This window comes from Achromobacter sp. ACM05 (assembly GCF_019218915.1).
Classification (GTDB): domain Bacteria; phylum Pseudomonadota; class Gammaproteobacteria; order Burkholderiales; family Burkholderiaceae_B; genus Achromobacter; species Achromobacter animicus.
The window spans coordinates 570,558-1,025,180 of sequence record NZ_JAHUWQ010000001.1 but is presented as its reverse complement, the minus strand read 5'-3'; the positions used below and the strand labels follow the sequence as shown (position 1 = coordinate 1,025,180).

Below are 454,623 nucleotides of genomic sequence, written 5' to 3'. Positions count from 1 at the left end.
TCTCGTTATCGCTGAAGCCAAAATCGCGCAGCACTTCGTCGGTGTGCTGACCGGTGAGCGGCGCACCGCGCACCACCTGGCTCGGCGTCTTGGAAAAGCGGATCGGAAAGCCTGGCGTCTTGATCCGGCCTTCGGTCGGATGGTCGTATTCGACGAACGTGCCGTTGTGCGCGATCTGCGGATCTTCGACCAGATCGGCATAGCCATACACGGGGCTGCACCAGATGCCGGCGGCATCCAGTTTGGCGAACCAGTCGGCGGTCGAAGCCTTGGCCAGCGTATCGCGCACCAGCGCGTAGATCTCGTCACGCTTTTCCCAACCGTCGCGCTCGGTATACGCCGCCAGGCGCGGCTCTTCGGTCACGCGCGCCAGCACCTTCATGTCGGGCATGGCCAGCGCCAGATAGCCGTCAGTCGTCGCGAAGGTGCCATAGGGCGCGCGGATGTACACGTGGGCATGCGGCTCGGCGCTGCGCACCTGCGGCTTGTGCCCCACGGTAAACACCGAGAGCTCCTGCATCTGGATCGTGGTGATCGCATCCAGCATGTTGACCTCGACCTTCTGGCCCTCGCCGGTGCGCTCGCGGTGCAGCAGCGCGGCCAGCACGCCTTCGAAGGCGCAGTACGCGGTGACGGCGTCGACCACATACTGGCCCGCCGCACGCGGCGCTTCGCCGGCCCGGCCCGACGACAGCATCGCGCCAGACATCGCCTGCAACAGCAGATCCTGCCCGGGGCGCGTGGCATAGGGGCCGTCTTCGCCGAAGCCCGACATCGATACATAAATCAGGCGCGGGTTCAGGGCCGACAGGGTCTCGTAATCCACGCCCAGGCGGCCGGCCACACCAGGCCGATAGTTCTGGATGAACACATCGGCCTGCGCCGCGAGCTTCTGGATGATCTCCTTGCCGCCGGCGCTCTTCAGATCGATCGCCAGCGAGCGCTTGTTGCGGTTCAGCGAAAGAAACGACACGTTGATCTTGTTGCCCGTGATGCCGCCGGCGGGCGCGTGCCGCTGCCATTCGCCGGTGGGCGGCTCGATCTTGATCACGTCGGCGCCCAGGTCACCCAGGCGCTGCGCCGCGAACGGCCCCGCCATGGCGATGGAGCAGTCCAGAACCTTGTAGCCAGAAAGAATGCTCATTGCTTCTACCCTTTGCGTGGCGCCGATGCGCCTCAGTGCATGACCCAGCCGCCGTCCACCGCCAGCGTCTGTCCGGAAATGAAACCCGCCTCGTCCGAGGCCAGGAACAAGATGGCCGCGGCGATGTCGCCGGCGTGCCCGCGGCGCTTGACCGATTGGCGTTCGAGCACCATGCGGTTGTAGCCCTCGGGATCGGGATGGATCTTCTCGGCGTCGGTCGGAAAGGCGCCCGGCGAAATGGCGTTGACCGTGATGCCCCACTTGCCGAACTCGCGGGCGAAGGCGCGTGTGGCCCCCACCATCGCGCCCTTGGACTGCACGTAGGGCAGCAGGTTTTCCCAACCGCCCGATAGGGTGATCGACGAGATGTTGATCACGCGGCCCCACTGCTGTTCGCGCATGCCCGGCAGTGCCGCGCGCACGATCTGCACGGCGGCCTCCACGTTGACACGGTGTACGCGCGCCAGCTCGGCATCGCTGTATTCCTCGAACGGGCGCGACGGATAGATGGCCGCGTTGTTGATGACTACGTCGATCGTGCCCTCGGCCGTCAGCCGCTCAAGGTGCGATTGCAGCGCGCTGGCGTCGGCAAGGTCGGCCTGCAGGATCTGAAGCTGGCCGGCCAACTGCGCCGGCACGGTGCTGCGCAAGCGATCGATATGCCCGGCGTGGTTGTCCAGCGCAATCACACGTGCGCCCGCTTCCAGCAGCGCAATCGTGGTGCCCACGCCAAAGCCGCCCGCGGCGCCCGTGTACAGCACGCGGCGGCCTTGCAACGAGAAGCGCGCGCTCATGTGCGCCCCGCGATGGGCGCAAAGCGTCCCGACACCGGCGGATAGTCGGTCTCGGGCTGCACCGCGATTGCGCGGATACGAGCTTCGCAGGCCGCGATGTCGGCGGCCGAGCCCAGCACGCTGAACGTGGTGTCGTAGCGGCGCTCGTCGCCATGCTCGAGCCAGATGAGCTCGTTGCGCTCGCGCGCCGCGCCCTGGCCCAGCACATGGTTGGTGGAGGGCTCGATGCCCATTGCATACTGGCCGGATTGCAGGTTCTGCCATTGGTACTGGCAGGGGAATTGATGCTTGTAGGTGCTGACCTGCATGCCCAGGCCCAACGCATCGTTCACCAGGGCGACCGGCACGCTGCCGTCGGCCGCGGCGGCCATCTCGTGCTGCCACACCTGCTCATGAAAGCCCAGCTGCGGCGCCGGCATGCGGCGGTAGCCCACGCCCTGCTTGCGGTAGTCCTGCTCGTGCGCGGCCCACACCACGTCGCGGATCGGCGCCAGATAGCGCGAGTCTGCATCCAGCACCGGATAGCCCAGGTTGATGTGATAGCAGAGCATGTGCGGCGTGCGGTAGAAGCCGCGATTCACGACACGGTCCGACAGCTTGATGTCGTTGGTGCCCACCTCGATCTCGATGCGGCGGTGCAGTTCGAGATGCTCACCGAACACCGTGCCCTGACTCACCACGCCTTCGGCCCACAGCACGCAGCGATCGCCATCCCAGCGTTCACCGTAACCGGTCAGCCGCGCGGGAATGGTGCCGACGCGGCCATGGATGGATTGCTTGGCCGTCTTGCGCGGGCCGTACACATAGTTGTCGGCCGGTGCGTCGTACATGAACAGGATGTGATCCAGCCCGCAGGTGATCATGAGGCCGGAGAACGAGCGCATCCAGCCCAGTCCGCCCTCGCCTTCGTAGTCATGCAGGCCGGGATGGCGAAAGCCCGACGGCGATTGCCATCCCATGGCCATACCGCGATATTCGCAGTCGGCGATGTCCATCGCCCGATCCACCAGCACCGTAAAACGCAGGCCCGTGCCGCTGCGGAACTCCAGCATGCGGATACCGCGCTCCAGCCCGTCGTCCAGCGTCATCAGGCGTACGCCGGCAAACTGCGCAAGCTGTCCGGTGCGCGCCTCTACGTCGCGGCGCGTCATCCAGGTTCCGTAAAAGTCAGGCATGAGTTCTCCCTGGCGGATGCGCGGGCGCGCGTCCACCGGTATCGGTGTTCGGAATCGTGTTCAAGAGGAGCGCCGCGGACGCTGTTCGTTGATGGCTTCGCGGCGCGCCGGTACTGCTTGGGGCGCCGGCCTACAGACCGTTCGCGCGCAGCCGCTCGTCGAGGAATTGCTTGGCGCGCGGCACGTCGTCTTCAGTCAGGTGTTCGATGATGATGGGAATGTTGGGGTGCTTCTTGGCCAGGCGCTGCAGGTACAGGTCGTAATTGAGCGCGCCCAGGCCCGGCGCCGGCAACTCGATCTCCCCTACCCCACGGAACGTATGGCTTTCCGCCGCGCTGTCGTCACCGATGTCGCTGTGCTTTTCCGACTTGTCATCACCCGAACGCTTCACGTCCTTGGCATGCGCGATGCAGATCTTGTCTGAGAGCGCGTCAAACACCTGATTGAGCGTGCGGTCCATCTGGTCAATGTTGTGCGCTTCGAAGAAGTTCGTCGGGTCCATCAGAAGGCCCAGGCCCGGGTGGTCTACTTCGGCGAACATGCGCAGCGTTTCCTCGACCGACCCCACCACGTTGTTCACGTAGGTCTCCAGCAGGAAAACCGCCCCATGGTCGTAGGCATGCTGCGACAGCTCGGCGATCACCGCGCGGCACTGGTCCCAGCCTTCCTCGGTCTTGTTCTTGGGGTGATGCACCCAGTCGCTTTCGGTGTCGAACGTGCCGGTTTCCGAGATCACGTAAGGCGAGCCCAACTGGCGTGCGTGCGTGAGGATCTCTTTCAGATACCCGTTGCGGCGTTGGCGCTCGGCGGGATCGGGATGCACGATGTTGGTGTAGGCCGAGATGCAGGACACCGGCAGGTTGTAGTTGCGGAAGGTGTCGCGGATCTGCGTGCATTTCTGCGCGGTCAGTTGCCCCGGGCCCAGCTCCATATCCTTGAAATGCAGGTCCAGCTGCACGGTGTTGAAGCCGTGCGAGCGGATCACCTTGGCGGTGCGCTCCAGCTCATAGGGAAAGTAGCCCGAGAAGATTCCGGTCTGGATCATGATGGTTGTCTCCGTCTGTTTTTCTGTCTGGTTATTCAACAGCCGGCAGCCGTACCGTGCGGCCTTCGGCGATGGACGTGTACGCGGCCTCGACCAGCGCCATCGTGCGTACGTTGTCGGTCACGCTCAACGCAGGCTCGGTGCCGCTGGCCAGCGCGTACTGCAACTGCTCCATCACGCCGATGAAGGCATGCGGAAACCACATCGTGTCCCACGTGGGCGTCACCCAACGCCCGTCGGTATGGCCATTGGCCGCGCGCGAGGCGTAGCTCAGGGTCGACGGCTCGCCGGTGGGCCAGCCGATGGTGCCGCGCGCGACGCCCTCGGTGCCTTCCACGCGCCAGCGGATGTGCTGGTCGTCGGGGTATCCCTCGGCCCGCGGACCCGACCACACGTCTTCGAGCGACAGCGCGAGCAGGCCGTTGCCAAAGCGCAGCGTGGTGCTCACCAGCCCATCCTGATGCGCGAACTCGGTACGCGGATCGGGACGGGTGATGCTGGTGATCTCGGTGGGCTCGCCAAACAGATAGCGCAGGGCATCGAGGTGATGCACGCTCATGTTCGAGAGCGTCAGACGGTCGTAGCCGCGCAGAAAGTCCTGCCAGTGCGGGATTGCGTGCATGTCGATCTGCGCGAACACCGGCGTGCCCAGCACGCCCTGGTCGAGCAGCTGCTTGAGCGTGCGCATCGACTGGTCGTAGCGCATGTTCTGGTTCACCGACAGGATCTTGCCGGCGGCCCGGGCCTCGTCGCGCAAGGCGCGGGCTTCATCCAGCGACAGCGCGAGGGGCTTCTGCGCCAGCACGCCGCGCACGTGCGGGGCGCGCAATGCGGCGCGGATCAGCGCGGGCTGCTGGTCGGGCGGATACGCGATGTCCACGATCTCGATCTGCGGATCCGCGATCAGGGCCAGGGGGTCGTCATGCACACACGGGATGCCATAGCGTTCAGCAACCGCGGCCGCTTTGCTGCGGGTGCGTGACGCGATCGCCGCCACGGTGAAGCCGACCTGCTGATAGGCCGCCAGATGGCACTCGGCCATGATCATGCCGGCGCCGATGCAGCCGATGCGAAAGCGCCGTTCGCGGACGGGGGGGTCGGGCACCAAGGTAGGGTTCGACATGTGCTCCTCCTGCCGGCCTGGTATGCACTGTCGACTGCCTGGCATCCTGCCGTGCTGTGTTTGATGTATTGAGCCGCGATAATCACATCAAAACAATCATGGGTAAAGACGGTCGGCGCTCATAGGGCTGCGGCGTTACCTTTTTGATCTCGAATGATTGCAAATGATGGCTTATGATGGCCGCGCTGCCATCGTCCTGATGGTGTATTGAGAGCCTGATCCCCCATGCGCCCCACCATTTCCCTCATTGCCCGTGAAGCCGGCATGTCCACCGCCACGGTGGACCGGGTCCTGAACGACCGGGACGGCGTGCGCGGCAAGACGCGCGACCGCGTGTTGGCGATTGCCAATCGCCTGGGCTACTTCGTCCCGGGCGCCGAGGCCGCCAGTCAGGACGTGCGGGTCGATTTCGTTTTACCCGCCGGCACCAACAGCTTCATGACCGCGCTGGGCCGGCACTTGCTCGAAGAAGCCGCCGCCCGCCCCGACGTGCAGGCCCGCCTGCATCTGATCGAGGGATTCGACGCCAACAAGCTCGCGAAAAAGCTCTACGAACTGCGCGAGCAGACGCAGGCGGTTGGCCTGGTCGGGCTGGACCATCCTCAGGTGCGCGACGCCATCATGGCGCTGCGCGACAGTGGCGTGCACGTGAGCACCCTGGTGTCGGACATTCCGATCTCGGCGCGCCTGGGGTACGTGGGCATCGACAACCGCGCCGCAGGCCGCCTGGCCGCGCTGTTGCTGGGCCGATTTCTGCCGCAGCACACCGAACGCAAGGTCGCGGTGTTCGTGGGGTCATTGGCCTATCGCGGCCACGAAGAGCGCGAGATGGGCTTTCGCTCGCTGCTGAGCGAAGAGTTTCCGCACCTGCGCATCGCCCACACGCTCGAGATCGGCGACGACCGCGACCGCGCCTTTGCCGTCACGCAGGATCTGCTGCGCACAGACCCGCCGCACGCGATCTACAACATCGGCGCGGGCAATCAGGGCATCGCGCGGGCGCTGAAGGAGGCGCGGCCGGCTGAGGCATGGGCGGCCGACGCGTGGCCGGACGCGGCCCGGCCGATCGCGGCCCGGCCGATCGCGGCCCGCCCGGACAAGGCGTCGTCCGCCCCTCGCATCGTCTTCGTCGGCCACGACCTCACCGAAGCCACGCGCCGCCTGCTGCTCGATCGCACGATGGACGCCGTGATCGACCAGAACCCGCGCGTCGAGGCACGGGAGATCGTGAAGCTCCTGGTGGCGGCCGTGAAGGGCGCACCGGAACCCAGCTACCTACCCCGGCTGCAGGTGATCTTCCGGGAAAACATTCCGGAGCCGTGATGGCCCGGCGCGGGCCCGGTCTGGAACCCGTGCGCGCGGTTCGCGCCAGCCCGGGCCCAGGCAAGATCCAGCCCATCCGAGGCACTACACGCACGCTTTTTAGCGCTTCTGCCGGCAAGTCCACGTAAACCCTCCTTTCCGCACGCCGAAGCCCGGCTTGCGAAACCGCGAATTCCCAACCTCGCCCTTGTCGCGCCACACTGCCGATGCCTGCCCGCCATGCGCGGCATCGCGGGCCAAAGACACTACAAGGAGCGAGACATGTCCCACCGATACGCGCGCGCGATCCAGCGCGCAGCCTGGCCCGTGCTGGCCCTGTCCTGCCTGGCTGTTGGCAACGCCGGCGCGCAAGGAGCCTACCCGAATCACCCGATTTCGCTAGTCGTGCCGTTTGCCGCGGGCGGTCCCACCGACGTCGTGGCCCGCAGCCTGGGCGCCTCCATGGCCAAGACGCTGGGACAGAGCATCGTCATCGAAAACCGCACCGGCGCCGGCGGCACGCTGGCCTCGCAACACGTAGCGCGCGCCGCACCCGACGGCTACACCTTCCTGATCCACCACAACGGCATGGCGACGGCTCCGGCGCTGTACCGCAAGCTGTCGTTCAATCCGCTGACCGACTTCTCGTATGTCGGCCAGGTCGCCGACGTGCCGATGACCCTGCTAGGCCGAAAGGACCTGCCGGCCGACGGCATGGCCAACTTCATCAAGTACGCCAAGGAAAACGGCAACAAGATCAACCTGGCCAACGCCGGCTTGGGCGCCGTGTCGCAGCTGTGCGGCATGCTGCTGCAGGAGTCGCTGGGCGTGCAGTTCACGACGGTCCCCTACGCGGGCACCGCGCCGGCCATGACCGCGCTGCTGGGCGGACAGGTGGACGTGCTGTGCGACCAGACAACGCAGACCATCCCGCAGATCAAGGCCGAACGCGTCAAGCTGTACGGCGTCACCACGCTGGACCGCATCAAGGCGCTCCCGGACGCCCCCACGTTGAAGGAAGGCGGCCTGAAGGACTTCGAGGTGAAGGTGTGGCACGGCGTCTATGCGCCGAACAGCACTCCGCCCGAGGCGATCAACAAGTTCAACGCCGCGCTGCGCACCGCGCTGAAGGACCCGGCATTCACGCAAAAGATGGCCGAACTAGGCGCCGAAATCGTGCCCGAGGCCAAGCAGACGCCCGAGGGTCTGCAGACGTGGCTGAAGTCTGAAGTGGACAAGTGGGGCGGGGTGATTCGGAAGGCGGGTGTGTACGCGGATTGATGCGGGCTGCGACGTCCTACGACGCCCCGGTCTCTGGCGCGGACAGCGCGCGCCAACAAAAAAAAGGCCGGCGGATATCGCCGGCCTTTCTGCCTTGCACGGGCCGCGAGCCCGCTGCCTTTGAAGCTTCAGACCGTCAGTTCCTTCCAGATCGCCAGCGGCGCTTCAGAACTGTTCAGCGTGTAGAAGTGCACGCCGGGCGCGCCGTTGTCCAGCAGGGTCTGGCACAGCTCGGTCACCACATCCACGCCAAACGCGCGGATGGAGGCCTTGTCGTCGCCGAATTCGGCCAGGCGCAGGCGGATCCAGCGCGGCACTTCTGCGCCGCACATTTCCGAGAACCGCAGCAGCTGCGTGTGGTTCGTGATGGGCATGATGCCCGGCACGATCGGCACGTGCACGCCCTTGGCGCGGGCGCGGTCGACGAAGTCGAAATAGGCGTCGGCGTTGAAGAAATACTGCGTGATGGCGGCATCGGCGCCGGCCTTCACCTTGGTCACGAAATGGTCCAGGTCGGCCGACGGATTGGCGGCCTGGGGGTGCATTTCGGGATAGGCGGCCACTTCGATGTGGAACCAGTCGCCGGTTTCCTCGCGGATGAACGACACCAGTTCATTGGCGTAGCGCAGTTCGCCCGCGTCGCCGCCCATACCCGACGGCAGGTCGCCGCGCAGGGCCACCACGCGCCGCACGCCCTCGTTCTTGTAGGCCTGCAGGATGTCGCGCAGATCCTGGCGCGACGCGCCCACGCACGACAAGTGCGGCGCCGCATCGCAGCCCAGATTGCGCAGCGTGCGCACCGCGTCGGCCGTGCCGGCGCGCGTGGAACCGCCCGCGCCGAACGTCACGCTGACGTACTTGGGCTGGATGGCCAGCATCTGCTTGGCCGCACGCACCAGACGCTCCTGGCCGGCCAGATCACGCGGAGGAAAGAATTCCAGACTAAAAGCAGGAGAGTTCGATTCGGACATATCAATCTTTTTATGGCGCCAAGCGCCGCTTAGGGCAGGTGCGGCCCCCGCGGGGTGCCGCGGATCCGGGCTCCGCCGGTCCGCAGGCACGCCCCTGGGGGAAGCGCGCAGCGCTCGGGGGGGCCCTCTACCTCTACGGGATCAGCTTGGTCAGGAGACCGGAGATGATGCTGTAGAGGATGGCGCCGCCCACGGCCCACCAGAACCCGTTGACCTGGAAGCCCTTGAGCACGGAGCCCACGAACCAGAACAGCAAGGCGTTGATGACGATGAGGAAGAGCCCAAGGGTAACGATCGTGATGGGCAGCGTCAGCAGCACCAGGACCGGCTTGACCAGCATGTTCACCAAGCCCAGCACCAGCGCGGCGATCAGCGCCGAACCGAAACTGGCCACCGTGATGCCGGGCAGCAGGTAGGCAACGGCCAGCAAGGCCACTGCGTTCAGGATCCAGACGAGTATCAGTGTCACCATGTTCGAACTCCTGTATTGACGCTCCGCGGACCCGTCGGCGCCGGGCGGCGACGGGCGTGACCCGCAGACCGGAAAACCCGCGCCGACATGGCGCGGAATTTTCCTATTGTGCTACATCCATCAATAGCGGTAGTGGTTGGGCTTGTAGGGGCCTTCGACCGGCACGCTGATGTAGTCGGCCTGGTCCTTGCGCAGGGTCGTCAGCTTGACACCCAGCTTCTTCAGATGCAGGCGGGCGACCTTCTCGTCCAGGTGCTTGGGCAGCACGTAGACTTCGCCGGACTTGTAGGCGTCGTTGCGCGTGAACAGTTCGATCTGGGCGATCGTCTGGTTGGCGAACGAGGACGACATCACGAACGAGGGGTGGCCGGTAGCGCAGCCCAGGTTCACGAGACGGCCCTGCGCCAGCAGGATGATGCGCTTGCCGTCCGGGAAGATGACGTGGTCGACCTGCGGCTTGATCTCTTCCCACTGGCAATCGGCCAGGGCAGCGACGTCGATTTCGTTGTCGAAGTGGCCGATGTTGCAGACGATGGCCTGGTCTTTCATGGCGTTCATGTGCTCACGCGTGATCACATGGTAGTTGCCGGTGGCGGTGACGAAGATGTCGCCGTGGGCGGCGGCTTCTTCCATCGTGACGACCTTGAAGCCTTCCATGGCGGCCTGCAGGGCGCAGATCGGGTCGATTTCGGTGACCCACACTTGCGCGCGCAGCGCGACCAGCGCCTGGGCGCAGCCCTTGCCCACGTCGCCGTAGCCGGCCACAACCGCGATCTTGCCGGCGACCATGACGTCGGTGGCGCGCTTGATGCCGTCAACCAGCGATTCGCGGCAGCCGTACAGGTTGTCGAACTTGGACTTGGTGACCGAGTCGTTGACGTTGATGGCGGCAAAGGCCAGCTCGCCCTTTTGCGACATCTGGTACAGGCGATGCACGCCGGTGGTGGTTTCTTCGGTCACGCCCTTGATCAGCGCCAGGCGGGTCGAATACCACTTGGGATCGCGCTTCAGGGTTTCCTTGATGGCGGCGAACAGGATGCGCTCTTCGTCGCTGCCCGGGTTGGCCAGCACCGAGATGTCCTTTTCAGCCTTGGTGCCCAGATGCAGCATCAACGTGGCGTCGCCGCCGTCGTCGAGGATCATGTTGGCGTTCTGGCCATTGGGCCATTCGAAGATCTTGTGGGTGTACTGCCAGTACTCTTCCAGCGTCTCGCCCTTGACGGCGAAGACCGGGGTGCCGGACGCGGCGATGGCGGCGGCGGCGTGGTCCTGCGTGGAGAAGATGTTGCACGAGGCCCAGCGCACTTCGGCGCCCAGGGCCACCAGCGTTTCGATCAGCACGCCGGTCTGGATGGTCATGTGCAGGCTGCCGGCGATGCGCGCGCCCTTGAGCGGCTGCGATGCGGCGAATTCCTCGCGGATGGCCATCAGGCCGGGCATTTCGGTTTCGGCGATGGCCAGTTCGCGGCGGCCCCAGCCGGCCAGCGACATGTCGGCGACGAGGTAGTCGGAAAAGGATTTATCAGTCACAGCGTTCATGGTGTGTAGGCTCCACGTGAAATACGAACGGCGCACGAGATGGCCGGACAACGCGAATACACCACGACAGTCGAGTGCTCGCCTTTCCCGCCATACGCGACAAAGGTGAGCGCCGTTGCTGTAGCGACGCGCGGGGCGCGGCGCTTGAACAAGGATTCCTGAGCCTGGCGAGCCGGGGTCCGCATGGGTAAGACACATGGGGGACCGCAGGGTCGTCGCAACGCTCCTCAGGATTGCCGGGCATTGTACAAGGTTGGCGCGCCGCGCGGCTAGCAAATCCGGGCGGCGCGTGTGTCTCAGGTGGTGGTCGCCCAGTCGTTGGCCGCCCCGCGCGAATCACCCTGGGTCAGCGGCACCAGTGCGTCCAGCAGGTCCGACGCGACTGAATCCCAGCTGCGGGTCAGCGCCTGCGCGCGCACCGCGTCCCGGTGCAGCGGCAGCGCGGCCAGACAGGCCCGCTTCAGATCGTCGTCCAGCCGGCCCGTCACGCCCTCCTCGACCACGGCAAGCGGCGCCTCGCTGCGAAAGGCCGCCACCGGCGTGCCGCAGGCCATGGCCTCCAGCATCACCAGCCCGAAGGTGTCGGTCAGGCTGGGAAAGACGAACACGTCGGCCGCCGCGTAAAAGCCGGGCAGCGCACCGTCCTGCTGCATGCCCAGGAAGACCGCGTCCGGAAAACGCTTCTTCAGGCGGGCCTCGTCAGGTCCTGCGCCCACCACCACCTTGCTGCCCGGCAGATCCAGGGACAGGAAGGCATCCAGGTTCTTTTCCTTGGCTACGCGGCCCACGCTCAGCCAGACCGGCCGGGGCAGGTCCTGGAACGCCTGGCTGGCCGAGGGCTGGAACTTGCGCGGATCGACCCCGCGCGACCAGACGCGCAGATTCGCCAGACCCCGTCGCACCAGGATGTCGCGCACCGTGGGGGTGGGCACCAGCACGCATTGCGACGGCCGGTGGAACCAGCGCAGGTAGCGCCACGGCAGCGCGGCAGGAATGCCCATGCGCGCCTGCAGGTAGTCCGGAAACATGGTGTGGAACGACGTGGTGAAGCGCCATCCCCGCCGCATCGCCATGCGCCGGGCGGCCAGACCCAGCGGGCCTTCCGTGGCGATGTGCAGCGCGTCGGGGATGGTGTCGCCCAGGATGCGGCGCAGTTGCCGGCCGGGTTGCAGGCACAGCCGCAGATCGGGTTCGGAGGGCGCGGGGATGGTTCGGCTGCCCTCGGGGCTGACCACGATCAGCTCGTGGCCCCAGTCGCTGAGGATCTGCCGCATGGTCGACCAGGTGCGGACGACGCCGTTGACTTGCGGATGCCAGGCATCCGTGACGAGAACGATGCGCATGATGGAGCCGGAAGTGGGCAATGGCGCTATTCAGCCTGCGCCATGTGACAAGCCCAAGACGGGGACGCAAGCGCGCGGCTTCGCGTCTTTAACGTGGCTTCAATGTGGAGGGCGGCGCGGTCATGCCCAGGCGCGGCGGCGCGTCAAGTGCGCAGCGCGTCAGTTGTTACGCCGCGGATATCCTTGCGACTTGATGCGGATCCAGACTTCGCGCTTTTCTTCTTCCGACATGAACACCCAGTTGGCGACTTCCATGGCGGTGCGGCCGCAGCCCCGGCAGATGTCGTCGAACAGCGTGGAGCACACCGCCACGCAGGGTGAATCCGACGCTTTGAAGGCGCGCTGGGCGTCCTCGGCGTCGGGCAATTCGGAAAGATCGGCGAAGTAACGATTCATGGGCCGAAGGTTAACACCAGGGGTGCGTCCCTTTTTGGATAGCCCTATCGCCTGCCGAGGCTTGATTGACAGGCGGTGCGCCCCCGCCCCTTCACCGGCAGCCGAAGAAATTCCTGGCTTCGGCCAGCACCGCGTCCGGCGTTTCCTCGGCCAGATAGTGCGCGCCGGGCAGCGGGCCGCCGGTCACGTCGTCGGCCACCGCGCGCCACAGGGCCAGCACATCGAAGTTTCGGCCCACGGCGCCGCGCTCGCCCCACATCGCGCGCACCGGCATGCGCAGGCGCTCGCCCGCCGCGCGGCCGGCCTTGTCGTGGTCCAGGTCGATCGTGGCGGACGCGCGGTAGTCTTCGCAAATGCCGGTTGCCCAGCCGGGTTGGCGCGCGGCGCGTTCGTATTCGGCCATGGCCTCAGCCGAAAAATGCGCCAGTCCGCCCGGCCGACCGCCCATCACGGACCGCAGATAGAAGACGGGATCGTGCTCGATCATCGTTTCCGGCGCCGGCGCCGGCTGGATCAGCCAGAACCAGTGGAAATAGGCCTGCGCAAAGGCGCGCGTCGTGCCTTCATACATATCCAGCGTGGGCGCGATGTCCAGCAGCATCATGCGCGAGACGGCCTCGGGGTGGTCCAGCGCCAGTCGGTGCGCGACGCGCGCGCCGCGGTCATGCGCCAGGATCTCGAAATGGTCATGGCCCAGACCGCGCATGAGCGCCACCATGTCTGCCGCCATGGTGCGCTTCGAATGCGCGGCGTGATCGGCACTGGCAGCGGGCTTCTCGCTGTCGCCATAGCCGCGCAGGTCGGCAGCCACGCAGGTCCGATGACGCGTCAGTTCGGGCCAGACGCGGTGCCAGATGGCGTGGGTCTGCGGATGGCCGTGCAATAGCAGCAGGGGCGGACCCGAGCCGTCGATGCGCGCGGCGATCTCCACGCCGTTGGCCCGAAAGCGCCGCACCGGCAGGTCGAAAAAGGCGGTCATCTGCGTCATCTCCTTTTGTTGTCGCGCACGTTACGCGCTAGGCGGCGTCCAGCCGGTCCCGCACCTGACGCGCCACGTCCTTCATCCACGGAAAGCGCGCCCAATGGCGGGCTTCAAAACGCTCGACCTCGGGCAGTTGCTGCAGGGTTGCACCCACCATGTCCTGTCCCTGCGCGAACATGTGCCGATGCCGCGCCGGCAGGTCAAAGTGTCCGGTCCAGCCGTCGGCCGCGCACACCTGCCCGGCCATCACGTCGATGCTGACGCGGTTTGCGCCAGCCGCCGTATTGGACACCTTCGAGAGCAAGGCGTCGACCTCGGCCGGTGGCAACGTCACCAGCAAGAGGCCGTTGTTGAGCGCGTTGAAGTAGAAGATTTCGCCGAAGCTCGACGCGATCACCGCCCGGATGCCGAACTGCTGCAAGCCCCAGACGGCGTGCTCGCGGCTGGAACCGCAGCCGAAGTTCGGGCCCGCCACCAGAATGGACGTGCCCGCGTACGCAGGCTGGTTCAGCACGCAGTCCGGCCGCGGCGCGCCCGCTTCGTCAAAGCGCAGGTCGTACAGCAGACCCTTGTCCAGCCCGGCCTTGTCGATGATGCGCAGGAACTGCTTGGGCATGATCTGGTCGGTGTCCAGATTGGAATACGGCAGCGGCGCGGCCACGCCTTCGGTCATGGCATTCATTTGGCGTCTCCCCAGGTGCGCACGTCGACGATACGGCCCGCCAGCGCAGCCGCTGCGGCCATTGCGGGACTCATCAGGTGCGTGCGCCCTGCCCGCCCCTGGCGTCCCTCGAAATTGCGGTTCGTGGTGGACGCGCAGCGCTCGCCGGGGCGCAGCACGTCGTCGTTCATGGCCAGGCACATCGAGCAGCCGGGCTGGCGCCATTCGAAGCCGGCCGCGATCAGGTCGGCGGCCAGCCCTTCGGCTTCAGCCTGCGCGCGCACTGCGCCAGAACCGGGCACCACCATCGCCCGCACCCCCGCCGCCACCTTTTTGCCGCGCGCCAGATCGGCCACGACACGCAGGTCTTCGATGCGGCCGTTGGTACAGGAACCGATGAAGACGCGGTCGATCGGCACGCCCGCGATGGGCGCGCCCGCGGCCAGGCCGATGTAGTCCATGGCTTTTTCCAGCGCCAGCCGGGCCAGCGCGTCGGGCTCGTCCCGCGGATCCGGCACGGCGCCATCGACCGGCATTGCCTGATCGGGGCTCGTTCCCCACGTCACAAACGGCGCGATGCGGCCCGCGTCGAACGCGTGTTCCACATCGAAGCGCGCGTCGTCGTCCGAGCGCAGCGTGGCCCACCAGGCGCGCGCGTCGTCCAGCATGGCGCCGCGCAGCTGCGGCGCGTGCGCCGTGACGTAGGCGTCGGTGACGGCGTCCGGCGCGATCAGCGCGGCGCGCGCGCCGGCTTCGACCGTCATGTTGCACAGGGTCATGCGCGCTTCGGCCGACAGCGCAGCCACCGCCTCGCCGCAGAACTCCACGGCATGACCGCGCGCGCCCTGCGCGCCGATGCGATGCACGATGTAGATCACCAGATCCTTGGCCGACACATGCGCCGGCAGCGCGCCGTCGATGCGAATCCGCATGTTGCGCGCCACGCGGTACACCAGCGTCTGCGTAGCCAGAATGTGCTCGACCTCGCTGGTGCCGATGCCAAAGCCCAGCGCGCCCAACGCGCCGTACGTGGTGGTGTGGCTGTCGCCGCACAGCACCACCATGCCGGGCAGGATCATGCCGTGTTCCGGCGCGATGACGTGCTCGATGCCTTGCAGCGGATCGGTCGTGTCAAAGAGCGCGATGCGCTGTGTATCGCAATTGCGCTTCAGGTTCAGCGCCTGCCGCGACGACGCATCGTCCGCAATCACGCGCAGCGCGGAAGGCACAGGATGCGTGGGGATGATGTGGTCCACCACCGCCATCTGCTGGCCCGGGCGCAATACGTCGCGGCCCCGCGCGGCCAGGCCGCTGAAGGCCTGCGGGCTGGTGTACTCGTTCATGATGTGCAGGTCGACGTAAAGCAGCACGTGCTCCGCGTCGATCCGGGCCACTTCATGGCTGGCCACCAGTTTGTCGTAAAGCGTCATGCCGGGCATGTCTGTGCTTCCTTGCTTGAAAGAGGCGCCCGCGGTGCGCGCGGGCGGGTATTGCGGCCAGCGGTATTGCCGCCGGCTATTGCGGGTGCATCCTGCGCGTTCAGTTCGCCTCGATGCCGGCTTCCTTGACGATGCCGGACCAGCGCGTCATCTCGGCAGCCACCATCGCGTCGGTCTTGTCGGGCGTGGTGATCAGCGGTTCAAACCCCTCCCGCTGCATGCGTTGCGTCAGCGCGTCCGTTTTCAGCGCCTGCCCCAGCTTCGCGTTCAGCGTGTCGATCACCGCCTGCGGCGTGCCGGCCGGCGCGCTGACGACGAACCAGGTGTTGAATTCATAGCCAGGCAGACCAGACTCGGCGATGGTAGGCACGTCGGGCAGCAGCGGCGAGCGCTTTGTGCCGGTCACCCCGAGCGCGCGCAGCTTCTTGCCGTCGACCTGCGGTTTGGCGGCGGACAGCACCGGAAAACTCATCTGCACCTGGCCGCTGATCGTGTCGAGCATGGCCGGGCCGCCGCCCTTGTACGGCACGTGCATGATCTGCGTCTTGGACACGGACTTGAAGAGCTCCGCGGCCATGTGGAACGTGCTGCCGGTGCCGGCCGAGCCAAAGCTCAGTTCGTTCGCGGGACGCGCGCGCACGTACGTCAGCAGCTCGCTCACCGACGCGACGGGCAACGAATTGGTGACCGTCAGCACGTGCTGGGACGTGCCCACCGTTCCCACCGAGCGCAGATCCTTCGCGGTGTCGAATGGCATGTTCTTGAAAAGCGCCGGATTGATCGCCAGCGACATGGTGTTGATGCCCAGCGTGTAGCCGTTGGGTTCGGCGCGCGCCACGGCCGACATGCCGATGTTGCCGGACGCGCCGGCGCGATTTTCGACGATCACGCTCTGCCCCAGTTCCTTCGCCCACGCGTCGGCGATCAGGCGGGCCGCGATGTCCACGCTGCCGCCCGGCGCGAACGGCACAATCAGCGTCACCGCGCGTTCGGGAAAGGCATTGCTGGCCGCGGCGGCATGGGCCCAACAGGATGCGGCAATGGCCGCGCACAATGCGCCGGCCAATCTGGCTATCTTCATTTCGGGTCTCCTCGTGTGGCCGCGTGGCGCGGCTCTGTATCGGTGAACCCAGTGTATAGGCCGGTTTAGTTCTTATAATTCGTGGAATTTATAAATCTTTATTAATTTCAATTTATAAATCGCCATGGACGCGCTCTCCGATCTCGCCTTCTTCTCGCTGGTGGTCAAGCACGGCAACCTCTCGGCCACGGCGCGGGAACTGGGGCTGACCCCGCCCGCGGTCAGCACCCGGCTGGCCAAGCTGGAGCAGCGGCTGGGCGTGCGTCTGCTGAACCGCACCACGCGCCGCGTCAGCGTCACGCAGGAAGGCGAGCTGTACCTGGCCGAAGGCGCGCGCATCCTGGCCGATCTGCAGGCGCTGGAACGGTCGGTGTCCAGTGCCCGCGCCCAACCGCAGGGCCTGCTGCGCCTGAACGCGACGTTCGGCTTTGGACGCGCGCACATCGTGCCCGCCGTTTCGGATTTCTGCAGGCAGTTTCCCGACGTGGAAGTGCAGATGCGCCTGACCGACAGGCCGCTAAACCTGATCGAGGAAGGCTTTGACGTGGCGGTGCGCTTCGGCGACCTGCCGGACGCGCGGCTGACGGCGCGCAGGATCGCCTCAAACCGGCGCCTGCTGTGCGCGTCGCCGCGCTACCTGGAGATTCATGGCGAGCCGCGCGCCCCCGGCGACCTGCAGCGCCACCGCTGCATCGTCGTGCGCGAGAACGACGTGGCCTACGGCACCTGGCGGCTGGAATCCGGCGCGCGCGCGGAAACGGTGAAGGTGCGCGGCCCGGTCAGTTCAAACGACGGCCAGAGCGCGCTGGAATGGGCGCTGGACGGTCACGGCATTGTCATGCGGTCCGAATGGGAAACGGCGGCGCACCTGCGCGCGGGCCGGTTGCAAGAAGTGCTGACCGACTGGCGCACGCCGCCCGCGGATATTCACGCGCTGTACCCGGAACGCCTGAACCTGCCGGCCAAGACGCTGGCGTTCGTGGACTTCCTGTCGCGACGCTTTGCGCGCCGCCTGCGGGCGCCCGGCTCCGACGCCGCCGTGTGGTGAGGCCTCAGATCTCGTCGATGGCCGTGCTGGCCGGCGCGTTCTTTTCCGCGTCGATGGCGTAGCGATCCCGCGTCCGCACGTAAAAGCTGGCGCCAAACCGGCCCACCGGAAAATAATCCTGCAGGCGCACGCGCCACGTCTCCGTGTCGATCAAGCCATCGCGCGCATGCAGCCAGCGCACCTGGCCGATGAAGATCTGGCGGCTGGCGGTCTCCATGGTCTCGAACAGCGTGCATTCGAACGCGACGGGCGCCTGCACGATGCGCGGCGGCGCGACGCGGTGGCTGGGCGCGGCGTCCAGGCCCGCGTGCGCCAGTTCGCTGACATCGGAGGGCAGGCGGTCGCCGCAGCGGTGCATCTTTTCGGCCATGGCTTCGTCGGTCAGGTGAACGATGAACTCGCGGTCGCGCGCGATGTTGACTGCGGTGTCCTTCAGCCCGCCGTCTTCCAGGCGGTTGATGCTGACCATCACGATAGGCGGGTCCTCGCCCAGCATGTTGAACATGCTGAACGGCGCGGCGTTGACTACGCCGGTCTCGGACAGCGTCGTGATCAGCGCGATCGGACGGGGCACGATCAGGCTGGCCATCAGCTTGTAGCGCTGATATTCGGTGATAGCGTCGAAGTCGATTTCCATGTCAGGCCAGTCCCAGCATCTGGGCAAGGGTTTGCGCGGGCTGCGGGCGCTCAAGGCTGATGCGCCGCTCCAGGTCCGCCAGGTGGTTGTCGTTGGTCCGCACGGCTTCGGCTACGTCGCCGCGCTCCATCATGTCCACGATCAGCACGTGCTCGCCATGTTCGCAGGCGGCGTTGCCGGGCGGCTCGTACAGCGCCACGATGAGCGAGCAGCGCGAGACCAGCTCGGCCAGGTAGCCGTGCAGGATGGTGTTGCCGGACAGTTCGCCCAGCCGCACGTGAAACGCGCTGGCCTGCCGTGCCCAGGCCGGTTGCCCGGCACGGTGCAGCAGCGCATGCTCGTCACGCAACTGCTTGCGCAGCGAGGCGTAGTCGGCGCGCGTGGCGCGGGCCGCGGCCAACGGCAGCAAGGCCGCCTCCAGCGCGCGGCGCGCCTGGAAGATCTGGCGGGTGTCCTCGGGCGTGGGTTCGGCCACCACCGCGCCGCGGTTGTGGTGCAGGTCCACGACGTGCTCGTGCGCCAGCCGCTGCAACGCCTTGCGCGCCACCGATCGCGATACGCCGAACAGCTCGCAGATCGCGGCCTCGGGCAGCTTGGTGCCAGGCGTCAGGCGCTGGCTCATCACGCTTTCGTAGACCGCTTCGCAGATGCGGCGTTCCATGTCGGCGTCGGGCAGGACGTCATCGTCCGCGGCGGGCTTGGGGGGCTTGGACCGCGCGGCGGCGGCGCGGCGGGATTGGGTTGGACTTGGCACTGCGGCTCCTAAACGATCACACCCGGCGGCAAGCCGTCCACATGCCGGCAGATCTCGCCTGGCGTGGTGAACCAGATCTCGCCGCGGTCACGGGCGGCGGCCAGTGGCGCCAGCGCGCGCCGCAGGTGACGCAACCGGTATGGCTGGCCGACGATGTAGGGATGCAGCGCAATGCCCATGACCAGCGGCTGGCGCACCGCCTGCGCGCGCATCTCCTCGAACTGGTCAAGGATCATATCGGCAAAATCGCGCGCATCCATCTTGCGGCCCATGATCATCGGAATGTCGTTGAGCTCCTGCGGATACGGAATGGCCCATAGGTCGCCCGCGCGGGTGCGCATACGCATGGGCTGGTCGTCGTGGCACCAATTCAGGGTGTAGCGGTAGCCCGCCTCGGCCAGCAGGTCGGGCGTGGCGTGGCTTTCCGAAATCCACGGCGACAGCCAACCCGCCGGCTCGCTGCCCGCGTGCCGCAGGATGCGATCGCGGCAGTGCGCGAGCAGCGCGCGTTCCTCGGCCTCGGGCAATCCGCCCTGCCGTTGCGCGTTGCTGTAGCCGTGTCCGATGAGCTCGTCACCGCGCGCCAGGAAGGCGTCCACCAGATCGGGGCAATGCTCATACAGCGCGGTATTGATCAACACGCCGGCCGGCAGGCGCAGCTCGTCGAAGAGCTCCAGGCAGCGCCACGCGCCCACGCGGTTGCCGTATTCGCGCCAGGCGTAGTTCAGGACGTCCGGATGGGGCGACGCCGGGCCAAGTTCCGCGCCCAGTCCTTCCCCGAACGCGAAGTGCTCGATGTTGAAGCCCAGGTACACGGCCAGGCGCGCGCCGTTCGGCCACGAATAGTCGGCGCGGCCCGCGATGGCGCGGTACGGGAAGCGGCCGTGGCAGGCCAGCGGTTGCGGCGTCCAGGCGGCGTTGCCTTCGCGCCCCGGTTTAGTGCTTGGAAGCGAGGATGGATTCATTTTGGTGCAAATCCTGAAGCATGATTGTGAACAAAATCGCTGCGGTTTTGGCGACAAAATCCTGACATCGGTGTGCACATATCCCGTCTGCGCTGCCCGCGCCCAGCGGCGGCGGGGCGAAAACGGCAAGCAGCAATGAACGCGGATCAGGTGGCATGGATCTTGCATAAGGGAACGAAGCAGCACTTAACCCCATGCAAGATTCATTCCACTTTTTCAGGAGTGTCCCGATGACCCCGACCCGTCGTTCCTTCATGCGCCACGCGGCCGCCGCCGCGCTTTTCGCCGCGGGCCTTGCCTCGCAGCCGGCGCTGGCAGCGGACCCGATCAAGATCGGTCTGATCACCGCGCTGTCCGGGGAGTCGGCGCGCGCCGGCGAAGCGCTGACCCGCGGCATCACCGTCGCCATTGACGAGATCAACGCGCGCGGCGGCTTGTTGGACGGCCGCCAGGTCGTGCTGGTGCGCCGCGACGACGAAGGCAATCCTGCCAAGGGCATGGCCGCCGCGCGCGAGCTGATCTACAAGGAAAAGGTCGCCGTGCTGTTCGGCGGCCTGGACACGCCGGTCTCGATGGCCATCGTTCCCATCGTGAACCAGGAGAAGGTGCCGTTCATGGGGCCGTGGGCCGCGGGCACCGCCATCACGCAGAACAAGGGCAATCCCAACTTCGTGTTCCGCGTGTCGGCGATGGACGAGATCGTCGACAGCGCGATGGTTCAGTACGCGCAGAAGACGTTCCAGAGCGCCAAGCCCGGCATGATCCTGGTGAACAACCCCTGGGGCGAATCCAACGAGAAAGGCTTGAACGCCGCGTTGGCCACCGCCAAGATCACGCCCGCCGGCGTCGAAAAATTCCAGCCCAACGATCTGGACATCGTGCCGCAACTGAGCCGCCTGAAGGCCGCCGGCGCCGACACGCTGTTCCTGGTCGGCAACGTGGGGCCGTCCGCGCAGGTGGTGAAGTCGCTGGACCGCATGGGTTGGAAGGTGCCGATCGTGTCGCATTGGGGCCCGGCCGGCGGCCGCTTTACGGAACTGGCCGGTCCCAACGCCAAGAACGTGCACTTCGTGCAGACCTACAGCTTCTTCGGCAAGCAGGGGCCGGTGGGCGACAAGGTGATGCAGGCGCTCAAGACCAAGTATTCCGACATCAAGGGTCCGCAGGACATCACCCCGGCCGTTGGCGTGGCCAACGCGTACGACGGCATGCAGCTTGCCGCGCTGGCCATCGCGCAGGCCGGCTCGACCGATGGCGACGCGGTGCGCCAGGGGTTCTACAAGATCGGCAAGTACGAAGGCCTGATCAAGACGTATGAGCAGCCCTTCACGCCGGCCTCGCACGATGCGCTGCGTGAGGACGACTACGTGTGGACGCAGTTCATCGACAACCGCATCCTGCCCGTCAAGGGCGTGCAGTAAAGCGGCCAGACGCCGCGGGAGACGCGCATGTTGTTGATGTCCGCCATCGTCAGCGGCCTGGGACTGGGAAGCATGTATGGGCTGATGGCCCTGGGCTTTTACCTGACCTATGCCGTGTCCGGCACAGTGAACTTCGCCCAGGGCAGTTCCATGATGCTGGGCGCCGTGCTGACCTACACGTTCGCCCAGACGCTGGGGTGGCCGCTGGCCGTGGCGCTGCTGTTTGCGCTGGCGCTCTGCGCGCTGTACGGCCTGGTCGTGGAGCGGCTGGCGGTGCGGCCGTTTGCCAGCCGTGGCTCCAATGCGTGGCTCATGTCCACGGTGGCGCTGGGCATCGTGCTGGACAACGTGGTCATGTTCACGTTCGGCAAGGAGCCGCGCAGCCTGCCCTCTCCGCTGGCGCAATCGCCGCTGGAGATCGGCGGGCTGGGCCTGGGCATCTATCCGCTGCAACTGCTGATCCCGGTGGTGGGTCTGGCGCTGGCGGCTGCGCTGCACACCTTGTCGCGCCGCACGCGCTGGGGCGTGGCGCTGCTGGCCGTGGTGCAGAACCCGAACGCCGCGCGGCTGATGGGCATTCCCGTGCGCCACGCCATCATGGCCGCCTTCGCGGTGTCCACGCTGTTTGCGGGCGTGGCCGGCGCGCTGGTCGCGCCACTCTTTAACGTCCAGGCGGACATGGGCACGCTGTTCGGTTTGAAGGCCTATGTGGTCGCCATCCTGGGCGGCATCACCAGCGCATGGGGCGTGATGATCGCGGGCCTGCTGTTTGGCGTGGTCGAAGCGCTGATCACCGTGGCGCTGGGTTCCGGGTATACGCAGATCATCAGCTTCACGCTGGTGATCGTCATGTTGGCCGTGCTGCCCAATGGCCTGTTCGGGCGCGCCGATGTGAGGAAGGTCTGATGAACAAGCAATCCGCAATGCGCTGGCTGCCGCCGGCGCTGTATGCCCTGCTGGCCGTGGCGGCGCTGATACTGGCCGCCACCGTCAACGGCTACTACGTTTTCGTGCTGGGCAATGTGGCGCTGCTGGCGCTGGCCGGCATCGGCCTGAACGTGCTGCTGGGTCTGACCGGCCAGATGTCGTTCGGCCACGCGGGCTTTTATGCCATCGGCGCGTACACCGTCGCGATCCTGACCGGCCAGGCCGAATGGAGCTTCTGGCTGGCGTGGCCGGCCGCCGCGCTCGTGTGTGGCGCGTTCGGCCTGCTGCTCGCCGTGCCCGCGCTGCGCGTGAAAGGCCCGTATCTGGCGATGATCACCATCGCCTTCGGCTTCATCGTTGAACACGCGCTGATCGAAGGCGGCTCGGTCACGGGCGGGCAGAACGGCCTGATGGGCATCGTGCAGCCCGCCCTCGGCAGCCTGGGCGGCGACCGCGGCGTGGCCATGCTGGCCATCGTGGCGGTGTTTGCCGCGCTGATCGGCTATGCGCTGCTGTCGCGCGGCGCGTGGGGCGCGGCCATGCGCGCGGTCAAGGACAGCGAGACAGCCAGCGAATCCATCGGCATCAATCCGCTGGTGGTCAAAGCGGTGGCCTTCATGGTGTCGGCCGCGGTGGTCGGCCTGGCGGGCGGGCTGTATGCACCGCTCACGGGCATGATCACGCCGCACAATTTCAACTTCATGCAGTCCATTCTGTTCGTGCTGGCGGTGACCATCGGCGGCGCGGGCTCGCTGGCCGGACCGCTGCTGGGTGCGGTGGTGGTGGGCCTGCTGCCCGAAGTGCTGTCCAGCCTGGAGGAATACCGCCTGCTGTTCTTCGGCGCCTTCCTGCTGGTGGTGTTGTGGGCCGCGCCCGAAGGCGCCGCCGGGCTGCTGGCGCGCTGGCGGCGGCGCGCGCAGACGCAAGGGCTTGCGCCGCGCCACGGCGCGTTGCCTGCGACCGCGCGTGCGCGCCGCACGTTGCAGGCCGACGCGCTCACCATGACCTTCGGCGGCGTGCGCGCCGTGCAGGCCGTGTCGTTCACGGTGCCGCCCGGTGCGGTGACGGCGCTGATCGGCCCCAACGGCGCGGGCAAGTCCACCGTCATCAACATGCTGAGCGGCTATTACCAGCCGACCAGCGGCCGCGTGGCGCTGGGCGATGCGCCGCTGGCCGCGCTGCCCGCGCATCGCGTGGCGCGCAGCGGCATTGCACGCACCTACCAGACCTCGCAGCTCTTCGACACGCTGAGCGTCGAAGACAACGTCGCGCTGGGCATGCTGCGCGGACGGTTGGGCGGGCTGCTGGCGTCGCGCCGCTACCTGGCGCCCGACGTGCGCGAACGCGCGCGCGCCCTGCTCGCGTTCTGCGGCTACGAAGGCGCGCTGGACATTCCCGCGGCCGACCTGCCGCACGTGGACCGGCGGCTGGTGGAGATTGCGCGCGCGCTGGCCACCGATGCCGACGTGCTGCTGATGGACGAGCCCGCAGCGGGCCTGTCGCGCGAGGACAAGACGCGGCTTGCCGGGCTGCTGCGGCGCATTGCCGAGGCGGGCGCGGGCGTGCTGCTGGTCGAGCACGACATGACGCTGGTGATGGGCGTGTCCGACCACATCGTGGCGATCGACGCCGGACGCGAACTGGCGCAGGGCAGCGTCGCCGCGATCCAGCAATCGCCGGAAGTGCGGCAGGCCTATCTGGGCGACGAGGCCGCGCGCCGGGCGCCCGCCGCGCGGCGCAGGCCGGCGGGCGAGGCGCTGCCGCCCGAGGTGCTGGGTGTGGGCAATCTCACGACCGGCTACGGCGCCAATCCCGTGCTGCACGGCATCGACCTGCAGGTCAGGCAAGGCGAGATGGTAGCGCTGCTGGGCGCGAACGGCGCGGGCAAGTCCACGCTGATGCGCACGCTCGCCGGGTTGCACCGGCCCGCGCAGGGCGGCATGCACCTTCAGGGTCAGGAGCTGCACGGTCTGGCCGCTGATCGCATCGTGGCGCGCGGACTGGTGCTGGTGCCGGAAGGACGTCAGGTGTTTCCCGGACTGAGCGTGCTGGACAACATCCGCCTGGGCGCCTTCCTGCATCCGCAGGATCGCGAGGCGCGTGTCGAGGAAATGCTGACGCGCTTTCCGCGGCTGCGCGAACGGCTGCACCAGCGCGCGGGACTGCTGTCGGGTGGTGAACAACAGATGCTGGCGATCGCGCGCGGCCTGATGGCCAAGCCCGTGATCCTGCTGCTGGACGAGCCGTCGCTGGGCCTGGCTCCCAAGATCATCGACGAGCTGTTCGATGCGCTAGACCGGCTGCGCAAGGAGTCGATGACCATCCTGCTGGTGGACCAGATGGCGGCGCTGGCGCTGTCGCTGGCCGATCGCGCGTACGTGCTGGAATCCGGCCGGGTCGCCGCGCACGGCGCCGCGGAAGACATTGCCAAGGACGGCGCGCTGGCGCGCGCTTATCTCGGGGCATAGCGGAAGTGAGGCGCCGAGGCGGCCGCCTGGAAGTGTGGCCGCCGAAAGGGCCCAAAGGGTCGGAAGGGTCGGAAGGACCGAAGGCGGCCCCGCGTGAACATCACGCGGCGTCCGCCCCCAGCCGCGCGCCCGCGCGCACGATGCCGCAACGCTTGTGCGCGCGCATCACCACGCCGACTTCGCTGTTCAGCACGCCGTCCAGCTCGCCCAGACGCCGCGTCACCACGTCCCACAGATGCAGGCTGTCGCGGCACAGCACGTGCCAGAAAAGCTGCGACGCGCCGCTGGTGCCGAACAGGCAGCGGGTATTGGGGTCCAGCGCCAGATGCGCGGCCAGCGCGTCTACCGTTTGCGGACGCACCTGCACCGAGATCACCGCTTCCACCGGAAAGCCGACCAGCGCCGGCTCGACTTCCACGCGAAAGCTCAGCGCGCGGCGCTCCACCAGGTTCTGCAGCAGACGATGCGCGGTGGGCTCGCTGACGCCGGATCGTTCGGCCAGCTCCGCCAGGCTGGCGCGGCCATCGCGCATCAGGTGCGACACCATGCGCTGCTCGGGATCGGTCAGCGCGGCTGGCGGGGACAGCAGCGGCGCGTCCGCATCGCCGTCAGACGCCGGTTGAATGCGCCACTGGCCCGCGCGCCGGAACGGCCGAAGCACCAGCCGCGCCTCCACGTGCTCCACCCCGTCGATGGACGGCAGCACGTGGGTCACCACGTCCGGCATATCGGCCGCGTCGGCCAGCGTCAGCTCGGCCATCAGATCGGCGGAACCGGCCAGCGTCACCACGAGCTGGCTGATGTCCAGCTTCGCGAGTTGGTCGGCCACCTCCGGCACCCGGCCAGACCGGCAGCGCACCCAGGCGTGCAGCACCACGCCGCGGCCGGTGGCCAGCGGGTCCGGTTCCGCGATGACGCGCAGCGCGTCCGCGTCCATCAGGCGCTTGATGCGCCGCGCGACGGTTCGCTCGGCGATGCCGGTCGCCGCGCCCAGCTCGCGCCAGGACGCGCGAGGCTGCGCCTGCAGCGCGACGAGGCACGCGAGATCCGTGTCGTCCAACGCGGCGCTTAGGGAATTACCCTTACTTGACGTGACCATATCCATTAATCTAACGTTCGCGCATTGATAAAAACACAAAATTTACCGGTCCATTTGACCAAAAAACAAAACACAATTTGAGGACGTCATGAGCAGCACATCCGCAACCCTGCGCGCGGCGCAAGGCGCAAGCGCCCCGCCCGTTTCGCGCGGCCGCACGATTCTGGCCGGTAGTGTAGGCAATGCGGTGGAATGGTTCGATTGGACCATCTACGCGTCGTTCGCCATTTTCTTTTCCAGCCAGTTCTTCCCGCCCGGCAACGAAACCACTGCCCTGCTTGCGACGTTCGGCATCTTCGCGGTGGGCTTCTTCATGCGTCCGGTGGGCGGATGGGTGCTCGGCATCTTCTCCGACCGCTACGGCCGCAAGGCCGCGCTGGGCCTGACGATCCTGATGATGGCGGGCGGCTCGCTCATCATCGCCATCACGCCCACCTACGCCACCATCGGCATCGCTGCGCCGCTGCTGCTGACCGCCGCGCGCCTGCTGCAAGGCCTGTCGCTGGGCGGAGAGTATGCCTCGGCCACGACCTTCCTGGCGGAAATGGCCCCGCCGAACAAGCGCGGCTTCTATTCCAGCTTCGTCTTCTTCAGCGCCGCCGTCGGCATCCTGGCCGCCTCGGCCGTGGGCTGGATCCTGACCACCGTTCTCACCAAGGCCGACATGGCCGAGTGGGGCTGGCGCATCCCGTTCCTCTTGGGCGCGCTGGGCGGCCTGGCCGGCATGTGGATCCGCCGCGCTATCCCGGAAACCGAAGCCTTCTCGCACGCCAAGAAGGCCGGCATCGAAAAGCAGCCCCTGCGCACGCTGCTGCGCGACCATCCGCGCGAAGTGCTGCGCATCGTGGGCTTCTCGGTGCTGACCACGTTCGCGTTCTACATCTTCGTGGCCTACGTGCCCACCTACGCCATCCGGCAGGTTGGCGCCGACCCCAAGACCGCGTTTGCGGCCAACACCGTCGCGCTGATCGTGTTCATGCTGGTGCAGCCGCTGTTCGGCATGCTGTCCGACCGCATCGGCCGCAAGCCCCAACTGATCTTCTTTGCCGCCGGCTACCTGATCTTCTTCTATCCGGTCATGACCACGCTCGGGCCGTCATTCGGTTCGATCCTGGCCGTCGAACTGTTCGGTTTGGTGCTCTACGCGATGTACACCGCGATCGCCCCGGCCATCATGTCCGAGCAGTTTCCCACCAGCGTGCGCGCCGTCGGCATCGGCACGCCGTACAACCTGGTCGTCGCGCTGCTGGGCGGCACCACGCCCTACCTGCTGACCTGGCTGCAAAGCAAGGGCATGGAGCGCTGGTTCTTCTATTACGTGCTGGCGGGCGCCGTGATCACGCTGATCACCTTCATCCGCATGCCTGAAACGAAAGGCCAGGTCCTGAAATAGACCAGCCCCGGTAGGCCATCCCCGCCCAGCCATCCCGATCAGATCGCTTTCCGGTCCCGCCGAGGACCGGAAGGCTTTTTCCATTTCGACGAGACACATGCCCGCCCAAGACACCACTCTGCATTTCCAGGACGCCCGCCAGCTTGCCCGCGCCATCCGCGAGCGCAAGCTCCTGTCGCGCGACCTTACCCAGCATTTCCTCGACCGCATCGAGCGCGGCGCCGCACTGGCCGCCTACAGCGTGGTCACGGCCGAGCGCGCGCTGGCGCAGGCTGAGGCGGCAGACCGTTTGCTGGACGCCGGCATCAATCTGGGCCCGCTGCATGGCGTGCCGGTCGCGGTGAAGGACAGCGTGCAGTGGGAAGGCACGCCGTGCACCGGCGGCTCGCAGGCGCGCGCCGGCGTCGTCAGCACGGAAACCGCCGCGGCAACGCGCGGGCTGGCGGCGCAAGGCATGGTGATCCTGGGCAAGACGCGCATGACGGAGTTCGCGTTCGGGCTGTCGGGACAGAACCCGACGCAGGGCACCGCCCGCAATCCGTGGGACGCAACGGTGGCGCGCGCGCCGGGTGGCTCGTCCAGCGGCGCGGGCGTGGCGGTCGCGGCCGGTCTGGCGCCGCTGGCGCTGGGTGGCGACACCGGCGGCTCGGTGCGCGCGCCGGCGGCGTTGAATGGCGTGGTCGGCTACAAGCCGTCCTCCGGCCTTATCAGCCGCGCGGGCTGCCTGCCGCTGTCAGACACGCTGGACGTGCTGGGCCCGATCGCGCGCAGCGTCGGCGACGCCCGCCTCCTGACCCAACTGCTGGCCGCCCCGGACGTCGATGACGGCGCCACGCTGGCGCCGCCGGCCGCCCGCTTCACCAGCCTGCGTCACGCCGCCGCGCGCCAACCGGGCGCCGTCGCCGTACTGGCGCCGCAGGCCTGGCCGGCCCCGCTGACCGACGAGGCGCTGCAAACCTGGCACGCGGCGCAGGGACGCCTGGCCGAGGCTGGCTTCACGCCCACCGCCTGGCACCCGCCCGCCTCGCTGTCGTTCGCGCGCATGGCAGAAGACAACTCGCTGGTGCTGGCGTACGAAGCCTTCCGCTATTTCGGCGCCCTGGCCGAAGACGCCTCGCAACCGTTGTGGGACGTGGTGCGCGCGCGCATCGCCGCTGGCGGCCGGATCACGCAGGCGAGCTACGAGGCCGCGCTGCTGCGCCGCCAGGCCGACATGGCGGCTTTCGAAACAGCGATGCGGGGCGTTGACGCCCTGCTCATGCCGGCCAGCGATCAGGTTGCCCAGGCGCTGGACGCGCAGGACACGCGCCACGCCGGCCTGGGCAAGCTGCTGCGCCCGGCCAACTTCCTGGGCGCGGCGGCCATTGCACTGCCGGCGGGCCTGGACATGGACGGCATGCCGTGCGCCGTGCAACTGCTGGCGCCCGCAGGCGGTGACGCCGCGCTGCTGGACTGCGCAGCGGCGCTGGAAACGGTGCTGTATCCAACCCCGCTGCATCCGGATCTGTCCGCCTGGGGGCTTTGACGCCGCGCGCAGTCACGGCAGAAGCCCGGCCCGGCCGGCGCGCGCCGTGAATCAAGAACCCCGTTCATCGGCGGCACAAAACGAAAAAGCGCCCAATCGGGCGCTTTTCGTTATCCGCATCGCGGATCCTGGATCGCGTCAGGCGGACTTCTTCAGTTCCTGGACCTTGTCCGTGGCTTCCCACGAGAATTCCGGCTCGGAGCGGCCGAAGTGGCCGTAGGCGGCGGTCTTGGTGTAGATCGGGCGCAGCAGGTCCAGCATGTTCACGATGCCCTTCGGACGCAGGTCGAAGTGCTCGCGCACCAGCTTGGCGATCTGGTCGTCGGGGATGACGCCGGTGCCTTCCGTGTAGACGGTGATGTTGATGGGTTCGGCCACGCCAATGGCGTAGCTGACCTGCACCTGGCACTGGCGCGCCAGACCGGCGGCCACGATGTTCTTGGCCACGTAGCGGGCGGCGTAGGCGGCCGAACGGTCGACCTTGGACGGATCCTTGCCCGAGAACGCGCCGCCGCCGTGCGGGCAAGCGCCGCCGTAGGTGTCGACGATGATCTTGCGGCCGGTCAGGCCGCAATCGCCTTGCGGGCCGCCGATGACGAAGCGGCCGGTCGGGTTGACCAGGAACTTGGTCTTGGGCGTGATCAGGCCTTCGGGGAAGCTGGGCTTGATGATGTCTTCGATGACCGCTTCGCGGATGGTCTCTTGCGAGACTTCGGGCGCGTGCTGGGTCGACAGCACCACGGTGTCGACTTCGGCGGGACGGCCGTCGACGTAGCGGAACGTGACCTGCGACTTGGCGTCCGGACGCAGCCAGCCCAGGCGGCCGTCCTTGCGCAGTTCGCTCTGGCGCTGCACCAGGCGGTGCGCGTACCAGATCGGCGCGGGCATCAGGTCGGGGGTTTCGTCGCAGGCGTAGCCGAACATCAGGCCTTGGTCGCCGGCGCCCTGGTTCAGGTAGTCTTCCGAGCTGCGGTCAACGCCCTGCGCGATGTCGGGCGACTGCTTGTCGTAGGCGACGAGCACCGCGCAACCCTTGTAGTCGATGCCGTATTCGGTGTTGTCGTAGCCGATGCGGCGGATCGTGTCGCGCGCGACCTGGATGTAGTCGACGTTGGCGGTGGTGGTGATTTCGCCAGCCAGCACGACGAGACCGGTGTTGCACAGCGTTTCGGCTGCGACACGCGCGTTCGGGTCTTGCGTGAAGATGGCGTCGAGGATCGAATCGGAGATCTGATCGGCAACCTTGTCGGGGTGCCCTTCGGAGACGGATTCGGAAGTGAAGAGAAAATCGTTGTTGGCCACAGATGCGTCCTTATTGTCCGGTCTTGCCGGCGCATAGGTTCTCGAGGCGCGTTGCACCCCGGTCTGCAATGCAATGCCAACTGGGCGCGACGCTTTAGCGGATTTGGCGCAGGCTGCGCGAAGCGCAGTACCCTTGCCGTCGCCCCGCAAGTTGTCGGTTAACTCGGCGACTGGGCGCATTTTAAGCGAAAATGCCGTTCTTATGCTTGTTGCCGGGGTGTATCCATATGCCTCGATCAGCAGTATTACCCTGCCCGATTTCAACCTTTTGACGCATGTTGCTGCCTCTGTTCCGACTTTTTGCCGCCCTGCCGCTCCCCGTCGCGCATGCGATCGGACGGTTCGCGGGACGCGCCATCTACGCCTTGCCGGGCAAGTACCGGCGGCGCCTGCAGGCCAATGCGGCGCAGGCGGGCTACCCCGGCGCGGCGTTCGCCCGGCGCGCGGCGGCTGAAGCCGGCGCGATGATTCTCGAGAATCCCCGCGTCTGGTTCCGCAACCAGGAAAGCCTGGCGCTGGTGGTCTCCGACGATGACGACGTGGTCGCCGCCGCCCGCGCCGAGAACCGCGGCATCCTGTTCCTGACGCCGCACCTGGGCTGCTTTGAGATCACCGCGCGCTACCTGGCCCGCCAGATGCCCATGACGGTGATGTTCCGCCCCCCGCGCAAGGAAGCGCTGGCGCCCTTGCTGGAAACGGCGCGCAACAGCTCGGCCGTCAAAGCGGTGCCCGCCAACATGCAGGGCGTGCGGGAGTTCGTGCGCGCGCTGCGACGCGGCGAATCCGTCGGCATGCTGCCCGACCAGGCGCCCAGCGTGGGCGACGGCGTGTGGGTTCCGTTCTTCGGGCGCCTGGCCTACACCATGACGTTGCCCGGCAAGCTTGCATCGCAGACCAACGTCCCCATCATCCTTACGGCCGGCGAACGCCTGCCCAAGGGCCGAGGCTGGCGCATCCACTACGTGCGCGTGCCCGAGCCGCTGCCCGCCGAGCCCGCGGCCCAGGCCGCCCTCATCAATGCCGCGATGGAAACGCTGATCCGCCGCTGCCCCGACCAGTACCTCTGGAGCTACAACCGCTACAAGACTCCGCGCGGCGCCACCCCGGCGCCCGACGCCGAACCGGCGCCCCCGACCGCTTGAACCCTGGCTCATCCCGCCGTCCGGTCTCCATCCACATCCATGAACGATAGAAAAACGCGCACGCTGGTTACCCTGCTGAAATGGTTCGGCCGCATCAAGCCGTCGACGCGCCTGCGCATCGGCGCGGTGTTGGGCTGGCTGGCGCCGCGGCTGGCCAAGTCGCGCGCGCGCATCGTCCGCCGCAATCTTGAACTGAGCTTTCCCGACCAGCCCGAGGCCGTGCGAGAGCAGTGGGTGGCCGATCACTTCCGCGCGCTGGCGCAATCCATCGTTGACCGCGGCGTGCTGTGGTATGGCACGCCCGAGGCCATCAAAGAGATGGTCACGCAGACCGGCGCCGACCGCATCAACGCGCTGACGGCCGAGGGCCGCTCGGTCATCCTGCTTGCGCCCCACTTCATCGCGCTGGACGCCGCCGCCACCCGCCTGACAATGGAAGTGCCCAGCGCGGCCACCATGTATACGCCGCAAAGCGATCCGCACATCGACGCCGTCGTCGCCGCCGGGCGCGCGCGCTTCAATGAAGTATTCCTGGTCAGCCGCAAGGACGGCGTGCGCGACCTGATCCGGCACCTGCGCGCCCCGCGCCCGGTCTACTACCTGCCCGACATGGACTTTGGCCGGCAGGGCTCGGTCTTCGTGCCGTTTTTCGGTGTGCCCGCCGCCACGCTGCTCGCCACGGCGCAGCTCGCCCAGAAATGGAACGCCGCCGTCCTGCCTATCGTGGGGTTCTGGAATCCTGACACCGGCAAGTACCATGTCGACGTGCTGCCGCCACTTGACGACTTTCCGGGCGACGACACGCTGGAAGCGGCCACCGCCCGCCTGAACCGCGAACTCGAATCCTGGGTGCGCCGCTGCCCCAGCCAGTATTACTGGGTGCACCGCCGCTTCAAGACACGCCCCGAAGGCGAAGCCAAGCTGTACTGAACCGCGGCGCGCACTCGCCGCACCGCGAGAATGGGGGATAATCCGCAGATGAACTGGAACTTCACCAAAATGCACGGCGCGGGCAACGATTTCGTTGTGCTCGACGGGGTCCGCCAGACCATCGAGATGACGCCCGAACGCGCGCGCGCCCTCGGCGACCGCCACTTCGGCGTCGGCGCCGACCAGATCCTGCTGGTCGAACGCGCCACGCGGCCGGACGCCGACTTCCGCTACCGCATTTTCAATTCCGACGGATCCGAGGTCGAACACTGCGGCAATGGCGCCCGCTGCTTCGTGCGCTTCGTGCACGAGCAAGGCCTGTCCGACCGCAATCCGCTGCGCGCCGAGATCGCCACCGGCATCCTCGTCCTGGACGAAGGCGACGACGAGCAGGTCACCGTGGAAATGGGCAGCACCCGCTTCGATCCGGCCGCACTGCCCTTCGACACTGCCGGCCTGCCTTCCGTCACGCAGGGCCAGGACACCCTCTGGGAACTGGACCTCGACGCCCCCGCCGGATTTCCCCGCACGGTCACTCTGTCCGCCGTCGCCATCAGCAACCCGCACGCCGTGCAGGTCGTCGACAACGTCGACACCGCGCCCGTCGCCGTGCTTGGGCCGCTGATCGAAACCCATCCGCGCTTTGCGCGCCGCGTCAACGCCGGCTTCATGCAGGTCGTCGACCGCAACAACATCCGCCTGCGCGTCTTCGAGCGCGGTGTCGGCGAAACACTGGCCTGCGGCACGGGCGCCTGCGCCGCCGTCGCGGCCGGCATCCGCCGCGGCCTGCTCGATTCGCCTGTGCGCGTACAAGCGCTCGGCGGCGTGCTGACCGTCGCCTGGAACGGCGAACAACTCCGCATGACCGGCCCGGCCGAATCCGTCTTCACGGGCCAGGTCGACATCGACAAGCTCGTCTTTTCCATGGCGCTGAACCGATAACTCTATGACCGATACCGCTTTCACCGCCCAGGACATCGCAACCTTCCTGCAAGAAAACCCCGGCTTCTTCGACGAACACGCCGAAGTCTTCGCCACCCTGCAGGTGCCGCATCCGCACGGTTCGCGCGCCATCTCGCTGGGCGAACGCCAGATCCTCACGCTGCGCGAGCGCACCCGCGAACTCGAATGGCGCCTGAACGAACTGGTCCGCAACGCCACCGCCAACGAGACCATCGGTTCGCACGTGGCCAAGTGGTGCTGCCGCCTGCTGTCCGAATGCGATCCGCAACTGGTGCCCGGCGAAATCGCGCTGGGCCTGGCCGAACAGTTCGAACTGAACCACGTGGCGCTGCGCCTGTGGAACCTGTCTGACCTGCCCGATCACGGCTACGGCGAGCCCGTATCCGATGACGTGCGCACCTTCACCGACAGCCTGAAAACGCCGTATGTCGGCGCCGACACCGCCTTCGAAGCGGTGGCGTGGCTGGACGCCAAGCCCAAGTCGCTGGCGCTGGTTCCCCTGCGCCTCGAAGCCGACGGCGCGGCCGTGGGCCTGCTGGTGCTGGGTTCAGACGACCCGGAACGTTTCACGCCGGAAATGGGCACGACGTTTCTTGAATCCGTCGGCCAGCTGGCGTCGGCGGCTTTGCACCGGTTGAATCCGGCCTCGCCCAAGGCGTAAGGCTGCCGGGGCGGACAAGGACAACGCGATGCAGAACGCCGAGCAGAATGCGGAGCAAGAAGCCGAGCAAGCCAACAATCCGCCCCCGCTGCCGGATCCGATGCGCGCCTGGCTGCGCCATCTGGAGACCAACCGCCGGTACTCGCCCCATACGCTGGACGGCTACCGGCGCGAACTGCATTTTCTGCGCGAACTGGCCGACAAGGCCGGTCTGCCGCTCGACAAGCTCGGCAACGGCCACATCCGGCAGTTCGTCGCGCGCCTGCACGCGCAGGGCCGCGGTCCGCGCAGTCTCGCCCGCACACTCGCGGCGTGGCGCGGTTTCTATCAATGGTGGGCGCCGGCCGTCGAACTGGCCGGCAATCCCGTCGCGGGCGTACGCGCGCCCAAAGCGCCCCGTGGCCTGCCCAAGGCCCTGTCGGTCGAACAGACGCAGGCTCTGCTGGAAAGCGCGCCGGCACAGGTCGCCACCGAACCGGCCGCGCTGCGCGACCAGGCCATGTTCGAGCTGTTGTATTCCAGCGGACTGCGGCTGTCGGAACTGGTGGGACTGGACCTGCGCTACGAGCGCACCGCCGATTACGAGTCGCGCGGCTGGCTGAATCTGGATGATGCCGAAGTCGTGGTGCTGGGCAAGGGCGGCAAACGCCGCTCGGTGCCGGTCGGTCAGCAGGCCCTGGCCGCGCTGCGCAAGTGGATCGAGGTGCGTCCGCAGCTTGCGCTGCCCTCGCCGCCGCCCGCAGACGCGGCCGCGCTATTCCTGGGCGCCCGCGGACGCCGCATTTCACCCCGCGTGGTGCAGTTGCAGCTTGCGCGCATCGCGCAGACGGCGGGCGTGCCCACGCATGTGCACCCCCACGTGCTGCGCCACAGTTTCGCCAGCCACGTCCTGCAATCCGCGCAGGACCTGCGCGCCGTGCAGGAGATGCTGGGCCACGCCAATATCTCGACCACGCAGATCTACACGCGGCTGGATTTCCAGCATCTGGCCAAGGCCTACGACCAGGCCCATCCGCGCGCCGGGCGCAAGTCCTGACCTTTTTTGGCGGGGCGCCCGTGCAGCCTGATCAAACGCCCGGCCCGCACGCGGGTATCCGCTACCCGCCCGCGGCCAACATGCCGCCCAGCAGCATCACGCCCAGCAACAACACCGCCATCGCGGCCAGCGCCTCGACCGCATAGCGCAGCCGCGCCGCGCCCGCGCCGGACAGGCGGCTGCCCAGACGCGTCGCGGCGCTCCCGGCCGCAACAGCCAGGCAAGCCAACGCCGCCACGGTCAGCCCCGTGCCCAAACCCATCGCCAGCGCCGATGCGACGCCGGCAAGAAAGAAATTCTGCGACAACGCGAACACCAGCACGATCAACGCGCCGCTGCAGGGCCGCAGGCCCACCGCGAAAATCGCCGACCACGCGCGGCGCCAGTTCATCGGACCGGCAACCTGTTCCGGCGCGGGTACGTGCGCGTGTCCGCAACCGCAGTCGTGGTCATGGTGATGATCGTGGTGATGCGCTTGGACCTGAACCTGCGGATTGCCGTACGCATGCTTGTGCGCGTGTTCGTGATCATGCCGGTGCTCGTGTACGTCCTCGTGTACGTGCTCATGCCCATGCGCATGTTCGTGCGCGTGTTCGTGCACATGCACCGGCGCATCTGCATGGTCATGCGCTGCATGTTCACGCGCCCCAGCCCGCCGCAGCAACGGCCTCACCGCCTTGACCCACACCAGCCACACGCCCAACAGCGTCACCAACGCATACGACGCCAGCTCCAGCCAGCGTGTCGCTTCGTTCATCGTCGCCGCCGTCGCGTTGAAGATCAACGCCAGCACCGCCACCATCACGATCGCCACCAGCGCCTGGATCAGCGAAGACGCCAAGGCCAGCAGCGCACCGTTGCGCGCCGTCTGGCGGTTGGCCAGGACGTACGACGAAATCACCGCTTTGCCGTGGCCCGGTCCCAGCGCATGAAAGACGCCGTAGGCGAACGACAGGCCGACCAGGGCCCACGCTGCGCCGCCGTCCGCCTGCCAGGCACGGACAGCGCCCGTCAGTTGCCGGTAGAAATGCGACTGCCAGACAGACACGCTGCCAAAAAAACTGGACAGCCAGCCGGGACCGGCAAGGCCGCTCCCGCTTTCCGGCACGCCAAAGGGATGCGTGCCTTGCGCGGCCGCAATCGACAGCCCACCGAGCATCAGCAGGACGATCGCCAGCGCGCGCGCGCAGCGGCTCACGGGCATCGCACCTCGATGCGGTGCGTGAGTCCCTTGGTAATGGCGAACAGTTCTTCGGGCAAGGCGTCCGGGTCGGCCGGGATCGCGGCCAGTTCCTGCATGGTTTTCCAATCCAGTTCCTTGGGCTTGCGGTAGTCGGCCTTGCAGGCCGCGCCTTGCGGACCGCCGAGCGACACCGCCCCCTTCTCTTCAAATGCGTAGGCCACGAAATAGGTGGGGTCGTAGATGTCCACTTGCGCGCCGCCCGCGCCCGGCGCGACGGGCTTGTCCAGCGGCAGCGTGAAGGACAGCGTCAGCCGTGTGGTCTTGGGGTTCCAGTCGACGCGGGCGTCGCGAGGTGCGGCGAATGCCGCGGTCTTGCCGTCAACGGTGACGCGCGTGAAGTAATGCGAGATCGGCTCGCCCAGCGCCTTCATCCAATCCTGCGCCATGCCTTTCAGGGTGTCGGCGGGAAGCGTCCCGTCCTTGGCCTTTTTCAGCCCCTGCGTCGCGTAGGCGCCGAACATTTCGTCGAACAGCCACACCTGCCGCACGGCGGTGATGCGCTGTTCGGCATCGACGTCGATCTGCGCGCGCGCATCGATCCACATGTGCGGGTGCGCGCTGGCGGCGCCCGCCGCCAGCAGCGCCGCCACGGCGCTCAGGGTTGCAGGGCCGCGGCAAGCTGGCGTGCGTTCCATTCAAACATTTCCAGGTAGGTGGCGCCCGGCTGTCCAGGCTTGGACAGGGCATCGGAGTAGAGCGTACCACCCACCTTTGCGCCGGTCTCGCGCGCGATCTGCTGGACCAGCTTGGGACTGCTGATGTTCTCGACGAACACCGCGGGCACCTTGTCGCGCCGCACCTGTTCGATGATCGCGGCCACCTCGCGCGCCGACGGCTCGGCGTCGGTCGACACGCCCATTGCGGGGATGAACGTCACGCCATACGCGTCGCCGAAATAGCCGAACGCATCGTGCGAGGTGACGACCTTGCGGCGATCGGCGCCGATGGCGCCAAAGGTCTTGCGCACGCTGGCGTCCAGCGCCTGCAGCTTGGCGACGTAGGCGTCGGCGCGTTGGCGATACGCCTGCGCGTGCGCGGGATCCGCGGCGGCCAGGCCGTCGGCCACGTTGCGCGCGTAGATCACGCCGTTCGCCAGGCTCTGCCAGGCATGCGGGTCGGCGTCGCCATGGTGATGGTGATGGCCGGGCTTGTGGTCGTGGTCATCGTCATGGTCATGGTCGTGGTCATCGCCGTTCTTTTGATCGTGACCGTCCTTGTGATCATGATCGTGATCAGCCCCGTGCGCGTGCCCATCGCCATGCCCCGCGAACTTGCGCGGCGTCACGCCCTTGGACGCCGTCACCGTCTGTCCGGCGAACCCGGACCCCTTCGTCAGCTTGGGCAGCCAGGTCTCGAAGTCCAGGCCGTTCACCACCAGCACGCGCGCATCCGCGAGCTTTTTCGCATCGCCCGGCGTGGGTTCGTACCCGTGCGCATCACCGTCAGGCCCGACCAGCGTCGTCAGGCTGATGTCGGCGCCGCCCACTTCCCGCACGATGTCGCCCAGGATGGAAAAGCTGGCCACCACTTTCAGCGGCTCGGCCGCCTGCGCGGTTCCCAACATGGCCGACAGGCAGACGCCCGCCATGGCCAGCAGTGCGCGGCGGCGTGCCGGCAGAATCGAACGCATGGTCAATCTCCTTATGAAGTCTCAGGCAGGGCGCGCGCGGCGCGTTGCCCGCAGCAGCCCGCCTTGCGGGCCGCCCACGATGGAAAACAGATAGCAGGCGCCGGCCGCCAGGATGATCGCGGGCGAGGCCGGCACGTCGAAGTGGTACGAGACCAGCAGCCCGGCCACCGAAGACGCCACGCCGATCGCCGCCGACAGCGGAATCTGACGGGCCGCGCTGCGCACCCAGAACCGCGCCGCGGCGGCCGGCAGCATCATGATGCCCACCACCATCAGCGTGCCCAGCACCTGAAAACCCGCCACCAGATTCACCACGACCAGCACCAGAAAGCCCATGTGCACCACGCCGCCCATGCCGCCGCTGGCGCGCAGGAATCCCGGGTCCAGGCATTCGGCAACCAGCAGCCGGTAGATGGCCGCCAGCACAAGCAAGGTCACGCTGGCCGTGGCGGTCACAAGCAGCAACGCCGCGTCGTCCAGGCCCAGCACCGTCCCGAACAGCACGTGCAGCAGGTCCATGTTGGAGCCGCGCAGGGACACCAGCAGCACGCCCAGCCCCAGCGATATCAGGTAGAAGGCGGCAAAGCTCGCGTCCTCGCGCAGCGGCGTCAGCCGGGCCACCAGCCCCGCCAGCAATGCCACGGCCAGTCCAGTCGCAATGCCGCCCAGCATCATCGCGCCGAGCGACAGGCCGGCCATCAGAAAGCCCACCGCCACACCCGGCAGAATGGCGTGCGACATCGCATCGCCCATCAGGCTCATGCGCCGAAGCACCAGAAAGACACCCAAAGGCGCGGCGCCCAACGACAGCGCGCAAGCACCCGCAAGCGCGCGCCGCATGAAGCCGTAGTCGAGGAACGGCGATACCACCCAATCCACGAGCGTCATGCCCAAGCTCCCGCGTGGCGTTGGCGCGCCGTCTTCAGATGCGCCTCGCTCAAGGTGGCGGTGGTGTCGCCCCAGGCCACCACTGAACCGGACAACAGCAGGCTTTCCGGAAAGTGATCGCGCACCAGGTCCAGATCGTGCAACACCGCGATCACGGTGCGGCCTTGTCCATGCAGGCCGCACAACAGCGCCATCAGTTCCTCGGCGGTGTGGCTGTCCACGGCCGCAAAGGGTTCGTCCAGCAACAGCACCGGCGCGTCCTGCACCAGCATCCGTGCAAACAGGGCGCGCTGCATCTGCCCGCCCGACAGCGTATCCACGCCGCGGCCGGCGCAATCAGCCAGGCCCACGGTTTCCAGTGCGTGCATGCACCGGTCCAGCTCGTCATTGCTGAACGCGCGCCATGCGCCGACCCGGCGCCACGCCCCCATGGCCGCCAGGTCCAGCACTGTCGTCGGAAACGAGCGGTCCAGTTCCGCCGCCTGCGGCAGCCACGCCAACGCCGATCGTCCGGCGCCCTGGATGCGCACGCTGCCGGTCATGGGTCGCAGCACGCCCATGATGCCCTTGATGAGCGTTGACTTGCCCGCGCCGTTGGGTCCGACCACGGCCGTCATGCCGCCGGGCGCGAAGCTGCCCGAAACCGCGCGCAACGCCGCGCGCCCATGCCAGCCGAACGATGCGTCGACCAGCTCGACCGTGATGGGCGCCGCGTTCATCGCGGCCACCAGTCCAGCGCCCAGCCGGTCAACGCCCACAGCGCGATGCCGGCCATCAGGGCGTAAGCCATGCGGCGCCAGGCGGAAACGAGAAACGCGGAACGGGGCGGCGTGCCCCGGCCGGGCGCGGCGCCGGGCCGCGGGGGCAGGAGCGAGAAATGGGACATGGCAGGCAACAACGGAATTCGGCAACGACGGGAAAGCGGCAACCGCAGCAACAACATACGACCCAGCGGCAGTTTTATTATGTTATATCATAACTAAACCATGACGGCTTCAGGGCCGGTTCCCGCACGCGGAGGTTTTCTGCTACCTTCCAGGCATCTCGCGCGCGCGTCGCGCGCGCTTCCCATTCAGATAAAGCCCGCCATGTCCGCTCCGTCCCGTCCACCCCGCAACGACAGCGTTGGCGCTCAGCTCAGCGTCGCCGAAACGCTGTGCGCGCAGCGCGGACGCCGCCTGACCCCCATCCGCCGCAAGGTCCTCGAACTGTTGCTGCGCCATGGCCGCAGCCTCAAGGCCTACGAGCTGCTGGACGCCATGCGCGCCGTCCACCCGGGCGCTGCGCCGCCCACGGTATACCGCGCCCTGGACTTCCTGATGGACGAAGGCCTCATTCACCGCCTGGACGCCGTCAATGCCTGGAGCGCCTGCCACGACGCCGGCGGCGCCCCGCATGACCTGCTCGTCGTCTGTACCGGTTGCGGCGCCGTCGCTGAAGTCTCCGACCCGGCCATGAGCCGTCAGTTGGCCGAACGCGTTGCCCAGACGGGCTATGCGCTGGCCACGCATGAAACCGAAATCCGCGCGCTGTGCCCGCAATGCCAGAAGACCCAGCCGGCCGACGCGGGTCATCACCACCATCACCACTGATTGGGCGGGCGCCCCTGAGGCGTTTCATCCATTGGGTGCGCCTCATCCTTGGATTGGCCTCATCCGGGGCATCTCTCATCCTTGGATGAGCCCCATTTCGAGCTGCATCTCATCCTTAGGATGCGCCCCATCGGCCGCGCCATTTCAAGCCCGCCCGCTCCCGGGCCGCCGGCTCGCCCTTGAATTCAGGCAAACCGCCCCAAAATAGAGGTATCGCCCGATACTTGACGGCGATCGGCTGCCATCTGGCGGCCACGGCCCCCCGGGTTGGCCCGGGGTTTGCCCCCTGCCCCCGACTGTGCTGTAATCCTGCGTCCGGCCGCTATCGGTGGCTATCGCAGCCTGTGGCAGACATCAATCGGCAGGGACTGAAAACCCCGTCAGGCGCTGTGTTTCACGCCCTGACATCACGCTAGCAGCTTCGCCATGAACACCCCGCGCAGTTTGGACAAAATGGTTCCCGTCACCATCCTCACCGGCTTCCTCGGTGCGGGCAAGACCACCCTGCTCAAACGCATCCTGACCGAATTCCATGGCCGCCGCGTTGCCGTCATCGAAAACGAGTTCGGACCCGAAAGCATCGACAACGACCTGCTCGTGCAGGACAGCGACGAAGAAATCATCGAGCTGTCCAATGGTTGCGTCTGCTGCACGGTGCGCGGCGACCTGATGCGCACGCTGTCCGAGCTGCGCGCCAAGCGCGAAGCCGGCGAACTGACGTTTGAACGCGTCATCCTTGAAACCACCGGCATGGCCAACCCCGGCCCCGTGTGCCAGACGTTCTTCATGGATGACGACATCGCCGAGTACTACCGCCTGGACGCGGTGGTCACCGTGGTCGATGCCAAGCACGGCATGTCCACGCTCGACGAACAACCCGAAGCCCAGAAGCAGGTCGGTTTTGCCGACCGCATCCTGATCTCGAAGAAAGACCTGGTCAACGAAGTCGACTACGAAGCGCTGCGCCATCGTCTGGTTCACATGAACCCGCGCGCGCCGATCACCGCCGTCAACTTCGGCGACGTCGACCTCAAGTCCATCATCGACATCAGCGGCTTCAACCTGAATTCCATTCTGGACATCGACCCGGAGTTCCTGGCCGATGAGCATCCGGACGCCGCGCACAACCATGCCCACGGGCACGATCACGACCATGATCACGGCCACGGCCATGACCACGATCACGATCATGACCACGATGGCGAATGCGGCGCGCACTGCAATCATGCCCACCATCACCACCCCAAGCACGACGACGAAATCGGCGCGTTCGTGTTCCGTTCCAACAAGCCGTTCGATCCCGCGCGCCTTGAGGAATTCCTGGGCGGCGTCGTGCAGGTCTATGGTCCCGACCTGATGCGCTACAAGGGCATCCTGTACATGAAGGGCATCAACCGCCGCATGTTGTTCCAGGGTGTGCACATGATGATGGGCGCCGAACCCGGCAAGCCGTGGACCGCGGCCGAAAAACCGTCCACCAAGATGGTGTTCATCGGACGTAAGCTGCCCCAGGAGATTTTTACCCGGGGCTTGGAGCAGTGCCTGGCGGGGTAATCCCCATTCCTGCGTGACGCGATGCGACGAAGGCAGTACTGTGAGGTACGGATAGCGTAGGCAACAAGTAACACGGACCGGGACGGACGCCCGCGCCAGGATCGATTCATAGTGGAGTGTTTACATGGCTACCAAGGCAGCAACCAAAAAATCAAGTAAGTCGACGAGCGATACGGCGATTGATCTGCCCAGCGAAAAGGAATTGCTGGCCATGCCCGAGTCGGACTACATGAACGACCGCCAACTGGCGTTCTTCAAGGAACGGCTCAAACAACTCGAGCAGGACATTCTGGCCAACGCCGGCGAGACCACCGAGCACCTGCGTGAAACGCAATTCGTGCCGGATCCCGCCGACCGCGCCACCATCGAGGAAGAGCACGCCCTGGAACTGCGCACCCGCGACCGCGAGCGCAAGCTGCTCAAGAAGGTGCAGCAATCCATCGCCCGCATCGACAGCGGCGAATATGGTTGGTGTGAAGAAACGGGCGAGCCCATCGGCATCCCCCGTCTGCTCGCCCGCCCCACGGCCACCCTGTCGCTCGAAGCGCAGGAACGCCGTGAAATGCGTCAAAAGCTGTACGGCGACTGATCCGTCCCGCTTCCGCTCCGTCCCTGAAAGGCCATGCCGGTTAACCGCATGGCCTTTTTTCTACTTGATATCCCGGCGACCGCCCCCAGCTAAAACTTTCAACGGAAGGAACGCATGGAACAATTTCACGCCACCACCATCGTGTGTGTGCGCCGCGGCAACCGCGTCGCGCTGGGCGGCGATGGCCAGGTCACCCTGGGCAACATCGTCATCAAGGGCACTGCCCGCAAGATCCGCCGCCTGTACCACGACAAGATTCTCGCTGGCTTCGCCGGCGCCACCGCCGATGCGTTCACGCTGCAGGAACGCTTCGAAGCCAAGCTCGAAAAGCACCAGGGCAACCTGATGCGCGCCGCGGTCGAACTGACCCGCGACTGGCGTACCGACCGCGTCCTGCGACGCCTGGAAGCCATGCTGATCGTGGCCGACGCCGAGCACACGCTGGTTCTCACCGGCAACGGCGACGTGCTGGAACCCGAGCACGGCCTGGCTGCCATCGGCTCCGGCGGCGCGTACGCGCAATCGGCCGCGTTGGCCCTGCTGCGCAACACCGACCTCCCGCCCGAGACGATCGTCAAGCAATCGCTCGAGATCGCCGGCGACCTGTGCATCTACACCAACCAGACCCACGTCATCGAAACGCTGGGCGACTGACGCCTGCCGCGCGGCGCAACCTGCGCCGCGGCGCCCTCCCAGCCCGCCCTAGCTTCAAGGATCCGCCCTCATGTCCGCATCCAACATGACGCCCGGAGAGATCGTCTCCGAACTCGACAAGTACATCGTCGGCCAGAACCGCGCCAAGCGCGCGGTCGCGGTGGCACTGCGCAACCGCTGGCGCCGCCAGCAGGTCGCCGAACCTCTGCGCCACGAAATCCATCCCAAGAACATTCTGATGATCGGCCCGACCGGCGTCGGCAAGACCGAGATCGCCCGCCGCCTGGCCAAGCTGGCCAACGCGCCGTTCATCAAGATCGAGGCCACCAAGTTCACCGAGGTGGGCTACGTGGGCCGCGACGTGGACACCATCATCCGCGACCTGACCGAATACTCCATCAAGCAGACCCGCGAACTGGAAATGCGCCGCGTGCGCACCCAGGCCGAGGACGCCGCCGAAGACCGCATCCTGGACGCGCTGGTTCCGCCGCCCCGCGGCGCCTCGGGTGAGCCCCAGCGCGGCGAGGACAACAGCGCCCGCCAGACGTTCCGGAAGCGCCTGCGCGAAGGCCTGATCGACGATCTGGAAATCGAGATCGAAGTCGCGCAGACCGTGCCGCAAATGGACGTCATGACGCCCCCCGGCATGGAAGAAATGGCCGAGCAGTTGCGCGGCATGTTCGCGGGCATGGCGCGCGACAAGAAAAAGCCCAAGAAAATGAAGGTGCGCGAAGCCTTCAAGCTCATCGTCGACGAAGAAGCCGCCAAGCGCGTCAACGAAGAAGACCTGCGCAGCGTTGCGATCAACAACGTCGAGCAGAACGGCATCGTCTTCCTGGACGAAATCGACAAGATCGCCGCCCGCCAGGAATCCGGCGGCGCCGATGTCTCGCGCCAAGGCGTGCAGCGCGACCTGCTGCCCCTCGTTGAAGGCACCACCGTCAACACGCGTTATGGCATGGTCCGCACCGACCACATCCTGTTCATCGCGTCGGGCGCCTTCCACCTGTCGCGTCCGTCGGACCTGATCCCCGAGCTGCAGGGCCGCTTCCCGATCCGCGTCGAACTCGAATCCCTCACCGCCCAGGATTTCGTGCGCATTCTGTCCGACACGGATGCGTCGCTGACCAAGCAGTACACGGCGCTGATGGCGACCGAGGACGTCGAGCTCGAATTCACCGACGAAGGCGTGCGCCGCCTGGCGGAACTGGCCTTCGACGTCAACGAAACCACCGAGAACATCGGCGCCCGCCGTCTGTACACGGTGATGGAAAAGCTGCTGGACGAGCTTTCCTTTGACGCCACGTCCAGCCAGGACAAGCACGTCAAGATCGACGCCGCCTATGTCAACTCGCAACTGGCCGAAGCTGCCAGCAGCCAGGACCTCGCCCGCTACGTGCTCTGACGCCCCGGGCGCCAGCGACCCGCCGCAGACGCAAAAAAACCCCGCCGCAACGCTTTGCGGCGGGGTTTTTTCTTTGGGACAGCGTCAGTTCGTGATCGCCGTCACCACGTACTTGCCGTCTTTGCGCGTAGCGGTAAACCGCACCTTGTCGCCCGCCTTGATATTGGCCAGCAACGCCGGATCGGCCTGGTAGACCAGCGACATCGCCGGCAGGTCCAGCGCCGTGATGGCATCGTGCTTGATCGTGACCTTGCCCGCCGCGGCGTCCACGCGCCGCACCTCGCCCGTGGCATCGGCCTGCTGCGCGAAAGCGACTGGCGTCGCCAGCGACACGACAGCCATTGCGGTGGCAACGGCCATGGGCGTTGCGTACTTGCCGTTAAAACCCATATGTAACCTCCCTATGCGATCCAAGCGGCCAGACGCGTAAGGCGCTCCTGCCGCTTTTTACAGTGCTAGGATACTGCGCGAATGCAACCATTCCGCCGCCAGTGCGCAACAATCCTGACGGTTGTTTGCGGGGCGGCCCTGCTTGCGGGCTGCGCTTACCGTCGGAAGCAAGCCTCCAACTCTTCTCACTGAATCAAAAAAGCCATGGCCAACCGCTTATCCGTCATTGCCACCCGCACCGGCGACGATGGCACCACCGGGCTTGGGGACGGATCCCGAATCCCCAAGGACGCCCCGCGCATCGCCGCCCTGGGCGATGTGGACGAACTGAACAGCGTCATCGGCCTGCTGCTCACTGAAACCCTGCCGGAGGACGTGTCCGCCGACCTGCTCACCATCCAGCACGACCTCTTCGACATGGGCGCGGAGCTTTGCATTCCCGGCCATGCCGCGATCACCCAAGCGCAGGTTGCTCATCTGGATGCGCGGCTCGCGCACTACAACGCGGCGCTGCCGCCGCTGCGCGAGTTCATCCTGCCCGGCGGCTCGCGACCGGCAGCAGTGGCGCACATGGCGCGCACGGTGGCCCGGCGGGCTGAGCGTGCGGTGGTGGCACTCGCGGAGGTGGAAAGCGTGAATGCGCCGGTCCGGCAGTACCTGAATCGGCTGTCGGATCTCCTGTTCGTGGTGGCGCGCTTCCTCAATAAGGCGACTGGTAAAGGGGACATATTTTGGACCAGCCCAGTCGCCCGTAAGGCCACGTAACTCCTGCGTGAATTTGCAAGGGCAAAATTGTGGCCTCTTTCTATGCCGTTGTGACCACCTCGTTTTGACAAACGCTTTGTTTCACTTGTTTGAAGGCGTCATGACAGTTGCGGCATAATTGAGGGTTAACGAGCGGGTTCGCGCACCGCGCTCATCGCTCAAGGACTATATAAGAATGAGTATTATTGTTACCGGCGGAGCGGGCTTTATCGGCTCCAACTTCGTACTCGACTGGTTCCTGGAATCCAATGAGCCCGTTGTGACGTTGGATAAGCTCACCTATGCGGGCAACCCGGACAACCTCGCTACGCTTAAAGGCAATCCCGCTCACAAGCTGGTTCAGGGAGACATCGGCGACTTTGAACTCGTCAGCCAACTGCTCACAGAGCACAAGCCGCGCGCCGTCCTCAATTTCGCCGCGGAATCGCACGTGGATCGCTCGATCCACGGTCCGGGCGAGTTCATTCAGACCAACATCGTTGGCACCTTCCAGCTGCTCGAAAGCGTGCGCGCGTACTGGAATGCGCTTCCCGACGATGATCGCGCGGCGTTCCGCTTCCTGCACGTCTCCACCGATGAAGTCTACGGCTCGTTGAAAAAGGACGATCCCGCCTTCAACGAGACCAACCGGTACGAGCCCAACAGCCCCTATTCGGCCAGCAAGGCAGCCAGTGATCACCTAGTTCGCGCGTATCACCATACCTACGGCCTGCCCGTGCTCACGACCAATTGCTCCAACAATTATGGTCCGTACCATTTCCCCGAAAAGCTGATCCCGCTCGTGATCCACAATGCGCTGGCTGGCAAACCGTTGCCTATCTACGGCAACGGCCAGCAGATCCGCGATTGGCTGTACGTGAAGGACCACTGCGCAGCGATCCGCCGGGTGCTGGCCGACGGCAAGCTGGGCGAAACCTACAACGTAGGGGGCTGGAACGAAAAGGCCAACCTCGACGTCGTCCACACGCTTTGCTCGCTACTCGACGAGCTCAGCCCTCGTGCCGATGGTCAGCCGTATAAGAACCAGATAACGTTCGTCAAGGACCGGCCGGGTCACGATCAGCGATACGCCATTGATGCGTCGCGCCTGGAGCGGGAATTGGGATGGAAGCCGGCGGAAACCTTCGAATCCGGCATTCGCAAAACCGTTGAATGGTATTTGGCTAACCAGGATTGGGTCGCGAACATCACCAGCGGCGCTTATCGCGACTGGGTGAACACCCAGTACGACGGCTGAATGTGCCAACGGCTTGCGCTCCACCCGGATCGCGGCCTCCTGCAATCATGAGCGCTTCCCCAATTTACTTCCCGTACCCATTCGTTGAGCAGTGGGCAACAGCGTTTCCCTTCAATCGCATTCTCTCGCGGATGGCACGATGAGCCAGAACGTCGCTATCCTCCTCTGCACCTATCAAGGTGGCCAGTACCTTGCAGAACAGTTGGATTCCTTCGCCTCACAATCGCACCGGGAATGGAGCGTTTGGGTATCGGACGACGGTTCCCAGGACAACACGCAAGAGGTGCTCAAATCGTACCAACAGGCTTGGGGACCAGAACGCCTTTTTGTCCGCGCGGGACCACGCAAGGGCTTTGCCGCGAACTTCCTGTCTCTTGTCTGCCGCGACGAAATCGCTGCTGATTATTACGCAATGTCAGACCAAGACGACATATGGCATGCTGACAAGCTTGAACGGGCTGTCCGCTGGCTCAAAACTGTCCCCGCTGACGTCCCGGCGCTATATTGCACCAGGACCGAGCTGGTGGACGAAGCAGGCGGAAAACTTGGATACTCGCCCTTGTTCACGCGCCCGCCGTCCTTCAAGAACGCCTTGGTGCAGAACGTGGCAGGCGGCAATACCATGGTCTTCAACAACGCCGCACGCGGGTTGTTGAAGTCGGCCGGCGCCGACGTTAAGGTTGCAGCCCACGATTGGTGGGTGTACATCGTGGTGAGCGGATGCGGCGGCCAGGTGTTCTACGACCCCATTCCTTCATTGCTTTATCGGCAACATGCGGAGAATTTGATCGGCGCCAACACCGGCTTTGGCGCACGCCTTCAACGGATTGGCAAGCTGTTCAAGGGCCACTTGAAGGCATGGACAGACCAGCACATCGTTGCCATGCGGCCCATCATTTCCAGCCTGTCGCACGACAGCTCGTCCACCTTCGAGCGGTTCACCTTGGCGCGTCAACGCAGTTTGATCCCTCGCGTCTTCGGAATATGGCGATCTGGGATCTATCGACAGACTCCGCTCGGCAACCTCGGGCTGCTGATCGCAGCGATTCTCAATAGGATCTAGGCTCGTTATGAAGATTCTTCTATTGGGCAAGACCGGACAAGTCGGAAGTGAGCTGCATCGCACCCTGCTCCCGCTCGGTGAGTTGATCACGTTAAGCCGCGCAGAGGCGGATCTTGAAGTTCCGGCAAGTCTGATCGATGTGTTGGCAGCGCATTCACCGGACGTGATCGTGAATGCGGCTGCCTATACCGCGGTTGACAAGGCGGAATCAAATACGCAAACGGCGCATGCAATCAATGCAGAGTCTGTGGCGGTGATCGCTCAATACGCAAGATCACGCGGCGCGTTGCTGGTGCATTACTCCACTGATTACGTTTTTGACGGCGCCAAAACCGCAGCCTATGAACCCTCGGATATTACCAATCCGCTAAGCGTCTACGGTCGCACGAAACGCCAAGGCGAAGAGGCCATTGTGGCCAGCGGCTGCCCGTTCCTGATTCTTCGGACGAGCTGGGTGTTCTCGGCGCATGGAAGCAATTTCGTCAAGACAATACTGCGCTTGGCGAAGGAGCGCGACGAGTTGCGCATCGTCGCGGATCAGCACGGCGCACCCACGTCGGCGGAATTGATCGCCGACGTAACCGCGCTGGCTATTGCGGGATTTCGCCAGGGGCTGTGCAAGAGCGGCATCTATCATCTGACCGCCGCCGGCCGAACCACATGGCACGGCTTTGCGCGCCATATCGTGTCCCGCGCAACCGCGAACGGCGCGGCAATCAAGGCAAACTCCGAGAAGATTCATCCGATTCCCACGGACGATTACCCCCTGCCGGCACCCCGCCCCAAAAATTCCTGCCTGGACACGTCCGCGCTGAGCGAAGCGTTGCTACTACAGTTTCCCGACTGGACCGTTCATGTGAACCGAACCGTGGATCAATTGACTACATCGATGGAGTATCCCCTATGAACCGCAAAGGCATCATTCTGGCCGGAGGCTCCGGCACGCGATTGCACCCGGCCACGCTGGCCATTAGTAAACAGCTATTGCCGGTTTACGACAAGCCAATGATCTATTACCCGCTCAGCACTTTGATGCTGACGGGAATTCAAGACATCTTGATTATCTCGACGCCGCAAGACATTCCGAGATTCCAGCAACTTTTGGGTTCCGGGGAGCAGTGGGGCCTTAACCTTCAATATGCGGTCCAGCCCTCCCCAGACGGATTGGCGCAAGCGTTCATTATCGGTGAATCGTTTCTCGACAACTCGCCTTCGGCGCTTGTACTCGGGGACAACATTTACTACGGCCATGACTTCGCAAGCTTGCTGAGCAGCGCCAACGAGCGAACGACGGGCGCCAGCGTATTTGCTTACCATGTCCACGACCCAGAACGGTACGGCGTGGCGGAATTCGACTCCGAGGGAAAAGTTCTCTCCATTGAGGAAAAACCTAAGACGCCAAAGTCGAATTACGCGGTGACCGGTCTGTACTTCTATGACAACCAGGTCGTCGACATCGCGAAACGCATAAAGCCATCCCCGCGCGGCGAACTTGAAATTACCGATGTGAATCGCGTCTACCTGCAGCAAGGAAATCTCTCCGTGGAAATCATGGGTCGGGGATATGCCTGGCTGGATACCGGTACCCATGAATCCTTGTTGGAAGCAAGTCAATTCATCGCGACTTTGGAGAATCGCCAAGGTCTGAAAGTGGCATGCCCCGAAGAGATCGCCTATCGCCAGGGATGGATCACTGCGGAGCAACTGGATGGATTGGCTACGCCCCTCCAAAAGACCGGCTATGGCCAATACCTGAAGCGCCTCCTCCTCGAAAGGATCTACTGATGAGAGTTTCCTCTCTAGAAATTCCAGAAGTTAAGGTTATTGAACCCAGGATTTTCCAGGACGCGCGCGGATATTTCTTTGAGAGTTTCAATCATCGTCAATTCGAGACGGTCATTGGCCAGAGGGTCGAGTTCGTTCAGGACAATCAGTCCCTGTCCATGAAGAATGTCTTGCGGGGACTTCACTATCAAATCGAAAATACCCAGGGAAAACTCCTGAGGGTCATATCAGGTGAAGTGTTTGACGTCGCAGTTGACATTCGCAGATCGTCGCCGACATTTGGCCAGTGGGTCGGAGAGAATTTGTCTGCGGATAACAAGCGGCAATTATGGATCCCGCCAGGTTTCGCTCACGGGTTTCTGGTCCTGTCCGACTCGGCGGAAGTTTTGTACAAGACTACGGACTATTACGCGCCCCAGCATGAACGCTGCATCGCGTGGAACGACGAATCGCTAAATATACGATGGCCGCTTCGCGCCCCCCCGATACTGTCGAAATCCGACGAGCTGGGTAAGCCTTTAATAACCGCGGAACTATTTAAATGAGTTCAATCTTCGTGACCGGCGGCGCAGGCTACATCGGCACCCACACGTGCTTGGAATTGTTGCGGGCCGGCCATAAGGTTTTTGTTTACGACAATCTGTCGAATAGCAGCCGTCTGGGACTTGAACGTGTTGAGCGTATTGCCAACGCGGATATCCAATTCATGGAAGGCGACATTCGCGACGCAAGTGCGTTGACGCGCGCACTTCACGAAAGCCAATGCGATTCGGTGATCCATTTTGCGGGATTGAAAGCTGTCGGCGAATCCGTTACGAATCCCTTGACTTACTACCACAACAACGTTGTGGGCACCTTTACACTGCTGACTGCGATGCAGACCATCGGCGTGAAAAAGCTGGTTTTCAGCTCTTCGGCCACTGTCTATGGTGAACCGGTATCATTGCCCATTGATGAAGCGCATTCTTTATCGGCAACCAATCCGTATGGCCGCACCAAACTGATCGCTGAAGACATGCTGCGTGACCACTTTCGAGCGTCACCGGATTGGAACGTAACCATTCTGCGTTATTTCAATCCTGTCGGTGCCCACGAAAGCGGCTTGATCGGTGAAGACCCAAAGGATACGCCGAACAATTTGATGCCATACATTGCTCAGGTGGCGATCGGGCTTCGCGAGAAATTGAATATCTGGGGCAACGATTATCCCACCCCTGACGGAACAGGCGTGCGTGATTACATACACGTCGTTGACCTCGCGATTGGGCACGTAAAGGCAATTGAAAGGGCGGCGCCGCCGCAATGCATCGAGTTGAATCTCGGAACCGGCCGTGGTTATAGCGTCCTAGAGGTCCTGCGCGCGTTTGAGCAGGCGAGCGGCAAGACCATCGCGTACGAATTTTTACCTCGAAGACCTGGTGACGTCGCCGCTTGCTACGCCAGCACCCGCCATGCCGAGTCAATACTGCAATGGCGCGCCGAACGAAACTTGGCAGCCATGTGCGAAGACCACTGGCGCTGGCAGCATCGCAACCCTGCCGGGTACGCTTCAAACAACGATTTCGCGAGTGAAAATGCAACGGAATAGCGGCTCCCCGGCTTCACTGACCAAGAGTCTTTGGAGCAATCGCGGCCTGATCAAAGCTCTGGTTAAGCGGGACGTGCTTGGCCGGTACAAAGGATCCTTCCTCGGGATCGTTTGGTCCTTTTTCAATCCGGTGTTCATGCTGCTCGTGTACACATTCATGTTCAGCGTGGTGTTCAAAGCCCGTTGGCCTGGCGGAAGCGAATCAAAAACTCAGTTCGCGATAATTTTGTTTGCGGGTCTGATGGTGTTCAACCTGTTTGCCGAAGTGATCAACAGAGCGCCAAGTCTTATCCTGTCGAATACGAACTACGTCAAAAAGGTGATATTTCCCCTGGAAATTCTGCCTGTCGTCGCCCTAGGCGCTGCGCTCTTTCATTTTCTGATCAGCATGAGCGTCTGGTTGCTTTTCTATCTTATTTTTCTAGGCATACCGCCAGCTACCGCACTCCTTTTACCCATAATCTTGTTCCCACTGCTGCTTTTCACCCTTGGGATAACTTGGATTTTGGCGTCCCTAGGCGTTTTTTTGCGTGATGTGGGACAGGTGATTAGCATCCTGACCATGGCCCTGATGTTTCTATCCCCGATCTTCTACCCGATCTCCGCGCTGCCTGCACAGTATCAGGAGTTCATGGTGATGAATCCAATGACTCCTGTGGTCGAGGCGGTTCGAAACGCCCTGATCTGGGGCAAGGCTCCCGACTGGTTGCTCTACAGCGGTTACACGCTCATAGCTGCCATGATCGCGTGGCTGGGATTTGCATGGTTTCAAAAAATGCGAAAGGGATTTGCTGATGTCCTCTGATACTGCAATCACGGTTGAGAACCTCAGCAAATGCTATCAAATCTATTCCTCGCCGCGGGATAGGCTGAAGCAGTTTTTCATCCCTCATCTGCAACGCGCGGTGGGAAAGCCGCCGAGCCATTACTTCAACGAGTTCTGGGCACTTCGAGACGTATCGTTCGAGGTCAAGAAGGGCGAAAGTGTTGGCATTCTTGGACGTAACGGATCCGGCAAATCCACCCTTTTGCAGATGATCTGCGGCACGCTTTCCCCAACGGCGGGCAGCGTTCAAACGACCGGCCGTATTGCTGCGTTGCTCGAACTGGGCTCAGGTTTCAATCCTGAGTTTTCTGGTCGAGAGAACGTTTACATGAATGGAGCCCTGCTTGGACTAACCAGCCAACAGATAGATGAAAGATTCGATGCCATCGCCTCGTTCGCGGATATCGGTCAGTTTATCGATCAGCCCGTCAAGACCTATTCGAGCGGCATGTTGATTCGGTTGGCTTTCGCCGTTCAGGTTCAAGTCGAGCCCGATATCCTCGTCGTTGACGAAGCGCTGGCTGTGGGCGACGCGCTTTTCCAAAAGCGATGTTTCCGGCGCATCGAGAAGCTGGTAGCCGATGGAACGACTTTGCTTTTTGTGTCTCACGACCAGGAAAGCGTTCGGACGCTCACCAGTCGCGCCCTCCTCCTCAAGCAAGGTCGGACCGTCACCTGGGGCAAGTCGTCGGACGTGGTCCTGGAGTACCGACGGCAGCTGCACGACGAAGAATCGTCGTACTTCACGGCAGCCACGAAACAACTCGCGGCCAAGGCCCAGGCTGCGGTGACGCCTGCAGCGACGGGAGATGGCTCCGATCGATCCGACGAGCAAGCCCATACCTCGCCTGCGGAGACGGCACGCTCCGACAAGCTTACGTTTGGGGATGGCGAGGTCAGAATCGTCAAAGTGGAGACATTGAATGGCGAGGGGCAAGAGTCGACTGTGTTCTTCCCGGGCGACGCGCTTCGCATTCGGATTTCGTGCGAGGTCTTAAGTCCCATTTCCAACCTGAATGTTGGCGTGAGAATCAGGAACAAGGAAGGCATCAAGATTTACTCTTGGGGCACACTTAATCAAGACATGCGGTTAAGAAATTCGGCCGCCAGCACTCCACTATTCTGGGACCAGAAGTTCTCCGCGGGCGAGACATTTGCGGTTGAACTGTCGTGTGACTCACCGTTGGGGATGAATCTGTATGAGATTCAGGCAACAGTAACGTTTGAAGAAACGCCGGACTACATGGGACAACGCATGTTGCATTGGATCGACGAAGCCGCTTTCTTCCAAATTTTGATGAATCGCGATGAAAACTTCTTTGGTGGGGTCGCGGATTTGAGGATGAATGCATCGTGGTAAATAAGATTTCACCCCACTCGGAAGTACCCGACCGCGAGCCGACCGTACTTGGCGGAATTGAGCGTGTAATCCGTACATGCGGAATGTCGAAGATATTATGCCTTGGCCGGTCCAGTTCAGCTCATGTGACGGCACTGCTGAAACACGGTGTGGATGCTGTCGGCTTTAGCGAGTCCACGGCGACGGCGCAGGGCGCCGACGGTCAGATAACTGGCGGGAACTTGTCTGGATCGGTCACTCAGTTGCCGTTTCAGGACGCCGAATTCGGCACCGTTCTCATCGTCGACTGCCTGGAGTACGTGCATACTGGGAAAGTCGAGCAGGCACTATCCGAAATTCGCCGCGTGGCGCAGCGTTATGTCTGGTTGCAGGTGGCAACGACTGCGGCCGCGCAGGATCCCGCGCGCTTGACCGTTCAAGATCGCGCATGGTGGGAACGCCTTTGCTTCGAAGCCGGTTTCCGGAAGCATCCAGCCTACTACGCTGTGAATGATTATGAAAGCCTGAATAGTGACGGCGCTTCGATCTGCATATTGTTGGAACGCATGCCCGCAGCAGCTGAAGCCGCATATCCGCTGTCATCGCTGGATGAAGAGCGCAGTCTGCACATGGATATGTTTCGAGACACGGGCACTCGATCAGATGCTCACGTCGGACGATATCATTTCGCCTCCAAATACATCAGGCCCGGTGATGTAGTTCTCGATGCCGCGTGTGGACTCGGGTACGGCACGTATACTTTGAAAGGCCTGACGGCAGCGTCGTCCTTCAGGGGTATCGACGGTAGCACTTCCGCAATCGATTATGCCAACGCCTGCTATAGCGTAGACCAGACCATTACCTTTTCGGAAGGCTTTCTACCCGAATGCCTGTTCGACATCCCGGACAACAGCGTGGACGTTGTCGTTTGCTTTGAAACGTTGGAACACGTGGAGCGTCCGGCTGACCTCTTGAAGGAGTTTCACCGCATTCTGACTCCTGGAGGCAGAATCATATCGAGCGTTCCCAATGACTGGAGTGACGAGACGGGAGAAGATCCCAACCCGTATCATTTCCACGTTTACGATATTCCGAAATTCACCTCCCAGATGGAAGGCTGTTTCGAAATCGAACATCTGTTCGGCCAGACTGCAGACAGGGTGAAACTAGCAAACGGACGATGCGAATGGGAAAGGCGCCCGCGTCAGCTTCGCGAAATTGCCCTCGACGAAACAGAGGGCGTCGAATCTGAATGGCTGTTGGCGATTGCCGCCAAATCCCCAATCGGAGGTGAGGACGTCCCGTACGTTGACAAGGGTTACACCTCTGAAGAGCGGGTAACGACGGGGAATGCCTTGGCATTTTCTCGAGATTACGAAAATCCATGGCTGATTCGAAGCCTGGTTGCTCTGGGTTCTCGGACATCCAATGGTCGTCTGCGTGAAAAGTGGGCCCGCCAAACGTTGATCAAGGCCTCGTCGGATAGCCCCGATGCGGGAGCAGCCCTTTGTATACTCGCGTATCTGGCTCTGAATCGAGAAATCGTCCTTGACGATGCTGATGGCGAAGCAATCAAACGATACATCGCCGATGGACAAGCGTCGAGCAACCCAAGCGTCCTGCGCTGGCAAGTTTCCCTTGCGTACGTTCAAGGGCTGCTTTCGCTGAGCGTTGGCGACCGCAACGGTGCGAAAGAATATCTTCGATGGGTGCTTGATGCGGACGTGGCAAGCTTCAGCGTTACGTTGTTGACTAAGCCCGCCCAGGCTGGATATTTGCTCGGGCTATTGGAAGCTGTGGACGGCGACCTCGCCGCGGCTCGCCAGACTTGGCGGCAAACCGCTGTGGACGTACAAGGTGCCATGGCGCAGTACTTTTCCGCGCCTCATCTAACACCCGCGCCGTTCGTCCTGCGCGAAACGGCGGCCGCGATGTTGTTCTGTGGCCGAATACTGGCTGCGGACAAGCATTCGGACAGCCTGAACTCAGCGCCTGCGGCCTTCTTCGATAATGCAGCAAACGACTACTTGTCCGAGATCGAGCGCTTGACCGCGCTCGCTCTCAAGTTTGAATACCAGCTTGTCGCAGAATCTCGGGAGAATGGTCGTGCGCTAGCGTCGCAGGCCCACCAGTTGGCCGAGATTCAAAAGTATGTGGTTGCTTTGGAGCAAAGCCGTAACGAGCAGAAGCTACAGATGGCCGAGCTGCGCCAATATATTTCCGACCTTGAAGAAAACCAGTCCAGGCTGACGCAAGAATTACAGAAACGATAGGCTGCGCAACTCTAGCGGCGGCGAATGTTTTACTTTTTCCGAGCGTCTCGGGTTCGATGTAGACGGGAACATTCATAATAATAGGATTAACCATAAATGAAGAGTCTAAACGTTTGGATTGTGACGTCCGAATTCCCACCCATGTACGGCGGCGGAATTAGCACCTACTGCCGCGAAGCTGGCATGGCATGGGCTGAGTCCGGGCATTCGGTTACCGTGTTTACGCGGGCGAACCCTGGACAAACTGAAATCAGCGAAGAATCGCTGCAAGAACGGTTTGGGCTCGTTCGCGTTCCAGTCGTGGCTGCTCCGAAATTGCAGGCTGCACTCGGTTACTGGCATTTGATGTCTTATTGCATTGCCGACGAAATCATCCGTCGAATCAAGACATCGGGAATAACGCCCGACATGATCGAGGTTCAGGACTATGGCGCAATGGCGTATTTCCTGTTAAAGCGAAAGCTGGCTGGCGCGCCTGAATTGACTTGGACCCGTATCGTCATCTATTCCCATACGCCCGTTTTCGAGCTCGCCCAGGTCAACCAGGAACCGTCATATCTCTTTCCCAATTACTGGTTGGGCCAGTGCGAGAAATTTTGCCTGCGGGCGGCCGATGCTGTGCTTAGCCCCTCTGAGTTCCTGAAAGGGAAGATTCAGCAGCATACTGACAAACCCATCGAAGTCATCCCCTACCCGCACTTTCAAACTGCATCTGAACCGTCTTGCAAACGGGAAGACGTCCCGGAGTTTGACTGCATTTATCTGGGAAGACTGGAATACCGTAAAGGTGTAGTGCAACTTCTAAGCGCTTTCAAGACGCTTTGGGAGGCCGGGCACAAGATTCGCCTGCGCATGGTGGGGGGTGATACCCATTGGTCGCCCAAGCAGATCAGTATGAAGACATATATCCAAAACAGATATTCGTCTTTCATCGATCAGGGCCTGCTCACCTTGTCTGAGCCAGTTCCCACGGACCAACTCCCTGCGATTTTTGCTTCGGCCCGAGTCGTTGTGGTGCCGTCGATATACGAAAACTATCCATATGTCTGCATGCAGGCCATGGAACTGGGAATGCCCGTCGTCGTCTCGAAGTCCGGAGGTCAGGCCGAAATGGTTGGATCCGACTCGTCTTGCGGGTGGGTGTTCGACTGGGACCAGCCCAATAGCTTTCAAGACACTATTCAGAAAGCGCTGGCATGCTCCCCCGAGGAATTGAAGACAATTGGCGCCAATGGCCGGCTAAGAATCCGCGATGTGTGCTCGGTACCGAACTTCATCCAAAACCGGACGCAGCATCTGGCTCGCACAATCGCGCTCTCCGACTCGCGACCCGCGAAGTATCCGTTTGCGCATGAGCACGTCAAGGTGGATCGCACTGTTCCTGTTGAACAGGGCATTCCGGGCAGTGTGTCAGGGCGAATTTCAGTCGTCATACCCTTCTACAACTTGGCGGCATTCCTTCCCGAAACACTGGCCAGCGTGGCAGCCTGCGACTATGCCGATATCGAGATCGTCATTGTGAATGACGGTAGTACCGATTCGGATGCAGTTGAGCTGTTGGAGCAACTGCGTCAAACAAGTCCACATATTCGCATTCTGGACATAGAGAACGCGGGGTTGGCCAATGCCCGCAACGTGGGCGCGCGCGCGGCCACCGGCGAGTACATAGCATTCCTGGACGCGGACGATTGCGTCATGCCCACGTACTACTCGCAGTGCGCGAATATCCTGGACAAGTTTGACAACGTTTCCTTTGTTTATTCGTGGCTGAATTACTTTGGTGAGAGTGAAGGCTACTGGCTCAACTTCGACACTGAGTTCCCCTACTTTCTGGCTGCCAACATGCTCGCCGCGTTCCAGGTCGTGCGGAAAAAGGATTTCCTGGAGGCCGGCATCAATGATCAAGAAATGATGTTCGGAATGGAGGACTTTGAAGCATGGCTGCGGATGGCCAGCCTGGGGTACAAGGGCGTCTCCATTCCGGAACCACTCGTGAACTATCGCGTGCGACACAATTCCATGGCTCGGCAGTTCCGGCGGAGCACAGTTCTCTATATGTACGAGCAGATGGCCAGGAAAAATCCGGCCATCTATCAACGGTTTGGCGATGAGCTCTTCATGCTGATGAATGCGAACGGTCCGGGGTACCTCTGGAACAACCCCACCATGACGTACCCAAGCATTGGCTACATCGGGGATGGCGCGATCACTGCCGCGGAAAGCACGGCCGTTGCAACTGAATTCAGTGCTGGCGATTTGATGCGCCTGAAAGCTCTCGCATCGAGGCCGTTCATGGCAAAAATCATAAGGCTGGTACTTTCTTTCAAGGCCGACAAATGGTTCAAACGATGACCGATAACGCAACGCCCCTACGTTGCCTCGTCCTCGGTGGGCGCGGGTTCGTAGGGTCCCATCTTGTCGATGGGCTGCTCGCGGCGGGACACCGCGTTCGTAGCTTTGGACGCCTGCATACCGGCCATCACAAACCTCGTGAGAATCTCGAATATTTCGACGGAAATTTTGAAAATTCGGATGACGTGAGATCAGCGTTGGAAGGCTGCGATGTTTGCTATCACCTGATATCCACGACGTTGCCGAAGTCGTCGAATGGCGATCCTTGCTACGACATCGAAAGCAATTTGATTGGCAGCGTTCGACTGCTCACCGCGGCCGTCAGCGAGGGTGTAAAAAAGGTAATCTTCACCTCGTCGGGCGGCACGGTGTACGGAAATCCTCGGTATACCCCTATACCAGAGAGCCATCCCACCGATCCCATTTGTTCCTATGGAATCACCAAACTCGCTATTGAGAAGTACCTGGAGATGTTCCGGACCCTGCACGGGTTGGAGTACCAGGTCCTGCGTTTGGCGAATCCTTATGGGGAAAGACAGCTGACGCGAGGCAATCAAGGAGCCATTGCGATCTTTCTGGGAAAGATCATGAGAGGAGAGAGCGTGGATATTTGGGGCGACGGGTCGTCGGTTCGGGACTATCTGCATATTTCAGACGTCACACGCGCGCTAATTCGTTGCATCGAGCCGGGGCGTACCGAGGAGCGCGTTTTAAATATCGGCTCCGGGATAGGCGTCTCGGTAAATGAGCTACTGGATTCGATAGAAGCGGTCGTTGACCGGCCTGCAGAACGGAAGTATCTACCAGCCCGCGCATTCGATGTTCCCTCGAATGTGCTGGACATATCAGCGGCGCACCGTTCGCTCGACTGGTCGCCTCAAGTCGGCTTTACCGTGGGCATATCACGGTTTTACCGCTGGCTTTCGAATAACCCCCACGCTCTCTAAGCGCGCAGGGCAAGCAAACACGACTGCCACATGGGGCTGGACCAAATTCAATTTATATTTGGACCTGGGCGTCTCCAGGCGATTAAACTTGTGCTGCAAGACAAGTGAACCGCATTCGCGTCAAAATGCATAAAATCGATATATTGGACAGACTGGGATTTAGGCGCGCTTTTGCAAATAATGGCGCGCCTTATATATTGCTGGTCGCGGTCCTTGTAATTTCTGCCATCTGTTTTGGACCGGGTATCGTCATGTCGGATACCATGACCAGATGGGCGGGCGCCTACACCGTTATCGGCAAGCTTGATATTCCGTGGGGCCTGGAACTTTGGCTGGCCCCGACGATGACGTGGTTTATGGTGCCATTTGCCGCTACGGAATTTGGTCCACCGTTATTTCTTATCGCACAAATCGCCTACTTAATGCTCGGGGGAGCGGCATGGATTCGTTTCTCCTCATGCCAGCGCCCATGGTGGGTCGGTTTCGTGTTTATGATTCCACTTATTTTCACTTACGCAAGCTTCATCGTCCCGGACGTTTGGACGCTAGCCGCGATCTTGGTCACCGTCGGTTGTTTTCAAGCGCTTGAGACATCAAGACGCACGCTTCCGCTTATCATCTTTTTTTTCTCTTGCATCGTTCTATTCGGTTTCCGCCAGAATTCGCTCGTCCTTGTGCCATTCATTTGGTTTTTCATCTGGCGACTCCGGCAAGTGACAAAAAGGGTAAAGGCAGGTATGTTCGCCATTACTGTTCTCGCCCTTTCTACGATAGCGCTGGTGCCCCCCTTTGTGGGATTCGTCGGTCCAGATAGTTCGGCGTCCGCACCTGCTTGGGAACTGGCTGGGGCAATCAGGATAGCGAAGGAAAACGGTATTCCCTTAGATTCAACATTGTCGCTCGAAGGTTTTGGTGACACGGAACTTGCCGCCAGTCGCCACTCATTTGTAACCATAAATCCCCTTATTTGGGGGAGCGACGCTGCAATTCCGACGATGGCCATAATGAACCAGTCAGCAGAGATAAAGTCTCGATGGCTGCAGATGATAATTAAGCACCCCATCATATACATTAAGACCAAACTCAGGATCTACGAATGCATGATGGGCCTTTGTGAAGGCGACATAATTGGAAGAACGACTTGCATGAAGCCGTGGCCTCAGTTGGAGGGACTCCTTCGCACATGTGACGGTTCTGGATCAAGTTCGAAGGTTTTAACAGCGGTAAATAAGATTCAGGAAACGACAGGCATACTATTCCTTCCCATAATTTGGATCCCGCTATCCGCCGCAATAATGTTTCTCAGTTGGAATACATATAGCCGGCACGATCGGATCTTGATCATTCTGGCAGCAGCATATTTTGGAAGCTTCTTTGTACTCAATCAAGCGGCGACGTTCAGATATTTCGTGCCAACGTATGTGGTGTTTGCAGCATATCAAGCCCGGTTTTTTCTTTCCTTACCCCGGACGTTAATGCGACGAAAGCACGGGTGATTGAATACGACATGACCAGTGGTCTTGCAATGGCAAATCCTAGTCCAACTATGATTTGAAAACTTCGCGTCGCGATGATGAGCAAACGGTGCTTGCACCGTTTCATATCGTACTAGTTTTATATGGAATCTAATGGCCGAAAACGCCATACGCAAACGTATGTCCGAACGCCTCGCTAGCCGTGAGAAACTCGGGCCTTGCCTGCTGCTAGCCGCGGTGCTCGCTCTGTCTTTTCTGGTCTTCGAGCCTGGCATCTCAATGTCAGATACCTTGGCTAGGTGGGCCGGCGCCTACACGATAGTCGGGAAACTCGAGATCCCCTGGGGACTTGAACTTTGGTTGGCCCCAACGATGACCTGGTTTATGGTCCCGTTCGCGGCAACTGAGTTCGCAGGGCCATACTTCCATGCCGCTCAAGTTTTTTGTCTGCTTTTGGGCGGCATTTCTTGGATCTATTTCACTTCCAGTGCCCGCCCGTGGTGGGTGGCAGTGCCTTTCATGATCCCGTTGGTCTTTGCCTATACGAGTTTCATCGTGCCGGATGTCTGGACGCTCACTGCGATTTTAGGGATTGTCGGCTCCCTATATGCATTAGAACGGTCGGCTCGTGTATTAGTAATATTCGTGTTTCCGCTATCTTGCGTGATCCTATTCGGCTTCAGACAGAATTCACTGGTGCTCCTGCCATTTGTGTGGTTGTTTATTGCAAAGCTGCAGAACGGATCAAAGGCCCTAAAATTTGCTCTGGCGGCAACGACTTTGGCGGCCTTGGGCGTCATCAACTGGGTCCCTTCCACGATCGGCTTCCAAGGTGCCACTAGTTCTGCAGCTGCGCCAGCGTGGGAACTCCTCGGAGCTATCAGTGTAGCGCGCGAGATTGGCATGGAACTGGACCCGGCGGTTACCTTTGACGGCATCGCCGACACGACCAAAGCCGTGGAAGAACACTCATTCGTCACGATTGACACCGTTCTTTGGGGTGAGAACGCAGCGATTCCGACGACGGCAATCATGGCTCACGCGGACGAAATCAAAAGCAGGTGGTTTCGGCTGATTCTCAGGCACCCCATGTTATATCTGCGGACGAAGGTGAGAATCTATAAATGTATGCTCGGATTGTGCCAAGGATACCTCCAGACCCGAATCGCATGCGTGAAGCCGTGGCCGGTGCTGCAGGATAACCTAGACACGTGTGTGCCCGACTCCAACGCCGCCAACGTGCTCAACAAGCTGAACCGTATTCAGGGGCCGGCACAAGCCGTACTGCTGCCAATTTTTTGGCTGCCCCTCTCTATCGTTGTTTTTTTCTTCGCATGGCGTGGGTATGGCCCGCACGACAGAATGGTGATCTGTCTGGCGACAGCGTACCTCGGTAGCTTCTTTCTGCTGAACCAAGCAGCATCGTTCCGATATCTACTCCCGACCTACGTAGTGTTCACCGCATACCAGATTCGGTTTCTACTCGAACTTCCATCAAGATTCAGAACGCGACATTCGTGAGCGGTGAGAGTACTTAGATTTTTCCTGGAAAATACTTCACCGATAGACCCGCCACAAGCCGTCTGATCGTTTACACGCGCGTTTCGAAGCATCGCCCCAGGGATGACACCCTTTTTCACCACATGAGTTAGCAGCGATCGAATTAAATGGCTTGAGGGCGAGGGCTTGCTACGGCAAGCCGTTGAACAAATCGCGCTTTTTAAAGAAAACGCCTATAAGCTTTTTGCAGATCGCATTTGTTGTGGTGGCCACAATCAATATTGAGGATAATCCGCCAGCCAAAGCACTCCAATACAAGTAGCGAAAATCGGAGGCTGGCGCAACAACAATATATGGAAAAATATAGAGCAGACCAGATGCGGATACCATAGCGACAACGAGGCCAACTCTCGCAGGCGACAAGATGGTTAATCCGATCAACAATTGGAGCGTGAGCAGAATAAGCCAGAACCAACCAACATATAGAAATGATCCGTTTGACCATGCCAGGATGCTGGAGACAACCGTCTTTGCACTTGTCGCGCCGGGGAAGCGATAATCAGAAACGTCTGGAACCCTTTTCTCGCCAGCGAAGTGCGTTTGCAGAATCCGACTGCGATCTTTATAGCTTTGAGGCCGCTCGTAGGCGTAATAACCTTCGCTCATTAGAAAATTAAAGACGGCAAATCGATGCTTCAAGTAGGCTGAAGGCTCATTGGAGATCGCATTCAACCAGCTAGCACGCAACTCGGCCTGAAAGCCAGCATCGGTGTTACGCGGCAACAAGGATGGCAAACCATCTAGACGACGCATTATAAGATTGTTTGCATTTCCCCATAAAATGGATTTAGCGTAGCCCTCGGCCACTTTATCCATACTATACCCAGGCGCCCTCTTTATATATTCTGGAAAATAGTCCACGCCACTTATGCTGGAAATTCCTGCAATATCATATAATTCTAAATACTGAATTGGATATCGCTTTTGCGCTTTGATATAGCCATATGATAAGACATGCACAGCTACAGCCACTGCCACTAGAATAAATATCGAGGCGATCGCAGAATATACCATCGTAGTGCGTTGCGAGAATCCGGGCTTGCGCTGCGTCAGGATCGTCCAAGACAACATCAATATAACGGGGAAAATCGCAAGTATTCCGTTCGTTCTCACGCCAAACGCGTAGGCCACTAGGCATACAGTTGCGATAGCTCTGAACGGCGATATGCGCTGTTGCATAAATGCCAGACTCACAAGTCCGCAAGCTAGAAACAGCGAAAATGAAAAGCCTACATCCTTCCACAACACCCCCGAAAAATTTATAACAATGGGAGTTGCGAGAAAGAGCGCAATAAAAGGGGTCCAGACGCCTAGTCGTGAAATCTCAAGAATCCTGGCCCAAAAAGCCGCGGCTATAGATAGCAGCAGCAGATGCAATATCAATAGAGATTCGACACTTCCCGTCGCTTCAATTAGTTGGGCCCACACCCACGCCATGAGCGGTGGGTGCCAATCCCAATAATTTTCGGACATCGCTTCGCGCAGCTGATCCGCGGAATCGTTGGAAAAAACTCCTGGATAAAATGCCGCAAGCGTCAGATACGCCGCCATCAAAAGAAGCAGGAAGAATATCCAGCGATGGAGACCGCGCCAATTGAGCAGAACGATCGCTGCTGCCAGCGCGAATCCAAGAAGAACAAACGACAACAATATGACCGGATACGTCAGCCCACCTTTGTAACTCGATCCCGGTACGACAATGACGTCTCTGATTTCATTCCGCTCAGAATAGAGGTCAACGATTTTCTCGTTGTTCTCCCATTTTAATTTGACAATTCCTGAATACGGGTTCGTCGCAAACTGCATCCGAGTGGGGCCCTTGAATTTCAAGGACGCGATCCCAGGCTGCATTAGATAGGAAATATAAATTCCGTCGCGCTGCACCCACGAAGAATCCATTTCAAAGCTGTCCCACGGAATTCTCGTATTTTCACCAATTTCAAATGCCCCGCGAAACCAAACCTCGGCACCATTTGAATTCGCGTCCTTTTTTCCAGTGGCATGGATCTCAACGCTGGTGACCGCCCCCGCGCCGGTCGGTCCAAGAAAACCAAAGCTGATCAGGGCGTGACCTAGAGCCCCGCAAAGTGCACCGAGAAACACCGCATGCAAGAAAAATAGAATGCTGGTTCGCAACAGGTCAACATTGAGCTGTTCGATTGCGCGATTCCAAAAGGAAACCATACCACCTAGTTCTTCGGTGAATAATAGTTCATACACGCTCTGACCAGAACTGCCAACACAGACAGATTGCCCTTGACGCTGGATATCTTTGTCGGAATCTCTCCTTTGGGATAGCGTCGTATCGTCGGAAGTTCGAGGCAGCGATAACCCACTTTTGGTACACGATAGGATAGATACGCCAGCAGCTCATAGGTCATGAACACATCCCGAAACGGCGCAACGCTGGGGTCCAGCAGCATTCGTCTGCTGTAGGCTCGGAAACCCTGGGTCGTATCCGTCCATTTAAAGCCCGAAAATAGGCTCAGCATAGGAGCATGGATATACCGTATAGCGAAATGTCGGGACATCGGCGTATTTTCTGCCACTCCCCCCGCGATAAAACGCGAGCCTTGGACAAAATCCACGCCTTGTTTCAAAGCTTCAATGAAACGCGGTATCGCTTCAGGATCGTCCTTATCGTTCCCGTCGATGGTGATGATCCCTTCATAGCCTTGATCGAGCGCGAAAGCATATACACAGCGTAATTGGGCGCTCAACTTGCCGGGCCCAGTTTTAACTAACAGGCCTTTGACTTCATAATTTTGCAGGGATTCCAGGTCCAGCGAGTTATCGGTACTACCCCCATCGACGATGACGATGTCTGCAATATTATGAATCTGGAGGGCGGCCATTCTCGTCAACAGACGCTTGATCCGGTCCCCCTCGTTAATAACAGGAATGGCGACGCACCAAGGATGCCTGCGGCCGCTCCATAGGGCCGTTAGAAATGCCGGTACCTGCCAACCCGCCCGCGATTCTGGTGAGACATTGAAGTTCATGTTGCTGTTGCCTTTAGCCCACCCGGGCCGTTATTAGGGCGACACCCGCGATCACCATTACAATACCGAGTGCAGTGGTCCAGGGAAACGGCTCTCGAAATATCGCTGCCGAGCACACGGCCACCGTTGCGATCGCACCCGCCGTCAGTACCGGGTGGGCCACATTGAGCGGCAGGCGGGCCAACGCAGCTGCATAAAGCAGGAAAGCCATTCCATATAGTGCGAGGCCGAGCCAAAAAGGCCAGTTTTGCAACGCGGCCATTGGCTCGCTGGGTGTCGGAAATTTGCGAGGCGGCGTCATCGCTATCTTGACCAGGACGCTGGCGGAGGCGTTTGCTGCAATGCCAAGAATCAAGACAAGCCACTTCATCCGCGAACCTCAGCAGCCTCGTCCCGGTAGTGCCGTACTGCCACGGCCAGTGCCCGCCCGATGGATGTCACGTGCGCTTCACTCTTGGTGGCCAGCATCTCGATGGAGACGACATGATTGGGCAAATATTTATTCAGAGCTGCGGCGACCTTGGCGTGATCCACTCCCCCATCACCCAGCGGTAGCAACTCTGGCTCGCTCGCATGGACGTGGTAAACATGGGATGCGCAATTTTGAAGGACTGTGGCTGGGTCTTCGCCATTGATGGCGAGCGCGCCCGTATCCAATTGCATCCCAATAGCTTGATGATCAACCAAGCGGACGACTTCCAGCGTTTCACCGCTAGAAGTCATAAAGTTGGCGCCGTAGCACGTCGGATTGGGCTCCAGGCAGATCCGCACACCATGGAAATGAGCGATGTCTCCAAGCCGTCTGAAAAAGGCCACCGCGGTGTCCATGGTTTCTTGATCGTCAAGTGCGGAACGGTCTCTGTTCTTCGGTGAACCGAAAACAATTCGTTTGGCGCCTAGGCCGGCGCCTATCCGACATACCGCCCCAAGATGACTGAGCATCGCGTCCTGCGATTCACGCGCGCCGAATAGATTCAAGCCGGTGGTGCCAAATAGCAAAGCCTGCATGCCCGTGAGTTCAATCCCGCGATCAGCCCACCACGTTCTTACGCGAGCGATGTCCTTGTCGGATGCCCTCCCGGGTTCCGCGAAATACTTGCCCGGAGCGACATCGATAGCATCAACCGCGTGCCGTTGTAGCAACGCCGCCACCAATTCGTCTTCACTGATATCCCAGGCGATATTGGAGATGGCCAGCCTCAAGATTTCACCCCCGAATCGGTCTTTAACGCAAGTGGCTCGGACTGCGCATATGCCCTGATTGCCTGAATCGTTTCACGAGCACCATACTGATAGAGACCCGCACTCCCAAAAGTCGCGGCGTGGATTGTCCGCATATCGTAGGTGGCCGGCGTCCCGGGCAGCACCTGGTCAAACAGCTTCCCGAAGCCCTCCTTGGACACCTCGGCCACGCTGACAGGTTCTGCAGTGAGGTGAAGGAGTTTCACGCCGGCCTTAAGCGCTGTTTGGATGTCGTACCAGAGGTTCACCATGGGGTAAAACTGGAATACTCCACGGCTCTCGATGGCGTTCAGGTTATTCGTGTTCAGAAAATCATAAACAACGTTCTTGCGAAGCCCCGGGCCCACAAGCCCAGGTAGGCGCACAATAAGATGAGCCGGAAAGTGGTGCTCAACAAATTTCTCGAGCAATCGGCGATGCAGACCATATGCATGTAGCCCCGATTCCACCACGGGCGTCGCTTCGTCCACCCCTATCGGCTCTTTAAATACGTCGACCGTGCTTATCAAAACAAACGTTTTGCATTGGATGGTTTTCAGGTGCGCGATCAGTCCCTCGATCTTTCGCAAATCGGCCTCGGGCTCTCGATTGGCGATCCACTTCTGAGCCGGAGCGCCGGCACACACCACTGTATCGAACGACTGCCCCTCGATGGTGGCGATGTTTGTGGAACGAAAACACGCATCAAAGGACGCCTGTTTGAGAAGCGTGGATCCGACGAAGCCCGAATATCCGATTAACGCATTATTCATCTCGATACTCCAAATATGGCGCTCTCGGCGATTGCCGTAGAAGGGAAAGCCTCGGCATCCAGTTTTTCGAGAACGTCGTATATGTTGTCAACTTTTCCGCCCAGCACAGAATAGCAGCCGGGAAGTTCCGAGTGCTTTTCGAACAAGATTGGCCTCCCGTCGTCACCCTCGTTCTTCATCAGGACAGTCTTGATCTCGAACAACGATTCAACGTATGTAGCTTCGAGCACCGCAGGCAGATATCTCCCTACATCCCGAACCATGCGCTCCACTCGCGTGGCGCGTTCGTAGCGCTCTAGCCTGTCGTAAGGATTGATACCTTGTTCATCGTTCCAATGCATGTGAGGCGTATAACGCACATGTGAAAGCGTATGCAATCCTCGCGCCGGAAAGGGCATCATCGAGAAGAATGGACCGTCCATGACCGTGATGCCCAGACCCTCGAGTTCGGGTGGGGCCTTCATCAATGCCATCTCCGTTATTTCCTGTTTGAGACGCGTCCTGGTGCCGGGAAAATCCCCCGTGAACTGATTCAGTCCGCTGTATGTGCAGTTGAAGACATACTGGGAACTTAGAAACGTTTCAGCGCCATCTGCGCGCGTCATTGCCACCTTCAGGTCACCCTTTGGTCCCTTGGATACTGAGGTCACTTGGGTCTGAAGATGGACATGCACGCCACAGTGCTCCAGCTCTCTCGTCGCCCAACTTGCCAATTTGGTCGAGTCAAAAGCGTATTCACGGACCAGAAATACATCCTCGATTAAGTTTGGCTCGAACAAGGCTCGAAGCGACGACTCCGCAGGCTGAATGCTTGCGCCAATCTCACGGCAAAATCGTTCAAATTGTTTGGCAGTGACCTTGGAGTTGCGGCGCGCGATAGCATAAAGCTTAGTAAAATCTTGAGTTACCGCCTCGGGCCAGTCCTGGACAAATTTTGGCAGATTAACGCGGCTCCGATACGCCGTCGTGAAACTGCGCGGATAATGGTACCCGTTGTGAACGCGAGCTTGATTATTATACGAAGCACGCTTCAGCAGTGCGGATTCTCGCTCCACCAGCACGATACGCTTGAATCCGCGCTGCTTCGCCAAATATATGGCAATGGCAGCTCCGTAGAATCCGCCACCTACAACGATGGCATCTTGTTTATCGTCTATGGTTGGCATTTAGCGATCCGCTCGGACCCATCGTCCGACGCGCCTACCGGAGTGGTTCTAATCTCCTCGATATTCAACTTTTCACGCCTGGTCATACGAGCGCTCGTAAATTCCTGCCCAACATGATAAAGCGGCCCTTCATTTGACAGGCTAACCATTTGCAGGATGTATTCGCCAAGTACCAGAAGGACCAAAGAGATAAGGAAGAACATCCCTGATTGCTGGAGCGACAGGCTAATCCAGCCAGGCGCAACGTCGGGCTTCAGCAATCCAACAACGAGGACGTAGATGGAATATAAAAGATTCGCGACAGCGCCAAATAACGATAATGAGGTAACGATACGCATCGGCGCACGCGTACTGGACACCATCAACCGCATTCCTCGGTCCACACTTTCGCCCAGTCGCTTGGTGTGCGCAACCTTCGGTTCTGCGCTGTAATTCAAGTTAACACGCGCGAATCCTCCAGTTGCCGGGAGATGCCGATACGTCATCGCCGGTTGAGAATGTTGAAGAATAAAGTTAACGACTCGTTTACTCAAAACTCTATATTGGGGCGCTTCTTTGGCGAGATGAATGCCGTTGAAGCGCTTATATAGCCCGTTGAACATGGCATACGACAATCGATAGGCGACCGACTGAGGGACCTTTCGCTGATTATTGGCAAACACCACGTCGGCGCCGCTGACTGCCTTTTCAAGCATTTCCGGCAGAAATTCCACACTGTCGGCCAAGGGATCAATAACGGCAACGAAATCGCCCAGTGCATTTTCCAGGCCAACCCAAGACGCAGTGTCTGCGTCGACCTCCTTGGTCAACGCATATATTTGCAAATTAGGAAGACCGCGTTCCCCCGTAAGCGTTTTAAGCACGGAAACGCTGTCGTCGCTGGAGGCGTTATCGACGATAATAATTTCATAGTCACTAACCAGCGACGCAATGCAGGACGCAGCATTGGTTAGTATTTTTTCAAGATCGTTCGAACGGTTCCGCACCACGAAAACGATCGACATGAAAATCGGAAAAAAGGCCATCAATACCCCATTGAACGCTACTACCAAATTGGCTTGCACCAATAATTGGAAACCGCGGGAATTTTACCTTACCTGATAGCCGAAAGTGCCTCGCCAGTAGAAACATAAGCGGCGAATTAAGCAATTAATTTACCAATTTCATCCTCGGAGTGGATCGGATTTGATACGACAAATATCGTGATTGACCCAGCCGACGATGTTGCCCTGTTTAACGGATCAGGTGACCTGTAAATGAATCGAAGCGGTGGCTGGCCGACGCTGCATTGAACAGTTCGCCCGATGTCAACGACCTTCCCGGCTGCGTGCTGGTGCGCAGCGATGAGCAATGACTCATGCAAACATGCATTGACGCGTCGTAAAGGCGCGGTTTACGAGTCAAGTTGACTTAGTCACTTCCTCGAAGCGCGCCCGATATGAAGTCGGATGCAGTCCAAGCGCACAGCACCATGCCTCAACCTATTGGCAAACGGCTCCACGTTCCGACTAAAACTGCCGTTCAAAACGATCTTAACGGGCGGATCAGTTCACCCCAGCCGCATGCGCCTGCTCATCCGCGTGGTACGAAGACCGCACCATCGCGCCCACCGCCGCATGCGAGAACCCCATCGCATAAGCCTCACGCTCGAACATCGCGAACGTGTCCGGATGCACATACCGCAGCACCGGCAGGTGGTGTTCCGACGGCTGCAGATATTGGCCGATCGTCAGCATGTCGACATTGTGGTCGCGCATATCCCGCATCACCTGCAGGATTTCCTCGTCGGTCTCGCCCAGGCCCAGCATCAGGCCGGACTTGGTGGGCACTTCCGGATGCAGCTTCTTGAACTCGGCCAGCAGCTTCAGCGAGTGCATGTAGTCCGAACCCGGACGTGCCTGCTTGTACAGGCGCGGCACGGTTTCCAGGTTGTGGTTCATGACGTCCGGGGGACCCGCGTTCAGGATGGTCAGCGCGCGGTCCAGGCGGCCGCGGAAGTCGGGGACCAGCACCTCGATGCGGGTGGTAGGCGACAGTTCGCGGATATGCGTGATGCAGTCGACGAAGTGGCCGGCGCCGCCGTCGCGCAGGTCGTCGCGGTCGACCGAGGTGATCACCACGTAGGACAGCTTCATGGCGGCGATGGTGCGCGCCAGGTTTTCGGGCTCTTTGGTGTCCAGCGGGTCGGGCCGGCCGTGGCCCACGTCACAGAACGGGCAGCGGCGCGTGCACTTGTCGCCCATGATCATGAACGTGGCCGTGCCCTTGCCGAAGCACTCGCCGATGTTCGGGCACGAGGCCTCTTCACAGACCGTGTGCAGGTTGTGTTCGCGCAGGATGCGCTTGATGTCGTAGAAGCGTGAACCGGGCGCGGCGGCCTTCACGCGGATCCATTCAGGCTTCTTCAGGCGCTCGGCCGGAATGATCTTGATGGGAATGCGCGCCGTCTTGGCCTGCGATTTCTGCTTTTGCGTCGGGTCGTAGACCGCCTCCGCGGGCGCGGCGGTGGATTCGTTCGAGGGCACAGGAGACTCGGCGAGCGTGGACATGGGACACCTTCGTGACCGGCGCGCAAAACGGCCGGGTCTGGGAGAAAACAGGCATTTTACCCTTCGCGGCCCGATCCGATGCGGGAACGTTCTGAGCCCCCGGGGCAACCGGAGCCGTGCAGTGCGGCCGGCGGTTCGGGCGAACGCGAGCCGTTCAGTGCGTCCGGCGCCCCCTGGCATCCGCAGCCCTGGGTTATCGTCTGGCCTGACGTATTTCCAGCCTTTGCCATGCCTTCCCTGCCCTTGCCCGCCCCAATCGCCGTGATTGCCGCCCGTCTCGATGCCGGCCCGACCGCCCGCGCTTTGCAGGCCTGCAGTGAACGCGTCGCGTCAGCGGGTTACTACCTGTCCGTCGGCCCCTGGCACGAGGCCGCCGGCCTCGCCCTGCTGGACGGGCTGCGACCGGCGGCGGCCCTGGTGATTGGCCCCGTGGACACGCCCGCCCTGCGCACCGCCCTCAGCGCGCTCGAGGTCCCCATCGTCGAAACCTGGATCGCCTGCCCGCAGACGCTGGACAGCGCGGTCGCCATCGACAACGCCGAAGCCGGCCGCATGGCGGCCCGGCATCTGGCCGAAAAGCGCCATCCGCGTGTCGCCTGCATCAGCGCCGACACGCCGTGGGAGCGTGCCCGCCGAGAGGGCTTCATCAGCAGCGCGGCCGCGTTGGGACTGGAACTGGTTGCGGACATCGTCCAACCGGAAGTCCAGCACATGAACGACGGGCGCATGGCGTTCCTGCGCCTGTTGGCCACCAATACGATCTTCGATGCGGTGTTCTGCACGTCCGACCTGCTGGCGGCCGCCGCCGTGTCGGAGGCGCACAACCGCGATCTGCAGGTACCGCAGGATCTGGCGGTGCTGGGGTTCTCGGACGACGGCAGCGCGGTGCAGTGGGTGCAGGGCCTGACCACGCTGGGCGTGGACGCCGCCGAGCTGGGCCGGCGGGCCGGTCAGCTGTTGCTGGACCGGCTGGACGGCGAACGAGGCGCCGGGCAGCACGACATGATGGACGTGGTGTTCGATGCGCGCCTGAGCACCTGAGGCGCGTGAGGCTGGTCTACGCTTCGTACAGCGCCGGAAAGCCGCAGTCCTGCAGCATGCCGTTGGCTTCCTTCAAAAATGCGGGCGTCGCGGTTTCCGGGACGCGGACCAGCCATTGCACGGCTTCCTCTTTCTTGCCTTGCAACAGCAGCATCCGACCCAGGTGGAACATGCCGCGGAAGTCGCCGCCCTCAGCGCAGCGCCGGTAGCAGTCGAACGCGCGCTCCAGGTCTTGCGGGACCACGTCGCCGGCCTCGTGATAACGGGCCACGACGCCAATCGACTTCACGTGGCCGGCCTGCGCGGCCTGCTGGTACAGCGCCAACGCCGCGGCCTGGTTCTGCGTCACGCCGCCCCGGCCCGTGCGCAGCATATGGGCGTAGTTGTACAGCCCCCAATCCAGCCCCGTGTCGGCGGCGCGGCGGAACCAGTACGCCGCGACCGTATCGTCGGCCGCCACGCCCCAGCCGTTTTCATAGCAGCGTCCCACCATGTTGATGGCCATGGGGTGATCAGCGTGAGCGGCGCGCTTGAACCAGGCCAGTCCCTCCGCGGGCTGGCGCTCGACGCCCACGCCGTCCAGCAGCATCTGTCCGTAGATGGTCTGCGCCTCGGTCAGCCCCAGGTCGGCGGCGGCGCGGATCCATGCGGCGTATTCCTCTGGCGGTCCGGATTCGCGCAGACGGGCAAGCTGTTCGGGCGTGGTGGCGGCGACCTCGGCCGCGGTGTAGGTCTTCAATTTGCGTTCCTTCGGCGTTGCCAGGCGTGCGCAAGATTCTGCGCCAGCGCATCGCCCGTCTCGGTGGGCGTGCGCCGCACCCCACAGGCCGCCATGTCGACGGTGCGCAAGCCTTCGTAACCACAGGGATTGATGCCCAGGAACGGCGCCAGATCCATCTCGACGTTCAGCGACACGCCATGGTACGCGCGGCCGTTGCGGATCTTGATGCCCAGCGCGGCGATCTTGGCCAGCTCGCCGCCTTCGGGATGCGGCACATAGACGCCCGGCGCGCCGGGCTTGCGACAGGCCCCGTCCACACCCAACTGCTCGAGCGTGTCGATGACGGCCGATTCCAGCAACGCCACGTATTCCTTCACGTACATGTCGGCGCGGCGCAGGTCGAACAGCGCGTAGGCCATGACCTGGCCGGGGCCGTGATAAGTCACCTGGCCGCCGCGGTCGCAATGCACGATGGGAATGTTGCCGGGATTGAGCACGTGTTCCGGCAAGCCCGCCTGGCCCAGCGTGTAGATCGGCGGATGCTCGCACAGCCAGATTTCATCCGGCGTGTTGTCGTCGCGCTGGCTGGTGTACGCCTGCATGTCCTGCCAGACCGGCAGATAGTCCGCCGGCCGCGCGAGCCACTTGATCACAGCGGTCTTGCCTTACAGGACGATGGACACCATGGGGTGGCCATGCAGCGCCCGGTACAGCGCATCCAGTTGCTCGCGCGAGGTGGCGCGCACCGTGAAGGTCAGGCCGAGGTAGTTGCCGCCCTTGCTGGGGCGCATTTCCACCGTCGCGGCGTCGAACTCGGGATCGAACTGCAGCACGACCTCGGTCAGCGTCTGCGCAAACTCGGGATGCTGCTTGCCCATGACCTTGATGGGAAAGTCGCTGGGATATTCGATCAAAGAATCTTCGGGCGGAATGTTCATGATGTGCCTAAAAAGAGTTGCCCCTGAATGTTCTTATATGGGGGCAAGCGGCGTGCCGGCAAGTGCCGGCGGGCGCCGTTGGGGCGGACGGCCGGCCCGCATGCATTGCAGGCAGGCCGCCCCGCGCCAGGACTACAGCGCGGCGATGCGGGCATCATAACCCGCACGCAATTGCTCAAAAACAGGGCCAGGCTTGCCCGTACCCACGGGTTTGCCGTCCAGCGAGACGATGGCCAGCACTTCCTTGGTAGCGGACGACAGCATCAGCTCGTCGGCCTGCTCCACTTCTTCTTGCGAGATCCGGCGCGACTCGAACGGGATGCCGGCCTCGGCGGCCAGTTCGCCCATCAGGCCGTAGCGGATGCCTTCGAGGATCAGGTTGTTCTTGGGCGGGGCCAGCAGCTTGCCGCCGGAGACCACCCAGATATTGGTGGACGCGCCTTCTGTCAGGTAGCCGTCGCGGAACTGCAGGACCTCGTCGACGTGGGCGTCCACGGCCTGCTGCTTGGCCAGCACGTTGCCCAGCAAGGACACGGACTTGATCTCGCAGTGCAGCCAGCGCTCGTCGGGGATGCTGATGGCGGACAGGCCTTGTTCGCGCTGCGTGGCAGGCGGCGGGGACCAGGGCGCGATCATGCCGAACACCGTGGGCGTGACGGCCGGCATGGGGAACGGATGGTCGCGCTTGGCAACGCCGCGCGTCACCTGCAGGTAGACGGTGCAGGTGTCGAGGTTGGAGCGGTCGAGCAGCTGCTGGATCAGGTCGATCCACCCGCTGCGGTCGAACGGCGGCGCGATGCGCAAGGCAGCCAGGCTGCGATCAAGGCGGTCGAGGTGTTCGGCCATGCGAAACGCATTGCCTTGGTACACGGGGACGACTTCGTAGATGCCGTCGCCGAAAATGAAGCCGCGGTCCAGGACGGAGACCTTGGCCTCGTCCACGCGCAGGAATTCACCGTTGAGATACACCTGGCTTTCGCCCGGCACGCCCGGAATCATGAGGCACTCCTGAATTTGAAATGGAACAGGGACGAGCCGCGCGGCTCGCCCCCGAAGAATGCAAAACGGGCGTTTCGCGCACGAAACGCCCGCTGCTAGCTTACACCCGCGGCTGCGGCCGCGGGGCGCCGATTTACTGGAACCAGCGCTTGACGGTGTCGACCATGCGGCCAAAGAAGCCCGCACGTTCGACGGCGTCCTGCACCACCAGCGGTTCGGTGCGCAGCACCTTGCCGTCCAGCGTGAATTGCAGCGTGCCGACCTGCTGGCCCTTGGCCAGCGGGGCGATGAGCGGATCGGTGCGCTGCGCGACCGGCTTCAATTCACCCGCCTTGCCGCGCGGCACGGCGATGGACACCGGGTTGGGCGGACCGAGCTTGACGTTTTCGGCGGTGCCTTCCCAGACGCGGGCGTCGATGCCGGGCTGGCTCTTGTCGAACAGCTTGACCGTGTCGAAGTTCTGGAAGCTCCAGTTCAGGAGCTTGAGGCTTTCTTCGGCGCGCGTCGCTTCGCTGTCGGTGCCCACCACGACCACCAGGATGCGGCGATCACCGCGCACGGCCGTCGACACCAGGCAGTAGCCGGCCGAATCCGTGTGACCGGTCTTCATGCCGTCCACCGACGGGTCAGCCCACAGCAGGCGGTTGCGGTTGGGCTGCGTGATCTTGTTGTAGGTGTAGCTCTTCTGCTTGTAGTAGTGGAAGAAGTCCGGGTGATCGGTGATCAGGTGCGCGGACAGCGTGGCCAGATCGCGCGTGGAGGTCATGTGCTGCGGATCGGGCAGACCCGTGGCATTCATGAAGTGCGTGTTCTTCATGCCCAGGCGATCGGCTTCCTGGTTCATCAGCGCGGCAAACGCGGACTCGCTGCCGCCCACGGCTTCGGCCAGCGCCACCGAGGCGTCGTTGCCCGACTGCACGATCATGCCCTGGTTCAGTTCGTCCACCGTGACCGGCTTGCGCGGTTCGATGAACATGCGCGAGCCGCCCGTGCGCCAGGCGTGCTCGGACACCGGCACGGTCTGCTCGAGCGTCAGGCGCTTTTCTTCCAGTGCGTTGAACACGACGTAGGCCGTCATGATCTTGGTGAGCGAGGCCGGCTCGACCTTCATGTCGGGATTCGAAGCGGCCAGCGTCTGACCGCTGTTCACGTCGACGACGATCCAGGCCTTGGCCGCGATGGTGGGCGCCGGGACGGCCGAGACGTCGCCGACGGGCACCGCGCCGGTCGGCGACGGAGCCGGTGCCGTCGCGGCCGGCGCGGCGGCGGGTGCGGCTGGCGCCTGCTGCGCCCAAGCTGGCAGGGAGGCCGCCAGCATCGCTGACAACACCGCGCCTGAAATGATGCGACGGGTAAAGACAACGGGGGATTGAGCGGAGTGAGGCAATTTCTTCATCGGCAACGTGGGTCCAGGAATGACGCCCGCCGGCGCGGGGCAAGTGGCTGACAATTATAGGCAGTCGATCAGACCCATCCCGGCCGCGTGGGGTTCCCTGCGCGCCTAAAACATGCAACCTGATGCAACCTGCGAACTGCCAGGAGGCCGGATCAGTCCAGCGCAACCTTCAATCGGGCCTGCACCAGCTGGCGCAGCACGAGCAGCTTGCCGTGGAAAAAATGCGAGGCGCCCGGCACCACCACCACCGGGATCGAGCGCGGCCGCGCCCAGTCCATGGCTTCAGATAGCGGCACCACTTCGTCTTCTTCGCCGTGCACCATCAGCGTGTCGTCCGGCACCTGCACCTCGTGCGACTGGAAGCGGTTGACGGCCGGCCCCATCAGCATCAGCGCCGACGGCAGCACGGCTTCGCCCGCATCGGCCAGCGCGGCGTAGGTTTGCGCGGCGACGGCGGTGCCGAACGAAAAGCCCGCCAGCACCCACGGCGCCTGCGCCAGTTCGGGATGCAGTTCGCGCATCTGCGTAACCACGGCCAGCATGTCCTGCGTTTCGCCGACGGACTTGTCGAACGTGCCTTCCGATTGGCCGACGCCGCGGAAGTTGGGGCGCACCGCCAACAGGCCGTGCTGCACGCAGGCGCGCGACAGGGTCGTAACCACCTTGTTCTCGCGCGCGCCGCCCTGCAGCGGATGCGGATGCAACACCAGCGCCCAGCCGCGCGGCGTGTCGGCGGGCCAGTCGATGGCGCAATCGATGCGGCCGGCGGCGCCGGTGAAAGCGTGGGTTTCAGTGCGTGCGGACATGGCGGGACTCAGCGTGCGGAAAAAAGAAACGATGTTAACCGCCCGGCACGCCCGGCGAAATGCCGGTTGACCGCAACCGGCGCGCAGCGCCGCGAGCCGACGCTCACTTTCCGCGCGAGGCGGCTGCGGCGGGCGGCCGCAAGGTGGCGGCAAGCCATTGCGCGAGCTGATCGCTCGCCTCGTCGGTGGCCTGGCGCAGCGCCGCGACGCCCCCTTCGGCATCCTGCGTGGGCGCGGGCGCGGCCACCAGAATGCGCTTCTGGTCCACGACGTTGCGCCCATCCAGCAGCACCGCCTGCAGCAGGACGCGTCCCTGGCTCGACTGGCCGTCTTCGGAGAAAACCTGCTCGAACTGCGCCAGCGAGACCTGCAACTGCGGCGTCTGCAACGTGACGCGGTCGCTCAGCACCGCGCCTTGGCGCGACAGGCGATCGGTGATGCGCTGCCGGACGAGGTCCGCCGGCGACGCGGCCCAGCGGTACGTGGCATAGGAACGCGGCGCGGCGCTGTCGCCCACGCGCCAGATCATGCCTGTGTCGGTCAGACCGGGCGCCGACTGGAACGTCAGTGCGATCGGATCGCGGGCCGGCAAGGCAGGCACGGGCCGCGCGTCCAGCCCCAGGTCGAACAGCGTGGGCGGCGCGTCCACGCGGCCGATGCCGCATCCGGCAAGGGCCAGGGTCAGAATCAGAATGGCGCTGCGCATCTTCATGAGGTCTATCTCCGGAATCCGGCAAAACCGGGTTCGCCGGGTCCCGGCGCGATGGGCGGGGGACCGAACAGGAACGATTGCGGCGTGTTGTCCACACGGCGCAGGGTGATGGCGGCGCCACGCGCGGCCGTGCTGACGTCGTTCGCCATGGTGGTGAAGGCCGGCAGGGTCTCGCCATCCAGCCGCGCGGCGGCCAGGGCGATGTCGTTCAGGCTGCGCGTGGCCACCGCCAGCGGGCCGTCCGGCGCATTCAGGCGCGCCAGCGACTGCCGGGCCTGCTGGGCCAGGTCGCCGATCTCGCGCGCGGCGCGATCGGCCTGGCGCGAGGTGCTGTTCAGCGAATCCATCAGCGGACCCAGCTTGGCCAGCGTGGGCGCGAGGTCGCGGCTGGCTTCCTTCAGGGACAGCGAGATGTCGTTGGCATTCTGCAGGCTGGCCGTGAGCGCCTGCACGTTCTGTTCGCTCAGCACGCGTTTCAATTGTTCGGTCGCGACTTCGACGTTGGAGATCAACTGGTCGCCACGCTTCTCGATGCGGTCCAGAAAGCCCGGGCGCAGCGGAATGGCGGCCGGATGCTCGGCGGTGGACGTCAGGCGCTTGAGCGACGAGCCGTCGTCGCGCAGGTCCACGTTGGCCATGCCGGTCACGCCCTGCACGCCTAGTTCCGCCCACGTCGATTCGGTGATCGGCGTGTTGGGCGCCACGCCGATGCGGATGCGCACCTGCCCGGGTTTGTTGGGGTTGAGCGCCAGCGACTGCACGCGGCCCACGGGCACGCCCTGATAGCGCACGGCCGACTGTGGGTTCAGGCCGGTGACGGCCGTGGCCGAGATGATTTCGTATGGCTGCAGTTGCGTCCGGTCGCGGCCGATCCAGATGGCCGTCAGCGTCGCGGCAGCCAGCAGGACCAGCGTGAAGATACCGGCCATGAGCGCATGACTACGGTTTTCCATGGTGCATTCCCTTCGGTGCCAGGTCTCCCAGCGCGCGCAGACCGCGCTCGCCCAGGAAGAATGTATGTATGAACGGGTGATCGAACTTCAGGACTTCAGGCACCGTGTCGCAAATGATCACCCGCTTCTCGGCCAGCACGGCCACGCGCGTGGCCAGCGCCAGCAGCGTGTCCAGGTCGTGCGTCACCATGACGACGGTAAAGCCAAGCTGCCGGTGCAGGCTGCGCACCAGGTCCACGAATTCGTCGGACCGCAGCGGATCGAGCCCGGCCGTGGGCTCATCAAGGAACAGCAATTCCGGGTCCAGCGATAGCGCGCGCGCCAGCGCCACGCGCTTGACCATACCGCCCGACAGGTCCGACGGGCGCTTGTCCGCATCGCGCGACGACAGGCCCACCATGGCCAACCGGCACATGACGACGTCGCGCACCAGGTCTTCCGGCACCGTGCGCAGTTCGCGCAGCGGCAGCGCCACATTGTCGAACACCGACAGCGCCGAGAACAGCGCCCCCGCCTGAAACAGCATCCCCCAGCGGTATGACAGGCGCCGGCGCTCTCCCGCCGTCAATTCCGACAGCGTGTGACCCAGCACCTTCACCGTGCCCGCCGCCGGCACGTCCAGTCCGATGATCTGCCGCAGCAGCACCGTCTTGCCCGTGCCTGAACCGCCGACCAGCACCAGGATCTCGCCCGGAAACACCGTCAGGTCCAGATTGTCGTGCACGACATGGTCGCCAAACGCGGTTCGCAGGCCGCGCACGGTAATGACCGGCTCGACGGTCACGCCCTCTTCGGTGAACAGCCGATTCTGCGTGGCGTTGTTCATCAGATGCCCACCGAACTGAAAATGACCGCGTACACCGCATCCAGCAGAATCACGCCCGTGATCGACGTAACCACCGACGTAGTGGTGCCGCGGCCAAGGCTTTCGGTGTTGGGTTGGATGCGCAGGCCGAAATGGCAGGCGATGAGCGCAATCAGGATGCCGAAGGTCACGCCCTTCAGCATGCCGATCCAGTAATTGGTCAGCGTGATCGCATCAGGCAGCGACTGCAGGAACCACTGCGCGGACACGCCCAGTTGCGCCTGCGCCGCCAGCATGCCGCCCAGCAGCGCCATCGCGCTGGTCCACAGCACCAGCAGCGGCATCGTGATCGCCAGCGCCACCACGCGCGGCAGGATCAGCCGCTGGCCGTGCGAAATGCCCATGACCAGCATGGCGTCCAGTTCCTGTGTGACCCGCATCACGCCGATCTGCGCCGTGATCGCAGACCCCGAACGCCCGGCCACCAGAATGGCCGCCAGCACGGGGCCCAGCTCGCGCACGATGGACACGCCCAGAAGACGCACGATGAAGCGGTCGGCGCCAAACATCTGAAGCTGCTGCGCCGACAGGTAGGACAGCACCACACCAATAAGAAAGCCCACCAGCGCCGTGATGCCCAGCGCCTGCGCGCCGGTCCGGTACACCTGCGCGGAAATCTCGCGCCACGGTCCCAGCCAGGGCCGGCGCAGCATGGCGCCCACGTCCAGCACCAGTTGGCCCAGCATGATGAGCAGCGCCTTGCCGTTCTCGGCGGCCCGCAGGATCGCACCGCCCGTGGCGCGCACCCATGTCCAGGTTTCGGGCTTGGCGGCGGGCGCGGGCGTCTCGCCCTTGTTCATCGCCAGCGCGTTGAAGACGTCCTGCTGCCCCGCGCCCCAGCGCACGCGCTCGGGCAGCTTTTCGCCCCACGCCTGCCAGATGATCAGCGCGCCGATCGTGTCCAGCCGGTGAATCGCGTGCATGTCCCAGCGCGCGCCTTCCTTGGCCGCCCGCGCGAGCGCCGCGCGTCTGCGTTCCACTTCGCCCGACTCGGCCAGCGCCAGGACGCTCCAGTCGCCGCCGACGTGGCAGACCCCGCCTTCATGGCGGAAAGGCGCGGCGGCGGTCGCAAGCAATGCGGAATGCGGCATGTCGTCGGGGTGCGGATGCAAAAATGTATCGCCAATCATAAACGCAGGGGGGCTACGGCCGCGAGCGCGGCCCGCGTGCCCTACAATCGCGGCCATGCCCGCCCCCGTTTGCCCCATCGACCTACCCGCCCCGGAAACGCTTGCCCGGACGCTGGCGCAGCGCCTGCCCGCCTTCCAGGACGTCACCTGGACCGGCAGCACCGGATCGACCAATGCCGACCTGCTGGCGCGTGCGCGCACCGGTGCCGGCGCGGGCAAGCCCTGGCTCTTGGGCACGCATCAGCAGGATGCCGGCCGCGGCCGCGCGGGCCGCCCGTGGCAGAACCGCTCGGGCTCCACGCTGATGTTCTCGTGCGCCTTTGACGTGCACCTGCCCGCCATGCAGCTGGCGGCACTATCGCCGCTTGCCGGCGTGGCTGCCTGCGAAGCGCTGCGCACCGTCGCCGGGCCGGGATCGCATGGCCTGTGCATGAAATGGCCCAACGACATTCAATGGCACGACGCCAAGCTGGCGGGCATCCTCGTCGAGACCACCCGCAATCCGGGCGGCCGCGACACCGGCTACACCGTGGTGATCGGCATGGGCGTCAATCTTGCCGATGCGGCCGAACTGTCGCTGGCGCTGGGCCGCGAGATTGCAGACTGGACGCAGGTGCAGGTCGGCGCAGAGCGCGCCGCCGTGGCCGCAGACCTGATCTGCGCCAGCGCCGCGGCGTGGCACGAGGCGGTCCGCACACTTGAACGCGACGGCTTCGGCGCATTCCGGCAGCGCTTCGACCAGGTGGACGCGCTCGCGGGCCGCAAGGTGAACGTGCTGGACAAGGGCGCTATTCTTTTAAGCGGCACCGCCTGTGGCGTGGACGAGCAAGGCCGCCTGCTGGTGCAAACGCCCGAGGGCGCCACACCGATCTCGGTCGGTGAAATTTCGATTCGACGCCAAGCATGATTATTCTCATCGACTCCGGCAACAGCCGCCTCAAAGTGGGTTGGCTGGACGCCACCAATCCGGACATGCCGCGCGAGCCCGCGGCCGTCGCTTTCGACGGCCTGGACCTGAACGCGCTGGATGACTGGCTTGCCGCCCTGCCCCGGCCGCCGCGGCGCGCGCTGGGCGTGAATGTCGCTGGCGCGGCCCGCGGCGACGCCATCGCGGCCATCCTGCAAAAGCACGGCTGCACCGTCAACTGGTCGCCTTCGCAGGCAACGACGCTGGGCTTGGTCAACAGCTATCGCACGCCCACGCAACTGGGCGCCGACCGCTGGGCCTCGCTGCTCGGCGTGCTGTCGCGCCTGCCCGGCACGCACCCGCCGTTCGTGCTGGCCAGCTTCGGCACCGCCACCACCATCGACACCGTCGGACCGGACAACGTCTTTGCGGGCGGCCTGATCCTGCCCGGCCCGGCCATGATGCGCACGTCGCTTGCCCACGGCACGGCCAACCTGCCCATCGCCAACGGCCAGGTCGTGCCCTATCCCACGGACACGCACGAGGCCATCGCCTCCGGCATCGCCGCTGCGCAGGCCGGCGCGGTCGTGCGCCAATGGCTGGCGGGCCGCCAGCGCTACGGCCAGACCCCGCAGATCTACGCGGCCGGCGGCGGCTGGCCCGAAGTGCACCAGGAAATCGAACGGCTGCTGGCCGACGCGGGCGGGGCATTCGGCGCCACGCCGGTTCCCGTTTACCTGGACCACCCGGTCCTGGACGGATTGGCCGCCGTAGCGCGCGCCACCTTGAACACCACTCCCTGACGAAGGTCCGGCATGCGCGTGCTCTTCATCCTGATCCTGTTGGCGAATCTGGGCGTCTATGCGCTGGGACAAGGCTGGCTGGGCGCCCGGCCCGAAGACGAAGGCCGCGATGGGCGGCGATTCAGCCAGGAATTGAATCCGGGCGCGGTGACGTTGGCGCCGCGTAAAACGCCTTAACGGCCCGGCGACGCTCCGTCCAGCCAGGGTCCCAACGCATCCATCGTCCGTCCGGTGGCGCCCGCATGCTGGTCGAACCAAGCCCGCGCGGCCTTGCTCGCCAGCTGCCGGCGCGGCGTGTCCCGCAGCAGCGCGATTGCCGCGTGCACTGCCTGCGCCGGATCCTCGGCGCGCAGCGCGGCGCCGGCCTCGATGGCGTCTTCCGCCGCCTGCTTGAAATTGAACGTGTGCGGCCCGACGATGACGGGCACGCCCGCCGCGCAGGCTTCGATCAGGTTCTGGCCACCCAGCGGCGCAAAGCTGCCCGCCACGATCGCTACATCCGAAGCTGCGTAATAAAACGCCATCTCGCCCAGCGAATCCCCAAGCAGCACGGCGGCGTCCGGTGGCGCAAGCGTGCCTTCCGAACGGCGCACAAAACCGACTTTCGCGTCCGACAGCAGGCGCGCAGCTTCTTCAAAGCGCTGGGGATGACGTGGGATCAACAAAAAAAGCGGCGCGCCCGGCGCTGCGGCCTGACGCTTGATCGCCTCGATGAACGGCGCGTCCTCGCCCTCGCGCGTGCTGGCAACCGCAACCACCTGGCGCCCGAGCTGTGCCCGCCACGCGCGTCCCGCCTCTACCTGAGCGGGCGGCAGCACCAGATCGAACTTGAGGTTGCCGGTCACGACGGCCGCCGGCGCACCCGCCTCGGCCAGCCGCCCGGCATCCTCCGCCGTCTGCGCCAACACCATGTCCAGCCCGGCCAGGGCCTCGCGCATCACGCTGCCCATCCGGCGCGCCTGGCGCAGCGACGACGCGGAATAACGCGCGCTGACCAGCGCCATGGGCACCCGTGCCTGCCGCGCAGCGGCCAGCAGGTTCGGCCAGATCTCGCGTTCCATCAAGAGGCCGCAGCGCGGCCGGTGCGCCGCCAGGAAGCGGCGGGTCGCGCCCGGAAAATCGTAGGGCAGCCAGACCTGCCGCAGTTGCCCCCGCGCGATGGCATCCTGGAACAGGCGCTCGCCCTCCGCGCGGCCGGTCGCCGTCGTGTGCGTGAGCAACACCGGCAGGCCGCGCGCCAGCAGTGCGTTCAAGAGCGGCAGGGCGGCTCGCGTCTCGCCCAGACTGACGGCATGCATCCAGACCGGGTTGTCCGGCAGCACGGTGGCCGGATCAGGGCGCCCAAAGCGTTCGGGAGAGAAGATTTCCCAGCGGCCCCCGGCGCGCTTGGCGCGGCGGGCCATCCATAGCCAGATCAGCGGCGCGAGCGCCCGAAGCCCCAGCGTGTAGACGCCGCGGTTCATGTCACTGCGCGGCGAGCGCCTGCTCGACCGAGGCCATGACGGCCTCGCGCGACGGCGAGGCGCCGCGGTCGCCGAGGCTGGCGGTGTAGTTGGACCCGACCAGGGGGGTGCGCACGGGCGTGGAAGCCCGGTAGATGCCGATCGTGGGACGGCCCAGCGCGGCTGAGAGGTGCGTCAGGCCGCTGTCCAGGCCCACCATCAGGCGGGCGCCGGCCAGCAGCTTGGCCACGGCGGACAGATCCATGCGGGGCATGACCTCGGCCCCCTCCATGCCGGCCACCAGCAGCTGGGCGCGCTCGGCTTCCTGTTCGTTGCCGGCCAGCAGCTTCAACGTGCAGCCGGCCTCGCGCAGGCGGCGGAACACCACGCGCCAGTCTTCCTCGGGCCAGAGTTTGTCGTCACGGCTGGCCGACGGCATGATCACCGCATAGCCGCGGTCAGTGTCCAGATGATGCAGCCGCGGCAGCTCGGCGGCGTTCAGACCGCCGCTGCCGACTTCGACGACCGGCTCGGGCGCCTGGGTCGCCTGGCGCGCAAACGCCTGCAAGCCAAAATCGGGCAAGCCAGCATGCTGATAGCCGAACGTCAGCCCGGCCAGCTTGCGCTGGCGGATCACCGCGGGCTGCCAGAACTCGACGCGATGACGCACGTTGTAGAACAGCGAGGCCAGCGGCTCGCGCGCGGACCGCCAGTCCAGGCCGTGCTTGACGCCCTGCGTCTGACGCACGAGCCACGCCGATTTCAGCAGGGCCTGCATGTCCAGCACTACGTCGTAGCGCACGGCCCGCAGGCGCTCGCGCAGCGCGCGCCGCTCGGCGCGCACTTGAGCCGACCACCACGACTTACGCCAGCGCCGGTGCGCGACCTTGATGATTTCGTTGACGGCGGGATGCCACGACGGGATCTCGGCGAAGGCTTCCTCGACGACCCAGTCGATCTGCGCGTCCGGCACGTGCCGGGCGATATCCGTGATCGCAGGCAGCATGTGGACGAGGTCGCCCAGGGAGGACGTGCGAACGATGAGAATTCGTGTGGGCATGGACAAGGATTGGTGCAGGGAGCCGCGCTCGACCCGATGAGAGCAGACACCGATCAACGCAGCCGGAACTTTACATCAACAATGGCAATTGCTGCGCACGCCAGCGCATCCTTTGTCGTGCCGTTCCGGGCAAGCTGCGGCAGACACCAAATCGGGATTATGACCGCTTCTTTTTCTTCAAGATCATCCACTTTGGCATTCGGAACAAAACCAGGCGGCGGTACAACACGACATACGTCGTCGAGAAAACACCCGTAAACAGCATCAGCAGCCAGGGATTCTGCCAAAAAAGCACCGCGGGGATAACTGCCAGCGACGAGAGCAGCCACAGGTACGGCGACGTCATTGAATTACGTTGCGTCTGATGCCGCATTTCACGCGAACCGATGGCCCAGCGGACCAGGCGTTTGTAGATCAGCATATGCAAGTGCACGCCATCCGGCGCGCCTGGCGAGCGCCCCCGGAGGAATTTCTTGCGGTAAATGGAGAAGAGCGTCTCGAACACCGGATAGATGCACAACAGCAGGGGGAACCAGGCGGAGACGTAGGGATGCCGCGCGAGCATCAACACGGACAGCTCACCGATGATGAATCCGAGAAGATATGCGCCACCATCACCAAGGAAAATATGGCCGTGCGGAAAATTCCAGACCAGGAAGCCGATGACGGCGCCCAAGGTGCTCAAGGCAACAATCAGAAGGAAGCGGTCACCCAGGTAAAACGATACGTACGCAAAACCGGCCAATATCATTGCGGACACCACGGCGGCCAGGCCGTTATATCCGTCGATAATATTTATCGCATTGGCGGCGCCGCCGATGGCGACGGAAGTAAATACCAGCGAAATCACCCCGAACTGCAGCAGCCAGTCCACGCCGATAATGTCGACACGCGTCACTTCAGCGCCCAGTAGATAAAACGCTGCAGCACCCGAGAGCATCGCAAGTCCCAGCCGGACAAGCACGCGCACCCGTTTGGTCAGGTCCTCGGCAAACCCGCCCAAAAAAGCAGGCATGCCTGCCGCGATCAACAGAACAAAACTCGGAAGCACATCGGGTTCGCGCACGGCGACCAATGCACAGGTCACACCGGAAGCGACGAGCAGGGACAAGCCACCGATGCGCGGCACTGGGGCCGCATGGTACTTCTGCACTCCTTCCAGGTCGTGATCGGCCGTCAGACCAAGGTGCCAGGAGCGGTAGCGAACGATCAGCAAGGTCGAAATGAGCGAAACCAGGAACGCTACGAGTACGTACAGCATGGAAGGGCGCCTAAAAAGTTAGGCGGATTGTAGCGTCAGACGCATTTGTGTAATGAACATAAGATCGGCAGGTTTACAAATGGACGGATACGTTGTTCCAAAAATTAAATGGGGCACGCATCGACAACAGCCAAACGGCTAAACTGCGGACCTTTTCCGAACGGCAAGAAAAGTTCGGATGATGATTCCGGTCATCCGCTGCCTCGATTCCAGCATCAAGACGTATTCTCGAAAATATGCATCCTTTCAAGCCCGCTGAACACGCAAGCCTGCTGCAACTGCCCGAATGGAAGGCATTTTCCGAAGCCGTCCTGGAAGGCGCGTTTTGCACTGACGCGCTGCGCCTCGTGCAGGCTGCCGACCTGACCGTTGACTTGAGCGCGCATGTCGACTCGCCCGCCGCGCGGCAGGCCGGCGCCGCCCTGCTCCACGCACGCGGCTTCGACACCGCGCGCAAGGCCTTGCTGGCGGGCGAGCCTGTCAACATGACCGAGGATCGGGCTGCGTGGCACACGATGCTGCGCGCGCGTCAGCCTATCGCGGAAGTCGCCCACGAACACCAGCGCGTGCGCGACTTCGTGCAGGACGCTGATGCGCACGGCAAATGGAAGTCCATCATCCATATCGGCATCGGCGGCAGTGACTGGGGCGTGCGCCTGGCCACAGACGCGTGCGGTGGCTACGGCTGCCGCCGTGACCTCAAGTTCGTCGCCAATATCGACGGCCACGCCATCGAGGACGCAGTCCTGGGCATGGACCCCCGTGAAACGCTCGTGGTGGTGACGTCCAAGTCGTTCACGACGGCCGAGACGCTGGCGAACCTGCGGCGCGCCGTGCAGTGGCTGGCCGATGCGGGCATAGAGAATCCTTACGACCATGTGGTCGCCATCACTGCCAAGCCGGCGGCGGCGGCCAAGATCGGCATTCCCGAAAACCAGACCTTCCAATTCTGGGACTGGGTGGGGGGCCGCTACTCGCTTTGGTCGGCTGTCGGCCTGCCGGTTGCGCTGGCCGTGGGCCTGGACGTGATCGAGGGCATCCGCGCCGGCGCCGCCGCGATGGACGATCACTTCGCCCAGGCCGACATCGCCGACAACGCCCCGGTGCAGCTCGCGCTGGCCGGCATCGCCAACCGCAGCGTGCTCGGCTACGGCTCACTGAGCATTGCCGCCTACGACGCCCGCCTGCAATACCTGGCCCCCTATCTGCAGCAGCTCGACATGGAGTCGCTCGGCAAATCCGTGGATATTGCCGGCCGGCCCGTGGGCGTGCCCACCGGTCCTTCGGTGTGGGGCATGCCGGGCACGGACGGGCAGCACACGTTCTTCCAGTGGCTGCACCAAGGCACGGACGGCGCGGCGGTCGATTTCATCATGTGCCGCGAAGCCGACCATCAATGGGTCGAGGAACACGCCATGCTGCTGGCCAATTGTCTCGCGCAGCGCCAGACGTTGCTGCGGGGCACATCGATCGACGCGGATGAGGCGGCGCTGAAGGCGCAAGGTATGCCGGAAGCCGATGCGCAATGGCTTGCCCGCCACCGCCACCATCAGGGCGGCCGGCCCTCGACGCTGATCGTGCTTCCGCGCCTGACGCCCGAGGCGCTTGGCGCCTTGCTCGCGCTTTACGAGCACAAGGTCTTCGTGCAAGCGCTGGTCTGGGGCATCAACCCCTTCGATCAATGGGGTGTCGAAGCCGGCAAGAAGATGGCCAGCGGCATCCTGCGCGAACTCCATGGCGAACTGCAGGCGCCGTCGCACGACCAATCGACACGGCACTGGATCTCGCTGCTGGCAGGCGACCGGCAGGACCGCGACAACCACGATTGACCGCTTGGCCTGGCAGGGTTTTGTCCCCGAGATAGCCAAACCCGCCTTTTGGGCACAGAATGCACATAAAGCGTTTCTACAAGGAGACAGCCATGCGCATTGCCGATGCCCAATGGATTCCTTCGACGCAGCACCAGACATGGGATGCGTTGACCGACCCGCGAGTGTTACAGAAATGCATTCCGGGGTGTGTCGAAGTCGCCATGCGCAGCCCGACCGAATATGCGGTCACGCTGCGCGCCAAGATCGCCGGCATCGACACCGACTACGAAGGCGAGATCCTGCTCTCCGACATGAACGCCCCCGACAGCTGCACGCTGGTATTCGAAGGCAAGGGGCGCGCCGCCTGCCTGGCGATCGGCACGGCGCAGGTCAACCTGACCACCAAGGACCAGGGCACCCGCGTGGCCTACACGGTGGCTGGCATGGCGGGCGGCAAGCTGGGCGAATGCGGAGAAGGCGTTCTCTTGAAGGCCGGCGAGAAGATCATCGAGAAGTTCTTCGCTTCCTTCATCGACCACATGGCGGCACAGCCGCGGATCGCGCCCCCTCCTCCGCCTCCCGAACCAGAAGCGCGCGGCCTTTCGAATTCGCGCTGGTCCTGGATGCTGGTTGTGCTGGTCATCGCGGTTTTCTGGGGATACCACACGTTTTACAAGTGATAACCCTAGGGTGCCGGTGATATCCTTGCCGGCATGAATCCGCCGCCGACGCCCCCGCAGCCAGCCACTGATCCCACACGCTCACGACGGGACCTGCTGATGGCGATGGCAGGCGTGTCGGCCACCGTGGTGCTTGCCGCCCTGGATTCCACCATCATCAGCACCACCCTGCCGCGCGTGGCCGAGGCGCTGAACGGCATGGCGCTCTACGCCTGGGTCGGCACGGGCTATCTGCTGGCCACTGCGGCCTCCATCCTGATCTTCGGCCGGCTGGGCGACATGTTTGGCCGCAAGCCCTTGATGCTGGTGTCGGTGCTGATCATCGCGCTGGGCTCCATCGCCTGCGGCCTGGCGCAGTCCATGACCCAACTCATCGTGTTCCGCACCCTGCAGGGGGTGGGCGGCGGCATGATGATCGCCACGGCGTTCGCCGCGCCGGCGGATCTGTTTCCCGACGCCAAGCAGCGGGTCAGATGGATGGCGCTGGTGTCCGCGGCCTTTGCCATGGCCAGCGGCATCGGCCCGGTGCTGGGCGGGGCGGCCACGCAGGCGTTGGGGTGGCGCGCGGCGTTCTTCATCACGCCGATCGCGGCCGCGGCCGCCTTCTTCCTCTTGGCCCGTTATTTCCCGCGCATCCGGCCCATTCACGATGGCAGCCGCAAGATCGACTGGGTGGGCGCCATTCTGCTCGTGCTGGCCGTGGGCGCGCCGCTGGCCGCGCTGGAGCTTGCTTTCGCCAGCGGCGAACACGCGCACCCGATGCTCGGCCTGACGCTGGCGCTGGTCGGCGCTGCCGCCATTGCCATCCTGATTCCGACCGAACGCCGCGTGAAGTCGCCGATCTTCCCGCTGCGCGTGCTGTCCGGCCGCGACCCGCGCCTCTTGAACGTCGCAGCAATGATGGTGGGCGCGGTGATGTTCATCCTGATCTTCTACAGCCCGCTGCTGTTGCAGCAGGTGCTGGGCTACACGCCCAGCCAGGCGGGCCTGCTGCTGACGCCGCTGGTGGCCGCGATCTCGGTCGGCAGCATCATCAACGGCCGCATGTTTCCCAAGCAGACCGAGCCGCAGCGGCTGATGGTGTTCGGCGGCGGCCTGCTGGCAGCGGGTTCGCTGATGGTGCTGCTGATTTCACCGGGCACGTCGGCGTGGTGGATCCTGTCCGCCTTTTTCGTCAACGGCTGCGCGCTGGGCTTTCTGTTGCCCAACCTGACGCTCTTCATGCAGATGCTGAGCGAGCGGCGCGACGTGGGCGTGGCGTCGGCGCTGGTGCAGACCACGCGCGCCATCGGCAGCGCGCTGGGCACTGCCGTGGTCGGCATTCTGATTTCGCACAGCACGGTGCTTTCCGGCGTGCGGACCGGGCTGATCCTGTGTATCGTCCTGTCCCTGACCTGCGCGCTGCTGGCGCACCGGGTGAAGATGAAGAATCTGGTCACGAACCGGAAATAAGGCGTACGCCCGAGACAAATCATGCGTCAACGCAATCTGATGGATTTGCTGCTTCTGGCCGCCGTCTGGGGCGGCTCCTTTCTGTTCATGCGCGTGGCCGTCAAGGAGTTCGGACCCATCGCACTGATCGAGCTGCGCGTCGGACTTGCCGCCCTGTTCTTGCTGCCGGCCGCGATGTGGCGCGGCAAGCTGCCGATCATCGGACGCCACTGGAAGGCGTTGCTGGTGGTCGGCACCCTCAATGCCGCCGTGCCCTTTCTGCTTTACGCCTATGCCGCACAGTCCCTGGGCGCCGGCTTCCTGTCGGTGGCCAATGCGGTGACGCCCGTGTGGGGCGCCGTTGTGGGGTGGCTGTGGCTCAAGGACAGGCTCCCGTGGATGCGGTCGCTGGGGCTGTTCATCGGCTTGATCGGCATCGTCGTGCTGGTCTGGGACAAGCTGAATTTCCAGGATGGCGGCACAGGCCCCGCCGTCCTCGCTGCCGTGTCGGCGCCGGTCTTCTACGGCATCGCGGCCAACTGGACAAAGCGTTTCCTGACAGGCGTGGATGCGCTGGCAAGCGCCACGGGCAGCATGATCGCCGCGTCGCTCGTGCTGTTGCCGCTGGCCATTCCGGCTTGGCCGGAGACGCCGGCATCGGCGCCCGCGTGGATCTCCACCATACTGCTGGCGGTGGTCTGCACCGGTGCGGCTTACATCATCTTCTTCCGGCTGATCGCCAATGTGGGTCCCACTGCGGCCGTGAGCGTGACGTTCCTCGTGCCGATATTCGGCGTGGTCTGGGGCGCGACGCTGCTGGATGAAGCCGTGACGCCGTCCATCGCGATTGGCGCGGCCATCATCCTGGTGGGTACGGCGCTGGCGCTGGGGCTTCTCAAACCCCGTACATGAGCGCGCGCGTTCAGTACTTGTCCGACGTGCCCGTGAACGCCACGCCAATCCGCAGCAACGCATAAGACGCCGCATCGACCCACCGCCGCACGAAACCCCGGCGCTGGTAATCCAGCGGCCGAATAAAGCGTCCGCCTTCGCGGATGGCGGTTTCCAAGCGCTCCTGCAGGTCCCAGGCGAACGGCTGGCTGTCGACCACGACATTGGCCTCGCGCGCCAGCAGCAGGCTGAAGGGGTCCAGGTTCGATGACCCCACCGTCGCCACGTTGTCGATCACCGCGACCTTCGCGTGCAGGTAGCTCGGCATGTACTCGTAGATCTCGATGCCGTCGCGCAGCAGCTTGTCATACAGCGAGCGCGTGGCGTGATACTGCATCCGGTATTCGACCTTGCCCTGCAGCAGCAGCCGCACGCGCACGCCGCGGGCGGCTGCCTTGGCCAGCGCGCGGCGAAAGCGCACGCCCGGAAAGAAATAGGCATTGGCGATCAGGATGTCGCGCCGCGCGCGCGAGATGCCGAACAGATAGGCGCGCTCGAATGTCCTGCGGAAACGCAGGTTGTCGCGCAGCACCAGCGCGGCGCGCAGCATGCCGCCCGGCGGCGCGGGAACGTCGCGCGGCTTGAGCAGCTGCAGGCGATGCCAATCGCGCGGATGGCGCCGCAGCCGCGCCCAGTTCAAGCGTACCCACAAGAGATCCTGCGCATGGGCCGCCTGCGTGACGAGCGGGCCTTCGACCTGCACGGCGAAGTCGAAACGCGGACCGGTCAGGCCGTCGGTGGGATCCAGGTCATCGTAGTCGTCGATGACGTTGATGCCGCCGATGAACGCCATGCGGCCATCGATGATGGTGACCTTGCGATGCAGGCGCCGCAGGCGGCTGCGCGATGGCACAAAGCGCGCGAACCAGCGCGGCTCGGGCCGGAAGATGCGGCACTGCGCGCCCGCATTGGTCAGCGCGACGCGCACGCGCTCGCCGTGCAGCGCGCTGCCAAAGCCATCCAGGACCACGCGTACCTTGACGCCACGGCGCGCGGCCGCCGACAGGCACTCCAGCACCTTCGTGCCGGTGCGGTCGAGCATGAAGATGTAGGTTTCCAGGTGCACGCTGACCGTGGCCGCGTCGATCGCCGCGCACAGCGCGGGAAAGAAGTCGGCGCCATTCTGGAGCAGACGGATATCGTTGCCCTGCACCCACTCCAGCCTGTCCTGCTCGTCCTTCACGGGAGTTCCAGCTCCGCGAGCAAGGGCGAATGATCGGACAGCTTGGCCCACTCGCGGCCGCGCAGCACCCGGGCGCTGCGCACGGCAAAGCCGCGCTGGTAGATGCGGTCCAGGCGGAACCACGGGAACACGGCGGGAAACGTGCGCGGCGGCGGCGCCAGCAGCCGGGAGCTGCCGTCCATGCCGAGCTGGTTGTTGCGCTCCATGACCGAGACGCCGCTGCTGGGCAAACCGCGCAGGGCATTGGACAGCCGCTTGACCGAGTCGCGCAGGCGCGGCAGGTCGCCGCCATGGCTGCGCGGGGCATGCGAAAACACTTCGTACAGCCCAAGCTGCTGCACGAACATGGGCGCCAGCCGGTCATTCCAGTCGTTGAAATCGCCGGCGATCAGGATGGGCTCGCCGTCGGGCACCATGCGCTTGATGCGCTCGGTCAGCGCCAGGATCTGGCGGCTGCGGCTGCCGGCAAAGAGGCCCAGATGCACCACGAAGCAATGCACCGCCCGATCGCCCACATCGATGCGCGCATGCAGCAGCCCGCGTTGCTCGAGGCGATGGTCGGAGATGTCGAGATTTTCGTGGTCGAGGATGGGATAACGCGACAGCAGCGCGTTGCCGTGGTCGGTGGCGTGACGGATGGCGTTGCGGCCATAGGCCACATCCAGCCGCAATGCCGCGGCCAGGGACTCGTGCTGAGCGTCGAGCAGCGACTTCTGCTCGTTGCGGCCCTGGACCTCCTGCAGGAAGACCAGGTCAGGGCGCAGGCCATACAGGCCCAGGCGAAGTTCATTCAGGGAGTCGCGCCGGCCTAGTGCCGAACGGCCCTTGTGTATGTTGTAGCTGACGACTCGGATGAGCGACATGGAAGCAATGGCGCCTTTCAAATCTTGGGAACCACCGGCCGGGTCCCGGTAGGTCCTCTGGCCAGCCGCCGCCGTGTTTGGCGGCGTTAGCCAGATTACTCCATTTCAGCCGGGCATTCCCATCTTTGCGGCATGCGGTCACGCCAGACTGACTGATCAGACACTTGAAACCTGCTCATGATTCGGGCGTGGCGCCCAGTGCGGATCGTGCTTCAAGCAGACCGCCGCAGATCCGGCGCTGCCGGTCCGCCAGCGGCCCCCGTGAAGAAGGCCGCCGGGGGGGAGCGCCAACGGCGCTCCGGGGCTTTACGCTTTTTCGACGTTGCGCAGGCGGATGTGCAGCTCGCGCAGTTGCTTCTCGTCGACTTCCGACGGCGCTTGCGTCAGGAGGTCCTGGGCGCGCTGCGTCTTCGGGAAGGCGATCACGTCGCGGATCGATTCGGCGCCGGTCATCATCGTGACGATGCGGTCCAGGCCGAAGGCGATGCCGCCGTGCGGAGGCGCGCCGTACTGCAGCGCGTCCAGCAGGTAGCCGAACTTCTCGCGGGCTTCCTCGGCGCCGATCTTGAGCGCGCGGAACACCTTGCTCTGCACTTCCTCGCGGTGGATACGGACCGAGCCGCCGCCGATTTCCCAGCCGTTCAGGACCATGTCGTAGGCCTTGGCGAACGCCTTGCTGGGATCGGATTCCAGGAAGTCTTCGTGGCCGTCCTTGGGGCTGGTGAACGGGTGGTGGGCAGCGGTGTAGCGGCCGTCTTCCTCGTCGTATTCGAACATCGGGAAGTCGACCACCCACAGCGGCTTCCAGCCGGCCGTGAACAGACCCGTCTTCTTGCCGAACTCGCTGTGGCCGATCTTCACGCGCAGCGCGCCGATGGCGTCGTTGACGACCTTCTCGCGGTCCGCGCCAAAGAAGATGATGTCGCCGTCCTGGGCGCCGGTGCGCTTGACCAGTTCGGCCAGGGCAGCGTCGTGCAGGTTCTTGACGATGGGCGATTGCAGGCCGTCGCGGCCCTTGGCCACTTCGTTGACCTTGATGTAGGCCAGGCCCTTGGCGCCGTAGATGCCGACGAACTGGGTGTAGGCGTCGATCTCGCTGCGCGACATTTCGGCGCCACCGGGCACGCGCAGGGCGACCACGCGGCTGCCGGGCGCCGTGGCGGCGGCGGCAAACACCTTGAAGTCCACGTCGCGCATGACGTCGGTGATATCGGTGAACTCGAGCTGCACACGCAGATCGGGCTTGTCCGAGCCGTAGCGGCGCATCGCTTCGGTCCACGGCATGATCGGGAACGGCGACGGCAGGTCGACGCCCTGCACCACCTTGAACACGTGGCGGATCAGGTTTTCGAAGATTTCACGGATTTCGAATTCGTTCAGGAACGAGGTTTCGCAATCGATCTGGGTGAATTCCGGCTGACGGTCGGCGCGCAGGTCTTCGTCGCGGAAGCACTTGGTGATCTGGTAGTAGCGGTCAAAGCCCGAGACCATCAGCATCTGCTTGAAGAGCTGCGGCGATTGCGGCAGCGCGAAGAAGTGGCCGGCGTTGACACGCGAGGGCACCAGGTAGTCGCGCGCGCCTTCCGGCGTGCTCTTGGCCAGCATCGGCGTTTCGATGTCGATGAAGCCCAGCTCGTCCAGGAACTTGCGGGTTTCGATGGACACGCGGTAGCGCAGCATCAGGTTGCGCTGCATCTGCGGACGGCGCAGGTCCAGCACGCGGTGCGTCAGGCGGGTGGTTTCCGACAGGTTGTCGTCATCCAGCTGGAACGGCGGCGTGACCGACGCGTTCAGGATCTCGACTTCCTTGCAGAGCACTTCGATTTCGCCGGAGGCCAGTTCAGCGTTGGCCGTGCCGGCCGGACGCTCGCGCACCAGGCCGGTGACGCGGACGCAGAATTCATTGCGCAGGCGCTCGGCGGTGGCGAAGGCGGCGTTGTCCGGATCGAACACGATCTGCGCCAGGCCCGCGCGGTCGCGCAGGTCGATGAAGATGACCCCGCCGTGGTCGCGGCGGCGGTTCACCCAGCCGTACAGGGTGACGGTCTGGCCGAGATGGTCACGGCAAACCTGGCCGGTGTAGCAGGTACGCATGCGGGATGACTCCGTTTTGTGCTTGGTGTGTAAGGGTTACGAATCGGCGCGGGGTGCGTCCTGCACGCCCGGCGCCGGAGAGAGCGCAGCCGGCCGGACCACGGGCGTTGCCCCCGGGACCGGGGCGACCACGCCCATGGAAACGATGTACTTCAAGGCCGCGTCCACGCTCATCTGAAGGTCGACGACCTCGGCGCGAGGCACCATCAGGAAAAAGCCGGATGTGGGGTTGGGGGTCGTCGGCACGTACAGGCTGATGTGGTCGCCAGGCAGGCTGGCGGCCACTTCACCGCTGGGCGTGCCGGTGACGAAAGCGATGGTCCAGGCGCCTGCCCGCGGATACTGCACCAGCACCGCGCGGCGAAACGCCTGGCCGTTGGGGGCAAGCACGGTATCGCTGACCTGCTTGACCGAGTTGTAGATGGAACGCACGAGCGGGATGCGGCCCAGCAGGCTTTCCCACTGGTCGACCATGGTGCGGCCGATCAGGTTGGCGGCGAAGACGCCCGTCAGAAGCACCACCACGATCACGAGGGCGAAGCGGAAACCGGGAATGTCCAGTCCGAACAGCGATTCGGACGACAGGAAGCCGGGCACGAACCCTTCAAGGGTGGCGACCAGCAGTCCCAGTACCCACACCGTGATGACCAGGGGAACCCAGATCAGCAGCCCGGTGATGAAGTACTTCTTGATGACGCGCATCCGCATCGCGATGCGCTCTAGGAAGCGGCGCTGCCGGCAGCAGGCGTCGCCGGGGCGGGGGCTGCGGCAGGCGCGGCAGCCGGCGCGGCGGCGGGCGTGGCACTTTCAGCGGAGGCCGGGGCGGCGCCCGGGCTGCTGCTGTTGGCGCCGCTGCTGCTGTTGCCGCTGCCGTTGTTACGGAAGTCCGTGACATACCAGCCGGAGCCCTTGAGCTGGAATCCAGCCGCGGTCACCTGCTTGGAAAACGTGCTTTGGCCGCATTCGGGGCAAACCGAAAGCGGCGCGTCGGAAATCTTCTGCAAGACGTCTTTGGCATGGCCGCAGGCGCTGCACTTATAGGCGTAGATGGGCATCGAGGGCTCCCAGGCGCAAGCCCGGCATATCAAATTCCGCCTGCTGCCGCGCGCGGGCGCAAGGCTCGGCGGCTGGGCAAGGCCGGAAAAATACGGGAAAGTCTTGAATTTTAGCGGTTTTTCATAAAGCGTCGGTGTCCGCCCCACCCTGCCGGCCGCAAGCCGGCGCCCGGGGCACGGCCTGCCCGGTGCGGGCGGCCTTCCCCTACACGGGAAGCAAGAACATCACGGCGGCCACCAGGGTCGGTCCCAAGGCGCACAGGAACAGGCGCCCGGACGAAATGCTGCCATCCGGGAAATGGTTCTTCAGGATGGCGAAACCGGCCGGATTGGGCGCGTTGGCGATCACCGTCAACCCGCCGCCCGTGACCGCGCCGGCCACCAGCATGTAGCGCCAGGCCTCGCTGGTGCCTTCCACGAGCGACCCCAGATAGGTGAGCGCCGCGTTGTCGGTGATGGCCGTCAGCGCCGTCGCGCCCCAGAACAGGACGAAGGGCTCCAGCCCGCCAAGCAGTCCTTGCAGCCACCACTTCTGCAATCCGCCCAGCACCACGAGACCGGCCAGGAAGAAACCGACCATCAGGCCCTCCTTGATCATCAGGCGGTCCTGGTGCCGCTTGTACGCCTCGGAAAAACCGATAAACATCATCAAAAGGCCCAGGAAGATGGCCGGATGGTGCGCGGTCAGCACGATGGCGACCAGGAACACCAGGTGCACCAGGATCACGATGGCGGGCACCGGCGCGCGCTTGCCGGCGCCGTCCGGCGCATCGACGCCGCCGCGCGTGCCCACCGCGCCTTCGAGCAGCGCCTTGCGGCAGATGAACGTCAGCAGACCCGCGTTCAGGCAGACTGCCAGCGCCGCGCGCCAGCCGAAGTGCTGCAGCATGAAGGCCGAATCCCAGCCGAACGTGCCCGCCACCATCAGGACGGGCGGCGCGGCATAGGACGTCAGCACGCCGCCGATGGACACGTTCACGAACAGCACGCCCAGCGTCAGATACTTGAACCCGGCCCGGCCGCTGCTGCGAAAGTACGCGTCGCGCAGCAGGATGGCGGCCAGCGTCATCGCGGCGGGTTCGGTGATGAACGAGCCGCCCAGCGGCACCAGGGCCATCACCACGAAAAAGGTCGAGAGCTCGCGCGGCATGGGCAGCGCCCGCGCCACGATGCGGACCAGCAGCCCAACCAGCTCAAGAATCGGCCGGCTGGCCGCCACCACCATGATGACAAAGACGAACAGCGGCTCCGTAAAGTTGCGCGTGTCCATGTAGTCGATGGCGGCCGACGGACCGGCCAGCGCGGCCATGGTCACGATCAGCGCGAAGGCCCAGACGCCGAAGACGGCCTCGACCTCGGAAAACAGATGCCAGAAGCCCGCGTGCGGCCCGCCCCGATGCGCCAGGCGCGCAAAGAAGGGAACCGAAAAGGTGTGGAGGACCGCCACGGCAAACAGGATGGTGGCGATGACCTCTAGCGTCTGGGGCATTTGCGGCAATTCCTATGACGCCCGGCGGAGGGGTGTTCCGGCGGGCTTGTCGGACAAGCGTCGCAATATAGCCCAGCGGCTGGCCGGTGTAACGCAGGGTCAACACTGATCCCTGCCGCCTTTTCTACGCGATCGGGGCCGGCGGTTCGGCGCCCGCCTGGGCCGCCTTCATCTCCATCAGCAGGCTGTGCAGCATCTCGGTGGACAGGCCATGCAGCACCAGCCGGTAGCCTGCACGTAGCGTAGACATGGGCACCAGCGGATGGCTGTTGTTGACCAGGATCAGGTGCTGCGGCGCGCCCAGCAGCTTGGCCGCATAGATGCCCACGGTCTCATCGAGCTGCAGCGAATTGGCCGCGCGCCAGAAGTCGTTGTCGGTCAGCAGCAGTTGATACAGCGGCGTGAACAGCTCGATGGCGCTTTGCAGGTCCAGGAAGTTCAGCTTGCCTTGCGGCATGTCCTCCAGCCGGATCGGCGGGTCGCGCAGCATGGAAAAGTCCACGGTCTGCGGCGCGTGCATCTCCACGCCCGCATCCCGCAGCGCCTGGTTCAGCCGGATGACGAAGTTGAAGAGATTCAGGTCGTGCTTGACGAACAGATCGTCCTTCAGGTCGTCGATCGTCATCGGCTCGAGCGGCGTCGTAGTGATCGGCACCGGCGAGTTCGCCGCGATGAACGCCAACGCCTGCGCCCCCAGATGAAAATGCCGCAGGATCAGCCAGTTGGCCTCGGGCGACACGAACCGTTTCAAGCCCCACGCCAGAATGCGATGCAGCACCCGGGAATGCGACCAGCGTCGCGGCAGGAACGTTTTGACGATCTGGATCAGGATGATGAAGGCCCGCGCAAGCGGCCGCAGGAACGGCAACAGGTATTGGCGCGACGCGCAGCTGGAATCCGTCAGCCAGGCCTTCTTGACCTTGTCCGGCAGCGGCGTGCTGCGGTCCAGGTACAACGCGAGCCAGGGGCTGGGATCCGCCGGATCGTGCTCCCGGGCAAGGAATTCAGGCTCCTTGTTCATGCCGCGTCCGCCTCCATCACGTGATGAAACTGCATCAGGTAAAGCGCCGCCGTGCGGCGCGCGGTGTCGACGATGCGCTGCTCGGCGCGGCCATCCTCGTCGCAATCGAGCGCCAGTTCCACGGCCGACAGCCAGCGCGCCAGATGGTGTTCATCGTTGTGACCGTGGTATTCCAGGAAGCGGAAGGCGTCGGGCGGCAGCTTCAGACTGGCCTTGAGCAGCGGCAGCAGCGCCGGCACGATGCGCTGCCCCGTGCCTTCGATGATGTAAATGGCGCCCAAAAGGCCGATCGGATCGCGCGTGGCGGCCAGGCTGTGCAGGTAGGCATTGAGCGCCTCGCCGCCGGGATTGCGGCGCAGGGCGTCGATGCTGTCCACCGTGCCGCCCGCGGTGCGGTAGTCGTCGAACAAGATCTGGAAGTCGTTCTGCTCTTCGCCCGCGTGCATGTCGATCAGCGCGGCCAGCGGCGCGTATTGCTCGGTCAGCGACGCAGCGCCTTCGCGCATCCACTTGCTGCCTTCGCGCACCTGCGGAATCCAGTTCTCCATCCACGTCAGGTAATCCGTGGTCTGGAATTGGAGGTTGCGCAGGCGGCGGATCACCGGCGTGCGCCACACGCGCGAGCGGTAGTCGTGCCAGATCGCCGCGAGTTCGGTCAGAAGCTGGCCCAGGCCTTGCGGCGCCATGTCGGGATCGTGCGGCGGCGCGATAGCGTCGGCGTCGGCGGACGCCGCGTCTTCGCGCGCAGCGGCGCCCGGCGTGGCGACGCCCGGAACGCCTACGGCAACCGCAGGCTTGGCGTGCACCGCTTCGGCTTCCAGCAGCATGTAGGCCGCCATGAAGCGCCCGGACTCGGGGATGTAGCAGAAGATCTGCTCGCCCGGCTTGACCTCGCGGGTTTCCAGGAATTCGGCCAGCATGATCATGATGGAGGCGGCGCCCGTGTTGCCGCGCCATGCCAGGTTGCTGAACCAGCGCTCGCGCGGGATCACCAGGCCAGCCTTCTCCATCAGGTCTTCCACGACCGGAATGAATTTTTCCGATGAGTAATGGCACAGGAAGTGATCGACCTGGTCCGGATCCACCCAGCCGTCGCGCACCAGCTTGGCGTACTCGTGGATGCCGATGTCGAACAGATGCGGCAACAGGCGGATGTCCTGGCGCAGCGACAACGCGCCATCGGCCTCGGCCTCGTTCCAGGACGGGTAGTCCAGATGCCCCTTGCTCCGGTCGGCCGACAGCCCCAACTGCATGCACACCGGATAGTCGCCGGAGAACGAGCGCTGATGCACCCACTTCAAGCGCAAGCGCACGCCCTGCGACGCGCCGGGCAGCGGCCGCTGGCCATTGCCCAGCAGCACCGCACCGGCGCCGTCCGACAGCATCCAGCGCAGGAAATGCGCGTCGAAGTCGGCGTCGTAGCCGCGCGCGGCAAAGCGCGAGCGCTTGAACAGGCGCGACGGCAGTTCGCTGGCCACGGCCAGCGCGCTGGCATGCGCGCCCAACTCGACGCCTTGCGCGGCCGCCTGGATCGCCGACACGCCCGCCGCGCAGATGCCATGCACTGACAGCGTCTCCATCGGCGGCGCGGCCAGCTCGCCCTGGATCATGTTGGAAAAGCCCGGCATCAGCGCATCGCCGCCTGACGAGCCGCTGGCCAGCATCGATACGGCCGACAGGTCGGTGTCATGGCGCCGCAGGCAATCGCGAATCGCGTTGGCTGCAAGCTGCGCATTCGAGAACACGGTCGCGCCATCCCGATCGATCGCGTAGTAGCGTTGCTTGATGCCGTTCTCGGCCAGGATGCGGCTCTTGATCCGGCTGGACATGCGGTTCAGCGGCGCGATGTAGTCGTCCATGGCTTCGTTGGACACGGGCTCGCCCGGCATGAAATAGCCGGCGCTCTCCAGGTAGACACGATGAAACGCAATGGGCATGACGGATCTCTGGTTGGGAAATGGGGGTGTACGGCGCTAGCGGACGTGCTCGGGCGCCATGCAGGAACGGCTGCGAAAACGCGGCACGAAAGCGCCCAGCACGAAGGTGCGGAACATATAGGGCACGAGGCCGCGCTCGTTCAATTCAGCACGCACGCGGCTGCGGTAGTAGTCACGATGCAGGCCGGTCAGTTCGGACCAGTGCGCGCGCGGATGCTCGTGGTGCGCGGTGTGCAGGCCGATGTTGAACAGCAGCGGATTGACCAGCCCCTCGAAATTGCGCGCGTAGTTCAGGCCCGCAACGTGCCGCGGTCCGCCGTCCGCATGCGCGTGCTGCAGATAATTGGTGGCCAGCAGCCAATGCAGGCCGTGCAGCTGCGGCACGATCACGAACACCAGCGCCTTGACCGGGTTCACCGCGATCAGCCCGGCCCACAGGCCCAGCCACGCGCCGTATTGCGCCATGCAATAGCGAAAGGCGCCCGGCCAGTGTCTGCGCAGCCGGCCCAGCCACGCGAAAAACAGGGGATACAGCACCCAGGCCGCTTGCACGGGATGGATGACGTAGCCCCACAAATGGTTGGTGTCGCCGCCAAACCGGTACGTGCGCGCCACATCGCGCTCGCCATGCTTGTAGCGGTGATGATTGGCCACATGGGCCGGATAGAACACGAACGTCGGATGGCCCTGCAGCAGCGTGATCCAGAAGTCGGTGATGCGGTTGGCCCAGCGGCCGCGCCACATCCGGATGTGCGTGTGGTTGTGATGGATGACGCCGATGCCCAGGGTCAGAAACAGCATCAGCGCATAGGCCGGCCACCAAAACCCGTTGAACCACTGCCAGGCCGCCAGCAGGGGCAGCGCAGCCAGATAGGTCAGGCTCTGCCAATCCCGCCGGTTGCGCAGCGTGGGCAGCGCACGCCGCGGGCCGCTCTGGCCATTCGGGCCGATCCTTGCCGCCACTATGCGGAGCCTCGCAGGCCGGCGCCGGACTCGCGCTGCCGATAGGCTTCCAGCTGTCGCTCGGCGGCTTCCGCCCCCAGCCGCGTGCGGAACAGGCGATCCATGAAGGTGAACTGGAAGCCGTAGTTGCCGTTGTAGCAGGCGTGGTGCAGATGGTGCCGGCGGCTGGCGGCGAACCAGTGCGCGTACGAGACCTTGGGAAAGAAATCGTAGTTGGCGTGACCGATGCAATTGAAGAACAGGCTAAAGAGCGGCACCGACAACAACGACCAGAAGCTGAAATCGTGCACCACCATGGGCAGCAGGATCACGTTGCCCAACATCAGCGCCTCGATGGGATGAAAGCTGTACGTCGAGAACGGCGTCGTCACGACCGAGCGATGATGCGGCAGGTGAAAGCGGCGCAGAAGCCGCGTGTGCAGCAGCCGGTGGTTGATCCAGAAATGCACGTCGTTCCAGGCCACCAGCGCCAAAATTTCCAGCACGATCTGCTGCCAGCTCGCGTCCGGGTCCAGACGCGCCCACCCTAATTGCAGAAGGCCCCACGGAAAGATCATGCCGGTGCCGAACAACAGGATCGACAGCCCTGACTGTGCCAGCTCGCGGCGCAACTGGCCCGGCGCAAGCGGCCGTGGATCGAGCGGCCGGCCCAGCCCCAGGGCCGGCAGGATGTGCCGGGTCAGCAACCAGGTGGCCGCGCCAAAGACCAGGTAGATGCCGCCGAAGAAGAGCAGCCCCGCCAGCATGACCTGCCAGGCGGACAAGGCTTCAAAAGCTTGGCCCATGAAGGTTTTATGTCACCCCGAAGAATGGCCGCATCATAAGCAATCCGTCAGCTTCCCGGTAGGCGATTTATTACCAATTGAATCCGGACGCCACAAAGCGCTCATGCCGCGCGCAGGGTGACGCCTTGCGCCGGAAACTGGCGGTCCAGCGCGTCCACGGCGGCGCCCAAGCGCGCCGCGAGGGATTCACTGGCCGGCAGCATGGGCAGGCGCAGTTCGTTCGACAGCAGCCCCTGCCGCGCAAGCTCCGCCTTCAGCGGACCGGGATTGGGCTCGCCGAACACCAGCTGGATCACCGGCGCCAGCGCATGGAACAGCGATCGGGCTTCGTCCAGCCGCTGCGCCCGCACCGCGCGGTGCATCGTCACGAAGAGATCGGGGCGCACGTGCGCGGCCGCGGCGATCATGCCGGTGGCGCCCAGGCACATCGCGGACAGCGATTGCAGGTCTTCGCCGGCCAGGACGTTCATCTGCCCATCGCTGATCAGCGCCACCGTCTTGTCCAGCGAGCCGCCGCAATCCTTGATGGCGGAGATGTTGGGATGCGCGGCCAGCGCCAGCAGCGTGGGCGTCTCCAGCGCGGTGCCGGTCCGGTACGGAATGTCGTAGAGCACCAGCGGAAAGCGCGAGGCATCGGCCAGGCAGCGAAAGTACGCGGCGGCCCCTTCCTGGCCCGCCCGCACGTAGTACGGCGCGGGCGCCAGGATGCCGGCCAGGGGACGCGTGCCAAACGCCGTCAGCCGATGCAGCACGTGCCCCTGATGATTGCCCGCCAGCCCCATCACGATGGGCAGGTCGCCCGCCTCGGTCAGCACCGTATCCAGCACGGCAAGCTGTTCGGCATCGTCCAGCGCCGCGGCCTCGCCCGTGCTGCCGCACACGACCAGTCCGTCCACACCCGCGGCCACGTAGTGGCGCACCAGGCGGCGCAGCGCCCCGCCGTCGACATGGCCGCCGGAAAACGGCGTGACGAGCGGCACCCAGACGCCCTGGAACAGAGATTGTTGAGATTGCATGAGAACACTCCTTCGTATGGACCGTTGGGGGGACCGTACAGAAGTGCTCGGGAGGTCAGGGGGTGCGCGCGGAGGCGCCAAAGCGCCGCCAGGAGGCCGCTGTTCCGTCGCCCATCTGACGGAACAGCATGCTCCGGTCAGATGAGCGGCTGTTTTTTGGATTTCAGGCCGGCGGCAGCCAGCACCACGCCAAGGGCGCGGAGTCGGCTAGCAGTCTGGTGGGCCTGATGAATCATGGATGAGCGGGACGCGATATGCGGCGGATGCAGAAATCTACCGGGCGGGCGCGGCGGTGTCAACGCGGCGACGCGCAGGTCGCCCGGCGGCGCCGCGGGCCGGGTTCAGCCGAGCGTCGCCAGGAACACCGCGCACAGCGCTTCCATGCCCTTGCGGTCGTCTTCGTCGAACCGGTCCGGCACGGGGCTGTCGACATCCCACACGCCGATCAGTTCGCCCTTGTGCACCAGCGGCACCACGATTTCGGAACGCGAGGCCGCGTCGCAGGCGATGTGGCCGGGAAAGGCATGCACGTCCGGCACGAGCTGCGTCTGACGCTGGCTGGCGGCCGCGCCGCACACGCCGCGATTGAGCGGAATGCGCACGCACGCGGGCTTGCCCTGGAACGGGCCCAGGACCAGTTCCGCGCCGTCGAAGAAATAAAAGCCCACCCAATTCAGGTCGGGCAGTGCCTGGAACGCCAGCGCGCTCAGGTTGGCGGCGTTGGCGATGCGGTCGGGTTCGCCTTCCAGCAGCGCGCGCGCCTGCATGGTCAGTTCGGCATACAGGGCGGCCTTGGAATCGGCGACGATGGGAGCGGCTTCGAACATGAAAATGTAACTGTACTGGCGGTTATCGATGCAGGTGATTTTAGGGGTTCCACCCGATAAAAGGGCCGGGCTGTTACCGTGTGGGACAATACTTTGTTGTCAAACGCATCAACCGACCCACCCTTCTTGATCAAGAAGCACTCCATGGACAAGCCCCTCGAACCTGCGTTTTCCTTTTCGGAACGCGCCCTGCAACTCACCAGCTCCGCCATCCGCGAGATTCTCAAGGTAACCGAGCGCCCCGAAGTCATTTCGTTCGCAGGCGGCCTGCCCGCGCCCGGCGGCTTCCCGGTAGAAGTGGTGCGTGCGGCATTCGACAAGGTCCTGTCCACCAACGGCCGCGCGGCCCTGCAATACGGTCCCACCGAGGGCTATGCACCGCTGCGCAAGTGGGTCGCCGATGACCTGACGGCGTCCGGCGCCGACATCGCCCCCGACCAGGTCCTGATCGTGTCCGGCTCGCAGCAGGCGCTGGATCTGCTGGGCAAGGTGCTGATCGACAAGGACAGCAAGGTGCTGGTCGAAGACCCCAGCTACCTGGGCGCACTGCAATCGTTCAGCCTGTACCAGCCGAACTTCGTGCCCGTGCCCACCGACGAAGGCGGCCTGATCCCCGAAGCCATCACGCCCGAACTGGCTGACGGCGCCCGCTTCCTGTACGCCCTGCCCAACTTCCAGAACCCGACCGGCCGCACGCTCAACCTGGAGCGCCGCATCGCGCTGGTCAAGCGCGCCGCCGAACTGGGCCTGACCATCGTCGAGGACGATCCCTACGGCGAACTGCGCTACGCCGGCGAGCCGCAGCCCGGCCTGATCGCGCTTGCCAAGGAATACGGCGCGAACGTCGTGCGTCTGGGCACGTTCTCGAAGGTGCTGGCCCCGGGCCTGCGCCTGGGCTACATCGCTGGCGGCCGCGCGCTCATCAACAAGCTGGTGCAGGCCAAGCAGGCAACCGACCTGCACACGCCCACGCTGACCCAGATGGCCGTGTACGAGATCGTCAAGGACGGCTTCCTGGCCGAGCACCTGCCGAACGTGCGCGAGATCTACCGCGCCCAGGGCAGCTGCATGCTGGACGCCATCCAGAAGGAATTCCCGTCCACCGTCACCTGGACCAAGCCGGAAGGCGGCATGTTCATCTGGCTGACGCTGCCCGAGCACATCGACAGCACCAAGCTGCTCGAAAAGGCCATCGCGCAGAACGTGGCCTTCGTGCCCGGCGCGCCGTTCTACAGCGGCGAAGGCAAGCGCAACACGCTGCGCCTCAGTTTCGCCACCGTGCCGGAAGACAAGATCCGCACCGGCATCGCCATCCTGGGCAAGCTGCTGAAGGCGGAATGACAACGTCCGCCGTCGTCCCTTGAAGGGGCGGCGCGGATGCCTTGATGACCGATCGGCCGGGCGCGATGCCCGGCCGTTGTTTTATGCTGTCGGCTTTCCCGACCACTTGTGACCGTGACAGTGAGCGCTTCGCAACAATCCCCCGCCGATCTCAGTGACATCGTCTTCACCGACTGGGTCGAACGCTGGCTGCCGAAGTCGTGGCGGCCCTACGCGCGGCTGTGCCGCCTGGATCGCCCTATCGGCACCTGGCTGACCCTGCTGCCGGCCATTGCCGCGCTGGTCCAGGCCGCGGGCGGCCTGCCCGACCTGCAACGCCTTATCGTCTTCTCGCTGGGCGCCCTGCTGATGCGCGGCATCGGCTGCACCGTCAACGACATGTGCGACCGCGATTTCGACAAGCACGTCGAGCGCACGCGCTTCCGTCCGCTGACCAGCGGCCAGCTGTCGATGAAGAACGCCGTGTGGTTTCTCCTGGGCCAGTTGCTGGTCTGCGGGTCGCTGCTGTTCTTCCTGAACGACATGAGCCGCTGGCTGGCGGTGGCCGTGCTGCCCTTCGTCTTCATCTATCCGCTGTGCAAGCGCGTCACCTACTGGCCGCAGGTCGTGCTGGGCATCTGCTTCAACTGGGGCATGCTGATGGCCTGGTCGGATACGCAGAACCACGTGCCGCTCGCCGCCATCGCCATGTGGCTGGGCGCGGTGCTGTGGCAGGTGGGCTACGACAGCATCTATGCCTACGTCGACGTGCGCGACGACCGCAGCGTGGGCCTGCACTCGACCGCCATGCGTTTCGGCGATCAGGGCAAGCTCTGGATCGGCGGGTTCTATCTGGGCACCGTGTTGCTGTGGGCCTGGGGCGGTTATGCCATCGGCCTGTCGTGGGCCTATCAGGTCGGCATGGTCGCTGTGGCCGCGCATCTGGCCTGGCAGTTGAAGGTGTTCGACATCCAGCATCCCCACCGCAATTTCATGCTGTTCCGCGCCAACCTGTGGCTGGGCGCATTGCTGGTTGCCGCAGCATTGGCGGGCACGTTGATCCGCTGATGCGGCGCGGTTGAAGCGGCGCGGAAGCGCGACATGGCGACGTCTGCGCGTCCCGCGCTTTCGAGCCGCACTTTCGGGCGGTATTTTCGAGCGGTACTTTCGGGCGGCACTTTCGAGCGGTATTTTCGGGCGGTACTTTCAGGCCGTGCATTTGCGGGATTGACGGCCTCAGGCGATGATGGGCCTTCCGCCCCACGTCACGGAGTCACCGCATGCCTGCAATGATCAAATCCCTGACCACCGCCGCCGCCGTGTGCGCCCTCTTCGCCACGCTGCCCGCACAAGCCGCCACCGATTGCGCCCCGCTGCGCGGTTGCGCGGCCAAGTTCTGCCACATCGAAAACGACATTGCCGCCGCGCAGGCGCAGAACAACTCGCGCCGCGAGGCGGGCCTGCGCAAGGCGTTGTCCGAAGCCAAGGCAAGCTGCACCGACAGCCGCCTGCAATCGCAGCGCGAGGCCGACGTGCGCGAGAAGCAATCCAAAGTGGCCGAACGCCAGCAAGAGCTGACAGAGGCGAAAGCCAAGGGCAAGCAGGACAAGATCGACAAGGCCCAACGCAAGCTTGAAGAAGCACAGGCCGAATACAACGACGCGTTGGCCGACCTGAACCGCTGACCTGACGTGCCTGCGAGCCAGGGCGTCGCGCGCGCTGGCCGCCGCTTATCTCCCACTCTCCTGCGGCCGCTCCCTCGCCGCGCCCCCTCCGATGTCTGCCTCTGCCTGCCCCGAGCCGGCCGCGCGCCCATTCTTGCAGTTGCCCTCCCCTTCGCCGGCGGGCCGACCTCCGAGGCCCGGAAATCTGACGCGTCACACAATGGAAATATCGCCACCCATGGCGCCAACATGGACAATCCAAACCGATTAGCCATGATTTTGGAAAGATGTTTTCAGGTAATAAGGGTTTATCCCAGGGTTGTTTAGGCACAGAATGCCTCTCATCGGGACACAGCAAGCGAGCCCCAGGCAGTCAGGCCTGGGGCTCGAATCCCAAGCTCACAAGACTCGGAGGTCTGCCATGAAAACCCTTGCTACCGCACTGATGCTGTCCATGTCCGTTCTGGCTGCCGGCGCTCAAGCCGCCGAAGCCGACCAAGCCCCCACCCGCGCTCAGGTTCAAGCCGAGCTGCAACAAGCCAAGGTTTCGGGCCAATACACGTTCGGCGAAGAAGGCTACCCCGCCCCCATCGCTCAACACTCCAGCCTGACCTCGCAGCAAGTTCAAGCTGATCTGGCCCAGGCCAAGAACGCCGGCCAAGTGACCTTCGGCAACATGGATTACCCGCCCGTCGCCGCCTCGGCCTCCGCCACGTCGCTGAGCCGCGCCCAAGTCGAATCGCAACTGGCACAAGCCAAGACCGAAGGCCTGGTGACCTTCGGCAACCTGGACTATCCCCCCCACCTGGGCAGCTGATCCACGGGCCACGCCGGCCGTGAATCGCTACCAGGCAGCCCTCTGGCCACAAGCCAGAGGGCTTTTTCTTTGACGCTTCGACCACTTCAACGGTCATATCGACGCGACTTGCAGCCGATTCGACGGTTTAGCCGCTACAAATCGACAGCACTCCCGCATAGGATGGGGCCACTTCCCTTCCCTCTCATTTTGCAGGAGCCGCACCATGTCCACGCACACCAAGCCCATCGTTCTGCTGGGCGCCGGAAAAATCGGTTTTGCGATCGCGCTGATGCTGGAACGCAGCGGCGATTATTCCGTCCTCGTCGCGGACCAGGACGCCAGCCGGCTGGCCGTGCTTGCCGAACTGGGCTGCGAGACGCGCCAGGTTAGCGACGATGCCGGCGTGGCGCGCTGCATCGAAGGCGCCTACGCGGTGGTCAATGCGTTGCCCTTTCATCGCGCGATTGCGGTGGCGGGCTTGTGCGCCAAGGCCGGCGTACATTATTTCGACCTGACCGAAGACGTGGCCAGCACGCACGCGATCCAGGCGCTGGGAAAAGACACCGGCAGCGTGCTGATGCCGCAATGCGGCCTGGCGCCCGGCTTCATCGGCATCGTCGGCAACGCGCTGGCGCGCCGCTTCGACACCTTGCTCGATCTGCGCATGCGCGTCGGCGCCCTGCCGCGCTATCCGTCCAACAGCCTACGCTACAACCTGACGTGGAGCACCGAAGGGCTGATCAACGAATACTGCAATCCGTGCGAGGCAATCGTAGACGGCCAGCTGACCAGCGTGCCCGCACTGGAAGGCTACGAAACCTTTGCGCTGGACGGCGTGGAGTACGAAGCCTTCAACACCTCCGGCGGCCTGGGCACCTTGCCCGCGACGCTGCTGGGCCGCGCACGCAACGTCGATTACAAGTCAGTGCGCTATCCCGGCCATTGCAACATCATGAAGCTGCTGCTCAATGACCTGCGCCTTCGCGACCGCCGCGACCTGCTCAAGGACATCTTCGAGTCGGCTATCCCCACTACCGAACAGGACGTGATCGTGATCCAGGCATCGGCGTCCGGCTACCGCCACGGCCGTTTGGAAGAAGAGTCGTATCCGATCCGTGTCTTCGGCGCGGAAGTCGACGGCCACCGCCTGAGCGCAATCCAGTTGTCCACGGCCGCAGGCATTTGCGCGGCCCTAGATCTGGTGGCGCACGGCGTTCTGCCGCAGCAGGGCTTCGTGGGGCAAGAGGCGATTGGCCTTGAGGCATTGCTCAACAACCGATTCGGCCGCATTTACGCGGGCAAACCGCTGGCGCTGGCCGGGTGCGCGGTGGCCGATCGCTGAGTCCGTCACCGCCTAAGTCATCTCAGCCGGCATCGTCGCCGCCAGCGCGCAGCGCTACGTCCAGCCTTCCAGACGCAGCGTCGCGCGCACCAGGCGCTGCTCTTCCTGCTCGATATCCGACAGGCTCTGGCGCACGCTGTCCACATGATCGGCCGCGGCCTTGCGCGCCTGCTCTGGCTGGCGCCCGATCACCGCGTTGAACAGCCGCGTGTGCTGGCGGTCGATCTGGCGCTTCTCGGGCTCGCGGTGGTACAGGTTGTTCACGCACGCGAACACCGATCCCAGCAGCAGATCCGTCAGCGATTGCAGCGTATGCACCAGCACAGGGTTGTGCGAGGCCTCGCAGATCGCCAGATGAAAGGCGTGGTCCAGATGCGCGTGGGTGGCGGTATCGGTGGCGGCGCCCTGGGCGGACACCATCTCGTCATACCGGCGCCGGATCATGATGAAATCGGCCTCGGTCCCGCGGATGGCCGCCAGCCGCGCCGATTCGGCCTCAAGCAGCGATCGCACTTCCAGCAGGTCATACAGCGTGCGCGGCTGCGAATTGAACAGGTGCATCAGCGGCCCGGCATCCACCTTCGAGATGCGCGCGACGAACGAACCCTTGCCTTGCGCCGTATGGATGATCTCGCGCGCGCGAAGCAGTTTCAGCCCCTCGCGCAGCGCCGTGCGCGACACGCCCAACTTTTCGGTCAGGCGCCGTTCGGACGGCAGGGCCTGGCCCGCCTTGAGCACGCCGTCCAGAATCAGGCGTTCGATCCGTTCGGCGACTTCATCGGCCACCTGACGGGGCTTTTCTTCAGTTTCCGCGTGCATGCATTCTCCGCGACCAGTGGTATGACCATGCGCGGTCGGCGCTCTCGCGGATCGGCCTTGCCTTGGTAAGTGGCTGATATCAAACCATAAAAATTTATGTTCCGCCCGGGGTGCGCCGCAAAAACTGGTATGACCAGTGGGTTTCCGTATGGACATCGGCGCGGTCGCGGACGATGATGTCAGCACCCTCACCCGGCGCGCCGCGCCGGTCAGCCTGACTCAACGCCAGAGAACCGCATGACTCAACGCATCCAGCACCACGGCCTGCAAGTGGCGGCCAATCTCAGCCAATTCATTGAACAGGAAGCGCTGCCCGGTTCCGGCCTGGAGGCCGACGACTTCTGGCAAGGCTTCGCGGCCCTGGTGCACGATCTGGCGCCGAAGAACCGGGCCTTGCTCGCCGAACGCGATCGCCTGCAGGCAGAACTCGATGCCTGGCATCGCGCCCATCCCGGTCCCATCACGGATCCCGCCGCCTACCGCAAGTTCCTCGAAGGCATCGGCTACCTGCTGCCGCAGCCTGCCACCGTGCGCGCCACCACCGACAACGTGGACACCGAGATCTCGCAGCAGGCCGGCCCGCAGCTCGTCGTGCCGATGTCCAATCCGCGTTATGCGCTGAACGCCGCCAACGCGCGCTGGGGCAGCCTGTACGACGCCCTGTACGGCACCGACGCCATCCCTGCCACGCCCGGCGACACGGGCCGCGGCTACAACCCGGAACGTGGCGCCGCCGTCATCGCCCGCGCGCGCAGCTTCCTGGACACCGCGGCGCCGCTCGCACAGGGCTCGCATGGGGATGCCAAGGGCTACGCGGTCGAAGGCGGCCAGCTTCGCGTGGCGCTTGCCACCGGCGCGACCGGCCTGAAGACGGGCACGCAATTCGTCGGCTACCAAGGCGACGCGTCCGCTCCCACGGCGATCCTGCTCAAGAACAACGGCCTGCATTTCGAAATCCAGATTGACCGCGCCAGCACCATCGGCGCCACCGATGCGGCGGGTGTGAAAGACGTGGTGGTCGAGGCCGCGCTCACCACGATCATGGACTGCGAAGACTCGGTCGCGGCCGTCGACGGCGACGACAAGGTGCAGATCTACCGCAACTGGCTGGGCCTGATGAAGGGCGACCTGACCGAGGACGTCACCAAGGGCGGCAAGACCTTCACACGCAAGCTCAACGCTGACCGCAACTACACGCGGCCGGACGGCTCGGCGCTGACGCTGCATGGCCGCTCGCTCATGTTCGTGCGCAACGTGGGTCACCTGATGACCAACCCGGCTGTGCTCGATCGCGACGGCCAGGAAATCCCCGAAGGCATTCTCGATGCCGTCGTCACCAGCCTGGCCGCGGTGCAGGACCGCAAGCACAAGCTCAATTCGCGCACGGGCTCCGTCTACATCGTGAAGCCCAAGATGCACGGCCCCGCCGAAGCCGCATTCGCCAGCGAACTCTTCGACCGCGTCGAAGACCTGATCCGCGTGCCGCGCAACACGCTGAAGATGGGCATCATGGACGAAGAGCGCCGCACCAGCGTCAACCTCAAGGCCTGCATCGAAGCTGCTGCCTCGCGCGTCGCCTTCATCAACACCGGCTTTCTGGACCGCACCGGCGACGAGATGCACTCCGGCATGGAAGCCGGTCCCATGCTGCGCAAGGGCGACATGAAGTCCAGCGCGTGGATCACCGCTTACGAACGCAACAACGTGCTGGTGGGCCTGGACGCCGGCCTGCGCGGCCGCGCCCAGATCGGCAAGGGCATGTGGGCCATGCCCGACCTGATGGCCGCCATGCTCGAACAAAAGATTGCGCATCCCAAGGCCGGCGCCAATACCGCCTGGGTGCCTTCGCCCACCGCTGCCACGCTGCATGCGCTGCATTACCACCAGGTCGACGTGCAGGCGGTCCAGCAGGAACTCGAACGCACGAAGCTGGACAGCGTGCGCGACGACCTGCTCAATGGCCTGCTCACGGTGCCGGTCGGCGATCCCGCCAAGTGGTCCGCCGCCGACATCCAGCAGGAACTGGACAACAATGTGCAGGGCATTCTTGGCTACGTGGTGCGGTGGATCGACCAGGGCGTGGGCTGCTCGAAGGTGCCCGATATCCACAACGTGGGGCTGATGGAAGACCGCGCCACGCTGCGCATTTCCAGCCAGCACATCGCCAACTGGCTGCGTCACGGCATCACGAACCGCGATCAGGTCACCGAGACCTTCAAGCGCATGGCCAAGGTCGTCGACGGCCAGAACGCGGGCGACCCGCTCTACCAGCCGATGGCTGGCAACTTCGACACGTCGCTGGCATTCAAGGCCGCGTGCGCCCTGGTGTTCGAAGGCCTGACCCAGCCCAACGGCTACACCGAGCCGCTGCTGCACAAGTACCGCCTGGAGTACAAGGCGGCGTGCGCCTGATTCAGCGCCCCGCTTGACCAAAGCCGGACGGCAATGCCGTCCGGTTTTTTTTTCGGGTCTGAATTTGCATCTGGGCGGGGGGTGTCTTGCTGCCTCATCCCTCCCCGATTAAAAACCCCTTGGTTTTCGCACGATCGTGCTAAATTTCCGCCATGACAGCAAAAACCGAGAAAAGCGAACTCACCTTCGCGGCCATCGTGAACGCGGCGCTCGACATGGCCGCCGCGCAAGGCATGGAAAGCCTCTCGCTGGGCCAGGTCGCCAAGCGGCTCGGCATCAGCAAGAGCGGCGTCTTCTCGCGCGTCGGCTCGCTCGAAGCCCTGCAGCAGGCGGTGCTGGACGAATACGACCGGCGCTTTGTCGAAGCGGTCTTCACGCCTGCCATGGCCTACCCGCGCGGTCTGCCGCGCCTGAACGCGCTGGTGTCGCTGTGGATCGACCGCGCCAGCAATGTCGAAACGCTGACCGGCTGCATCTACGTGGCCGGCGCGTTTGAATACGACGACGTCGACTCGCCGCTGCGGTCGGTGCTGGAACACAACCTGAAGCGCTGGCGGGCCGCGATGGTGCGCACGGTGAACCAGGCGCTCGAAGCCGGCCACTTGCGCCCCGACACGGACCCGCAACAGCTTGTGTTCGAGGTCTACAGCCTGATGATCGGCCTGATGCACGACGCCCGGTTCCTGCGCGACCCGAAGGCGCACGAGCGCGTGAAGGCCGGCTACGAGCGTCTTATCTCCACGTATCGCAGCTTCAAGTACATCGAGTAATCCCCGAAGCCGGCGTTGTGCCGGCTTTACTTTCGCTTAATTTCGCACGACCGTGCGAATATTGACAGGAGCAGGCCATGTGGATTCTTATTCCGTTAGGCGCGTTAGGCGTATCGTCCATTCTTTGGCGCCAATGGCGCTTGCTGCTGCGCCAGTTGCCCGACCGCGCCGAACACCTCGTGCTGTTCTAAGACCCCGCCTCCCCACCATGCCGCGCACCATTCACCTGCTGATCGTCGACCCGCAAAACGATTTCTGCGACTTGCCCGAGTCGTACCGGCCCCTCGACCCGCTGACTGGCCTGGCGGTTGCGCCCGCGCTGCCCATCGCAGGCGCCCACGCAGACATGCAGCGGCTGGCGCGGTTCATCGACGCCACGGCCCCCGTGCTCTCCTCGATCACGGTCACGCTGGATTCACATCATCGTCTGGACATTGCGCACCCCACATTCTGGCGCGCGGGCAATGGCGACCCGGTGGCGCCCTTCACGCCGATCACGGCGGCGCAATTGCGCGCCGGCGAATTCGTGCCACGCCATGACGACGACCTGCCGCGCACGCTCAACTACCTGGATGAACTCGAAGCGCGGGGCCGCTACACGCTGATGGCGTGGCCGGTGCATTGCGAGATCGGCACGTGGGGTCATAACGTGCATCCCGACGTGCGCGCCGCGTATGGTCGTTGGGAAGAAGAGCGCCAGTTCATCGTGCGCAAGGTGCCCAAGGGCGCCAATCCCTGGACCGAACACTACAGCGCGCTGATGGCCGAGGTGCCCGACGCCGACGATCCGCGCAGCCAACTCAACCGCGGCTTGCTGGACTCGCTGGACCGCGCCGATCTGATCCTGATCGCGGGCGAGGCCGGCAGCCACTGCGTCAAGGCCACCGTCGAACACCTGGCGGAGCACCTGCCCGGCGGCAACCTGTCGCGCATCGTGCTGCTGACGGACTGCATGAGTCCCGTCGCGGGCTTTGCGAACGCACAGTCGGGCTTTCTGCAACGCATGCGGGATCTCGGCGTGCAGGAACGCACCAGCACCGACATGGCGCGCGCGCTGGCGTAAGACGGCGACGCGCAGTCGGCGCGCCCAAACACAACGGCCGCCTGCGTCAGCAAGGCGGCCGTGAAACGGTGAACAGCGAAGTCAGCGCGTGGCGTTCAGGCGCCGTGGCCCGTCTTGCCTTCGCATTCAACGTAAAGCGCGCTGATCGCTTCGCACAACGCGGGCGGCTGCTGGAACAGGCGCGACACCAGCAGACAGCCCTGGATCGTCGCGAACACCGCACGCCCCGCTGCTTCGGGCGTGCCGGAAAACTTCAGCGTGCCTTGCGCCGCGCCCTCGGCCAGCACGCGGGCCAGCCACGCTTCGTGCGCGCGGAAGAATCCCTGCAGCGCGCCGCGGACCCGTTCCGACAAACTCATCACGTCGGCGGCCAACATGCCGCCCAGACAGAGCTCACCGGAACCGCAGGCGGCGGATTCCATCATCGACAGATATTTTTCAAGCTGCGCCTGCGCCGGCTGCGCGGTGTCGATCCCGCGCACCGCGCCAAGTGCGCGCGTGCTGTAGGCCTCGACCGCTTCATACAGCAGGTCGTCCTTGCCTGGAAAGTAGTAATGGATGCTGGACGTCTTGACGCCCACATGCTCAGCCAGGTCGCGGTAGCTGAAGCCGTTGCATCCGCGCATGCGGATCAGCTTCTCGGCGTGCGCCAGAAGCAGTTCGCGAGTGGTATTGGAAGTCGGGGTATCCATGGCGGCATATTACCTACTAATAGATCGGTTCGTCATTGGGAGGGTCCCTTATCGGCAGTTACCGAGCGGGCCATTCCATGTCACCGACCGTGCCAGCGGACTCCGGCCGGGACAAGAATCCCGCCCCCGGGGTCCGCTTTGATTGCCATCTGCTTCAGCCTTGCACGGGCGGGTAGTCGAGTTCACCGCCGTCGGTCAGGCCTTGGGCGCGGGCGGCTGCCAGTTCCTGCTTGACCTGAGCGCGCGTCTTGTCGCCAGCGTGGGCAAAGGCGGTGGCGGCGTAGCCTTCTTCACCGGACACCAGTTCGCCATTGGCGCGGGCGGCGGCGAGTTCTTGCTGCACCTGAGCGCGGGTCACCGTGCTTTGGGTGTTCAGTTCGGGCGGATAGTCCAGTTCGCCGGCTTGGGCAGCGCCGATGAAGGAAGCGGAAAGGATCAGGGCGGAAATGAGGGTCTTCATGAGAAATCTCCAGAATGGTTGAGTTGCTGCAGTTGCTGCGTGGTTGTCGGTTAAAGCTATCTATCTATAGATAGAGGTTTGGTCGAAAAAATCAGCCTTGAACGGGCGGGTAGTCCAGTTCGCCACCGTCGGTCAGACCTTGAGCGCGGGCAGCAGCCAGTTCTTGCTTGACCTGAGCGCGGGTCTTGTCGCTGGTGAAAGCGATCGGGGCAGCGGCGTAGCCTTCTTCACCGAATGCCAGTTCACCGTTGACGCGAGCGGCGGCCAGTTCTTGCTGCACTTGAGCGCGGGTCACCGTGCTTTGGGTGTTCAGCTCGGGCGGATAGTCCAGCTCGCCAGCTTGGGCAGCGCCGATAAAGGAAGCGGAAAGGATCAGGGCGGAAACGAGGGTCTTCATGAGAAATCTCCAGTCAGGTTGGTTTGAAATGCAGTGTTGCGTTGTTGGGTTGAAGCTATCTATCTATAGATAGAGGTTTGGTCGAATAAATCAGCCTTGAACGGGCGGGTAGTCCAGTTCGCCACCGTCGGTCAGACCTTGAGCGCGGGCAGCAGCCAGTTCTTGCTTGACCTGAGCGCGGGTCTTGTCGCTGGTGAAAGCGATCGGGGCAGCGGCGTAGCCTTCTTCACCGAATGCCAGTTCACCGTTGGTGCGGGCGGCGGCCAGTTCTTGCTGCACTTGAGCGCGGGTCACCGTGCTTTGGGTGTTCAGTTCAGGCGGATAGTCCAGTTCGCCAGCTTGGGCAGCGCCGATGAAGGAAGCGGAAAGGATCAGGGCGGATACGAGGGTCTTCATGGTCAATCTCCAGTTTTAGATGCAGTATGCGTTTCAGTTAGCTATCTACTTGTAGGTAGATGTCGAGAGAAATAAAAAAGCGGTCCTACTGTATTTCTGATTTCGGCGCCGGGCGGTTTGTTGTTTGCGCTGCGTCGATGGGATGAATCTTACCTACTACTAGATAGACGACGCAAGCGGGTAAAGTGAAACAATTTATGTCGCGACGCAGGCCAACCACATCGGATGCGGCGTGACGGCCTGAATCAGTGCAGTGCGGCGGTTACCGCTGGCGCGGCCAACGGGACCGCCGTCGCCGGCAATCAGGCCGACAGCGCCTGCATCACGGCGTACAGATCGGACTTGCCCTCAAAGCCGATGCCCGGCAGATCCGGCATCGTGACGTAGCCGGCCTCCACCTTCACCCCGTCCGGAAAGCCGCCAAAGGGCTGGAACAGATCCGGGTAGCTCTCATTACCGCCCAGACCCAGACCCGCCGCGATGTTCAGCGACATCTGATGCCCGCCATGCGGCACGCAGCGGCTCGCGGACCAGCCGTGCTGACGCAGCATCGCGAGCGTGCGCAGGTACTCCACCAGCCCATAGCTGAGCGCGCAATCGAACTGCAGATAATCGCGGTCGGCGCGCATGCCGCCATAGCGGATCAGGTTGCGCGCATCCTGCATCGAGAACAGGTTTTCGCCCGTGGCCATGGGCTTGTCGTAGTAATTACGCAGCGTCGCCTGCAGCTCGAAGTCGAGCGGATCGCCCGGCTCCTCGTACCAGAACAGGTCGTACTGCGACAGCGCCTTGGCGTAGGCAATCGCCGTGTCCAAGTCGAACCGCCCGTTCGCATCCACAGCCAGCTTCTGGCCGTCCTGCAGCACGCTCAGCACCGAGTCGATCCGGCGAAGGTCCTCGTCCAGCGACGCGCCGCCGATCTTCTTTTTCACGACCGTGTAGCCGCGATCGAGATAGCTGCGCATTTCGTCCTTGAGCGCGGCGTGGTCCTGCCCTGGGTGGTAGTAGCCGCCGGCCGCGTACACAAACACCCGCCGGTCCGGCTGGCCATTGCCGTAACGTTCGGCCAGCAACTGGAAAAGCGGCTTGCCTTCGATTTTTGCGACCGCATCCCACACGGCCATGTCGATGGTGCCGATCGCCACCGACCGCTCACCGTGACCGCCGGGCTTCTCGTTCTTGAACATCGCGTCCCAGACCTTGTGCGGATCCAGGTTGCGCCCCGTGGCGTCCACCAGCGTGTCCGGGTCTGCTTCCAGCACGCGCGGGATGAATCGCTCGCGCATGAGCTTGCCCTGTCCATAGCGGCCATTCGAATTGAAGCCGTACCCGACCACCGGCTTACCGTCGCGGATCACGTCGGTGATCACGGCGACCAGGCTCAGCGTCATCTTGCTGAAGTCGATGTAGGCGTTGCGGATGGGCGAGCTGATGGGCAGGGTCTGCTCGCGGATGTCGACGATTCTCATGGCTTGTCTCCGGTTGGGTCGCATCGGGAATCGATAGATTAGTGGCGCATCCCTGCCCTAGAATTCACCCAAGTTCATTTGATTATTTACTTTCAGTGAAAGCCGACCTCGCCTCCGAGCTACAGTTCTTCGTGCTGATCGCCCGGCTGGGCAGCCTGTCCGCGGCGGCGCGGCAACTGGATCTGACGCCACCGGCGGCCACCAAGCGCCTGGCCCTGATGGAAAAGCGCCTGGGCGTGCGGCTGGTCAACCGCACCACGCGCAGCATCAGCCTGACCAACGAAGGCGAGACTTACCTTGCCTATGCGACCCGTATCCTGGCAGACCTGCGCGAGATGGAAGACGTGGTGTCCAGCAGCAGCGCCCAGCCGCGCGGCCTGATCCGCGTCAACGCCACGCTGGGATTCGGCCGCACGACCATCGCGCCGCTGGTCTCCGACTTTGCGAAGCGCTACCCGCAGGTGCAGGTTGAGCTGGAGGTCACGGACCGGCCCGTCGACCTAGTGGAAGGCGCATTCGATCTGGCCATCCGCTTCGGCGAACTGCCCGACAAACGCCTCGCCGCCCGCCGCATCATGACCAACCGCCGCTTTCTGTGCGCGTCGCCTCGCTACCTGAAGGCGCACGGCACGCCGGCAACCCTGGCCGACCTGGCGCATCACCAGTGCATTCTGCACCGGCAAAACGACGAGGCGCACGGCGTCTGGCGGTTTACACACAAAGGCCGCGTCGAAGTGGTGAAGGTGGAAGGCGGGCTATCCAGCAATGACGGCGACATCGTGCTGGGCTGGGCCCTGGACGGCCACGGCATCCTCATCCGGTCGGAATGGGATCTGGCCAAATATCTGGAAAGCGGCAGGCTGCGGGTGGTGCTGCCCGACTTCACGCTGCCGTCGGCGGATCTGTTCGTCTATTACCCGCAGCGCCGCAACCAGACGGCTCGCACGCGGGCGTTTATCGATTTTCTGGTTGAGACATTTCAGCCAGGTCCTGCAAAGGAAATCGCTGGCGCGGACCGTCCTAGCCCTTGAGGCGCGGCTGCGTCGCTCCGTGTTCCCTAAAAGCAAAACCCCGGCCTTCCATTGAAAGCCGGGGTCTTGAACATACGTAACGCGAGGCGACGCTTAGAACGGAATATCGTCGTCCATATCCGCCAGGTTGGCGCCGCTGCTGGCCGGGGCCGCTGCGGGAGCCGGGCGCTGCTGCGGCGCCGGGCGTTGGGCCGGAGCAGCGCGCTGCTGGCGCGGCGCGTCGTCGTAGCCGCCGCCACCGTAGTTGCCGCCACCACCGCCGCCGCCGTCTTCGCGGCCGCCCAGCATTTGCATCTGGTCAGCGACGACTTCGGTGCTGTAGCGGTCGGCGCCGGTGTCCTTGTCTTGCCACTTGCGCGTCTTGAGGCGGCCTTCGATGTAGACCGAGCGGCCCTTCTTCAGATATTCGCCGGCGATTTCAGCCAGGCGGTTGTACATGACGACGCGGTGCCATTCCGTTTCTTCGCGCTTTTCGCCGCTGGCCTTGTCCTTCCAGGACGAGGTCGTGGCGATCGACATGTTGCAGATTGCCGCCCCGTCGGGGCTGTAGCGGACTTCCGGGTCGCGACCCAGATTGCCCACGAGTATGACTTTGTTAACCGATGCCATGCCGATGTCCCTCTGTTGTTGACAGCCTGCGACTTGCGTTGCCGCGAGCGCGCCGGCAACAACATAAAAAAGCGATGTTGAAGACCGGCTTCATGAAACTCGCCGGTCATCGAAGCGATGACCGGCGATGCCCAGGTGAAGCCTGTGTTGATGCGTATTATCGACGAAAGCGCCCGCCGCGCCAAACGGGATCGGTGACAAATCGGTCACCGCAGGCAAACCATTTCGGCGCTGTTGGACGCCGTTCGGGGCCAGATCCGCGACTTTCCAAAGCCTGCGGGAAAGCCCGCAACGGTCAGGCCAGGGGCCGCAGCGCCCAGGTGACCGCCAGCCACACGGCCGACAGGATTGCCGCGCCGATGAACACGGCGCTGGCGCCCGAATGCCCCGCCAGCCAGCCGCCCAGCGCGCCCCCGGCGAACAGGCCCGCGGCCTGCGCGGTGTTGTAGAAGCCCAGCGCCAATCCCTTGTAGGCCTGCGGCGCCACGCGCGAGACCAGCGACGGTTGCAGCGCCTCCAGCACATTGAAGGCAACGAAGAATCCGGTCAGCGCGATGGCCAGCGTGTAAAAGCCCTGGCTGGCGGCCGGCAGCAGCGCGCACACGAGCACCAGGCCGGCCACCGACGCGCGCAGCGCGCCGCGGTGCGCCCTGCGCTTTTCGGCCACGAAGACCACCGGCACCATCAGCACGAACGACACCAGGATGACCGGCAGGTAGACCTTCCACAGGTCACGCGCGTCCAGTCCGCCGACCTTGGCCAGCAGCGCCGGCACCACGACAAACAGCGACACCTGGATCAGATGCAGGACAAAGACGCCAAAATTCAGCCGCAACAGGTCGCGATGGGTCAGGACCTCGCGCGGCTTGGCCGCCTGCATCGTGCGGGCCTGCGTGCGAGGCACCACGGGCACCACGAAGCGCGCCACGGCCAGGCAGACGACGCCCAGGCAGGCGATGGTCCAGAACAGGCCCGACAGCCCCCACCAGCCCACCAGCACCGGCGACAGCACCAGCGACACAGCGAATGACAATCCGATCGATGCGCCCACCATCGCCATGGCGCGCGTGCGCACCTCGTCGCGGGTGGCGTCGGCCAGCCAGGCGGTGACCGCGGCGGAAATGGCGCCGGCGCCCTGGATGGCGCGGCCTATGGTGATCCAGAAGACGTCCGTCGCCTGCGCACAAACGATGCTGCCGGCGATAAACAGCAACAACCCGAAGATCACCACCGGACGGCGCCCCCAGCGGTCGGACGCCAGACCGAAGGGAATCTGCATGAACGCCTGGGTCAGGCCGTACATGCCTAGCGCCAGCCCCACGCGGGCAGGATCGTCGCCGCCCGGCATGCCGCTTGCGGCAACGGCAAAAACGGGCAGCAACAGGAACAGCCCCAGCATCCGCGCGGCGAACAGGCCGGCCAGGGCCACGCTGGCGCGGCGCTCGGAGGGGGTCAATTTCAGTTTTTTATCTGCCGGCATGCGGAAATTTCAACGATGACTAGGGCGGCGCGCATGCTTCTCATGTCATACGCTCACGGTCTGATGCTTGCGGTGCGGCGCCGGCCTCAGGCCAGTCCAACCGGATGAACGGCCTTGAACGCGAGAGGATTCGGCGCGCTATAGTACCAAGTTGGCCTTTGAAATCGCTTAAATGCGCCCAAAGGGTGCGCGGGATCAAAGGCGTCATCGACGACGCAACTGGACGTTACCCATACCGACGTGACCATACGCATCCGGGGTGCTCGCACCCACAATCTCAAGAACGTCTCGCTGGACCTGCCGCGCCACAAGCTGGTGGTCGTCACTGGCCTGTCCGGGTCCGGCAAATCCTCGCTGGCATTCGACACGCTGTACGCGGAAGGCCAGCGGCGCTACGTGGAAAGCCTTTCGGCCTACGCCCGCCAGTTCCTGCAACTGATGGACAAGCCGGATGTGGATCTCATCGAGGGCCTGTCTCCGGCCATCTCGATCGAACAGAAGGCCGCGGGACACAACCCGCGCTCCACGGTCGGCACCATCACCGAAATCCACGACTACCTGCGCCTGCTCTACGCGCGGGTCGGCACGCCCTACTGCCCCGACCACGGCCTGCCGCTGCAGGCCCAGAGCGTCAGCCAGATGGTGGACGCGGTGCTGGGCTGGACGCCCGAGACGCGGCTGGCGGTGCTGGCGCCCATTGCGCGCGGCAAGAAAGGCAGCTTCGAGGACGAATGCGCCAGCCTGCAGGCGCAGGGCTACGTTCGACTGCGCGTCGATGGCCAGTTGGTGGAAATCGACGGCATGGCGCCGCTGAAGAAGACCGAGAAGCACGATATCGACGTCGTCATCGACCGCCTGCGCATCAAGCCCGAAAGCAAGCAGCGCCTGGCCGAAAGCTTCGAGACGGCGCTGCAACTCGCCGAAGGCCGTGCCCTGGCGCTGGACATGGACAGCGAGCGCGAACAGGTCTTCTCCAGCCGCTACGCCTGCCCGGTGTGCAGCCACAGCCTGCCCGAACTCGAACCGCGCCTGTTCAGCTTCAACAACCCGATGGGCGCCTGCCCCAGTTGCGACGGCATCGGACAGGTCGGCTTCTTTGATCCCAAGCGGGTCGTCGCCTTTCCGGAACTCAGCCTGGCCGCCGGCGCGATCCGCGGCTGGGATCGCCGCAATGCCTTCACGCACTCGCTGCTGACCAGCCTGGCCGCGCATTACGAATTCGACATCGAAGCGCCCTTCGAAGACCTGCCCGAAGCGTTGCGCGACAAGGTCCTGTACGGATCCGGCGAGGAAGAAATCTCGTTTCTGTACTTGAACGAAAAAGGCCGCAGCACCGTCAAGCGCCACACCTTCGAGGGCGTCATCCCGAATCTGGAGCGCCGCTGGCGCGAAACGGACTCGGCGACGGTGCGCGAGGAACTGGGCAAGTACCGCAACATCAAAACCTGCCCGGACTGCGCCGGCTCGCGCCTGCGCCCCGAAGCGCGCAATGTGCTGATCGGCCATGACCCGCGCGGTGGCGAACGCCACGGCCAGGCCATCTATGAAGTCGAGGCCATGCCGCTGTCCAGCTGCCTGGACTGGTTCCGCAACCTGAACCTGACGGGCGCCAAGCAGGAGATCGCGCAGCGCATCGTGCGCGAGATCGAGGCCCGGCTGAGCTTCCTGAACAACGTCGGCCTGAACTACCTGTCGCTGGACCGCAGCGCGGACACGATCTCCGGCGGCGAGGCGCAGCGCATCCGGCTGGCCAGCCAGATCGGCTCGGGCCTGACGGGCGTGATGTACGTGCTGGACGAGCCCTCCATCGGCCTGCACCAGCGCGACAACGACCGCCTGATCGGCACGCTGCAGCACCTGCGCGATCTCGGCAACAGCGTCATTGTGGTCGAGCATGACGAGGACATGATCCGCATGGCCGACTGGGTCGTGGACATGGGACCGGGCGCGGGCGAGCACGGCGGCGAAGTCGTCGCTCAAGGCGATCCCGAGACCGTGCAGCGCGATCCCAATTCGCTGACCGGCCAATACCTGAGCGGCGCGCGCGCCATCGCCATCCCGAAGCGCCGCCCTGTCGACGACGAACTGCCGTGGTTGACGCTCACCGGCGCCACCGGCAACAACCTCAAGAACGTCGACCTGCACGTGCCCGCCGGCCGCCTCGTCTGCGTGACCGGCGTGTCCGGTTCGGGCAAGTCCACGCTCATCAACGACACGCTGGCGGTGGCCGTGTCGCGCCAGCTGCATCACGCGCAGAGCGAGCCCGCCCCCTACGTGTCGATGCAGGGGCTGGAGAACTTCGACAAGATCATCAGCGTGGATCAAAGCCCCATCGGGCGCACCCCGCGCAGCAATCCTGCCACGTACACGGGGCTGTTCACACCGATCCGCGAACTCTTCGCCGGCGTGCCGGAAGCGCGCACGCGCGGCTATGACCCGGGGCGGTTCAGTTTCAACGTGAAGGGCGGCCGCTGCGAAGCCTGCCAGGGCGACGGCGTGGTCAAGGTCGAGATGCACTTTCTGCCCGACATGTACGTGCCCTGCGACGTCTGTCACGGCAAGCGCTACAACCGCGAGACGCTCGAAATCCGCTACCGCGGCCGCAACATCAGCGAGGTGCTGGACCTGACGGTGGAGCAGGCGCTCGAATATTTCGAATCGGTGCCCGCCATCTCGCGCAAGCTGCATACGCTGATCGACGTGGGTCTGTCGTACATCCGCCTGGGGCAAAGCGCGACCACGCTGTCCGGCGGCGAGGCGCAGCGCGTGAAGCTTTCGCAGGAGCTGTCGCGCCGCAGCACCGGGCGCACGCTGTACATCCTGGACGAGCCGACGACCGGCCTGCATTTCCGCGACATCGAACTGCTGCTGCAAGTGCTCAATCAGTTGGTGGACGCCGGCAACACGGTGCTCATCATCGAGCACAACCTGGACGTCATCAAGACGGCCGACTGGCTTATCGACATGGGTCCTGAAGGCGGCGACGGCGGCGGCAGGGTCGTGGCGCAAGGCACGCCGGAAATCGTGGCAGCAACGCAGGCCAGCCACACCGGCCAGTATCTGGGCAAGCTTTTGCGCCGCAGGCCGGGCGACTGAACACCCCCACTCCATCCAATGGGAAAGCCAGCATGTACACCCTGATCATCGGCAACAAGAACTACTCGTCCTGGTCCATGCGTCCGTGGATCGCGCTGCGCGCCGCGGGCATTGCGTTCACGGAGCAGAAGGTCGGCCTGTTCACCGAGGAATTTTCCAAGCGTGTCGCGGCGGTGTCGCCCGCCGGCCTGGTGCCCGTGCTGCTGGATGGCGATTTCGCCGTGTGGGATTCGCTGGCCATCTGCGAGTACGCCGCCGAGCGTCATCCGGAGGCCGCCTTGTGGCCGAAAGATGCCAAGGCCCGCGCCCGCGCGCGTTCGCTGGCCGCGCAGATGCATAGCGGTTTCGGCGCGCTGCGCCAAGCCATGCCGATGAATGTCGAAGCCGATTTGCCGGGCATCGACTTCCCCGAAGCGGCGCTCGCGGACGTCGCGCGCGTGCAGGCCATCTGGCAGGAAACGCGTGTGCAGTTCGGCCAGGGCGGCCCGTTTCTTTTTGGCGGGTTTTCCATTGCCGACGCCTTCTTTGCGCCGGTGGTCTCGCGTTTCAAGACCTACAACATCGCCGCGGCAGGTCCGGTGCGCGAGTACATGGACGCTGTCCTGGCGCTGCCGGCTATGCAGGAATGGACGCGGGACGCGCTGGCCGAAGCGACCTTCGTCGAGGCCGACGAGCCCTACCGCACGCAGCGCTGACAGCGGAACCCTACGCCATGTCGAACAGCCGCTTGTGTTCGCGGATGGCGTAGCGGTCGGTCATGCCGGCGATATAGTCCGAGATGGCGCGCGCCTGTTCGTTGAACTGCGCGCGGCGGTAATCGGGCGGCAGCAGACGCGGATCATCCAGGAACACCGCAAACAGCTCGCGCACGATGCGCCGCGCCTTGCGCGTCATGCGCAGCACGCGATAGTGGCGGTACAGATTGTCGAACAGGAATTTCTTCAGCGTGTCGGCTTCGCGGCGGATCTCGTCGGAAAACCCCGCCAGCGGCGGCGAGCGGCGCACGTCGTCCGCGCTGGCCGGCGCCGCGTCGCGGATGCGCGCCAGCGACGTGTGGGTCAGGTCGACGATCAGCGTATTGATCATGCGGCGTATCGTTTCAGCAACTGCGCGCCGCGGCGCCAGACCGGGATAGCGGTCCACCACGTACGCATGGTGGCGCTCGAAGATCGACACTTCCTTCAGCTGATCCAGCGTGATGAGCCCGGACCGCAGGCCGTCGTCCACGTCGTGGTTGTTATAGGCGATCTCGTCAGCCAGGTTGGCAAGCTGCGCCTCCAGCGACGGCTGCGTGCGGTTCAGAAACCGTTCGCCGACATCTCCCAGCACCCGTGCGTGGGCCACGGAGCAATGCTTGAGAATGCCCTCGCGCGTCTCGAAACACAGGTTCAAGCCATTGAAGTCGGCATAGCGCTCTTCAAGCTCATCCACCACCCGCAGGCTTTGCAGGTTGTGTTCAAAGCCGCCCGCCTCCGGCGCCAGTTCGCGCATGCAGGCGTTCAGCTCGTCCTGGCCGGCATGGCCGAACGGCGTGTGCCCCAGGTCGTGCGCCAGCGAAATGGCTTCGGTCAGGTCCTCGGACAGCCCCATGCTGCGCGCCAGCGTGCGCGCGATCTGCGCCACTTCCAGGCTGTGCGTGAGGCGAGTGCGGAACAGGTCGCCTTCATGATTGACGAAGACCTGCGTCTTGTATTCCAGCCGCCGGAAGGCGCTGGAATGGACGATGCGATCCCGGTCGCGCTGGAATTCCGTGCGGTTCTCGGGTGGCGGCTCGGCATGCGCCCGGCCGCGCGATCGGGACGGGTGAGAAGCATAGGAAGCCAGTTCATTCATCTGCAACACCGTCCTTTACTACGTTTACTGGGTGGTTCGTGCCAGCACGGCGCGCACCGCGTCGTCGGGGGCCGGCCGCATCAGGGCTTCACCGATGCGTGTCATGAGCACGTAGCGGATCGAGCCGCCCTCGGTCTTCTTGTCCACCTGCATCAGGTCCAACCAACGGTCGGCGCCCAGGTCCGGCGCGACGGTCGGGCAGCCGATGGCCCGGACCAGCGCGCGAACGCGTTCGACGTCGGCGGGATCAAAGCCGGCCACATCGGCCGACAGCTCAGCGGCTTGCACCATGCCGCAGCCCACGGCCTCGCCGTGCAGCCAGGCGCCGTAGCCCAGGCCCGATTCGATGGCATGGCCGAATGTATGTCCCAGGTTCAGGATGGCGCGCAGCCCGGATTCCCGCTCGTCCTTGCCCACCACTTGCGCCTTCAGCTCGCACGAGCGGCGGATGGCATACGTGACGGCCTCGGGGTCCAGCGCGCGCAGCTTTTGCGCATTGTCCTCGCACCAGCGCCAGAATTCCGGATCCAGGATGAGGCCGTACTTGATGACCTCGGCCAGGCCCGCCGAGACCTCGCGCGCCGGCAGGGTGCCCAGCACGTCGGTATCGATCTCGACCGCGATCGGCTGGTAGAAGGCGCCGATCATGTTCTTGCCCAGCGGATGGTTCACGGCCGTCTTGCCGCCCACCGAGGAGTCGACCTGCGCCAGCAGCGTGGTGGGCACCTGCAGGAAACGCACGCCGCGCATGTACACGGCCGCGGCAAAACCCGTCATGTCGCCGATGACGCCGCCGCCCAGCGCCACCAGGACGCAGCGCCGGTCCAGTCGATTGCCCAGCAGCGCGTCGAAGATCAGGTTGAGCGACTGCCAGTCCTTATAGGCCTCGCCGTCGGGAAGTTCGATGCGCAGCACCCGCTTGCCCGTGCGCGCCAGCGCGGCTTCGGCGCGTTCGGCATACAGGGCCGCCACGGTCGGATTGGTGACAACCGCAATCGCGGTGGCGTCCGCGGGAATGCATTGATCCAGGGAGTCCAGACGGCCCGGTCCGATGTGGATCGGATAGCTTCCGCCCGGAGTTTCAACGTCAACAACGTTCATATGCGCTTCTCGAATGCTTGTAATTGCGGCAGCAGCGCCTTGACCAGGGTGTGGATGGGCATTGACCCCGTTTCCACCACCAGGTCGGCGACTTCCTTGTATAGGGGCTCGCGCCGGGTCATCAGGTCGCGAAGGGTGCCGCGCGGGTCGGCGGTGGCCAGGAGGGGCCGGTTGCGGTCGCGGCAGGTCCGGCGGAACAATTCGTCCACGCTGGCGCGCAGATAGACGACGATGCCGCGCTCGTGCAGAAGCTGCCGGTTCCCGGCGTCCAGGATGGCGCCGCCGCCCGTTGCAAGAATTATGTTGCGCCGTTGGGTACACTCTTCCAAGGCGGCGGACTCTCGGCGACGAAAACCGGCTTCGCCCTCGATTTCGAAGATTACCGGCACCCGCACGCCGCAACGCGCCTCGAGCTCATGATCCAGATCCATAAAGTCGCGCCCCAGCGCGCGCGCCAGGCTACGGCCTATGGTTGTCTTGCCCGCGCCCATCATTCCGACCAAAAATACCGGCAGGTCGTGCGGCAACGACGCGGTCTTGCCCGTGCACTCGACGGCGCAGGGCTGGCTTTCAGGCGCGGCGTCGGCGCGCGCCGGGTCCGGGGCTGCCTCCGGACATGAGTTAGCGGCAAAGTTCATGGCGGCATTATCACATTTGCCGCAGTTGCCCGCGCACCACATTGACCTATTTTGTTACAGAAACCGATCCGCCACGATGAGGCGGGACCGGAGATACCCGTAAAATCGCCGCGATGAGCAAGCCCCAGAATTCCTCCAAGAAAGACAAGCCCGCCAGCAGCGGCTCCCCGATACTGCGGTTCTTCGTTAAAACCGGCATCCTTTTCGCCGGCCTGTTCCTGTGCGGCGTCCTGCTCGCGGGCATGGCGCTGGCGCTCGCGTGGCCCAACCTGCCCGACCTGAACGCCATGACGGACTACCGTCCGCGGGTGCCGCTGCGCGTGTACACCGCAGACCGCGTCCTCATCGGCGAGTTCGGCGAAGAACGCCGCAACGTGCTGCGCTTCAACGAAATCCCGGACGTCATGAAATCGGCGGTCCTGGCGGCCGAGGACGACCGCTTCTACCAGCACGGCGGGATCGACTGGATGGGCGTGGTGCGGGCCGGCCTGACCAACCTGATCAACATGTCCAAGACGCAGGGCGCCAGCACCATCACGATGCAGGTCGCGCGCAACTTCTACCTGTCGTCCGAAAAGACCTATTCACGCAAGTTCTACGAACTGCTGCTGACCTTCAAGATTGAATCCGAGCTCACCAAGGACCAGATCCTCGAGCTCTACATGAACCAGATCTACCTGGGCCATCGCGCCTACGGTTTTGCGGCCGCGTCGCGCACGTATTTCGGCAAGCCGCTGTCCGAGATCACGCCGGCCGAAGCCGCCATGCTGGCCGGCATCCCCAAGGCCCCCTCGCGCTTCAACCCCATTGCCAACCGCCCCCGCGCCGAACTCCGCCAGCGCTACGTGCTGGGCCGCATGCACTCGCTGGGCTACCTGACCGAACCCGAATACAAGCAGGCGATGGCGCAGCCCATCGTCATGAAGTCCGCCGAAGGCACCCCGGCCGGCGGCTATTCCATCCATGGCGAATACGTGGCCGAACTGGCGCGCCAGCTCCTCTACAACGTGTACCAGGACAACGTCTATTCGCGCGGCATCAACATCTACACGACCGTGCAGTCCAAGGACCAGGAAGCCGCCTACCGCGCCGTGCGCGAAGGCGTGCTGGAATACACGCGCCGCGCGCCCTACCCCGGCCCGGAAGAACAGCTGGACCTGCCCGCCGGCACCGAGAACAACCCCGCCGCGCTGGACGAGTTCCTGGACGGCGTGTTCGACAAGTTCCCGGACAGCGGCGACCTGCTGACCGCGGTCGTGCTGTCGGCCAGCCCTACCGAAGTGAAGCTGGCGCGCAGCTCGCGCGAAGTCATCACCGTGACGGACAAGAAGGTGCTGGGTGTCGTGGCCCGCGCGCTGAACGACAAGGCCAAGCCCGAACAGCGCATCAAGCGCGGCTCCGTGGTCTACATCCGCAAGTTCGGCGACAACTGGGAAATCATCAACTTGCCGTCGGTGCAGGCAGCCTTCGTGGCGCTGTCGCCGCAGGACGGCGCCATCCGTGCCATGGTCGGCGGCTTCGATTTCTACCGCGGCAACTTCAACCGCGTGACACAGGCATGGCGCCAGCCGGGCTCGAACATCAAGCCCTTCATCTACGCCGCCTCGCTGGAACGCGGCCTGACGCCGGGCACGCAGATCTCGGACCAGCCGTTCGAACTGACCGCCGCGCAAACCGGCTCGAAGGCCTGGAATCCCAAGAACTACGGCAACCAGTACGAGCCCATGCTGACGCTGCGCCAAGGCCTGTACAAGTCCAAGAACATGGTGTCGATCCGCATCCTGCAGGCCATCGGCCCTCAGTACGCGCAGGACTACCTGACCCGCTTCGGCTTTGACAAGGCGCGCCAGCCCGCCGTGCTGCCGCTGGCGCTGGGCGCAGGTTCGGTCACGCCGCTGCAACTGGCCGGCGCGTTCTCGGTGTTCGCCAACGGCGGCTACCGCGTCACGCCTTATCTCATCGACCGCGTCACCGACAGCAGCGGCAAGGTCATCATGCAATCCAAGCCGGTCGTGGCCGGCGACGCGGCAGCCCGCGCCATCGACCCGCGCACCGCCTGGGTCATGGACGACATCCTGCGCGGCGTCACCACGTACGGCACCGCGGCGCGCGCCCGGGCGCTCCTCAAGCGCGGCGACATCGCCGGCAAGACGGGCACGACCAACGAATCCGTGGACGCCTGGTTCTCGGGCTACACGCCGACGCTGGCGGCAACCGCCTGGCTGGGCTTTGACCAGCCCAAGTCGCTGGGTTCGCGCGAAACCGGCGGTGGCGTCGCCATGCCGATCTGGGTGGACTACATGCAGAGCGTGCTGAAGGGCGTGCCGGAAGAAAAGCAGCGTCCGCGTCCGGACGGTCTGCTCGTCGAAAACGGCGAGTTCTACTTCTCGGAGTTTCCGCCGGGACAAGCCGTGGCGCGCCTCGGACTGCCCGAAGCCGACACGCTGGGTGAATTCCTGAATGGCCTGAGCAGCAGCTCCAGCGAGGACACCCGGATCAAGGTCGCGCCGGGCGTGGGGACGCAAACCACCACGCCCTGGTCGCAGAAGATTCCCTTCTGATGCAAAAAGGCCGGCCCAGTGGGCCGGCCTTTTTTTACAGCCGTATCGTCACGGGGACGCCGGCGGCAGCGGAGCAGATCTGAGACAGGGCGTCCGGCAGCTGCGGTCCTCCCCGGGTATCGTTCCAGTGCTGGCCATCAAAGCGGTAGTGGAAGCCGCCGCTGCGCGCGGCGACCCACAGCTCCTGCATGGCGGCCTGGCTGTTCACCACGACGTGGGTGTTGTCCTCGAAAACCATGGTCAGCACATTGCCGCTGCGGCTGGTTTCGACATCGACGTCGAGCGAAGCCGCCCAGTCATCGGCCTGGCTTTCGATGCTGTCCAGCACCTGGTCGATCAACGCAAGAAATTCGGTTTCGGTCATAATCGAGCCTGCAAGAATTACGGAGTTCCCAGTGTTCCAATTGGCATACAGCCGCATGGCTCTTCGCATTGTAGCCACGCTCATGGCGACCGGCATCGTGGCGGCCTGCGGGTACAAGGGGCCGCTCTCCATGCCTCCGCCCCCTGAAGGCAGCAAGGCGCCGGCCAGTACGCAGCAGACCGCGCCGCCGGTGCAGATCCCTCCGGCCCCGACCCTCCCATGACGCCACCGTTCCCCACTCCGCCAGACCTGGCCGGCCATCCCTACTTCCAGTACCGCAATAATGTGTTGTACGCCGAAGATGTGCCGCTTGACCATCTGGCCGAACGGTTGGGAACACCCCTTTACGTCTACTCCCGCGCGGCGCTGAAAGCCGCGTGGCAATCCTATTGCAGCGCCATCGGACCGCGTCCGGTGCTCGTCTGCTATGGCATGAAGGCCAACTCCAATCTGGCCGTGCTCGGCGAATTTGCGCGGTTGGGCGCCGGCTTTGACATCGTGTCCGGCGGCGAACTGCATCGCGCGCTTACCGCCGGCGCCGATGCTTCCCGCATCGTGTTCTCAGGCGTGGGCAAGCAGGCCTGGGAAATGCGCGATGCGCTGCGCGCTGGCGTAAAGTGCTTCAACGTCGAATCGGTCGACGAACTGCACCGCCTGTCCGACGTCGCGGCACACATGGGCCTGCGCGCCCCCGTGTCGCTGCGCGTGAACCCGGACGTCGACGCCCGCACGCACCCGTACATCTCGACCGGCCTGAAGGAAAACAAATTCGGCATCGCCATCGGCGACGCGCTCGAGGCCTACCGCACCGCGCAGTCGCTGCCCGGTCTTCGGATCGTCGGCGTGGACTGCCACATCGGCTCGCAGCTCACCGACATCAGTCCCTACTTCGATGCCCTCGAAAAGCTGCTGGACCTGATCGAAAGCCTGCAACAGGCGGGCATCCCTATCGAACACCTGGACCTGGGCGGCGGACTGGGCATCCGCTACCTGGACGAGACGCCGCCTTCGCCCCGCGTCCTGCTCGACCGCGTTTTTGAACGGTTGAACGCGCGCGGCCAAGGTCATCTGCAACTGGTGCTGGAACCGGGCCGCTCGCTCGTCGGCAACGCCGGCGTGCTGCTCACCACCGTCCAGTACATCAAGCACGCCGAAGCCCGCAATTTCGCCATCGTCGACGCAGCCATGAACGACCTGCTGCGCCCGGCGCTCTATGACGCGTTCCATGGCGTGCAACCGCTGCACCCGCGCGCCGGCGACCCCGCCGAATACGACCTCGTCGGCCCTGTGTGCGAAAGCGCCGACTGGCTCGCCAAACAGCGCCTGCTGACCATCCGCCAGGGCGACGTGCTGGCGGTGGAATCGGCCGGCGCCTACGGCATGACCATGGCCAGCAACTACAACTCGCGCGGGCGCCCCGCCGAGGTCATGGTCGACGGCGACAAATACTATGTCGTGCGCCAGCGCGAAACCCTGGCGGACCAGCTTCGCGGCGAATCGCTGCTACCCTGAACGGGCGTCGCGCAAAAGACAAAGGCCCCTGCATCCAGGGGCCTTCGTTCGTCTGCCAGGATGTTCGCGGCGTTAAAGCTGGCCGTACGAGTGCAGGCCCGACAGGAACATGTTCACGCCCAGGAACGCAAACCCCGTGATCAACAGGCCTATCAGCGCCCAGTAGGCAGCCATCGCGCCACGCAGGCCCTTGATAAGCCGCATGTGCAGCCAGGCCGCGTAATTCAGCCAGACGATCAGCGCCCAGGTTTCCTTCGGGTCCCACTGCCAGTACGCGCCCCACGCGTCGGCCGCCCACAGCGCCCCCAAAATGGTGGCCACCGTGAAGAAGGCGAACCCGATCGCGATGGCGCGATACATGATGTCGTCCAGCACTTCCAGCGAGGGTAGCGCCTCCGCGATGCGGCGGCGGCCCAGAAGAATGGCGCCCACGATCACCGCGCCCACGCCGAAGTACAGCATCCAGGTGGCCGACAAGCCATCAGTGCGGAACACCATCGGCTCGGCACACAGCAACACGCCCAGGATGAACAGCGGCGCCAGCTTGGCCCACGACGTGGTCTGACCGTGCTGCTTGACCAGGTACGCAAAGCCCACCATCGCCGCCAGCGAGAACGTGCCGTAGCCGATGAAATTGGCGGGCACGTGCAGTTTCATCCACCAGCTTTTTAGCGCGGGCACCAGTGGCTGGATCTGTCCCGCGTCGCGCGTGAACGAATACCAGAGCAGGAACACGACGGCCGAGGTGACCACTAGCATCACAAAGCCGCCCAGCGCGCGCGTGGCGTACTTGCGTTCGTAGTACAGATAGAACAGCGCCGTGATGAGGCAAAACAGCACGAAGACTTCATACAGGTTGCTGACCGGGATATGACCCAGGTCCGGACCCATCAGATGGCCCTCGCGCCAGCGCACCAGCAGACCCGTGACGCCAGCAAACACCGCGCCCCAATTCAGCGCCGTGCCCAGCCAGGCGGCCGTCGGGCTGAAAAGGCCGATCCAGTAGCACACCATCGACAGCGCAAACAGCGCGCTCATCCAAAGAATGGCGGACTGCGAAGAAAACAGAAACTTCAGGAAGAACACCTGCTCGGCGCGGGCGAGGTCGGTGCCATAGAGCATCAGCGCCAGGCCCGACGAGATCGCACAGGCGATCATCAACCGGCGCAGCGGCCGCCACAGCCAGCCCAGCCAGGCCACCGCGGGCACCGTGCCGCACAGGATGATCTTCTCGTAGTAGTCCATCGCGTGCCCGTAGCGGGTCAGCGCGAATCCCGCGCCCGCTGCCAGCAGCAAAAAGAAGACGATGTCGGTCCAGTCGGGCTTGCCGCGTTGCGCGCGGCTGTCGCCGGTTTCGGATAAGGCGTCCTGCCAGAGCGTTTCAGGCGACGGGGGTTGCGTGGTGGTCGTCGTGGACATAAATAACCTCAGGACCCTTTTTTCTGGCGCAGCAGCGCCTGCTTGAAGCGTTCAAACTCTTGATTGAAGTCAAGTGTACGCTTCTGAGACGTCATGGCCGCCAGGACGCTGCTGCCGCCGCCTTGCGGCTTGACCCAGATCCAGACGCGACGATCGCGAATGTAGAACATGGAGAACACGCCCAGGACCAGCAGCAGGCTGCCCAGGTAGACCGTGTTTTTGCCCGGCGTGCGGCTGACCTGGAACACGCTGGCCTGCACGTGATTGAAGTCGGCCAGCGACAGGAACACCGGCGCGGGATAGACCGTCAGGTCGGACAGCGCCGCCACCGCCAGACGCGACCACACCGCCGCGCGTTCGCCTTCCTGGCCCTCGACGGGCACGGGCGGCTGGCCCGCGCGTTCGCGCGCGATGGCGCGCAATTCGTTCATGCTGGCGCCGATCAGGCGGATCACGACATCGGCCGCGCGCTCAAGATCCGGGGCGGGCGTATTGGCTTGCAGGAAAGCCGCGACGGCCTGCAGGCCGCCAGCGGCAAAGGTGTCCAGCGCGCGCTCTGCCGCGGTCTCCAGCGGTTGGCGGTCCGCGCCCGATGGGCTGTTGCGTTCGGCAAAGCGGCGGGCGGCTTCCTTGCGCGCGGCCGGATCGGCCAGGGTGGCGCGCAGGCGCATGAATTCAGCGATGGTGCTGTCGTCGTCGGCCGGAATGCGCAGATAGCGGAACGGCTCGGACGCGTTGTTGCGCACGCCGGCCAGGAACACGGCTGCGCCGTCCAGCTCGACGGGCAGCATGTAGTTCTGGAATTCGTGCGCCTGGCCCGCATCGTCGATCAGCTTGTACTCGACGCTGGGCCCGACGTTGCGCAGGTTCTCGTTCTTCTTGCCGGCCGCGCTGCCGGCAACCGATGCCACGTGTTCGGCAAAGCTCTGGTCGGCGCCTTTGGGGTCGCCCCGGGTCAGGTCTTCGACGTTGATGGGACGCATGGCCGTGATCTCGATGCCCATGCTGCGCGGGCCCTTGGCCGTCTGCGCGGTGAGCTCGCTGGTCTTGCCGACCGTGCCATCGACCGAGAACGTGGCGTCGTTGGCGCCCACCAGCGGATAACCCTTGAGCGCGACCGTGCTGCCGCCATCGTCAAAGCTCGATTGATAGACCGTCATGCCCTTGAAGCGCAGCGGTTCGTTGACCTCGATGGTGGAATCGAAGGTCTTGCCGGTGTCCGGGTCCGTGACCTCGACTTCGCTGGCGAAGCGGCTGGGCATACCGGTGGAGTAATAGTCGACGACGAACTTCTTGAGCTTGAGCGTGAAGGGCATCGGCTGCACCAGGGCGCCGTCACCCACCATCACGACCGCGGTGCTGGCCTGGCCGCCCTCGGGCACTAGGACGCTGGCACGAAAGCTCGGGTTGTTGACCGACAGGCGGCCGCTTTCCGGCACTTCGGAGATCAGCATGTTGTCGACGATGGGCTGCTTGCCGCCGAACATGACCTGCAGGCGCACCGGCAGTTCACTGTCGAGCAGGCCGCCGATACAGATGATGACCATGGCCGCGTGGGCGAACACATAACCCAGGCGGTTCGCGCTGCCCTTCTTGGCGGCCAGCAGGACGCCATCCTGGTCCTCGCGCACGCGCACCGCATACCCCATGCGGCCCAGCAGCGCCTTCAGGCCGGTCACGGTCTGCGGCACGCCGGTGGGCTCGGTGGTTTCCACGCGATGCGGGAACGCGCGCAAGCTGCCCTCGCGCACGTGCTCGCGGAATGACCGGGCGTCGCGCAGCATCTTGGGCGCATTGCGGATCAGGCACACCGAGGTCGACACGACCAGAAAGCCCATGATCAGCAGGAACCACCAGCTGTTGTAGACGTGCCAGATGGAGAACTTGTCGAACACTTCAAACCAGAACGGGCCGAACTGGTCGATGTAGTTGTTGGACGAGCGGTTCTGCTGCAGCACCGTCCCCACCAGGCTGGCCACGCAGATGAACATCAGCAGGCTGACGGCAAAACGCATCGAACCCAGAAGTTCAAAGAGATCGCCTGGCAGGCTGCGCAAAGAGGGGCGGGAGTGGGTTCGAGTCGAATTCATGAAAAAAGGGGGGCCGCGCTATCGGCTACCCCCCTCATAGACAGTGCATGACGGAACGAGGTTCCGGCACGCGCAAGTTGCATCAACGCGGACCGGCCGCGCACGTTGCGGCCGATCGTTTACCGAAGGCCGGCCGCGTAATCCGACACCGCCTTGATGTCGGCGTCCGACATGCGGTCCGCGATGGCATGCATGACGTCGTTCTTGCGGTCGCCGCTACGGAAAAGCTTCAGTTGCTCTTCGATGTACACGGGGAACTGGCCCGACAGACGGGGGTACTGACCGGGAATCCCGGCGCCATTGGCAGAATGGCATGCCGCGCAAGCCGGGACGTTGCGGTCTGGCAAACCGCCACGCCAGATCTTTTGACCTAGCTCAACCAGATTCTCATGGCCAGCCGTGGCGGGCTCTTTGAGCGGCTGCGTTGCCAGGTACAGCGCGATGTTCTGCATGTCGGCCGGCGTCAGGTTCTGCACCATGACGGTCATGGGGCTGGGATTGCCGCCCGGGCCGTTGCGAACAGGCGCTTTGGCGCCTTCCTTCACCTTGAAGTCGGCAAGCTGCTTGGCCAGGTATTCGTGCGGCTGCGCGGCCAGGTTCGGGTTCACCGGAATGGTGCTGTTACCCGCCGCGCCGTGACAGGAGGCACAGGCAATGATGCCGCGGGCCGCGTCGCCTTGGTCAAACAGCTGACCGCCCTTGGCGGCATCTGGTTTGGCCGGGCCCGCAGCGCCATTGGCGGCGAAACTCGTAGCAGAGAGGGCGGAGGCGCCGAGCAACAGCCCGCTCGCAACCAACATCCGGGACAGCACACGCTTCATGAAGACCTCGACGATCACATCGATCAAGGCGCAAAAAGGCGCCCACGCCTGCCCGCACTCGCAGTAAAACCGTATCGAACCTGTTTTGCTTGTCCTGCTTGCGATCTTTCTGCGAAGCTGCGTCAGCGCTGCCCGAAAGGGGCTTTTATCGGCTGGATGACAGCTAAACAGTAAGCAAAAAAGACGGCTCCGCGCACGGGGACCACTGTAGCAAACGCCGGATTATACAATAGGGCTCGAAACCAACCGTATCGAAAGCCATCCGTGTCCCTCCTACATCGCGCCTCCTTCCTCACTTCCGCGGCTCGCCTCGACCAGTTGCCGCCCGCCGGCGCTCCCGAGGTCTGCTTTGTCGGCCGCTCCAACGCCGGCAAGTCCACGTCCATCAACGTGCTGTGCAACCAGCGCCGCCTTGCGTTCTCCAGCAAGACGCCGGGCCGCACACGCCTGATCAACATGTTCGGCCTGCCGGACCCGCTGGACCCGGAAGCCCACATCGGCTATCTGGTCGACCTGCCCGGCTACGGCTATGCGTCCGTGGCCCGCAACGAGAAGGAAAAGTGGGCGGACATCCTGGGCGGCTACCTGCGCGACCGTGAGTCGCTCGTCGGCATCGTGCTGCTCATCGACATCCGCCGCGGCGTGACAGAACTGGACCGGCGTCTGGCGAACTTCATTGCCCCCACCGGCCGCCCGGTGCTGGCGCTGCTGACCAAGGCCGACAAGCTGCCGTACGGTCAGCGCATGCGCACCGTGTTCTCGGTCCGCAAGGACCTGGCCGACATCGGCGCGCTGCACACGATTCCCTTCTCGGCGCCCGAGCGCATCGGCCTGGAAGAAGCCGGCGCCCACATCGAAAATTGGATTTCCCCCAAGGTCGTACCATGAACCCGCAGATCATCACTCCTGAGTTTCCGGTTTCCCGCCCCCGCCGCCTGCGCCGCGACGACTTCACCCGCCGTCTGGTGCGCGAGAACGCACTGACGGTCAATGACCTGATCTACCCCGTCTTCGTGGCCGAAGGCTCCGGCCTGCGGCAGGCCGTGGCGTCCCTGCCCGGCGTGGTCCGCTATTCGCTGGACACGCTGCTGCCCGTGGCCGAAGAATGCGTGGCGCTGGGCATCCCCGTGCTGTCGCTGTTTCCCGCCATCGACCCGTCGCTGAAGACCCCGGACGGCATCGAAGCCACCAATCCCGACGGCCTGATCCCGCGCGTGGTCCGCGAGCTGAAATCGCGTTTCCCGGAACTGGGCGTGCTGTGCGATGTGGCTCTGGACCCGTACACCAGCCACGGCCAGGACGGCGTCATCGACGCGGACGGCTACGTGGTCAACGAACCCACCGTCGAGATCCTGGTCAAGCAGGCGCTCACGCAGGCTGAAGCCGGCGTCGACATGGTCGCCCCCAGCGACATGATGGACGGCCGCATCGGCGCGGTGCGTCGCGCGCTCGAGGCCAACGGCCACATCCACACGCGCATCATGGCGTATTCGGCCAAGTACGCCAGCGCGTTCTACGGCCCCTTCCGCGATGCCGTGGGCTCGGCCACCAATCTGGGCAAGTCCAACAAGATGGCTTACCAGATGGATCCGGGCAACATCGACGAGGCGCTGCGCGAAGTGGCCGGCGACCTGCAAGAAGGCGCCGACATGGTCATGGTCAAGCCGGGCATGCCTTATCTGGACGTGCTGCGCCGGGTCAAGGACACGTTCCGCGTGCCGACCTTCGCCTACCAGGTCAGCGGCGAATACGCCATGATCAAGGCGGCCGCCGCCAATGGTTGGCTGGATCACGACAAGGTCATGATGGAAGCGCTGCTGGCCTTCAAGCGCGCCGGCGCCGACGGCATCCTGACGTACTTCGCCATCGAAGCGGCCAAGCTGTTGAAAAGCCAGCGCTAGAAAGACCTCCGGGCGCGGCGGCTTTGGCCGTCTGCGCTCGGCGCCTCCCGCCGGCCAGGACGCCGGCAATCCCCCGCCATCAAGCCTTTGCGGCGGCAGCCCGCGCCGGCTGCGCGCCGCGGCGCAGTCCCAGCCACGTCCCGCCCAGCACACAGCCCAGACCGACGACATGCGTCAGCGTGACGTGCTCGTCCAGGAACAGGGCCGCGAACAGCAGCCCGAAGATCGGCAGCCAGTTCACGAACAGCGCGGCGCGGCTGATCCCCAGCCGCGCGATGCCCGCGTTCCACACGATGTTGCTGATACCGGACGCGACCACCGCCGAAAACATCAGCACCGCCCAAGGCCACCATGCCATCTGCCACGTCTCAGCGTGGTACGAGGACGGCGTCAGCGCGGCATGTCCCACCAGCATCACGCCGCCGGCCAGGTACATGTACCAGAGCATCCCCAGCGGATCCATCATGCGTGACATCCGCTGGATGACGAGGCCGCCAAACACGAACACCAGCACGGCCACGAACACCACGGCATCGCCCCAGCCGGTCAACCCGAGCTGCGCGCCGCTGCCCACCACCACCATGCCGACGCCCAGGAGGCCGAGCAGCGCGCCGGCAATGCGAGTCGCCGTGAGTTTTTCTCGGTAGAAGATGGCGGCAAGAAAGGCGGACAGCAACGGACTGGTGGCCATGATCAGCGTGCCGTTGGCCGCCGACGACACGCGCAAACCCGACACCAACGCCACCTGGTGCGCATACACCACCAGAAAGCCGGCAAGCGCCACCCAGCCCAGCTGCGCGCTACCCAACTTCGGGATACGGCCGCCGCGTGCCTTGATGATGAGGGTGACGGTAATGAATGCAATGACGATCCGAACGGCGGCGAGCGCCTGGATGTCCATGTGCTGGGTCAGATACTTGATGGAGACGATGTTCAGGCCCCACGTGGCCATGACGAACATCAATTGAAGATAAATCAGACCGTTCCGGTCCTGACTTGCATCAACGGTGGGGGACGTCACGGCGCCGGCCTGGAGGGAGTGGGATGCGCCGCGCGGGCAGCGAAGCGATCATGGTATATCGCGCCCTTTCTTGATTCAACGCAAGCGTCGTCGCGTTGCGCGCATCAGACGCTGGCGCCTGCCCCGCCGCCAGCGTGCTCGTCCCTCAACGCACGAGCACGCGGTCCAGCGATTCCGTGAAGCGCTTTGCGTCTTGAAAGCCCACTACGCGCGCATCCGCGATTTCCTTACCGCCCGGCTCGAAGAACATGATGCCCGGCGGGCCGAACAGCCGGAAGCGCTTGAGCAGCGCGCGGTCGTCGGCATTGTTCGCGGTCACATCCGCCTGCACCAGCACCATGCCCGCCATGCGCTGCGCGACGCCCGGATCCGTGAAGGTGAAGCGCTCCATTTCGCGGCACGACACGCACCAGTCCGCATAGAAGTCCAGCATCACCGGCCGGGTGCTTTGCGCCAGCAGCGCGTCCAGCTCGGCATTGCTGCGCACACGCGTGAAATGGACATCGCCCGCCGCGGCGACGCCGGCAGCCGGCGCATCGCCGCGCGCGGCCAAGTGCGACAGCGGCTGCAGCACATCGCGCCCGCCACTGGCCGCACCGACGAGCCACGCCGCGGCCGCCAGGGCAAGCAACAAGCCCAGGCCCTTGCCGAACATGCGCCCGGCGCCCGCGCCTTGCGGCAAGGCGTCGAAGGCGCGCAGCATCACGGCCGACACGACAGCCAGAAACGCCCACCCCGTCATCTGGACCCAGGTGGGCACGACGGGAATCAGCATCCACCACGCGGTCGCCAGCAGCAGCATGCCGAACAACCGCTTGACGCCGTCCATCCACGGTCCGGCCTTGGGCAGCAAGGCGGACGACGACGCGCCGACGATCAACAGCGGCACGCCCATCCCCCATGCCATCGCAAACAGCGCCGATCCGCCCAGGATCACGTCCCCGGTCTGCGAGATATACAGCAAGGCGCCGGCCAGCGGCGCGGCCACGCACGGGCCGACGATCAGCGCCGACAAGGCGCCCATGACCAGGGCGCCGGTGTAGCGTCCGCCCGGCACGCGCGACGAGCGCTCGGACAGCATCGCCTGCACACTCGACGGCATCTGGAACGTGAATACATCGAACATCGCCAGCGCCAGCGCGGTCAGCAGGATGGCAAAGAGGGTCAGGATCCACGGCGTCTGCAACCAGGCCGCGAGCCCCGCGCCGCTCAGGCCGGCAGCCACGCCCAGCGCGGTGTACACCACCGACATGCCCAGCACGTAGGTGGCGGCCAAAGCCAATCCGCGTCCGCGGCTGGGCCGCTCCTGCTGCGCGCCGCCCAACACGATGGACGACAGGATGGGGATCATGGGCAGCACGCACGGCGTGAAAGCCAGCAAGAGGCCCAGCACCAGAAACACGCCAGCCGTCTTGATCCATCCCAGGCCACCCAGCGCGTCGGCCAGGCCCGTGTCTCCGGCATTGACCAGCGCGGACAAGCCGCCGGAAGCCGCTTGCGGCGCCAACGCCCCGCCAAGCCCCGTGCCCGCCACCGTATATCCACCTGCCACGGGCGTGAGCTTCACGGTGCTGTCCATCGGCGGATAGCAAAGGCCGGCATCCGCGCAGCCCTGGCCCGTCAGCGTGAGCGTGAACGGCTGTCCGCCGGCTCCCACCGGGACGCGGATCGTCACGTCCTTGTGGAAGACTTCCATGTCCTTTTCAAAGGTCGGGTCGTACTTGACCTCGCCCTTGGGATAAACGGCCTCGCCCAACGTGGTGGCATCGGCGGGACTGATGGCAATGGCGAAGCGCTCGCGGTACATGTAATAGCCGGGCGCGACCTTGTAGTGCAGCTCCAGCGTGTCCGCGGACGCCATCTTGGCGCTGAACACGAACGCCTTTTCAGGCTCCAGGAACTCGGTATCCGCGCGCGCGGCTGCCTGCCATCCGAACAGCAGGATGGCCATCGCTAGCAGCATCAGGCAGTGCCTGAAAAAGGGGGAGGTCGCGCTCTCGGCGCGTCCGCGCGCGCCGACCGTACCGGCAAGTTGCAACATCAGTTTCTCTTGTTCTGCGTAATGGCCGTCTGCTCGCGCACCCAGTCCAGGTAGGGCGCTGCGCCGGCGATGACCGGCAGCACGATGATCTCGGGAACGTCGTAGGGATGCATTTTCGACAAGGCCTGCACGACGGCGGCATGCCGCGCGTAGGTCGTCTTGATCTGGATGGGGATTTCTTCCGTCCCTTCGACCTCACCGTTCCACAGGTAGATGGACAACCCGGGCGCGCCGAGGTTCACGCACGCGGCCAGTCCGTCTTCGACGAGCACGTGCGCAATGCGTTTGGCCAGCAACAGGTCCGGCGCATTGCTGATGACCAGCACGACGTCGTCATCGCGCAACATGGAGCCTCCTTGGGATACCCGCGTGGGATGTAACTCGCGGTATTTTATCGGTATTGCGGCCACCTTCCCGGAACCGCCGCGCGCCAGGCCGCCGCGCCGCCCTCTTACACGCCGAGGCAAGCATGTCCGACAACTGCCTGTTCTGCCGCATCGCCCGTCACGAGATTCCCGCGCACGTCATCCACGAAGACGATCGCCTGCTGGCCTTCCTCGACATCCAGCCCGTGCGCCCCGGGCACACGCTCATCATTCCCAAGCAGCACTATCCCTATTACGAAGACATGCCGGCTGACCTTGCCGCCAGCATCGTCAACCTGGGCCAGCGGCTGGGCCGCCAGATGAAACGCCTGTACGGCGTCGAGCGCGTGGGATTTGCGTTCACGGGCATCCATGTCGCGCACGCGCACGCCCATGTCGTTCCGATGCATCACCCGCAGGACGTGACGTCCACGCAATACATCGAGCAGCAGGACCTGACTTTCAGGATGCCGCCTCAGCCACCCCAGGATGTGTTGGCCGCCACAGCCGCAGAGCTTCGGGGGCAGTTGCGCGGCGGGCGCGAACGCGAGGATGGGGGCAACGCCTGATCGGTGCATTCGCGCCTCATCGCGGCACCAAAAAAACAAGGGCGGGTCCGAAGACCCGCCCTTGTCGCTTATCTAGCTGCCGAAATTACTCGGCGCTGTCCTCAGCGGCTTCATCGACTTCCGGACGGTCAACCAGTTCCATGAAAGCCATGGGAGCGTTGTCGCCTTGACGGAAGCCCATCTTCAGCACGCGGGTGTAGCCGCCGTTACGGGCTGCGTAGCGCGGGCCGATTTCGGCAAACAGCTTCACAACCGCATCGCGATCGCGCAGACGGGCAAAAGCCAGACGCTTGTTCGCGAGCGTGGGCTCCTTGCCCAGCGTGATCAGGGGTTCGATGACGCGGCGCAATTCTTTCGCCTTCGGCAGCGTGGTCTTGATGGCTTCGTGGGTGATCAACGAAACGGCCATGTTGCGGAACATGGCAAGACGGTGACTGCTGGTGCGGTTGAGCTTACGCAAGCCATTACCGTGACGCATGATAAGTTTCCTTTGAATCTAAAGAAGGCGTTTCCGCCATCGGGTTGCCGGCTCTTCTATCAGCCTGCAATCAGGCTGCGGTCCGGTAGAAAACGGGGCATTTTACGACGATTTCGCAAACTGCCCGGCCGTGAGACCGGGCGCTGCGGGAGACGCCCCTTTTCAGGGGCGGCACCCTTTCAAGACTTACGGACGCTCCAGGCCCAGGGGCGGCCAGTTCTCGAGCTTCATGCCGAGCGTCAGGCCACGTGCAGCCAGCACTTCCTTGATCTCGTTGAGCGACTTGCGACCCAGGTTCGGGGTCTTGAGCAGCTCGTTTTCGGTACGCTGGATCAGGTCGCCGATGTAGTAGATGTTTTCGGCCTTCAGGCAGTTGGCCGAACGCACGGTCAGCTCCAGGTCGTCGACCGGACGCAGCAGCACCGGGTCGATCTGCGGCGTGCCGCGGACCGGGGCTTCGTACGAATCGCCAGCGCCTTCCAGGGCGGCGAAGACCGAGATCTGGTCCATCAGGATGCGGGCCGACTGGCGCACCGCTTCCTCGGGCGAGATCACGCCGTTGGTTTCGATGTCCAGGACCAGCTTGTCCAGGTCGGTGCGTTGTTCAACGCGGGCGCTTTCAACGGCGTAGCTCACGCGGCGGACCGGGCTGAACGAAGCGTCCAGAACGATGCGGCCGATGGTGTGGGTGCGGTCTTCCGACAGCGCGCGCACGTTGCCCGGCACGTAGCCGCGGCCCTTTTCGACCTTGATCTGCATTTCCAGCTTGCCTGCTTCCGTCAGGTTGCAGATGGCGTGGCCGGGGTTGATGATCTCGACGTCGTGCGGCAGCTCGATGTCGCTGGCCAGCACAGTGCCGGCGCCGGACTTGCGCAGAACCAGCGTCACTTCGTCGCGGTTGTGCAGCTTGAAGACCACGCCCTTCAGGTTCAGCAGGATGTCGACGACATCTTCGCGAACGCCCGGGATGGTCGAGTATTCGTGCACCACGCCCGTCATCTGGACTTCGGTCGGCGCGTAGCCGGTCATCGAAGACAGCAGGATGCGGCGCAGGGCGTTGCCCAGCGTGTGACCGTAGCCACGCTCGAACGGCTCCATCACGATCTTGGCATGGTGCGTGCCGACCGGTTCGACTTCAATGGAGCGCGGCTTCAGGAAACCTTGAGTGGACATTTACTGTGTTCCTTTTCAATACCCTCGGCTCGTTACACCGATAAGGCTGATGGACAGGGTGAGACTTGATGCTCAAACCATGGGCGGCGCAAAAACGCTGCCCGATACTTACCGCAAAGCCCGCTCCACCAAATGGCGAAAGCGGGCTGCTGCGGGACTTGCTAACGGGCCAACCGGGTCGCGTGACCAGCTTGCCAGCACCTTGCGAAGGAGGCGCCGGCAGGCGTGATTAACGCGAGTACAGTTCGACGACCATCGATTCGTTGATGTCGCGAGCGACGTCAGCGCGATCGGGGGCCGACTTGAACGTGCCGGTCAGCTTGGCCGCGTCGACTTCCACCCACTGGGGGATGCCGATGCTGGTGGCCAGGTCGAGCGATTCCTTGATACGGCCTTGCTTCTTGGCCTTTTCACGAACCGAGACGACGTCGCCAGCCTTGACCAGCATCGAAGCGATGTCAGCCGTGTGGCCGTTCAGTTCGATGGCGCGGTGGCTCACCAGCTGGCGAGCTTCGGCGCGCGTCGAGCCGAAGCCCATGCGGTAGACGACGTTGTCCAGACGCGATTCCAGCAGCTGGATCAGCGTTTCGCCGGTGTTGCCACGGCGACGCTCGGCTTCAGCGAAGTACTTGCGGAATTGCTTTTCCAGCACGCCGTACATGCGCTTCAGCTTTTGCTTTTCGCGCAGCTGCAGGCCGTAGTCGGAAGTGCGGGCACCCGAAGTGCGGCCGTGTTGGCCAGGCTTGGAATCCAGCTTGCACTTGGAATCCAGCGAGCGGCGGGCGCTCTTCAGGAACAGGTCAGTACCCTCGCGGCGCGAGAGCTTGCATTTGGGTCCAATATAACGTGCCATGTGGATTCCCTTTAGATACGACGACGCTTCGGCGGACGGCAGCCGTTGTGCGGAACGGGCGTGATGTCGGCGATGGACGAAATCTTGATGCCCAGCGCGTTCAGCGCACGGACCGACGACTCGCGGCCAGGACCGGGGCCCTTGATGCGGACTTCCAGCGTCTTGATGCCGTACTCGAGCGCAACGCGGCCAGCCGTTTCAGCGGCAACCTGCGCGGCAAACGGGGTCGACTTGCGCGAACCCTTGAAGCCAGCACCGCCCGACGTGGCCCACGACAGTGCGTTGCCCTGACGATCGGTGATGGTGATGATGGTGTTGTTGAACGAAGCGTGAACGTGCGCGATGCCGTCCGAGACGTTCTTCTTGACCTTTTTGCGCACGCGCGAAGCGCCGCTGGTGGAAGCTTTCGCCATAATCCTGTTCCTCGATTATTTCTTCAGGGACGCAGCAGCACGACGCGGGCCCTTGCGGGTCCGGGCGTTGGTGCGAGTGCGCTGGCCGCGCACGGGCAAACCGCGCTTGTGACGCATACCGCGGTAGGTTCCCAGGTCGATCAAACGCTTGATCGAGAGCTGTACTTCACGACGCAGGTCGCCTTCAACCGTGAACAAACCAACATGTTCGCGGACGCGTTCCAATTCAGCGTCGCTCAGATCCTTGACCTTTTTGTCAAAGGGTACGTTTGCCGCTTCGCAAATCTTGCGAGCGCGCGTACGACCGATGCCAAAAATGGCGGTCAGGCCGATCTCGGCGTGCTGTTGCGGCGGAATGTTAATGCCAGCAATACGGGCCATGACTGTTCCTTGAATAAATCCGTTGCGTAGTCGCTAACCCGAGTTAGCCTTGACGCTGCTTGTGACGCGGGTCGGTGCAGATAACGCGCACCACGCCGTGACGTTTGATAACTTTGCAGTTGCGGCAGATCCGCTTAACCGATGCCATTACTTTCATGGTTGACTCCTAATTTTCCGTAATCCGGTTTCGCTCACTTGGAGCGGAAAACAATCCTGGCTCGCGTCAGGTCATAGGGCGTGAGCTCCACTGTGACCTTGTCACCCGGCAGGATCCGGATGTAATGCATACGCATCTTGCCGGAAATATGGCCCAACACCACGTGGCCGTTTTCGAGCTTGACGCGAAATGTCGCGTTCGGGAGGTTCTCAAGAACCTCACCTTGCATCTGAATGACGTCGTCCTTGGACATTCTTTTGCTTACCGCATCGGCAAACCCGCGCCCTTGAAGTTGGCCTTCTTGAGCAACGAGTCGTACTGGTGAGACATCATGTAGGCCTGAACCTGCGCCATGAAATCCATCGTCACCACCACAATGATCAACAGAGACGTACCACCGAAGTAGAAGGGAACGTTCCAGCGCATCACCAAGAATTCCGGCAACAGGCACACCAACGTGATGTAGATGGCACCTGCGAGCGTCAAACGCATCAGGATCTTGTCGATGTAGCGCGCCGTTTGCTCGCCCGGACGGATGCCCGGAACAAACGCACCACTCTTCTTCAGGTTGTCCGCCGTTTCGCGGCTGTTGAAAACCAGAGCCGTGTAGAAAAAGCAGAAGAAAATAATCGCGACCGAGTACAGCGTGATGTAGAGCGGTTGACGAGGCGACAGGGCCGCAGCCAGGTCGCTAAGCCAGCGCATGTTCTCGCTGCTGGAGAACCAGCTCGTGATCGTGGCCGGGAACAGAATGATCGACGACGCGAAGATCGGCGGAATCACCCCTGCCATGTTCAGCTTCAGCGGCAAATGCGAGCTTTGACCACCGTAGACCTTGTTGCCGACCTGACGCTTGGCGTAGTTCACCGTGATCTTGCGCTGTCCGCGTTCCACGAACACCACAAAAGCGGTAACCAGCACCACCAGAGCCACGATGAACAGTGCCGAAAGCACAGACATCGCGTTGGTGCGGACCAGGTCCAACAGTGCAGCCAGCGCCGCGGGAAGACCCGCCACGATACCTGCGAAGATCAGGATGGAAATCCCGTTGCCCAGACCGCGTTCCGTGATCTGCTCACCCAGCCACATGACGAACATGGTGCCAGTGACCAGAGTCACGACGGTCGTGAAGCGGAACAGCATGCCCGGATCGATCACCAGTCCCTGCTGAGACTCCAACGCCACCGAAATGCCCACGGCTTGCACCAGCGCCAGCACGACCGTGCCGTAGCGGGTGTATTGGGTAATCTTCCGACGGCCGGATTCGCCCTCTTTCTTGAGCGCTTCCAGCGACGGCACCACCACCGACATCAACTGCATGATGATGGATGCCGAAATGTACGGCATGATCCCCAGGGCAAAAATCGAGAAACGCGAGAGCGCTCCGCCCGAGAACATGTTGAACAGGCCCAGGATCCCGCCCTGGTTCTGACGGAACAAGTCCGCCAGCGCGTCCGGGTTGATACCCGGAACCGGGATGTGTGTACCCAAACGGTAAACCACCAGGGCGAGCACCAGGAACACCAGACGGCGCTTCAGATCGCCGTATCGTGCTCCGGATTTGCCCAATGCCTGCGCGTTAGCCACTCGTCACCTCTGATCAAGCAAGCGAGCCGCCCGCGGCTTCGATGGCGGCGCGAGCGCCGGCCGTCGCGGTAATGCCCTTGAGCACGACCTTGCGCGAGAGTTCACCAGACTTGATGACCTTGGCGTAACGAACCGCCTGGCCAATCACGCCGGCCGCCTTCAGCGCTTGCACATCGATGTCATCGATGGGCAGGGCCTGGAGGTCCGACAAGAGAACTTGTGCATACAGGTGTTGACCCAGCGGGGTGAAACCACGCTTGGGCAGGCGACGTTGCAGCGGCATTTGACCGCCTTCGAAGCCAACCTTGTGGAAACCGCCCGAGCGCGACTTCTGACCCTTGTGACCACGGCCGGCGGTCTTACCCAGACCCGAACCGATGCCACGGCCGACGCGGCGCTTGGCGTGCTTGGAGCCCTCGGCGGGCTTCAGCGTATTAAGTTGCATATCCGACATGGTGATTCCTTAGGCTTCCGAGACGGAAACGAGATAATCCACCTTACGGATCATCCCACGCACCTCGGGCGTATCGACCAGCACGCGGCTGCTGTTGATGCGGCCCAAGCCCAAACCGCGAACCGTATCACGGTGCGATTGCTTGGTACCGATCACCGAGCGCACGAGGGTCACTTTGATCTGCTTCTGAGCCATGATTTACCCCAGGATCTCTTCGACCGTCTTGCCGCGCTTGGCAGCAACATCGGCCGGGGTCAGGGAGGCGCGCAGGCCGTTCAACGTGGCGCGAACCATGTTGTAGGGGTTGCTCGAGCCCAGGCTCTTGGCAACCACGTTACGCACACCCATCACTTCGAAAATAGCGCGCATCGGGCCGCCGGCGATAACGCCAGTACCTTCAGCAGCGGGCGAAATCAGCACGGTAGCGGCGCCATGCTTGCCGACCACGGTGTGGTGCAGCGTGCCGTTCTTCAGAGCGACCTTGAACATGCCGCGACGGGCCTGTTCCATAGCCTTCTGAACGGACACCGGCACTTCACGCGCCTTGCCCTTACCCATGCCGATGCGGCCATCGCCATCGCCAACCACGGTCAGCGCGGCAAAGCTCATGGTGCGACCACCCTTGACCACTTTGCTCACGCGGTTGACCGCGATCATCTTTTCGCGGAGGCCGTCATCGTTCTCTTTTTCCGCGGCGTTCTTGCCTTGTACTTTAGCCATTTGACAGATCCTCGCTTAGAACTTCAGGCCGGCTTCACGCGCGGCATCGGCCAGCGCCTTGACGCGGCCATGGTAACGAAAGCCCGAGCGATCGAAAGCGACCAGTTCGATACCGGCAGCCTTGGCCTTTTCGGCCACGCGCTTGCCAACCAGCGTCGCAGCGGCTTTGTTGCCACCCTGACCGGTTTGGCCGGCCAGTTGCGCACGCACTTCGGCTTCCACCGTCGAGGCGCTGACCAGAACGCGATCGCCTTCCGGCGAAATGATGTTGGCGTAGATGTGCTGGTTCGAGCGGAAAATCGAGAGGCGATGAACGCGCAGCTCGTTGATCTTCCGGCGAGTCGGAACCGCACGACGCAAACGGGAAACTTTTTTGTCCATGATTCGTCCTTGCGTGCGCCGTTATTTCTTCTTGGTTTCTTTGATGACGACGCGTTCGTCCGAGTAACGCACGCCCTTGCCCTTGTAGGGTTCGGGTTCGCGGTACGCGCGGATTTCAGCGGCCACCTGACCGACGACTTGCTTGTTGGAGCCCTTGATGACGATTTCCGTCTGGGTGGGGCATTCGGCCTTGATACCGGCCGGCAACTGATGCAAAACGTCGTGCGAGAAACCGAGCTGCAGCTTAACGGCGTCGCCTTGAACCGAGGCGCGGTAACCCACGCCGACCAGGTTCAGCTTGCGCTCGAATCCCTTGCTCACGCCGTTGACCATGTTGGCCACGAGCGCGCGCACGGTGCCCGACATGGCGTTGGCGTGACGGGAATCGTTGGCAGCGGCAAACGTGAGCTTGCCACCGTCCAGCGAGATCGTGACGTCGCCAGTCAGGGGTTGGGTCAGGGAGCCCAGCGGGCCCTTGACAGTGATCTGATCCTGCTTGATGTCAGCTTCGACACCCTTGGGCAGTTCGACCGGATACTTAGCGATACGTGACATTCGAATTTCTCCTTAGGCCACGTAGCACAGCACTTCGCCGCCGACGCCGTTGGCGCGAGCCTTACGGTCGGTCATGACGCCGCGCGAGGTCGAAACGATAGCCACGCCCAGCCCGTTCATGACCTGAGGAATGCTGGTACGGCCCTTGTAGATACGCAGACCAGGGCGCGAGACGCGTTCGATGCGCTCGATGACCGGACGGCCAGCGTAGTACTTCAGGGTGATCTCGAGCTCAGGCTTGGCCTGGGTGCCCTTGATTTCAAAGCTGTCGATGTAGCCTTCGTCTTTCAGCACAGCGGCAATGGCCGCCTTCAGCTTCGAGGAGGGCATGCTCACCGTAACTTTGTCCACTTGCTGCGCATTGCGAATGCGGGTCAGCATATCGGCGATGGGATCGCTCATGCTCATATTGTTTCTCCTACCAGCTGGCCTTGGTGATGCCGGGGATTTCACCCTTCATCGCCATTTCACGCAGTTTGTGGCGCGTCAGGCCGAACTTGCGGAACACGCCGCGAGGACGACCGGTGACCACGCAGCGGTTGCGTTGACGCGTCGGGTTGGCATTGCGCGGCAGCTGTTGCAGCTTGAGCCGAGCTTGGTAACGTTCTTCGTCGGTCTTCGACTGGTCGTCGATGATCGCCTTCAACTCAGCGCGCTTGGCAGCGAACTTGTCAGCCAGCTTGGCGCGCTTGATGTCGCGATTGATGAGGGAAAGTTTAGCCACGTCATCAGCCCCTTAGTTACGGAACGGGAAGCTGAAGGCCGTCAACAGCGCCTTGGCTTCTTCGTCGGTCTTGGCGGAGGTGGTGATGCTGATGTTCAGCCCACGCAGCGCGTCGATCTTGTCGTACTCGATTTCGGGGAAAATGATCTGCTCTTTCACCCCGATGTTGTAGTTGCCACGGCCGTCGAACGCACGACCCGAGATACCGCGGAAGTCGCGCACGCGAGGCAGCGCAACCGCCACCAGGCGATCCAGGAATTCGTACATGCGTTGACCACGCAGCGTGACCATGCAACCAATCGGGTAGTTTTCGCGGATCTTGAAACCGGCGATAGCCTTCTTGGTCTTCGTCACGACGGGCTTCTGGCCGGCGATCTTGGTCAGATCCGACACAGCGTGCTCGATGACTTTCTTGTCGGAGACCGCTTCCGAGACACCCATGTTCAGGGTGATCTTGGTGATGCGCGGCACTTCCATTGCGCTCTTGTAGCCAAACTTGGCCTGCAGGTCGCCAGCGACCTTGCTCTTGTAGAAATCTTGCAAACGAGACATGTCTATCGCCCCTTACGCCTTGGCGCCGACAACGGCACCATTGGAACGGAACACGCGGACCTTGCGACCTTCGACTTCTTGAACGCCCACGCGGTCGCCACGACCGGTTGCGGGGTTGAAGAGCGCCACATTCGAGATGTGGATCGGCATGGTCTTTTCGACAATCCCGCCCGGGTTGTTAGCCATCGGGTTGGCTTTCACGTGCTTCTTGGCAACGTTGACGCCTTCGACCAGAACGTGGTCGGCGCCAACGCGGGCCAGCACCGTGCCACGACGCTTCTTGTCGCGGCCGGTCAGGACGATGACTTCGTCGCCTTTACGAATGTTGTTCATCGTAGGGCTCCTTACAGCACTTCCGGGGCCAGCGACACGATCTTCATGAACTTCTCGGTACGCAGTTCACGCGTAACGGGTCCGAAGATGCGGGTGCCGATAGGCTCCAGCTTGGCGTTGAGCAACACGGCGGCATTGCCACCGAAACGAATCAGCGAACCGTCTTTACGGCGCACGCCCTTGGCGGTACGAACCACCACGGCATTGTAAATTTCGCCTTTCTTGACGCGTCCGCGCGGAGCCGCATCTTTGACGCTCACCTTGATGATGTCGCCGATACCGGCATAACGGCGCTTGGAGCCACCGAGCACCTTAATGCACATGACATGACGCGCACCAGTGTTATCGGCCACGTCCAGCGTGGTCTGCATTTGGATCATGATTTTTCCTGTTCCAACTTAACTGGAAATACGGTTTTCCCAACAAGGGAACACTGCAATTCCTGCCAGTTTTGGTCCCGTCAGGTCAGCCGCCCTGCTTTTTTGTCGGCAAGTCCGTACTACTGGACCAGCAACTGGTGGCAACGCAACGACCCTGGGTTGAAATCCTGCGGGTATTCCCCCCGACGCGCTCACCTAACCTTCGGCTAAGTGAATCGACAATCTGGGAAAGCTGATAATTCTAACGTGGTTAATTTTTGAGCGCAAGCACTTTGTTGGGATTGCGCACAAAAGACCACGCCCCCTGTCAAGGGGGTCGGTTTGTCGGGCCATCCGCCCCTATTTCTGGCGGTAGTAGCCCTTCTCCCAGGCGTCATGATTTGCCTTGCCGCGACGGATTTCGTCCGTGAACGGCGCGGCCATGAGCACAAGGCGATTTAGCCATTTTACAGGAGCTCGGCAGGGACGCTCGAAATCCACGAAAAGCACGGCTCTGACGCCGCCGGTGTCGTTGTGCACCTCGTGGGGATACAGGTCGTCAAAGACCACCGCCTGTCCTTCGCGCCAGCTATAGCGCTGACCGCCGACTTCTATCCAGCAGCGTTCGGGCGGGTCGGGGACGACCAGGCCGAGGTGCAGGCGCAGCACGCCGTTGTACGGCCCTGTGTGCAGCGGAATGCGCTTGCCGGCTTCGAGGATGGAGAAGAAGGCGGTGCGCAGGCCCGGGATGTCCTGCAGGGCGCGCGCCGTGGACGGACATCGGGCAAGGTTGCGTTCAGAGCGCAGGCCATAGCCCAGGAAGACGAACGTCTTCCATCGGTCGTCGGAGGTGATCATGCCCACATCCGGGGAGAGTTCGTGGAAGGCCGGAAGCGCCTGGCGGTCGGCCAGCAGGCCCATCAGTTCGGCCCGAATGGCAGGCGCCCGCGCTTCGAGGGTGGCAACCCACGGGAACTGGCTGTTCTGGAATATCGGCTTGTCGCCGACCAGCGAGGCCTGCGCAATGCGCTGACGCAGCCAGTCAATGAAGCGGAAAACAACCCGCGAATAGAGGCTGGGCTTGGCGGCCGGACGCGCATCGATGGGTTGCACGATGGATATACGGATGACAGCCGAAGATTCCTCATTTTTGTCCACGGCGATGCGCTTGTCCACGGTGGCACGCGTGCCGGCAATTGGCACGCCAATGGACCCAAGCCCGCGGCCGGGATTGGCTCCTTCCACTGCGGGGAAGCTGGTTTAGACTGCCGTGGGCGACAGCGGTCGCTCTCGCCCTTGGCTACCCATTCCTATTACGCAAGGAACGACAGGCATGTATGAACAGTTGGCGCTGTATATCGACGGCGAATTCGTCGCCGGCGAGGGCAGGCGCACCCAGGACGTCATCAACCCCGCCACGCTCGAGGTGCTGGGCCAGCTGCCTCACGCCACGCAAGCCGATCTGGACCGCGCCCTTGCCGCTGCCCAGCGCGCCTTCGAATCGTGGAAGAAGTCCTCGCCCATGGACCGCTCGGCGATCCTGCGCAAGGTCGCCACGCTGTCGCGCGAGCGCGCCCAGGAGATCGGCCGCAACATGACGCTGGACCAAGGCAAGCCGCTGGCCGAAGCCGTGGGCGAAGTCACCTCCTGCGCGGAACATGCCGACTGGCACGCTGAGGAATGCCGCCGCATTTACGGACGCGTCATCCAGCCGCGCAATCCGGATGTGCGCCAGATCGTGGTGCGCGAACCCATCGGCGTCTGCGCCGCCTTCACGCCCTGGAACTTCCCGTACAACCAGGCCATCCGGAAGATCGCCGCCGCCATCGGCGCCGGCTGCACGGTCGTGCTCAAGGGTCCCGAGGACTCGCCCAGCGCGGTCATGGCGATTGCGCGCATGTTCCACGATGCGGGTCTGCCCAAGGGCTGCCTGAACATCGTCTGGGGCGAACCCGCCACCATCTCCGATTACCTGATCCGTTCGCCGATCGTGCGCAAGGTGTCGTTCACCGGGTCCGTTCCGGTCGGCAAGCAGCTTGCGGCGCTGGCAGGCGCGCACATGAAACGCGTCACCATGGAACTGGGCGGCCACTCGCCCGTGCTGGTGTTCGACGACGCGGACATCGACCGTGCCGCCGAGATGCTGGCCAAGTTCAAGGTGCGCAACGCGGGCCAGGTCTGCGTATCGCCCACCCGCTTCTATGTGCAGGACGGCGCGTACGAGCAGTTCCTGGCGCGGTTCTCTGAGGTCCTCAAGAACATCAAGGTCGGCGACGGCCTGGAAGCCGGCACCGAGATGGGGCCGCTGGCGCATGAGCGCCGCGTGCCCGCCATGAGCGCCTTCATCGACGACGCCAAGAAGCACGGCGCCAAGGTGGTGGTGGGCGGCGGTCCGCTGGACCGCAAGGGCTTCTTCTTTGCGCCGACCGTGGTCACGGAACTTCCCGACAACGCCATGCTGATGACCGAAGAGCCGTTCGGCCCCGTGGCGCCCGTCGTCCGCTTCAAGGACACCGACGAGGTGCTGCGCCGCGCCAACAGCCTGCCCTTCGGCCTGTCCTCGTACGTGTTCACGAATTCGCTGAAGACCGCGACCAAGGTGTCCAACGGCCTGGAAGCCGGCATGGTCAACATCAATCACTTCGGCAGCGCCCTGGCCGAGACGCCCTTCGGCGGCATCAAGGACAGCGGCATCGGCAGCGAAGGCGGCACGGAGACCTTCGAGGGCTATCTGGTCACCAAGTTCATCACGCACGTCTGATCCTGCGGTCATCGCAAAGCAAAGCCCCGCACCTGGCGTGCGGGGCTTTTTTTGTCTGTCGTGTGGCGCGGACCGGTCAGGGATTCATGACGCTGTCATGCGGCTCAGTGAGCATTGGGCCCGCTTACAAGCAGCTGACCCAAGCAGTTGACCCAAGTAGCTGACCCAAGCAGCTGACCCAATTAGCTGACCCGCGGCTGCCGCTTCGGCATGGCCCACGCCCATGCCCGACCGCCGCCACACTGAACCCAGGACCCCGCCCCCCGATGACGCTTCGCCCTTCCCGCCCCGTCCGCGCCGCAGCCTCCCTGCTGCTCGTTGCCCTGCTCGCCGCTTGCGGCGGCGACAAGGACGATGACACGCCACCGCCCGTCGCCGAGACGCCGCCCCCGGCCGAAACGCCCGCACAGCCGCCCGCCCCCGTGCAGGTCGCGTTCATGCCCGACATCCACTTCCATGATGTCTACGCGGACTTCAAGGACGGCTCGTTCCCCGGCATCCCCAACCCGAAGGCCGGCGACAACGCGACCATCCGCACGATGTACGCGCAGCTCACGTCCACGCGCCTCTTCAACGAAAACTACTTCGCCTTCCTGGCCGCGCTGGACGACGCCGTGAAACGCGGCGTGAAGTACATCGCACTGCCGGGCGACTTCTCGGACGACGGCCAGCCTGTGCACATGCGCGGCCTGGTCAAGATCATGGACGACTATTCAAAGAAGCACGGCATCCAGTTCTTTGCCGCGCCCGGCAACCATGACCCCAACCGCCCTTTCAACCAGCCCGCGGGCAAGGGGGACTACCTTGGCCTGGATCCCGTGACGGGCGCAATCGGCTTCTCGCAGCCGATCTACAGCCGCGGCGCGAACGTATGCAACACCGCCTACAGCGGCGACTGGACGCGCATCGGCAACACCTATTGCACCGAGGAAGTGCTGCACATGGGCTACTCGGGCATCACGACCGCGCTCGAGCAGCATGGCTTCATGCCGCAGCCGCAGAACGTGTATTACGAAACCCCGTACAGCACCTACAAGTACGAAGACTACGATTACGCCACGGCGGTCTCGCAAGCCAACTGGATCAACCGTCAGTACGAGATCTGCGCCGAAGGCACCGGCGGTCCGAACAAGCCGCAGAACTACACGCTGTGCAAGATGGTGCCCGACACGTCGTACGTGGTCGAGCCCGTCGAGGGCGTGTGGCTGGTGGGCCTGGATGCCAACGTCTACGTGCCGACCGGTCCGGGCGCCAACGACTTCACCGGCTCGGGTGACCAGGGCTACAACAAGATGCTGACCCACAAGGCGCACGTCATCACGTGGCTGGCCGACGTGGTGGCGCGCGGCAAGGCGCAGGGCAAGCAGGTCATCGCCTTCAGCCACTTCCCGATGTCCGAGTTCTTCAATGGCGCGTCCGACGACATCGAAGCGCTGCTGGGCGCGAACAAAATGCAGATGATCCGCCGTCCCGCGGAGAACACCACGCGCGCGCTGGCCGAGACCGGTTTGAAGGTGCACGTGGGCGGCCACATGCACTTCAACGACATGGCGCTGCGCAACTACGGCGGCGACCACGCGCTCTTCAACATCCAGGCGCCCTCCATGGCCGCCTATGTGCCCGCGTACAAGCTCATGACGCTGCAGAGCGCCGATGAGATCGAAGTGCAGACCATCCGACTGGACAAGGTGCCGCGCTTCGATGAGCTGTTCGACCTGTACCGCGCGGAAAACGCCTACACCGTGCCGCCGCGCTGGGACGTTTCCATCCTGGACGCCAAGGACTACGGCGATTTCACCTATCGCTACATGAGCGAACTGGTGCGCCTGCGCCTGCTGAACGACGACTGGCGCTGCGAGATGCGCGAGCTGGTCAAGAGCCCGCTGACGGGCGCCGACCTGCTGGCGTTGTCGCAACTGCAGACGACGGTCACGCTCAAGGAATTGGCGAACACCGGCAATCAGAACAATCTGACGCCCGCGTTCTTTGCATGCCTGTCTGACGGCGGCGGCAGCGGCGCCAGCAATCCGGCCTATGCCGCGGATGCCACCAACGCGCAATCGCGCGCGCAAGCCTTGGCCCAGGCCAACGGCATGCAGCTGGCGGACTTCGCGCAGTGGACGGCGCTGGAGATGGCCGGGGACTTCGTGCGCCTGGCCAATGCCGGCGACCTCGCGTTTACCGATATCCCGGCGCAGCGCGCCAGTCAGTACAAGCTGCTGGCTCAAGCACTGAACCAGACCAACGCCGCCGTGCAGATGAACGGCAACAACGTCAGCGACGCCAACACGCCCGCAGACCTGTTCAAGGCGCGCTTCAAGCCGCTGATGGCGATCATGCTCAAGCTCGCAAACGGTGCGCCGTCCGAGCACATCCGCCTGGACTTGACGACCAACAGCATCGTCAACCTGTCCAACCAGCCTTCGCCGTTCTAAGCCTGATTCGAAGGTTCCGAAAGGCCGACGGCCCGCTGATCAAGCGGGCCGTTTTTGTTTGGCGGCATTGCCTGGCGCGCAACGGTCCGCGTTCACGCCTACAAGGCGCGCCCGCCCGCGCGCAGGTCCCGCGGCGTCATGCCGAAGCGCTGCTTGAACAGCCGGCTGAAATGCGAAGGATGAGAGAAACCCACCTGATACGCCAGCTCGGCGATGCCGCGATGGCGGTGCCGCGCGTCCAGCAGCAGTTCGCGGCACCGGTCCAGCCGCTGCTCAAAAATGAACGACTCCACCGACAACCCGCCCGCGCGCAGGATGCGGTGCAGATAGGCGACCGAGACCCCACAGCCCTGCGCTACCCGCGCGGGCGACAGATCCGGATCGGCGAGATGCTGGCGGATATAGGCCAGCACACGCGCTCTGTGCGCCACCGTGACGCTGCTGTCCGCCTCCGAGACCTGTCCCTGTCCCGGCTGCACCAGGAAGAGCACGATGAGGTCGATCAGACGCTCGCCCAGCTCGGCGGCCTCGGTCTCGGACCAGCCGTCCATGCCTTTGAACAGGTGATCCATGTAGCCGGCCAGCAGCGCGCCGCGGGGCGACCCGTCGTCGGTGCGCAGCTTGTAGAAGGCGCCGATGCGTGAGTCCCGCTGCGACAGTGCGCTGCGCGGGAACGAGACGCTCAGGCTGCGGTAGCCCGCCGCGCCGTTCGCGGTTGCCTGATACGGCAGGCTCTGGTTCATCAGATACACGCAACCCGGTTCCACCTGGAATTCGCGGCCCGCTTGTCGCACTGCCAGCGGACCGGCCAGCGGCAGGCCAAAGGTGTAGAACTCCTGATCCAGCCGCGACACGTTGCCCGGCGTGCGTTCCAGCCGCTGGCCCTGGTAATGCAGATCGTTGAATTGAAGGCTGGCGCGTCGCGCATAGCGGACATGGCCCGCGAAATGACCGGGTTTGCCGCCATGCACCTCGAACGGCCCGAAAGCATCGGCCAGCGCGGCGCGCCACGCATCGCGCCGGTCAGCGCCGGCGCTGGCCGAAATGGCGAATTCCGTATCTGGCATGGCACGGTCTCCTGGGGGCTGCGCAAATTGATCTTGCGTCTACATATTGTTGACTCACCCTGCTGTGGGGTGGCCGGCGCATTGTGGGCGCGCTTGCCGCAAGTCTATATTCAGCCCGACAAGCACACAACCTGGACAAACCGGGAGGAGACGCATGGACGAGGCAGGGTCGGCAACCGCGCGCCATACGCCGGCGTCGCGCTATCTGCGCTGCGCGGGACGCGAGTTGCACTACACGGACTGGGGCGCTTCTGACGCGCCGCCCATCATCATGTGGCATGGCCTGGCTCGCACCGGCCGAGACTTTGACGAGCTGGCGCAGGCACTGGCCGGCGACTACCGCGTGATCTGTCCCGACGCGATCGGGCGCGGCCTGTCGCAATGGAGCCCCGATCCGGTCGCCGAGTACCGGCTCGACTTCTACGCCACGTTGGCGCGCGCCCTGCTGGACGGCCTGTCGCTGGCGCGCGTGCGCTGGGTGGGAACGTCCATGGGCGGCGCGACCGGCATGCATGCGGCCGCGACCACGTTGCGCGATCGCATTTCGCACCTGGTCGTCAACGACATCGGACCGGAACTGCCGCAGCCTGCCATCGAGCGCATCCTGGCCTATGCCGGCAACCCGCCGGCCTTCGACACGGTGACGGAACTCGAAGCCTGGCTGCGCGCCGCCTACAAACCCTATGGCTGGCAGAGCGACGATCAGTGGCGCCGGATGGCGGAAACGTCGGTGCGCCGGCTGCCCGACGGCCGCGTCACCGCCCATTACGATCCGGCCATCGTCGGGCAGTTCAGCCATCACCCGAACGACTATGACCGGTGGGCCGGCTACGACACGCTGCGCATGCCGACGTTGCTTTTGCGCGGCGCCGATTCGGACCTGCTGCTGCCCGACGTTGCGCACGCCATGACGCAGCGCGGCCCCCGCGCACAGCGCATCGACTTTCCCGATTGCGGGCACGCCCCCGCGCTGAACGTGCCCGCCCAGATCGAACCCATCCGTCAATTTCTCGCCAGGCCGGACGACACGGCCGCGCGCGCCCAATGACACCAGGAGACTTCCATGAAACGCATTCTGCTCGCCGCCATGGCCAGCCTGTGCATGAGTTCCGCGCTGGCGGCAAAGGACTTCGTTGTCGCCCATGTCTATGACAAGACCGGCCCGCTTGAGGCTTACGCCAAGCAGACCCAGAACGGACTGATGCTGGGGCTGGAATACGCCACGCAGGGCACCATGACGGTGGCCGGGCGCAAGATCCGCGTCATCGAGAAAGACAACCAGGGCAAGCCCGACGTGGCCCGCGCGCAGCTCGCGTCCGCCTATGCCGACGACAACGCCGACATCGCCGTCGGTCCGACGTCGTCGGGCGTGGCGCTGGCCATGCTGCCGATCGCGGAGGAATACGAAAAGATCCTGCTGGTGGAGCCGGCGGTGGCCGATTCCATTACCGGCGAGAAGTGGAACAAGTACATCTTCCGCACCGGCCGCAATTCCTCGCAGGACGCCATCGCCAACGCCGTGGCGTTCGACCAGGACGGCACGTCGATCGCCATGCTGGCGCAGGACTATGCGTTTGGCCGCGACGGCGTCAAAGCCTTCAAGGGCGCGCTCAAGAACGCCAAGATCGTGCACGAGGAATACCTGCCGGCCAACGCGTCCGACTTCACGGCCGGCGCGCAGCGGCTCTTCGATGCACTGAAGGACAAGCCCGGCCGCAAGATCATCTTCATCCTGTGGGCCGGCGCCGGCAATCCGTTCAAGATCGCCGATCTGGATCCCAAGCGCTACGGCATCGAGATCGCCACGGGCGGCAACACGCTGACCGCCATGACGCCGCTCAAGTCCTTGGCGGGCATGGAAGGCGCCACGTATTACTACTACGGCATCCCCAAGAACCCGGTCAATGATTGGCTCGTGGCCGAGCATCAGAAGCGTTTCGGCCAACCGCCTGATTTCTTCACCGCGGGCGGCATGGCGTCGGGCATTGCGATCGTTGCCGCGTTGAACAATACCGGCGGCGATTCAGATACCGACAAGCTCATCAAGGCGATGGAAGGCATGAGCTTCGATACGCCCAAAGGCAAGATGACCTTCCGGCCCGAGGATCACCAGGCTATGCAGTCGATGTACCACTTCCGGATCAAGAACGATCCCTCGGTGCCATGGGCAGTCCAGGACCTGGTCAAGGAAATCACGCCGGACCAGATGGCCGTGCCTATCCAGAACAAGCGCTGATTCCCGCCGCTCATGCTTGAGACCCATTCGCTCACCGTTCGCTTCGGCGGTCATGTGGCGGTCAATGATGTCAGTTGCGCCTACGCGCCCGGCACCTTGACCGCCATCGTCGGCCCGAACGGCGCCGGCAAGACGACGTACTTCAATCTGATTTCGGGGCAGTTGCGCGCCAGTGCCGGCACCGTGACATTGAACGGACGCGATCTGACCACGTTGTCCGCGCCGGCCCGCATGCACGCGGGGCTCGGGCGCGCATTCCAGCTGACGCAGCTGTTCCCCCGGCTGAGCGTTCACGAAAACGTGCGGCTTGCCCTGCAGTCGCGGCAACAGGGCATGGGTTGGCGCCACATCCGATTCTGGCGCACGTGGCGCGACGATCGCGGTCTCATGGAGCGTGCCGATGCCCTGCTCGCACGCACACGGCTGACCGCCCGACGAGACCAACCGGCCGCCGACCTGCCCCATGGCGACCAGCGCAAACTGGAGATCGCGATGCTCATCGCGCTGGAGCCTTCGGTGTTCATGTTCGACGAACCTACCGCCGGCATGAGTGTGGACGACGTGCCTGTCGTGCTGGACCTCATCCGCGAGCTGAAGGCCGACGCGTCCAAGACCATTCTGCTCGTCGAGCACAAGATGGATGTCGTGCGCGAGCTGGCGGACCGCATCGTCGTGCTGCACAACGGGCGGCTGATGGCCGACGGCGATCCGGCCACCGTAATTGCCTCGCCCATCGTGCAGCGGGCCTACCTGGGCATCAGCGCGCAGGAGGCGGCATGACGGCGCAACCGCTTCTGGAATTGAAGGACGTGCACACGCACATCGGTGCGTATCACATCCTGCACGGCGTGAACCTGTCGGTGCCGGCATCGGCGGTCACCATGCTGCTCGGGCGCAATGGCGCGGGCAAGACGACGACGCTGCGCACCATCATGGGATTGTGGCGCGCATCGCAGGGCCAGATCTGCCTGGACGCCAAGCCGATCGGCGGACCCGGCACGCGCACGTCGCCACCCGACATGGCGCGCATGGGCATGGCTTATGCGCCCGAGAACATGGGCATCTTCGGCGACCTGTCCGTCAAGGAGAACATCCTGCTCGCGGCACGCCTTGCCAGAAATGCCGCGCAACTGGACACCGCACGGCTGGAATGGATCTTCGGGTTCTTTCCCGCGCTCAAGAAGTTCTGGCTGCACCCCGCCGGCAAACTATCGGGCGGGCAGAAGCAGATGCTAGCGATGGCGCGCGCGATCATCGAGCCGCGGCGCCTGCTGCTGGTCGACGAACCCAGCAAGGGTCTGGCGCCGGCCATCATCCAGAACATGATCGACGCGTTCATCGAACTCAAGCAGTCCAGCACCACCATCCTGCTGGTCGAGCAAAACTTCAACTTTGCCCGCCGCGTTGGCGACTACGCGGCGATCATGGACAACGGCCGGGTCGTGCACGCAGGCGCCATGGCCGACCTGGCCGCGGACGAGGCGCTGCAGACACGCCTTTTGGGCCTGTCACTGGGAAGCCACCAATGAGCACGCTGGACATCGAAGCGCCGCTGCCGCGCGCACGCGCCGACCTCATGCCTGTGCTGCTGGTGCTGGCGCTGGCGGTCCTCGCATTGCCCCTGGTCGGGTCGTTTTCCACCTGGGTCACGCTGACCTTCGCCGGGCTGGCGATGGGCATGATCATCTTCATCGTGGCGTCGGGCATGACGCTCGTCTTCGGCCTGATGGACGTGCTCAATTTCGGCCACGGCCTGTTCATTGCCATCGGCGCCTACATGGCGGCCACCGTGCTCGGTTCGATGGCTGACTGGACGCAGTCCGGCAGCCTGTGGACCAATCTGGTCGCCGTGCTGCCAGCCATGATCGTGGGCATGCTGGTGGCGGGCGCCGTGGGCCTGGCATTTGAGCGCGTGATCGTGCGGCCGGTCTACGGCCAGCATCTGAAGCAGATCCTCATCACGATGGGCGGCATGATCATCGGCGAAGAAATCATCAAGATGATGTGGGGACCGCAAACGATCACGTTGCCGTTGCCCGAATCCCTGCGCGGCGCGTTCCTGCTGGGCGACGCCGCCATCGAGAAGTATCGCGTGGTGGCGCTGGTGGTCGGCATGATCGTGCTTGGCGGCATGCTGTGGGTGTTGAACCGCACCAAGCTTGGCCTGCTGATCCGCGCCGGCGTCGAAGACCGTGAAATGGTCGAAAGCCTGGGCTACCGAATCCGGCATCTGTTTGTCGGGGTGTTCGTTGCCGGGTCGATGCTGGCCGGATTGGGCGGCGTGTTGTGGGGGATGTACCAGCAATCGATCGTGCCGCAGTTGGGCGCGCAGGTGAACGTGCTGATCTTCATCGTCATCATGATCGGCGGCCTGGGCTCCACGGTGGGCTGCCTGATCGGCGCGCTGCTGGTCGGGCTGATGGCCAACTACACCGGCTTTCTGATGCCGAAGGCCGCCCTCTTCTCGAACATCGCGCTGATGGTCGCCATTTTGCTGTGGCGCCCGCAAGGCGTGTACCCCGTCACGAACCGCTAGGAGCCGCCGACATGTCGTTTCGCCTGCTTTCCGGCGATCCTCCGCGCAGCGCGATCCTGGCGCTGCTGCTCATGGCAATCGTGGCCGCGTTGGCCGCGGCGCCCTTCCTGTTTCCCGGCCCCAAGGCATTGGCCGTCGCGGCGAAGATCCTCGTCTTCATCGTCCTGGTTGCCAGCTACGACCTGCTGCTGGGATACACGGGCATCGTCAGCTTCGCCCACACCATGTTCTTTGGCATCGGCGCGTACGGCGTGGCGATCGCCAGCATACGCATGGAACCCGGCTGGACGGCGGTGTTTGCCGGGACCGCGGCCGGACTGGCCGTGTCGCTCGCCTTCGCCTTGCTGATCGGCCTGGCCAGTCTGCGCGTGCGCGCCATCTTCTACGCGATGATCACCTTGGCCGTCGCTGCGGCGTTTCAGACGCTGGTGTCGCAGTTGTCGGAATTGACCGGTGGCGAGGATGGCCTGAACTTCAAGGTTCCGCAGATGTTGCGACCGGCGTTCCGTCCGCTTTCCGAACCCCTGTTTGGCGTCACCGTGGACGGGCGGATCATCACCTACTACCTGATTGCGGCGGTCTGCGTGGTGCTCTTCCTGATGTTGCTGCGCATCGTGAATTCGCCGTTCGGCCGCGTGCTGCAGGCGATTCGCGAGAATCCTTTCCGCGCCGAAGCGATCGGCTACCGCACGGTGCTTTACCGCAGCCTGTCGAACCTGCTTGCGGCGGCGTTCGCGACCCTGGCGGGCGCGCTGTATGCGCTTTGGCTGCGCTACAACGGCCCGGACACGACGTTGTCGTTCGAGATCATGCTCAACATCTTGCTGATGGTCGTGATCGGCGGGATGGGCACCATGTACGGCGCAGTGGTCGGTGCGAGCCTGTTCGTGTTCGCGCAGAGCTATCTGCAGGACGGCTTGCATGCCGTGCATGAGGTCGTGGCGGGCATCCCCCCGCTGGCCTTGCTGTTCGAGCCGGACCGCTGGCTGCTCTGGCTCGGAATTCTGTTCGTGCTGTCGGTGTATTACTTTCCGACCGGCGTCGCCGGACGGCTGCGGGAGTTTGCTCGGCGCCTATAGGCAGTGCCGCGGAACAACATCGCGTTCCGCGCGTCTGCCATCCGGCCTCAGGCCCTGGGCTAGCGTCCGCCCTGCCTGAGCGTATCGGCACCACGCCTCAACTCATCGACGCGCCGCTGCATGTCGTCCACGCTGCGCTGCGTCTGACTGCTGGTGCGATTCAGTTGAGAACCCGACGGCGTGGGCATCAAGGGCGGCATGGTCATCTGACCGCCTGGGGTCAGCGGAATCATGGCCGGTGGGTGCGGATCCGCATTTGGCGGCGGCGCGTTCAGTACGCGCTCCAATACCTTCAGCTGGTCTCGCTGCGCCTGCAGTGCGCGTTCCTGGTCCAGCAAGCCCTGCTCGTCTTCGTCTTCGGTACCGAAGATGGCGGCATGATCTTTGGATCTTCCATCCAATTGAACCCGCGGATCCGGCCCGGCATTGAGCAGTTGCTTGCCGAGCGTCGTCGCATCCGTCGGCGGTGGCGTGGAACCGCGCGCCGCAGGCGGTGCACCCTCGGTTGCGCTCGCGCCACGTACGCCGGCAGCGGAGCTTGGCAACATCGGAGCGGGAAACGTGCCGGCAATGGCAGCCTCGCCCGCACCAGGCGCGGCGCTGGCGGCGGACGGCATGGGCGCGCCTCGCTCCTGCGCGAACGCGGCGCCGGCGGCCATTGCCATCAAGCACGCGATGGCGACGGCAAGCCCGGCTGATTTGCGGACGATGACCATGCTTCCCTACAAAATTCCCAAATGCGAGACATAAAAAAACGGCAAGGGTTTTGGCCCTTGCCGTTTTATATCAGAACGGCGAACCGTTCCGAGGTGCAGCTTTCACTTAGATGATACGTGCGGCTTCAACCAGACGCACCACACGCCACGACTTCGAGCGCGAGATGGGACGGCCTTCAGCGATTTCAACCGTATCGCCTTCGTTGTACTGGTTCGATTCATCGTGCGCCTTGTACTTCGCGGAACGCATGATGATCTTGCCAAAGATGGGGTGCTTGACGCGGCGCTCAACCAGAACGACGACAGTCTTGTCCATCTTGTTGCTGACGACCTTGCCAACCAGCGTGCGCTGGCGCTTGGCCACTTGGGTGTTTTGAGTTTCGCTCATCTTTATTTCCCTGCCTTCTCGGTCAGCAAGGTGCGGACGCGAGCGATGTCGCGGCGCACGTTGCGCAGCTGGCTGGTGTTGGCCAGTTGCTGCGTGGCTTTCTGCATGCGCAGACCGAATTGGGCCTTCAGCAGGCTTTCGAGCTCTTTGCCGAGCTCGGCGGCGTCTTTCGAACGGAGTTCGCTAGCTTTCATGTTAGTACTCCTTAAGCACCGATATGACGCGCGACGAACGTGGTCGAAATCGGCAGCTTGGCAGCGGCCAGGCGGAAAGCTTCACGCGCGAGCTCTTCGCTAACCCCTTCCATTTCGTAGAGCACCTTGCCGGGCTGGATTTCAGCAACCCAGTACTCCGGGTTGCCCTTACCGTTACCCATACGGACTTCGGCAGGCTTCTGCGAGATGGGCTTATCCGGGAAAATGCGAATCCAGATACGGCCGCCACGCTTGATGTGACGATTGATGGCGCGACGAGCAGCTTCGATCTGACGGGCGGTCAGACGGCCACGGCCGGTAGCCTTCAGGCCGAACTCGCCGAACGACACGTGGGTGCCACGAGTCGCCAGACCGGTGTTGCGGCCCTTCTGCTCTTTGCGATACTTTCTGCGGGAGGGTTGCAGCATGGTTATTCTCCTTCAGGCGCCGGAGCAGCGTCCGCCTTGCGGGGAGCGCGGCCACGACCACCCGGACGACCGGTGCGAGCACCGTCCGGACGATCACCACGCGGAGCGCGGCGCGGACGACGTTCTTCTTCACGCGGGGCTGCGGTTTCCGGCGGCAATTCGCCGTTGGCCAGCATGTCGCCCTTGTAGACCCAGACCTTGATGCCGATCACGCCGTACGTGGTGTGGGCTTCGGAGGTGCCGTAGTCGATGTTGGCCTTGAGGGTGTGCAGCGGCACACGGCCTTCGCGATACCACTCGGTGCGAGCAATTTCGATACCGTTCAGACGGCCCGAGCTCATGATCTTGATGCCTTGGGCACCCAGACGCATGGCGTTCTGCATCGCGCGCTTCATGGCGCGGCGGAACATGATGCGCTTCTCGAGCTGTTGCGAGATCGAGTCGGCGATCAGTTGAGCATCGGTTTCCGGCTTGCGGATTTCTTCGATGTTGACGTGCACGGGCACGCCCATCAGACGCTGCAGATCAGCCTTCAGGCTTTCGATGTCTTCGCCGCGCTTGCCGATCACCACGCCCGGACGAGCCGAGTAGACGGTGATGCGGGCATTCTTGGCGGGACGCTCGATGATCACGCGACCAACGGAGGCGCTCTTGAGCTTCTTCTTCAGGTACTCGCGAACGCGAATGTCTTCGGCCAGCATCGAGCCGAAGGCCTTGTCGTCGGCGAACCAACGCGAGGACCAATTACGGGTGACCGCGAGACGGAACCCAGTGGGGTGAATTTTCTGACCCATCGTGACTCCTTAAGCTCCGACCTTGACCGTGATGTGGCAGGTCTGCTTCTCGATACGGTTGCCGCGGCCCTTGGCGCGAGCGGAGAAGCGCTTCATCGACTGAGCCTTGTCCACGAAGATCGTGGTGACTTTCAGTTCGTCGATGTCGGCGCCGTCGTTGTGCTCGGCGTTGGCGATGGCGGACTCGACAGCCTTCTTCAGGATGACGGCAGCCTTCTTCGGCGAGAAGGTGAGGATTTCCAGCGCACGGCCGACCTTCTGGCCACGGATCAGGTCCGCAACCAAACGGGTCTTCTGAGCGGAGATGTGAACCCCACGGATAATGGCAGTAGTTTCCATCGCTTACCTCTTCGCCTTCTTGTCCGCGGCGTGACCCTTGAACGTACGGGTCAGCGCGAACTCGCCCAGCTTGTGACCGACCATGTTCTCGTTGATATAAACGGGAACATGCTGCTTGCCGTTGTGCACAGCGATCGTCAGACCGATGAACTCGGGCAGGATCGTGGAACGACGCGACCAGGTCTTGATCGGCTTCTTGTCTTTGCCCGCGACGGCCGTGTCCACCTTTTTGATCAGGTGAGCATCGACAAACGGGCCTTTCTTGATCGAACGTGACATAGTGTTCGCCTCTTACTTGCGCTTGCGCCGTTGGACGATCATATTGTTCGTCCGCTTGTTGCGACGGGTCTTGTAACCCTTCGACGGAGTGCCCCACGGGCTGACCGGCTCGCGTGCTTCACCGGTACGGCCTTCGCCGCCACCGTGCGGGTGATCCACCGGGTTCATGGCAACGCCACGAACGGTCGGGCGGACACCGCGCCAACGCATTGCACCGGCCTTGCCGATTTGGCGCAGGCTGTGTTCTTCGTTACCGACTTCACCGATGGTGGCGCGGCATTCGATGTGCACACGGCGGACTTCACCCGAGCGCAGACGCACCTGAGCGTAGATGCCTTCGCGAGCCAGCAGGACGGCGGAAGCGCCAGCCGAGCGGACCATCTGGGCACCCTTGCCGGGGAGCATTTCGACGCAGTGGATCGTCGTACCGACCGGGATGTTGCGGATCGGCAGCGTGTTGCCAGCGCGGATCGGAGCATCGGTGCCCGACAGCACGGTCGCACCGACTTCCAGGCCACGGGGAGCGATGATGTAACGACGTTCGCCGTCGGCGTAGCACAGCAGAGCGATGTGCGCCGTACGGTTGGGGTCATATTCCAGACGCTCGACCTTTGCCGGGATGCCGTCCTTATCGCGACGGAAGTCGACGATACGGTAGTGCTGCTTGTGACCACCGCCACGATGACGGATCGTGATGTGACCGTTGTTGTTACGGCCAGAACCACGGGTCTTCTTTTCGAGCAGCGGCGCGTAGGGCTCACCCTTGTGCAGGTTCGGGCTGACAACCTTCACCATGCCACGGCGGCCAGCCGAAGTCGGCTTAACTTTTACGAGGGCCATTTACTTCACCTCCGCAAAGTCGATTTCCTGGCCGTCCTTGAGCGAGACGTAAGCCTTGCGCTCATTACGGCGACGGCCAACGAATCGGCCAAAGCGCTTGACTTTGCCCTTACGGTTGAGGACCTGCACGGACTCGACCTGCACCTTGAAGAGCAGTTCGACGGCAGCCTTGATTTCCGGCTTGGTAGCGTCAGCCACGACACGGAAAGCGACTTGCTGATTCTTCTCAGCGACGAACGTGGCCTTTTCGGTCACGATCGGAGCCAGAATGACTTGCATCAAGCGTTCAGCGTTCATCCCAGCATCTCCTCGAGTTGAGCGATGGCCGGCTTGGTGATCAGCACTTTCTTGTAGTGGACCAGCGACAACGGATCGGCATAACGGGGCTCGACAACGGCAACGTGCGGCAGGTTGCGGGTGGCGAGGTAAACATTTTCATCGACGCTGTCGGTGATGATCAGGACCGAGTCCAGGCCCAGGCTCTTCAGCTTTGCAGCGGCAGCCTTGGTCTTGGGCGATTCCAGATCAAACGATTCAACGACGGCGATGCGGTCTTCGCGAGCGAGCTGCGACAGGATCGAACGGATCCCGGCGCGGTACATCTTCTTGTTGACCTTCTGGCTGAAGTTCTCTTCGGGCGAGTTCGGGAAAGTCCGACCACCACCACGCCACAGCGGCGACGAAGTCATACCAGCGCGAGCGCGGCCGGTACCCTTTTGACGCCAGGGCTTCTTGGTGGAGTGCTTGACTTCCGTACGGTCCTTCTGAGCACGATTGCCGGAACGCGCGTTGGCTTGGAAAGCCACGACGATCTGGTGAATCAGCGCTTCGTTGAAGTCACGGCCGAAGATCGTGTCCGGCGCGCTGAACGTAGCAGCGGCCTGACCTTGGTCGTTCAGGAGCTTGAGATCCATTTACTTACGCTCCCTTCTTGGCCGGGGCCTTGATGGCCGGGCGCACAACGATGTCGGCGCCAGCGTGGCCGGGGACAGCGCCCTTGACCAGCAGCAGGCCGCGCTCAACGTCAACGCGAACGACGTCGAGGTTTTGAACGGTGCGGGTGACGTCACCCAGGTGACCGGCCATGCGCTTACCCGGGAAAATGCGGCCCGGATCTTGTGCTTGACCAATCGAGCCCGGAACGCGGTGCGAACGGGAGTTACCGTGCGACGCGCGCTGCGAACCGAAGTTGTGACGCTTGATGGTACCGGCGAAGCCTTTACCAATGGTCGTGCCCGTGACGTCGACCTGTTGGCCGGCTTCGAACACGGATTCCACGGCGATCACGGAACCGGCCGCAAATTCAGCGGCGCGAGCGGGATCAAGGCGGAATTCTTTGAGGATGCTACCGGCTTCGGCGCCGGCCTTGGCGTAGTGGCCCGTTTGCGGCTGAGCCACACGCGAGGCACGACGAGTGCCATAAGCCACCTGGATGGCGGCGTAGCCGTCGGTTTCCAGGGACTTAACTTGGGTCACGCGGTTGTTGGACACGTCCAGCACGGTCACCGGGATGGATTCACCTTCCTCGGTAAAAATGCGGGTCATGCCGACCTTGCGACCCACCAGCCCCAGCCGGTGAGCGGCGGGCGTGGGTGTCGAATTCGACATCGTTTTCTCCATTCCCGACTGCGATTGGTCGGGGCTAATCAGGCAAAAGGTAACGGCCTTTGCCCTACGACTATGTTCAACCTGGACTAGGCGCAGCGCCCTCAAACAGCAAGGTGGCTTGGGCTTTGTCCATAGTTAGACTTGCCACAAAATGGCAAGCTTCGCATATTAGCATGTTTTTTCTAAGCGGCACAAGCACTTAGCGGATTCAGGCCATGCGTCGGTGGGCATTTTTGCCACGGTTTGCGCGGCTTGGCGGGCATGCTGCCTTCCAGCGTCGTTTGAGCAGGTAGTGAGCACATGCTTACATGCTCGTTCGGGCTGGGACGCCAAAACAAAATGGCCGCAATCCCGAGGGAGTGCGGCCATTTTTTTACGAACCTGCCGGCGAAGGTAGCAGGCCCGGAGCGTCTTACTGCAGCGCGATTTCGACGTCGACGCCGGCCGGCAGGTCCAGACGCATCAGGGCGTCAACGGTCTTGTCGGTGGGATCAACGATGTCCATCAGGCGCTGATGGGTACGGATTTCGAACTGGTCACGCGACGTCTTGTTGACGTGCGGCGAACGCAGAACGTCGTAGCGACGGATACGCGTGGGCAGCGGCACCGGACCGCGGACGACAGCGCCCGTGCGCTTGGCGGTGTCGACGATTTCGGCGGCCGATTGATCGATCAGCTTGTAATCGAAGGCTTTCAAGCGGATGCGGATCTTTTGGTTTTTCATGGCGTTTCCTAAAGAACGAGACGCGAGGGCGGGATCACGCCCTCGCTGGTTGGGTGCTGCTTAACAGATCCGAATTACTTCAGGATCTTGGCGACGACGCCGGCGCCGACGGTACGACCGCCTTCACGGATGGCGAAACGCAGACCTTCTTCCATGGCGATCGGGGCCAGCAGCTTGACGGTCATCGTCACGTTGTCGCCCGGCAGAACCATTTCCTTGTCGGCCGGCAGGTCGATCGTGCCGGTCACGTCCGTCGTGCGGAAGTAGAACTGGGGACGATAGCCGTTGAAGAACGGGGTGTGGCGGCCGCCTTCTTCCTTGGACAGGATGTACACCTCGGACGTGAAGTCCGTGTGCGGGGTGATCGAGCCCGGCTTGGCCAGAACTTGGCCGCGCTGGACGTCTTCACGCTTGGTGCCGCGCAGCAGGATGCCCACGTTGTCGCCGGCTTGACCTTGGTCCAGCAGCTTGCGGAACATTTCCACGCCCGTGCAGGTCGTCTTGACCGTCGGAACGATACCGACGATTTCGATTTCTTCGCCGACCTTGATGATGCCGCGTTCGATACGGCCGGTCACCACGGTGCCGCGACCCGAGATCGAGAACACGTCTTCAACGGGCATCAGGAACGCGCCGTCGATGGCACGCTCAGGCGTCGGGATGTACGAATCCAGCGCAGCAGCCAGCGACAGGATGGCCTGTTCGCCCAGTTCGCCCTTGTCGCCTTCCAGCGCCAGCTTGGCCGAACCCTTGACGATCGGGGTGTCGTCGCCCGGGAAGTCGTACTTGGACAGCAGTTCGCGAACTTCCATTTCCACCAGCTCGAGCAGCTCGGCGTCGTCAACCATGTCAGCCTTGTTCAGGAAGACGATGATGTACGGCACGCCAACCTGGCGGCTCAGCAGGATGTGCTCACGCGTTTGCGGCATGGGGCCGTCAGCGGCCGACACGACCAGGATCGCGCCGTCCATCTGGGCAGCGCCCGTGATCATGTTCTTGACGTAGTCAGCGTGGCCCGGGCAGTCAACGTGCGCGTAGTGACGCGTTTCCGTTTCGTACTCGACGTGGGCCGTGTTGATCGTGATGCCGCGGGCCTTTTCTTCAGGAGCTGCATCGATCTGGTCGTAGCCCTTGGCTTCGCCGCCGAACTTGGTCGACAGAACGGTCGTGATCGCCGCCGTCAATGTCGTTTTGCCGTGGTCAACGTGACCAATCGTACCCACGTTCACGTGCGGCTTGGTACGTTCAAACTTGCCTTTTGCCATGATCTCTATCCTTTGACTTTCAAGGAAACTTGATTTCTGCCGGGGCCGTCCGGATGGACGGACCCGGCAAGGGTTATTTACTTGGCCCGAGCGGCGATGACTTCGTCAGCGACGTTCTTGGGAGCCTCGGAGTAATGCTTGAATTCCATCGTGTACGTAGCACGGCCTTGCGTCAGCGAACGCAGGTTCGTGGCGTAACCGAACATCTCGGCCAGGGGCACTTCAGCCTTGATGGTCTTGCCACCGCCAACCATGTCGTCCATGCCTTGGACCATGCCGCGACGCGAGGACAGATCGCCCATGACGGTGCCAGCGTAGTCTTCCGGCGTTTCGACTTCGACGGCCATCATCGGTTCCAGCAGCACGGGGCTAGCCTTGCGCATGCCTTCCTTGAATGCCATCGAACCGGCCATCTTGAACGCGTTTTCGTTCGAGTCGACGTCGTGGTACGAACCGAAGAACAGCGTGACCTTGACGTCCACGACCGGGTAGCCGGCCAGGATGCCCGAAGGCAGCGTTTCCTGGATGCCCTTGTCCACCGCGGGGATGTATTCGCGAGGAACCACACCGCCCTTGATGGCGTCCACGAATTCGTAGCCGCCGCCAGGAGCCAGGGGCTCGACCTTCAGGACAACGTGACCGTACTGACCACGACCGCCCGACTGCTTGACGAACTTGCCTTCGACTTCTTCGCAGACCTTGCGGATGGTTTCGCGGTAAGCCACTTGCGGCTTGCCGACGTTGGCTTCCACGCCGAATTCGCGCTTCATGCGGTCGACCAGAATTTCCAGGTGGAGCTCGCCCATGCCGGAAATGATGGTTTGGCCGGATTCTTCGTCGCTGCGCACGCGGAACGACGGATCTTCCTGAGCCAGACGCGACAGCGCCAGACCCATCTTTTCCTGGTCAGCCTTCGACTTGGGTTCGACGGCCTGCGAAATCACGGGCTCCGGGAAAATCATGCGTTCGAGCAGGATGTGGGAGTCGATGTCGCACAGCGTTTCGCCGGTGGTCACGTCCTTCAGGCCGACCACGGCGGCGATGTCGCCTGCCAACACTTCCTTGATTTCTTCGCGGTTGTTCGCGTGCATCTGCAGAATGCGGCCGATACGTTCCTTCTTGCCCTTGATGGGGTTGTAGACCGTATCGCCCGACTTCAGGACGCCCGAGTACACACGCACGAAGGTCAATTGACCCACGAACGGATCGCTCATCAGCTTGAATGCCAGGGCCGAGAACTTCTCGGTGTCGTCGGCATTGCGCTTGATCGCGTTGCCGTCGTCGTCCTGACCGTCGACCGGGGGGATGTCCACGGGCGAAGGCAGGTAGTCGATGACCGCGTCCAGCATGCGCTGCACGCCCTTGTTCTTGAAAGCGGTGCCGCACAGCATCGGCTGGATTTCGCCAGCGATGGTGCGTTGACGGATGGCCAGGTTGATTTCGGCTTCTTCCAAGGAACCCGTTTCCAGGTACTTGTTCATCAGCTCTTCCGACGACTCAGCGGCGGCTTCAACCAGCTTTTCACGCCATTCGTTCGCCAGACCTTCCAGCTCGGCCGGAACGTCCTTGTAGTCGAACTTGGTGCCTTGGCTGGCTTCGTCCCAAATGATCGCCTTCATCTTGACCAGGTCGACCACGCCTTGGAACGTGTCTTCGGCGCCGATGGGAATGACGATCGGCACGGGATTGGCGCGCAGGCGGTTCTTCAGCTGGTCATAGACCTTGAAGAAGTTGGCGCCGGTGCGGTCCATCTTGTTGACGAAGGCCAGACGCGGCACGCCGTACTTGTTGGCTTGACGCCACACGGTTTCGGACTGGGGCTGAACACCGCCCACCGCGCAGTAGACCATGCAAGCACCGTCCAGGACGCGCATGGAACGTTCCACCTCGATGGTGAAGTCCACGTGTCCCGGGGTGTCGATGATGTTGATGCGGTGCTCGGGGTAGTTGCCGGCCATGCCACGCCAAAACGCCGTCGTAGCAGCCGACGTAATGGTGATGCCACGCTCTTGCTCTTGCTCCATCCAGTCCATGGTGGCTGCGCCATCATGCACTTCGCCAATCTTGTGATTGACGCCGGTGTAGAACAGGATACGTTCGGTCGTGGTGGTCTTCCCTGCATCGATGTGCGCAGAGATGCCAATGTTGCGATAGCGCTCGATCGGGGTTTTGCGGGCCATGGTGGATTAGTCCTTAAATTACCAGCGGAAATGGCTGAAGGCCTTGTTGGCCTCTGCCATCTTGTGCGTGTCTTCGCGCTTCTTCATCGCGGCGCCACGACCTTCGGAGGCGTCGATCAGTTCGCCAGCAAGACGCAGATCCATCGACTTCTCGCCACGCTTCTTGGCGGCTTCACGGAGCCAACGCATAGCCAGGGCCAGGCGGCGCACGGGGCGCACTTCAACCGGCACTTGGTAGTTGGCACCGCCAACGCGGCGGCTCTTGACTTCGACGATCGGCTTGATGTTGTTGATCGCCAGGCTGAAAACCTCGATCGGCTCTTTGCCGGTCTTGGTGGCGACTTGCTCGAGGGCGCCGTAAACGATGCGCTCGGCGACGGCCTTCTTGCCGTCCAGCATGACGACGTTCATGAACTTGGCGAGCTCGACGCTGCCGAACTTGGGATCGGGCAGAATCTCGCGCTTGGGTACTTCGCGACGACGGGGCATTGTTGCTTCCTTGTGTCTGTTCAGTTGAACCGTGTTTCATTACACGGCCATGGCCGTCCATTGGGACGACCCCTTACGTGCCGCGCACCTTCCCATCATCTGGACGGCGCGGTCGCACTTCCCGGGTGACGGACTTCCGTCACGTGGGGGTACTGCCGACTTGCTATTAAGCCTTCTTCGGGCGCTTGGCGCCGTACTTCGAGCGGGCTTGCTTACGGTCCTTGACGCCTTGCAGGTCAAGGGAACCGCGCACGATGTGATAACGCACACCGGGCAAGTCCTTCACACGGCCGCCACGCACCAGAACCACCGAGTGCTCTTGCAGGTTGTGGCCTTCACCGCCGATGTACGAAATGACTTCGTAACCGTTGGTCAGACGCACTTTGGCAACCTTACGCAGAGCGGAGTTCGGCTTCTTGGGGGTGGTGGTGTACACGCGAGTGCACACGCCGCGGCGTTGCGGGCAGTTTTCGAGCGCGGGGCTCTTGCTTTTGATGATGCTGACTTCGCGCGGCTTGCGCACGAGTTGGCTAATGGTAGGCATGACCTTTGAAATCCCTTTTACGTACCACTGGTAAGTACTTACGTACTCGTCTCCTGGAGCGGGTGAGCTTTCGGAGAAGGCAGTTCGCGCAAAACCGCCTCAAACGTTCAAATACGTAAAAGAGCGGGCTTGCCAACAAACCATGACAAACGCACAAAATCGGGTGCAGCCAGAAAAACAGTTGGTGCTAGCTGGGCCAAGGACAAAGGTTCGTGACGCGCCTTTGGGCCTTGATCCTGAACTGTCTGCCTGAGCGTGCGGATTTTGCGCGCGAAATAAAGCAGTAAGCCCTTTAGCATAACTGAGATCAAGGGCTACTGTCAAAGTTTTTTGTAAGTGTCGCGCAGCGGCGAGTTGGCGCGAAAAGCGGGGCATTTGACCGCCGCTGGCGAAAATTGGGGCCACGTAGCGGGCAGATCGAGGACCGGCAAGTGCGGCCGGCCGTGACGCCCTATCCGGGCAATCCCTGCCCTCCGGCATGGCTCCGCGAAGTGTACAGCGTGCGCGTTTAGCGGTCTGTAAAAAGATAGCCGCTGCCGTATACCGTGCGGATCGGCAACACCACGCCTGCCTGTTCGGCCTTGCGCCGCAGCCGGCTGACGATAACGTCGATGCTGCGCGCGCTGCTGGCTCGTGCAGCGCCCCCTTCCACCTGCAATTCGTTCCCCAGGGCTTCGCGGTCGACCGCCTTTCCCGCCACGTTCAGCAGGGCGCGAACGATGAGGCGCTCGTTGGCGGACAGCGACAGCGTGACGCCATTCGGGGCGGCCAGCGTCCAGCCCTGGTCGTGGAGCTCCCAGCGGCCGTTGCCCGCGTCCTGCGGCTCGGCGGGATCGGCGGCCGCCGGCAGGCGGCGCGCCAGCGCCAGCAAGATGCAGACGAGTTCACGAGGATCCTGGGGATCGGGCAGGCAGGCATCGGCGCCGCTCTGCAGGCAGCGCAGGCGGCTGTCCACGGGCATGCCCTTGCCGACAACCACGATGCCCAGCGGTGCGGAGCCATGCAGCCGCGCAATGAGGGCGTAACCGATTTCGCCCGACGCGCCGATGTCCAGAACCACGGCGTCGTGGTGGCCGCTGCTGAGCAGGCCGAACAATTCCAACGAGGTCGAGCATCCGCGGGCCGAGATGCCGGCCTGCAACAGCGTGGACACGGACGAACCGCGCACGGTTTCGTCCGGTGACATCACAAGTATGCGCAATTGATTCATATCTGTTCCGGTCTGCATTCCCTCCCCTTGCACCGCCTGCTGTGTCGCGGCTGGTGACATCGTTGGAACAGTTTGGCGTCGCCCTATGCAACAACTCCAGTCAAGATTCGTCAACTTTGCAATGTTTGACAGTTCTTGCCATAACGTAGCCGCGGAAGGGTTTTCCCGAGTTATCATTCGTTTACATAAATCCCCCCTTCGTTTTGCTAGGTCGCCACACGCGCGCCTGCGCAGCCAACTTTCGCGAGAACTCGTCTAATGAAAATCGCGTCGCTGGAAGACGACCTGGACCAGGCTCGGCGCATCCAGCAAGTTCTGACCGCCGCCGGCTATGCTTGCACCAGCTATCACCAGAGCCGGGATCTGCTCGCCGCCCTTCGCACTGAAACGTATGACCTGGTGCTGCTGGACTGGCACCTGCCCGACATCGACGGCGACGACGTCGTCCGCTGGCTGCGCACACACATCGGCGCGCGCATTCCCGTGATTTTCCTGACCAACCGGTCGGCCGAGGATGATCTGGTCGAAGGCCTGCGTGCAGGCGCGGACGACTACATCGTCAAGCCGATGCGTCCGCTGGAGCTGCTGGCACGGGTCGCGGCGCTGTTGCGCCGCAGCCAGATCGCCGAGCCCGTCGACCAGACCATTGAAGTCGCGCGGTATCGGGTCGACCCCGCGGCGCGCGCCATTTCGCTGGACGACGTCGCGATTTCGCTGGCCCCGAAGGAATTCGAGCTGGCGCTGCTGTTCTTTCGCAATGTCGGCCGGCTCATGTCGCGCGACGTGCTCGCCGAGTGCGTCTGGAACCGCGAAATCCCCGCCACCTCGCGCACGTTGGATACGCACCTATCGAACATCCGGCAGAAGCTGCAGCTCCGTCCGCAGCACGGCGTGCGCCTGACCTCCTCTTATGCGCTTGGCTACCGGCTCGAACTGGTCAGCCCGTCCGACGACGGCCAGAACCTCTCGCCGTAACGGCGTCGCCCGAATCCCTGGAGAATCGTTTGCCATGAGCCGCTTCCGCGCGCTTTCTCTGCTTGTCCTGGCTTCCTGCATGATGCTGGCCGCCCCCGCGCACAGCCAGCCCGCCGGCGCATTGGGCGACGACTTCATCCATCGCGTGCGCCAGGGCGAGACGCTGATCGAACTGGCCACGCAGTACACACGCAACCAAGGCAACTGGAACCGGTTGCAGACGCTCAACAAGGTCACCATCCCGGAACTGCTGCCAATCGGGCTGGAACTGCACATCCCGCTGGCGATGATTCCGGTGCGCGACGCGCAGGCGCAGGTCGTGCACGTCAGCGGTCAGGCCAGCCTGAATGGCAAGTCCGTGCAGCCCGGAACGCCCGTGTCCGAAGGCAGCACGCTGGAAACCGCCCCCAACGGTTTCGTCACCCTGCAGCTTGCCGACGGATCGCGGCTCACGTTGCCGTCCAACGGCGCGGTGGACCTCACACGCCTGCGCCAGTTCGAAGGCACTGCGCTGACGGATTCGGTGATCAATGTGCGGCGCGGCAGCGTGGAATCCAGCGTCGCGCCAGCGGGCCAGGGCGTGGGCCGTTTCGAGATCCGCACGCCGGTCGCCGTGACGGGCGTGCGCGGCACGCGATTCCGCGTGCAGAGCAGCGCGCAAGGCGTCCATAGCGAAGTCCTGGAAGGCAGCGTGCGCTTGCAGGCGCACGCGCCCGGCGATTCGCCCGCCAAGCCGGTCGCGGTGGCGCAAGGTTACGGCGCCGCGGTGGGCGCCGACGGCGCCATGTCCGCCCTGCGTCCGCTGCTCGCCGCGCCGCAATTGGGCGATCCGGTACGCGCCGGCGGCACGTGGTCGGTGCCGTTTGCGCCGGTCGAAGGGGCGCAAAGCTATCTGGTTCGCGTCTCGCGCGATGCCGATGGCGCGCTGCCCGTGTCGTCCGCCAGCTTTCCCGCCAACGACATCCGCTTTTCCGCGCCGGGCCCCGGCACGTTCTACGTGTCGGTGCGCGCCGTCGATGCGCTTGGCCTGCACGGGGCTGATTCGGTCCGATCCTTCGAGGGCGCGAACATGTTGATGACGTCGTACGGCCTTGGCGTTGGCAGCGGCTCTGGCGGGCTTGTGACGCTGACCGCGTACTAGGACAGGCGCCATGGCCGCCCCCGCCGACTCGCTCGACCGGTCCTGGCGGTCCGGATTGTGGCTGACGTTGGCGTTGGCGGCGCTGGCCGCTTTCCTGGGCACTTTCAACGGGCTCGGCCGTCTTGATCAGGTCTTCTACGACCGCGCGGTGATGATGACGGGCCGTCCGGCTGATCCGGACATCCTGGTCGTGGCGATCGACGACGCGAGCATCGACGCGCTGGGACGCTGGCCGTGGCGGCGTGCCATCCACGCGGCCTTGCTCGACCGGCTGACGGGCGCGCGGGCTGTGGGGGTGGATCTCATCTTTGCCGAGCCAGACAAGATCAATGCCGCAGACGATGCCATCCTGGCGGACAGCATCCGGCGCAACGCGCACACCGTGCTGCCCGTGGTTCTGGACCGTCTGAAAAACCCGACGGCCATCGGCCTGCCGATCCCCGAATTGGCGCAGGCATCGGCCTCCACCGGCTTCATCAATGCAGTCATCGACCCGGACGGCGTCGTGCGCGAAGCCGCCCTCACCGCGCAATTTGCCGGCGACCGCAGAAATCATCTGGCCATCTCGATGCTCGAGGTCGGCGGCGAAGCTGATCGCGCCCAACGGTTGCTCAAGCGTGCAAACGCCGACGGACGGATCCTGATCCCGTACGCAGGCCCGCCCGGCCACGTGCGGACCGTCTCCTATCTTTCGGTGCTGCGGGGCGATTGGACGCCCGAGGAGCTGCGCGGCAAGTACGTGCTGGTGGGCGCCTGGGCGACGGGCCTGGGCGACGAATATCCGACGCCGGTGTCGCACGACGTCAGCGGCATATCGGGCGTGGAGATCATCGCCAACGTTCTGCAGGCCGCGCGGGACGACATCGCCTTCCAGCGGCCGCCTGCCTGGTGGAGCGCGCTTTTCGCGCTATTGCCGGTGTTGCTCGCCAGCCTGGCCTTGTGGCGCCTGTCGCCCAAGAAGGCGCTGCTGGTCAGCCTTGCGCTGCTGGCCGCCATCCCGCTTGCATCGTGGCTGCTGCTTGCCCAGGCCTATCTGTGGTTTGCACCGACCGCAGCGTTGGCAGGCGTGGCCTTGTGCTATCCGCTCTGGAGCTGGCGCAATCAGGAAGCCGCGCTGCGCTATATGGATACGGAACTGCAACGCCTGCAGCGCGAATACCCCCCGATCCTGAACGAAGCCCGCGTGCAGCTTGCCAATCCCAATGCGTCGCTGGAGAGCCGGGTCGGCGAACTTCGGCGTGCGCTGGCGCGAGTGCGCAACCTGCGGCGGTTCCTGGCTGACGGGCTGGACGGCATGCCGGATGCGACGTTGGTGTTCGACCAGGAAGGCCGCATGCGATTCCGCAACCAGGCCGCCATCCTGTTCTTCCAGCGGCTTGGCATCCGTCCGCCTCGGATCGGCCGGCCGGCAGCGCACCTGCTGGAACATACCCTCGCCGACGAGGCGGCGCGGACACGCGTGGCAGAGGCATTAAGCGGCCGTCCGCCCGCCGACGCCGCCTCGCCTTGGAGCGCGGACGTCGAAGTGCGCGACCGCGCCGGCCGCGACCTGATCCTGAAATGCGCCCCTATCCACACGGCCGAGGGCCAGTTCGCAGGCACGGTCGCCACGCTGACCGACATCTCAAGCATTCGCCAGGCCGAGCGTCAACGCGAAGAAACGCTGCGCTTCATCTCGCACGACATGCGCGCGCCGCAAAGCTCGATCCTTGCGTTGGTGGAGCTATCGCGGGAAGGCGGGCAGCAGGAAGTGCGGCCCGACACGCTCGAGCGCATTGCGATGCTGGCCAATCGCACGCTCACGCTGGTCGATGACTTCGTGCATCTGACACGTGCCGAATCGATGCCGATCAGCACCATCGAGCTGGATCTGGGCAGTTTGCTGCAGGACGCCGTCGACGATCTCTGGCCGTCTGCCAACAAACGCGGCATCGCATTGGAGACCCGGATGCCGCTCCCGGTTGCCTACACCCGCGGCGAACAGACGCTGCTGATACGCGCGCTCTGCAATCTGGTCGACAACGCCATCAAGTACAGCGCCAGCGGCACGCGGATCGAATGCGGCATTGATGAACAGCCCAGCTTCTGGCGCGTGCGCATCAAGGATCAAGGCCAGGGAATCGCGGCCCAGGACGTAGCCCGGTTGTTCGAACCGTTTGCGCGAGTGGGCGTTGAAACGCGGGGGGATGTGGGCGGTGCCGGGTTGGGACTGGCTTTCGTGCACACCGTCGCCAAACGGCATGGCGGGCGCATCGAGGTGCAGAGTGAACCGGGCGTCGGCTCCGAGTTCATCCTGCACCTGCCGAAGGTGTAGTCCGCCTTATTTACTGGAAGGTGTGCGAGATGACCGCCGGCTTGCCCGGCTTGACCTCGAGCGTCATGCGCAACGGCGGCAGGTCGGCGTTGCGCACGACCACCTGGTACTTGCCCGGAATCAGCTTGAGGTCCTTCACGGGCGGGCTGATGCCGCGCGCCACGCCGTTGATCCAGACTTCACCCCATGGACGGATGTCCAGCCGCACGGTGACCGGTACGGGCTTGGGCTTGGGCGCCTCTTCAGTGGCGGCGGGCGGCGCCGGTTCCTGCACTTCGGGCGCTGGCGGCGCCTCGGCGGTACTCGCCGGATTTGACTGCGCCCCCGCGGATGACGCGGCGGCCGTCGCGGCAGACCCGGCGGCGGCTGGCTGGCCGGATGCGGCGCCGCTGGCCGTCAACGACGGCAGATCCGCAGGCGCCTGGGTGGCCGCTGGCGCCGGCGGTGGCGCGGGCGGCGGAGTCTGCGGCAACGGATGCACGACGGGCGGATTCGGCTGCACGACTTCCGAGCGCGTGATGAGGGCGTTGGGCGTACCCTTGCCCCACTGAAACCACGCGTAGACGCCTGCGCCGATGAGCGCCAGGATCAACAGCCAGAACAGCAACGGTCCCCGCCGGCGGGCGGGCTCGCGCCGTTCCGGCAAACCCGCCATGGGCGCGACCTTGGCCACTTCGTCCAATTCGTCTTCGGGCGCTTCGGGTTCGTCGTAGGCCGCAACGCCCAGCAGGCTGGCCAGCTCTGCCAACGACTGCGGCCGCGCCTTGGTGTCCATCGACATGCCGGCATCGATGACACGCAGGAATTCCTGGCTGTACTTGGGCAGCCCCATGTCTGCGAGCGCTTCGTATTCGTCGTGGGCGCGGCGTTCCGGCGCCGGCGGCGGCCGGCTGCCGATCACCAGGGCGTACGCCACCGCGCACAGGGAGTAGATGTCCGACCAGGGGCCGCGCGGCCATTCCATGGAGTCGGTGTACAGCTCGAACGGCGCGAAGCCGGCGGCCGGCGTCCGGCTGGAACGGCGCGACCGCGCCACCGCCAGTTCGGGCAGCAGATGCGCGCGCGCGTTCTCGTCCATGCCGACGGTTTCGAGCGAAATGTCGCCACAGATTTCGCCCTGCGCATGCAGTGCGACGAGAGACGGCAGGAGGTCCGAGAGAAGCCGCTTGATGCGCGACTCCGGCACCCCGCCTGCCGCGCTGGCGGCAATGGCGCTCAACGGGCGCAGGGCCAACGGCGCGGCGCCGGAAAAGGGGCCACGCGGCGTCAACAAGCCGGCGGGAGTAGACATCATCGAAGCTGCGCGTGCGCGCCAAAACGGGTTCAGGGGCTATTTAGGCGGAATATTATCCAATCCGCAAGGTCAGGACATTGCCGAAAATGTCCGAGCGCATCAGGCTGTGGCACGATAGCGTACTGCGTCATCACCCTACATCTTTGGAAGCCATGAAAATTCGCATCCTGAGCAGTCTGCTTGGCGTATCGGCCCTCCTGGCCGGTTGCGCGGGCATCTCCAAACCGAAACCCGAGAGCCCTCCGACGGCCGAAGCCCTGGCCGAGCTGCAGCAGGTGCGCGACCAATACAGCGCCGGTCAATATGGCGAAGTCATCCGCGGCGTTGCCCGGTCCGATACGCTAGCCACCTCGTCCAAAGCAGTACGCATAGAGGCCTACAAGCTTCGGGCGTTCAGCTATTGCGTGACGCGTTATACCCAGCTTTGCGAGGACAGCTTCGCGCGTATCCTGGTGCTGGATCCGGCATTTGAACTCGCCCCCGCCGAAGCCGGTCATCCGGTCTGGGGACCTGTCTTCCAGCGCGCCCGCGCGCAGGCCGCCAAGTAGTCCTGCCGCACCCGTTCTTTTCGCAAGCAAAAAGGCCGCTGATTCGCATCAGCGGCCTTTTTATTTTCAGGCTTCCACCGCAGCCTCGCGGTGGAACCTGTCCAGACGATCCGCTTATTCGGCGGCGTCGTCGGTACCCACGTCGGAAGCAGGCGTCTCGGCGTCCGAACCCACCGTGACCGGTGCGTCTTCGAACGGGTTGGCCTGCTGGCGAGCGGCTTCGCGTTCCGCCGCCTCCAGCTGTTCCTTGTCGCGGCGTGCATGGTGGTAAGCCAGGCCGGTACCCGCCGGGATGAGGCGGCCGACGATGACGTTTTCCTTCAAGCCACGCAGGTCGTCGCGCTTGCCCATGATGGCGGCTTCGGTCAGGACACGGGTGGTCTCCTGGAACGAAGCAGCCGAGATGAACGAGTCGGTCGACAGCGAGGCCTTCGTGATACCCAGCAGCACGTTGTCGTACGTAGCCGGACGCAGGTCGGCAGCCGTGACGCGGTCGTTTTCGTTCAACAGCTCGGAGCGCTCGACCTGCTCGCCCGGGATGAACTCGGTGTCGCCCGCGTCAACGATGTTCACACGGCGCAGCATCTGACGAACAATCACTTCGATGTGCTTGTCGTTGATCTTCACGCCCTGCAGACGGTAAACGTCCTGCACTTCGTCGACGATGTACGTCGCCAGCTTCTCGATGCCTTGCAGGCGCAGGATGTCGTGGGGATCGGCCGGGCCGTCCACGATCATTTCGCCCTTGTTCACCACCTGGCCGTCGTGCACCAGCACCTGCTTTTCCTTCGGAATCAGGAACTCGTGGCTCACGCCTTCCAGGTCGGTGATGACCAGACGCTGCTTGCCCTTGGTGTCCTTGCCGAACGAAACCGTACCGGTGACGTCGGCGAGCATGCCGGCATCCTTCGGCGAACGGGCTTCGAACAGTTCGGCCACACGCGGCAGACCGCCGGTAATGTCGCGGGTCTTTTGCGATTCTTGCGGAATACGCGCCAGAACTTCACCGACGGCAACCTGCTGGCCGTCACGCACCGTGATCAGCGCACCCACCGGGAACGAGATGTTCACCGAGTGATCGGTGCCGGCGATCTTGACGTCTTCGCCATTCTCGTTGACCAGCTTGATCTGCGGACGCATGACGATCTTGCCGCCACGGGTCTTCGGCGTGATGACGACGAGCGTCGACAGGCCGGTGACTTCGTCCACCTGCTTGGCAACGGTCACGCCTTCTTCGATGTTCTCGAAGCGGACGGCGCCACCGTATTCCGACACGATCGGACGGGTCAGCGGATCCCACGTTGCCAGGCGCGCGCCAGCCTTCACGGCTTCGCCATCGCCCACCAGCACGGTCGCGCCGTACGGGATCTTGTGACGTTCGCGTTCGCGGCCGTTGTCGTCGAAGATCGCCAGTTCGCCGGAGCGCGAGATCGCGACACGTTCGCCCTTGGCGTTCGTGACGTAGCGCATCGTGCTGGCAAAACCGACGGTACCGGTCGACTTGGTTTCCACCGCGCTGGCCAGGGCCGAACGCGACGCCGCGCCACCGATGTGGAACGTACGCATCGTGAGCTGCGTGCCCGGTTCACCGATGGACTGGGCAGCGATAACGCCAACTGCCTCGCCCTGGTTGACCGGCGAACCACGACCCAGGTCGCGGCCGTAGCAGTGCGCGCACAGACCATGACGCGTTTCGCAGGTCAGCGGCGTGCGGACCTTGACTTCGTCCACGCCGATGCGGTCGATGGTGTCGACCAGATCTTCGTCCAGCAGGGTGCCGGCGACGATGGCCGTTTCCTGCGTGTCCGGGTTGACGATGTCCACGGCAGCGACGCGGCCGAGGATACGGTCGCGCAGCGGTTCGATGACTTCACCGCCTTCGACCAGGGCCTTCATGTTGTAGCCCTGCGACGTGCCGCAGTCGTCTTCGGTAATGACCAGATCCTGCGTCACGTCGACCAGACGACGGGTCAGGTAACCCGAGTTCGCGGTCTTCAGTGCCGTATCGGCCAGACCCTTACGCGCACCGTGAGTGGAGATGAAGTACTGGAGTACGTTCAGGCCTTCACGGAAGTTTGCGGTAATGGGCGTTTCGATAATCGAGCCGTCCGGCTTGGCCATCAGGCCGCGCATACCGGCCAGCTGGCGGATCTGGGCAGCCGAACCGCGGGCGCCCGAGTCAGCCATCATGTAGATGGAGTTGAAGGACTCCTGGCGCACTTCCTCGCCGTGACGGTTGGTCACGGGCTCGGTGGCCAGTTGTTCCATCATCGCCTTGCCGACCTTGTCGCCAGCCTTGCCCCAGATGTCCACAACGTTGTTGTAGCGCTCTTGGGACGTGACCAGACCCGACGAGTACTGCTTGTCGATTTCCTTCACTTCGCGGCTGGCTTCGGCCAGGATGCCTTCCTTGGCGGTCGGGATCAGCATGTCGCCCATGGCGATCGAGATACCGCCGCGCGTGGCCAGGCGGAAGCCCGACTGCATCAGCTTGTCGGCGAAGATCACCGTGTCGCGCAGGCCGCAGCGGCGGAACGACTGGTTGATCAGACGCGAGATTTCCTTCTTCTTCAGCGCCTTGTTCAGAACGGTGAAGGGCAGGCCCTTGGGCAGGATCTCGGACAGCAGCGCGCGTCCGACCGTCGTCTCGTGACGGCGGATGACCGGTTGCCATTCGCCGTTCTCGTCGCGCTCGTGTTCCTTCAGGCGCACGGTGATGCGGCTTTGCAGCTCGACTTCGTTGTTGTCGTAGGCGCGCTGGACTTCAGCGACGTCCATGAAGAAGATGCCTTCGCCACGGCCGTTGATGCGCTCGCGGGTCGTGTAGTACAGACCCAGCACGATGTCCTGCGACGGCACGATCGACGGTTCGCCGTTGGCCGGGAACAGCACGTTGTTGGACGCGAGCATCAGCGTGCGCGCTTCCAGCTGGGCTTCCAGCGACAGCGGCACGTGAACGGCCATCTGGTCACCGTCGAAGTCGGCGTTGAACGCCGCGCAAACCAGCGGGTGCAGCTGGATGGCCTTGCCTTCGATCAGCACCGGCTCGAACGCCTGGATGCCCAGACGGTGCAGCGTCGGCGCACGGTTCAGCATGACCGGGTGTTCGCGGATGACTTCTTCCAGGATGTCCCAGACCACCGGTTCCTGGCTTTCGACCAGTTTCTTGGCAGCCTTGATGGTCGTGGCCAGGCCCATCATCTCCAGACGATTGAAGATGAACGGCTTGAACAGTTCCAGGGCCATCAGCTTGGGCAGACCGCACTGATGCAGCTTGAGCTGCGGACCCACCACGATGACCGAACGGCCCGAGTAGTCGACGCGCTTGCCCAGCAGGTTCTGACGGAAACGACCGCTCTTGCCCTTGATCATGTCGGCCAGGGACTTGAGCTGGCGCTTGTTGGCGCCCGTCATGGCCTTGCCACGGCGGCCGTTGTCCAGCAGCGAGTCGACCGCTTCCTGCAGCATGCGCTTTTCGTTGCGCAGGATGATTTCAGGCGCCTTGAGCTCGAGCAGACGCTTCAGACGGTTGTTGCGGTTGATGACGCGGCGGTACAGGTCGTTCAGGTCGGAGGTCGCGAAGCGGCCGCCGTCCAGCGGCACCAGCGGACGCAGGTCCGGCGGCAGCACGGGCAGCACTTCCATGACCATCCACTCGGCCTTGATGCCGGACTTCTGGAAGCCTTCCAGCACCTTCAGGCGCTTGGAGATCTTCTTGATCTTGGCTTCCGAGCTGGTGGCCTTCAGTTCGCCGCGCAGCGTTTCCACTTCGCGGTCGATGTCGATGGTGCGCAGCAGTTCGCGCACGGCTTCGGCGCCCATCAGGGCACGGAAGTCGTCGCCGTATTCCTCGGTCTTGGCCAGGAAATCGTCGTCCGACATGATCTGGCCGCGCTTGAGCGGCGTCATGCCGGGTTCGATCACGCACCAGGCTTCGAAGTACAGCACGCGTTCGATGTCGCGCAGGGTCATGTCGAGCACCATGCCCAGACGCGACGGCAGGCTCTTCAGGAACCAGATGTGCGCGACGGGGCTGGCCAGCTCAATGTGGCCCATGCGTTCACGGCGAACCTTGGCGACGGTGACTTCAACGCCGCACTTTTCGCAGATCACGCCACGGTGCTTCAGGCGCTTGTACTTGCCGCACAGGCACTCGTAGTCTTTGATCGGGCCAAAGATCTTGGAGCAGAACAGGCCGTCACGCTCGGGCTTGAACGTGCGGTAGTTGATCGTCTCGGGCTTGCGGACTTCGCCGTAGGACCACGAACGGATCTTCTCGGGCGAGGCGATGCCGATCTTGATGGCATCGAACTGCTCGTCTTGAGAGACTTGCTTAAAGAGGTCGAGTAGCGCTTTCATTAGTTACGCTCCAAATCCATGTCCAGGGCCAACGAGCGGATTTCCTTGACCAGAACGTTGAACGATTCCGGCATGCCGGCGTCGATCACGTGGTCGCCCTTGACGATGTTCTCGTAAACCTTGGTACGACCGTTGATGTCGTCCGACTTCACCGTCAGCATTTCCTGCAGGGTGTAGGCGGCGCCGTATGCTTCCAGCGCCCACACTTCCATTTCCCCGAAACGCTGGCCGCCGAACTGCGCCTTGCCGCCCAGCGGCTGCTGGGTCACGAGCGAGTACGGGCCGGTGGAACGGGCGTGCATCTTGTCGTCGACCAAGTGGTGCAGCTTCAGGTAGTGCATGTAGCCGACAGTCACGGGGCGCTCGAATTGCTCGCCCGTGCGGCCGTCGAACAGCCATGCCTGCGTACGCGAAGGCGTCAGCGCCATGCGCTCGGCGACGTCGTCCGGATAGGCCAGTTCCAGCATCTTGGTGATTTCCTCTTCGGTCGCGCCGTCGAAGACGGGCGTCGCGAACGGCACGCCGTTCTTGAGGTTCTGGGCCATTTCCATGACTTCGTCATCGGTCAGTTCGTCGATGCGCGCGCCGGAGCCGGTCGTGTTGTAGACCTTGTCCAGATAAGCGCGGACGTTCTTGACCTGCGCCGTGCGCTCGTCACGCAGCATGTCGGCGATGCGATGGCCAACACCCTTGGCAGCCCAGCCCAAGTGAACTTCCAGCACCTGGCCGACGTTCATCCGCGAGGGCACGCCCAGCGGGTTCAGAACGATGTCGGCCGGCGTGCCGTCAGCCATGTGGGGCATGTCTTCCACCGGTGTGATGCGCGAGACCACACCCTTGTTGCCGTGACGACCTGCCATCTTGTCGCCAGGCTGCAGACGACGCTTCACGGCCAGGTAGACCTTGATCATCTTCAGCACGCCCGGGGGCAGCTCGTCGCCTTGCGTCAGCTTCTTGCGCTTCTCTTCGAAGGCCAGATCGAACTGGTGACGCTTCTGCTCGAGCGATTCCTTGGCCTGTTCCAGCACGACAGCGTGCGGCTCATCGGCCAGACGGATGTCGAACCACTGCCAGCGATCCAGGTCGGCCAGGTAGGCCTTGGTGATCGTCGCGCCCTTGGCCAGCTTGCGCGGGCCGCCGTTGACGGTCTTGTTGACCAGCATCTTTTCGATACGGTCGAACTGGTCGTTTTCAACGATGCGCAGCTGGTCGTTCAGGTCCTGGCGATAGCGGCGCAGTTCATCGTCGATGATGGACTGGGCGCGCTTGTCGCGCACGATGCCTTCACGCGTGAACACCTGCACGTCGATCACGGTGCCGGTCATGCCCGAAGGCACGCGCAGCGAGGTGTCCTTAACGTCGGACGCCTTTTCACCGAAGATGGCGCGCAGCAGCTTTTCTTCCGGCGTCAGCTGGGTTTCGCCCTTGGGCGTGACCTTGCCGACCAGCACGTCGTCGGCGCTGACTTCGGCGCCGATGTACGTGATGCCGGAATCGTCCAGACGGTTCAACTGCGTTTCAGCCAGGTTGCTGATGTCGCGGGTGATTTCTTCCGGTCCGAGCTTCGTGTCGCGGGCGACAACCGTCAGTTCCTCGATGTGCACCGAGGTGTAGCGGTCATCCGCCACGACCTTTTCGGAGATCAGGATCGAGTCTTCGAAGTTGTAGCCGTTCCAGGGCATGAACGCGATCAGCATGTTCTGACCCAGGGCGAGTTCGCCCAGGTCGGTCGATGCGCCGTCAGCCAGCACGTCGCCCTTGGCAACGCGGTCGCCACGCTTGACGATCGGACGCTGGTTGATGTTCGTGTTCTGGTTGGAACGCGTGTACTTGATCAGGTTGTAGATGTCGACGCCCACTTCGCCGGCGACGTTTTCTTCGTCGTTCACGCGAATCACGACGCGCTCGGCGTCGACGTGGTCGACCAGACCGCCACGCAGCGCCTGCACGGTGGTGCCCGAGTCAACGGCCACGGTGCGCTCGATACCCGTACCCACGACCGGCTTTTCCGGGCGCAGGCAAGGCACGGCCTGACGTTGCATGTTGGCGCCCATCAGTGCGCGGTTCGCGTCATCGTGCTCGAGGAACGGAATCAGCGAGGCAGCGACCGACACGATCTGCGACGGAGCAACGTCCATGTAGTGCACGTTGGCCGGGGCGGTCAGCATCGTTTCGCCAGCTTCACGGCAGGCGACCAGGTCGTCAACGAAACGGCCTTCTTCGTCGAGCGCGGCGTTGGCCTGCGCGATGACGTAGTGGCTTTCTTCGATGGCGGACAGGTAGTCGATCTGGTCGCTGACGCGGCCGTCGACAATCTTGCGGTAAGGCGTTTCCAGGAAGCCGTACTCGTTCAAGCGAGCGTACAGCGCCATGGAGTTGATCAGACCGATGTTCGGGCCTTCCGGCGTTTCGATCGGGCAGACGCGGCCGTAGTGGGTCGGGTGCACGTCGCGGACTTCAAAGCCGGCGCGCTCGCGGGTCAGACCGCCCGGGCCCAGTGCGGAAACACGACGCTTGTGCGTGATTTCCGACAGCGGGTTGGTCTGGTCCATGAACTGCGAGAGCTGGCTCGAACCGAAGAACTCCTTGATGGCAGCCGAGATCGGCTTGGAGTTGATCAGGTCGTGCGGCATCAGGTTTTCCGTCTCGGCCTGGCCCAGACGTTCCTTGACGGCGCGCTCGACGCGCACGAGACCGGCGCGGAACTGGTTTTCGGCCAGTTCGCCCACGCAACGCACGCGGCGGTTGCCCAAGTGATCGATGTCATCGATCTGGCCACGGCCGTTACGCAGCTCAACCAGCACCTTGATGGTTTCAAGGATGTCTTCGTTGGTCAGCGTCATCGGACCGGTGATGTCCTCACCACGGCCCAGACGGCTGTTGACCTTCATGCGGCCGACGCGCGACAGGTCGTACGTCTCTTCGCTGTAGAACAGACGCTGGAACAGCGCTTCCACCGCTTCTTCGGTGGGCGGCTCGCCAGGACGCATCATGCGGTAGATGGCAACGCGCGCGGCCATCTGGTCGGCGGTTTCATCGGTACGCAGCGTTTGCGAGATGTAGGGACCGCGGTCCAGGTCGTTGGTGTACAGCGCCTGGAAATCGTGCACGTTGGCGGCGCGCAGGGCGCCCAGCACGCTTTCCGTGATCTCGTCGTTGGCGTTGGCGATGACTTCGCCGGTGTCTTCATCGACGATGTTCTTGGCCAGCACGCGGCCGTACAGGAAATCTTCCGGCACGGAGATGCGCTGGATGCCGCCGGCAGCCAGGTCGCGCAGGTGCTTGGCGTTGATGCGCTTGTCTTTTTCGACGATCACCTTGCCCGAACGGTCGGCGATGTCGAAACGGGCCATTTCGCCCTTCCAGCGCTCAGGCACGAATTCCATCATCGCGCCTTCGCTCTTCAGTTCGAAGTTGTCGAAGTCGAAGAAGTTGGCCAGGATGGATTCCGGCGTCATGCCGATGGCCTTGCACAGGATCGTGACAGGCATCTTGCGACGGCGGTCGACGCGGAAGAACAGGACGTCCTTCGGGTCGAATTCGAAGTCCAGCCACGAGCCGCGGTAAGGAATCACGCGGGCCGAGAACAGGAGCTTGCCCGAGCTGTGCGTCTTGCCGCGGTCGTGTTCGAAGAACACGCCCGGCGAACGGTGCAGCTGCGAAACGATGACACGCTCCGTGCCGTTGATGACGAAGGAACCCGTGCCCGTCATGAGCGGAATTTCGCCCATGTAGACTTCCTGTTCCTTCACTTCCTTCACGGTGGGCTTGCTGACTTCGCGGTCAAGCAGCACCAGGCGGACCTTGGCTCGCAGGGGCGAGGCATAGGTCAGGCCACGTTGCTGACATTCCTTGACATCGAACACCGGTTCGCCGAGCACGTAGCTCACGAACTCCAAGCGCGCCATACCGTTGTGACTAACGATCGGGAAAATCGACGAGAACGCCGCCTGCAAACCGTCGGCTACGCGTTCGGACGGGGCGGTATCCGCCTGCAGGAAAGTTAGGTAGGATTGAAGCTGAGTCGCCAAAAGGAAGGGAACGTTTTGAACGTCTTCACGCTTGGCGAAGCTTTTGCGGATGCGCTTTTTTTCGGTGTACGAGTAAGGCATGAGCACTCCGACTCGAGGTTGCATGGGCCGTCAACCACGGCCCCAGGTGATACGACTCCAGGAAACCCCACTGAATGGGCATACCCTCAGTAGGGGTTTCCTGGAAACGCAAAAGCCCGGGGACTGCAAACTGTGCTGTCCCCGGGCAGTTGACGCAGGTCTTACTTGACTTCGACCTTGGCGCCAGCTTCTTCCAGCTTCTTCTTGGCGGCTTCGGCGTCAGCCTTGGCCACAGCTTCCTTGACGGGCTTCGGAGCGCCGTCGACCAGGTCCTTGGCTTCCTTCAGACCCAGACCGGTCAGCTCGCGCACGGCCTTGATGACGCTGACCTTGTTCGCGCCGGCTTCTTGCAGGACGACGGTGAACTCGGTTTGCTCTTCAGCAGCGGCGGCAGCGCCACCAGCGGCGGGAGCAGCAACAGCGACGGCAGCGGCAGCAGCCGACACGCCGAACTTCTCTTCCATTTCCTTGATCAGCTCGGACAGCTCGAGCACGGTCATGCCAGCGATGGCGTCAAGGATTTCAGCTTTGTTAAGTGCCATTTTTCAGAACTCCAAATATTTTGGTAATGCCAGGGTTTGGGTGTCGCTTCGTCGTTCAGCGAATTCCGGACAGCAGGGCGATTAGGCCGCTGCCTTCTGGTCGCGCACGGCAGCGAGGCCACGGGCGAACTTGGTCGGAACTTCATTGAGCGTACGCACGAATTGCGCGATGGGGGCTTGCATGGTGCCAAGCAGCTTCGACAGCAACTCTTCGCGCGAGGGCATGGTGGCCAGAGCCTTCACACCTTCTTGGTTCAGCAAGTTGTTGGGCAGAGCGCCCGCCTTGATGACCAGCTTGTCGTTGCTTTTCGCGAAGCCAGCGATGACCTTGGCCGCCGCGACCGGATCGGTGCTGATGCCATAGATCAGCGGACCGGTCAGTTGCTCAGCCAACGGCTCGAAAGCCGTGCCGGCAACAGCACGACGGGCCAGCGAGTTCTTCAGAACACGCAGATACACGCCCGATTCACGCGCAGTTTTGCGCAGTACGGTGACAGAGGCGACGTCCAGACCACGGTACTCAGCGATAACAATCGATTGGGCCTTGGCGACTTCCGCCGAGACTTCCTCGATTACCACCGCTTTCTCTTGACGATTGAGACTCACGGTTTGAACACTCCATCAAAAGACGCCTGGGGCCGGAGCCTTGCGCGTCAACCGAATGCGGCGCCTGGACGAGTTCTTCGGGTAAAGAAATCTTCCTGGGGACGCCGTCTACGCTGGATCCGGACTATGCGAGCTCCGGGATTAAGCGGGGCAGCGGCGATGCTGCTTTCCTTGCGGAAGGAAGAATCCCTTCCACTGCCCTGCTCCAGCGGTCTTTGACAGCAACATCCGGAGGGGTCCGGATGCAGCCCAAAGTACGTTTACTGCTGTTGGCTTAGTTGGAAGCCGACAGCGAGGCAATTTCCACACGCGCACCGCCGCCCATCGTGGACGAAACGGCGAGCTTGCGCAGGTAAATGCCCTTGGCAGCTGCGGGACGCGCCTTTTGCAGGGCGTCGACCAGAGCGGCCAAGTTGGTTTGCAGCTGTTCCACGCCGAACGACGCACGGCCGATCGTTGCGTGGATGATGCCAGCCTTGTCGGTACGGTACTGAACCTGACCGGCCTTGGCGTTCTTGACAGCGGTTGCGACGTCGGGGGTCACGGTGCCGACCTTCGGGTTCGGCATCAGGCCGCGCGGGCCCAGGATCTGACCCAGGGCGCCGACGACACGCATCGTGTCGGGCGAAGCGATGACGACGTCAAAGTCCATTTGACCGGCCTTGATGCTGTCAGCCAGGTCGTCCAGACCAACGATGTCAGCGCCAGCAGCCTTGGCGGCTTCAGCCTTGTCGCCTTGGGCGAACACGGCGACGCGAACCGACTTGCCGGTGCCGGCGGGCAGCACGACCGAACCGCGGACCAATTGGTCCGACTTCTTCGGGTCGATGCCGAGTTGCACGGCCACGTCAATGGATTCATTGAACTTGGCGACGGCGGTTTCCTTGACCAGGGTCAGGGCTTCAGCGACCGGGTACAGCTTGGTGCGGTCGATCTTTTGTGCAATAGCGGCGGCGCGCTTGGACAACTTTGCCATGATTAGATCCCCTCAACCGTGATGCCCATGCTGCGGGCGCTGCCAGCGATCGTGCGCACCGCGGCTTCCAGATCGGCGGCGGTCAGGTCGGGACCCTTGGCCTTGGCGATTTCTTCAGCTTGTGCGCGCGTCAGCGTGCCGACCTTGTCGGTATGCGGCTTGGGCGAACCCTTTTGCACGCCAGCAGCCTTCTTGATGAGGACCGTCGCGGGCGGGGTCTTCATGATGAAGGTGAAGCTCTTGTCCGCGAAGGCGGTGATCACCACCGGAATCGGCAGACCAGGCTCCATGCCTTGGGTCTTGGCGTTGAACGCCTTGCAGAATTCCATGATGTTCAGGCCACGCTGACCCAGAGCCGGTCCAATCGGGGGGGAGGGGTTAGCCTTACCAGCCGGCACTTGCAGCTTGATAAAGCCGACGATCTTCTTCGCCATGCTTTGCTCCTTGCGGGTTATATCGCCCTGGCCTGTGCGGACAGGGCTCCCCGGGGGTTAAATTCAGGTCTTTTCGACCTGGCTGAAATCGAGCTCGACGGGCGTGGCGCGACCAAAAATGGTGACGGACACACGAACCTTGCTCTTTTCGTAGTTGACTTCTTCGACGTTGCCGTTGAAGTCCGCAAACGGACCTTCCTTGACCCGAACCATCTCGCCCACTTCGAACAGGATCTTGGGGCGGGGTTTCTCGACGCCCTCTTCCATCTGGGAGAGGATCTTTTCGACTTCCTTTTCGGAAATCGGGGTCGGACGATTGCCCGAGCCGCCCAAAAAGCCGGTGACTCGGTTGGTGTTCTTGACCAAATGCCACGTTTCGTCGGTCAGGTCCATTTCAACCAGGACGTAACCGGGGAAAATGCGGCGCTCGGTAATCGACTTCTGACCGCCCTTGACCTCGACGACTTCTTCGGAGGGCACAAGAATGCGGCCAAAAGACGTTTGCAGGCCCGCGCGCTCGATGCGCTCGTTCAGGGCCTTGTGTACGCTTTTTTCCATGCCGGAGTACACATGGACGACATACCAACGCTTACTCATTTGCCGTCCTTATTTCCAGCCCAGCAGCAGGCCGTAGAGAATCCATTCGATGCCCTTGTCGAGCACCCACATGAAAATGCCCATGACCGCGACAAACGCGAAAACGATGCCCGTCATCTGGGTCGTTTCCTTGCGAGTGGGCCACGCGACACGCTTGACTTCGTTGTAGGACTCGCTGGCAAAGCTCAGGGTACGGCGACCGGGTTCGCTGAACCAGGCGATCGCAGCTGCGATCACGAGGCCGCCGACGAACACACCGATACGAGCGGGCATCGGCTGTGCGCTAAGCACGGAAAACCCGACGATGCCAGCAATAACGACGAGAACCGCCAGCCCGAGCTTGACCCGGTCGGCGGTACTGGTTACGGTTTCAACGCTGGTATTAGACATATTGCGACGCGAGCCGCCGTGAATGCGTAACTCGCGATGATCTCCCGCGGGTTTATCCTGGCGGTGGCAGGGGCAGTAGGAATCGAACCTACAACCTTCGGTTTTGGAGACCGACGCTCTGCCAATTGAGCTATGCCCCTAAACACATCAAACTCTTGTTCCGCCTGCATCGGCTCGCGGAACCATACATAGTACTACTTTTACAGCAAAGATGGATAGAGGGGCATGAATGCCCACCCTACCCATCCGGGTATTGCTTACTTCAGGATCTTGGCGACGACGCCGGCGCCGACGGTACGACCGCCTTCACGGATGGCGAAACGCAGACCTTCTTCCATGGCGATCGGGGCCAGCAGCTTGACGGTCATCGTCACGTTGTCGCCCGGCAGAACCATTTCCTTGTCGGCCGGCAGGTCGATCGTGCCGGTCACGTCCGTCGTGCGGAAGTAGAACTGGGGACGATAGCCGTTGAAGAACGGGGTGTGGCGGCCGCCTTCTTCCTTGGACAGGATGTACACCTCGGACGTGAAGTCCGTGTGCGGGGTGATCGAGCCCGGCTTGGCCAGAACTTGGCCGCGCTGGACGTCTTCACGCTTGGTGCCGCGCAGCAGGATGCCCACGTTGTCGCCGGCTTGACCTTGGTCCAGCAGCTTGCGGAACATTTCCACGCCCGTGCAGGTCGTCTTGACCGTCGGAACGATACCGACGATTTCGATTTCTTCGCCGACCTTGATGATGCCGCGTTCGATACGGCCGGTCACCACGGTGCCGCGACCCGAGATCGAGAACACGTCTTCAACGGGCATCAGGAACGCGCCGTCGATGGCACGCTCAGGCGTCGGGATGTACGAATCCAGCGCAGCAGCCAGCGACAGGATGGCCTGTTCGCCCAGTTCGCCCTTGTCGCCTTCCAGCGCCAGCTTGGCCGAACCCTTGACGATCGGGGTGTCGTCGCCCGGGAAGTCGTACTTGGACAGCAGTTCGCGAACTTCCATTTCCACCAGCTCGAGCAGCTCGGCGTCGTCAACCATGTCAGCCTTGTTCAGGAAGACGATGATGTACGGCACGCCAACCTGGCGGCTCAGCAGGATGTGCTCACGCGTTTGCGGCATGGGGCCGTCAGCGGCCGACACGACCAGGATCGCGCCGTCCATCTGAGCAGCGCCCGTGATCATGTTCTTGACGTAGTCAGCGTGGCCCGGGCAGTCAACGTGCGCGTAGTGACGCGTTTCCGTTTCGTACTCGACGTGAGCCGTGTTGATCGTGATGCCGCGGGCCTTTTCTTCAGGAGCTGCATCGATCTGGTCGTAGCCCTTGGCTTCGCCGCCGAACTTGGTCGACAGAACGGTCGTGATCGCCGCCGTCAACGTCGTTTTGCCGTGGTCAACGTGACCAATCGTACCCACGTTCACGTGCGGCTTGGTACGTTCAAACTTGCCTTTTGCCATGGCTGACTCCTGACCTGGATTGCGCTTCTGACTGAAGAAAAGAATTTGGAATTTGTGGTGCCCATGGCGCGGATCGAACGCGCGACCTCTCCCTTACCAAGGGAGTGCTCTACCACTGAGCCACATGGGCATTTAAAAATCTTGGAGCGGGTGAAGGGAATCGAACCCTCGTCGTAAGCTTGGAAGGCTTCTGCTCTACCATTGAGCTACACCCGCGGCAAACCCTTTCACCTTCTCGCTTCCCAACCCTTCGAAACGTAGGCCCTTTAAACTTTGCCGCCTTCTTTGCGAAGGCCGCCCAGTTTTTCGGGCCTTACATTGCAAATCCAGGCTAACCGCGCCTGGATTTAGGTATGGGTCTCTGGTGGAGGAGGTTGGATTCGAACCAACGTAGGCGCAAGGCCAACAGATTTACAGTCTGCCCCCTTTAACCACTCGGGCACCCCTCCAGCGGAGAACTTGAGATTATGAACACTTTCAAATCCGCTGTCAAACCATTCGGACGAAGAATTCAAAATTTCAGTTCCACCTCCGCCGCGTTTCCGCGCAGAGGGGGCGAAGCTTACAGGTTTCCGCGAATTGCTGCACGGAAAAGCTGAGAATATTTTTCTGCGGAGAAATTTACCGGGTTGGTTCCGGCGGACGGATCCTGGCTCGCCATGTGCCCTACCCGCTCGGCCTGGGCATCGTCCAAGCCGATTTCCGCCAGCGTGTGGGGGATGCCGACTGCCTGGCGCAGCCCCAGCACCCACTCAAGCACCGCCCCGGGTCCCTGCTGCGGCAGGCCGAGGTAGCGAGCGAGCGCTTCAAGACGCGGCGCGACCGCATGCTCGTTGGCTTTCAAGACATAAGGCATGAGGATGGCGTTGAGCATCCCGTGGTGTGCGTCATACAGCGCGCCAAGCGGATGTGCGAGCGCGTGCATCGCGCCCAGGCCGCGCTGAAACGCGGTGGCGCCCATACATGAGGCGGTAAGCATCTGCTGACGCGCCTGCAGGTCGGCGCCATCGGCGACGGCCTGCGGCAGATACTCCTTGATGAGGCGCATGCCTTCGAGAGCGATGCCGGCCGCCATGGGATGAAAGACCGGCGAACAATAGGCCTCGAGATTGTGCGATAGCGCATCCATGCCCGTGGCAGCCGTGATTTTCGGCGGCAGGCCGACCGTGAGTTCGGCGTCCAGGATCACGATGGACGGCAGCATGCGGGCGTGGAAGATGATGCGCTTTACTTGCGCGGCCTCATCGGTGATGACGGAGGCGCGCCCGACTTCGGAACCCGTGCCCGCGGTGGTGGGCGCGGCCACGACGGGCGCCATGGCGGCGGCATTGACGCGCAGGTGGTTGTCGCCGATGTCTTCGAAGTCCCATAGGGGCCGGTCCTGCCCGGCCATCAATGCAATGGCCTTTGCCGCATCAAGCGCGGAGCCGCCGCCGAATGCGATCACACCATCATGTTGCCCTCGCCTGAACGCAGCCACGCCGTCATCGACGTTGCGACCGGTCGGATTGCCCTTGATGTCGTGGAACACCACGCAATTCAGCTCTGCATCGCGGCATGCGCTTACCGCGTCGCGAACCATGGGCAACGCAGCGAGCCCTGGATCCGTCACGAGCAATGGGCGTGTCATGCCGAGCTCGCGGCAATAGCCCGCAAGCTCCTTGATGCGCCCGGGGCCTGCCTTGATGTTGGTGGGATAGTTCCAGTTGACGGCGGGGACGGTCATGATGCGAATCCTGATGGCGCGGCGTCAGAGGCTGCGCAGATGAAAAGACTTGGGCTGCGTGAGCTGTTCGTATCCGACGGCCGACAAGGACACGCCCCGTCCCGATTGTTTGACGCCCGTCCACGCCAGCGCCGGATCGAGGTAGTCGCAGCGGTTCATGAAGAACGTGCCGGTGCGCAGCTGCCTGCCGATACGCAACGCGGCGGCTTCGTCCTGCGTATAGGCCGCGGCGGTCAATCCATACGGACTGTCGTTCATCAGCGCAATGGCTTGATCGTCGCTGTCGACCGGCATGATGCCAACCACCGGACCAAAGCATTCGTCGCTCATGATGCGCATCCGGTGGTCAACCTGAGTCAGTAAAGCGGGCGCCACATAACACGAGCTTTTGCTCATAGATGAGCCTTCACTCGCATTTTTGAAATGCGAGTGATCAATCAGATTTACCGCACCTGAACTGACCGCCTGTTCGATGACGTCGAGAATCTCTGCCGCCGCGCGGGCACGCACAACGGGACCAAGCGTCGTGTCCGGCTGCAGCGGATTGCCCAGCACGTAGCGGTGCGTCAAGGCAACAGCGCGCTCGACAAACGCGTCATGTACGCCGCGCGCCACGTAAATGCGCTGGATGCCGCAACAGGACTGGCCGGCATTGAAGAAAGCGCCGTCGACCAAAGACTCTGCCGCCGCGTCAAGGTCGGCGTCTTCTCGCACATAGGCCGGATCGTTTCCGCCCAACTCCAGCCCGACGCCGATGAAGCGGCCCGCCGCACTTTTCTCGACGACGCGCCCTCCCCGCACCGAGCCGGTAAAGGACACATGGCCGATCTCGGGAGCGCAAATCAGCCGCTGGGTGATGTCGTGGCTGGCGTGCAGGTATTGAAAGACGCCTCTCGGCGCCCCCGCGTCTCGAAACGCGCGATCGATGAGTTCCGCGCACAGCGGCGTCTGGTCCGAATGCTTGAGGATGACGGTGTTGCCCGCCATCAACGCGGGCACGATGCTGTTCACCGCGGTCAGCAAGGGATAGTTCCACGGCGCGATGGTGAGCGCCACGCCGATGGGCTCGCGGCTGATGAAACGTGTGAAGCCGGCTTGCGCGGGCGCGGCGATGGGTGCGAGCGCTGTTTCCGCGATGTCGATCATGTGACGCGCCCGGGCCGCAAAGCCGTCCACCTCGCCGGGCGCGTGGCGCAACGGGCGGCCCATCTGGATGGTGATGGCGCGCGCGATCTCATCCTTGGCCGCCACGAAATGCGCCACGGCGGCCTCGACGATGCGCCCCCGCGCGGTGATGCCGAGCGCGTGCCATTCCGGCTGCGCGCCCTGTGCGTTGGCCAGCGCCTGCGCGATCTGCGCATCGCTGGCATATGCGCGGCGGACGACCTCGCGTCCGTCTATCGGGCTGATGGTGATCAGTTCGTCGGTCATGGCGGCCCTGGTGGCGATGAACAGTTCAGATGATTTCGAAGTAGCGCGCCAACTCCCAATCGGTCACATGGCGCCGGAACTGCCGCTCTTCCCATTCGCGCGTCGCGGCATAGTGCTCGACGAACGCGTCGCCAAACAGCTGACGCGCCGCTTCAGATGCGCGGAGACGCTGCGCGGCCTCCCACAAGTTGGTGGGCAGATGCAGATGCGCCGGAAACTCCTGCGTGTAGGCGTTGCCCTGCACCATCGGCTCGGGCGTCAGTCCCTGTTCGATGCCGTGCAACCCGGACGCCAGCGCCGCGGCCAGGGCCAGATAGGGATTGGCGTCGGCCGAGCCGATGCGCACTTCGACGCGCTGCGATTTGTCGCTGCCCGGAATGAGCCGCAGCGCCGTCGTCCTGTTTTCCATGCCCCAGGTGGCGTCCAGCGGGGCCCAGTAGCCAGGCACCAGGCGCGAATAGCTGTTGATGGTCTGCGCGTACAACGCGGTGAACTCGGGCAGATAGTGCTGCACACCCGCCATGAAGGCGGCCTGCGTGCTGCTGACCCCATGCGGCTGCGACTCGTCGAAGAAGGCCGATCGATCCTTGTCGTGATGACGCAGCGACAGATGGATATGGCCGCTCTGTCCGGGATGCTCGTGCGACCACTTCGCCATGAAGGTGGCCATCAGGCCGTTCTGCTGCGCGAGCGCCTTGGTGAAGGTCTTGAACAGAAATGCCTTGTCGGCCGCGGCCGCCGCCCGGTCTACGGCAAGCGCCGCTTCCAGCACGCCCGGGCCGGTTTCGGTGTGCAGGCCTTCGATGGGCATGTCCATGCGTTCGCACAGGTCGAGCAGCTTGCGGTAGAAGTCTCCCTCGACCGTGCTGCGCAGCACCGAGTATCCGAAATTGCCCGGCGTCCAGTTCTCCATGTTTCGGTAGTGCTTGGCGCGGACAGATTGCGGTGTCTCGCGGAACATGAAGAATTCATATTCCAGTGCGGCGTAGACGTCGTATCCCATGGCCGCGGCGCGATCGATCACGCGGTGCAGCAGACGGCGCGGACAGATGGCGGCGGCATCGCCTTCGAATTCGGCCAGGAACAGCAGCATGTCCTCGCCGCCGGGGCCTTGCTCCAAGGGAAGCCGGCGCGCGCTCTGCGGCACGATCCGCATTTTTGCATCGGGGTATGCCGTGTGCCAGCCGGTGTAGCGGGTGTTGTCGTAGAGCTGGTCGTCGAGGTCCCATCCAAGGACCACGTCGCAAAACGCGAGGCCGGATCGCAATGCGCCCAGAAACTTGTCGCGCCGCAGGTACTTGCCCAGCATGACGCCGTCGACGTCGGACAGGCCCACCTTGATATGCGAGAGCGGGCTGGATTGGACCAGCCGCTCTGCGTCTTCCAGCGTTGCTACCCCTAGTGCGTGCATGCTTGTTCACCTTGTGGCTGAAGCGTTGCGCGGGACTGCACGTTTTTCCAGTCTAGTCACGATGCCACATGTTGGCAAACGTGCCCTGCCCTGTGATTGAACGGCATCCCGCTGGCTCGCCCTGCACACACACGCCGCTCCCCGTGGTTTCCCTAGGGTGCGCAAACGCGTTCAGTCCAGCGACACGCCCGCCGTCTTCACCATTTCGGCCCAGTACGCGGTGTCCTGCTGCAGCCGGCTCTTGAAGGCGTCCGGCGCGCTGCCGACGGGTTGGCTTCCGCCGCTGTTGATCTTGGCAATCACGGCGGGCGACTTCATGGCGCGGTCCACGGCCTGCGCCAGGTACGCAACGCGCTCGGGCGGCGTGCCGGCGGGTGCGAAGAGGCCGTACCAGTCGTCGGCGGTGATGCCTTCAAGTCCGGCCTGCTTCAACGTGGGTGCGCGCTTGAACACGCCGACGCCGTCGCCATGGCTCATGGCGAGGATCTGCAGTTTTCCGGCGGCCACCATAGGCTCGGCCGATGCAGGTGACGTGATCAGCATGTCGACGGTACCGCCCAGGAGATCCGTCACGGCGGGCGCGGCACCGCGGTAAGGCACATGCACCAGCTTGACGTCGGCCTTCTTGGACACCAGCGCGCCCATCAGGTGGCTCATCGTGCCGTTGCCGGGCGTGGCATACGTGATGACGCCCGGCTGCTTGCGTGCCGCTGCCAGATAGGCGTCCAGCGTCTTGTACGGCCCGTCAGCACGCGACACGAGCACGAGCGGCGCCGAGGTGATCTGCGAGATCGGCACGAAGTCCTTGAGCGGATCGAAGCCCACATTCTTGTACAAGCGCGGATTGACGGCCATGACGCTGGTCTGCGACATCACGAGCGTGTAGCCGTCGGGCTTGGCGCGCGAGACCTGCGCGGTGCCGACGTTGCCGCCCGCCCCCGAACGGTTCTCGACCACCACGCTCTGGCCCGTGATGGCGCCCAGTTCCTGCGCGATCAGACGCGCGACGCCGTCGTTGCCGCCGCCGGGAGGAAACGGCGAGACCACGGTGATGGCCTGCTTCGGATAGTCCGCCAACGGCGCTGGCGCCTGCGCGTGCGCCGTGACGCCCCACAACAGGCCGGCCATCGCGGCGGCGGCGGTCTTGCAAGCGTGCAATGCGTGTTGCTTCATCTGGATTTCCCCTTGAGTTGGCGGCCGGATACTCGGCCGTCCTTTGCATTCCGGTTCGCCATGAACCGTCCGCACCCCGCCGGCAAAGGCCGCCGGGGCGTACTGATCAGGTTGAAGCGTGGGTATCGCCGCGCGTGTCGGCGCGGCGGCGGGCGTCAGCCGGCCGGCGCCCCGGGGAACCGGTAGGTGGCACGTTCCCGCTCGTCGATCTGCTTGACGAGGTTGGTTTCCCAGGCCAGGTACTGGCGCGCCGCCGCTTTGTTGCCGTCGTGGCGGTCATGCACGAAAAAGAGGTAGTCGATGCAGTCGCTGTCGGGTGGGTCGGCGGGCGTGGATTCCAGCGCAATCCCTTGCGCGGTCCAGCTTTCGGGCGTGCCCGTGTTCGCCTTGACGTCTGAAACGCCCAATGCGCGAAGATCGTTCGCCGCCCAGGCCGCCAGTGCGGCGTCCTCGGCCAGCAGGATGACGGGACGTGCGGGATCGAGGGTCAGCCGTTCCAGACGCGGCCGGATCGACCAGCGCGCGCCGGCGACGTGGCGCGCCCGATACCGCATGCTGGGGCGGATATCGATCGCCTGCGCGCCGTGAGACAGCGCGTCCGCAAGCTGCGCATCGGACAGCACGGTGATCGGCGGCACCAGCGCCGCGGCCACGTCGTTCCGCAGCGACGCGCCGCTTCCTTCTTCAAGTGTGCAGGCGTCCCAGCCCATCTGCCGCAACCAGCTCGCGACAACAGGGGCGCGCACGCCTTCCGCGTCGAACACGACGATGCGTGCGCCGCGCACGGCGATGTACTGGTCCGTCGCCTGGATAAGCTGGCCGCCCGGTGCGTGCTGCGCGCCCGGCAGCGAGCCTTGCGCGAATTCCTCGGCGCTGCGCACATCGCACAGGAACGTCGTGCGCGCGGAATCGCCTAGCCAGGCCTGTACCTGCGCCGCGTTTGCCGACGGCACGCCATGGCGCCGGGCAAGCTGCGCGGAGCGCTGCGCCAGCGCCGGAACGTCGTCCTGCGGAACGTCGTCGGCATAGCGGCGGCGCGCGCCGTGTTCGAGCTGCAGATCTTCGAGGTACCAGCCTTGCGTGCCGTTTTCGAGCGCGTAGACGGGATTGGGAACGCCAAGATTGATCAGCGTCTGCGCGCCGATAATGCTGCGGGTGCGGCCGGCGCAGTTGATCACGATGGTGGTGTCCGGCCGCGTCGCGAGCGTATGAGCGCGCAGCGCCAGTTCGCCGTTGGGGCAGCAGATGCCGCCCGGGATGCTCATCTTCTGGTATTCCGCAAACGGACGGCCGTCCAGCACGATCAGGTCGTCGCCGCGGCGTTGACGTTCGGCCAGTTCGCGGGCGCCGATGCGTGGGGTGTGGAAAACCTCTTCGGCCAGTTCGCCGAAGGTCTTGCTGGGCACGTTGACGCCCGCGAATGCCGCGTAGCCATCACGCTGCCACTGCGCCAGCCCGCCCGCCAATCGGTGCACGTTGGTGTAGCCCAACGCGGCCAGTGCGCGCGCAGCACGCGCCGCAGTGTCGTCATCGCCGCCGTTGTCGTAGACGACAACGCGCACGCCACGACGCGGCGCAAGACGCACGATGTCGATTTCGAGCCTGCTGTACGGCACCGGCGCGGCGTAGAAGAGATGGGACTCGCCATACTGGCCATGTTCGCGCACGTCCAGCAGCGCGATCTCGCCGCCATCGTGCAGCCACTGCTTGAGCGTATGCGAATCGACGCTGGCGGATTGTTGGTCGTGAGAGGACTGCATCATGAGATTCGGAGGGAGCGAAGGGGTTGGGTCAGCGCGGCAAGACCGCGTTCCAGGTCGGCGACGAGGTCGTCAGGATCTTCCAGGCCGATATGCAGGCGCAGCATGGGACCGCTGGCCTGATAGCCGGGAAGCGATCGCGAGTTCTGCAGGAAAACCGGGATCACCAGGCTTTCGAAGCCGCCCCACGATGCGCCGATGCCAAAGAGCTGCAGGCTGTCGATAAGCCTTTCGGCGTCGGCCTCGGTGTAGGCGTCGGACAGTTCGATCGTCAGGAGGCCATTGGCGCCATTGCAATCGCGCCGCCAGATGGCGTGGGAGGGATCGCCCGGCAAGGCGGGATTCAAGACGCGCGAGACTTCGGGCCGCGCCTGCAACCACTGCGAGATCTGCAGCGCGCTGCGGGCGTGCTGCGCCATGCGCAACGGCAGCGTGCGCATGCCGCGCAGCACCAGGTAAGCGTCGTCGGCCCCAACCGTCTGGCCGAAGTCGATCGTTGCGCGTTCCAGTGCACGCCAGGCACGATCGTTGGTGATGACCGCGCCCATCATCACGTCGGCATGGCCGCCGAGGTATTTGGTGGCGGCCAGGATGGAAATGTCGGCGCCCAATTCGAGCGGTTTTTGCAGCAAACCGGACGCCCACGTGTTATCCACAGCCAGCCAGCAGCCGTGTTTTTTTGCAGTTGTGGATAACTCGGTGAGGTCCGGCATCTCGTACGTCAGGGACCCGGGCGACTCGGCGTAGATCATGCGGGTATTGGGCCGGATCAGCGGCTCGATGCCCTGGCCATCGGGGCGGTAGTACGTGAACTCGATGCCCAGGCGCGTCAGGTGTTCGGCGCAGAACCGCCGCACCGGCTCGTACACGGCATCGGTCAGCAGCACGTGGTCGCCCGCGCGAAGATAGGCGAGCAGCACAGTGGCGATCGCGGCCTGCCCCGTGGGGTACAGCTTGGCGCGATAGCCCTCTTCCAGTTCGATCAGCGCATCTTCCAATGCGTGCGTGCTGTCGGTGCCGCGCGCGCCGTAGGATGGCAGGCGCTCCTGTTCGCGGCGCGCCCGCGTCTCGCGCCACGCCTGCACACTGTCAAAGACATATGTGCTGGCGCGCGTGACCGGGGTATTGACCCAGCCTTGATGAGGACGTCCCGCGCGCAGCAGGCGCGTTGCGGACCGGAAGGGTTTGCTCATGATCAGCGCCGCGTCTGCACGCCGATGGGCATGATCTTGCAGGTGCCGGTCTCCAGGTCGAAGCCCAGGCGTTGGTCCAAAGTTTCCAGCGCGCGCCCGTACATGTGCAGGTGGCGGATGACGCTGTCGCCCTGGATCTCCACGGCGTGGATGTCGTCGGGCATCAGGGCGATGCCGCTGCCGGGGCCGACGACGACGGTGTCGACCTTTTCCAGCTTGCCGACGCCGGGTTGCGAGCCGTCGTCGATGCGGTCGTACACGTAGTTGTATTCCACGCCCTCGACCGCGGCGATACACGCCCAGGTGGTGTGGTTGTGCGGCACGATCTTCTTGCCCGGGCGCATCACGTTCAGATAGAGCGCGTAGCTCTTGTCGGCGTCCTCGGCGATGAGGTAACGGGCCTGACGTTCCTCGCCTTCAGGCGGCGGATAGCGGTCGGCGCCCCACCACGCGGTGTTGCCGGCCAGGGCAACCAGCTCGTCCAGGACAGATTGCAGGCTGTCGCGGTTCAGGCCCTTATTTCCTACAGTTTTTTTAATATTTTCGACCGCGCTATCGATGCCGGCCTGTTGAGGATGTGCAGTGCTCACGTCGACGTTCCCTCTTGATTCATGAGTTATTGCACTCACTGTATCGCCGGGTTCACGCGTCAACAATTTAAATTGCTTGAACATTCCATTAGGGCTGCTAATGTGTCGGGTTATCCCTGAACCCGTTTTCAACGCCCTGATGCGGAACCTTGACCTTGATCTGCTGCGCACGCTGACGGCAATCGCCCAGCATGAAACATTCTCGGAAGCCGCCAACCGGCTGCACAAGACGCAATCGGCCATCACGCAGCAGATGCAGCGGCTCGAGTCCATGATCGGCCTGCCCCTATTTGAAAAGCAGGGCCGCAACAAGGTGCTGTCTTCCCACGGCCGGCGGCTGGTCGAATACGCGCGGCACATGCTGGCCATCAATGACGAAGCGTTGCGGGCGCTGCAGGCCGGGCCGTTGGAAGGCGATCTGCGATTGGGTGCACCGCTGGACGTGGCGGACACGATCCTGCCGACGCTGCTGACGCACATCGCACGCGTCGCGCCCCGCGTGAAACTGGAGATCCGGGTGGATCGCAGTCCTTTCCTGATGGACGCGCTGCGCGCCGGTGAAATCGATCTGACTATCTCGACGCGCTTTGACCAGGACTTCGAGGGCGTGGCGTTGCGCACGTCGCCGACGGTGTGGTTGGCGTCCGCAGATTACGTGCACGATGCGCACTCACCCGTACCCCTGGTGCTGGCGGACGAGCCCAGCATCTTCCGCCGGCTGGCGCTCAATGCACTGGAGCAGGCGCAGGTGCGATGGCACACGAACTACGTGGCGCCGAATCTGGTGGGGATCAAGGCGGCGCTACGTGCGGGCCTGGGGGTGACGGCGCGCAGCGTGGAACTGCTGGGGCCGGAGATGCGGGTGCTGGGAGAAAAGGAAGGACTGCCACCGCTGCCGGATGTGACGTACTTCCTGTGGATAAGGCGTGATCTCATCAATCCGCTGACGCGGCAGGTGTACGACATGCTGCGGACCAACCTGGGGCTTGCGCAGCAAGGTGCCGCGACGGCCTAGCCGCCGCGGTCCATGGTTCAGTAACGGTCGAAGATCTGCTGCAGGGCAGCCGGATCGCGCGTGACCGTCAGGGCGAGCATCAGCAGGATGCGCGCCTTCTGGGGGTTCAGGTCGCGCGCCGCGACAAAACCCAAGGCGGCGTCGTCGACTTCGACATCGCGCGCCACGAACCCGCTGCCGGTGCGGCTGGACCGCACGACCGCCACGCCATCGTCCGCCGCGCGGCGCAGGCCTTCGATGGCCAGATCGGTGGCGTTGCCATCGCCCACGCCCGCCAGCACGATGCCGTCAGCCGCGCTGGCCAGAAAATCGATCAGATCGGCCTGCAGGTTGGCGTACGCGTAGACGATGTCGACACGCGGCCAGCCAGTCTTTTCCAGTAATGCGAGTGAAAACTCGCTTTGCTCGCCGAACGTGGTGGCGTTGCGCGAATAGAAGTTGGGCACGCCGCCGTGCATGACGCCGGCACGGCCGCGATTGGGCGACGAGAAGGCGCACAGACCCGCGCTGGCGATCTTCTGGATTTCGCGGGCGTAGTGAATGTCTTCGTTCATGACGACGAGCGGCCCGCGGCCGCGCGCGTCGGGGTGACGCGCCAGCGCCACCGCGTTATACAGGTTGGCCGGGCCTTCGGCGCCAAGCGCCGTGGCCGGACGCATCGCGCCGACCAACACGACGGCCTTGTCACGGCGGTTGACCAGGCTGAGGAAATACGCGGTTTCCTCGAGCGTGTCCGTGCCGTGGGTGATGACGATGCCGGCCACCGAAGGGTCCTGGCAAAGCGTGTCCACGCGCTGCGCCAGTGTGCGCCAGACGTCGTGCGTCATGTTCTGGCTGCCGACGTTGGCCACTTGTTCGGCGCGGATTTCGGCGATGCCGGCAAGCTGCGGCACCGCTCCAAGCAGATCGTTCACGGAAAACGTGCCGGCCTTGTAGCCCGCGGACGTGGCGTCGGCCTGGGCCCCTGCGATCGTGCCGCCCGTTGCGAGCACCGCAATGACGGGCAATGCGCGTTCAGGCATCCACGGCTCCGGAAAGGCCTTGGCGTTCGAGGAGCGAGTTCAAGTGCTCCCAGCCGTGGAAATCGATGACGATCTGCCCCTTTTCCTTGGCGCCCACTTTCAGCGCGACGCGCGTGCCCAGGTGGTCGGACAGTGCTTCTTCAAGACGCGTCAGGTCGCGCGACACGCCGTTGGTTTTCTTCTTGGGCGAGGCCGACGCTTCGGCCTCCTTGGCGGTCTTGGCGACGAGCTTTTCAGCTTCGCGCACCGACAGGCGGCGCGCGATGATGAGGTTGGCAAGCTGGATCTGCGTAGCCGCGTCGACGGCGAGCAGCGCGCGGGCATGGCCCATATCGACGTCGCCGGCCAGCAGCATGGTCTGCACGGGCGCGGCCAGGTTCAAGAGACGCAGCAGATTGCTGGTGGCGGAGCGCGACCGGCCGATGGCCTGCGCGGCCTGTTCGTGCGTCAGGCCGAACTCATCGAGCAGACGGCGCACGCCGTGCGCTTCTTCCAGCGGATTCAGGTCTTCGCGCTGGATGTTTTCGATCAGCGCCATGACGGCCGCGTTTTCGTCGGCGACCTCGCGCACCAGCACCGGCACTTCCTTCAGGCCGGCAAGCTGCGCGGCGCGAAAGCGCCGTTCACCCGCGATGATCTCGTAATGCCCGGGCGCGTCGCCCAGCGCACGCACGAGAATCGGCTGCATGATGCCTTGCGTGCGAATTGATTCGGCCAGCTCGCCCAGGGCCCCCTCGTCCATGCGCGTGCGCGGCTGATACTTGCCGGCGCGCATCTTCGAGATGGGCAGGGTGGACGGCGGACCCTCGGGCTTGGCGACAGCCTTGCCGATGTTGTCGATGGCGGGCGCATCGGCGCCCAGCAAGGCGTCCAGTCCGCGACCCAATCCCTTGGGTTTCTTGGTGGCCATAATTAAATCCTCTTTCCTTCTGTCTTTGTATCCTGAGCGCCAGGCTCAGGTGTCCGCCTGCTCGGCGGGCAGGCGGTACCAATACGCGTAACAGTCTTTGAATCCGTAGCGGGCGTACAGCGTCCGCGCCGCGGTGTTTTCCGGCTCCACCTGCAGGTAGGCCGTCCTGGCGCCGCCGGCGGCCCCTTCGGCCAGCAAATGCTCCATCAGGACGGCGGCGTAGCCTATGCGCCGATGTCCAGGATGGGTAACGATGTCGAACAGGCCGAGCAAGTCACCTTCGCGCACGGCCATGCCCGCGACCACCACCTGCCCTGCCGCGTCGGTGGCAAGCACCGGCTGCTTATCCACAGCCAGGCCTTGCAGGCGAGTCTGATGTTCTTCGATGTGCGCGGCTGACGAGCCGCGCAACGCCCCGACCGCCGCTGCGAAGCGCTCGGCATCGACCATGCTGAAATGCAGATCGCTCCTGGCGCTTGCGCGCGGAGCGAGCGGCGTGCTCATGACGCGAGTCTCACCGGTGTAGATATAGCCGCGGGCCTCCAGGTCGGCGTCGAGCGAAAAATCGGGGCCGATGGAGGTGATGCGCAGCACCATGGGCAAACCCTGGCGCGCATACAACGATGAACAATACGCCAGCCGCTCATCCAAAGGACGTGTGGATAACCCCAGCACATTGACGCTGCGTACCCGCTTGGCCGGCGATTGGGCGAAACGCACCAGCCAGCCATCATAGATCACCTGCGCGCCGACGGCGGTGGCATTGAGCGCCGCGTCTTCCAGCCGCACGCGCAGCGCATCGCGCACGTCGGCGGGCGGCGTGGAGAGGGCTGTCTGGGGCGGAAAAAAGAGCGCGGCGTCGGACATGGGGGACGGCTAGTTCAGGTCCTTCCTGACGCGCTCTATCATTTCGGCGCCGAATGAAATGTAGGCCTGCGCGCCGCGTGACGCACGGTCATACACGACGCCCGGCATCCCGTAACTGGGTGCTTCGGCCAGACGCACGTTGCGCGGCACGACGGTCTTGAAAACCTTGTCGCCGAAGTGCGATTCGAGTTGCGCGGACACCTGCTGTTGCAGCGTCATCCGCGGGTCGAACATCACGCGCAGCAAGCCGATGACGCGCAGGTCGTCGTTGATGTTTCGATGCACGCGCTTGATGGTGTTGACGAGGTCGGACAAGCCTTCGAGCGCGAAGTATTCGCACTGCATCGGAATGATGACGCCGTGCGCGGCAGCCAGGCCGTTGAGGGTAAGCAGGGACAACGTGGGCGGGCAGTCGATGAGCACGAAGTCGTACTGGGTCGCGACGGTGTCGATGGCGGCCTTCAGTTGGCGCTCGCGCTGTTCCATCTGCACCAGATCGATCTCGGCGCCGGATAGTTCACGGTTGGCGGGCAGCACGTCGTAACCGCCGGACTCCGACTTCACGCGTGACTGTTCAATGGAGGATTCGCCGATCAGCACCTGGTACAGGTTGGATTCCAGCGAATTCTTGTCGATGCCGCTACCCATCGTGGCATTGCCCTGCGGGTCCAGGTCCACCAGCAGCACGCGCTGATTGTGCGTGGCAAGGCCCGCCGCCAGATTGATGGCGGTCGTCGTCTTGCCCACTCCGCCCTTTTGATTGGCAATGCAGAAGACGCGGGCGGATGTGCTGGGGGGTATGTTCTTCATAGGGTTCCTTGACTGCGGCGCATCCAGATCAGGCAGCGTTCTGCTTGCAGCTCCGGGACCTGGAGCGGCTGAATATGGTCGACTTGCCATTCCCCGCGCGCGTGCAGCGCCTGGATTTCTTCTTCGGGGAGCTTGCCCTTCATGGCGACGAGGGTACCATTCTTGGCTACGTGGCGACCCGCGAGTTGCGCAAAATCATCCAATGATGCAAACGCTCGCGACGTCACGATGTTGCACTCGGCAGGATCGATCGTTTCGATGCGCGCATGCTGCGATTGCAGGTTGGGCAGACCCAACGCGCCGCTCATCTGACGCACGAACGCGGTCTTCTTTTCGACAGCGTCAACGCAGGTCACGGACCACTGGGGCCGCATGATGGCCAGAACGACGCCAGGCAGCCCGCCGCCCGAGCCGACGTCGTAGACCTTGGCCGGCGCATCGGGCGCAGCCAGCGCCTCGCTAAAGGGCTTTACGGCCGCAAGGCTATCGAACAGATGCTGCACAAGCATCTGCTGCGGATCGCGGATGGCGGTCAGGTTGTACGTGCGATTCCAGCGCTGCATCTGCGCCAGGTAACTGAGCAGCTTGGCGATGGCGCCGTCATCGGCGGTCACGCCCAGCTGCTCGCATGCGCGAGTGAGTCGGCCGGCCATGTCGATGCCGGCCTGATTGGCGGGCGCGCTCATGCCGCTTGCTTGCGCGAGCCGTAATGCAGGCGCTTCAGGTGAATGAGCAGGAGCGAAATGGCAGCCGGCGTGACGCCGGAAATGCGGGCGGCCTGGCCGATCGTTTCCGGACGATGCGTCTTGAGTTTCTGGCGCACTTCGAAGGACAGGCTGGTAACGGCGTCGTAGTCGACGTCCGCCGGGATCGGCTGCTGTTCATGGGCGATGTGCTTTTGCACTTCGTCCTGCTGGCGCGCGATATAGCCGGCGTACTTGACCTGGATCTCGACCTGCTCCGAGAGCACGTCGTCGTCGACAACGCCAGGGCCGGCCAGCAACGTGCCGTCCGCATTCTGGGCGGCCATCAAGGCTTCGTACGTCACATTCGGCCGTTTCAACAAGTCGGCTAGTGAGTACTCACGTTCAATTGCCTTGCCCAGCAGGGGTTCGGCCACCTCGGCCGGCAGCAGGCGCGGATTGACCCACGAAGACTTCAGGCGCTCCACTTCGGCAGCGACTGCGTCGCGTTTACGGTTGAACGCATCCCAACGTGTATTGTCGACAATGCCGAGCTGGCGGCCGATCTCTGTCAGGCGCAAATCGGCATTATCTTCGCGCAGGCTGAGGCGGTATTCGGCGCGAGACGTGAACATGCGGTACGGCTCGGTCACGCCGCGCGTGACCAGATCATCGACGAGCACACCAAGGTACGCTTCGTCGCGGCGCGGGGTCCACTGCTCGCGGTCCTGAGATTTCAGTGCGGCATTGACGCCAGCCAGCAGCCCCTGGGCCGCGGCTTCTTCGTAGCCGGTGGTGCCGTTGATCTGCCCGGCGAAGTAAAGCCCTTCAATGGCCTTGGTTTCCAGTGTGCTCTTAAGTCCACGTGGATCAAAGTAGTCGTATTCGATGGCGTAGCCGGGCCGCATGATGTGGGCATTCTCAAGACCGGGCAGCGAATGGATCAGATCCAGCTGCACATCGAACGGCAGGCTGGTCGACACGCCGTTGGGATAGACCTCGTGCGTGTCCAGTCCTTCCGGTTCCAGGAAGACCTGGTGCGACTGCTTGTCGGCAAACCGATGGATCTTGTCTTCGATGGACGGGCAATAGCGAGGACCCACGCCTTCGATGACGCCGCTATACATCGGCGACCGATCGAGGCCGCCACGGATGATGTCGTGGGTGCGCGCGTTCGTATGGGTGATCCAGCACGGCAGCTGGCGCGGGTGCATGGCCACGTTGCCCATGTACGAGAACACGGGGACCGGGTCCAAGTCGCCGGGCTGTTCTTCCAGGATGGCGTAATTGATCGTGCGTCCATCGATGCGCGGCGGCGTGCCGGTTTTGAGGCGGCCTTGGGGAAGCTGCAGTTCCTTCAAGCGCTGGCCCAACGAAATCGCGGGTGGATCACCAGCGCGACCACCCGAGTAGTTCTGCAGGCCCACGTGGATCAGACCATTCAAAAACGTACCGGCGGTCAGCACTACCGTCTTGGCACGGAACTTCAGCCCAACTTGCGTGACGGCGCCGACGACACGATCACCCTCCACCATCAGGTCTTCGACAGCCTGCTGGAACAACCAGAGGTTCGGTTGATTCTCGAGGCGTCCGCGTATGGCTTTGCGGTACAGGACACGATCAGCCTGCGCCCGCGTTGCGCGAACGGCCGGACCTTTCGATCCGTTCAAGATGCGGAACTGGATGCCGGCCTCGTCGGTTGCCAGAGCCATGGCCCCGCCCAGCGCGTCCACCTCTTTGACGAGGTGACCCTTGCCGATTCCGCCGATGGACGGATTGCAAGACATTTGGCCAAGGGTCTCGATGTTGTGCGTGAGCAGCAGCGTCTGCGCACCGGTACGGGCAGCGGCCAGTGCCGCCTCGGTGCCGGCGTGGCCGCCACCGACGACGATGACATCGAATTCGCGGGGATAGTCCATGATGGGGGGAGGTAAAGAAGAGAGCGATCGGCGCTCATTATAGAGGCAGGGGTTGCATGTTTCACGTGAAACATGCGGGCTGGTTGTTTTATGTGATGTTTGAAGCGCGGTGGCTCGGGGGGATGTGATCCTTAGCGTGGGGTAGCCAGGGATATCGGCATTTGCCGGTGTTTATCGGAGTGTTCCACGTGAAACACTTGGGTCGTTTGTCGACTGAGTACGAGGCTCCAGTCGGTAACACGTTTCACGTGGAACAGGGACGGCTATCGGGAGGAGCTGGACCGAGGCGCTCTGAATTGGGAGCGATTCGAGTGTGGTCTCTCTTACGATGTCGGCGGCGTTGGGAGTGGCCTTAGCAAGCTCGGCTGCCGTAGGAGTCGCCAAGCGCGAGCTTCGAAGGCCAATGAGGGTGACCTAGCCGATGTTTCACGTGAAACATCCCGAGGCACTAGAGGAATGACTCGGCCCGCCCTTCCCTGCTGCAACTGACCTGAATGATCGATAACAATTGAACATTCAATAGTCGGCGGCCCGATACACCCTGGTCCAAGCAATCCCGCAAGTCCACCGCAGGGCCTGTCTGGCAAACGCAATCGCCCACACGTCGCAGGTTTTGCACATATCCAAACTCTGGTCGCTGCGAAGTTTCACGTGGAACATCGCACACCCGGTTAGACCCCGCTACACGCGGCCGTCCCACACTGCGGATATCAGAGATCGCCGACGCGGGAGTATCGGACAGAGGCCGTTGCCAAGTGCGACCGGCTATAGGCAGAACACTCACATCACTCCCCTGGTCCCGCGAGTAGGTTCTGTTCGGGGCATCCCAAGTCCATTTGGCTGCCCTATTCCGTATCCTGCTAAGCCGAACGCAAGAGGTCCGCTTATGCACAGAACCCCGGGCAGTGACACTCCACCTGGCCAGACTGAGGAGAACGTCTCAGCGCGCGTGGAGAAATGCTGTTAGCCCCCCTGCCTTCATTCATCGGCTGTGGTTCCCCACTCACGCAGCCGACGGTCGCTCGACGTTTCACGTGGAACAACGACTTAGTTCGACTGCTACGTCGTTAAACAGTTCACCGGAACGTCAAAGGTGCCATTCTCTCTGCAGCCCGCCGTCCGCTGAAAGCCGAAGACAGCGTTTCGCGACGGGACGTACGCTGCATAAACTCGCCAAATCGTGCGAGCGCGCTGGGCATGCGTGCGATAACGCGTGGCAAAGTCAGGGGGAGAAAGGCTGTTTCACGTGGAACACTGCCCGGCCTGCAACATTGAGAAGGCATATCACTCCCTGGATACGTAGCCGTCGCCTCTTCATTGGTTCCACGGCCGTATCAAAGCTTCTGATCTTTCCAGAAATGAACGCCAATACGGATAGCCATAAAGCGCCCGCTGCGCTCCAATGATCCACCGCAAAAGCCGATCCCCACTCGTCCTGGCTTCGTAGAAGATGTTCCACGTGAAACACATTAAGGGGCATGAAGAAAAGTAGCGTCGGTGTTTCACGTGAAACACCCTCAGAGCGGTCCGGGCTTTAACCGCCTGGGTCGGGATCTCAGTTGCCGCAGATGCCAGCCCGCATGCGGATAGCTGCCCTCACGGCCCCCCACCTGAGTCGCGACTGATCGTCGATACCTCACGTCACCGCGGCGAAAAGGTAAGAAAGATGAAAAATATCGATTTATTCCCCCTTACCTACCCCTTACCCGAAAATTCATATTTTTTTAGTTCATGGCTCGCTGACTGTGAGCGATAGCCCAAACCAACGGCGGTAGGTCGCTTTTGAATTTGCATGTCGGTGCGTGCTTCGACGAAGTGTTAACCACAGCGTTGTCCACAAACCAGATCAAGCTGCCAACTGTCCTTGTACGGCGACGCGAGCAAAATTCGAGATGTCGGCCAGATCCGGCTGTGATGCTCCCAATCAGACATCGGGTTTATCCACAGACGCCTATCAACGACAAGACTCTATGAAAAGAATCGGATAGCGAAACGCAAAGCCAGGGTTACGCACATTCTTATCAACAGGCAAGCCCGCGAAACGACCAGGACGCAGCGACCGAATCACCACAAGATCACACAGGCGGACCTGTCAGCCCCGAGAAGCTGGGCACCCGAGTATCTTCCCTAACTCGCCCATTCCTCTATTCAGAGAGATATCTCTTATCCACAGCGTCGAAGGCAACGAACTCAAGACGGCAATGCGGTGCACACCGATGCACGACGGCAACTGGTTGCCGGCGGACCCAAAATCACGAAAGCAATTCCGCGTTAGAAATCAAAGACAAAGCCGAAAACCGAAACCTGAGGCCACTACGGAAGCGGAGTTCAATAACCGCTGAACTCTTCCACGAGTGCACGGTCAAATCGCGCGGCCCTGAACATCGGGGTGATTTATTCACAAAATTATCCCCACCCCAATATTGAGTGATCGGTTCGCGGCCATCGGGCATGGTCACTGACCCGAAGCTAATCTTGCTCGCACTCCCCCTGCGCCGCCATCATCCATATGGGCGAGGCGCCTCTGGCTTCATGTGAAACCTGTGGACAGGTCGCAAGGAGAATTCCGACGCGAAAACTAGATTGCCCAGCGCAGCGCGCAACCCCCCAACCGGTCAACCCGAGCCGCCCAATCATCCGCAATTCCTGTTCCCGCGACCTCACCCTTTCGGCGATATCCCCATTTCTATCCACAGGCGCAGGCCGTCAATTTGGATAGTGAGTGGCGTAATTCTGTGCATAACCGGCATGGGGATATCTTTGTGAACAACAAACGCCAAACCACGAATTTACGCACGATGACCGACGCCAAAGTCGCATGTCAGACGCTCGGATTCGGGTAAACAAACCTCGCGAACACCCGGACAAAAGACGAGTTTCCCTATGAAAACGTTGATTAAACGGCTTCTAAGCACGCCTGACACAAGCAGGGAATCTATTCACGGGGAGCAAAAAGACATCGCCTGCATTAATGCAGAAATCTGTGCAAAACCCCGTTCACTGAAGCGCGATTGCTTCATAACTGATCACCCGCGACCTCATGTCCGGAAATAATTATCCACAGAGTTATCCAGTGCTCGAGGATATGTTAGTGAACACTAACAGTGTGAAGATACACGCCAGGGTCGAGGGCTGCAGGGCACGTCGCGACGCGAGCGGTTCAGCGTTATTGAGCAGATAGAAACGAGCGCTGCAGAGCTGCAGCAAAATCACTTCACGAACCGAAATGGCTGCCCAATTGAAACAACGCCCCAGACCGGAAGGTCTTGGGGCGTTGTAGCCAGGCCTAGCCTGGCTGACGGGAAATTGGGATTTCCCGATTTAGAGCGGGCGAATTTCGGCCGCTTGAGGTCCTTTCGGACCATCTTTAACTTCGTATTCGACTTCCTGGCCTTCGTTCAGGCTGCGATAGCCGCGACCCTGGATGGCGGAAAAGTGTGCGAACACATCGGTGCCGCCCACGTCCGGCGTGATGAAACCGAAACCCTTGTCAGCGTTGAACCACTTGACTTTGCCCTTCTGAGCCATTTTCTCTAGCGTCCTGTAATTAAATCGAAATGCAATGAATCAAGGACGCCGTGCGAACTGAACGATCGGTGCAAAACCAGTGTTCCCGCTTGTCGCCAGAGCGGCAGAAACGAGTCTGCTCGCGCTTGAATCAACTGCGGAATCAGCATACTCATCCGGCATTACCGAGTCATATAGTTGTTTACCCCAATGTCGCTTTTTTTTCACTGGAACGGCAGTACCGCCAGGCGGAATTAGCCATACCGACGCGCCAAAACCGTATAAATGGGACCCGTCACGATCACCACAAAAACCATGCGCGTGACGTGAAACGCTGTCACCACCGGAACGCCCAGCTGCAGCACCTTGGCGGTGATCGCCATCTCGGCAATACCGCCCGGCGTTGTGCCCAGAATCAAGGTGGGAATGGGCGCAGCAGAGCACAACGACAGCAAGGCGCCCAAGCCGAAGGCCAGCGCCAATGCCAGCACCGTAAAGCCCGCCACTGCCGCCATGAAACGCGGCGCTGCGCGGAAAAAGTCTGGCCGGTACCGATCGCCAAGTGACCAGCCGATGAGCAGTTGCCCTGCTTTCGGCACATAGTCCGGCAATGCGGAAAGCTCGATGCTGGACGCAGTCAGCACCATTGCGACAAGCATGGGCCCAAGCACCCAGGGATTGGGCAACCGCAGCTTCGTAAACATGGCGCCGCCCACAATGGTCAGGGCCACCAACGCGGCCAGGCCAAGCGCATGCACGTCGCGCGGTCCCGGCACGGTAGGATCCAGGCCAGCCACGCCCCACCACTGGAATATGAAGGGCACCGTCACCACCACCAGCAATACGCGCACACTGTGCGCGGTGGCAACGCGATCGATCCGCGCGCCATGGCGTTCGGCCAGATTGGCCATTTCACTTGCGCCGCCGATGGCTGATGAGAACCACGCCGTCTTGAAGTCCACATCCGTGAAACGCCGCAGAATGGCGGTGCCCAGAAATGCGAGCGCCAGCGCGAACAGCATCCCCACGACAATGGGGCCCGCGTTGCTGCCAATGTGTCCTATGACCTGTGGCGTGAAGTACAGCCCCAGCGATGCGCCGATGACCCATTGGCCCGCATTGCGCGCCGGCCGCGGACACGCAGTGCGCACGCCGGCAATCCGCGTGGCCGCAGTCAACAGCAGCGCGCCCAACATCCATGGCAGCGGCAGGTGGGCCCACACCGCAAGCAACGCGCCGGCCAGCGCAATACCAAACCCGCCCAGCACTCGCACCCGCATGTTCTGAACCACAATCCGATCCGCGTTAGAAGCTCATGAAAAATGAATTATGAGTTAGTGGGATACTTACGAAAACTTTCCTCGGCTACCCGTGTTCACTTCGCGTCCAACATGATCCGCTCCAAACTCCCCGACGTCGGCACCACCATATTCACCGTGATGAGCCGCCTGGCCATCGAGCACAAGGCCATCAACCTGGGCCAGGGCTTTCCTGACTTCGATCCGGACCCCGCGCTGTGTGCGCTGGTCACCAAGGCGATGGCCGACGGCCACAACCAATATCCTTACATGCCGGGCGTCGCGCCGCTACGCGAAGCCATCGCGGCCAAGACGCGCGAACTCTACGGCCATGCCTACGATCCCGAAACCGAAATCACGGTGACCAGTGGCGCCACCGAGGCGTTGATGGCCACGGTATTGGCGGCGGTGGGCAGCGGCGACGAAGTGGTGGTGATCGAGCCCTGCTATGACTCGTACCTGCCGGCGATTCGCCTGGCCGGCGGCACCGCCGTCCCCGTGCCGCTGCGCGCGCCCACCGAAGCCGATCCGTACTACCGCATCGATTGGCAGCGTGTGCGCGACGCCATCACGTCCAAGACCCGTCTGTTGATGCTGAACTTTCCGCACAACCCCACCGGCGCGGTGCTTGACGAGAGCGATCTGGACGCGCTTGAAGCCATCGTCCGCGACACGGGCGTGCTGCTGGTCTCGGACGAGGTCTACGAGCACATCGTGTTCGACGGCAAACCGCATGCCAGTGTGGCGCGCCGCCCGCTGCTTGCCGAACACGCGTTCGTGATCTCGTCGTTCGGCAAGACCTATCACACCACCGGATGGAAGATCGGCTATTGCTGCGCACCGCGCCAACTGAGCGCCGAGCTGCGCAAGGTGCACCAGTTCATGGTGTTCACGGTGCCGTCGCCGATGCAGTTTGCGCTAGCGGAATTCATGCGTGATCCCAAGCCGTACCTGGATCTGCCGGCGTTCTATCAGGCCAAGCGGGACCGCTTGTCGCAAGGCCTGGCGCAGACGCGATTCCGGCCGCTGCCCAGTCCCGGCACGTTCTTCCTGCTGGCTGACTACAGCCAGATCTCCAAACAGAACGAAGCCGACTTCGCGCGCGACCTGACCGTCAACCATGGCGTGACCGTGATTCCGGTGTCCGCGTTCTATCGCCAGCCCGACGCGCCTGAATCGAATCATCGGATCGTGCGCTTCTGCTTTGCCAAGAAGGACGCAACGCTGGACGCGGCGCTGGAGCGTCTGAAGCAGGTCTGACGGTTCAATATCTGAGTAAAAGCTCACATATTAAAATGCGGTCGAATCGACCTCATTATGTTTGAAAAAAAAGGGGCGCCAAAAGGCGCCCCTAAGCATTTGCCGGTCTCGCATTGCGTCAGCCCGCGCACCGGCCGGTGCGCGGACCCGCTTCATCAGACCGGCCCAGCGGCAACCTTTCTTGCGGCGCGCACACGGCGCAGGATCTGCGGCACGATCACCACTGCCGCCGCGCCCACCCACAGGGCGATCGACACGGGACTTGCGAACAACACGCCCACGTCGCCATCCGTCATCGACAGCGCACGGCGCAGGTTCTGTTCCATCATGTTGCCCAGCACGACACCCAGTACCAGCGGCGCCATCGGCACACCGAACTTGCGCAGGAAGTAGCCCAACGTGCCGATAGCCGCTACCAGCAGCAGATCGAAGGTGCCCGCGTTGATCGCGTAGACGCCGATGTAGCTGATGCACAGGATGCCCGGCACCATCAGCCAGCCCGGCACGGACAGCACTTTGGAGAAGAACCGCACCAGCGGCACGTTCATCACGAAGAGCAGCACGTTTGCGACGAACAACGATGCGATCAGGCCCCACACCAATTCGGGCTTGGTATCGAACAGGACCGGTCCCGGCGTGATGTTGTAGAGCGTCAGCGCACCCATCATCACGGCGGTGGTGCCGGAGCCGGGCACGCCCAGCGTCAGCATCGGAACGAACGAGCCGATCGCCGACGCGGTGGCAGCGGCTTCCGGCGCGACGAGTCCACGCATGTCGCCCTTGCCGAACTTGGCCTCGGGATCCTTGGCTTCGATGATGCGCTTTTCCTGCGAATACGCGACCGCCGCGGCCACACTGGCGCCTGCGCCGGGCAGCACCCCCACGCCGAAGCCTACGAACGCACTGCGCACCACGCTCCACCACGTATAAGCCATCTCCTTCAGGTTGAAGAGCTTGCGGCCGCTGGGCTTGACCTCGACGCTGTGGCCGGCCATCACCTTCTCAAGCATCTCCAGCATCTCGCTGACCGCGAACAACGCGATGACGACCACGACAAAATCGATGCCGTCGGCCAGATGCACGGACTCGAAGGTATAGCGGTAAACGCCCGAGTTCGAATCCACGCCCACCACCGAAATGGACAGGCCGATCATCGCCGCCAGCACGCCCTTGACCGGCTGCTTGCCGAGCAGGCTGGTCAGGCAGCAGAACGCAAAGATCATAAGCACGAAGTATTCGGCGGGGCCAAATGCGAGCGCCCATTTCGCCAGCAGCGGCGCGAGCAGGATGATGCCCACCACCGACACGATGGCGCCAAAGAATGCGGACCATGCAGACAAGGACAACGCCACGTTGGCCAGGCCCTGCCGCGCCAGCGGATAGCCGTCCAGCGTCGTCATGATGGCACTCGCTTCGCCCGGCACGTTCAGCAGGATCGCGGTGATGCGGCCGCCGTACTCCGCGCCCACATATACCGCGGCCAGCAGGATCAGCGCCGTTTCGGGCGGAAGATTCATGGCGAAGGCGATGGGGATCAACATCGCCACGCCATTGACGGGCCCCAGCCCCGGCAACACGCCCACCATGGTTCCGATGAAGGAGCCGATGGCAGCCACCAGCAGGTTCGTCAGCGAAAACGCGACGCCAAAGCCTATCGACAGATGATCGAGAATGCCGCTCATATCAGGTTCTCCAGCAGTCCGCCGGGCAGGACGACGTCCAGCACCTTGTCGAACAGCACGAAAAAGAAAATGCTCATGACGACGCCGCCGATCGCGCACTTGAGCCAACTGCCGCCGAACAGGCGGCCCACGAATATCGTCATGAGCGACGTGGCGACAATGAAGCCCAGCCACTGGAAGAGAAACGCATAGGCGGTCACGAACACCACCATCAGCGCGATGCGCCCGTTGGCGCCGGCAGGGTTGCGCTCGACAGCGTGGCCGCCTTTGTAGACGAGCCACAGCCCGCACAGGCCGATGATCAGCGCCAGCAGCAGCGGGAAGGCGCGTGGCCCGACGGGTTCGTAGGCGAAAGGCGCCTCGATGCTCCAGCCGGCGGCCGTCATGAAGACGGCCAGCGCCAGGGCGGCAATGCCCAGAATTCGATCGTTCATGGTCCAGGTTCCGTTCAAATCCGATCGCGCGGCGCAGCGGGACCTGCCGCCGGCCTGAAATGGCGGCAGGTGTGCCCTGGCGGGCGCGTTCGGGGGTCGGGCCTTGCGGCCGGCTTACTTTTTGATCAGGCCGAAGGTGTCGGCCAGTTCGCCGTACTGCTTGACCTGGTTTTTGACGTAGGCGTCCAGTTCGGGGCCGGTCTTGTTGAAGGGGAACAGGCCCTGCTGCTGGCGCAGCTTCTCGAACTCGGGTGCGGCCGTCGTCTTGTTGAACGCGTCCACCCAGAACTGGTAGTCGGCGTCAGACACCTTGGGACCCACGTAGAAGCCACGGATGATCGGCCAGACGATGTCGTAGCCCTGTTCCTTGGCGGTGGGCACGGAACCCAGCTTGCCCGGCAGGCGCTGGTCGTTGAAGACCGCCAGCACGCGAATCGGGGCGCCGCCTTCCAGCATCGTGAATGCTTCGGCCGCATCGCCCATGTAGGCCTGGATATGGCCGCCGCGCAGCGCCGTTACGGCCTCGCCGCCGCCTTCGAAGGCGACAAAGCGCATCTTCTTGAAGTCCACGCCGGCCGCCTTGGCCGTCAGCGCTGCCTTCATCCAGTCCTGGCTGCCCACGGTGCCACCCGCGCCCAGCACGATCTTGGTCGGATCCTGCTTGAAGGCGTCCATCAGGCTCTTCAGGTCGGTGTACGGCGAGTCGTTGCGCACCACGGCCACGCCGTAATCGGTGCCGATCGCGGCCAGCCAGCGCACGTCGTTGACGTTGTACTTGCCGAACTTGCCCTGCGCCAGGTTGAGCAGCGAGCCGCCGGAGAACGCAACGATGGTGCCCGGCTCATTCGGATGCTGGGCCACGATGTTGTTGTATGCCACCGCGCCAATGCCGCCCGGCATGTAGACGATGCGCATGGCGCTCTTGAGCGCCCCACTCTGCTTCAGGCCTTCGGTGGCCAGGCGGCACGTCAGGTCGAATCCGCCACCAGGCTGCGCCGGCGCAATGCACTCCGGGCGGCGGGGTTCATCGGCCGCATGGGCCGCGCCGAGGGACAGGGTGATGGCGCCAAGCGCCGCCATGGCTGCGATGCGCAGCTTCAGGGTCGTCTGCATTCTTGCGTCTCCAGGATTTATAGGTCTAGGTATCGCTGGCAGCGGCGCTACGGCGAATGATCGCGTCCAGCGGCTCCAGTGGACGCAACCGTACAAAACCGAAGCTTTCCATAAGCTTTCAATTTCGGCCGATTTCGTGACGCGGCGCAGCATCCGGTCAGGTTTGCAGGGTAAACACCAACGCCGCGCGCAGGCCCGGCTGCCCGACCCGGTTCTCGAGCACGAGCCGGGCGCCCAGGATTTCGGCGATGGTGCCCACGATCGCCAGGCCCAGGCCGGCCCCGGTGGTGTTCTTGCCTGCCGCGCCTCGCCGGAAGCGGACGCACGCCCGGGCGATGTCCTCGTCCGACATGCCCGGTCCGTCGTCTTCCACCAGTAGCCGGGCCTGGTCTGTGTCGGTCTCGATCCGGACGGTGACCACACCACCGGCGCACGCATAGCGGATGGCGTTGTCGACCAGGTTGCTGACCGCTTCCCGCAACAGCCACTCCGCTCCGCCGACGACAACCGGCCTGCAGTCCGCCTCCAGGCCGATGTCCAACTGCCGGCCTCGCGCATTGGGTAATTGGGTACGGATCACCCCGTCCGCGAGGTCCACCAGGTCCACCGATTCAGGTGCCAAACCGCCTTCGGCCAGAGAAGCGTCTTTAGCGCGCGCCAGCGCGAGCATCTGGTTGGTGGTGCGTACGGCCCTGTCCAACCCCTCCTGCATCGCCAGAAGGGCTGTACGGACCTCCTGGGGGTCTGTTTCGCGCAGGGCATAGGCGGTCTGGGTCCGCAAAACGGACAAGGGCGTGCGCAATTGGTGCGACGCGTCGTCCAGGAACTGCGCCTGCACCCTCCCCAAGGCCGCAAATCGGGCCATATGGAGGTTTACGGCCGCCACCAGGGGTAGGACCTCCCCCGGCATGTCGGACGCGCTGACGGGGCTTAAATCGTCCGCAGATCGGCCTTTGACTTCCTGACGGAGCCGCTCCAGGGGGCGCAGGGCCATGAAAACGCCCAGGATGATCACCAGGACGCTGATGAGGATCACGGCAAGGTCCCGCTCCACCGACCGCACCAAAACCTTGTGGAGGAACGCCTGACGGCTTTCCAGGCCCTCCGCGACCTGCACGATCACCCGGCCGCCCTGGTTCGCATACAGCGGCGGATCCATGGGCCGGGCCAATGCCGCCACCCGGACGGGCTGGCCCTGGTAGGTCGCGTAGAAAAACCGCGGCTCGCCCGATACGAGGGGCTGCTCCGGCAGGGGCAGCCCGGGATGGCCGATTTCGGCCAGCCCGTCTTCGGTTGCCACCCGGTAGAACACGCTGCCATTGGCCGTCAGCTCGAAAAATTCAAGCATCAGGTAGGGCTGCTCCATGGCTAATCCACCGCTGGCTGTGGATATGTTGTGGTCGATCGCGCGAAGCGCGCCGGCGAGAGACCGGTCGTAGGCATTGTCGACCTGGTTGCGCAGCTGGTGGTTGGACAGCCAGAGCGCACCCATCATCACGAAGACGAGGGTCGGAATCAGCCACCAGAGCAGCTGCGCTTTCAGCGTCCGAGCGCGTTTTTTCGCCGAAAAATCAACGCTGTTTTGCGGACTTCTAGTTGTCAACAAGGTTCTCCAGGCAGTAGCCCATGCCTCGCATGGTCACGATCTGCACACCGGTTTCCGCCAATTTTTTGCGCAATCGGTGAACCAGGACCTCGATGGCTTCCAGGTTGATGTCGGCATCGTCCGTGAGGATGCGGTCCAGGATCTGCTGCTTGTTGATGGGTTCGCCGCTTTTCTGGATCAGCACCCGAAGGACCGCATGTTCACGTGGGGATAACTGCAAAGGCTGTCCATTGACCGTGAATTTCTGCGCGGAAGTTTCAAAAACCAGGTTTCCCAGCGCGAGGCGCGGATGTTCGCGCCCGCGGCTGCGGCGAATCAGCGCAATCAATCGCGCTTCCAACTCTTCCACAACAAAGGGTTTCGGCAGGAAATCGTCCGCTCCCTCGTGAAGTGTTCCGATTCTCTCGGCCAGTGAATCGCGCGCGGTCAAGACCAGCACCGGCGTACGGTCGTCCCGCGCGCGAATCTTCGCCAGCAAAGTATGGCCATCCATGCCGGGAAGTCCGAGATCCAGGATGACCGCATCGAAATCTTCGACGGCCAGCCTTCTTTCGGCGACAAGTCCGTCATCAGCCCATTCCACGACAAAGCCGGCATGTCTGGCCAGGCTTCTGGACAGCCAGCGGGCAAGTTCAGCTTCATCTTCGATCAGGAGGATACGCATGGACGCAGTCCGGGGGGCGGTGGATGGGCGGAATGGGAAAGCATGTTTGGCTTTTCCTTTTTTTTTCTTTATATAAAGACTAATGATTAATAAGGGCTGTGGATAACTACCTTAACCTTGAAAACCTCTTTCTTTTCATTGCCTTGCGTCCGTTTTTGCTTGTGCAAGAACTCTGTGTGGGAAAAAAGCTGAAGTTGGACAAGATTTTGGACCGCGTCCGAAACCCCTGCTTGTTCAACTTGCCTCCACAACATGTGCACAAGCGCGCTACTTAGGAGTTATCCACAGGGCGTTTCTGGCAACTGGGTCCCGAGAAGCGCCCTTTTACCCCGGAAAACCGCCCTACGCCTACCCGGATTTTTGCCCTTGCAGCGCCCCAAAACGGGCCGCTACGCGGTGATCGGAATCGGGTATTCGAGGGGTGACCTGGGCGGTTTGTTGACGGTGCGCTGAACAAAAAGTGAGCAGGATCCGCCGTAGAATCCGGCCATGGATAGCGACTTGAAACTGCGCCGACCGGCCTGGGCCCGGCGGTTGAAACGCGGACTTTTGGCGGAAAATTTAGCCTTGACGTTGTGTGCGGCCGCGTTGATTGGCGCCCTGGGTGCGCTGGCAACGGTGGTGTTTCGCGAACTGCTTGGCTGGATGCAATTGTTGGTAGGGGGCGGCGAGGTTCCCCACGGCATGGTGTCGCTGGCGCGTGGGCTGGACCCCTGGCAGCGGTTTCTGATGCCGGCGGCCGGGGGCGCGATCGCCGGCCTGATCCTGCAGGCTGCCACCCGATGGCTGCCCCGGCGGGGGGCAGCCGACTATATGGAAGCCATCTCGATCGGCCGTGGCGTCATCGGCTTTCGCCAGACGGTCGCGCGCAGCCTGTCCTCGATTTTTTCAATCGGATCCGGCGCATCGATCGGCCGCGAGGGACCGATGGTGCAACTGGCGGCAATGTGTGCATCATTGACGGGCCGCTATCTGGTCTTGCCGCCCCGCCATCTCCGGCTGCTGGTGGCCTGCGGCGCGACGGCGGGCATCACCGCCGCATACAACGCGCCGATTGCCGGCGCGGTGTTCATTTCAGAGATTGTGTACGGCGTGATTTCAACAGCGACGCTGGTGCCGCTGGCCGTCGCCTCCGTGGTCGCCAACATCGTGACGCGGCAGGTGCTGCACTATGACGCGGTCTTCCAGATGCCGCATTTCGAGTTCGTGTCGGGGTGGGAAGTGATCAACTACCTGGGACTTGGCCTGATTGCAGGTCTGGCCGCGCCCCAATTCCTGCGATTCCTGGATTTGTCCCGCGCGGCGTTTCGCCAGTTGCCGTTTCCGATCTGGGCGAGGATGGCGGTAGGCGGGCTGGTTGTCGGCGCGCTGTCCGTGATCGATCCCGCGGTGTGGGGCAACGGTTACAGCGTGGTGAACAGCATGTTGCATACGGATTGGGCGTGGCAGGCGGTAGCCGCACTGCTGTTGCTCAAGACATTGGCTACGGCGGCCAGTGTCGGGTCCGGCGCTCTAGGTGGAGTCTTCACGCCGACCTTGTTCGTGGGGGCGGCGCTGGGCGCCTTGTACGGGACTGCACTGCAGGGCCTGTTTCCGGTCGGCAGTTTGTCGGCGGTATCCAGTTATGCCGTCGTGGGAATGGGCGCGCTGCTGGCGGCCACCACGCATGCGCCGCTGATGTCGATCTTGATGATCTTCGAGATGACGCTGAGCTATGAAGTCATGTTGCCGTTGATGCTGGCGTGCATGACCGGCTACGTCATTGCGCAGCGCATCCGGCCGGAGTCCGTCTATGCGAAATCGCTGGCGAAAAACAGGATCGCCGCGCATTTGATGGCCAGAAAAGGCAGGCCGATAAATTACGAGTAAACGCTCATATTTTCGAATTGGCTCTTTGGATATTTGAGAGTTTTGCAAGAGCCCATTAATCAAGGGGCTTTTGCATGAAGACGCGCTTCAGTCCAATCTCCGTGGCGCGATGCGTTTCCACATAGCCGCGCCGCGTGTAGATGGCGATGTTCTCGGTCATCACTTCCTGGGTGTAAAGCCGAATGCGTGAAAAGCCGGCGCGGCGCGCGGTGTCTTCGGCCCACTGTAGCAGCGTCCGGCCGTGGCCCTTGCCTTGCGCGGTTGGCGATACGGCGATGTTGTCCAGCAGCATGCAACTGTCGTCGGGTTCTGGAATCAGCACGATGAGGCCTTCGATGCCGACTTGCGATTCCAGGACGTGAACCACGCCTTGCGCGACGCGTGCCGGATAGTCGTCCAGCATGGGACCGGGCGTGGCGCCGTTGCGTGCGATGTAAGGGGTGTACGCATCGCGGACGATGCGCTCGATGCGGGCGACATCAGCAGGCTTTGCGACGCGGATATGAAAAGGGGTGGCATTCGTATTCATGACGACGCGCCTCTGGTTATCTTCCCGACGCAAAAGCGGTAGATGCAATCTGACCGGTCGAATCTAGCACGGAGTCCATGTCCGGCGCCGTACGAGATTCAAGATCCATCTCCGCGGGCCATTGGACTCTGGGAGCCAGGCGCAAAGCGATGTTGTAGGGAGCGACGTCATTGGCATCACGAGGTTCGACACGATCTGGGTCGAGGCCATTAATGCCGTTTTGCATGTAGGCACACACGTATGCCCAGAAATTGGAGGTGTTCGCAGCGTCGGTGTTCAATTGGAAGCGTGCCACGACGTTGCTCGTGCCCGGGTCCACCACCGCGATGGAGACGCCTTCTTTGATGATGAGCCCGCCGCCAGGCGTCGCGCCACGGACTTTCCATTTCTCCGCGCGCAGATTTTCCCAGTCATAGCTGGCGGTGGTCACGTATGCGCGCTCGAAGGGATTCCACCATACAGAATGGAAGTCATAGATGTATACCTTGCGGCGTAGTCGATTGAATCGAAGCGGAAGACCGCGGGGCGGGGAGACGTCGGCCCGATAGATAACCCATACTGCCCAGCCACAGATGGCAATTGACATCGCAAAAAGCAGAAGAATGCCGACTTCAAGCACGCCCACTTCCGCCGATGTCAGCGCGTGGATAGTATTTGCGACTAGGCCTGAATGCTCGAGGAAGGACCAAGGGATAAGCAGTGAAAGAACGAAGGGAACACCGCGAATACTCGACGTATTCCGAGCAAATTCAACATACGTCTCATCCATATGAGCCGGCGCCTGCCAGAGCAGCATGGGAGCCTCATCTGGAGGATCATTGGGGCCTGGCAGATCGCGTTGCCAGCCGCCGCAGGGCGGGCTCAGTTGAGGTCTTGCCATCAGAGTTCCTTTGTGATTTCGATGGCGGAGAAGCTTGAGTTCACCAACGATTGCATCGGGGCTGTGGAGCCGCAGTAGGCCGGCTGGCGATCGGTCCCTTCTAGGAAGCAAATCCAGTCTTTGGGCCTCGACTGCGTTTATGGCGCCGTTCTTGATTCAAGGTCCATATCTGCGGGCCACTCGACTCTAGGGGCCAAGCGCAAGGCGATGTTGTACGGAGCGATGTCGTTGGCGTCACGCGGTTCGGCACGATCGGGGTCGAGGCCTTCGATGCCGTTCTGCATGTAGGCGCACACGTAGGCCCAAAAATTGGAGGTGTTCGCGGCGTCAGTATTCAAGTGGAAGCGTGTCACGACTGTGTTGGTACCCGGTTCCACCACCGCGATGGAGACGCCTTCCTTGATGATGAGTCCTCCGCCCGGAATCGCGCCGCGAACTTTCCACTTTTCCGCGCGCAGATCGTCCCAGTCATAACTTGCCTTGGTTACGTGCCCGCGATCGAATGGATTCCACCAGACTGAATGGAAGTCATAGACGTAAACCTTGCGGCGTAGACGATTGAAACGAAGCGGGAGATCCCGGGGCGGGGACACCTCGGAACGGTAGATAACATGAGCAGCCCAAGCGTTCAGGGAGAGTGTGCTCACGTGCAGTAGGAAAACGCTTGCAACTTCAAGCGTGACATCCTCAGATGCCGCGCTTATCGCATAAATATCCCATCCAGCGAATACCAAGAGCAGGAGGAACATCAATCCGAGCAGCAGTGAAAGGAAAAAGCAAACACCGCGCAAACTCGACGTGTTCCGAGCGAACTCGACATACGTTTCATCCATGTGCGTTGGCGCCTGCCAGAGCAGCACGGGGGGCTCAATGAGTGGGTCATTGGGGCCGGGCAGATCACATTGCCATCCGGCGCAGGGGGGAGTTAGCTGTGGTCTCGCCATCAAAGTTTCTCCGTGATCTCGATGGCGGCGAAGCCGGTGTCGTCGTTTTTATCCGGCCAGAATGCGACGGCAAATGTTGCCGATTTGATCTTGTTGATGGGATCCAACCAGTATCGGCCGCTAAGAATTGGCCGGCCGGATGTTGGTTTCGTCTCGCTGACCAGCGTGTAATCCGGATGGTTCAGGGCAGAAGTTTGCATGGCATGGGCGGTATCGTTGACTTGCCCACATGCCATGACGTGAGAAGACAGAGTAGGCTTACGTATGTCGTCGTCGTGTGCGAGGCCAAAGCGCTCGGTGGTGAGGGTGAAGCGGTAGCGGGATCGTTCGGCATCGAAACCAGGTAATGTCACGCTGTAACCAAGCGCTTCTGTCGTCACGACTGCGCCGCGGTTCTTGAGTACTTCGATGTCTTCGGTGTAGAGCTCATCTATCGAGCTCGCTCGATCTTCATTGTAGAAGCGGAGGTCGACCTCCATGCCGAGCACTGCGGCGTTAAGCGCAGCAATGGCGACGTCCATATCGTCCGGATTGCGCCAGCGCTCATTCGCTTCTGTTCGGCCGAAGTAGCAACGCCGAGCCCACTTTTCCATCGCGTCCGATTCGAGGTTTTTCGCAATTTTCGTCACTACGAAGGCAATGAGTACGATAGCAATGCCGGCACCCAATCCCCCGAATAACGAGAGTGATCGCACTGCTCCCCAAAACACCACAAATCCTCCAGTAATTGATAACCCACCGGCAAATATGTGGTAACGGCGGGCATCTACATCTCCAGCCTTCGATAGGCGTATGGCCGCATTGAAACTCGCACCGGCATCCGCGATCCCCGCCAAAGCCGATATCGCTCCACCAACCATCACCATCCTCGAACCCAGCCCCACGACGCGAGTGAGCACAGGAGTTTTCTCCGCGCCCCAACGCAGCACGAAATCCTTGGCAGCGTCCGCCGGTATCTTGATCGCCAAGCCCGCCGCCTCAACACTCGCTCCTAGGAAGCCGAGCGAAACGCTGTAAAACGCCGCGACGGCCTCGGGATGCTGTGCTCCCACCTTCGCATCCAGGTCGGCAATCGCGCTTTTCAAACTGTCCCGTAGAAAGTACAGGCCGATAAAAGACAAGCCGCCATCCACGCTACCGACGGCCAGGCTCTTCAAGCTTGCAAAGGTGCTGCCGGCGACACGACGAGCTCCCGCTGCGCCCACCTTCATTTCATTCAGCACCGCGGCGGCAGCGGGCTCCAGATTCTTCAGGCCGGCGTTGACTTGACGTAAGACATGTTGGGCTTCCCTTTTGACCTCCTGTCCAAGTGCGCCGGCCGCCTGCTTGATGTCCTGCGCGCCCTCCTTGGCTTCTTTACTGAAATCCAGGATGCGCTTCTTGACCTCTTCGGCAGTTCCATGCGCCCATAGCGTGACGTTGATGAGCACATTGCGGACGTCGGCATTGGGGATGGTGATCAGACTGCCCAGCAGCATGGCGCGTGCGCGCTTGCCAGTTGCCTTCTGGGCCGAGTTGGCATGCTCGCGGATCTCGTTCGACAGCAGCTCGAAGCACTCTCCCACCGTGAGCTGGATCGTGACCTGGGTGAACTTGGCCTTACCGTACAGCCAGGCGGCGCCGGACTGAAGGTTGTCCAACGCCGCCTTGGCGCCGATGCTCAGGGTATTTTCGAGGCGGTTGCTCGCATCGTGTATGGCCGCCAACAGTTGATCTGCAGCTTCAACAACAAGCGCGCTGCGCCAATCGCTACCCTCCTTGCTGGTGGCGACCATTTTTATCGCGTCAAAGTACTTTTTGCCTGCCTCGGAGGGCATTGCGTCCGTGAACTGCGGTTCGAAGGCTTGCTGCAAGTCGGTGTGTTGCCCGTTGAGTGCGGTATAGGCCGGGCTACCACCGTCGGACAGAAGGTCTTCCCAAGCCTGACTGCTGGGACCCAACACTTCTGGAGTGGGCTTCTCGCCAGCTTCTCTCTCGTCCGCCGCTTTGGTTTGCTGGGGCGGGGCATCCGTGATGCCGCCCGCGAGACAAGCCGCGGCGGTGCTCAGGCGGCATTGCTGCGAACGCGCGTCGGAGTCCGCATAGTCCAGGGCCATGATCCGGCGCCAGTTAGCGCCCGTCACCAGGTCGGCCCAGTCGGTTGCATAGGCGTCGATCTGCTTCTGAAAACTCTCGTCTTCCTTGTCGTACGCATCCTGAAAGGTTTTCCGTCCCGCTGGGCCAGTTTCCCAGTAACGCTCTTCTAGCCGGGCCATGCGACGCGCGGTCTCGCGATTGACCACGCCAGCACGTTGTTGTGCTGGGTCGTGGAATACGGGCGGGACGCCGGATTCGCTGGACGTCCAGTAGTCGCTGGGTGGCGGGGGCGGCGGATGTGCAGCCTCTATATGCTGGGCGATGTAAGCCTTGATGCCTAGCAGGCACTGCGAAGTAAGGTAGGCATACCGTCTTGTCGGTTCTTCACGCCACCGCTGACGCATCGTGTTGACGGAGAGCCGCAGGCTGTTGAGCTCAGCAGCCATTCCCACCGGGTCGGGCAGGACGAGGCCGGCCACTCCCTTTGGAAGCCCATGCTGCTTTTCGAGCATGCGCAGTTGCGCCTGCATGGCTTCCAAGCGCGCATGACGGGGGTACCAATCATGAACGCTACCGAAATCGTGGGTGCCGATCGCATACTCGGCGACATGCTGGTGGAGATCATCGCCGTTCTCAATGGCAAGCGCCTGGTTGCCACCTGTCGGATCTTGCTTGAGCGTCAAGAGATTGACCACCCTGAACCGCTCACGATAATCAGCCGGCAGTGCCTTTCCATCAGCGTGTTTGCCGGTGCGATAAGCATCGAGCGTCGCCTTCGGCCAAGGATCCTGGGAAAACGCGATCCAGGCTTGCTTATGCGTTGCGGTGTCGATATTGATGAACGCCGCGCGCAGATCGTGTCCCGCCTCCACGCATAAGGTGGCTAGCGGCTCCGGCTTCGCCCGCGGCATGGAGAATGGATTGAACTGGCGCAGGTAGCCCTCCGGGGTGACCTGATAGGCATGCCAGATTTCTCGGTCCAGCAGAACATAGACATAACCCTGCCGCAGGATGCGCAACGCAGTCTGGATTGACCTGTGGTGCAGTTCGCCATGATGTTTGAGCCCGTCGGTAAGAGGCATGACTGCAAGCCGAAGCGGGAGGATCGGTATGCCCGTTCGTTCACAGGCGCTGCAATTACCGGTGGGATTGGGCGCCGCCTGACGGCGCGCCTGAGTCAGAGTCTTGCTGGTGCTCATGAATAGTTCGCCGCTGGAGATAACGATGCAACGATGCGCTTCCACGCATCGTCGTCGTAGGTTTCAAAACGCGCTTGCAACGTGGACCGGCCTGCGGCTGCGGCCGCGATATCGGCTTGAACTATTGGATGCAGTGGCAGGCCGGGATGAATGAACGCGCGATGTGTGCACAGGTCGAAGATGTCTGCGCTCAGGCGCAGTCCAAGGTGATGGGCGTTGCGGATCATGCGGAAGGCATGCACTGCGGCTTGTGGCGGGAGAATCGTGGCACCCCGCCAGCGCATGGGGGCATACGTCGTTGGAAGCTTTAGCGCCAGGCGCCACACATCCAGGAAGTCGCCAACGAGAGGCGCTAGTTGTTGAGCCTGTCGAGCTAGCACGAGTTCTTCCGTGCCGGCCCCGGTGGGAGCACCGCGAAGCAAGGTGTAGGTGCCCCAACTTGTCGGGCAGATCCAACGCTTTATTGGCCATACGAGCCCGGAAATGTCACGCCCGATTGATGCCGCCAGCAGTTCGAGTCGCAATGGTTCGAACCAGGGTATCGCGCGCATCCCGCCCACCGGCGTGGGGACATGCAGGCAGCGCGCCGTGATGTGCTCGGCGAGCGCAGCAAGGGGTTGATCACTGGTCAACCATCCGCAGACATAGCGCTTCTTCTGACTGGCGTCCTCACGCGCAGCACGTTCAGCGGCTGCGAGCACAGAAGTGTTCGCGATGTCGCCTGGCGCAGCCAGCTGTACAAGCGCCGGACATGCGTCAGGCGTATGCGCCAGGTCTGGCCGCATTACGGGCGCGATCGACTGAGCGCCCAACGCTTGGGTCAGCGATTGGATACTCAGGGAATCTGTTGGTGCGCACGGCGCTAGCAGGTCCAGCAAGAGGTAAAGATGGTCGTTGGATGCGCGCTCTGTTCGGGCGAATTCTTGTACGGCGCTCCGCTTCATCTGGCACGCTCCAGACAATCAGATAGTGCACCTTCTAGCACCGCGCTACCCAATGCAAGCTTGTTGCCGCCGCCGCCACCTTGCTTCTGGAGGGGGCCTTTGACCTGGATGGAGATAGCGTCAAGGGTTATGCCGGCGCCATCTATTCGAATGGTTCCACCACGCCCTTTTATGACCAGCTCATCTCCGGCATACAGGGCATATTCCTTAGTCCGATGGCGGATACCCTGGCCGGCCTGCAGCTCGGCGTGGCCCTCGACGGTGTGTTCCTGATGCCCGCCAATACTCACCCAATGGTTCGCCGCGGTCTTGTCGCGGCGGTTATTGCCCACTTCCTCGGTACGGTCCTTGGTGGTGTAGGTCGTGTGATTGCGCCCTACGGTCAAAAAGTCATCCCGCCCGATATCCTGCCGCCGGTCCTGGCCGATGTTGACCTGTTCGTCGTTGCCCACCGTCTCTTTGCGGTCGTGGCCGATCATGATGGTCTCGTCGTTCTCGACCTGTTCGCTGCGGTCGTGACCCACAAACGTCGACTCGTCGTTGTTGACGTGGACGTTCTGGTCCTTCTGCGCGTGGACGTAGATTTCTTCCTGATCCTTCTCATCCTCAAATCGCAGTTCGTTGTACCCCTCGCCTTTGTGGGTCTTGCTCTTGATCGTCATCCGCGTCTTGTGGCGCGGTAGCTCGTAAGGCGGCAATTGCAGGCGGTTGTAGACGCGGCCGGTGATCACGGGCTGGTCGGGGTCGCCGTCGAAGTAAGAGACCATGACCTCCTGTCCGATGCGCGGGATGGCCATGTGGCCCCAAGTGGCGCCGGCGATGTTCTGCGAGACGCGAATCCAGCACGAGCTGTACTCGTCCTCCTTACCGAGCCGGTCCCAGGAGAACTGGACCTTCACCCGGCCGTATTCGTCGGTATAGATCTCTTCATTGGGCGGGCCGACCACCACAGCGTTCTGCGGACCGTCGATGCGCGGCCTGGGTAGCGGTTCCGCGCGCCATTCGGCGTCGTCAGGAACCAGCTCCGCCTCGTAGCTGTAGTGCGTTCCCAGCTGGGCTTGTGCACTTTCCTCGGCCTGACTCGTGTGTTGGATGCCACGGTGGACGATGCGCACCGGGCGCCAGCCGCGGTTCAGGTCTTCGCGCGGATGCCCAGCAAGGGTGAACGAAATGCCCGGCTGCAGCCGCGGGTCATCGCCTTCAACAAAAGCGACGCGCGAATCGCGGCGATGGCCGCGCAGGCGGTTCTCCGCGAACGGTCTGCCGGCTTCGTCGAATTTTGCGCGGGCGGGGTAGTCATAGCGTTCGTAGCGGCGGCCCTGATGGTCCAGATCTCGTCCGTCGCGGCTGTGCTGGTGGGTGTAGCGCGGATGGTGAAAGGTGTAGTCGCGCTGGGTCTGGCGCGCGGTGCGCACGTTCTCGGTGTAGGAGAATCGCCGCAGCGCTGGCTGCGGCTGGTCGCCGCCCGGTGTGGGGTTGTACTGCACCGGCTCGTCGCCGACTCGGCCGTGAATGAACAGGCGGTCACTGTGGATAAGTTGATGGCCTTCGGCACTATGTCGGTAGGAATAGAAGAAGCCCTCCTCGCGCATGATGCGTTCGACAAAGTCGTAGTCAGTGTCGCCCGCTTGCACGCAGTATTCGCGCGTCTGGTGTTCGGTGGTGCTGCGCTGCTCGTAATCCTGGTTGAGGCCATGCGCCTTGAGCACCGCCTCAGCGATCTGCGGGACGCTTTGCGACTGGAAGATGCGCCAGTCGGAACTTAGCTTCAGACGCGCCAGGCGCGGTTCGACGATGGCGGAATAGCGCGTGCGGCGAAAGCCCGTGTCGCCCTGAACGAACGACGAGACTGCGCCGTGCACGTAGCGCACGGGCGTGACGCCGTGCCAGATCGTAAGCAACGCGGCGCGGTCCAGGACTACGCCGAAATCGATGGCGGGGTTGCCGCTGGTTAGGTCCACCTCCAGCAGAAAGGTCTCGGACAACCCTTCTTGCAGCGTAAATTTGATGACCTCAAACGATTCGTCGCCGACAGCGAACGTGAAACGCAGATCGGATTGGGTAGGCATGGCGAGCTTCCGGTTGCGACAGACCGCACGGGTCGTCCTTGGTGCCAAAGGGCACCACCGGTTTTAAAAGCCGCCGATATTTCGTGTAAATCAGAGGAGTCTTATTAATAAAGAAAACTGATCTGTTCACGCATGTTGAAGCAGTTCCGCAATGCTGCATTGCGGGCTGAAGTGCCCCCTCACTTCCCGATGCAGAAACTCGAAAAAATCTCCCCCAGCAGATCATCGCTGGTGAACTTGCCAGTGATGCTCGACAAGCTGTCATGCGCCAACCGCAGTTCCTCGGCAAACAAGTCCAACACCCGGTCATCCTGGCTGGCATGCGCGGCAGCCAGTTCCAGATGCTCCGCCGCCTCCTGCAACGCATGCAAATGACGTTCGCGCGCCAACCAAGGCGATTCCGCACCCGGATTCCAGCCCGCAATTTGCAGCAGCTCCGCGCGAAGCGCATCCAGGCCGGCGCCGCGTTTGGCCGAGATGCCCAGTTCGCCGGGGCCGGCGACGAAAGGCTCGGGCAACAGATCCACCTTGTTGAACACCTTCAGCACCGGCGTGCGCGGCGGTAGCCGCGCGGTGATCTGCGCGTCCAGCTCGTCGCTTGGCTGGGTGGCATCCTGCAAATGAAGGATGACGTCGGCGCGCTCGATTTCCTGCCAGGTGCGGGCGATTCCGATGCTTTCCACCGTGTCTTCGGTTTCGCGCAGGCCAGCCGTGTCGACAATGTGCAGCGGCACGCCATCAATATGGATTTCCTGCACCACTTTGTCGCGCGTGGTGCCGGCGATGGGCGTGACGATGGCGATGTCGTCGCCGGCCAGCGCGTTGAGCAGGCTGGACTTGCCTACGTTGGGCTGGCCGGCCAGCACCACATGCAGGCCTTCGCGCAGGATGACGCCCTGCCGCGCCTGGGCAATCAATGCGGAAAGATCGCCCGCCAGCGCGTCCAACGTCGGACGGGCTTGATACTTTTCCAGGAAGTCGATTTCTTCTTCGGGGAAATCCAGGGTCGCCTCGACCAACATGCGCAGATGAATGATGCGATCGGACAGGTCGTTCACACGCGCCGAGAATTCGCCTGACAGCGACGCCATGGCGCCGCGCGCGGCCGCCACGGACGAGGCTTCGATCAGGTCGGCAACCGCCTCGGCCTGCGCCAGATCCATGCGGTCGTTCAGGAACGCACGGCGCGTGAATTCGCCGGGTTCGGCCAAACGCACGCCCAGATCTCGGCCGGCGACCAGACAGCTATCCAGCACACGTCGCAGCACGGCCGGGCCGCCGTGGCCCTGCAGTTCCAGCACGTCTTCGCCGGTGTAGGAATGAGGTCCACGAAAGTAGATGGCAATGCCTTCATCCAGCAGTTCGCCGTCCACCGTCTTGAAGGGAAGATAGTGCGCATGGCGGGGAGTGAGATCGCGCTGGAACAGGCGCCGCACCAATCCGGACAGGTCCGCACCAGAAATGCGCACGACGCCAATGCCGCCTCTTCCGGGGGCGGTGGCGATGGCGGCGATGGGGGCGTAGGCGGACATATCAGGGGCAGAAGGCAGGGCTAAACAATAGGGGAATATAACTGTTGCGCGGCGCGTTGTTTGCTGGTTACTGTGGCCCCGAGGTTCAAAACCCGAAACAACTCTGGGAGATCACGATGGCATCTCGGTTTTCGCGTGTCTTGGCCTGCGGCGCTGCCGCGGTGGTGATGGCCTGTGGCACATACAGTTCGGCCATGGCTCGCGACCTGGTGATCGGGTTGAAGACCGAGCCCTCGTCGATGGATCCGCAATACCACGCGTTGACCCCGAACACGCAGATCTCCCAAACCATTTTCGATACGCTCGTTGCCACGGACGCGCAACTCAAGCCGCAGCCTTCGCTGGCGGAATCGTGGACCGTGGATGGCAAGGTCTGGACTTTCAAGCTGCGGCCGAACGTGAAATTCTCGGATGGCACGCCGTTTACCGCCGAGGACGTCGTCTTTACGTATGACCGCGTCCCGAAGGTGCCGAACAGCCCGTCGCCGTTCACGCTGTATCTGGGGTCCGTCGCCAAGACCGAGGCGGTGGATCCGATGACCATCCGCATCACCACCAAGGAAGTCGCGCCGAACCTGCTGGTCAATCTGGCGCAGTTGCCCATCCTGTCGAAAAAGGCCGCGTCGGGCCCGGCTGCGGAAGGCAAGACGACGACCGAATTGAACAGCGGCGATGGCCTGATCGGAACCGGACCCTACAAGTTCGTGTCCTGGAAGCGCGGCGCGGAATTCGTGCTGGCGCGCAACGACAACTACTGGGGCAAGAAACCCGAATGGGATCGCGTGGTCTACCGCCCGATCAGCAACGCGGCCGCGCGCGTGGCCGCGCTGTTGGCCGGCGACGTCGACATGATCGAAGATCCTCCCACCGACGACCTGCCCAAGCTCAAGTCCGACAAGAAGCTCTTTGTCGAGGAAACGCCGTCGGTGCGCGTGGTGTACGTGGCGCTGGACCAGTACGCGGAGCCGTCGCCCGGCGTGCAAGGCACCGACAAGAATCCGATGAAGGACAAGCGCGTGCGCGAAGCCTTGTCGCTGGCGATCAACCGCGATGCGCTGGTCGAACGCGTGATGGGCGGTGTCGCCCTGCCCGCGGGCAACCTGCTGCCGTATCCGATGTTTGGCGCCAGCAAGGAACACTCGAAGGCGCCCAAGGCCGATGTGGAAAAGGCCAAGGCGCTGCTCAAGGAAGCGGGCTATCCGAACGGCTTTTCGATCACGCTGGGTTCGCCGTCCGGCCGGTATGTCAACGATTCGAAGGTGGCGCAGGCCATTGCATCGATGTGGACGCGCATTGGCGTGAAGACCAGCGTGGACGCGATGGCGCCCCCGGTGTTCTTCAAGAACCGTGACAGCTATTCGTTCTCGGCGTACCTCGCGGGATGGTCGGTGACGAGCGGTGAAATGTCCAACGCGCTGACGTCGCTGCTGATGACGCGCAATCCGGAAGCCGGCCAGGGCACGACGAACCGCAGCCGCTATTCCAATCCCAAGATGGACGAGCTGGTGAAGCAGGCCTCGTCCACGATGGACGACGCCAAGCGGGCGGAACTGCTGTCGACGGCCAGCAATATCGCGATGGATGACTTCGCCATGCTGCCCGTGCATTTCGAACTGTCGGTCTGGGCCATGAAGAACGACATCCGCTACCAGGGCCGTCCGGACCAGGTCACGCTGGCGCAGAACGCAACGCTGAAGAAGTAAGCGCGCCGGGCGATCTCTCGTGCTTGCAACCATTGTCAGAAGGCTGCTGCAGACCATCGTCGTCATGCTCGTCATGTCGGCGTTGGTCTTTGCCGGCATTTACATGGTCGGCGATCCCGTCTCGATGCTGGCCAGTCCCGAAGCGACCGAGGCGCAACGCGCCGCGATCAGCGCGTCGCTGGGACTGGACCAGCCGTTGTGGCGGCAGTACCTGATCTTCATGAGCCAGGCCGTGCGCGGCGATTTCGGGAACAGTTTCCTGACCGGCGAGCCGGCCATGCATCTGATCCTGGAACGCATGCCCGCTACGGTGGAGCTGGCCTGTGTGGCGATGCTGCTGTCGGTGCTGATCGGCGTGCCGCTCGGCATTCTGGCCGGTCTGAAACCTGCAGCAGTGGGTTCGCGAGCGATCATGACGGGCTCGGTGCTGGGGTTCTCGTTGCCGAACTTCTGGGTGGGCCTGATGCTCATCATGGTGTTCGCCGTGATGCTGGGCTGGGTGCCGGCCGGCGGCCGTGGCGACACGGTCAGCATCGGCTCGCTGCAGTTGAGCGTGCTGACGTTCGATGGCTGGCTTAGCTTGGCGTTGCCTGCAGCGACCATTGCCTTCGCCAAGTGCGCGATGATCATTCGCGTAACGCGGGCCGCCACACGCGAAGCGCTGCCCATGGATTACATCAAGTTCGCGCGCGCCAAGGGCCTGTCCGAAAAGCGCGTGCTGGGCGTGCATCTGCTCAAGAACATCCTGATTCCGGTGGTGACGGTGGCGGGCCTGGAGTTCGGCCAGGTGATGGCGTTTGCTGTCGTGACCGAGACCGTGTTTTCGTGGCCGGGCATGGGCAAGCTGCTGATCGATTCCATCATCAACCTGGATCGTCCGGTGGTGGTGGCGTATCTGCTGCTGATCGTGTTCTTCCTGGTCATGTTGAATCTGGTGGTGGACATCATCTACACGGTGCTGGACCCCCGCGTACGTTTGGATAGCCGCCGATGAACTCGCCCGCCACCGTCGCCTCGCCCCCGGCCCCGACGAAAGAGCAGACGCCCTGGCGCCGCTTCGTGTCGGATTTCTTCGCCAGCAAGCTCGCCACGCTGGGGCTGGTGATGTTGATCGTGATCGTGGGGGCGGCGTTGCTGGCGCCCTGGATCGCGCCGCAGAATCCGTACGATCTGGCCAGCCTGGACATCATGGATTCAAAGCTCAAGCCTGGCAGCGAAAGCGGGGATGGTTCGATGCGCTACTTGCTAGGCACCGACGGCCAGGCGCGCGATCTCTTTTCCGCCATTCTGTACGGCATGCGCACCAGTTTGATGGTGGCCACGGTGTCGGTGCTGGCCGCCTTCGGCATTGGCGCGACGGTTGGGCTGATTGCCGCCTATTTCGGCGGACGCATCGATGCCCTGCTGATGCGGGTTGTGGATATCCAGTTGTCGTTCCCGGCGATCCTGGTGGCGCTGATGTTGCTGGCGATTCTGGGCAAGGGTGTGGATAAGGTGATCATCGCGCTCATCGTCGTGCAGTGGGCGTATTTTGCGCGGGCGGCACGCGGCGCGGCGCTGGTCGAGCGCGGCAAGGAATATGTGGAGGCGGCGCGCTGCATGTCGCTGTCGTGGTCACGCGTGCTGTTCCGGCATGTGCTGCCGAATTGCATGCCGCCGCTCATCGTGATCGCCACGATCGACCTGGCGCACGCGATCGCGCTGGAAGCCACGCTGTCGTTTCTGGGTGTCGGCGTGCCGGTGACGGAACCGTCGCTGGGCATGCTGATCTACAACGGCTTTGAATACCTGCTGTCGGGCCAGTATTGGATTTCGTTCTTTCCCGGCATTGCGCTGGCACTGGCCATCATCGCCATCAATCTGGTGGGCGACCACCTGCGCGATGTGCTCAACCCGCGGCATGCGAATTGAGGACAGGAGCGATGCAGACACTTGCGGCGCAACGCCCCCTGCCTGACCGTTCCCCGGTGCTTGATGTGCATGGGCTGAAGACGCATTTCTTCACGCGCAACGGCGTGGTCAAGGCCGTGGACGGCGTGGACCTGACGCTGGCCGAGGGCGAAATCCTGGGCCTTGTCGGCGAGTCCGGATCGGGCAAGAGCATCACGGGGTTTTCCTTGATGGGCCTCTTGGATGAACCCGGCCGCATCGTCGAAGGCCAGGTGCTGCTCAACGGTGAGGACCTGCGCGCGGCCACGCCTGCGCGATGGCGGCAGTTGCGGGGACAGGAGATCGCGATGATCTTCCAGGACCCGATGATGACGCTTAACCCGGTGCTGCGCGTGGATACGCAGATGATCGAAGCGGTGCAGGCGCACGCCAAGGTATCGCGCGACGCGGCGCGACAGCGCGCGCTGCAGACGCTTGCCATGGTTGGCATTCCGTCGCCCGAAGAGCGACTGCGGACGTATCCGCATCAGCTGTCGGGCGGCATGCGCCAGCGCGTGGCCATCGCCATTGCGCTGTTGAATTCTCCGCGCCTCATCATTGCGGACGAGCCCACGACGGCGCTGGATGTCACGATTCAAGGCCAGATCCTGTTCGAGGTGCAGAAACTCTGCCGCGAAACGGGGACCGGTCTCATCTGGATCACGCATGACCTGGCCGTGGTGGCGGGTCTGGCCGATCGCGTGTCGGTGATGTATGCGGGGCGCGTCGTGGAAACCGGCAGCACCGAGGCGGTCATCCGCCACCCGATGCATCCCTACACGCACGGGTTGATCGCGTCGATCCCGACGCCGCAGTCGCGCGGCAAGCCACTGGTGCCGATTCCCGGGATGACGCCGTCGCTGCTCAACCTGCCGCAGGGCTGTGCATTCCGAGGGCGGTGTCCGCGCGCGACGGACGCCTGTCTGGTCGAACCGCCGCCTGTCGAAGTCCGCCCGGCGCAATGGGTGCGCTGCTGGCATGCTGGAGCGCCGGACACGATATGAACGACGCCCTGAACAGTCCCACGCCGATCCTCGCCCTGCGCGACGTCGAACTACGCTTCGTGCAGCCGGTGGATCTGGCCGGCCGCATCGCCAACCTGCTGGGCGCGGGACTGAAGACGCAGGTGGTGCATGCCGTGGCCGGCGTGGACTTGGCGGTCAGACCGGGCGAAGTGATCGGCATCGTCGGTGAATCAGGCTGTGGAAAATCCACGCTGGGCCGCATCGTGTCGGGCATCCTGCCGCCGACCGCTGGGCAGGTGGACTATCAGGGCAAGCCCGTGCAAGCCATGAAGGGCCCGGAGCGGCGCGCGTACGAGCTGGGCGTGCAGATGATCTTCCAGGATCCGTACGCGTCCCTGAATCCGCGCATGCGCGTGCGCGAGATCATCGGCGAGGCGCCCGCGGCACATGGCCTGATCCGGTCGCGGGACAAGCAGGAGTACGTGGCCGGTTTGATGCGCCAGGTGGGGCTTGATCCGAGCTTTGCACAGCGTTATCCCCATCAGTTTTCGGGCGGCCAGCGTCAGCGCATCGGCATTGCTCGGGCATTGGCGCTGAAACCATCGGTCATCGTCTGCGACGAGGCCGTGGCCGCGCTGGACGTGTCGATCCAGGCGCAGGTGCTGAATCTGTTCGAACGGCTGCGAGATGAGCTGGACCTGACGTATCTGTTCATCAGCCATAACCTCAGCGTGGTCAGCCATATCTCGGACCGCGTGGCGATCATGTATTTGGGACGCATCGTCGAGCTGGCCGATACCGATACGGTGTTCGCGCGCGCCAATCATCCGTACACGCAGGCGCTGCTCAAGGAGCTGCCGACGCTGGTGCCCGGGCGGCGTGCGTATCAGCCCATCCGGGGCGAGCTGCCCTCGCCCCTGGATCCGCCCACGGGGTGCGCGTTTCACCCGCGGTGTCCCCATGCCATGCCGCGCTGCAAGGCCGAGCGCCCGCTCCTGCGCGAAATCGCGCCAGGCCAGTTCAGCGCCTGCCATTTGAACGATGCCGCCTGACCTGCGCCGAAAAAGGGCTGGACGCGGCACGCGGGGCGGCGCGAGAATTCCCCGACCAGCAGGCCATTTGCGCGTGCGCCCTCCTTCAATCCAGACAGCTTATCCACAGCCATGAAAACCATTGCCGAAATCGAACGCGTACACGGGGACCTGACGGCCCTGCGACGCGACATCCATGCGCATCCGGAACTGGCGTTCCAGGAAACGCGCACGTCCAACCTGGTGGCCGAACGCCTGCGCGGCTGGGGACTCGAAGTCCACACGGGGCTGGGGAAAACCGGTGTGGTGGGCATTTTGCGCGCCGGCAGCGGCGGCAAGACCATCGGCCTGCGCGCCGATATGGATGCTTTGCCGATGCCGGAACACAACCGGTTTGCCCACAAGTCCACGATCAGCGGGCGCATGCACGGCTGCGGCCATGATGGGCACACGACGATGCTGCTGGGCGCCGCGCAATACCTGTCCACGCATCGCAATTTCGACGGCACGGTCGTGTTCATCTTCCAGCCGGCCGAGGAAGGCGGCAACGCCGGCGCGCGCGCCATGATGCAGGATGGGCTGTTCGACAAGTTTCCCTGCGATGCGGTGTTCGGCATCCACAACATGCCGGGCATGCCGGTCAATCAGTTCGGCTTCCGGTCGGGGCCGACGATGGCCTCAAGTAACCGCTGGGACATCGTGATCAAGGGTGTCGGCGGGCATGCGGCTCAGCCGCATTCGTCTGTTGACCCCATCATCGTGGCCGCCGACATGGTGCATGCGCTGCAGACGGTCATCTCGCGCAGCAAGAATCCGCTGGATCAGGCGGTGCTGTCGATCACGCAGATTCACGCGGGCGATGCCTACAACGTGATTCCCGGCGAGGCCGTGCTGCGCGGCACGGTACGCACGTATTCCGTGGAGACGCTGGACAAGATCGAAGCCGACATGCGCCGCATCGCCACCACCCTGCCGCAGGTCTATGGCGGCACGGGCGAGCTGGATTTTGTGCGCGCGTATCCGCCGCTGGTGAACTGGGAAAACGAAACCGCGTTTGCGGCCAAGGTTGCCGAAGACACCTTTGGCGCGGAAAACGTGCTGCGCGACATGCCGCCCTTCATGGGCGCGGAGGATTTTTCGTTCTTCCTGGAATCCGTGCCGGGCTCGTATCTGTTCCTGGGCAACGGCGACGGCGATCACCGCATGGAGTCGTATCACGGCATGGGTCCGTGCCAGCTGCACAACCCCAACTACGACTTCAACGACGCGCTGCTGCCGGTTGGCGCGACGTACTGGGTGAAGCTGGTCGAGGCCTTCATGCCGGCCAAGTAAGGACCAATACGCTATTTGCTTATATGCGGATGGCCATGAAGCCGCGGGGGCGCCCCGCGGCTTTTTGCTATATGACGTAAAGCTTTGATCAAACGCCGATATCTTCGTTTGAGATACATGGCGCGGTTTCCATAATCGGTCGTTCCAGCCATGCCGCAAGGCGAATACGGAGCGATCGATGTCCCAGAGCAATGCCTTGCGGCGCGAAGCGCACGCCGCCCCCCAGCCGCAGTCCTTTGACGTGCGCCCCCTGCCCGGTCCCCTGGGCGCGGAAATCATCGGCCTGGACCTGGCGCAGGAACTGGCGCCCGCCGATTTTGCGCGCGTGCACAAGGCGCATCTGGACCATCACCTGTTGGTGTTCCGCGACCAGCGCATCACGCCCCAGCAGCACATCGATTTCAGCCGCCGCTTCGGCCGCCTGATGATCCACGTGCTGCACCAATTCCACCTGCCGGGCCATCCCGAGATCCTGACTGTCTCGAACATTCTGGAAGACGGCAAGCCTATCGGGCTGGGCGACGCGGGCAAGTACTGGCACTCGGACATCTCGTACAAGGAACTGCCCAGCCTGGGGTCGCTGCTGCATGCGCAGGAATTGCCTGCCGAAGGCGGCGACACCCTGTTCGCGAACATGCACCTGGCCTACGACACCTTGCCGCTGGCGCTGAAAGACGCGATCGACGGCAAGCGCGGCGTGCATTCCTACCTGGCCCAATACGGGCAATTGCAGAAGGAAGGCAATTGGCGCCCGAATTTGAGCGCGCAGCAGATTGCGCAGGTGCAGGAGGTGGTGCATCCGGTCGTGCGCACGCATCCGGAGAACGGCCGCCGCGCGCTGTTCGTGAGCGAAGGCTTCACGACTCGCATTGAAGGATTGCCCGAAGACGAGAGCCGCGCGCTCCTCGCCGAGCTGTTCGCCCATAGCGTGCGGCCGGAACACATCTACCGCCACAAATGGCAGCCGCATGATCTGGTGTTCTGGGACAACCGCTCGCTGATCCACCTGGCGGGCGGCACGCCGGATCACCTGCGCCGCAAGCTCTACCGCACCACGATCGAAGGCGATGTGCCGTTCTGACGCGCGCATGTCGGCCTTAAACCACTTATCCACAAGGAACGCCATGCGTTTGACCTCCACGCTACGGGATCGACTGGTTCAGACCGCCACGGGCGCGGGCCTCGCGCTGATACTTGCCGTGCTGGCGCTGGCTTCGCCGACGCCGGCCATGGCCGAAGGGCGCATCCGCATTGCCGAACAGTACGGCATCGTCTATCTGCTGCTGAACGTGGCGCGAGACCAGCAACTCATCGAAAAGCACGGCAAAGCCGAAGGTGTGGATATCTCAGTCGAGTGGGCCAAGCTGTCCGGCGGCTCGGCGGTGAATGACGCGCTGCTGTCGGGGTCTGTGGATATCGCGGGGGCGGGCGTGGGACCGCTCTTGACGATCTGGGATCGCACGCACGGCAAGCAGAACGTGAAGGGCGTGGCGTCGCTGGGCAACTTTCCATACTACCTGGTCACCAACAACCCGAACGTGAAGACGATCGCCGACTTCACGGACAAGGACCGCATCGCCGTGCCCGCCGTGGGCGTGTCGGTGCAATCGCGCGTGCTGCAGCTGGCGTCGGCCAAGCTGTGGGGCGACGCGCAGTACAACAAGCTGGACAAGATCTCGGTGGCGCTGCCGCACCCGGACGCCGCGGCGGCCATCATTGCCGGCGGCACGGAAATCACCGGCCACTTCGGCAACCCGCCTTTCCAGGAACAGGAGCTGGCCGAGAACCCCAAGGCGCGCATCGTGCTCAATTCGTATGACGTGCTGGGCGGCCCCAGTTCGTCGACGGTGCTGTTCGCCACCGAGAAATTCCGCCGCGACAATCCCAAGACCTACAAGGCCTTCCAGGAAGCGCTGAAGGAAGCCGCCAGTTTTGCCGCCGCCAATCCGGAGAAGGCCGCGGACATCTACCTGCGCGTCACCGGCGCCAAGCAGGATCGCGACTTCCTCATCAAGGTCATCAAGAATCCCGACGTGCAGTTCAAGCTGCAGCCGCAGAACACGTTCGCGCTGGCGCAGTTCATGCACAAGGTCGGCGCGATCAAGAATGCGCCGGCAAGCTGGCGCGACTATTTCTTCGACGATCCCGTCACGGCGCAGGGCAGCTGACATGGCTGTGAGCCCCGCCGCCCCTGTGGATAACGTTCAACGGCCCACGCCTTTGCTGGCTGTGGATAAGGTGTCGATCGAATATAAGACGCGCGAACGGCGTGTACGCGCGACGCATCAGGTCAGTTTTGACGTGCACGGCGCCGAGCGTTTCATTCTGCTCGGGCCGTCCGGCTGCGGGAAATCGACGCTGCTCAAGGCGGTTGCGGGCTTCATCGAACCCACTGAGGGACGGATCGCGATCGACGGCAAGACCGTGCAAGGGCCTGGCCCGGACCGCATCGTGGTGTTCCAGGAATTCGACCAGTTGCCGCCCTGGAAGACGCTGCGCCAGAACGTGGCGTTTCCGCTGCTGGCCTCGCGCAAGCTCAACCGGCGCGAGGCCGATGAACGGGCGATGCATTACCTGGACAAGGTGGGGCTGGCGGCCTTTGCCGATGCCTATCCGCATACGCTGTCGGGCGGCATGAAGCAGCGCGTGGCCATTGCGCGCGCGCTGGCCATGCAGCCGCGCGTGTTGCTGATGGACGAGCCCTTCGCGGCGCTGGATGCGCTGACGCGCCGTCGCATGCAGGAAGAGCTGATGGCGCTGTGGGACGACGTGCGGTTTACGCTGCTGTTCGTCACACACTCGATCGAAGAGGCGTTGGTGCTGGGCAGCCGCATCCTGTTGCTGTCCCCGCATCCGGGCCGCGTGCGCGCCGAACTGAATGCGCACGGCTTTGACCTGCACAGCCAGGGCTCGGCGGCGTTTCAGGCGGCGTCGCGCCGCATTCACGACCTGTTGTTCGAAACCGCCCCGCTGGCTCAGGCCGAGCGCGAGGCGGCCTGAAAGGAGCGCGCATGAGCATCAGCCATGCCGGATCGGCGTTCATTCGCCCCGAGGTGGAATACGACCTGCCGCCCCTGCCCCCGCAGGCCGCCGAAGCGCCGCTGCCGTGGCACGAGCGGCTGTGGCAGCACGCCGCCCTGCGCAAGGGCGTGATCCTTGTCCTGTTGGCGGCGGTGTGGGAGCTGGCGGCGCGTTATACCGACAATGATCTGCTGTTGCCCGGCGCATGGCAGACCGCGCAGGCCTTTGTCGACGGCGTGACCAGCGGCGAGCTGCTGGCGCGCGCCGGACAGTCGATGCGCGTGCTGGTGCAGGGCTATCTGGCAGGTGTCGTGCTCGCCTTTGTGCTGACGACGCTGGCGGTGTCCACGCGGTTCGGCCGTGATCTGCTGTCCACCCTGACGGCGATGTTCAACCCGCTGCCGGCGATTGCCTTGCTGCCGCTGGCGCTGCTGTGGTTCGGACTGGGCGAAGGCAGCCTGGTGTTCGTGCTGATCCACTCGGTACTGTGGGCGCTGGCGCTGAACATGTATGCGGGCTTTCTGGGGGTGTCTGACACCCTGCGGATGGCGGGGCGCAATTACGGGCTGACCGGGTTGCGCTACGTCCTGCAGATTCTGGTGCCGGCCGCGCTGCCCGCCATCCTGGCCGGATTGAAGATCGGCTGGGCGTTCGCGTGGCGCACGCTGATTGCCGCCGAACTGGTGTTTGGCGCGTCCAGCGGCAAGGGCGGGCTGGGCTGGTACATCTTTCAGAACCGCAACGAGTTATACACAGACCGGGTGTTCGCGGGCTTGGCCGCGGTGGTCATCATCGGTCTGCTTGTGGAAAACCTGGCGTTCGATACGCTGGAGCGTCTGACGGTGCGGCGGTGGGGGATGCAGCGGTGATTGGCGTGCGGTTTGCGGCGGATGGCGCGGGATGATTCCGGTGATTGTTGCGGCGATTGTTGCAGCGATCGTGCGATCAGAATGAAAAAGGGGGGCGGCCATGATGCCGCCCCCCTTCTCATGGATGGTGCGTAGCGCTTACAGCTTCAGCCCCAACGCCTTGGCGACGCCTTCGGCATAGGCCGGATCGGCCTTCCGGAAGTGATCCAGCTGGCGGCGCTGGATGACTTCCGGCACGCTGGCCATGTGGCGGCCGATGTTGCCGAACAGCAATTCCTGCTGCGCCGGCGTCATCAGGCGGAACAAGGCGCCCGGTTGCGAGTAATAGTCGTCATCGACGCGATGGTTCCAGCGGGCCGCGGCCTGGCCGTCCAGCGCCAGCGGCGGTTCGGCCGCCGAGGGCGTTTCCTTCCACTCGCCCGCGCTGTTGGGCTCGTAGTTGATCGTGGCGCCGGCATTGCCGTCCACCCGGCCGGCCCCGTCGCGATGGAAGCTGTGGAACGGGCACTTGGGCGCATTCACCGGGATCTGGTGATGGTTGATGCCCAGGCGATAGCGGTGCGTGTCGCCATACGAGAACAGGCGGCCCTGCAGCATCTTGTCCGGCGAGAAGCCGATGCCCGGGACCACGTTGGCCGGCGTGAAGGCGGCCTGCTCGACCTCGGCGAAGTAGTTCTCGGGGTTGCGGTTCAGCTCCAGCACGCCGACTTCGATCAAGGGGTAGTCGCCATGCGGCCAGACCTTGGTCAGGTCGAACGGGTTGATGTGATACGTCGCCGCTTCGGCCTCGGGCATGATCTGCACCTTCAACGTCCACTTCGGGAAGTTGCCCTCCTCGATGTTCTGGAACAGGTCGCGCTGCGAGCTTTCGCGGTCGTGGGCGACGACCTGCGCGGCCTCTTCATCGGTCAGACAGGCGATGCCCTGCTGCGACTTGAAGTGGAACTTCACATAGAAGCGTTCGTTGTTGGCGTTGATGAAGCTGAACGTGTGCGAGCCAAAGCCGTGCTGCTGGCGCAGGTTGGCGGGGATGCCGCGATCGCTCATCAGCGTGGTGACCTGGTGCAGCGATTCGGGGTTGAGCGACCAGAAATCCCACGCCGCGGTGGCGTTGCGCAGGTTGGTCTTGGGATCGCGCTTCTGGGTGTGGATAAAGTCGGGGAACTTCAGCGGGTCGCGGATGAAGAAGACGGGCGTGTTGTTGCCGACCAGATCCCAGTTGCCTTCGTCGGTGTAGAACTTGATGGCAAAGCCGCGCACGTCGCGTTCGGCGTCAGCCGCGCCGCGTTCGCCGGCGACGGTCGAAAAGCGCAGGAAGAGCGGCGTCTCTTTGCCGACTTTGGAAAAGATGTTGGCGCGGGTGTAGCGGGTGATGTCGTGGGTGACGGTGAACTTGCCATAGGCGCCGGAGCCCTTGGCGTGGACGACGCGCTCGGGAATGCGTTCGCGGTCGAAGTGGGCAAGTTTTTCAATCAGCCAGAAATCTTCCAGCAGGGCCGGGCCGCGGGGGCCGGCGGTCAGGGTGTTGTTGTTGTCCGGTACTGGGGCGCCCGAGGCGGTAGTCAGAGGCTTCTTGTCGGTCATGGCACACTCCCTAGATCATTTCTGGATGACGCGGATCCGCTTGGCGGGCCGCGCGCGTTGCAGCAAAAACTCCGGCGGGCGGGACGCCGGAGGGCAAATTCAGAGCCATCATAGGTGTCATGGTTGACTGTGTGAAGTTGATTGATCCTGCTTTGTCGATAAGTAATACCTATGTATATGCCTCATGGGCATAGAAAATGCTGAGTGTGCCTTCCGCGTTTCATTGGCAACGGGCGTAAAAAAACCGGCCTCGAAAGGCCGGTTTCTTGTGTCGGGAAGGCGATCAGCGATTGGCTGCCGCTTCCGACTTTTTCTGGATGGCGCGGGTAATGGACCACTGCTGCGCGATCGACAGGATGTTGTTGACGCACCAGTACAGCACCAGGCCGGCCGGGAAGAAGAACATCATCCCGCCGAACACCAGCGGCATGATCATCATGACCTTGGCCTGGATGGGATCCGGGGGCGTCGGGTTCAGTTTGATCTGCAGGAACATGGTGGCCATCATGATGGCAGGCAGAATGAAGAACGGATCGCGGACCGACAGGTCGTGCACCCACAGGATCCACGGCGCGCCGCGCATTTCCACGCTGGCCAGCAGCACCCAGTACAGCGAGATGAACACCGGAATCTGAACCAGCATCGGCAGGCAGCCGCCCAGCGGGTTGATCTTTTCGGTGCGGTACATCTCCATCATGGCCGCATTGAGCTTCTGCTTGTCGTCGCCGTACTTTTCCTTCAGGGCCTGCAGGCGGGGAGCCACCTGCTTCATGCGGGCCATCGAGCGGTAGCTGGCGGCGGCCAGGGGATAGAACACGGCCTTGATCAGCACGGTCAGCGCAACGATCGTCCAGCCCCAGTTGCCCAGGATGGAATGCAGCCAGGTCATCAGGGTGAACAGCGGCTTGGCGATGATGGTCAGCCAGCCGTAGTCGACCACCAGTTCCAGGCCAGGCGCCAGCGCGGCCATGGCCTTCTGGTCTTGCGGACCGACCCACAGGTGCGAATCGACGCGGGCGGCGGCGCCGGGGGCGATGTCGCCGACGGCTTCGATGCTGCGGCCGGCGTACAGGTTCGGCTGGACTTCAAGCAGTTCGTTGGTGCGCGGCTTGCCTTGCGGGGGCACCCAGGCCGTGGCGAAGTAGTGCTGGACGACGGCGATCCAGCCGTTGTCCGCCTGCTTGATGTAGCTGGCCTTCTTCTTCTGGATGTCGCTGAACGTGCTCTTCTGGAACTTGTCCTGGTCCGAGTAGACGGCAAAGCCCGTGAACGTGTGATAGAAGCTGGACGTGTCGGCCGGGTCGTTGCCGTCGCGCTCGATCTGCAGGTACAGCGAGGGCGTGACGGGGGCGGTGCCGACGTTGGCCAGGTCATGGCGCACGTCGATGTCGTAGCGGCCACGGTGCAGGGTGAACGTCTTGGTGACCTTCACGCCGCCGGATTCGCCTTCGAACGTGACGACCAGGTTGTCGCCGGTCAGTTCGCGTTCCTGGGAGACCAGACGGAAAGGCGTCTGGTGCGTGGGGAAGCTTTGGCCGCTGGGGGCGCCGACAACGCCGGTCTGCACCACGTAGTTCAGGCCCGCCGAGCGGTCCAGCAGAACCGTGGGCTTGTCGGCCTGGCCGGTGGCCGGGTACTTCAGCAGTTCGGCGCGCACAAGCTGGGCGCCCATCGTGTCGAAGGTCAGGCGCAGCACGTCGGTGGTGATGACGACTTCTTCGGAGCGCGTGGGAACGGGCGTGGCGGCGCCAGGCACCGTGGAGGCCGGGGCCGCGGTGGCAGCCGGGGCGCTGGGCACGGACGGCGTCGCGTTGTTGGCCGCAGCCGGCGCTTCGCTCGTGCTGGCCGCGGGCGGGGCCCCGAACAGCGACGGCTTGCCGTTATGGATTTGCCAGTTGTTCCAAAGGAGCAACAGCGAAAAGGAAAAAATCATCCAGAGGACGGTTCGTCGGATATCCATGGTGCCTACTGAAGTGAATACGGGCCAGCAAAGCCCGCCAGTTTAGCGTCAATCGTGCTCGATGCGGTGGCTGTGGGAGCAGCACCGGGCGTCGTTGGTTCCCTTGGCCGGTGGAACCGGATCCAGGCCACCGGGCGACCAGGGGTGGCACCGGCCGATGCGCCGGACGCCCAGCCAGAAGCCGCGCCATGCACCGTGGCGCTCGATCGCTTCGATCGCGTACGCCGAGCAGGTCGGAGTAAAACGGCACTGCCGGCCGATCCAGGGACTCAGGAAGAACCTGTAGAACCGGATCGGGGCAATGAGTAGTGCCTTGATCATCGTGCGATCCGCTCAAAGTGAGCGTCCACTTCGGCTCGGGCGGCGCGTTTCAGCGCAGTGAGCGTGGCGGGCGCAACCTTGCTATGCAGGCGCACGACGTAATCTCTTGCCGGCAGCGCCAGGCGCCGATGGCGGAACGCTTCGCGGATGACCCGCTTCAAGGCGTTGCGCGTGGAGGCGTGGGCGGCAAACCGCTTGGCGATGATGAGCCCCAAACGAGCACAGGCGTCCTGGCCGGGAGGCAGATCATTGGGAGCGGCGCTCACAATGAAGAATGCCCCTCGGGCAAGACGCCGGCCTTTAAGGGCGGCGGCAAACTCGGAGGGGCGATGCAGCCGCGCCTCCGGGGGAAGCGTGGAGCGCGGCATGGACTGCGGATCAGGCGGTTGCGCGGAACCGGAACAGGATTGCGAGAGATCTTGCAATATGGTCGGTCCGTGCAAAAGTCAGTTTCCGGAAAACCGGAAAACTGGACTTAGACGGCCAGACGCTTGCGGCCCTTGGCGCGGCGGGCGCTCAGGATGGCGCGGCCAGCGCGGGTTTTCATGCGCACGCGAAAGCCATGGGTGCGCTTGCGACGGGTAACGGAAGGTTGGTAGGTGCGTTTCATGGACGATCCACAAAAAGAACAAAGTCAGAAGGGACCTGCCCGGAGGGTTCCACGTCGCGCCAAGCAGAAGCGGGTATCCAGAGAGCGTTTTTGCAACGGGTTTTGCATGGGTTTTGCATCCAGTGCAAAAAACAACTCTTAGACGGGGCTCTGTACCGAGAATTTCATCTCGGGCGACCTATTCAGCAAAGCTAAAAACCGGACAAATTGCTCTTGTAGGGGCAATTGCGCTTTTGGCAATTTGCCCTTGCGGGAGCGTGTCCGGCCAAGCTTTCTGCGAAACCTTCTGACAGACAGAATTCGGAAAAGCCCACCATTTCAGCAAGTTTTCCCTGTCTTGTCAAACAGTTAAGGGGGTGCCATATAGACGCTTATGCCCCTCCCTGTGGATAACCCCCGCCCGGGCAAGGTAGAATCGAGGTTTGAATAAGAGCGACATGAAAGAATTCTGGCAGACCTGCGTCAGTCGTCTTGAGCAGGAACTCCCCCCCCAACAAATCAGCGCGTGGATACGACCGCTGGTCCCGCTTGCGTACGACGAAACGCAGGCGGTGCTGCGCGTTGCCGCGCCCAACCGCTTCAAGCTGGATTGGGTGCGCAAAAACTTTTCCCACCAGATCGAAGCGTTGGCCGCGGAGTGGTTCAAGCGACCGGTGCAGGTGCTGTTCGAGCTGCCTTCGCAAGGGACCGCGCCGCGTATGCCGGTCGCGCCCGTGCGTGCGCAGCAGCCAGTCCAGCAACCGCACCCGTCCGCTGCGCCCCCTTCCGGCGCCGCGCCGCCCGTGACGGTTACCGTGACGACCGCCCCGCCCCCGCCCGCCACGACCGCCGCTGCGCAGGCCGTGAACGCGGACGCCGCCAACATCGTGTACGAGCGATCGCGCCTGAACACCGACCTCACGTTCGAGAACTTCGTGACCGGTAAGGCCAACCAGCTCGCGCGCGCGGCGGCGTTGCAGGTCGCGGAAAATCCCGGCACCTCGTACAACCCGTTGTTCCTGTATGGCGGCGTCGGCCTGGGCAAGACCCACCTGATCCACGCCATCGGCAACGCCATGGTGGCGGCGGGCACCGGGGTGCGCGTGCGCTATGTGCATGCCGACCAATACGTGTCCGACGTGGTCAAGGCGTACCAGCGCAAGGCGTTCGACGATTTCAAGCGTTACTACCATTCGCTCGATCTTCTGCTGATCGACGACATCCAGTTCTTCTCCGGCAAGAACCGCACGCAGGAAGAATTCTTCTACGCGTTCGAGGCGATGGTCGCGCAGCGCAAGCAGATCATCATTACCAGCGATACGTACCCCAAGGAACTGTCGGGCATCGACAGCCGCCTGATCTCGCGCTTCGACTCGGGCCTCACGGTCGCCATCGAGCCGCCGGAACTTGAAATGCGCGTGGCGATCCTGCTGCGCAAGGCCGAGTCCGAAGGCGTGCCCATGCCCGAGGAAGTGGCCTTCTTCATCGCCAAGCACCTGCGCAGCAACGTGCGCGAACTGGAAGGCGCGCTGCGCAAGGTCCTGGCCTACGCGCGCTTCCACGGCCGCGACGTGCTGACGGTGGATGTCTGCAAGGAAGCGCTCAAGGACCTGCTGTCGGTGTCCAACGGCCAGATCACCGTGGAAAACATCCAGAAGACGGTGGCGGACTTCTACAAGATCAAGGTCGCCGACATGTACTCGAAACGCCGGCCGGCCAATATCGCGTTGCCGCGCCAGGTTGCGATGTACCTGGCCAAGGAGCTGACCCAGAAAAGCCTGCCGGAAATCGGCGATTTATTCGGCGGCCGTGATCACACCACGGTGCTGCACGCCGTTCGCAAGATTTCCGATGCCCGCGCCAAGCAAGCGGAGCTCAACCATACCCTGCACGTGTTGGAACAAACTCTAAAAGGATGAACATGCAACTCGTACAAACCACACGCGATGCATTGCTGAAACCGCTGTCGACTGTGGCGGGCATCGTCGAAAGACGCCATACCCTGCCCATTCTTGCGAACATCCTGATGCGCAAGGAAGGCAACAAGGTTGCCTTCATTGCGACCGACCTGGAAGTGCAGATCACGACGCACGCCGACTTTGGTGTCGGCCAGGACAACGAGTCCACCACGGTGGCCGCGCGCAAGCTGCTGGACATCCTGAAAGCCCTGCCCGATACCGGCGACGTGCGCCTGGCCCTGGCCAGCAACAAGCTGTCGGTGCAATCCGCCAAGAGCCGCTTTGCGCTGCAGACGCTGGCCGCCAGCGAGTTCCCCACCGTGGCCCAGCCCGAGCAGTGGGACGTGTCGCTGACCATGCCGCAGCGCACTCTGCGCCACCTGTTCAACATGGTGCATTTCGCCATGGCCCAGCAGGACATCCGCTACTACCTGAATGGCATGCTGCTGGTGTTTGAACCGGGCCGTGTGCGCGCGGTTGCCACCGACGGCCACCGCCTGGCGCACTGCTCGACCGAAGCCGACGGCATCGCCGAGCGCCACGAAGTCATCGTGCCGCGCAAGACCGTGCTGGAAATGCAGCGCCTGCTGGAAGACTCCGACGAGACCGTCTCCATCGACGTGGCGCCGGGCCAGATCCGTTTCCGCTTTGGCGACGTCGAGCTGGTCTCCAAGCTGGTCGAAGGCAAGTTCCCCGATTTCACGCGCGTGATTCCCACGAACTACTCGCGCCACTTCCTGGTCGGCCGCGAAGCGCTTCAGGGCAGCCTGCAGCGCGCCGCCATCCTGACCACGGACAAGTTCAAGGGCGTGCGCCTGCAACTGGCGCAGAACCAGATGAAGATCTCGTCCTCGAACGCCGAGCAGGAAGAGGCCCAGGAAGAAATCGACATCGACTACAGCCATGAAGCGCTGGACGTGGGCTTTAACGTGGGCTATCTGCTCGACGTGCTGTCCAACGTGAAGGTCGACAACATCCAGTGGTCGGTCATGCCCGATGCCAACGCGTCGGCGCTCATCACCCTGCCCGAAGACGACCAGTTCAAGTACGTCGTCATGCCCATGCGGATCTGATCCGCATTCCCCCCGTGGGTTTGTGCCGCTTGCGGACCGATGGTCCGCGGGCGGTCCGGCCGCCAGGCCGTTCTTTAAAGCGTTATCGATACAGACATGTCAGATCAGCAGAACACCACTCCCGAGACCAGCGGCTACGGCGCTGACTCGATCAAGATGCTCAAGGGGCTGGAGGCCGTGCGCAAGCGCCCCGGCATGTACATCGGCGACACGTCCGACGGCACCGGCCTGCACCACATGGTGTTTGAGGTCGTCGATAACGCCATCGACGAAGCCCTGGCCGGCTATTGCGACGACATCGTCGTCACGATCCACACCGACAACTCCATCTCCGTCACGGACAACGGCCGCGGCATCCCGACCGACATCCACAAGGACGACGAATTCCACCGCAGCGCGGCGGAAATCGTCATGACGGAACTGCACGCCGGCGGCAAGTTCGACCAGAACTCGTACAAGGTGTCCGGCGGCCTGCACGGCGTGGGCGTGTCTTGCGTGAACGCGCTGTCCGAATGGCTGCGTCTCACCATCCGCCGCAACGGCCAGGTGCACCAGATGGAATTCCGCCAGGGCGAGCGCGTTGCGCCCCTGGCCGTGACCGGCACGACCGACAAGCGCGGCACCGAAGTGCGCTTCCTGGCCGACCCGATCATCTTCAACAACATCGAATACCACTACGAGATCCTCTCCAAGCGCCTGCGCGAGCTCTCGTTCCTGAACAACGGCGTCAAGATCCGCCTGATCGACCAGCGCCAGGGCAAGGAAGAGAACTTCGCGTTCTCGGGCGGCGTGAAGGGCTTTGTTGAATACATCAACCGCGCCAAGACCGTGCTGCACCCGAACGTGTTTTCGGTCACCACGGAATCGTCGGCCGGCGGCGTGCCGGTCGGCGTGGAAGTGGCGATGCAGTGGAACGACAGCTACAGCGAAAGCGTGCTGTGCTTCACCAACAACATCCCGCAGCGCGACGGCGGTTCGCACCTGACCGGCCTGCGCGCCGCGATGACGCGCATCATCAACAAGTACATCACCGACAACGAACTGGCCAAGAAGGCCAAGGTCGAGACGTCCGGCGACGACATGCGCGAAGGCCTGGCCTGCGTGCTGTCCGTGAAGGTGCCCGAACCCAAGTTCAGCAGCCAGACCAAGGACAAGCTGGTGTCCAGCGAAGTGCGTCCGGCCGTTGAAGAAGCCGTGGCGCGCACGCTGGAAACCTGGCTGCTCGAGCACCCGAACGACGCCAAGGCCCTGTGCAACAAGATCGTCGAAGCCGCCCGTGCACGCGAAGCCGCGCGCAAGGCACGCGAAATGACGCGCCGCAAGAGCGTGCTGGAAGGCGCCGGCCTGCCCGGCAAGCTGGCTGACTGCCAGGAAAAGGACCCCGCGCTGTGCGAGCTGTACATCGTCGAGGGTGACTCCGCAGGCGGCTCGGCCAAACAGGGCCGCGACCGCAAGTTCCAGGCCATCCTGCCGCTGCGCGGCAAGGTGCTGAACGTCGAGAAGGCGCGCTTTGACCGCCTGATCGCCAGCGAACAGATCGCCACGCTGATCACGGCGCTCGGCACCAGCATCGGTCCCGATTTCAATGTGGACAAGCTGCGCTACCACCGCCTCATCATCATGACTGACGCGGACGTCGACGGCGCACACATCCGCACCCTGCTGCTCACGCTGCTGTACCGTCAGATGCCCGAGCTGGTGCAGCGCGGCTACGTGTACATTGCGCAGCCGCCGCTCTACAAGGTCAAGGTTGGCCGCGAAGAGCGCTATCTGAAGGATGACCAGGAAGAAGCGCAGTTCATGCTGACGCTCGCCCTGAAGGACGCCGAGATCATCTCGGGCGGCAACATCATCCGCGGCGAAGAACTGAACGACCTGGCCCGCCAATACGTGGCAGCCGACGGCGTCATCGCCCGCCTGTCGCGCGTGTTCGACGTGGGTGCGCTGTCGGCCATGGCCGAAGGCGTGGAAATCAACCTGGACACGGCCGAGTCCACCGCCGACTCCGCCAAGCGGTTGGCCGACGCCATGCGCGATCCCATCAACGGCAACGGCGTCGAAGTCGTGCCGCAGTTCGACGAGGCCACCGAACGCCATCGCCTGTCCGTGCAGCGCATGCACCACGGCAACGTGCGCGTCAGCATCATCGACGCCGACTTCATCAATGGCTCGGATTACGCCATTCTGTCCAAGGCCGCCAAGAGCTTCCTGGGCAAGGTCGGCGCGCGTTCGATGGCCGCCCGCGGCGAAGGCGACAAGCGCAAGGAGCAGCCCGTCTCCGACTTCCGCGAGGCCATGCAGTGGCTGCGCAGCGAAGCCGACCGCAGCATCTCCAAGCAGCGCTACAAGGGTCTGGGCGAAATGAACCCCGAACAGCTGTGGGAAACCACGATGGACCCGAAGGTGCGCCGCCTGTTGCGCGTGCAGATCGAGGACGCCATTGCGGCCGACGAAGTGTTCACGACGCTGATGGGCGACGACGTGGAACCGCGCCGCAACTTCATCGAAACGCACGCGCTGTCGGCGGGCAACATCGACGCATGATCGTGTAGGATCCCGTCGGGATTTAGATTTTTCCAAATAGATTTAGATTTCATAAGACGAAACCCGACCGGTAGCGGTTGGGTTTTTTCTTATCGACGGGTGGTTGCAATGTGACGACCGGCTTCTTTGCTCGATGCGACCTGGATGGCGACGAAATTGCTGTTCGGCAATGTCACAGCCTTAGCATCCCTTCGCCTTGATCCGCAGCGCGCGGCCATCGCGATGCTCGACACCCTAGAAGCCGGTCGCTGTGATAACGCCTTGCCGTGCACCCAGCCCCTCGATGCGGTGCGGAACACGGTATCGAGCTTGCCACGGAAGTAGGAGCCGGCGATGGCAGCGATGTGCGTTTTGCGCCTTGCGAACAACCGCCCCAGCTGCAAGCCGAGATTGTTGCCCAATCTCTCCCGAACGCTGTGGAACACCTTTTGCAGATAGCAGCTGGCCCTACTAGGGCCACCTTCGGGCTGTCTTGAAGCGACTGGCTGGGCGCATCATCTCAACAGCGCTGCCGCGCAGCATTCATAAGGTTGCTGAATTGCTTGGGATGAACCGGGAGGCGGCTTACTGGTTGGTAAGAAGCGGCTTCATGAAAGCCGAACCACTTATGCCGAAATGAGGGTGCGTTGCTCGTGTAACCCGTTTGGAGGTGGAGAGGTTCCGACGAGAATACGTGTTTGCCACAGAGTTGGCAGAAGCTCTGAAGATGCGGGCAACGAAGGTTGTGTCCGCGCTCGCAGAACTGGACATGTACCCAGCTTCTTCAAGCGGGATGGAGACGTGTGGAAAGATCTTCTACGCACGCGCGAACGAAGCTGAAGGATGGCTCGTCAGCTTGGGAGCCAAGTCCCCATCGACGGACAGAGAATGAACTGAACCGCGACATTTGGCTCGCTTCCTCAAGCCGCGTCTGCGCGGTTTACGTCGATCGCTTCCAGAACAAGGTTGATCGGCGCGGGATAGACCAAAAGCGCATCTCGGTTTTCTCGCAGATCTGCGTCCGTGTAATTCTGGCTTAGCAGGTCGTCGATGAGTTCCTGCTGTCTTGGCTGATCAGAGCGCAACGTAAACGCTCCTCCTTCTTGAGGACGAAGTGGCCCTGACCTTCAGGCTTGAGCCCGAGGCACCTTCCGATCTCACTTGGGGGATGGATAGCTTCCCGCTTGAAGTCACATGCAGTCCTTTGCTTTTTGCCGGAATGGATTGTTGCGAAGGTGGTTAGCATCTGGGGCTCTTATCCACAGAGCAAAGAGCATAAATGCTTCAACTGTTCACCCCTCTTGTCCAGAGCTCCTGGATCGCGCCTGTTCTTTCGACAGGGCTCTTTTTACTGCTATGCCTTTGGATCCGGGCGCGAGCGGGATCCGCGCACTTTCTTTTGGACCGACTTTGGCGAATTGCAGCCGGTCGGCGCGAAGTCCAGGATTCGGTGCTGAAAGATATCCAACAGGAAAGTCGCGACCTGGAGATCTTTAGATTTTTCTATCGTGTGCCCTTGCAATCCTTGGCCGACCTGCACAAGCTCGACAGGTGGGCGAAAGCCCACAACGTCGGTATGTCGAAGCTGAAAACTCTGTGGCGTTGGGTTGATGTGCGCAATTCGGCGGTCGTGCGCAGGCCGCACAGCACGTCAATACCGGCTCTTATCTTCCTCGTCATAGTGTTGTGGATTTTGTCTATGATCGCCGGTTCCTTGCTCGCTTCGCCCTACGGGTACTTTCACATGAAAGAGTCGAAGGTCTGGTTCAAGACGGACGCGAATACCGTGAGAAACATGACCCTATGGGGGGAAGACTGGGTTTTCGCTGCCAAGGAATGCGCTGCGGAAAGTCCGGATCTTCTTGAGAAAACAGGCTTTCGGAAGTCGGAGCTGCTCGACCTATGCAGGGCGTTAGACAGTGGCAGCATGAAAGATCAGGTGCACTCGCTCGTGAAGCAGCAGAGGTGGCTAGCCTCGCTCTTCCTTCTCCCCTTTATCGTGGGCCTGGCGGTTGCCATTCGCGCAGCTTTAGGCACGGTCGAGGCAGAAAAGCTTTGGAAGGAGCTGCATTGCTCGCCTGCCGTACCCGAGGCGATTGAGCCGAGCGGGATCCCGCATGTCAGCTGTGGAGGCAAGCCTCAAAATGACCGCTCCGAGGGGCCCGTCTAGCCTAAGACGACTCAACGACGATGTCCACCCCTCGGCGGTCCATGTGCTGCCTCACTCGCCTACAAATATTCCTGGCGCATGTCGTTGAGTGGATGCGCATTTCTTTCCGTAACCCAGGGACGGTGAATTCCTTGCGTTCTCTGACGCGCTTGAGCAACATCTGGTTTGGGAAGCGAGGTTTGCTTGTGGCGCGCAGCGGGATGGCGGCCGAATTCGTCGTCGGCCGTCCACATTGATATGCTTGGTTGGCCGCATTCGAGTGTTCTGATCAAAAGATCTTTAGAGCACTTGTCTTGTTTGAGAGAGTGGATTCTGGACGATCCGAGAGGTCAAATTCACGGGCAAGCACGAACCTACCGCGCACTTGTAATTAAGATACCTTTCGTTTAATCTTGTCGCGTCTGGGAGGTTCTCCCAGTTGCGAGCTGTCATTAAACCCAACGCAGTGTGATGGAGCGTCCGTGTTGCATTTGCAACGATCTTCGGATCGCTACCAGGGAGGCCGCGCCCCGCGCCGACGTACCAGCGCCCCGCGCCCGACCTGCTTCTGTTGTCAGGCATAAATGGTGGTGAGTTAGCGTTTTAACTGGTACTTCCGCTCTTTCTTTAGCTTCGTAAGCGAACTCTGAATGGCAGTTGTTGGCATTCGCCGCAACAATAACTTGGAGGTTCAACTATGAAGTGTTCTATCGAAGTTCGTTGGGACAGCCAGCGCCGTAGCTTGGAAAACTGCGGCGTGCAGATGCAAACCAGTTTTAATGTGCGACTCGGGATTAGTATGTGTGTTTCACACTTCGTTATCTTCCTGAGTGGTTGGTTCAAGTATTTCTTGAGTTAACCGGCTCACTCCCCTTTCTCTCTCGCAGCCGTATGAATAGAATTACTTTTGCTTCGAGGCCAATCGCTTCGAGAGCGGCGCTAGCAAAAACTCTCAGCTTAGACGAGCGAGTTCTCAGGCAACTTGAACAGAACGTTAATGCTCTTTACCTTTCCTTTGAAAGGCCAAAGAAGCACGGTGAGGGGATGCGAAGCATTACGGCTCCCAAACCTGCGTTGATGCAGGTCCAGCGTCGCATAAACACACGTATCTTCTCTGGCTGCAAATTTCCGCGTTATCTCCATGGTTCCATCAAGGATCTCGAAGCTCCGAGGGATTTTTTAACCAATGCGAGCGAGCATAAGGCGGCAGAACACGTAATAACACTGGATATCAAAAATTTCTACCCCTCAATTGAGCGAGAGGTAGTTTTTAAGATATTTAAGTACCTGCTTAGGTTCCCCGATGAGGTGGCGACCTCACTGACCTCCTTGGTGACACTGGATGGCGTCGTTCCCCAAGGCGCCCCAACGAGTAGCTTTATCGCGAATATGGTCTTCTATGATCGCGAGCCAAAACTTGTCGAGGAATTTATTCGTTCGGGGGTCCGGTACACGAGACTATTGGATGACATTACGCTCAGCTTTTCCAACCGAATTTCGAGTGAGAAGCTCAAAGGCGAAGTGATCGGTAAGGTCCGAGCCATGTGTTCGGAGAAGGGTTTCAAGCTTCACGACGGGAAGCAGAGGATCCATGCTCTAATTTCCTCACCCAATCCTGCAATTGTCACGGGCGTGTCCATCAGAAATGGCAGGGTCGGGTTGCCGCCAGTTTACAGAGATAAAACGCGAGCGAAGGTGCACACTTGTGTAAAGCAGTTCGATGCTGGTCATCAAACCGCTGCCGAGTATCACCGGCTACATAACTCCGCCCTCGGCGATGTCACGCTGTTGAAGAGGTTGAACTACAGTTGTGCCGAAGCTTATGCCGAAAAGCTTCGGTCCTGCCTGCCGACTTACAGCCCAAAGAAGGCTCGACAATTGCGGAGGATGTGTGAAGATCTTGCGATGAAAATGCGGCCAACTTCGGTGGCCGCTCTAACTAGACGCTTTCATGTGCTAATGCACTGCTTGACCGTTCTGGGCAGAACGAAACCCAACCAGGCACGCACCCTTCGCACTCTTCTGCGCACTTCGCATGCAAAGGCGATATCGAATGGATGAAACTGGCACAGTTAAGGTCATTGATAGTCTGAAGGGCTTCGGCTTTATTAGACCAACGAAGGGCCGCGAAGTTTTCTTCCATGTGAGCAACTGCTCGGTCGGCATCTTACAGCTGAGAGTCGGGGATGCGGTTCGATTTCAAATCGTTGGTGAGGGCAAAGGGCGTCGAGCTGTTAACGTAAATCCAATCGATGCCAATCGAGCTTAATTAGAAGGCAAGTTGATCCGTAAGGAGCGCGGAGAACAGGTCTAGGGAAATCTAGCGAAATGGGACATCTCGATCTGGTACGACCTGCCAGATGTTAGACGGCCTTAGGGCGACGGCATGTGACATCTAAATGCTGACGGGATCCTACAGATCTTGTTGGATCCCGCGAATACCTAGTTTTTCCCGGGGGTTCTGGCATTCGTAATAGGGGCTGCTTTTGCAGCCCCTTTTTCTTTGGTTCTCGGCAGTTCAAGCCAAAATTCGCTGCCAGCCGAGCGGTTCCAGATTTCGCCATCGCTCAGGTGAAAAACCGCCCCACCCTCCAACCGCGCGGGCATCGCTGGAATTCCCATCAATGGGCCAACGCATGACACCCCCCGCTACGCGCAGATTATCCATAAATATGGATAGTCATTCCATTTTTGCAAGGTTTATTCATTATCCCGGCACGCCTACAGTACCTCCATGCGCAGTCAACACGGCGATTCAGGAGACTTCCCTCCCTAGCCGGCTGACTGAAAACTTCCTCATCAGGTAAATGGAGCTCATCATGAATCAGCAACTCAACGGCAAGATCGCACTCGTCACCGGCGGCACCACGGGTATCGGCCTGGCGACCGCCCAGGAACTGGCCGCGCAGGGTGCGCGCGTCTTCATCACCGGCCGCCGCCAGGCCGAACTGGACGCCGCCGTGGCCGGCATCGGCGTCGCGGCAACCGGCATCCGTGCCGACGCGTCGGTGCTGAGCGACCTGGACAACGTCTACGCCCAGATCGCCAAGAGCGCCGGCAAGCTCGACATCCTGTTCGCCAACGCGGGCGGCGGCGACATGATGCCGCTGGGCGCGATCACGGAAGAGCACTTCGATCGCATCTTCGGCACCAACGTGCGCGGCACCTTGTTCACCGTGCAAAAGGCCTTGCCATTGCTGGTCGATGGCGCCTCGGTGATCCTGACGGCGTCGACCGTATCGATCCAGGGCACGGAAAACTTCAGCGTGTATAGCGCCAGCAAGGCGGCAGTGCGCAACTTCGCGCGCTCGTGGGCGCTGGATCTGAAGCCGCGCGGGATCCGCGTAAACGTCGTGAGCCCCGGCCCGATCCGCACGCCGGGCCTGGGCGGTCTGGTTCCCGACGAAGCCCGCCAGGGGTTGTTCGATCATCTGGCCGCGCAGGTGCCGCTGGGCCGTCTGGGCGAGCCGCAAGAGATCGGCAAGGCCGTGGCGTTCCTGGCTTCCGACGCGGCGAGCTTCGTCAATGGCATCGAGCTGTTCGTCGACGGCGGGATGGCGCAGGTCTGAGCGCATTGCGCTTCCGATCGCCACTTCTCAACATGAAATTCTTGACTCATTGCGTACTGGCGCTGGCTGCGATGTGCAGCGCGCCTTATGCGCACGCACAGGAACCATCACAAATGAAACCCGCCACGCAAGACCCCGCCGATGTGGCGCAACGCCTGATCGACATCCATTTTTCGATTTGGAACGACGCCAACGCCCAATCCCGCGAGTCGAAGTTTGACCAGGTGTACACGCAAGATTTCTTCGTGGCCGATCAAAGCGGCGTCGCTACCGGTTACGCGCAGGTAAACCGCCTGATCGAGCAGTTGCAAGGCACCCATGCGGGATTCCGTTTCACGCCAGCGCCAATCACCTGGAATCATGGTCTCGGCCGCGTGGTCTGGAGTTATGGTCCGCGCAGCAATCCGGACCAGGTGCATGGCGAAGATATCTTCACCGTCAAAGACGGCAAGCTTGCGAGCGCCCACGTCTTTCTCGATCGTCAGTAATGGGGATGCGCATCATGAAACGACTGGCTTCTTGCTTCATGGCAATTGGCGTTCTGGCTGGTGGCGCATCCCAGGCGGCGGGCATCCATGTCGCGGGTGTGGATCACGTGGGTATCAACGTGCCCGATCTGAAGCAGGCGGAGGCATTCTTCAAGGGTGCCTTCGGATGCGAACCCGTGACACGAATCGGGCCATTTCAGCTGAACCCAACGGCGTCGCCCGACGCTGCGGGTTTCGCGCCCCGCGCCGATAGCGTCACGATTGCCATGCTGCGTTGCGGGGAAGGCTCGAACATCGAGTTGTTCGAGTATGTGAATTCGCGTGGCAGCAAGGTCATGCCTCGCGTCGAGGATATCGGCGCTTCGCACATCGCGTTCTACACCGACGATATCGAGGGCGCGGTGTCTTATCTGAAGTCCCAGGGCATCACCGTGCTGGGCAAACCCGTGACGATGACATCGGGCGATACCGAAGGCGAGACGTGGGTGCATTTTCGCTCGCCTTGGGGGTCAGACATGGAACTCGTCAGCTACCCGAATGGCAAGGGATATGAACACCGCACCAGCCTCAGGCTGTGGAATCCCAAGCACCCCGGTCAGTGAACCATCAAACGAACCATCGACAGGATTGATATGAACCTTCCTCATCAACCCGGCGCGTACGGCGCCCAATTCCCCGACCATGGCCGGTCTGCCGCTGACCATGACAAAGACCTGCCGACAGCGGTAGTGGTTGCGGCCTATTACCGCGTGCATCCGCAAGACCGGCAGTCATTCATTGACGCCGTCATTCCCGACATGGTGGCAGCCCGAAAGATGCCCGGATGCGTCTACTACGCCTTTGCCGCGGATCTGACAGACGCCAATCTGTTTCATCTGGTGGAGGGCTGGGCAGATGAGGCGGCTTACGAGCGTCACGAACAAGCGCCTTCGTTTCTCGCGGCGCTGGCGCATGTCGTCAAGCACGTGCGGATTCTGGATCGGCAGGGGTTCCGGTATGAGGTCGCGCGGCAGATCATCGATGACCCACGGAGCAAGGTGGCTCCGGCTTAAGGCGTCCAGCGGGCACGCGATGCGCGGGATCGCCCGTGCGATTTGCGTGCCGATGTTTGCAGGACGGCATTCGCGCGCGTTCGGTCCAACCGTTTTCCGAGCCGCTTTTTCAGAGACCTCACCATGATTGTAGAAATCGGCAGTGCCAGTTCGACGCAAGTCGTTTCGCGGTACGAACCTCCCTCCTCCCCTCCCGCTTCTCAAGTGAATGAAGTCAGCGCCACGGAGCCGGAGTCGCAGACAAATGCTGACGCGTCGTCGGCCGACGCGTCGGCGGCGCAGCAGAGCAAGGAGTCGGATCCCGCCAAGAATGGAGGCGAATCGCTAGAGTCGCTCAGGGAGCAGATCGCGCAATTGGAGAAGCAGCTTGCGCAAGCGCTGGAGGAGTTGCGCGATGTTCAGTCGGCCACCATGGATGAAAAGCAGAAGGCTGCGTTGACGGCCGCCCTGCAGGTGAAAGTGGCGGTGTTGAATTCGTCTTTGATGTCCATGATGATGAAGCTGGCAGAGGCCATTGCCAATGAGAACGGCAAGAACTTTGAGAGTGCGGTTGCGCTGGCCGCGGCTCAAGGTGGCGGCGGCAGCGCGGGTTGAAAGGACGCCAGCGGATCCGCCCGCGGGGGATTCGCGAATACACTTCGGTCAGGAAGACCTGACGAAAGGCCGTGCGGATTGAAGGTGATTGCACATCGAAGGCCAGCCCAATGCGGGCTGGCCTTCGGCTTTCCGGACCGGCTATCGGATGTCATCAATCAAGCGCCCCGGGCGCCTCTGCAATCAAAGGAAGTAAAGATGGGAAATCGGGCCTGGCTGTATCTGTGCTCGGACGAGGATGACGGCGCGCCGCCCGCGGAGATCGCCAGCGCGAATGGCAACCTGCCGACGTTGTGGCAGGTGCTGCTGGCGGAGGGCGAGTCCCGTGCGGCGCCCGATGACCAGGACCTCCTTGGTGATGGCGATGGCAATGGTGCGGGCATGGCCGCCGATGCGCGCGTTGCCCATCAGCGGCTGGGCGAACTGGCGGCCTTCATGGGGGCGCACTCGGATCGCGACGATGCGCTGCCCGTGCTGCAGTTCGATGCCGCCGTGCAGTATCTGGGTGAGCTGATCGATGAACACGACGACGACGGCGACTTGTGGATAAGCTCGAATCTCAATGAGTTGTCGTGGCTGCACGCGGACGGCGCGGCGGCTTATGTTCACCAGACGCGCACTTTATGCGAAGAACGCTGGCTAGCCGTGCGGCAAGGCATGCAGGCCGGTGACCTGGCCGCTGTGTGCCGATTGCTGGACGTGCAAGATGCCGGTGACGCCTCCGGCTGGGCGTGGCGCTTTGGTTTTGGCGGGCTGTCGCATTCCTATTTCCACGAACAGGATCCGGCCCGCATGGTCAGCTTCGAAGACTACGTTGCCGAGGGGGGCGACGATGAAGACGCGTGGCTTGGCAGCGCGCTGTACCGCTACCGTGTGGACAAGTTGTGGGGGCTGCGGGCGGTCGATCCGGAGGCCGAGTCCGACGACGACAACGACGGCGACGACGACAGCGATTGCTGGCTGCCCGTGATGGCGCCGCAGTGGGATGCGATCTGGCGCAGCGGCGCGTCCGATGAGGGCGTGCTGTGGATAAGCAGCGAAGGACGCACCGGGCTGCTGCGCGTGACGGAGAACGTTGCTAGCGTGCTGGTGGCGCCATGCTTTGACGCGGTGTGGGATTTTGAAGAAGACGTGGCAAGTGTCCAGGTGGGCGACAAGGTGGGGCTGATCGCCGCGGATGGCCGTGAAATCCTGCCGCCGTCGCTGGACGAGGCCTGGAACTGTGCGCAAGGCCTGGTGGTGGTGCGCGTCGGAGATCAGTTGGGCTTTGTGGACAAGTCGGGTGGCTGGGCGATCACGCCGCGCTTCGAGGACGCGGGGTCGTTCTGCCCCGGAGGCTTGGCGCCCGCGTTCGAGGCGCAGGCGTGGGGTCTGGTCGACCGGCGTGGCGATTGGGTAGCGGCGCCCGAGTGGGACGATGTTTATTGGGACGAGGACCTGCATGCGTTCATCACCGAGCGTGATGGGATGCAGGGGCTGATCGAAGCGTCGGGGCGCCCGGTGCTGGATGCGAGCTTTGCCGCGCTGGCGCCGCTGGATACGGCGGCGGATGCCGCCGAGCTGTGGACAAGCGGCTTGATGCGGATCAGCGTGCTGACGCAAGATGCGCGGCGCGGCGTGGTGGATGGCGAAGGGGCCGTGCGGGTGCCGATCGTTTACAGCGATCTCGGCGAGGTGAGCTGGCTGCCGTCGGAACGGCCTGGCATCCCGGAGCCCGCGCCGGAAGGCCAGGCGGGGCGCTATGCGCGGATCCTGGCGAATGTGGGTCGCGATGACGACGGCGACGAGACGTGGGCCGAGGGCGTCTATGACATGGCCGAGGGGCGTGAAGTGCTTGCTTGCCGGCATGTGCTGACGTTCGGGTTGGCGTGGAACGGCGCGTATGGCTGGCTGGTGATGCAAGCGGGCCAGGCGCCCTGCCCTCACAACGTGGACGGGCTTTACGTGGGCGTGGCGCGCGCGGGTGGCGACTGGCTGCATGAACCTGTGTACGCCTGGATCGGTTCGCCGGAATCCTTGCAGACTGCGGCGGGCGTTTACAACGGCCCGCCGGCGATTGTCTCGCAGTGGAACGAGGGCGAGCCGGTGCGGGCCATGCGGGGCGATACGGGTGTGCTGGTGATGCTGCACCGTGACGGGCGGGAGACGCCGGCCTAGGCAATTGCGGCAACGGTGTCTGACACCCTGGGGAAATGGTCGTCGGTTCGAGGCGGTGTCTCAGCGGGTGTCAGACACCGTCTCCAGACTCCGTCTCCACACACATCGCCGCCGCGATCGGCTACCGCGGCGGCCGCGCTTTCAGATCCCCCATCTCTTCCTGCATCAGCTGATGCGCATAGCGCGAGAACACCGTGACCAGGCGCGTGCGCGTGTGATACGGCGGGTACAGCAGCGCGACGGTGACCGGCACCGCCGGGCTGAACGGACGGACTTCCACGCCGTTCGCTTCGTATTCCTCGCGCGCGGCCAGCGGGTTGATCAGCGCCACGCCCAGCCCCGCGCCCACCAGCGCGCACACCGACGACCCCAATCCCGCTTCGGCCACCGTATGGCGCTCGACCTTGGCGGACTTGAACACGGCGTCGATCTTCTCGCGCAGCGGGGTGCCGCTGGGAAATGCGATGAAGGGCTCGCCCGCGAAATCGGCAGGCTTGAGCTTCTTCAGTTTGGTCAGGCGGTGTCCGCGCGGCAGTACTGCCACGCAGCTCATCGTGAGCACCGGCTCGACCTGGATGCCGGGCGCCTCGCCGGACAGCATCGCCAGCCCTGTGTCGCAGAACCCCGAACTGATCCAGTTGTGGACCGCGCTGGCGTTGCCCGAGTGGATGGACACCATGACGTCCGGGTACTCGGTCTTGAAGGCCGCGACGATGCGGGCCAGGAGCCCGCCCGCCAGGCGTGGCATGGCCGCCACACTCAGTCGGCTGGCGCTGAACGAGCGGATGCTGGCCGCCGCCGACTCCAGGCCGGCGAGGCCGATGAAGGTCTTTTCGACCTCCTGAAAAAAGCGCGACCCGTCCTGGGTCGGGCTCAGCCGGCTGCCATTGCGGTCGAACAATGGAAACTGGGTGATGGCTTCCAATTGCGCAATTAAGCGGCTAACGTGCGGCTGCGAGGTATGCACGCGGCGCGCCGCAGCGGTCATGGATCCGGTCATCATGACGGCGCGGAACGCCTCAATGTGCCGCAAGCCCATGCGAGTAATGGCCATGTCAAATCCGTATAGAGGAATACCTGATTGGAACTGGATAAAACCATACTGCTAGTTGATACTTTTTGCCAGCCGCGGGGCTCATCGCGGGACGCGGCGGTCGCCAGCCAGACTGGAACCGCCGATCGTGAACATAAACACGCGCCGCACGTACGGCGCCAAGGGAATCAGATGAAAGCACTTGCCGCGATCTCCGTCGCCGCCGCCCTGCTGGGCACCACCGCGACCGCACATGCCGAAGGTCCCAGCCGCCTGGACAAGATCCGGGAAACCGGCGTCATCACGATCGGCCACCCCGAGACCTCGGTGCCGTTTGCGTATCTGGACGGCAACCAGAAGCCGATCGGCTACACGGTCGAGATCTGCCAGGAAGTCGCCAAGTACGTGCAGGAAGCGCTGAAGCTGCCCAAGCTGGAAGTCCGCTACAACCCGACGACGTCGGCCACGCGCATTCCGCTGCTGGCCAACGGCACGATCGACCTGGAGTGCGGCAACACCACCAATAACGAGGCCCGCCACAAGCTGGTGTCCTTCGCGCCCACGACCTTCGTGGCGCAGGTGGTGCTGGTGGCGCGCAAGGACGGCGGCGTGGACCCCAATGACCTGTCCTCGTTCCGCGGCAAGACCATCGCGGCGCAGGCCGGCGGCCAGACGTTCAAGCTGATCTCGCAACTGAATGCGCAGGGCAACCTGGGAATCTCGATGGCGCCCACCAAGGACACCGCCGAGACCATCCTGATGGTGGAATCGGGCCGCGCCGCGGGTTCGGCCAACGACGACGGCATCGCCTACGGCGCCGTGGCTTCGTCCAAGAACCCGGACGCCTTCGTGATCGGCAAGAAGGGCCTGGAAATGGCGCCCTACGGCATCATGCAGCCCAAGGACGATCCCAGGTTCAAGAAGGTGGTTGATGACGCGGTGCTGGATCTGATGAAGACCGGCAAGGTTGCGGCGCTGTACGACAAGTATTTCAACTCGCCGATCCCGCCCAAGCAGATCAACCTGAAGTACCCCATGAGCGACGCCCTGAAGCGCGCCCTGGCCAACCCCACCGACTCGGGCGATCCCAAGGCCTACGAGTAAGCCGCATGCCGCGGGGCGCAACGCGTCCCCGCGGCGCATGAAGCAAGGACGCCGGCCGGGGCCGGCGTTGCAATCAAGGGCGAGGGCATGAATTACAACTGGAGTTGGAGCGTCTTCCTGGAGATGTCGCCGGACGGCGTGCACACCTTCCTGGAAACGATCCTGATCGGCGTGGGCTGGACGCTCGCGCTGGCATTGACGGCCTGGGTTTTCTCGTTGCTGCTGGGATCCTGGCTGGGCGTGATGCGCACGGTGCAGTCGCGCCTGATGAACGCCATCGGCGCGACCTATGTAGAGCTGTTCCGCAACATCCCGCTGCTGGTGCAGATGTTCCTGTGGTATTTCGTGCTGCCCGAATTGCTGCCGCATGCCTGGGGCCTGGCGATGAAGCAGATGCCGCAGCCGTGGGGGCAGTTCGTGCCCGCGGTGCTGTGCCTGGGCTTTTACGGATCGGCGCGTGTGGCCGAGCAATTGCGCGCCGGCATCCAGTCGCTGCCGCGCGGGCAGTTTCAGGCGGGCACCGCGCTGGGACTGACCGAGGGCCAGGTCTACCGCTACATCATCCTGCCCGAGGCCTATCGCATCGTGCTGCCGCCGCTGACCTCGGAATTCATGGGCACGATCAAGTATTCGTCGGTGGCGCTGACCATCGGCCTCTTGGAATTGACGGGCCAGGCGCGATCCATGGCGGAGTTCAGCTTTCACATCTTCGAGGCGTTTTCGGCCGCGACGGTGATCTACCTGATTCTGAACGGCATCGTCGTGCTGGGGATGCGCACGCTCGAGCGCCGAGTCGCGGTGCCCGGCCTGATCGGCACGGCCGCGAAGTCGCCTGCGGGATTGGGGCGCTGACATGGGCAAATTCGATTTCGATGTGATCTGGGGCTCGCTGCCGTACCTGTTCCAGACCGGCATGACCTTCACGCTGACGCTGACCGTGCTGGCGGCGGTGATGGGCCTGGCGTTGGGCACGATCCTGGCGATGATGCGGTTGTCGCGCTACAAGATCCTGTCGGTGCCGGCTGGCATCTACGTGAACGTCATGCGTTCGATCCCGCTGCTGCTGGTGATCTTCTGGTTCTACTTTCTGATGCCGTACATCGCCGCGTGGGTGGTGGGCTCGCCCACGCCGCTGCGCGTGGGGGCGTTCAACTCGGCGGTGATCACGTTCACGCTGTTCGAGGCCGCGTACTTCTGCGAAATCATGCGCGCCGGCATCCAGTCCATCGCGCGCGGCCAGGTATCGGCCAGCATGGCGCTGGGCCTGAATCACTGGCAAGGCATGCGGTACGTCGTGCTGCCGCAGGCGCTGCGCAACATGGTGCCGGCGCTGCTGACGCGCGTCATCATCCTGTTCCAGGACACGTCGCTGGTGTACGTGCTGTCGCTCACCGACTTCCTGGGCGCCGCGTCCAAGATCGGCCAGCGCGACGGCCGGCTGGTCGAACTCTATCTCTTCGTGGCGGTGGTGTATTTCGTGATTTGCTTCACGGCATCGCGTCTGGTCAAGCAGCTTGAAAAGCGTACGCGGGTGCTGCGCTGAGCCGCTTGCCGCAGCAATCACGTTATCCACAGGTTCAACGATGCAATCCTCTTCCAATCCCCCGATGATCGAGATCCGGCAGGTCAGCAAATGGTACGGCGACTTCCAGGTGCTGGACGACTGCTCCACCACCGTGCGCCGCGGCGAAGTCGTGGTGGTGTGCGGCCCGTCCGGGTCGGGCAAGTCCACGCTGATCAAGACCGTCAATGCGCTCGAGCCCTTTCAGAAAGGCGAGATCGTGGTCAACGGCGTGTCGGTGGGCGATCCGCGCACCAACCTGCCCAAGCTGCGCGCAGTCGCCGGCATGGTGTTCCAGCACTTCGAGCTGTTCCCGCACCTGTCCGTGACCGAGAACCTGTGCCTGGGGCAGATCAAGGTGCTCAAGCGCGGCAAGGACGAAGCGCGGCAGCGCGCGCTTGCGCTGCTTGAGCGCGTGGGTCTGTCGGCGCACAAGGACAAGCATCCCGGCGAACTGTCGGGCGGCCAGCAGCAGCGCGTGGCGATCGCCCGGGCGCTGTCGATGGACCCGGTCGTGATGCTGTTCGATGAGCCCACGTCGGCGCTGGACCCCGAGATGGTCAACGAGGTGCTGGACGTCATGACCGACCTGGCGGGCGAAGGCATGACCATGATGGTGGTGACCCACGAGATGGGATTCGCGCGCCGCGTCGCCGACCGTGTGATCTTCATGGACGGCGGCAAGATTGTCGAGGACTGCCAGAAGGAGCAGTTCTTCGGCAATGTCGAGGAGCGTGCCCCGCGCACGCGCCAGTTTCTTTCCAAAATTTTGCAGCACTGAAAGCCATGACCCAGCGGACCCCCGCCGAACCTCCCCCACTCCGCGTCGACCTGCGCAGCGATACGGTCACGCACCCGACCGCGGCCATGTACGAGCGCATGCGCACCGCGCCGATCGGCGATGACGGCCTGGACGGCGACCCCACCGTGCGCGAGCTGGAAGCGACCGTCGCTTCCAGCCTGGGCAAGGAGGCGGGCCTATTCGTGCCGAGCTGCACGATGGCCAACCTGCTGGCCGTGCTGGCGCAAACGCAGCGCAGCGAACAGGTGGCGCTGGAAGCGACTGCCCACATGTACACGTCGGAACGGGGCGCGGCCACGTTCACGGGCCTGTTCTACCAAGGCTTGCCGGGCGCCGAAGGCGCGATGGACCTGAACCGGCTCGAAGACGCGCTGATGGCCGGCGGGCACCGCCTCAAGACTGCGCTGGTGGCGATGGAGACGTCGCACAACAACGCGGGCGGCGCAGTGCTGCCGCTGGACCATATGCAGGCCGTGCACGGCATGGCGCGCGCAGCCGGCGTGCCGGTGCACCTGGATGGTGCCCGGCTGTTCAACGCTGCGGTCGCGCTGGGCGTGCCGGCCATGGACATCACGCAATACACGGATACGGTGTCGCTGTGCCTGTCCAAGGGCTTGAGCGCGCCGGTGGGCGCGGTGCTGGCGGGCAGCCAGGCCGTGATCGCCAAGTCGCGGACGCTTCGCCGCATGCTGGGCGGCACGCAGCGCCAATCCGGCATCATGGCCGCCGCGGGCCTGGAAGGCGTGCAGCACATGAGCGCGCGGCTGGGCGAGGACCACGTGCGGGCGCGCCGGTTGAGCGACGGCATCAACACGCTGGCGCCCACGCTGACCGCGACCGTGCCGCAAACCAACATCGTGCAGGTTGAGACCGCCGACACCGGCATGACCAATGCCGAATGGGTCGCGGCCCTGCAGGTGCAAGGCGTGCTGACGCGTCCGTGGGGCCGTACGCGGCTGCGTTGTGTCACGCACCGGCACATCAGCGACGACGATGTCGATATGGCCGTCAAGGCGTTTTCCGCGGTGCTGAACGCGCGCTGATTCAGCCGATTTTGGGGTGGGCGATGCGATAATGCCCGCCATGTCCACCCCCACTCATCTTTCCCGGAAAGACTATTTCTGCGCCCTCGCGGTGGTGGTCATCTGGGGCCTGAATTTTGTCGTCATGAAGGTCGGCATGCGGGGCTTGTCTCCGATGATGCTCGGCGCGTTGCGATTCGCGCTGGCGGCCTTCCCGCTCATCCTCTTCGTGCGCATGCCGCGGCTGCCGTGGCACTGGGTCGCGGCCTACGGGCTGGTTCAGGGGCTGGGCCAGTTCGGCCTGCTGTTCACGGCGCTCAAGTTCGGCATGCCGGCCGGCATGGCATCGCTTGTCATCCAGACCCAGGCCTTCTTTACGCTGCTGCTCGCCGCGCCGGTGCTGCATGAGCGCGCGCGGCGGCATCACTGGATCGGACTGGGCGTCGCCGCGATGGGCCTTGCGGTCATCGCGGGGGCGCGTGGCGACGGGCCGGGGCAGATGACGATGCTGGGCTTTGTCCTGACGCTGGGGGCGGCATTCATGTGGGCGGTGTCCAACATGATCGTGCGGCTGGCCAGCCGCAAGGCGCCCGGCTACGACCCCTTCGCGTTCACTGCCTGGAGCAGCGCCGCCCCGGTGCTGCCCTTCCTGGCGCTGGCCGTGTTGATCGATGGCTGGGAACCGGTCGTGGGCATGATCACCGGCATGGGCTGGGGCGAGGCATTGTCGGTGCTGTATCTGGCGGTGCTGGCAACCCTGGTTGCCTACACGCTCTGGACGCAGCTGCTGTCGCGCCATCCCGCGGCCAAGGTCGCGCCGTTCTCGCTGCTGGTGCCGGTGGTGGGGCTGTGGGCGGCGTCGATGGCGTTCGGCGAGCGGCTGCAGCCGCTGCAATGGGTGGGCGCCGGATGCGTGCTGGCCGGGCTGGTCATCAACCAGGTCGGCGCGCGCTGGTTGCGCACGCGCTAGCGCCGGTCAGCCTTTACGCTACCGGGCCCTCATCCGCCCGGCCTACAGCGTGCCGGCGAGGGCCCGCGGTCCTCAAAGTTGCTCGAAGCGGATGTAACGCTTATCGGTGTACTCCCGGCGCGTGATGATTTCCTGCACCGACGCGCCCGGCGGTCCGCGGCGCAGCCATTCCAGCATGTGATCGACCTGGTCGGGCGTGCCCTGCACCAGCGCTTCGACCGTGCCGTCCAGCATGTTCTGCACCCAGCCCTTCGCGCCAAGCATGTGAGCGCGCCGCACCGTGGCGTGCCGGTAGCCCACGCCTTGCACCGTGCCGCTGACGGTGACGTGGACGGTTTCGATCTGGGTATCGGCCTTAGGGTCTTGCATGGGTTTTTCCTTCGGATGATGCGCCGCCACGCGCGACTGGCGTAGGCGGAACCGGCTACAGCGGATGGTCTATAGGCCCGGCAGGCTTCGAAGCGATACGTTAGAGCCCATGTCAAAACGTGCCAGCTTAGAAATACCCATTACCAGAGCTTGGAGAAGCCATTATGGAAGAGACCAGTTTGTTGTCGGAAGCCGAGACAGCGCGCTACAGGGATCAGGGTTACCTGGCCTTGAAGGACATGTGCCCTCAGGACGAGGTCGGCTACATCCGCAGGACGCTGCTGGACTTGTTCTCGAATAAGACGGGTTACAACGAGGGCGCGCAATACGACTTTGTCAGCCGCGACGACCCGAGCAAGCCCGCGAAGTTTCCGAGTCTGCACGATCCGCGACATTATGCCCCGGGCCTGCTGAAGACGGTGTACCACGAACGCACGCTGGAACTGGCGCGGCAGCTGCTGGGCCCGCAGGCCGCGCTGTATGGCGAGCACGCGTTGCTCAAGCCCGGCCCGCACGGTCCGGAAACGCCGTGGCACCAGGACGAAGCTTTCCGGTCGCCGGACTTTGTCTACAACGAACTGAGCATCTGGCTGGCGCTGCAGCCGGCCACCGTCGAGAACGGCTGCATGCAGTTCCTGCCGGGGTCGAACAAGTGGGACGTGCTGGAGCACCGTTCCCCGGGCGGCGACAAGACGCTGCATCCGCTGGAATGCTGCGGCGATTTCCCGCGCGAACAGGCGGTGGCCGAGCCCCTTGATCCGGGCGGCATCACCGTCCACGATGCGCGCACGCTGCACTTCACGGGACCGAACACGTCGCAGACGCCGCGGCTGGCGTACATCCTGATCTACAACACGCCGCCGGTGTACAAGCCGGGCCGCCGGGAATTCCCGTGGCTGGAAGGCCGCTGGACCGACAGCCAGACCCGCAAGAAGCAATGGCACAAGCGCGGCGGGCTGGCGGTGGACGTGATGCGCCGGCTGCCGGGCGCGCGGCTGACCAGCCCGCGCTGGGTGGCGTGGGCAACGATACGCGCGGTCAGCAAGGTGTGGCCGCGCTAGGGCTGGGCGTGCAGGGGCCATAGAGCCTTTGCGCAGGGGGGCGAACGGGGCCGGCAAGCGACGCTTGCCGGCCTCGGCGCGTATACTGGGCGGCGCCGCGCGGGTCATCAAGCCTGGCGCGGCGGCAAGGCTGCCCCACGGCTGGCGGCCCGAAAGCACAAGAAAATGAGTCGCAGCTGGCGCACCCCTATCACTCCACAGACACTCCATGACCGCTAACCTTTCTACGATCACCTGCATCGAAGATTTGCGCGTTGTCGCGCAGAAGCGCGTGCCGCGCATGTTCTACGACTACGCCGATTCCGGCGCCTGGACCGAAGGCACCTATCGCGCGAATGAAAGCGACTTTCATCGGATCAAGCTGCGCCAGCGCGTGGCGGTCAACATGGAAGGCCGGTCGCTGCGCACCACCATGGTGGGCCAGGACGTGGTCATGCCGCTGGCGATTTCGCCCACGGGCCTGACCGGCATGCAGCATGCCGACGGCGAGATCCTGGCCGCCAAGGCCGCCGCCGATTTCGGCGTGCCGTTCACGCTGTCCACGATGAGCATCTGCTCGCTGGAAGACGTGGCGCAGGCCACCGGCAAGCCCTTCTGGTTCCAGCTCTACGTCATGCGCGACCGCGAGTTCGTGGGCAACCTGATCGACCGCGCCAAGGCCGCCGGCTGCTCGGCGCTGGTGCTGACGCTGGACCTGCAGATCCTGGGCCAGCGCCACAAGGACATCAAGAACGGCCTGTCGACGCCGCCCAAGCCCACGCTGCGCAACCTCATCAACCTGGCGACCAAGCCGCGCTGGTGCATGGGCATGCTGGGCACCAAGCGCCGCACTTTCGGCAACATCGTCGGCCACGCCAAGGGCGTGAGCGACCTGTCGTCGCTGTCGTCGTGGACGGCCGAGCAGTTCGATCCCCGCCTGAGCTGGGACGACGTGGAATGGATCAAGCAGCGCTGGGGCGGCAAGCTCATCATCAAGGGCATTCTGGATGTCGAGGACGCGCAGCTCGCCGCCAACAGCGGCGCCGACGCGCTCATCGTCAGCAACCACGGCGGCCGCCAGCTTGACGGCGCCATGTCGTCCATCGCGGCCCTGCCGGGAATTGCCGATGCCGTGGGTTCGAAGATCGAGGTGTGGATGGACGGCGGCATCCGCTCCGGCCAGGACATCCTGAAGGCCGTGGCGCTGGGCGCGCGCGGCACGATGATCGGCCGCGCCTTCCTGTACGGGCTGGGCGCGTATGGCCAGGCCGGCGTCACCCGCACGCTGGAGATCCTGTACAAGGAAATGGACACGACGATGGCGCTGTGCGGCCGCCGCACGATCGAGCCGGGCGACCGCAGCATCCTGCTGCCGGGCACGTATCCGACCTGATCGCTGATGCTTGTTGAAAAAGCCCGGACCCATACGTGTCCGGGTTTTTTTATGCGCCGACGCCGCGCACCGTGCGTGGGCTATGCGCCGTTGCCCGTGCCCAAGAACTGGCTGGGCCTGCGCAGCGCCGGGTCGAAAGGATTGATCTGCGCGCCCACCGCGTCGGCCTCGCGGCGCAGCATTTCCACGATCAGCGGCAGGCGTTCATCGCTGATGCGTTCGATGGGCGCCGCCACGCTCAGCGCCGCCACCGTGACGCCGTTGGGATCGTAGACCGGCACCGCCAGCCCCGCGATGTTGGGGAACACGCCCTGCCCCTGGCTGCGCGCGTAGCGCAGTTCCAGGCATTCCTTGATGCGCACGCGCATCGAGATCTCGTCCACGAAGCCCAGGTGATGCAGGCGCGGAATGTTGAAGCGCATGACCTCTTCGCGCTCGGCTTCCGGCAGGCTGGCCAGCAGCACCAGGCCGCCTTGTCCCATGCCCAGCGGCACGCGGCCGCCGATGTCGCCGGTGTGCGAGCGCACCGGAAAGGCGCCGTCCACGCGGTCGACGCAGACCGCATCAAAACCGCTGCGCACCAGCAGAAAAATGGTGTCGTTGAGCATGCCGGACAGACGCAGCATGGCGGGCCGGTAGAGGGTGCGCAGGCTGGACTGATGGTTGCCCGCCGCGGCCGCCAGCGAAAAGAAGGCGACGCTGAGCTGATAGCCCTTGCTTTGGGCCGGCTGCTCCACCACGCCTTCCTGCATCAGGCCTTGCAGCACCCGGTGCACCGTGGCCTGCGCCTGGCCCGTGCGGGCGGCGATATCGGTCAGGCGCAGCTTGACCCCTTTGGCGTCGGCCAGCACGCGCAGCACGGCAAAGGCCCGCTGCAATACGCCCTGGCCGGCGGAATCGTCCGGCGTTTCTGATTTCTTCATTCTTGGGTTCCGATAATCAAAATAGTCTGGCGTATTTTTATCAAGAAATTCAGTCTACCGGAAATAACGAATAAAAAATTCGATTCTTCGGAAAACCCTAATTGACCCTCCGTTTTGGCGGCTCCTAGACTGCGCCATCACTTAGGCAGCCTGGGCGGCACTTTTTCCACCCGGCGGCGCAGGGCCCGGACGGGCCACGGGGTTTGGAACATGGCATTTCTGCGGCTGGACAACGTCTCCAAGAACTACGGCGATCTGCGTGTCGTCTCGGACTTCTGCCTGTCGGTCGACAAAGGCGAGTTCGTCTCGCTGCTGGGCCCTTCCGGCTGCGGCAAGACCACCACGCTGCAGATGATTGCCGGCTTTGCCGACGTGACCTGCGGCACCATCACGCTGGACGGCCGCGACATCACGCACGCCAAGCCCAACACGCGCGGCCTGGGCATCGTGTTCCAGAGCTATGCGCTGTTTCCGCACCTCACCGTGGCCGACAACGTCGCCTTCGGCCTGAAGATGCGCAAGGTCGAACGCGCCGAACGGCAGGAGCGTGTGCGCGAGGCGCTGGCCCTGGTCAAGCTGGACAAGCATGCCGATCGCTTCCCGCGCGAACTGTCGGGCGGCCAGCGGCAACGCGTGGCGCTGGCCCGTGCGCTGGTGATCCGGCCGCCGGTGCTGCTGCTGGACGAACCGCTGTCCAACCTGGACGCCAAGCTGCGCGAGGACATGCAGTTCGAGCTGCGCAGCATCCAGCGCAAGATCGGCACCACCACCGTCATGGTCACGCACGATCAGGCCGAGGCCCTGTCCATCAGCGATCGCGTCGTCGTCATGCAGGACGGCCGGGCCACGCAGGTGGACGCGCCCTACCGCATGTATGAACACCCGCAGACCGAGTTCATCTCGCGCTTTGTCGGCAAGACCAATCTGCTGCCCGGCCGCGTGACGCGCTGCGGCGCGCAGGCTGAAGTGCAGACCGGCGCGCTGAGCCTTGTTGTCGACGGCGAAGGCCTGCGCCACGGCGACAGCGTGCAGCTGTCGCTGCGCCCGGAAAAGCTGGTGCCCGTGCCGTCTGGCCAGGGCAAGCTCGCCTGTGTCGTGAACACGCGCTACTTCCTGGGCAGCCAGTGGATGTACGACCTGGATTCGCCGGTGGGGGCGCTGACCATCCTGACGCCCAACGACGGCCGCCGCCCGCATGACGACGGCGAACAGATCGGGCTGGACTGGGCGGACGGCGTGCTGCGCGTGTTGCGCGCACCGGCTGCCGCGGCGGCGGACTGACATGGCGACGCTGACGCAACGCGGCGCCGCCGCCAACCTGCCCAAGCCACGCAACGACGGGATGCTGGCCATCCTGGGATCGATCCCGCTGGCCCTCGTGTTTCTGACGCTGGTGCTCACGCCGCTGGCGCTGACCTTCGCCCTGTCGTTCCGGCCGTTCGACTACGCCACCGGCATTCAGCCCGGCCACACGTTCGAACACTACCTGGCCGTGGTGACAGACGGCTATTTCATCGAGATCTTCTGGCGCACCTTCTGGATCGCCGGCGTCACCACGCTGATCTGCGTGCTGATCGGCGCGCCCGAGGCCTACATCCTGTCGCGCATGCGCAAGCCCTGGCGCTCGATCTTCCTGCTGGTGGTGCTGTCGCCGCTGCTGATCTCGCTGGTGGTGCGCGCGTTCGGCTGGAGCATGCTGCTGGGCCCAAGCGGGCCGCTAGGCAAGGCGGCCGCGGCACTGGGGCTGGGATCGCTGCTGTACACGCCCACCGCCGTCATCATCGGCCTCGTTCACGTCATGCTGCCCTTCATGGTGATTCCGGTCTGGACGTCGCTGCAGAAGCTGGACCCCACGGTCGAGCACGCCGCGCTGTCGCTGAACGCCTCGCGCTTTCAGACGCTCACGCGCATCGTGCTGCCGCAGGCCATGCCGGGCATCCTGTCCGGCAGCCTCATCGTGTTCGGCCTGTCGGCCAGCTCGTTTGCCATCCCCGCGCTGCTGGGCGGACGGCGGCTCAAGATGGTGGCCACCGTCGTGTACGACGAGTTCCTGACCGAGCTGAACTGGCCGCTGGGCGCGGCGATCGCCATCGTGCTGCTGATCGTGAACGTGATCGTCATGATGGCGTACAACCGCGTCGTCGAACGCTCTTACCGCCGCAGCCTGGGCTGAGCCGCGCAAGGAATCGAACATGCAGAAGAACGGTCCTTTCGCGCTGGCGTTCAATTTCCTGGTGGTGGCGTTCGTGCTGGCGCCGCTGGTCATCGTGTGCCTGGTGGCGTTCACGCCCGATTCGACGCTGACCGTGCCCACGACCAGCTTCTCGCTGCGGTGGTTTTATGCGGTCTTCGACCATCCCAACTTCATGCAGGCATTCAAGAACAGCCTGTGGTTGGCGTTCCTGTCGGCCAGCATCGCCGTGTGCCTGGCGGTGCCCGCCGCCATCGCCATCACGCGCTACCGCTTTCCGGGGCGCGACGTGCTCAACGGCCTGTTCCTGTCGCCGCTGATGATTCCGCATCTGGTGCTGGGTGTGGCGCTCTTGCGCTTCTTTGCGCTGATGGGCATGGCCGGCAGCTTTCCGTGGCTGGTGGCCAGCCACGTCGTCGTCATCACGCCTTACGTGATGCGCCTGGTGATCGGCGCGCTGGTGGGCTTTGACCGGTCCATTGAACACGCGGCGCTGTCGCTCGGCGCCAGCCGTGCGACAGTGTTCTTCACGGTCACCTTGCCGCTCATCATTCCCGGCGTGTCCGGCGGCTGGCTGCTGGCGTTCATCAACAGCTTCGACGAACTGACGATGTCGGTGTTCATCACCGCGCCGTCGACCATCACGCTGCCGGTGCGCATGTACATGTACGCCACGGAATCCATCGACCCGATGATGGCCGCCGTGTCCGCGCTGGTGATCGCGCTGACCGCGGTGACGATGCTGCTGCTGGATCGCGTGTATGGCCTGGACCGCGTCCTGGTGGGCCAGAAATGAACTCGCTGCCGACAGCCGCAAAGGAGCCGCGCGCGCCATGGCAATCCTGAAACGCCTGGCCGAAACCGGCCGGCCCGCGTTGACCTTCACCTTCGACGGACAGACGTGCACGGCACTGGCCGGCGACACCGTCCTGACCGCCGTGCTGACGCAAGCCGAGCGCCTGCGCACCTCGGAATTCGGCGGTGGTCCGCGCGCCGGCTTCTGCATGATGGGCGCGTGCCAGGACTGCTGGGTGCAGCTTGAAACCGGCGAGCGTGTGCGCGCCTGTTCCACGTACATCGAGCCCGGCATGCGGCTTCAGAGCGCCGCGCTGGCGCCCGCTGCCGCGCCCGGCACACTGGCCGCCGCCTCTGCCCCAGGGATGCTGACGGCCGCTGCCTGGCCCGAGGACGACGCATCATGAGCATCGTCATGCCCGTGATCGTGGGCGCCGGCCCCGCCGGTATCCGCGCGGCCCAGACGCTGGCTGCGCAGGGCCTGCGGCCTGTGATCCTGGACGAAGGGCTGCGCCCCGGCGGCCAGATCTACCGCCAGCCGCCGCCCGGCTTCTCGCGTCCCAAATCCGCGCTGTATGGCTTTGAACATCGCAAGGCTGACGCCGTACACCGCACCATGCAGGAATTGCAGGGCAACGTCGAATACCGTCCCGGATGCCTGGTCTGGAACGCCGAGGGCAAGACGCTGGACGTGCTGCGCGACGGCGTCAGCACGGCGGTGCCCTACACGCATCTGATTCTTGCGACCGGGGCGACCGACCGCGTGCTGCCGTTTCCCGGCTGGTTGACGCCCGGTGTCTACACGCTGGGCGGATCACAGGTCGCGTTGAAGCACCAGGGCTGCGCCATTGGATCGCGCGTGGCGTTCCTGGGCACGGGCCCATTGCTCTATCTGGTGGCATACCAATACGCCAAGGCTGGCGCACAGGTTGCCGCCGTGCTGGACACGTCGCGATTTGCGGACCGCGTCGCGGCGCTACCCGGCATGTTGCGCGCACCCGCGCTGCTGGCCAAGGGTCTCTATTACATGGCGTGGCTGCGCGCGCATGGCGTGCCGCTGCGCAGCGGCGTACGCCCCGTCGCCGTGCAGGGCGGCGATCGCGTCACGGGCCTGTCGTACACCCGGAACGGACGGACGCATACGCTGGACTGCGACGCTGTCGGCTTCGGCCTGTCGCTGCGTTCCGAAACCCAGCTCGCTAGCCTGATCGGCTGCGATTTCGAATTCAACGAACGCGACCGCAACTGGATCCCACGGCGCGACGCCGCCGGACGCAGCAGCGTGGCGAGCGTTTACGTCGCGGGCGACGGCGCGGGCATTGCCGGGGCCGATGCAGCGGAACTCGCCGGCGAACGCGCCGCGCTGGCGCTGCTTGAAGACACAGGACATCCGCACGACGCACGCCGCGCGCGGATACTGGAATCGCAACTCGCGGCAAATAGCCGCGTGCGCGACGCGCTGGAACGCGCGTTTCCGTTTCCCGAGGACTGGGCCGCCAGCATCGCCGACGACACCGTCGTCTGCCGCTGCGAGGAAGTCACCGCCGGCACCATCCGCCAGGCCGCGCGCGACAACGGCGTGCAAGAGATGAATCGCCTGAAGGCGCTGACCCGCGTCGGCATGGGACGCTGCCAGGGCCGCATGTGCGGCGTGGCTGGCGCAGAGGTCCTGGCCCATGCCGTCGGCTGCGCGCCGCAGGCGGTAGGACGGCTGCGCAACCAGCCGCCGGTCAAACCCATTCCGGTCAGCGTCGTCTGCCTGGAACGGCCCGCGAAAAAGGCCGCCTGATGGAACGCATCGACTCCGAAGTCGCGATCATCGGCGGTGGCATCGTCGGCGGCAGCGCCGCGCTCTTCCTGCGCCGGCTAGGCGTGCCCGTCGTGCTGCTGGAAGCCGCGCTGTGCGGCGCCAAGGCCAGCGGCGTCAACTACGGCGGCGTGCGCCGCCAGGGACGCGGCATCGAACAACTGCCGCTCGCGCGGCGCGCGCACGAACTGTGGGGCCAACTGCCCGCGCTGATCGGCATCCACGGCGAATACGTGCGTTCCGGCCACCTCAAGCTGGCCACCTCCGACGCCGATCTGGCGCTGCTCGAAGCCTACCGCGACAACACACGCGGCTTCGGCATGGACCTTGAAATCCTGGACCGCCGCGCGCTCGCCCAACGCTTCGGCTGGCTGGGCGAAAGCGTGATCGGCGGCTCGTTCTGCCCGCAGGACGGCCACGCCAACCCGCGGCTCGTGTCCCCCGCCTTCGGACGTGCCGCCGCCGCGCTGGGCGCCGACGTGCGCGAAGGCGTGCGCGTCACCTCCGCCACGCACGACGGCACGCGCTTCATCGTGCGCGCCGGCGACTCACTCGAAGTGCGATCGCGCTACCTGTTGAACTGCGCGGGCGCCTGGGCCGGCCGCTTTGCCGAAGGCTTCGGCGAGCCGGTTCCCGAAACGTCCATCCACCCCCTGATGATGGTGACCGAGCCCCTGCCGCTGTTCATGAACGTCAGCCTCGGCATGCAGGGCGGCGGCATCTACGCACGGCAGGTCGCGCGCGGCAACTGCGTCATCGGCGGCGGACGCGGCGTCTCCGCCGACCCCGACTACGCCCGCCCCGGCCGCGCCAACCTCGGCGCGCTGATGGCCAACGCCGCCAAGCTTCTGCCCGTGCTGCGCGGCGCCCAGGTCATCCGCTTCTGGACCGGCGTCGAAGGCAACATGCCCGACCACAATCCCGTGCTCGGCCCCAGCGCCACCGTGCCCGGCCTCTTTCACGCCTTCGGCCTGTCCGGCGCGGGCTTTCAGATCGGCCCCGCCATCGGCGAAGTGCTGGCCGACCTGGTCGTGCACGGCCGATCTTCCATCCCTATCAATGCCTTCCGCATTGAACGGTACGCGCCCGCCGCTCACGGCGCCGCGGCCCGTCCTGACCGTCTTCGTGAGCAAACGCTGGAGTCACCATGATGCACAAGAAACAGGGCGCGCAGCGCCTGAGCAAGGGGAAACGACTGCTGGGCGCGGCAATGCTGGCATTGCTGTCCGCCGGTGCCATGGCGCAGCAGAAAACGTTGTACGTCGGCATGAACGGCGGCGACATGGAACGCGCCTTCACCCAGCACGTCTTCCCCGACTTTGAGAAGGCCAACAACGTCAAGATCGTCGTCGTGCCCGGCACCTCGACCGACGTCCTCGCCAAGGCCCAGGCCTACAAAGACAAGCCCCAGATGCACGTCATGTTCCTGGACGACGGCATCATGGCCCGCGCCATTTCCATGGGCCTGTGCGAACAGCTCAACGACGACCCCGTCCTCAAAGAGCTGTATCCCACCGCCCTGATGAAAGACCGCATGGCCGCCGGCATCGACATCGGCATGACCGGCCTCGGCTACAACACCCGCCTCTTCCAGAAAAACGGCTGGACCCCGCCCACCTCGTGGCTCGACCTGGCCGATCCCAAGTACAAAGGCAAGGTCGTCTTCCAGTCCGCCTCCGGCAGCACCTTCGGCCTGCACGGCTTCCTGATGTTCAATCGCATCGAAGGCGGCAACGACCAGAACTACGAGCCCGGCTTCAAGAAGTGGCCCTCCACCATCGGCCCCAACGTCCTCGAGTACATCCCCAACTCCGCCAAGCTCGCCGAGATGATCCAGTCCGACGAGGCCGCCATTTTCCCCCTCACCCCCACCGCCATCGCCCGCTTGAAGAAGCGCGACATCCCGGTGGAATACGCCCAACCCAAGGAAGGCTCCGTCATCCTCATGGTCGGCGAATGCGTCATCGCCAAGAACAGCGAACCCGAACTCGCGCAAAAGCTCGCCCTGTACCTCTTGTCCGCCAAGGCCCAGGCCAAGGCCCTGGAAATGGGCGGCCACTTCCCGTCCAACAAAAACGTCCAGGCCCCCGCCGACAACGCCGAGTCCCTCAAGCGCTTCCAAGGCTACATGGCCAACGCTAAGATCCTGGACTGGGACCAGATCAACGCGGCGCGGCCCGCCTTCAACGCCCGCTGGAACCGCACGGTCGAACGTTGACGACAACGCGCGGCGCACCCTGTGGACAACCCGCAGGCGCGCCGCGCCGGGCAAGACGCCGGAAGTATCGGGATGAAACCCGGGGGCTGAAGCCCGGGCCTAAACCCCGCGCTTGAAACACGCACCTGAAACATGCGCCTGGCCGACACGCCCTCATCACCCGCAAGGACAACCATGCGCCTCATCATCAATTCCGGCGGCCCCCAGGCAATAGAAGAGTGGCGCACACAATTCCGCACCTTCGCGCCAGACCTGGACGTCGTCGGCTGGCATGAAGACACCGACCCCGCCACCATCGACTACGCCCTGGTCTGGGCCCCCGACGCCGGCCGCCTGGCCACCTTCCCCAACCTCAAACTCATCATCAGCGCCGGCGCAGGCGTTGACCACATCCTCGCCGACCCCACCCTGCCGCGCCACCTGCCCATCGCCCGCATGGTCACCACGCGCACGCAGACCGAGATGGCCGAGTACGTGCTCACCAGCGCCCTGATGATCACGCGCAACGTCAAACGCATCACCGACAACCAATCCCGCCGCCACTGGGAAATCTTCGACTCCCTGCGCGTCGCCGCCGACGTGCGCGTCGGCATCATGGGTCTGGGCCACCTGGGCGTCGCTTCAGCCCAACTCCTGTCCCGCGCAGGCTTTCCCGTCAGCGGCTGGTCCCGCGGCGCCAGCCGGCTCCCCGACATGCCTTCCTACGCAGGCCAGGACCAGTTCAACGATTTCCTCGCTAACACCGATCTTCTCGTCTGCCTCCTGCCTGCAACGGAAACGACGCGCGGCATCCTCAACCGCACCACGCTGTCCCGACTCCCCAAAGGCGCCAGCCTCATCAACGCCGGCCGCGGCACCCACATGGTCACGCAGGACATTCTGGATGCGCTGGACAGCGGGCATCTGGACCAGGCAATCCTGGACGTCTTCGAGCAGGAACCCCTGCCGGAAGACTCCCCACTGTGGACTCACCCAAGAATCACGATCACTCCTCACTGCGCAGCGATCCCCGACCGCAAGGAGCGCGCCCGTCACACGGCTTTGCTGATCGCGGCAAATGAGCGCGGCGAAGCCCTGCCCAACATCTACGACCCGCAGCGCGGCTACTGATTCCAGCGAATCACGCAGCGAATCGCGCAGCGCCAAACGCGCGCCGCAAGACACTGCGTAAGCTCCACCAGGCCGCCCGCGCGGCCGCCGTGGAGCGGGCCCCGCAAGATCTTCCTCTCACACACCGCTGCCTGCCAGAACGCCAAGCACACACCCCGTCCCAGCACTGCGCGCACCCGAACCGCTAGAGCACGGTGCGGCGGCGGGCTTGGGGCGCGGGGCGTGTAGATGCGCCCGAGGGAATCTGAAGGCAGTCGCCGAAGGCGACAACGAAGATGACGAAGGGGCAGTCCGGAGCGAAGGCTCCGGACCGCAATCGTAGCCCCGCGCCCCAAGCCCGCCGCCGCGCCGTGCGCCTTAAGGACCCAACCAAGCAGCCCCAAAGCCCCCCCTACCCCACCACCCCCGCCAAATACTGCCTCAACCAAGCATGCGCAGGATCATCCTGATACCTCTCATGCCAATACAACGACACAGCAATCGGCGGCAACGTCAACGGCACCTTCTGCGACACGATCCGCGCACTCCCCGCCATCGCCTTCGCAATGCTCACCGGCATCGTCGCAATCAAATCCGACGCCTCAACGATGAACGGACAAACCAGATAACTGGACAACGTAGCCACAATCTTGCGGCTCCGGTTCTGCCCCATCAAGATGCGATCGATTGCAGTACTGAAATACCGCGTATGCGCCGCCAGATCCAGATGCCCATAGCTCAGGTAGGCATCCAGATTCCACCGCTTACGCAAACAAGGATGTCCCTCACGCACGATGCAAACCGCCGGCTCCTGATACAGAAAACGCGTACGCAGATCCGGCGCAGGATCAGGGAAATACCCCGCGATCAGCTCCACATGATTCGAATCCAGCATGCTCAGTCCATGCTGCGGCCGCGCAGGCACGATCTGCAACTGGAAATGCGGCGCATCCACCGCCAACCGTGGAATCAGCTTCGGCAGCAACGTGTACTGCACATAGTCCGTCGCATACAGCGACAACGTGCGCGACGAATGCGCCGGATCGAACGCCTCCCGCGTGCGCGTCGCCCGATGCCAGCCCTCCAGCAGCGGCTTGAAATTCTGGTGCAGCTCCAACGCCCGCAACGTCGGCTGCCACGCCCCGCCCTCGCGCACCAGCAGCGGATCGCCGAACAACTGACGAAGCCGGTTCATCGCCGCGCTCATCGCCGGCTGGCTGATGTTCATCGCCTCCGCCGCGCGCGACACATTGCGGCACGCCATCAGCGCATCGAAATGCACAAGCAGATTCAGGTCCGGGTTCTTCATCGCCGCGCGTCCATAAATGGCATCTATACAAATATAAACCTGTAGGACTGCTGTCATTTCCAAGCCAGGCCTAGCATGACCTCGTTGTTGCAGCGAACCAAGGTCGGACACGCATGATCCGGCCATCACGAAGTTCTATCAACAAGGGGAAACCAAGCCATGAAAACAGGGCTACTGCGCAGTTGCTGTCGCATTGCCGCCGGTATCGCGCTCTTTGCGGCCGCCGGGTCCGCCAGCGCCGCCTGGCCGGACAAGGTCATCCGCATCGTCGTGCCGTTCGCGGCCGGCGGATCCACCGATCTGGTCGCGCGCAAGATCGCCGAAGGCCTCGGCCAGCGCCTGAACGCCAACGTCATTGTTGAAAACCGCCCCGGCGCCGGCGGCACCGTCGGCACCGAATTCGTCGCGCGCCAACCCGCCGACGGCTACACCATCCTCATGGGATCGGTCAGCACGCACGGCAGCGCGCCCTGCGTCTATTCCAAGCTGCCCTACGACGCCATCAAAGACTTCACCCCCCTGACGGTCGTCGCCACCATCCCCAACGTCATGTCGGTCAATCAGTCGGTGCCCGCCGCCAACCTGCAGGAGTTCGTCGCCCTCCTGAAGAAAGAGCCCGAAAAGTATTCCTTCGCCTCCAACGGCCAAGGCACCTCCAACCACCTGGCCGCCGAACTCTTCAAGTCCACCGCCGGCGTATCGATGGTGCACGTGCCCTACCGCGGCTCCGGTCCCGCGCTCATCGATCTGGTCGGCGGACAGGTCAACATGATGATGGACGTCGTCATGACCTCGTACCCCTACATCAAGGACGGCAAGATCAAGGCCCTGGCCGTCACATCGCCGCAGCGCTCGCCCATGTTGCCCGAAGTGCCCACCGTCGCCGAATCCGGCTACCCCGGCTACGAGGCCATGGTGTGGTTCGGCATGCTGGCGCCCGCCAACATGCCCGAACCGCTGCGCACCAAGCTCACCGACGGCCTTGTGCAGACCCTGCACGCGCCCGCCATGAAGACCTATCTCGAGCAACAGGGCGCGCAGGTGTCGGACGTCGCAGGACCGGCGTTCGGCGCAATGATCAAGGACGAAATCAACAAGTGGTGCCAGGTCGTGAAGAAGGCCGGCATTCGTCTGGACTGATCTTCTTTATTGGAACAATCAATATGTATCGCATAGGGATAGACGTCGGAGGCACGTTTACCGATTTCACGATGATCGACGAGGATGCCGGCGTGGTGCACTTTCACAAAGTGCCCTCCACGCCGCACGATCCCTCCGAGGCCATCGCCACGGGCATCGGCCAGATGCTAGCGGATCACGGGGTCGCGCCATCACAGGTCTCGCACGTCGGCCACGGCACCACGGTGGCCACCAACCTCATCATCGAACGCAAGGGCGCGCGCGTCGGGCTCATCACCACGCGCGGCTTTCGCGATGTGCTGGAGATCGGCCGCCAGACGCGTCCGCACCTGTACGACTACAGCGTCGGCAAACCGCCCGTGGCGGTGCCGCGTGAATTCCGAGCCGAGGTCGACGAGCGGGTGAACGCGGCGGGCGACGTGTTGACGGCGCTGGACGAAGCGCAGGTGCGCGATGCCGCGCGCCGTTTTGCCAAGGCCGGCATCGAGGCCGTCACGATCTGCTTCCTGCACGCCTACCGCAACCCCGCGCATGAGCGCCGCGCGGCGCAGATTGTCGCGGAGGAGATGCCCGACGCCTACATCAGCCAGTCGTCCGACGTGCTGCCCGAGTTCCGCGAATACGAGCGCCTGTCCACCACCGTGCTCAACGCCGCGGTCGGGCCGAAAATGGCGCGCTATCTGGAACGCTTCCTGAACCGCGTGCGGGAACTGGATATCGGCCATGAGCCGCACACCATTCATTCCAACGGCGGCCTGATGTCGATCGCCACCGTGCGCCAATATCCGGTCCGCACCTGCCTGTCGGGTCCGGCGGCGGGCGTCGTCGGCGCAGCCGCCGTGGGACGCGCCATCGGCAGCCTGAACCTGGTGACGTTTGATGTGGGCGGCACCAGCACGGACGTCTCGCTGGTATGCGAAGGCCGTCCGCTCTTCACGTCGCACCGACACGTTGCCGGGTATCCGGTCAAGACACCCATGGTCGACATCCACGTCATCGGCGCGGGCGGCGGCAGCATCGCCTGGCTGGACGACGCCGGCGCGCTGAAGGTCGGGCCGCATAGCGCGGGCGCGGTGCCCGGTCCCGTGGGCTACGGCCGCGGCGGCCAGGAGCCGACCATCACGGACGCCGAAATCGCGCTGCAACGGCTCAATCCCGTGGCCCTGCTCAACGGCCGCATGCCGGTGTACGCAGATGCCGCGCGCGAGGTCATCCGCAGCCGCGTCGCCGAACCGCTGGGGCTGGACATGGAGGCGGCCGCCGAAGGCATCCTGCGCATTGCGGCGGCCAACATGAGCCGTGCGATCCGTGCGGTGTCCACCGAACGCGGCTACGACCTCTCGCGCTTCGCGTTGTATGCGTACGGCGGCGCAGGCCCGCTGCATGCGGTGGAAGTGGCCGAGGAATGCGGCATCCCCGTCGTCATCGTGCCGCAGGAGCCGGGCACGATGTGCGCCCGCGGCATCCTGCTCACGGATATCTCTTTCGACTTCGTGCAAAGCGAGATCTCGCTGGCCGATGCGGACAGCTGGCCCGCGATCTCCACGATCTTCGACGGTCTGCGCACGCAGGCCCAGGACTGGCTGGCATCCGAACGCGTCGATCCGTCGCTGCGCGTGTGCCACAGCGCCATCGACGCGCGTTACGAGGGCCAGAACTTTGAAGTGCAGGTCAGCCTGGACGACACCGGTGCGGGCGGCTACGCGGAATTCGCGCGCCGCTTCGCCGAGGCGCATGAGCGGGAATACGGCTACACCGTCGACGACCGCAAGGTGCAGATCATCAACTGCCGCATGCAGGCCGTGGGACAGGTGGTGAAGGCGCCCCTTGCGCCAAGACACGTGGGCGGCACGTTGCAGGACGCGGCGCGGGGCCAGCGCAAGGCGTACTTCGGCCCGGCGCATGGCTGGCGTGAAACGCCCGTCTATGACCGTGACCGCGTGCCGACCGGCGCGCGCTTCACGGGACCCGCGCTGCTCGAAGAAATGAGCTCGACCACGGTGGTGGGCGTGGGCCACGAGGCCAGCGTCGATGAGTACGGCAACCTGATCATCCGCCTGCAAGGAGGCTCGCATGACCAAGCCTGATTCCGTTCAATCCCGCGCCGCGGACGCCACGCCCACGCTGGCGGATCCCATCGGCATGGAGGTCTTCTGCAACCGCCTGCTGTCCATCACCGAGGACATGAACAACACGCTGGTGCGCGCATCGTTCTCGACCAACATCAAAGAGCGTAAGGATTGCTCGGTGGCGCTGTTCGACGCTGCCGGACGGCTGGTCGCGCAGGGCACGCAGATTCCGCTGCACCTGGGCTCGCTGGACGGCGCCATGCGCGCCATTCTGCGCACGTTCCCGGCTGACCAGATCCGCGACGGCGACGTGTATATCTGCAATGACCCGTACCTGGCGGACGGCAGCCACCTGCCCGACATCAACATCATCACGCCGGTGTTCTGGGACGGCGTGCTGCGCTTCTTCGCGGCCAACATCGCGCACCATTCCGACGTGGGCGGTGCGGTGCCCGGTTCGATCGCCGGTGGCCTGAAATCGATCTTCGAGGAAGGCATCCGCATCCCCGCCTGCCGCATCGCCCGCGCGGGCGAGACCGACGAAGACCTGCTGCGCCTCATCTGCGCCAACACTCGCGACCCGGAAGAGCGCGTGCTCGACCTGCGCGTGCAGATGGCCACCAACCGCCGAGGCGCGGCCGCCGTGCAGGGCCTGATCCGCCAGATGGGACTGGAGGCGGTGCTGCGGTCGGTGGACGACGTGATCGCCTACACGCGCAAACGCCTCTTGAACCGCATCGCGGAATTGCGCGCCGGCAGCTATACGTTCCGCAGCGATCTGGACGACGACGGCATGGGGGGCGACCCGGTCCCCATTCAGGTGACGCTGACCGTCAGCGCGGACAACCTGCACTTCGACTTCGAAGGGTCGGGCAAACAGGCGCGCGGCGCCATGAACCTGCCCTTCAACGCGTTGCGCGCCTGCGTGTACTACGCGGTCAAAGCGCTGCTGGATCCGGACCTCGCACCCAATGCGGGGTTGTTCGACCCCATCACGTTGTCGGCGCCGGTGGGCACCATTACCAATCCCGAACACCCGGCCGCGGTGGGTGCGCGGTCCATCACCGCACAGAAGGTGGCCGGCGCCATCTTCGGCGCGTTCCGCGGCCTGCTGCCGCCCGAAAAGACCATGGCGTCCAGTAACGACTGCTGCCCCGCCATCGTGTTCTCGGGCCGCTGGCGCGAGCGCGCGGGCCATTTCGTGTATCTGGAAACGCTGGGCGGCGGCGCGGGCGCGCGCTTCGATGCGGACGGCATGGACGCGGTGCACGTGCACATGACCAACACGTCGAATCTACCCGTCGAAGCGCTGGAGAACGAGTATCCGCTGCTGATGGACGAGTACGCGATGATCCAGGACTCGGGCGGTGCGGGCCGCACGCGCGGCGGCATGGCCATCGCCAAGCAGATCCGCGCCGTGGGACCGGGCATCGTGTTCTCGGCCCGCTCGGACAGCCACACCGTCGGCGTGGCGGCGGGCGTGGACGGCGGACGCGACGGACGACGCGCGCGGCTGATCCGCAATTTCGGCACGCCGCAACAAGAGGAGCTGTTCTCCAAGACCGCGAACATTGCGCTCGAAGCCGGTGAGAGCGTGCGCATCGAAACGCCTGGCGGCGGTGGCTACGGCGCGGCCTCGGCGCGGCCGCGGGCGCGCGTGGCGCAGGATCTGGCGGACGGCAAGATCAGCGCCGACGCGGCGCGCGCGGACTATGGCTTGTCCGCGTGAGCCGCGCTGCGCATCAACTGACGTTGAGCGTCATCGAGTACTTCATCTTGTCGTGCGGAAACGTGGTGATGGTGGCAAGCAGCAGCACGCCGCCATCGCCGTAGTAGCGGCGCGTGATGACGAAGCCCGGTGTGCCCGTGTCGACCTGGAGTTGCTTTGCGATCGCCGCGCCGATGGGCGTGGCGGAGAACTCCTGGTTGACCTCGGTGATGCGGTCGCCAAAGTGGTCCTCGATCAGGCGCAGCAGCGAGATCCGCGACTTCACGTCCACTCGCACGTCGGAATGCGCCGGGTCCGCGTAAATGAGCGTGCAGGCGGCGGCGACGTCGGGATCGTCCAGTGTCTTGATGGAGTTGATGTGCAGCCACTGCTGGCCGGGCTCGCAGCCCAGCGTTTCAGCCAGGCGCTTGGTGAGCTTGACGGTGCGCACGTCCTGCACCAGCAGCGCCGCGTTGCGGGCGTACTGCAGCAGGTCGGGGAACTGCGAGATGCGCTGCGTGAAGCGCGTGGTGGCGCGCGCCGTTTCCACGCGCGTGCCGACGCCCGGACGGCGCGACACCACGCCGGCAACGGTCAGCATGCGGATGGCTTCGCGGATCGTGTGACGGCTGGCGCCGAACTGTTCGCACAGCTCGTGTTCCGTCGGCAGCAGCGTCATCACGGGGTAGCGCCCCGAGCTGATGTCCTGCGACAGCGATTGATAAATGCTCTTGTAGCGCGGTCCGCCCGCCACGTCGGCCGGGAGCGCCGCGCCAGGCCGGCCGCGCGCTTCCCGCTCCCCGCCGGAACTGGCAGCGCGCTCGGAAGATCGGGTCATGAGGGAAGCCTCCTTGATTGGTTTTATAGGGTTTGTCCGGACAATAACCGATTGACAAGGCAGTCTTGCCGGATCCATTATTTGTCCGGACATTCATGTACGGACAAATTGTACGGCGGACATGAAGTCGCCGGGCAACAAATCAGTCGGTTCTTGCAGTTCTCTTCCAAAATTCGGGGGTTCTCATGAGCAAGGTACTTGCAGTGCTCGCGGCCGCGGCGGTAGCAGCCGGGCTGGGCGCAAACGCACAGGCGCAGCAGAAACTGGTGGTCGCCGGCTACGGCGGCTCGTTCGAAGACATCATGCGCAAGGACATCTTTCCGCCCTTCGCCAAACAGCACGGTGTCGAGCTGGATTACGTTGCCGGCAACTCCACCAACACCGTTGCGCGCCTGCAGGCGCAAAGGAGCAACCAGCAGATCGACGTCGCCATCATCGACGACGGTCCCATGTACCAGGCCATTGCGCTGGGCTTTTGCGAACCCATCAAGAACCTGCCCGCCGACGACATCTACACCACGGCGCGCTACAAGGACGATAAGGCGGTTGCCATCGGCATCGTGGCCACCGGCATCATGTACAACAAGAAGGTCTTCGACGAGAAGAAATGGGCGCCGCCCACGTCGTGGAAGGACCTGAAGGATCCCAAGTACAAGAAGCAACTCGTCATCCCGCCGCTCAACAACACCTACGGCCTGCACACGCTGGTGGAGTATGCGCGCGAAGGCGGCGGCGGCGAAAAGAAGATCGACCCAGGTTTCACCACGTTCAAGAACGAAGTCGGTCCCAACGTGCTGGTCTATGAGCCCTCGCCCGGCAAGATGACCGAACTCTTCTCCAGCGGCCAGGCCACCATCGCGGTGTGGGGCAGCGGCCGCGTCAAGGCGTTTGCCGACACCGGCTTCCCCGTCGGCTTCGTCTACCCCCAGGAAGGCGCTTACGCACTGCTCTCGTCCGTGTGTCCGATCGCCAAGTCCAACGCCAATCCGAAGGCGCAGGCGTTCGTGGAATACCTGGTGTCGCCTGAGGTTCAGGAGAAGCTCGCCTCGGCTTACGGCTACGGCCCGGTCAACAAGAAAGCCAAGGTGGCTGACGATCCTCGCGTGCCCCTGCCCATCGGCAAGCGCGCCGCCGACCTCATCGTGATCGACTGGGACACCGTCAACCAGAACCGGGACGACTGGAACAAGCGCTGGACGCGGGAAATCGAGCGCTGACTGCGTGTGCATAAGGGCGGCCCTGGCGCCGCCCACCGGGAGCTTTCATGACCTATCTCGTGCTGGACCGCCTGAGCAAACGCTACGGCGACACCACTGCCGTTGAAAACCTGAGCCTGTCCGTGAAGCAAGGCGAGTTCATCTCGTTGCTGGGGCCTTCCGGCTGCGGCAAGACCACCACGCTGCAGATGATCGCGGGCTTTGTCGAGCCGTCCGGCGGCAGCATCGTGCTGAACGGCAAGGACGTCAGCAAGGTCCCGGCCAACAAGCGCGGGCTGGGCATGGTGTTCCAGAACTACGCGCTCTTTCCGCACATGACCGCGGCCGAGAACGTGTCGTTTGGCCTGGAGATGCAACGGGTCAAGAAGGACGAGCGGCTGGCTCGCGTGGCGGATGCGCTCAAGCTCGTGGGCCTGTCGCATCTGGCCGACCGGCATCCGGCGCAGATGTCGGGCGGCCAGCAGCAGCGCGTCGCGCTGGCACGCGCGCTGGTCATCCGTCCCAGCGTGCTGCTGCTGGACGAACCGCTCTCCAACCTGGACGCCAAGCTGCGCGAAGAAATGCAGCTTGAACTGCGCAGCATCCAGCGCACCGTCGGCACCACCACCATCCTCGTTACGCACGACCAGTCCGAGGCGCTGGCGCTGTCGGACCGCATCGTTGTGATGAACCAGGGCCGCGTCGAACAGGTGGCCGAACCGTTCGCCGCGTACGAAGGCCCCGCCAGCCATTTCGTCGGCGGCTTTCTGGGCAAGGCCAACGTCTTCACCCCGCAGGCCGAGCAGTACGAAGGCGAGATGCGCGCCCGCATCGGCGAGGCGCACATCGGCCTGGAAGGCGCGCCCGTGCCGCAAGGCGCCGTGATCGTGCGCCCCGAAAAGATCCTGTTTTCCGAACCCGCGGCCTGTGCGTTGCCCGGCCGCATGAAGACGCGCGTGTTCCAGGGCAATCACTGGCTGTGCCAGGTGGAAACGTCGGTTGGCGAAGTCATGGTGATCCGTCAGAACGACGGGGTGCCGGTGCCGGCCGAAGGCGAGCCCGTGCATCTGCGCTGGCGCGCGCAGGACATGTGCACCGTCGATCCGGCCGCTGCGCCGCAAGGTAAAGCGTCATGACCGCGCGCACCAATCCGTGGGTGCTCAGCGCGCCGGCGCTGGTGGTGTACGCCACGTTCCTCGTGGTGCCGATGGCGCTGGTGTTCCTGATCAGCTTCTTCGACTTCCAGTTCTATGGCGGCATGCAAGCCACCTTTACGTGGAAGAACTACATCGAGATCTTCTCGGACGGCTACTACTACGAGATCTACGCGCGCACGTTCGGCGTTGCCGCGGCCGTGACGGTCGCGTGCCTGGTGCTGGGCACGGCCGAAGCCTACGTGCTCTCGCGCATGGCCAATCCGTGGAAGGGCCTGTTCCTGATGGTGGTGCTGGGGCCGTTGCTGATTTCGGTGGTGGTCCGCACGCTGGGCTGGGCGCTGCTGTTCGGCTCGACGGGTCTGATCAACAAGGCGTTGATGGGCATCGGGCTGATCTCAACGCCCATCGACCTCATGTACAGCAATCTGGGCGTGGGCATTGCGCTGACGCATGTGCTGGTGCCGTTTATGGTGATCGCGGTGTGGGCATCGCTGCAGCGGATCAACCCCGCGACCGAGGCCGCCGCGCTGTCGCTGGGCGCCAGCCAATTCACCGTGATCCGGCGCGTGATCGTGCCGCAGGTGATGCCCGGCATTCTGTCCGGCGCGATCATGGTGTTCGCGATGGCAGCCAGCTCGTTTGCCACGCCGGCCATCATCGGCGGACGCCGCTTGAAGAACGTGGCCACCGCCGCGTACGACGAATTTTTGAACACGCTGAATTGGCCGCTGGGCGCGGCGCTGGCCGTGGTGCTGCTGGTGGCGACCGTGGTGGTGCTGCTGTCCGCCAACCGCATCATCGAGCGCCGCTATGGCGCGGTGTTCAACCAGGCCGGAGGCTGACATGCAATTTCGCAACGGCCCCATCGGCCTCGTCTTCCACACGCTGTTCATTCTGTTCATCCTGGCGCCCATCGTCATGGTGTGCGCGGTGGCGTTCACGTCCGAGGGCTTCATCTCGCTGCCGTCCGGCGGGCTGTCGCTGCGCTGGTTCCGCGCCATCCTGGACAACCCGCGCTTTGTCGATGCGTTCTGGTTCAGCCTGGGCCTGGGCACGCTGTCGGCCACGCTTGCCATTGCACTGGCCGTGCCCAGCGCGCTGGCCATCGCGCGCAACCGCTTCGCCGGTCGCGAGGCACTGGTGGCGTTCTTTCTGTCGCCGCTGATGATTCCGCACGTCGTGCTGGGCCTGGCGTTCCTGAAGTTCTTCACGACCGTGGACCTGGCCGGCACGTATTTCGGCCTGGTGGTGGCGCACGTGATCCTGGTCATGCCGTACGCGCTGCGGCTGGTGCTGGCGTCGGCGGCGGGCATCGACCCGGCGCTGGAGCGGGCGGCGCAATCGCTGGGCGCGTCCAACTGGACGGCCTTCCGCCGCGTGGTGCTGCCGCTGCTGTTGCCGGGCGTGGTGAGCGGCTGGGTGATCGCGTTCATCACCAGCTTCGATGAGCTGACGATGTCGATCTTCATCGCCTCGCCGTCCACCACCACGCTGCCGGTCCGGATCTTCCTGCATATCGAAGACACCATCGACCCGCTGGTGACAGCCGTGTCGGCGGTGCTGATCTACGTAACCATCATTGCCATATTCATCCTGGACCGCGCCGTCGGTCTGGAGAAGCTGTTTGTAGGAAAGGGACGCTGATGACGGACGAGAAAGAACTGGCGCCGCGCGCGCCCGTGCACCGCGGCATCTACGATGCGGTGGTGATCGGGGGCGGGCTGGTCGGGTCGGCCGTGGCCTACGGGCTGCGGCGCGAGCTGGACCACGTGGCCGTGCTGGACGAGGGTGACGTGGCCTACCGGGCCTCGCGCGGGAACTTCGGGCTGGTGTGGGTGCAGAGCAAGGGGATGGGGCTGCCGCGCTATGGCGTGTGGACCATGACCTCGGCCAAGGGTTGGCCGCAACTTGCTGCCCTGCTGCAGGAAGAGACCGGGGTCGACGTGCATCTGGAGCAGCGCGGCGGCCTGCACGCGCTCTTGAGCGACGAAGAGGTCGAGGCGCGCACGCGCTTCATGACCACGCTGCTCGCGCAGCCGGGCATGGCGCAGTACGACTGGAAGATGCTGGACCGCGCCGAAGTCGCGGATCTGGTGCCGGGCATCGGCCCGGAAGTGCGCGGCGCGACGTGGACGCCGGTGGACGGCATTGCGAATCCGCTGAAGCTCCTGCGCGCGTTGCACATGAGTTTTGCACAGCGGGTTGTGGATTACCTGCCGCAGCGGCCGGCGCAGAGCATCCGGCTGCGTGACGGCGTGTTCGATATCGCCACCCCCAGTGGCACGGTGCGCGCGCACAAGGTGGTGCTGGCCTCGGGGCTGTCCAACAAGCAGCTTGGCGAACAGGTGGGACTGGATGTGCCGGTGCGCCCGCAGCGCGGCCAGATCGTCGTGCTGGAGCGCACGCGCCGCATGCTGGAAACCCCCTTGTCCACGCTGCGCCAGACCGACGAAGGCACCTGGCTGATCGGCGACTCGCAGGAAGAGGCCGGCTATGTGGATAACCTGGTGGGCCTGCCGATCCTCGGCACGCTGGCCGACCGCGCGGTGCGCACGCTGCCCGCGCTGCGCGATGTGCGCGTGGTGCGCAGCTGGGCGGCGCTGCGCGTCATGTCCAAGGACGGCTTTCCGATCTATCAGCAATCCGAAACGTGCCCGGGGGCCTTCGTCGCCACCTGTCACAGCGGCGTGACGCTTGCCGCCGCCCATGCGCTCAATCTGGCGCCCATGATCGCCGCCGGCAGCCTGGCCGACGACATGGCGCCCTTCTCGACCCGGAGGTTTCATGTTCAAGCGGCTTGACGAGGCGCAGCGGCAGGCGCAGGGCGCGCCGGTGCGGGTAACGGTCAATGGGGCCGAGATGCTTTGCCGTCAGGGCGACAGCGTCGCTGCCGCCTTGTTTGCGGGCGGCGTGCAGGCCTGTCGCGATACGGCGGTCAACGAGGTGCCGCGCGGGCCGTACTGCATGATGGGCGTCTGCTACGACTGCCTGGTCACCATCGACGGACAAGCGAACCAGCAGGGCTGCATGACGCCCGTGCGGGAAGGAATGAAGATCGAGCGCCAGTTGGGTGCGCGCAAGGTGCAGGCATGATCGACACGACGCAATGCGATTTGCTGGTGGTGGGCGCAGGCCCGGCGGGTCTGGCGGCGGCGACGCTGGCCGCCAACCTGGGCGTGGACACGGTGCTGCTGGATGAGCAGCCCGCGCCAGGCGGCCAGATCTACCGCGCCATCACCACCACGCCCGTCACCGACCGCGGCATCCTGGGCGAAGACTACTGGCACGGCGCCACGCTGGTGCCGCCGTTTCGGCAGTCGGGCGCGCGCTACGTGCCGGGCGCGACGGTGTGGGCCGTGGCCCAGCGCACGGCGCCCGAATCAGCGGAAGGCTTCGAGGTGGCGTATTCGGTAGGAGGCGAGGCGCGCATCGTGCACGCGCGCCGGCTGCTGCTGGCCACCGGCGCGCAGGAGCGGCCGTTTCCGATTCCGGGCTGGACGCTGCCGGGCGTCATCACGGCGGGCGCGGCGCAGATCCTCTTGAAGTCATCCGGTGTCGTGCCGTCCGATCGCACGGTGCTGGCCGGTTGCGGGCCGCTGCTGTATCTGGTGGCCTGGCAATACCTGAATGCAGGCGTGAAGGTGGACGCGCTGCTGGAAACCACGCCGCCCGGCCGCATGGGGCAGGCGTTGCCCAAGGTCTGGGGATTTCTGCGCTCGCCGTACCTGGGCAAGGGGCTGAAGCTGCTGCGCGCGGTCAAGGCCGCCGTGCCCATCGTCAAGGGCGTGACGGCGCTGGAAGCGCTGGGCGACGGCAAGCTGCAAAGCGTGCGCTACACCGCAGGCGGCGTCACCAAGACGCTTTCCGCCGATCAGCTGATGCTGCATCAGGGCGTGGTGCCCAACGTGAACCTGTCGCGCGCCGTGGGCGTGCCGCATCGCTGGAACGACGCGCTGGACTGTTGGGAGCCGGAGGTTGACGGGTGGGGCACGACGGCGGTGGACGGCATCGGCATGGCTGGCGACGGCGCGGGCATCGCGGGCGCGGTGGCGGCCGAGCACCGTGGCCGGCTGGCCGCGTTGCAGGCCGCGCATCTGCTGGGCCGCATCGACGCGCGCAAGCGCGACAGCGAGGCCGCCGCGCCGCGCGAGGCGCTGGCGCGGGCCGTGCGGGGCCGCGAGTTCTTCGACACGCTCTACAAGGCGCCCGAGGCGTTCCGCCGGCCCACCGGCGACACCATCGTGTGCCGCTGCGAGGAAGTCACCGCCGCGCAGGTGCGCGAGACCGTCAAGCTCGGCTGCAGCGGGCCGAACCAGATGAAGGCCTTCCTGCGCTGTGGCATGGGACCCTGCCAGGGCCGCTTCTGCGGCCTGACGGTGGCCGAGATCATTGCCGAGGAACGCGGCGTGCCGACCGAGGAAGTGGGCTATTACCGGCTGCGTTTCCCGACCAAGCCGCTCACGCTGGGCGAACTTGCCTCCTTGCCGCAGACCGACGATTCGCGTCAGGCCGTCGTCCGCCTGAAGAAATGACGGGTGGACGCCATGACCGTGCAAACGCGGGCGGCTGAAGTCATCATCATCGGCGGCGGGCTGCACGGCAGCTCGGCCGCGCTGCATCTGGCGCGCGCCGGCGTGCGCGCGCTGGTCATCGAAAAGAACTACGTGGGGCGGCACGCCTCGGGTGTCAACGCGGGCGGCGTGCGCACGCTGTCGCGCCATCTGGCCGAGGTGCCGCTGGCGCTGGCCTCGCGCGAGCTCTGGTATCGCATCGGCGAGCTGGTGGACGACGACTGCGGCTTCGAGCAGCACGGGCAGGTGCGTGTGGCCGAGAACGAGGCGGATGCCGAGACGCTGCGCGCGCGGCTCAAAACCATGACGGACCACGGCTACACCCACGAACAGTGGATAACGCGCGAGGACCTGCTGGACCTGATTCCTGCGATTGCGCCGACGGTGCAAGGCGGCCTGATCGCGCGCGAGGACGCGGCGGCCGATCCCTACCGCACCACCCTTGCCTTTCGCATGAAGGCCGCTAGTCTTGGCGCGCAGTTTCTCGAAGGCGTGCGCGTGCACAGCGTGGCGCGGCACGACGGCCAATGGCGTGTGGAGACGGACGCCGGCGTGTACACCGCGCCGCAGGTGCTGAACTGTGCGGGCGCGTGGGCCGACCGGATCGCCGCGCAATGGGGCGAGCCGGTGCCGCTGTTGCCTATCAGTCCCATGATGCTCGTCACGCTGCGCATGGACCACTTCCTGGATCCCGTGGTGCTGGGCACCGGCCGCGCGCTGTCGTTCAAGCAGCGCACCAACGGCACGGTGCTGATCGGGGGCGGACGGCGCGCGTGGGTGGACCGCGACGCCGAATGGACCGAGCTGGATTTCCGCTCGCTGGCCGAAGGCGCGCGCACGGTGGTCGACCTGTTTCCGCACATGCGCGATGCGATCGTGAACCGGGGCTGGGCGGGAATCGAAGCGGCCATGCCCGACGAGATTCCCGTGATCGGGCGCAGCAGCCGGCACGAGACGGCCTTTCATGCGTTCGGGTTTTCAGCGCACGGCTTTGAGCTCGGGCCCATCGTCGGCCGCATCATGGCTGACCTGATCACGACCGGCGCGACGGACCTGCCGATCGCCCCATTCCGGATCGAACGTTTCTCGGATGCCGGCCTGGCATCCGGTTCATCCACCAAGGAGCAACACCAATGAACGATATCGTGCGCAAGGAAACGAACGAGCGCCTGTCCCGCATCGTGATTCACGGCGACACCGTGTATGTGGCGGGCGTGACCTCGAATGCGGAAGGCGGCATCGCCGCGCAGACCCGCGACGTGCTGGCCAAGATCGACGGCTATCTGAAGCAGGCGGGCTCGGACAAGTCGCGCCTGTTGACGGTGCAGATCTGGCTCAAGGACATCGAGCGCGACTTTGCCGGCATGAATGCGGTGTGGGCGGAATGGGCGCTGCCGAAGGCAATGCCCACCCGCGCCACGTGCGAGGCCAAGCTGGCCTCGCCTGATCTGCTGGTGGAGATCATCGTGACGGCCGCTGCGCGGCCGGCGTTTGTCAGCGGGCCGACGTCTGAAAGCTGACTTCGCCGGGGCGGCCCGGCAGGTTCAGCGTGGCGGTGGCCGGCGGCGTGGTCGCCACCACCTTGCCGGCGCGCAGCACCATCAGGCGCGTGGCGCGCAGGCGCAAGGCCTCCACGGCGTCGCGCGCCTGCAGCAGCACCAGGTCGGCGCGCTTGCCGACTTCCAGGCCCGTCTCGTCCAGGCCAAGAATCCTGGCAGGCGTGGTGGTGACCGCTTCGAAACAGGCGCGCATGGCGTCCTGTCCCGTCATCTGGCCGACGTGCAGGCCCATGTGCGCAACTTCCAGCATGTCGCCGGAACCCAGGCTGTACCACGGGTCCATCACGCAGTCGTGGCCGAAGGCGACCGGCACGCCCGCCGCCATCAGTTCCGGCACGCGCGTCATGCCGCGGCGCTTGGGGTACGTGTCGTGGCGGCCCTGCAGCGTGATGTTGATCAGCGGATTCGCAATCGCGGAGACGCCTGCCTCGCGAATCAGCGGGATCAGCTTGGACACGTAGTAGTTGTCCATCGAGTGCATGGACGTCAGGTGCGAACCCGTCACGCGGCCGTGCAGGCCCAGGCGCTGCGTGTGGTATGCCAGCGTCTCGATGTGGCGTGACAGCGGATCATCGCTTTCGTCGCAGTGCATGTCCACGCGCAAGCCGCGTTCGGCCGCCAGTTCACACAGGATGCGCACGGATTCGGCGCCGTCCTGCATGGTGCGTTCAAAGTGCGGAATGCCGCCCACCACGTCCACGCCCATATCCAGCGCGCGCTTCAGGTTGTCCAGTGCGCCGGGCGCGCGCAGCACGCCGTCCTGCGGGAAGGCAACGAGCTGCAGGTCCAGGTAGGGTTTGACCTTCTCGCGCACGTGCAGCAGCGCTTCGGTCGCCAGCAGGCGCGGATCACAGACATCCACGTGCGAGCGGATCGCCAGCAGCCCGCGCGCCACGGCCCAGTCGCAATAGGCCAGTGCGCGTTCCACCAGCGCTTCCTGCGTCAGGAGCGGTTTCAGTTCGCCCCACAGCGCGATGCCTTCAAGCAGCGTGCCCGACTGGTTCACGCGCGGCAGGCCGAAGGACAGCGTGGAATCCATGTGGAAGTGCGCGTCGACAAAGGGCGAGGTCACCAGCTGGCCGGCGGCGTCCACGGTCTGCGCGGCCTCGGCCTTCAACGCCGGTTCCAGCGCGGCGATGCGGCCGTCGGCCACGCCGATGTCGATGTTCGTGCGGCCGTCGGGCAGCGTGCAGTTCTTGATGATCAGATCGAGCATGCGAATTCCTTGCGAAAACATTCAGTTGCTGCATTCCTGTCGCGCAGCGCCGCGGGGGCGATCACCGTTCGCCCTTGCGGTAGGGCTTCATCAAGGCCTGCGGGTAGGCGGCGCGGCGCGCCATGAACACCAGGGCCAGGATGGACAGGATATAGGGCAGCATCAGGTACACCTGATACGGCAGTTCGGGCAGGCCCGGCAGCGCCGCGCCGCCCTGCTGCAGGCGCAACTGCAGCGCATCGAAGAAGGCGAAGATCAGCGCGCCCAGCAGCGCCTTGCCCGGCCGCCACGACGCAAACACCACCAGCGCCACGCAGACCCAGCCGCGGCCGTTGACCATGTTGAAGAAGAACGCATTGAACGCGGCCAGCGTCAGGAAGCTGCCGGCCACGCCCATCAGCGCCGATCCGGCCACGATAGCGCCGATACGCAGGCGCGTCACGGACAGACCCTGGCCTTCGGCGGCGGCGGGGTTCTCGCCCACCATGCGCACGGCCAGTCCCACGGGCGTGCGGTTCAGCACCCACGCAAGAATCGGCACCGCGGCCAGCGCGATCAGCGTCATCGGGGTCTGCCCGGCCAGCACGGGGCCGATCAGCGGAATGCCATCCAGGAACTTCATTTCGGCAAACGGCGTGATGGTCGGCGGCGTGGACACGCTGGGGAACGTGACCCGGTACGCGAAATAACTGACGCTGGTGGCCAGCAGCGTCACGCCGAGGCCCGACACGTGCTGCGACAGGCCCAGCGGCACCGTCAGCACGGCGTGCAGCAGGCCGAACACGGCGCCGGCCAGCGCGGCCGCCAGCACGCCCACGTACAGCGGCGCGCCCAGGTAGACGACCAGCCAGCCCGTGAAGGCGCCGGCCACCATGATGCCTTCGATGCCCAGGTTCAGCACCCCGGCGCGCTCGCACAGCAGCACGCCCAGCGTGCCCAGTATCAGCGGCGTGGCCAGGCGCAGCACGGCCACCCAGAAGGCCGAGGAACTCATCAGATCCATCCATTCCATGGCGTGCTCCTCAAGCCTTGTTGCGGCGCAGGCGGTACTGCGCGAATAGCGTCGCGACCAGCATGGCGAGCAACGAGGTGGCGACGATGACGTCGGCGATGTAGTTGGGCACGGCAATGGCGCGGCTCATGCTGTCGGCGCCCACCAGCATGCCGGCCACGAAGATGCTGGCCAGGATCACGCCCAGCGGATGCAGGCCGGCCAGCATGGCGACGACGACACCCGTGTAGCCGTAGCCCGGCGACATATCCAGCGTGACGTAGCTGGTGCGGCCCGCCACTTCAATGGCGCCGGCCAGACCCGCCAGCGCGCCGGACAGCATGGCGGTGCCGAGCATCACGAGGTTCACCGGCAGGCCCAGAAAGCGCGAGGCGTGGGCGTTGGCGCCCACCGCGCGCATCTGGAAACCGAAGACGGTGTAGCGGTTCAGCAGCCACAAGCCCAGCGCCAGGCCCGCGGCCCACAAGAGGCCCGTGTGGGCGCGCGTGCGTTCGATGAGCTTGCCCAGTTCCAGGTCGCCGTTCAGCGCCACCGACTGCGGCCAGCCCATCGCCATCGGGTCCTTCATCGGGCCGTCCAGCATCATCGACACGAACAGCAGCACGATGAAGTTGCCGAGCAGCGTGGTCACGACCTCGTCGACACCAAGGCGGGTTTTCATGATGGCCGGAATCAGCAGCAGCAAGGCGCCGGCCAGCGCGGCCGCCAGCATCATGCCGCCGAACAGCACCGGCACCGGCAGGTCAAAGCCCGTGCCGTCATGCAGGCCGCCGACGGCCACCGCCGCCAGCGCGCCCAGATAGAGCTGCCCTTCGGCGCCGATGTTGTAGAAGCGCGCGCGGAACGCCACGGCACAGGCCAGGCCGGTCAGCATCAGCGGCGTGGCGCGCGTCAGGGTTTCGGACAGCGCGAAGCGTGTGCCGAATGCGCCTTCGAACAGCAGCGCGTAGGTGCGGCCGACGGGGGCGCCGGCCCAGGCCACCAGCAGCGTGCAGACCGCCAGCGTGAAGAGGATGGCCGCAATCGGCGCAAGCGCCAGCGCAAGGCGGCTGGGCTCGGGGCGGCGTTCCAGGATCAGTTTCATGTGATGCTCAATAGTGAAGAAAGCCAGGCGTGACGGTGCTGACCGTCATGCCCGGGTTCCCGTCATGGCCAGGCCGACGGTGGCGGGCGTCCACTCGGCCACCGGCTTGATCGCGACCAGCTTGCCGCCGCACAGCACGGCGATGCGGTCGGCCAGCGCGAAGATCTCTTCCAGGTCTTCGGACACCAGCAGCACGCCGGCGCCGCGCGCGCGGGCGGCCAGCAGCTGCTCGCGCACGTAGGCCACGGCGCCGATGTCCAGGCCCCACGTCGGCTGGTCGGCCACGATGAAGCGCGGCTCGCGCGCCAACGTGCGGCCCAGGATCAGCTTCTGCATGTTGCCGCCCGACAGGCTGCGCGTGCGCACGTCCAGCGAGGCGGCGCGCACGTCGAACTGCTTGGCCAGCGAGGCCGCGTAGGCCTTGCCCGCGCGGGCGCGGATCAGGCCGTGGCGCGCAAAGCGCTTGTCCTTCAGATCTTCGACGATGGCGTTTTCCCACAAGGGGCTGTCGCCGATCATGCCTTCGCCGTGGCGGTCTTCCGGAATGCGGCCCACGCGCGCGGCCGTCCAGCCGGCGGGCGTGGTGGGCGCGGCGGCGTGTTCCGGACCCAGCCGGATCGTGCCGTCCGAGGGCTGGCGCAGGCCGGTCAGCACCGACACCAGCGCCTGCTGGCCGTTGCCGGCCACGCCGGCGATGGCCACGATTTCATGCGTGTGGACCACGAGGTCCAGGCTGTCCAGGCGCGGCGCGCCGTCGCGGCTGTCGCGCACGGTGACCTGGGACAAGGTGACCACGGGCGCAGCCTGCTCGGCGGCAGTCGCGGCCTCGGCGCGCGGCATGACCACCTTGCGGCCCACCATCAGTTCGGCCAGCTCCGCGGGGTTGGTGCCCGCGGTGTCGCGTTCCGCCACCAGCTTGCCCTGCCGCAGCACCGCCACGCGGCGGGACACGGCCATCACTTCGTCCAACTTGTGCGAAATGAAGATGACCGCCAGGCCTTCGTCGACGAAGCCGCGCAGGGTGGCGAACAGATCCTGCACTTCCTGCGGCGTGAGGACCGCGGTCGGTTCGTCCAGAATCAGCACGCGGGCGCCGCGGTACAGCGCCTTCAGGATCTCGACGCGCTGCTTTTCACCGACAGACAGCGTGCCGACGCGCGCGTCCGGGTCCACGCCCAGGCCGAAGCGCTGGCCGAGTTCGACAAGGCGCTTGCGGGCCTGGCCGCGGCCCGAGGCCAGCTTCCAGAGCGATTCGGTGCCCACCATGATGTTGTCCAGCACGGTGAGGTTGTCGGCCAGCGTGAAGTGCTGATGCACCATGCCGACGCCCGCCGCCAGCGCGGCATCGGGCCGGCCGGCGGGCAAGGGTTTGCCGAAGACTTCGATACTGCCGGCGTCGGCCACATAGTGGCCGAACAGGATCGACACCAGGGTCGATTTGCCGGCGCCGTTCTCGCCCAGCAAGGCCAACACTTCGCCCTGGCGGAGCGTCAGCGAGACATCGTCGTTGGCCGTGAGGCTGCCGAAGCGTTTGGTGATCCCCGTCAGTTGCAGGGCGAGAGGCGCTTGGTTCATCGTGCCGAGGACTTGGGTTCTTTGTCGTTGACCTTCACGGTGAAGCTGCCGTCCAGGATGGCTTTTTCCTTGGCCTGGACCTTGGCGATCAGGTCGGCGGGGATCTTCTGCTCGAAGGTGCCCAGCGGCGCGAGCGACGAGCCCTTGTGCTTCATCAGCGAATACTGGCCGAAGTCATCGGCCTTGAAAGCGCCGGCCTTCACCTGCTTGAGGGCTTCTTCGATGGTCGGGATCATGCTCCACAGCGCCGAGGCCACCACCGTCTCGGGGTACTGCGGCTGCGTGTCGATCACGTTGCCGATGGCCAGCTTGCCGCGTTCCTTGGCGGCGTCCGACACGCCAAAGCGCTCGGCGTACAGCACGTCCGCGCCCTTGTCGATCATCGCGAAGGCGGCTTCCTTGGCCTTCGGGGGATCGAACCACGAGCCGATGAAGGTCACGGTGAACTCGGCCTTCGGGTTCACTTCCTTGACGCCTTCCATGAACGCGTTCATCAGGCGGTTCACTTCGGGGATGGGGTAGCCGCCCACCAGGCCGATCTTGCCGGTCTTGCTCATGCCGCCGGCGATCATGCCGGTCAGGTAGGCCGGTTCCTGGATGTAGTTGTCGAACACCGAGAAGTTGGGCTGCTGCGGCTTGCCCGACGAACCCATCAGGAAGGCGGTCTGCGGATAGTCCTTGGCGACCTTGCGGGCCGCGGCTTCAACCGCGAAGGCTTCGCCCACGATCAGCTTGTTGCCCTGCTCGGCGTACTGGCGCAGCACGCGCTCGTAGTCGGCGTTGGTGACGTTTTCCGAGAACGTGTATTCGATGTCGCCGCGGTCGCGCGCGGCGGACAGCGCGATGTGGATGCGCGACACCCATTGCTGTTCGACCGGCACCGTGTAGACGGCGGCGACCTTGATCTTGGCGGGCGCCTGCGCCAGGGCCGCGCCCGAGAACAGCAGTGCGCCGGCAGCCGCTGCGGCCAGCTTGAGCAGGCCGCGGCGGGCGATGCCGCCGGCGGACGAAAGGGAAAGGGATTTCATGCAGGTGACTCCTACGCGGGGAAGGACAGGAAATGGAGGGATGGGGGGATGCCGCCCGCCGCACGGAGGCCGCTGCCGCCGGCAGTCGTGCCGGGCAGATCGTGCGTGAACGGGGGCGTGGGATCGGTCATCGGATGGGAGCGCCAGGCGGCGCACCCGGCCAAATGGTCGAGTTCTCAGCCTGTCCTGGCGAAGCAATATGTATGCCACGGGGCGTTCCCGCGACAAGGCGGGGAAACCTGATGGCCGGGCAGGATTATAGGCACCCTCGCGGGGAAGCGTGGCACCAGTTTGGTGCGTGGTGTCCCGATGGATGGACACCGGCGGGTCGTGCAACGCACTGCAATGGAACGCAGTGTTGCCGCGCGGACGGCAGGGTCTATGCCCCAAGCGCGAGGCCGCGCGCCTAAAATTGCGCGCATGAGCCGCGCCCGCGCCGCGCGCGGCAAGCTGGAAACCCCAATGCAAGATATTCAATTGCTGCTCGAACAGTACGGCGGGTGGCTCGTGTTCGCCAACGTCCTCATCGAGCAAGCCGGTCTGCCGGTGCCCGCCTACCCCATGATGATCGCCGCCGGCGCGCTGGCCGGCGCTGCCGGCTGGCTCGTGCCGCTGCTGGCCGCCACGGCCGCGTGTCTCATCGCCGACAGCCTGTGGTACTGGGCGGGAAGGCGCTACGGGTCGCGTCTGCTGGGCGTGGTCTGCAAGCTGTCGTTGTCGCAGGACTCGTGCATCCGCCAGACGCAGCGGCTGTACCTGCGCATCGGCGTGCGCGCGCTGCTGGTGTGCAAGTTCCTGCCGGGCGCGGGCGCGCTGTCCACCGTCATGGCCGGGCTGACCAACACGCCTTACCGCCGCTTCTTCCTCTATGACCTGGCTGGCGCGCTGATCTGGGTGGGCTCGGCGCTGCTGCTCGGCGGCCTCTTCCACAGCGTCATCAACGACGTGCTGGACATCCTGGGCACCTACGGCCCGATGGGGCTGGCGGTGCTGGCGGCCGTGCTGGCGCTCTATATCGTGGCGCGCTTTCTGCGGCGCAAGATCCTGCTGCGCAGCCTGCGCGTCATTCCGCGGCTGTCGGTCGATGAATTGATGCAATGGCGCCAGGACGGCCGCGAGGCGCTGGTCTTCGACGTGCGGCCCGAGGCGCAGCGCGATGCCGCGCGCATTCCGGGCGCCGTGGCCGTGGACCTGAAGCAGCCGTTGCCCGCGCTGGATCCCGGCGCGATCGATTCCGACATCGTGGTCTATTGCGCGTGCCCGAATGAGGTGTCGGCCGCCCTGCTCGCCTCGCGGCTGCGCGCGGCCGGCTACCGCAAGATCTGGGCATTGCGCGGCGGCTACGAGGCCTGGGCGGAACGCGAACAGCAGGCGTGAGGCGTCCAGGACAGCAAGCCTGAAGCGTCGTGGGCAGGTCCGACGCGTCGAGCCGCAGCCTGAAGCGTCCAGCGCATGATCCATCGGCCGCCGCGCGTGCGCGGCGGCGTGGCCCGGGCGCATAATGCCCGCATTGGCCCGCGCCTGACGCGGGCAGCCAACAGGAGACAGGCATGCGGTTGTTGTTCTTGGGCGCCGGCGGCACCGGCGGATACTTTGGCGGACGCGCGGCGCAAGCCGGCGCGGACGTGACGTTCCTGGTGCGCGAGCCGCGCGCCGCGCGCATCCGCGAACACGGTTTGCGCATCCAGAGCCCGCTGGGCGATGCCACGCTGCACCCCAAACTGGTTACGCAGCAGACGCTGCAGGAAAGCTATGACGTCGTCGTGCTGTCCTGCAAGGCCTACGACCTGGACAGCGCCATCGAGGCTATCCGCCCCGCCGTGGGACCGGACACTGCGGTGCTGCCTATCATGAACGGCGTGCTCCAGTACGACGTGCTGGACCGCGAATTCGAACCGCATCGCGTGCTGGGCGGCCTGTGCCAGATCAACGCCACGCTCGGCCCCGAAGGCGAAGTCGTCCACCTGGGCAAGCACGCCAACCTGGTGTTCGGCGAACGCGCCGGTCCCGCCCGCAGCGAGCGCTGCGTGGCGCTGGAGCAGGCGCTGGCGGGCGGCGAATACGTCAGCCGCCTCAGCGAAAACATCTATCAGGACATCTGGGAAAAGTACGTCATGCTGACGACGCTGGCCGCAGCCACCTGCCTGATGCGCGGCTCGGTCGGCGAGATCGCGTCCACCGACGACGGCGTCGACATCCTGCTCGGTCTGCTGCAGGAATCGCAGGCGGTGGCCGCAGCCTCCGGTCACACCGTGCGGCCCGAGGCGGACGCCACCGTGCGCAAGCTGCTGTCGGACCGCACCCAGCCCATGACGGCCTCCATGTTCCGCGACCTGCGCCAGGGCCTGCCCGTCGAGGCCGACCACATCGTCGGCGACATGGTCCGCCGCGCCCGCACGCTGGGCGTGGATGCCACGTATCTGCGGGTCGCGTATTCGCATCTGCAGGTCTATCAGGCGCAACGCGCCGCCCGCTGATCGCGGGGGCGGCCCCTGTTCAAGCGGGGTCGCCGGGCGCACACTGATCGGGCGTGCCGCTGCTGCGTGCACGCCCGGTCAAACCCCAGCCGCCCGCCGCCATCCAGCGCATTGGTGCATGGATTGCAAAGAACTCTTCCTGTTTGACGGGTTTTTCGTTCGGATTTGACCGAATAGTATGGCTTTGCCTTGAGCCGGAGCCTGTTCCGCCGCAATCGTGCGGCGCCTGTTCCCGGCCCATTCCTTCCAGGAGCAAGACCATGAAAATCGCATTGATCGGCATTACCGGGCGCGTGGGTTCGCGCGTGGCAGACGAATTGCTCAAGCGCGGCCATCAAGTGACGGGCATCGCCCGCACCCAAGGCGAAGTGAACGAGCAGCCGGGCCTGACCGTCCGCCAGGGCGACGCCACCGATCCCGAAGGCCTGACCCCCATCCTGGCCGGCCACGACGCCGTCATCAGCGCCACGCGCTTCGTGTCCGCCGACGCCAAGCCGCTGCTGGCCGCCGTCAAGAACGCCGGCGTGCCGCGTCTGCTGGTGGTGGGCGGCGCCGGCAGCCTGCTGGTCGCTCCCGGCAAGATGCTGATCGACACCCCAGAATTCCCCGATGCCTACAAGCCCGAGGCCCGAGCAGGCGTCGTATTCCTGGACACGCTGCGCCAGGAAAAGGTGCTGAACTGGACGTTCCTGTCGCCTTCGGCCATGTTCGAACCCGGCGAGCGCACTGGCACGTTCCGCGTGGGCGACGACCATCTGCTGGCCGACGACGACGGCAAGAGCTGGATTTCGATGGAAGACTACGCGATCGCCCTGGCCGACGAGATCGAGACGCCCCAGCATTCGCGCCGCCGTTATACCGTCGGATACTGATCCTCGGACGCGTTTGTTTGTAAACTGGCAGGCCGCCGATCGGCGTCATCTGAGTAGTCCTGTATGCGTAAGAAGTGGAAATCCTTGGCCGCCTGCCTGCTGGTCGCCGCCAGTTGCGTGGCAACTGCGCCGGCGCTTGCCGCCGCGCCGCAATCGAACAAGGAAATCGCCGTTGCGTTCTTCCGCATGATGTTCCAGGACCGCGACGTCGACGAGGCGGTCCGCCTGTATGTCGGCCCGAACTACACGCAGCACAATCCGTACATGCAGGACGGCGTCGGGCCGATGGTCGACTTTTTCCCGCGCTATTTTGAGCAGCATCCGCAGGCCATCGTCGAGATCAAGCGCGTCATCGCCGAGGGCGATCTCGTCATGATCCACAACCTGTGGCGCGATTCGCCGGAAGACCGCGGCCAGGCCGTGGTTGACATCTTCCGCGTCCAGGACGGCAAGATCGTCGAACACTGGGACGTCAGCCAGGAAATCCCCGAGAATCCCGCCAACAAGAACGGCATGTTCTAGGTGTCCATGATCGAACCCGTTGACCTGCCCCGCGCCTATCTCCTTCTGAACCACGGCCCGACCGTGCTGGTCACCAGCGCGCACGGCGATGCCCGCAACGTGATGGCCGCGGCGTGGGCCATGCCGCTGGACTTCAGTCCGCCCAAGATGCTGGTCGTGGTCGACAAGAACACCTGGACGCGCGAACTCATCGAAGCGTCGGGCGAATTCGCGCTGTGCATTCCGTCGCGGGCGCAAGCGCGCGCCACGATGGTCGTGGGCTCGCAGTCCGGGCGCGACGACGACAAGTTTCAGGCGAGCGGCCTGACGACGTTTCCCGCCAGCAAGATCGGCGCACCGCTTATCGAGGGTTGCCTGGGCTGGCTGGAATGCAAGGTCATTTCCGAACCGCACAACCAGCAGGCCTACGATCTCTTCATCGGCGAGGTCGTGGCCGCGTGGGCGGCGCCGGACGTGTTTTCCGGCAACCGCTGGCACTTTCCGGACGACGAGCGCCGGTCGGTGCACTACCTGGCCGGCGGCTCCTTCTTCGCCACCGGCGAAGCCTTCAACGTCGCCGATCCGGAGTAAGGGCCATGCGCAGTGTGTACCTGGCGGGTTTCGATGTCTTTCTGCCCGATGCCGTGGCGCACGGCGAACGGCTCAAGACCCTGTGCGCCACCTACGGTTTCGAGGGCCTGTTCCCGCTGGACAACGCCGCGCCGCCGGAGCTCGCCGGGCAAGCGCTTGCAGAATGGATCTACCGCGCGAACGTCGCGCTGATCCGCCGTGCCGACATGGTGATGGCAAACCTGAATCCGTTTCGCGGCGCCGAGCCCGATTCGGGCACGGCTTTTGAAGTGGGCTACGCGATCGCCTGCGGCAAGCCCGTGTGGGGCTACACAAACCAGGCCGGCACGCTGATCGATCAGGTGGCGGTGGGGGCGGCGGCGGACGACGGCGCCTCGCGCATGGTCGACGCGCAAGGCCATACCGTCGAGGACTTCGGGCTGAATCTGAACCTGATGTTGGCGTGCAGCGCGCGCATTGTGACGGGCGGCCCGGCGGACTGCCTGGCCAGAATGGCGCGCGGCGCTTGAGTCCGGCGTCTGAGTCCGGCAGCTAGGCGCGCGCCGGCTTCGCCTTTTTGGCGGCGCTGGCTGTCTTGATGGCTTTGGCCGGCTTGTCTGCGCTGACCGTTCTGGCCGCCTTCGGGGCCGCTTTGACTGCCCTGCTTGTCTTGCCCGGCGCGGCGTTTCCAGACGCGCCCAGGTATCCCATGACCGCATCGACCACCGCGCCTTCCAACTGCTTGGGTGTGAAGCCCGCGGGCGGCTCGAGCGCGGCCGCGTGCACCAGCGACTCCATGATCCGCAACACCACGTAGGTCGCCAGATCCCGGTCTTGCTGCGCGACTTCTGCGCGGTGCAACTCCAGCAGATGCCGCATGCGGCGGTGGATGTCCTGGTCCGCGCGGCTGTGCTCGTGCGGCTGGTCGAACAGCGGAAACTCCCTTTCCAGTACGCGGTGCAGCGCGGGCTCCAGCAGATGCGCGTGCAGCATCGCCTGCACGATCGCGCCCACGCGCTCGCGCAGCGTGGCCGCCGGGTTGCCGTTCAGCACGTCGTCGATCACGTCCAGCATCTGGTTGTCGTGCCGGTCATGCAGCGCAGCGATCAGCGCGTTCTTGTTCGGAAAGTATTGATAGAGCGAGCCCACGCTCACGCCCGCCGTTTCCGCGATCAGATTCGTATTGGTGCCGGCATACCCGTGTGAGGCCAGAACTTGAGCCGTGGCCTGGAGAATGGTGTCGACGGTTTGCTGCGATCTGAGTTGGCGCGGTGATTTCCGGGGCTGGGGGATGGCGGTCATGAGTAAGGCAAAGGGCGAGAATCAAACGTGAGCAATGGCTCATTGAATTGGCGGCACGCGATGACAGGCCGGCCGATCGTGGTCGGGCGCCGCGGCCGCCAGGCGGCCATGGACCTGCATCGCTTCGCGCGAATTATGCCATCCGCTCATGCCCGCGATCGGGGCGCGCGCACTCGTTCAAATGCTCGTTCAACAACTCACCCTGTCGACGCCGCCCGCGGCCAGCGCAGCCGCGGGTGCGTTCTACGAGTGCGTTCAGACCGTCGCCGCCATCTCCAGGACTTCGTCGTCGATCGCTTCGGCTTGGCCGTCCTTGAGCTTTTGCAGATGGTCGGCCAGTTCAGCGATCGTCAGCGCCACCAGCCCGTGCTCGGCGGCGTAGCGATCCAGCGCCGCGCCGCGCATCATCGTGCCGTCGGCATTCATCAGTTCGCACAGCACGCCCGCCGGGCGCATGCCGGCCAGCACGGCCAGGTCCACCGAACCTTCAGTGTGGCCGCGGCGCGTCAGCACGCCGCCCGGTTGCGCGCGCAGCGGGAACACGTGGCCGGGGCTGACGATGTCTTCGGGCTGCGCCGACGGCGAGATGGCGGCGCGGATCGTGGTGACGCGGTCGACGGCGGACACGCCGGTGCTCACGCCTTCGCGCGCCTCGATCGACACGGTGAAGGCCGTGGCAAAGCGGCTCTGGTTGCGCTGGACCATCGGCGGCAATTCCAGGCGATCCAGTGTGTCGCCGGGCAGGCACAGGCAGACGATGCCGCTGCCGTCTCGGATGAGCTGCGCCATGACGGGCACGGTCAGCTTGTCGGCCGCGACGATCAGGTCCGCTTCGTTCTCGCGGTCAAAGTCGTCCATGAGGATGACGGGACGGCCCAGGCGCAGATGATGCAACGCGCGCGACAGGCGCACGGCAAAGGGCTGCGAAGCCAGGCTGGGGATGGGGGACTGCTGGGTGAAGGCAACGTTGGACATTGAAACGCTCTCGCAAAAGGATGGGGCGAAAAACGTTTCAGGGCTAATCGACAGCCGAACGCAATACGGCCAGGCAAGGCGCAAACGCGCCCGGCGCAGCCGAGTATGTGCCGGCACATCTTCTCTCATCCGGACTATGACCGTCGGCCCTGGCATCTCACCAGATCTGCTGACCCCGGCCAAAGCTTGGCCGGGCGCTCGCGGGCTCGCCACATTGCATGGCATACCGCCGGTGGGGAATTGCACCCCGCCCTGAAGACGTACTGCATGTCGTGTTAACGACCGGTCGATTGTACGCCTGTCCGCAGCGCGGGGCTGAATATGCTTATTGCGGTTGGGGTCTTGGGAAATGGGGCGACGGGCCCCTTTTTCCGTCAGGCGGCCTTGGCGGCCTCGGATGTTTCAGTTTTCGCGGTCTTGGCGGCGTTGGCTTTCCTGGCCTTGCCGGCATCGGTCTTAGTGGCCTTGTCCGCATCGGCCTTCTTCGCCTTTTTCTTGGGCAGCGCCAGCATCGTGCCGCGGCAAGGCGGCGTGCCGCAGAGGCACTTGTAGCCTTCCTTCAGCGCCTTCGTGATGCGGCCGTCCAGGACCAGACCGTAGTCGTAAGACAGTTCCGTGCCGCGCGGAATGTCCTGCAGCGCCACGATGTAGACGCGCTTGCCGTGCTTGCCTTCCTGCGCCTCGCAGTTGGGCTGGCAGGAATGGTTGATCCAGCGCGCATCGTTGCCTTCGTCGCCACCGTCGATCACGCGGCCGGAGCTGAGCGCGAAGAAGAACGTGTGGAAGGGATCGTCCGGATTCGTGGGATGGCGGCGGTCGGCTTCCTTGGCGCTGATGCGCGCGCCGCCGTACTCGATGATGCGCGTGCCCGCAGGGATCTTGCGGGCGGCGAAGACGCCGTTGCCGTGCAGCTTGGAGCGGCGGACGGCATACCAGGGCTTGATCGGAGTGTCTTCGGTGGTCATTGAGGCTCGAGGGTGGCGGTGAGACGAAACAGAATTATATCGGCGGCTTTATTGCGCGATGACAGGCGTATAGTTGGCGCCGCCTTGTCCCTTGCTTGATATTCATCATGATCGTCCGTCCGCGGCCCTCCGCGCTGGCTTTGTTCTTTGTACTGCGCGGTTCCATCATTCCGCGCATCCTCAGCAGGATCATCGTCATCACGGTGCTCTCCTGCGTGGTGGTGTGGATGTACCACCGCCAGTTCTTCTCGCCCGCGCACCTGACCGCGGTGCCCTTCTCGCTCTTCGGTCTGGCCCTGTCCGTCTTCATGGGCTTTCGCAACAACGTCTGTTATGACCGCTGGTGGGAAGCCCGCAAGCAATGGGGCGACCTCGTCGTGCAGGCGCGCAGCCTGGCGCGCGAAAGCGCCGTGCTGCTGGCGGCCAGCACCGCCAATCCGGTGCAGGAACGGCTGGTGCGGCGCTGCATCGGTTTCGGCTACGGGCTGGCGGCGCGGCTGCGCGGACAGGACATGGTCGAGGCCGTGCGTCCGTGGGTGCAGCAGGACGAACTGGATTCGCTGGCCGGCTGCCGCAACGTGCCCGATGCGCTGCTCTTGTCCATCAACCGGGATCTCGCGGCCTGCCTGCGGCGCGGGGAACTGACCGACATCCTGTATCAGGGGCTGACCCAGCGCGTCGCGCAGTGCGCCGCGATCCAGGCGGCCTGCGAACGCATCAAGTTCACGCCCTGTCCGTTCGCCTACTCGCTGCTGCTGCATCGCACCGCATGGCTGTTCTGCCTGCTGCTGCCTTTCGGTCTGGTGGGCACGCTGGAGTTCCTGACGCCGCTTGCGGTGACCATCGTCGCCTACACATTCTTCGGCCTGGACGCGTTGGGCGACGAGCTGGAAGATCCCTTCGGCGCGGACGAAAACGACCTGCCGCTGTCGGCGCTGGCCCGTGTGATCGAGATCGATCTGCTCGAAGGGCTGGGCGTGCGGCCGCTGCCGGAGCCGGCGGTGCCCGTGGATTACGTGCTGCGCTGAGGACGTTGGAATGCCGGCCGTGGCGATGGGGCCGCCCATCGCGACTGGCGCCGCCCCTACGCGACTGGCGCTGCCCTACGCCGCCGGCCCAGGCCCCGGCCCCGTCAGCGGCAGCTTGGTTTCCTTCAACCGGCGCAGCACGAAGCAGGACTTGCTGTGCCGGATCCCGGGGATGCGGTAGAGCTGTTCGCGCAGCAGGCGCTCGTAGTCCCGCGTGTCGCGCACGGCGATGCGGATGTAATAGTCATAGTCGCCCGACACCAGAAACGCCTCCAGCACCTCCGGTATTTGAGCCAGCGCGCGCCCGAATTCGTACAGTGTCTCTTCGCTGTGGCTTTCCAGCGTCACGTGGACGATGACCGTGTCCATGAAGCCCAGGCTGGCCGGATCGATGTCCACCGTGTAACCGCGAATCACCCCGGCGCTTTCCATGCGCTTGATGCGGTTCCAGCACGGCGTGGACGACAAACCGACCGCCGCGCCGATGTCGTTCAGGCTGGCGCGCGCGTTGTCCTGCAGCACCTTCAAAATGGCCAAGTCGAACTTGTCGAGGTTCATTTTCTTCGATTCCTCCAAATCAAAGATGAATTTACTCCGTTCGCCTGTTATCCGTGGAAAAGAAGATAAAAATTCTTCGAATCTACCAATAAGATGGATAGCATGAACGATCGCCTGCACCCCACCGCCGCCGCCGCCCTGGCCGCCACCGAAATCGCCACCGAAGCCGCCCCTGAAAACGGGGCGAAAATTCTGCTCGACACGCTGATTGCGCACGGTGTCGATACGGTCTTCGGGTATCCGGGCGGGGCGGTCCTGCCCCTGTACGACGCCCTGTACGCCGAGCCGCGGCTGCGCCACGTGCTGGTGCGCCACGAGCAGGCCGCCGTGCACGCCGCCGAGGGCTACGCTCGCACCACCGGCCGCACGGGCGTGGTGTTCGTGACCTCCGGCCCCGGCATGGCGAACACGACGTCGGGCCTCTTGGACGCCATGTGCGATTCGATCCCGGTGCTGTGCATCAGCGGCCAGGTGGCCACGGCGGCCATCGGCACCGACGCCTTCCAGGAATGCGACGCCATCGGCATCTCGCGTTCCGTCACCAAGTGGAACACCCAGATCCGCGCCGTGGACGACGTGGCCAGCGTGACGGCCCGTGCATTTGAACTGACGCGCCAGGGCCGTCCCGGCCCGGTGCTGGTGGATTTTCCCAAGGACGTGCAGCTTGCCGTGCCGCGCGACAGCGATGGGCTTGACGCGCCGTCGCAGCACAAGCTGGCCGCGCTGCGCGCGCGCCGCCAGTCCGGCAAGCTGGCGGCCAAGCTGCCGCAGTCGGCCGTGCGCCGCGCCGCCGCGCTGATCGCGCAGGCCAAGCGGCCCATCTTTTACGGCGGCGGTGGCCTAGTGAATGCCGGCCCCGAGGCCTGCGAGGCATTCACCGACCTGGTGCGCCACACCGGCGCGCCCTGCACGCTGACGCTGATGGGCCTGGGCGCCTTCCCCGCGTCCGACCCGCAGTTCGTGGGCATGCTGGGCATGCACGGCACGGTCGAGGCCAACCTTGCCATGCACAACTCGGATCTCGTCGTCTGCATCGGCGCGCGCTTTGACGACCGCATCACGGGCAAGCTGTCGGAATTCTGCCCGCACGCCCGCAAGATCCATATCGATATCGACCCCGCCTCGATCAACAAGGTCGTGCGCGTGGACGTGGCGCTGGTCGGCGACTGCCTGCCGCTGGTGCGCGCGCTGCGCGCCGAGCTGGGCGACGCGCCGCTCGAGCCCGCGCGTCTGGCGCCCTGGTTCAAGCGCATCGACGCCTGGCGCGCGCAGGACTGCCTGGGTTTCACGCCCGCGCCCGACGCCATCCTGCCCCAGCACCTGATGTCGCGCCTGAACGCCGCGCTGGCCGACCGCGATGCCATCGTCTCCACAGACGTGGGCCAGCATCAGATGTGGGCGGCGCAATACCTGCGCTTTGACCGGCCGAACCGCTGGTTGACGTCCGGCGGCGCCGGCACCATGGGCTACGGCGTGCCCGCCGCCATCGGCGCGCAGGTCGCGCACCCGGACAAGACGGTGGTCTGCGTCAGCGGCGACGCGTCGGTGCTGATGAACATCCAGGAACTGTCCACGGCCATGCAGCACGAGACACCCGTCAAGGTCGTGCTGTGCAATAACGGCTACATGGGCATGGTGCGGCAGTGGCAGGAACTGATCCACGGCGGCCGCTACAGCCACAGCTACAACGCGTCACTGCCGGATTTCGTGGCGCTGGCCCGGGCGTTCGGCTGGGGCGCGGCACGGGTGGATGATCCTGCCAAGCTGGATGCGGCGCTGGCTGAGTGCCTGGCGCATGACGGTCCGTACTTCCTGGACGTGGCGGTCACGGCGCAGGAAAACTGCTTCCCGATGATGCCTGCGGGGCATGGCCACCAGAAGATGATGCTGGCCGAAGGCGTCTGGTATCAGGACGAGACGACCTGAGACGTTGCCGGAGCGGGTGTCAGACGCCTTGCAGCCGCCGACACCCGCGCCGTCTCAAAACTGAATCGACAACCCGCCGTCCACCACCAGCACGTGGCCGTTCACATACGACGCCGCAGGCGAAGCCAGGAACACGGCGGCCCCCGCAATTTCCTCCGGCTCTCCCCACCGACCCGTCGGATTGCGTGCCGCCACGCGCGGCCCGAACTGAGGGTCCGCGACCATCTCCGCATTGGTTTCCGTGGCAAACGTCCCCGGCGCGATGGCGTTGCTGGTGATGTAGTGCGGGCCGAACTCCGCCGCCAGCGCACGCACCATGCCGGTCAACCCTTGCTTGGCCGCGGGATACACCGCGTCGCCCGCGCGCGCCAGCTCGCCTACCACTGACGTAATCGCGATCAGCCGCCCGCCGCCCTGGCGCATCATGCGCTCGGCCGCGAACTTGGCCAGCAGCATGCCGGCCACCAGATCGGTGTCGATCAGCTCGCGGATTTCGGCTGGGCTGGTGTCGCGCAGCGTCTTGCGATTGCGCGCGCCCACGTTGTTCACCAGGACATCCAGGCGCTCGTGCTCGCGGTCGATGCGTTCAAAGGCCTCTGCCATCGCCGCGTCGTTGCTCACGTCAAACGGCAGCGGATGCGCGTCCAGCCCCGCGCCGGTCAGCTCACCCACCGCCTTGTTGACAGCTTCAACATTGCGGCCGTTGATCAGCACGCGCGCGCCACAGCCGGCCAGCGCCCGCGCAATACAAAAGCCCAGCCCGCGGGCCGAGCCGGTCACCAGCGCCACCTGTCCCGTCAGGTCGAAATTGCGCAGATACGGAAGTGTCTTCATCAATCGGGCCTCGCTCATTCCCGGAATTCCGGCGCCCAGTGCAAGAGCCGCCGTTCAATCCACGTCACACAATAAACCAGCGCAATGCCGACGATGGACAGCAGCGTCACCGCCGCGAACATGTCGGTGGCGTTCAGCGTCGCCAGCGCGGTAATCATCAGATAGCCCATGCCCGTGGTCGAGCCCACGAATTCCGCCAGCACCACGCCGATCAGCGCGAAGCTGATGGCATTGGGCAGCGCGGCAAACGTCCAGGCCGCCGCCGTCGGAATGCGCACGCGCCACAGGATCTGGCGCGGCGAACCGCCCAGCGTGCGGCAGAAATCGACAAGCTCACGTTCTACGCTGCGCCCGCCCTTGTAGGTGTTGAAGAACACCAGAAAGAACACGACGAACCACGACGTGACCACCTTGGATGCCAGGCCCAGCCCGAAGAACATGGTGATGAGCGGCACGAACGCAATCCGCGGCATGGAGTTGAACGCCACGATGAACGGGTTGAACACGTCGGCCAGAAAGCGGCTGCGGCTGAGCGTCATGCCCACCACGAAGCCGCTGCCCACGCCCACCACCAATCCGACAAGCGTGGCCTGCAGCGTCAGCCACAGATGCGGCCAGACCGAGCGCGGCCCGGGCTGCAGCCATTCCCACAGGCGCACGGCAACGCGCGAGGGCTGGCTGATGAAAAACGGATCGAACAGCGTGTTCTGCGCAAACCACGGAATGCGCGTCAGCGTTTCCCACGAGCCCAGGATGACGGCAAGGATCAGGACCTGCCACAAGGTGATGCGCACACGGCGCGCGACGGCGGCGCGGCGGTCCAGGCGTAGCTGGTCCTGCAGGGTGTCAGCGGTATCAATCGAGGTCATGACGCGTATCGGTTCAGGCGGCGGCGCGGAACTGCTGGCCCAGCACGCTCCAGAGGCTTTGCACATGGGAGACGAACTGCGGCGTTTCGCGCAGCGTGAAGACGTCGCGCGGATGCGGGATCTGAATGCGCTCGTCCAGCAGCACGCGGCTGGGCGGGCCAGACAGCACCACCACGCGATCGGACAGCAGGATGGCTTCGTCCAGATCGTGGGTGACCATCACGATGGTCTGGCCCAGCTTGCGCCAGATCTCCATCAGCTCGCGATGCAGGTGCGTTTTGGTATGCGTGTCCAGCGCGCCGAAGGGCTCGTCCAGCAGCAGGATGCGCGGCTCGACGGCCAGGCTCATCAAGAGCGCCACGCGCCGCCGCATGCCGCCCGACAACTGATGCGGAAAGGCGTCGGCAAAGGCGCTCAGGTGGCCGAGTTCCAGCAGCTCGGCGACACGCTTGGCGATGCGGTCGGCCGGCACGCCCTGAAACTTCAACCCCAGCGCCACGTTCTTCCTGACGCTGAACCACGGCAGCAGCGTGTCTTTCTGGAAGATGTAGCCCAGTGCCGGCGGCACCTGCCCGTCCACCACGCGCCCGTCCACCGTGATGGTGCCGGTGGTGGGGCGCAGAAAGCCCGCCATCATGTTCAGCAGCGTGCTCTTGCCGCAGCCGGACGGCCCGACGATGGACACGAATTCGCCTTCGTTGATGGTCAGACTGACCTCCCCGACGGCGTGCGTCGTGCCCTGGCGCGACTGGTACGCCTTGCCTACCTTGTCCAGCGTAATCATCAAAGGCCCCGGGCTTTCCGCACGAAGCTCATGTTCACGCACTTGGCGTAGGGCACGGTCTTGATTTCTTCATTCGAGAACTGGCGGCCGTCGCCCATGATGGCCGTCATGCGGTTGTACGCGTCCTCGGTGATGATGTTGTCCTTCAGGAACACCGTCTCCTTGTAGACACCCAGCGTCTTCTCGATGGCGGGGCGCGGGAAGGCGCTCAGGTAATCGTCGTAGATCACGTCCGTAATCGCGGCCGCGCTGTTCGCCGTGATGAAGTCCTGCGCCTTGACCATGGCGGTCACAAAGGCCTGCACGACCTCGGGACGTTTCTGGATGGTGTCCTGCAGCGTCAACGCCGCGATGCCGGGCACGTCGCCGCCCATGAACTCGTTCCACGACGCTTCCGTGGTGGCGTCGAAAATAGGCACGCCCCAACCTTCCTGGCGCGCCTGTTCCATCATCGACATGGTGGCCATGCTGGCGGCGACCGATCCGGTCTTGAGCGCGCCCAGCATGGTCGCCAGATCGCCCAGCGGGCGGATGTCGACCTTGTCGGCCACGCCGGCCTTCTGCATCAGGTACAGCGCCATCAGCCACGTGCTGGACTGCGGCTGCGTCGCGCCGACGCGCTTGCCCGCCAGGTCCTTTAGCGACTTGATCTTGCCGCTTTCAAAGTCTTCGCGGCGCACGATCACGTTGGCGTAGGTCAGCTTGCGGTCAAACCCGAACACCAGCGCGGCGGGCTTGCCCGCGATGGTCAGCGCGGGCGCGGCGGTGGCCGCCGTGGCGCCGAACACGATCTGGCCGGCGGCCAGCAACTGGTTGGTGCGCGGACCGCTTTGCGAATTCAGGTACTCGACCTCCAGGCCGCCTTCTCTGAAGAAGCCCTTCTTCAGCGCCACATAACCGGCCGCGAAAAAAGGGTCGATGCTGCCCTGGCCGTACACGACCTTGCCCAGCTTGGGCTGCGCGAAAACGACGCGCCCATTGAGCAGGCTGATGCCGGCAAAGGCGGACGCAGCAGCCAGCACACGGCGGCGGGTGGTGAAGTCGGAGCTACGGGTCATGTCGTCCTCGAAGTGTCTGGGTTGCAGCTGTTTGGCGTCAACAATACCCCAGCGATTGCTGCCCAACAATGGAAAACGCCCGGTTTCCCGGGCGTTCGGTCGTGCGACGCGGCGTGGTTTACGCCGCGGTCTTCTTGGGTGCGGCCTTTTTCACGGCCTTCTTGGCGGCGGTTTTGGTTGCCGTTTTGGTTGCGGTTTTGGTCGCTGCCTTCTTGGCGGGCGCCTTCTTCGCAGCCGCCTTGGCCGCCGTCTTGGTGGCGGTCTTCGTCGCTGTCTTGGCCGGCGCACGCGCGCGGCCCGGCTTCTCGGGGCGCGGCTCGAACTCGAAGCCGACCTTGCCGTCCGGCTGACGCACCAGGAACGCCTTGAACTTGCGGTTCGTGCGGCTGGACACAAAGCCATCGAGCAGATCGGTGCGGCCGTTGGTCAGCAGCTTTTCCATCTGCTCGCGCGAGATCTCCTGCTGCAGGATGACCTTGCCCGACCGGAAATCGCACGACTTCTCGGGGCCGACGGACTTTTCGCAGACGTAGCTCATGCCGTGCTCGAACACGCGCGACTGGCATTTCGGGCACGGACCCACCGGCGTGTGGCCGGAGAAGTCCACGGCTTCGTTGTCGTCCTCGTCGTTCTGGCCGAAGTCGAATTCCAGCTTGTACTCATCGCTGATGCGCAGGATGGCGGCAAACGGCCGGCCCATCTTGCTGATGAAGCCTTGCAGCGGACCGATTTCGCGCTTGGCCAGCAGTTCCTCGACTTCGGGCAGTTCGAACGTGCGGCCGCCCGGGTGCTTGCCGATCGAGAAGTCGCAGGCCGTGCAGGCGTAGCGGCGGTAGTTTTCCTTGACCACCGCGCCGCATTTGGGGCACGGCGTGGTCAGCGTGGCGTAGTCGCCCGGCACCGTGTCGCGCTCGTATTCCTTGGCGCGCTTGACGATGACCTGCGTCATCTGCGCGATCTCGCGCATGAAGGCCTCGCGGCCCAGACCGCCCTGCTCGATCTGCTTGAGCTTGTGCTCCCATTCGCCGGTGAGCTCGGGCGAGGTCAGTTCGGCCACGTCCAGGCCCGACAGCAGCGTCATGAGCTGGCGCGCCTTGGCGGTGGGCACCAGGTCGCGGCCTTCGCGGCGCAGGTAGCTTTCGTTGAGCAGGCCTTCGATAATGGCCGCGCGCGTGGCCGGGGTGCCCAGGCCGCGCTCGGACATGGCCTCGCGCAGTTCCTCGTCGTCCACCAGCTTGCCCGCGCCTTCCATGGCCGACAGCAGCGTGCCTTCGTTAAAGCGCGCGGGCGGCTTGGTCGACAGGCCGACGGCTTCGATTTCTTCCGTGCGCACGGTCTCGCCGTCCGCCACGGGCACCAGATTGGCGTCCTCGCCCTGGGCTTCCTTGCCGTAGACGGTCAGCCAGCCCGGATTGACCAGCACCTTGCCGTCCGTGCGGAAGCGATGCCCCTGCACTTCGGTCAGGCGCGTCGTGACGCGGTACTCCGCGGCGGGGAAGAACACCGCCAGGAAGCGCTTGAGCACCAGGTCGTAGAGCTTGGCTTCGGCTTCGCTCAGATCGTGCGGGATCTGCAGCGTGGGGATGATGGCAAAGTGATCCGACACCTTCTTGTTGTCGAAGATGCGGCGGTTCGGCTTGACCCACTGCTGGCTGACGACGGTGTCGGCATGGCGCGCCAGGCCGCCCACGGCGTTGGAACCGCCCTTGGCCAGCGCGCGCATGGTTTCCTGCACCGTGCCGATGTAGTCCTCGGGCAGGTAGCGCGAATCGGTACGCGGATAGGTCAGCGCCTTGTGGCGTTCGTACAGCGTCTGCGCCAGCGCCAGCGTGGTCTTGGCCGAGAAGCCGAAGCGGCCGTTGGCCTCGCGCTGCAGCGACGTCAGGTCGTACAGGGCCGGCGACATCTGGCTCGACGGCTTGGATTCTTCGGTCACGCTGCCCGGCTTCTCGCGGCAGGCGGCGACCACGCTTTGCGCGGCGGCGGCCGACCACAGGCGCGATTCGCGCTTTTCGGGATCTTTTTCGTCTTTCTTGAACTGCGGGTCGATCCAGCGGCCTTCGTACAGGCCCGCGGCTGCCACGAAGGTGGCGCGCACTTCCCAGTAGTCGCGCGGCACGAAGCGGCGGATGCGCTCTTCGCGTTCGGCCACGATGGCCAGCGTGGGCGTCTGCACCCGTCCGACCGGCGTCTTGAAGAAACCGCCGTCCTTGCTGTTGAAGGCGGTCATGGCGCGCGTGCCGTTGATGCCAACCAGCCAGTCGGCTTCGGCACGCGAGCGCGCCGCGGCTTCCAGCGGCTTCATCTGCGTATCGTCGCGCAGGTTGGCGAAGGCCTCGCGAATGGCGGCCTGGGTCATCGACTGGAGCCACAGGCGCTGAATCGGCTTCTTCACGCCCGCGTATTGAACGATGTAGCGGAAGATCAGTTCGCCTTCACGTCCCGCGTCACAGGCGTTGATGATGGCGTCCACGTCCTTGCGCTTGGCCAGGCGGACAAGCAGCTTAAGGCGTTCGGCGGACTTCTTGTCGGTCGGGCCCAATTCGAAGGCAGGCGGAATCACGGGCAGGTGCGTGAAGCTCCACTTTCCCTTGACCGGATCGTTGGGCGCGACCAAGCTGAGCAAATGGCCGATGCTGGAAGCGAGGACGTAACGTTCGCTTTCAAAATAGTCGCCCTCGCGCGCAAAGCCTCCCAAGGCGCGTGATATATCAAGGGCCACCGAGGGCTTCTCGGCAATAATCAGCGTTTTATTCATGTGTATCCAGTGGCGGTAGTCCCGCCGTATCAGCGCGGATAATAAGATCGGAGATTCGCCAGATGCAAGTCGGCACTGAAAGCAAAGCGGGATCCGAACTGCACGCTTGGCGTCAATTTTTGTCGCGAAGCACCTTGTGGCTAGGGGTTTTGCTGCTGGGCAGCGCTGCCGTTTGCTGGGTTGCCGCCAACTGGCAAGACATGACAAAAATGCAGCGCTTTGCCGGCGTGCAGGGTCTTCTGGCCGTGTGCGCGCTGGCCGCCGCGTGGTCCGGATTGCGCTTGCGCGCCCGGCCCGGCGTGCGGCGCAGCATCCCCGGCGCGCTGCTTGCACTGGCCGGCATTCTGCTCGGCGCGCTGCTCGCGCTGCTGGGCCAAACATATCAGACGGGTGCCGATACCTGGGAACTGTTCGCGTGGTGGGCAGTGCTGCTGCTGCCGTGGGCGCTTGCCGCGGGCAGTCAGGCGGTGTGGCTGCTGTGGGCGTTGGTGCTCAATCTTGCGGCCGCGCTGTGGCTGGGTGAACGCGTCTTCACCTGGATGATGATATTTGGCGGTCCGGGTCTGCCCAGTCTGCTTATGGCCGTCCTGAACCTGCTGATGCTCTTTGGCTGGGAAATGGCCGCGCGCCGCTGGCGCGCCAGCACGGTATTCGGACCGCGCATTCTTGCGGCCATCGCGATCAGCGTGCTGGTCCTGGCCCTGATGTTCGGCGACTCCATCGTCGGCGGGCTGGGCACCTACAACGGCATTGCGTGGGTCGTCGTCACGCTGGGCCTGGGTCTTTACTATCAGCGCGGCCGGCGCGATCTCGTCATCCTGGCCATGCTGGCCGCCGGCGTCATCTGCGTGTCGCTGCGCGTCGTCGGCGAATGGCTGTGGCGGCTGGAGCCCGGCGTGTGGGCGGCGCTGCCGCTGGCCGCCTTGCTCATGGCCGAGGCCGTCGTGGCTGCCCGCTGGCTGCGCGGCCTCAGCAACGAAGCGCCGGTGCCCGTGCCCGCCGCAGACGCCGAACCCGCCGGCGCGTCGGCCGGCAACGCCGTAGACCCTGCCGATTCAAACGCGCCCGTTGCGCAATTGGCCCCCGCCGCCGTGCCGCGCGCCGAGCCGCCCTGGTACGTGCAGTGCCTGCTCGGCCTGTCCGCCTGGCTGGCCACCCTGCTTCTGCTGCTGTTCGTGGCGTTTTCCAATCTGATCACCACCGAAGGCGGCGCGCTGGTCGCCGGGCTGGTGCTGTGCGCCGCGGGTGTGGCGGTGTTGCGCAGCGATGCCGGCCCGTTCTGGCGGCAATGCGGCACGGCGATGGCCTTCACGGGGCAGATCCTCATCATCTTCGGGCTCTCCAGTTCGACCTCGTTCGCCAGCGCCAGCTTCTTTGTGCTGCTGATGGCGGCCGCGGTGTATGCGCTGGGTCCCGACGTGATCCTGCGATTCCTGAGCGGTCTCCTGATCGCCCTGGCCAGCGCGGCGCTGATCTGGCGCGGCCTGTCGCCCGACCTCATGCAGGAAGACCTGATGGACGCGTGGATCCGGTTCGACGCGACCCGGGCCACCTTCCTGTGGCTGCCCATCGGCGTGATCGGCGCATGGGCGACCGCCGTCATCCTGACCGTCAGCCACCGCGTGGGCGCGCGGCGCGGCCATGCGCTGCAGCCGCTGGCGTGGGCCTTCCTGCTGTCCGTGCAGGGCATGGTCTGGCTGGCGAGCGGCATTTCGGTTATTGAATTGCCCGCCATCTGGCAGTTGGCGCCGCGAACCGCCATCCTGATCGTGGCGGGCGCGCTGCTGCCCATGGCTGCGGCGCTGGCCGTCCTGTGGCCGCGCCGCCGCCTGCTGACCGGCGGCGTCACCTGGGGCGTGCCGATCGGTCTGCTGCTGCTGGCGCTGTTCTGGCTGCCCAGTCCGGGCGTCGGATTCGCCCTGACGTGGCTGCTGCTGGGGTTCGGCCTGAACCAGTCGCGCGTCATGATCTTCGGCGCCGCCAGCCTGCTGGCGTACCTGGGTGTCTATTACTACCAATTGGAACTGCCTTTGCTGCAGAAGGCGCTCTGGCTGAGTGGCGCGGCGCTCCTGCTGTTCGTCCTGCGCGCCGCGGTGTGGCTGGTGCCGCGCCTGATGCGCACGCAGGCGCCCGTGCAGCCTCGCCCGATGCCGCCGGTGTCCCCAGCCTTGCGCTGGCGCACCGCGGCCATTCTGGGCGGTCTGGCGCTGGTGCTGGCGGCGGCCAACTTTGGCATCTGGGACCGCGAAAAGCTGCTGGCGTCGGGCAAGGTGGTCATTCTTGAGCTTGCCCCGGTCGATCCGCGTTCGCTCATGCAGGGCGACTACATGGCCCTGAATTTCGCGGCCGGGCGCGAAGTGACGCGCTTGCGGCTGGGCGGCGACCGCACCGACGTGGACGGCGTCATGGGGTTCGAGCCCGACGGCTACGTGATGCTGACACCGGACGCGCGCGGCGTGGCGCAGCCCGTGCGCATCCAGCCTGATGTTCACCCGCACGCCGAAACCGAAGTGCCGCTGCGCTATCGCGTGCGCGGCAATGGCGTGCGCATCGTGACCAACGCGTGGTTCTTCCCGGAAGGCGAAGCGGCGCGGTATGAAGTCGCGCGTTTTGGTGAGCTGCGCGTGGCTGACGACGGCGAAGCGTTGCTGGTGCGGATGCTGGGGGCGGATCTGCAGCCGTTGTGAACGGAGGCAGCGTTAAGTGTGCCGGGCGTTTTCGGTGGACGCCGGTTTGACCCGGATTCGTGCGGATGCAATCAGTCGCGCAGAGCCGCCGGTCAGCCCGGAAACCGCTCGGCCCAGCGCACCGTCGCGTCTTGCAGGAATGACGCGACATCCGCAGCGGGCAGCGGCGTAAATCCCAATGCCGCCCACGCGGCCTGCAAGGCTGGCAGCGGCGAGCGCGTGTCGATCGCCGGTGCGCCATTCTGCTTCGACAGTTTCAAACCGCTGGCGGGATCCAGAATCAACGGCACGTGCAGGTAGCGCAGTGGCGGCAAGCCCAACAAGCGCCCCAGCACGCGCTGGCGCGCCGTGGAGCTGAGCAGATCGGCGCCGCGCACCACGTCAGTCACACCCTGCGCGGCATCGTCCACCACCACGGCTAATTGATACGCCCACAGCCCGTCGGCCCGCCGCAGCGCAAAATCCCCGACTGCCTGCGCCACGTCTTGCTCCTGCGCGCCGAGCCAGCGATCCTCGAAGCGCTCCAGCCCTTCAGGCACGCGCAACCGCCAAGCGCGGGCCTCGCGTCCCGCCGGCAGTCCGTGACGGCAGGTGCCGGGATACGGTCTTTCGCCGTCGGCGCCCGGTGCTGTCTGGCCGCGCAGCGCCGAATCGGCGATCTCGCGCCGTGTGCATCCGCAGCCATAGATCAGACCCCGCGCGGCAAGTGCATCAAACGCCGCCTGGTAGGCGTCGTTGCGTTGAGACTGCCAGACGATCTCGCCGTCCCAGACAAGCCCCAGCGCCTGCAACTGCCCCATGATGACGTCCGCAGCGCCCGGCACCGTGCGCGGCGTGTCCACGTCCTCGATGCGCAGCAGCCAGCGCCCGCGCTGCGCGCGCGCGTCCAGCCAGCTCGCCAGCGCGGTCGCCAGCGAGCCCGCATGCAGCGGTCCACTGGGACTCGGGGCGAAGCGGCCAACGTAATTCAAGGGAACGTAGACAAGACTTCAGCCCGCACGATCAAGCGCGGGCTGAGGGGTTGGAAGTGCGGCGCGTGAACGCGTGCTCAATGCAGCAGGCGCCCGCCTTCTTCGTCGAGCAGCTCTTCGAGGACCAGATTGTCGATCTCGGCTTCCTGGCTCCAGAGAACCATGAGGGCAATGATCTTGATCTTGGAGAGCGGCACGGGCGTTTCCGGCGAGGCCAGGCCCCGGTCGATGACGATCTCGCGCAGGGGCGCGGGCAGCACGCCGGCCGATTCCAGAAAGGCGATGAAGCCTATGGACTCGGTGCCGAGCTGTTGGTATTCGTTATCGGTGTAGATCCGGGTGCCGGACGTGGGCGCCTGGGCCAGGTCAACGCACCGTTCGGTGGTCTCGGCAAGGCCATACAGCCAACCGAGCGCGTCGTCGATGTCCTCGTGCTCGAAACCGGCAGCGGCAAGCCGCTTGGCGAGCACATCGGCAGCAGGACAGGCCTGAGGCGTGTAGTAATTCTCGAACAGATAGACCAGGATATCGAACATATGGCGCAGTTTGTGCCTGTTTGCACAGTCGGCCCGCATATCGGCAGACCAGCAAACATGAATTTTACTTTACGCCGATTTATTTTGCCGGGCAACCGGGGAAAAGGCGGATGTTGTACTACGTCACCTTGCACGCAAGGACGCCTATTTTGCACCCAAATGCTGACAAAATGGCTGATTCAGCAAAAAGGGGCGGTCCCGCGTGGGTCCGCCCCTTTTTTGCTTTGCTTGTCCTGCGTTACGCCACCTTGGGCGCGTTCTCCAGTTTCAGGCCCGCCAGCTGGCGGATGAAAACGGGGATGCAGATCACCAACCCGATGATGCCGCTGGTCAGGCCCGGAATGATGGTCAGCAGCGCGCCAATGGTGCACAGCCACCGCTCCCAACTCTTCATGCCGACCAGCATGAAACGCGACAAGGCCGCCGACAGCAACACCAGGCCGACCATGCAGCCAAGCAGGGTCACGAAGAACTCGTACCAGGTGAAGCCCTGCACCGAAATCAGCAGCGACGGCGAGAACACAAAGACAAACGGCACGATCAGCTTGGTGATGCCCAGCCGGAACGCCGTGTTCCCGGTCTTGAAGGGATCGCTGCCCGCCATGCCCGCCGCCGCGTATGCGGCCAGCGCCACCGGGGGCGTGATGTCCGCCAGGATGCCGAAATAGAACACGAAGAAGTGCGCCGCAATGGGCTGCACGCCCAACTGCACCAGTGTCGGCGCCGCGACGGCCACCATGATGAGGTAGTTGGCGGTCGTGGGCACGCCGCAGCCCATCAGGATGCAGACGATGCCGGTCATCACCAACGCCGCGATCAGCGTCAGCGACTGCATGTCCGTCAACGCCTCGGGCAGGAAGAACGCCGCGCCCGACGCCAGCGCCTGCGACGCCGCGATCACGATGTACGAGATCTTGAAGCCCACACCCGTGAGCGTCACCACGCCGATCACAATGCCCACCGTGCCGGCCGCTGCGCCGACAGCCAGCGCGTACTTCGCGCCGGTTTCGAAGGCTTCGTATAGGTCGCGCAACCGCAGCCGCGTGTACGGATTGAGGATGCCCACCACGATGCAGCCCGTGATGCCCGCGAAGGCCGCCAGATACGGCGTGCGGCCGCTGGCCAGCATGCCGATCAGCATCGCCAGCGGGATCAGCGTCGGCCAGCGCATCTTGAACGACTGCTTGAGCTTGGGCATTTCCTCGGCGGTCAGGCCGCGCAGGCCTTCGCGCTTGGCCTCGAAGTGCACCTGCATGAACATGCCGAAGAAGTACAGGAACGCCGGAAAAATGCCCGCGATCGCGATCTGCTGGTACGGAATGCCCAGGAACTCGATCATCAGGAACGCGGCTGCGCCCATGATGGGCGGCGTGATCTGCCCGCCCGTGCTGCTGGCGGCTTCCACGCCCGCCGCGAAGTGCCGCGGGTAGCCCACGCGGATCATCGCCGGAATGGTCAGCGACCCCACCGTCACGGCGTTCGCCACCGACGACCCCGAGATCATGCCGAACATCGCCGAGCCGAACACCGACACCTTGGCCGGCCCGCCCGCGTAACGCCCCGCCACGGTCGAGGCCACATCCAGGAACAACTGGCCCAGCCCGATGCGGGTGGCCAGCACGCCGAACAGCACGAAGTGGAACACGTAGGTCGCCACCACGCCCACCGCCACGCCGTACACGCCCTGGCTGGTCAGGTACATGTGGTTGACGACCTGCGACCACGTATTGCCCGCGTGCTTGAGCAGACCGGGGAAGTACGGCCCGAACATCGCGTAAGCCATGAACACGATCGCGATGATCGGCAGCGGCCAGCCCATTGCGCGCCGCGTGGCTTCCAAGAGGCCGATCAGCAGGATCGAGCCCATCAGCACGTCCTGCGGCAGCGGATTGCCCACGCGGAACGCCAGGTCCTCGAAGATGTACGGGATGTACAGCACCGACAGCGCCAGCGCGATCGCGATGATCCAGTCGTAAAGCGGAATGCCGCCCGGCGCATACCAGGTCGACTTGGGTTCGCGCTGGTAATGCGACTTGGAAAAGCCGAAGACCAAAAAGATCAGGCTCAGCACAAAGGCCAGGTGCACGCCGCGGTGCGTCGCCTCGCGCAGCAGGCCGAAGCCGGCGGTGTAGTAATGAAAGATCGAGAGGCTGACCAGCAGGCCCGAGACGATCCACGTGGCAGTCTTGTCCAGCGGCCGGAAGCGGATTTCCGAATCGTACTTTTCCGCCAGCTTCTGGGTTTTCTCGTGATCGATTTCCATCGCGGTGATTCTCAAGATGATTCAACAAGCAGGGCCGCACAACGGCGGCCCTGCTCAGATTTGGCGCCAACAATAGGCGCCGCAGACGCGTCGGGGTCGAGTTACTTGATCAAACCGATTTCTTTGTAGAACTTCTCGGCACCGGGATGGAACGGGATGCCCGCGCCCTTCGTCGCGTTTTCACGCGTGATCAGCTTGCCCTTGGCGTGGCCGGCGTCCAGCGTCTTGCGCGTGGCGTCGCTGTACAGCGCCTTGGTCACTTCATACACGGTCTGCTCAGGGATCTTGGCCGACGTCACCATCTGCGCGTTCACCGAAATCGTCTTGACCTCGGGAATGTTCTGGTACGTGTTGGCGGTGATGACGTCCGGCGTGAAGAACTCCTGCTTGGCGCGCAGTGCGTCGATTTCCGGACCCACCAGCGACACCAGTTCGATGTTGCCCGTGGAGGCCAGTTCGGCGATGGCGCCGGCCGGCGCGCCGCCCACGAAGAAGAACGCGTCCAGGCCGCCGTCCTTGAGCTTGTCGCCCGCCTGGTTGGGCTTCAGGTATTCGGCCTTCACGTCCTTGTCGGTCATACCGTACGCGCCCAGGATCAGGCGCACGTCGACCAGCGTGCCGGAGCCCGGCTCGTCCATCGACACGCGCTTGCCCTTCAGGTCGGCCACGCCCTTGATGCCGGAACCCTTGCGCGTCACCAGATGGATGCTTTCCGGATACAGCGTGGAGATCAGGCGCAGGTCCTGCGCCTTGGGCTTGCCTTCGAACGTGCCCGTGCCGCTATACGCCCAGAACGCCACGTCCGACTGCGTGAAGCCGGCTTCAAACGAGCCGCCCATGATGCCGTTGATGTTGGCGACCGACCCATTGGAGGCAACCGCCGTGGCGATCAGCTTGCCGGGTTGCGACACCGCGTTGCCGATGATGCCGCCGATCGGGTAGTACGTGCCCGCGGTTCCGCCCGTGCCGATGCGGAAAAACTGCTGGGCTTGTGCCGAACTGGTGGCGCCGACAGCGGCGACCGCGACGGTCAGGGCGGTGATCCAGTGCTTGAGTTTCATGCGAGCTTCTCCGGTACTTGTTGACAGGTCTGTCGGGTGACGTGGGTCGTCTTGTCATCGCCGGCGCGACAGCGTTGCCGCGCCGGAAATGGGCCTCCCCTTGGGGGCCGTTTTCATGATGAAATTCTGTCATGCCGCCCACTGGTAGCCAATGGTTACGGGGCTATCGTTTACCTGGGGGTGAATCGCCCGTTTGGTTATGGGTGGTCCCGCTTTGGTTATGCGCGTGTTACCTCTCAAGCAGTCAGACTACGGAGTCATCAGGATGTCCCAGGAAGTCATACGCGGCATTGCGCTGCCCCCGCCCGCGCAACCGGGCTATCCCTTGGCCCGCGTCGATACGCCCAGCCTCGTGCTGGACCTGACGCCCTTCGAGGCCAACCTGCGCGCGATGCAGGCCTGGGCCGACCGCCACGACGTCGCGCTTCGGCCGCACGCCAAGGCGCACAAGTGTCCGCAGATCGCCCTGCGCCAGCTTGAGCTGGGCGCGCGCGGCATCTGCTGCCAGAAAGTCAGCGAAGCCCTGCCTTTCGTGGCCGCCGGCATCCAGGACATCCACATCAGCAACGAAGTCGTCGGTTCCGCCAAGCTGGCGCTGCTGGGGCAGGTTGCGCGCGTGGCGAAGGTCAGCGTGTGCGTCGACAACGCGCACAACCTGGCGCAGGTGTCGCAAGCCATGGTGCAGGCGGAGGCGCAGATCGACGTGCTGGTGGAAGTGGATGTCGGCCAGGGCCGCTGCGGGGTGTCGGACGACGCCCTCGTGCTGGCGCTGGCGCAGCAGGCGCGCGACCTGCCCGGCGTGAACTTCGCCGGCCTGCAGGCCTATCACGGGTCGGTGCAGCATTACCGCACGCGCGAGGAGCGCGCCGAGGTCTGCCGCCAGGCGGCGCGCATCGCCGCGTCCTATGCGCAACTGCTGCGCGAGAGCGGCATCGCCTGCGACACCATCACTGGCGGCGGCACGGGCAGCGCCGAATTCGATGCGGCCAGCGGCGTCTATACCGAATTGCAGGCCGGCTCCTACGCCTTCATGGACGGCGACTACGGCGCCAACGAGTGGGACGGCCCCCTGGCGTTTGAAAACAGCCTGTTCGTGCTGGCCACGGTCATGAGCAAGCCGGCGCCTGACCGGGTGATCCTGGACGCGGGGCTCAAATCCACCACGGCCGAATGCGGCCCGCCCGCCATCTTCGGCGAACCGGGTCTGACGTACACCGCCATCAATGATGAGCACGGTGTCGTGCGCGTGGAGCCGGGGGCGCAGGCGCCCGACCTGGGTGCGGTGTTGCGCCTGGTGCCATCACACGTGGACCCCACGTTCAACCTGCATGATGGGCTGGTGGTGGTGCGGGACGGCGTGGTCGAGGATATCTGGGAAATCTCGGCGCGCGGCTTCTCGCGCTAATAGGTCCTTCTGAGGGGGCGGTTAGCTAGCGCGGTGCACGGTCACGATCGACCGTTCACCCCTCAAGTCCTCCCATGCCGCGGTTCGCAGGAACGAAAAAAGGCCGGCGCGCCGTCAACGCGCCGACCTTTGGATACAGCCCGCAAGCGTCTACTTGGCCTGCTGCTGGATCTTTTCCCCGCCCCTTTCAATGTCTTTGCCGGCACCTTCCATCGTGTTGCAACCGGCGGTCACGGCGGTAATCGCGAGCATCAGTGCAAACCAAATACGGTGGGTCATTTTCTTCTCCTTCGGGCGTTCATTGGACGTTGCGGTCATGCCGATCGGCAGCCGCAATTACTTGTCCAGCAAGTCCCGTGCCTGATCCTTCGCTTCTCCCACATTGCGCTGCACTTTACCCTCGGCTTTCTCCACTTTTCCTTCGGCTTCGGTGCGGGTGCTGCCCGTCACCTTGCCAGCTGTTTCCTTGATCGCGCCCTTCACTTCCTTGGCGGCGCCCTTGATGCGGTCCTTGTCCATGTCATCGATCCTCAGGTTTCAGGTGGGGTGAAACCGCGCCGGGGAAACCCGGAGTCCGGCGGCGGACAAGTCCAATATAGGAACCGCGCCGCACCCGCGATAGAGGCATGCGCACCAGGACAGGTGGTGCATTTTTACCTGCGGCTCACGCCAGGTTCGTCATCCCCAGGAACTGCCGCAACTCCACCGTGGCCGGCGCAGTGAACAGTTGTTCGGGCGGGCCGATCTCGTGCACCCGGCCCTGGTGCATGAACACCACGCGATCGCAGACCTCGCGCGCAAAGCGCATCTCATGCGTCACCATTAACAGCGTCATGCCGTCTGCCGCCAGTTCGCGCACTACCGCCAGCACTTCGTTGACCAGCTCCGGATCCAGCGCCGACGTAATCTCGTCGCACAGTAGCGCCAGCGGCTGCATCGCCAGCGCGCGGGCAATCGCCACGCGCTGCTGCTGCCCGCCCGACAATTCGTCCGGCCACGCGTCGAACTTGTGCGCCAGGCCCACGCGGGTCAGCATCGCTCGGGCCATGTCCTCGGCCTCGCGCTCGGGGACACGCTTGGCCACCATGGGAGACAGCATCACGTTGCGCCCCACGGTCAAGTGCGGAAACAGGTTGAACTGCTGAAAGATCATGCCCACCTTCAGCCGCAGCGCACGCAGCCGCAGCTCATCGTCGCCCAACTGCGCATCGGCCACCATGATCGCGCCGCCGTCGATCTGCTCCAGCCCGTTGATGCATCGCAGCAGCGTGCTCTTGCCCGAACCGCTCTTACCGATGATGGCAATCACCTCGCCAGGATCGACGCGCAACGTCACGCCTTTCAGCACTTCGTTGTCGCCAAACCGCTTGCGGACGTCTTCAAGGGCGATGAGGGGCATGCAACTTCCTTTCCAGCCGGAGGCTGAGGCGCGACAGGGGCCAGCACAGCGCGAAATAGATCAGCGCCGCGCAGGCATAGACGGTGAAGGGACTGAAGGTGGCGTTGGTGATAACCGTGGCCGCCTTCGACAGTTCCGTGAAGCCGATGATGGACGTCAGCGCCGTGCTCTTGACGATCTGCACCGCAAAGCCGACGGTGGGCGCCACCGCAATGCGCAGCGCCTGCGGCAGCACGACATACCGCATCTGCTGCACGTAGCCCAGCGCCAGGCTGGCCGACGCTTCCCATTGTCCCTTCGGTATGGCCTCCACGCAGCCACGCCAGATCTCCGCCAGAAACGCGCCCGACCACAACGTCAGCGCCGCGCCCGCGGCCAGCCACGGCGGCACCTCCACGCCGATCAGCGACAGGCCGAAGAACGCCAGGAACAGCTGCATCAGCAGCGGCGTGCCCTGAAAAAGTTCGATGTATGCCCAACTGATGCGCCGCATCGCGGCCACGCGCGACGTGCGCATCATGAGCGCCAGCACGCCCATCAGCGCCCCGCCCGCAAAGGCTGCAAGAGACAGAATGATCGTCCAGCGCGCCGCCAGCAGCAGGTTGCGCACGATGTCCCAGGTAGAAAATTCGATCATCGTGCCGCCTTGCGGAACAGCCGCCGACCGGTCATGCGCAGGATCTGCCGCAGCAGCACCGCCAGTGCCAGATAGATGCCGGTCGTCACCAGATACACCTCGAACGCCCGGAAGTTGCGCGACTGAATGAAGTTCGCCGCAAACGTCAGGTCCTCGGCCGCGATCTGCGAGCACACCGCCGACCCCAGCATCACGATCACGATCTGCGACGACAGCGCCGGCCAGATCCGCATCAGCGCGGGCATCAGCACGACGTGCCGAAACACCTGCAGCCGCGACAGCGCAAGGCTCGCGCCTGCCTCATACTGCCCGCGCGGCGTGGCGTCGATACCGGCGCGGATGATCTCGGTGCTGTAGGCGCCCAGGTTCAATGCCATCGCCAGGCACGCCGCCTGCATTTCTCCAAGCTGGATGCCCAGCGACGGCAGGCCAAAGAACACAAAAAAGAGCTGGATCAGAAACGGAGTGTTCCGGATCAGCTCGACGTACGCGGTGACCGGCGCGCGCAGCCACGTCGGGCCCTGCGTGCGCACCCAGGCGCACGCGATGCCGATCGCCACGCCCGCCACCGCGCCGAACGCAATCAGTTCGATCGTCACGCCGATGCCTTTGAGCAGCACCGGCGTGTACTCGAACACCGAGGCGAAGTCGTACTGGTAAGCCATGACGGCCGCCGCTTAGGCTACAGATCCTTGGGCAATGCGGCGCCCAGCCATTTCTGCGAAATCGCCGACAACGAGCCGTCCTGCTTGGCGGCCGCCAGAATGTCGTTCACGCGGGCGCGCAGCTTCGGTTCGTCCTTGTTCAGGCCGATGTAGCAAGGCGAGTTCTTGATCAGGAATTTCGTTTCGGGCTTCTTGGGCGGATTGCGCGCCAGGATCGCCGCAGCCACCACGTTGCCCGTCGCGATCATCGGCACCTGGCCCGACAGGAAGGCGGTGATCGTGCCGTTGTTGTCCTCGTACCGCTTGACCGTGGCGGACTCGGGCGCAATCTTGGTCAGCTCGATGTCCTCCACCGCGCCGCGCGTGACGCCAATGGTCTTGCCGGCCAAGTCCGCGGCGGACGACACCTTCAGGTCCGCCGGGCCGAACACGCCGTTGAAAAACGGCGCGTACGCTTCAGAAAAGTCGATGGCCTTCTCGCGCTCCGCATTCTTGCCCATGCTGGAGATCACCAGATCCACCTTCTTCGTCTGCAGGTAGGGCACGCGGTTGGCGCTGGTGACCGGCACCAGTTCCAGCTTCACGCCCAGTTGCTTGGCGATGAGCTGTGCCGTGTCGATGTCATAGCCCAGCGGCTTCATGTCCGAGCCCACCGACCCAAAGGGCGGAAAGTCCTGCGGCACCGCGATTTTGATGACGCCCGCCTTGACGATATCGTCCAGCGCATCGGCGTGCGACACAGGAGCAGCCAGCAGCGTGGCGGCGGCGCAAAGGGACAGCAACAGGGATCTGCGTTTCATGAGGAACTCTCCAGGGCCCGCACTGCCCGGCCGGGTCAATGCGTTGCACACCAAGTCGGTATACAAAGAGAGTCAAAGCAAAGTCCGTGCCACGCGCGTGTGCGGGGAGGCGACGGGCAAAGGTCGTGCAGACGCCCCGCGATGGTGCGGCGGATGCGCCGCGGGCGGGCGCGCAGGCACCGCTTTGGACGTTTGGATTCAGGCGTCCACGTAGCCCGCCATCAACCCTTCGAACCATTCATGAAACACCGCCAGCCGCCGCGAGCGCTGGCGGCGGTGCGGATACAGCAGCGACACCGGCATGGACGCCGCGCGCGCGGCCGGCATCACTTCCACCAGTTCGCCCGCATTCAGCAGATGCTGCACGTCGAACCGGGGAATCTGGATCAGCCCCAGCCCCGCCAGGCAGCAGGCGATATAGCTTTCGGCGTTGTTCACCACCACCCGGCTGCGCACCGGATCCTGGCGCACGCCGCCATCGGGCGACACGGTTTCCCAGGGCAATTCCCGCCCGGTCTTCGGCGACGCATAGCCGACCGCCCAATGGCCGGTGGCCAGATCTTCCGGCTGCATCGGTTCGCCGTGTTCGCGCAGGTAAGCCGGACTGGCGCAATTGATCAGCGCAATGCTGCCCAGCGGCCGCACCACCAGGCTGCTGTCGTGCAGCGCGCCGATGCGCACCGCGCAGTCCACGCCTTCCTGCACCAGATCGATGGCGCGGTCGGTGGAACTCAGCACCACTTGCAGCCGTGGATGCCGGCGCAGCAGGCCCGGCAACTGCGGCGCGATCAGCCGTCGCGCCACGCGGCTGGGCACGTCAATGCTCAATCGGCCCGACACCTGCCGCTCGCTGGCCTGGAACAACTGGTCGATGTCTTCCACTTCCGCCAGCAGCGGCAGCACGCGCTCCAGCAGTTGCTCGCCATCGGCCGTCAGCCGCACCTGCCGGGTCGTGCGATGCAGCAGCCGCACGCCGAGCTGGGTTTCCAGTTGCTGGATCGCGGCGGACACCGACGCGCGGGGCGCGTCCAGCGCATGCGCCGCCTTGATGAAACTGCCCATCTCGGCAACCTGCGCAAATACGCGGTACTGGTCGAATCGGTCCATGAGCGGCCTGTGGCGATGCGGGGGGACGGTGCAACGGGAAGCGCGCGCCATCCCGATGCCGGGGGCGCGCGCAATGCATGAAAAGCATAGCCGCAATTGGGGGCTGATCGGGATCCGATCCGGCCGCGTCAGCCGCTGCGCCAGATCGCCACGGCAGCCAGCGCCGCCGGCACCAGAAACACGACCGCCAGAATCGGCAATTCCTCGCGCACGGTGTACCCGGCGTGCGTCACGCCCACCCACATATTCACCAGCGCCACCACCAGCCAGACGGGAATGAACGCCTTGGCTGCCACCGCCAGCGCCGCCGCATCGCCGCCCCACAGCTTGCCGAAGAGCAGGAACACGCCCAACAGCACCGCGCCGCCTCCGATCACCATCGCCATATGCATGCCGCTCTCCCTGGTCTGCCGCCTATTTGGTCGTGTAGCCGCCGTTGATAAGGATGGTCTGCCCCGTGATCCACCAGCCGTCGCTAACCAGATGGCGGATGAACGGCACCACGTCCTCGATATCCGTCAGCCCTGTCTTGCTGAACGGCGACAGCGCCGCCGCGGTCTTGTGATACGCCACGGCATCATCGCCCTCGGCCGGATAGAAGAACGGCGTATCCATTGGCCCCGGCCCCACCGCCGTCACCGAAATCCCCCGCGCCCCAAACTCCTTGGCCGCCGCGCGCGTGTAGTGCTCCACCGGCGCCTTCGTGCCCGCATAGGCCGCATAGAACGGCGTGAAGGCGCCCAGCAGCGACGTCACCAGCGTGCACACCTTGCCGTTGTCATTCACGTGCCGGCCAGCCTCGCGCAGAAAGAAAAACGCCGTCTTGGAATTTACCGCCGCCATCTCGTCGTATTCGTCCTCGCTGATCTCGGTGAAGGGCTTCTTGAGCACCTTGCCCACCGTATTGATCGCGATATCCGGCCGGCCCACCGCCGCCACCGCGTCGGCAAACAGCTTCTCCACCGCCGCTGCCGTCGTCAGGTCGCCCTGCAACGCCACCGCCTTGGCGCCCGCCGCCTGCACCGCCGCCACAGTCGCCTCGGCTTCGGCCTTCGACGCCGCACTGTTGTAATGGACCGCCACCGCGCGGGCGCCCTGCTCAGCCAAATCGCGCGCAATCAGCCCGCCCAGATTCTTCGCCCCGCCCGCAATGATCGCGACCTTGCCTTTGATCGAATGGTCCGCCATGGAAAATCTCCTTCAGGTGTTTCGGATGTCGATGGAGCTACGAGCTTAGGCAAGCGCTCGCGCCCGATAAACCACCTGAAGCTGGATGGATCATCCAGAAAAACCACCCAATCGCGGCGCGCGGTGCGAAGGTCGAGAAGGTGTCTGACACCTGGCAATATTTCGCCGGCCTCCCGAAGAACGCCGAAGTCAGAGCCAGGTCCACCAACAAAAAAGCCGTCCCTAATCCAGGGACGGCTTGCAGCGACGTCAATCGAGGAACGCGCTCAATCCACCTGCGCGCCCGACTGCTTCACCGCCTTGCCCCATTTATCCACTTCCGAGGCAATAAACGACCCAGTCGCCTCAGGCGTCAACGGCATCGGCTCCGCGCCACGATCCCGGAAGAACTTCTGCATCTCCGGCGTATTCAACACCTGCCCGATCTGCTTGCTGAGCGCATCGGTAATCTCCGCAGGCGTCCCCTTCGGCGCCAACACCGCCGCCCAGCCAATCGCCTCAAACCCCGGATAGCCCGATTCCGCCACGGTCGGCACATTCGGCAACTGCGGCAGCCGCTTCGCCGTCGTCACCGCCAACGCCACCGCCTTCTTGCTCTGCACGTGCGGCAAACCCGCCGTCACCGAGTCCACCATCAGCGGCACCTGATGCCCCAGAAAATCCGCCTGCGCAGGGCCACTGCCCTTGTACGGAATGTGGCGAATATCAATATCCGCCGCCGCCTTGAACATCTCGGCCGACAAATGCTGCGTGCCGCCAATGCCCGCGCTGGCATACGCCAGCTCGCCAGGATTCGCACGCGCCTGCGTCACCAGTTGCTGCAGCGACGTAATGCCCGAAGCCGGCGTCGCCAGGAACATCAGCGGCACCGAGAACACCCCCGACACCGGCGCAAAATCCTTCGTCAGGCTGTAGTTAATGGTCTTGTACAGCGTCTGATTCACCGCCGCCGCGCTACCCGCGATCACCAGCGTGTAGCCGTCCGGCGCCGCGCGCGTGGCCTGCTCCATGCCGATATTGCTGCCCGCGCCCGCGCGGTTCTCCACCACGATGGGCTGCTTGACCGCCGCGCCCAGCTTCTCGGCCAGCGCGCGCGCAAAGATGTCGGTCGCCTGCCCCGGCGGGAACGGCACGATCAGGCGGATGGGACGGTCGGGAAATTCCGCGTGCGCGGGCGTCATGGCGGCGGCCAAGGCCAGGCCGGCGGCAAGACTGGAAAGAATACGTTTCATGATTGGTCAGTAAAAAGCGACGGCGGACTGCGCGCGAGGGGCGCATCGCCTGCATAAAATAGAGCGCCCGCGCTGGCAGCCCTTGTGAGGCCGGCCCGGGGCAGATCGGAGGGGTAGCGTCACAATAGCATCCCCCCGTCGGTGCTACATTTGCCTTTTCGCGCTTCCCCCTGGGGAATCCCTCGAAATTTCCCTCATCCCCTGTCCTTACATCCCGCAGGAACCGCCATGGAATTCAGCCAGTTCAACGTCGACACCCTCATGGAGATCACCTCCCGCCCGGACCTCGTGTTCGTCAGCGGCAAGGGATCCTGGCTGGAGGATCACGCGGGCAAGCGATACCTGGACTTCGTGCAGGGTTGGGCGGTGAACACCCTGGGCCACTCCGCGCCCGAAATGCAGCGCGCGCTGGTCGAACAGTCGCAAAAGCTGATGAACCCGTCGCCGGCGTTCTACAACATCCCCTCGATCGAGCTGGCCCAGCGCCTGACCGGCGCGTCCGACTTCGACCGCGTCTTCTTCGCCAACAGCGGCGGCGAGGCCAACGAAGGCGCCATCAAGCTCGCGCGCAAGTGGGGCCAGGTCAAGAAGAACGGCGCCTACAAGATCATCACCATGAACCACGGCTTCCACGGCCGCACGCTGGCAACGATGTCCGCGTCGGGCAAGCCGGGCTGGGACAAGATGTTCGCCCCGCAGGTCGAAGGTTTCCCCAAGGCCGAACTGAACGACCTGGAATCCGTGCGCAAGCTGATCGACGACAAGACCGTCGCCATCATGCTGGAACCCGTCCAAGGCGAAGGCGGCGTGCTGCCCGCCACCAAGGAATTCATGCAAGGCCTGCGCAAGCTGGCCGATGAAAACCAACTGCTGCTGATCGTCGACGAAGTGCAAACCGGCATGGGCCGCACCGGCAAGATGTTCGCCTACCAGCACTTTGACGTCGTCCCCGACATCATGACGCTGGCCAAGGGCATCGGCGGCGGCGTGCCGCTGGCCGCCCTGCTGGCCCGTCAGGAAGTCAGCGTGTTCCAGCACGGCGACCAAGGCGGCACCTACAACGGCAACCCCCTGACCACTGCCGTTGGCGTCGCCGTCTTCGACGCGCTGGTCGCGCCGGGCTTCATGGACGCGGTCAACGCCCGCGCCAAGCAGCTGTCCGAAGGCCTGCTGGCCATCTCGGCCAAGTACGGCATGAAGGGCGAACGCGGCATGGGTCTGCTGCGCGCGCTGGTCATGGATCGTGATGACGGTCCGGCGATTGTCGAGGCTGCGCGCAATCAGGCGCCGGAAGGTCTGCTGCTGAACGCCCCGCGTCCGAACCTGCTGCGCTTCATGCCCGCGCTGAATGTGACGGCCGAGGAAGTGGATTCGATGCTGAAGCAGCTGGATGCGCTGATTGCGCAGGTGCGTAAGGCTTGATGAGGGTTAGAAGGTAGTGAATGCAGGGGCCGCGATTATGCGGCCCTTGTTTTTTTGGGTTGATTGGATCGCGGTTGGGGTTGGGTATGCGGCCGTGGGTTGGGACATATCAAAGGAATCGAATGGACGCGAAGGAATTTGTCGGCAACTGGAATGCGCTGCGGGGTGAGCTGTTGGAGACGTTCATGTCGGCGGACGGCGGGAGCGCGGTCGCGGCCAAGGTGCGCGGGCTGGGGTTGTCGGCGGCGCAGCTTGAGGGCGTGCGTGGCGTTTTGGACCTGGCGCTGCGGGACACGATGTATTCGCTGCTACTGGGGTTAGATGGGGCGGCGAGTATTGGAGATAGCCAGGAGCAGTTCACCATCGCGGGTGAGGATGGGGTGGTGATTGAGGATATTGAGTCGGAGGCGTGGGAGTGCTTCCATGGTGATTCGGGCGTTTGCGGTTGATTCGCCCGCTGAGGGGCTGGGTGTTTTGGTCGCCGTTTCGGGAGTTTGAAGATGTCCAAGTCGCCTGCTGATGACGTGGTGTCGATCTATCGGGAGCATGCCGACGCGTTTGTGCGGCTGCGTGGGACGGGGCTGATCGAGCGCGCGTGGCTGGATGCGTTTCTGGCGCTGCTGCCGGGGGCGAGTCCGCGGGTGTTGGATATTGGGTGTGGGTTTGGGGTGCCGATTGCCCAGTATCTGATTGAGCGTGGCTGCCGGATCACGGGTGTGGATACGTCGGTGCCGTTATTGAATCGAGCGAAGGCGGCGTTTCCTGAGCATCAGTGGATTGCTGGGGATATGCGCAAGATGCCGGTGGCGGGGGCGTTTGATGGGTTGATCGCTTGGCATAGCTTTTTTCATTTATCGCCAGAGGATCAGCGGGGGATGTTTGGGGAGTTCGGGCGGTTGGCTGCGCCGGGGGCGGTGTGGATGTTTACGAGTGGGACAGGGTTAGGTGAGGCGATTGGGGAGTTTGAAGGGCGGCCGCTGTATCACGGGAGTTTGGAAGGGGCGGAGTATCGGGAGTTGTTGGCGGGGAATGGGTTTGAGGTGGTGCGGCATGTGGTGGAGGATGCCGGGTGTGGAGGGGCGACGGTGTGGTTGGCGAAACGGGGAGGGACGAGGAAACGACTCGCCCCGAACGTTGGGGAGTGTCAAAATTTTTGTGTTCTAGGCATTTGCGCTGACATTGCATCATTAGCTAGCCAGCTGGCTGTGAGTCCATATCGGGCCGGGTAAATTGTTCCCTATAGAAGACGGCGAACTGTTACATGGCGTCGGTCCCATGGTGAGTGGCTGCGCGTTTTTGATGATCTTGCGAAGCTGCGCATTTCCGCTCTCTATCGCATTGGTTGTGTCGATTACGTGTCGGATCGCAGAGGGGAATTCAAAGAATGGTATGCCCTGCTCTTCTGCGTCTCGTCAAGCTTTGATGATCTTAGGGTGCTTCACACCCACGGGCGTTCGGCGACCGCATCCAGAGGCTGCTGCCCGGCCTGGGCTCTCTCAGACGGGATGCTCGGTTGTAGTGGCGGCTATGGTACGGCACTCCTTCCAGCCAGCTTAGTTCAGGCTGGTGAGGATCGGGCGCCGAGTGCACGTCCGCCGCGCGGTGGCCGAGGTACCTGCAGCTCTTGAAGTAGCACTCGCGAAGTAATTATCTCCACTACGCGATCTAGGCGATTCCGAGCCGGGTCGATCTTATCTAGGGGCGCATTCGCGTGCGTCTAACGATTAACGAGCACCACCAAACGTTAATTTTGGTACATCACGTAACTGCCGAGTAGAATCACCTGGAGACAATTACTGAGATAAAACATGAGTGCTCAGCCCAAGTTAGTAAGCGCCCCACTGGTCAAGATGCGAACCGGACGCGACTCGAGTCAAACGTTAAAGGACCTAGTAGCCAATGAGTATGTTTTCGCGGTAGTCGGGCCGGCTGGGTCCGGAACTAGCTGGGTGGCAGATGCACTTCAACGCCTACTCAATAACGCCGGAATTCAAGCGGAAATTCTCAAAGCGTCAAATGTTATTGAGTCTTGGGCCGTGACTCGCGGTCGGGAAGTCGACAGTGCGACGAAGTTGTTGCGCGCAAAATCTTTACAGGATTTGGGCGACCTGTGCCGTCTTGAAACAAGTGACAAGGCAGCTGTGGCTATCCGTCTGATGCGAGAGATGCATGACCGAAGGAAGGGTCACACCGAAAGTCGCATGGCCGGCGGGGCGGCAGTCGCTGAGCGCCGCGCCTACATCATCGACTCCCTCAAGCAGCCTGCGGAGACGGCCCTTTTGCGACAGGTCTACCAAGATGCATTCTGTCAGATTGGCGTTGTTTGCGATGAAGAAGTGCGAAAACAACGACTGAGTTCTTCCAAGTGCAAAGACTCGACAGAAGCTGAGATTGAAGCATTTATGCGTCGGGATGAGGATGCAGACGCGCCTCATGGTCAAAAGGTGACGGACACTTTTCACCTCTCTGACTTTTTCGTAGATAACACGCCTGCTCGAATGATTCGGGAGGGCAAAATGGACGTCGAAAACCCGGCGTGGGATGTCGCCGATAAGCTCGGCCGCTTGATCGATATCCTGACACATACGAAGGTTGTCAGACCGCTCCCCAACGAGACGGGCATGTTCCATGCTTACGGGTCTGGGATGCGTAGCGCATGCCTATCTCGTCAAGTGGGCGCAGCTTTGATGGATGCCGCAGGAAACGTCGTGGCGACCGGGGCCAACGAAGTGCCGCGAGCCGGAGGCGGGGTCTACGGTGGGGGGTTTCGAATGGACGTACTCCACGGTCACGAGTACGATCATCGGTGCGCCGTTGCTGGTGGTGTTTGCAGTAACACTGTCGAGCAGCAGACGATCATTCAGCATATCATTGACGCTTTTCCCGAGCTCAAAGCCCAGGATGACGGCGTAGAGTTGCAATCGCGATTGCGGAAGACGGAAGTGGGTCGCCTTCTCGAATTTAGTCGTGCGGTACACGCGGAAATGGATGCTTTGCTTTCAGCTGGGAGGCAGGGAACCTCGACCGTCGGAACGCGAATGTTTGTAACTACGTTTCCGTGTCACTACTGTGCTCGCCACATTGTTGCAGCGGGGGTTGATGAGGTGCAATTCATCGAGCCGTATCAAAAAAGTAAAGCGCTGAGTTTGCACGGTGATGCCATTGTGTCTAGTGCAGTGGATTGGCGTCCGCCAAGCGAGGTGGTATTGAGTGCGGCGACAGAACACGGCGCAAGCCACGCTCCTCCATTCGTTTTATTTCGCCCGTTTACAGGCGTAGCTCCGCGCCTATATAAGCGTGCATTTTTGAAAGATCGCAGATTGAAGAATTCGAAAGGTCAAATGGAATTTGGAGATTCTGACACTTCTATCCGCCCAGAATTGTTGCGATCTAGCTACGTTGATGTCGAGACCCAACTCATTAAAAATGGTTCCCACGATGAATAACCGAGACCTTCCACGGAATCATCTAAGATTGGTCGTGACAAACGATTTTCCCATCGATGATTTGGTGGAGCGTCAGGGCAATCGGAAAGATGTGCAGTTACGTCTTCCGTTTGAAGACGGCTTATCTGTGATGCTGGTGCACGAAGCAGATCTCAACTTTCCTGCTGTGTTCGAGGAATTTATTGCGCGCTATCAACCTAAATGGCTTCTCGATATAAGAGTTGCGCCGCGAATGGATTTCGTCGCCCCGACGCGCGCGTCTGCTTTGCGAGTGCTGTCCGCATTAAAAGTTAACTATGTGGACGTTCTAGGAAGGATTGGAGACACGTCAAAGTGGCTGCAATTTATAGAAAATCTTGTTCAGGATCAGAATCAAGCGGAAGGGTTATACGCCATCGTATTTGATGATCGAAGTATTCTGCAAGATGCTCGCCGACACTTGTCTTCCTTAGTGTGTCAACAGACTCAAACTGAAAGTGTTAGTGTTTCAACTTTTCGACGTGAGCTGCTCGCAATGTGACACGGTTAGTATAGGAAAGGTTCGGAATTGGTTTGAACTTATGGTCAAAAGCCCTACTAATCGATTAATTCTCTTAGTAGGAAAGCCTCTTGACAGAAATTGCAGAAATATCCGAACTAAACTCGCATGAATTTATGCAACGTTAATTTGCTAGCAGCTGGGTGGAGATTTGTCCCGCGCCAATTCGAAGTGGATTGCACGATCACGCGCGCTAGGCAACAGTTGTTGGGATCCGTCCGGATATTAATTTCAAGTTGCCGTAAAAAATCCGGATTGCCCTCTTCGATGATAATTCTGGTTAGTAGCCTTCCATCGTTCATAAGCTCTTATTCTTCGAAGGGGAGATGGAAAGAGCGATAAATTCCTCCCGAGGGTTGAGTGAACTCCGTCACCCATTTGCGAGAATATATAAAGGACTCGGGGCGCAAGGCTTACAAAGTTCGGAATTTGTACATTTTTGCCCGGAGAATTTCTGGACGGCTCGCGTGTTTTTCGTACATGATTAATGAATCCTACTCTCAAAGCTTCATATGAATTGTGGCGTGATCCACAGAATAGAAGGGGTAACTGAATTGACTGCACACGAAGACGAGTTTGGCTCCTACAATTTCGATCTTCAACCGCCTCCTGATGTGGTGTCCTTTAATGAACTTCGCTCCTGCGCAGATTTGGTCCGTCTGTTTGAAGAGGGCACCCTTGAAATTCAACCCCATTTTCAACGCGAAGTGGTTTGGAAAAAGCCCGACCAGTCTCGCTTTATTGATTCGCTGGTAAAGCAGCTTCCTATTCCTAGCATGTGTTTTAGCTTGGACTTTAAAACACAGAAATGGCAGGTCGTAGATGGTTTGCAGCGCATGACCGCCATTGTCTCTTTCCTGAGCAGACAGCCGGGTTGGCGACTTTCGCGCCTCGATGATATTGATGCCCGAATAGCGGGAAAGACGGCCGCGGAGTTGATTGAAGCCCGAGGTGAGTCGGAGACGCTGTATCGAAGAGTTAGAAATCTTAGTCTTCCTATCACGGTTATTCGCTGCGACTATTCGAAGGAAACTCACACGAACTATTTATTTACGATTTTTCATCGTCTTAATGCCGGAGGTGTCCGTCTTAATAATCAAGAAATTCGGAACTGCATCTATTCTGGACCATTCAATGAGATGCTGTATCAATTGGACTCGGATGCCAGTTGGAAGACGACAAAAAACAGGCTTCCCGGTAAGGGTACAAGGTTCCGCTCTGTAGAACTCATATTGCGTTTTTTAGCGCTCTACGAGAACAGCGATAGTTATGCCGGCAAAATGGCAAAATTTTTGAATGATTACATGCACGAGCATAGGCTCGCATCTGCAGATCAGTTGAACGAAAAGCGCCAACTATTCATTCGAGCCGCCACCGTTCTTTCCCGCGCATTGGTTAGCGATCGCGTTGCGAAGCCTCCCCATACTCTGATTGACGCTGCGCTTGTGGGTATTGCCGACAACATCGATGAATTGGAAGCTTTGACAGATTTGGAATTAGGGGAAAGGCTTTCGCTTTTGCGCGAAAACCCCTCTCTCTCCCCAAGCGAACTCAAATCGGACACCACCGCGACGGACAAGATTAGAAGCCGACTAAGTGCTGCGCGCGAGATTTTTGGATGATTACCAATGTTGAGTACGGCGGAGTTGTTGCAAAACATCAGTGTGTATCAAGCACATTATGACGAAGCTCAAAATTTGAGAGAGTTGTTGTTGCCTTCGAAAGCGGCGTTGTTAGACGTGTGCGGATGGCTGGAAGAGGCAATGGACAGTATAGTGATCGACTCGGCTCACCGTTGCAATTTATCCTCGGACAGGCTGCATGCGATCCAGCAGCAATATGTTAAAAGAACGTACGGGTTTGAATATTCTAGGCATTTTGAGAAAATGCTTACAGCTGTGATCGGATTTAAAGTGCTTGAACAAGCTGAAGCGCATATAGGGGCCACTACTCTTATGCCGTTTATGGCTGCAGTATCGTCGTTAGTTCCTCTTCGGAACCACTACGCCCACACTCATCTTGACGCATCCCAGCCTTATCCACAAAGCACTTCATCCATCCCAGCTCCAAATGCGCTTGTTCCATTTGTGACTCAAGCTGAAAATGCTTTACTGGCTCTAGAGAGTGCTTTAGTTCATTTCAGTTGCTAGCCTTTCCCACCCAGCTCATCGAAATACGGTAAGAGTCAGATTTCGGCAATACGCCGTAAGTTCACAGTTCGACCCGATGTGCTGGCTCAGCCCGTCGATTCGTGCATCACTTGATGCGGGGAACGGGTCGAAAGAGGGCTTCGAGTTAGATCACTGCGCCGCGGTCAAAACAGTCATCCTGACCATTCCTAGTTGAATCTCCTGCCGTATACTCCCTGCACTACCGCACCAACGGTAGCCCGGTTTGGAAGCCGGCGAGGTCTTTGGCGGACTAGCCGCCGCTCTGGCGGCATTTTCACGTCCATACGCCTCTGCACGTCCTATGGGCGGGCCTTGGCGAGGGTGCGTTCGCGCACGCCGGTTTCCAAAGACGCCGGTCTTCCAACCTTGCCTCGTGCCCGCCCACCCCATTTGGAAGTGGGGTGCGGGCTTCATCAGTCTTTGGAGCCTGTTATGCAATCGAATCCCCTCACCGATAACCCCTGGTCCGTCGAAACCAATTCCGAATACGGCTTGGTTCCCCTCGCCCACCTCTACAACATCGACCGCGCCCGCTACGCCATCGCATCGATCGCTCGCCTCGTCGGCAACAGCGCCTCCGAACCCGACGCCACCGGTGCGCAGCCGCTGGACGCATGGACCGTGACCGCGTTATTGGGCGGCGTGGAAGGATTGTGTGAACACATGGGCGTCATGACAGAGTCCATGCTGGAAACGGCAAGAGAGTGCGCACAAGACGTCGATTGCGCCGATCCCACGCACGACGCGCCCGCGTCGATTCAATAAGCGCAAAGGCGGCTCGGGCCTGGCGCGATATGCGACAGGCCCTAGTCTTTCGATTTTGGCGATTACGTACCCCGAGCTCGGGCCCTTAAATAGCTGGCCGTCACGACTCACCTATTTGCGGTGTCTGACCGCGCTCATCCCCCGCCGTCACCAGCGCATAGTTGTACCCCTGCCCCGACCAATACCGCGCCACCAGCTCCCCATCCCTCCGGCTCCCTTGCGCCAGAAACTGCCCCCCCGGCCCAGGCGGCCGAATATAAAACGTAGCGCGCTGCCCCGCGTTCTCATAGATAACAAGCGCCGCAGGCCCCTGATCGGTAGCCAACAAACGCGCAGCAACAGGCCTAAACCCGCTTTCACTCAAATTAGGCAACCGCTCGGCATGCGCAAAATACGCATCCAACCACCCCTGCAAATCCCCAGCATCGGCCCGCACGTCCGGCTGCGGCGCATCTGCTGACGCAAACAACCGATAAGCCTGCATCGCATCCTGCATCGGCAGCACCCGATTCGCCAAGGCCGTATCACGAGCACTCCATCCCGTGACGCCGCCAATCGCCACCGCCACAACCAGACTAGCCACCATCGCCATCCGCCGCCGCGTGCGAACCCTTAGCCCCGCGCGCACCGCAGCAGGATCCAACGCAGGATTACCCGGCAAACCGTCCCCGCCAGCCGCTTCCCGCAGCCGCTGCGCATCCCGACGCCAAGCCTCCAGCTCCTGCGCCTCATCCGGATGCGCCCGCAAATACGCCTGCAGCTCCTGCAATTGCGACGGATCCAACTGTCCGTCCACATACGCATTACGCGTCAGATCATCGATAGAGCGTTCTTTCATTTCAATATCCTCAGACGAGCCTCGCCGGTCTGCCCCTCATGCAATTCACGCAAGGCACTCCGCGCGCGGGACAGGCGCGACATGACGGTGCCTAGCGGTACGTCTAAAACATCGGCGACGGCCTTGTAGCTCATGCCTTCCACGCTGACGAGCCACAGCAGCGTGCGCTGCGCCTCGGGCAGGCGTTCGAAGACATCCAGGGAAGATCGCGCGATGACCTCGCGCTCGGCCGACGGCGCGGCGGCGTCGGAGCCGGCAAACCATGACAGCAGCCGCGCATAGCGGCGCGAGCGGCGTTGGGAGTCCAGGAACTGGCGGTACAGGATGGTGAAGAGCCACGCGCGCACGTCGCCTTGCGGACGGCGGCCGCGACCGCATCGCGCGTGAGGCGCAGCGCAAAACGCCGCAGGCGCGGCAGTAGTTGGCGCAGCACGGCGTCGGAGAGTTCTTCCGCTGGCATCTCGTCGTCGGTGGATGCCGGCGCGTCGGGCGGCACGCGGACCGGTTGAATCATGGCGGGTTCCTGGGACAGGCCTGCGCAACCAGCTTACAGGTCAATGCAGTAAGACGCCGCCCCGGCGGGTTTATTCCATCGGGGAATAACTTTTTTGGGGTGGCGTCCTACAGGGGTATTCATCGCCCCATGGGCAAGGAGCCTTATGCAACAAGGATCTGACCGCAACGGCCCGCCGCCGGGTCAAACGCCACCGGGAAGCCAGCCGCCGGGCCGCCTGCCGCCGAATCGTCAAACGACGGGTGCACGGCACCAAGACGGCCAGCCCCCGAAAGGCCGGAGCCAGACGCCCCGGCCACTCACCGCCCCGCAAACCCTCCTTCGCCTCACCGCAATTGGCGCCATCGTGCTCGCCTCCGGCGCCGCGTTCGCCTACGTAGGCGGCTGGCTTGACCCTCAGCGCCTGACCCCAGACCGCGTGGTGAACGCCCTGGAAGCCAACAGCGGCGTCCACGAGGGCTTTCGCCGTAACCACGCCAAAGGCGTCTGTGTGATCGGCCGCTTTGAAAGCAGCGGCGCCGCCCACGACTTATCCACCGCCTCGGTGTTTGCGCCGGGCAGCACGCCGGTGGTGGGACGGCTCGCCCTGCCCGGCGGCAACCCTTACGCGTCGGACTCCAGCGTCCCGATCCGCAGCTTTGCCTTGATGTTCACGTCGGCCAATGGCGAACAGTGGCGTACCGGCATGAACAGCATGCCGGTGTTTCCGCTGTCGACCCCTCAGGCGTTCTACGATCAGCAGCTTGCCGGTCGGCCCGATCCCAAGACGGGCAAGCCCGATCCGCAGCGCATGCAGGCCTTCTTTGCGGCGCATCCTGAAGCGGCGGCGTTCCTTGCGTGGGCCAAGACCGCCAAGCCTTCGGCCAGCTACGCCACCGAAGACTATTACGGCCTGAACGCGTTCTACCTGATCGATGGGAACGGAAAGCGCCAGCCGGTGCGCTGGCAGTTGGCGCCGTTGAATGCGGCGGCGGCGCCTGTGGCGCAGCCGGGGCACGATGCTGACTATCTGCAAAGCGATCTGCAACAGCGACTGACGCAAGGGCCGTTGCGGTGGCGTCTGTTGCTCACGTTAGGCCAGCCCGGCGATTCCACCAACGATGCAACCCGCCAGTGGCCGGCGGACCGGCCGACCGTCGACGCCGGCACCGTGGTGATAACCAGCAGCGCCCCGCAAAGCGATGGTCCCTGTCGCGACGTGAACTACGACCCGACCGTCTTGCCGCAAGGCATCGCCGTGTCCGACGATCCGCTGCTGGCGGCGCGATCCGCGGCCTACGCGGCCTCTTATGAACGCCGCACGGGCGAAGGGGCGCCTCAGGCCGCCGCTGCGTCATCCCATTTGACCCAACCGGAGCGCGCCCAATGATCTCGTCGCCTAATCAAACCCGCCGGCCGCCCGCCACGTTCAGCCTATTCGCACGCGTGCTGCATTGGTCGATGGCGGCCGGCATACTCGCGATGCTGTTCATCGGCGTCGGTATGGTGGCGTCGGTATCCGAGCGGCATCAGTGGCTGGTGCAGATCCATAAGCCGCTGGGTTTGGCGCTGCTGGCGCTGGTGTGCATCCGTCTGGCCAGACGATTGTTCAAGGGTGCGCCTGCGTTGCCGGCTGATCTGCCGGCCTGGCAACGTCACGCGGCGCTGGCCTCGCACGTCCTGCTGTACGCGCTGATGTTCGCGATGCCGCTGGTCGGCTGGGCGATGCTGTCAGCGGGCGGCTATCCGGTCGTGGCGGGCGCATGGCAGTTGCCGCCGATTGCGCCTGCGGATGCGGCGCTGTTCGCTTGGCTACGGGGCGCGCATCGGTATCTGGCCTTCCTGCTGTTCGCGACGGTGCTGCTGCATCTGGCTTCGGCGTTGTTTCATGGCTGGGTGCGGCGGGATGGCGTGTTGGAATCGATGACGCGCGGGCGTCCGGTGTCATCGCGCTGACGTGGGGAATGGGCCATGCGAGGCATCCTCCATGGCCCATGCGATCGAAGCGCAAAGGGGGTGACACGAACTCAATTCGGCTTCCACGTCACGCCATCCTTCGTCCGATACTTCGGCGTTCCCGTGCAACACCCGCCAGCGCCAAGCGCCTGCCGCCCGATGAACGCCGTCACGCCGCCCTTCTCTTCCGTCAGCGATTGACTCAAGCATGACGTCGGCAAGGGATAGAAATCGCCTTCCAGCACCAGCGTCCAGCTCACGTTCTCGCCTTCGGCTGGGTCTACCCGATACACCTTGCAGTTGTGCGCAAGCAGATGAATAGGCTTTCCCGCGAGCACGCCCCTGAACTGATGCTCAGCCGGCGCCTCGCGCGTGGCGATAGTTTCAGCAGTGAGCTTCGACCCGGCCGGCGGTGGTGGCAGCGAGGGCTCGCATGCGGCAAGCAGGCTGGTCGCGCATAGCGTCATGGCGACGCGGCGGGCGGAATGCTTCAGCGATGGTGTCGTTTTCTTGGTGGCCATACTCGCTCCTTGGGCGACATCTTAGGCCTCAAATACCCGATTCACGCCAGACCGACGGCCGCAAAGCGAAGAACCCATCCCGAAGCCGCCCACATCATCCAATCCGACCCATTCCGCCTTCGCCCCTATAATGGGAACCATTCCCATTAACAAAGCCCGTCCGATGTCCGCCAAGCCCAGCGCCAGTTCCGACGCCGGTATCTCGACAATTTACCGTGACCACCATTCCTGGCTCCATGGCTGGCTGCGCCTGAAGCTTGGCGACGCGCATCGCGCGGCGGATCTGGCGCAGGACACGTTTGTCCGCCTGCTCTCGGCCAATTCCTCCGCCCAGACCGAAACCGCCCTGCGCGAACCGCGCGCCTATCTGCGTACCATCGCCAACCGCCTGCTGGTGGACCATTGGCGCCGCCAGGAAATCGAGCGCAATTACCTGGCGGTGTTGCAGACCTATCCCCAACAGCATTGGCCGTCCGAAGAGTCGCGGCTGCTGATCCTGGAATCGCTGGAGCAGATCGCGCAGATGCTGGGCCGGTTGAAGCCCGAGGTGCGCGAGGTGTTCCTGCTGGCGCAGATGGAGGGCCATACCTGCCCGCAGATCGCGCGGCAGGTGGGTAAGTCGGTGGCGACGGTGGAGCGCTATCTGGCGCAGGCGCTGCAACACTGCTATCGCCTGGTCTATGAGTGCTGATCGCGTTGAGTCCGGCAAGACCGGCGCGGGTGCGGATGCCACCCTGAACGGCGCGGGCGATGCGGCGGTGCTGGACGCCGCCATCCGTTGGCGCATCAAGCTGCAATACAACACGGCGGACGCGTCGGCGTGGCGGGCGTTCGATGTGTGGCTGGGCGCCAGCCCGGCGCATGCGCTCGTCTGGGAACGGTTGCAGGCGCTCAGCGCGCGTTTGCAGCGGCCCGCAGTGGACATGCCGCCAGAAGCCGCGGCGCAAATTCTTCGGCAGACGGGAACGGCGCAGGCGCTGCGCTCGCGGCGCAAGGCGTTGATGTCGCTGGGTGTGCTGGCGGCGGGCGGCTGGATGGCGTGGCAGGCGCGCGATGCGCAGCTGGTTCAGCATGCGCTGGCGGACGTGGCCACGTCGCGCGGCGAGCGGCGGCGGGTCGTGTTGCCGGACGGCGGCACGCTGGTGCTGAACACGGACACGGCAGTCAACATCCGTTATGGCGATCAAGCGCGGCGGATCACGTTGCTGGCCGGCGAGGTCTATCTGATCTCCGGCAGCGACCCGCTGTCGCGTCCGCTGTTTGTAGAGACGCGCGATGGTCAGGCGCGGGCGTTGGGGACGCGCTATCGGGTACGTCAGCGGGACGAGGCCAGTGAAGTGTCGGTGGACGAAGGCATGGTCGCCATGCTGCCGCGCGATGGCGGCGACGAGGCCGCAAAGACACTGCAGGCAGGCGAATCCGCGGGGATGACGCGTCAGAAGGTATTCAGTGCGGGGCCAACCGATACCCGCGTGATGGATGGCGGCGCCTGGGTCGAAGGCGCGCTGTCGGTGCGGGATATGCCGCTCGCCGCATTCCTGCAGGAACTGTCGCGGTATCACGGCGCAATCGAATGCGACCCCGCCGTGGCGCGGCTTAGCGTATCCGGCGTGTTTCAGCTGGACGACACGCACAAGGTGCTGGCGCTGCTGCGTCAGATCCTGCCGATCGAACCGCAATCCGGCCGCCTGTGGTGGGGCGGGCGCGTCACGCGGGTGCGGGCGCGCGCGTGATGGACAACGCCCGGTAAAAATTATTTGAGGGGATCGGCGAATTCGTTCGTCATACCGCTTGAAGCAGTGCGCACTGCCCAAGATGGACCGACCCTCATTGGAGTAACCCTTTCGTGAAGACCTACCGACACCCGGACGCCACGGCGCCGGGCGCCCGGGCTTGCATGCGCGCCTGCCCCACCCCTTCCCTTGCCGTTCTCCTGCCGCTGGCGGCGGCGCTCGGTCTGGCCGCGTTGTCCGCCAGCCCGACGACTGCGCGCGCTCAGACAGCGCCCGCCGCAAACGCGCCCTCTGCCGCGTCGCGCGCCTATGCGATCGCGCCGGGTCCGTTGAATGACACGCTGGCGGAATTCGCCAGGCAGGCCGGGATTTCGCTGGCGTATTCGTCCGCGCAGTTGAACGGTGCGCGTAGCGCGGGCCTGAACGGCCAGTATGGCGTGGCAGACGGTTTGCGCGCCTTGCTGTCTGGCACGGGTTATCGCGCCGTCAATGTGGATGGCGGCATCCGCATCGAGGCCGAGCCGCAGTCCGCGGCCAGCACGCTGGCGCCGGTGCTGGTGACGGGCGTCTTCAATGCGACCACCGAGAACACGAACTCCTACGCGGCCCGGGCGGCGACCATCGGCAAGACGGAAGAGGCGCTCAAGGACATTCCGCAGTCCGTCACGGTGATCACGCGCCGCCGCATGGACGATCAGAATCTCTCGACCATCAGCGAGGTGCTGGAGAACACGACGGGCGTGACGATCAGCGAAGTGGCCGACGGCGGCCGCAATTTCTATTCGCGCGGCTTCAAGATCACGAACATCCAGTACGACGGCGTGCCGCTGTCGCGCAGCTTCTACGCGGTGGGCAACAGTTTCACGGGTAGCACGGCGTATCTGGATCGCGTCGAGGTGTTGCGGGGCGCGCAAGGCCTGATGGAAGGCGCGGGCCAGCCGGGCGGATCGGTCAACCTGGTGCGCAAGCGGCCTACCGCCGAGACGCAGGTGCTGATGGAAGCGCGCGCGGGCTCGTGGGACCACGTTGGCGGGATGCTGGACGCGGGTGGCGCGTTGAACGCCGACGGCAGCCTGCGGGCACGTGCGGTGCTGGACTACGACACCAAGGGTTCGTTCATCGACGTGGTGAAGGAACGCAACACCAACCTGTACTTTGCGCTGGACTACGACGTGTCGCCGCGCACGACGGTGGGCGCGGGTGTGCTTGTGTCGCGGGTGCGGTCGACGCCCTTCTTTGGCGGGCTGCCGCGCTACAGCGACGGCCGCTCGCTGGACCTGAAGCGCTCGACCTTTCTGGGCGCGGACTGGAACCAATGGGACCGCGACGAGACGCAGGTCTTCGCCGATCTGACGCATCGCTTCAACAGCGACTGGCGATTGAACATTGCGGGCACCTACGTGAAGGAAAGCAGCCTGACGTCGGCGTTGGATGCGACGGGCGCGGTGGACCCGGTGACGCTGATGGGACCGATGCGCAATGCCTGGAACTACGACAAGTCCGCCGAGCACTTTGGCTTTGATGCCAATGTGAACGGCCGCTTCACGACGTGGGGCATGGCGCAGAACCTGACGGTGGGCGTGAGCATGTCGCGCCTGAAATCCAGCGATCGGATCGAATACGCGTCCAACTACCTGCCGCTGGATGTCTTCAATCCGGATCCGCATGTGCCCAAGCCCGAGAGCTTTCCGGATTCGCAGCGGCTGTCCCGCTATGACCCGCACGTGCAGAAAGGCATCTATGCGCAATTGCGCAGCAGCCTGACGGACGACCTGACGCTGGTCTCGGGCGGGCGATTCAGCTGGTTTGAAAGCCGCTACACGACGCAAGCCGCGACGTGGGACGACGTCAGCACCGCGAAAGCCAGCGCGGAGTTCACGCCGTTCCTGGGCTTGGTCTACGCGCTGACGCCGCAGTGGTCGGCCTATGCCAGCTATGCGGATATCTTCGAGCCGCAAACCGCCACCACGCTGGACGGCAGCGTCCTCAAGCCGATCGTGGGCGCCAACTATGAGCTGGGCATCAAGGGCGAGTTGATGGACGGCAGGCTGAACACGTCGTTCGCCGTCTACCGCATCGACCAGAAGAATCGCGCGGTGCAGGATTACGAGGTCGGACCGGTCTGCAATGGCGGCTATTGCTCGCGCGCGGCGGGCAAGGTGCGCAGCCAGGGCTTCGAGGCCGAGATGAGCGGCGAATTGGCGCCGGGCCTGCAAGTGGCCGCGGGCTATACGTTCAACAGCAACAAGTATCTGAGCGACCCCGAGCGTGAAGGCCAGACCTTCAGCGAGGAAACGCCGCGGCATATGCTGCGCGTGTGGAGCGAATACCGTCTGCCGGGGGACCTGAATAGGTTGAGCCTCGGTGCAGGCGTCAATTGGCAGAGCGCGTTGACCAACACGATCTCAAATGTGCGGCGTCCGTCCTACAGCGTCTGGAACGCGCGCGTCGCGTACGACCTGACCTCGCATTGGACTGCTGCGGTAAACGTGAACAACCTGTTCGACAAGGTCTACTACGAGTACCCGGGCTATCTGGAGAACCGCAACAACTACGGCGCGCCGCGCAGCGTGCTGCTGACGCTGCGGGGAAGGTTCTGACGCGTTCTTGACGCAATTGAAAACGGCCTGCCGGATGTCTCGGCGGGCATTTCTCTCAAGGTGTCTGACAGCCTGGCGAGATTCGCATCATACCCAGAGCATCTCCCAAGGGTGTCAGAAGTCGCCTGCCGCAGGGCCGACATCAATCATCATTTAAACCCCATTGCCCGAAGGGCGGCGCGTAAAGGTCGGCGCGATTCGTCTGAGCGCGGATGACCGGGCCAACTTTGGCTCACGCGGGCCAAAGTTGGCCCGAGTTTTTTTTGTTTGTTTTCAAACCGTTGAAGAATCTCGGGCCACAAATGGCCCGAACTTCCGGTGAAAAAAACACTTTCGCTGCTTTTGCGCCGTTGAGATCGCCATGTTTGGCGGTGAAGCACGCGTAAGCAGTTGATAAGAAAGAACAACGGAAAAGACGCTTCCAAGTTGGCACAACGTTTGCATTGAGGCGATAGGTCATCACCACCGACTACTGCCACACTGCGCCAAGCAAAGGAACTTATGAGCGTCAGCACGACCTTGAGTTGGGCGATCCGCCATGCTGTCCCCAATCCTACGGGCACATGCAACGCCTGCGAACGCACTGGCCTGCCAATCCTTCCGTTGCGAACGGCCTACGCGCCTAAGCCCACCGCGACATCAAAGCGGCCGCTTGCCGGCGGCGGCGATCTGGCTGCCGTGCCGTTGCGGCTCGACCAGCCGCGTATCCTACGTGAAGGGTATCTCTATGTGCTGCTCGACAAGCGAGAGTGGCAGGCTTATCAGGTGACGCCCGAAGGGGCGCTGCGTCAGTTCAACCCATTTTCCATGCCGCGGGCAGCCCCAGAGCCGCTGAGCGAAAGATGTATCCACCGCGACCACGACGTCCCGGCTTCGTTCATCAACATCGACACCAAGCTGTTTAAGACCGCGTGGATAGCGTTCTCCAGCGATCCGTGGTCCGACAGCGTATTGAATCGCTATCTCCACAGTTTCGCGGGCGAAAAGTCGCCAATGGCCGTCAGGTTTTACGAGCTTGACTTGCAGACTGCGCGGAATGATCCCGCGAGTGTAGGCATCGCAATGACGGAGCAGCGCCTTCAGGTCGATCAGCACGTGCTGGAATACGCTACGCCCACGATCGGCGATTTTGTCAGCGTGCACGGATTTTGCTCGCGCAATCATCGCTTGAACGCGCTTGAAGGTTTCGTCCGGACTCAGACACAGCGCGAGCAATTGCCGAATGGCGTGTTGGCGTTGGTCCTGCCGGACCCGGTCGGGATGGTCCAGGAAATCAATCATCAGCGCCTGGGTTGCCTAAGGGAGCGGCAGGCTTATGAGGCAGACCCGCTCAACAACTACAAATTCTTCACGTCCGAAAGCCTGAAGCGCCTGCGTGAACTCTGCAAGGTGGCCGCGGACAACGCCATTGCCCACAGTCCCTATGCTTACCACAGTGGAACGGCGGGGCCGCCGGTTTTCGGCGACCCCGCTCGCGAGCGAGCCGAACAGGTCGAGCACAAGGCAGGGAAGCTGCTTGCGCGGCTCGATGAGCGATACGACGAAGTGGCGCGCGCCAGTTGGGAGAAAGCGTTCGAAGCGCACAAGGCGCGGTTGCAGACGCAAGTGGACAAGCTGGCCGAACTCTACGCAGACCAGATCCTCAACAACCCGATGTTCCGCTCGGCGGAGCAGTATGACTACGATGCGCAAAATGCGTACTCAGTATTGGGTTACATCCGCACGATGGAGCTGTGCCTGAGCGGCGGCATCACCGAAGCAACGCCTAAACCAGATTCCGAGGGCAACATCCAACCCGTCACCGGGCCGTCGGCGCGCGCGTGGGAAGCCTGGGTCATGGATGGTCAGAGCATCGTCTTCAAGACCCTGCTGGCGCTCGACAAAAGCCTGATGCAAAGTCTGGTGCCCACGTTCGGCAATCAGGGCGAACTGGATTGGAACGACTTCGGGAAGCTCTACGCCCCGGTCACCAAGATCATTACCAGTAGCGACCTGGGCGACAAACTCATATGGCCTAACGTCCAGGACGCGATCGCCAGTGTGCTGGCCGCTTACAACGGTGCGGTGAGCCGACTGGAACTGAAGGTTGATGCCGGCGCGCGCAACGTCGCCACGCGTGTGAACAGCGCATCGCTCTTGCTGTACTCGCGAACATACATGACCCAGGTCGCCGTTCAGATGAAGCTGGGTGAGTTTTACACATTGATGTGCAAGCAGATTGGGGAAGACCGAAACAGGCTTGCGACGGCCATTGAGAAAGCGACCGGAAAGGCGCACAAGCAGGTGCGGTCGGTGCTGACTGCTGGTGTCCTCAGCCTGGCCCTGAGCGATCCGAAACTCGCGGAACAGATGGTTGACGTGGTGTTGTGGGTCGAAGGAAACGCGAATGACTTGCGAAAGCGCTTTGGCGACGTCGTCAAGGATGCCACCCAGCAAACAGGGGAGGTTATCGGAGACGCCACGCGCCGGGCCGGCGGAGCGCTAAGCGAACTCAAAGTGCTCGCCGGCACGCTGGAGCCGGGGGCGCGCAAGGCCTTGGCCGGTCTTCAGCTAAACGTGGCGCGGGCCGCCGACCTCGCGCAGACCGGATTGAGGGGCGCGCGCAGTGCTGCCGCGATTGCCCGCGGCACGGTCGGAAGCGCTGAACTGCTGCTTGCTGTTGGCTCCACGTACCTGTTATCGCAGGGCTTGCGTAAATCGGTTGAAGCCGTGGATGCCACCTTTGGAGCCAAACACGAGGAAGCCGTGCTGGCGGTGTACTCGGCCTCGATCGGGGTGTTGGGGGGAAGTATTGAGGTGGCGGGAATGACGATGAGGGCCAGCGCTGAGCAAGCGAGGAAAGTTCTCCGCGCGCATGCGTCGAGTGTCGGTGCCATCAGTCAGCTCGCGGATGCTGGTAAAGCACTGGCGCGGTTTGGGGCAATATTGGGCGCGGCGTCTGGGGCTGTTGACGCAGTTGCGGCTTTAGTTGCAGCTGGTCGTGCCGGTGATGCTGGCGGTAAATCAGCAAGATCTTGGTACTTCGGTGCTGCAGGATTATCCGTCACAAGCGCGGGCTTTGCGGTGTACGCCCTCTATTCCGCCTCGACGACAATATTGAGTGCCACCTGGGTGCTTGGGCCTGTCGGGTGGGCAATTCTTGCTGGAATTAGTGCGTTTGTCTTTCTGCAGCTTGGTGGGGAGGCTGAGTCGTCTCCCTTAGAACGATGGGCGTATCGTAGTCACTTTGGACTATCGGAGAGTGATAAGTTTGACGACGCGAATTCGGCAGTTTCCGCATTGAATGCGGCGGTTCTTGGGGTCGATGTGCAGGTGGTGTTTGGTTCTATAGTGCGAGCCGTCCACTACGAAGGGAAGGCTGCCGCCATGGGTGGGGCGGAGGGAGGGCCGGCGGTTATACCGCAATTGCAATATCAAATAGTCATGCCTCGCTACGATGTCTCCCGCGTAGCCTTTAAGTGGCGACTTATCGTAAAGCGGTATTCCGGCGAGCAGATTATGGCGTCCGGTATGCACCCACTCGGTGATCCCAAGTCAAGTGAACATAGCATCCCGCTACAGCGGCTGGATTATGTGCCTGAAAGTAATGCGCCGACTAGCCGCGAGCGCACGGTTACTGCAGTAGAGGAAGGAAAGGAAACCTTCCTTATTGTGGAAGGCTCGATCGAACTCAAAGTTAGTCACGATATCGATGAGGCACGAATCGTTCTAGAGTACCTACCAAACATTCACGACTCAGAGATGATCGCAATCGTGGACGTTTCGGAGGCCAAATGACAACGTCTCCGAAAGCTCTCTTGGACATTCCGACTGCTGGATGGAAAGCTGATCTTCCGCTTCCATGGGCACCACCGGATCATATTTTTCATCCAATCGGCGTCGCACCAAATTACGTGGACGAAATCTACCTTGAGTTGCATACCGCCAAAATATTGAATCGAACGGTGGTTTGCGCTTGTGGCATCTTTATTCTCACGATCGCGTTTCTAATGCTCGTAATGTTGTTGCTTGAGCTAGCAGACGGCGCATATGCATTTAAATCAAATCCATTGGCTTATGTCTTTTTATTGGGAGCAATAATGGTCAGTTTCGTCCTGGGAATAGGCATGTTACGCACAGGTATAGCCGCCCCTCGAGACGAGCCCATTCGTTTCAACCGCAAGCGAGGCAAAGTTTACGTGTACCGATTTCACAGCGGCGGACCGATCAGTCGAAAGGGTTGGGGTGTTCGCCCGGAGGCTTTCGACTGGAGAGACCTCCGAGCCGAAGCCTGGAGCCGCAAGGCGCTGACCCCCAGCGGTGTGCCGATTTTCGCGTGGGGCGTTGATATTGCTGTGGTGGCGCCGGGCACTAATCACGTCATTGACCGCTTCCAATTCGCCGGCAGCAACGCCAACGGCGAGCACATGTGGGCAATGGCGCGCGCGTTCATGAATCAGGGACCGGAGGCATTACCCCAGTATCCAATCCCGCCTCGTGATTGGAACAACGATGTGCCGCCCTACCACTTGGCCTTGCGTTTAGCGCCCAAGGTGGAGTGGCCGGCTGATATGGACGTCGAGTCGCGCACGGGACCGTAATTCGCCTTTGGTCGGTGTCTTCGGCCGAGCATGCGGCCGCGGGCTATACGTTCAACAGCAACAAGTATCTGAGCGACCCCGAGCGCGAGGGCCAGACCTTCAGCGAGGAAACGCCTCGGCGCATGCTGCGCGTGTGGAGCGAATACCGCCTGCCGGGTGACTTGAATCGGGTGAGTATTAGCGGGGACGTCATTTGGCAGAGTGCGTTGGTCAACACGATTTCGAACGTGCGGCGTCCGTCCTACAGCGTCTGGAATACGAGCGTCGCGTATGACCTGACTTCGCATTGGACCGCCGCGGTGAACGTGAACAATCTGTTCGACAAGGTCTATTACGAGTACCCGGGCTATCTGGACAACCGGAACAACTACGGCGCGCCGCGCAGTGTGCTGCTGACGCTGCGAGGAAGGTTCTGACGCGTTCTTTACGCAATTGAAAACGGCCTGCCGGATGATTCGGCAGGCGGTTTGCTTTTCGCGTGATCATGCAACGTTGGCGAAGCGCTTTTCAAGGTACGCGATGATGTCGTTGGACTCGTACATCCAGCGCGTGCCGTCGGCGTCTTCGATGCGCAAGCAAGGCACCTTCACCTTGCCGCCGCCCGCCTGCAACGCGGCGCGCGCCTCGGGGTCATGCTTGGCGTCCTTCAGCGTGATCGGCACGTTGAGCCGATGCATCGCGCGGCGCGTCTTCACGCAGAACGGGCAGGCCTGGAATTGATACAGCGAGAGCGCGGCGGCATCCGCGTTGACGGCGGCCTGGCCTTGCGGCGACCGCTTCTGGGGACGCGGACGGGTCAGTGCGTCGCCCAGGACAATGATTTGACCCAGGCCGACACGCAGGGCTTTGACGAGCATGAATGGGGACTCTGAATGGTGAGAGAGGGTGTCAGTCTACTCTGTGCGGCTGCTTTGGCGGTTGTGAACCCTGGGTACGACGGAAGCACATGACCCGTCGCCCGCAAGTGGCGGAAGGCGTCCAGCAGTGCGGCCAAGACGCGGACCGGCGCGTCGCTTCTCATGAACGCTCACCGCGATATCATGCCCTGGCGTCTTCGCCCCGGGGCCCTTTTCGGCCAGATGGGCGGCGGGCGCCGATAGGCTCAACCTCCGAACTCATAAAGGAACGAAGACCGATGACGCTGTCTCGCCGCGTGCTTGCCCTTGTATGCGTGTCCGCCCTGTTCGCCCCGCTTTCCGCGTGGGCACAGTCACCCAGCGATGAAGCGCTACAGGCCGAGGCGGCAGCCATGCGGAAACGGCACGTCGCCAACACCGACGAGCTGTTCGACCAGGCCCGCAAGGACATGGCGATTGTGGTCATCCCGACCGTCAATTTCGATGCGGGAACGCCGCGCAACTTTGATGATGCGGCCACGCGGGATCAATTTACCCGCCAGCACAGCGCGCTCGTGCATTGGCAGCATAAGACCGAAAAGGGCTTTGCGATGACCGTGGGCCAAGGCAAACACAAGTTCGATGTCTCGGATACCGGTCCATTGTTCCAGACGACGCGCGGCGCGCTCGCGTATCAGGTGATTCCGGTGTGGCCTGGCGAGTATCGGCTCAATCGCATTGCGTACCGTCAGCCTCGGACGGCGCTGCCGGACTCGGAGGCGCGCGCGAAAACGATGGATTATCTGAAAAACCTCGGCATGGCTACGCTGACTGAGACGATGGCTATCGACTTCAAGAAGGAAGGACCCTGGACGCCGCTCGTGCCCAGCGAGGATGGACTGGGCTCAGGGTGCGAGGTGACGTTGCGCATTGGTGAAGGCTGCAACGAGGCTGCCCGGGAGTATCGCTGGGTGGAAGGGGCCAGGCGCGCGTTCCACAATCGCGAGGCAGAGATGTTGCCCGTTGCCGGCGTTGACACGGAACTGCTCTTCACGCCGTTGGCCACGATTACGCTGGAAGCGGGCGATGTGGTGCTGATGGATGGGTACAAGATGCCGGAGGACCAGCCGGTCATTGTCGAGGATTCGTGCGGGGTGCTGGCTGGGGAATGGGTGTGTTTGCTGGAGTCGGTGACGCTGGAGCGCTTGCCCGCCAGTATTGAGGATTTTCGGAAGGCGCGTAGCGCTGCGAGTTTTGAGTTGCCGAAGCTGGATGCTGCGTTGCAGGACCTGGTTTATCGGGAGCCTAAGTATTACTTTGAGCCGGCGGCTGGGGCGGCGAATCGGTTTGAGATGCGGAAGTAGGTCCTACGTCTGCGCCACCTCATTCCCGTTCAACGTCCTAAGCCGCCTCAACTCAGGGAACCACCGCATCCACAGCGCGGCGACTGCAATCGTCCCAACCCCGCCGATCACTACGGCGGGCACCGCGCCAAACAACTGCGCAGTCAGACCCGATTCAAACTCCCCCAGCTGATTCGACGCCCCGACAAACAAGGTGTTCACCGCGCTGACTCGCCCCAGCATGTGGTCGGGCGTATTCAACTGCACTAGCGATGACCGCACGACAACGCTGACCGCATCGGCCGCGCCGAGCACGACCAGCGCGGCGATCGATAGCGGGATCGACGTCGATAGACCGAACACGGTGGTCGCCAAGCCGAACACGATGAGCGAACCGAACAGCAGCCGGCCGACGTTTTCACCGAGGCTCAATCGCGCCAGCGTCAACGACATCAGCGCCGCACCGCAAGCCGGAGCCGCGCGCAAAGCACCAAGCGCCCACGGCCCGGCATTGAGGATGTCTTTCGCAAAGATCGGCAGCAACGCCGTCGCCCCGCCCAGCAGCACAGCAAAGAGATCCAGCGACAGCGTGCCCAGCAGCAGCCGGCGCTGGAAGATGAAGGTGATCCCGCCAAACAGCGTGCGCCACGTGGTCGGTTCCTTGCGGGGTGGCGCGCGTTCGATGACGAGGGTGGCAATGGCGATGAAGGCCATCAGATACAGCGCGGCGGCGACGCAGTAGATCCACCCTGCTCCGAGGCTGTAGCCGACGCCGCCGAGCGCCGGGCCTGCGATCTGCGCGATCTGGCCGCCGGATGAGGACAGCGCGGTGGCGCGCGGGAGCCATTCGCGCGGGACGACGGCGGGGATGAGCGTGGAGAGCGTCGGCGCTTCGAAGGCGCGGGCCGAGCTCATGATGATGATCGTGGCGTAGATGAGCGTCTTGCCGCCGACGCCGTGCAGCGCGGCGATGGCGAGGACCAGCGTGGCAAGCGCCTCGAGCGCCATGCAGACGGCGACGATCTTGCGGCGGTCGTAGCGGTCGGCGACGTGGCCGACGACGAGCGTCAGGGCGGCCATCGGGAGGAACTGGGCGAGGCCGATGAGGCCCAGGTCGAGCGCGCTGCCGGACAGCGCGTAGATCTGCCAGCCCACGGCGACGGAGACGATCTGGAATGCCAGCGATGCCGCGACGCGGCCGCAGAGGAAATGCAGGAACGGCGGACGGGAAAGCGGACTGGGCGTGTCGGCGGCGGACATGGTGGGCGTGGCGCGGGGGGAAGCGCCGATTCTAGGCGAGGGGCGCTGACGGACAGCTAAACCGAGGCGGACCGCAAGAGGTGATCTTCGGTGTCGAAATGATCGGAACCGCGCGGCAATCCGTCACAACGCGCAAGAAGGATGCGCCGGCCGTCCAAGCACGCAGCCAGTACGTGACCTTGAATGCCGGCGCCTTACGCGAATTTTATGAAGCCGCATAAACAAAACGGCTCCCGGCGATACCGCCGGAAGCCGTCGGGTACGTTCAAATCGCCGTTACTCGATCGAGACGAGCTCGGCGCCTTCCGTCACCTGATCGCCTACCCCATAGAACACTTCCCCCACCGTCCCGTCCGCGGTGGCGGAAATGGTGTGTTCCATCTTCATCGCTTCCATCACGAGCAGCGGCTGGCCCTTTTCGACCTTGTCGCCCGCCTTGACCGAGATCGAGATGATCTTGCCGGGCATGGGCGCGGCCAGACCCGCGCCGTGATCGCCTTGCGTGTCCTGCGAGTGCGTCAACGCGTCATACAGCTCCAGGACGTGCGAGCCGTCCTCGCGGAAGACGTAGGCGCGGTCGCCGTGCAGGACGACGGTGCCGGCGCTTTCATGGCCTTGCAGGGTGATGCGCAGGCCGTAGGCCAGGTTGGGATTGGCGCTGGCATGCGAGCGCCACAAGAACGGCAGGGCGCCGTCGCCGGTATCCAGCGTCCAAGCACCGCCCTGTCGGGCCACGGTGACGTGACGGGCTTCGCCGTTGTCGGTCCATTGCAGTTGACGCCGATACTGGCCGCCTAAGCGCCAGCCGTCGCGCGCGTCCCACGGATCGGCGGGACCTTTGCCCGCGCCTTGCGCGCCCGGTTGAGCCAGTCCTTGGCGAACCAACACGGCCGCGGTGGCAAGGGCCAGTGCGTCGGCGTCGGCGGGCTTCGGGTCAGGCAGCAACGTGGCGCGCTGGCGCTCGATGAGGCCGGTGTCCAGATCAGCGGCCGCGAAGGCACTGTCCTTCATCAGGCGCGACAGGAACGCGACGTTGGTCTGCACGCCCACGGCCTGCGTCTGCGCCAAGGCCTGCAGCATGCGGGCGCGGGCCTGGTCGCGGTCGGCGCCGTGCACGATGAGCTTGGCGATCATCGGGTCGTAGAACGGGGTGATCGTGTCGCCCATGCGCACGCCGCCGTCGACGCGGATGTCGCCGTTGGCAAACGCGGTGTGCGGCGGCAGGCCCAAGTAGGCGAGCGTGCCGATGGACGGCAGAAAGCCCTTCTCGGGGTTCTCGGCGTAGATGCGGGCCTCGATGGCGTGGCCGTTGATGCGCAGGTCTTCCTGGCGCGCGGGCAGCGGCTGGCCGGCGGCCACGCGCAGTTGCCATTCGACGAGGTCGTGGCCGGTGATCATTTCGGTGACCGGGTGCTCGACCTGCAGGCGCGTGTTCATTTCCATGAAGTAGAAGCGGCCGTCGGGCTCGGCGATGAACTCGACGGTGCCCGCGCCGACGTAGCCGACGGCGCGCGCGGCCGAGACCGCGGCCTCGCCCATGGCGCGGCGGCGTTCTTCGGTCATGCCGGGGGCGGGGGCTTCTTCGATGACCTTCTGGTGGCGGCGCTGCACGGAGCAGTCGCGTTCGAACAGGTACACGCAGTTGCCGTGCGTGTCGGCGAAGACCTGGATTTCGATGTGGCGCGGCTTTTGCAGATAGCGTTCGATCAGGACGCGGTCATCGCCAAAGCTGGACGCGGCTTCGCGCTGGCACGAGGCCAGTGCGTCCAGGAATGCGCCGGACGATTCGACGATGCGCATGCCCTTGCCGCCGCCGCCCGCGCTGGCCTTGATGAGCACGGGATAGCCGATGGCGTCGGCCTGCGTCTTGAGGAACTGCGGGTCCTGGTTGTCGCCGTGATAGCCGGGCACGAGCGGCACGCCGGCCTTTTCCATGAGGGTCTTGGCGGCGGACTTGCTGCCCATGGCGGCGATGGCCGATGCCGGCGGGCCGACGAAGGCGATGCCGGCGTCTTGCGCGGCTTGGGCGAAAGCTTCGTTCTCGGACAGGAAGCCGTAGCCGGGGTGGATGGCGCCGGCGCCGGTGTCGCGCGCGGCTTGCAGGATGGCATCGGCGCGCAGGTAGCTGGCGCGCGGCTCGGAGCCGCCGATGTAGACGGCCTGGTCGCAGGCGGCGACGTGACGCGAGTTGGCGTCCGCGTCGGAATAGACGGCGACGGTGCGCAGGCCCATGCGGCGGGCGGTGGCGGCGACGCGGCAGGCGATTTCGCCGCGGTTGGCAATCAGCACAGTATCGAACATTGCGTTATCCAAGCTGAGTTTGTTTGTTGACAGCGGTGCGGCGAGGGCACTGCCGCTAAATTTCTAACAACCGTTCCCCGACTGCGCCGGCCCTATCGGGGGCACCGCGGATCCGGTTCCGCCGGTCCGCCAGTGCCGCCCCCTTGAGGGGGCGCGCGAAGCGCGTAGGGGGTGGGTCCCATTCACATCCGGAAGACACCGAACTTGGTGTCTTCGATGGGCGCGTTCAGCGCGGCGGACAACGCCAGTCCCAGCACGCGGCGCGTGTCGGCCGGCGCGATGATGCCGTCGTCCCACAACCGCGCAGTGGCGTAATACGGATGGCCTTCGCGCTCATACTGTTCGCGGATCGGTGCCTTGAACGCCGTCTCTTCATCGGCAGACCATTGCCCGCCGCGCGCTTCGATGCCATCGCGCTTGACGGTGGCCAGCACGCTTGCCGCCTGCTCGCCGCCCATGACCGAGATGCGGGCGTTGGGCCACATGAAGAGCATGCGCGGCGAATAGGCGCGGCCGCACATGCCGTAGTTGCCGGCGCCGAACGAGCCGCCGATCAGCACGGTGAACTTGGGCACGTTGGCGGTGGCGACGGCCGTCACCATCTTGGCGCCGTGGCGCGCAATGCCTTCGTTCTCGTACTTGCGGCCGACCATGAAGCCGGTGATGTTCTGCAGGAAGACCAGCGGGATCTTGCGCTGCGCGCACAGTTCGATGAAGTGCGCGCCCTTCTGCGCGGACTCGGAGAACAGGATGCCGTTGTTGGCCACGATGCCGACGGGCATGCCGTGGATGTGCGCGAAGCCAGTGACCAGCGTGGGGCCGAAGCGCGACTTGAACTCGTCGAACTCGGAACCGTCGACGATGCGCGCGATGACTTCGCGCACGTCGTAGGGCTTGCGGGTGTCAGCGGGAATGATGCCGTTCAGTTCGCTGGGATCGAAGCGCGGTTCGCGCACGGGGATCGTGGCCAGCGGCTGCGGCTTTTTGCGGTTCAGGCGCGCAACCGCATTGCGAGCCAGTTGCAGCGCGTGCATGTCATTGGCGGCCAGGTGGTCGACCACGCCGGACAGGCGCGTGTGCACGTCGCCGCCGCCCAGGTCTTCGGCGCTGACTTCTTCGCCGGTGGCGGCCTTGACCAGCGGCGGGCCGCCCAGAAAGATGGTGCCCTGGTTGCGCACGATGATGGACTCGTCGCTCATGGCGGGCACATAGGCGCCGCCGGCGGTGCAGGAGCCCATCACCACGGCGATCTGCGCAATGCCCTGCGCCGACATTTGCGCCTGGTTGTAGAAGATGCGGCCGAAGTGGTCGCGGTCGGGAAAGACTTCGTCCTGCTGCGGCAGGTTGGCGCCGCCCGAGTCCACCAGATACACGCACGGCAGGTTGTTCTGCGCGGCGATCTCCTGCGCGCGCAGGTGCTTTTTGACCGTCATCGGATAGTAGGTGCCGCCCTTGACCGTGGCGTCGTTGCAGACGATGACGCACTCGGTGCCGGACACGCGGCCGATGCCGGTGATGACGCCCGCGCCGGGCGCGTCGCCGTCATACATGCCATGCGCCGCCATGGGCGACAGTTCCAGGAACGGGGTGCCCGGATCGATCAGGTTTTCGACGCGGTCGCGCGGCAGAAGCTTGCCGCGCGCGGTGTGCTTGGCGCGGGCGGATTCGCTGCCGCCCAGGGCCGTCTGCGCCAATTGCTGGTTCAGATCGTCCAGTTGCGCCTGCATGGCGCTGGCGTTGTCGATGTAGTCCTGCGACCGCGGATTGATGCGGGATTCGATGATGGGCATGGGGTACCACCCGTCCTGCTTGATTGGAATTTGAAGGCGCTCGATAAGAGCGGGTTGTCTCGCTGCCCGGTGGGCCGGGCATTCTTGTCGACTTGGTAAATCAGGATTTCGTTGCGCCTTTCCTGCATGGCCCGCGACCGACCCGTCGCGGTGGTTGCAATGCCAGAAAGGCGCAGCGAAATCCTGCTTGAGGCACAGGCCGAAGCCCGTGTCTCAAGCAGGCAACGGCTTAGACCATTTCGATGGCCATCGCGACGGCTTCGCCGCCGCCGATGCACAGCGTGGCCACGCCGCGCTTGCCGCCGGTCTTGCGCAGCGCGCCGATCAGGGTGGCCACCAGGCGTGCGCCGGAGGCGCCGATCGGGTGGCCCAGCGCGGTGGCGCCACCGTGGATGTTGACCTTTTCAGGCGAGAGCTTGAAGTCGGTCATGGCGGCCATGGCGACCACCGCGAAGGCTTCGTTGATCTCGTACAGGTCCACGTCTTCGGCCTTCCAGCCGGTCTTGTTGAACAGGTTCTTCAGCGCGCCGACGGGGGCGGTGGTGAACCAGTTGGGTTCCTGCGAGTGCTGCGAGTGCGCGACGATGCGGGCCAGCGGCTTGACGCCGAGTTTCTCAGCGGTGGACGCGCGCATCAGCACCATGGCGGCGGCGCCGTCGGAGATGGACGACGAGTTCGCGGCGGTGACGGTGCCGTCCTTCTTGAAGGCAGGCTTGAGGGTCGGGATCTTTTCCGGCATGGCCTTGGTGGGCGCTTCGTCGGTGTCGATCACGGTGTCGCCCTTGCGGCCCGCCACGGTGACGGGCGCGATTTCCCACTTGAAGCTGCCGTCTTCCGAAGCGGCGCGCGCGCGGCGCAGCGATTCCAGCGAGAACGCGTCCTGCTGTTCGCGCGTGAACGAGTACTTGGCGGCGCAGTCTTCGGCGAAGACGCCCATGGCCTTGCCCTTGTCGTACGCGTCTTCCAGGCCATCCAGCGCCATGTGGTCGTACACGGTGTTGTGGCCGTAGCGGTAGCCCTGGCGGCCCTTGAGCAGCAGGTACGGCGCGTTGCTCATGCTTTCCTGGCCGCCGGCGACGACGATCTCGGCGCTGCCCGAGGCCAGCAGGTCATGACCGAACATCGCGGCCTTCAGGCCCGAGCCGCAGACTTTGTGAATGGTGGTGCACGCCACGCCCAGCGGCAGGCCGGCGCCCAGCGCGGCCTGGCGGGCGGGCGCCTGGCCCTGGCCGGCTTGCAGCACGTTGCCCATGATGACTTCGTCGACCTGCTCGGGCTTGATGCCGGCGCGTTCAACTGCAGCCTTGATGGCGACCGAGCCCAGCTCGTGCGCGGCCAGGCCGGACAAGTTGCCCAGCATGCCGCCCATGGGCGTGCGGGCGACGGAAACGATGACGATGGGATCTGACATGACTTGCTCCTGTGAGGGTCGGGACAGCGATTGAGTTACAACACCGCGTTGCCGTTTGAAGGGCGGTCTGCACGCAAGCGTCTGTCCTTATCGTAAGGGAAAAATTCTTCGATCCGGCCTTGCGCCACGTGGGCGCGGCAGGCCTGCCACCAGTCCGGTTCCAGGAGGTCGGCATGGTGACGCATGAAGGCGCTGCGCACGCGCGCATCGCCCAGCAGGAAGCGGCCGAATTCCTCGGGGAAGACGTCGTTCGGGCCGATGGCGTACCAGGGTTCGGACGCCATCTCCGCTTCTTCATTCGGGGCCGGCGGAATGCGCCGGAAGTTCATCTCGGTCATGCGCTGGATTTCGTCGTAGTCATAAAAGACGACGCGGCCCAGGCGCGTGACGCCGAAATTCTTGTAAAGCATGTCGCCGGGGAAGATGTTGGCCGCGGCCAGTTGCCGGATGGCGTCCCCGTATTCGCGCACGGCGTGGTCCAGCAGCGCGTCCGGCGCTTGCTGCAGATACAGGTTCAGCGGCGTCATCCGGCGTTCGATGTAGACGTGGCGGATGACGACGGTGTCGGCGGTTTCCTCGATAAGACTAGGCACCAGACGCCGCAGTTCGGTGAGCAGCGCGGGCGCAAAGCGGGCGCGCGGCAGGGCCACCTGTGAATATTCCCAGGTGTCGGCCATGCGGCCCACGCGGTCGTGCAGCTTGACCATCTGGTACTTGCGCCGCACGGTGGCGTGATCCATGCCGTCCTTGTCGATGCGGTCCTTGATGAGCTTGAACACGTACGGATAGGACGGCAGCGTGAACACGCACATCACCATGCCCTTGATGCCGGGGGCGATGTCGAAGGCGTCGCGCGAGTGGGCCAGGTGGTGCAGGAAGTCGCGGTAGAACAGCGTCTTGCCCTGCTTTTGCAGGCCGATCATGGTGTAGAGCTCGGCCTTGGGCTTGCGCGGCAACAGGCTTGACAGAAAATTCACCACCGCAGCGGGCGTTTCCATGTCGACCAGGAAATACGCGCGGGTAAAGCTGAACAGCGTGCTCAGGTCGTCCGCGCCCAGCAGCAGCGCGTCCAGCGTCACCTGCCCCGCCGGATTGCGCGTCAGCGCGATGGCAAAGGGGTAGACGGTGGTCTGGTTGATCAGGCGGCCGACGATGTAGGCGCCCTTGTTGCGAAAGAACAGCGATCCCAGTGCGTGGAGCTGGCAGTCGGTGGCGATGCGCCGGCCGACGTGGCGCGGCAGGACCGCGCGAAGCTTGGACACGGCGGCGCGCGCCAGCAATCGCGTGTCGCGCGGCAGGTCTTCAAAAGGCAGCGCCAGGCCAAAGTCGGCCACCATGCGGATCAGGCTTTTTTCCAGGCCGTCGGTCACCGGGTAATACACGCGGTAGGACGGCACGCTGCTGTCGAGGTAGTCGGTGGCGACTGCCGGGCGTACGAACAGGAAGTCGTTGTGGAAGTAGTCGCGGTGCAGCAGGCGGCACGACACCGAGTTGAAGAAGGTCTCGGCGCATTCGGGCTGGCGGTGTTCGCCCAGGAGGCCGACGAACTCCTGCTTGATCTGCTGCCAGTACGCGGTCTGCGCGTCGGTCAGGGACGGGGCGGCGGCGCCGTTGCCGGTGCCGTTGCTCGTACCGTTTCCCCCCACGGCACCCTCGGGCCGCCCGCGCAGCACGCCTTCCAGTTGCGTGGCGCATTCGCGCACGCGCATGTCGTAGTACTCGATGCGTTCGCGCGATAGATGCTGGATGCCGTGCCAGTCGCCGGATTCAAACAGCGCCTTGGCACGCTGTGCGCTGTAACGGAACAGCGCGTAGTGCCGGTCAAAGCCGGCCAGGATCAGGCGCGCGACCTCCAGCGGCGAGGGGCCCGGGGCGGGCGCCTGCTCGATGTGCTGGATGTCGGACGTGCGGATCATGGCGCGGGCTGTGGATAAGGCGTCAGGCGGTTTCGTTGAAGAGTTCGCGGCCGATCAGCATGCGGCGGATTTCGCTGGTGCCGGCGCCAATTTCGTACAGCTTGGCGTCGCGCCACAGGCGGCCGACCGGGTATTCGTTGATGTAGCCGTTGCCGCCCAGGATCTGCACGCCCTCGCCCGCCATCCAGGTGGCCTTCTCGGCGGTGTACAGGATGAGCGCGGCGCAGTCCTTGCGCACCTGGCGCACGTGGTCGGACCCCAGTTTGTCCAGGTTCTTGCCGACCTGATAGCAGAAGGCGCGGCTGGCCTGCAGCGTGGTGTACAGGTCGGCGACCTTGCCCTGGATGAGCTGGAATTCGCCGATGGCCTGGCCGAACTGCTTGCGGTCGTGGATGTAGGGCACCACCACGTCCATCACGGCCTGCATGATGCCCAGCGGTCCGCCGGACAGCACGGCGCGTTCGTAGTCCAGGCCGCTCATCAACACCTTTACGCCGCCGTTGACCTGGCCCAGCACGTTTTCCTCGGGGATCTCGCAGTCCTGGAACACCAGCTCGCCGGTGTGGCTGCCGCGCATGCCCAGCTTGTCCAGCTTCTGCGCCACGGAAAAGCCCTTGAAACCCTTTTCGACCAGAAAGGCGGTGATGCCGCGCTGGTGGGCCTCGGGGTCGGTCTTGGCGTAGACGACCAGGGTGTCGGCGTCCGGGCCGTTGGTGATCCACATCTTGGTGCCGTTCAGCACGTAGCGGTCGCCCTTCTTTTCCGCGCGCAGCTTCATGCTGACGACGTCGGAGCCGGCGCCCGGCTCGCTCATGGCCAGCGCGCCCACGTGTTCGCCGGAGATCAGCTTGGGCAGGTACTTGGCCTTCTGGACGGCGGTGCCGTTGCGGTTGATCTGGTTCACGCACAGGTTGGAGTGCGCGCCGTACGACAGGCCAATGGAGGCGCTGGCGCGTGAGATTTCTTCCATGACGACCATGTGGGCCAGGTAACCCATGTTGGCGCCGCCGTATTCCTCGTCGGCGGTCATGCCCAGCACGCCGAGGTCACCGAATTTGCGCCACAGGTCCATGGGGAATTGGTCGCTGCGGTCGACTTCCGCGGCGCGCGGCGCGATCTCGGCCTGCGCGAAATTGCGGACGGCGTCGCGCAGCATGTCCAGGTCTTCGCCCAGGTCGAAGTTCAGGCCGGGAAGATTCATCAGTGTCTCCGTGATAGTAGGTGCTTACATTCATGAACCTGCGCGGACGTGTCTTGGCCGCCGTCGCGGGGGTGATCCATGATGCGCCGTTCATCCGGCGCTGCGCAATGATGCAGTGCAAATATTACGTTTACGTAAACGTAAATTGGATGAGGGTTATCCCTAGCGCGTTGCACACCGCTGCGACAGGGACGATGGGCAATACTTGATATGACCCTTTAATCCTGAAATATCCGACGGAGTCAGCTGTGCTCGAACTTTCCAATCTGGACGACATCGTGGCGTTGCGCCGTGACATTCATATGCACCCGGAGCTTTGCTACGAAGAGCACCGCACGGCCAAGGTGGTGGCCGACACGCTGCGCGGCTGGGGCATTGAAACGCATACGGGCATTGCCAAGACGGGCGTGGTGGGCGTGATCAAGCGGGGCACGTCGGACCGGGCCATCATGCTGCGCGCCGACATGGACGCGCTGCCCATGCAGGAAGAAAACCAGTTCGAGCACCGCTCGCGCCACGACGGCAAAATGCATGGCTGCGGCCACGACGGCCATACCGCGATGCTGCTGGCTGCGGCGCAGCATTTGCAGACGGCGGGCGGCTTCGACGGCACCGTGTACCTGTGCTTTCAGCCGGCCGAGGAAGGCGGCGCGGGCGGTCGGGCGATGATCCAGGATGGCCTGTTCACGCGCTTTCCGTGCGAGGCGGTCTTTGGCATGCACAACTGGCCGGGCCTGCCGGCCGGTGCGTTCGGCGTCTGTGCCGGTCCCATGATGGCGGCGGCCAACGGCTTCAAGATCACGGTCAAGGGCAAGGGCGGCCACGCCGCCGCGCCGCAGGACTGCAACGACCCGGTGCCGGCGCTCTTTGCCATCGGCCAGTCGTTGCAGACGATCCTGACGCGCAGCAAGCGCCCGCTGGATGCCGCCGTGCTGTCGATCACGCAGGTTCAGGCGGGCGGCACTGTCATCAACGTGATTCCCAATACCGCGTGGCTGGGCGGGTCGGTGCGCGCGTACAGCACCGATGTGGTGGACCTGATCGAGCGGCGCATGCAGGAGATTGCGCCCAGCATCGCCGCGGCGCACGGCTGCGAGGCCGAGGTGTACTTCGAGCGCCGCTACCCGGCGCTGGTCAACACCGTGGCCGAGACGGAATTCTGCATGGGCGTGATGCGCGAGGTCGTGGGCGAGGACCGCGCACTCACCATCGAACCGGCCATGGCCTCAGAAGACTTTGCCTTCCTGCTGCAGGAAAAGCCGGGCTGCTACGTATTCCTGGGCAATGGCGACGGCGAGCATCGCATGGCGGGCCACGGCCTGGGCCCGTGCATGCTGCACAACGCCAGCTATGACTTCAATGATTCCTTGATTCCGGCGGGGGCGTCGTACTGGGTTCGCCTGGCGCAACGCTACCTCGCCTGATGTGCTTTACCGCAGTCCGTTTCACCAACGCAGTGCTACGCAACATCACCAGGACGATATGAAAAAGAAGACATTGCTGATCAAGGCCGCGGGGGCGGCCCTGGCAATCATGGCAAGCGGCGCGATGGCGCAGAGCTGGCCGGCCAAGCCCGTTACCGTGGTCGTGCCCTACACGGCCGGCGGCAGCGCCGATGCGATCGCGCGCCGGTTGGGCGACGCGCTGCGCAAGGAAGCCAACATTACGGTCATCGTTGAGAACAAGCCGGGCGCGGGCGCCTCGGTGGGCTCGGACTACGTGGCGCGCGCGCAGCCGGACGGCACCACGCTGCTGCTGGCCTCGACCAGCCCGCTGACGATCTTTCCGCATCTGGCCAAGACCAACTATGACCCGATGAAGGACCTGACGCCGGTGGCCAGCGTCGCCGTCGCGCCGGTGGCCATCGTGGCGACCAAGGCGTTGCCGGTGAAGGATTTTGCGGGGCTGGTCGAATACGCCAAGTCGCATCCCGAAGGCGTGCGCTACGGCACGCCGGGTCAGGGCACGGTCGCGCATATCGGCATGGCGGCGGTCACCGCGCAGACCGGCACCAAGATGCTGCACGTGCCGTATCGCGGCAACAGTCAGGCGCTGACCGACGGCCTGGGCGGCGTGGTGGAGCTGCTGGTGGTCAACAGCGACGTCGTGCTGCCGCACGTGGCCAACGGCGCGCTCAAGCCGCTGGCGGTGATGGCGCCGCAGCGTCTGGCCGCGTGGCCCGACGTGCCGACGATGGCCGAACTGAAGCTGCCGCAGGCGCAGTACTACTCGAACTTCGGCATCTTCGCGCCGGCCAATCTGCCGCCCACGGTGGCGCAGCCGTTGCAGGCAGCGTTGACCAAGGCGGTGGCCAGCGCCGAGTTCCAGGAACTGCTGGCCAAGTCGTTCCTGCAGCCGGGTACGGCATCGGGCGAGGCGTTTGCCAAGCAGGTGCAGGCCGAGTTCACGAACAACGCCCGCATCATCAAGGAAAGCAATATCAAGGCGGAGTGACCGGCGGTTTGTGATGGCAATTGAGCGTGGCGGCGGTCGATCCGCCGCGCGAGATGTGCCGAGACGCAGCCTGCGTCAAAAGACCGGCACCAATGCAAAGCGCGCGGCCCGTGACGGGAACGCGCGCTTTTTTCTTGCCGGTCCGGCAGGCCGGTTCAGGTTCCGCGCGGCCCGAACATGATCACCAGCATGCCGGCCAGGCACAGGCCCACGCCGATCCAGTCGCTCGCGCTGGGCCGCACGCCATCGACCGCCCACAGCCACAGCAGCGCCATGCCGATATACACGCCGCCGTACGCGGCATAGACGCGACCAGACGCCGTCGGGTGAAGCGTCAGCAGCCACGCGAACAGCGCCAGGCTCAGCGCGGCGGGCGCGAGCAGCCAGATGGAGTGGCCCTTGCGCAACCACAGATAAGGCAGATAGCAGCCGATGATCTCGGCCAGGGCGGTCAGGACGAAAAGCCCGATGGTATGAAAAACGGCCATGCGGACTACGGCTTCTGCGCCAGAAGAACGCGGCACTGGCGTTCCTGTTCGCTGATTTCCTGAAGGGTATCGTCGATGTCGCGACGCTGCTGTTCGAGCGTGACGCGATGCTGTTCCAGCACGGACAGATACTGGCGCAACTGCACCTCGGTGTCGCCGGGTCCGTCGTACATGTCGATCAGCGTCAGGATCTCGGACAGTTGCAGGCCCAGCCGTTTGCCGCGCAGGGCCAGTTTCAGGCGCGTGCGGTCGCGCGGTCCGAAGATGCGGTTGCGGCCCTCGCGCGCCGGGCTGACGATCCCCTGGTCTTCGTAGAAGCGGATCGTGCGGGGCGTGACGTCGAACTCGCGGGCGAGCTCGGAGATGGTCCAGGTTGACGGGGACATGCGACGTGTGGCAGTTTACGTAAACGTAAATTATGATGACTTGACGTGATCGTCAAGCGTGGAGCGAGAGGCAATGAACCCCAACGAACAGAAGCTTCAGTATCCCTGGGCCGATTTTCAGCCCGAGGCCGGCCGCGCGCATGCGGTGGCGCAGGGCGTCAAATGGATCCGGATGCCGCTGCCGTTCGCGCTGGATCATATCAACCTCTGGCTGCTGCGCGACAACATCGACGGCCAGGATGGCTGGACGGTCGTTGACTGCGGCATTTCGCGCGACGAAGTGAAGACGCTGTGGGAAGACGTGTTCAAGAACGAACTGGACGGTTTGCCCGTGCTGCGCGTGCTGGTCACCCACATGCATCCGGACCACATCGGCCTGGCCTACTGGCTGTGCGAGCGCTGGAACGCGCGGCTGTGGATGACGATGACGGATTACATGGTGGCGTCGCTGTGGTCGTCGCGCCGCACGGATGCCGGCGCGGGACCGGGCGGACAATCGGCGGTCGAGCACTTCGCCCGCCACGGCCTGACGGACCCGGACGCGCAGGAACAGATCCGCCAGCGCGCCAGCTATTTCCCCAACTTGGTGCCTGCCGTGCCGTCGCGCTATACGCGGATCATGGACGGCGATCAGGTGCGCATCGGCGGTCGCGACTGGCGCGTCATCGTGGGCTATGGTCATGCGCCGGAACACGCGTCGCTGTTCTCGCCCGATCTGGGCGTGCTGATTTCCGGCGACATGGTGCTGCCGCGCATTTCCACCAACGTCAGCGTGTTCGACTACGAACCTGACGCGAATCCCTTGCCCTTGTATCTGCGGTCGCTGCACGGCTATGACGGCCTGCCCCGCGACACGCTGGTGCTGCCGTCGCACGGCCGCCCGTTCAAGGGGCTGCATGAGCGCATCACGCAGCAGCACGAGCATCATCGTGATCGGCTGGCCGAGGTGCTGGAAGCCTGTGCCGTGAAGCCGCAATCGACATCCGACATCGTGCCGGTGCTGTTCAAGCGCAAGCTGGATCTGCATCAGCTGACGTTCGCGATGGGCGAGGCGCTGGCGCATCTGCATGCGTTGTACTTCGAAGGCAAGCTGACGCGCGCGCAGGATGCCGATGGCATCGTGCGGTTCAAGGCGGTTTGATTGGCATGATGGGCGGCCGGGCGATGCGAGCGTCGCTGCTCGTTTCCGGCTGCCAGTGTCCCGCTGATCGCGTGCCGCCGCTGGTGATCAGTGCCAGCGCGACGATTAGCGGTGTCTAGCGGGAAGCCGTCGCCAGCCTGACCGCCAGCCCGACGAACACCAGCGCGGCAATGCGATTCAACCAGCGCTTGGCCGTGACCGAACGCTGCAGCAATTCCCCGAACGCCCCCGAGAAGAACGCGATCGCGCCGAACACCAGCAGCGTCGACACGATAAACACCGCACCCAGTTGCATCGTCTGCAAACCCACCGGCCCGAGCCGCGGCGACGTGAACTGCGGCAGGAAGGCGAAGAAGAACAGCAGCACCTTCGGATTGGTGAGGTTCATGACGATGCCGCGGCGGTACAACGCGCCGGGCCGCATGGGTTCGGGACGTTTGCCGTCTTCGGATTCGACGGGGGCGCGCAGGATTTGCCAGGCCAGGTACGCCAAATAGGCCGCGCCCGCCAGCTTTAGCACCGTAAACGCCACGGGCGACGCGGCAAATACTGCGGCCAAGCCAACCGCAACCGCCGCCGTGTGTCCCAGCAGTCCCGTGCACAACCCCAGCACCACGAAGATGCCCGCCTTGCGTCCCCAGATGGCGGACTGCATCAGCACAAATAGGTTGTCCGGCCCCGGCGTCAGCGCCAGCAGCACGGCAATGCCAAAGAATGCGATCAGGGTGTCGAGGGGCAGCATGGAGTCTCTTCGGTATCGGACCCGCGGATGCGACAGGCGGGACGGTGGCGGACAGCAAGTGGCATGATAAGGGCAAAGCCGACCACGACAGGAGACAGACTGATCATGACCGTTGCCGCTCAGAACGCCAATAACACCCATAACGCCAACGACGCCCTACCCGATGCCGCGCTTGAAGACTGGCTGCTCTCCCGCCACAGCTGCCGCGCCTTTCTGCCGCAGCCCGTGCCCCGCGCCACCATCGAACGCATCCTGACCCTGGCGCAGCGCACGGCGTCCTGGTGCAATTGCCAGCCGTGGCAGGTGGCAATTACCGAGGGCGACGGCACGAAGCGGTTGCGCGAGGCGCTGGAGCGCCGCGCGCAGGTCGAGGGCTTCAAGCCTGATTTCCCGTTCCCGCGCGAATACCGCGACGAATACCTAGCCCGCCGCCGCGAATCCGGTTTCCAGCTGTATGGCGCCGTCGGCGTGCCGCGCGGCGACCGCGAGGCCTACCGGCGCCAGGAGATGCGCAACTTCGCGCTCTTTGACGCGCCGCACGTCGCGATCATCACGACCGACGAGGCGCTGGGCGAGTACGGCGCGATGGACTGCGGCGGCTATGTCGCCAACTTTCTGCTCGCCGCCCAGGCCAACGGCGTCGCAACCGTGGCGCAGGCATCGCTGGCGATGTATCCCGAGGTGCTGCGTGAAGTGCTGGGCATCGCGCCCGGCCGTCGCGTGGTCTGCGGCATCTCGTTCGGCTTCGAAGACAAGGCGCATCCGGCCAACAGCTATCGCACCCGGCGCGCGGATTTGTCCGAGACGGTCCAATGGATCGGCTGAAATTCCGGCCGCGTCCTGATATGGTTTGGTTTTCCCGGTTTTGACGCACCTCTACAAGATGCCTACCAAACACATCGATACGGTTCTCCAGCACGCGGGCACCGCCCCGTTCAATCCCGAGACCGGCACGGCGCCGGTGCCGCTGCCGCCCATGCGGGCCAGCACGGTGCGCTTTGCCAATATCGCCGCGCTGGAAAACGCGCAGCGCAGCAAGGCGGCTGGCGGCCGCGCGTCCACGTACGGGCGCATGGGCATGGACACCCATGCCGCGCTGGAAGAGGTCTTCACGCAGCTGGAAGGCGGCACGCACTGCTATCTGGCGTCCTCGGGTCTGTCGGCCATGACGATGGTGATGATGGCGCTGTGCTCGGCCGGCGACCATGCGCTGATCTCCGACAGCGTGTACGGCCCGATGCGCGAGCTGGACGATGCGGTGCTCAAGCGCATGAACATCGAGATCACGTACTTTGCCGCCAGCGAGGATGTCGATGCGCTGGTGCGCCCCAACACCAAGCTGCTGTACGTGGAATCGCCCGGCTCGCTGCTGTTCGAGATGCTGGACATGGGCGCCATGGCCGCCATCGCGCAGCGCCACGGGCTGGTGCTGGCCACCGACAACACCTGGGGTTCCGGCTACATCTACCGGCCGCTGACGCTGGGCGCGCAAGTCTCCGTCATTGCGGGCACCAAATACGTGGGCGGACACTCGGACTTGATGCTGGGCGCGGTGGTCACCAACGACGAAGGCATCGCCCGCAAGCTGAACCGCACGCAGTACGCGATGGGTTACTCCATCAGCGCGGACGACGCGTGGCTGGCGCTGCGCGGCGTGCGCACCATGCCCATCCGCATGGCGCAGCATGCGCGCCACGCGATGCAGGTATGCGAGTTCCTGGATTCCCGTCCCGAGACCGTGCGTTTGTTCCATCCGGCCTGGCCCAAGGATCCCGGCCACGAATTGTGGAAACGCGATTGCACCGGGTCGAACGGCATGCTGTCGGCCGAACTGGCCCTGTCCCCGGCCGCCGCGCGCCGCTTTGTCGATGCGCTGACGCTCTTTGGCATCGGCTTTTCGTGGGGCGGCTATGAAAGCCTCGTGCAGCTTGTGTCGCCGAAGGATCTGTCCAAGCACGGCTATTGGGGCGAAGGCGAGAATCCGGTCGTGCGCCTGCACATCGGGCTGGAGTCGCCCGAGGACATCATTGCGGATCTGACGCAGGCGTTTGAACAGGCTGCGGCGGTCAAGGAATAGCCGCGCGGCTGCGAGACGCCTGAAGAAAATCGCCCCGGCCTGGAAAGGCTCGGGGCGTTTTCATTGCAGCGCTTGGCGCGGTTTACTTCGCGCGCGCCATCGGAATCAGCGCGTTGACTTCCTTCAGCGCGCCTTCGTAGCTGTTGCCCGCCATGACCGGCGAGGTCATGAACTTGCCGCCCACGGCAAACGACGGGGTGCCTTCGATGCGATAGGCCTCGGCCAGCTGGTTGGCGCGCTGCACCTGGGTCTGCACGCTGAACGAATCGAACACCGAGTCGAACTTGGCGCGGTCCACACCCTGGGTGGCAATCCACTCACCCATGGCCTTCTTGTCGAACAGGCGCTTGTGTTCGCCGTGGATGGCCGTGAAGACCTTGGGGTGCAGGTCGGGACGGTCCAGGGCCAGCAGCGCGTAGTACAGCTGCTGCAGCGGCTTCATGCCGGCATTGAAGGCGATGGGAACCTGCTTCAAGACGACGTCGGACGGCGCGGTCTTGGCCCAGTCTTCGACCATGGGTTCCATGGCGGCGCAGTGCGGGCAGGTGTAGGCGAAGAATTCCAGGACCTCGACCTTGCCCGGGGTGTCCGACGGCAGCGGCGGGTTGATCGGCACGTACTGCTGGGCGCCTTGCGCGTGGCTGGCCGGGCTGAAGAACGCCGTGGCGGTCAGCGCGGCGGCTGCCAGGATGCGGATGAGCTTGGGGGACAGCATGGGTGAGGTTCCTGAATAAAAGGCTACAGACAGGCCCGGGGCCAGATTAGTTCAATGCAAAACGATCCGCCGCGCGGCGCTATTGGCGCACCACGGCGGTTTCGATCTTGTTCTCGCCCAGGCGTCCGCGCGCCCGGTTCATGTCGTCCAGGCGGGCAAACGGACCGACCCGGACGCGGTTGATGGGCTTGCCGTTCAATTCCGCCTTCTGTACCGCGACCGGCAGTCCCAAAAGAATGATGCGCGCCTTGAGCGATTCGGCGTCGTTCTCGCCGCGGAAGGCGCCGGCTTGCAGGTAGTACGTGCCGTTGGCGGCGGGCGCAGACGGCTTGGCGGCTGCCGTCGCCGTGGGAGCGGCCTTGGAGATGGGCGTGGGCGCGGACGCCGTTGCGGGGGGCGCCGACGGCGCTGCAGCCGGCGCCCGGGACGTCGGCAGCGTGGCGATCAACGCGCCCAAGTCGTCCAGCTTGGCGGGCGTTTCGTCGCCCTTGGACGGCGCGCCCGCACCCGGCAGCGGGGCCGGCGCGGTGGCGGTGGGACCGGTGGGGGGCGCGCCCGCGGCCCCGTCGCGGCCGTACAGGCCGGCGTTGGGGTCCGGCGCCGAGCGCGGATCGGGCAGTTTGCCCGTATCGCCCTGGCGGCTGGCCCGGTCCACGAAGGGAACGGGCGCCTTGGTGACATAGAACGCGACGACGGCGGCGACGATCAGCCCGATCAGCAGACCGGCCAGCGCCCCGTACAGGGTGCTGCCGCTTTCGCCGGAGGAACGGCGGGTGGATTTGCGCTTGGTTGCCATGAACCGATGTTACATCCGCTCGGGCGCGGAAACGCCCAACAGCGCGAGGCCGTTGGCCAGCACCTGGCGGGTCGTGGCGGCCAGGCGCAGGCGGGCCAGCTTGACGGCGGTGTCGTCGACCAGCACGCGTTCGGCGTTGTACCAGCCGTGGAAGTCCGACGCGCAGTCGCGCAGCCAGAACGCGATGTGGTGCGGCGACAGGTCCTGGGCGGCCAGCGCCACCACTTGCGGGAACTCGGCCAGGCGCTGCATCAGCGCGAATTCGGTCGGCGCCGTCAGCAGCGCGGCGTCGGCCTGGGCCACGTCGGCGGCGGGCATACCCGCGTTGTTGATGACCGAGCAGATGCGCGCGTGGGCGTACTGGATGTAATAGACGGGGTTCTCGTCGCTCTTGGACAGGGCCAGGTCCACGTCGAACACGAATTCCGTGTCGGCGCGGCGCTGGATCAGGAAGTAGCGGACGGCGTCGCGGCCGACCCAGTCGATCAGGTCGCGCATGGTGACGTAGCTGCCGGCGCGCTTGGAGATCTTGACCTCTTCGCCGCCGCGCATCACCTTGACCATCTTGTGCAGCACGTAGGACGGGTAGTCCTTCGGGATGCCCTCTTCCAGCGCCTGCAGGCCGGCGCGCACGCGAGCCACGGTGCCGTGGTGGTCGCTGCCCTGGATGTTCACGGCGCGATGAAAGCCGCGCTCCCATTTGGCCTTGTGGTAGGCGACATCCGGCACGAAATAGGTGTAGCCGCCCTCGCTTTTGCGCATGACGCGGTCTTTGTCGTCGCCCGTGCCCAGCTCGGTGGTGCGCAGCCACAGCGCGCCGCCTTCCTCGTAGGTATGGCCGCCGGCGATCAGCGCCTTGACCGTCGCTTCGACGCGGCCGGACGTGTAGAGCGAGCTTTCCAGGTAGTAATTGTCGAACGCCAGGCCGAAGGCCTGCAGGTCCAGGTCCTGCTCGCGGCGCAGGTAGGCCACGGCAAAGGCGCGGATGTCGTCCAGGTTGTCGATGTTGCCGGTGGCGGTGACGGGCTCGCCGTCGGACGCCTGGATGGTCTTGCCGTCCTGGAAGTCGCGGGCGATGTCGGCGATGTAGTCGCCCTTGTAGCCGTCTTCGGGCCAGTCGGGGGAATCGGTGGTCAGGCCGCGGGCGCGGGCCTGCACGCTGATTGCCAGGTTCTGGATCTGGTTGCCGGCGTCGTTGTAATAGAACTCGCGGGTGACGTCCCAGCCCACGGCGTCGTACAGACGGCACAGCGCGTCGCCCAGCGCGGCCTGGCGGGCATGGCCCACGTGCAGCGGACCGGTGGGGTTGGCCGACACGAATTCGACCAAAATCTTCTCGCCCAGGCGCGCGGCGCGGCCGTAGGCATCGCCCTGCTCAGCCACCGCGGCGATCACGGCCTGGCGGGCAGCCGGCGTGATGCGCAGGTTGATGAAGCCGGGGCCGGCCACTTCGGCACTTTCGACCAGCGCGGCGGCGTCGGGATTGGCCATCATGGCGTCGACGATGCCCTGGGCCAGTTCGCGGGGATTGCGGCGCGCGGGTTTCGCGAGCTGCATGGCCACGTTGGTGGCGACGTCGCCATGGGCGGCAACCTTGGGGCGCTCCAGCAGCACGTTGGGCTGGGCGTCGGGAAGGCTCTGCGCGACGGCGGCCTGGATCAGGGAGATAAGCTGTTTTTGTTGCTCGAGGAGCATGGGCGTCTGGCGTGGTTCTGAGTGAGTGACGATGGCGGCACGGCGCTTGCGGCCTGCCGGCGATCCGCGCCGTGCCCGCTGGCGGGCTCGCGGTTCTGTCCGGCGGCGGCGGGCAAGCCGGCGCGCATGTGCCGGAAATCTGGGGCCCGGCGCGGCGCCTGCTGTCACGGGAAACCCCTGAATCATAGTTGATTTGGGGGCGCCAGTTGGCATCATGGGGGCGTTGGGGTAGTGTACGGAGCTAAGGTAATCAATGTAGGAGACCGGAATATGCTGATCACTTTTCACTCCAAGGTCGTGGCCGAAGTCCTGATGCTGACCGACCACGCGGGCGCCCTGTTGCAGGCGGCCGGCAAGCCGGTCGGCGACAAGATCCCCGAGCGCGGCGTCTTCACCGTGGAGCAGCTTGGACCGGCCATCAGCGGCATCGAACGCGCGATCGACGAGTACCAGCACGCCCACGAAAGCCCGGACGAGGACGACGAGGACAAGGCGCCCGTCGCCCCGATGGCGCGCGCGGTCGGTCTGAAGGAGCGTGCCTTCCCCCTGCTGGACATGATGCGCCAGTCGCAGGCCGCAGGCGCCGAGGTCACCTGGGAAGTCTCGCGGGGCTGGTAGGACTATGTCGCCGGACGGACAATCTGTCCGGCTTTTTTTGCCTACCCTGTTGGCCTGACGCCCTCTGACGGAGCTTTATTCCCATGCGCAGCGACATCACCATTGTTTTCGACTCCCGGCGTTCGCTGGACCTTTCCGCGAACGTCGAAACCTCCCCGCAACGCCAGGCCGATGCGCGCGACTGGTTTGACAGCGCCTGGGAAACCCTGGGCTGCGAACCGCTGCGGCCCAGCGGCAAGGTCCTGTTGCTGGACAAGGTGCTGGGCGTGGCCGACGCGCTGGGCTACGACACGCTGTCGTCTGACGAAAAGGAAGCCCGGGAGTTCGCCGAGCACCTGGCGTTGGCGCTGGAGCGTCCGCGCATCACCGTGGACCTGCCGGGCCTGACTGTCGGGTATTGAACGGCCGAACATTCCGCCACCCGTGAAAAACCCCGCCTGGGCGGGGTTTTTTGTGCGCTGCGTTTACGGCGGCACGATGTGTGCGCCGCGGCGTGCGAACGGATTCCTACCGGATCCCCGCCCGCATGAACGACTGCACGAATTGGCGCTGGAACAGCAGGAACGCGATCAGCAGCGGCGCGGCCGACATCAGCGTCGCGGCGGTGATCACCGACCAGTCGATGCCCTGATCCGTGGACGAGAACACCTGTAGACCCACCGTCAGCGGCCGGGATTCCACCGAGTTGGTGATGATCAGCGGCCACAGGAAGTTGTTCCAGTGGTGGCTTACCGACACCAGCCCGTAGGCCACGTAGATCGGCTTGGCCAGCGGCACGTACACCTTCCAGAGCACTTGCAGCGCGTTCGCGCCTTCCATGCGGGCCGCCTCTTCCAGTTCGCGCGGCACCGTCTTGAAGGTCTGGCGCAACAGGAAGATGCCGAAGGCCGAGGCGAAGTACGGCAGTCCGATCGCGAACACCGTGTCGCGTACGCCCAGGAGGCTCATCGACCGGTAGTTTTCCACCAGCAGCACGTCGGGCATGATCATCAGCTGCAACAGCACCAGCATGAACACGAAATCGCGGCCGCGGAATTCGAAACGCGCGAACGCATAGCCCGCCAGCGTCGACAGCACCAGCTGCGCGGCCAGCACCATCGTGACCAGCACGAACGTGTTCAGGAAGTAGCGCGGAAACGGCGCTGCATTCCAGGCACGGACGAAGTTATCCAGCGTCAGCGGCGCGAAGAGATCGAAGCGGGTGGCGTAGGCGGGCGGATGGAACGCCGCCCACATCGCGTAGGCCAGCGGCAAAATCCACAACAGGCCCAGCGCCCACGCGCCCAGGGTATCGAGCTTGTCTTTCATTGGTAGTGCGTCCTGCGGTCCAGCCAGCGGAACTTGATCAGCGCGGTCAGCGCCAGCACCACCAGCAACACGACGGTCAGGGTGGCGGCATAGGCCGTATCCCAGAAGCTGAATCCCACCTGGTAGATGTAATAGAGCAGCAAGGTGCTCGCGTTGTCCGGCCCGCCGCGCGTCATGACCACCACGTGGTCGACCAGCCGGAACGCGTTGATCAGCGCATTGATCAGCACGAAGAGCGTGGTGGGCATCAGCAGCGGCCACAGGATGCGGCGGAAATACTGCCAGCGCGAGGCGCCTTCCAGCATGGCCGCTTCACGCAGCGACGGCGACACCGTCTGCAGCGCGGCCAGATAGAAGATCATGAAAAAGCCGGCCTCTTTCCAGACGGTCACCAGCATCAGCGCGGGCAGCGCGGTCTCGCGGTTGCCCAGCCAGTTGGGACCCGGCGCGCCGAACCAGCCCATCACCTGCGCGATCAGCCCGTACTGCGGCGTGTAGAAGAACAGCCAGATGTTGGCGACTGCCACCATGGGCAGCACGGTCGGCGTGAAGTAAGCCATGCGCAGGAACCCGCGCCCGGTGAGGTTGCGGTTGACCCATAGCGCCATGATCAGCGCGATGCCGATCGAGGTGGGAATGGTGCCCAGCGCAAACCACAGGTTGTTCCACAGCGACTGCCAGAATACGGGGTCGTCGCGCATGACCGCGTAGTTGTCCAGCCCGACGAAGCGGGCCGGGCGCGCGCCCTTTGGGGTGGAGAAAAAGCTGTGCCAAAGCGTCGCCACCGCCGGGTAATGCGTGAAGGCGGCGAGCAGCACGATGGCTGGCAGCAGAAGCAGCCAGCCATAAAGCGCATTCAAAGAGCGGCTCATCGTGCGTGCGGTCGGTTTACTTGTAGGAACGCAGTATGCGATCGGACTCGCGCTGCGCGTCGGTCAGGGCCTGCTGCGGGGTCTTCGAGCCCGTCAGCGCCGCCTGCAGGGCGTCGTTCAGGGTCTTGGTGACGCGCTGGTTCTCATGCGTCGAGAATTCCGCCACGCTGACTTCCAGCTGGTCGCGCGCGACCGTGGCGGCCGGCACTTCCTGCGCGTACTTCTTCATCTTCTCGGTTTCCCACGCGGCCGGCGTCACGGCCACGTAGCCCGTGGCGATGCTCCAGTCGGCCGCGCGCTCGGGCGTGGTGGCCCACTGCGCGAACTTCAGCGCCGCCGCCTGCTGCTCCGGCGTGCCGCTCTTGAAGATGTAGAAGTTGCCGCCGCCCGTGGGGCTGCCGCCGCGCTTTTGCTGCGGCATCATCGCCACGCCGAACGGGAAGTCCGCGTTCTTGCGGATGTTGGTCAGGTTGCCGGTGGTGGTCCACACCATGGCCGCCTTCTTTTCCAGGAAGTCCTTGGGCGTGGTGCCCCAGTCGATCGTGCCGGTCGGCATGATCTTGTGCTTGGCCGACAGGTCACGCCAGAACTGCGCGGCTTCGACCACCGCCGGCTTGTCCAGGTAGACCTCGTTGCCGGCTTCGTTCATCAGGATCGCGCCGTTGGGCGTGGTCAACGCCTGGAACAGCCAGTACGCGAATGCGCCGCCCGACGGGATCTCGATGCCCCACTGCGTCGTGTTGCCCGAGGCGTCCTGCTTGGTCAGCTTCTTGCCGTACTCGACCAGCTCGGCCCAGGTCTTGGGCGGTTTTTCGGGATCCAGGCCGGCGGCCTTGAAGAGATCCTTGTTGTAGTACATGACGATGGTCGAACGCTGGAACGGCACGCCCCAGGTGTGGCCGCCGGTGCGGCTGTTCTGCATGAAGGCGTCATAGAAGCCGCCCAGCCACTTCTTGTCGGCGTCGGTCTTGGCCAGGCTGTCGATCGAAACGATGGCGTCCTCGTCGATCAGCGTGAACATGTCGGTGGACAGCAGCACCGCGAGCTGGGGCGGGGTGCCGCCCTTGAGCGCGGTCAGCGCCTTGGCGATGGAGTCCTGGTACGAACCGGCGTAGATCGGCTTGATCTTGATGTTGGGATTTTCCTTCTGGAAATCCGTCACCATGTCGTCGACGATCTTGGTGATCGGGCCGCCGACAGCAACCGGGTAGTAGAACTCGACCTCGACGGGCTTGTTCTGCGCCTGCACAGGCAGAGACAGGCAGGCGGCGGCCAGGCTGGCGGCCAGGGTCTTGAGTACGATGCGTCGCATGGGATGTTCCTTTCCTGTGTGTGGGCTATTTTTTCTAGCGCCCGTCGGTGTTGATGACCGCCGAATCGGCGGCGAAGAAATGCTGTTGCCCGTCCGGCCAGGACAGGCGCAGCGACTCACCTGCGCTTGCGCGCAGATGGCCGCCGACCCGGACGGCCACGCCGCCCGTGTCGCCGATGCGGCACACCACGATGGAGTCCGCGCCGAAGTACTCCACGCTTTCGACAGTGGCCGCGATGCCGTCGCCGTCGATTCGAATGTGTTCAGGCCGCACGCCCAGCTTCACGGCGCCGGCGGGCGCGTTCGCGATGGCGGGACCCTGCGTGCCGGCGATCACCGTGGCGCCTGCTTGCTGCGTCAGGTTGATCAAATTCATGGGCGGCGTGCCGATGAAGCGCGCCGCGAACTCGCTGGCCGGACGCGCATACAGGCCATCAGGCGTGTCGTGCTGTTCGATCTGGCCGCCCCGCAGCAGCACCACCTGGTCGGCCATGCTCATGGCTTCGGTCTGATCGTGCGTGACGTAGACCATGGTGATGCCCAGGCTTTGCTGCAATGCGCGGATCTCGCGGCGCATTTCGTGGCGCAGTTGGGCGTCCAGGTTGGAAAGGGGCTCGTCCATCAGGCAGACCGGCGCTTCGGAAATCACGGCGCGGCCCAGCGCCACGCGCTGCTGCTGGCCGCCGGACAGTTGCGACGGCTTGCGGTCCAGCAGATGCGACAGGCCCAGCAGATCGGCCACGCGCTTCAAGCGCCGGTCGAAGTCCTTTGCCGGTTCCTTGCGCACCTTCAGGCCGAACAGGATGTTCTCGCGAACCGACAGGTGCGGAAACAGCGCATACGACTGGAACACCATCGAGATGCGGCGCTTGGCCGGCGGCAGTTGCGTGACGTCGCGGTCGCCGATGCGGATGGTGCCCGACGTGGGCGTATCCAGGCCGGCGATCATGCGCAGCGTCGTCGACTTGCCGCAACCGGACGGACCCAGCAGAACGGTGAAGCTGCCGGCCGGAACCGTGAAGCTCACGCCTTGGATCGCCGCCGCGCCGGCGTACTGTTTGGTGAGGTTATCCAGAACGATGGATGACATGCTGTCTCGAAGATCTAATTGTTAGATCCGCATTGTTGCCTGTTATGAAAACCTTTTCATTGTGCAGCGCAAACATGACGGATATGTGGCAATGCGCGGGTTTCCCGCGCCGGTTTCAACCGAACGGATACGGGCCGGGGTAATCCCCAATAACGGCGTGATGCGTGACCAGGTTGCCGCCCTGCCACCAATGCAGCTGATAGCCGGGCGGTTCCATGATGTATTGCAGCGTCGGGCGCGGACCGAGTTCCAGCGCAAGCTGGTGCGCGGTGCCCGGACAGGTCGATGCGATCGTGCCGCCAAAGCGCTGGAAGATCGTGCGATGGAGGTGGCCGCACAGCACGCGTTCGACGTTGGGATAGCGCGCGACGATGCGTTCCAGTTCCGGTGCGCCGGCCAGCAGGCCGATGTCGTCCATGTGCTCGATGCCGGTCAGGAATGGCGGGTGGTGCATCAGGACCAGCGTGGGCCGGCCGGGCTGTTCGGCCAGGCGCTCTGCCAGCCAATCCAGGCGCGTCTGGCAGAGTTCGCCATGGCTCTTCATCGGCACCACGGTGTCCAGCGCCAGCAGGCGCAGCGGATAGGTCTCGATGGCGTACTGCACGAACTGACCGCCGTCCTGCAGATACGCGTGGGCGGGAAACGCGGCGCGCAACTGGGCGCGGTCGTCGTGGTTGCCGGGCAGCAGGAAGTACGGAATCTCAAGCGCTTGCAGGTGCTCGCGCAGCGTCTGGTATTCGATGGGCTTGCCCAGGTCCGTCAGGTCGCCGGTGATCAGCACGCAGTCGGGGCGCGGCGTCAGCGCATTCAGGGCGCGCACCGCGGGCGCCAGAAACGCGGCCGGATCGATGATGCCGTAGGCCTTGTCTCCCGGGGTGCGCATGTGGAGGTCGGTGATTTGTGCGATGAGCATGGCGATCTGGAAGTTGTCTGAATGGTGGGTAGCGGGCTTAGCGGCGTACGGATGCCGCAGTGCCGCCGACGACGATGCAATGCGGCAGGCGGTTCGATTGCGGTGGCTGACCATGAATCTGCGCCAGCAGGTTCGAGCACGCGGTCTGGCCGATGCCGTCGCTGGGTTGCGCGACGGTGGTCAGCGGTGGGGTCAGCAACGCGCCAAAGCGCATGCCGTCAAAGCCGCACACGGAAATGTCAGCGGGCACCGACAGCCCCAGTCCCACCAGGTCGGCGATGACGGCGGTGGCCAGCAGGTCGTTGGAACAGAAGAGCGCGGTGGGCGCCTGCTTGCCGCGCAGCGCGGCCTTCAAGGCATCCACGTCGCTGCCGGTGTGCGAGCTCATGGCGATGTGCTGGATCGCGTCCAGACCCAGCTTCTTGGCGCTGGCGCGCGCGCCCATCAGGCGTCGGCGCGCGCGGTCCGAGGCGGTCAGCGGGCCGGTCACCAGCGCGATGCGCTTGTGCCCCATCGCGGCCAGATGCGCCACCATGTCGCTTGCTGCGGCGCGATTGTCGACCGAAGCAAACGGATGATCATTGGATTCGTTGTAGACCAGCACGTAAGGAATGCCGCTGCGGTCCAGGTCGTCCAGCGTGGCGCTCTTGCTGACGTCGGCCACGGTCAGGATGAGTCCGTCGACCTGATGGTCGATCAGGCCCTGCACGGCCGCGGATTCCACGGCGGGGTCGTAGCCGGTGGCGGTCAGCATGACGCTGTAGCCCGACTCACGGGCGCGGCGTTCGGCGCCTTCGAAGCACTCGGCAAACACGGGATTGGACAGCGTCGGCAGGATCAGCCCGATGGTGCGCGTGCTGCCTGAACGCAGGCTGCGGCCCACGCGGTTCGGCCGAAAGCCCGCGCGCTTGGCAATGTTGCGGATGTGCGCCAGCGTGTCGGGATGCACGATCTCCGGCTGGTTGAACGCGCGCGACACCGTCGCCGGCGAAACTCCCGCCTTGCGAGCCACTTCGATGATGGAAAAGCGGGGCGACGGGCGCGTAGCCATTGATGGAATCGCTGCAAGTTTGCTGAAAACGATTTCACTTTACTTGAGGAATATGAACTTTGTATTGCACGGGTTTGCGCTATGCTGGTGCGAACGCAACAACACAAAGCCATGGCGCAGCGCGTTATTCGGCGGAAACCCCGTTCTTTCGGTGTTTTTCCCAATTGACGCAACACGCACAACGGCGGGGTCGGTGTGCTGGGCATGACGCTTGCTTTCACAGGCAGGCAGCCACGCCGGGCATACCCTCGGTCAAGGGGACCGGGTGCGCAGTATGTTTTTCCGCGCTCGTCGCGGCACCGGCAAAGAGGAAAGAATCATGTCTACTGCCTTGAACAGACTGGGCGCGGTTGAAGCCGCGCGCAAGCTGCAACGGCGTGAATTGACCGCAGTGCAATTGGTGCGCGCCTGCTTCGCGCGCATCGAACAGCGCGAGAACACCGTTCATGCCTGGACGGCCCTGCAGAAGCAGGTTGCGCTCGACCACGCCGAAACCCTCGACCGCGGCGCGCTGCGCGGTCCGCTGCACGGCCTGCCCATCGGCGTGAAAGACCTGTTCGATACCGCCGACCTGCCCACCCGCTACGGCTCTCCCATCTACGACCGCCATCATCCCGGACTGGACGCCGCCTCGGTGGCGCTGTGCCGTGGCGCGGGCGCCATCGTCATCGGCAAGACCGTCACCACCGAATTCGCCACCTACCAGGCCGGCCCCACGCGCAATCCGCGCAACGAGGCCTACACGCCCGGCGGCTCGTCCAGCGGCTCGGCCGCCGCGGTGGCCGACGACATGGTGCCCTTTGCGCTGGGCTCGCAGACCGCGGGTTCCATCATCCGGCCCGCGTCCTATTGCGGCGTGGTCGGCTTCAAGCCCACGTTCGGCGGGATCTCCCGCGCCGGCGTGAAAAGCCTGGCCGAATCGCTGGATACGGTTGGCGGATTCGCGCGCTCGGTGGAAGACGTGGCGCTGTTCTCGTCGGTATTGATGCGCGATCCGCGCATGCTGGATCTGTCCTATCACGACGCGCCGCGCGTGGGCATGTATCGCAGCCTGCAATGGCGCCATGCCCAGCCCGAAACCAAAGAGGCCTTCGCGCAGGCCGCGGCGATCCTCTCGCGCGCGGGCGCCAAGGTCGAAGAAGTGCCGCTGCCGCCGGAGCATTGCGTGCTGGTGCAGCTGCATTCGGACATCATGGCGTTCGAGGCCTCGCAGGCGCTGGCGTACGAACGCGTGGAACATGCGGCGCAGCTCAGTCCCAAGCTACAGGCCATCCTGGAATCCGGCGCGCAGATCAGCGCGGAGCAGCACATCAAGAACCTGGAACGCGCCGCCGAATCGCGCGCGCGGGTCGACACATGGTTCGACCAATACGACGTCCTGATTGCCCCCAGCGCCAGCGGCGAGGCGCCGTTTGCCGATTTGGGCACGGGCGATCCGCAGTTCTCGCGGGCCTGGACGCTGTTCGGGCTGCCTTGCCTGAACCTGCCATTCGCGACCGGCCCGCAGGGCCTGCCGGTGGGCTTGCAGCTCGTTGGCGCGCGATATGCGGACCACCGCCTGCTCGCCATCGGCGCATGGATCCATGCGCGCCTGCTGGCCGCGAATGCGCCGGATATCGGCGCGTCCGACATGTGGCCGCGCGGCTGATTGCAATCACCCCCAATGAAAAAGCCCGCCGGATAAGGCGGGCTTCATCTCGTGCCCCGTTGTCGGGGGCTTCAAGCCTGGTCGTGGATCACACGGCTTCGGCGGCTTCCTGTTCGGCGGTGACGGCGCCGGAATTGATGTGGCGGTTCACGGCGCTCAGCACGGCCTGGAACGAGGCCGTCACGATGTCGCGGTCGATGCCCACGCCAAAGCCCGTGGCGGATTCGCCGACGCGCAGTTCGACATAGGACGCGGCGCGCGTGCCGGTGCCGGTGCCGATGGCGTGCTCGTGGTAGTCCATGATGCGCACGGGCACATCCAGCGCGGCCACGAAGGCGGAGATCGCGCCGTCGCCCTTGCCGCTCACGATGCGGCGTTCGCCGTTGAATTCAAGTTCGGCTTCGATGCTGAAGTGCTGGCCTTCACCGGCCGACGGATCGCCGTCGATGCGATGGCGGATCAGCTTCCACGGCGCCTTCTGCTCGAGGTATTCGCGGTTGAAGATCGTGTGCACGTCGTCGGCGGTGACTTCGCGGCCCGTCTCGTCGGTGACGCGCTGGATGGCGCGGCTGAATTCGATCTGCAAGCGGCGCGGCAACACCAGCCCGTGTTCCTGCTCGAGCAGGTACGACACGCCGCCCTTGCCCGATTGGCTGTTCACGCGGATCACGGCGTCGTAGCTGCGGCCGAGATCGGCGGGGTCGATCGGCAAGTACGGCACTTCCCAGACGGCGTCGGCCTTTTGCAATGCAAAGCCCTTCTTGATCGCGTCCTGGTGCGAACCCGAGAACGCGGTGAAGACCAGGTCACCCGCGTACGGATGACGCGGATGGACCGGCAACTGGTTGCAGTATTCGGCGCAACGGCGCACTTCGTCGATGTCCGAGAAGTCCAGGCCGGGGTGCACGCCTTGCGTGTAGAGGTTGAGCGCCAACGTGACGAGGTCGACGTTGCCGGTGCGCTCGCCGCTGCCGAAGAGGCAGCCTTCGATGCGGTCGGCGCCGGCCATCACGGCAAACTCGGCGGCGGCCACGGCGGTGCCGCGGTCATTGTGCGGATGGACGCTGAGCACGATGCTGTCGCGGCGGGCCAGATTCTTGTGCATCCACTCGATCTGGTCGGCGTACAGGTTGGGCGTGGTCGCCTCGATGGTGGCGGGCAGGTTCAGCACCATCTTGTGGTCCGGCGTGGGTTGCCAGACATCGGCGACGGCGTTCGAGACTTCCAGCGCGAATTCGGGTTCGGTCGTGCTGAAGACTTCGGGCGAGTACTCGTAGCTCCACTTGGTTTCGGGACGCTGCGACGTGTACTGCTTGATGAGGCGCGTGCCGGTGGTGGCGATGTTCTTGATCTCGTCCTTGGACATGTTGAACACCACCTTGCGGAAGGCCGGTGCGCAAGCGTTGTACATGTGGACGATGGCCTGCTTGGCGCCCGCGGCGGCTTCCACGGTGCGGCTGATCAGGTCTTCGCGCGATTGGGTCAGCACGATGATGGTCACGTCATCGGGGATGCGCTTCTCGTCGATGAGCTTGCGCACGAAGTCGAAGTCGGTCTGCGACGCGGACGGGAAACCGACTTCGATTTCCTTGAAGCCGATCTTCACGAGCTGTTCGAAGAAGCGGACCTTGCGTTCCACGCTCATCGGCTCGATCAACGCCTGGTTGCCGTCGCGCAGGTCCGTGCTCATCCAGATCGGCGCCTTAGTGATGCGGCGGCTGGGCCAGGTGCGTTCGGAGAAATCGCGGGTAAAGGGCGCGAAGGGGACGTATTTGGTGGCGGGGTTGGCAAGCATCATCACTACACCTCGATCGGTTTCTTTTGAATCCCGGCGCGTTTTGCGCTCGTCGGCATCGCAACCGGATGACGGTCTTGTGCCAGGGTTTGCCGGGATGGCCGGCAGGATTCAGAGATAAAAAGGGGAAATCGCGTGTGGCAAACGTGGCTGCCGAGCTACCACGGGGACACTAGGCCCGGCAACCGATCGGTAGCAATAGCGATAGCGCGATGAAGGAGGATTGAACGCGCAGGCCGGCGACCGGAGCGGCGGAGCGTCCGGTGGCAATCGCGAGGGGGGTGCGGTAAGCGGCCATGGGGTGCTAGTCAAACATACTTTTTCGGGAAGCGCAAACGGAAAGAGCAAGGGACGGATCAGATCATGGTCTTTTCCGAAAGTTGACGAATGGGCCTTTGGAAACAGCAAGGCCGCCTTGCGGCGGCCTTTTGGCAGTCTGGATGCGGCCTAGCGGGCCGGGCCGATGCGGGGTTCGACATAGCGCGGTTCGCGCGGCGCGTCGCGGCGGACGTCGTCACGCCGGCCGTCGTCGCGCGGATCGCGGCCGGGGCGGTTGGCGCCCGCTTCCAGGATCCGGGCCTGCTCGGCCACCATGTCGATCTTGCCAATGCGGTTGTGGCGCAATTCCGACAGCGAGCGGCGCAGGTCGCCGACGGTGAAGGGTTCCTGCCGGTCGCCCCAGGTCCAGCGCAGCACGCCTAGCGATTCTTCAGACAGATTGGGCGCCAGTTCGGCCAGCGTATCCGTGCCGACCGGCGTCGCGGCGCCCGAGGCCAGACTGGCGTAGAACCAGGCGCGCACCGAAAAGAAGACGATCAGGGTCCAGATGCCGGCAACCACCCACCAGAGGTAGGGATTGATCCGCTGCGCCATGTCCTGGGTGGGCTGGCCTAGCGTGTGCAGGAAGTCGTAGTTCATGCGCTTGCCGAAATCGAGTATCCAGGAGGCAACCAGATACCAGACAACGATCGCGACAGCGATGACGATCGCGCGCAAAACGAGTCGGGGAAGCGCCAGTTTGAGCAGGGTCTGGCCGATCAGTCGGCAGTCCTGGCGAACGCTTGCGGGCGAAGTCAGATTCATCATGCAAAATATTGTACCTATGACCCGTCCAATTTTAGAACTGCGGCCTGGCCAGCACCTGACGCTGACCCCACAACTTCAGCAATCGATCCGGTTGTTGCAGCTGTCGACGCTCGACCTTGAAGCGGAAATCTCGCAAGTGCTGGCCGAAAATCCCCTGCTGGACCGGGAGGACGAGCCGTCGTCGGCCGAGGCGGAGTCGCGGGCAGAGTCCGAACGCGAGTCCTCGGTGCAGGACGACGAGCCGGCGGCGGAGCGCGAGACACCCATCGACGAGATGCCGGGTTCGGGCGGCGTGTACCCCGATGACGACGCCAGCCTGCCCGAGGCGGCGCGTCCGGACACCTTGCGCGAGCATCTGCTGGGCCAGCTTGCCTTGACCCGGGCGGCGCCGCGCGATGCCGCGCTGGCGTCCCTGCTGATCGACGAACTGGACGAAAACGGATACCTCGGATCGCCGCTGGACGAGATTCTTAGTTGGCTCCCGGCAGAAATGGAGCCAGACATGGACGAGCTGCGCGCGGCGCTGTCGCTGCTGCAGTCCTTCGATCCCGTGGGGATTGGCGCGCGCGACATGGCCGAGTGCCTGCACCTGCAGTTGCGCAATCCCGACCTCGGCCGGCTGCCCGAGGCGGCCGATCCCGCCGTGCTGGCCTGTGCGCGGCGGATCTGCGCCGAACACCTGCCGCTGCTGGCAACCGGCAACGCCGCGCGCGTATGCGCGGCGCTGGGTTGCGACGAACCCACGTTCCGCGCGGCGCATGCGTTGATCCTGCGCCTGGAGCCCCGCCCCGGACGGGCGTGGACCGTGCCGGCCGCCGAATATGCGGTGCCGGACGTCATCGTGCGCAAGACGCGGCGCGGCTGGCAGGCCACGCTGAACAGCGCCGCGGTGCCGCGCTTGCAGATCAACGGTCTGTACGCGCAGATGCTGGGCAACCAGAAGGAATCGGCGCACGCCGGGCTGCAGGCGCAATTGCAGCAGGCCAAATGGATGATCCGGAACGTGGAGCAGCGTTTCGACACCATCCTGCGCGTCTCGCAGGCCATCGTCGAACGCCAGACCGCATTCTTCAGCCAGGGCCCGGCGGCGATGCGCCCGCTGATCCTGAAAGACATCGCCGGCGAACTCGGTCTTCACGAATCGACCATTTCGCGCGCCACGACGCAGAAGTACATGCTCACTCCGTTCGGTACTCTGGAGCTCAAGCGCTTCTTCGGCACGGGCGTTTCGACCGAAGGCGGCGACGCCACGTCGGCGACGGCGGTGCAGACCTACATCCGCCAGATGGTGGCCGACGAGAATCGCGCCAAGCCGTTGTCGGACAGCCAAATCATGCAAAAACTGGCCGATCAGGGGATAGTGATCGCCCGACGGACGGTGGCAAAGTACCGCGAAGCGCTGCGGATCGCCCCGGCCGCGCTGCGCAAGGCGCAAGCCGCCGCGCGTTGAAATAAGGGACAAGCTTCGGCAAAATTGTCCCTATTTTCAATGGCTTGCGTGACACTTCGGTTGCAAAATTATTTGCGCACAGGGCTTGCCAGGGCCTAAATAATTTTCGATAATCATTCGCATGTACATTTGCGTATGTAATGCCATCACCGAACGCCAAGTCCGCGCCAGCGTGGACGCGGGCGCGACGACGCTTTCCGACCTGCAGTTCGAGCTGGGCGTGGCCACGTGCTGCGGCTGCTGCGCGGCAACCGCCGCCGAATACCTGCCGGGCGGCCGCTGCTCCAGCGTGTGCGACGTGCGCTCCATCGCAGTTCCGGTCAATGCTCCCGCCCTCGTCGAATCGGACACGCCGGCTGCCAACAGCAGCTTCCCGATTCCGCTGGTCGCCATCGCCTGAGCATTGGTGTCAATTCCGGCTCGCTGCCTTCATGCGGCGAGCCGCGACATTTCCTTCTCGCAAAATTCCCTGATATCCATCGCCAGTTGACGTGCCGCTTCGCGCGCGTTGCCGGCCACGCATAGCGCCAATTCGGACGGCGGGACGGCGGGCAGGCCCACGTCCAGGATCCGGTGCCCGTGCGCGATGCAGCGGCGTTCCAGCAGCGCGATTCCCAGCCCGCCCGCCAGCGCGGCCTGCACGCCCGACAGGTTCGGGCTTTCGTAGGCGATGCGCCAGCGGCGTCCGGCGGCCTCCAGCGCATGGATGGCGCGGTTGCGGTAGATGCAGCCCTGCGGAAACGCCACCAGCGGCACGGGCGCCTCCGGCGTCAGCGGCGCCTGCTCTGACGCGCTGCCGATCCAGTGCAGCCGCTCGGGCCACGCGGCCAGCGCCGTGCCCGCGCCGGGCTCGCGCTTGAGCAGCGCCACGTCCAGATCCCCCCGTTCCAGGCTGCGCGTCAGGACCGCCGTCAGGTCACAACGCACCGACAGCTGCACCGCCGGCCTCGTTCTGGCGAAGGCGGCGACGACGGCAGTCAGCGCGTCCACCGCAAAGTCGTCCGGAATGCCCAGGCGGATCACGTCCACGCGCTTGCGGCCGCTGACGGCCTCACGGACCTCAGTGGATAACGCCAGCATTCGGCGCGCGTAACCCAGAAGGCGCTCGCCTTCTTCGGTGAGCTGGACCTGCCGGCCTTCGCGCAGGAAGAGCGGGCATTCCAGCGTCTCTTCCAGCTTGCGGATCTGTTGGCTGACGGTGGACTGGCTGCGGTGCACGCGTTCGCCCGCGGCGGTGAAGCCGCCAGCGTCCACTACCGAGACAAAGCTGTGCAGGAGATCGAGATCGAGCATGACGGTGCCTTCCAGCATTCGAATTTCAAATACTTTCGATCCGAATAAAGAGTTTGTCAATGGATGGCCCGGCGCGCAGAATGCCTCCCATCCCGCCGCGCATGCGGTTGCAGATCTACGAAGCCGGATCAACCATGAAGGCCCTTTCGACCCCTGCCCCTGCCTTGCCCGCATCCGACAGCCCGGGCATCAGCCTCCTGCCGATCGCCGCGTTCTGCTTTCTATGGAGTTCGGCGTTTGCCGCAGCCAAGATCGCCGTGCGCGACTGTCCGCCGCTGACCCTGCTGACGATCCGGTTCCTGATCGCGGGCGCGTTGATGCTGGGCCTGGCGGCGGCCAGCGGTCGCTGGAAGCTGCCCTCGGGCCGCGACCTGGCCGCGCTGGTTCTGCTGGGGGCGCTCAACAACGCGCTGTACCTGGGCTTGAGCTGGTCGGGTATGACCACCGTGTCGTCCGCGTTCACCGCCGTGCTCATCAGCACCAACCCGCTGCTCATCGGCGTGCTGGCGGGTCCGTTGCTGGGTGAGCGGCTGAGCTGGCGCAAACTGCTGGGGCTGTGCCTGGGGTTGGCGGGCGTGGCGCTGGTGTTGCGATCGCGGTTGACCGGCATGCAGGAAGACCTGCACGGCACGCTGCTTGTGACCGGGGGCCTGATTGCGTTGGTGGCCGGCACCCTGCTCTACAAGATGCTCAAGCCCACCTCCGGTCTGTGGACGTCGACGGGCATCCAGTCGCTGGCAGGCGCCGCGGCATTGCTGCCGTTCGCCCTGGCCACGGAAAACCTCGGCGATGCGCGTCTGACGTCCAGCCTGATCTGGAGCATGGCCTACATGATCGTCGCGGTGTCGATGGGCGGTTATTACCTGTGGTTCATGATTCTGGGCCGCGCCAGCGCCACCTCGGCCAGCGCACTGCATTTTCTGATGCCGCCGCTGGGCCTGTTGTTCGGTTGGGTGGTGCTTCGTGAGCCCGTCTCGTGGCTGGACCTGCTGGGCATCGTGCCCATCGCATTCGGCATCTGGCTTGCGACGCGGCGCACCGCGTGAATTGAGGACGGTCAACGCGGCCTGATCCGGTTGCTGATATGCAACGAGCCGGCGTGACGCGTTGGCAGCGCAGATTGACGCGGCGCAGGGGCCGCCGCGCAACATATATGGGGACAATCGCGAAGCCATTTCAGCGCGCCCCGCGTCTGCAGCCCGCGCCGTTGCGTCGCCACGCATGCAAGGCCTCAGACACACATACTCATTCTCATTAGCTTGTCGCTTTCTTGTTGCGCTCCTAAAGCCGTTTACCAAATGCAGAGCAAGGCTAGGCGCGGCCCTGCGGCCAATGGTAGTCTGCATGGGTTGCGTACGCGCGGCATCGTGCGCTCCTTTGTCGCGATGCGCTCGCGTCGCGCCTGACTGCAAGGAGTCCATCATGAAAGGCGACAAAACCGTCATCCAGTTTCTCAACAAGCAACTGACCAACGAACTGACGGCCATCAACCAATATTTCCTGCATGCCCGCATGCTGAACCATTGGGGCTTCGACAAGCTGGGCAAGCACGAGTACGAAGAATCCATCGGCGAAATGAAGCATGCCGATCGTCTGATCGCCCGCATCTTCATGCTGGACGGCCTGCCCAATCTGCAAGACCTGCACAAGCTGCTGATCGGCGAAGACGTGCCGGAACTGCTGGCCTGTGATCTGAAGCTGGAAACGGCCGCTCAGGCGACCGTCAAGGAAGCCATTGCGTATTGCGAATCGGTGCGGGACTACGTGTCGCGCGATCTGTTCCAGGACATCCTGGACGACACCGAAGAGCACATCGACTATCTGGAAACCCAGATCGACCTGATCGACAAGGTCGGCATCCAGAACTACCTGCAAAGCCAGATGTCCGTGCCTGAATAAGGCTGCTGGCAGCAAAAGAAATGGCGCCCCGCGTGAACTGACCCCCAGAAGTTGGACGGTCAGCTAGAGCCGGAAGGCCTGAGCTCGGTATTGCACCGGGCTCAGGCCTTTTAGCTTGAGCTTGATGCGATCGTGATTGTAGTAACGGATGTACTGCCGGATGCCGGCCTGCAATTGCTCGACGCTCTCGAAGCGGTTCAGATGGAAGAACTCGGCCTTGAGCGTGCCGAAGAAGCTTTCCATGGCGGCGTTGTCCAGGCAGTTGCCCTTGCGTGACATGCTCTGCGTGATTGATCGATCCGCCAGCATCCGACGGTAGTTTGGCTGCTGGTATTGCCACCCTTGGTCGGAGTGCAGGACAGGCCTTTCTTCGGGCAGTAGCCGCGCCAGCGCCTTCTTCAACATGCCGCCCACCAGTTTGAACACCGGCCGGCGGTTGGTCTCGTAAGCGACGATCTCGCCGTTGTACAGGTCCATCACCGGCGACAGGTATAGCTTCTCGCCGCGCACGTTGAACTCGGTCACGTCGGTGACCCACTTCTCGTTGGGACGCGCCGCCTCGAAGTCGCGTGCCAACACGTTGGCCGCCACGTGGTGCGACTGGCCCCGGTAGGATCGGTACTTTTTGGCGCGCACGAGCGACTTCAGCCCCAGCGCCTGCATCAGTTTCTGCACCGTCTTGTGATTCACCTGTTCACCGGCCTGGCGCAAGACCGCCGTGATCCGGCGGTAGCCGTAGCGGCCTTTGTGGCGTGCGAAGACCGCGCCGATGCGCTGCTTGAGCTCGGCGTACGGATCCACGGCTCCCAACGCCTTCAGGTGGTAATAGAACGTGCTACGCGATAGCTTGGCTACGCGTAGCAGTAGTGCCAGCGGATGCTTGGGCCTTAATCCTTGAACCACTTGCGCTTTCCAACCAGCGCCCGGGTCTTCTCCGCTTCGATCAAGGCCTTCATTTTTTTTAGGTAGTCATTCTCCGCGCGCAGATAAGCCAGCTCTTGCTCGAGTTCTTCCTTGGTCATGTCCTTAGACACGGGTTCTGGGGGATATTTATGCGGCATGCTCGCTCCTCGACGCTTGCGCGCCAGCGCCTCTATACCCCCAGCATCATACTGGGCGCGCCATTTCGTGATGTGCCCTGTATGGCGAATCCCCAGCAACACCGCCGCCTGCGTGTCCGATAGACCTTCGCGTCGAATCTTGATCAGCACCGATTGTTTGAACGCCGCACTGTACGAGCCAGATTGCCTGCGCAACCCGTCAACGCCGTGCGCTCGAAAGCTCTCGACCCACCGCCGCACCATTGAGTGCGGCACATCGTGTTGGCGCGCCACCGACTTAAAGCCGTCTGTGCCCTGCAGGTATGCCTGCACCACCTTGATCTTGAACTGCTCTTCGTACTTCGCCATGCAAAAACCCCCGAAGGTTGGATTTCGTCCAACTTTCGGGGGTCAGTTCACGCGGGGCGCCATTTTTCTTGCCGTGAAACTGCGTGTGAAGTTGTCGAGGTGACGTCTTTATGGCAGACGTCTTACTGCGGACGGGCCGGGCATTCGGCCATCGTGCCCCAGGCGCGGTTCGGCGCGCAGTACTTGTTGCGCGCGTTCCAGGAACATGAGGGGCGTTCGAAGAAGCCTTGCGTAGCGCATTGGGCCAGTTCACGCCGCAGCGCGTCCTGCCAGCCTTGCGCGCCGGCTGCCGGCGCCGTGTTGGGCGGCGGCGGGGGCGCCTGCACCATCTGCGGCGTGCCGTAGCTGCCGCCAGCGGCTACGCCACCGTTGATGGCGGTTGACGTGCCGGGCACCAGCAGGTCCATCGTGCTGACGTCGGAATTGCCCGACGGCAGCGGCACCTGAGACGAGGCGGCGATTTCGCGGGCCTGTTCGGGGCTGATGCGTTCACGCGAGATCTGGACGGCGGGATCGCTGACAGTGTCGAACAGCGACACCGTGTTGACCTGCCATTCGCGATCGGACGGCTTGTCGGGCACGCCCAACGTGCCGTCGATGCGCGGCTGCGGCGGCTGCGCCACGTACGGACGGCCATTGGCGTCCAGCACGGGCTGCTGGGACGCGGCTGCGTCCTGCCCAGGAGCGGGCGCGGCCGCCGGCGCATGCGCCACCAGCCAGTCACCCAGTTGAATTCCGCCCCATGCCGACGCGCCGAGCGCGATAAGGAGCGTTGCGAATAAAAAACGCCAAGACATTGCTACCCTCAATCTGCCGTGCGGAACCCGAACGGGTCTACGCCTTGTCTCCGAAAACCTTGCCGCCGTGCTCCCGCATGGCGTGGAATTTCACATCGGGATACAGTTCCTCGGCGACGCGCAACTGCGCGGGAGAACCGATCAAAAACGCCGCAGCATCGACGACATCATAGGCGATATGGGCGGCATTGGCATCCATGAACTTGCGCAGCGCCTTGGGGTTTTCAGACGTAATCCAACGTGCCATTGTGTAGCGCGAAGGCAGCATCCGGGCATCCACGCCGTACTCCGTCTTCAGGCGGTGCGCGACCACTTCGAACTGCAGTTGGCCGACCGCGCCCAGCAGCAGCGAGCCGCCGGCGACCTCGGGACGGAACACCTGAATGGCCCCTTCCTCGCCCAATTGGGTGAGGCCGGTGCGCAATTGCTTCGTGCGCAGCGGGTCTTTCACTTCGACCGCCTGGAACAGTTCCGGCGCGAAGAACGGCAGGCCCGTGAACTGCAGCGTCTCGCCTTCGGTCAGCACGTCGCCCAGTTGCAGCACGCCGTGGTTCGGAATGCCGATGACGTCGCCCGCATAGGCTTCGTCCAGCAGTTCGCGGCGTTGCGACAGGAAGGACACCACGTTGTTGGGGCGCATTTCCTTGTTGGTGCGCGCGACCTTCAGGCGCATGCCGCGCTCAAAGCGGCCGGAGCTCACGCGCACGAAGGCGACGCGGTCGCGGTGGGCGGGGTCCATGTTGGCCTGCACTTTGAACACCACGCCGGTGAACTTGGGCTCTTCGGGCTTCACCTCGCGTTGCAGCGCCATGCGTGCGCCCGGGGGCGGCGCCTGATCGACCAGGGCGTCCAGCACTTCCTGCACGCCGAAGTTGTTGATGGCCGAACCAAAGAACACGGGCGTCTGCTTGCCGGCCAGGAACTGGTCGCGGTCGAAGGCGGGCGCCGCCTCGTTGATGAGCTCGATCTCGCCGCTGGCCTGGTCGAACGCCCCGCCGAAGCGCTTGGCGATCTCGGGATTGGTCAGGCCTTCGATGAAGTCGTCGTTGTCGGAACGGCGCTCCTGGCCGGGACGGAACACGCGCATGCGGTCGCGGCGGATGTCGAACACGCCGCCGAACGACTTGCCCATGCCCACCGGCCACGAGAACGGCACGGCGTCCATGCCCAGGTGGCCTTCGATTTCGGACAGCAGTTCCAGCGGCTCGCGCACTTCGCGGTCCATCTTGTTGATGAACGTGATGATTGGCGTGTTGCGCGCGCGGCAGACCTGCAGCAGGCGGATGGTCTGCGGCTCGACGCCGTTGGCCGCGTCGATCACCATCAGCGCGGCGTCCACCGCCGTCAGCACGCGATACGTGTCCTCGGAGAAGTCCTGGTGGCCCGGGGTGTCGAGCAGGTTGATGACGCAGTCGCGGTACTCCATCTGCATCACCGAGGACGCCACGGAAATGCCGCGCTGCTTTTCGATTTCCATCCAGTCGGACGAGGCATGGCGCGACGCCTTGCGCGCCTTGACGCTGCCGGCGATCTGAATGGCGCCTGCGAACAGCAGCAGTTTTTCCGTCAGCGTGGTCTTGCCCGCGTCAGGGTGGGAAATGATGGCGAACGTACGGCGCCGTGCGACTTCGTTGGAAATGCTCATGATCGGAGGATTCTACTTAACGCCGCTTTTCAGGCCGGTGCGGTCCGGTGTCATGCACGAAAACATGTGGGGCACGCGCCGTTGCCGGCCCGTGCCCCACGCTTTTAATTTCAGTTGTGGCGGCGGAAGGTTGCCAGGAACACGCCTGCCAGGATGAAGAGCGACCCGAAGGTGCGGTTCATCCAGCGGATGTGCTTGGCGTCGCGCAAGAGGCGCAATACGCGCGCCGCCAGCAGCGTGTACACGCCCATCGCCACCAGGTCGGTGAACGCCAGCGTGGCCGCCAAGGCCGCGTACTGCGGCGTCAGCGACAGCGCCGGATCCACGAACTGCGGCACCACGGCCAGCAGGAACACGGTGCCCTTGGGGTTCATGGTGTTGATCAGGAACCCGCGCAGGACCAGGTCACGAATGGACGCCTGACGCGGATCGCCGGCATCCACCGCGACCGGCGCGGCATCCGTGCGGATCTGGCGCACGCCCAGGTAGATCAGGTAGGCAACGCCCAGGTACTTGACCACGTTGAACGCCATTTCCGACGTCGCCAGCACGGCGCCCAACCCCACGGCGACCACGACGAACTGGAACAGGATGCCCAGGATCAGGCCTGCCGTGTTCCAGTAGCCGCGCGCAAAGCCGTATTTCAGGCCGGACGACATGGCCGAGATGGCGCCGGCGCCCGGTGAGAACGAAATGGCCCAGGAGGCCAGGAAGAACGTCAACCAGGTGGATAAGGGCATGATGGCGCGGGTCCGTGGATCGCAGTGTCGGGGTTGCGGGAGATATTACTTGCTCAGCAACGCGGCACGCGGCGCGCCGCTGGGGCGCCCTTGGCCGGCGCGTCCCTCGGCCGGGCGGCCCGAACCAGCATTGCCGGCCGGACGCGACGACCCTTCGGGACGGCGATTCTGTTGCGGACGGCCCTCATTGCGGCCGGCGTGAGCCGGACGGTCGGCGGGCTTGCCATCGCGCGAACCGCCGTTGCCACGGCCTTCGCCGGCGCGGGCCGGCGCGGGGGCTCGGCCGCCTGCCGCTGCGCGCGGCTGGCCTTGGGCGGGGCGCGAGGAGCGGCCCGAGCCGCCGTTGCCGCCGCGGCCGCCATTACGGGGACCGCCGCGCATGCTGCGCGAGTCTTCGTCGCGTTCCTGGCGTTCGAAGGCGGCTGCGCTGGTGGCGGGCGGCGTCCAGCCTTCCACGGGCTTGCGTTCGATCGTCTTCTTGATGAGGCGCTCGATGTCCTTGAGCAGCTTGATTTCGCTGTTGTCGACCAGCGAGACCGCGGCGCCGGTGGCGCCCGCGCGGCCCGTGCGGCCGATGCGGTGGACGTAGTCTTCCGGCACGTTGGGCAGCTCGAAGTTCACGACCTGCGGCAACTGGTCGATGTCCAGGCCTCGGGCGGCGATGTCGGTGGCGACCAGCACGGTCACGCTGCTGTCCTTGAAGCCGGCCAGCGCGCGCGTGCGGGCCGATTGGCTCTTGTTGCCGTGGATGGCGGCGGCGGTCAGGCCGTCCTTCACGAGCTTTTCGGCCAGGCGGTTGGCGCCGTGCTTGGTGCGCGTGAAGACCAGCACCTGGTGCCAGCCGCTTTCACGGATGATGTGGCTGATCAGGTCGCGCTTGTGGTGTTGCTCGACGATGTGCACCGTCTGCGTGACCAGCTCGGTGGCGGTGTTGCGCGGGGTGACCGAGACTTCGCCCGGATTGTTCAGCACGCCGCGCGCCAGGGTGCGGATCTCGTCGGAGAACGTGGCCGAGAACAGCAGGTTCTGACGTTGCTTGGGCAGCAGCGCGAGAATCTTGCGGATGTCGCGGATGAAGCCCATGTCCAGCATGCGGTCGGCTTCGTCCAGCACCAGGATTTCGACGCCCGACAGGTCGACCGTCTTCTGGCCGCAATGGTCCAGCAGGCGGCCGGGGGTGGCGACCAGGATGTCCAGCGGCTTGCGCAGCGCGGAGATCTGGGGGTTAATGTTGACGCCGCCGAACATCACCATGGACGTCAGCGAGGTGTACTTGCCATAGGTTTGCACCGATTCGGCGACCTGCGCGGTCAGTTCACGCGTCGGGGTCAGGATCAGGCAACGGGGGCGGCCGGGCTTGCGGGCCTCGGGCTTTTTCTGCGACAGCAGGTGCAGGATCGGCAGCGTGAAACCGGCGGTCTTGCCGGTGCCGGTCTGGGCGGCTGCAAGCAGGTCGCCGCCTTTCAGCACTTGGGGAATGGCCTGGGCTTGAATGGGCGTGGGCGCGGTGTAGCCGGTGTCGGCAATGGCGCGCAACAGCGAATCAGCCAGCCCGAGGTCGGCGAAAGGGGAAGTGGTAGTCAAAACAGCTCCAGCGGCAGCCTGTCGCTCTATTTGAGAGACTCCAATCCAGGCGGTCGAATAAGGAGAAAAGGGGAAGCGCCCATCAGGGCGAAGCTTGGCGGCGAAGGGCCGAGCGGACGTGCGCAGATTGGCTTGGCGCACGGAACGGATTGTAGCTGATGTGGCGGCGCAGCAAGCGCTCAAAAGGTCTCTATAGAATCATTAAGCAATATTTTGAATTAAATTAGAACAAAATAAGTGTTTTCCCTAGTCGGCCCTCCCTATAATCCGTCGGCTTTCATCTATTCAAAATAAAAGGGATGCAATGAAGAAATCGGCATTGGTTGGCATCGTCGTCGCGCTGGGCGCGGTCTGGACCGGCACGGCTTGGTACACGGGCCAAAAGGCCGAAGCATTCGTCAAGCAGGCCATCGAGGACTCGAACGTCGAGCTCAAGAAGGTCGCCGACAAATGGGGCATCAATGCCGTCGCCGAGCTGGTCTCGTTCGACCGCGGCGTCTTCACCTCGACGTCCCGCTACCGCATCAAGTTCACCACGCCCGCCGCCGAAGGCAAGCCCGCGCAAGAGCGCGACGTGGTCTTCATCGAGCACCTGAGCCACGGCCCCCTGCCGTTCTCCAACCTGAAGTCGGGCAAGTTCATGCCGGCCATGGTGGCCAGCGACTTCGCGCTGGAAGAAAGCGAGACGGTCAAGGAGTGGTTCGCCGCCGCCAAGGGCGCGGTGCCGCTGTCGGGCCACTACAGCGTCAGCTACGGCAAGGACATCACCGGCACGTTCAACATGGCCCCGGTCGAAGTCGCCAAGGACACCACCAAGCTCGTGTTCTCGGGCATGAAGGGCGACTTCGATTACGCCACTTCCACCAAGCGCGGCATCTTCGACGTGGCCGTCGACAGCCTGGAGCTGTCGGGCCCGTCCGACAACAGCGACATCACCGCCATGGCGGTCAAGGGCATCACCCTGACCAGCGACCTGAAGCCGGCCGCCAATGAGATGTACGTGGGCAGCCAGAAGGTGACGCTCAAGGACTGGACGATCACGTCGCGCGAAAAGCCGCCCGTCCAGCTCAAGGACACGTCGATCGCCGTGGACATGACCGAGAACGGTGCGGCCATGGGCGCCAAGATGGCCGTCGACTTCGGCATGATCAACGTGCAGGCCAAGGACATGGCCGGCCTGAAGCTGGTCATCGACGCGCAGAACATGGACTCCAAGGCACTGAAGTCGCTGAACGACATCTATGAGGCCGCCTCGCGCCGCATGCTGCAAAGCAAGGGCGAAGAGCAGACGCCGCAATTCACGGACGAAGAAAAGGCCTTGATCCAGACCAACGTCGAGCAACTGCTGGCCGGCAACCCGACGCTGGCCGTCGCGCCGCTGGAAGTGCGCACCGCTAACGGTACGTCGACGTTCAACCTGGACATGGCGCTGGTCAAGCCGGCCCAGCTGGAAGGCGACGCGTCCGACATGGCGGTGAAGGCCCTGAAGAAGCTGGATGCCAAGCTCGTGCTGTCCAAGGGCAACCTGGCGGACCTGATGGCCATCGAACCGCAAATGCGCGGTGTGGCGGCCGAACAGGCCGCGCAGACCGCCAAGGGCCAGGTTGAAATGGTCGGCACCATGGCCACGGCAATGGGTCTGGGCAAGATCGAAAACAACAACATCGTCTCGTACCTGAACTACGCCGACGGCCAGGTCGACTTCAACGGCAAGAAGATGCCGCTGCAGCAGTTCCTGATGATGGCGATGGGCGGCGTGCTGGGCGGCATGCGCTAAGCTGCCGCAACACGATTGGCACGCCGCGATTCTCTCGGCGTCGCCTGCGACGGGCTGTCCTTGCGACAGCCCGTTTTTCTTTATGATCGCCCCTTGCGGCAATCACGGCGTATCTCAAACGGACAGAGGCATCATGAACAAGCGGATCGTGGCGGGTGGCGTGGTGTTGGCGGTGGTGGCCGCGGCGTGGGTCGGCACCGCGTGGTACACCGGCAAGCAGATCGAAGCCCGGCTGGCGCAGGATGTGCAGGCGTTGAATGCAGAGGCGCAGCGCCTGAGTGCAAAGCTGGGCGTGCCCGTGACGCTCGAACTGCAATCGTTCGAACGCGGCGTGTTTTCGTCCGATGCGCGGTTCGGGGTGAAGGTCAACGTGCAGTCCGGACGCAAGCCGGCCGAAAAGACATTCGCGTTCACGAGCAAGATAGAGCACGGTCCGTTTCCCGCCTCTCGGCTTGCGTCTGGCGCTGTCGCGCCCGTGATGGCGGCGGGCCGGCTGCATATGACGGAGACGCCCGACGCAGCCGCCTGGTTCGCGGCCGCGGGTGGGTCGGCGCCGGTGACGGCGAACTTCCTGATCGCATATGACCGCGACTTCTCGGGCGATCTGGCGCTGGCGCCGGTGAAGTATGCCGACGCTCCGATCACGTTCGACTTCTCGGGCTTGCAGCTGCAGGTCAAACATGCCGGCGACGGCACGCACGACACGGTGTCACTCGCCGTCAACAAGGCCTCGCTGACCGAAGTGATCAGGGGCAATCCCAACACGCTGACCCTGGATGATCTGGCGGTGTCGCATGAATTGTCCGGCACCGCGGCGTCCTCCACGAGCAGCTCGACGCTGACGGTCAAGCAATGGGCGTCCGATATGGACAAGCTGCCGCTGGGCCTGAAGGACATTGCGCTGACGCTGGGTTCGGAAGGGACACCTGAGCGCATGGCCGGCAAAATGACGCTCGATGTCGGCAGCATCAGCGTGCGCCACTTGCATGTGGCCAAGCTGCGGATGGAGGCGGGCGGCAAGGATATGGACGTGGCGGCGCTCAAGGCGTTTCAGGACGCCACCACAAGCACGCCGTTGAACGCGAAAAAGGCCGATCCCCTTTCGGGCGAGGGGATGCTTGCCGCGTCGCAAATGTTGAAGTTTCTTCTAGCCCGTCCCAGCTTCACGCTGTCGACGCTGCAGGTCGATACGGCGCGTGGCACATCGACGCTCAGCCTGGATATCGGCCTGGACTCGCCGTCATTCTGGAAACACGACCCCATCGCCGTCGCCAAGGAAGTCGTGCGCAACCTGAGCGTGCGGCTGAAGCTGTCGCCGGAAAACCTGGCCGACGTGATCGCGGCGCGGGCGGAACTGAAGGGCGCCACGCGTGAGGCGGCCCGGTCGGCGGCCGAGCGGGAAGCCGCAGGGCTGCGCGGCCTGGTCGCCGCAACGACCTGGGCCCGTATCGAGGACGGCGTGATCCAGTTCGAGGCGGACTACCGCGATGGTCAAGTCGACATCAACGGCAAGCGCATCCCCGTCGAGATGTTCCTGGGCCAGATGTTCATGCGCAATTCGCTGGGCGCCGCGCCGGCGCCCTGAGGGTCAGAACGGCAAGGCCCCCGCCGCAAGTTCGCCGTTGCGCAGCACGGCGACGTGAAACCGCTTGTCGGCGGCCTTCATGATGTCTTCGGCGGGGTCGCCCTGCACCAGCAGCAGATCGGCCACCTTGCCCTCTGCAATCACGCCGTGCTCGGTCATGCCCATCAGGTCATGGCCGCGTGACGTGCCGGCGATCAACGCGTCCACCGGCGTCATGCCGAACTCCACCATGTAGGCCAGTTCCATGGCGTTCTCGCCGTGCAGGTTGAACGGCGTGCCCGCGTCGGTGCCCAGCGCGATGCGCCCGCCGGCCTTGTAGTACATCTGGAACGACTCGCGATGGCGCTGCTCCACCGCGCGGGCCTTTTCCACCGCGTAGGCGGGAATGCCGTTGTCGGCGTTGGCGATGATGTTGCGCACGGCGGCGATGGTCGGCACCAGGTACGTTTCGGCTTCCAGCATTTCGCGCAGGCAGTCGTCGTCCATGAAGATGCCGTGCTCGATCGAATCGATGCCGGCGCGCACCGCGTTCAGGATGCCCTGCGTGCCTTGCGCGTGACTGGCCGTGCTTTTGCGAAAGCGCTTGGCCTCGTGCACGCCCGCCTTCATTTCGTCGAAGCTGTAGTGCGCATCCATGGGGCTGACGCCCGGCGTCATGACGCCGCCCGTGGCCATGATCTTGACCAGGTCGCAGCCGGCGTGAACCTGTTCGCGCACGGCCTTGACCACTTCCTCGCAGCCGTCGGCCACGCGGCCGATTCGGTTGCCGTGGCCGCCCGTCATGCAGATGATGCGGCCCGAGGCCTTGATGGTGGGGCCGGGAAACACGCCGCGCGCGATGGCGTCGCGCACGCCGAATTCCAGATAATCCTTGCCGCCGCAGTCGCGCAGCGCCGTGACGCCGCCGCGCAGGCTGGCCTGCGCGTTCTCCAGCGCGGTCAGCGTGATCTGCGCGGGTCCCTGCTTGCTCAATTGCGCATTGGGGTCTGCGCCGCCCGTGTAGACCAGATGGACGTGGCAATCCGCCAGGCTGGGCATGAGCGTCATGCCGGTGGTGTCGACCCTTGCACCCGCGTAGCCCGAGAACTCGCCCGCAGGCGCCACGCGGGCCACGCGTGCGCCCTCCACCAGCACGCCGTGGTGGGGAAGTGTCTTGCCCTCCCCGTCGAAAACCTTGCCGCCGATGAAGAGGGTTTGCCGTGGCTCGCTCATGTCAGTGGACTCCGTTGGCGCGCGGTCTCAACCCACCACGTCCAGCCCTTCGCGGGACATGGATTGCAGACGAGGCATCAAACCGAGCAGATGTTGGCTGTAGGGATGCTGCGGGTGTTCGAACAAGGTTTCGGTCTCAGCGACTTCCAGCAGTTCGCCGTGGCGCATCACGCCGACGCGATCGCACATCTGCCGGATCACCGGCAGGTCGTGGCTGATGAACAGCATGGTCAGGCCAAGCTCTTCCTGCAGGTCTTTCAGCAGGTTCAGGATCTGCGCCTGGATGGAGACGTCCAGCGCCGACGTGGGCTCGTCGCAGATCAGAAAACGCGGCCGCGTGGCCAGCGCCCGTGCGATGCAGATGCGCTGCCGCTGACCGCCGGAGAACTCGTGCGGAAAGCGTTCCGCGGCGCGGTCTGCGAGGCCCACCACGTCCAGCAGGTCGGCCACGATGCGGCGCGTCTCGGCTTCGCTGGCGGCAAGCTTGTGGAAGCGGATGGGCTCGGCCACGATGTCCAGCACGCGCATGCGCGGGTTCAGCGACGAGAACGGATCCTGGAAGATCATCTGGATCTGCCGCCGGAATGGATTGAGTTCCTTCTCGCCCTTGAGCGCCGTGAGATCGGTGCCGCCGAATGTGACCGAGCCTTCGCTGGGCGTGTACAGCCCCGATATCAGCCGCGCCACGGTCGACTTGCCCGAACCGGATTCGCCGACCAGACCGAAGACCTCGCCTTCGCCGATGGACAGATTCACGCGCTTGACCGCGTCCAGCGTGCGCTGGTTGCGCTTGAAGAAGGCGCTCTTGAGCACAAAGCGCATGGACAGGTCGCGCACCTGCACCAGCGGGCCTTCCGTTCGCTTGCCGAAGTCGCGGCGCTGGCCCAGCCAGTGCGTGGCCAGGTCCAGCGGCTGCGCAGGCGTGCGCACGGATTCGATATAGGTCACCAGCGGAAAGCGCTTGAGCTTGATGTCCGGACGCGGCACGGCCGAGATCAGGCTGCGCGTGTAGGCGTGGTCGGGGTCGCCAAGAATCTTGGCCGTGGGGCCCTGCTCGACCAGCTTGCCGCGATACAGCACCGCCACGCGGTCCGTCACATCCGCGATCACGCCCATGTCGTGCGTGATGATGATCATGCCGACCTGTTCTTCGCGGCACAGTTTCTTGAGCAGATCCAGGATCTGCGCCTGGATCGAAACGTCGAGCGCGGTGGTGGGTTCGTCGGCGATGATGACTTCAGGCTCGCAGCACAGCGCCAGCGCAATCACCACGCGTTGCCGCATGCCGCCGGAGAACTGGTGGGGATACTGCTGCACGCGCAGCTCGGGCTGGTCGATGCCGACCTGCGCCAGCAGCTGCACGGCCCGTTTCTTTGCGGCGTCGTGCGTCAGGTCCAGATGCACCTGCATCGTTTCCACCAGCTGGCTTTCGACGGTCTGCAGCGGGTCTAGCGAGGTCAACGGATCCTGGAAGATCATGCCGATGCGTCGGCCGCGCACTTTGCGTTTCTGTGCGGGCGTCAGCGTGTCGATGCGTTCGCCGTTCAGCAGCACCGATCCACCGGCCAGCCGTCCCGGCGCTTCAAGCAGGCCAATGACCGCGTTGCCGATGGTGGACTTGCCCGCACCGGATTCGCCCACCACGCCCAGGATCTCGCCTTTTTCCAGCGAGAGGGAAACGCCGTCCACTGCCACCAGCGTGCCGCGGCGGCTGGGGAATTCGATCCGGATGTCATCAATGTTCAGCAGGGCCATGGCGTCCTCAGCGCAGCTTGGGGTTGAGCGCGTCGCGCAGCCAGTCGCCCAGCAGGTTGACTGACAGCACCAGCGCCACCAGCGCGATGCCGGGGAAGATCGAGATCCACCACATGCCCGAAAACAGATAACTGTTGCCGATGCGGATCAGCGTGCCCAGCGACGGCGCGGTGGGCGGCACGCCCACGCCCAGGAACGACAGCGTGGCCTCGGTGATGATGGCGATTGCCAGATGAATGGTGGCGATGACCAGCACCGGCCCCATGACGTTAGGCAGGATGTGGCGGCGCAGGATGGTGATGGGGCCAATGCCGATCAGCTTGGCCGCCTGCACGTATTCCTTGTTGCGCTCGACCAGCGTCGAGCCGCGCACCGTGCGCGCGTACTGTACCCAGCCGGAGATCCCGATGGCAAAGATCAGCACGTAGAGCGCAAGCTGGTCGTGCATGTCGCGCGGCAACAGTCCGCGCGCCACGCCGTCGATCAGCAGCGCGACCAGGATCGCCGGAAACGAGAGCTGCACGTCGGCGATGCGCATGATGAAGCTGTCGACACGCCCGCCCGCGTAGCCGCTGATGAGCCCGAGCGTCACGCCCAGCACCATCGAAAACAGCACCGAGGCAAAGCCGACCAGCAGCGATACACGGGATCCATACATCACCGCCGACAGGATGTCGCGGCCCTGGTCGTCCGTGCCCAGCAGAAAGTCGGGGCTGCCGCCTTCTTCCCAAGCCGGCGGCGTGTTGGCGTCCATGATGCTCAAGGACGCGAGATCGAATGGATTGTGCGGCGCCACGAGCGGCGCGAACAGCGCGCCCAGCACGATGACCAGCGTGACGACCGCGGCGATGATGGCGCCGGGCGAGCGTTTGAAGCTGTGCCACAGGTCGCTGTCGGCGGCGCGTGTGAAGAAGGGAGCGATGCGAGCAATCATGGGGTAAATCCTTTATTTGCTCTGCACGCGCAGACGCGGGTCTACGGCGAAATACAGCAGGTCGACAACTAGGTTGATGACCACGAACATGAACGCGATCAGCACCAGGTAGGCCGCCATGACCGGGATGTCCACCATGCTGATGGCCTGGATGAACAGGAGACCCATGCCGGGCCACTGGAACACCGTCTCGGTGATGATGGCGAAGGCGATGATGGAACCGAGCTGCAGCCCCGTGATCGTGATGACGGGCACCATCGTGTTCTTGAGTGCGTGCCGGAAATTGATCAGCCGCTCTGGCAACCCACGCGCCCGAGCAAATTTGATGAAGTCGGCACGCAGCACTTCCAGCATCTCGGCGCGCACCAAACGCATGATGAGCGTCATCTGAAAGAGCGCCAGCGTGATGGCGGGCATGATAAGCGCCAGCCATCCGGATTTGGTGAGAAAGCCCGTAGTCCACCATCCCAGGCTGACGACATCGCCGCGCCCGAAGCTGGGCAGCCATCGCAGCTGAACGCCGAAGAACAGAATGAGCAGGATGCCGATCAGGAACGTGGGCAGCGAGATGCCCGCCAGCGAAATCGCCATGAACGCCTTGGACAGCACACCGTGGCGCTTGAGCGCGGTGTAGATGCCCATGGGGATACCGAGCGCCAGCGCCATGACGGCGGACACGAACGACAGTTCCAGCGTGGCCGGCATGCGCTCTTCGAGCAGGTCGCTGACCGGGCGGCGGTGCCGGTACGACATGCCGAAGTCGCCCTGCACCGCGTTGATGACGAAGTGGGCGTACTGCACGACGAAGGGATCATCCAGGCCGAGCTGTTCGCGCAACTGGGCGCGCTGTTCGGGCGTCGTGTCCTGTCCCACCATGCTGGCGACCGGGTCGCCCACGTAGCGGAACATGGAGAACGCGATCAGCGCCACCGTCAACATCACGAGCACCGACTGAAACAGCCGCTGCGCAATAAAGGAAAGCATGTCAGGAAGCCCTCTGGTTCGGACGGCGCCGGGCCGCGTTCCGCGCGCGAAGCGGGAATTGGGGGCTGGGCCGGGCGCGTCCGGGCGGCGCGTGCCGCCCGGGGTTGCATCACGCGCTGCTTACGGCAGCACGACGTCGCGCAGGTCCAGCACGTCGTCGGCGCGCTGGGTGACGGTGACGTTTTCCTTCACGCCCCACGACATGGGCTGCTGGTGCAGCGGCAGGTAGCCGAAGTCGCTGCGCACGATGCCGAAAGCTTCCTTGATCATCGCGTTGCGCTTGGCCTGATCGGTTTCGACGCCGATCTTGTTGGTCAGCTCGTCCACCTTCTTGTTGCAGTAGCCGCCCAGGTTGAACTGGCCGGCGGCCGTCTTGGCGTCGCGGCACGAGGTCAGGTTCAGCAGCGTGTTGTGCGCATCGGTGGAGCTGGGCGTCCAACCCAGCATGTACATGCTGGTCTGGTTGCCGGCCTGCAGCAGGATCTTGCCGAAGTACTTGGACTTGGTCTGCGCCAGCAGGTTGATCTTGATGCCCACGCGCGCCAGCATGCCGGCCACGGCCTGGCAGACCTTTTCGTCGTTGACGTAGCGGTCGTTCGGGCAGTCCATCGTCACGGTGAAGCCCTTGGGATACCCGGCTTCGGCCAGGAGCTTCTTGGCGCGTTCAGGATCCGGTTTGTACGGCGCGCCGAACGATTCGTCGTAGCCGTTGATGGACGTGGCGATCAGCGAGCCCAGCGGCTTGGCCGCGCCGCGCATGATCTTCTCGTTGATGGCCTTGGTGTCCACCGCCAGCACGACGGCCTCGCGCACGCGCACGTCCTTGAAGGGGTTCTTGCCCTTCACGTCGGAGAACAGCAGCTCGTCGCGGTCCTGGTCCATGCCGATGAAGATGGCGCGGGCTTCGGGCGCGGTCAGCGGCTTGACGCCCTTGGCGTCTTCCAGGCGCTTCCAGTCCTGCACCGGCACGGGCTGCACGACGTCCATCTCGCCCGAGATCAGCGCGGCCACGCGCGTGGCTTCTTGCGTGATCGGCTGGAAGACGACTTCGTCGATGTTGGTCTTGATGTTCTTGTTCCAGTAGCCGCCGTAGCGCTTGAGCACCGTCTTCACGTCGGGCTGGCGCTCGGTCAGCATGAACGGGCCGGTGCCGTTGGCGTGCAGGTTGGCGTAGTTGCCCTGGTTGTCGCCCTTGACGTTGGTGGCCTCGGTGGTCTTGTTCTTTTCCGCCCAGTTCTTGCTCATGATGTACAGGAACACCCATTCGCGCGGCAGGATGGGGTTGGGCGTGGGCGTGGTGACTTCGATGGTGTAGTCGTCCACCTTCTTGATGTCGCTGGCCTTGGCGCCGTAGCCCTTCATGTCCGAGCCGGGCGTCAGGCTGCGCTTCCACGAGAAGATCACATCGTCGGCGGTGAACGGCGAACCGTCATGGAACTTCACATCCTTGCGCAGCTTGAAGACCCATTTGGTGGGCTCGGGGTTCTCCCAGCTTTCCGCGAGCAGCGGCGTGAGTTTCAGATTGCCGTCGTAGCCGGCCAGCGTTTCGTAGATGTTGCCCTGGAAACCCAGCGTGAAGGTCTCGTTCAGGGCCATCGGATCCATCGACGTGGCGTCGCCCTGATACGACCAGTGCAGCGTTTTGGCGGCTGCGCCGGCGCTGAAGGCCAGCGAGGCGGCCACGGCAGCGGCCAGCGCCGCCTGCTTGAAGTGGGGAAAAGTACGCATAGCCCTCATGCTCCGTGTGGTGCGCGGATCGCGCGACAGAAGTGACAGGGCCCCGGCCCCAAGGGGATCCGGGGCATGGCGTTGCTGCTTACGACGATGGAAGGATGGGGGCCGGGCGGCGCGCGGCGCGAACTGCGCGCAGGCCGTGGTTGGCGATGCCGGTAATCACTGCGCAGGACTTCGACTTCACGATAGACCGACCCCTTGTGATTGGCATGACGGGGACGGACCCGCGCCGATGCAGATCGAATCTTATCGACGCATTCGTTTAAGCGTCAATTGCTTTGGGTTGGGGTTATCACGCGCTTGCCGGATGCCGTGAATGGTGCGTCCTGCGGGGCACGCGGGCCGCCGGTCATTCGGCCGGGAGCGGCGTGGATGCTAGGGTTTTCGCCAATTCGTGCAGCATGCGCTTGCGGCGGTCGCTGTCTTCATAGTGTTTACCCAGGGCCGACCATTCGGGGCGGCTGCGCGCTTCCTTCAACGCGTCGGGCAACGGGCCCTTGCGCCATGCATCATCGGCGGGAAGGTCCAGGCGCAATGGATCGCGGGCCGCGTGGCCACGGCGCTCCAGTGCCTCGATCAGCTGCCGTTGGCGCAAGGCGAGCAGGCGCAGCACGGCATCGTCGACGCTGATCTCGCGATAGCCGCGCAGCTTGCCCGCGACGCGCTTGCCCAGCTTTTCGACGCCTTGCCACAAGCCACCCGCGGCCGCGCCGATCAGCATGCCGGTGCCCAGGCTCAGGCCCGCGCTCATCAGGTCCACGGCGGCGCCGGCCATGGCGCCTGCGGCCGCGCCCATGCCGACCTGCACGCCCATGTCCTTGAGCGCCTGCGGGTGAAAGAGATCCATGCCCCAGCGTTCGCCCTGCAGGGGCAACGCGTCGTCGGTGTAATCGGTGGCGCGGAAGTTGTACAGCGCGAGCAGCGCGTTGACGCAGGTCTGTTCGCGCTGGCGCACCTGATCGCGTAGCTGGCTGGACGCGGCGGCCAGCGCGGCTTCATCGCTTGGACTCGACAGGTGCAGCGCAGCCACGTCGATGAGCAGGTCCGCGACCAGCTCGTAGGCGGCGGCGTGGCGTTCGCGGCGCTGGGCGGCAAGGCTGTCCGACAGCCGGGCCAGCGCGCCGGCGTGGCGATCCAGCAGCACGCCGAGTTTGGCGTACAACTGCTGTTCGCCGTCGAGCGGCGGCGCGACGGTATCGAACTCCACCACGGCGTGCAGGCCCAGTCGTGCCATGGCATCGCGCCATTCGTCGGCGCGGTGCGCGGGTGCGTTGACGAAGTTGAGGACCGGCAGCAGGGGCCGGCCGCACGCGGCCAGGATGGCGAGTTCATCGCGATGCTTGCCCAGCACCGGATCGCGGGCGTCGATGACGTACAACGCGGCATCGCAATCGAGCATCTTGGTCAGGACGCGCGCCTCCTGTTCGTAGCGGCCGTGCGCTTCGGGCGTGTCCAGGAAACGGCGGATGCGCGCCGGGCCGTCCAGCCGTTCGCCGGGGCGGTCCAGCCGTTCCAGGTATTCCAGCAAGGCGATGCTGTCTTCCATGCCGGGCGTGTCAAACCATTCCAGCACGGGCCGCCCGTCCAGGCGCAGGCGCGCGCCTTCGACGTGACGCGTGGTGCCGGGGCGGTCGGCCACTTCACCAAACGTCGTGTCGCGGGTCAGCGTGCGCAAGAGCGACGTCTTGCCGGTGTTGGTGTGACCGACGAGGGCGATCTTGATGAGCGGGTCAGCCATGACCGGACTCCAGCCAGGTGAGCGGTGCACTGGGCGCCTGCAGGATGGCATCGGTGGGCAGGCCCAGCGCCAGCAGGCGGTCGCGCCAGAGGCCGGCACGGGTTTCGGCAGACGTGTCGTCGCCGGCGCGCGGCGTGATCAGCCAGACGCGCGTCTGTCCCGCGTGGGCCGACAGGTCCGCCACCAGCGACAGCGTGCCCCGGTCGGGCGTCTGGCGCGCGTCGCAGGCAATCAAAAGACGCGAGGCCGCCGATTGGGCCAGCGCATCGAGCACGCGGTTGCGTTCTTCGCGGGTATCCAGGTTGCCGGCCTGGCGGATGGTGCTGGGCACATCCGCGGGCGGCCAGGTCAGGTCCGCGGGCAGCTCCAGCGCCAGCAGCACGGGCTGCCCGCCCAGGCCGTCCAGCGCCGGGGCACGGACCCGCGGTTCGTGCAGCGGATCGACGGGGCGGTCGATGCCGGTGGACAGCGCGGGCGGTTCAAGCCGGTCGCGCAGGGGCGAGAAACCGGCCAGCGCGGGATCGATGTGCACGCGTCGCAGCGCGCGCAGCGTGGCGGCGACGCACAGCGCGCCCGCGATCAGGCGCGGCACGATGCCGTAGACCACCAGCACGCCGATCAGCCAGAGCGACCATTGCGCCTGCGCGCCGGCCGGCAGGACCTGCGTGCCGTCGCTGGCGCGGATCGTTTCGGCGTCGGGCATGGGAAAGCCCAGATGCGCGGGCAGCCAGCCGATGACCTGCGTCAGCCAGACGAAGGTGTCGGGCGCGAGCAACGTGGTGGCCCAGATGAAGCGGTAGCTGGCGGTGGACAGCACGGCCAGCAGCGTCGCGAGCGCGGCGCACAGCGCGGTCAGCCACAGCAGATGGCTGATGCTGCCGAACAGGCCGCGCAAGGCGCCGGCGCGTGACAGCAGATTCAGGAAGGCCTGCGGCACCAACGCGCCATCGGGTCCGCGCGCCAGCTTGCGCGTTGCCCATAACCAAAGCCGCCCAAAGCCGGTTACGGCCCCGGGCCGCAGCAGAAAGCTTGCCAGCCACAGCAGAAAGGTCAGCGCATGCAGCCCCAGCAGGGCACCCACAGCCCACAGCACGTTGACGGGCCGCGTGCCATCGCCCAGCGCGCCCATGGCAGCCGCGGCGCCGGAAACCAGCGCCAGCACAAACAGGGCGGCCAGCATGGCCGTGGCGCTGCGGCGCCAGGCGTCGACGAGGGGATTGAGGTTTTCGCGTTGCGCCAGCAGCGCGGCGCGGGCCAGGATGCGCGACGGCAGGTCGGCATCGAGTTGGCGCACCTGGCGCACCGCCTGCGCGTCTTCGAGCGGCCCCCAGTGCGTTTCGCGCAACCGGATGAGTTCGGCCAGCCAGTGCGCGCGCAAGGGGCGCTGACCGGCGCTGTCGATGAGGGGGGAAGTATCGCGAGAGGTCGGAAGCGGCATCGCGTCGGAGCAGGCGGGAGGGGGCCGGGTGAGCCGCTAGGGCGATGCGCCATTGTAGACCGCGCGCTGCGGCCGGCATGATGCCGGATGGGCGGTGTCAGTGCCGGGCGTGCGCACTGCGGTACTGGCCCGGCGTGACGCCGATGGCGTCCCGGAAGACGCGGGCCAGGTGGCTGGCACTGCCAAAGCCGCAGGCCTGGGCAACGCTGGCGAGGTCGCCCTTGCCGGCCGCCAGCAGGTGTTGGGCGCGGGCCAGACGCCTGCCCCGTACCCAACCGTGGGGCGGCTCGCCGAACGAGGCGTGGAACATGCGGGCGAAGTGATACGTGGACAGCGCGGCGACGCCGGCCAGCTCGTCGAGCGTCAGCGGATCGGCCAGATGCGCGTCCACGTAGTCCATCACGCGGCGGCGCACGCCCGGCGCCAGGCCGCCGCGCGCGGGCTGCGGCGTTTTGCGCGCCACGCCCTGCATCAGCAGATGGTGCAACACGGTCTCGGCCGCGCTGCTGGCGGCCAGCCGGTCGGCGGGTTCGTTCCAGTCCGCGCCCAGCAGGCGGCGGCAGACGTCGATCAGCGAGTCGTCCTGGATGTAGGTGCGGTCGCGCAGTTCGAGGGTGCGCGGTTCGCAGTCCAGCCGCATGACGGCTTCGCGCGCCAGCCGTTGCGGAGCGATGTACAGGTGCAGGAAGCGCACATTGTCGTTCATGCTCCAGCGGGAATGGTGCTCGGCGGGCAGCACGCAGAATTTGCCCGCGCCGCCATGCAGCGAGTCCTGGCCCACGCGAAACGACCGGTCGCCGCCGTGCAGGTACAGCGACAGCGTGTGGTGGCCGGGCGTTTCGTAGCCCAGCGTTTCGCGGGCGGTGCGCGACCACTGCGAGATCGCCATGCCCTCGCCCAGCGACGTGGCGCGCTGCAGCGTCGCGGTCGAGCGCGACAGCGTGCGGAATACGGAGAAATCGGCCGGGGCCGTAGCGGTGTTGCCCATGGGAAGGAATGCTACTGCGTTCGCGCGCGCGTGACGCGCCCGATCCGGACAAAAGCGCAAGAAACGGCAATTGCGGCGTGGCTCGGGGGCGCACACTGGATGCACGGTGCGCCAGGTGGCCGCCGGTGTCCGAATCGGCTCTCAGGGCTGCTTTACCGCGTCCCTCGCATCATGAATCTTTTCCTGTATCTGCTCACCGTCCTGATCTGGGGCACCACCTGGATCGCCATCAAGCTGCAGCTTGGCGTGGTGGCCATTCCCGTGTCGATCTTCTACCGTTTCGCGCTGGCGGGGCTGCTGCTGTTCGTGACGCTGCTGGCGATGCGCAAGCTGCAGAAGCTGGACCGGCGCGGCCACTGGCTGTGCGTGGGTCAGGGCCTGTGCCTGTTCTGCCTGAACTTCCTGTGCTTCTATTCGGCCACGCAATGGATTCCGAGCGGCCTGGTGTCAGTCGTGTTTTCGGCTGCCACGCTGTGGAACGCCCTTAACGCGCGGATCTGGTTCGGCACCCGCATCTCGCCGCGCATCATGGTGGCCGGCGCGCTGGGATTCTGCGGCCTGGTGCTGCTGTTCTGGCCGGAACTGGCGGGCCAGGAGGCCAGTCACGAGACGCTGCTGGGGCTGGGCTTTGCGCTGCTCGGCACGCTCTGCTTTTCCACGGGCAACATGCTGTCGTCCCTGCAGCAGCGCGCCGGCATCCGGCCGCTGACGGGCAATGCGTACAGCATGCTTTATGGCGCGGCGATTCTGCTGGCGGGCTGCGTGGTTGCCGGTCTGCCGTTCGGCTTCGATTCCTCGCCGGCCTATGTGGGCGCGTTGCTCTATCTGGCGGTGCTGGGGTCCGTCGTGGGTTTTACCGCCTATCTGACGCTGGTCGGCCGCATGGGGCCGGCGCGGGCCGCCTACTGCACGGTGCTGTTTCCGGTCGTGGCGCTGAGCATATCGACCGTCGTCGAAGGCTACCGCTGGACGCCCTACGCGTTCGCCGGCCTGGCGCTGGTGATGCTGGGCAACCTGCTCGTGTTCACGAAATGGTCGCCGTTTTCGAAGCGGGCGGGCGTGGCGGGCAGGATCGCGTAATGCGGGCCGCAGGCGCCGCCGCGCAGTCGTACGCGGGCGGCTCGATCCAGCACCCGTTATGAGGCCAGCTTGCGCAGGGCTTCCAGCAGCCGGTCGATCTCGTTGCCGCTCGTCAGATAGCTCACCGATGCGCGTGCGACCCGGTCCAGGCCGCGGGCCTGCATGTCCAGCGGGGTGTAGGGCACGCCGTTGCTGCCGATGGTGATGCCCTGCGCGGCCAGCGCGCGTTGCACGTCGACCGCGTCGTGTCCGGCGAGGTTGAAGGCGACCAGCCCGGATTTGTCGCGGCCCTGGTCCAGCACCGACACGCCGGGAATGGCCGCCAGTTCGGCGCGCAGCGCCTGGGCGTTGGCGTCGATGGTCGCCCGGATCGTGTCCAGGCCCACATCCAGTGCTTCGCGCAGGGCATTGGCAAGGCCGCAGCGCAGCGCCAGCGAGTTCTCTGCGGATTCCAGGCGTGCGGCGTCGGCGCGGAGCATGGGCTCGCCGTCAGTGCCCAGCGGCGCGGAATGCGTGTCCACGAAGGCGGGCGTGAGCCGATCCAGGAAGTCGCGCCGCACGTACAGCAGCCCCGTGCCGCGCGGTCCGCGCAAGGCCTTGCGGCCGGCGCCGCTCAGGACGTCGCAGCCGACCTCGCGCACGTCGATGGAAAACTGACCCACCGCCTGCGCGCCGTCCACAAAGTACGGAATGCCATGCTTGCGCGCCACGCGTCCGACGGCGGCGGCGGGGTTGATGAGGCCGCCGTTGGCGGGCAGCCAGGTCAGCGCGATCAGCCGCACCCGGTCGTCCAGCATGGCTTCCAGCGCCTCTGCGTCCACGCAGCCGCTGTCGTCCGACGGGATCGTTTCCAGCGTTGCGCCCGCGCGCTGCGCAATCAGGCGCATGGCGGCCAGATTGCCGCCCCATTCGTGGCGGCCGACCAGAATGCGATCACCGGGCCGCCACGCCGGCAGCGCCGCAAACGCGGCGCCCCAACCCGGCGAGTTGCCGCCCGTCAGCGCGATTTCCTCGATCTGCGCATTGAACAGCTGCGCGGCCAGCGTGCGGGCCGCTTCGATAAGATCGCGCGCCGCCACGCCCGCTTCCATCGGCCCCTGCGCCGCTTCGCGCTTCAAATGCGCATGAATGGCCAGCAGCGTGGCTTCTGACGGCAGCGATGCGCCGGCGTGATTGAAGTGCACCGTGCTTTGCGCGCCGGGCGTGAGGGCGCGCAGCGCCTGGACGGCGCTCGGGGTCAGGGGGGCGGTCATGGCGGTTCCTGTTGTGGCTTTCAGTCGGCAGGCATCAGGCCGGGGTCAGCGCGATCACGGCCTCGACTTCCACCGACACGCCTTGCGGCAACGCGGCGACGCCGACGGCGCTGCGGGCATGGCGTCCCGCGTCGCCGAACACCTCGACCATCAGGTCGGACGCGCCATTGGCGATGGCGCTCTGGCGGTTGAAGTCCGGCGCGCTGGCAACGAACACGCCCAGCTTGACGACGCGCGCCACGCGATCCAGGCGGTCGCCCGTGGCGGCGGCGATCTGCGACAGGATGCCCAATGCGCTGGCCCGTGCCGCCTCGACGCCGTCGGCGTCCGACACCTGATGGCCCAATTGGCCCAGATAGGCCGCCTTGCCGTCCTTGCGCGAGATCTGGCCAGAGATATAGAGCAGGTTGCCATCCTGGACGAAGGGCACGTAGTTGGCGGCCGGCGCGGCGGCCGCTTCCAGGACCAGGCCAAGTTCGGCAACGCGGGCGGAAATGCTTTGGGTCATATCGGATCACCTATGAAGAAAGGGAAAGCGCGTCTTGACGCTTCCCCGATGCTATCGGCCGCGGCGCGGCATGACCAATCAATTCTTGCTTGGCACGTATGAGTAAAACTAATACGTGTCAGACACCCGTGGATTGGGTTGCCGTCTGCGCCAGCCAGTCGTGCAAGGCCTGGACGGGTTCGCTGAATGCGCCGCGCGGCGTGACGAACCACCAGCCGATGCGCGGATCCTCCAGCACCGCACCGGGCAGCGCCTCGACCAGCGCCCCGTTCGCCAGGTGCGCGGCGATCAGCCGTTCCCGGCCCATCGCCAGGCCCTGCCCTGCAAGCGCGGCCTCGACGACGATGTTGTAGTCGTGCAGGCGCACCGTGCGCGCGGCGCCCAGATCCAGCCCGTACCGGTGCGCCCAGGCGTCCCATTCGAACTGCTGTCGCGCATGCGAGACCAGCAGCGGGTGGCGCAGCAGGTCTGCGGGCGTTTTCGGCCGCTTCCTGCCCGCCACCAGCGCGGGCGCGCACACGACCGACAGGCGTTCCGTCATCAACAACGTGCTGCGCACGCCGGGCCAGCCACCGCGACCATAGCGGATCGCGGCGTCGACCTCGCCGCCCGCCACATCCGCCAGCGCGATGTCGGGCTGCAACTGCAGATCGATGTGGGGATGCGCGGCGGCAAAGGCGGGCAGGCGCGTCGCCAGCCAGCGCGTGGCGAACGACGCCAGCAAGCCGATCCGCAGCGTGTGGCGCGCGGGCTCTGGCGCGCGCAGTTCGTCGGTGCCCTGGCGTAGCAGCTCGAATGCCGCGTGCACGTGGGCGTAATAGGCCTGGCCCGCGTCGGTCAGCGCAACGGCACGCGTGCGCCGCTCAAAGAGCGCCACGCCCAGTTCCTTTTCCAGCCGCTGGATGTGATGGCTGATCGCGCTCTGCGTGACGAAGAGCTCTTCTCCGGCCTGCGAAAAGCTCAAGCGCCGCGCGGCGGCCTCGAAGGCGCGCAGGGAGACCAGAGGCGGCAGGGATCGCGAGGAACGCATTGTTGTGCGGGGATGGAAGGTGCGGCAGATCCGGGTGATGCTACGCGATGCGCGCGGGTTGGCAACTCGTGCGCCATCCCGCGCAAGCCGCCGCGCCCCAATGCAAAAAGCCCGCAAACAAGTTGCGGGCTTTTTTAAGGGTACTGCGGTACTGCAAATTCTTGGCTCCCCGAGCTGGGCTCGAACCAGCGACCTGCGGATTAACAGTCCGTCGCTCTACCGACTGAGCTATCGGGGAACAGGTAGAGGGGGCGAATTATGCACAAAAAAACGGAAGAATGCAAAGCGGGGCCGAAAAAGCGCGTTTCGGCGGCCGAAACCGGCCCTTTTTTTCAAGCTTGCCGTCAACCCGATCCCGTATGATGGCGCGCAGAGGGCTCGCGACCTCTCTCGATTTTTCTGGGTTCTCATATGTCTTCGTTCGACATTCAATTGCTGCTCACCGCTCTGGTGAGCGTTCTGGTCCTGGTCGCACTGATCGTCTCGCGGATACGCATGCATCCGCTGCTGGCGCTCTTGATCGTGTCGATCGGCGTCGGCTTTGCAACGGGCATGGCCCCGGGCGCCATCGTCAAAAGCCTGACCGACGGCGCCGGCAAGACGTTGGGCGCCGTGGGCGTGGTGATCGCGCTGGGTGCGATGCTGGGCAAGATCCTCGCGGACTCCGGCACCACCGAGCGCCTGGCCAATGCAATCCTGCGCCACACCTCCCCGCGCCTGATTCCCTGGGCCATGACGCTGGTGGCGTTCGTGATCGGCATCCCCATGTTCTTCGAAGTGGGTCTGGTGGTGATGCTGCCGCTGATCTTCAGCGTGGCGCGCAAGCTGGAAAGCCAGGCGCGCTTCAAGGGTTCAGCCTATGTCTACGTAGGCGTGCCGGTGATTTCGGCCCTGGCCGCCATGCACGGCATGGTGCCGCCGCATCCCGGCCCGCTGACCGCCATCGCCACGCTCAAGACCACGGTCGGCCCGACCATGATCTACGGCTTCATCGCAGCCCTGCCGGCCATGATCTTCGGCGGACCGCTGTATGGCGCATTCATTGCCCCGCGTATGACGACGCGGCCGGACGAGGCGCTGCTTGAACAGTTCACCGCCTCCACCGACAGCCCCGCGGGCCAGAATGCGCCCAGCGTCGGCCTGGGCGTGCTGGCGGCACTGCTGCCGGCCTTGCTGATGCTGGTCCATGCCGTGGCCGAAATGCTGCTGCCCAAGGACTCCAGCGTGACGCACGTGGCCGCCTTCCTGGGCAACCCCGTCGTCGCCATGCTGCTGGGCGTGCTGTTCGCGGCAGTGACACTGGTCTTCATGCGCGGCGGCGACCCGGAAAAGCTGCGCGGCGCGCTGGGCCAAAGCTTGAAGCCCATTGCCGGCATCATGCTGATCATCGCTGGCGGCGGCGCCTTCCAACAGGTCCTGACGAACGCCAAGGTCGGCGACGCCATCGTGCACCTGACACATCAATTTGCGTTCCCGCCGCTGATCCTGGGCTGGCTGATCGCCATGCTGCTGTCGGTGTCGACTGGCTCGGCCACCGTCGGCATCGTGGGCGCTGCGGGTTTGCTGGCGCCGCTTGCTGGCGCCGACCCCAACCTGAATTTGCCGCTGCTTGCCCTGTCGATCGGTTGCGGCTCACTGTTCTTCAACTACGCGAATCACGCCGGTTTCTGGATGGTGAAGGAATCGTTCGGCATGACGATGGGTGAAGCCACGAAGACGATCTCGGTCGTGCAGTCGATCGTGTCGGTGGTGGGGTTGGTGATGGTGCTGCTGTTCAATTTGTTGCCGGCGCTGGGATGACGAGGGCCGGGGCAGAGGCGCAGCGGGCGCGCGCCGCCTTCTCATTACCTATGCGGGCGCGTAGTAAAAGAATGCCGATCTGCCCGGTTCCCGGCATTGATCACCGTGGCAGACTGAACAGCTTCTTCATATCGATGCTGTTCTGCAGCGCGCGCCTCGTCGCTTCGTACTCGCGGTGCTCCGCTTCCTGGCGCTGTTGTTCGGTGGGTGGCGCCTGGGTCACGGGTTTGCCTGTGCCTCGATAGATGCGACGGTAGCGCAGATAGCCTTGGAGTTCCCACTTGCCGGGCACGGGATCTGCACAGCCAAGGCGGCTAAGCGGTTGATCGAGCGGACGGAAGCCCGCGTAGGAATCATGCAAGTAGTTGGCAAACAAATAGGCTTGCGGCGTCAAGTGCTCCGGATTCTCGGGAGTCGCCAACGTCGGATGTGCCTTGATGCGCTCCAGCACGTCCCCGGCTTCGTCGGCCAGCACCAATCGGCGCGAAGTTCTCGTCACGGCATCGCCGCCATACGCCAACGGACTCACCATGGCCGCACGTTTGAGGTACTCACTCTCCTCTTCGGTCATCCCGTCCAGGGCGGAGATGTCCTTCAGTAGCGTCTGGTTGGCGCCTTCCAAGTCCTGAAAGTCGTGGGGGAAGGCTTTCTTCGCGCGGGCCACCCAGGTTAGTTTGGTTGAAAAGACGTTTCGCACCTGATAACGCCACGCGAGGTAGGAAATCAGCCAATGGCTGGCGGTCGCTTCCGCTGGAACCGCTTGCATGAAGGCGTCGTAGGCGTTGCGTACATCCGGGTGAATGGCGAAGGGGTCATAGCCGATGTCTTCCGCCAACTTCTTGTTCAGCGGAACTTGCGCCATGCGTGCGGCGTCGTACATGAGTTCCAAAGGAATCTGCGACAGCATGTCGTCGTATCGTCCGCTGGGACCGCGCCCCTGACTTCCGGGCAGATAGCCGCCTCCCACATCGGAATGCACACCAGGCACCGCGTATTCCTTGTGCCTGCGTGCAAGGCTGCCATCGGGGCTGCGTATGCTGTCCAGCGGAAACGAGGTGCGATTCTCGTGCATGGCCACATAATGCACGCATTGCACGTTGGCCGGCACTGCTAGTGCGTCGGGCGTGGCCCAAGCGAAATGCCCATCGCCACCGGCGCTGGCCGGAATGCCGATTGAGGCCACCGTGTCGAACAGGCCGACAAACCGAATCTCCGTCTGTACGCCGCACAAGCGATCCCCGTCCATCAGCGCGCGCAACCAATTGCAGAACACGCGGGCCTGGGCAGCACCTCGGGAAAATCCGAAGACGTCCAGCGAAATACTGATCAGCTTGGGCTTGACTGTCCTGGCGATCCTGTCTGCCAACGCCTGGACCTCACGCCGGTAAAACGCCTCTGCGTGCGGGCGAGCACCGTCTCCAAAGCACAGCAAGCCCCCCTCGGTACGCATGCCCACCGCATCCAGCGCCTGCACATCCTGAACGCCTCCCTCCAGAGGGGAATAGGTGCCTGTGCGCTCGAAATAAATGCGCTTGCCGTTGCGGCATAGCGCCATGATGACTTCGTCTGCGTAGCGAAATCTATTGCCGCTGATCGCACGATGAATAAAATCCAGCACGCTCAGCAAGCCAAAGTTGATGCGTCCGTCACCGCCCTGGCCGCTCGACGGTCCGAAAGCGGCGTGGTCGTTCTCGCCGATTTCTGGAAAGGGTGTACCCACGCCTGGAACATATAGCCTGCGCTTACCCTCCGTGAACTTTTCGGGGTATGCCCTGAACAGCCGAGCCACATTTGTGTCTTTCCGCGCCATGAGTTGGGTAATCCCCGGGCCAAGGCCTGGCGCGCATTCGTTCGCATCGTCCCAATATTGGTTGTTGCCCGTCCCATCAAAGAATACGCCGATCTGTAGATCCACCTCGCAGTTCTCCGTGGCGGGAAGGCATTGTGGAAACGACGGGTGGATACTCGGCGTAGGGCCGACGGGATGGGCTCGAAGGAGTTTATTCACTGCGCTCTTTCCATCATGACCGGGCCGCCTGCCCACGAACAGCGTTCGCGATAGCTGCCGTAGACATCCCAGGGGTCCTTGTTAGGGATCAAGTCATCCGGTCCGAGGTAGCCGTTGCCAGGGTAACCAGGACCTACGTTTGCTGAAACGACACGAACGCTTCCATCTGCTAAGAAGTGAACAAACATATGCCCCACCTTTTCGTAGGGGTCCACTGCCACGCGTCGCTCGTAGCTTTGTCCGCCACAATCTCGCCAGTTAGTGACATTCCAGTTCACCACCACCGTTAGATCGGGATGCCATTTCCGCGGCAGCGTCGCGCAGCAGACGACGCTGCCACCAGTGCCTGCTTGATGTCCGCTGGCGCCATTGACCCAGAAGTTCTGCACGCTCACGTGATCCGGCAAGTGATCGATTCCGGTCATGGACGTGCCCACGGTGTCCTGCTTGGCCTGCCGACCGTCACAGCTAGTCAGCTGGACCACGAGCAAGGCGAGTGCTAGAAAAACAAGAGGGAAAACTTTCATGCCGACGCGTTGTTGGTTCTGACTACAGGAGGATTGAATTACCCCAGGACGGGTGTTTCCGCGACCCACTTGTAGACGCCATGCTCAAGGTCGGTAAATAGGATTTCTATTATTTGTGCGGCCAATCCGACCACGATCATGGAGACCGGGTGCAGATCTCCCGGAGCCGCGTCGATCTGGATTCAACCATTGCGCGGTTGCCGTGGCATGAAAGTCACAGGCCGCAGTGTCCGCCGCACGCGGTCAAATGTGCCGTCTCCCGGCGCAATCTGACGGTCGATTCTCACAGGCAAGAAAAAACCCGCATCGCCAGTTTGGATGCGGGTTTCGTGAACTGCGCCAGATGAATCTGGTGGAGATTTTTGGTGCCGGTGAAAGGAATCGAACCCTCGACCTTCTCATTACAAGTGAGCTGCTCTACCAACTGAGCTACACCGGCGATGCGTGCCGGGGCACGCGCAGGGACTGCATTGTAATGAAAAAAATGCAGCCCCTCTCGTGGGGTCGTTATTTGACGATGGTCAGGCGCGGGCGCTTGGGTTCGTCGTCGTCGCCGTCGTCGTCGCCAGGGGCGGGATTGGCGTCAGAGCCTTCCGGGGCGGCAGGGGCCGGCGAGGCGCCCTGGGCGCCGGCTTCGGGCGGCTCGTAGGGCTGGACCTCGAAGCCCATGCCGGCGCCGGTTTCGCGCGCATAGATGGCGCTGACGGCGCCCACGGGAACGTAGACGTTTTCGGTCACGCCGCTGAAGCGGGCCTGGAATTCAATGAATTCGTTGCCCAGCACCAGACGGTTGGTGGCCAGCGTGCCCACGTTCAGCGTGATCTGGCCGTCGCGCACGTGGGCGACGGGCACCATGGTGTGCTCGTCGACCTGCACGGTGATATACGGCGTGTAGCCGTTATCGGTGCACCATTCGTGCAGTGCGCGGATCAGATACGGTTTGGTCGAAGTTTCACCCATTACACAACCAGCCTTAGCGACGCATCACTTTTTCCGAAGGCGTCAGCGCTTCGATGTAGGCCGGGCGCGAGAAGATGCGTTCGGCGTACTTTTGCAGCGGAGCCGCATTCTTGGGCAGTTCGATGCCGTAGTGGTCCAGGCGCCAGAGCAGCGGTGCGACGGCCACGTCGAGCATGGAGAATTCCTCGCCCAGCATGTACTTGTTCTTGAGCAGCATCGGGGCCAACTGGGCCAGACGGTCGCGGATGTTCTGGCGAGCGTTGGCGAGCTTCTTTTCGTCGGGCTTGGCGCTGCGGTCTTCCAGCGTCGAGACGTGAACGAAGAGTTCCTTCTCGAAGTTGTAGAGGAACAGCCGCGTGCGGGCGCGCATGACCGGGTCGGCGGGCATGAGCTGCGGGTGCGGGAAGCGCTCGTCGATGTACTCGTTGATGATGTTCGACTCGTACAGAACCAGGTCGCGTTCGACCAGAATGGGCACTTGACCGTACGGGTTCATCACCGAGATGTCTTCGGGCTTGTTGTACAGGTCGATGTCGCGGATCTCGAAATCCATACCCTTTTCGAACAACACGAAGCGGCAGCGTTGCGAAAACGGACACGTGGTTCCGGAATAGAGCACCATCATGGCGGTAAGTCCTTTATTGAAAAACGAAAGGCCAGCGCCTAAATCTAGCAGGCGCTGGCCCCAATTGCCAGGCAGGATAGGCGTACGGCCCTATCCGCCTCTTCCGTCCCCGATAGACGGGGTGGCTGGGGAACCTGGCGGGGCGTTACGGTTAGCGCACGTGTTTCCAGTACGAGGCATTCAAGCGCCACGTAACAAAGAAGAACAGGAGCAGGAACAACATGACGCCGACGCCGATGCGGACACGCAGTGTCTGGACGGGCTCGGCCATCCAGGACATGAATGCGGTCAGATCAGCGACGTCGTTGTCGTATGTTGCGGTTTGGGCCGGGTTGGCGGCCTTGAATTTGGCATCGAAGGTGGCATGGCCATGGTGATTGGCTAACGGCTCGGCCTTCACCGTGGCAAAACCCTGTGCATCGTACACCGTTGTGACGCGTTCCCAGGTTTTGGGGGCGCCGTCCTTGCCTTCGACCTCGTGGACAGCGACCGTGGTCAGCTCGCGCGGACCCTGTTCCTGCCAGAGGGCATGCGGCATGCCGACCGACGGAAAGACCAGGTTGTTCCAGCCCGTGGCGCGCGACGTGTCGCGGTAGAAGGTGCGCAGGTAGGTGTACAGATAGTCGGATCCCGAGGGGCCGGCGTTCACGGATTTGGCGCGGGCGATCACGGACAAGTCCGGGGGCGTCGTGCCAAACCAGGCCTTGGCGTCCTTTGGCGTCATGGCAACGTGCATCATGTCGCCAATCTTTTCGCCGGTGAACAGCAGGCTTTCCTTGATCTGCTGGTCAGTCAGACCGATGTCCCTGAGCTTGTTGTAGCGCATCGACGACGCGCTATGACAGTTCAGGCAGTAGTTGACGAACAGCTTGGCGCCGTTTTGCAGCGACGCCATGTCGTTGACGCGGTAAGGCGCCTTGTCCAGCGGATAGCCGCCCCCGGCGGCAAAGGTAGCGGTACACGTGAGCATCAAGGCCACGGCACCAATCAGCTTCTTGATCATGGTTAGTCCGTTATTCTCGTTGGCTCAGTGGGCGTGGAACGTGACGCGGTCGGGCACTTGCTTGAAGGTGCCCAGGCGGCTCCATACCGGCATCAGGAAGAAGAAAGCCAGGTACAGCAGCGTGCCGATCTGCGACGTCAGGTTCAACGGCGGACTGGGCGGCTGAGTACCGATGTAGCCGAGCACCAGGAAGTTGACCATGAAGATGCCGTAGATCCACTTGTGCCACGTGGGGCGGTAGCGGATGGACTTGACCGGCGAATGATCCAGCCAGGGCAGGAAGAACAGGATGACGACCGTGCCGCCCATGGCCACCACACCCCAGAACTTGGCGTCGATGACGCGCAGCAGCACGGCGACGACGATAAGGATGCCGGGGACGGCGATGCGCATGAAGCCCTTCAGGTTGCTTTTGGCAAACAGCACGATGGCGCCCAGCACCGACGCGCCCGCCAGCACCCACGTGAATTCATCGGTGGTGGCACGAAGCATCGAGTAGAACGGCGTGAAGTACCAGACCGGCGCAATGTGCGGAGGCGTCTTCAGCGAGTCAGCGGGAATGAAGTTGTTGAACTCGAGGAAGTAGCCGCCCATTTCCGGAGCGAAGAACACGATGGCCGCGAACACCAGCAGGAAGCCCGCCACGCCCACCAGGTCATGCACCGAGTAGAACGGATGGAACGGGATGCCGTCTTTCGGGCGGCCGTACTTGTCCTTCGGGCCCTGCTTGATCTCAACGCCGTCCGGGTTGTTGGAGCCGACTTCGTGCAGCGCCACCAGGTGCGCGGCGACCAGGCCGATCAGCACCAGCGGAATGGCGATGACGTGGAAGGCGAAGAAGCGGTTCAGCGTGGCGTCGGACACGACGTAGTCGCCGCGGATCCAGATGGACAGTTCAGGGCCGATGAACGGGATGGCCGCGAACAGGTTCACGATCACCTGGGCGCCCCAATACGACATCTGGCCCCAGGGCAGCAGGTAGCCGAAGAATGCTTCGGCCATCAGACAGAGGAAGATCGCGACGCCGAAAATCCACACCAGTTCGCGGGGCTTGCGGTAGGAACCGTAAAGCAGGCCGCGCAGCATGTGCAGGTACACGACGACGAAGAACATCGAGGCGCCGGTCGAGTGCATGTAGCGCACCAGCCAGCCCCACGGGACTTCGCGCATGATGTATTCGACGGACTGGAACGCGCGCTCGGCGTCCGGCTTGTAGTGCATGACCAGGAAGATGCCGGTCACGATCTGCAGCACCAGCACCAGAAGCGCCAGCGAGCCAAAGAAATACCAGAAGTTGAAATTCTTGGGTGCGTAATACTCGGACAGATGGGCTTTCCAGGTGGAGGTCACCGGAAAGCGCCGGTCCAGCCAGCCCAACAGGCCTGTCGTCTCGACGGTTTTCTCGCCAGCCATGTAACGGCTCCTTCTCTAATACGTGGCGTATTGTTTTTACTTACGTAGATCGGGAAAAAAGCGCGACGCGAGCGTCAGGCCTTGTTGTCTTCATCGACGCCCACGATGATGCGGGTGTCGCTGAGGTACTGGTACGGCGGAACTTCGAGATTATCGGGAGCAGGCTTGTTCTTGAAGACCCGGCCAGCCAGGTCGAACGTGGAGCCGTGGCAGGGACAGAGGAATCCGCCTTGCCAATCCGCGCCCAGACCGCCGCCGCCACCCGTTTCGAAGTGCGCGGTGGGCGAGCAACCCAGGTGCGTGCAGATGCCGACGCAGACGAAGAGCTCGGGCTTGCGCGAGCGGGCTTCGTTTTCGGCATAGGGAGGGGTGAAGCCGGGCCGCTTGGATTGCGGGTCGGCAAGCTGGGGGTCCAGCGCTTTCAGTCCGGCGAGCTGCTCGGGCGAGCGGTGGATGATCCACACCGGTTTGCCGCGCCATTCGACCGTTTTCATGGCGCCGACGGGAATGTCGCCGATATCCACTTCAACGGGCGCCCCGGCCGCACGGGCTTTTTCAGAGGGGGAAAACGTGCTCACAAGCGGCACTGCCGTTGCGACACCTGCTACGCCGCCCACAGCACAGGCGGTGGTAACCCAGAAACGTCGCGAAGGATCAGGTGGCAGGTTGGGATCAACCGCACCGTCATCGTCATGCACCAGCGTATCCTGACTCATCTTCCTATCCTTGTTGATGCGCCCGCTCAACGAGTAGCATCACTTCTGCGGCATCGGGTTCGCGGGAATATGTAACAACATAGCAACCGCGTATTATAGGCCAGCCTACCCCAGGCGTATCACGAATGGAGCGGATTTATGAGCAAATCGACTGGTTTCGTCAAAGAGTTTCGAGATTTCGCGGTCAAGGGCAACGCGGTCGATCTGGCCGTCGGTGTCATTATCGGCGCGGCCTTCGGCAGGATCGTCGACTCGCTGGTGCGGGACATCATCATGCCCCTGGTCAATTTCATCCTGGGCGGATCGGTCGATTTCTCGAATAAATTCCTCGTCCTGTCGATGCCCGAGGGCTATGCCGGTCCGATGACCTACGCGGATCTGACCAAGGCTGGCGCCAACGTGTTTGCGTGGGGCAACTTTGTCACCATCATCATCAATTTCGTCCTGCTGGCGTTCGTGATCTTCTGGATGGTCAAGGCCATCTACAAGGCCCGCAACAAGCAGGAGGAAGCGCCGGCGCCGGCCAAGACGCCGGAAGACGTCGCCCTGCTGCGCGAAATCCGCGACCTGCTCAAGCGGCCGTAAATGAAAAAGCGTCCTTGATCGGACGCTTTTGTTTCTTGCAAGGGCGGCAGGGTCAGGCTGGATTGTCGATATCCACGAATTCGACCTTGACGCCGAAGCGCTCGGCCACGGCCTGTCCCAGCGCCTGGACGCCGTAGCGTTCGGTGGCGTGGTGGCCGGCCGCGATGAAGCCAACGCCGGTTTCACGCGCCAGGTGCACCGTGGATTCCGAGACTTCGCCGGTGATGTAGACGCTTGCGCCCGCGTCCACGGCGTCGGCCATCATGCCCTGGGCGCCGCCCGTGCACCAGGCGATGGTCGCCAGCGGCTGGTCTGGATCGCCCACGACGAGCGGCGGGCGGCCCAGGCGTTGCGCCACGCGCTCGCCCAACTGGCCCAGGGTCTGCAGGCCGGTGGCCTCGCCCAGCCAGATCAGCCCGTCCTGGCCGCAGGTCAGGGGCGCGCCATCGTCGCGCCGCGCGGGGGACAGGCCCAGCACGCGCGCCAGCTGCGCGTTATTGCCCAGCGTGGGGTGCGCATCCAGCGGCAGATGATAGGCGTACAGATTCAGGTCGTTCTTCAGCGTCAGGGCCATGCGGGTGCGACGGGTGCCGATGACGCGGCGGTCTTCGTTGCGCCACATCCAGCCGTGATGCACCAGCACCGCATCCGCGCCGCGTTCGACGGCGGCGCGCAGCAATGCTTCGCTGGCCGTCACACCGGTGATAATGTGTCCGACCTCGGATCGGCCTTCCACCTGCATCCCGTTGGGACAGTAGTCCTTGAAACGGGCCGCCTGCAGGGTGTCGTCCAGCCAGCTGGCCAGGACGCGGGAGTCCACTTTATTCATTGCTAGTCCTATCAGAAACATGCGCCGATATTGGCTGATCTTCGCTCAGGCCGTCACGGTCTGCCTGGGTATTCTATTCGTGGTGACGACGTTGCGGCCCGACCTGCTGCGGGTGAACGGGCCCGGCGCGGTCCTGCCGGCCACCGCGGCGTCCGCGCGCGCGCCCGCCGGCGACGTTGGCGCGGTGTCGTACGCGGACGGCGTGGCAAAGGCGGCGCCCTCGGTGGTGAACGTATTCACCACCAAACACGTGAATGTGCCGTTGATCCCGCTGCCCGATGCCCCGGTGCTGCGCCAGCTGTTTGGACAGATGCCGGGCGTGAGCCGCCGGGAGGCCTCGACCAGCCTGGGCTCGGGCGTCATCGTGAACGCGGACGGCTACGTGCTGACCAACTATCACGTGGTGCAGGCCGCGGACGCCATCGAGGTGGCGCTGCGCGACGGGCGGCGCGACACGGCCAAGGTCGTGGGCGCGGATCCGGACACGGACCTTGCGGTGCTCAAGTTGTCCAGCTTGCGCGAGCTGCCGGCGGCGACGCTGGCGTCCGACAAGGGCCTGCGGGTGGGCGACGTGGTGCTGGCGATCGGCAACCCGTTCGGCGTGGGACAGACGACCACGCAGGGCATTGTGTCGGCGCTGGGCCGCAATGGCCTGGGCCTGAATACCTACGAAAACTTCATCCAGACCGACGCGGCGATCAACCCCGGCAATTCTGGCGGCGCGCTGGTGGACGCCTACGGCAACCTGGTGGGCATCAATACCGCCATCTATTCGGAATCTGGCGGGTCGATGGGCATCGGGTTTGCCACGCCGATCGAGATTGCGCGCAAGGTGATGGACGATATCGTCAAGACCGGTTCGGTCAAGCGCGGCTGGCTGGGCGTGGAGCCGCAGGACGTGACGCCGGAACTGGCGCGGGCCTTTGCGTTGCCGCGCGACACGACGGGGGTGATCATCGCCGGCGTCATGCGCGATGGCCCGGGCGCGCGCGGCGGCTTGCGCGTGGGCGACATCGTGCAGTCGGTCAATGGCAAGCGGGTGGCGGACACGACCGGCCTGCTATCGGAGATTGCGCAGGTGCCGCCCGGCCAGCGGGCCGCGCTGGGCATTTTGCGCGGCGGCAAGCCCGCGGAACTGGCGGTGGTGGTGGGTACGCGACCGGGAAAGCCGCGCTAGGCGCATTTACGCGCCGCCGCACGGGCGGCGCCGGGGCTGACGCCGGTACCGGGCTTGTCAGACAGTTCGCGCACCAGCGCCAGGATCAGCCGCTTGGTGCTGTCGGGTTGCGGCGCAAGCCGCGCACAGATTTCGGCGCAGTAGCCATCGACGCCATTGGCCGCGGCGTCTGGCAGCCGGGGCGTGGGGTTTGCCCCGGGCGCGGCGGGCACCACGCCGTCTGTCAGCCACGGCACGCTGGTGCCCAGGGCGTGCGCCAGCCGCACGAGCGTATTGCGGGCGGGCGAATAGCGGTCTTCGCGGGTAAGAATGCGATGAATGCAGGACTGCGGCACGCCCGACAGGCGCGCAAGCTGGTTCTGGCTATGGATGCCGCGCCACCGCATGAGGGTGCGCAGTCTTTGAGAAAGCGACATGACTGCAATGTAGGACTGCGGTCAGAGGCCGACAAGGTAAAACGGTCCGCTTTTATGCGGACCGTCTTGGTGGCTATGCGCCCGAGGTCAGTGGCGTTCGGTCAGGGAGTCCGACGCTGCGTCGTCCGCTGACGCACTTTCCTTTGGCGTGACCATGCGGGCGCAGATCAGTCCGACCTCGTAGAGCAGGCAAAGCGGCACCGCCAGCATGAACTGGCTGACCACGTCGGGCGGGGTGACCACGGCGGCGATGATGAAGGCGCCCACCACCACGTAGCCGCGCGCGGCCTTCAGCTTGGAGAGCTCGACCACGCCCATCTTGACCAGCAGCACGACCGCCACCGGCACTTCGAACGTGATGCCGAACGCCAGGAACATCGTCATGACGAAGCTGAGATAGGCCTCGATGTCCGGCGCCGGCGTGATGGACTGCGGCGCGAACGTGGCGATGAAGTGGAACACCGTGCGGAACACCACGAAATAGCAGAACGCCATGCCCGCGATGAAGAGAAACGTGCTGGATACGATGAGCGGCAGCGCCAGGCGCTTTTCGTGCCGGTATAGCCCGGGGGCCACGAAAGCCCAGGCCTGATACAGCACCACCGGCAGCGCCAGGATGAACGCGGCCATCATCGTGACCTTGACGGGCACCATGAACGGCGTGATGACGCCCGTGGCGATCATGCGGGTGCCTTCGGGCAGCGAGGCCAGCATGGGCGCGGCCAGCACGTCGTAGATGGCCGACGCGCCGGGATAGATGAAGAGCACGATGAACACCGCCACCACGGCGCCGACAGCGCGCAGCAGACGGGTGCGCAGCTCGACCAGATGAGAGATGAAGGTCTCTTGCTGGCCTTCTTCTTGGGTTGCGTCCTGGGTCACGACGAAGTTCCGGAAGGCGAGACGGGCTTGGCGGCAGGCGCGGCGACGTCAGCCGCGGTCGCGCTGGGCGCCGGGGCGGGTTGATGTTGGGGGGCGGCCGGGCGCGGGTTGGCGTTGGGCACGGGTTGGGGCTCGGCGGCAGGCAGGTCCAGGTCCAGATTGTGGTTCTGGCTGGGCGGGGCGATTGTGCGCGCGGGCTCGGCGGGCGTCTCCGCGGCGGGCGCCTGCGTGGCAGTTGCCGTGGCCGGTGAGGCGGGGGCGGCCTTGCCGTTGGCTTCGCGGGCGACTTCGTCCAATTCGGCGCGGAACTGCTGCACGGGTTCCTGCAGCGAGGCCCCGGTCTCGTTCAGCGATTGCTGCACGCCCTGGGCCGCGTCTTCCATTTCAGTCTTGAACTTGCGGAGTTCGTCGAGTTCGATTTCGCGCTGGATATCGGACTTGACGTCATTGACGTAACGCTGCGCGCGGCCCAGCAGGTGACCGACGGTGCGGGCAACCTTGGGCAGGCGTTCGGGGCCGATGACGATCAGGGCGACGACGCCGATCACCATCAGTTCAGTGAGGCTGACATCAAACATTCGACGGCCGCTCGGGAATTGAAGCAATAAGGGCCGGCCCGTTCAGGGCTGGCCCGGAGGGAGGCTGGCTGACGCTCAGGAGTTGGACTTTTCCTTGGCCTGCACGTCGATGGTGTCGCCGGCAACGCGCTGCTGCGTGACCGGTTCGGCGGGCTTGTCGCTGTTGGCTTCCTTCATGCCGTCCTTGAACCCTTTGACCGCGCCGCCCAGATCGCCGCCGATGTTGCGCAGCTTCTTGGTGCCGAAAATCAGCGCGACGATGACCAGGACGACCAACCAATGCCAAATGCTGAAACTACCCATGATGATTCTCCGAATTACGCAGTGGGGGCCACGCGCCCTTTCCAGGGACGCGAGCCGCCGATGATGTGGAAATGCAGATGCGGGACTTCCTGGCCGCCTTCGACGCCAGAGTTGATCATGATGCGAAATCCGCCATCGGGGCCCGGACGGCAACCGTTTTCGGCGGCAAGCCGCGGCGCCAACGACATCATTCTACCCAACCAATCTGCGTCCTCGCCCGTAATATCCTGCATGGATGTGACATGACGTCGAGGGATCAGCAGTAAATGGACCGGCGCGGCCGGATTGATATCGTGAAATGCAACAAAGTCCTCGTCCTCGTAGACCTTCTTGGACGGGATGTCGCCGGCGGCGATCTTGCAGAAAAGGCAGTTGTCGCTCATGGGTTTGGTTTCCGTGGTCAGTCCTTCGGGCGGCTTGCCTTTTCCGCCAGGCCCGACAGGCCCTCGCGGCGGGCCAGCTCGGCCAGCACGGCTTCAGGCCGCAGGTTGAAATGCGTCAGTGCCACCAGGCAGTGGAACCACAAATCGGCGGTTTCGCTGACGATGCGGTCGGGCACGCCATCCTTGGCGGCCATGACCAGTTCCGTGGCTTCTTCCCCGATCTTCTTCAAAAAGGCGTCGGGGCCCTTGGCCAGCAGCTTGGCCGTGTAGGAAGCCTGGGGATCGCCGCCGTTTTGCGGGCGGCGCGTTTCCAGCGTGTCTGCGATGCGCGCCAGGATGTCGGCGGCGGTCAGGGTCTGATCGGTCATTTGTAGATGAGTTCCGGGTCTTTGAGCACCGGATCCACCGTGACCCACGACGCATGGTCGGTCTGACCTTCCAGGCGGCGGAAAAAGCAGCTGGCGCGGCCGGTGTGGCAGGCGATGCCGCCTTGCTGGCGGACCTTCAGGAGGACCACGTCGCCGTCGCAATCCAGGCGCAGTTCGTGCACTTCCTGGACATGGCCGGATTCTTCGCCCTTGCGCCACAGACGCTTGCGCGAGCGCGACCAATAGACCGCGCGGCCGGTGGCGGCCGTTTCGGCCAGCGATTCGCGGTTCATCCAGGCGACCATCATGATCTGGCCGTTTTCGGCGTCTTGGGCGATGGCGGGGATCAGGCCGTTTTCGTCGAAGACGACGTCGGCCATCCAGGCAGGTTCGTTGCTCATGTTCAGTCCAATCGTACGGCGATGCCCTGTTCGGCCATGAAGCGCTTGCACTCGCCGACGGTATGCTGGCCAAAATGGAAGATGCTGGCGGCCAACACCGCGCTGGCGCGGCCGGTGGTGACGCCGTCGGCCAGATGCTGCAGGTTGCCGACGCCGCCGGAGGCAATGACGGGCACCGGTACCGCGTCCGAGACGGTGCGGGTCAGTTCCAGGTCGAAGCCGGACTTGGTGCCATCGCGGTCCATGCTGGTGAGCAGGATTTCGCCCGCGCCATAAGCGGCCATGCGGCGCGCCCACGCCACGGCGTCCAGGCCGGTGGCCTTGCGGCCGCCGTGTGTGAAGACTTCCCAGCGCGCCGGTTCGCCGGCCGCGGAGACGCGGCGGGCGTCGATGGCCACGACCACGCATTGTGAGCCGTGGTAGTCCGAGGCCGCGCGAACCAGGTCGGGATTGGCCACCGCGGCGCTGTTGATGCTGATCTTGTCGGCGCCGGCGTTCAGCAGGCGCTGGATGTCGGACACCTGGCGCACGCCGCCGCCCACCGTCAGCGGAATGAAGACCTGCGAGGCCACCTGCTCGATGATGGGCAGGATCAGGTCGCGGCCGTCGCTGGTGGCGGTGATGTCCAGGAACGTGAGTTCGTCGGCGCCCTGCTCGTTGTAGCGGCGGGCGATCTCGACGGGGTCGCCCGCGTCGAGCAGGTTGACGAAGTTCACGCCCTTGACGACGCGGCCGGCCGTGACGTCAAGGCAGGGAATGATGCGGCGGGTCAGCGCGTTGTGCATGGACGCGCCGGCCCCGGGGGTGCTGCTGGATGTGGTCATTTTGCCAATTCGTCGGCGCGCGCCTGCGCGGCCTGGAAGTCGAGCGTGCCTTCGTAGATGCTGCGGCCCAGGATGGCGCCTTCGACACCCTCTTCCTCGACGGCGCACAGCGCCTCGATGTCCTGGATGCCGGCGATGCCGCCCGAGGCGTACACGGGAATGCGCACGTGCTGGGCCAGGCGTACGGTGGCTTCGACGTTGACGCCCGACAGCATGCCGTCACGGCCGATGTCGGTGTAGATGATGGCTTCGCAGCCGTAGTCTTCGAACTTCTTGGCCAGATCCAGCACGTCGTGGCGGGTCAGCTTGCTCCAGCCATCGGTGGCGATCTTGCCGTCGCGGGCGTCCAGGCCAACGATGATCTGGCCGGGGAAGGCGCCGCAGGCGTCCTGCAGGAAGCCCGGATTCTTGACGGCGGCCGTACCAATGATGACGTAGGAGATGCCGGCGTCGAGGTAGCGTTCGATGGTGTCCAGGTCACGGATGCCCCCGCCGATCTGGACGGGAATGTCGTCGCCGACGGCGTCCAGGATCGCCTTGATGGGCGCTTCGTTCTTGGGCTTGCCGGCGACGGCGCCGTTCAGGTCGACCAGATGCAGGCGGCGGGCGCCCTGGTCAAGCCAGCGGGTGGCCATGGCGGCGGGGTCTTCGGAGAACACCGTTGCATCGTCCAGGTCACCCTGGCGCAGGCGCACGCAACGCCCGTCTTTGAGATCGATGGCGGGGATCAGCAGCATGGTTGGCAGCGAGAAAAAAAATGGGGTTGAACGGGCTGGCGCACGGGGCTCGGGGCCTACGGCTGCCAGTCTACAAAATTGCGATACAGGCGCAAACCGTGCTCGGCGCTCTTTTCGGGGTGGAACTGCACCGCGAAAATGTTAGCTGCGGCCACCGCGCAGGTAAAGGTGACGCCATAATCGGTTTCACCAACCGTCAGGCCCGGATCGGCCGGATCGGCGTAATAACTATGGACGAAGTAGAAGTGCGAATCGTCCGGAATGCCTTCCCAGATCGGGTGAGACCGGGTGTGGCGGACCTTGTTCCAGCCCATGTGCGGCACCTTCAGGCGCTCGGGGCGGGTGTCCGCCAGACCTGCCGCGCCGGTGTCGGCCAGGCAGGCTTCGTCGTCGGCGGGGATCAGGTCGGCAAAGCCGGGGCCGGAAAAGCGGCGCACGACGCCCGGGAACAGTCCCAGGCAAGTGGTGGCGCCCTCTTCGCTGGCGTCGAACAGCATCTGTTCGCCAACGCAGACGCCCAGCAGGGGCTTTTCGCGGGCGGCGCGCACGACGGCGTCGCGCAGCCCGGATTCGTTCAGGGTGCGCATGCAGTCCGCCATCGCGCCCTGGCCCGGAAACACCACGCGGTCGGCGGCGGCGATTTCCTGGGGCTGGTTGCAGATGCGGATGTCGGCGTCAGGCGCGGCGTATTTCAGGGCGCGTGCGACGGAATGGAAATTGCCCATTCCGTAGTCGACGATGGCGATAGTGGTCACTTCTGTCTGCCTGGTGCGGTGCGAAGGGGATGGCTTGCCTGGGTTGCGTACCTTACAGCACGCCCTTGGTGGACGGCACGACGTCGCCCATGCGCGGGTCGACTTCCAGCGCCATGCGCAGCGCGCGGCCACAGGCCTTGAACACGGTTTCCGCCTGATGGTGCGAGTTGAAGCCGCGCAGGTTGTCGATGTGCATCGTGATCAGCGCGTGATTGACCAGGCCCTGGAAGAATTCGCGCGTGAGGTCCACGTCGAAGCTGCCGATGTGCGAGCGCGTGAACGGGATGTGATATTCCAGGCCGGGACGGCCGGAGAAGTCCACCACCACGCGCGACAGCGCTTCGTCCAGCGGCACGTACGCGTGACCGTAGCGGCGCAGGCCAGCCTTGGTGCCCGCGGCCTTGGCGATGGCCATGCCCAGCGTGATGCCCACGTCTTCCACCGTGTGATGCGCGTCGATGTGCAGGTCGCCCTCGGCCTTGATGTCCAGGTCGATCAGGCCGTGACGCGCGATCTGGTCCAGCATGTGATCCAGGAAGGGCACGCCCGTGTCGATCGTCTGCTTGCCGGTGCCATCCAGGTTGATGGCCACGCGGATGCGGGTTTCGTTGGTGTTGCGGGTGATTTCTGCGGTACGCATGTTAAGCACTCAAGATCTCTTGCAGGGCGGATAGCAAGGCGGCGTTCTCGGCCGGGGCGCCCACCGAGATGCGCAGGCAGTTGGCCAGCAGCGGGTGGGCATTGGAGAAGTTGCGAATCAATATTTTGCGCGTTTTCAGGGCAAGATGCACGGCGTTGCCGTCGAGCTTGCCGGAAAAGCGGGCCAGAATGAAATTGGCCGCGGAAGGGAATACCCTGACGCCGGGCAATTGCGCCAGCGCCGCGGCCAATGGCTCGCGGTCGGCGCGCAGCCGGGCCGCCTGTTCGTCCAGCACGGCCTTGTGCCGCAGCACGGCCTGCAGCGTGGCCTGCGTCAGCACGTTCAGGTTGTAGGGCGGGCGCACCTTGTTCAGCTCGGCGATCCAGGCCGGATCGCCGGCCAGGTAGCCGAAGCGCAGCCCGGCCAGGCCGATCTTGGACACGGTACGCATGACGACCACGTTGGGCGCCTCCAGCACGCGCGGCATCCAGGTGTAGTCCGCAAACGGCTGGTAGGCCTCGTCGATCACCACGAGCCCCGGCGCAGCCTGGATGATGGCGTCCACGTCCTCGCGCGACCAGAGGCCACCCGTGGGATTGTTGGGCGTGGCCAGGAACACGAGCTTGGGCTGATGCTGGCCTATGGCGGCCAGCATGGCCTGCAGGTCCAGGGTCAGGTCATCGGTCAGCGGCACGCCCACGAAACGCGCGTGGTCAAAACGCGCAGCCATGTCGAAGTACACGAACGACGGCCAGGGCGACAGCACCACGTCGCCCGGATTGCAGCACGCCTGGACCATCAGGTGGATGAGCTCGTCCGAGCCGTTGCCAAACAGCACGTCCGCGCCATCGGGCACACCGAAGGCCGTCTTGACGGCGGCCTGCAGCGCGGAGAGATCCGCGGACGGATAGCGGTTCAGCGGCGTGTCGCGGACGGCGCGCGCAATGTCGTCGCGCACGGCCTCGGGCAGCTCGTACGGGCATTCCATGGCGTCCAGCTTGATGCAGCCTTCGGCATGGGCGACGGGGTACGCCGCCAGCTCGCGGATGTCGGCGCGGACGGTTCCTTTGACGCGGCCGGCGACGTCCGCCGGTCCCGCGCTCATGCCTTGTCGACCCGGTACTGGGCGCTTGCGGCATGCGCCTGCAAGCCCTCGCCCAGCGCCAGTTCGGCGGCGATGCGGCCCAGCGTCTGGGCGCCGGCGTGCGAGACCTGGATCAGGCTGGAACGCTTCTGGAAGTCATACACGCCCAGCGGCGACGAGAAGCGCGCCGTGCGCGAGGTGGGCAGCACGTGGTTCGGGCCGGCGCAGTAGTCGCCCAGGGCTTCCGAGCTGAAGCGGCCCATGAAGATGGCGCCGGCGTGGCGGATGCGGGCGGTCCAGACTTCGGGCTGCTCGGTGGAGATTTCCAAATGCTCGGGGGCGATGTCGTTGGCGATCTGGCAGGCTTCTTCCAGGTCGCGCACCAGGATCAGCGCGCCGCGGTTGGCCAGGCTGACGCGCAGGATGTCGGCGCGCGGCATGGTGGGCAAGAGGCGGGCGATGGCCGCTTCGACCTGTTCGATGAAGGCGGCGTCGGGACAGAGCAGGATGGACTGGGCGAGCTCGTCGTGCTCGGCCTGCGAGAACAGGTCCATCGCGATCCAGTCGGCCGGCGTCTTGCCGTCGCAGATGACCAGGATTTCGCTGGGGCCGGCGATCATGTCGATGCCGACCACGCCGAACACGCGGCGCTTGGCAGCCGCGACGTAGGCATTGCCCGGGCCGACGATCTTGTCCACGGCCGGCACGGTGTCGGTGCCATAGGCCAGCGCACCCACGGCCTGCGCGCCGCCGATGGCGAACACGCGGTCCACGCCGCCGATGGCGGCGGCGGCCAGCACGATGGGATTGCGCACGCCGTCTGGCGTGGGGGTGACCATGACCAGCTCCTGCACGCCCGCGACCTTGGCCGGAATGGCGTTCATCAGCACGGACGACGGATACGCGGCCTTGCCGCCGGGCACGTACAGGCCCACGCGGTCCAGCGGCGTGACCTGCTGGCCAAGCAGCGTGCCGTCGGCTTCGGTGTAGGTCCAGGTCTCGGCGCGCTGGCGCTCGTGGTAGGCGCGCACGCGATCGGCGGCGGCTTCCAGCGCATTGCGCTGCGCGGCCGGCAGCCCGGCCAGGGCCGCATGCCAATCGGCCTTGGGGATCTCCAGCGTATGCGCTGCCGCGTCCGGCATGCGGTCGAACCGCTGCGTGTATTCCACCAGCGCGGCGTCGCCGCGGGTGCGCACGTCGGCCAGGATGCTGGCGGCGGCGCGGTCGATGGATTCGTCCTCGGTGGCCTCGAAGGCCAGCAGCTTGGACAGGGCGGATTTGAATCCGGGATCGCGGGAGTCGAGACGATTGATCAGGGCCATGGCGTCATGGAGCAAAGCAGGTAACGGTATCGGCCGCCGCGCCGGGCGCGGCGGGCGGGAATCAGACGTTGCGGGAGGCCGCCCTTGCGAAGGCGTCCAGCAGCGGCTGCAGGCGGTCGCCGCGGGTTTTCAAGGCGGCCTGGTTGACGATCAGGCGCGACGAAATCGGCATGACGTCTTCCACGGCGACCAGGTCGTTGGCGCGCAGCGTGCCGCCGGTGGACACCAGGTCGACGATGCAATCGGCCAAGCCGACGAGCGGCGCCAGTTCCATCGAACCATACAGCTTGATGATGTCCACGTACACACCCTTGGCCGCGAAGTGTTCACGGGCTGACTGCACGTACTTCGTGGCCACGCGCAGGCGCGCGCCCTGGTGGACCGCGGCGTCGTAGTCAAAGCCGTTGCGCACGGCCACGGCCAGGCGGCACTTGGCGATGTTCAGGTCGATGGGCTGGTACAGGCCGCCGGGCTGTTCCTTGGCGTGCTCGATCAGCACGTCCTTGCCCGCGATGCCCAGGTCGGCCGCGCCGTACTGCACGTAGGTGGGCACATCCGAGGCGCGCACGATGATCAGGCGCAGGCCGGGATCGCTGGTGGGCAGGATGAGCTTGCGCGAGCTTTCGGGGTTCTCGGGGACTTCGATGCCGGCTTCCGCCAGCAACGGCATGGTCTCTTCGAAGATGCGGCCCTTGGACAGCGCCAGGGTCAGGGGGGTGACGGAGGCATTGCTCATTGAGCCTGTTCCTTGCCGGTAACTCGTTGGATATCCGCGCCCAGGGCGCGCAGTTTCACTTCCATCTGATCGTAGCCGCGATCCAGGTGGTAGATGCGGTCGACCAGCGTATCGCCATCAGCGGCCAGGCCGGCGATGACCAGGCTGGCCGAGGCGCGCAGGTCGGTCGCCATGACCGTTGCGCCCGACAGGCGCGGCACGCCGCGCACGACAGCAGTGTGGCCGTCGATGTCGATCTGGGCGCCCATGCGGCGCAGTTCCTGCACGTGCATGTAGCGGTTCTCGAAGATGGTCTCGACAATGACCGACGTGCCGTCGGCCACGGTGTTCAGCGCCATCAGCTGGGCCTGCATGTCGGTGGCAAAGCCCGGGTATTCGTGCGTGCGGAAACCCACGGCCTTGGGGCGCTTGTCCATCGCGCCGCGGATCCAGCCGGGACCGGTCTCGATGGTCAGGCCCGCTTCGGTCAGCTTGTCCAGCGTGGCGCCCAGGATGTCGGCATCCGCGTTCTTGAGCAGGATGTCGCCGCCGGCCGCGCCCACCGCGCACAGGAAGGTGCCGGCTTCGATGCGGTCGGAGATGACGCGGTGCTCGGCGCCGTGCAGGCGCTCGACGCCGTCGATCACGATGCGGTCGGTGCCGTGGCCCTGGATGCGGGCGCCCATCTTGATGAGCAGTTCCGCCAGGTCCACCACTTCGGGCTCGCGCGCCGCGTTTTCCAGCACGGTGCGGCCCTCGGCCAGCACGGCGGCCATCAGCAGGTTTTCCGTGCCGGTGACCGTGACCATGTCGGTGCGGATGGAGGCGCCCTTCAGGCGCTTGGCGCGCGCCACCACAAAGCCGTGCTCGATGCTGATTTCAGCACCCAACGCGGCAAGGCCCTTGATGTGCTGGTCGACCGGCCGCTGGCCGATGGTGCAGCCGCCGGGCAGGCTGACGCGGGCCTCGCCGAACCGCGCGACCAGCGGACCCAGCACCAGAATCGAGGCGCGCATCGTCTTGACCAGGTCGTACGGCGCTTCCAGGCTGTCGACGTTGCCGGCCTGCAGCGTGACGATGCCGTCGTCGGCGCGTTCGGCGCGCACGCCCATGCGGGCCAGCAGGCGCAGCATGGTGCCGGTGTCGTTCAGGCGCGGCACATTGGACAGAACCAGCGTGTCGGCGGTCAGCAGACCCGCGCACAGGATCGGCAGGGCCGAGTTCTTGGCGCCGGAAATCGAGATCTCGCCATGCAGCCGCGCGCCGCCGGTAATGCGAAGCTTGTCCATCATTCGCCCGCTTTCTGGTATTCGGCGGGGGTCAGGGTGCGCATCGACAGGGCGTGGATCTCGGCTTTCATGCGGTCGCCCAGCGCGGCGTAGACAAGCTGGTGGCGCTGGATCAGGCGCTTGCCTTCGAAGGCCGTGCTGACGATGACGGCGTCGAAGTGCGACCCGTCGCCCTGCACGTCGAGATGTTCACAGGGCAGGCCGTCAGCGATGTATTGGCGGACTTGCGCGGGAGTGGGAAGCATGGACGTCAGTTCCTGAGTTTGTAGCCGCTGGCCAGAAGCCGCAGCGCGTAAGCGGAGAGCGCAAGGAACACCGCCGTCACCACCGCCAGGCTGTGCCAGGGCGAGACGTCCGACACCGAGAAGAATCCGAAGCGGAATCCGTCGATGGTGTAGAAGATGGGGTTCCAGTGCGAGACGCTTTGCCAGAACGGCGGCAGCGTATGGATGGAATAGAAGACGCCGGACAGGAAGGTGGCCGGCATGATCAGGAAGTTCTGGAAGGCCGCGAGCTGGTCGAATTTTTCGGACCACAGGCCCGCGATCAACCCCAGCGTGCCCATGATGCCGCACGCCAGCACCGCAAACACCAGCACCCACAGCGGATGCGCGGGCGACAGCGGCACGAAGAACAGCGCCACGGCCCACACGCACAGCCCGACGGCGAGACCGCGCGCGATGGCGGCCAGCACGTACGCGCCGAAGATATCGCGGTGCGACAGCGGCGGCAGCAGCATAAACACCAGATTGCCGGTGATGCGGCTTTGGATGAGCGACGAGGACGGGTTGGCGAACGCGTTCTGCAGCATGCTCATCATCATGAGCCCGGGAATCAGGAACGACGTGTAGGGCACGGTGCCGTACACGGTGACGCGCCCTTCCAGCACGTGGGCGAACACCAGCAGATACAGCAGCGCCGTGATGACGGGGGCGGCGATGGTCTGGAAGCTGACCTTCCAGAAGCGCAGCAATTCCTTGCGCAGCAGGGTCGGAAAGCCGGAACCCGCGTCCAGGCGGGGCTGCACCAGCGGCTGGCCGGCAGACGTGGCGGGCTGGGTCATGATGAGATCTCTTCGGGTTGCAGGGCGCGCGCGCCGGGCTCGTCGTCCTGATGCATGATGCGCACGAAGGCGTCTTCCAGGTCCACGCCGCCGACGCGGGCCAGGAGCGCCTGGGTGGTGTCCAGCGCCACGATGCGACCGCCCTTGAGCATGGCGATGCGATTGCAGAGCGCCTCGGCTTCTTCAAGGTAGTGCGTGGTCAGCATGATGGTGTGGCCGGCCTTGTTCAGCCGCGAGATGAACTCCCACAGCGTGCGGCGCAGGTCCACGTCGACGCCGGCGGTCGGCTCGTCCAGCACGATGACCGGCGGCCGGTGCACCAGCGCCTGCGCCACCAGCACGCGGCGCTTCATGCCGCCCGACAGCGCGCGCATGTTCGAGTTGGCCTTGTCGGCCAGGCCCAGGTTGAACAGGATTTCGTCGATCCAGTCGTCATTCTTGCGCAGGCCGAAATACCCGGACTGGATGCGCAATGTTTCGCGCACAGTAAAGAACGGGTCATAGACCAATTCTTGCGGCACGACGCCCAGCGCCCGCCGTGCCGACTTGTAGTCGGCCACGACGTCGTATCCACAGACGGTGGCGCGGCCCGCGGTGGCGTGCGCCAGGCCCGCCAGAATGGAAATGAGCGTGGTCTTGCCCGCGCCGTTTGGACCGAGCAGGCCGAAGAACTCGCCGTGCTCGATATTCAGGCTGACATTGTCCAGCGCCTGGAAGCCGGGCCGGGGCGTGCGCCCGAGCAGCTTCTGCCAGCCGCGCTGGCGCGGCGAGTAGATCTTGGAGACGTTTTCTAGGCTGACGGCGGACATGACGGGGGGAGATGGCCCGAAAAGAGCGAATTGACCATTATATAAGCGCGATGTGGCGGAAACCGGGGATGGCCCCGGTGGCGATGGGGGCGGCGCCCTGTTGCGTCCCCCAAAACAATCGGCCCGGCGGACCCCCGAGGGGTCGCGCCGGGCCGAGGCAAGCCTGAGCGAATCTTTACTTGTTGCGCTGGTTCAGCGCCTGGATCAGGCCGTCGATACCGTTCTGGTTGATCTGCTGGGCGAACTGGTTGCGGTAGTTCTCGATCAGCCAGATGCCTTCGACGTTCATGTCGTAGATCTTCCAGCCTTGGGGCGTCTTTTCCAGGCGGTAATCCACGCCCACCGGCTGGCTGTTGGACTGGCTGATCAGGGTGCGCACGACCACGTCGTCGGCCTTGGGATCGCCGCGGAACGGCAGGCCGGTGATGGTGGTGCTGGACGTGACGCGGGTCAGCGCGCCGCTGTACGTGCGGATCAGCGTGCCGCGGAAGGCGTCGGCCAGCGCGGTTTTCTGCTGGTCGGAGGCCTGGCGCCAGTAGCGGCCGGCGGCCAGGCGCGTGGTCTTCTGGAAATTGACGTACGGCAGGATGTGCTGGTCAACGACTTCGTTGATGCGGGCGGTGTTGCCGGCCCGCAGCGCGCCGTCGGACTTCAGGACCGCGAGGGCCTCGTTGGCGGCGGCCAGGACGAACTGCTCGGGCGGGCCGTTGGGGTCCGGCTTGGCGTTCGCGGTCGTGGCGGCCGCCAGGCCGACGAGGCCCGTGAACACCAGCCGCTGCAACAGAGAGGGAATGGAAAATCGCATCAAATCTCCTTCAAATACCGAAAGCGCAAGGCCTCAGCTTACTTGTTCGCGGGTTGCGGCGCAGGCACGGGGGCCGGCGCGGGCGCGGCGGGGGTGTCGTCGTCGCCGTCGTCCTCGTAGTTGGGCAGCGAGCCTTCCTCGTCCACGCGGTGGCCCAGCACCATGGCGGCACGGCGTTGCAGGAAGGCGTCGCGCACGAAGCTGTACGGGTCGAGCGCCACGCGGTCGATGGTGTCGGTGGTGTCGAGCAGGCTGGCGCGCGTGTCGACGATGCGCAGGCCCCACAGCGAATTGCGCAGGCGGACGTTGTCGATCGAGTCCACGCCCATGTAGCCGTAGGTGGTGCCGTACAGGTCGCCGACCAGGCCGACGCCGTCACGCACGCTGGAGGCGCCGAAGAACGGCAGCACCAGGTACGGACCTTGGCTGAAGCCCCAGACGCCGAGCGTCGTGCCGAAATCGTTGGGGATCTTGCGCGCGCCATTGGCCGAGGCGACGTCGAAGCAGCCGCCCACGCCCATGGTCGTGTTGAACAGGAAGCGGCCCAGCGTGTTCACGAAGTCGTGGCCGCGGCCCTGCAGGAAGCTGTTGGTGCCGGACCACAGGTCGCCGACGTTGCTGAAGATGTTGTGGATGCAGCTGCGCACGGGCTGCGGCGTCACGAACGTGTAGGCCTGCGCGACCGGCTTGAACACCGCGCGGTCGACCGTGTCGTTGAACTGGTAGACGCCACGGTTGAAGCCTTCCCAGGGGTCGCGCGGATCCGGATTCTTGGGTGCGGCGCAGCCGGCCATCAGCGCGCCCGCCGCTGCGACGGTGGCAATTCGGGAAATAGCTTTCTTATTCATGATCCGGGTATCCCTATCAACATTCTTTTGTTATCGCGACCGCGAGACGCAGCGTAGTAACGGCTTGTTTGTGCCGGGCCTTTAATCCTGCGCCTTGGGAGCGCCTTCCGGCGCGGCGGTCGTGCCCTGCTTTTCCGCCGACCCGTACAGGAATTGGCTGATCAGCTGCTCCAGGACCACGGCGCTTTGTGTATAGCGGATTTTTCCGCCGTCGGTAAAGTTATCTTCCTCGCTTCCGGCGGTCAGGCCCAGGTATTGCTCGCCCAGGAGGCCCGAGGTCAGGATGGCGGCCGACGAGTCCTTGGGGAACTGGTATGCCGTTTCCAGATCGACCGAAACGATGGCCTGGAAGGTCTTGTCGTCGAAGGAAATGTTCGTGACCCGGCCCACCACCACGCCGGCGCTCTTGACCGGCGCGCGCACCTTGAGGCCGCCTACGTTATCGAAGTTGGCCGTCACGGTATAGGTCGGGGCAAAGGAAAAGGTGCTCAAGTTGCCGGCGCGCAACGCCAGGAATCCAAGCGCGATCGCGCCCAGCAATACAAACAGGCCTACCCAGAAGTCGGTTTTTTCGCGTGACATGATCGATCCGTATCAATTTCCAAACATCAAGGCGGTGAGCAGGAAGTCCAGCCCCAGCACCGCCAGCGAGCCCACGACCACGGTGCGCGTGGTGGCGCGGGCAACGCCTTCGGGGGTGGGCTTGGCCTGCCAGCCTTCGTAGAGCGCCACCAGCGTCACCGTGACGCCGAAGACGACGCTCTTGATGACGCCGTTGGCGACGTCTTTCCATACATCGACGCCGTTCTGCATCTGCGACCAGAAGGCGCCGGCGTCCACGCCGATGAGCAGCACGCCCACGACCCAGCCGCCCAGAATGCCCACCATGGAGAAGACCGCGGCCAGGATGGGCATGGCGATGATGCCGCCCCACAGGCGCGGCACGAGCACCCGGCGTATCGGGTCCACGGCCATGACTTCCATGGCCGACAATTGTTCGCCCGCTTTCATCAGGCCGATCTCGGCCGTGAGCGAGGTGCCGGCGCGGCCCGCAAAAAGCAGCGCGGTGACCACCGGCCCCAGCTCGCGCACCAGCGACAGGGCCACCAGCAGGCCCAGGGCCTCTTCGGAGCCGTAGCGGTTCAGCGTGTAGTAGCCCTGCAGGCCCAGCACGAAGCCCACGAACATGCCGGAGACGGCAATGATCAGGAGCGAATAATTGCCGATGAAGTGGACCTGCTGCGACACCAGGCGCGGGCGGGACAGCGCGATGCCGCTGCGCGCCAGCATGGCGCCGAAGAACCGGGTGAAATAGCCGATGCCGGCGACGTGGGAACGCACCCATTGGCCCAGCACGGCGATGGCGTTGTTGGATCCGCTCATGCTTTGCGCCCTTTCTGTTGCGACAGCCACTTCTGGAAGGCGGGAGTTTCGGGATATTGGAATGCCACCGGGCCGTCCGGCTGGCCTTTCAGGAATTGCTGGACGTAAGGGTCCGGCGAGGCCGCGAGCATCTGCGGCGTGCCGGAGGCGGCGAGCTGGCCGCGGCCCACGAGGTAGACCTGGTCTGCAATGGCAAAGGATTCCTGCACGTCGTGGGTGATCAGCACCGAGGCGCAACCCAGACGGTCGGCAAGGCTGCGGATCAGGCGGGCGGTGATGCCCAGCGAGATCGGGTCCAGCCCCGCGAAGGGTTCGTCGTACAGGATCAGTTCGGGTTCCAGGACCACGGCGCGGGCCAGCGCCACACGCCGGGCCATGCCGCCGGAGATTTCCGAGACCTTCAGGTGGGCGGCGGCGCGCAGGCCCACGGCATCCAGCTTGTCGAGCACGCGGTCGGTGAGTTCGGCCTCGGGAAGGCGCGTGTGCTCGCGCAGGGGAAAGGCCACGTTCTCGAACACGTTCAGGTCGGTGAACAGCGCGCCCTGCTGGAACAGCACGCCCATGCGCTTGCGCAGGGCTTGCACTTCGTCGCGGGATGCGGCGCCGATATCCTGGCCGAACGCCAGGACGCGGCCCTGCTGGGCGGTGATCTGGCCGGTGGCCGCGCGCAGCAGCGTGGTCTTGCCGGAGCCCGACCCACCCATGACTGCCACGACCTGGCCCGCCCGGACGTCCATGGAAATATCGCGCAAGACGGTGAAATCACCGTAGCCAAGCGCCACACCTTCCAGGCGCAGGGCGAATTCCGGGGTGCTGCTGGTTTGAGCGGGCATGGGCAACGAAAGGGAGTTTCGGCGGCGGAGCTTGCCGTGCTGTCCTGCCGGCAAGCGGGCCGGAGAACCTGGCCGGCGCGGGCAAGACAGGCTGCGTCGGGAAGCGCCCTGTTACTCAGATGCCGGGGACGAGCTCAAGCGTCGGCTCCCGGCGGCGAGGCGCCATTGTAGCCCGAGGCTGTGCAATCACAATCGGACCGGCCGCACGTGGAACAGTGTTTTCAATTCCACGGACAATCCGGCGGGCGGCTGGCTGCCATGTTCCTGGGCGTCACGGGTGTCTGACACCCCTGGAACGCCAGCCCAGCGCACACGCCTCTGACCCGGGTGTCAGACACCCTTTTTCGCGGCCCCGCCTTGTTCCTTCAGCGACGTGCACGCGCCGCCGCGGTTTCCCGGGCCAGACGCTGAATCAAATCCGCCGTCGATTCCCGCCGCGCCAGCGGCGCACCCTGGCCGGCCCACAGGGACAGGACGTTGATGTTGCCGCTCTTGCCGCCCGCCGTGCGCATCGGGCGCGTCAGCGCGTTCTGCAGCGGATACGGCAGGATGTCGCCGCCGATGGCGTCCGCGTCCCGCATGAAGGCGTTGGCGATGCCGCGCGCGGGGCGGCCGGAAAAGGCGCGGGTGACCCGGGACTGTTCAGCGCGGGAGGCGGGCAGGACGGCCTTGTAGGCCTCGCCGATGCCGGATTCGTCCGTCGTGAGAAAGGCCGTCCCCATTTGAGCCAGGTCGGCGCCCAGCGCAAGGGCGGCCGCGATGCCGCGCCCGTCCATGATGCCGCCCGACGCAATGACCGGGACCGAAACGGCGTCGGCCACCTGAGGCACCAGAGCCATCGTGCCGATCAGGGACGCCTCGAAGGCATCCAGGAAGGTGCCGCGGTGGCCGCCCGCCTCGGCGCCTTGCGCCACGATGGCGTCCACGCCGTCCTGCTCCAGCGTCTGGGCCTCGCGCACCGTGGTGGCCGTCCCCACGGTCAGGATGCCCAGCTCGCGGCAGCGGGTCACGGCCTCGGCCGGCAGGCGGCCGAAGGTGAAGCTCAAGACGGCGGGACGGATCCGCAGGATGGCCTCGAGCTGGCCGGCCAGCGGATCGCTTTGCGGACCGGGCGCCTCGGGGGCGGGCAGGCCCAGTTGCGCGTGGTAGCGGGCCATCAGGGCCAGCATCGCATCCGCATTGCCCGTCATGGGTTGCTGCGGCACGGACGCGAACAGATTGATGGCGAACGGTCGGTCCGTACGCGCACGGATCGCCGCGGCCGCCGCTTCGATCTGTTCGGGCGTCATGTAAGCCGCCCCAAGCGATCCCAGGGCGCCCGCCTTCGATGCCTCGGCCACCAGTTCCACCGTGGTGGCGCCGCCCGCCATGGGCGCCTGGATGATGGGATGGTCCAGCTTGAGCAGTTCAATCAGAGGGGATGCCATGGGAAAACTCCTGGGAGGTTATTGAAGCTGGATGTTTCCAGCCTTGATGACGTGCGCCCACTTTTCGCTTTCGCTCTTGATGAACGCGGCGAATTCCTCGGGCGTGCCGCCGCCGGCCTGGCTGCCGGTGTCGGCGATGGCCTTTTGCACATCCGGTTCCTTCAGGATGCGGTTGAACTCGGCGTTCAGCTTGGCGATGATCGGCGCGGGCGTGCCGGCCGGCGCGACGATGCCCTGCCAGTTGTAGGACTCAAAGCCCGGCAGGCCCGATTCGGCCATGGTGGGCACGTCGGGCAGCACGGCCAGGCGCTTGGCGGACGTGACGGCGATCGGGTGGATCTTGTTGCCCTGGATTGCGGGCAGCGCGGAGTAGCCCATTTCGAACATCATCGAGATGTGGCCGCCCATCAGGTCGGTGGCGGCCAGGCTGCCGCCCTTGTAGGGCACGTGGATGATGTCGATCTTGGCCTGTTCGCGGAACATCTCGCCCGACAAGTGATGCGCGCCGCCCACGCCGGACGAACCGAAAGTCAGCTTGCCCGGCTGCTTCTTGGCCAGCGCGATCAGGTCGGCCAGCGTCTTGACCGGCAGTTCGTTGTTCACGCTCAGTACCAGGGGGCTGTTTTCGATCAGGATGATCGGCGCCAGGTCCTTTTGCGGGTTGTAGGGCATTTCCTTCATCAGGGACGGGTTGACCGCCATCGGGGCCAGGTTGCCCGTGCCGATCGTGTAGCCGTCCGGCGCCGCCTTGGCGATGAGGTTGGTGCCAACCACGCCGCCGGCGCCCGCCTTGTTCTCGACCACGACAGGCTGGCCCAGCGACTCGCCCAGCTTGCGCGCCAGCAGGCGCACGCGCGTGTCGGCAAACCCGCCGGGGGCATAGGGGACGATCATGGTCACCGGCTTGGCGGGCCATTCGGCGGTCTGGGCCTGGGCGGCGCCGCCAAAGGCGGCGGTGGCGGCCAGGGCGGCAATCAGGGGGCGTAGTGCTTTCATGCTGGGGACTCCTCTTTTCCTGCTTTTTAATTGCTGTGTGATTGGCCCGAGGGGCCGATGGCATTATGCCCAGTGCCATTGCCCTCTGTCGTGACTTTTCCCAGCCCCCAGGCCGACAGCGCCAGCAGCGCCGCGCTCGCAGCCAACACCTGCGGCAACCCGGCGCCCCAGCGCGCCGCCCACGAGGCCAGCAAGGGCCCCAGGATCTGCCCGGCAGCGAACGCCGCCGTCATGATGGCCGCCGCCCGCGGCCCCGCCGCGCCGGACAGGCGGCGCGCGGTCAGCATGCCCGCCTGCGTGATCACCATGAAGGTGCCCCCCACCAGCAGCGCCGCCAGAATCACGGCGGCAATGTGGTGCCACAGCGCCACGGCCATCATGCCGGCCGCCATCAGCGCCTGCGCACCGCGCCACACCTGCCGGTCGTCACGGCCACGTGCCAGCCGGGGTATCAGCAGGCAGGACAGCGCCGCAGCCATGCCAAAGATCGGCCACGCCCACCCGAAGATCGCCGGATTGGGAAAGATCTCCTTGGCCATGGCGGGCAGGAAGGTCGCGGGGATGATGTAACCCACCCCGAACACGCCGTAGTGCAGCGACAGCGCGGCAATGCCCTGCGGCAGTCGCGCCGGTGGCGCCCCGGCGCCCGTCTGGCGGACCGGGGGCGATTGCCGGCTCAGGCCAGCCCACGCCGCCGCGGACAGCGCCAGCGCCAGGACGCCCAGCGCGGACCAGGTCAG

The 454,623-nt window shown here is 64.1% G+C and carries 431 protein-coding genes, 6 tRNA genes, 2 pseudogenes and 2 riboswitches (2 of these 441 running past the window's edge); of the genes and pseudogenes, 167 read left to right on the top strand and 272 right to left on the bottom strand.

Annotated features, from left to right (window positions below; translation table 11 throughout):
• The 5 genes from KW836_RS04690 to KW836_RS04670 all read right to left on the bottom strand — a co-directional run.
• On the bottom strand, positions 1-1,144 hold the 5' portion of the coding sequence (locus KW836_RS04690; protein ID WP_175136830.1) for a CaiB/BaiF CoA-transferase family protein. Its footprint begins 50 nt before the window's first position; the window shows 1,144 of its 1,194 coding nt (coding positions 1-1,144); its start codon is at positions 1,142-1,144; the stop codon falls past the left edge of the window.
• Positions 1,145-1,176: 32 nt separating this feature from the next.
• Complete coding sequence (locus tag KW836_RS04685; protein WP_218342569.1) at positions 1,177-1,938, bottom strand: SDR family NAD(P)-dependent oxidoreductase; 762 nt, start codon at positions 1,936-1,938, stop codon at positions 1,177-1,179.
• A complete protein-coding gene (locus KW836_RS04680; RefSeq protein ID WP_218342568.1) occupies positions 1,935-3,113 on the bottom strand; it encodes an aldose 1-epimerase family protein in 1,179 nt (392 codons plus the stop codon). Before KW836_RS04680 ends, KW836_RS04685 begins: the two co-directional genes overlap by 4 nt.
• A gap of 130 nt (positions 3,114-3,243) precedes the next feature.
• A complete protein-coding gene (locus KW836_RS04675) occupies positions 3,244-4,158 on the bottom strand; it encodes a sugar phosphate isomerase/epimerase (RefSeq protein WP_175124945.1) in 915 nt (304 codons plus the stop codon).
• 31 nt (positions 4,159-4,189) lie between these two features.
• Positions 4,190-5,281, bottom strand: coding sequence for a Gfo/Idh/MocA family protein (locus tag KW836_RS04670; protein ID WP_218342567.1), 1,092 nt, complete (start codon positions 5,279-5,281; stop codon positions 4,190-4,192).
• A 225-nt stretch (positions 5,282-5,506) separates the two neighbouring features.
• Here KW836_RS04670 and KW836_RS04665 point away from each other — a divergent pair, with 225 nt between their 5' ends.
• Together KW836_RS04665 and KW836_RS04660 are read left to right on the top strand one after the other, a co-directional pair.
• On the top strand, positions 5,507-6,604 hold the full coding sequence (locus tag KW836_RS04665) for a LacI family DNA-binding transcriptional regulator (protein WP_218342566.1): 1,098 nt from the start codon (positions 5,507-5,509) through the stop codon (positions 6,602-6,604).
• 261 nt (positions 6,605-6,865) lie between these two features.
• Entirely contained in the window at positions 6,866-7,864 is a 999-nt protein-coding gene (locus tag KW836_RS04660) for a tripartite tricarboxylate transporter substrate-binding protein (RefSeq protein WP_218342565.1), read from the top strand.
• A 128-nt stretch (positions 7,865-7,992) separates the two neighbouring features.
• Here the strand turns inward: KW836_RS04660 and metF are convergent, their stop codons facing one another.
• From metF to KW836_RS04615, 9 genes are all read right to left on the bottom strand, one after another.
• Complete coding sequence (gene metF / locus KW836_RS04655; protein WP_218342564.1) at positions 7,993-8,835, bottom strand: methylenetetrahydrofolate reductase [NAD(P)H]; 843 nt, start codon at positions 8,833-8,835, stop codon at positions 7,993-7,995.
• A gap of 133 nt (positions 8,836-8,968) precedes the next feature.
• Complete coding sequence (locus KW836_RS04650) at positions 8,969-9,304, bottom strand: phage holin family protein (protein WP_056327402.1); 336 nt, start codon at positions 9,302-9,304, stop codon at positions 8,969-8,971.
• A gap of 123 nt (positions 9,305-9,427) precedes the next feature.
• Positions 9,428-10,846: an adenosylhomocysteinase gene (gene ahcY / locus KW836_RS04645; RefSeq protein ID WP_175124937.1), complete on the bottom strand. Its 1,419-nt coding sequence runs from the start codon at positions 10,844-10,846 to the stop codon at positions 9,428-9,430.
• Between the two features lie 100 nt (positions 10,847-10,946).
• Positions 10,947-11,081: riboswitch (S-adenosyl-L-homocysteine riboswitch) on the bottom strand.
• 61 nt (positions 11,082-11,142) lie between these two features.
• Entirely contained in the window at positions 11,143-12,189 is a 1,047-nt protein-coding gene (locus KW836_RS04640; protein WP_175186188.1) for a glycosyltransferase family 1 protein, read from the bottom strand.
• Between the two features lie 159 nt (positions 12,190-12,348).
• Complete coding sequence (locus KW836_RS04635; protein ID WP_175124935.1) at positions 12,349-12,585, bottom strand: DUF1289 domain-containing protein; 237 nt, start codon at positions 12,583-12,585, stop codon at positions 12,349-12,351.
• A 91-nt stretch (positions 12,586-12,676) separates the two neighbouring features.
• A complete protein-coding gene (locus tag KW836_RS04630; RefSeq protein ID WP_218342563.1) occupies positions 12,677-13,564 on the bottom strand; it encodes an alpha/beta fold hydrolase in 888 nt (295 codons plus the stop codon).
• Positions 13,565-13,601: 37 nt separating this feature from the next.
• Positions 13,602-14,249, bottom strand: a complete 648-nt coding sequence (gene leuD / locus KW836_RS04625; RefSeq protein ID WP_218342562.1) for a 3-isopropylmalate dehydratase small subunit — start codon at positions 14,247-14,249, stop codon at positions 13,602-13,604.
• Positions 14,246-15,667 carry a 3-isopropylmalate dehydratase large subunit gene (leuC, locus tag KW836_RS04620; RefSeq protein WP_175136842.1) on the bottom strand — a complete coding sequence of 474 codons (1,422 nt, stop codon included), beginning with the start codon at positions 15,665-15,667 and terminating at the stop codon, positions 14,246-14,248. The genes leuD and leuC overlap by 4 nt, the downstream gene beginning before the upstream one ends.
• 100 nt (positions 15,668-15,767) lie before the next feature.
• Positions 15,768-16,748 carry a tripartite tricarboxylate transporter substrate binding protein gene (locus KW836_RS04615; protein WP_218342561.1) on the bottom strand — a complete coding sequence of 327 codons (981 nt, stop codon included), beginning with the start codon at positions 16,746-16,748 and terminating at the stop codon, positions 15,768-15,770.
• A 124-nt stretch (positions 16,749-16,872) separates the two neighbouring features.
• On the opposite strand from KW836_RS04615, the gene KW836_RS04610 reads away from it, so the two are divergent.
• Positions 16,873-17,796 (top strand): LysR family transcriptional regulator, encoded by a 924-nt coding sequence (locus KW836_RS04610; RefSeq protein ID WP_175136844.1) that lies wholly within the window; start codon positions 16,873-16,875, stop codon positions 17,794-17,796.
• A gap of 4 nt (positions 17,797-17,800) precedes the next feature.
• On the opposite strand, the gene KW836_RS04605 is transcribed toward KW836_RS04610, so the two are convergent.
• Genes KW836_RS04605 through KW836_RS04595 form a run of 3 tightly spaced genes read right to left on the bottom strand, consistent with a single transcriptional unit; the run spans position 17,801 to position 20,152 of the window.
• Positions 17,801-18,433, bottom strand: a complete 633-nt coding sequence (locus KW836_RS04605) for a flavin reductase family protein (protein ID WP_218342560.1) — start codon at positions 18,431-18,433, stop codon at positions 17,801-17,803.
• Position 18,434: 1 nt separating this feature from the next.
• Positions 18,435-19,187, bottom strand: a complete 753-nt coding sequence (locus tag KW836_RS04600) for a GntR family transcriptional regulator (RefSeq protein WP_175136845.1) — start codon at positions 19,185-19,187, stop codon at positions 18,435-18,437.
• 8 nt (positions 19,188-19,195) lie between these two features.
• Positions 19,196-20,152, bottom strand: coding sequence for a polysaccharide deacetylase family protein (locus tag KW836_RS04595; protein ID WP_218342559.1), 957 nt, complete (start codon positions 20,150-20,152; stop codon positions 19,196-19,198).
• Positions 20,153-20,382: 230 nt separating this feature from the next.
• Here KW836_RS04595 and KW836_RS04590 point away from each other — a divergent pair, with 230 nt between their 5' ends.
• Genes KW836_RS04590 through KW836_RS04580 form a run of 3 tightly spaced genes read left to right on the top strand, consistent with a single transcriptional unit; the run spans position 20,383 to position 24,968 of the window.
• Positions 20,383-21,573, top strand: coding sequence for an ABC transporter substrate-binding protein (locus KW836_RS04590; protein ID WP_175136847.1), 1,191 nt, complete (start codon positions 20,383-20,385; stop codon positions 21,571-21,573).
• A 27-nt stretch (positions 21,574-21,600) separates the two neighbouring features.
• Entirely contained in the window at positions 21,601-22,479 is an 879-nt protein-coding gene (locus tag KW836_RS04585) for a branched-chain amino acid ABC transporter permease (RefSeq protein ID WP_175124925.1), read from the top strand.
• Complete coding sequence (locus tag KW836_RS04580) at positions 22,479-24,968, top strand: branched-chain amino acid ABC transporter ATP-binding protein/permease (RefSeq protein WP_218342558.1); 2,490 nt, start codon at positions 22,479-22,481, stop codon at positions 24,966-24,968. The genes KW836_RS04585 and KW836_RS04580 overlap by 1 nt, the downstream gene beginning before the upstream one ends.
• Positions 24,969-25,068: 100 nt before the next feature.
• Here the strand turns inward: KW836_RS04580 and KW836_RS04575 are convergent, their stop codons facing one another.
• Complete coding sequence (locus KW836_RS04575) at positions 25,069-26,073, bottom strand: Lrp/AsnC family transcriptional regulator (protein WP_218342557.1); 1,005 nt, start codon at positions 26,071-26,073, stop codon at positions 25,069-25,071.
• Positions 26,074-26,155: 82 nt separating this feature from the next.
• Between KW836_RS04575 and KW836_RS04570 the strand changes: the two genes are divergently transcribed.
• Together KW836_RS04570 and KW836_RS04565 are read left to right on the top strand one after the other, a co-directional pair.
• Positions 26,156-27,460 carry an MFS transporter gene (locus KW836_RS04570; protein WP_175124922.1) on the top strand — a complete coding sequence of 435 codons (1,305 nt, stop codon included), beginning with the start codon at positions 26,156-26,158 and terminating at the stop codon, positions 27,458-27,460.
• A gap of 97 nt (positions 27,461-27,557) precedes the next feature.
• Positions 27,558-28,985, top strand: coding sequence for an amidase (locus KW836_RS04565; protein WP_218342556.1), 1,428 nt, complete (start codon positions 27,558-27,560; stop codon positions 28,983-28,985).
• Positions 28,986-29,123: 138 nt separating this feature from the next.
• Here the strand turns inward: KW836_RS04565 and metK are convergent, their stop codons facing one another.
• Entirely contained in the window at positions 29,124-30,287 is a 1,164-nt protein-coding gene (metK, locus tag KW836_RS04560; protein ID WP_056327270.1) for a methionine adenosyltransferase, read from the bottom strand.
• Between the two features lie 275 nt (positions 30,288-30,562).
• On the opposite strand from metK, the gene KW836_RS04555 reads away from it, so the two are divergent.
• Genes KW836_RS04555 through xerC form a run of 5 tightly spaced genes read left to right on the top strand, consistent with a single transcriptional unit; the run spans position 30,563 to position 35,019 of the window.
• Positions 30,563-31,429, top strand: a complete 867-nt coding sequence (locus KW836_RS04555; protein WP_218342555.1) for a lysophospholipid acyltransferase family protein — start codon at positions 30,563-30,565, stop codon at positions 31,427-31,429.
• Positions 31,430-31,468: 39 nt separating this feature from the next.
• Positions 31,469-32,359, top strand: coding sequence for a lysophospholipid acyltransferase family protein (locus KW836_RS04550; protein ID WP_175124919.1), 891 nt, complete (start codon positions 31,469-31,471; stop codon positions 32,357-32,359).
• Positions 32,360-32,389: 30 nt separating this feature from the next.
• Entirely contained in the window at positions 32,390-33,301 is a 912-nt protein-coding gene (dapF, locus tag KW836_RS04545) for a diaminopimelate epimerase (RefSeq protein WP_191577599.1), read from the top strand.
• 4 nt (positions 33,302-33,305) lie between these two features.
• A complete protein-coding gene (locus KW836_RS04540; protein ID WP_175136852.1) occupies positions 33,306-33,983 on the top strand; it encodes a DUF484 family protein in 678 nt (225 codons plus the stop codon).
• Between the two features lie 28 nt (positions 33,984-34,011).
• A complete protein-coding gene (xerC, locus tag KW836_RS04535) occupies positions 34,012-35,019 on the top strand; it encodes a tyrosine recombinase XerC (protein WP_304505124.1) in 1,008 nt (335 codons plus the stop codon).
• 61 nt (positions 35,020-35,080) lie between these two features.
• Here xerC and KW836_RS04530 read toward each other — a convergent pair whose 3' ends face one another.
• From KW836_RS04530 to KW836_RS04505, 6 genes are read right to left on the bottom strand one after another with little or no spacing between them, the layout of a single operon-like run.
• Entirely contained in the window at positions 35,081-36,223 is a 1,143-nt protein-coding gene (locus KW836_RS04530) for a nickel/cobalt transporter (protein ID WP_218342554.1), read from the bottom strand.
• Positions 36,214-36,807 carry a DUF1007 family protein gene (locus KW836_RS04525; RefSeq protein WP_370633004.1) on the bottom strand — a complete coding sequence of 198 codons (594 nt, stop codon included), beginning with the start codon at positions 36,805-36,807 and terminating at the stop codon, positions 36,214-36,216. The genes KW836_RS04530 and KW836_RS04525 overlap by 10 nt, the downstream gene beginning before the upstream one ends.
• 50 nt (positions 36,808-36,857) lie before the next feature.
• On the bottom strand, positions 36,858-37,892 hold the full coding sequence (locus KW836_RS04520) for a metal ABC transporter solute-binding protein, Zn/Mn family (RefSeq protein WP_218342552.1): 1,035 nt from the start codon (positions 37,890-37,892) through the stop codon (positions 36,858-36,860).
• Positions 37,893-37,913: 21 nt separating this feature from the next.
• Positions 37,914-38,780, bottom strand: a complete 867-nt coding sequence (locus KW836_RS04515; protein WP_218342551.1) for a metal ABC transporter permease — start codon at positions 38,778-38,780, stop codon at positions 37,914-37,916.
• A complete protein-coding gene (locus KW836_RS04510) occupies positions 38,777-39,499 on the bottom strand; it encodes a metal ABC transporter ATP-binding protein (RefSeq protein WP_175186213.1) in 723 nt (240 codons plus the stop codon). Before KW836_RS04510 ends, KW836_RS04515 begins: the two co-directional genes overlap by 4 nt.
• The gene (locus KW836_RS04505; RefSeq protein ID WP_175124911.1) at positions 39,496-39,666 is read right to left on the bottom strand and encodes a hypothetical protein; all 171 of its coding nucleotides are present in this window, start codon (positions 39,664-39,666) and stop codon (positions 39,496-39,498) included. Before KW836_RS04505 ends, KW836_RS04510 begins: the two co-directional genes overlap by 4 nt.
• 202 nt (positions 39,667-39,868) lie before the next feature.
• Between KW836_RS04505 and KW836_RS04500 the strand changes: the two genes are divergently transcribed.
• The 5 genes from KW836_RS04500 (at position 39,869) to hslU (ending at position 44,574) form a co-directional block, all read left to right on the top strand.
• Positions 39,869-40,372: a Fur family transcriptional regulator gene (locus KW836_RS04500; protein ID WP_056327248.1), complete on the top strand. Its 504-nt coding sequence runs from the start codon at positions 39,869-39,871 to the stop codon at positions 40,370-40,372.
• A gap of 426 nt (positions 40,373-40,798) precedes the next feature.
• Complete coding sequence (locus KW836_RS04495) at positions 40,799-41,926, top strand: GTP-binding protein (RefSeq protein WP_191577591.1); 1,128 nt, start codon at positions 40,799-40,801, stop codon at positions 41,924-41,926.
• Positions 41,927-42,050: 124 nt separating this feature from the next.
• Complete coding sequence (dksA, locus tag KW836_RS04490) at positions 42,051-42,515, top strand: RNA polymerase-binding protein DksA (protein ID WP_056327244.1); 465 nt, start codon at positions 42,051-42,053, stop codon at positions 42,513-42,515.
• A gap of 114 nt (positions 42,516-42,629) precedes the next feature.
• Complete coding sequence (gene hslV, locus KW836_RS04485) at positions 42,630-43,169, top strand: ATP-dependent protease subunit HslV (protein ID WP_218342550.1); 540 nt, start codon at positions 42,630-42,632, stop codon at positions 43,167-43,169.
• A gap of 70 nt (positions 43,170-43,239) precedes the next feature.
• Positions 43,240-44,574: an ATP-dependent protease ATPase subunit HslU gene (gene hslU / locus KW836_RS04480; protein WP_191577590.1), complete on the top strand. Its 1,335-nt coding sequence runs from the start codon at positions 43,240-43,242 to the stop codon at positions 44,572-44,574.
• Between the two features lie 84 nt (positions 44,575-44,658).
• On the opposite strand, the gene KW836_RS04475 is transcribed toward hslU, so the two are convergent.
• Positions 44,659-44,964, bottom strand: a complete 306-nt coding sequence (locus KW836_RS04475; protein WP_218342549.1) for a copper-binding protein — start codon at positions 44,962-44,964, stop codon at positions 44,659-44,661.
• Between the two features lie 204 nt (positions 44,965-45,168).
• Between KW836_RS04475 and KW836_RS04470 the strand changes: the two genes are divergently transcribed.
• The 14 genes from KW836_RS04470 (at position 45,169) to KW836_RS04405 (ending at position 62,135) form a co-directional block, all read left to right on the top strand.
• Positions 45,169-45,729, top strand: a complete 561-nt coding sequence (locus KW836_RS04470) for a cob(I)yrinic acid a,c-diamide adenosyltransferase (RefSeq protein WP_218342548.1) — start codon at positions 45,169-45,171, stop codon at positions 45,727-45,729.
• A 175-nt stretch (positions 45,730-45,904) separates the two neighbouring features.
• Positions 45,905-46,966, top strand: a complete 1,062-nt coding sequence (gene rfbB, locus KW836_RS04465) for a dTDP-glucose 4,6-dehydratase (protein ID WP_218342547.1) — start codon at positions 45,905-45,907, stop codon at positions 46,964-46,966.
• Between the two features lie 139 nt (positions 46,967-47,105).
• The gene (locus tag KW836_RS04460) at positions 47,106-48,029 is read left to right on the top strand and encodes a glycosyltransferase family 2 protein (protein WP_255595114.1); all 924 of its coding nucleotides are present in this window, start codon (positions 47,106-47,108) and stop codon (positions 48,027-48,029) included.
• Between the two features lie 7 nt (positions 48,030-48,036).
• Positions 48,037-48,936: a dTDP-4-dehydrorhamnose reductase gene (gene rfbD / locus KW836_RS04455; RefSeq protein WP_218342546.1), complete on the top strand. Its 900-nt coding sequence runs from the start codon at positions 48,037-48,039 to the stop codon at positions 48,934-48,936.
• A complete protein-coding gene (gene rfbA / locus KW836_RS04450; protein WP_175136863.1) occupies positions 48,933-49,814 on the top strand; it encodes a glucose-1-phosphate thymidylyltransferase RfbA in 882 nt (293 codons plus the stop codon). Before rfbD ends, rfbA begins: the two co-directional genes overlap by 4 nt.
• Positions 49,814-50,359, top strand: a complete 546-nt coding sequence (gene rfbC, locus KW836_RS04445; RefSeq protein ID WP_175136864.1) for a dTDP-4-dehydrorhamnose 3,5-epimerase — start codon at positions 49,814-49,816, stop codon at positions 50,357-50,359. The genes rfbA and rfbC overlap by 1 nt, the downstream gene beginning before the upstream one ends.
• Entirely contained in the window at positions 50,356-51,402 is a 1,047-nt protein-coding gene (gene galE / locus KW836_RS04440) for a UDP-glucose 4-epimerase GalE (RefSeq protein ID WP_218342545.1), read from the top strand. Before rfbC ends, galE begins: the two co-directional genes overlap by 4 nt.
• Positions 51,389-52,207 carry an ABC transporter permease gene (locus KW836_RS04435; RefSeq protein WP_175124901.1) on the top strand — a complete coding sequence of 273 codons (819 nt, stop codon included), beginning with the start codon at positions 51,389-51,391 and terminating at the stop codon, positions 52,205-52,207. The genes galE and KW836_RS04435 overlap by 14 nt, the downstream gene beginning before the upstream one ends.
• Complete coding sequence (locus tag KW836_RS04430) at positions 52,197-53,588, top strand: ABC transporter ATP-binding protein (protein ID WP_175136866.1); 1,392 nt, start codon at positions 52,197-52,199, stop codon at positions 53,586-53,588. Before KW836_RS04435 ends, KW836_RS04430 begins: the two co-directional genes overlap by 11 nt.
• An 83-nt stretch (positions 53,589-53,671) precedes the next feature.
• On the top strand, positions 53,672-55,840 hold the full coding sequence (locus KW836_RS04425; protein ID WP_255595112.1) for a class I SAM-dependent methyltransferase: 2,169 nt from the start codon (positions 53,672-53,674) through the stop codon (positions 55,838-55,840).
• 96 nt (positions 55,841-55,936) lie between these two features.
• Entirely contained in the window at positions 55,937-58,192 is a 2,256-nt protein-coding gene (locus KW836_RS04420) for a glycosyltransferase (RefSeq protein ID WP_218342543.1), read from the top strand.
• On the top strand, positions 58,189-59,139 hold the full coding sequence (locus tag KW836_RS04415) for an NAD-dependent epimerase/dehydratase family protein (RefSeq protein ID WP_218342542.1): 951 nt from the start codon (positions 58,189-58,191) through the stop codon (positions 59,137-59,139). Before KW836_RS04420 ends, KW836_RS04415 begins: the two co-directional genes overlap by 4 nt.
• A 104-nt stretch (positions 59,140-59,243) precedes the next feature.
• Entirely contained in the window at positions 59,244-60,635 is a 1,392-nt protein-coding gene (locus KW836_RS04410) for a hypothetical protein (protein WP_218342541.1), read from the top strand.
• A gap of 159 nt (positions 60,636-60,794) precedes the next feature.
• Complete coding sequence (locus tag KW836_RS04405; RefSeq protein WP_218342540.1) at positions 60,795-62,135, top strand: hypothetical protein; 1,341 nt, start codon at positions 60,795-60,797, stop codon at positions 62,133-62,135.
• A gap of 168 nt (positions 62,136-62,303) precedes the next feature.
• Here KW836_RS04405 and KW836_RS04400 read toward each other — a convergent pair whose 3' ends face one another.
• The 8 genes from KW836_RS04400 to lipA form a co-directional block, all read right to left on the bottom strand.
• A complete protein-coding gene (locus KW836_RS04400; protein ID WP_218342539.1) occupies positions 62,304-64,358 on the bottom strand; it encodes a hypothetical protein in 2,055 nt (684 codons plus the stop codon).
• Between the two features lie 5 nt (positions 64,359-64,363).
• A complete protein-coding gene (locus KW836_RS04395; protein ID WP_218342538.1) occupies positions 64,364-65,176 on the bottom strand; it encodes a glycosyltransferase family 2 protein in 813 nt (270 codons plus the stop codon).
• A gap of 13 nt (positions 65,177-65,189) precedes the next feature.
• Positions 65,190-65,546 (bottom strand): EamA family transporter, encoded by a 357-nt coding sequence (locus tag KW836_RS04390; RefSeq protein ID WP_218342537.1) that lies wholly within the window; start codon positions 65,544-65,546, stop codon positions 65,190-65,192.
• The gene (locus KW836_RS04385; RefSeq protein WP_218342536.1) at positions 65,543-66,379 is read right to left on the bottom strand and encodes a sugar phosphate isomerase/epimerase; all 837 of its coding nucleotides are present in this window, start codon (positions 66,377-66,379) and stop codon (positions 65,543-65,545) included. Before KW836_RS04385 ends, KW836_RS04390 begins: the two co-directional genes overlap by 4 nt.
• Positions 66,376-67,170: a pyridine nucleotide transhydrogenase gene (locus KW836_RS04380; RefSeq protein WP_218342535.1), complete on the bottom strand. Its 795-nt coding sequence runs from the start codon at positions 67,168-67,170 to the stop codon at positions 66,376-66,378. The genes KW836_RS04385 and KW836_RS04380 overlap by 4 nt, the downstream gene beginning before the upstream one ends.
• Positions 67,167-68,336 (bottom strand): FAD-dependent oxidoreductase, encoded by a 1,170-nt coding sequence (locus tag KW836_RS04375; protein WP_218342534.1) that lies wholly within the window; start codon positions 68,334-68,336, stop codon positions 67,167-67,169. Before KW836_RS04375 ends, KW836_RS04380 begins: the two co-directional genes overlap by 4 nt.
• Entirely contained in the window at positions 68,324-69,400 is a 1,077-nt protein-coding gene (locus KW836_RS04370; protein WP_370632981.1) for a glycosyltransferase, read from the bottom strand. The genes KW836_RS04375 and KW836_RS04370 overlap by 13 nt, the downstream gene beginning before the upstream one ends.
• Positions 69,401-69,880: 480 nt before the next feature.
• Positions 69,881-70,885, bottom strand: coding sequence for a lipoyl synthase (lipA, locus tag KW836_RS04365; protein WP_175136877.1), 1,005 nt, complete (start codon positions 70,883-70,885; stop codon positions 69,881-69,883).
• Positions 70,886-71,113: 228 nt separating this feature from the next.
• Between lipA and KW836_RS04360 the strand changes: the two genes are divergently transcribed.
• Positions 71,114-71,926 (top strand): substrate-binding domain-containing protein, encoded by an 813-nt coding sequence (locus KW836_RS04360; RefSeq protein ID WP_218342533.1) that lies wholly within the window; start codon positions 71,114-71,116, stop codon positions 71,924-71,926.
• A 16-nt stretch (positions 71,927-71,942) separates the two neighbouring features.
• Here the strand turns inward: KW836_RS04360 and KW836_RS04355 are convergent, their stop codons facing one another.
• The 10 genes from KW836_RS04355 to KW836_RS04310 form a co-directional block, all read right to left on the bottom strand.
• Complete coding sequence (locus KW836_RS04355; RefSeq protein ID WP_218342532.1) at positions 71,943-72,665, bottom strand: tetratricopeptide repeat protein; 723 nt, start codon at positions 72,663-72,665, stop codon at positions 71,943-71,945.
• A complete protein-coding gene (lipB, locus tag KW836_RS04350; protein ID WP_218342531.1) occupies positions 72,662-73,300 on the bottom strand; it encodes a lipoyl(octanoyl) transferase LipB in 639 nt (212 codons plus the stop codon). The genes KW836_RS04355 and lipB overlap by 4 nt, the downstream gene beginning before the upstream one ends.
• Before the next feature lie 12 nt (positions 73,301-73,312).
• Positions 73,313-73,588: a YbeD family protein gene (locus KW836_RS04345; RefSeq protein WP_175185922.1), complete on the bottom strand. Its 276-nt coding sequence runs from the start codon at positions 73,586-73,588 to the stop codon at positions 73,313-73,315.
• 129 nt (positions 73,589-73,717) lie between these two features.
• The gene (locus tag KW836_RS04340; RefSeq protein WP_218342530.1) at positions 73,718-74,584 is read right to left on the bottom strand and encodes a D-amino acid aminotransferase; all 867 of its coding nucleotides are present in this window, start codon (positions 74,582-74,584) and stop codon (positions 73,718-73,720) included.
• 133 nt (positions 74,585-74,717) lie between these two features.
• Positions 74,718-75,980 carry a D-alanyl-D-alanine carboxypeptidase family protein gene (locus KW836_RS04335; protein WP_175124881.1) on the bottom strand — a complete coding sequence of 421 codons (1,263 nt, stop codon included), beginning with the start codon at positions 75,978-75,980 and terminating at the stop codon, positions 74,718-74,720.
• A gap of 152 nt (positions 75,981-76,132) precedes the next feature.
• Entirely contained in the window at positions 76,133-76,786 is a 654-nt protein-coding gene (locus tag KW836_RS04330) for an alpha/beta hydrolase (protein WP_218342529.1), read from the bottom strand.
• A gap of 103 nt (positions 76,787-76,889) precedes the next feature.
• Positions 76,890-77,498, bottom strand: coding sequence for an ABC-type transport auxiliary lipoprotein family protein (locus KW836_RS04325; RefSeq protein WP_218342528.1), 609 nt, complete (start codon positions 77,496-77,498; stop codon positions 76,890-76,892).
• A gap of 5 nt (positions 77,499-77,503) precedes the next feature.
• Positions 77,504-78,451 carry an MlaD family protein gene (locus KW836_RS04320; protein WP_175124878.1) on the bottom strand — a complete coding sequence of 316 codons (948 nt, stop codon included), beginning with the start codon at positions 78,449-78,451 and terminating at the stop codon, positions 77,504-77,506.
• Positions 78,438-79,277 (bottom strand): ABC transporter ATP-binding protein, encoded by an 840-nt coding sequence (locus KW836_RS04315; protein ID WP_175124877.1) that lies wholly within the window; start codon positions 79,275-79,277, stop codon positions 78,438-78,440. The genes KW836_RS04320 and KW836_RS04315 overlap by 14 nt, the downstream gene beginning before the upstream one ends.
• Positions 79,277-80,407 (bottom strand): ABC transporter permease, encoded by a 1,131-nt coding sequence (locus KW836_RS04310; RefSeq protein ID WP_175185921.1) that lies wholly within the window; start codon positions 80,405-80,407, stop codon positions 79,277-79,279. The genes KW836_RS04315 and KW836_RS04310 overlap by 1 nt, the downstream gene beginning before the upstream one ends.
• Positions 80,408-80,501: 94 nt before the next feature.
• On the opposite strand from KW836_RS04310, the gene KW836_RS04305 reads away from it, so the two are divergent.
• The 3 genes from KW836_RS04305 to KW836_RS04295 are packed head-to-tail and all read left to right on the top strand — an operon-like array spanning position 80,502 to position 82,333.
• Positions 80,502-81,353, top strand: a complete 852-nt coding sequence (locus KW836_RS04305; protein ID WP_218342527.1) for a biotin--[acetyl-CoA-carboxylase] ligase — start codon at positions 80,502-80,504, stop codon at positions 81,351-81,353.
• Complete coding sequence (locus tag KW836_RS04300; RefSeq protein ID WP_218342526.1) at positions 81,350-82,156, top strand: type III pantothenate kinase; 807 nt, start codon at positions 81,350-81,352, stop codon at positions 82,154-82,156. Before KW836_RS04305 ends, KW836_RS04300 begins: the two co-directional genes overlap by 4 nt.
• 12 nt (positions 82,157-82,168) lie before the next feature.
• Entirely contained in the window at positions 82,169-82,333 is a 165-nt protein-coding gene (locus tag KW836_RS04295) for a hypothetical protein (protein WP_175124874.1), read from the top strand.
• On the opposite strand, the gene KW836_RS04290 is transcribed toward KW836_RS04295, so the two are convergent.
• The 3 genes from KW836_RS04290 to KW836_RS04280 all read right to left on the bottom strand — a co-directional run bounded on the left by KW836_RS04290 (position 82,330) and on the right by KW836_RS04280 (position 85,919).
• The gene (locus KW836_RS04290; protein ID WP_218342525.1) at positions 82,330-83,619 is read right to left on the bottom strand and encodes a 3-deoxy-D-manno-octulosonic acid transferase; all 1,290 of its coding nucleotides are present in this window, start codon (positions 83,617-83,619) and stop codon (positions 82,330-82,332) included. The genes KW836_RS04295 and KW836_RS04290 overlap by 4 nt on opposite strands.
• A gap of 1 nt (position 83,620) precedes the next feature.
• Entirely contained in the window at positions 83,621-84,658 is a 1,038-nt protein-coding gene (waaC, locus tag KW836_RS04285; RefSeq protein ID WP_175136889.1) for a lipopolysaccharide heptosyltransferase I, read from the bottom strand.
• A 157-nt stretch (positions 84,659-84,815) separates the two neighbouring features.
• Positions 84,816-85,919, bottom strand: coding sequence for a glycosyltransferase (locus KW836_RS04280; RefSeq protein ID WP_218342524.1), 1,104 nt, complete (start codon positions 85,917-85,919; stop codon positions 84,816-84,818).
• 236 nt (positions 85,920-86,155) lie between these two features.
• Here KW836_RS04280 and pgi point away from each other — a divergent pair, with 236 nt between their 5' ends.
• The 4 genes from pgi to KW836_RS04260 all read left to right on the top strand — a co-directional run bounded on the left by pgi (position 86,156) and on the right by KW836_RS04260 (position 90,753).
• Complete coding sequence (pgi, locus tag KW836_RS04275; RefSeq protein ID WP_218342523.1) at positions 86,156-87,748, top strand: glucose-6-phosphate isomerase; 1,593 nt, start codon at positions 86,156-86,158, stop codon at positions 87,746-87,748.
• Positions 87,749-87,840: 92 nt separating this feature from the next.
• The gene (locus KW836_RS04270; protein WP_175124869.1) at positions 87,841-88,410 is read left to right on the top strand and encodes a carbon monoxide dehydrogenase subunit G; all 570 of its coding nucleotides are present in this window, start codon (positions 87,841-87,843) and stop codon (positions 88,408-88,410) included.
• Between the two features lie 99 nt (positions 88,411-88,509).
• Positions 88,510-89,862: an MFS transporter gene (locus KW836_RS04265; protein ID WP_191577564.1), complete on the top strand. Its 1,353-nt coding sequence runs from the start codon at positions 88,510-88,512 to the stop codon at positions 89,860-89,862.
• A 21-nt stretch (positions 89,863-89,883) separates the two neighbouring features.
• On the top strand, positions 89,884-90,753 hold the full coding sequence (locus KW836_RS04260; protein ID WP_218342522.1) for a DMT family transporter: 870 nt from the start codon (positions 89,884-89,886) through the stop codon (positions 90,751-90,753).
• 10 nt (positions 90,754-90,763) lie between these two features.
• On the opposite strand, the gene clsB is transcribed toward KW836_RS04260, so the two are convergent.
• The 12 genes from clsB to KW836_RS04200 all read right to left on the bottom strand — a co-directional run bounded on the left by clsB (position 90,764) and on the right by KW836_RS04200 (position 104,025).
• Positions 90,764-91,975: a cardiolipin synthase ClsB gene (clsB, locus tag KW836_RS04255; protein WP_218342521.1), complete on the bottom strand. Its 1,212-nt coding sequence runs from the start codon at positions 91,973-91,975 to the stop codon at positions 90,764-90,766.
• On the bottom strand, positions 91,972-92,838 hold the full coding sequence (locus KW836_RS04250; RefSeq protein ID WP_175124739.1) for an endonuclease/exonuclease/phosphatase family protein: 867 nt from the start codon (positions 92,836-92,838) through the stop codon (positions 91,972-91,974). Before KW836_RS04250 ends, clsB begins: the two co-directional genes overlap by 4 nt.
• Before the next feature lie 306 nt (positions 92,839-93,144).
• Positions 93,145-94,932: an aspartate--tRNA ligase gene (gene aspS / locus KW836_RS04245; protein ID WP_175124740.1), complete on the bottom strand. Its 1,788-nt coding sequence runs from the start codon at positions 94,930-94,932 to the stop codon at positions 93,145-93,147.
• 36 nt (positions 94,933-94,968) lie between these two features.
• Positions 94,969-95,634, bottom strand: coding sequence for a DUF502 domain-containing protein (locus KW836_RS04240; RefSeq protein ID WP_370632979.1), 666 nt, complete (start codon positions 95,632-95,634; stop codon positions 94,969-94,971).
• Positions 95,635-95,651: 17 nt separating this feature from the next.
• Entirely contained in the window at positions 95,652-95,987 is a 336-nt protein-coding gene (locus KW836_RS04235; protein ID WP_218342520.1) for an FmdB family zinc ribbon protein, read from the bottom strand.
• A gap of 205 nt (positions 95,988-96,192) precedes the next feature.
• Positions 96,193-97,476: a putative Na+/H+ antiporter gene (locus tag KW836_RS04230; RefSeq protein WP_218342519.1), complete on the bottom strand. Its 1,284-nt coding sequence runs from the start codon at positions 97,474-97,476 to the stop codon at positions 96,193-96,195.
• 124 nt (positions 97,477-97,600) lie between these two features.
• Positions 97,601-98,497, bottom strand: coding sequence for a hypothetical protein (locus KW836_RS04225; protein ID WP_175124744.1), 897 nt, complete (start codon positions 98,495-98,497; stop codon positions 97,601-97,603).
• Complete coding sequence (locus KW836_RS04220; protein ID WP_218342518.1) at positions 98,494-100,434, bottom strand: iron-containing redox enzyme family protein; 1,941 nt, start codon at positions 100,432-100,434, stop codon at positions 98,494-98,496. Before KW836_RS04220 ends, KW836_RS04225 begins: the two co-directional genes overlap by 4 nt.
• Before the next feature lie 36 nt (positions 100,435-100,470).
• Positions 100,471-101,397, bottom strand: coding sequence for a fatty acid desaturase (locus KW836_RS04215; protein ID WP_246282819.1), 927 nt, complete (start codon positions 101,395-101,397; stop codon positions 100,471-100,473).
• Positions 101,397-102,182 carry a sterol desaturase family protein gene (locus KW836_RS04210; RefSeq protein WP_175136899.1) on the bottom strand — a complete coding sequence of 262 codons (786 nt, stop codon included), beginning with the start codon at positions 102,180-102,182 and terminating at the stop codon, positions 101,397-101,399. The genes KW836_RS04215 and KW836_RS04210 overlap by 1 nt, the downstream gene beginning before the upstream one ends.
• 101 nt (positions 102,183-102,283) lie before the next feature.
• The gene (gene dapA, locus KW836_RS04205; RefSeq protein ID WP_218342517.1) at positions 102,284-103,198 is read right to left on the bottom strand and encodes a 4-hydroxy-tetrahydrodipicolinate synthase; all 915 of its coding nucleotides are present in this window, start codon (positions 103,196-103,198) and stop codon (positions 102,284-102,286) included.
• Positions 103,199-103,539: 341 nt separating this feature from the next.
• Positions 103,540-104,025: a GAF domain-containing protein gene (locus tag KW836_RS04200; RefSeq protein ID WP_218342516.1), complete on the bottom strand. Its 486-nt coding sequence runs from the start codon at positions 104,023-104,025 to the stop codon at positions 103,540-103,542.
• A gap of 144 nt (positions 104,026-104,169) precedes the next feature.
• Between KW836_RS04200 and KW836_RS04195 the strand changes: the two genes are divergently transcribed.
• The 5 genes from KW836_RS04195 to KW836_RS04175 all read left to right on the top strand — a co-directional run bounded on the left by KW836_RS04195 (position 104,170) and on the right by KW836_RS04175 (position 109,150).
• Positions 104,170-105,366 carry a PLP-dependent aminotransferase family protein gene (locus tag KW836_RS04195; protein ID WP_175124749.1) on the top strand — a complete coding sequence of 399 codons (1,197 nt, stop codon included), beginning with the start codon at positions 104,170-104,172 and terminating at the stop codon, positions 105,364-105,366.
• Positions 105,367-105,486: 120 nt separating this feature from the next.
• Positions 105,487-106,413 carry a 4-hydroxybenzoate octaprenyltransferase gene (gene ubiA, locus KW836_RS04190; protein WP_175136903.1) on the top strand — a complete coding sequence of 309 codons (927 nt, stop codon included), beginning with the start codon at positions 105,487-105,489 and terminating at the stop codon, positions 106,411-106,413.
• Between the two features lie 212 nt (positions 106,414-106,625).
• Positions 106,626-107,030, top strand: coding sequence for a DUF1090 domain-containing protein (locus tag KW836_RS04185; protein ID WP_175124751.1), 405 nt, complete (start codon positions 106,626-106,628; stop codon positions 107,028-107,030).
• Between the two features lie 400 nt (positions 107,031-107,430).
• A complete protein-coding gene (locus tag KW836_RS04180) occupies positions 107,431-107,826 on the top strand; it encodes a DUF4148 domain-containing protein (protein WP_175124752.1) in 396 nt (131 codons plus the stop codon).
• 205 nt (positions 107,827-108,031) lie between these two features.
• A complete protein-coding gene (locus KW836_RS04175; protein ID WP_218342515.1) occupies positions 108,032-109,150 on the top strand; it encodes a saccharopine dehydrogenase family protein in 1,119 nt (372 codons plus the stop codon).
• 54 nt (positions 109,151-109,204) lie between these two features.
• Here the strand turns inward: KW836_RS04175 and glcC are convergent, their stop codons facing one another.
• Complete coding sequence (gene glcC / locus KW836_RS04170; RefSeq protein WP_175136906.1) at positions 109,205-109,969, bottom strand: transcriptional regulator GlcC; 765 nt, start codon at positions 109,967-109,969, stop codon at positions 109,205-109,207.
• Positions 109,970-110,206: 237 nt separating this feature from the next.
• Between glcC and KW836_RS04165 the strand changes: the two genes are divergently transcribed.
• The 3 genes from KW836_RS04165 to KW836_RS04155 all read left to right on the top strand — a co-directional run bounded on the left by KW836_RS04165 (position 110,207) and on the right by KW836_RS04155 (position 114,214).
• The gene (locus KW836_RS04165; RefSeq protein ID WP_218342514.1) at positions 110,207-112,381 is read left to right on the top strand and encodes a malate synthase G; all 2,175 of its coding nucleotides are present in this window, start codon (positions 110,207-110,209) and stop codon (positions 112,379-112,381) included.
• Between the two features lie 152 nt (positions 112,382-112,533).
• On the top strand, positions 112,534-113,151 hold the full coding sequence (locus KW836_RS04160) for a TetR/AcrR family transcriptional regulator (RefSeq protein WP_218342513.1): 618 nt from the start codon (positions 112,534-112,536) through the stop codon (positions 113,149-113,151).
• Between the two features lie 208 nt (positions 113,152-113,359).
• Positions 113,360-114,214: a cysteine hydrolase gene (locus tag KW836_RS04155; protein ID WP_218342512.1), complete on the top strand. Its 855-nt coding sequence runs from the start codon at positions 113,360-113,362 to the stop codon at positions 114,212-114,214.
• Positions 114,215-114,309: 95 nt separating this feature from the next.
• On the opposite strand, the gene KW836_RS04150 is transcribed toward KW836_RS04155, so the two are convergent.
• The 5 genes from KW836_RS04150 to KW836_RS04130 all read right to left on the bottom strand — a co-directional run bounded on the left by KW836_RS04150 (position 114,310) and on the right by KW836_RS04130 (position 117,628).
• Positions 114,310-114,906 (bottom strand): TetR/AcrR family transcriptional regulator, encoded by a 597-nt coding sequence (locus tag KW836_RS04150; RefSeq protein WP_175124757.1) that lies wholly within the window; start codon positions 114,904-114,906, stop codon positions 114,310-114,312.
• A 154-nt stretch (positions 114,907-115,060) separates the two neighbouring features.
• Complete coding sequence (locus KW836_RS04145) at positions 115,061-115,366, bottom strand: DUF4148 domain-containing protein (protein WP_175124758.1); 306 nt, start codon at positions 115,364-115,366, stop codon at positions 115,061-115,063.
• Between the two features lie 91 nt (positions 115,367-115,457).
• Positions 115,458-115,763 (bottom strand): DUF4148 domain-containing protein, encoded by a 306-nt coding sequence (locus KW836_RS04140; RefSeq protein ID WP_175136911.1) that lies wholly within the window; start codon positions 115,761-115,763, stop codon positions 115,458-115,460.
• A 90-nt stretch (positions 115,764-115,853) separates the two neighbouring features.
• Positions 115,854-116,159 carry a DUF4148 domain-containing protein gene (locus tag KW836_RS04135; protein WP_218342511.1) on the bottom strand — a complete coding sequence of 102 codons (306 nt, stop codon included), beginning with the start codon at positions 116,157-116,159 and terminating at the stop codon, positions 115,854-115,856.
• 302 nt (positions 116,160-116,461) lie between these two features.
• Positions 116,462-117,628 carry a mandelate racemase/muconate lactonizing enzyme family protein gene (locus KW836_RS04130; protein WP_218342510.1) on the bottom strand — a complete coding sequence of 389 codons (1,167 nt, stop codon included), beginning with the start codon at positions 117,626-117,628 and terminating at the stop codon, positions 116,462-116,464.
• A 95-nt stretch (positions 117,629-117,723) separates the two neighbouring features.
• On the opposite strand from KW836_RS04130, the gene KW836_RS04125 reads away from it, so the two are divergent.
• Positions 117,724-118,659, top strand: coding sequence for a LysR substrate-binding domain-containing protein (locus KW836_RS04125; protein ID WP_218342509.1), 936 nt, complete (start codon positions 117,724-117,726; stop codon positions 118,657-118,659).
• A gap of 93 nt (positions 118,660-118,752) precedes the next feature.
• Here KW836_RS04125 and ssb read toward each other — a convergent pair whose 3' ends face one another.
• Positions 118,753-119,268, bottom strand: a complete 516-nt coding sequence (gene ssb / locus KW836_RS04120; RefSeq protein WP_175124763.1) for a single-stranded DNA-binding protein — start codon at positions 119,266-119,268, stop codon at positions 118,753-118,755.
• A 295-nt stretch (positions 119,269-119,563) separates the two neighbouring features.
• On the bottom strand, positions 119,564-120,748 hold the full coding sequence (locus KW836_RS04115) for an MFS transporter (protein ID WP_218342508.1): 1,185 nt from the start codon (positions 120,746-120,748) through the stop codon (positions 119,564-119,566).
• Between the two features lie 240 nt (positions 120,749-120,988).
• Here KW836_RS04115 and uvrA point away from each other — a divergent pair, with 240 nt between their 5' ends.
• Together uvrA and KW836_RS04105 are read left to right on the top strand one after the other, a co-directional pair.
• Positions 120,989-123,844 (top strand): excinuclease ABC subunit UvrA, encoded by a 2,856-nt coding sequence (gene uvrA, locus KW836_RS04110; RefSeq protein WP_175136914.1) that lies wholly within the window; start codon positions 120,989-120,991, stop codon positions 123,842-123,844.
• A 32-nt stretch (positions 123,845-123,876) separates the two neighbouring features.
• Positions 123,877-124,539, top strand: a complete 663-nt coding sequence (locus tag KW836_RS04105; RefSeq protein WP_218342507.1) for a glutathione S-transferase family protein — start codon at positions 123,877-123,879, stop codon at positions 124,537-124,539.
• Positions 124,540-124,549: 10 nt separating this feature from the next.
• Here KW836_RS04105 and KW836_RS04100 read toward each other — a convergent pair whose 3' ends face one another.
• The 3 genes from KW836_RS04100 to KW836_RS04090 are packed head-to-tail and all read right to left on the bottom strand — an operon-like array spanning position 124,550 to position 127,416.
• The gene (locus KW836_RS04100; RefSeq protein WP_175124767.1) at positions 124,550-125,677 is read right to left on the bottom strand and encodes a deoxyguanosinetriphosphate triphosphohydrolase; all 1,128 of its coding nucleotides are present in this window, start codon (positions 125,675-125,677) and stop codon (positions 124,550-124,552) included.
• A 24-nt stretch (positions 125,678-125,701) separates the two neighbouring features.
• Positions 125,702-126,778 carry a 3-dehydroquinate synthase gene (aroB, locus tag KW836_RS04095; protein ID WP_218342506.1) on the bottom strand — a complete coding sequence of 359 codons (1,077 nt, stop codon included), beginning with the start codon at positions 126,776-126,778 and terminating at the stop codon, positions 125,702-125,704.
• Positions 126,775-127,416, bottom strand: coding sequence for a shikimate kinase (locus KW836_RS04090; RefSeq protein WP_175124769.1), 642 nt, complete (start codon positions 127,414-127,416; stop codon positions 126,775-126,777). The genes aroB and KW836_RS04090 overlap by 4 nt, the downstream gene beginning before the upstream one ends.
• Before the next feature lie 113 nt (positions 127,417-127,529).
• On the opposite strand from KW836_RS04090, the gene KW836_RS04085 reads away from it, so the two are divergent.
• Positions 127,530-129,977 (top strand): penicillin-binding protein 1A, encoded by a 2,448-nt coding sequence (locus tag KW836_RS04085; RefSeq protein WP_175124770.1) that lies wholly within the window; start codon positions 127,530-127,532, stop codon positions 129,975-129,977.
• A gap of 34 nt (positions 129,978-130,011) precedes the next feature.
• Here KW836_RS04085 and cyaY read toward each other — a convergent pair whose 3' ends face one another.
• A complete protein-coding gene (cyaY, locus tag KW836_RS04080) occupies positions 130,012-130,341 on the bottom strand; it encodes an iron donor protein CyaY (protein WP_175124771.1) in 330 nt (109 codons plus the stop codon).
• On the opposite strand from cyaY, the gene KW836_RS28105 reads away from it, so the two are divergent.
• Both KW836_RS28105 and lysA read left to right on the top strand, forming a co-directional pair.
• Entirely contained in the window at positions 130,292-130,564 is a 273-nt protein-coding gene (locus KW836_RS28105; RefSeq protein ID WP_367648516.1) for a lipoprotein, read from the top strand. The two genes, cyaY and KW836_RS28105, sit on opposite strands and share 50 nt — an antisense overlap.
• Complete coding sequence (lysA, locus tag KW836_RS04075) at positions 130,561-131,853, top strand: diaminopimelate decarboxylase (protein WP_175136917.1); 1,293 nt, start codon at positions 130,561-130,563, stop codon at positions 131,851-131,853. The genes KW836_RS28105 and lysA overlap by 4 nt, the downstream gene beginning before the upstream one ends.
• A 72-nt stretch (positions 131,854-131,925) precedes the next feature.
• Here lysA and ccsB read toward each other — a convergent pair whose 3' ends face one another.
• The 3 genes from ccsB to KW836_RS04060 all read right to left on the bottom strand — a co-directional run bounded on the left by ccsB (position 131,926) and on the right by KW836_RS04060 (position 136,183).
• The gene (gene ccsB, locus KW836_RS04070) at positions 131,926-133,272 is read right to left on the bottom strand and encodes a c-type cytochrome biogenesis protein CcsB (protein ID WP_175136918.1); all 1,347 of its coding nucleotides are present in this window, start codon (positions 133,270-133,272) and stop codon (positions 131,926-131,928) included.
• An 8-nt stretch (positions 133,273-133,280) separates the two neighbouring features.
• Positions 133,281-135,362, bottom strand: coding sequence for a cytochrome c biogenesis protein ResB (locus KW836_RS04065; protein WP_175124775.1), 2,082 nt, complete (start codon positions 135,360-135,362; stop codon positions 133,281-133,283).
• Positions 135,363-135,481: 119 nt separating this feature from the next.
• Positions 135,482-136,183 (bottom strand): cytochrome c, encoded by a 702-nt coding sequence (locus KW836_RS04060; protein ID WP_175124857.1) that lies wholly within the window; start codon positions 136,181-136,183, stop codon positions 135,482-135,484.
• 264 nt (positions 136,184-136,447) lie between these two features.
• Here KW836_RS04060 and yihA point away from each other — a divergent pair, with 264 nt between their 5' ends.
• Positions 136,448-137,071, top strand: a complete 624-nt coding sequence (gene yihA / locus KW836_RS04055; protein WP_056571052.1) for a ribosome biogenesis GTP-binding protein YihA/YsxC — start codon at positions 136,448-136,450, stop codon at positions 137,069-137,071.
• Positions 137,068-138,084, top strand: coding sequence for a porphobilinogen synthase (hemB, locus tag KW836_RS04050; RefSeq protein ID WP_175124776.1), 1,017 nt, complete (start codon positions 137,068-137,070; stop codon positions 138,082-138,084). Before yihA ends, hemB begins: the two co-directional genes overlap by 4 nt.
• Before the next feature lie 79 nt (positions 138,085-138,163).
• Here the strand turns inward: hemB and KW836_RS04045 are convergent, their stop codons facing one another.
• The 3 genes from KW836_RS04045 to cutA all read right to left on the bottom strand — a co-directional run bounded on the left by KW836_RS04045 (position 138,164) and on the right by cutA (position 141,493).
• Positions 138,164-139,045 carry a DMT family transporter gene (locus tag KW836_RS04045; RefSeq protein ID WP_175124858.1) on the bottom strand — a complete coding sequence of 294 codons (882 nt, stop codon included), beginning with the start codon at positions 139,043-139,045 and terminating at the stop codon, positions 138,164-138,166.
• A 205-nt stretch (positions 139,046-139,250) separates the two neighbouring features.
• Positions 139,251-141,146 (bottom strand): protein-disulfide reductase DsbD, encoded by a 1,896-nt coding sequence (dsbD, locus tag KW836_RS04040; protein ID WP_218342505.1) that lies wholly within the window; start codon positions 141,144-141,146, stop codon positions 139,251-139,253.
• On the bottom strand, positions 141,146-141,493 hold the full coding sequence (gene cutA, locus KW836_RS04035) for a divalent-cation tolerance protein CutA (RefSeq protein ID WP_175136921.1): 348 nt from the start codon (positions 141,491-141,493) through the stop codon (positions 141,146-141,148). The genes dsbD and cutA overlap by 1 nt, the downstream gene beginning before the upstream one ends.
• 122 nt (positions 141,494-141,615) lie before the next feature.
• On the opposite strand from cutA, the gene KW836_RS04030 reads away from it, so the two are divergent.
• The gene (locus KW836_RS04030) at positions 141,616-142,080 is read left to right on the top strand and encodes an HIT family protein (protein ID WP_175136922.1); all 465 of its coding nucleotides are present in this window, start codon (positions 141,616-141,618) and stop codon (positions 142,078-142,080) included.
• Between the two features lie 85 nt (positions 142,081-142,165).
• Here the strand turns inward: KW836_RS04030 and rplQ are convergent, their stop codons facing one another.
• From rplQ to KW836_RS03935, 19 genes are all read right to left on the bottom strand, one after another.
• Positions 142,166-142,558: a 50S ribosomal protein L17 gene (gene rplQ / locus KW836_RS04025; RefSeq protein ID WP_006389635.1), complete on the bottom strand. Its 393-nt coding sequence runs from the start codon at positions 142,556-142,558 to the stop codon at positions 142,166-142,168.
• Positions 142,559-142,744: 186 nt separating this feature from the next.
• Complete coding sequence (rpoA, locus tag KW836_RS04020; protein ID WP_008169002.1) at positions 142,745-143,731, bottom strand: DNA-directed RNA polymerase subunit alpha; 987 nt, start codon at positions 143,729-143,731, stop codon at positions 142,745-142,747.
• 229 nt (positions 143,732-143,960) lie between these two features.
• Positions 143,961-144,584 carry a 30S ribosomal protein S4 gene (gene rpsD / locus KW836_RS04015; protein WP_175124780.1) on the bottom strand — a complete coding sequence of 208 codons (624 nt, stop codon included), beginning with the start codon at positions 144,582-144,584 and terminating at the stop codon, positions 143,961-143,963.
• Positions 144,585-144,595: 11 nt separating this feature from the next.
• A complete protein-coding gene (gene rpsK, locus KW836_RS04010; RefSeq protein ID WP_006216516.1) occupies positions 144,596-144,997 on the bottom strand; it encodes a 30S ribosomal protein S11 in 402 nt (133 codons plus the stop codon).
• 15 nt (positions 144,998-145,012) lie between these two features.
• On the bottom strand, positions 145,013-145,378 hold the full coding sequence (gene rpsM / locus KW836_RS04005; protein WP_008168996.1) for a 30S ribosomal protein S13: 366 nt from the start codon (positions 145,376-145,378) through the stop codon (positions 145,013-145,015).
• A gap of 43 nt (positions 145,379-145,421) precedes the next feature.
• Positions 145,422-145,535 (bottom strand): 50S ribosomal protein L36, encoded by a 114-nt coding sequence (gene rpmJ / locus KW836_RS04000; protein ID WP_003806928.1) that lies wholly within the window; start codon positions 145,533-145,535, stop codon positions 145,422-145,424.
• Positions 145,536-145,569: 34 nt separating this feature from the next.
• Entirely contained in the window at positions 145,570-145,788 is a 219-nt protein-coding gene (gene infA, locus KW836_RS03995; protein ID WP_003806927.1) for a translation initiation factor IF-1, read from the bottom strand.
• Between the two features lie 8 nt (positions 145,789-145,796).
• On the bottom strand, positions 145,797-147,122 hold the full coding sequence (secY, locus tag KW836_RS03990; protein ID WP_056327063.1) for a preprotein translocase subunit SecY: 1,326 nt from the start codon (positions 147,120-147,122) through the stop codon (positions 145,797-145,799).
• A 13-nt stretch (positions 147,123-147,135) separates the two neighbouring features.
• Positions 147,136-147,576: a 50S ribosomal protein L15 gene (rplO, locus tag KW836_RS03985; protein ID WP_175124781.1), complete on the bottom strand. Its 441-nt coding sequence runs from the start codon at positions 147,574-147,576 to the stop codon at positions 147,136-147,138.
• Positions 147,577-147,585: 9 nt separating this feature from the next.
• Positions 147,586-147,771, bottom strand: coding sequence for a 50S ribosomal protein L30 (rpmD, locus tag KW836_RS03980; RefSeq protein WP_006216520.1), 186 nt, complete (start codon positions 147,769-147,771; stop codon positions 147,586-147,588).
• A 3-nt stretch (positions 147,772-147,774) separates the two neighbouring features.
• Positions 147,775-148,296, bottom strand: a complete 522-nt coding sequence (rpsE, locus tag KW836_RS03975) for a 30S ribosomal protein S5 (RefSeq protein WP_008168987.1) — start codon at positions 148,294-148,296, stop codon at positions 147,775-147,777.
• 15 nt (positions 148,297-148,311) lie between these two features.
• Entirely contained in the window at positions 148,312-148,677 is a 366-nt protein-coding gene (rplR, locus tag KW836_RS03970; RefSeq protein ID WP_008168985.1) for a 50S ribosomal protein L18, read from the bottom strand.
• 21 nt (positions 148,678-148,698) lie between these two features.
• Positions 148,699-149,232 (bottom strand): 50S ribosomal protein L6, encoded by a 534-nt coding sequence (gene rplF, locus KW836_RS03965; RefSeq protein ID WP_062838799.1) that lies wholly within the window; start codon positions 149,230-149,232, stop codon positions 148,699-148,701.
• Between the two features lie 12 nt (positions 149,233-149,244).
• Positions 149,245-149,640: a 30S ribosomal protein S8 gene (rpsH, locus tag KW836_RS03960; protein ID WP_006216525.1), complete on the bottom strand. Its 396-nt coding sequence runs from the start codon at positions 149,638-149,640 to the stop codon at positions 149,245-149,247.
• A 10-nt stretch (positions 149,641-149,650) separates the two neighbouring features.
• Entirely contained in the window at positions 149,651-149,956 is a 306-nt protein-coding gene (gene rpsN / locus KW836_RS03955; RefSeq protein ID WP_006216527.1) for a 30S ribosomal protein S14, read from the bottom strand.
• 12 nt (positions 149,957-149,968) lie between these two features.
• Positions 149,969-150,508, bottom strand: a complete 540-nt coding sequence (gene rplE, locus KW836_RS03950) for a 50S ribosomal protein L5 (protein WP_008168978.1) — start codon at positions 150,506-150,508, stop codon at positions 149,969-149,971.
• A gap of 12 nt (positions 150,509-150,520) precedes the next feature.
• Positions 150,521-150,841: a 50S ribosomal protein L24 gene (gene rplX / locus KW836_RS03945; protein WP_008168975.1), complete on the bottom strand. Its 321-nt coding sequence runs from the start codon at positions 150,839-150,841 to the stop codon at positions 150,521-150,523.
• 11 nt (positions 150,842-150,852) lie between these two features.
• On the bottom strand, positions 150,853-151,221 hold the full coding sequence (gene rplN / locus KW836_RS03940) for a 50S ribosomal protein L14 (RefSeq protein ID WP_006216531.1): 369 nt from the start codon (positions 151,219-151,221) through the stop codon (positions 150,853-150,855).
• Between the two features lie 339 nt (positions 151,222-151,560).
• Positions 151,561-152,313 (bottom strand): aspartyl/asparaginyl beta-hydroxylase domain-containing protein, encoded by a 753-nt coding sequence (locus KW836_RS03935; RefSeq protein ID WP_218343262.1) that lies wholly within the window; start codon positions 152,311-152,313, stop codon positions 151,561-151,563.
• 220 nt (positions 152,314-152,533) lie between these two features.
• Between KW836_RS03935 and KW836_RS03930 the strand changes: the two genes are divergently transcribed.
• Both KW836_RS03930 and KW836_RS03925 read left to right on the top strand, forming a co-directional pair.
• Entirely contained in the window at positions 152,534-153,961 is a 1,428-nt protein-coding gene (locus KW836_RS03930; RefSeq protein WP_175124782.1) for an NAD-dependent succinate-semialdehyde dehydrogenase, read from the top strand.
• 266 nt (positions 153,962-154,227) lie between these two features.
• Positions 154,228-156,396, top strand: a complete 2,169-nt coding sequence (locus KW836_RS03925; RefSeq protein WP_218342504.1) for a metallophosphoesterase — start codon at positions 154,228-154,230, stop codon at positions 156,394-156,396.
• A 98-nt stretch (positions 156,397-156,494) separates the two neighbouring features.
• Here KW836_RS03925 and KW836_RS03920 read toward each other — a convergent pair whose 3' ends face one another.
• Positions 156,495-157,463: a helix-turn-helix domain-containing protein gene (locus tag KW836_RS03920; protein ID WP_175124784.1), complete on the bottom strand. Its 969-nt coding sequence runs from the start codon at positions 157,461-157,463 to the stop codon at positions 156,495-156,497.
• A 154-nt stretch (positions 157,464-157,617) separates the two neighbouring features.
• Between KW836_RS03920 and KW836_RS03915 the strand changes: the two genes are divergently transcribed.
• Genes KW836_RS03915 through KW836_RS03890 form a run of 6 tightly spaced genes read left to right on the top strand, consistent with a single transcriptional unit; the run spans position 157,618 to position 163,314 of the window.
• Positions 157,618-158,511 carry an alpha/beta fold hydrolase gene (locus KW836_RS03915; RefSeq protein ID WP_175124785.1) on the top strand — a complete coding sequence of 298 codons (894 nt, stop codon included), beginning with the start codon at positions 157,618-157,620 and terminating at the stop codon, positions 158,509-158,511.
• A 15-nt stretch (positions 158,512-158,526) separates the two neighbouring features.
• The gene (locus KW836_RS03910; protein ID WP_218342503.1) at positions 158,527-159,699 is read left to right on the top strand and encodes a substrate-binding domain-containing protein; all 1,173 of its coding nucleotides are present in this window, start codon (positions 158,527-158,529) and stop codon (positions 159,697-159,699) included.
• 12 nt (positions 159,700-159,711) lie between these two features.
• A complete protein-coding gene (locus KW836_RS03905; RefSeq protein ID WP_218342502.1) occupies positions 159,712-160,479 on the top strand; it encodes an ABC transporter ATP-binding protein in 768 nt (255 codons plus the stop codon).
• The gene (locus KW836_RS03900) at positions 160,476-161,228 is read left to right on the top strand and encodes an ABC transporter ATP-binding protein (RefSeq protein ID WP_218342501.1); all 753 of its coding nucleotides are present in this window, start codon (positions 160,476-160,478) and stop codon (positions 161,226-161,228) included. The genes KW836_RS03905 and KW836_RS03900 overlap by 4 nt, the downstream gene beginning before the upstream one ends.
• Positions 161,225-162,235: a branched-chain amino acid ABC transporter permease gene (locus KW836_RS03895; RefSeq protein WP_218342500.1), complete on the top strand. Its 1,011-nt coding sequence runs from the start codon at positions 161,225-161,227 to the stop codon at positions 162,233-162,235. The genes KW836_RS03900 and KW836_RS03895 overlap by 4 nt, the downstream gene beginning before the upstream one ends.
• 11 nt (positions 162,236-162,246) lie before the next feature.
• Positions 162,247-163,314, top strand: a complete 1,068-nt coding sequence (locus KW836_RS03890; protein ID WP_218342499.1) for a branched-chain amino acid ABC transporter permease — start codon at positions 162,247-162,249, stop codon at positions 163,312-163,314.
• 59 nt (positions 163,315-163,373) lie between these two features.
• Here the strand turns inward: KW836_RS03890 and KW836_RS03885 are convergent, their stop codons facing one another.
• From KW836_RS03885 to KW836_RS03805, 17 genes are all read right to left on the bottom strand, one after another.
• Positions 163,374-164,030, bottom strand: coding sequence for a hypothetical protein (locus KW836_RS03885; protein WP_255595099.1), 657 nt, complete (start codon positions 164,028-164,030; stop codon positions 163,374-163,376).
• Between the two features lie 106 nt (positions 164,031-164,136).
• Positions 164,137-164,418 carry a 30S ribosomal protein S17 gene (gene rpsQ, locus KW836_RS03880; protein WP_006216549.1) on the bottom strand — a complete coding sequence of 94 codons (282 nt, stop codon included), beginning with the start codon at positions 164,416-164,418 and terminating at the stop codon, positions 164,137-164,139.
• 2 nt (positions 164,419-164,420) lie between these two features.
• Positions 164,421-164,612 carry a 50S ribosomal protein L29 gene (gene rpmC, locus KW836_RS03875; RefSeq protein WP_003806912.1) on the bottom strand — a complete coding sequence of 64 codons (192 nt, stop codon included), beginning with the start codon at positions 164,610-164,612 and terminating at the stop codon, positions 164,421-164,423.
• 11 nt (positions 164,613-164,623) lie between these two features.
• On the bottom strand, positions 164,624-165,040 hold the full coding sequence (gene rplP, locus KW836_RS03870) for a 50S ribosomal protein L16 (RefSeq protein WP_006389610.1): 417 nt from the start codon (positions 165,038-165,040) through the stop codon (positions 164,624-164,626).
• Positions 165,041-165,042: 2 nt separating this feature from the next.
• Positions 165,043-165,834, bottom strand: coding sequence for a 30S ribosomal protein S3 (rpsC, locus tag KW836_RS03865; protein ID WP_008168950.1), 792 nt, complete (start codon positions 165,832-165,834; stop codon positions 165,043-165,045).
• 9 nt (positions 165,835-165,843) lie between these two features.
• Positions 165,844-166,173 (bottom strand): 50S ribosomal protein L22, encoded by a 330-nt coding sequence (rplV, locus tag KW836_RS03860; RefSeq protein WP_006227021.1) that lies wholly within the window; start codon positions 166,171-166,173, stop codon positions 165,844-165,846.
• Positions 166,174-166,176: 3 nt separating this feature from the next.
• The gene (gene rpsS, locus KW836_RS03855) at positions 166,177-166,452 is read right to left on the bottom strand and encodes a 30S ribosomal protein S19 (RefSeq protein WP_006216555.1); all 276 of its coding nucleotides are present in this window, start codon (positions 166,450-166,452) and stop codon (positions 166,177-166,179) included.
• Between the two features lie 12 nt (positions 166,453-166,464).
• Entirely contained in the window at positions 166,465-167,292 is an 828-nt protein-coding gene (rplB, locus tag KW836_RS03850) for a 50S ribosomal protein L2 (RefSeq protein ID WP_056327037.1), read from the bottom strand.
• Positions 167,293-167,589: a 50S ribosomal protein L23 gene (gene rplW / locus KW836_RS03845; protein WP_006216557.1), complete on the bottom strand. Its 297-nt coding sequence runs from the start codon at positions 167,587-167,589 to the stop codon at positions 167,293-167,295. It abuts the gene before it with no gap.
• Positions 167,586-168,206 carry a 50S ribosomal protein L4 gene (gene rplD, locus KW836_RS03840; protein WP_008168948.1) on the bottom strand — a complete coding sequence of 207 codons (621 nt, stop codon included), beginning with the start codon at positions 168,204-168,206 and terminating at the stop codon, positions 167,586-167,588. Before rplD ends, rplW begins: the two co-directional genes overlap by 4 nt.
• A 4-nt stretch (positions 168,207-168,210) precedes the next feature.
• Positions 168,211-168,900: a 50S ribosomal protein L3 gene (rplC, locus tag KW836_RS03835; RefSeq protein WP_008168945.1), complete on the bottom strand. Its 690-nt coding sequence runs from the start codon at positions 168,898-168,900 to the stop codon at positions 168,211-168,213.
• A 412-nt stretch (positions 168,901-169,312) separates the two neighbouring features.
• Entirely contained in the window at positions 169,313-169,624 is a 312-nt protein-coding gene (rpsJ, locus tag KW836_RS03830; protein WP_003806903.1) for a 30S ribosomal protein S10, read from the bottom strand.
• 74 nt (positions 169,625-169,698) lie between these two features.
• Entirely contained in the window at positions 169,699-170,889 is a 1,191-nt protein-coding gene (gene tuf / locus KW836_RS03825; RefSeq protein WP_063953628.1) for an elongation factor Tu, read from the bottom strand.
• Positions 170,890-170,966: 77 nt separating this feature from the next.
• On the bottom strand, positions 170,967-173,069 hold the full coding sequence (fusA, locus tag KW836_RS03820; RefSeq protein ID WP_175124791.1) for an elongation factor G: 2,103 nt from the start codon (positions 173,067-173,069) through the stop codon (positions 170,967-170,969).
• Positions 173,070-173,087: 18 nt separating this feature from the next.
• A complete protein-coding gene (gene rpsG, locus KW836_RS03815) occupies positions 173,088-173,558 on the bottom strand; it encodes a 30S ribosomal protein S7 (protein WP_006389600.1) in 471 nt (156 codons plus the stop codon).
• 166 nt (positions 173,559-173,724) lie between these two features.
• Entirely contained in the window at positions 173,725-174,102 is a 378-nt protein-coding gene (gene rpsL, locus KW836_RS03810; RefSeq protein ID WP_005017264.1) for a 30S ribosomal protein S12, read from the bottom strand.
• 508 nt (positions 174,103-174,610) lie between these two features.
• On the bottom strand, positions 174,611-175,312 hold the full coding sequence (locus tag KW836_RS03805; RefSeq protein ID WP_175124792.1) for a response regulator transcription factor: 702 nt from the start codon (positions 175,310-175,312) through the stop codon (positions 174,611-174,613).
• 258 nt (positions 175,313-175,570) lie between these two features.
• Here KW836_RS03805 and KW836_RS03800 point away from each other — a divergent pair, with 258 nt between their 5' ends.
• Genes KW836_RS03800 through KW836_RS03790 form a run of 3 tightly spaced genes read left to right on the top strand, consistent with a single transcriptional unit; the run spans position 175,571 to position 179,742 of the window.
• On the top strand, positions 175,571-176,287 hold the full coding sequence (locus KW836_RS03800) for a response regulator transcription factor (protein ID WP_175124793.1): 717 nt from the start codon (positions 175,571-175,573) through the stop codon (positions 176,285-176,287).
• 34 nt (positions 176,288-176,321) lie between these two features.
• Complete coding sequence (locus KW836_RS03795) at positions 176,322-177,428, top strand: FecR domain-containing protein (protein ID WP_218342498.1); 1,107 nt, start codon at positions 176,322-176,324, stop codon at positions 177,426-177,428.
• A 10-nt stretch (positions 177,429-177,438) separates the two neighbouring features.
• Entirely contained in the window at positions 177,439-179,742 is a 2,304-nt protein-coding gene (locus KW836_RS03790) for a CHASE2 domain-containing protein (RefSeq protein ID WP_218342497.1), read from the top strand.
• Between the two features lie 10 nt (positions 179,743-179,752).
• On the opposite strand, the gene KW836_RS03785 is transcribed toward KW836_RS03790, so the two are convergent.
• Positions 179,753-181,033, bottom strand: coding sequence for a serine/threonine protein kinase (locus KW836_RS03785; protein WP_218343260.1), 1,281 nt, complete (start codon positions 181,031-181,033; stop codon positions 179,753-179,755).
• Between the two features lie 155 nt (positions 181,034-181,188).
• On the opposite strand from KW836_RS03785, the gene KW836_RS03780 reads away from it, so the two are divergent.
• Complete coding sequence (locus KW836_RS03780; RefSeq protein ID WP_218343259.1) at positions 181,189-181,584, top strand: TssQ family T6SS-associated lipoprotein; 396 nt, start codon at positions 181,189-181,191, stop codon at positions 181,582-181,584.
• Between the two features lie 114 nt (positions 181,585-181,698).
• Here the strand turns inward: KW836_RS03780 and rpoC are convergent, their stop codons facing one another.
• The 20 genes from rpoC to KW836_RS03680 form a co-directional block, all read right to left on the bottom strand.
• Positions 181,699-185,943, bottom strand: a complete 4,245-nt coding sequence (gene rpoC / locus KW836_RS03775; RefSeq protein WP_175124796.1) for a DNA-directed RNA polymerase subunit beta' — start codon at positions 185,941-185,943, stop codon at positions 181,699-181,701.
• The gene (gene rpoB / locus KW836_RS03770) at positions 185,943-190,055 is read right to left on the bottom strand and encodes a DNA-directed RNA polymerase subunit beta (RefSeq protein WP_175124797.1); all 4,113 of its coding nucleotides are present in this window, start codon (positions 190,053-190,055) and stop codon (positions 185,943-185,945) included. Before rpoB ends, rpoC begins: the two co-directional genes overlap by 1 nt.
• 161 nt (positions 190,056-190,216) lie before the next feature.
• Positions 190,217-190,597 carry a 50S ribosomal protein L7/L12 gene (gene rplL / locus KW836_RS03765; protein WP_008157777.1) on the bottom strand — a complete coding sequence of 127 codons (381 nt, stop codon included), beginning with the start codon at positions 190,595-190,597 and terminating at the stop codon, positions 190,217-190,219.
• Between the two features lie 81 nt (positions 190,598-190,678).
• Positions 190,679-191,203, bottom strand: a complete 525-nt coding sequence (gene rplJ / locus KW836_RS03760; protein ID WP_056320723.1) for a 50S ribosomal protein L10 — start codon at positions 191,201-191,203, stop codon at positions 190,679-190,681.
• Positions 191,204-191,477: 274 nt separating this feature from the next.
• Entirely contained in the window at positions 191,478-192,179 is a 702-nt protein-coding gene (rplA, locus tag KW836_RS03755) for a 50S ribosomal protein L1 (protein WP_056320726.1), read from the bottom strand.
• 2 nt (positions 192,180-192,181) lie between these two features.
• Positions 192,182-192,613, bottom strand: a complete 432-nt coding sequence (gene rplK / locus KW836_RS03750) for a 50S ribosomal protein L11 (protein ID WP_056320728.1) — start codon at positions 192,611-192,613, stop codon at positions 192,182-192,184.
• 63 nt (positions 192,614-192,676) lie between these two features.
• Positions 192,677-193,210 carry a transcription termination/antitermination protein NusG gene (nusG, locus tag KW836_RS03745; RefSeq protein ID WP_006389586.1) on the bottom strand — a complete coding sequence of 178 codons (534 nt, stop codon included), beginning with the start codon at positions 193,208-193,210 and terminating at the stop codon, positions 192,677-192,679.
• A gap of 9 nt (positions 193,211-193,219) precedes the next feature.
• The gene (gene secE / locus KW836_RS03740) at positions 193,220-193,600 is read right to left on the bottom strand and encodes a preprotein translocase subunit SecE (RefSeq protein ID WP_046806052.1); all 381 of its coding nucleotides are present in this window, start codon (positions 193,598-193,600) and stop codon (positions 193,220-193,222) included.
• Positions 193,601-193,664: 64 nt separating this feature from the next.
• Positions 193,665-193,740: transfer RNA gene (locus KW836_RS03735), tRNA-Trp, on the bottom strand.
• Positions 193,741-193,857: 117 nt separating this feature from the next.
• The gene (gene tuf / locus KW836_RS03730) at positions 193,858-195,048 is read right to left on the bottom strand and encodes an elongation factor Tu (protein WP_063953628.1); all 1,191 of its coding nucleotides are present in this window, start codon (positions 195,046-195,048) and stop codon (positions 193,858-193,860) included.
• A 55-nt stretch (positions 195,049-195,103) separates the two neighbouring features.
• Positions 195,104-195,178 (bottom strand) — tRNA-Thr (locus KW836_RS03725).
• 12 nt (positions 195,179-195,190) lie between these two features.
• Positions 195,191-195,264, bottom strand: a tRNA-Gly gene (locus KW836_RS03720).
• A gap of 146 nt (positions 195,265-195,410) precedes the next feature.
• A tRNA-Tyr gene (locus tag KW836_RS03715) sits at positions 195,411-195,497 on the bottom strand.
• A gap of 113 nt (positions 195,498-195,610) precedes the next feature.
• Positions 195,611-196,774 (bottom strand): iron-containing alcohol dehydrogenase, encoded by a 1,164-nt coding sequence (locus tag KW836_RS03710; RefSeq protein WP_218342496.1) that lies wholly within the window; start codon positions 196,772-196,774, stop codon positions 195,611-195,613.
• A 24-nt stretch (positions 196,775-196,798) separates the two neighbouring features.
• Positions 196,799-198,205, bottom strand: coding sequence for an aldehyde dehydrogenase family protein (locus tag KW836_RS03705; protein WP_218342495.1), 1,407 nt, complete (start codon positions 198,203-198,205; stop codon positions 196,799-196,801).
• Between the two features lie 25 nt (positions 198,206-198,230).
• Positions 198,231-199,616, bottom strand: coding sequence for a glutamine synthetase family protein (locus tag KW836_RS03700; protein WP_218342494.1), 1,386 nt, complete (start codon positions 199,614-199,616; stop codon positions 198,231-198,233).
• A gap of 171 nt (positions 199,617-199,787) precedes the next feature.
• Positions 199,788-200,789 carry a tripartite tricarboxylate transporter substrate binding protein gene (locus tag KW836_RS03695; RefSeq protein ID WP_175124802.1) on the bottom strand — a complete coding sequence of 334 codons (1,002 nt, stop codon included), beginning with the start codon at positions 200,787-200,789 and terminating at the stop codon, positions 199,788-199,790.
• Between the two features lie 155 nt (positions 200,790-200,944).
• Complete coding sequence (locus KW836_RS03690; RefSeq protein ID WP_218343258.1) at positions 200,945-202,549, bottom strand: rhodanese-like domain-containing protein; 1,605 nt, start codon at positions 202,547-202,549, stop codon at positions 200,945-200,947.
• Positions 202,549-203,742, bottom strand: a complete 1,194-nt coding sequence (metC, locus tag KW836_RS03685) for a cystathionine beta-lyase (protein ID WP_218342493.1) — start codon at positions 203,740-203,742, stop codon at positions 202,549-202,551. Before metC (KW836_RS03685) ends, KW836_RS03690 begins: the two co-directional genes overlap by 1 nt.
• A gap of 2 nt (positions 203,743-203,744) precedes the next feature.
• Positions 203,745-204,332, bottom strand: a complete 588-nt coding sequence (locus KW836_RS03680; protein ID WP_175124804.1) for a cysteine dioxygenase family protein — start codon at positions 204,330-204,332, stop codon at positions 203,745-203,747.
• A 139-nt stretch (positions 204,333-204,471) separates the two neighbouring features.
• Here KW836_RS03680 and KW836_RS03675 point away from each other — a divergent pair, with 139 nt between their 5' ends.
• Complete coding sequence (locus tag KW836_RS03675; protein WP_175124805.1) at positions 204,472-205,347, top strand: LysR substrate-binding domain-containing protein; 876 nt, start codon at positions 204,472-204,474, stop codon at positions 205,345-205,347.
• 17 nt (positions 205,348-205,364) lie between these two features.
• On the opposite strand, the gene KW836_RS03670 is transcribed toward KW836_RS03675, so the two are convergent.
• The 8 genes from KW836_RS03670 to KW836_RS03635 all read right to left on the bottom strand — a co-directional run bounded on the left by KW836_RS03670 (position 205,365) and on the right by KW836_RS03635 (position 216,345).
• A complete protein-coding gene (locus tag KW836_RS03670) occupies positions 205,365-206,369 on the bottom strand; it encodes an asparaginase (RefSeq protein ID WP_218342492.1) in 1,005 nt (334 codons plus the stop codon).
• The gene (locus KW836_RS03665; RefSeq protein WP_062839279.1) at positions 206,362-207,279 is read right to left on the bottom strand and encodes a ParB/RepB/Spo0J family partition protein; all 918 of its coding nucleotides are present in this window, start codon (positions 207,277-207,279) and stop codon (positions 206,362-206,364) included. The genes KW836_RS03670 and KW836_RS03665 overlap by 8 nt, the downstream gene beginning before the upstream one ends.
• Positions 207,280-207,324: 45 nt before the next feature.
• Positions 207,325-208,146, bottom strand: coding sequence for an N-acetyltransferase (locus tag KW836_RS03660; RefSeq protein WP_218342491.1), 822 nt, complete (start codon positions 208,144-208,146; stop codon positions 207,325-207,327).
• Positions 208,147-208,155: 9 nt separating this feature from the next.
• Positions 208,156-208,956, bottom strand: a complete 801-nt coding sequence (locus tag KW836_RS03655) for a ParA family protein (protein WP_105241282.1) — start codon at positions 208,954-208,956, stop codon at positions 208,156-208,158.
• A complete protein-coding gene (gene rsmG / locus KW836_RS03650; protein ID WP_218342490.1) occupies positions 208,953-209,642 on the bottom strand; it encodes a 16S rRNA (guanine(527)-N(7))-methyltransferase RsmG in 690 nt (229 codons plus the stop codon). Before rsmG ends, KW836_RS03655 begins: the two co-directional genes overlap by 4 nt.
• A complete protein-coding gene (gene mnmG / locus KW836_RS03645; protein ID WP_218342489.1) occupies positions 209,639-211,558 on the bottom strand; it encodes a tRNA uridine-5-carboxymethylaminomethyl(34) synthesis enzyme MnmG in 1,920 nt (639 codons plus the stop codon). The genes rsmG and mnmG overlap by 4 nt, the downstream gene beginning before the upstream one ends.
• 3,321 nt (positions 211,559-214,879) lie before the next feature.
• The gene (locus tag KW836_RS03640; RefSeq protein WP_056566091.1) at positions 214,880-215,086 is read right to left on the bottom strand and encodes a cold-shock protein; all 207 of its coding nucleotides are present in this window, start codon (positions 215,084-215,086) and stop codon (positions 214,880-214,882) included.
• A 233-nt stretch (positions 215,087-215,319) separates the two neighbouring features.
• Positions 215,320-216,345: an AbrB family transcriptional regulator gene (locus KW836_RS03635; protein ID WP_218343257.1), complete on the bottom strand. Its 1,026-nt coding sequence runs from the start codon at positions 216,343-216,345 to the stop codon at positions 215,320-215,322.
• Positions 216,346-216,456: 111 nt separating this feature from the next.
• On the opposite strand from KW836_RS03635, the gene KW836_RS03630 reads away from it, so the two are divergent.
• Complete coding sequence (locus KW836_RS03630) at positions 216,457-217,623, top strand: pyridoxal phosphate-dependent aminotransferase (RefSeq protein WP_175124809.1); 1,167 nt, start codon at positions 216,457-216,459, stop codon at positions 217,621-217,623.
• Positions 217,624-217,778: 155 nt separating this feature from the next.
• Here the strand turns inward: KW836_RS03630 and KW836_RS03625 are convergent, their stop codons facing one another.
• The 5 genes from KW836_RS03625 to KW836_RS03605 all read right to left on the bottom strand — a co-directional run bounded on the left by KW836_RS03625 (position 217,779) and on the right by KW836_RS03605 (position 223,122).
• Positions 217,779-219,305: a tripartite tricarboxylate transporter permease gene (locus KW836_RS03625; protein WP_218342488.1), complete on the bottom strand. Its 1,527-nt coding sequence runs from the start codon at positions 219,303-219,305 to the stop codon at positions 217,779-217,781.
• Positions 219,302-219,739 (bottom strand): tripartite tricarboxylate transporter TctB family protein, encoded by a 438-nt coding sequence (locus KW836_RS03620; RefSeq protein WP_175124811.1) that lies wholly within the window; start codon positions 219,737-219,739, stop codon positions 219,302-219,304. The genes KW836_RS03625 and KW836_RS03620 overlap by 4 nt, the downstream gene beginning before the upstream one ends.
• Positions 219,740-219,853: 114 nt before the next feature.
• Positions 219,854-220,819 carry a tripartite tricarboxylate transporter substrate binding protein gene (locus tag KW836_RS03615; protein WP_239215877.1) on the bottom strand — a complete coding sequence of 322 codons (966 nt, stop codon included), beginning with the start codon at positions 220,817-220,819 and terminating at the stop codon, positions 219,854-219,856.
• 190 nt (positions 220,820-221,009) lie between these two features.
• Positions 221,010-222,347 (bottom strand): sensor histidine kinase, encoded by a 1,338-nt coding sequence (locus tag KW836_RS03610; protein ID WP_255595265.1) that lies wholly within the window; start codon positions 222,345-222,347, stop codon positions 221,010-221,012.
• A gap of 97 nt (positions 222,348-222,444) precedes the next feature.
• Positions 222,445-223,122 (bottom strand): response regulator, encoded by a 678-nt coding sequence (locus KW836_RS03605; RefSeq protein WP_056566075.1) that lies wholly within the window; start codon positions 223,120-223,122, stop codon positions 222,445-222,447.
• Between the two features lie 489 nt (positions 223,123-223,611).
• Here KW836_RS03605 and KW836_RS03600 point away from each other — a divergent pair, with 489 nt between their 5' ends.
• The gene (locus KW836_RS03600; protein ID WP_218342487.1) at positions 223,612-224,991 is read left to right on the top strand and encodes a ClcB-like voltage-gated chloride channel protein; all 1,380 of its coding nucleotides are present in this window, start codon (positions 223,612-223,614) and stop codon (positions 224,989-224,991) included.
• A 55-nt stretch (positions 224,992-225,046) separates the two neighbouring features.
• Here KW836_RS03600 and KW836_RS03595 read toward each other — a convergent pair whose 3' ends face one another.
• The 7 genes from KW836_RS03595 to mnmE all read right to left on the bottom strand — a co-directional run bounded on the left by KW836_RS03595 (position 225,047) and on the right by mnmE (position 235,164).
• Entirely contained in the window at positions 225,047-225,520 is a 474-nt protein-coding gene (locus KW836_RS03595) for a GNAT family N-acetyltransferase (RefSeq protein ID WP_218342486.1), read from the bottom strand.
• Positions 225,521-225,536: 16 nt separating this feature from the next.
• Positions 225,537-226,316, bottom strand: a complete 780-nt coding sequence (locus KW836_RS03590; protein ID WP_218342485.1) for a DUF6708 domain-containing protein — start codon at positions 226,314-226,316, stop codon at positions 225,537-225,539.
• A 221-nt stretch (positions 226,317-226,537) separates the two neighbouring features.
• Positions 226,538-227,260 (bottom strand): DUF6708 domain-containing protein, encoded by a 723-nt coding sequence (locus tag KW836_RS03585; RefSeq protein WP_255595094.1) that lies wholly within the window; start codon positions 227,258-227,260, stop codon positions 226,538-226,540.
• Between the two features lie 83 nt (positions 227,261-227,343).
• Complete coding sequence (locus KW836_RS03580) at positions 227,344-230,619, bottom strand: T6SS effector BTH_I2691 family protein (protein ID WP_218342484.1); 3,276 nt, start codon at positions 230,617-230,619, stop codon at positions 227,344-227,346.
• On the bottom strand, positions 230,616-231,563 hold the full coding sequence (locus KW836_RS03575) for a hypothetical protein (protein ID WP_218342483.1): 948 nt from the start codon (positions 231,561-231,563) through the stop codon (positions 230,616-230,618). The genes KW836_RS03580 and KW836_RS03575 overlap by 4 nt, the downstream gene beginning before the upstream one ends.
• Positions 231,560-233,632, bottom strand: a complete 2,073-nt coding sequence (locus tag KW836_RS03570; protein WP_218342482.1) for a type VI secretion system Vgr family protein — start codon at positions 233,630-233,632, stop codon at positions 231,560-231,562. Before KW836_RS03570 ends, KW836_RS03575 begins: the two co-directional genes overlap by 4 nt.
• A gap of 179 nt (positions 233,633-233,811) precedes the next feature.
• Positions 233,812-235,164: a tRNA uridine-5-carboxymethylaminomethyl(34) synthesis GTPase MnmE gene (gene mnmE / locus KW836_RS03565; RefSeq protein ID WP_218342481.1), complete on the bottom strand. Its 1,353-nt coding sequence runs from the start codon at positions 235,162-235,164 to the stop codon at positions 233,812-233,814.
• 116 nt (positions 235,165-235,280) lie between these two features.
• Between mnmE and KW836_RS03560 the strand changes: the two genes are divergently transcribed.
• The 10 genes from KW836_RS03560 (at position 235,281) to KW836_RS03515 (ending at position 246,014) form a co-directional block, all read left to right on the top strand.
• Positions 235,281-236,867, top strand: coding sequence for an ABC transporter substrate-binding protein (locus tag KW836_RS03560; RefSeq protein WP_218342480.1), 1,587 nt, complete (start codon positions 235,281-235,283; stop codon positions 236,865-236,867).
• Between the two features lie 19 nt (positions 236,868-236,886).
• Positions 236,887-237,861 carry an ABC transporter permease gene (locus tag KW836_RS03555; protein ID WP_076518271.1) on the top strand — a complete coding sequence of 325 codons (975 nt, stop codon included), beginning with the start codon at positions 236,887-236,889 and terminating at the stop codon, positions 237,859-237,861.
• On the top strand, positions 237,858-238,778 hold the full coding sequence (locus KW836_RS03550; protein WP_218342479.1) for an ABC transporter permease: 921 nt from the start codon (positions 237,858-237,860) through the stop codon (positions 238,776-238,778). The genes KW836_RS03555 and KW836_RS03550 overlap by 4 nt, the downstream gene beginning before the upstream one ends.
• Before the next feature lie 11 nt (positions 238,779-238,789).
• Positions 238,790-239,800: an ABC transporter ATP-binding protein gene (locus KW836_RS03545; RefSeq protein WP_218342478.1), complete on the top strand. Its 1,011-nt coding sequence runs from the start codon at positions 238,790-238,792 to the stop codon at positions 239,798-239,800.
• Entirely contained in the window at positions 239,797-240,813 is a 1,017-nt protein-coding gene (locus tag KW836_RS03540) for an ABC transporter ATP-binding protein (RefSeq protein ID WP_218342477.1), read from the top strand. Before KW836_RS03545 ends, KW836_RS03540 begins: the two co-directional genes overlap by 4 nt.
• A gap of 111 nt (positions 240,814-240,924) precedes the next feature.
• Positions 240,925-242,124: a M20 aminoacylase family protein gene (locus KW836_RS03535; protein WP_218342476.1), complete on the top strand. Its 1,200-nt coding sequence runs from the start codon at positions 240,925-240,927 to the stop codon at positions 242,122-242,124.
• 178 nt (positions 242,125-242,302) lie between these two features.
• The gene (locus KW836_RS03530) at positions 242,303-243,205 is read left to right on the top strand and encodes a TauD/TfdA family dioxygenase (RefSeq protein ID WP_218342475.1); all 903 of its coding nucleotides are present in this window, start codon (positions 242,303-242,305) and stop codon (positions 243,203-243,205) included.
• Positions 243,206-243,248: 43 nt separating this feature from the next.
• Complete coding sequence (locus KW836_RS03525; RefSeq protein WP_218342474.1) at positions 243,249-244,292, top strand: ABC transporter substrate-binding protein; 1,044 nt, start codon at positions 243,249-243,251, stop codon at positions 244,290-244,292.
• A 1-nt stretch (position 244,293) separates the two neighbouring features.
• Positions 244,294-245,124 carry an ABC transporter ATP-binding protein gene (locus tag KW836_RS03520; protein WP_218342473.1) on the top strand — a complete coding sequence of 277 codons (831 nt, stop codon included), beginning with the start codon at positions 244,294-244,296 and terminating at the stop codon, positions 245,122-245,124.
• A gap of 11 nt (positions 245,125-245,135) precedes the next feature.
• Positions 245,136-246,014, top strand: a complete 879-nt coding sequence (locus KW836_RS03515) for an ABC transporter permease (RefSeq protein WP_175124829.1) — start codon at positions 245,136-245,138, stop codon at positions 246,012-246,014.
• A 138-nt stretch (positions 246,015-246,152) separates the two neighbouring features.
• Here the strand turns inward: KW836_RS03515 and KW836_RS03510 are convergent, their stop codons facing one another.
• The 5 genes from KW836_RS03510 to rpmH form a co-directional block, all read right to left on the bottom strand.
• The gene (locus KW836_RS03510; RefSeq protein WP_175124830.1) at positions 246,153-247,598 is read right to left on the bottom strand and encodes a catalase; all 1,446 of its coding nucleotides are present in this window, start codon (positions 247,596-247,598) and stop codon (positions 246,153-246,155) included.
• Positions 247,599-247,881: 283 nt separating this feature from the next.
• Positions 247,882-249,558 (bottom strand): membrane protein insertase YidC, encoded by a 1,677-nt coding sequence (gene yidC, locus KW836_RS03505; protein WP_175124831.1) that lies wholly within the window; start codon positions 249,556-249,558, stop codon positions 247,882-247,884.
• 48 nt (positions 249,559-249,606) lie between these two features.
• On the bottom strand, positions 249,607-249,879 hold the full coding sequence (yidD, locus tag KW836_RS03500) for a membrane protein insertion efficiency factor YidD (protein WP_175124832.1): 273 nt from the start codon (positions 249,877-249,879) through the stop codon (positions 249,607-249,609).
• On the bottom strand, positions 249,876-250,247 hold the full coding sequence (locus tag KW836_RS03495; RefSeq protein WP_218342472.1) for a ribonuclease P protein component: 372 nt from the start codon (positions 250,245-250,247) through the stop codon (positions 249,876-249,878). Before KW836_RS03495 ends, yidD begins: the two co-directional genes overlap by 4 nt.
• 107 nt (positions 250,248-250,354) lie before the next feature.
• On the bottom strand, positions 250,355-250,489 hold the full coding sequence (gene rpmH / locus KW836_RS03490; RefSeq protein ID WP_006228069.1) for a 50S ribosomal protein L34: 135 nt from the start codon (positions 250,487-250,489) through the stop codon (positions 250,355-250,357).
• 437 nt (positions 250,490-250,926) lie between these two features.
• On the opposite strand from rpmH, the gene dnaA reads away from it, so the two are divergent.
• From dnaA to KW836_RS03430, 12 genes are all read left to right on the top strand, one after another.
• Positions 250,927-252,387 (top strand): chromosomal replication initiator protein DnaA, encoded by a 1,461-nt coding sequence (gene dnaA, locus KW836_RS03485; protein WP_175136956.1) that lies wholly within the window; start codon positions 250,927-250,929, stop codon positions 252,385-252,387.
• A gap of 2 nt (positions 252,388-252,389) precedes the next feature.
• Positions 252,390-253,499, top strand: coding sequence for a DNA polymerase III subunit beta (gene dnaN, locus KW836_RS03480; RefSeq protein ID WP_175124835.1), 1,110 nt, complete (start codon positions 252,390-252,392; stop codon positions 253,497-253,499).
• A gap of 96 nt (positions 253,500-253,595) precedes the next feature.
• Positions 253,596-256,043 carry a DNA topoisomerase (ATP-hydrolyzing) subunit B gene (gene gyrB, locus KW836_RS03475; protein WP_218342471.1) on the top strand — a complete coding sequence of 816 codons (2,448 nt, stop codon included), beginning with the start codon at positions 253,596-253,598 and terminating at the stop codon, positions 256,041-256,043.
• A 1,258-nt stretch (positions 256,044-257,301) separates the two neighbouring features.
• Positions 257,302-258,192 carry a DUF6216 family protein gene (locus KW836_RS03470; RefSeq protein ID WP_218342470.1) on the top strand — a complete coding sequence of 297 codons (891 nt, stop codon included), beginning with the start codon at positions 257,302-257,304 and terminating at the stop codon, positions 258,190-258,192.
• 870 nt (positions 258,193-259,062) lie between these two features.
• Entirely contained in the window at positions 259,063-260,232 is a 1,170-nt protein-coding gene (locus tag KW836_RS03465) for a reverse transcriptase family protein (protein WP_218342469.1), read from the top strand.
• The gene (locus KW836_RS03460) at positions 260,207-260,440 is read left to right on the top strand and encodes a cold shock domain-containing protein (RefSeq protein WP_370632978.1); all 234 of its coding nucleotides are present in this window, start codon (positions 260,207-260,209) and stop codon (positions 260,438-260,440) included. The genes KW836_RS03465 and KW836_RS03460 overlap by 26 nt, the downstream gene beginning before the upstream one ends.
• Positions 260,441-260,990: 550 nt before the next feature.
• Complete coding sequence (locus KW836_RS03455) at positions 260,991-261,740, top strand: SDR family NAD(P)-dependent oxidoreductase (RefSeq protein ID WP_218342467.1); 750 nt, start codon at positions 260,991-260,993, stop codon at positions 261,738-261,740.
• Between the two features lie 113 nt (positions 261,741-261,853).
• Entirely contained in the window at positions 261,854-262,228 is a 375-nt protein-coding gene (locus tag KW836_RS03450) for a nuclear transport factor 2 family protein (RefSeq protein WP_218342466.1), read from the top strand.
• A 14-nt stretch (positions 262,229-262,242) separates the two neighbouring features.
• Positions 262,243-262,830, top strand: coding sequence for a VOC family protein (locus KW836_RS03445; RefSeq protein ID WP_218342465.1), 588 nt, complete (start codon positions 262,243-262,245; stop codon positions 262,828-262,830).
• A gap of 30 nt (positions 262,831-262,860) precedes the next feature.
• Positions 262,861-263,280 carry a putative quinol monooxygenase gene (locus tag KW836_RS03440; RefSeq protein ID WP_218342464.1) on the top strand — a complete coding sequence of 140 codons (420 nt, stop codon included), beginning with the start codon at positions 262,861-262,863 and terminating at the stop codon, positions 263,278-263,280.
• A 123-nt stretch (positions 263,281-263,403) separates the two neighbouring features.
• Positions 263,404-263,874 carry a hypothetical protein gene (locus KW836_RS03435; protein ID WP_218342463.1) on the top strand — a complete coding sequence of 157 codons (471 nt, stop codon included), beginning with the start codon at positions 263,404-263,406 and terminating at the stop codon, positions 263,872-263,874.
• Between the two features lie 198 nt (positions 263,875-264,072).
• Positions 264,073-266,031, top strand: coding sequence for a WG repeat-containing protein (locus KW836_RS03430; protein ID WP_218342462.1), 1,959 nt, complete (start codon positions 264,073-264,075; stop codon positions 266,029-266,031).
• A 121-nt stretch (positions 266,032-266,152) separates the two neighbouring features.
• Here KW836_RS03430 and KW836_RS03425 read toward each other — a convergent pair whose 3' ends face one another.
• Entirely contained in the window at positions 266,153-267,085 is a 933-nt protein-coding gene (locus KW836_RS03425) for a LysR substrate-binding domain-containing protein (protein WP_175136960.1), read from the bottom strand.
• A 171-nt stretch (positions 267,086-267,256) separates the two neighbouring features.
• Between KW836_RS03425 and KW836_RS03420 the strand changes: the two genes are divergently transcribed.
• From KW836_RS03420 to KW836_RS03395, 6 genes are all read left to right on the top strand, one after another.
• Positions 267,257-268,168 (top strand): amino acid ABC transporter substrate-binding protein, encoded by a 912-nt coding sequence (locus KW836_RS03420; protein ID WP_218342461.1) that lies wholly within the window; start codon positions 267,257-267,259, stop codon positions 268,166-268,168.
• A gap of 87 nt (positions 268,169-268,255) precedes the next feature.
• Complete coding sequence (locus KW836_RS03415; protein ID WP_175124845.1) at positions 268,256-269,020, top strand: amino acid ABC transporter permease; 765 nt, start codon at positions 268,256-268,258, stop codon at positions 269,018-269,020.
• Position 269,021: 1 nt separating this feature from the next.
• The gene (locus tag KW836_RS03410; protein ID WP_056565990.1) at positions 269,022-269,711 is read left to right on the top strand and encodes an amino acid ABC transporter permease; all 690 of its coding nucleotides are present in this window, start codon (positions 269,022-269,024) and stop codon (positions 269,709-269,711) included.
• A gap of 64 nt (positions 269,712-269,775) precedes the next feature.
• On the top strand, positions 269,776-270,510 hold the full coding sequence (locus tag KW836_RS03405; RefSeq protein WP_056565987.1) for an amino acid ABC transporter ATP-binding protein: 735 nt from the start codon (positions 269,776-269,778) through the stop codon (positions 270,508-270,510).
• Between the two features lie 5 nt (positions 270,511-270,515).
• A complete protein-coding gene (locus KW836_RS03400) occupies positions 270,516-271,574 on the top strand; it encodes a low specificity L-threonine aldolase (RefSeq protein WP_218342460.1) in 1,059 nt (352 codons plus the stop codon).
• A gap of 40 nt (positions 271,575-271,614) precedes the next feature.
• The gene (locus KW836_RS03395) at positions 271,615-272,523 is read left to right on the top strand and encodes an EamA family transporter (protein WP_218342459.1); all 909 of its coding nucleotides are present in this window, start codon (positions 271,615-271,617) and stop codon (positions 272,521-272,523) included.
• A gap of 72 nt (positions 272,524-272,595) precedes the next feature.
• On the opposite strand, the gene KW836_RS03390 is transcribed toward KW836_RS03395, so the two are convergent.
• Entirely contained in the window at positions 272,596-272,892 is a 297-nt protein-coding gene (locus KW836_RS03390) for an acylphosphatase (RefSeq protein WP_056565981.1), read from the bottom strand.
• 164 nt (positions 272,893-273,056) lie between these two features.
• On the opposite strand from KW836_RS03390, the gene KW836_RS03385 reads away from it, so the two are divergent.
• Positions 273,057-273,953: a phytanoyl-CoA dioxygenase family protein gene (locus KW836_RS03385; RefSeq protein ID WP_175124848.1), complete on the top strand. Its 897-nt coding sequence runs from the start codon at positions 273,057-273,059 to the stop codon at positions 273,951-273,953.
• A 208-nt stretch (positions 273,954-274,161) separates the two neighbouring features.
• A complete protein-coding gene (locus KW836_RS03380) occupies positions 274,162-275,325 on the top strand; it encodes an alpha-hydroxy acid oxidase (protein ID WP_105236807.1) in 1,164 nt (387 codons plus the stop codon).
• 80 nt (positions 275,326-275,405) lie between these two features.
• Here the strand turns inward: KW836_RS03380 and KW836_RS03375 are convergent, their stop codons facing one another.
• Positions 275,406-276,248 carry an IclR family transcriptional regulator gene (locus tag KW836_RS03375; RefSeq protein WP_218342458.1) on the bottom strand — a complete coding sequence of 281 codons (843 nt, stop codon included), beginning with the start codon at positions 276,246-276,248 and terminating at the stop codon, positions 275,406-275,408.
• 210 nt (positions 276,249-276,458) lie between these two features.
• Between KW836_RS03375 and KW836_RS03370 the strand changes: the two genes are divergently transcribed.
• The 8 genes from KW836_RS03370 to KW836_RS03335 all read left to right on the top strand — a co-directional run bounded on the left by KW836_RS03370 (position 276,459) and on the right by KW836_RS03335 (position 284,369).
• On the top strand, positions 276,459-277,529 hold the full coding sequence (locus KW836_RS03370; RefSeq protein ID WP_175124850.1) for an ABC transporter ATP-binding protein: 1,071 nt from the start codon (positions 276,459-276,461) through the stop codon (positions 277,527-277,529).
• Position 277,530: 1 nt separating this feature from the next.
• Positions 277,531-278,421 carry an ABC transporter permease gene (locus KW836_RS03365; protein WP_218342457.1) on the top strand — a complete coding sequence of 297 codons (891 nt, stop codon included), beginning with the start codon at positions 277,531-277,533 and terminating at the stop codon, positions 278,419-278,421.
• Positions 278,422-278,440: 19 nt separating this feature from the next.
• Positions 278,441-279,235 carry an ABC transporter permease gene (locus KW836_RS03360; protein ID WP_062839314.1) on the top strand — a complete coding sequence of 265 codons (795 nt, stop codon included), beginning with the start codon at positions 278,441-278,443 and terminating at the stop codon, positions 279,233-279,235.
• 37 nt (positions 279,236-279,272) lie between these two features.
• Positions 279,273-279,641, top strand: coding sequence for a (2Fe-2S)-binding protein (locus KW836_RS03355; protein ID WP_218342456.1), 369 nt, complete (start codon positions 279,273-279,275; stop codon positions 279,639-279,641).
• Positions 279,638-281,023 carry an NAD(P)/FAD-dependent oxidoreductase gene (locus KW836_RS03350; RefSeq protein ID WP_218342455.1) on the top strand — a complete coding sequence of 462 codons (1,386 nt, stop codon included), beginning with the start codon at positions 279,638-279,640 and terminating at the stop codon, positions 281,021-281,023. The genes KW836_RS03355 and KW836_RS03350 overlap by 4 nt, the downstream gene beginning before the upstream one ends.
• Positions 281,020-282,192 (top strand): FAD-binding oxidoreductase, encoded by a 1,173-nt coding sequence (locus KW836_RS03345; RefSeq protein ID WP_218343255.1) that lies wholly within the window; start codon positions 281,020-281,022, stop codon positions 282,190-282,192. Before KW836_RS03350 ends, KW836_RS03345 begins: the two co-directional genes overlap by 4 nt.
• The gene (locus KW836_RS03340) at positions 282,189-283,259 is read left to right on the top strand and encodes an ABC transporter substrate-binding protein (RefSeq protein ID WP_218342454.1); all 1,071 of its coding nucleotides are present in this window, start codon (positions 282,189-282,191) and stop codon (positions 283,257-283,259) included. Before KW836_RS03345 ends, KW836_RS03340 begins: the two co-directional genes overlap by 4 nt.
• A gap of 174 nt (positions 283,260-283,433) precedes the next feature.
• Positions 283,434-284,369, top strand: a complete 936-nt coding sequence (locus tag KW836_RS03335) for a glyoxylate/hydroxypyruvate reductase A (RefSeq protein ID WP_218342453.1) — start codon at positions 283,434-283,436, stop codon at positions 284,367-284,369.
• A 391-nt stretch (positions 284,370-284,760) separates the two neighbouring features.
• Here KW836_RS03335 and KW836_RS03330 read toward each other — a convergent pair whose 3' ends face one another.
• Positions 284,761-285,714, bottom strand: a complete 954-nt coding sequence (locus tag KW836_RS03330) for a LysR family transcriptional regulator (protein WP_255595091.1) — start codon at positions 285,712-285,714, stop codon at positions 284,761-284,763.
• Between the two features lie 102 nt (positions 285,715-285,816).
• On the opposite strand from KW836_RS03330, the gene KW836_RS03325 reads away from it, so the two are divergent.
• The 3 genes from KW836_RS03325 to KW836_RS03315 are packed head-to-tail and all read left to right on the top strand — an operon-like array spanning position 285,817 to position 290,595.
• A complete protein-coding gene (locus KW836_RS03325) occupies positions 285,817-286,797 on the top strand; it encodes a tripartite tricarboxylate transporter substrate binding protein (protein ID WP_218342452.1) in 981 nt (326 codons plus the stop codon).
• A gap of 23 nt (positions 286,798-286,820) precedes the next feature.
• Entirely contained in the window at positions 286,821-288,884 is a 2,064-nt protein-coding gene (locus KW836_RS03320) for a hydantoinase/oxoprolinase family protein (RefSeq protein WP_218342451.1), read from the top strand.
• Complete coding sequence (locus KW836_RS03315) at positions 288,871-290,595, top strand: hydantoinase B/oxoprolinase family protein (protein ID WP_218342450.1); 1,725 nt, start codon at positions 288,871-288,873, stop codon at positions 290,593-290,595. The genes KW836_RS03320 and KW836_RS03315 overlap by 14 nt, the downstream gene beginning before the upstream one ends.
• Positions 290,596-290,608: 13 nt before the next feature.
• Here KW836_RS03315 and KW836_RS03310 read toward each other — a convergent pair whose 3' ends face one another.
• Positions 290,609-291,412 carry a GntR family transcriptional regulator gene (locus KW836_RS03310; RefSeq protein ID WP_218342449.1) on the bottom strand — a complete coding sequence of 268 codons (804 nt, stop codon included), beginning with the start codon at positions 291,410-291,412 and terminating at the stop codon, positions 290,609-290,611.
• A gap of 185 nt (positions 291,413-291,597) precedes the next feature.
• On the opposite strand from KW836_RS03310, the gene KW836_RS03305 reads away from it, so the two are divergent.
• Genes KW836_RS03305 through KW836_RS03265 form a run of 9 tightly spaced genes read left to right on the top strand, consistent with a single transcriptional unit; the run spans position 291,598 to position 299,856 of the window.
• Positions 291,598-292,629 (top strand): ABC transporter substrate-binding protein, encoded by a 1,032-nt coding sequence (locus KW836_RS03305; protein WP_218342448.1) that lies wholly within the window; start codon positions 291,598-291,600, stop codon positions 292,627-292,629.
• Between the two features lie 47 nt (positions 292,630-292,676).
• Complete coding sequence (locus KW836_RS03300; protein ID WP_191578371.1) at positions 292,677-293,744, top strand: ABC transporter ATP-binding protein; 1,068 nt, start codon at positions 292,677-292,679, stop codon at positions 293,742-293,744.
• Positions 293,741-294,607, top strand: coding sequence for an ABC transporter permease (locus KW836_RS03295; RefSeq protein ID WP_218342447.1), 867 nt, complete (start codon positions 293,741-293,743; stop codon positions 294,605-294,607). Before KW836_RS03300 ends, KW836_RS03295 begins: the two co-directional genes overlap by 4 nt.
• A gap of 1 nt (position 294,608) precedes the next feature.
• Positions 294,609-295,409, top strand: a complete 801-nt coding sequence (locus tag KW836_RS03290; RefSeq protein WP_218342446.1) for an ABC transporter permease — start codon at positions 294,609-294,611, stop codon at positions 295,407-295,409.
• Positions 295,409-296,566 carry an FAD-binding oxidoreductase gene (locus KW836_RS03285; RefSeq protein ID WP_218342445.1) on the top strand — a complete coding sequence of 386 codons (1,158 nt, stop codon included), beginning with the start codon at positions 295,409-295,411 and terminating at the stop codon, positions 296,564-296,566. Before KW836_RS03290 ends, KW836_RS03285 begins: the two co-directional genes overlap by 1 nt.
• Complete coding sequence (locus KW836_RS03280; RefSeq protein WP_056327675.1) at positions 296,550-296,858, top strand: (2Fe-2S)-binding protein; 309 nt, start codon at positions 296,550-296,552, stop codon at positions 296,856-296,858. The genes KW836_RS03285 and KW836_RS03280 overlap by 17 nt, the downstream gene beginning before the upstream one ends.
• Positions 296,855-298,297: an NAD(P)/FAD-dependent oxidoreductase gene (locus tag KW836_RS03275; RefSeq protein ID WP_218342444.1), complete on the top strand. Its 1,443-nt coding sequence runs from the start codon at positions 296,855-296,857 to the stop codon at positions 298,295-298,297. Before KW836_RS03280 ends, KW836_RS03275 begins: the two co-directional genes overlap by 4 nt.
• Positions 298,298-298,309: 12 nt before the next feature.
• A complete protein-coding gene (locus KW836_RS03270) occupies positions 298,310-299,473 on the top strand; it encodes an FAD-binding oxidoreductase (protein ID WP_218342443.1) in 1,164 nt (387 codons plus the stop codon).
• Positions 299,470-299,856 (top strand): RidA family protein, encoded by a 387-nt coding sequence (locus tag KW836_RS03265; protein WP_218342442.1) that lies wholly within the window; start codon positions 299,470-299,472, stop codon positions 299,854-299,856. The genes KW836_RS03270 and KW836_RS03265 overlap by 4 nt, the downstream gene beginning before the upstream one ends.
• Here the strand turns inward: KW836_RS03265 and KW836_RS03260 are convergent.
• The 5 genes from KW836_RS03260 to KW836_RS03240 all read right to left on the bottom strand — a co-directional run bounded on the left by KW836_RS03260 (position 299,831) and on the right by KW836_RS03240 (position 305,810).
• Positions 299,831-301,111: an amidohydrolase family protein gene (locus KW836_RS03260; RefSeq protein ID WP_218342441.1), complete on the bottom strand. Its 1,281-nt coding sequence runs from the start codon at positions 301,109-301,111 to the stop codon at positions 299,831-299,833. The genes KW836_RS03265 and KW836_RS03260 overlap by 26 nt on opposite strands.
• A gap of 61 nt (positions 301,112-301,172) precedes the next feature.
• Positions 301,173-302,123 (bottom strand): ABC transporter permease, encoded by a 951-nt coding sequence (locus KW836_RS03255; protein ID WP_056565907.1) that lies wholly within the window; start codon positions 302,121-302,123, stop codon positions 301,173-301,175.
• A 10-nt stretch (positions 302,124-302,133) separates the two neighbouring features.
• The gene (locus tag KW836_RS03250) at positions 302,134-303,207 is read right to left on the bottom strand and encodes an ABC transporter permease (protein WP_218342440.1); all 1,074 of its coding nucleotides are present in this window, start codon (positions 303,205-303,207) and stop codon (positions 302,134-302,136) included.
• A 45-nt stretch (positions 303,208-303,252) separates the two neighbouring features.
• Positions 303,253-304,782 (bottom strand): ABC transporter ATP-binding protein, encoded by a 1,530-nt coding sequence (locus KW836_RS03245; RefSeq protein ID WP_175185493.1) that lies wholly within the window; start codon positions 304,780-304,782, stop codon positions 303,253-303,255.
• A complete protein-coding gene (locus KW836_RS03240) occupies positions 304,779-305,810 on the bottom strand; it encodes a BMP family protein (RefSeq protein WP_175185494.1) in 1,032 nt (343 codons plus the stop codon). Before KW836_RS03240 ends, KW836_RS03245 begins: the two co-directional genes overlap by 4 nt.
• Positions 305,811-306,272: 462 nt before the next feature.
• Here KW836_RS03240 and KW836_RS03235 point away from each other — a divergent pair, with 462 nt between their 5' ends.
• From KW836_RS03235 to KW836_RS03210, 6 genes are all read left to right on the top strand, one after another.
• Positions 306,273-307,187 (top strand): DedA family protein/thiosulfate sulfurtransferase GlpE, encoded by a 915-nt coding sequence (locus KW836_RS03235; protein ID WP_175136979.1) that lies wholly within the window; start codon positions 306,273-306,275, stop codon positions 307,185-307,187.
• Positions 307,188-307,360: 173 nt separating this feature from the next.
• Positions 307,361-308,287, top strand: a complete 927-nt coding sequence (gene panE / locus KW836_RS03230; RefSeq protein WP_175185496.1) for a 2-dehydropantoate 2-reductase — start codon at positions 307,361-307,363, stop codon at positions 308,285-308,287.
• 260 nt (positions 308,288-308,547) lie between these two features.
• The gene (locus KW836_RS03225; protein ID WP_175125835.1) at positions 308,548-309,159 is read left to right on the top strand and encodes an NAD(P)-dependent oxidoreductase; all 612 of its coding nucleotides are present in this window, start codon (positions 308,548-308,550) and stop codon (positions 309,157-309,159) included.
• Positions 309,160-309,222: 63 nt separating this feature from the next.
• On the top strand, positions 309,223-309,681 hold the full coding sequence (locus tag KW836_RS03220; RefSeq protein WP_175125834.1) for a nuclear transport factor 2 family protein: 459 nt from the start codon (positions 309,223-309,225) through the stop codon (positions 309,679-309,681).
• The gene (locus tag KW836_RS03215) at positions 309,682-310,251 is read left to right on the top strand and encodes a flavin reductase family protein (protein WP_175125833.1); all 570 of its coding nucleotides are present in this window, start codon (positions 309,682-309,684) and stop codon (positions 310,249-310,251) included.
• A gap of 5 nt (positions 310,252-310,256) precedes the next feature.
• Positions 310,257-310,760 (top strand): nucleoside 2-deoxyribosyltransferase, encoded by a 504-nt coding sequence (locus KW836_RS03210; protein ID WP_175125832.1) that lies wholly within the window; start codon positions 310,257-310,259, stop codon positions 310,758-310,760.
• Positions 310,761-310,782: 22 nt separating this feature from the next.
• Here KW836_RS03210 and KW836_RS03205 read toward each other — a convergent pair whose 3' ends face one another.
• The 3 genes from KW836_RS03205 to KW836_RS03195 all read right to left on the bottom strand — a co-directional run bounded on the left by KW836_RS03205 (position 310,783) and on the right by KW836_RS03195 (position 313,472).
• Positions 310,783-311,532: a TetR/AcrR family transcriptional regulator gene (locus tag KW836_RS03205; protein WP_218342439.1), complete on the bottom strand. Its 750-nt coding sequence runs from the start codon at positions 311,530-311,532 to the stop codon at positions 310,783-310,785.
• Between the two features lie 255 nt (positions 311,533-311,787).
• Positions 311,788-312,507 carry a 3,4-dihydroxy-2-butanone-4-phosphate synthase gene (gene ribB / locus KW836_RS03200; RefSeq protein ID WP_218342438.1) on the bottom strand — a complete coding sequence of 240 codons (720 nt, stop codon included), beginning with the start codon at positions 312,505-312,507 and terminating at the stop codon, positions 311,788-311,790.
• Between the two features lie 113 nt (positions 312,508-312,620).
• Positions 312,621-312,771, bottom strand: a riboswitch (FMN riboswitch).
• A 110-nt stretch (positions 312,772-312,881) separates the two neighbouring features.
• Positions 312,882-313,472 (bottom strand): SET domain-containing protein, encoded by a 591-nt coding sequence (locus KW836_RS03195; protein ID WP_218342437.1) that lies wholly within the window; start codon positions 313,470-313,472, stop codon positions 312,882-312,884.
• Positions 313,473-313,579: 107 nt separating this feature from the next.
• Between KW836_RS03195 and KW836_RS03190 the strand changes: the two genes are divergently transcribed.
• Positions 313,580-314,500 (top strand): bestrophin family protein, encoded by a 921-nt coding sequence (locus tag KW836_RS03190; RefSeq protein ID WP_175136983.1) that lies wholly within the window; start codon positions 313,580-313,582, stop codon positions 314,498-314,500.
• A gap of 75 nt (positions 314,501-314,575) precedes the next feature.
• Here the strand turns inward: KW836_RS03190 and KW836_RS03185 are convergent, their stop codons facing one another.
• Positions 314,576-315,058: an Lrp/AsnC family transcriptional regulator gene (locus tag KW836_RS03185; RefSeq protein WP_218342436.1), complete on the bottom strand. Its 483-nt coding sequence runs from the start codon at positions 315,056-315,058 to the stop codon at positions 314,576-314,578.
• Between the two features lie 93 nt (positions 315,059-315,151).
• On the opposite strand from KW836_RS03185, the gene ilvB reads away from it, so the two are divergent.
• Positions 315,152-316,984, top strand: a complete 1,833-nt coding sequence (gene ilvB / locus KW836_RS03180) for a biosynthetic-type acetolactate synthase large subunit (RefSeq protein ID WP_218342435.1) — start codon at positions 315,152-315,154, stop codon at positions 316,982-316,984.
• A 54-nt stretch (positions 316,985-317,038) separates the two neighbouring features.
• On the opposite strand, the gene KW836_RS03175 is transcribed toward ilvB, so the two are convergent.
• The 5 genes from KW836_RS03175 to KW836_RS03155 all read right to left on the bottom strand — a co-directional run bounded on the left by KW836_RS03175 (position 317,039) and on the right by KW836_RS03155 (position 323,287).
• On the bottom strand, positions 317,039-317,818 hold the full coding sequence (locus KW836_RS03175) for an SDR family oxidoreductase (protein ID WP_218342434.1): 780 nt from the start codon (positions 317,816-317,818) through the stop codon (positions 317,039-317,041).
• A gap of 14 nt (positions 317,819-317,832) precedes the next feature.
• Positions 317,833-318,687: an ABC transporter permease gene (locus KW836_RS03170; protein WP_191578354.1), complete on the bottom strand. Its 855-nt coding sequence runs from the start codon at positions 318,685-318,687 to the stop codon at positions 317,833-317,835.
• A 13-nt stretch (positions 318,688-318,700) separates the two neighbouring features.
• The gene (locus KW836_RS03165; RefSeq protein WP_199778220.1) at positions 318,701-319,471 is read right to left on the bottom strand and encodes an ABC transporter ATP-binding protein; all 771 of its coding nucleotides are present in this window, start codon (positions 319,469-319,471) and stop codon (positions 318,701-318,703) included.
• Complete coding sequence (locus tag KW836_RS03160; protein WP_218342433.1) at positions 319,471-320,529, bottom strand: ABC transporter substrate-binding protein; 1,059 nt, start codon at positions 320,527-320,529, stop codon at positions 319,471-319,473. Before KW836_RS03160 ends, KW836_RS03165 begins: the two co-directional genes overlap by 1 nt.
• A 118-nt stretch (positions 320,530-320,647) precedes the next feature.
• Positions 320,648-323,287, bottom strand: coding sequence for a DNA topoisomerase III (locus tag KW836_RS03155; protein ID WP_218342432.1), 2,640 nt, complete (start codon positions 323,285-323,287; stop codon positions 320,648-320,650).
• A 62-nt stretch (positions 323,288-323,349) separates the two neighbouring features.
• On the opposite strand from KW836_RS03155, the gene KW836_RS03150 reads away from it, so the two are divergent.
• A complete protein-coding gene (locus KW836_RS03150) occupies positions 323,350-325,974 on the top strand; it encodes a GDYXXLXY domain-containing protein (protein ID WP_218342431.1) in 2,625 nt (874 codons plus the stop codon).
• Positions 325,975-326,066: 92 nt separating this feature from the next.
• Here the strand turns inward: KW836_RS03150 and gluQRS are convergent, their stop codons facing one another.
• The 4 genes from gluQRS to KW836_RS03130 form a co-directional block, all read right to left on the bottom strand.
• On the bottom strand, positions 326,067-326,945 hold the full coding sequence (gluQRS, locus tag KW836_RS03145) for a tRNA glutamyl-Q(34) synthetase GluQRS (protein ID WP_218342430.1): 879 nt from the start codon (positions 326,943-326,945) through the stop codon (positions 326,067-326,069).
• A gap of 77 nt (positions 326,946-327,022) precedes the next feature.
• Entirely contained in the window at positions 327,023-327,481 is a 459-nt protein-coding gene (locus KW836_RS03140) for a DUF494 family protein (RefSeq protein ID WP_056565848.1), read from the bottom strand.
• 238 nt (positions 327,482-327,719) lie between these two features.
• The gene (locus KW836_RS03135) at positions 327,720-329,744 is read right to left on the bottom strand and encodes a TRAP transporter permease (RefSeq protein ID WP_218342429.1); all 2,025 of its coding nucleotides are present in this window, start codon (positions 329,742-329,744) and stop codon (positions 327,720-327,722) included.
• A gap of 101 nt (positions 329,745-329,845) precedes the next feature.
• Positions 329,846-330,805: a TAXI family TRAP transporter solute-binding subunit gene (locus tag KW836_RS03130; RefSeq protein ID WP_175185511.1), complete on the bottom strand. Its 960-nt coding sequence runs from the start codon at positions 330,803-330,805 to the stop codon at positions 329,846-329,848.
• 265 nt (positions 330,806-331,070) lie between these two features.
• On the opposite strand from KW836_RS03130, the gene KW836_RS03125 reads away from it, so the two are divergent.
• Positions 331,071-332,210 carry a DSD1 family PLP-dependent enzyme gene (locus KW836_RS03125; protein WP_218342428.1) on the top strand — a complete coding sequence of 380 codons (1,140 nt, stop codon included), beginning with the start codon at positions 331,071-331,073 and terminating at the stop codon, positions 332,208-332,210.
• 150 nt (positions 332,211-332,360) lie between these two features.
• Here KW836_RS03125 and KW836_RS03120 read toward each other — a convergent pair whose 3' ends face one another.
• The 10 genes from KW836_RS03120 to KW836_RS03075 form a co-directional block, all read right to left on the bottom strand.
• Positions 332,361-332,489 (bottom strand): entericidin A/B family lipoprotein, encoded by a 129-nt coding sequence (locus KW836_RS03120; RefSeq protein WP_218343253.1) that lies wholly within the window; start codon positions 332,487-332,489, stop codon positions 332,361-332,363.
• A 57-nt stretch (positions 332,490-332,546) separates the two neighbouring features.
• Positions 332,547-332,729 carry a CsbD family protein gene (locus tag KW836_RS03115; RefSeq protein ID WP_076518134.1) on the bottom strand — a complete coding sequence of 61 codons (183 nt, stop codon included), beginning with the start codon at positions 332,727-332,729 and terminating at the stop codon, positions 332,547-332,549.
• Positions 332,730-332,874: 145 nt separating this feature from the next.
• A complete protein-coding gene (locus KW836_RS03110) occupies positions 332,875-333,609 on the bottom strand; it encodes an amino acid ABC transporter ATP-binding protein (RefSeq protein WP_218342427.1) in 735 nt (244 codons plus the stop codon).
• A complete protein-coding gene (locus tag KW836_RS03105) occupies positions 333,590-334,246 on the bottom strand; it encodes an amino acid ABC transporter permease (RefSeq protein ID WP_218342426.1) in 657 nt (218 codons plus the stop codon). Before KW836_RS03105 ends, KW836_RS03110 begins: the two co-directional genes overlap by 20 nt.
• Entirely contained in the window at positions 334,243-334,911 is a 669-nt protein-coding gene (locus KW836_RS03100; protein ID WP_105236846.1) for an amino acid ABC transporter permease, read from the bottom strand. Before KW836_RS03100 ends, KW836_RS03105 begins: the two co-directional genes overlap by 4 nt.
• Positions 334,912-334,928: 17 nt before the next feature.
• Entirely contained in the window at positions 334,929-335,711 is a 783-nt protein-coding gene (locus tag KW836_RS03095) for a transporter substrate-binding domain-containing protein (protein WP_105236847.1), read from the bottom strand.
• A 198-nt stretch (positions 335,712-335,909) separates the two neighbouring features.
• On the bottom strand, positions 335,910-336,818 hold the full coding sequence (locus KW836_RS03090; protein WP_218342425.1) for a LysR family transcriptional regulator: 909 nt from the start codon (positions 336,816-336,818) through the stop codon (positions 335,910-335,912).
• A 128-nt stretch (positions 336,819-336,946) separates the two neighbouring features.
• Positions 336,947-337,210: a hypothetical protein gene (locus KW836_RS03085; protein WP_175136998.1), complete on the bottom strand. Its 264-nt coding sequence runs from the start codon at positions 337,208-337,210 to the stop codon at positions 336,947-336,949.
• Positions 337,211-337,232: 22 nt separating this feature from the next.
• The gene (locus KW836_RS03080) at positions 337,233-338,006 is read right to left on the bottom strand and encodes an SDR family oxidoreductase (RefSeq protein WP_218342424.1); all 774 of its coding nucleotides are present in this window, start codon (positions 338,004-338,006) and stop codon (positions 337,233-337,235) included.
• Between the two features lie 266 nt (positions 338,007-338,272).
• Positions 338,273-339,238, bottom strand: a complete 966-nt coding sequence (locus KW836_RS03075; protein WP_218342423.1) for a tripartite tricarboxylate transporter substrate binding protein — start codon at positions 339,236-339,238, stop codon at positions 338,273-338,275.
• A gap of 228 nt (positions 339,239-339,466) precedes the next feature.
• Between KW836_RS03075 and KW836_RS03070 the strand changes: the two genes are divergently transcribed.
• The 3 genes from KW836_RS03070 (at position 339,467) to KW836_RS03060 (ending at position 341,889) form a co-directional block, all read left to right on the top strand.
• Entirely contained in the window at positions 339,467-340,660 is a 1,194-nt protein-coding gene (locus KW836_RS03070; RefSeq protein ID WP_218342422.1) for an acetylornithine transaminase, read from the top strand.
• A gap of 122 nt (positions 340,661-340,782) precedes the next feature.
• Entirely contained in the window at positions 340,783-341,109 is a 327-nt protein-coding gene (locus tag KW836_RS03065) for a hypothetical protein (RefSeq protein ID WP_218342421.1), read from the top strand.
• 51 nt (positions 341,110-341,160) lie between these two features.
• Positions 341,161-341,889: a class I SAM-dependent methyltransferase gene (locus KW836_RS03060; protein ID WP_255595089.1), complete on the top strand. Its 729-nt coding sequence runs from the start codon at positions 341,161-341,163 to the stop codon at positions 341,887-341,889.
• 41 nt (positions 341,890-341,930) lie between these two features.
• Here the strand turns inward: KW836_RS03060 and KW836_RS03055 are convergent.
• Positions 341,931-342,066 (bottom strand): annotated as a pseudogene (locus KW836_RS03055) (transposase); the annotation flags it as partial.
• 402 nt (positions 342,067-342,468) lie between these two features.
• Here KW836_RS03055 and KW836_RS03050 point away from each other — a divergent pair.
• The 5 genes from KW836_RS03050 (at position 342,469) to KW836_RS03030 (ending at position 347,580) form a co-directional block, all read left to right on the top strand.
• The gene (locus KW836_RS03050) at positions 342,469-344,106 is read left to right on the top strand and encodes an anti-phage dCTP deaminase (protein ID WP_370632977.1); all 1,638 of its coding nucleotides are present in this window, start codon (positions 342,469-342,471) and stop codon (positions 344,104-344,106) included.
• A gap of 34 nt (positions 344,107-344,140) precedes the next feature.
• Entirely contained in the window at positions 344,141-344,626 is a 486-nt protein-coding gene (locus KW836_RS03045; protein ID WP_218342419.1) for a hypothetical protein, read from the top strand.
• A gap of 542 nt (positions 344,627-345,168) precedes the next feature.
• The gene (locus KW836_RS03040) at positions 345,169-346,266 is read left to right on the top strand and encodes a DUF262 domain-containing protein (RefSeq protein ID WP_218342418.1); all 1,098 of its coding nucleotides are present in this window, start codon (positions 345,169-345,171) and stop codon (positions 346,264-346,266) included.
• A 6-nt stretch (positions 346,267-346,272) separates the two neighbouring features.
• Positions 346,273-346,794 (top strand): hypothetical protein, encoded by a 522-nt coding sequence (locus tag KW836_RS03035; RefSeq protein ID WP_218342417.1) that lies wholly within the window; start codon positions 346,273-346,275, stop codon positions 346,792-346,794.
• A gap of 453 nt (positions 346,795-347,247) precedes the next feature.
• Positions 347,248-347,580: a hypothetical protein gene (locus KW836_RS03030; RefSeq protein ID WP_218342416.1), complete on the top strand. Its 333-nt coding sequence runs from the start codon at positions 347,248-347,250 to the stop codon at positions 347,578-347,580.
• A 100-nt stretch (positions 347,581-347,680) separates the two neighbouring features.
• On the opposite strand, the gene KW836_RS03025 is transcribed toward KW836_RS03030, so the two are convergent.
• Positions 347,681-348,418 (bottom strand): anti-sigma factor, encoded by a 738-nt coding sequence (locus KW836_RS03025; protein ID WP_218342415.1) that lies wholly within the window; start codon positions 348,416-348,418, stop codon positions 347,681-347,683.
• Positions 348,415-348,878, bottom strand: a pseudogene (locus KW836_RS03020) (sigma-70 family RNA polymerase sigma factor). The gene KW836_RS03025 and the pseudogene KW836_RS03020 overlap by 4 nt, the downstream one beginning before the upstream one ends.
• A gap of 388 nt (positions 348,879-349,266) precedes the next feature.
• On the opposite strand from KW836_RS03020, the gene KW836_RS03015 reads away from it, so the two are divergent.
• Positions 349,267-350,301 (top strand): catalase family peroxidase, encoded by a 1,035-nt coding sequence (locus KW836_RS03015; protein WP_218343252.1) that lies wholly within the window; start codon positions 349,267-349,269, stop codon positions 350,299-350,301.
• Complete coding sequence (locus tag KW836_RS03010; protein ID WP_218342414.1) at positions 350,298-350,867, top strand: cytochrome b; 570 nt, start codon at positions 350,298-350,300, stop codon at positions 350,865-350,867. Before KW836_RS03015 ends, KW836_RS03010 begins: the two co-directional genes overlap by 4 nt.
• 71 nt (positions 350,868-350,938) lie before the next feature.
• Here KW836_RS03010 and KW836_RS03005 read toward each other — a convergent pair whose 3' ends face one another.
• A complete protein-coding gene (locus KW836_RS03005) occupies positions 350,939-351,388 on the bottom strand; it encodes a hypothetical protein (RefSeq protein WP_255595087.1) in 450 nt (149 codons plus the stop codon).
• A gap of 163 nt (positions 351,389-351,551) precedes the next feature.
• On the opposite strand from KW836_RS03005, the gene KW836_RS03000 reads away from it, so the two are divergent.
• From KW836_RS03000 to KW836_RS02990, 3 genes are all read left to right on the top strand, one after another.
• Complete coding sequence (locus tag KW836_RS03000) at positions 351,552-352,079, top strand: sigma-70 family RNA polymerase sigma factor (protein ID WP_218342413.1); 528 nt, start codon at positions 351,552-351,554, stop codon at positions 352,077-352,079.
• Positions 352,069-353,121: a FecR domain-containing protein gene (locus tag KW836_RS02995; protein WP_218342412.1), complete on the top strand. Its 1,053-nt coding sequence runs from the start codon at positions 352,069-352,071 to the stop codon at positions 353,119-353,121. The genes KW836_RS03000 and KW836_RS02995 overlap by 11 nt, the downstream gene beginning before the upstream one ends.
• Before the next feature lie 113 nt (positions 353,122-353,234).
• On the top strand, positions 353,235-355,721 hold the full coding sequence (locus KW836_RS02990; RefSeq protein ID WP_370632975.1) for a TonB-dependent siderophore receptor: 2,487 nt from the start codon (positions 353,235-353,237) through the stop codon (positions 355,719-355,721).
• A 232-nt stretch (positions 355,722-355,953) separates the two neighbouring features.
• Here the strand turns inward: KW836_RS02990 and KW836_RS02985 are convergent, their stop codons facing one another.
• A complete protein-coding gene (locus tag KW836_RS02985; RefSeq protein ID WP_218342411.1) occupies positions 355,954-356,181 on the bottom strand; it encodes a hypothetical protein in 228 nt (75 codons plus the stop codon).
• A gap of 41 nt (positions 356,182-356,222) precedes the next feature.
• On the opposite strand from KW836_RS02985, the gene KW836_RS02980 reads away from it, so the two are divergent.
• The 3 genes from KW836_RS02980 to KW836_RS02970 are packed head-to-tail and all read left to right on the top strand — an operon-like array spanning position 356,223 to position 360,717.
• Positions 356,223-359,498: a T6SS effector BTH_I2691 family protein gene (locus KW836_RS02980; protein ID WP_218342410.1), complete on the top strand. Its 3,276-nt coding sequence runs from the start codon at positions 356,223-356,225 to the stop codon at positions 359,496-359,498.
• 20 nt (positions 359,499-359,518) lie between these two features.
• Entirely contained in the window at positions 359,519-360,301 is a 783-nt protein-coding gene (locus tag KW836_RS27810; protein ID WP_255595086.1) for a DUF6708 domain-containing protein, read from the top strand.
• Positions 360,302-360,315: 14 nt separating this feature from the next.
• Positions 360,316-360,717, top strand: a complete 402-nt coding sequence (locus tag KW836_RS02970; protein WP_279971316.1) for a TonB-dependent receptor domain-containing protein — start codon at positions 360,316-360,318, stop codon at positions 360,715-360,717.
• Between the two features lie 66 nt (positions 360,718-360,783).
• On the opposite strand, the gene KW836_RS02965 is transcribed toward KW836_RS02970, so the two are convergent.
• Complete coding sequence (locus KW836_RS02965) at positions 360,784-361,158, bottom strand: glutaredoxin (protein WP_218342409.1); 375 nt, start codon at positions 361,156-361,158, stop codon at positions 360,784-360,786.
• A gap of 278 nt (positions 361,159-361,436) precedes the next feature.
• Between KW836_RS02965 and KW836_RS02960 the strand changes: the two genes are divergently transcribed.
• The gene (locus KW836_RS02960) at positions 361,437-362,501 is read left to right on the top strand and encodes a hypothetical protein (protein WP_218342408.1); all 1,065 of its coding nucleotides are present in this window, start codon (positions 361,437-361,439) and stop codon (positions 362,499-362,501) included.
• Positions 362,502-362,504: 3 nt separating this feature from the next.
• On the opposite strand, the gene KW836_RS02955 is transcribed toward KW836_RS02960, so the two are convergent.
• The 6 genes from KW836_RS02955 to KW836_RS02930 all read right to left on the bottom strand — a co-directional run bounded on the left by KW836_RS02955 (position 362,505) and on the right by KW836_RS02930 (position 372,359).
• Positions 362,505-363,740, bottom strand: coding sequence for an MFS transporter (locus tag KW836_RS02955; RefSeq protein WP_218342407.1), 1,236 nt, complete (start codon positions 363,738-363,740; stop codon positions 362,505-362,507).
• Positions 363,741-364,016: 276 nt separating this feature from the next.
• The gene (locus KW836_RS02950; protein WP_218342406.1) at positions 364,017-366,041 is read right to left on the bottom strand and encodes an acetyl/propionyl/methylcrotonyl-CoA carboxylase subunit alpha; all 2,025 of its coding nucleotides are present in this window, start codon (positions 366,039-366,041) and stop codon (positions 364,017-364,019) included.
• A 182-nt stretch (positions 366,042-366,223) separates the two neighbouring features.
• Positions 366,224-367,831 (bottom strand): carboxyl transferase domain-containing protein, encoded by a 1,608-nt coding sequence (locus tag KW836_RS02945; RefSeq protein ID WP_218342405.1) that lies wholly within the window; start codon positions 367,829-367,831, stop codon positions 366,224-366,226.
• A gap of 229 nt (positions 367,832-368,060) precedes the next feature.
• Entirely contained in the window at positions 368,061-369,242 is a 1,182-nt protein-coding gene (locus KW836_RS02940; RefSeq protein WP_175137022.1) for an acetyl-CoA C-acetyltransferase, read from the bottom strand.
• Positions 369,243-369,277: 35 nt separating this feature from the next.
• Entirely contained in the window at positions 369,278-371,158 is a 1,881-nt protein-coding gene (gene aceK, locus KW836_RS02935; protein WP_218342404.1) for a bifunctional isocitrate dehydrogenase kinase/phosphatase, read from the bottom strand.
• Positions 371,159-371,180: 22 nt separating this feature from the next.
• Positions 371,181-372,359, bottom strand: coding sequence for an isovaleryl-CoA dehydrogenase (locus KW836_RS02930; protein ID WP_218342403.1), 1,179 nt, complete (start codon positions 372,357-372,359; stop codon positions 371,181-371,183).
• A 248-nt stretch (positions 372,360-372,607) separates the two neighbouring features.
• On the opposite strand from KW836_RS02930, the gene KW836_RS02925 reads away from it, so the two are divergent.
• Together KW836_RS02925 and KW836_RS02920 are read left to right on the top strand one after the other, a co-directional pair.
• Complete coding sequence (locus KW836_RS02925) at positions 372,608-373,783, top strand: M20 aminoacylase family protein (protein WP_218342402.1); 1,176 nt, start codon at positions 372,608-372,610, stop codon at positions 373,781-373,783.
• 58 nt (positions 373,784-373,841) lie between these two features.
• A complete protein-coding gene (locus tag KW836_RS02920) occupies positions 373,842-374,813 on the top strand; it encodes a tripartite tricarboxylate transporter substrate binding protein (protein WP_218342401.1) in 972 nt (323 codons plus the stop codon).
• 155 nt (positions 374,814-374,968) lie between these two features.
• On the opposite strand, the gene KW836_RS02915 is transcribed toward KW836_RS02920, so the two are convergent.
• Complete coding sequence (locus KW836_RS02915; protein ID WP_218342400.1) at positions 374,969-375,301, bottom strand: YnfA family protein; 333 nt, start codon at positions 375,299-375,301, stop codon at positions 374,969-374,971.
• A gap of 5 nt (positions 375,302-375,306) precedes the next feature.
• Positions 375,307-375,687, bottom strand: a complete 381-nt coding sequence (locus tag KW836_RS02910) for a MerR family DNA-binding transcriptional regulator (protein WP_175123956.1) — start codon at positions 375,685-375,687, stop codon at positions 375,307-375,309.
• Between the two features lie 73 nt (positions 375,688-375,760).
• Here KW836_RS02910 and KW836_RS02905 point away from each other — a divergent pair, with 73 nt between their 5' ends.
• Positions 375,761-376,828, top strand: coding sequence for an MBL fold metallo-hydrolase (locus KW836_RS02905; RefSeq protein ID WP_218342399.1), 1,068 nt, complete (start codon positions 375,761-375,763; stop codon positions 376,826-376,828).
• A 115-nt stretch (positions 376,829-376,943) separates the two neighbouring features.
• On the opposite strand, the gene KW836_RS02900 is transcribed toward KW836_RS02905, so the two are convergent.
• Positions 376,944-377,570 carry a LysE family translocator gene (locus KW836_RS02900; protein WP_218342398.1) on the bottom strand — a complete coding sequence of 209 codons (627 nt, stop codon included), beginning with the start codon at positions 377,568-377,570 and terminating at the stop codon, positions 376,944-376,946.
• Between the two features lie 105 nt (positions 377,571-377,675).
• Between KW836_RS02900 and KW836_RS02895 the strand changes: the two genes are divergently transcribed.
• Positions 377,676-378,395: a nitroreductase gene (locus KW836_RS02895; protein WP_218342397.1), complete on the top strand. Its 720-nt coding sequence runs from the start codon at positions 377,676-377,678 to the stop codon at positions 378,393-378,395.
• A 58-nt stretch (positions 378,396-378,453) separates the two neighbouring features.
• Positions 378,454-379,647: a cystathionine beta-lyase gene (metC, locus tag KW836_RS02890; protein WP_175185539.1), complete on the top strand. Its 1,194-nt coding sequence runs from the start codon at positions 378,454-378,456 to the stop codon at positions 379,645-379,647.
• An 82-nt stretch (positions 379,648-379,729) separates the two neighbouring features.
• Here the strand turns inward: metC (KW836_RS02890) and KW836_RS02885 are convergent, their stop codons facing one another.
• The 3 genes from KW836_RS02885 to argS form a co-directional block, all read right to left on the bottom strand.
• On the bottom strand, positions 379,730-380,362 hold the full coding sequence (locus KW836_RS02885; RefSeq protein ID WP_218342396.1) for a thiol:disulfide interchange protein DsbA/DsbL: 633 nt from the start codon (positions 380,360-380,362) through the stop codon (positions 379,730-379,732).
• 79 nt (positions 380,363-380,441) lie between these two features.
• The gene (locus tag KW836_RS02880; RefSeq protein ID WP_175185540.1) at positions 380,442-381,158 is read right to left on the bottom strand and encodes an SPOR domain-containing protein; all 717 of its coding nucleotides are present in this window, start codon (positions 381,156-381,158) and stop codon (positions 380,442-380,444) included.
• Between the two features lie 9 nt (positions 381,159-381,167).
• On the bottom strand, positions 381,168-382,853 hold the full coding sequence (gene argS, locus KW836_RS02875) for an arginine--tRNA ligase (RefSeq protein ID WP_218342395.1): 1,686 nt from the start codon (positions 382,851-382,853) through the stop codon (positions 381,168-381,170).
• A 270-nt stretch (positions 382,854-383,123) separates the two neighbouring features.
• On the opposite strand from argS, the gene KW836_RS02870 reads away from it, so the two are divergent.
• Complete coding sequence (locus KW836_RS02870) at positions 383,124-383,471, top strand: DUF1840 domain-containing protein (RefSeq protein WP_175123949.1); 348 nt, start codon at positions 383,124-383,126, stop codon at positions 383,469-383,471.
• Between the two features lie 83 nt (positions 383,472-383,554).
• Entirely contained in the window at positions 383,555-383,872 is a 318-nt protein-coding gene (locus KW836_RS02865; RefSeq protein WP_175137033.1) for a hypothetical protein, read from the top strand.
• 106 nt (positions 383,873-383,978) lie between these two features.
• On the opposite strand, the gene KW836_RS02860 is transcribed toward KW836_RS02865, so the two are convergent.
• The 6 genes from KW836_RS02860 to KW836_RS02835 all read right to left on the bottom strand — a co-directional run bounded on the left by KW836_RS02860 (position 383,979) and on the right by KW836_RS02835 (position 390,017).
• Positions 383,979-384,779 (bottom strand): carbohydrate ABC transporter permease, encoded by an 801-nt coding sequence (locus KW836_RS02860; RefSeq protein ID WP_076518055.1) that lies wholly within the window; start codon positions 384,777-384,779, stop codon positions 383,979-383,981.
• Positions 384,776-385,651, bottom strand: a complete 876-nt coding sequence (locus KW836_RS02855; protein WP_175137034.1) for a carbohydrate ABC transporter permease — start codon at positions 385,649-385,651, stop codon at positions 384,776-384,778. Before KW836_RS02855 ends, KW836_RS02860 begins: the two co-directional genes overlap by 4 nt.
• A gap of 16 nt (positions 385,652-385,667) precedes the next feature.
• A complete protein-coding gene (locus tag KW836_RS02850; RefSeq protein WP_175137035.1) occupies positions 385,668-386,963 on the bottom strand; it encodes an ABC transporter substrate-binding protein in 1,296 nt (431 codons plus the stop codon).
• A 34-nt stretch (positions 386,964-386,997) separates the two neighbouring features.
• Positions 386,998-388,053, bottom strand: coding sequence for an ABC transporter ATP-binding protein (locus tag KW836_RS02845; protein WP_218342394.1), 1,056 nt, complete (start codon positions 388,051-388,053; stop codon positions 386,998-387,000).
• A 115-nt stretch (positions 388,054-388,168) separates the two neighbouring features.
• The gene (locus KW836_RS02840) at positions 388,169-388,966 is read right to left on the bottom strand and encodes a phosphodiesterase (protein ID WP_218342393.1); all 798 of its coding nucleotides are present in this window, start codon (positions 388,964-388,966) and stop codon (positions 388,169-388,171) included.
• A 37-nt stretch (positions 388,967-389,003) separates the two neighbouring features.
• Positions 389,004-390,017, bottom strand: a complete 1,014-nt coding sequence (locus KW836_RS02835; RefSeq protein ID WP_105236891.1) for a LacI family DNA-binding transcriptional regulator — start codon at positions 390,015-390,017, stop codon at positions 389,004-389,006.
• Between the two features lie 319 nt (positions 390,018-390,336).
• Here KW836_RS02835 and KW836_RS02830 point away from each other — a divergent pair, with 319 nt between their 5' ends.
• A complete protein-coding gene (locus KW836_RS02830) occupies positions 390,337-391,665 on the top strand; it encodes an amidase (protein WP_218342392.1) in 1,329 nt (442 codons plus the stop codon).
• 88 nt (positions 391,666-391,753) lie between these two features.
• Here KW836_RS02830 and leuA read toward each other — a convergent pair whose 3' ends face one another.
• On the bottom strand, positions 391,754-393,463 hold the full coding sequence (gene leuA, locus KW836_RS02825; RefSeq protein WP_218342391.1) for a 2-isopropylmalate synthase: 1,710 nt from the start codon (positions 393,461-393,463) through the stop codon (positions 391,754-391,756).
• 444 nt (positions 393,464-393,907) lie between these two features.
• A complete protein-coding gene (locus KW836_RS02820; RefSeq protein WP_175123941.1) occupies positions 393,908-394,546 on the bottom strand; it encodes a hypothetical protein in 639 nt (212 codons plus the stop codon).
• On the opposite strand from KW836_RS02820, the gene rpoN reads away from it, so the two are divergent.
• Together rpoN and KW836_RS02810 are read left to right on the top strand one after the other, a co-directional pair.
• Positions 394,545-395,996, top strand: a complete 1,452-nt coding sequence (gene rpoN / locus KW836_RS02815) for an RNA polymerase factor sigma-54 (protein WP_218342390.1) — start codon at positions 394,545-394,547, stop codon at positions 395,994-395,996. The two genes, KW836_RS02820 and rpoN, sit on opposite strands and share 2 nt — an antisense overlap.
• A 121-nt stretch (positions 395,997-396,117) precedes the next feature.
• Entirely contained in the window at positions 396,118-396,396 is a 279-nt protein-coding gene (locus KW836_RS02810; protein WP_056327752.1) for a bacterioferritin-associated ferredoxin, read from the top strand.
• A 29-nt stretch (positions 396,397-396,425) separates the two neighbouring features.
• On the opposite strand, the gene KW836_RS02805 is transcribed toward KW836_RS02810, so the two are convergent.
• On the bottom strand, positions 396,426-397,289 hold the full coding sequence (locus KW836_RS02805; RefSeq protein ID WP_218343248.1) for a LysR substrate-binding domain-containing protein: 864 nt from the start codon (positions 397,287-397,289) through the stop codon (positions 396,426-396,428).
• A 134-nt stretch (positions 397,290-397,423) separates the two neighbouring features.
• Here KW836_RS02805 and KW836_RS02800 point away from each other — a divergent pair, with 134 nt between their 5' ends.
• Both KW836_RS02800 and bfr read left to right on the top strand, forming a co-directional pair.
• Positions 397,424-398,335 carry a DMT family transporter gene (locus tag KW836_RS02800; RefSeq protein ID WP_175123939.1) on the top strand — a complete coding sequence of 304 codons (912 nt, stop codon included), beginning with the start codon at positions 397,424-397,426 and terminating at the stop codon, positions 398,333-398,335.
• A gap of 376 nt (positions 398,336-398,711) precedes the next feature.
• The gene (bfr, locus tag KW836_RS02795; RefSeq protein WP_056327755.1) at positions 398,712-399,188 is read left to right on the top strand and encodes a bacterioferritin; all 477 of its coding nucleotides are present in this window, start codon (positions 398,712-398,714) and stop codon (positions 399,186-399,188) included.
• Positions 399,189-399,251: 63 nt separating this feature from the next.
• Here the strand turns inward: bfr and KW836_RS02790 are convergent.
• The 5 genes from KW836_RS02790 to KW836_RS02770 form a co-directional block, all read right to left on the bottom strand.
• Positions 399,252-400,597, bottom strand: a protein-coding gene (locus KW836_RS02790; RefSeq protein WP_370632974.1) for an IS3 family transposase whose coding sequence is annotated in 2 segments (ribosomal slippage) — positions 399,252-400,130 and positions 400,133-400,597 — 1,344 coding nt in all. Because the reading frame shifts where the segments join, the coding sequence is not laid out codon by codon here.
• Positions 400,598-400,719: 122 nt separating this feature from the next.
• Positions 400,720-401,394 (bottom strand): hypothetical protein, encoded by a 675-nt coding sequence (locus tag KW836_RS02785; RefSeq protein ID WP_056565702.1) that lies wholly within the window; start codon positions 401,392-401,394, stop codon positions 400,720-400,722.
• 37 nt (positions 401,395-401,431) lie between these two features.
• Positions 401,432-403,039, bottom strand: a complete 1,608-nt coding sequence (locus KW836_RS02780) for a peptide chain release factor 3 (protein WP_056565700.1) — start codon at positions 403,037-403,039, stop codon at positions 401,432-401,434.
• A 110-nt stretch (positions 403,040-403,149) separates the two neighbouring features.
• Positions 403,150-403,779 (bottom strand): LysE family translocator, encoded by a 630-nt coding sequence (locus KW836_RS02775; RefSeq protein ID WP_175123938.1) that lies wholly within the window; start codon positions 403,777-403,779, stop codon positions 403,150-403,152.
• Positions 403,780-403,824: 45 nt separating this feature from the next.
• Positions 403,825-405,363: a DEAD/DEAH box helicase gene (locus KW836_RS02770; protein WP_191576253.1), complete on the bottom strand. Its 1,539-nt coding sequence runs from the start codon at positions 405,361-405,363 to the stop codon at positions 403,825-403,827.
• A gap of 304 nt (positions 405,364-405,667) precedes the next feature.
• On the opposite strand from KW836_RS02770, the gene KW836_RS02765 reads away from it, so the two are divergent.
• The gene (locus tag KW836_RS02765) at positions 405,668-407,140 is read left to right on the top strand and encodes a YdgA family protein (protein ID WP_218342388.1); all 1,473 of its coding nucleotides are present in this window, start codon (positions 405,668-405,670) and stop codon (positions 407,138-407,140) included.
• A 133-nt stretch (positions 407,141-407,273) separates the two neighbouring features.
• Entirely contained in the window at positions 407,274-408,725 is a 1,452-nt protein-coding gene (locus KW836_RS02760; protein WP_218342387.1) for a YdgA family protein, read from the top strand.
• A gap of 3 nt (positions 408,726-408,728) precedes the next feature.
• Here the strand turns inward: KW836_RS02760 and KW836_RS02755 are convergent, their stop codons facing one another.
• The 8 genes from KW836_RS02755 to KW836_RS02720 form a co-directional block, all read right to left on the bottom strand.
• Positions 408,729-409,937 (bottom strand): amidohydrolase family protein, encoded by a 1,209-nt coding sequence (locus tag KW836_RS02755; RefSeq protein WP_218342386.1) that lies wholly within the window; start codon positions 409,935-409,937, stop codon positions 408,729-408,731.
• A 27-nt stretch (positions 409,938-409,964) separates the two neighbouring features.
• Entirely contained in the window at positions 409,965-411,692 is a 1,728-nt protein-coding gene (locus KW836_RS02750; protein WP_175137045.1) for an ABC transporter ATP-binding protein, read from the bottom strand.
• Between the two features lie 7 nt (positions 411,693-411,699).
• A complete protein-coding gene (locus tag KW836_RS02745) occupies positions 411,700-412,626 on the bottom strand; it encodes an ABC transporter permease (protein WP_175137046.1) in 927 nt (308 codons plus the stop codon).
• A gap of 12 nt (positions 412,627-412,638) precedes the next feature.
• Positions 412,639-413,610 (bottom strand): ABC transporter permease, encoded by a 972-nt coding sequence (locus KW836_RS02740; RefSeq protein ID WP_056565682.1) that lies wholly within the window; start codon positions 413,608-413,610, stop codon positions 412,639-412,641.
• Positions 413,611-413,730: 120 nt separating this feature from the next.
• Entirely contained in the window at positions 413,731-415,338 is a 1,608-nt protein-coding gene (locus KW836_RS02735) for an ABC transporter substrate-binding protein (RefSeq protein ID WP_175123932.1), read from the bottom strand.
• A gap of 355 nt (positions 415,339-415,693) precedes the next feature.
• Positions 415,694-417,082, bottom strand: coding sequence for a GTPase/DUF3482 domain-containing protein (locus KW836_RS02730; RefSeq protein WP_218342385.1), 1,389 nt, complete (start codon positions 417,080-417,082; stop codon positions 415,694-415,696).
• Positions 417,075-418,520 (bottom strand): DUF2868 domain-containing protein, encoded by a 1,446-nt coding sequence (locus KW836_RS02725; RefSeq protein ID WP_218342384.1) that lies wholly within the window; start codon positions 418,518-418,520, stop codon positions 417,075-417,077. The genes KW836_RS02730 and KW836_RS02725 overlap by 8 nt, the downstream gene beginning before the upstream one ends.
• Before the next feature lie 97 nt (positions 418,521-418,617).
• A complete protein-coding gene (locus KW836_RS02720) occupies positions 418,618-419,508 on the bottom strand; it encodes a helix-turn-helix domain-containing protein (RefSeq protein WP_218342383.1) in 891 nt (296 codons plus the stop codon).
• Positions 419,509-419,679: 171 nt separating this feature from the next.
• Between KW836_RS02720 and KW836_RS02715 the strand changes: the two genes are divergently transcribed.
• Positions 419,680-420,588 (top strand): DMT family transporter, encoded by a 909-nt coding sequence (locus KW836_RS02715; protein ID WP_175185557.1) that lies wholly within the window; start codon positions 419,680-419,682, stop codon positions 420,586-420,588.
• Between the two features lie 56 nt (positions 420,589-420,644).
• On the opposite strand, the gene KW836_RS02710 is transcribed toward KW836_RS02715, so the two are convergent.
• From KW836_RS02710 to KW836_RS02695, 4 genes are all read right to left on the bottom strand, one after another.
• Positions 420,645-421,841 (bottom strand): aminotransferase class V-fold PLP-dependent enzyme, encoded by a 1,197-nt coding sequence (locus KW836_RS02710; protein ID WP_218342382.1) that lies wholly within the window; start codon positions 421,839-421,841, stop codon positions 420,645-420,647.
• Between the two features lie 34 nt (positions 421,842-421,875).
• Complete coding sequence (locus tag KW836_RS02705) at positions 421,876-422,349, bottom strand: RidA family protein (RefSeq protein ID WP_218342381.1); 474 nt, start codon at positions 422,347-422,349, stop codon at positions 421,876-421,878.
• A 118-nt stretch (positions 422,350-422,467) separates the two neighbouring features.
• A complete protein-coding gene (gene gcvA / locus KW836_RS02700) occupies positions 422,468-423,379 on the bottom strand; it encodes a transcriptional regulator GcvA (RefSeq protein ID WP_218342380.1) in 912 nt (303 codons plus the stop codon).
• A 162-nt stretch (positions 423,380-423,541) separates the two neighbouring features.
• Positions 423,542-423,617: transfer RNA gene (locus tag KW836_RS02695), tRNA-Asn, on the bottom strand.
• Positions 423,618-423,790: 173 nt separating this feature from the next.
• On the opposite strand from KW836_RS02695, the gene KW836_RS02690 reads away from it, so the two are divergent.
• Positions 423,791-425,179 (top strand): GntP family permease, encoded by a 1,389-nt coding sequence (locus KW836_RS02690; protein ID WP_175137055.1) that lies wholly within the window; start codon positions 423,791-423,793, stop codon positions 425,177-425,179.
• A 100-nt stretch (positions 425,180-425,279) separates the two neighbouring features.
• Here the strand turns inward: KW836_RS02690 and KW836_RS02685 are convergent, their stop codons facing one another.
• The 8 genes from KW836_RS02685 to petA form a co-directional block, all read right to left on the bottom strand.
• Positions 425,280-427,094 carry a DUF2235 domain-containing protein gene (locus KW836_RS02685; RefSeq protein ID WP_370632973.1) on the bottom strand — a complete coding sequence of 605 codons (1,815 nt, stop codon included), beginning with the start codon at positions 427,092-427,094 and terminating at the stop codon, positions 425,280-425,282.
• A gap of 89 nt (positions 427,095-427,183) precedes the next feature.
• On the bottom strand, positions 427,184-427,714 hold the full coding sequence (locus KW836_RS02680; RefSeq protein WP_218342378.1) for a DUF3304 domain-containing protein: 531 nt from the start codon (positions 427,712-427,714) through the stop codon (positions 427,184-427,186).
• A gap of 363 nt (positions 427,715-428,077) precedes the next feature.
• A tRNA-Thr gene (locus KW836_RS02675) sits at positions 428,078-428,153 on the bottom strand.
• A 68-nt stretch (positions 428,154-428,221) separates the two neighbouring features.
• Positions 428,222-428,674 carry a ClpXP protease specificity-enhancing factor gene (locus KW836_RS02670; RefSeq protein WP_062840171.1) on the bottom strand — a complete coding sequence of 151 codons (453 nt, stop codon included), beginning with the start codon at positions 428,672-428,674 and terminating at the stop codon, positions 428,222-428,224.
• 13 nt (positions 428,675-428,687) lie between these two features.
• Complete coding sequence (locus KW836_RS02665; RefSeq protein ID WP_006388039.1) at positions 428,688-429,299, bottom strand: glutathione S-transferase N-terminal domain-containing protein; 612 nt, start codon at positions 429,297-429,299, stop codon at positions 428,688-428,690.
• A 151-nt stretch (positions 429,300-429,450) separates the two neighbouring features.
• Positions 429,451-430,302, bottom strand: a complete 852-nt coding sequence (locus KW836_RS02660) for a cytochrome c1 (RefSeq protein WP_128829736.1) — start codon at positions 430,300-430,302, stop codon at positions 429,451-429,453.
• 24 nt (positions 430,303-430,326) lie between these two features.
• The gene (locus KW836_RS02655; protein WP_056320424.1) at positions 430,327-431,715 is read right to left on the bottom strand and encodes a cytochrome bc complex cytochrome b subunit; all 1,389 of its coding nucleotides are present in this window, start codon (positions 431,713-431,715) and stop codon (positions 430,327-430,329) included.
• A gap of 74 nt (positions 431,716-431,789) precedes the next feature.
• Entirely contained in the window at positions 431,790-432,431 is a 642-nt protein-coding gene (gene petA / locus KW836_RS02650; RefSeq protein ID WP_128829737.1) for a ubiquinol-cytochrome c reductase iron-sulfur subunit, read from the bottom strand.
• A 138-nt stretch (positions 432,432-432,569) separates the two neighbouring features.
• On the opposite strand from petA, the gene mscL reads away from it, so the two are divergent.
• Positions 432,570-433,016, top strand: a complete 447-nt coding sequence (mscL, locus tag KW836_RS02645; RefSeq protein ID WP_105236917.1) for a large conductance mechanosensitive channel protein MscL — start codon at positions 432,570-432,572, stop codon at positions 433,014-433,016.
• A gap of 52 nt (positions 433,017-433,068) precedes the next feature.
• Here the strand turns inward: mscL and KW836_RS02640 are convergent, their stop codons facing one another.
• Positions 433,069-433,845, bottom strand: coding sequence for a Nif3-like dinuclear metal center hexameric protein (locus tag KW836_RS02640; protein ID WP_175211966.1), 777 nt, complete (start codon positions 433,843-433,845; stop codon positions 433,069-433,071).
• 19 nt (positions 433,846-433,864) lie between these two features.
• Between KW836_RS02640 and KW836_RS02635 the strand changes: the two genes are divergently transcribed.
• Complete coding sequence (locus tag KW836_RS02635; protein WP_218342377.1) at positions 433,865-435,022, top strand: trypsin-like peptidase domain-containing protein; 1,158 nt, start codon at positions 433,865-433,867, stop codon at positions 435,020-435,022.
• Here the strand turns inward: KW836_RS02635 and KW836_RS02630 are convergent.
• The 26 genes from KW836_RS02630 to KW836_RS02505 form a co-directional block, all read right to left on the bottom strand.
• Complete coding sequence (locus KW836_RS02630; RefSeq protein ID WP_128829738.1) at positions 435,019-435,438, bottom strand: helix-turn-helix domain-containing protein; 420 nt, start codon at positions 435,436-435,438, stop codon at positions 435,019-435,021. The genes KW836_RS02635 and KW836_RS02630 overlap by 4 nt on opposite strands.
• Positions 435,439-435,525: 87 nt before the next feature.
• A complete protein-coding gene (gene tatC, locus KW836_RS02625) occupies positions 435,526-436,320 on the bottom strand; it encodes a twin-arginine translocase subunit TatC (RefSeq protein ID WP_128829739.1) in 795 nt (264 codons plus the stop codon).
• Entirely contained in the window at positions 436,317-436,898 is a 582-nt protein-coding gene (gene tatB / locus KW836_RS02620; RefSeq protein ID WP_218342376.1) for a Sec-independent protein translocase protein TatB, read from the bottom strand. Before tatB ends, tatC begins: the two co-directional genes overlap by 4 nt.
• Positions 436,899-436,973: 75 nt before the next feature.
• Positions 436,974-437,201 (bottom strand): Sec-independent protein translocase subunit TatA, encoded by a 228-nt coding sequence (tatA, locus tag KW836_RS02615; RefSeq protein ID WP_056320404.1) that lies wholly within the window; start codon positions 437,199-437,201, stop codon positions 436,974-436,976.
• A gap of 14 nt (positions 437,202-437,215) precedes the next feature.
• Positions 437,216-437,584: a histidine triad nucleotide-binding protein gene (locus KW836_RS02610; protein WP_056320402.1), complete on the bottom strand. Its 369-nt coding sequence runs from the start codon at positions 437,582-437,584 to the stop codon at positions 437,216-437,218.
• A 17-nt stretch (positions 437,585-437,601) separates the two neighbouring features.
• On the bottom strand, positions 437,602-437,952 hold the full coding sequence (locus tag KW836_RS02605) for a phosphoribosyl-ATP diphosphatase (RefSeq protein ID WP_128829740.1): 351 nt from the start codon (positions 437,950-437,952) through the stop codon (positions 437,602-437,604).
• Complete coding sequence (gene hisI, locus KW836_RS02600; protein WP_179690781.1) at positions 437,949-438,353, bottom strand: phosphoribosyl-AMP cyclohydrolase; 405 nt, start codon at positions 438,351-438,353, stop codon at positions 437,949-437,951. Before hisI ends, KW836_RS02605 begins: the two co-directional genes overlap by 4 nt.
• A 2-nt stretch (positions 438,354-438,355) precedes the next feature.
• A complete protein-coding gene (hisF, locus tag KW836_RS02595; protein WP_175156357.1) occupies positions 438,356-439,177 on the bottom strand; it encodes an imidazole glycerol phosphate synthase subunit HisF in 822 nt (273 codons plus the stop codon).
• On the bottom strand, positions 439,174-439,914 hold the full coding sequence (gene hisA, locus KW836_RS02590) for a 1-(5-phosphoribosyl)-5-[(5-phosphoribosylamino)methylideneamino]imidazole-4-carboxamide isomerase (protein WP_006224535.1): 741 nt from the start codon (positions 439,912-439,914) through the stop codon (positions 439,174-439,176). Before hisA ends, hisF begins: the two co-directional genes overlap by 4 nt.
• A gap of 56 nt (positions 439,915-439,970) precedes the next feature.
• On the bottom strand, positions 439,971-440,669 hold the full coding sequence (gene hisH, locus KW836_RS02585; protein ID WP_062840181.1) for an imidazole glycerol phosphate synthase subunit HisH: 699 nt from the start codon (positions 440,667-440,669) through the stop codon (positions 439,971-439,973).
• Positions 440,670-440,721: 52 nt separating this feature from the next.
• On the bottom strand, positions 440,722-441,309 hold the full coding sequence (gene hisB, locus KW836_RS02580; RefSeq protein ID WP_008160445.1) for an imidazoleglycerol-phosphate dehydratase HisB: 588 nt from the start codon (positions 441,307-441,309) through the stop codon (positions 440,722-440,724).
• Between the two features lies 1 nt (position 441,310).
• Positions 441,311-442,414 carry a histidinol-phosphate transaminase gene (gene hisC, locus KW836_RS02575; RefSeq protein WP_218342375.1) on the bottom strand — a complete coding sequence of 368 codons (1,104 nt, stop codon included), beginning with the start codon at positions 442,412-442,414 and terminating at the stop codon, positions 441,311-441,313.
• Positions 442,411-443,715, bottom strand: coding sequence for a histidinol dehydrogenase (hisD, locus tag KW836_RS02570; protein WP_179690783.1), 1,305 nt, complete (start codon positions 443,713-443,715; stop codon positions 442,411-442,413). Before hisD ends, hisC begins: the two co-directional genes overlap by 4 nt.
• A 61-nt stretch (positions 443,716-443,776) precedes the next feature.
• Positions 443,777-444,451, bottom strand: a complete 675-nt coding sequence (gene hisG, locus KW836_RS02565) for an ATP phosphoribosyltransferase (protein WP_056320385.1) — start codon at positions 444,449-444,451, stop codon at positions 443,777-443,779.
• Positions 444,448-445,719 carry a UDP-N-acetylglucosamine 1-carboxyvinyltransferase gene (gene murA, locus KW836_RS02560; protein ID WP_056320441.1) on the bottom strand — a complete coding sequence of 424 codons (1,272 nt, stop codon included), beginning with the start codon at positions 445,717-445,719 and terminating at the stop codon, positions 444,448-444,450. The genes hisG and murA overlap by 4 nt, the downstream gene beginning before the upstream one ends.
• Positions 445,719-445,964: a BolA family protein gene (locus KW836_RS02555; RefSeq protein ID WP_056320382.1), complete on the bottom strand. Its 246-nt coding sequence runs from the start codon at positions 445,962-445,964 to the stop codon at positions 445,719-445,721. Before KW836_RS02555 ends, murA begins: the two co-directional genes overlap by 1 nt.
• 5 nt (positions 445,965-445,969) lie before the next feature.
• Positions 445,970-446,782, bottom strand: a complete 813-nt coding sequence (locus KW836_RS02550; RefSeq protein WP_218342374.1) for an ABC transporter permease — start codon at positions 446,780-446,782, stop codon at positions 445,970-445,972.
• Positions 446,779-447,591 carry an ABC transporter ATP-binding protein gene (locus tag KW836_RS02545; RefSeq protein ID WP_175123905.1) on the bottom strand — a complete coding sequence of 271 codons (813 nt, stop codon included), beginning with the start codon at positions 447,589-447,591 and terminating at the stop codon, positions 446,779-446,781. The genes KW836_RS02550 and KW836_RS02545 overlap by 4 nt, the downstream gene beginning before the upstream one ends.
• Positions 447,592-447,766: 175 nt before the next feature.
• On the bottom strand, positions 447,767-448,396 hold the full coding sequence (locus KW836_RS02540; RefSeq protein WP_218342373.1) for a phospholipid-binding protein MlaC: 630 nt from the start codon (positions 448,394-448,396) through the stop codon (positions 447,767-447,769).
• A gap of 38 nt (positions 448,397-448,434) precedes the next feature.
• On the bottom strand, positions 448,435-449,244 hold the full coding sequence (locus KW836_RS02535; protein WP_175123903.1) for a VacJ family lipoprotein: 810 nt from the start codon (positions 449,242-449,244) through the stop codon (positions 448,435-448,437).
• An 81-nt stretch (positions 449,245-449,325) separates the two neighbouring features.
• Positions 449,326-449,826 (bottom strand): outer membrane lipid asymmetry maintenance protein MlaD, encoded by a 501-nt coding sequence (gene mlaD, locus KW836_RS02530; protein ID WP_056320371.1) that lies wholly within the window; start codon positions 449,824-449,826, stop codon positions 449,326-449,328.
• Between the two features lie 12 nt (positions 449,827-449,838).
• Complete coding sequence (mlaE, locus tag KW836_RS02525; protein ID WP_056320369.1) at positions 449,839-450,627, bottom strand: lipid asymmetry maintenance ABC transporter permease subunit MlaE; 789 nt, start codon at positions 450,625-450,627, stop codon at positions 449,839-449,841.
• Positions 450,624-451,460 carry an ABC transporter ATP-binding protein gene (locus tag KW836_RS02520; RefSeq protein ID WP_128829745.1) on the bottom strand — a complete coding sequence of 279 codons (837 nt, stop codon included), beginning with the start codon at positions 451,458-451,460 and terminating at the stop codon, positions 450,624-450,626. The genes mlaE and KW836_RS02520 overlap by 4 nt, the downstream gene beginning before the upstream one ends.
• Before the next feature lie 365 nt (positions 451,461-451,825).
• Positions 451,826-452,887, bottom strand: a complete 1,062-nt coding sequence (locus tag KW836_RS02515; protein WP_218342372.1) for a nitronate monooxygenase family protein — start codon at positions 452,885-452,887, stop codon at positions 451,826-451,828.
• An 18-nt stretch (positions 452,888-452,905) separates the two neighbouring features.
• Positions 452,906-453,883, bottom strand: a complete 978-nt coding sequence (locus KW836_RS02510; RefSeq protein ID WP_062840186.1) for a tripartite tricarboxylate transporter substrate binding protein — start codon at positions 453,881-453,883, stop codon at positions 452,906-452,908.
• Between the two features lie 26 nt (positions 453,884-453,909).
• A protein-coding gene (locus KW836_RS02505; protein WP_218342371.1) for a YbfB/YjiJ family MFS transporter crosses the window boundary here: on the bottom strand, positions 453,910-454,623 show its 3' portion. It continues 516 nt past the right edge of the window; the window shows 714 of its 1,230 coding nt (coding positions 517-1,230); its start codon lies beyond the right edge, outside the window; its stop codon occupies positions 453,910-453,912.

Coding starts and splice junctions, on each gene's coding strand:
- KW836_RS02760 (WP_218342387.1), top strand. CDS start 407,274: ATGAACAAGCGGATCGTGGCGGGTGGCGTGGTGTTGGCGGTGGTGGCC.
- KW836_RS02780 (WP_056565700.1), bottom strand. CDS start 403,039: ATGAGCATTTCCAACGAAGTCGCACGGCGCCGTACGTTCGCCATCATT.
- KW836_RS04390 (WP_218342537.1), bottom strand. CDS start 65,546: ATGAAGTGGCTTGTCTTGATTCTTGGCATTGCAGCAAACGCCTCCGCC.
- KW836_RS04360 (WP_218342533.1), top strand. CDS start 71,114: ATGCCTTCCCTGCCCTTGCCCGCCCCAATCGCCGTGATTGCCGCCCGT.
- KW836_RS04460 (WP_255595114.1), top strand. CDS start 47,106: ATGAGCCAGAACGTCGCTATCCTCCTCTGCACCTATCAAGGTGGCCAG.
- rpoC (WP_175124796.1), bottom strand. CDS start 185,943: ATGAAAGCGCTACTCGACCTCTTTAAGCAAGTCTCTCAAGACGAGCAG.
- KW836_RS02945 (WP_218342405.1), bottom strand. CDS start 367,831: ATGCCCATCATCGAATCCCGCATCAATCCGCGGTCGCAGGACTACATC.
- KW836_RS03695 (WP_175124802.1), bottom strand. CDS start 200,789: ATGAAGCAACACGCATTGCACGCTTGCAAGACCGCCGCCGCCGCGATG.
- KW836_RS03400 (WP_218342460.1), top strand. CDS start 270,516: ATGACCCAGCGGACCCCCGCCGAACCTCCCCCACTCCGCGTCGACCTG.
- KW836_RS04260 (WP_218342522.1), top strand. CDS start 89,884: ATGCGTCAACGCAATCTGATGGATTTGCTGCTTCTGGCCGCCGTCTGG.
- KW836_RS03325 (WP_218342452.1), top strand. CDS start 285,817: ATGAAAACAGGGCTACTGCGCAGTTGCTGTCGCATTGCCGCCGGTATC.
- cutA (WP_175136921.1), bottom strand. CDS start 141,493: ATGTTGCGCGATGACGACGTCGTGCTGGTCATCAGCAATGCGCCGGAC.
- cyaY (WP_175124771.1), bottom strand. CDS start 130,341: ATGACCGAAACCGAATTTCTTGCGTTGATCGACCAGGTGCTGGACAGC.
- KW836_RS03205 (WP_218342439.1), bottom strand. CDS start 311,532: ATGACCGCCATCCCCCAGCCCCGGAAATCACCGCGCCAACTCAGATCG.
- KW836_RS03785 (WP_218343260.1), bottom strand. CDS start 181,033: ATGTCTACTCCCGCCGGCTTGTTGACGCCGCGTGGCCCCTTTTCCGGC.
- KW836_RS02910 (WP_175123956.1), bottom strand. CDS start 375,687: ATGTCCCCGTCAACCTGGACCATCTCCGAGCTCGCCCGCGAGTTCGAC.
- metF (WP_218342564.1), bottom strand. CDS start 8,835: ATGTCCGAATCGAACTCTCCTGCTTTTAGTCTGGAATTCTTTCCTCCG.
- KW836_RS02820 (WP_175123941.1), bottom strand. CDS start 394,546: ATGATGAATCTGACTTCGCCCGCAAGCGTTCGCCAGGACTGCCGACTG.
- mlaD (WP_056320371.1), bottom strand. CDS start 449,826: ATGTCACGCGAAAAAACCGACTTCTGGGTAGGCCTGTTTGTATTGCTG.
- KW836_RS03075 (WP_218342423.1), bottom strand. CDS start 339,238: ATGAAACGTATTCTTTCCAGTCTTGCCGCCGGCCTGGCCTTGGCCGCC.
- KW836_RS03675 (WP_175124805.1), top strand. CDS start 204,472: ATGCGGAACCTTGACCTTGATCTGCTGCGCACGCTGACGGCAATCGCC.
- KW836_RS03290 (WP_218342446.1), top strand. CDS start 294,609: ATGCAATTTCGCAACGGCCCCATCGGCCTCGTCTTCCACACGCTGTTC.
- KW836_RS02955 (WP_218342407.1), bottom strand. CDS start 363,740: ATGTCCGCCGCCGACACGCCCAGTCCGCTTTCCCGTCCGCCGTTCCTG.
- KW836_RS04525 (WP_370633004.1), bottom strand. CDS start 36,807: ATGTGGATCGATGCGCGCGCGCAGATCGACGTCGATGCCGAACAGCGC.
- KW836_RS04665 (WP_218342566.1), top strand. CDS start 5,507: ATGCGCCCCACCATTTCCCTCATTGCCCGTGAAGCCGGCATGTCCACC.
- KW836_RS03085 (WP_175136998.1), bottom strand. CDS start 337,210: ATGCATATGGCGATGGTGATCGGAGGCGGCGCGGTGCTGTTGGGCGTG.
- tatB (WP_218342376.1), bottom strand. CDS start 436,898: ATGTTTGATGTCAGCCTCACTGAACTGATGGTGATCGGCGTCGTCGCC.
- KW836_RS02540 (WP_218342373.1), bottom strand. CDS start 448,396: ATGCGATTTTCCATTCCCTCTCTGTTGCAGCGGCTGGTGTTCACGGGC.
- KW836_RS03265 (WP_218342442.1), top strand. CDS start 299,470: ATGAACGATATCGTGCGCAAGGAAACGAACGAGCGCCTGTCCCGCATC.
- yidC (WP_175124831.1), bottom strand. CDS start 249,558: ATGGATATCCGACGAACCGTCCTCTGGATGATTTTTTCCTTTTCGCTG.
- KW836_RS03635 (WP_218343257.1), bottom strand. CDS start 216,345: ATGCGGGTGCGAGTGCTGGGCGGGTTTGGTATTGCGCTGGCCGGCGCG.
- KW836_RS04060 (WP_175124857.1), bottom strand. CDS start 136,183: ATGAAGCGTGTGCTGTCCCGGATGTTGGTTGCGAGCGGGCTGTTGCTC.
- KW836_RS02880 (WP_175185540.1), bottom strand. CDS start 381,158: ATGGCAACCAAGCGCAAATCCACCCGCCGTTCCTCCGGCGAAAGCGGC.
- KW836_RS03800 (WP_175124793.1), top strand. CDS start 175,571: ATGAAAATCGCGTCGCTGGAAGACGACCTGGACCAGGCTCGGCGCATC.
- KW836_RS02555 (WP_056320382.1), bottom strand. CDS start 445,964: ATGCTTCCCACTCCCGCGCAAGTCCGCCAATACATCGCTGACGGCCTG.
- KW836_RS04510 (WP_175186213.1), bottom strand. CDS start 39,499: ATGAACGCGGCGCCCATCACGGTCGAGCTGGTCGACGCATCGTTCGGC.
- ssb (WP_175124763.1), bottom strand. CDS start 119,268: ATGGCATCGGTTAACAAAGTCATACTCGTGGGCAATCTGGGTCGCGAC.
- KW836_RS04085 (WP_175124770.1), top strand. CDS start 127,530: ATGAGCAAGCCCCAGAATTCCTCCAAGAAAGACAAGCCCGCCAGCAGC.
- KW836_RS04500 (WP_056327248.1), top strand. CDS start 39,869: ATGTCCGCTCCGTCCCGTCCACCCCGCAACGACAGCGTTGGCGCTCAG.
- ribB (WP_218342438.1), bottom strand. CDS start 312,507: ATGTCCAACGTTGCCTTCACCCAGCAGTCCCCCATCCCCAGCCTGGCT.
- dapF (WP_191577599.1), top strand. CDS start 32,390: ATGGGGGATAATCCGCAGATGAACTGGAACTTCACCAAAATGCACGGC.
- argS (WP_218342395.1), bottom strand. CDS start 382,853: ATGCTCCTCGAGCAACAAAAACAGCTTATCTCCCTGATCCAGGCCGCC.
- KW836_RS03655 (WP_105241282.1), bottom strand. CDS start 208,956: ATGAAGAACATACCCCCCAGCACATCCGCCCGCGTCTTCTGCATTGCC.
- KW836_RS04100 (WP_175124767.1), bottom strand. CDS start 125,677: ATGAATGAACTGGCTTCCTATGCTTCTCACCCGTCCCGATCGCGCGGC.
- rplL (WP_008157777.1), bottom strand. CDS start 190,597: ATGGCACTTAACAAAGCTGAAATCCTTGACGCCATCGCTGGCATGACC.
- KW836_RS04150 (WP_175124757.1), bottom strand. CDS start 114,906: ATGGATACCCCGACTTCCAATACCACTCGCGAACTGCTTCTGGCGCAC.
- KW836_RS03370 (WP_175124850.1), top strand. CDS start 276,459: ATGGCATTTCTGCGGCTGGACAACGTCTCCAAGAACTACGGCGATCTG.
- KW836_RS02550 (WP_218342374.1), bottom strand. CDS start 446,782: ATGACCCAGCCCGCCACGTCTGCCGGCCAGCCGCTGGTGCAGCCCCGC.
- KW836_RS04415 (WP_218342542.1), top strand. CDS start 58,189: ATGACCGATAACGCAACGCCCCTACGTTGCCTCGTCCTCGGTGGGCGC.
- KW836_RS03580 (WP_218342484.1), bottom strand. CDS start 230,619: ATGAGCACCAGCAAGACTCTGACTCAGGCGCGCCGTCAGGCGGCGCCC.
- KW836_RS03170 (WP_191578354.1), bottom strand. CDS start 318,687: ATGACCTCGATTGATACCGCTGACACCCTGCAGGACCAGCTACGCCTG.
- KW836_RS03545 (WP_218342478.1), top strand. CDS start 238,790: ATGCAGACACTTGCGGCGCAACGCCCCCTGCCTGACCGTTCCCCGGTG.
- KW836_RS02635 (WP_218342377.1), top strand. CDS start 433,865: ATGCGCCGATATTGGCTGATCTTCGCTCAGGCCGTCACGGTCTGCCTG.
- KW836_RS03010 (WP_218342414.1), top strand. CDS start 350,298: ATGATCTCGTCGCCTAATCAAACCCGCCGGCCGCCCGCCACGTTCAGC.
- KW836_RS04315 (WP_175124877.1), bottom strand. CDS start 79,277: ATGAACAACGCCACGCAGAATCGGCTGTTCACCGAAGAGGGCGTGACC.
- KW836_RS04380 (WP_218342535.1), bottom strand. CDS start 67,170: ATGAATAATGCGTTAATCGGATATTCGGGCTTCGTCGGATCCACGCTT.
- KW836_RS03610 (WP_255595265.1), bottom strand. CDS start 222,347: ATGATGGGTGCGCTCTGGCTGTCCAACCACCAGCTGCGCAACCAGGTC.
- KW836_RS02680 (WP_218342378.1), bottom strand. CDS start 427,714: ATGAAAGTTTTCCCTCTTGTTTTTCTAGCACTCGCCTTGCTCGTGGTC.
- KW836_RS02905 (WP_218342399.1), top strand. CDS start 375,761: ATGAACCCCAACGAACAGAAGCTTCAGTATCCCTGGGCCGATTTTCAG.
- KW836_RS04030 (WP_175136922.1), top strand. CDS start 141,616: ATGTCCGACAACTGCCTGTTCTGCCGCATCGCCCGTCACGAGATTCCC.
- hisF (WP_175156357.1), bottom strand. CDS start 439,177: ATGACCACATCCAGCAGCACCCCCGGGGCCGGCGCGTCCATGCACAAC.
- rplE (WP_008168978.1), bottom strand. CDS start 150,508: ATGTCTCGTTTGCAAGATTTCTACAAGAGCAAGGTCGCTGGCGACCTG.
- KW836_RS02845 (WP_218342394.1), bottom strand. CDS start 388,053: ATGTCATCCATCGTTCTGGATAACCTCACCAAACAGTACGCCGGCGCG.
- KW836_RS02665 (WP_006388039.1), bottom strand. CDS start 429,299: ATGATGGTGCTCTATTCCGGAACCACGTGTCCGTTTTCGCAACGCTGC.
- rplD (WP_008168948.1), bottom strand. CDS start 168,206: ATGGATCTCAAGCTCCTGAACGACCAAGGTCAGGCCGCTGCTACGTTC.
- KW836_RS03615 (WP_239215877.1), bottom strand. CDS start 220,819: ATGGCGGCGCTTGGCGCCATCACCCTGTCCCTCGGCGCGGCCCATGCG.
- KW836_RS02725 (WP_218342384.1), bottom strand. CDS start 418,520: ATGCCGCTTCCGACCTCTCGCGATACTTCCCCCCTCATCGACAGCGCC.
- murA (WP_056320441.1), bottom strand. CDS start 445,719: ATGGACAAGCTTCGCATTACCGGCGGCGCGCGGCTGCATGGCGAGATC.
- KW836_RS03540 (WP_218342477.1), top strand. CDS start 239,797: ATGAACGACGCCCTGAACAGTCCCACGCCGATCCTCGCCCTGCGCGAC.
- KW836_RS04375 (WP_218342534.1), bottom strand. CDS start 68,336: ATGCCAACCATAGACGATAAACAAGATGCCATCGTTGTAGGTGGCGGA.
- KW836_RS03340 (WP_218342454.1), top strand. CDS start 282,189: ATGATGCACAAGAAACAGGGCGCGCAGCGCCTGAGCAAGGGGAAACGA.
- hslV (WP_218342550.1), top strand. CDS start 42,630: ATGGAACAATTTCACGCCACCACCATCGTGTGTGTGCGCCGCGGCAAC.
- KW836_RS03440 (WP_218342464.1), top strand. CDS start 262,861: ATGAACCTTCCTCATCAACCCGGCGCGTACGGCGCCCAATTCCCCGAC.
- KW836_RS03240 (WP_175185494.1), bottom strand. CDS start 305,810: ATGAAATCCCTTTCCCTTTCGTCCGCCGGCGGCATCGCCCGCCGCGGC.
- KW836_RS04585 (WP_175124925.1), top strand. CDS start 21,601: ATGTTGTTGATGTCCGCCATCGTCAGCGGCCTGGGACTGGGAAGCATG.
- rplB (WP_056327037.1), bottom strand. CDS start 167,292: ATGGCCCTCGTAAAAGTTAAGCCGACTTCGGCTGGCCGCCGTGGCATG.
- KW836_RS03050 (WP_370632977.1), top strand. CDS start 342,469: ATGAGTGCTCAGCCCAAGTTAGTAAGCGCCCCACTGGTCAAGATGCGA.
- metC (WP_175185539.1), top strand. CDS start 378,454: ATGCCTACCAAACACATCGATACGGTTCTCCAGCACGCGGGCACCGCC.
- KW836_RS02980 (WP_218342410.1), top strand. CDS start 356,223: ATGAGCGTCAGCACGACCTTGAGTTGGGCGATCCGCCATGCTGTCCCC.
- KW836_RS02810 (WP_056327752.1), top strand. CDS start 396,118: ATGTACATTTGCGTATGTAATGCCATCACCGAACGCCAAGTCCGCGCC.
- KW836_RS03925 (WP_218342504.1), top strand. CDS start 154,228: ATGACGCTTCGCCCTTCCCGCCCCGTCCGCGCCGCAGCCTCCCTGCTG.
- KW836_RS03155 (WP_218342432.1), bottom strand. CDS start 323,287: ATGAATAAAACGCTGATTATTGCCGAGAAGCCCTCGGTGGCCCTTGAT.
- KW836_RS03460 (WP_370632978.1), top strand. CDS start 260,207: ATGCAAAGGCGATATCGAATGGATGAAACTGGCACAGTTAAGGTCATT.
- KW836_RS04160 (WP_218342513.1), top strand. CDS start 112,534: ATGACAGCAAAAACCGAGAAAAGCGAACTCACCTTCGCGGCCATCGTG.
- rplO (WP_175124781.1), bottom strand. CDS start 147,576: ATGTCGGATATGCAACTTAATACGCTGAAGCCCGCCGAGGGCTCCAAG.
- rplX (WP_008168975.1), bottom strand. CDS start 150,841: ATGAACAACATTCGTAAAGGCGACGAAGTCATCGTCCTGACCGGCCGC.
- KW836_RS03905 (WP_218342502.1), top strand. CDS start 159,712: ATGCTTGAGACCCATTCGCTCACCGTTCGCTTCGGCGGTCATGTGGCG.
- rplN (WP_006216531.1), bottom strand. CDS start 151,221: ATGATCCAAATGCAGACCACGCTGGACGTGGCCGATAACACTGGTGCG.
- KW836_RS03590 (WP_218342485.1), bottom strand. CDS start 226,316: ATGCTGCTCTGGCAGGCGCCGGCTCATATGGATGAGACGTATGTTGAA.
- KW836_RS03115 (WP_076518134.1), bottom strand. CDS start 332,729: ATGGACAAGGACCGCATCAAGGGCGCCGCCAAGGAAGTGAAGGGCGCG.
- rplF (WP_062838799.1), bottom strand. CDS start 149,232: ATGTCACGTATCGCTAAGTATCCGGTCGAACTGCCCAAGGGTGTCGAA.
- KW836_RS03165 (WP_199778220.1), bottom strand. CDS start 319,471: ATGATTACGCTGGACAAGGTAGGCAAGGCGTACCAGTCGCGCCAGGGC.
- KW836_RS03025 (WP_218342415.1), bottom strand. CDS start 348,418: ATGAAAGAACGCTCTATCGATGATCTGACGCGTAATGCGTATGTGGAC.
- KW836_RS04400 (WP_218342539.1), bottom strand. CDS start 64,358: ATGGTTTCCTTTTGGAATCGCGCAATCGAACAGCTCAATGTTGACCTG.
- KW836_RS03445 (WP_218342465.1), top strand. CDS start 262,243: ATGAAACGACTGGCTTCTTGCTTCATGGCAATTGGCGTTCTGGCTGGT.
- KW836_RS02720 (WP_218342383.1), bottom strand. CDS start 419,508: ATGGGCAACACCGCTACGGCCCCGGCCGATTTCTCCGTATTCCGCACG.
- KW836_RS03660 (WP_218342491.1), bottom strand. CDS start 208,146: ATGTCCGACGCCGCGCTCTTTTTTCCGCCCCAGACAGCCCTCTCCACG.
- rpsM (WP_008168996.1), bottom strand. CDS start 145,378: ATGGCCCGTATTGCTGGCATTAACATTCCGCCGCAACAGCACGCCGAG.
- KW836_RS03600 (WP_218342487.1), top strand. CDS start 223,612: ATGGATAGCGACTTGAAACTGCGCCGACCGGCCTGGGCCCGGCGGTTG.
- hisD (WP_179690783.1), bottom strand. CDS start 443,715: ATGGCCCTGATCAATCGTCTCGACTCCCGCGATCCCGGATTCAAATCC.
- KW836_RS04550 (WP_175124919.1), top strand. CDS start 31,469: ATGAACGATAGAAAAACGCGCACGCTGGTTACCCTGCTGAAATGGTTC.
- KW836_RS04195 (WP_175124749.1), top strand. CDS start 104,170: ATGGACAAGCCCCTCGAACCTGCGTTTTCCTTTTCGGAACGCGCCCTG.
- KW836_RS03090 (WP_218342425.1), bottom strand. CDS start 336,818: ATGGACCGATTCGACCAGTACCGCGTATTTGCGCAGGTTGCCGAGATG.
- tuf (WP_063953628.1), bottom strand. CDS start 170,889: ATGGCAAAAGGCAAGTTTGAACGTACCAAGCCGCACGTGAACGTGGGT.
- KW836_RS04220 (WP_218342518.1), bottom strand. CDS start 100,434: ATGCCCATTGCGTTTCATCGTGTCTACCTGGAGAGCGCCGGCTATTTC.
- KW836_RS04425 (WP_255595112.1), top strand. CDS start 53,672: ATGTCGAAGATATTATGCCTTGGCCGGTCCAGTTCAGCTCATGTGACG.
- dnaA (WP_175136956.1), top strand. CDS start 250,927: ATGAAAGAATTCTGGCAGACCTGCGTCAGTCGTCTTGAGCAGGAACTC.
- KW836_RS03065 (WP_218342421.1), top strand. CDS start 340,783: ATGGACGCGAAGGAATTTGTCGGCAACTGGAATGCGCTGCGGGGTGAG.
- KW836_RS04520 (WP_218342552.1), bottom strand. CDS start 37,892: ATGCGTTCGATTCTGCCGGCACGCCGCCGCGCACTGCTGGCCATGGCG.
- KW836_RS04265 (WP_191577564.1), top strand. CDS start 88,510: ATGGCGATGGCAGGCGTGTCGGCCACCGTGGTGCTTGCCGCCCTGGAT.
- KW836_RS04470 (WP_218342548.1), top strand. CDS start 45,169: ATGGCCAACCGCTTATCCGTCATTGCCACCCGCACCGGCGACGATGGC.
- lysA (WP_175136917.1), top strand. CDS start 130,561: ATGACGCCACCGTTCCCCACTCCGCCAGACCTGGCCGGCCATCCCTAC.
- KW836_RS03405 (WP_056565987.1), top strand. CDS start 269,776: ATGATCGAGATCCGGCAGGTCAGCAAATGGTACGGCGACTTCCAGGTG.
- KW836_RS03030 (WP_218342416.1), top strand. CDS start 347,248: ATGCAATCGAATCCCCTCACCGATAACCCCTGGTCCGTCGAAACCAAT.
- KW836_RS03140 (WP_056565848.1), bottom strand. CDS start 327,481: ATGTTCGATATCCTGGTCTATCTGTTCGAGAATTACTACACGCCTCAG.
- KW836_RS04230 (WP_218342519.1), bottom strand. CDS start 97,476: ATGCCCCAGACGCTAGAGGTCATCGCCACCATCCTGTTTGCCGTGGCG.
- KW836_RS04140 (WP_175136911.1), bottom strand. CDS start 115,763: ATGAAGACCCTCGTTTCCGCCCTGATCCTTTCCGCTTCCTTTATCGGC.
- KW836_RS04575 (WP_218342557.1), bottom strand. CDS start 26,073: ATGGATATGGTCACGTCAAGTAAGGGTAATTCCCTAAGCGCCGCGTTG.
- rpmC (WP_003806912.1), bottom strand. CDS start 164,612: ATGAAAGCTAGCGAACTCCGTTCGAAAGACGCCGCCGAGCTCGGCAAA.
- metC (WP_218342493.1), bottom strand. CDS start 203,742: ATGAGCAAACCCTTCCGGTCCGCAACGCGCCTGCTGCGCGCGGGACGT.
- aspS (WP_175124740.1), bottom strand. CDS start 94,932: ATGCGTACCTGCTACACCGGCCAGGTTTGCCGTGACCATCTCGGCCAG.
- KW836_RS04635 (WP_175124935.1), bottom strand. CDS start 12,585: ATGAATCGTTACTTCGCCGATCTTTCCGAATTGCCCGACGCCGAGGAC.
- hisI (WP_179690781.1), bottom strand. CDS start 438,353: ATGAGCAACGAACCTGCCTGGATGGCCGACGTCGTCTTCGACGAAAAC.
- KW836_RS03805 (WP_175124792.1), bottom strand. CDS start 175,312: ATGAATCAATTGCGCATACTTGTGATGTCACCGGACGAAACCGTGCGC.
- KW836_RS02830 (WP_218342392.1), top strand. CDS start 390,337: ATGTCTACTGCCTTGAACAGACTGGGCGCGGTTGAAGCCGCGCGCAAG.
- KW836_RS02915 (WP_218342400.1), bottom strand. CDS start 375,301: ATGGCCGTTTTTCATACCATCGGGCTTTTCGTCCTGACCGCCCTGGCC.
- KW836_RS03465 (WP_218342469.1), top strand. CDS start 259,063: ATGAATAGAATTACTTTTGCTTCGAGGCCAATCGCTTCGAGAGCGGCG.
- KW836_RS03280 (WP_056327675.1), top strand. CDS start 296,550: ATGTTCAAGCGGCTTGACGAGGCGCAGCGGCAGGCGCAGGGCGCGCCG.
- fusA (WP_175124791.1), bottom strand. CDS start 173,069: ATGGCCCGCAAAACCCCGATCGAGCGCTATCGCAACATTGGCATCTCT.
- rplV (WP_006227021.1), bottom strand. CDS start 166,173: ATGGAAACTACTGCCATTATCCGTGGGGTTCACATCTCCGCTCAGAAG.
- glcC (WP_175136906.1), bottom strand. CDS start 109,969: ATGCACGCGGAAACTGAAGAAAAGCCCCGTCAGGTGGCCGATGAAGTC.
- gcvA (WP_218342380.1), bottom strand. CDS start 423,379: ATGCGTTCCTCGCGATCCCTGCCGCCTCTGGTCTCCCTGCGCGCCTTC.
- KW836_RS03425 (WP_175136960.1), bottom strand. CDS start 267,085: ATGGCCATTACTCGCATGGGCTTGCGGCACATTGAGGCGTTCCGCGCC.
- yidD (WP_175124832.1), bottom strand. CDS start 249,879: ATGATCAAGGCACTACTCATTGCCCCGATCCGGTTCTACAGGTTCTTC.
- KW836_RS04505 (WP_175124911.1), bottom strand. CDS start 39,666: ATGTCCCATTTCTCGCTCCTGCCCCCGCGGCCCGGCGCCGCGCCCGGC.
- panE (WP_175185496.1), top strand. CDS start 307,361: ATGCGGTTGTTGTTCTTGGGCGCCGGCGGCACCGGCGGATACTTTGGC.
- KW836_RS03900 (WP_218342501.1), top strand. CDS start 160,476: ATGACGGCGCAACCGCTTCTGGAATTGAAGGACGTGCACACGCACATC.
- KW836_RS04595 (WP_218342559.1), bottom strand. CDS start 20,152: ATGAATCCATCCTCGCTTCCAAGCACTAAACCGGGGCGCGAAGGCAAC.
- KW836_RS04515 (WP_218342551.1), bottom strand. CDS start 38,780: ATGACGCTCGTGGATTGGGTGGTATCGCCGTTCCTCGACTACGGCTTC.
- KW836_RS04045 (WP_175124858.1), bottom strand. CDS start 139,045: ATGTTCGTCATGGCCACGTGGGGCCTGAACATCGTCTCCATCAAGTAT.
- KW836_RS28105 (WP_367648516.1), top strand. CDS start 130,292: ATGCTGTCCAGCACCTGGTCGATCAACGCAAGAAATTCGGTTTCGGTC.
- KW836_RS03185 (WP_218342436.1), bottom strand. CDS start 315,058: ATGAACCTCGACAAGTTCGACTTGGCCATTTTGAAGGTGCTGCAGGAC.
- rplK (WP_056320728.1), bottom strand. CDS start 192,613: ATGGCGAAGAAGATCGTCGGCTTTATCAAGCTGCAAGTGCCGGCTGGT.
- KW836_RS04685 (WP_218342569.1), bottom strand. CDS start 1,938: ATGAGCGCGCGCTTCTCGTTGCAAGGCCGCCGCGTGCTGTACACGGGC.
- rfbB (WP_218342547.1), top strand. CDS start 45,905: ATGAGTATTATTGTTACCGGCGGAGCGGGCTTTATCGGCTCCAACTTC.
- hisG (WP_056320385.1), bottom strand. CDS start 444,451: ATGAGCAATGCCTCCGTCACCCCCCTGACCCTGGCGCTGTCCAAGGGC.
- KW836_RS03620 (WP_175124811.1), bottom strand. CDS start 219,739: ATGAACGATCGAATTCTGGGCATTGCCGCCCTGGCGCTGGCCGTCTTC.
- KW836_RS03455 (WP_218342467.1), top strand. CDS start 260,991: ATGAATCAGCAACTCAACGGCAAGATCGCACTCGTCACCGGCGGCACC.
- KW836_RS04580 (WP_218342558.1), top strand. CDS start 22,479: ATGAACAAGCAATCCGCAATGCGCTGGCTGCCGCCGGCGCTGTATGCC.
- KW836_RS03355 (WP_218342456.1), top strand. CDS start 279,273: ATGGCAATCCTGAAACGCCTGGCCGAAACCGGCCGGCCCGCGTTGACC.
- rpoB (WP_175124797.1), bottom strand. CDS start 190,055: ATGCCTTACTCGTACACCGAAAAAAAGCGCATCCGCAAAAGCTTCGCC.
- KW836_RS03315 (WP_218342450.1), top strand. CDS start 288,871: ATGACCAAGCCTGATTCCGTTCAATCCCGCGCCGCGGACGCCACGCCC.
- KW836_RS02985 (WP_218342411.1), bottom strand. CDS start 356,181: ATGACCTATCGCCTCAATGCAAACGTTGTGCCAACTTGGAAGCGTCTT.
- KW836_RS03520 (WP_218342473.1), top strand. CDS start 244,294: ATGGCTGTGAGCCCCGCCGCCCCTGTGGATAACGTTCAACGGCCCACG.
- ccsB (WP_175136918.1), bottom strand. CDS start 133,272: ATGTCCACGACGACCACCACGCAACCCCCGTCGCCTGAAACGCTCTGG.
- KW836_RS03575 (WP_218342483.1), bottom strand. CDS start 231,563: ATGAAGCGGAGCGCCGTACAAGAATTCGCCCGAACAGAGCGCGCATCC.
- KW836_RS02605 (WP_128829740.1), bottom strand. CDS start 437,952: ATGACCGATCAGACCCTGACCGCCGCCGACATCCTGGCGCGCATCGCA.
- KW836_RS03125 (WP_218342428.1), top strand. CDS start 331,071: ATGTCCCAGGAAGTCATACGCGGCATTGCGCTGCCCCCGCCCGCGCAA.
- KW836_RS04630 (WP_218342563.1), bottom strand. CDS start 13,564: ATGACCGCCTTTTTCGACCTGCCGGTGCGGCGCTTTCGGGCCAACGGC.
- KW836_RS04145 (WP_175124758.1), bottom strand. CDS start 115,366: ATGAAGACCCTCATTTCCGCCCTGATCCTTTCCGCTTCCTTCATCGGC.
- rpmJ (WP_003806928.1), bottom strand. CDS start 145,535: ATGAAAGTAATGGCATCGGTTAAGCGGATCTGCCGCAACTGCAAAGTT.
- KW836_RS03795 (WP_218342498.1), top strand. CDS start 176,322: ATGAGCCGCTTCCGCGCGCTTTCTCTGCTTGTCCTGGCTTCCTGCATG.
- KW836_RS02510 (WP_062840186.1), bottom strand. CDS start 453,883: ATGAAAGCACTACGCCCCCTGATTGCCGCCCTGGCCGCCACCGCCGCC.
- rfbD (WP_218342546.1), top strand. CDS start 48,037: ATGAAGATTCTTCTATTGGGCAAGACCGGACAAGTCGGAAGTGAGCTG.
- nusG (WP_006389586.1), bottom strand. CDS start 193,210: ATGAGTAAGCGTTGGTATGTCGTCCATGTGTACTCCGGCATGGAAAAA.
- KW836_RS04135 (WP_218342511.1), bottom strand. CDS start 116,159: ATGAAGACCCTCGTATCCGCCCTGATCCTTTCCGCTTCCTTCATCGGC.
- leuC (WP_175136842.1), bottom strand. CDS start 15,667: ATGCCCGGCATGACGCTTTACGACAAACTGGTGGCCAGCCATGAAGTG.
- KW836_RS03550 (WP_218342479.1), top strand. CDS start 237,858: ATGAACTCGCCCGCCACCGTCGCCTCGCCCCCGGCCCCGACGAAAGAG.
- KW836_RS04430 (WP_175136866.1), top strand. CDS start 52,197: ATGTCCTCTGATACTGCAATCACGGTTGAGAACCTCAGCAAATGCTAT.
- KW836_RS03390 (WP_056565981.1), bottom strand. CDS start 272,892: ATGCAAGACCCTAAGGCCGATACCCAGATCGAAACCGTCCACGTCACC.
- KW836_RS03120 (WP_218343253.1), bottom strand. CDS start 332,489: ATGACCCACCGTATTTGGTTTGCACTGATGCTCGCGATTACCGCCGTG.
- KW836_RS03095 (WP_105236847.1), bottom strand. CDS start 335,711: ATGAAACGCAGATCCCTGTTGCTGTCCCTTTGCGCCGCCGCCACGCTG.
- KW836_RS03385 (WP_175124848.1), top strand. CDS start 273,057: ATGGAAGAGACCAGTTTGTTGTCGGAAGCCGAGACAGCGCGCTACAGG.
- KW836_RS02835 (WP_105236891.1), bottom strand. CDS start 390,017: ATGGCTACGCGCCCGTCGCCCCGCTTTTCCATCATCGAAGTGGCTCGC.
- KW836_RS02630 (WP_128829738.1), bottom strand. CDS start 435,438: ATGTCGCTTTCTCAAAGACTGCGCACCCTCATGCGGTGGCGCGGCATC.
- KW836_RS03080 (WP_218342424.1), bottom strand. CDS start 338,006: ATGGCGGACCATTCGATCAAAGGCAAGGTCGCGATCATTGCGGGCGGG.
- KW836_RS04540 (WP_175136852.1), top strand. CDS start 33,306: ATGACCGATACCGCTTTCACCGCCCAGGACATCGCAACCTTCCTGCAA.
- KW836_RS02660 (WP_128829736.1), bottom strand. CDS start 430,302: ATGATCAAGAAGCTGATTGGTGCCGTGGCCTTGATGCTCACGTGTACC.
- KW836_RS02995 (WP_218342412.1), top strand. CDS start 352,069: ATGAGTGCTGATCGCGTTGAGTCCGGCAAGACCGGCGCGGGTGCGGAT.
- KW836_RS03260 (WP_218342441.1), bottom strand. CDS start 301,111: ATGCTCGATCTGATCATCAAGAACTGCACGCTGCCCGACGGCCGCACG.
- KW836_RS04640 (WP_175186188.1), bottom strand. CDS start 12,189: ATGCGCATCGTTCTCGTCACGGATGCCTGGCATCCGCAAGTCAACGGC.
- KW836_RS03605 (WP_056566075.1), bottom strand. CDS start 223,122: ATGCGTATCCTCCTGATCGAAGATGAAGCTGAACTTGCCCGCTGGCTG.
- KW836_RS03255 (WP_056565907.1), bottom strand. CDS start 302,123: ATGGAATGGATGGATCTGATGAGTTCCTCGGCCTTCTGGGTGGCCGTG.
- KW836_RS04615 (WP_218342561.1), bottom strand. CDS start 16,748: ATGAAGATAGCCAGATTGGCCGGCGCATTGTGCGCGGCCATTGCCGCA.
- KW836_RS03570 (WP_218342482.1), bottom strand. CDS start 233,632: ATGCCTACCCAATCCGATCTGCGTTTCACGTTCGCTGTCGGCGACGAA.
- waaC (WP_175136889.1), bottom strand. CDS start 84,658: ATGCCCACACGAATTCTCATCGTTCGCACGTCCTCCCTGGGCGACCTC.
- KW836_RS03790 (WP_218342497.1), top strand. CDS start 177,439: ATGGCCGCCCCCGCCGACTCGCTCGACCGGTCCTGGCGGTCCGGATTG.
- KW836_RS04670 (WP_218342567.1), bottom strand. CDS start 5,281: ATGTCGAACCCTACCTTGGTGCCCGACCCCCCCGTCCGCGAACGGCGC.
- rpsD (WP_175124780.1), bottom strand. CDS start 144,584: ATGGCACGTTATATTGGACCCAAATGCAAGCTCTCGCGCCGCGAGGGT.
- hisC (WP_218342375.1), bottom strand. CDS start 442,414: ATGAGCGCGGGACCGGCGGACGTCGCCGGCCGCGTCAAAGGAACCGTC.
- mlaE (WP_056320369.1), bottom strand. CDS start 450,627: ATGAGCGGATCCAACAACGCCATCGCCGTGCTGGGCCAATGGGTGCGT.
- dapA (WP_218342517.1), bottom strand. CDS start 103,198: ATGCAATCTCAACAATCTCTGTTCCAGGGCGTCTGGGTGCCGCTCGTC.
- KW836_RS03430 (WP_218342462.1), top strand. CDS start 264,073: ATGGGAAATCGGGCCTGGCTGTATCTGTGCTCGGACGAGGATGACGGC.
- KW836_RS04320 (WP_175124878.1), bottom strand. CDS start 78,451: ATGGAAAACCGTAGTCATGCGCTCATGGCCGGTATCTTCACGCTGGTC.
- KW836_RS02965 (WP_218342409.1), bottom strand. CDS start 361,158: ATGCTCGTCAAAGCCCTGCGTGTCGGCCTGGGTCAAATCATTGTCCTG.
- KW836_RS02940 (WP_175137022.1), bottom strand. CDS start 369,242: ATGTCAGATCCCATCGTCATCGTTTCCGTCGCCCGCACGCCCATGGGC.
- mscL (WP_105236917.1), top strand. CDS start 432,570: ATGAGCAAATCGACTGGTTTCGTCAAAGAGTTTCGAGATTTCGCGGTC.
- KW836_RS03150 (WP_218342431.1), top strand. CDS start 323,350: ATGCAAGTCGGCACTGAAAGCAAAGCGGGATCCGAACTGCACGCTTGG.
- KW836_RS03305 (WP_218342448.1), top strand. CDS start 291,598: ATGAGCAAGGTACTTGCAGTGCTCGCGGCCGCGGCGGTAGCAGCCGGG.
- KW836_RS03235 (WP_175136979.1), top strand. CDS start 306,273: ATGCAAGATATTCAATTGCTGCTCGAACAGTACGGCGGGTGGCTCGTG.
- rpmH (WP_006228069.1), bottom strand. CDS start 250,489: ATGAAACGCACCTACCAACCTTCCGTTACCCGTCGCAAGCGCACCCAT.
- KW836_RS03395 (WP_218342459.1), top strand. CDS start 271,615: ATGTCCACCCCCACTCATCTTTCCCGGAAAGACTATTTCTGCGCCCTC.
- KW836_RS03930 (WP_175124782.1), top strand. CDS start 152,534: ATGTATGAACAGTTGGCGCTGTATATCGACGGCGAATTCGTCGCCGGC.
- KW836_RS03060 (WP_255595089.1), top strand. CDS start 341,161: ATGTCCAAGTCGCCTGCTGATGACGTGGTGTCGATCTATCGGGAGCAT.
- rpsJ (WP_003806903.1), bottom strand. CDS start 169,624: ATGAAAAACCAAAAGATCCGCATCCGCTTGAAAGCCTTCGATTACAAG.
- KW836_RS02855 (WP_175137034.1), bottom strand. CDS start 385,651: ATGAGCCGCTCTTTGAATGCGCTTTATGGCTGGCTGCTTCTGCTGCCA.
- KW836_RS04290 (WP_218342525.1), bottom strand. CDS start 83,619: ATGAACCGCGGCGTCTACACGCTGGGGCTTCGGGCGCTCGCGCCGCTG.
- KW836_RS03110 (WP_218342427.1), bottom strand. CDS start 333,609: ATGCCCCTCATCGCCCTTGAAGACGTCCGCAAGCGGTTTGGCGACAAC.
- ahcY (WP_175124937.1), bottom strand. CDS start 10,846: ATGAACGCTGTGACTGATAAATCCTTTTCCGACTACCTCGTCGCCGAC.
- KW836_RS03510 (WP_175124830.1), bottom strand. CDS start 247,598: ATGACCGACAAGAAGCCTCTGACTACCGCCTCGGGCGCCCCAGTACCG.
- KW836_RS02870 (WP_175123949.1), top strand. CDS start 383,124: ATGCTGATCACTTTTCACTCCAAGGTCGTGGCCGAAGTCCTGATGCTG.
- KW836_RS04270 (WP_175124869.1), top strand. CDS start 87,841: ATGCGCATTGCCGATGCCCAATGGATTCCTTCGACGCAGCACCAGACA.
- infA (WP_003806927.1), bottom strand. CDS start 145,788: ATGTCCAAGGACGACGTCATTCAGATGCAAGGTGAGGTTCTTGAGAAC.
- KW836_RS03070 (WP_218342422.1), top strand. CDS start 339,467: ATGGAATTCAGCCAGTTCAACGTCGACACCCTCATGGAGATCACCTCC.
- KW836_RS03000 (WP_218342413.1), top strand. CDS start 351,552: ATGTCCGCCAAGCCCAGCGCCAGTTCCGACGCCGGTATCTCGACAATT.
- KW836_RS03350 (WP_218342455.1), top strand. CDS start 279,638: ATGAGCATCGTCATGCCCGTGATCGTGGGCGCCGGCCCCGCCGGTATC.
- KW836_RS03895 (WP_218342500.1), top strand. CDS start 161,225: ATGAGCACGCTGGACATCGAAGCGCCGCTGCCGCGCGCACGCGCCGAC.
- KW836_RS02920 (WP_218342401.1), top strand. CDS start 373,842: ATGAAAAAGAAGACATTGCTGATCAAGGCCGCGGGGGCGGCCCTGGCA.
- KW836_RS03130 (WP_175185511.1), bottom strand. CDS start 330,805: ATGAAACTCAAGCACTGGATCACCGCCCTGACCGTCGCGGTCGCCGCT.
- KW836_RS02960 (WP_218342408.1), top strand. CDS start 361,437: ATGACGCTGTCTCGCCGCGTGCTTGCCCTTGTATGCGTGTCCGCCCTG.
- KW836_RS02745 (WP_175137046.1), bottom strand. CDS start 412,626: ATGATTGCTCGCATCGCTCCCTTCTTCACACGCGCCGCCGACAGCGAC.
- KW836_RS04240 (WP_370632979.1), bottom strand. CDS start 95,634: ATGCGCGTCATCAAGAAGTACTTCATCACCGGGCTGCTGATCTGGGTT.
- KW836_RS03320 (WP_218342451.1), top strand. CDS start 286,821: ATGTATCGCATAGGGATAGACGTCGGAGGCACGTTTACCGATTTCACG.
- rplQ (WP_006389635.1), bottom strand. CDS start 142,558: ATGCGTCACGGTAATGGCTTGCGTAAGCTCAACCGCACCAGCAGTCAC.
- KW836_RS04330 (WP_218342529.1), bottom strand. CDS start 76,786: ATGTCCGCACGCACTGAAACCCACGCTTTCACCGGCGCCGCCGGCCGC.
- KW836_RS02800 (WP_175123939.1), top strand. CDS start 397,424: ATGAAGGCCCTTTCGACCCCTGCCCCTGCCTTGCCCGCATCCGACAGC.
- KW836_RS02840 (WP_218342393.1), bottom strand. CDS start 388,966: ATGCTCATCGCACAAATCACCGACCTCCACATGCGCACCCCGGGAGAC.
- KW836_RS03670 (WP_218342492.1), bottom strand. CDS start 206,369: ATGCCTGAACGCGCATTGCCCGTCATTGCGGTGCTCGCAACGGGCGGC.
- KW836_RS02895 (WP_218342397.1), top strand. CDS start 377,676: ATGACCGTTGCCGCTCAGAACGCCAATAACACCCATAACGCCAACGAC.
- KW836_RS03920 (WP_175124784.1), bottom strand. CDS start 157,463: ATGCCAGATACGGAATTCGCCATTTCGGCCAGCGCCGGCGCTGACCGG.
- tuf (WP_063953628.1), bottom strand. CDS start 195,048: ATGGCAAAAGGCAAGTTTGAACGTACCAAGCCGCACGTGAACGTGGGT.
- KW836_RS03210 (WP_175125832.1), top strand. CDS start 310,257: ATGCGCAGTGTGTACCTGGCGGGTTTCGATGTCTTTCTGCCCGATGCC.
- KW836_RS02715 (WP_175185557.1), top strand. CDS start 419,680: ATGAATCTTTTCCTGTATCTGCTCACCGTCCTGATCTGGGGCACCACC.
- KW836_RS04475 (WP_218342549.1), bottom strand. CDS start 44,964: ATGGGTTTTAACGGCAAGTACGCAACGCCCATGGCCGTTGCCACCGCA.
- KW836_RS04175 (WP_218342515.1), top strand. CDS start 108,032: ATGTCCACGCACACCAAGCCCATCGTTCTGCTGGGCGCCGGAAAAATC.
- KW836_RS03470 (WP_218342470.1), top strand. CDS start 257,302: ATGCTTCAACTGTTCACCCCTCTTGTCCAGAGCTCCTGGATCGCGCCT.
- KW836_RS03220 (WP_175125834.1), top strand. CDS start 309,223: ATGCGTAAGAAGTGGAAATCCTTGGCCGCCTGCCTGCTGGTCGCCGCC.
- KW836_RS03495 (WP_218342472.1), bottom strand. CDS start 250,247: ATGCCGCGCTCCACGCTTCCCCCGGAGGCGCGGCTGCATCGCCCCTCC.
- KW836_RS03515 (WP_175124829.1), top strand. CDS start 245,136: ATGAGCATCAGCCATGCCGGATCGGCGTTCATTCGCCCCGAGGTGGAA.
- KW836_RS03630 (WP_175124809.1), top strand. CDS start 216,457: ATGATCCGCTCCAAACTCCCCGACGTCGGCACCACCATATTCACCGTG.
- bfr (WP_056327755.1), top strand. CDS start 398,712: ATGAAAGGCGACAAAACCGTCATCCAGTTTCTCAACAAGCAACTGACC.
- KW836_RS04405 (WP_218342540.1), top strand. CDS start 60,795: ATGTCCGAACGCCTCGCTAGCCGTGAGAAACTCGGGCCTTGCCTGCTG.
- KW836_RS04130 (WP_218342510.1), bottom strand. CDS start 117,628: ATGAGAATCGTCGACATCCGCGAGCAGACCCTGCCCATCAGCTCGCCC.
- KW836_RS03560 (WP_218342480.1), top strand. CDS start 235,281: ATGGCATCTCGGTTTTCGCGTGTCTTGGCCTGCGGCGCTGCCGCGGTG.
- KW836_RS02670 (WP_062840171.1), bottom strand. CDS start 428,674: ATGGGTGAAACTTCGACCAAACCGTATCTGATCCGCGCACTGCACGAA.
- KW836_RS02805 (WP_218343248.1), bottom strand. CDS start 397,289: ATGCTCGATCTCGATCTCCTGCACAGCTTTGTCTCGGTAGTGGACGCT.
- KW836_RS04570 (WP_175124922.1), top strand. CDS start 26,156: ATGAGCAGCACATCCGCAACCCTGCGCGCGGCGCAAGGCGCAAGCGCC.
- KW836_RS03530 (WP_218342475.1), top strand. CDS start 242,303: ATGTCCCAGAGCAATGCCTTGCGGCGCGAAGCGCACGCCGCCCCCCAG.
- hslU (WP_191577590.1), top strand. CDS start 43,240: ATGTCCGCATCCAACATGACGCCCGGAGAGATCGTCTCCGAACTCGAC.
- leuA (WP_218342391.1), bottom strand. CDS start 393,463: ATGATGCTTGCCAACCCCGCCACCAAATACGTCCCCTTCGCGCCCTTT.
- rpoN (WP_218342390.1), top strand. CDS start 394,545: ATGCAAAATATTGTACCTATGACCCGTCCAATTTTAGAACTGCGGCCT.
- KW836_RS02930 (WP_218342403.1), bottom strand. CDS start 372,359: ATGAATCTTCCCGGCCTGAACTTCGACCTGGGCGAAGACCTGGACATG.
- KW836_RS03435 (WP_218342463.1), top strand. CDS start 263,404: ATGATTGTAGAAATCGGCAGTGCCAGTTCGACGCAAGTCGTTTCGCGG.
- KW836_RS03175 (WP_218342434.1), bottom strand. CDS start 317,818: ATGAAGACACTTCCGTATCTGCGCAATTTCGACCTGACGGGACAGGTG.
- KW836_RS03375 (WP_218342458.1), bottom strand. CDS start 276,248: ATGAAGAAATCAGAAACGCCGGACGATTCCGCCGGCCAGGGCGTATTG.
- KW836_RS04090 (WP_175124769.1), bottom strand. CDS start 127,416: ATGAACTTTGCCGCTAACTCATGTCCGGAGGCAGCCCCGGACCCGGCG.
- xerC (WP_304505124.1), top strand. CDS start 34,012: ATGCAGAACGCCGAGCAGAATGCGGAGCAAGAAGCCGAGCAAGCCAAC.
- KW836_RS04610 (WP_175136844.1), top strand. CDS start 16,873: ATGGACGCGCTCTCCGATCTCGCCTTCTTCTCGCTGGTGGTCAAGCAC.
- KW836_RS03535 (WP_218342476.1), top strand. CDS start 240,925: ATGAAAACCATTGCCGAAATCGAACGCGTACACGGGGACCTGACGGCC.
- KW836_RS04280 (WP_218342524.1), bottom strand. CDS start 85,919: ATGCTGTACGTACTCGTAGCGTTCCTGGTTTCGCTCATTTCGACCTTG.
- hisB (WP_008160445.1), bottom strand. CDS start 441,309: ATGCGTACCGCAGAAATCACCCGCAACACCAACGAAACCCGCATCCGC.
- rsmG (WP_218342490.1), bottom strand. CDS start 209,642: ATGAGCGCGCCCGCCAATCAGGCCGGCATCGACATGGCCGGCCGACTC.
- mnmG (WP_218342489.1), bottom strand. CDS start 211,558: ATGGACTATCCCCGCGAATTCGATGTCATCGTCGTCGGTGGCGGCCAC.
- KW836_RS02705 (WP_218342381.1), bottom strand. CDS start 422,349: ATGACCCAAAGCATTTCCGCCCGCGTTGCCGAACTTGGCCTGGTCCTG.
- KW836_RS02640 (WP_175211966.1), bottom strand. CDS start 433,845: ATGAATAAAGTGGACTCCCGCGTCCTGGCCAGCTGGCTGGACGACACC.
- KW836_RS02775 (WP_175123938.1), bottom strand. CDS start 403,779: ATGCCCTTATCCACCTGGTTGACGTTCTTCCTGGCCTCCTGGGCCATT.
- KW836_RS02545 (WP_175123905.1), bottom strand. CDS start 447,591: ATGTCCGCCGTCAGCCTAGAAAACGTCTCCAAGATCTACTCGCCGCGC.
- KW836_RS04660 (WP_218342565.1), top strand. CDS start 6,866: ATGTCCCACCGATACGCGCGCGCGATCCAGCGCGCAGCCTGGCCCGTG.
- rpsS (WP_006216555.1), bottom strand. CDS start 166,452: ATGTCACGTTCGATCAAGAAAGGCCCGTTTGTCGATGCTCACCTGATC.
- KW836_RS04590 (WP_175136847.1), top strand. CDS start 20,383: ATGACCCCGACCCGTCGTTCCTTCATGCGCCACGCGGCCGCCGCCGCG.
- KW836_RS03410 (WP_056565990.1), top strand. CDS start 269,022: ATGGGCAAATTCGATTTCGATGTGATCTGGGGCTCGCTGCCGTACCTG.
- KW836_RS02610 (WP_056320402.1), bottom strand. CDS start 437,584: ATGAGCGACAACTGCCTTTTCTGCAAGATCGCCGCCGGCGACATCCCG.
- KW836_RS04200 (WP_218342516.1), bottom strand. CDS start 104,025: ATGTTCGAAGCCGCTCCCATCGTCGCCGATTCCAAGGCCGCCCTGTAT.
- aceK (WP_218342404.1), bottom strand. CDS start 371,158: ATGATCCGCACGTCCGACATCCAGCACATCGAGCAGGCGCCCGCCCCG.
- rfbA (WP_175136863.1), top strand. CDS start 48,933: ATGAACCGCAAAGGCATCATTCTGGCCGGAGGCTCCGGCACGCGATTG.
- KW836_RS04310 (WP_175185921.1), bottom strand. CDS start 80,407: ATGCCGCATTCCGCATTGCTTGCGACCGCCGCCGCGCCTTTCCGCCAT.
- KW836_RS04295 (WP_175124874.1), top strand. CDS start 82,169: ATGCGCGTGCTCTTCATCCTGATCCTGTTGGCGAATCTGGGCGTCTAT.
- KW836_RS04675 (WP_175124945.1), bottom strand. CDS start 4,158: ATGATCCAGACCGGAATCTTCTCGGGCTACTTTCCCTATGAGCTGGAG.
- rpsH (WP_006216525.1), bottom strand. CDS start 149,640: ATGAGCATGAGCGATCCCATCGCCGATATGCTGACCCGCATTCGCAAT.
- dksA (WP_056327244.1), top strand. CDS start 42,051: ATGGCTACCAAGGCAGCAACCAAAAAATCAAGTAAGTCGACGAGCGAT.
- KW836_RS03225 (WP_175125835.1), top strand. CDS start 308,548: ATGAAAATCGCATTGATCGGCATTACCGGGCGCGTGGGTTCGCGCGTG.
- KW836_RS02785 (WP_056565702.1), bottom strand. CDS start 401,394: ATGTCTTGGCGTTTTTTATTCGCAACGCTCCTTATCGCGCTCGGCGCG.
- KW836_RS03700 (WP_218342494.1), bottom strand. CDS start 199,616: ATGCACGCACTAGGGGTAGCAACGCTGGAAGACGCAGAGCGGCTGGTC.
- KW836_RS04210 (WP_175136899.1), bottom strand. CDS start 102,182: ATGGGCCAAGCTTTTGAAGCCTTGTCCGCCTGGCAGGTCATGCTGGCG.
- KW836_RS03450 (WP_218342466.1), top strand. CDS start 261,854: ATGAAACCCGCCACGCAAGACCCCGCCGATGTGGCGCAACGCCTGATC.
- KW836_RS02710 (WP_218342382.1), bottom strand. CDS start 421,841: ATGACCGCCCCCCTGACCCCGAGCGCCGTCCAGGCGCTGCGCGCCCTC.
- KW836_RS03690 (WP_218343258.1), bottom strand. CDS start 202,549: ATGCAGTCCTCTCACGACCAACAATCCGCCAGCGTCGATTCGCATACG.
- KW836_RS03360 (WP_062839314.1), top strand. CDS start 278,441: ATGCAGAAGAACGGTCCTTTCGCGCTGGCGTTCAATTTCCTGGTGGTG.
- KW836_RS04305 (WP_218342527.1), top strand. CDS start 80,502: ATGCCCGCCCCCGTTTGCCCCATCGACCTACCCGCCCCGGAAACGCTT.
- KW836_RS02750 (WP_175137045.1), bottom strand. CDS start 411,692: ATGGCCCTGCTGAACATTGATGACATCCGGATCGAATTCCCCAGCCGC.
- rpsL (WP_005017264.1), bottom strand. CDS start 174,102: ATGCCTACCATTAGCCAACTCGTGCGCAAGCCGCGCGAAGTCAGCATC.
- KW836_RS02535 (WP_175123903.1), bottom strand. CDS start 449,244: ATGAATAAGAAAGCTATTTCCCGAATTGCCACCGTCGCAGCGGCGGGC.
- secE (WP_046806052.1), bottom strand. CDS start 193,600: ATGTCTAATACCAGCGTTGAAACCGTAACCAGTACCGCCGACCGGGTC.
- mnmE (WP_218342481.1), bottom strand. CDS start 235,164: ATGTCCGCCTACGCCCCCATCGCCGCCATCGCCACCGCCCCCGGAAGA.
- KW836_RS04565 (WP_218342556.1), top strand. CDS start 27,558: ATGCCCGCCCAAGACACCACTCTGCATTTCCAGGACGCCCGCCAGCTT.
- KW836_RS04605 (WP_218342560.1), bottom strand. CDS start 18,433: ATGGAAATCGACTTCGACGCTATCACCGAATATCAGCGCTACAAGCTG.
- KW836_RS03270 (WP_218342443.1), top strand. CDS start 298,310: ATGACCGTGCAAACGCGGGCGGCTGAAGTCATCATCATCGGCGGCGGG.
- KW836_RS04300 (WP_218342526.1), top strand. CDS start 81,350: ATGATTATTCTCATCGACTCCGGCAACAGCCGCCTCAAAGTGGGTTGG.
- rplC (WP_008168945.1), bottom strand. CDS start 168,900: ATGTCGAATTCGACACCCACGCCCGCCGCTCACCGGCTGGGGCTGGTG.
- KW836_RS03595 (WP_218342486.1), bottom strand. CDS start 225,520: ATGAATACGAATGCCACCCCTTTTCATATCCGCGTCGCAAAGCCTGCT.
- KW836_RS03365 (WP_218342457.1), top strand. CDS start 277,531: ATGGCGACGCTGACGCAACGCGGCGCCGCCGCCAACCTGCCCAAGCCA.
- rplW (WP_006216557.1), bottom strand. CDS start 167,589: ATGAACGCTGAACGCTTGATGCAAGTCATTCTGGCTCCGATCGTGACC.
- hemB (WP_175124776.1), top strand. CDS start 137,068: ATGAACCCGCAGATCATCACTCCTGAGTTTCCGGTTTCCCGCCCCCGC.
- rpsE (WP_008168987.1), bottom strand. CDS start 148,296: ATGGCTAAAGTACAAGGCAAGAACGCCGCGGAAAAAGAGAACGATGAC.
- KW836_RS03335 (WP_218342453.1), top strand. CDS start 283,434: ATGCGCCTCATCATCAATTCCGGCGGCCCCCAGGCAATAGAAGAGTGG.
- KW836_RS02885 (WP_218342396.1), bottom strand. CDS start 380,362: ATGCTGTCCCCCAAGCTCATCCGCATCCTGGCAGCCGCCGCGCTGACC.
- dsbD (WP_218342505.1), bottom strand. CDS start 141,146: ATGTTGCAACTTGCCGGTACGGTCGGCGCGCGCGGACGCGCCGAGAGC.
- KW836_RS03300 (WP_191578371.1), top strand. CDS start 292,677: ATGACCTATCTCGTGCTGGACCGCCTGAGCAAACGCTACGGCGACACC.
- KW836_RS03915 (WP_175124785.1), top strand. CDS start 157,618: ATGGACGAGGCAGGGTCGGCAACCGCGCGCCATACGCCGGCGTCGCGC.
- KW836_RS02740 (WP_056565682.1), bottom strand. CDS start 413,610: ATGCTTTCCTTTATTGCGCAGCGGCTGTTTCAGTCGGTGCTCGTGATG.
- rpsK (WP_006216516.1), bottom strand. CDS start 144,997: ATGGCGAAAGCTTCCACCAGCGGCGCTTCGCGCGTGCGCAAAAAGGTC.
- KW836_RS03310 (WP_218342449.1), bottom strand. CDS start 291,412: ATGACCCGATCTTCCGAGCGCGCTGCCAGTTCCGGCGGGGAGCGGGAA.
- KW836_RS03910 (WP_218342503.1), top strand. CDS start 158,527: ATGAAACGCATTCTGCTCGCCGCCATGGCCAGCCTGTGCATGAGTTCC.
- rpmD (WP_006216520.1), bottom strand. CDS start 147,771: ATGGCTCAGAAGCAGATCAAAGTGACCCTCGTGCGCTCGGTGATCGGT.
- aroB (WP_218342506.1), bottom strand. CDS start 126,778: ATGAACGTTGTTGACGTTGAAACTCCGGGCGGAAGCTATCCGATCCAC.
- KW836_RS03710 (WP_218342496.1), bottom strand. CDS start 196,774: ATGACCGTCCCCGCCGTCAACTGGAACTATCCCACCAACATCAAGGCA.
- KW836_RS03640 (WP_056566091.1), bottom strand. CDS start 215,086: ATGGCTCAGAAGGGCAAAGTCAAGTGGTTCAACGCTGACAAGGGTTTC.
- KW836_RS04680 (WP_218342568.1), bottom strand. CDS start 3,113: ATGCCTGACTTTTACGGAACCTGGATGACGCGCCGCGACGTAGAGGCG.
- KW836_RS04225 (WP_175124744.1), bottom strand. CDS start 98,497: ATGAACAAGGAGCCTGAATTCCTTGCCCGGGAGCACGATCCGGCGGAT.
- KW836_RS02755 (WP_218342386.1), bottom strand. CDS start 409,937: ATGAGCGAGCCACGGCAAACCCTCTTCATCGGCGGCAAGGTTTTCGAC.
- KW836_RS03245 (WP_175185493.1), bottom strand. CDS start 304,782: ATGAACCAAGCGCCTCTCGCCCTGCAACTGACGGGGATCACCAAACGC.
- rpoA (WP_008169002.1), bottom strand. CDS start 143,731: ATGTCCACTCAAGGTTTCCTGAAGCCGCGCTCCATTGAAGTCGAACCG.
- KW836_RS03885 (WP_255595099.1), bottom strand. CDS start 164,030: ATGGTCATCGTCCGCAAATCAGCCGGGCTTGCCGTCGCCATCGCGTGC.
- rfbC (WP_175136864.1), top strand. CDS start 49,814: ATGAGAGTTTCCTCTCTAGAAATTCCAGAAGTTAAGGTTATTGAACCC.
- KW836_RS03380 (WP_105236807.1), top strand. CDS start 274,162: ATGACCGCTAACCTTTCTACGATCACCTGCATCGAAGATTTGCGCGTT.
- KW836_RS04250 (WP_175124739.1), bottom strand. CDS start 92,838: ATGTCGCTCATCCGAGTCGTCAGCTACAACATACACAAGGGCCGTTCG.
- KW836_RS04115 (WP_218342508.1), bottom strand. CDS start 120,748: ATGCCGGCAGATAAAAAACTGAAATTGACCCCCTCCGAGCGCCGCGCC.
- KW836_RS03525 (WP_218342474.1), top strand. CDS start 243,249: ATGCGTTTGACCTCCACGCTACGGGATCGACTGGTTCAGACCGCCACG.
- KW836_RS03665 (WP_062839279.1), bottom strand. CDS start 207,279: ATGGCCACCAAGAAACCCAAGGGATTGGGTCGCGGACTGGACGCCTTG.
- KW836_RS03890 (WP_218342499.1), top strand. CDS start 162,247: ATGTCGTTTCGCCTGCTTTCCGGCGATCCTCCGCGCAGCGCGATCCTG.
- KW836_RS04495 (WP_191577591.1), top strand. CDS start 40,799: ATGAACACCCCGCGCAGTTTGGACAAAATGGTTCCCGTCACCATCCTC.
- KW836_RS03330 (WP_255595091.1), bottom strand. CDS start 285,714: ATGACAGCAGTCCTACAGGTTTATATTTGTATAGATGCCATTTATGGA.
- KW836_RS02735 (WP_175123932.1), bottom strand. CDS start 415,338: ATGCGTACTTTTCCCCACTTCAAGCAGGCGGCGCTGGCCGCTGCCGTG.
- KW836_RS04435 (WP_175124901.1), top strand. CDS start 51,389: ATGCAACGGAATAGCGGCTCCCCGGCTTCACTGACCAAGAGTCTTTGG.
- KW836_RS03160 (WP_218342433.1), bottom strand. CDS start 320,529: ATGACCCGTAGCTCCGACTTCACCACCCGCCGCCGTGTGCTGGCTGCT.
- lipA (WP_175136877.1), bottom strand. CDS start 70,885: ATGTCCACGCTCGCCGAGTCTCCTGTGCCCTCGAACGAATCCACCGCC.
- KW836_RS03295 (WP_218342447.1), top strand. CDS start 293,741: ATGACCGCGCGCACCAATCCGTGGGTGCTCAGCGCGCCGGCGCTGGTG.
- leuD (WP_218342562.1), bottom strand. CDS start 14,249: ATGAATGCCATGACCGAAGGCGTGGCCGCGCCGCTGCCGTATTCCAAT.
- KW836_RS04185 (WP_175124751.1), top strand. CDS start 106,626: ATGCCTGCAATGATCAAATCCCTGACCACCGCCGCCGCCGTGTGCGCC.
- KW836_RS03780 (WP_218343259.1), top strand. CDS start 181,189: ATGAAAATTCGCATCCTGAGCAGTCTGCTTGGCGTATCGGCCCTCCTG.
- KW836_RS03415 (WP_175124845.1), top strand. CDS start 268,256: ATGAATTACAACTGGAGTTGGAGCGTCTTCCTGGAGATGTCGCCGGAC.
- KW836_RS03135 (WP_218342429.1), bottom strand. CDS start 329,744: ATGGAAATCGATCACGAGAAAACCCAGAAGCTGGCGGAAAAGTACGAT.
- KW836_RS03100 (WP_105236846.1), bottom strand. CDS start 334,911: ATGGCTTACCAGTACGACTTCGCCTCGGTGTTCGAGTACACGCCGGTG.
- KW836_RS04325 (WP_218342528.1), bottom strand. CDS start 77,498: ATGAAGATGCGCAGCGCCATTCTGATTCTGACCCTGGCCCTTGCCGGA.
- KW836_RS03190 (WP_175136983.1), top strand. CDS start 313,580: ATGATCGTCCGTCCGCGGCCCTCCGCGCTGGCTTTGTTCTTTGTACTG.
- KW836_RS03420 (WP_218342461.1), top strand. CDS start 267,257: ATGAAAGCACTTGCCGCGATCTCCGTCGCCGCCGCCCTGCTGGGCACC.
- KW836_RS03195 (WP_218342437.1), bottom strand. CDS start 313,472: ATGACCACCGAAGACACTCCGATCAAGCCCTGGTATGCCGTCCGCCGC.
- tatA (WP_056320404.1), bottom strand. CDS start 437,201: ATGGGTAGTTTCAGCATTTGGCATTGGTTGGTCGTCCTGGTCATCGTC.
- rplP (WP_006389610.1), bottom strand. CDS start 165,040: ATGCTGCAACCCTCCCGCAGAAAGTATCGCAAAGAGCAGAAGGGCCGC.
- KW836_RS02730 (WP_218342385.1), bottom strand. CDS start 417,082: ATGGCTGACCCGCTCATCAAGATCGCCCTCGTCGGTCACACCAACACC.
- rplR (WP_008168985.1), bottom strand. CDS start 148,677: ATGGACAAAAAAGTTTCCCGTTTGCGTCGTGCGGTTCCGACTCGCCGG.
- KW836_RS04105 (WP_218342507.1), top strand. CDS start 123,877: ATGTACACCCTGATCATCGGCAACAAGAACTACTCGTCCTGGTCCATG.
- KW836_RS02655 (WP_056320424.1), bottom strand. CDS start 431,715: ATGGCTGGCGAGAAAACCGTCGAGACGACAGGCCTGTTGGGCTGGCTG.
- KW836_RS02515 (WP_218342372.1), bottom strand. CDS start 452,887: ATGGCATCCCCTCTGATTGAACTGCTCAAGCTGGACCATCCCATCATC.
- KW836_RS03705 (WP_218342495.1), bottom strand. CDS start 198,205: ATGACCGACGAACTGATCACCATCAGCCCGATAGACGGACGCGAGGTC.
- KW836_RS02690 (WP_175137055.1), top strand. CDS start 423,791: ATGTCTTCGTTCGACATTCAATTGCTGCTCACCGCTCTGGTGAGCGTT.
- KW836_RS04340 (WP_218342530.1), bottom strand. CDS start 74,584: ATGATTCCGGGCGTGCCGGGCGAAAGCCAGGTGTATCTCAACGGTGAA.
- KW836_RS04555 (WP_218342555.1), top strand. CDS start 30,563: ATGTTGCTGCCTCTGTTCCGACTTTTTGCCGCCCTGCCGCTCCCCGTC.
- KW836_RS02765 (WP_218342388.1), top strand. CDS start 405,668: ATGAAGAAATCGGCATTGGTTGGCATCGTCGTCGCGCTGGGCGCGGTC.
- hisA (WP_006224535.1), bottom strand. CDS start 439,914: ATGCTGCTGATCCCCGCCATCGATCTCAAAGACGGGCGTTGCGTGCGC.
- KW836_RS03005 (WP_255595087.1), bottom strand. CDS start 351,388: ATGGCCACCAAGAAAACGACACCATCGCTGAAGCATTCCGCCCGCCGC.
- rpsC (WP_008168950.1), bottom strand. CDS start 165,834: ATGGGTCAGAAAATTCACCCCACTGGGTTCCGTCTCGCGGTCACCCGT.
- pgi (WP_218342523.1), top strand. CDS start 86,156: ATGCATCCTTTCAAGCCCGCTGAACACGCAAGCCTGCTGCAACTGCCC.
- KW836_RS04335 (WP_175124881.1), bottom strand. CDS start 75,980: ATGAAGAAATTGCCTCACTCCGCTCAATCCCCCGTTGTCTTTACCCGT.
- KW836_RS04155 (WP_218342512.1), top strand. CDS start 113,360: ATGCCGCGCACCATTCACCTGCTGATCGTCGACCCGCAAAACGATTTC.
- rplA (WP_056320726.1), bottom strand. CDS start 192,179: ATGGCAAAGTTGTCCAAGCGCGCCGCCGCTATTGCACAAAAGATCGAC.
- rpsQ (WP_006216549.1), bottom strand. CDS start 164,418: ATGAGCGAAACTCAAAACACCCAAGTGGCCAAGCGCCAGCGCACGCTG.
- KW836_RS02850 (WP_175137035.1), bottom strand. CDS start 386,963: ATGCGACGCATCGTACTCAAGACCCTGGCCGCCAGCCTGGCCGCCGCC.
- KW836_RS03105 (WP_218342426.1), bottom strand. CDS start 334,246: ATGATCGAATTTTCTACCTGGGACATCGTGCGCAACCTGCTGCTGGCG.
- KW836_RS04420 (WP_218342543.1), top strand. CDS start 55,937: ATGAAGAGTCTAAACGTTTGGATTGTGACGTCCGAATTCCCACCCATG.
- KW836_RS02865 (WP_175137033.1), top strand. CDS start 383,555: ATGCGCAGCGACATCACCATTGTTTTCGACTCCCGGCGTTCGCTGGAC.
- KW836_RS03250 (WP_218342440.1), bottom strand. CDS start 303,207: ATGAAACTGATCCTGGAACGCCGCCCCGAGCCCAGCCGCCTTGCGCTG.
- KW836_RS02860 (WP_076518055.1), bottom strand. CDS start 384,779: ATGAAAGACAAGCTCGATACCCTGGGCGCGTGGGCGCTGGGCCTGTTG.
- KW836_RS03625 (WP_218342488.1), bottom strand. CDS start 219,305: ATGAGCGGCATTCTCGATCATCTGTCGATAGGCTTTGGCGTCGCGTTT.
- KW836_RS04165 (WP_218342514.1), top strand. CDS start 110,207: ATGACTCAACGCATCCAGCACCACGGCCTGCAAGTGGCGGCCAATCTC.
- KW836_RS02900 (WP_218342398.1), bottom strand. CDS start 377,570: ATGCTGCCCCTCGACACCCTGATCGCATTCTTTGGCATTGCCGTGCTG.
- KW836_RS03275 (WP_218342444.1), top strand. CDS start 296,855: ATGATCGACACGACGCAATGCGATTTGCTGGTGGTGGGCGCAGGCCCG.
- KW836_RS02520 (WP_128829745.1), bottom strand. CDS start 451,460: ATGCCCGCTCAAACCAGCAGCACCCCGGAATTCGCCCTGCGCCTGGAA.
- KW836_RS04180 (WP_175124752.1), top strand. CDS start 107,431: ATGAAAACCCTTGCTACCGCACTGATGCTGTCCATGTCCGTTCTGGCT.
- KW836_RS03285 (WP_218342445.1), top strand. CDS start 295,409: ATGACGGACGAGAAAGAACTGGCGCCGCGCGCGCCCGTGCACCGCGGC.
- KW836_RS03035 (WP_218342417.1), top strand. CDS start 346,273: ATGTTGAGTACGGCGGAGTTGTTGCAAAACATCAGTGTGTATCAAGCA.
- petA (WP_128829737.1), bottom strand. CDS start 432,431: ATGAGTCAGGATACGCTGGTGCATGACGATGACGGTGCGGTTGATCCC.
- KW836_RS04530 (WP_218342554.1), bottom strand. CDS start 36,223: ATGCCCGTGAGCCGCTGCGCGCGCGCGCTGGCGATCGTCCTGCTGATG.
- KW836_RS02950 (WP_218342406.1), bottom strand. CDS start 366,041: ATGTTCGATACTGTGCTGATTGCCAACCGCGGCGAAATCGCCTGCCGC.
- KW836_RS04395 (WP_218342538.1), bottom strand. CDS start 65,176: ATGAACTTCAATGTCTCACCAGAATCGCGGGCGGGTTGGCAGGTACCG.
- galE (WP_218342545.1), top strand. CDS start 50,356: ATGAGTTCAATCTTCGTGACCGGCGGCGCAGGCTACATCGGCACCCAC.
- rpsG (WP_006389600.1), bottom strand. CDS start 173,558: ATGCCCCGTCGTCGCGAAGTACCCAAGCGCGAGATTCTGCCCGATCCC.
- dnaN (WP_175124835.1), top strand. CDS start 252,390: ATGCAACTCGTACAAACCACACGCGATGCATTGCTGAAACCGCTGTCG.
- KW836_RS04065 (WP_175124775.1), bottom strand. CDS start 135,362: ATGAATTCGACTCGAACCCACTCCCGCCCCTCTTTGCGCAGCCTGCCA.
- gyrB (WP_218342471.1), top strand. CDS start 253,596: ATGTCAGATCAGCAGAACACCACTCCCGAGACCAGCGGCTACGGCGCT.
- KW836_RS04235 (WP_218342520.1), bottom strand. CDS start 95,987: ATGCCCATCTACGCCTATAAGTGCAGCGCCTGCGGCCATGCCAAAGAC.
- ilvB (WP_218342435.1), top strand. CDS start 315,152: ATGGATAGCATGAACGATCGCCTGCACCCCACCGCCGCCGCCGCCCTG.